This window comes from Fictibacillus marinisediminis (assembly GCF_023149135.1).
Lineage (GTDB): Bacteria > Bacillota > Bacilli > Bacillales > Fictibacillaceae > Fictibacillus_C > Fictibacillus_C marinisediminis.
In genome coordinates, this window is record NZ_JAIWJX010000002.1 from 1,086,746 (window position 1) to 1,548,118 (window position 461,373).

Genomic DNA, 461,373 nt, shown 5'->3' on the forward strand with positions numbered 1-461,373 from the left:
GTTCCAGGAGTATATACATCTTCACCCATCAGCCAGTCGTTTGGATCAAGGAAATATCCGAACACGTCTGACATGGATTCGTTTAATGCTCCTGATTGATAGGAATAATTGAGTCCTGCTGTTCGTTCTGTTACCGCATGTGTTAATTCATGGGCAACAACATCAAGTGCACCGGACAATGGACGGAACTGAACGCCATCGCCATCACCGTATACCATCTGTGATCCATTCCAGAATGCGTTGTTGTATTTATAGCTGTAATGAACGGTAGAACTAATGGATGCACCTGCATTATCAAAGCTGTTGCGTCCATGAGTATTTAAATAATAATCATAAACTTTGCCGGCATAGTAGTTCGCATCAACATCTGCACCCTGTGAAGATGAAGTCCAAGCGTTGTTGGAATCTACAGAATACGCTCCTGGAAGGCTTGACCCATTTTGAGCCGTGTAGGTTTCGATGACACCATTCATCGGTTTCGTTGTGTCAAATAAGTAATAATAGCCAGCAGATAGATAGGTGTTTAACGTTTTGCTGTCACCGAGGACACCGTATCCAGAACCGGTGGTCGGTCCATCGTTATTTACAGCGTTAAAGCTCTTAAGGACATCTCCATTGGCTGCATCAACGTAGACTTGCCAGTTTGCTGGATAAGGATCGATGAATTGAAGGGCAACACGGTAGGCAAGTTTGAACTTATCCCCGTCTTTAAACATGACAAGTTTGGACTTTTCGACCGTATCACTTATCTTTGCACCTTTAAAGGCAAGCGGCTTGAGTTTTTCTTTTTTGGCTGTTCACCGATATGCTTCCAAGCAGCTTTTATGGCGTTCGCCTTTGTCAGCTTTTTAGTAGCTTTAAAATTTTTAGGAAGGTTGGAATGGACGTCTCCATTGATTGCAGTAATTTTTCCTTGCTTGTCCGTATGAACGATGAAAGTTGCTCCATCAATTGGAACACCGTTGATCGACTGGTTAAACACATAGTGTGTCATACCTAAATCATCTTTTTCTTGTTTTACTAGAGTGAGATGCTTTGATGCTTCAAACGGAAAGAGTTGTTTATTGCTGTCTAGAAAGGCAAGGATTTCTTTCTTGGAAAGGTATGTACCTTTGGAAAGTTTGCCTGAAATAAAGGATGGAACAGCATTTTCTTTTGATCGAGTAACTTGAACCTGAGAGGTAACGGTTTTGTTATTCTCATGAAGAACCAGCTTTTGAGCTTTTGTTCCAGGCTCATTAGCTGCTGCTGCCTGATAGGCTGAACTGAATAGTAAACCTGCCGATAGTACTGCAATCAAACCTTTTTTCATAAAATACCCTCCTAAAATTCTGTGTAGGGGGCGCCCTTGAATTGATCATAGCACAGGGGCAGTACTTCGGTATTGGGAAAAACAGGGTGGTTTACTGTGAAATTCAGATTAAAGTTTACACCTGTTTTCCCAAGTGTAAAGATAGTGAAAAAGGAGTATAATTTTGTGTCTTTTTTGTGTCTATTAGTAAAAAGTGATAGTGATGGGTATTGCAAAACAATTACAATTCCCGTTCATGGTATGAATTAAACCTGAAATATGTTATTCTATATAGAAATAATAAAAAATTATTTGGGCAATATAGCTATTTTGAGCTCCCCCTCATAATGGAAAGGGGATTGATGACCATGAATCAATCAAAAATTCAGGACATGCTGCTCGATCTAAAAGCGAAACAATACATCGAATCAGATGTAACCCATACGCTAAGTCAAAATAGTATCCCATTAATCTCAATAAGCTACAGTAAATCCGACCATGTTTTTAAAATACACTATTCCGATAACCACGAGATTCAGTCATACGCTAATATCGACGCAGCGGTGGACGCTATCACCTCAGAATTAAACAAACATAAATAAACACCGTGATTACGGTGTTTTTCTTTTGCCTTGACACTCGTATTGTTAAGGGTATATCTACTTTTGTACTAGCAGATATGATATAATCACAGGAAAATTAGCAGAAAAGAAAGAGGCTGACAATGCTTACATTTTCAGAAAAAATAAATATTATTGAAGAAAACTTCCCTCAATTAACAAGGAAAGATATTTCCCTTGGGCGCATAAATTACCATCTCGAGGAGAGCAATCGCGACAAAAAAATTGTTATACAGCATCTGCATCCGAACGGGAACGGATTTGTATATGCTGGCCATCTGCCGAGAGGCAAGAAGAATGAAAAAGGCATGGTCAACATCCGGGATTATTCGGCTGATGAGCTGATTAACCTCGTACAGAAATCAATGGACTATTTATTAGAAGAAAAGGGTAATTCAGATGAGGAGTCTTATCCTTTAGAACCGGAAAAAGAAAATTGGATTGGAGGAGTAGACCACGAAAAGCTCCTGCTCGTTCATGAAGAGGAACTATGGAATATATATGCGGGCTTAAATTTAGAAGCTGCTTTTGAATCCTATAAAGAAGCACATGACTATTTAGTTGAAGAAGGCTTTGAAAAAATATAGCCAGCCATTTTCATGATACTTAATCTTAATTGAGGGGTTTATAGAGATGGACATAAATCAAGAATTGCATCAATTTCTTCTGAATAGAGCCAGAAATTTGACTGAGGAATGGTATGATTCGCTTGATAAGTCAGGCACGGCTGGAGTATACAGTTCCCATGATCCCGCAGTTATAAAGACGCTGAAAGAACAAAATTATGAATTTCATATTCATTTATGTGAAGTGCTTGAAAAAGACGAAGAAACCTTTTTTAAAGATTTTGATGAGTGGATTATTAAAATTGCAAAAGACAATGAACATTTAAAAACACCCATTCATTACATCATAAAAGAATTCATGAGGGTACGGCAGCAGTATCTTGATTATATCAGCGAGTTCGTATCGATTCATCCAGAAGACATCGAACCGTTGCAGATCGAAGAATGGAATCGGGTGATGATCAAGGTTTTTGACAATGTCATGCTTCAATTCATTGAGGAGACCCATAAATATTCCACCAATCGGCTGAAAGCACAGCAAGAATTACTGAATGAATTGAGTTCACCTGTCATCTCATTAAATAACGATACCGCTTTACTGCCGCTTGTTGGCGATATTGACACGGCCCGAGCGAAATTTATTCTGGAAAATACACTGAATCGATGTGTCCAAAAAGGAATTGGCCATCTCTTTATTGATTTATCGGGTGTTGTGATGATTGATACTATGGTAGCTCATGAGATCTTCCAGCTTATTGATGCACTTGATCTCGTCGGGGTGAAGACTACCCTTTCAGGTATTCGTCCAGAAATCGCTGCAACTGCAGTTCAACTCGGTCTATCCTTTGACAGGGTTTCCATCACTTCTACATTGGCTCAGGCGATGGACTTCAATAACGAGCAAAAAGGAAACAGCAACTGATATTTGCCAGGCAGCATTACTCATTGTAATGCTGCCTTTTTTATTTGAGTTTGAGGGAAAAAAGGGTATGATACTAAATAAAAGGAAGAGTAACGAAAAATGTATTAATAGGAGGCATTATGGAACTAAAAGGAATACACCACGTCTCAGCCATCACGGCATTAGCGGGGAAAAACTATGAGTTTTATACGAAAGTCCTTGGAATGCGGCTGATCAAGAAAACCGTCAATCAGGATGACACCTCTGTGTATCATCTGTTCTATGGCGATGAAAAAGGGAATGCAGGAACTGAATTAACGTTTTTCGAAATTCCTAGAGCAGGAAGAAATCATGATGGTGCTAATAGCATTTCAGAAATATCCCTTCGCGTAAAGAACAATGAAGCGATGCAATACTGGAAAACACGGTTCGAAGAGAAGAAGGTCGAACATGAGGAATTGTCGGAACGGTTCGGCCGGCGGTCATTAGCCTTTAAAGATGAAGAAGGACAGCGCCTGCGTCTTGTTTCAGACGAAACGAATAGAGGCGTAGCAGGCGGTGTGCCATGGGAAAAAAGCGCTGTCCCAAAGGACTTCGGAATTATCGGTCTTGGGCCGGTCATGCTGACGGTTCGTACAAGAGAATTAACCGAGGAAGTCATCACTGAAATTTTAGGATTCAGAAAAAAAGGAGCTTATGCTTCTCAAGTACCTGGTCAGCCGGACATTCTCGTGTACGAAACGGGAGAGGGCGGTACGGGTGCAGAACTTCATATTGAAGAGCGAAAGGACTTGCCTCCTGAACGGCTGGGAAGAGGAGGAGTTCATCATGTGGCTTTCCGTGTGAATGATGAAGAGGAACTCAGAGAATGGATCAATAAAATACAGGGCGCCCGAATTCCAAATTCAGATTTTGTAGACCGGTACTATTTTAAGTCGTTATATTTCAGAGAGCTTAATGGGATTTTATTTGAATTAGCGACGGATGGTCCAGGCTTTGCTACGGATGAGGACCTTGAACATCTTGGTGAATCATTGGCATTGCCTCCTTTCCTCGAACCGAAGCGCCAAGAGATTGAAGCCAAACTGAAACCGCTGGATACCAAATTGTCCTAAACTTCATGTAGTGGGTATGGGTTTCCCTCCTTTGCCTCATATTAACTAAGAAAATAAAACTGCAAAGGAAGGGATAACCTATGGCAACTGTACTTTATATCACTGCCCACCCTCATGATGAAACACAATCCTACAGCATGACTGCAGGAAAGGCATTTATTGAATCCTATAGAGATGCCAATCCAAGTGATGAAGTCATCCACTTGGATCTATACAGAGAAAATATTCCTCAGATTGATGCTGATGTATTCAGCGGGTGGGGAAAGCTAAGAACCGGTTCAACGTTTGATCAGCTGACTGAGAATGAGCAATCCAAGGTTCGGCGGCTATCCGAACTGACCGAGCAATTTGTTGACGCGGACAAATATGTTTTTGTGACGCCGCTTTGGAATTTTTTGTTTCCACCGGCTATGAAGGCTTATATTGACTCCATCTGTACAGCAGGTAAGACATTTAAGTATACAGAGCAGGGTCCGGTTGGTTTGCTCACTGACAAGAAAGCACTGCATATCCAGGCACGCGGAGGGATTTATTCGGAAGGCCCAGCCATGGAATTGGAGATGGGGCACCGTTATATTGGCGTAATCATGAATTTCTTTGGTGTTCCTTCTTTTGAAGGTCTATTTGTCGAAGGGCACAATCAATTTCCTGACCGGGCAGAAGAAATTAAACAAAATGCCATTGCGAGAGCAAAGGAAAAAGCCCTGAATTTCTAAATGAATAAAAAACGAAAAGGAAAGCCTTTTACGCAAGTAAAAAGCTTTCCTTTTTCTTTTAGCTTTGTTAAAGCATATTGTAGATTTTCTTTCATAATGGGCCTCGCATATTGATGCTTAAAAGAGACCCTCAAGTCTTTTTCTTCATTAATAAGGCGTGAGCTGGCGATTCAATCACCCCCACCAAAAATCAACAACATGGACTAACAGAGCTTTCTTTTAAGTAGTAAAGAGCTCTCCTTGTATAGCTTTAATATATCGTTCTGCGGATCTTTGAACAGCTTGTGATGCATTTTCTTGTACGACTCTGTGAAAAGCATTGTACAAGCGATTAAATTTTAAATCCTTAACATTATCGGCTATACGGCTAACAACGGAAGCAGGCAGTGGGATAAGGTTAGGGTAGCTGTACATAAAACTGACCCAGCTGCGGTCAGCCACCACCTGTATGACGTCCCCTGTTAAAAGGACACCCTTACTTTGGCTGCCATCGGCCCAGTGAAGGACTGCTCCTCCCTTAAAGTGGCCGCCCAGATGGTGCAGCGTCAATCCCTTGCTAAGTTCAAGCTTCTCACCTGACCAAAAATGAATATGGCTGCTTGTGCGGGTGACCCATTCTTTATCGTCTTCATGTATGTAGATCGGTACGTTGAACGTTTCTGCCCACTCCACCTGGCTTGAATAATAATGGGGATGGGAAAGGGCAATCGCATCGATACCTCCAAGCTGTTTAACCGCTTCAATCGAAGCGATGTCCAGGTAGGTAATGCAATCCCATAAAAGATTGAAACCTTCGCCTTGAACAAGGTAAGCCGTCTGTGAGATGGCAAAGTCTGGCTGGGTATGTATACTGTACAGGTTTGGCTCATCTTCCTTGATGGTGTTGTAAAAATCGTCAGCTCTCATTTCTTTGAGTGTTGTCCATTTTTGGCCAGACGGATTAACATACTGCCTCTCTTCATTGCAAATGATGCACTCTGAAGGGGGCTGCTCAGATTGCTGGTACTGAACACCGCATGTGCTGCAAATAAATAATTCCACATCATCAACTCCTAATCTTAATAAATCTTAATAATTTCTGCACACGATTCTTAAGGTTTGAATCTTATGATAGAACTATAAATTCAAACCAACGGAGTGTGTTACAGTGTCCTTATCCTTTGTTTCTCAATACATCGTTAAGCCAAGAACGGTCGGAGCCATTCTCCCGAGTTCCAAATATCTTGCTGCAAAAATGGCAGGAGAAATCGATTTTAACTCTGCCTCCTACATTATAGAACTGGGACCGGGGACAGGAGTCTTCACTGACAAATTGCTTGAAAAACGAAATGAGAAAACTACAATCTTGATTATAGAGTATAATAGAGAATTTTATAAACAATTAGCATATAAATACAAAGATGCAAAAAAATTCTATGTTGTTAATGGTTCTGCGGAAAACCTGCATCTTTATATGAAGATGTGCAACATTCCTTATGCAGACGCCATTGTTTCAGGTCTGCCGTTTGCCAGTCTGCCAAAGGAAATGTCAGATTCCATTTTAAATAGTGCAAAAGCCGCGCTCCATCAGGACGGCAAATTTATTACGTTTCAATATACAAAATGGAAAAAGAAAATGATTGAAGAGTTCTTCTCTGCCATTAACGTAAAGAAAGAGCTAAGGAACATGCCGCCGGCCTATGTTTTCAGCTGCAGCAAACAGCTGAAGAACGATAAACATGTTCAGCATGAAGCAAGAGAGGGTTAATCCCTCTCTTTTTTTGTACATATTCATCCTGAATCTACAAACAATAAAAAGAAATCAGGGGTGATGTGATGAGCAAAACGAGCTGCAGTTCTTCAACTGGCCAAGACAGCAAGAGTGGAGACTTAAAATGGTGGCAGCTTTCTTTAATGGGAGTGGGCTGTACGATCGGAACAGGTTATTTTTTAGGTTCTTCTATAGGAATTATGATGACGGGGCCTTCTATCGTCATCTCTTTTATTCTTGCTGCAATCGGTACATATATCGTATTTAATGTTCTCGCCCAAATGACGGCTGAGGATCCTCAGAAAGGTTCTTTTTGTGCGTATGCGAAAAAAGCTTTTGGGCGCTGGGCCGGTTTCAGCTGCGGGTGGAACTATTGGATATCCAATATTCTTGTGATGGGAAGCCAGCTGACGGCATTATCAATTCTATCCCGCTTTTGGTTTCACAGTGTTCCTTTATGGGTGTTTGCCGCAGGTTACGCAATATTGGCTATCGCCGTTGTTTTGACGGGGACAAAAGGATTTGACAAAGTAGAGGATATTCTGGCCATTGTAAAGGTTGCCGCCATTTTGATGTTCATCGTCATTGCGGCAGCAACGATGATCGGCTGGATTGACGGCGATGTGAAAAAGCCGGGTCTTCCGGACAGTACACAAGTATTCTTTCACGATGGATTCAGGGGATTCTGGTCCTCACTCATCTATGCGTTCTATGCGTTTGGAGGGATTGAGGTCATTGGTTTGATGGCCATGCAGCTGAAAAAAAAGGAGGATGGGCCTAAGGCGGGAAAGGCGATGATGTTTCTGCTTACCAGCATCTATGTATTTTCCATGGGGCTTGCGGTAACCATGGTGTTTCAGCATGCATTTGACGATAAGGAAAGTCCATTCGTGACAGCTCTGAGTGATTATCATCTGCCGTTTTTTCCCCATGTGTTTAATGGAGCCATCATCATAGCGGGATTTTCTACCATGACTGCCTCACTTTTTGGGGTAACCAACCTTTTATGTACGATGTCTGAAGATGGTGATGCCCCAAGTCTGTTCAGTAAAAAAGTAAAAAAGCTCAAAGATCTGCCATTGGCTTCACTGGGGATTGGAGCTGCCGGACTGCTCGCCTCCATTATTACAGCTTTACTGCTGCCGGGAAAGATTTATGAATACATTACGACCGCTGCTGGCATATTGCTCCTTTATAATTGGCTTTTTATCATTTTCTCATCGTTAAAGGTGCTGAAGCAAAAGTTTTGGGGAAAGATGTTCTCATTTTTAGGCATCGTTTTGCTTCTAGCCAGTATCAGTGGAACGCTGGCTGAGAAAACCATTAGGCCAGGTTTTTATGTCAGCCTGCTGCTTGCAGTGGTCATTGGAATTGCGGCTCTATTCATGCGTAAGGTCTGGAAGAAGGCAGAAACGTAATGCAATTAAAGGCTGTTTCTAAGATCACTTAGAGAGAGCTTTTTTATTTAGGAAAATAGGTAAAATAAACGCAGAAAAAATTTTAAGAGTAAAATGAACTTATTCTTATTTTTGACGTCATTTTATTAGAAGACAATTCGTTGAGGCAGTTTGTCTAGAAGCGGGTGAATAAAGTGTGGACCACGAACTCCAGCAATTAATCGTTAACGCCAAAAAAGGAGATCAGGATTCCTTTTCAAAAATCGTTCAAAAATATAAAGGGAAAGTGTACCGGCATGCCTTTGCGATGGTCCATGATCAAATGGAAGCGGAAGATATTACTCAGGAAGCTTTCGTAAAAGCTTATTTTTCACTTCATCATTTGAAGCAGGATTATGCTTTCGCCTCTTGGTTAACACGAATCGTTACAAACTTATGTTATGACCGGATAAAGAAAGCTGAAAAGTCGCCTGTGCTGCATGTGGATCCGGAAAAAACAGAACGGCTGCCAAACACCCATTCTGAAGTTGAAAACGCACAGTTGAAAATGAATCTTCAGTTTGCGATGCAAAAGCTTTCCGCAGAGCATCGTACCGTGATCGTATTACGGGATGTACAAGGATTCTCTTACCAGGAGGTTGCAGATATTTTAGAAATACCGGCAGGAACCGTTAAATCCAGAATCAATATGGCTCGAAAAGAATTAAGGAGAGAACTCATGAGGGGTGATCGGGATGCATGATGAAGTAAAAGAGCTTCTTTCTGCATATGTGGATGAAGAATTAAACAGGGATGAACGTACAAAGGTTGAGGAACATAGCAAGACCTGCAATGAATGCAGGAAAGAGCTGCAAGAACTGAATGAATTAAAAGAACTGCTGTTTTCTGTTTATCATGACGCAGAGCCGGATGAATGGCGGATTGAACAGGCGGTGTTTAATCAAATTCAAGCTGAAAGTTCACCTGACCGGCTTCTTTCATGGAAATGGATCTTTGCTACAGGTTTCAGTGCTTTGGTAATCATCAGTATCGTATGGATCATGCTACCTGTAATCTATAAAAGCATACACGTTGGAATGACCTTAACTTCTATTTCGTTTAGTCTGGTGCATTCAGCATTTGCCGTTGCAGGCGGACTTCCTAACCTGCTCGAAGTAATCTTTGTTCTTACGCTGATTATTTTAGCAGCTTCCGGATGGTCCGTACGGCGATTATTAGGCACAAAAACAACAGGGTAGGAGGGCAGCCATGAAAGGATTCCATATTTTTATCTCGTTGATCATCATGTTATTTGCCAGTATGGCGCTGCTTAACCCAACGGCTTATGCTGCAGAGAAGAACATTATGAAATCAAAAGAAGTCGTTATTCCGTTCAACCAGAGTGTAGAAAATGTAATTGTGTTTGGCCACGATGCGGTCATAAAAGGAAAGGTCAAAACGGCCGTAATCGTTTTTAATGGAGATGTGAACATTAAGCGGCAAGCCAAAATCAAAGAGTTGGTTCTTGTTGTAGGAGGGCATGTCAAACAGGAGCCCGGTTCCAATGTTACAGAGAATGTAGTATCGATCAATTTGGACAGTCCATCTCAGAACAGCCTGTTTCTTGGGGGAATGGTATTGGTCGGCGGCTGGCTGCTGCGGCTCATTGGAAGCATTGTTCTTGTTCTGTTAACCATTTTGGCAGGTCTGTCGTTAAATAAAAGATTCAACAGCTTTGCAGAAATCACCAAAGGAAAAGCGGCTCGTTTCATTTTGTCAGGAGCTATCACAAGTCTGGCGATCCTGATTTTAAGCCTGTTACTGGGCATTACCGTTATCGGCATTCCGATCTCCATCATTCTTCTGCTGTTCCCTTTGATTTCTTTCATAGCTGGAATGGCGGTTTTAAGTAAAGAAGCGGCAAAGAGGATCGCCGGCTTAGAGAACAAACCAGCTTGGATCGTCTATATGACAGGATCTTTTTTAATCGTATCCATTTTTAATTTCCCGGTCATCGGAGGCATCGTCTTTTTTATCCTCTATTGTCTATCACTAGGAATGTCCATTCAATGGCTGTACAGCAGATTGCGGCTGGGAAAATAAATATAAGTATTGAAGTCCTTAACTCCTTGTTAAGGACTTTTTTTATTTCTAAATGAACTTTTTGCGATCTTTCTCGTCTTTTTACTAGTGTAAGGACTTTTAAGCAAAATCCATTTATAAAAATAGGTGATGAAAAATGAAGAAAATATTGTTTTTACCGTTTTTGCAAATGCCGTCAGGGCATCATCAGGCTGCCGAGGCGTTAATTGATATGTTGAAGATCAGAAAAAAGGATATCGTCTTAAAGAAAGTGGACTTGTTAAGCTATATGAATGTTTCGCTAGAAAAGATGGTGACGGGAACGTATCTCAAGTGGATCAAACTCCTGCCGGGAACCTACGATCTCGTTTATAAAAATTTCACCTATTCAACGATGAGAAAGGTCCATTCGTTCAAGGGTTATGAAATTTTATTTCTGAAAAAAATGGAAAAGCTTCTGGAGGATGAACAGCCAGACGTTATTGTATGTACACACAGCATCCCTTCTTACCTTTTGAGTGCATTGAAGCGGAAAGGAAAGTGCCAGGTTCCCGTCATGAATGTATATACCGACTTTTTTATCAACGACGTATGGGGCAGAGAAGAAATTGACTATCACTTTGTCCCAAACCAGGATATGAAATCAAAATTAGTGACAGATCATCACATTTCTCATGAAAACATCATCGTATCAGGAATTCCAGTACATGAGCAATTTACGAAAACAGAAAAACGGAGCAGTGAGAGCAGCCGGAGAAAAATCTTGATCTCAGGCGGGAGCAGCGGTTTAGGGGATATTTATGAGTTAATAACAGCTGCTGAAACGTCTGGCGCTTTCGACTATTTTGTGCTTTGCGGAAATAACCGTAAGCTGTATGAAAAAATCAGGCAGCTGGATGCGGATCATATTCATCCTCTTCCATACATTGCTTCAAGGCAAGAGATGAACGAATGGTACGACCGGGTCGATGCTGTAGTGACGAAGCCGGGGGGAATCACAGTGAGTGAAGCGCTGCAGAAAAATCTGCCCATCTTCGTTCATTCCGTGCTACCGGGACAGGAAGAGATCAATCTTGAATATTTGGAAGAAAAGAATCTGGTTTTCAGGCTTGAAAGATCTCAATCCATTGAAGAGCAGTTGTATAGGATCTTAGGCAATAAACCCGCATTGAAAAAATGGCATGCTGCCAAAAAAGCGTATGAAAAAGGCATAGAGATGCTGTCGCCAGATCAGATGGCAAAGTTTATCCACTCCATTTTAGAACCGGCGATGTCTTTTACTCAGCACGCTTAACCATTAAAAATGTTTTGCCAATACATCAAGACAGGAGCTTAACGAAATGGTAAGGAGGCCTATATCAAGAGAATCAAAATACTTGTATGGTGCATGGATCATCCTTCTGATCTATCTCTCTCCGCTTTTTATTTTAGGAGAGAATGCTCACATCCGAGTCCATGATAATATGGATTCCAATATTGCGTGGTACCGTGTTCTCGTTCACAGCGGACAGCTGTTTGGAAATATTCAAGCTGTCATACCGCAAGTAATCAACGGCCTGCCGAGGGATACCTTTGAAACGGAATTCAGCGGCATCGTCTGGCTGCATGCGTTGTTTCCAGCAATGCAAGCCTATGCCATATCACAGGCGATAACCCGGGTGTTTGCTTTTATTGGGATGTATCTGCTGCTGAAAGATCATTTTGTGAAAGAGCAGGAATTATCGTTTATCCGTGTTGGTGTAGCTTTAGCCTTTGCTTTAACGCCTTTTTGGCCTTCAGGCATGCTGAGCACCCTCGGAATGCCGCTCGCATTATGGGCGTTTTTAAATATTCGCAATCAGGCATCAGGTCGTAAGGAATGGCTGGTCCTTCTCCTGCTGCCTTTTTACTCCAGCTTTGTATTAGGTTTTTTCTTTTTTCTCTTTGCAATGGCTTTATTATGGATAACGGATGTGTGGAGAAAGAGAAAGTGGAACTTTAAATTTCTCATCAGTATCACCTTTATGGTTTTGATCTACTTGATGACTGAATACCGCCTGGTGTATTCACTTCTGCTTCCACAGGCACCGACGAGCAGGAATGAATTCAAGGAATCTGTCCTTGATTTTCCATCTTCCATAAGTCTGATGCTGAAAAATTTCCTATTGGGCCATACTCATGTGATGACGATTCACACGTACTTCATCCTGCCGCTTTTATTCGTGGCTCTGTGGAAGGTCATTAGACAAAAGACATGGAGAAATGAAACTCTTTTTCTTTTTCTCATGGTATTGAATGCTGTCTTATCTGTATGGTATGGCCTTTGGTTTTTTAAAGGATGGCAGCCGCTGAAAGATCAAGTCTCTCTTTTAAATACGTTTAACTTTTCGAGGTTTCACTTTCTGCATCCGTTAATTTTGTATCTTTTGTTCGCAATAGGCTTGAAGATCGTTGGACAGGGGAAGGGTAAATGGAAAAAAACAGCCGTGGTTTTGCTTATCCTTCAATTGCTATTGCTGTTCACACTGAATGAGGAAATCCGTTATCGAATCGCTGGATACCCTTCGTTCAAGGAATTTTACTCCACTCAGCTCTTTGAGAAAATTGACCGCTTTATTGGAAAACCGAAATATACGTATCGGGTAGCAAGCATAGGACTGCATCCCTCGATCTCTCAATACAACGGATTTTACACGCTCGATACCTATAACAATTTTTATCCGCTCTCCTATAAACACCAATTCCGTTCCATTATTTCTAAGGAACTGGACAAGAACCGAAAACTGAAGCACTATTTTGACCACTGGGGCGGCCGATGTTATCTATTCTCAGCAGAACTTGGCAAGCATTATAGTTTTGAGAAAGATTCGGATAAAGAAATCGACCACCTGCAAATAAACACAAAGGCGTTTAAAAAGCTTGGAGGACGGTACATCTTTTCATCTGTTCCTATCGTCAATGCCAGGGAAGACCATTTAACGTATGAAAAAACATTTACGGACCCGCATTCGGTATGGAAAATCTATCTTTACCAGGTGAGATGAGCTAAAAGGGAGTGAATTTGATGAATGAACCTATCTTAACGATTGTTGTTCCCTGCTACAACGAAGAAGAAGTGCTGCAGGAAACAACAAAACAATTAACCTATCTTCTGGAAGACCTGGAGACAGAAAAGTTGATTCATACACAAAGTAAAATCATGTTTGTGGATGACGGCAGCAAAGACAGGACATGGAACATGATTGAAGAAGAAAGCTTTGTAAATGGTTATGTAACTGGATTGAAATTATCCAGGAACGCCGGCCATCAGAACGCTTTGCTAGCCGGTTTGATGAAAGCAAAGGAATTCTCGGATTGTGTCATTTCCATTGATGCCGATCTGCAGGATGACATCACCGTCATCAGGGAATTTATCCTGAAATACAATGAGGGCTGCGAGATCGTGTATGGTGTCCGAAGAAAAAGAGATACGGATACTTTTTTTAAGCGAACGACAGCGAATGGTTTCTATCGTTTTATGCAAAAGATTGGAATAGACCTCATTCCTAATCATGCTGATTTTCGTTTAATGAGCAAGAGGGCCTTGGATGAGCTGTGCCGATATGAAGAAAACAACTTATTTTTGAGGGGGATCATTCCTCTCATCGGATTCAAGTCAGACAATGCATATTATGACCGCAAAGAACGGCTGGCAGGCACAACAAAATATCCATTAAAGAAGATGCTCGCATTTGCGGCAGACGGAATCACTTCATTTAGCATTGCCCCCATTCGCTTCGTAACACTAATAGGGATGATGTCTATTATTCTCAGTGTGCTGTTAGGGGGCTATGCCATTGTTCAGGAAATCCTGGGACATACAGAATCAGGATGGTCCTCCTTAATGATCTCCATCTGGTTTATTGGTGGGCTGCAGCTTTTAGGCATAGGCGTGATCGGTGAATATATCGGAAAAATCTTTAAAGAAGTAAAGCGGCGTCCAAAATACTCGATAGAAGCAAATCTTAATCTGGAAGATACACCAAGAAAACGGGAGATTTTCCATGAAAGCACGGTCCGCTAATACAACTTTAGATGGCTATTCTTTTATCATAAAAAACTTGACAGCATGATGCTTACCGTTGCGGCATAACAGGATATTTCCAGATTTGGGCAGGACATCATTATCCGCTGGATGTAAACGGTTTTTAAAACAGCGTTTGCGGCGAAAAAAAATCATCATGTCTAATAGAATCCCTCTTTCCATACCATTTGTTAATCTATAAAATGGTAGGCAAGAGGGATATTTATGTCATAGGAACAAAAATGCAGATCAGGTGGAAGAAAACGAGTTGAAGAATCTTGTCCATAAAGGCTATGACGGGCTCACAACTGAAAGTTACGCCTGATTTCCACCGGACAAACAAGATGTGAGCAGCGTCCTTAACGGGAAGAATGAAGTTGAACTCTATACATAAAATTAAAAATTAGAGAGTGAGAAACTAATGGGGAAGCTATTTAAACACTTAAAAAACGGAAATAAGTCCGCATTTTTAGCGGCAATCGTCAACACCATCATTGCCATCATTAAAGGCGGCGCCTATCTCAGTACAGGGAATGTGGCCATGTTTGCAGAAACGATGCACAGTCTAGGTGATGCTGCCAATCAATTCTTTGTATTCATCGGTTCTGCATTAAGCAAAAGAGGGGCAACAGACCGTTTTCCTAATGGGTTTGGAAGACTTGTGAACCTCGTGCTGCTGGGCGCCGTTCTGATTGTTGGAATCATGTCGTTTGAAACAGTTAAAGAAGGATTTACACACATCTTTCACCCGACGGAATCGACTGGCTTTGCCATCAATCTGGCTGTGCTGGGAGCAGCGGTCCTGCTCGAGGCATTCGTCCTTTTTAAAGCAATGAAAGAGATCATGCATGATGCAGGGGACACCACGAGCGGTTTTGCCGTATTCGCTAAAAGTTTCGGTTATCTTCCAAAAGCCAAACCAGCTACAAAACTTGTTTTTATGGAAGATATGGTAGCCACTGCAGGCGGACTGCTCGCTATCATCGCCATTGTCATCGCCCACTACACACCGTTTCACCAAGCAGAAGGCATCGCGTCAATACTGATTGGCCTTATGATGTTCTTTGTTGTCGGAAAAGTATTTCTTGATAATGCTGCAGGGGCTCTTGGAGAAGCGGATGAGGAAATGGAAGACAAAATTGGTGATTTGGTCTTGCGTGATCCTGATGTGAAAGATGTGGTCGGAGTAACCGTCATTAAAGAAGGCGAAGATCTTCATGTCGAACTTGAAGTTGAAGTAGATCCATCGCTGACCGTCGCCCAGGCAGACGACATAAAAGACCGTCTTGAAGAGCAGATCTTATTGGAAAAAGGCGTAGCTGATGTCACTATTGAGTTTGATGAAGACGATGGTGTTCAGCAATGGCAGGAGCACCGCAAAAACATGAATGAAACTGAAAAATGAGTAAAAAACAAAGGATTTCTCCATGCTTTATGGAGGAATCCTTTGTTTTTGTGTTTTAGAGCTTAGTTATGGGGTTTTTTAGGCATGTGAGAACCAGTTTTACCAGTAAAAAATGGAATGAAAATGGAAATACAAGCGGAAACACTAGCTTTACTGTCCAAAATGTTCATTTTACTGTCCAAAATTTGAAAATACTGTCCAAAATCCAACAAATACAAGCCAAAACCCCATTATGGTCAACTAGCTAGATCAAAACATTCCGGGATAGCCGTAATATGGGTAAAATACCTGCTGGCTTGGCTGTCCCTGCCCGCCTTGCTGGGTTTGGCCACCCTGCTGCTGTCCGCCGAGCATCCCGGGGAACAGTCCCGGAAATTGCGGCATCTGTTGCTGTCCTCCTTGACCTTGCTGAGGCTGCTGCCCCTGTTGGCCACCCTGCTGCTGACCGCCGGGCATCCCGGGGAACATGCCAGGAAATTGCGGCATCTGTTGCTGTCCGCCTTGTCCTTGCTGAGGCTGCTGCCCCTGTTGTCCACCTTGCTGCTGCCCGCCCGGCATCCCGGGGAACATGCCAGGAAATTGCGGCATCTGTTGCTGTCCTCCTTGACCTTGCTGAGGCTGCTGCCCCTGTCCGCCTTGCTGCTGCCCGCCCGGCATCCCGGGGAACATGCCAGGAAATTGCGGCATCTGTTGCTGTCCCTGGCCTGCACCTTGCCCAGGGAATTGCGGAAACATTCTTTGTCCGAAATGATGATTGTGGTTCATGTAAATACCTCCTTGTTTACGTACAAACTATCCTATTCTGCCTTACAGTGGTTGGACACTGATTCTAAAGACCAAGTGAAAAACAGGGCATTGGTCTCAAGAAAGATAGGGTTAATTTTACGAAGAGGGGGAATCTTCAGGATGAGGGGGAATTTGTAAGGAATATCAAATCCATACAAAAAAGGGAGATGGAAAATGAAAAAAATACTTGCTAGTTTGGCAGTTGTCATCATGGCCTGGGGGATTTCATTTTCAACAGCATCAGCTTCAGCGCCAGGATTTCATCACCCTGTGGACTGGGATAAAAATTCAATTTTACGCAAGGATGCGCGTGGTGTGGAAGTTAAAAACATGCAGTATATTATCAATGTTCTCAGATTTTATACCGATTCGTCAGTCATCGACTCCGATGGAATCTTTGGTCCGAAAACGGAAGCCGCTGTTAAACAATATCAAAAAAAGCACAACCTGCTCGTGGATGGTGTAGTGGGGCCGAGGACGTGGGAGAGCTTCTCTCAATTCATTGAAAAGAGAGGAAAGAACACTTGTGGAGCCGGTGGATACATGGCCCTAAGAATCCATTGGAAATACGATAGCTCTAATTTCTAGGCGCCATCCAAAGCGTATATCTATGGAAATGGAGAAACATTAACCGATACGTATCGGTTATATGCCAATTAAATGTACTGAGGAATAACAATATCCTTATAAGCTTTCCTTCAAAGAAAACGTGCCCTATTCACGCACGTTTTTCTTTGTTTTGCAATACTGAAGCTCTAAGCGTGCAAGGAATAAATTCTTTCTGACGGACGTACCTATAAAGTAGGAGGTGTATGATGTTTGGTCATCGAATGAAATTGCGGAAAGGACCTCTGCCGTTTAAACGTGTGCTGTTATACTCGTTGATCATGCTCCTCGGTATGACTATTTTTGCATTTTGGTTAGTGGACCATAAAATTGAACCCATCTTAAAAAACATTGCCCGTTCGGAAGTCCATAACATCGCGGATGAAGCCATCAATGATGCCATTCTTAAAACTACAAATCAATATGATATGAATAAATTGATTGTTATCCATGAACAAAAAGGCCAGCATCCGGCCTACAGTCTAAATTATCAAATGTTTAATAAGGTTTTGGGGAAAATGACGGAAAGTATTCATGATGAAATAAAGAGTCAGCAGCATACCAAAAAAGATAGATTCGGAAATAGACTTAACTCAATTGTCTATCAAATCCCGTTAGGTGCAGCATTTAACAACTCCTTGCTATCCGATGTAGGGCCTCCCGTACCAGTAGAAATGAGTGTGGTTGGAAACGTGGATTCAGATCTGAAAACCAAGCCAATGAACGTAGGAATTAATAATCCATATCTTGAGGTTTATGTACATTTAAAAGTAAATGTACAGGTTGTTGTACCATTTTCTTCAGAAAAAGTAACCGTAGCGAACAATGTAAAACTTGGTGATCTTTTCTTGCCGCAAGACGTTCCAGAGTATTACGGAGACGGCGGAGGCTTATTCAAACCAGCAGTTATTGGCAATAAAGCGAAAAAGAACGATTAAACTCTATCCCTGGATCAGGATAGAGTTTTTTTACTTCTAATATATAGAATTTTACTGGTGGAGATATAATGAACGTACAGATAAAAAGGAGAATTATGAATCATAAACTCATTTCTAATTATAAAGATCATGATAGACTTAGATGCAGCTTTAATAACCTTGCTCAAAAAGCCAGAAAGGGAGAATTGACAGGTTTTACGTTGCCGAACTGATGGGTTATCTTTGATGATCAGGGATATCCAGTTCAGTCCATTCCTTACAAGGATGACCATGTTTTATTTGTACATACGAAACAAGGAGTGGAATGGCCCCGCAAAGCAAAACATCCGTTGACTTCTTAAACTTAAGAAAAGCTGCTGCTAGTTCTAAAAAAGAAGCAGCCTCCCCAGTTCTGCAGGAAACCTGTATGGTCCAGGCAGATGAATCGTTGTCCTAGGAACCTTTCAGAACGTACATGCAATGTAGGCAATGCTCATTTCCTACAACCAACCATTTATTACGTTAAATGAAACTCATACTGCTACTATACGAAGGTCAGCCTGGTCCGTGAGCTCCCAAAAAAGCTGCCTCCTGCGATAAGCGGGAGGCAGCTTTTTTATTTTTCTTCTTCATTTTCTGTCACAATCCCAAGTTCTTCTGCATCCTCAATTCTGTAACTGATCAATACATATTGATACGTACCGACTTTGTTGGCTTCTTCTTCGGACAGTATCTTTTTTTCCGGGCGTTCCGGCCAGTCGAACTCTTTTTTATCTTTTTTTCCAAGAGCTTTCATGATGGTAGGAAAGGACTCCTGCCATTCTTTAGCCGTCATGCGGTCGCTCGAGGAATTGATCGTTACATGATAGGGGAGTTCATTCAGTTCAACACCCTGCTTTTTTTCTTCTCTTACCTTCGCAAGAGATCTTTCATACAGCTTTAACGCAGGTTCGATTAATTGATAGGTTAGTGAAAGTGCTACTTCGGGCTGTTCGGCCTGTGCCTGGAGATCACCTCTGTAAAGCACACCTTCCATATTAACGGTTTTATAGTATTTCTCCACAAGATTACCGAGCTGCTTTGTTTCTGCCACTTCCAGAAGTTCCGCTTCTTCAAGCTTTTTCACGTGATAATACAGCCTGGAAGGGTGTTCGTTCAGTTCCGACGCGAGCTGTTTTACCGTGATCGGCTGTTCGGATGCAAGGTGAAGAATTCTCAGTCTCCTTGGATCAGAGAAGATTTTCATTAAATCGATCGATTGTGTTTTCCATTGAGCCATGTGACATCCCACCTAAACATTATCTTTATTAAAAAGAATACCACAAATTCAAGGGATAACGAGATGCCCAATTGTATGATTAGTCCATCGTTCGGATCACTTTGCTTCTCCAAAGCACGAGAACCACAAACATGGTAAGGACCACGCTTGAAACCAAAATAATTTTGTCAATCGGAATTCCTCCTGACAGTAAAGAGGATACAAGCGCAAATGAGAGTGGGACGAATCCCATAGAAGCTGTAGCCATTAAGCTTTGCACTCGGCCCATCATGTGTTTATCCGTCATCTCCTGAACTAAGGACGGAGAGATAATATTGGAGATGGATAAGCATACACCTGCCATCGATAGAAGTAAAATACCATGCCAGAGAGCGGACATTTGGCTTAAGAAAATATTAAAGACCGAGAGAAGAGCGATTAGAGAAAGGCTGATGACCGGCCGTTTTCTTTTTATGTTCAATGCCCCAGTAAGCAGTGCTCCCACTACCATGCCGCCAGCAAGAGAGCTTTCCAGATAGCTTAACGCCAAGACATCTCCTTTTAAATACTGATCCACCATTAGAGGCAATCCGATATTGAGAGGGCCTACCAAGAACAGATTGACAAAAATTGAAGTGGCCATCGTTATGAGCAGGTAGGGGACGCTTTTGACGTAGACAATGCCTTCCTTTAACTGCTGAAATGTGGATTCTCTTTTTTTTGTTTCTTTTGATTGCTGATCTGGATAGCGGATTTGCGAGATAAGAATGCTGCTGCAGATGAGCAGGATAGAAGTGCAACAGAAAACGCCGCTGAAGGAGCCAAATTTAATGATAAAGCCGGCGATGACCGGGCCAGTTAATAAAGATAGCTGATTGGTGGTCTGCATGAGAGAGTTGGAGCGTACGATATGCTCCTTTTCAACGATGGTGGGAAGCATGGATTGGTTCGCCGGCCAGTAAAAGGCATCAAGTACACCAAAACAAAGAGCAAATATACCGAGGAAAATCAGGTTCATACTGTCGTTCATGATCAAAAGCACTAAGCCAAGTACAAGTAATCCTCTCGTCAGATTGGAAATGAAGATCACATGCGACCGCTTCATCCGGTCAGCGAGAACGCCGCCGATTGACATGAGCAGTACCCGTGGAATGGTGGTGAGCATCATAATAATTCCAAGCCTTGATGGGGCTTCTAGAGCACGTATAACAAACCAGGTCTCTGAAATTAAATAGATAGAGAACGACAGCCCTGTAAAAATACTGGCAATCCATAAAAATAAAAACTGCCGGTTGGCAAAAACCTCTCCAAATGATGCCTTTTTTATAACCTTTGCTTCCTGTGCCAAACTGCTTTCCATATAAAAACTCCTCTCGCAATTGAAATTAATTTATCGTTAAAATTTATTTTAATGGTAAAAATCATTTTAGTGAATTAGAATCGTTCGACAAAAAGTTTACGAGGGGAAAATCCGGTTGCATTGGAAAAGGATATAAAACTCAAATGGAGTATATAGGTAGAGTGTAAGGTCAGGAAATTATAGGATCTGGATGGTGGTCAGCAGATGATACGCTGGGAAACGAAGATGATTTCAACGGAACGCGGAAACTTTGAAGTGTTTAGTAAAGGGCAGGGACCTGCGTTATGTGTGGCCCATCTCTATTCAGAGTTTAATGAGACAGGTGACAGATTTGCTGATACATTTACGGAAACAAACCAAGTATTTCTAGTAAATCTGAGAGAAGCGGGAATGTCAGTACAAGCGCACGAACCGTATCAGCTCAGCATGATTGAGACGGTGCTAGATCTTGAAGCAGTTAGATTGGAGCTGGGCATTCAGTCTTGGAACGTTGCCGGACATTCTACCGGGGGAATGCTTGGTCTTGTCTATGGCATGCGGCATCCTCAATCCATTGATTCTTTAATCATTGCCGGTTCTGCAGCCAGGGAATATGCCTCCTCATCGCCCTATTGTATCTATCATCAGGAACACCCACAGTTTGAAAAGGATGCAAATGCTGATCGAACGCCTGAAAACGAACCTATCAGAAGAAGAACGCAGCCGCTGCTCCCGGGAGCGGACGAAGCTCTCCCTGCATGAACCGGCTCGGTATGATGAATAATTTACAGGGGATGTCCACAAATCGATGTCTGCTGCCCGCATGAACTTTTTTGCACGGGAAATTCTGCTATTTGATATTACGAAACAAATGCACAAGGTTACTGCCAGAACTTTGGTGATTTGCGGAGCACATGACGTCCAGTGCCCTCTTCCTTTCTCTAAGGAAATTGCAGAACTAATCCCTAACGCCGAGCTGGAAGTTTTTAATGACAGCAATCATTATCCTTTTTTAGAAGAAGCTGAAAAATTCAGCGGGGTGATCAAAGAATTTCTATTCCATCCTGTCATGAGGCATAAAACATGAGAGCAATAGAGTTTGAAAAGCAGTTTGTGACAGCTGGAATCTTTGTCTTCTATAAAGGGCTTTTCCCGTTTCAAATCGGTCCGACAAGGAAAGGGGATCAGCTCGGAGTCGTCAGGCTGGGTGGGCATCGGGAAGAAAATGAAACACCGATCGAGACAGCGGTGCGGGAATTGCGTGAAGAATCGGGCATGAATGTAAAACCCATCCATTCCCCAGTGACCTATCATACGCCCAGCTGGAATTATCCTGAAACAAAAGTGAGGGCACAGGATTCACAAGGAATGGCTCCCGTTCTGATTAAAGGAGTAAACGGTGAATATTCTGTCATGTACTTTGGGGAGTCCATGGATAAGCCTGTACCATCTTCTGAAGCGAGAGCAATTGTATTATTGAAACCGGCAGATATTGTGCTAATTTGCAGCAGGACGCTGACTTTTGGTGAGTATATAACCCGCAATGGAATTGTTGTAGAAAGAGAGAAGATGGACCGTAATCTTAATCTGGTGCCCTTTCCGCAGCTTCGTTTTTTATCCAGGCTTTTAAAAGAAAATCCAGCGTGGCTCAAAGGTATTTAAGGAAAATAAAAAAGCTCAGCATTACGCTGAGCTGTAAAGGTTAATGATTGATTATTGAAACAGTCCGGAATGAAGCACTTCATTCGCTGCAGAAACAACATTGAACAAGAAAGCTCCCCACCATACAAGACGGCCTCGGGAAGAAACTTTGCTCCATCTTGCTCCCTTGCCATGTTCTTTGAAATAAATAAGAGCAGCAAGGGCCGTTATATTAAAGAAGATCATGCTCCAGCGGGCTACAACAAGGTAAGTCGGACTTACTAATCCACCGGCAAGCAGCAATCCATTGATTAAGAACAGCATATAGAAAAACGGAAGACTTTTCATGTCATCACTTCTCTCCAAGATGATCAAATCCTCGTTTATTCTATCACCGTAATTATGAAATTGGAATGGGTTTGCTCAATGGTTAACAATGTTGACACAATTACTGACCGAACCTGATATCAGGGCTTTTTCGAAGGAACATGTATGACATCAGAAGATGAAATCATCACCATCATGCTCCCTCCATAGGTTTTGGCCCGGATCAGGATCGGCTGGTTATAACGGTTTTGAAAACGGAAATCAGGCCCGTACCAGCTGACGGTCGCATCCCTGCCTTTTGGAACATAAGGTACACTTCGGCTGTGTGAAAAACGCTGCACAATATGAAGTCCAGCCCGGTCCACGGCATTAAAAAGAGTAGAGGAGACCTGGCAGATTCCTCCGCCGACTCCTTCTGAAAGCTCTCCACGAACAATAACAGGTGCACGCATGTACCCTTTGTCAGTAGTCCGTCTGCCTACGACCCCGTTAAAGGAAAAGGTCTCTCCAGGAAACACGACTTGATTATCAATCGCTTTTGCGGCAAGTGAAATATTATGGGTCCTGGATGAATGAGAACGGTTGAAATAGGTAACATACTGAGCAAGGTGATTGGTCCTGATATTTCCGAGCAGCTCACTGTCAACCCTGGGATGTACGGTTAATTGAGGGATTTCAAGTTTAGCAGGTCCCTTGCTGAAGAAATTGGCATAAAACTGTTCTTTAAACGCTTTCTTATAAAGCATGGATCCGTTTTCTCCAGGCATGATGCCTCCAGATTCGTTGATCTTTGCATTAATAGGCGGACGGTAGACCTGTCTTTCCAATTTTAACGTGAACAACTCGAGTTTTTCACTATCGATCATTGGTGTACCCGGAAGCGGAATCATAAAATCTTTTCGATCGATAATTGCGATGGTTTGGCCTTGCTGCATCAATGATATACTCGCCGGCGTACTGACGGGCTGTACGGCCAGCAGCATACCGGTTAACCATGAAAGTAACATAAAGAACAACCTCCCAACAATTAGTATGTTGAAGGATGTATCGTTTTATGTGCAGGGGATCGCTCAATATATTGGCAGAGCCAAGCACTTTTTAGATTTTTCGAAAAAGTTATTGACTTTCCATTCCATACCTGTTTTAATAACAATTAATCCGATGAGATTTATATGATTTAAAAAAACTACATAATCGTTTCTTATTATGAGAGGTGGAGGGAATTGGCCCCATGAAACCTCGGCAGCGGACTCTTTCAGAGAACTGTGCCAAATCCAACAAGCAGCAGCTTGGACGATAAGGAAGGCGGAACATGAATTATACTTCCCCTTACACGTCCATGACAGGTAAGGGGAAGTTTTTTATGTGTGAGTAAAAAAATATCGTACAGCTGATTGGTAAACCAAAGGCCGTGTCTTGACATTAGCAGACATGGCCTTTGGTTTTCTTTCGTTCCTGGACCTGTTTTCATTTGAAAGGGGGAATTTTATTCGCTGCAATTGTTCAAAACGATACGTCGACCGGACAACCGGAGGCTTCCTAAAAAGGAGGTTTCCGGTTGTTTTCTTTTTGCCAAAACGAAATGAAGAAGGGAGATCGTAATGACTTTACTGCAAATTAGTAAACTCGATCGGAGTTTTGAGACGGGAAAAGGCGTGACAAAAGCACTTGAACAAATTGATCTCAATGTGAATCAAGGAGAATTTATCACGGTGATCGGCCCGAGCGGCTGCGGGAAAAGTACCTTATTAAAAATAATTGCTGGATTGGATACAAGCCATGAGGGCTCTGTATTACTGGATAACCAAAAAGTTTCAGGACCAAGTATTGATAAAGGATTTATTTTTCAAGAACCCAGGTTGTTTCCCTGGCTGACAGTGGAAAAAAATATTGCGGCCAACTTGCCTGTGAAAGAAAATGCTACACAAGGAAGAGTACGAGAGCTGATTAACTTGGTCCGGCTGGAGGGTTTTGAAAATGCCTATCCAAAAGAGCTGTCGGGAGGAATGGCTCAGCGGGTATCCATCGCAAGAGCCCTGCTCAGAAATCCTAAGGTTCTCCTCCTGGATGAACCATTTGGAGCGTTGGATGCCTTTACCCGGTCACATATGCAAGAGGTGCTGCTCGATATCTGGCAGAAAAACCGGACGACTATGATCTTTGTGACTCACGACATCGATGAGGCCATCTATCTTGCCAGCCGAGTCGTGATCATGAATCCCCGGCCCGGCACGATTCGGGAAGTGATACCGATTGAGCTGAATCATCCCCGAAGAAAAACAGATCCTGCCTTCCAGGAAATACGTCAGCGTGTGTTGAGTGAATTTGAAAAAGTAGAGGAATTCGAGAAAACTGCAGCCGTCCGATAACGATGCAAAGGAGATGAAGTGATGAGCAATCAGACTGGAGTATTAACAAGAACGACTGTAGAGCGTAAACAAAGCATCAAGGAATCAGCAACAAAAAAACAGAGCAAAAACCCATTCCAATCCCATTTGGCAAGAGGATTGGCACTCCCGGTTTTTATCATCATTGTTTGGGAACTGGCAGGTGCTTACGGGCTGATTTCTGCCACCTTGCTGCCGAGGCCGAGTGAAATCCTTATCGCATTTAAAGAATTGATTCGTACCGGGGAATTATTCACACATTTTAAAATCAGCTTGTTCCGGGCGCTTACAGGATTTTTAATTGGCGGGGGACTTGGGCTTTTGGCCGGGCTGGCCGTCGGTTTCTCGAGCAAAACAGAGCAATCACTTGATCCTACGTTTCAGATGCTGCGGACAATTCCATCGTTAGCTGTAATACCGTTATTCATTCTCTGGTTTGGCTTTGGTGAGCTGTCAAAAATATTGCTGATCTCAAAATCTGCGTTCTTTCCGCTATATGTGAATGCGTTCTTAGGGATACGCGGTGTGGACTCTAAACTGTTTGATGTAGCGAAGGTGCTTGAATTCAGCAAATGGAAACAGATCACAAAACTCATTCTTCCTGCTGCACTACCAAATATCCTGCTCGGTTTACGGCTGTCATTAGGAGCGGCTTGGCTGGCTTTGGTAGCAGCTGAACTGATGGGATCGAGTGAAGGGATTGGATATCTGATTATGGATGCGCGGCAATTTTCTCAAACATCCGTGGTTTTCGTAGGAATCATCATTTTTGCGGTGTTCGGAAAAGCATCAGATTCACTGGTCCGATATTTTGAAAAGCGGCTTCTGAAATGGCGTGACAGCTATATCGGATGATCAAAATCTTACATAACAGGAGAGGAGAAAACGGATGAAATTAACGAAGAAAAAAATAATGCCGGGTGTATTCACATTGATTTTATTGATGGCTTTGCTTTCCGGCTGCAATGAGCAAAGCACGAACGCTGAGCAGAATGGTGACGTCACCGTCAACATCGGTGTTCAGGGGAGTACCGGTGTTCTGCCGTATGCCCGTGAAAAGAAATACTTTGAAAAAGCATTTGAGAAAGAAGGCGTAAAAGTAAAATGGAGTGAATTCGCAAGCGGCCCCCCTCACTTTGAGGCATTGGCATCTGGAAGGCTGGACTTCGGTGCAACCGGAGGAACTCCACTTATTGCCGGACAGTCGGGCAATGTTGATTTTAAGGCCATTGCGGTGACAACCAACGGAAAAAAAGGGAATTCCATCATCATACCAAAAGGAAGCAAGATAAAAGAGTTAAAAGATTTAAAAGGAAAGAAAATTGCGGTGGCTAAAGGAAGCAGTGCCTATAACTTTCTTTATATGGCGCTTGATCAAGCAGGGCTGACTGACAAGGATATTAAAATTGTACAGCTGCAGCCTGATGAAGCAAGGCCAGCTCTCGATAACGGTTCCATAGATGCCTGGTCGACCTGGGAACCTTACGCCACTACTGCAATTTTTCAAACAGGCGCAAAGTCCCTGGCTGATGGAGAGGACTTAAATATCAATGCTCCAAGCTTTCTCGTGGCAAGAACACAGTTTACGAAGGATCATCCTGACTTAACGGTCCTCTTCTTAAAAACGTATGAAAAGGCCAGACAAGAATTCATCAATCATCCGGATAAAGTAGCCAATGAAATTGCCAAACATGAGAAGCTGGAACCGGAAATTGTCCGGACGGTCTTAGAAAGAGCCGACTTAATCCTGTCTCCGACAACAAAAGAGTTTGCAAAAGCCCATCAGCATCAGGCTGATTTTCTATATAAAGTCGGAGGCATCAACAAAAAGCTTGATACATCGAAAGTGATAGAGAACCGGTTTGTTGAGAAGGCTCTAGAGAAGGAGTGAGCAGCAAACATTTGATGGAGGGATGAACGTGGGAGAAGCGTCTTTAAGAGAATGGCACCGCCCAAAAAACTTTGTTGCATCGATTACGAAGGAGCAGCTGCACCTTGTCAATTTAACAGATCTTGAGTTCACAGGCCTTTGCAAAGAAAGATACGGAGTGAATAAAGGGTTGTACAACACGATTGAAAGCTATTTTGCTAAGCGGGGAGTACGCAATATTCTCTATCGCAGAGTGTACATTCTTGAATTCCTGGCCGACGTTCAGAGCAAGAAAGGAAAGGAAAGCCGTGAAGCACACGTTTCCTTCGGTGCAGGAGGTTTGGCCAGAGCGCTGCACACCTTTTTTATTAAAAACCTTTAAGGGGGATTTTACTTTGGCAGACATCGTAACCATATCGGGAAGTCCATCGGTAACCTCGAGAACAGGAATCGTCCTTGATTATTTGAATGAGCTGGCTCAAAAAGGGGGACTTGAAACAGAATCTTTTTCAGTGCTTGATGTCCCGCCAGAAGATCTTGTTCTTGGCCATTTTCAGAGTCCACAACTGAAAGCTATTGAGAAGAGCATAAAGCAAGCCAAAGCTGTCATTATCGGAACTCCTGTGTACAAGGCAGCCTATTCCGGGGTCCTTAAGACGCTGCTGGATCTGCTGCCACGCGATATTCTATCCGGTAAAAGTATCTTGCCTATCGCAACGGGAGGTACCATCGCTCATCTTCTGAGCATCGATTATGCGTTAAAGCCTGTCCTTTATGCGGTTGGAGCAAGGAATATTTTAAATGGTATTTATTTAATCGATCTGCAGCTGCAGCATAACAATGGCCATGACGTTGCGTTTGATCCGGAAATCGAGCAGCGGCTGATCGTATCATTGAATGAACTGATCGATGAGATAAAGAAAGATTTGTACATCAGGGACTTTGAAAAAGCAGAGCTGCAAACTGCCGGAGACACTGAAGGAAAGGGGAATAAAGCATGAACGTATATTGGTTTTTGCCAACACATGGAGACAGCCGTTATTTAGGGACATCTGAAGGAGGAAGGCCCATTACGCTTTCCTATCTTCGTCAAATTGCGCAGGCGGCAGATAGCCTTGGCTTTAAAGGTGCACTCCTGCCGACAGGACACTCCTGCGAGGATGCGTGGGTGACCGCTTCTTCCTTGATACTGGCTACCGAAAAGATGAAGTTTCTTATCGCTGTAAGACCGGGTTTGGTCTCTCCCTCACTGGCGGCGCGGATGGCTTCCACCTTTGACCGGCTGTCCAACGGAAGGTTATTGATCAATGTCGTGACCGGGGGAGACCCAGTGGAGCTCGGCGGAGACGGATTGCACTTATCTCATAGTGACCGATATCAACTGACGGATGAATTTTTGACCATCTGGAGAGAGCTGCTGGCAGGCGAAACGGTTGATTTTGAAGGTGACCATTTCAAGGTGAAAGAAGGAAAAGTACTTTTTCCGTCACACCAGCAGCCATATCCGCCGCTGTATTTTGGCGGGTCATCCGAAGCGGCGCTAGAAGTGGCTGCCAAGCATATTGACGTTTATCTGACGTGGGGAGAGCCGCCTGCACAGGTGAAAGAAAAGATTGATAGAGTCAGAAAGCTGGCAGCTCAGCAGGGACGGACAGTCAGCTTTGGAATCCGGCTCCATGTGATTGTCAGGGAAACAGAAGAAGAGGCCTGGGATGCAGCTGATTCGTTGATTCAATATGTAGATGAGGAAACCATTGCCGCTTCACAAAAAGTCTTTTCACGATACGATTCTGTCGGGCAGAAGAGGATGGCTGCACTTCATAACGGAAAAAAAGATTCATTGGAGATCAGTCCAAACCTTTGGGCGGGAATCGGCTTGGTGCGAGGCGGGGCAGGAACGGCACTCGTGGGGGATCCAGATACGGTTGCACAGAGAATGATAGAATACAAGGAAATTGGAATTGATCACTTTATCTTCTCAGGTTATCCGCATCTTGAAGAAGCCTATCGAGTGGCAGAGCTCCTCTTTCCACGACTTCCTCTTGCGCATTTTGAATCGGCAGCAGAGCGCCCGTTTCATTCCTTCGGCGAAATTGTCGCCAATGCGTACCAGCCAATGAAAAGAAAAGCAAAATAAAAGTAAGCCAGTAAACATGCTGTTTTTTTCTGACAGAAAAAAGTAGTTATTGACAAATTTAACTAGTTTAAGTAATCTATAAAAGTAATTCATACAAAACCAGTCAGAATTATAGGGTTTATTATAAATGACAGCAAAAACTCATAACATGTTTATTGTATTGAGTTTTTGCAGTACATAATGATTGGTCCAGTTAAAAATTAAATAATGGGGGTTAGGGAATGAAAAGACTCAGTCTTATTTTTCTGGTTGTTTTCTCCATGCTTCTTTCCGCATGCGCACTCAACAGCTCAGGAGATAACGAATCAAAGGACAGCGGGGAGAAAGCAAGCACATCTGCTGTTAAAGATGCAAAAGGCAAAAGCTATAAAGCAACCGATGTATCAGCGCTGCCTGATAAAGCAAAAGCAAGAAAAGATACATTCATTGCGGGCATTTCTGCTCCAGGCGGAGTGTTCCTGCCATACTTTTATGAGAACGGGTGGGATGGCAATGCCACTACACCGATTTTTGCACCGCTTGTTGACTTAGATAAAGACGGGAAGCCGGTTCCGATCTTGGCTGAAAGCTGGGAAACTTCCAAAGACCAGTTAACCTATACGTTCCATATTAGAAAGAATGCGAAATTCAGTGACGGTTCTCCGGTAACGGCTAATGACGTTGCTTTTACGCTTAAGCTCCTTCATGATCCTGCTTATAACGGCTATCAGGATATTTCTCTTGCCGCGATCAAAGGCGGAAAAGAGTATAAAGAAGGAAAAGCGAAGACCATTGAAGGCATTAAAGCCAAAGATCCACAGACGATTGAAATTACAACAGATAAAGTCAATGCAAAGGCATTGTTGATCTTAGGCGGACAGGTGCTGTCTGAGAAATACTACGGAAAAGATTACAAATACGGCAAGCTGGACTACTTGAAGGATCTGTATTCCAAACCGCTTGGGGCAGGGCCTTATGTATTCTCCAAATATGTGCCTGGCCAAGAGATTCGCTATACAGCAAACGATAAGTACTATGCGGGCAAGCCAAAAACAAAAAACCTGATTTACAAGATTATCGACAAAGCCACTTCTCTTCAGCAATTTGAAACAGGTGAACTGGATTACGCAGGATTCCCAGCTGATGATGATACCGTAGAGCAGCTGAAAAGCTTGAAGTTCGCCAACATCAAAGTAGAGCCGGTCAATGATTACGGTTTGATCTATGTGAACAATACGCGTCCGCAGTTCAAAGATAAAGAAGTCCGCCAAGCGCTCCTTTACGGGCTGGACCGACAAAAAATAGTAGACGTACGTTTTAAAGGTTTTGGCCAAGTGGCAGATATTCCAGTTTCACCGGTTTCATGGGCATACAATAACCAAGGTGTAACAGAGTATAAATTTGATCCGAAAAAAGCGAAAAAGCTGTTGGATAAAGCAGGATGGAAAACCGGCAAGAGTGGAATCCGCGAAAAGAATGGCGTTCAGCTGAAAATCAATTACTTAACATCTGACGCAGAGGATGCTGTCATCCCGATCGCTAAAGAAAATTATCAGGACATCGGCGTTAAATTTGAGCCGGACATTACTGATTTTAACGCACTCGTTTCCAAGCTTACGAAAAAGAACTATGACTTTGCGGCTGTATCCACATCACAGATTCTGGATCCAAGCGATACAGTAGAGGAGTTGGCTACCAAAAATCCGAACAACTACATGGGCTACTCTAATGCTAAAATCGACAAATTGATCCAGGAAGGGTTAGGAACTCTTGATATCACTAAGCGAAAAGAAGTGTACCATGAGCTGTATAAAGAATTTACACAGGATCCTCCTTACATCCTGATTCATTACCGCCAGAGCGCGAGAGCGATCAGCGGCCAGATCGAGGGATTGGTTCCTGATAACTATACTGGCATCGGTTCAAGCCTGCCAAACATCTCAATCAAAAAGTAAAACGTAAAATGCCTGGCGCACAGCTGGGCATTTTATCTGCAGAGGGGGGATTACCATATGAAACAGTATGTACTGCAGCGGTTTATTCAAATGATCATTATCTTGTTCGGTACATCATTTATCATCTTTTTCTTATTTGCACTGCTACCGGGGGATTATATTGATTCCAACTTAAGCCTCACCCCGCAGAGAGCACATGAGCTTAAAGCGCTCTATGGGCTTGATCAGCCGATTCTTCAGCGTTATTTTACGTGGCTCGGGAATGTTTTTCATGGAAATCTCGGCTTTTCGTTAAAACATCAGGAAAGTGTTGTTTCCCTGCTTAATAAGTATGTGTGGAATTCATTTATCGTAGCGCTCCTTGCCCTGTTCTTTACATGGACCATCGCTCTTCTTACAGGCGTATTTTCCGCGATCAAGCAATATTCTCTATTCGATGGACTGGTGACATTCTTCGTCTTTGCAGCCATGTCCTTCCCGTCGTTCTTTATCTCTTTGCTGTTTATAAAATGGTTTGGGGTTGACCTTAAGATTCTCCCAATCGGAGGAATGATCGATACAGGCAGTGAAACGACCGGATTCGCTTATATTCTTGAAGTGGGCAAGCATATGATCTTGCCTGTGGCCATTTTAACCCTGCTCAGCGTCGGTTCTTTAACCCGTTATTTCAGGACGGGGATGCTGGAGGTCATCCGGCAGGATTACATCCGGACTGCTAGGGCGAAAGGATTAAAGGAAAGAACGGTTATTTTTAAGCATACTCTTAAGAACGCCATCCTTCCGGCCATCACGCTGCTGGCTTTTGAACTGCCGGGGCTTTTTTCCGGAGCAATCATCATGGAACAGATCTTTAACTGGCCGGGTGTCGGCAGAATTCAAATTGAATCGGTCAGCTTCAGAGATTATCCAGTATTGATGGCTTTTACACTGTTCCTTTCTTCCCTCACCATCATCGGAAACTTCCTGGCTGATGTTACATACGCCGCGGTAGATCCGAGAATCAGGCTGAAATAGGGGGATGAACATGGAAACTGCTAAACCGTTAATCTATAAAAAGAAGAAAGTAGCGAAGGCGAAATCTCCATCGTTATGGAAACAAACCTACCGGCGCCTGAAAAAGAACAAATTGGCGATGGCAAGTTTAATTTTCCTTGTTTTTATGCTTTTGCTCAGTTTTATAGGGCCTCATTTTTCACCATATATTTTAGACCGTACAGATATTGCCTATGCCAACCAGCCGCCGAGCTCATCGCACTGGCTTGGGACCGATAATTATGGACGTGATGTGCTGACACGATTAATGATGGCGGGGCAGATCTCGCTGACGATCGGACTTGCCTCGATGGTTCTTTCTATTGTGATCGGTTCGTTCCTTGGAGCCGTTTCAGGCTTCTACCGCGGGATTGTGGATATGATCATCATGAGGCTGGCCGATATCCTGATGTCGATTCCAGGCTTGCCGCTTCTCTTGATCATGGGAGCGATTCTGTCTGAGTGGAAGGTACCTTCTGAATACAGACTGTACATTATCATGATCATGCTGAGCTTTGTCGGCTGGCCTGCCCTTGCCAGGCTTGTCCGCGGACAAATTTTGTCACTGCGGGAGCAGCCCTTCATGCAGGCAACGGAAGTGCTCGGACTCAGCGATCGGCGAAAGATTTTCTATCACTTGATCCCGAATACGCTGCCGCTATTGCTCGTTGTGGCAACCCTGAATGTGGCAGGGGCGATACTTAGTGAATCCGCACTGAGTTTCCTTGGGCTAGGAGTCGTTCCGCCGACACCTTCATGGGGTAACATGATGGATGCGGCAAATAATTTTATTGACTTCAGAAAACGCCCATGGCTATGGATTCCACCGGGCTCGGCCATCTTCCTCACTGTCGTGTCCATTAACTTGCTCGGCGATGGATTAAGGGATGCGCTGGACCCGAAAATGAAACGGTAGGTGTTAATATTGAGTGAAGCACTGTTAGAAGTAAAAAACTTAGTCACTAATTTTTATACGGAAGAGGGCGTTGTAAGGGCAGTGAATGACGTCAGCTTTTCCATTGGTGAGCAGGAAACGGTCTGTATCGTCGGAGAGTCAGGATGCGGAAAAAGCATCACCTCACTTTCCATCATGCAGCTCATAAATGAGAACGGAAAGATTGAAAACGGAGAAGTGAACTTTGCCGGCCGGAATCTTCTTAAACTGAATAAAAAAGAAATCAGCCGCCTTCGCGGAAATGATATCGGAATGATCTTTCAGGAACCGATGACCTCACTGAATCCAGTGTATACGATCGGCCAGCAGATGATTGAGCCGCTCCAGGAGCATCTGCTGCTTAGCCGGAAGGAAGCCTATAAGAAAGCACAGGAGCTCATCACAAGGCTGGGAATTCCAAATGCTGAGAAAATCATTAACATGTATCCGCACGAACTGAGCGGGGGTATGCTGCAGCGGATCATGATCGGCATCGCGATCAGCTGCAATCCGAAGCTCATCATCGCCGATGAGCCTACGACTGCCCTGGATGTAACGATTCAAGCTCAGATACTGGATATTTTACGGGATATTAAAGAGCAGTTTAAAACATCCATTCTACTGATTACCCATGACCTTGGAGTTGTTGCCGAGATGGCTGATTATGTTGTCGTTATGTACGCAGGCAAGATTGTGGAGCAGGGCCCTGTCCTGGAAATGTTTACGAATCCACAGCATCCTTACACGAAGGGTCTCCTGAAAGCCAAACCGGTGATTGGAGAGCGAAAAGAGGAGCTTTACACGATAGCCGGCCAGGTTCCAAACCTTGCTGAACTGTATGACTCGTGTTATTTTGCTGACCGGTGCGAGCATTGCATGGACATTTGCCGGACGAAGCATCCAGAGCTTGAAAAAACCTCTGAGTACCATAGTGTCAGCTGCTACCTTTATGAAAGAGAGGCCGTACGATGAGTGAAGCATTGTTAGAAGTAAAAGATTTAAAAAAATACTACTCAAGCTCTAACGGCCTATTTGGAAAAAAGAGTGAATCGGTCAAGGCGGTCGATGGTGTTTCATTTACGATTGAAAAAGGAGACGTATTTGGTCTCGTCGGAGAGTCCGGCAGCGGGAAATCCACGATTGGAAAGACCATTCTAAGGCTGCATGAGAAAACCGAAGGGGAAGTTCGTTTCAAAGGGAAAGATGTTTACTCACTAAAGAAAAAGGAACTAAGGAGTTTGCGTGTGCAGACCCAACTCGTCTTTCAGGACCCTTTCAGCTCATTAAACCCCAGGATCCGGGTGGGAGATGCCATTGGGGAAGCCATGGTTCAGCACGGTCTTGCTTCCAGTAAGGATGTTAGAGCAAAGGTGCTTCAAGTAATGGAAACATGCGGTCTTTCACCCTTTCATGTGGATCGTTATCCTCATGAATTCTCTGGCGGCCAGCGGCAAAGAATCGTCATTGCCAGGGCGATGGCACTCAATCCCGAGTTTCTTGTCATGGATGAACCGGTCGCTGCTCTGGACGTTTCCATTCAGGCACAGATAATTAATCTTTTCAGTGATCTGAGGAAGAAAAAAGGTCTTTCCTATTTGTTTATTTCACATGATTTGAGTGTCGTGGAGCATCTTTGTACAAAGATTGCGATCATGTACCTTGGCAATATTGTGGAGATGGCAACGAAAGAAGAGCTGTTTGATAATCCGCTGCATCCCTATACGAAAGCGCTCTTGTCTGCTGTCCCAATTCCCGATCCACGGATCAAGAGGGAAAGAATTATTTTAAAAGGAGATATTCCGAGTCCTGTTAATCCGCCGTCAGGCTGCAAGTTTCGTACACGGTGTCCGCTGGCAACAGAGCTTTGTGCGGAAAAAAAACCCGAATTCAGGGATATGGGGAACGGACATTTTACGGCCTGTCATTATGCTTAAAAACTGTTGACTTACCAGGCTTATTCCATTATATTATTTTTAATAATTTAAAATTTTCTATCTTATTAAGAGAGGTGGAGGGATTGGCCCTTTGAAGCCTCGGCAGCGGTCCCGCAGAGGGAACTGTGCCAATTCCAACAAGCTTTGGCTTGGACAATAAGAAGGGTAATTTGGTTATGTCTAACCTCTTCTTATTACGTGATCGTAGTAGGAAGAGGTTTTTATTACGGTATAAAACAGAGTAAATCCATAGGAATATTTGTATATTTTTTGCTGCTGATTGGAAAACCAAAGGCAACTCTCTTTTTGGGATGTTTGCCTTTGGTTTTTTTATTCAGTTCGAGCAAGAAGAAATAGTTGAAATAAGAGAGAGGGAAGGAGATGCTGGTATGTCGTCGTTATTAATTGTTGGTGGAGATCATCTTGGGAAAATTACGAAGAAACTGGAGCATCAAGGGATAAGGGAGATCATTCATGTAAGCGGAAGAAAAGCTAGAATGTCTCAAAAGGAGATTCCTAGTCATGTGAACTTGGTTCTGGTCCTGACCGATTTTATAAACCATGAGTTTTCAGCAGCGATTAAGAAAAAGGCGAACAAACAGAGCATTCCCATCTATTTTTCCAAGCGGTCCTGGTGCTCGATCTATGCTGTACTTGAAAAATCAGAGCTTTTAAGCAATCGCACAAAACGGAAGAAAATAGCCGTTAATGGGTAATAAGAAAACCTGCCTCACAGGGCAGGTTTTCATTCCGTTGAATCAATTTTTACAACTTCAAGCTGAAAGGGAACGCACTCTTCCAGTCTTTCTTTAATCTGTTCGGCTTCCTCTCTGGACAATGGAGTATTTGAGTCTCTTAACGTTTCCAGGCTGAAAGTAAACCGCCCGCTGGATTCAATAACCTTGTATTCTTTCATGAAAATTCCCCTTTCTCCTTTTCATTTGAGATTGCATGAATGGCACGATGGTATATCTATATACTTCTACATACCCGTTTCGTTCCCTTTTTAGTATTTTGATTGGAGGAATTGAAAAAATATAGTTATAGGAAAATCATCACTCTAATATACATAATCGATGGAATCTCGATGGGAAACCGTGCTGATGGAGGGATGAAGGTATGGCTGTTAAACCACCGATACTGCAGAGAGGGGACACCATCGGGATCGTGACACTCGGAAGCCCTCTGGAGGCCCAAATAATTAATGAAGGATTAACCACGCTGCGAAATTTCGGATTCAATATTGTCCTCGGGAAAAATGTTTACACGAATACTGGTTTTTTGGCCGGAACGGATGAACAGCGGGCAGCTGATTTAATGGCGATGTTTAGGAATAATAAGGTGAAAATGATTTTGCCGACAAGAGGGGGAGTAGGAGTAGAGGGAATTCTGCCGTATCTGGATTTTGATGTCATCCGGCAGAATCCAAAAATCGTATCAGGATACAGCGATATTACAATCCTGCTGAATGTACTGTACCAATATACCGATTTAATCACCTTTCAGAGCCTTCTCCTGCTGGACTTTAATGCAAATACACCGGCTTATAACTACCAACAGTTTTTCCAGGCAACTTCCACTGTTCAGTCACCCCGGCAAATTGTTAATCCGCCGGGTATTCCTCAAATTAGCAGAATACAAGGAAATATAACGGGAGAAGTTGTTGGCGGCAATTTGACCTCGCTTGTGGATTCACTTGGAACTCCGTTTGAGATTGATACAGCAGGAAAAATTTTAGTGATAGAGGAGACCCATGAACCGATTAACGCGGTTTACCGGTATCTAAATCATTTAAAAATTGCGGGTAAATTCGATGATTGTGCAGGTATTGTGATGGGTGAATGCACAGCGTGTGAACCGGCGTACGGTGTAACGTATGATCAGCTCATTACTACATTTGTCGTTCCACTTGGGAAGCCTCTCATGACAAATGTTACAACAGCACATGGGTATTATAAATCAGCCATCCCAATCGGTGCACAGGCGAACCTCGATACCGTTAACAACCGTTTTTCGATTTTAGAGCCGAGTGTGAGCAATATGTAAAATAAAAGAGATTATCCAGCTGCCTGCTCCATCCATAAATAAAAGGTGGCATAGGCTCTCCAGCCTGTCCAATTTTGAGACCACTCGATGATTTCTGGAAGGCTTGGCTTGGAGTGGGAACCAAGCACCTTTTTTAACGCGTTATGCAAACCAACGTCTGCAGCAGGAAATGCATCAGGATGGCGCAGGCACCTCATGATGACATAGTTTGCTGACCAGCTCCCGATTCCGCGGATCGAAGTCAATTTCTTTTCCATCTCGTGAAGGGGCAGTTCTTGGAGTGCTGTTTTGGTTAATCTACCGTTAGAGATTAATTCAGCAGCCTCAAACAAGTACTCTGCCTTTCGGTTTGTGAACTTCAGGGAGAGCAGATTTTCTTTTGTAAGATTGGCGATTTTATCAGGCTCAGGAAACATCCAATAATCTTTTCCGTTAAATGCCATGTTTTCTCCGAAGTGTTCAACTAACCGCCTCTTCAATAAATAAGCCACGTGAAGGCTGACTTGCTGCCCCATTATAGACCAGGCCAAGGCTTCAAACAGGTCAGACAATCCAATGATTCTCAGCCCTTCCCGCCCTTGGACAACCTTACGCAAAATATGGTTTTCTTCTGCCATTTGATAGAAAGGGGTTAAATCCCGTTCCAAATCCATCCAATCGATGACGTGATGAACTATCTCTGCTTTTGTATTGTGTTCGGGAACTTCGATTGGAAATGATAGAACGAGGTGCTGATCTGTGGCCTCCAACTGAATCAAAACACACTCTTTTTCACATCTAACCGCCTTCCTTACGGATTTGTTGTCCATATCCACGGAATGCAGCAGCTCATTTTGATTTCGGTTTAAATAACGAACACACTCTTCAAAAAGCACATCATGCCGTTTGATCTCAATATATTTTCCCTTGTCACTCCACATGAACAATCTCCTAAGGTTTTTAATATAGGAAGTCGATTAGCTTCCGGCTTCCTCCCGCAGACAGTTGAAGTCTCCTTCATGCTCTGTAGCCAGCCACAGCATTATCAACAAGGACATGGTTGAACTTCTCGTGATCCAGACTGAACAAAAAGCTATTTTCAAAGCCTTAGCGGTGTATATGGAAAAATCCCATACGGCTCCCAGAAGTAAAAACGTCCCAGCGATTATTAAATGGTTCGGCTTAGCCATCTTACATATGTCTTTTGTAATAGTATCTTAATGATTGCAACAAACCCTTTAGTCCACTATATCGTAAAGCAGGGTTACGCAATGGGATCACCTAGCATTATTCAAGCAAATTTGGAGGTCATGGATGGGGTAATACAAAGAACAAGCATTACAGGTAAAGCGATTATAGTAGAATAGACCCGCTTAAACCCCTAGAAACCAACCAACTTTCTCGATAACTTATGTAAGGGGGTGCCTGGCACCAAAATTACACAAGTATCAAAAGGTGGTGCCAGACACCAGTAAAATGCTATTTCTTGCTCACACCCACATATTGGGGTAAATTGTAAAAAAGACACAAGTTGAAGAAAGGAACACACTATGAATAAAAAGTTATTATCTTTTTTTGGAGGAAACAGTGGAGCTTCAGGCAAAAGTGAACAGATTCAGAATCGTGAAAGCTGGCTTAAGGTGATTGTAATTGGTGCATTTGCTCTTTTACTTTTTTATAAGATTGCCACCTCGCCATTTGTTTTCCGTTTCTCTGATTTTATTTCTCTCTTTGCTTCTCTTTTTGCGTTGACGATTTCAGTGATGTACTATAAAAAATTTAATGACCTCGTTCGCAGATTAGAGGAAGGGTCCATTAAGAGGCAAAGGGATGCTGCCCCGGTAACACAAGCATTTTCTGAAACGGTAGCTTCAAGGAATGATCAACAAAATTTAGAAGCAGAAGAAACATTTCTTGAAGGAGAAATGGAGACTCCAAAGGAGAAAATGCTGAAAGAGGAAGAACTGCCGGTTGATGATAAGCTGGCAGAGGACGTTCAAGAAGAGCAGGCTGAAGAAGCCTCAGAAAAGGATGAGCCAAAAGAGGTAACAGACGAATTGCTTGAGGATGCCCAGTCTTCGTCCATTGATCTTCCTGCATCAGAAGAAGGTCTTGTGGCAAAGCCTTCAAGCCATTTATTGGATGATGAGGAACAGGATGACGATATATTAGAGCTTAAGAAGTCTGATGAAGATTACAGCTATGAGCCAAATGAAGAAGATATGAAGACTCAGCGCATTAAAGAAGAGGAACTTAAACAGATTGAGATGGACAAAACCCAGATTTACCAGCAGCTGTATACGAGAGCCGATCTTAATGAAGAAGAGAGGAAATATTTCCAACAGCAGCTTCAGGAAAAAGAAACTCAAGCCTCTAATCTAAAACAGGAACTTATTCAGTTTACGAACAAGATCTCACAGGCGATCAATAAAACACCGCAGCTATTTCAAAAGCGTGATTCCAGGATTGAAGGAATCGTTCGGCTGCTCAAGCCTGACTTTGTAAATACTGCATCATTAAGTGAAATCAATGAACGTCTTGACGAACTGACCATTAATATACCGGAGGAGACACTGGAATCTCTTCAGCGTGAAGGGTTACTCGATGAATCGTTCCATTTTACCCGTTCTGGTTACAGGGAAGCGATCAACACAAGCAAACTGATCTAATCTATTTATATTTTAAAGAAAAGAAGCATCTGCATAAAGGGTGCTTCTTTTTTGATTCCAAATAAAAAAGGGTGCCAGGCACCGAAATTCCGGTGCCTGGCACTCCAAAAGAAATGCACTTACATTTCCCGCTTAAATCCCAAATATTGAAGGGCCAGATGCAGGCTGGAAAATGTGGTGACCCCATTAAATTCTACACCAAGTGCGGTCATTGTCAGAGCAAGCTCTGGGCGAAGGCCGCTGATTTTTGTCTTTACACCAATCAGTTCGAGTGCTTGAATGACCTGATGGATTTTTTGCGCGACCATCGTATCAATGATTGGTACTCCAGATAAATCCAGAATAAGGTGATCGAGCTTTAGGTCTACCGAACTCCGCAAGGCGTTTTCCATGAGCACCTGAGCGCGATTTGTATCGATATCGCCAATCATAGGCAGAATACCCACTCCGTCCCCGAGAGGCACAACGGGAACAGATAGTTCATCGATCTCATGCCCGGCGGTCTCCAGGTTGGAAGCGTGTTTTTCCATATAAGAAGTACTCACCATAAGAACAGCAGTATCAACTACGGAATCAAATTCAGAAATCAATTCGTAAAACGTATCGAGATCAAACTTCTGCGTTTTGGCTTCTTCTTTTATGATGATGCCGATTTTAGTACGGTAAAAATGTACTTCTTCGATGGCACGATCCAATGGGATATTAAGCGAAACAAAGATATCAGCATATTCAGATCCCCATTCCTTCAGCCTTTCAATAGAGACAGCTGGTGGAAGCGATACGGTCTCTCCATACAAATGAATCAGTTTCATACGAAGATGTTCTAACCGGCTCCGATTGTTTCCTAAGTGGCTGTAATGGAATCGATCTTCATCTAATATGGTCTTCGCTAAGGTTTCTTTTTGATTTAAAATAAGCCTGCTCATTGTTTTGAAATAGGGGCTAGTTTCTTTGCTCAATACTTTCGACACTTTCAGACCCCTCCTTTAATAAAGAATAAAAAAACAGTTTTTATAGTTTTCGTCCTATTTCCGTTTTTTGTAACGTATTAAGAGGGGAAATGAATGCTCTATGAGCTTAAAATGGTGCCAGGCACCGCTTTTACATACTTGTGTAATCGCGGTGCCTGGCACCTTTCATTTTTCAGCGGAAGGTTTACTCCAGTGCGATAAGGATAATATTAAACGAGATGTTATATCTTTTGTTACATAAAAAAGTTCATTATAGTAGGATACATATGTTGGTACATAATTGCTTGAAAAGAAGGGTTGCACATGCTGGGAAATAGAGTGGTCAGAATTGCTTTTGAAGTGCTTTGCATTATTTTTGGGAGTTTGCTCATTGGGGTAGGATCGAATACGCTGCTTTTGCCGGCACATTTACTTTCTGGCGGCCTGATGGGTATTTGCATGATCATCTACAATACGTCAGGCTGGTCGGTCGGAACGCAATATTTTCTCTATAATATTCCGCTCCTAGTCCTGGCCTATATTCATCTGGGCAAGAAATTTATTATTTATACACTGCTGGCGGTTGGTTTCGATTCACTGTTTCTGCATCTTATACCGATTAAGATGATGTGGACACACAATATTATTCTTGCCTCGATCTTCGGGGGTGTGGTTTCTTTTGCTGGCGGAGCCATTATGCTTCGTGCCGGAGGTTCAAATGGGGGACTCGATGTTCTCGGGCGAGTGATCGCCAAGTATAAAAATCTTTCGATCGCCCGCTTCGGCCTGATCATGAATTTTATCATTATTTCCGTTTCCGCTGTTATCTTCAATGTACAGTCGGCCATGTTCACGATTCTTTCGATGTATGTCGGCGCGAAAACATACGATACCATCCTGACTGTGGCAGAAAGAAGTTCCGTCATGATTGTGACCGATAAAGGAAACGAGGTGTCAGGTGCCTTAAACGAAGCCTTTAACCGGGGGGTAACATTTTGGGAAGGTGAAGGAGCGTATTCTCATGAAAGCAAACAGGTAGTTTTTTGTGTCATTGTGAATATTCAATGGGCTGATTTGGTTGATATTGTGAAAGGTATTGATGAGACAGCCTTTATTTCGGCGATTCCTGCTCATAAGATTGTCGGAAACTTTAAAAATGTGTGGTAAAACAAAACCTGCCCAAGAAGGCAGGTTTTTGTTATGTCTAAGAGTCTTTTTCCACTAAAGTTTTTAGCATCGACATCTTGTTCTGCCAGAACTGTTCGAAGTAGGAGAGCCATTGCTCCAATTCAGACAAAGGCTCAGCTTGAAGCGTGTACAGCTTTTCCCTGCCGGACTTTCGATTTTTTACTAAACCTGCTTCAGACAGTATGAGCAGGTGCTTGGAGACTGCCGTCCGGGTCATAGGGAATTTTTCCGTGATTTCTGTAATGGCGAGTTCTTTCCCAGCCAGTATTTTTAAAATGTCACGGCGTGTAGGATCGGCGATGGCCTGGAAGACGTCGTGCTTTTTAGCTGTGTTCATTATTTTTCAACAGTTTGCTTTAAGCTCTGCATAATTTTTGCCCAGCCGCCGTTCATATTGTCCCGTACAGCGGATACTTTTTGCTGTGCTTTTGGAAGGATGGCATCTGGATGGCCCCAACCGCCATGTGTGAGTGTAAAATGGGTTTTGCCATCCTCTTCTTTTAGTTCAAATGTGACAATCCAGCCAAATTGATCCCATGCAAAAGAAAGCTTATTCGGCTCATCCACGACCAGCACTTTACATGGTGAAGGACCGAATGGAGATTGGATATGAAATTCATGGCCGACTTCCGATTCAAAATCATTGGGCATAAACCAGGAGGAAATCCCTTCTGCTGTCGCTACCGTTTTCCAGACTTTTTCGATGGGTGCATTAAAAACTTCCGTGTATTGAATATCTTTTACTCGTTCTTCCATTGGATTGGACATCATTTTAACCTCGCTTTTGATAAAAATATAAAACCAAATGGTTTCTCTTTCTGAATTATATACAACCATTTGGTTTCGTGTCAACAATGTTTCGGTTTTTTACAAATATTACATAGTATGGTTCTCCGCCATTGGAGAGAGAATTTAAGTATACCAATCGAGGAGGTGAACACACATGGCTCAACAAAATAACGAACTAGTTGTTAAAGGTGCTCAACAAGCTATCGACCAAATGAAGTACGAAATCGCTTCTGAATTTGGTGTACAACTTGGTGCTGACCAAACAGCTCGTGCTAACGGATCTGTTGGTGGAGAAATCACTAAACGTCTAGTAGCTCAAGCTCAATCTCAACTTTCTGGATTTGGTGGAACACGCTAATTCTAGCGAAGACATAACAGAATACTCAATGGACAAGGCTGCCTATTCTAAATAGGCAGTCCTTATTTTTTTCCAATCATTAAAAAGTATGAGTGTCAACATTATGTCAAATAATACAGTTGTGTACGAGATTCTACTTTCGGAGGTCATGAAATGGTATGGTCACAGCAGAGCATCAATCAGTTTAAAGACCGTCTCCAGCAGATGCAAAATGAATTGAACGAGCGGTTGGCGTATAACCGTCATTATGGAAATGAGTTAGAGCTTATTAAAGAATCGGTCAGCGAGCTTTCGAGTTATGATAACCATCCGGGGGATCTGGGCACAGAATTGTTCGAAAGGCAAAAAGATATTGCATTGAATGAATTAAATGAATCGGAATTGAAATCCATTCATCAGGCACTTGAAAGAATTAATGCAGGGGAATATGGATATTGCAAAACGTGCGGACAGCCAATCAGTATGGAAAGACTAGAGGCCTTGCCTACAACGGCGTACTGCAAAGAACATAGCCTTGAACAAAGCAGTTCCAATAACCGGCCAATTGAAGAAGAAGTATTGAAGCCTCCATATAGCCAATATAATAATGATCAAAAAGATGCAACCTTTTACGATTCAGAAGATTCCTGGCAGGACGTAGCTGTTTACGGGACGAGTGAGTCCCCATCAGATTTCTCGGAAAATGGAATGATGAATTATAATGAAATGTTTATTGAATCCGAAGAAAATGTGGGGTACGTTGAGGATATTGAAGGTTTTATCGCAACAGACATGGATGGAAGCAATACTCGCATCATTCCGAATAAAATGCACAAAGATTATGAACGGTTTTTGGTGGATCAGGAACAAACGGACGACGATTCTGACTATGTGTAATCATAAACTCCTTATCAAGCTGGATAAGGAGTTTATTTGTGTTAATGAAAAGAGGAATTATTTTCATTCAATTTTGTATAAAAAAACTTCTTAGAGAGATGTTAAAAAAAAGGAGGTGAACATACATATGGCAAAGCAATCTAATCAAGTATTAGTACAAGGTGCTCAACAAGCACTTGATCAAATGAAGTGGGAAATCGCTTCTGAATTTGGAGTTCAGCTTGGAGCTGACACTACTTCCCGTCAAAACGGATCTGTAGGCGGAGAAATTACAAAACGTTTAGTGGCTACTGCTCAACAGCAGCTTTCTGGTTACGCTCGTTAATTTCAATGAAAAAGCTGGCCGCAGTGCTGCGGACCAGCTTTTTCTTATTTCTGATCTAAATCTTCTTCACCCATGAATTGGTGTCATATCCTATCACTTGCCAGTAGCCCAAATACGAGTGATCAATGAATTCCATTCGTACGAGTACGAGTCCACTGGCTCCCGTAACTATTGTGTAATGGAACCAAACCATTGAAGAGGGAGCGATGTTTCTTTTTAATCAATAATCGGGCATATTATGGAACAACATCTATAAAAGGGACCCTTTTTAATGTTATGCCTAGATTTTTGGCAAATAAAAAGCTACAAGGAAATTCTTGTAGCCGACTTTACTTATTTGTGTGCCTCTTCTCGATCTCTGCGTCTTAGTCCTAACAGGCCTACTAATCCAAGTAGCCCAATCCATTCCCAGTTTGTATCATTATCGTTGTTATCGTTAACAGTAGAGACATTTCGAGTAGCTGGAGTGCGATCGTTGTAATTATTATTTGTGATTCTGTCTCCGCGATCCATCATGTCCGTCCCGCGTTCAGCAAATGCTGGCATGGAAAATGTAAAAATGGAAATAGCAATGGCACATATTAAAGCAGTTATTTTATTCATCAGTTATCCCTCCTTTCCAAACATCTATAATGTTTCCTAAAAGTAAAGCTTTATCCCTTAAAGCAAGGACAAATTTTTACCTTTTGTAGTAAAACATTTCACGGATATCTTTTAGTCGTCTAGACAATTCTATATATTGTGGCCTGAAATCAAGAGAGAGGTGGTCCACATTGAATAAATCGAATTTATTACAAATGGGGAGGACGATTATGGGAATCTTAAGCGGAAATCCACAGAATGAACCAATGCATTATGGGGAAATCTTCGGTATGTGGAGTTACCTTGCCGGAAATAAGGGATATGTCGCAGGATATGAAACGCTAATCAATCATACTGGAGACGGAGACTTGAAAAAATTCCTGGAAGACTCTGTTCAAGCCATGAAACAAGAAATCGAACAGGTCGAAAAGGTTCTAAAAGCCAATGGAATTGGTTTACCGCCAGCACCTCCTGAACGTCCAACAGCTTCTTTAGAAAGCATTCCTGCAGGAGCCCGCTTTAGCGATCCAGAAATTGCAGCTTCAGTTGCAAAAGATGGAGCAGCAGGTTTAGTCGCTTGCAGTCAGATTATGGGGCAGTCTATCAGGGAAGATATCGGAGCCATGTTTGGGCAGTTCCACATGAATAAGGCACAGTTTGGTGTACGACTCTTGAGGATGATGAAAGAAAAAGGATGGTTGGTTCCTCCTCCCCTTCACATGGAGATACCTGAGGCTGTTCACGCCTAACGATTAAAAAAGGGATGCCAGTCTGATTTTATAATCGACTCGCATCTCTTTATTATTATAATTATTTAAGAAATAAAAATAATTGAACCAACACCGAAGTATTCTCATAACAAGAATGAACGGCCATTTTTTGTTGCAAACTAGTAGCAGAAAAAGGAGGTTTTAACTTTGGAACAAGCAAAAGTCATATTAATAAAATTTATTGTAAGCTTGATTGCTTTTTCAATCGGACTGGACTTGTTTTTCGATGCAACGCTGACAGATATCATTTCTTTTGGTGTTACCGTAACGGCTGTATCTTATATCCTGGCTGACCGAATTCTCCTGCCTCGGATTGGAAGCACCAATACACTGATGGCAGAATTCATTTTAACGTACATGATCGTTTGGATTTTTGGAGCGATACTTCTTCACGGCTACCTGCAGATCGCTTGGGGGAGCGCTATCTCTGCTATAATCATCACAGCTGCGGAGGTTTATGTTCATCGTTATCTGCTCAAACATCTGCCGGAAAGAAAAAGAGAGATCAGGCATCATGGGGCCACACCTAAATTGCGATTTGTCACAGAATTTGCTGAAGATGACGATCCAACCCGCAAGAAGTAATACTTGTATAAAATTGACAAATAAGTGAGTATTTGCGTAAACTATTAGCGTAACGAAAAATTCCAGATTGAGGTGGAAAGGATGTTTTTTTTATCAACTGTTCTTATTAGAGATTTAGCTTATACGGGAGAAGTCTGCCCTTTTTTAGAAATTAAGCTAATCGAAGAACAGTAAGTAAAATCGCCAATCCCTTCTTATGTTATTAATTATTCAATGGGTAAGGTGTATTCACCTTACCCATTTTTTATTGCCCAAAAAATAAATAGGTTTTTTTATCATGCTGTTCTCTCAGTTAGCTTTGAAGCGAATCAAAGCAAAAGGAGAGAATGAAATGAGTATTTTATCTGTAACCATGTGACCCATATGTATGGAGATCAAATAAATTTTAAAGGTATCAGCTTCCGGCTGCTGCCTGGTGAACACGCCGGATTGGCCGGGAGAAACGGAGCCGGCAAATCAACCTTGCTGCGGATATTGTCGCAGGAATTGCTGCCTGACTCAGGAGCGGTTCATTGGCTTCCCAATGTTCAGCTAAAAACCATATTGGGAATGATTAACCCATTAAATGGTTCAGTTAAGATGGGGGCTCATGTTAAGCCAGCATACTTTGCACAGGAGGAAGCTGCCTTTTCGTTCCATAGTCCGCTTACGCGTATGAAGGAGCTTTAATGGACACAAAAAGAAATACGCCAAATACTGGCTATGTCTGGATGGAGTAATGAACTGATCCGACAGCCTCTTCTTTCTTTAAGCGGAGGACAACAAGCCAAAGCGAGGCAATGTGAGCTAATGGCTGCGAAGAGCAACTTCCTTGTCTTGGATGAACCGACCAACCATTTGGATACCCTGTCAAAACAAGCATTTAAAGAAGCTCTTGAAAAATATGAGGGAACCGTGCTGCTCGTCTCACATGAACCTGACTTTTATAAAGACTCACAGGTTTGGAATATTGATGATTGGCATCAAAAACGTTAATCAATCAGAAAAGAACAGCTGAATATATCGCTGTTCTTTTTTTTGGCAGGGATAGCCGCTATGCTATAGTATAAAGGTTCCATAAAAGACATATTTAGGATTATCCGCAATAATAGTAAAGGGGAGGGAGACGTATGAAAGTACTGATTGGCTCAATTCTGATTGTGCTAGTGCTTTGTTTTGGTGTATGGCTAATCCTGTCTCCTTCATTTAAAAAAGTGGGAGATAAGGCTACAAAATTCAAAGAAAAGCTGCAGGAGGAACAAGATGGAGAAGAAAAGCAAAAAGGGGAATAACCGCAGAATTTTAGGGGGAGTCATAGTTGGAGTGGCATTGCTGCTGGCAGTCGGGCTCACATCATTATTCATTGAAAAGATTCCGAATGGCTATGTCGGTGTCGTATACAGCCCGAATGGGGGAGTTCAGGAGGATACGCTCGGCCAAGGCTGGCACCTGGTTGGTCTTTTTGACAAAGTGACGATTTATCCGGTCAGGATGCAGACCGTAAATTATAGCAACATACAAGTTGCTACTTCGGACGGTAAGAGTGTGACGATTGATTTTGCCTATAACTACAGCATACAGCCGGATAAAGTCGTGAATGTTTTTAACAAATTCGGACCGGTTGAGATCGAAGAGATTGAAGGCTCTTATCTAAGAACAAGATTATGGGATGCAGGGCGTAAAGCGATCGCTAAATATTCCGTTATCGATACATATGGTGAAAAATCATCAGAAGCAGCAGGAAACGTTCAAAAAATCTTTGCAGATGATGTCCGAAAGCTCGGCTTTAATGTCAACAACCTGACGCTTGGCGTGCCTAAGCCTGATAAATCAACGCAAGCTGCTATCGACAAGAGGGTCGAAGCGGCACAGGAGCTTGAACGCAAGCAGATTGAGCTGAAGATCGCAAAAGCAGAAGCAGCGAAGAAACAGATCGAAGCCAAGGGGATTGCTGATTACAATGACATCATAAAAAAATCAATCTCTAAAGAAGTGATTCAGAACAAGTGGATTGAGAAATGGGACGGCAAGATGCCGAAAGCCACTGGTTCCAATCAATTGATTCAAATGCCGATCAACGAAAAATAAAAGCAGGCAATGACCCGACTTTTCACACATGCCGATAAACACTTTTTTCTAAACAGCCATTCGCTATCGAATGGCTGTTTTCGCTCCTTCATATCGATTTAACAGCCGAAAAAATGGCGGGAGGATCATAAAGATAGAAAAAAGCAAAATGAATATCTGCTTGAACTTACGTGTTTTTTTTCATAGTATCCATAAAATTTCATATAACGATTACATAAGAACGAAAAAAGACACCGTCAACTAGTGGCGGTGTCTGAGGATCATCCTGTGTTTCGGAGCCCGGCTGCAATTCCATTAATGGTGAGCAGCGCTTCTCTTAACAGGTCTTCATCCAGTTGCTCGTCTTCACGCAGCTTAGAAATCAATTCTACCTGCAGGAAGCTGAGTGGATCTACATATGGGTTTCTTAGTCTGATGGATTCTTTGATGTTTGGCAGCTGATCCATCAAATGATCCTGCTGTGTGATAAGCAGGATGGATTCAGTTGTGCGGTGGTACTCATTTTCAATTTCGGAAAATATACGTTTAGCCATCTCCTGGTCATTCACCATCGCCGTATATTCTCGTGCAGCGGTTAAGTCAGCTTTCATCAAGGCCATTTGCAAATTATCTATGGTCGAACGGAAGAACGGCCAATCATTGTACATTTGCTGGAGAAGGTTGAGTTGTTCATTGTTTTCCATATAACGCTGCAGTCCTGTTCCTGCCGCATACCAGGCTGGAAGGAGCTGACGGCTTTGGGTCCATGCGAACACCCAAGGTATGGCACGCAGGTCTTCAAAACGTTCGCTTCCTTTACGGCTCATAGGACGGGATCCGATATTGAGAGATCCCAATTCAGGAAGAGGAGTCGCTTGTTTAAAGTACGTCAGGAAATCAGGATCATTGAAGACAAGCTCTTGGTATTTCCTAAGTGATGCGGAAGAGATGCCTTCCATAACATCTTCCCATGCTTTTGTCCGGCTGTCGTTTTGCTGTGCATCTGTTGAAGCATTAGCGGCTGAAGAAAGCATTGTGGAAGTTGCTTGTTCAAGGCTCCTGTAGGCAATGTCATATAAGGAATATCTTGAGGACAGCACTTCACCTTGTTCAGTAATCTTAAATCCGTCTCCCAATGTTTCGGCTGGCTGAGAGAGGATGCTTCGATACAGCGGGCCGCCCCCGCGTCCTAATGAACCCCCGCGGCCATGGAAGAATTTTAAACGGACATTGTATTGATCAGCCACCTCATGGATTTCCTGCTGAGCCTTGTATAGCTTCCAGTTGGCCGTCAGGGTACCGCCATCCTTGCTTCCATCGGAGTAACCAAGCATGATTTCCTGCACGTTTCCATGCTGTTTCAGCTGTTGCTGGTAAAAGTCCATTGAAAACAGCTTTTTCATAATGGCAGGTCCGGAAACAAGATCATCAATCGTTTCCAGCAGAGGAGCGACATTCAGTTTGCATTCAACTCGCCCGTCAGCATGAAGACGATAAACTCCCGCTTCTTTTGCGAGTACAAGAACTTCCAGCAGATCACTTACCGATTCCGTCATACTGACCAAATACACTTCGATGGAGCGATCTCCAAATTCCTCATGGGCTTTATTAATCATCCGGAAGACATCAATCATCTGACTTGTTTCTTTAGAATAATCTTCAGCGAAAGGAAGAAGCAAAGGCCTGGGATCCTGTAATACTTTCCCTAACAGCTCTACTTTTTCTTCTTCATCCAGACGAGAATAGTCAGCAGCCAGATTTACAGAATGGAAGATCTCAGTGATTGCCGCTTCATGATCTCCGCTGTGATTGCGGATATCGAGTGTGGCCAGATGAAAACCGAATAATTCTACCTGCCGAATGAGCTGGTCAAGGCTTTTAAGCCTGAATCCATCCGGAGAATGTCCAAGAAGACTGCGTTTAATAAGCTGCAAGTCTTCCAAGAACTCCTCAGAACTTTGATACCCTTCTTTCGGTTTTCCGACCCGTTCTAACTTTTTCAGCATGATGGCCATTTTGCACCGATAGGCCTCATGCTCGATCTTCCACTGTTCTCCATCTTTTAGTATGGATAACTCCTCATGAATGGAGTCAGTTAATTCTTTGGATATGGCGACCTGTTTAGAAGATTGGCTCATCTGTTTCATTAAATTCGTCAGCGATGTATGATATTTTCGCAGCACCAGTTTACGATGTTTCTTTAAGGTTTCCCACGTTAACGCTGGAGTGACGTTCGGATTACCGTCACGGTCACCGCCAATCCACGAACCGAATCGCAGAATGTTCGGCACATGCCAGTCTTCAGCTGAATAATGCTCCTGCAGCGTCTCTTCAAGCTCATGATGAATCTGAGGAAGGACCTCAAACAATGTTTCATCGAAATAGTAAAGCCCGTTCGCAACTTCGTCCATCACGGTCGGTTTTCTGTCACGCAATTCATCGGTCTGCCACAGGATGGTGATCTCGTTAAACAGTTTTTCATTGAGCTCTTCCCGCTCACGGGGTGTGAGAACGGTCTGGTCGAGCTGGTGAAGCAAAAGAGCGATCCGTTTATGGATCTCCAGCACACTCCGTCGTGTCGCTTCTGTCGGATGGGCAGTAATAATCAGCTCCATCGACAGTTTTTCAATGACGTTTTTTATGATGTCAGCGTCGATGCCGTTTTCTTTAAACTGGGTGACTGTGTACTCCAGTGACCCAGGCTGGTGCCCATCCTTGAACTGGTATTCCCGTCTGCGCCGTATGCGGTGGTTTTGTTCAGCGATATTTACAAGATGGAAATAGACGGCAAACGCCCGTATGACTTGCTGCCGCTCGGGGTGTTTTAAGCTGGCAATCTCATTTTTCAGCTCCTGATAGGTTAATTCGTCATTATTTCTAAGAGATTTTGTCATTTCTCTAATTTTTTCAACTTTATCAAGCAGTGCCTGTCCGCCTTGCTGAACAAGGACATTCCCCAGCAGCTGGCCGAGAGATTTAACATCCCGGCGGAGGGGTGAACTGCTGTGATCTGATTTTGCTGATTCTAAGATTTTTGTCATCATCTCACCTTCCGTTTCTTAGCTGTCATTCTTTTATTTTTGTGCTGTTTTATTATTAGAATATTTTGATTTATAGGCATTGTATCATAAAACATCTTGATTTTCACAAATGAAAACGAGCAGGAAGGAAATCTGTACAATTATCTTATCGTGAGAAACTATAACAGTTCTGCGTGTAAGCGGATACATGAAACGAGAACAAAAAAAGACCCGGCCAGGGCTTTTGACAAAAAAATTGTCAAAAAACTCCGTTAGCCGGATTATTACGTCTAAATATGAAAAGGGGTTGTTGGGATGCCTTAACTATATCAGCTTGTCCTGTGATGGGAGTAAATATGGGACATTTTAGACAATCAACAAAAATATTAAACAGCTCCGTCTGTCGTTCATACTTTGTTCATTTCTTTCAGGTATAGTAAAGGCATGGAAGGGAAACAAATTTTACCAATGAAGGTGATGAACTTTGAAAAAAGAGAATAACGTAAGCTCGAAGCAGTTTATTGATTTAATAAAAAAGACCAACCCGCCAAAACTGAAACTGAGTATGGCCATCCTCATGAGTGTCATTACGACACTTGTCGGTCTATGTGTTCCGCTTTTCACGAAAAACTTTGTAGATAAATTTTCATTATCCACATTAAACGCTGCGCAGATTGCACTGCTGGCTGCTGTATTGCTCGCACGGGCGGCGGCAGGGGGGATATCCGTCTACCTCTTGAATATGGTTGGAAATGGAATTGTAGCGGGTATCCGCGACCGGTTATGGAAGAAACTGATTTCCCTGCCGATTCCTTTTTATGATAATCACCAGACAGGGGAAACGATCAGCCGAATGACGAACGACACGGCTGTGATTAAAAATCTGGCGTCCGAGCATTTTACGAATTTTATTAACGGCATCATCTCGGTAGTCGGTTCCGTGATTTTTCTTTTAATCTTAGATTGGAAGCTGACACTTATCACACTGGTTATCGTACCGGTAGCCATGCTGGTCATTATTCCAATCGGAAAGCAAATGCATAGAATCTCAAAGGCCACACAAGATGAGAATGCCAGATTTACTGCCATTCTTAGTAAAGTCCTTATGGAAGTCCGTCTTGTAAAATCTTCAAATGCAGAGGAAACGGAGTATTACAACGGCAAGGAAGGTATTCAGAACCTCCTTCGATTTGGGATTAAAGAAGGTAAGTACCAGGCGATGCTCGGACCGGTCATTTCGCTTATTCTTATGCTTCTGCTTGTCGTCATCATAGGATATGGGGGTATGAGGGTTTCAAGTGGAGCGTTAAGTGCCGGATCACTGGTTGCTTATCTTCTGTACTTGTTTCAGATCATTCTGCCGATGACTCAATTCGCGATGTTTTTTACAGAGCTTCAAAAAGCAAAAGGAGCGACAGAACGAATCATCACGCTGCTCGACCATGAAGAAGAGGACTATGCATCTGGCCGAGTATTGCTGCAAGTCGATCAAACCCTGCATGTGGAGGACCTCCGTTTTGCATATAAAGATGAGGAGATTCTGAAAGGAGTCAGTTTTTCTGTAGAACCGGGAAAAGTGACGGCGATCGTTGGGCCGAGCGGCAGCGGTAAAACCACTTTATTTTCATTGTTTGAGCGATATTATAAACCTAATGGCGGTGAAATTAAATTAGGAGAAGCACCGATTGATCAATTCACGCTAGCATCATGGAGAAGCAAAATCGGCTATGTTTCCCAGGAGAGCCCGCTCATTGCGGGAACAATAAGAGATAACATCTGCTACGGGCTGGATCGGAAGGTGAGTGAAGACGAACTTCAAAAAGTGGCAATGATGGCATATGCTGATCAATTTATTAACGATCTGCCCGACGGCTTTGATACCGAGGTAGGAGAGCGTGGAATTAAGCTTTCAGGAGGACAGCGCCAGCGAATCGGTATTGCACGTGCTTTGCTGCGTGATCCGCAGATTCTGATGCTTGATGAAGCCACCTCCAGCCTTGACAGCAAGTCAGAGATTGTCGTTCAGCAAGCATTAAACAATCTGATGGCTGGAAGAACTACGATCGTCATCGCCCACCGGTTATCAACGGTAGTGGATTCGGAACAGATTATCTTTTTGGAAAAAGGAGAAATTACAGGAACAGGAACACATCAGGAGCTGTTTCAATCTCATGATCTCTATAGGGAGTTCGCTCTTCAGCAGCTTCATAAACAAGATAAAGAAGCAAAGGATGAGGTGTATGGCCAGGATCTTAGTTGTGGATGATGACAGCCATATTCGGCAATTGGTCGGAGCCATTTTAAAGAATGAAGGATTTGAAATGCGCTACGCTGAGGATGGGGAGGAAGCACTGAGCATACTGGAGACCGCCTCCGTTGATCTGATGATCTTAGACATCATGATGCCAAAATTGGATGGATGGGAATTAGCAGAGGAAGTGAGGGCTTATTATGATTTTCCTTTGCTCATGCTTACAGCAAAAGGAGAAACGAAGGAAAAAGTAAAAGGGTTTCAGCTTGGAACGGATGATTATGTTGTGAAGCCGTTTGATCCGGCAGAGCTTGTTGTCCGGGTAAAGGCTTTGTTAAAACGCTATAACATTTCAGCATCTAACACAGTAAAGGCAGGGAAGCTGTCCATCGATAAAAACACGCACAACGTGACAGCCGGAAAGCAAGTGTATTCTCTTCCTTTAAAAGAATTCGAGCTATTGTTCCTGCTTGCGAGCTATCCCGGGAAAACCTTTTCGAGGGAACAGCTGATTCAGCAAGTATGGGGACCGGATTATGAAGGGGATGACAGGACGGTGGACGTTCATATTAAACGGCTGCGCGCACGTTTTACAGAGGAGAAAGCGGGGATTAAAATCAGTACGGTATGGGGACTTGGATACCGATTGGAGAGCGGAACATGAATAGGCATGAGAATAAGGCATTAAACATGCTGCTCCATACTCTGGGCTTTTTCGGGATTCTCTGTCTTTTGTTTCTGTGCTGGTCAGGTTTCTTTTATCTAACGCCCTTCCTCTATAAAGGGATTGGTTATCACCCCTCATCTCTGCTTGTCTATTTAACAGGTTCTGTTCTCGGACTTCTTTTCTTTGGCGTAATCGCCCATCTGATTGGCAGAAAGCAGCGGCGCAGCGGGATGAACATTTTTAATTTGATGAACGATGCGGTTAAACAAATTGCTCAAGGAGATTTCAGTGTCAGTATTCGAACTGAAATGAGGAAAGGCCATGTTATCACTGATCTTGCCGATAATATTAACGCAATGGCAAAGGAACTGCAGAGCCTGGAGACGATGCGCCAGGAATTTATTTCGAACGTTTCTCATGAGATCCAGTCGCCATTAACATCAATCCGGGGCTTTGCCAAGGTTCTGCAAAACGACGAATTGGAGCCGGAAGATCGGAAGCATTACTTGTACATTATTGAAAAGGAAAGCAAACGGCTCTCTAAGCTAAGTGATAATCTATTAAAGTTAACTTCGCTCGAATCTGACCGCCACCCTGTAGAGAAGATGGACTATGAACTGGATGTTCAGCTAAAGCATGCCATTCTATCGTGTGAACCTTCTTTGATTGATAAAGGTATAGAATTTCAGCATTCTTTAGAGAAGGTGAACGTGGAAGGGGATCAGGATCTCCTGAATCAAGTGTGGCTTAACCTCCTATACAACAGTATTAAATTTACACCAAGAGGCGGGATGATTCGGCTCCTACTGGAAAGAAGAGAGGGTGAAATTTCGGTTTCTGTTCAGGATAACGGGATCGGAATTTCAGAAAATGATCAAATTCATATCTTTGAACGATTCTTCAAATCGGATAAATCCAGAAACAGGGCATCTGAAGGAAGTGGATTAGGATTGTCCATCGTAAAAAAGATTGTAGAGATGCATGAAGGACGGATAGAGATCGAGAGCGAACTGCAAAAAGGAACGATTTTCACTGTCTATCTTCCTGCTCCTGTAGAATAGTAAATATAAGATGCAAAGATGGCTCTCAAAACCGAACAGGTGTGGTGTTTTTAGAGAAGGAAGACCTTTTATAAGAAAAGCGAAAGCGCCCTGCTAAAGTCCGACAAGCGCTGGAGCTCTTATCCAACAACACGCTTTTTGTGGTGAGGGGTAAGAGCGAAGCGACCAAAGACGAATTGTGATTTACAATTCGTCCTCCGAGGACTTAAGCTGAAAACTGAAATTCGTTTTCAGCCCTGGGCGCTAGAGCTAGACATTACTTCTATGCAAGCAGAATGATATGCTTTCTTATCTAAAAGAAAAGCGAAAGACCGCTCATTCATAGAGCGGTCTTTTTAAGTGCTTTATTCAGCGTTGTTAATGATGGCAAGCATCTGATGATCTTCCCAGCTGCCGTTTATTTTTACAGATTTTACAGCAATACCTTCTTTATGAAATCCTGCTTTTTCTAATACCCGGATGGAACCTTTGTTGTGCGGCATGACACCCGCTTCGATGCGGTGAAGCTTCTGGACTTCGAATGCATACGATATCATCAGTTTGACGGTCTGCGTCATATACCCTTTTCCATTGTAATGCTGATCAAGACAGTATCCAAGCATTCCGGTTTGAGCAGGTTCACGTTCAATTTTGAACAATGAAATATCACCAATTAGTTTTCCGGATTCTTTTAAATGGATGCCGAAACTGTACTGATGATCCAGTTCTTGCATGCTCTTGATCACATTCAGCCGTTCTCGCTGTCCTTCCAAAGTATAGAACTCATGATCTCGAAACGGTGTAAATTTTTGAAAAAATTCACGGTTATCAAGCTCCAACTGAAGCATTGCTTCTGAATGTGAAGTGTCAAGAGGCTTCAAAAAGAAGTGTTCATCTTCCATCCTCATAATCTCACCTTTTTAATTCATATGGTATCACATTGAAGACAAAAACGGGCAGAGAGTGAACGTTTCCATTCCAATTCTAAGAAAATCTTACAATTGCGACAAAATACGCTATAATAGGTTTTATAGTTTACAGGGTTAAATATTTACTTTGCTTATCTATCAAACTCAATTTCAATTTTAGCATGCTGAATGATATAAAAAAAATAGGAGTGTACGTTCATGAACTCAATCATCCCTATGGCTAACTATCTATTGGAGAACTCTGGAACACTCTCTTCAGACATTGTTGATGAGATCATCGGCAGTTTTCATTTTGATGTTCCAGAAGAGGAGATCAAGCAAGCTAAATTAATGTACGATGAGTTTTTTGTTTTTTTAGCACAATCTCTAGATTGTCAGGAAGGCTCTGTCCCTGATGCTCTATTGTCATGGAGTAAGGCTAACGGAGAAGCAACTGCAAGAAGCCAGCTCAATATCTCTCAAATTATTATACGTTATCCTGATACTCGTATGGTTTTTTCGGATTTTGTAATGCGAATTGGCATGGAATTCGGATTAAACACTCGAGAAGTAGTCATGGTCATTAAACGAGTGAATCAGATGCTGGATCTAAGCATAAATGAAACGGTGTTTGCTTTTGAACGCTATAAAGACAGTGTTATACAAGAAGCACAAAAAGAAATCAGGGAATTATCCACACCTATTGTACCCATCCAAGACGGAATTGCGATTCTTCCTTTAATCGGAACGATAGACTCGAATCGATCCGACCACTTGCTAAATCGTGTGGTTCCAAAGATTGCTCCCTTGGGCGTCAAATATCTGATACTTGATTTTTCAGGAATTGTTACCATTGATACTGAAGTGGCAAGGCACATCTTTACTGTACACAGTGTTTTGGCTCTCCTCGGAATTGATATTGCAGTAACAGGGATACGTCCTGAATTGGCCAGCAGAATTGTAAATGCCGGCATTGATTTTACTTCCATCAAAGTCTATGGAAATGTGAAACAGGCCATTGAAAACATGACGTTTAATTAAAAGTGTCAGGCAACCGTGCCTGGCACCATTTTTTCCTTTACTGATCGGCTTTCGATATTTTCTTGATCTTACTTAACGAAAGATTATGCAGTTCACCATCATCATCTATTATGATTCTCAGCTTACGGGCTGTTTCGTCCATGTAATGAACTATTCCTTTTATTTCTGAGAGGTTCCCGTTTTGAAACACAGAGAAATTTAAGGGAACCGCAATCTCCATAGCCTCTAAAATCAATTCGTTCATCTCTTCAAGCTGCTGTTCATCAGGAAACGGCTCTTCCACTTCATAATATTCCTTCAGAAAATAGTCCTTTAGTTGGCTTACAGTTTCCGGCAGCATCAAGCTTGTCTTCCATTTTAGGTTACCACGGTCACGTATAAAATCGGCCACACTCCTTTATACCTATAATGCACGAACAAGCGTTCTTATCAAACGAGAAATATTTGTTAAACTAGAAGAAGCAGGCTGTTTGAGTGATCCACAGCCTGCAAAAAGATTTAAAATGTATTGTAAACATTGTCGCACTCATCAGGAGTGGGCTGATAGAAGCAATGGAGTTTATATCTGGCAACAAACGGCTGGCCATACCAGGTAGACGGACAATTTCCCTGCGGTCTGAAGTACCATAAGCTATATTTTGCCGGCCAGTATCTTTCTCCATTAATGGCGCGTTTTGCCAGCCGTTTTTCACTCGATCTTGCTGCTTGATAAAAATATCCGTGTGTTACGGCCTCAAACGCATGGGGCTGGTAAATCATCTGGGGAATCGTCCTCAGCCCTCTAAAATCGGAACAATTGGCACGGATCCTGTTAATACCAACATTTCCAATCAGCTGCATTCCCCGGACGCCTTCTCCTTCTCCTTCCGCTCGAAGCAATCGGGCTAACAACGTAATATCTGAACTGCTGGCTTGCACGACGGCCACGGTATCACCTCCAAGAATCCTTCCTTAAACTATATAAAAAATAAGTTTGGGCCATAACCGAAAACCATAATTTAATCCTATGTATTGGTAAATGGAAATAAAATCCATTAATGAGAAAGATATACGTCCTGTTTGAAGAATCAATAAAAATAGATGCAGGAGGTTTAAAACATGATTGAACAAGCGAACCGTGAGGAAACAGCGTACATACTATCCAATGCTGCTCTTTCTGCAAATGAAGGATTGCAAGGGACTGGGGTTCTAACGCAGGAAAAGGCAGAGCATATGCTTACCGCTATCATGGAAAAGGGGGCGTATCACCTCGTATACAAAGATCGGGATAAAGTAGGCGGCTGGATCATGATCGGCCATAATACGGATTATTTTACTGAAAAAGAGATCGGTTTTATTTACGACGTCTACATACTGCCGGATTATAGGGGAAGAGGACTCTCTAAAAAACTAGTCGAGGCAGGAATCAGTGAGTTAAAGGAAAAAGGGTATGAAGAAGTTAGGCTAAATGTATTTGACGCCAATTTTGCGAAAGGCATTTACGAAAAAATGGGTTTTGAGCCGCTGCAAACGATCATGGTGTATAAGTGATGAATGATGAATCTAAAGAGATTGAACCAGAAGAAATAACGGTTCATGGGTTACCAGCAGAAACACTCGATTGATGACTTTCCTTAAAAGTCACAGCCGTGGGTCAAATGGTTCGTCATCCTGTTATTAATTGTTTTCGGAGGAAGCTTGCTGATCGCTCTTCTGGGCTTTTTATAGAACCAAATAAAAAAACCGGCAAGGACATCACGTCCTTGCCGGTTTTTTTGGATGGGCCATAGAAGCAATGTCTAGCTCCAGCGACCTAGACTGAAAAAGAACTGGAAGGACGAAAACAAATGCTCTATTCGTCTCTGGTCGCTTGCGCTTTTCTTTTTTACCAGCCCCGCTCGTATTGTACAGGGATATCAAGTGCTTCTTTTTGATGAACCGTTTCGGCGGCACGCAATGGCCAATATGGATCACGAAGGAGCTCGCGTGCAAGCAGTACAAGATCCGCTTTTTCGTTGCGGATAATTTCATCGGCCTGCATGCCTTGTGTGATCAAACCTACAGCTGCAGTCGGAATTCCGGCTTGTTCGCGGATTTTTTCAGCAAAAAGATTCTGATAGCCGGCGCCGACAGGAATCGGCGCTTTCGGCAGATTACCGCCGGAACTGCAATCAATCAGGTCTACTCCTTCATCTTTCAGCAGCTTGGCCAGCTCGATGGAGTCCTCAAGCGTCCAGCCGTCATCTACCCAATCTGAAGAGGAAATGCGGACAGTGAAAGGAAGGTTTTCCGGCCATTCTTTTCTCATCACACGAACAGTCTCGATGAAAAAGCGAATACGGTTTTCGAAGCTGCCGCCGTATTCATCAGTCCGTTTGTTTGAGACGGGAGAATAGAAGCTGTGAGCCAAATAGCCATGAGCTCCATGGAATTCCATCCATTCGAAACCAGCTTCCCGTGCTCTGATGGTTGCAAGCCTGAAGTTTTCCTGAATCTCTTTAATTTCTTCTATACTTAATTCTTTAGGTTCTTTGTATCCTTCACTAAAAGGGATCGCGCTTGGACCGACCACATTCCAGCCGCCTTGCTCATTCGGCACTCCAGCAGCAGATGCTTCTTTTTGTTTCCAAGGACTGTAGGTAGAGGCTTTTCTTCCGGCATGTGCCAGCTGGATGCCAGGTACAGCTCCATGTTCTTTTATGAAACGGGTGATACGTTTAAATGGTTCAATGTGCTGATCTGTATAGATGCCAAGATCTTCTGGCGAAATTCTGCCTCGGGCTTCTACCGCTGTAGCTTCTACTATAACCAGACCCGCTCCGCCAACAGCGCGTGAACCTAAGTGAACAAAATGCCAGTCATTCGGCATTCCATCCTCAGCACTGTATTGGCACATGGGAGAAACCCCAATTCTGTTTCGAAGTGTTATATCCTTGATGGTAAGTGGAGAAAAAAGATGTGGCATGGACAAGTTCCCTCCTGTAATTTTAAAAGTTAAAAACAAAACCATAGTAACACAATCAAAATAATATGATAAAACAATGTGCTTGTAATAATTCACAGCTTGTATTTTACCCCTTAGAAGAGGAATGTATAACATGGACAAAAAATGACGCGCCAACTGAAAAAGAGACAAAAATGGAGAAGGAAAAACTTCCTTTTTTATCGAATGTAATGCCTTAGAAAGATAAAGGCAGGTGGATTATGTCATACTCTGAAAAACTTATCCAAAAGGTTAAGGAAATGTACATTTTGGATCATAAAGCAAGAGTTCATATTGATAAAACTCAGCATTCCATCAATGTTTTCTTTAGTGATATGAAGTTCAAATTAAGAATTGTGGAAGAGAAAACAGATGAGATCAATATTCGAATAAATGAAGCAGTGCCAGGTGTATTTGCACAAATTATGATTAAACAGACAGTGCTCAGTTTTGAACGGACTCCGAACGGCACAATCCTGGTACAGCTAAAGGATGAGGGAGAAGTGGGGGAACTTGATACACTCGGATGGGACGGCGGCCGGGTGGCTTCCGAACGGTATGACAAGGAGTTTACGATTCCTTTGCTGAACAGTTACCTAAAAGAAGCGTTTGACCAGATTTTATTTTAATAAAAAGCTCTGCTAGTCAATGTTGTTGATTAATTAGTGAGGTGTGATTGCATCGCCTTTTGAAAAGCAGAAGGGTGTAAGCAAGCTTTACCCTTCTGCTTTTCGGGCGCTTCATTTGTTTCACAAATTAGCCGGCTCTTATCATCGCAAGTTAACACCCCTTATTATTGGGGAAAAAGGCTTGAGGGCCTCTTTTAATCATCAGTATTTTAACAAAACATAAAAAAAAACAAGGCGATTTCTAAAAGAACCGCCTTGTTTTTCTATCAACTTAAAATGTGTGTGCGGCATCCTTCGCACGTGCAATACCGTTTTCTTTAATTTCTTGAGCCTTATCAGGCATAGCAGCATGCCCTTCAATAAATACTCCTTCCAATGAAGGAACCCCGAAGAAGTTCATCATTACACTCAAATAACGATGCCCCATTTCAAGATCAGCAGCTGGGCCTTCTGAGTAAACACCGCCGCGAGCTTGAATATGAAGAGCTTTCTTGTCCGTTAAAAGACCAACTGGTCCTTGTTCAGTATATTTGAATGATTTACCTGCAACAGCTACTGAATCAAGATAAGCTTTCATAACTGGCGGGAAAGAGAAGTTCCACAATGGTGTAACGAAAACGTATTTATCGGCTTCAACGAACTGTTCGCTCAGTTCACCAAGACGCTGTACTTTTGTTTTTTCTTCAGCAGATAGTTCTTCAAACCCTTTTCCGCTTTGAAGTTTTCCCCAGCCGCTGAATACGTCAGCGTCAATTTGCGGAATGTTTTCTTTATAAAGGTCGATATGCACCACTTCGTCGTCTGCATTCACTTCTTTATAAGTGTCGATAAAAGCCTTACCAGCAGCCATACTGAAAGATTGAGTTTCATTGTGCGGGTGGGCTGAAATATATAATACTTTTGCCATAGTGTATTCCACCTTTTCTGGTTGTGATATAGAGCAGTTATTGTAATTTCCCTGCTTTAGCAATTATTAATCATAGGAGCAGATTTGTGAAGTAGGCACATTCATGTGGTATAGTATAAAAAAAGGTACTGTAAAACGGAGGCCGACTTTATGAAGAAAAATCCAGAACAATGTCAGGTGGTTGTGGCTCTAGATATGATCGTAGGAAAGTGGAAACCAATCATCATTCAGCATCTGCTTTCCGGTGATATTTTAAGGTTTAACGAATTACGAAGGTTAATGCCGGATATTACCCAGCGCATGCTGACGCTTCACCTTCGTGAGTTAGAAGAGCAGGATATCGTACAAAGGGTGGTCTATCCCCAAATCCCGCCGAAAGTAGAATACTCCATTACCGAATACGGCAAAAGCTTAGGGCCGATTATGGATGCTATGCACTATTGGGGCGCAGCCCATGTGGAGCATATGAAGTATAAAAAGGAACAGGAGGACGCTTCTTTTAATGGAGAGGCGAATTAAAAAGGAAAACTGGCTGGATTTCCTTTTTTGATTCCTGCATCTGTTGGATATCGCTCATCTCAAATCATCCTGCGGGGTTTTCCAATCCACGAACCACTTGAGGAAATCGTTCCAGACGTTAAATAACAAAAAAGCCGCCGGTCACAAGCGAAGGAGGTCCAAGCTTTGACCAGCGGCTTTTATTAATTCTGCATCCTGATGGCCATGTCCGTAAAGCATAAGAAGAACGCTCGTATAGAGAGCCTTAAACCTTGCGAGTTCTTGGGTCTGAAGGTCGATTTCGCCATATACATGAAAGAACATCTCCCGGCCTTCTGGAGGAAGAAAACTGTAGACGATGGACAGGTCCACTGCAGGATGACCAATATGTACGTCTCCCCAGTCGATGATTCCCGAAACTTTCCCATTAGCATCCACTGTGATGTTGCGGATATGCAGATCTCCATGTACGAGAACTTCATGTCCAGCCGTTTCGTACGGTTCTGTAGCTTGAACGATTTGCTCAAGATCACCTACCCGTTCATAAAGCTGAAGATCCATAATTTCGTTTAAAAAGCCAAGCAGCTTTGGACGGCGATTCTCGACACCTAATCGGTCCAGCTCATCATAAGGCACTTGCAGGGACTTTGCCTGTTCTGCCGGAAACGCATGAAGTGCCCGAAGAAAACGGCCTAACGGCACCGCTGCAACTTGTTTTCAGTCTTTAAAAGGGGAACCGCGATCGCTCGGCGCGGAAACCGGAAAATATATTTTCCATTTACAGAATAAACAGTATTATCAAACCCTTTGCCTATTTCATTGACTTCTCCGGATGCAAGTTCCGGGAACTGACCTTCAATGAGCTGTTTTGCCATAAAAGGTGATACAATTATTTCAGCATCCCACACATTTCCCATTCAGAATCCCCCTCTTAAACCAATGATATTATTAATTTATACAATTGGACAGTGAAGTGGCAAGCAAAACCAAGCAGACAAAAGCCTGCCAGGAACATAGAGCTCCGCATGACACTGGGGCTCATCAGCCGTTTGGAGAAATGAACGGTAAATACAAGATTGAGGTTCCATAAGAACAAACCCAGAATAATGGCAAAACTGCAGGCAAGAGAGAATACAACAGAGTGGGAAGAGGTTAAGATATTCAGGGAAGTTCCGAAAACACCAAACCAAAAAATGAGGGAAATGGGGTTGGCAAGGGCGATCATTAACCCTGTTAGGTAGGCACTTCGCCGGTTCATATCGTTCTCTGTAGTTAGCTTTAAGTAAAAGGTTAAGGCTGAACCTATACTCTGCAATCCTAGATAGATTAATAGAATAATGCCAACTATGTACATGATTATTTGTATCCAGTTTACCTGCATGATTTCACCCAGGCCAAAATAAATGCCGAGAAGGAGAAGAACATCCCCGGTAAGTCCTCCAAGCCCTACACACCAGGAAGCAAGGAATCCTTGTGTCAGCCCGCGTTTCATTACCTCTATATTCATCGGCCCAATTGGTGCCGCCAGCCAGACTCAGTCCCAAAAAAATAAAATGTGTGAATGAAATGAAGAACTCCATGTCTGACCCCTTTCCTTGTCCTCTTTTCTACTGTATGCCTTTAGGGGGAGGAGACATGCGTTTTTATAGAAACAGGGTAATTGGATACTAGTTTGTATGAATGTTTTCGATATATGGAAATGTTTTAACCAGGAAGAAACGTGGAAGAGTACGGTGTGCACTTAAAATAAGTAAGGGAGGATTTTTTAGTGAAACCACATCAGCTCTATATTAATGGAGAATATGGATCTTCCACTTCCAATGAAACGATTGATGTAGTAAATCCCTCGACTGAAGAGGTGATTTCAACCATATATAATGGAACAGAAGAAGACATCAACCGAGCGATCGAAGCAGCTTTTGAAGGACAGAAAAAATGGGAAAAAGTCCCGAGTATCCAGCGCGGCAAGGCTGTCCGAAAACTGGGAGACAAAATTCAGGAGAACCGCGAGACTTTCGTTAAACTGCTGTCAGAAGAACAGGGAAAAAGCATAGAGGCAGCTGGAGGAGAGGTCGATACCGCGATTGAATACTTTTACTATATGTCCGAATGGGCCCGCCGTATCGAAGGCGAGATTGTACCGAGCGATCGGCCAAATGAAAACATCTTTATATACCGTAAACCGATCGGAGTCGTTGCAGGAATCGTTCCTTGGAATTTTCCGGTGTTTATTTTGGCAAGAAAGGTTGCAACAGCTCTTATCACAGGCTGTTCCATCGTCCTGAAGCCGAGTCAGCAGACGCCTAACACAGCAGCAGAATTCACGAAGCTGATTGACAGCATGAAGAATGAAATTCCTCCGGGTGTCTATAATTTTGTAACGGGCAAAGGTTCAGTGATCGGCAATGCGATGGCTACTCATCCTAAAGTAGGGATTGTCACCATGACTGGAAGCGTTGGTGCCGGATCTAAAGTGATGGAAGCGGCAGCGAAGAACATTACCAAAGTGAATCTTGAGCTGGGTGGAAAAGCACCAGCTATTGTCACCGAACACGCCGATCTGGATCTGGCGGTTGAGAAAATCAAAACGTCGAGAATTACGAATGCTGGCCAGGCTTGTACGAACGCTGAGCGTGTCTATGTGCATGAAAAAGTGGCCGATGCGTTTATTGATAAAATGGTGAATGCGATGAGAGAGACAAAGGTAGGAAAGGCATCAGATAAAGATACTGAAATGGGGCCTCTGGTCAGCCAAAACCGTCTGGAAACTGTTCATGAGATGGTAGAGGGTGCTGTGAAAAGAGGTGCTAGAGTGCTGACAGGCGGCAAACGGGCAAATATCGAAAAAGGATACTTTTACGAACCGACGGTCATTACGAATGTCACCCAGGATATGAAGATCATCCAAGAAGAAATCTTTGGACCTGTTCTTCCAGTAGTTACCTACAAAACGCTTGACGAGGCGATCGAATGGGCCAATGATTCCGATTACGGTCTTTCTTCTTCCATCTATACGGAAAACGTGCACGAAGCGATGAGGGCTGCCAATGAATTGAAATTTGGTGAAACCTTTGTAAACCGGGAAAACTTTGAAGCCATCCAGGGTTATCACGCTGGCCGCAGAAAATCTGGCCTTGGCGGCGCGGACGGAAAACATGGCGTGGAAGATTTCCTTGTGACACATGCTGTCTATATGGAATACAAAAACTGAAAACAGCGCTAAAATCAGTCTGGCATATCATGTGCCAGGCTTTTTTATGTGGAAATACTCATTGTTTAATGAAAGTTTTTATAATATTATAATAAATATAAATTACAAAAAAAGGAATGAACGGTGATGAAAAGGACTCCGTTTATCAGTTTCTGGATTGCAGAAACGAGCATATCCTTAGCCGACGTGGTCTATATCATGGCGGTTACGACATTTATCTATCAAAAAACGGGATCGGCATTAATTTCTTCATTATTCCCGCTTTTTCAGGCAGTTTCCCGTCTTTCTGCAGGATTTACGTCACCATTGCTGCTGAATAAATTTAAATTCAGCAAACTTCTCATTAGTCTGCAAGGGATTAAAGCACTGCTGCTCACTTTGTTTCTTATCGGATTCGGTTCGATTGCCTCTCATATTATATGGCTGCTTGCATTTATCCTCATCATTTCTTTCATTGAAGGATGGGGGAGCCCTTTCCTCAGTTCGGTCGTACCAAAAATAGTTCTGAGGGAAGAACTTGTAAAAGTAAACAGTTCTTTAGCGCTTACGAACCAATCTGTACAGATTGCAGGATACACATTTACAGGTTACGCAGTCATTAAATGGGGGCACAGTCCTGTATTGATCGTGACGGCTGCTCTCATGTGGCTGGCGGTAATCTGCTTAATCATTTGCAGCCGGTATTTTTATGAAAAAGAGGAGGTAAAACCTTTACCTTCAACGAAATGGGCCCTAATGAAAGAGGGCTGGATCTACTTGTGGAAGATTCCAACCCTGCGTATGGTGACGGTGATGGATGCTATTGAAGGAGTGGCAGGTTCGATCTGGATCGGTGCGCTGACACTGATTTATGTAAAAGAGGTTTTACATAGGGGAGAGCAATGGTGGGGGTTCATAAACGCCAGCTATTATGCCGGAACGATTCTAGGCGGAATTTGCACGCTATGGCTGGCCAAAAGAATTCAGAAACATCTGATCTTAAGCATGGCAGCAGGATCATTCCTGTTCAGCCTGTTTACCCTTCTATATGGTTTAACCAGTGTTCCGTTCTTTGCACTTCTTTTGTGTGTTGCCATGGGGCCTGCCTATCAGCTCAGGGATGTTGCACAGCAAACAGCTTTCCAAACCAACATTGAGAGCGAGCATCTGCCCAAGGTATATGCCAGCAAAGGGATTCTAATGTCCATCATTACGAGCCTATCTATATTTTTAATGGGCTTTGTAGCAGATGCAATCAACATCCGTGCCGTTTATATTCTTGGAGCTGCTCTAATTATGGTTTCTGCTGTCTTGTCTTTTTCCTTGCTGCAGGCAAAGAAAAAAGAGGTGGCAGATCTAAGCAGTCCTTTATAATGGGAAGAAATCGGAAATAAGGAGAAGGATATGAAAAAAACCAAAACGAACGCGATGAGAATACTGGACAAGGAAAAAATAGACTATGAAAATATGAGTTACAGTACAGAGGACGGCAAGAATGATGGGGTATCTGTGGCTCACAAAATAGGGCGTGAGCTGGGGGTTGTTTACAAGACACTGGTTGCCCAAGGCTCTGGCAAGGAATATTATGTTTTTGTCATACCGGTAGAAGCGGAGCTTGACCTAAAGAAAGCGGCCAAAGCGGTCGATGAAAAGAAAGTGGAAATGCTTCCTGTAAAAGAATTGCTGGCCGTTACAGGATATGTTCGAGGGGGCTGCTCGCCAGTAGGCATGAAAAAACTGCTTCCTACAATCATAGAAGAAGCGGCGAAAGCACAGGAGACCATCATCGTAAGCGGAGGGAAGATTGGACTGCAGATCGAACTGTCACCGAGAGATTTAGAAAACGTGACAAGAGCTAAATATGCAGCAATCACAAAATAAACAACGAAGGGGTGGAACCTTTATTCAGGGTTCTGCTTTTTTAATGGCAACCTTACATCATTGTAAGAAAGTGTAAGGTTTGCACATGGTAAGGGAGCCTCATTCCCTCATAAAATAGAAATAGAGGAAAAAGGATGATTCATTAAAAAAGGGGGACAAAAAATGACACTTACACAATTTAATAATGAAACCTTCAGGAGTATCAATGATCTTGCTGGCAGCTTTTCTGCTGCAAACCCAGTCATGGTGTTTTTAGCGGAGTATATGCTCTATGCACTTGGGATCCTTGTTATCGCCTGCTGTTTCACTCGCTCCAACCGCAACCGGCTGATGATTGTTTTTGCGATCGTGAGTTGTGGGATTGCAGAGATTCTTGGCAAACTTGCAGGTCTGCTCTATTCTCATCATCAGCCTTTTGCAGAACTGCCGAACGTGCATCAGCTGGTCGAGCATGGTATTGATAATTCATTTCCAAGTGACCATGCCATCATCTTCTTTTCAATCTGTACCACCATTTGGCTCTTCAGAAGGAAGGAAGGCTTCATTTGTCTTCTGCTCGCTTTTTGCGTCGCTTTTTCACGCGTTTGGGTCGGTGTACATTATCCCATCGATGTGGCAACGGGGACATTGCTGGGTATTGTTTCATCAATGGTTGTCTATAAAACCATGTTTGCTAGTCGATTGGTTAAGCGTTATGCAGAAAGCGGTGTAAAGGAGAGAGTGGAGAACTTTTGATAAGTTCTAATTAAAAATAAACAGGTAGAAATCCGTCGAATAGTGTCGCGTATAAACGGCTTGAAAATAAAAGAGTAGTTTTTGAACATAAAAAAAATTTTTTGAACATAAATCGGTATTTTTGAACATAAAACCTGAACATTTGAACATGAAAAATACGATTTTGAAGGTGAAAGGGGCATATGAGCCCCTTACAGGAATCGTGGATGGGTCAAATGGTTGTCAAGTATCATAGATCCATAGAACGAAATTTCAGATCCCTGACAAGAGCGGGATTTGCAATACTCGCTCTGCGTGAAGGTACACCGCAAAGAGATAATTTCAGCAATGAGGAAGAGTTCCAACGCAGGCGGCGGATCCCTGTAGTTCTCGCTTTCTCTTGCATTAAAAAGAATACATAGCCCGTGAAAAGAAAGGAAGGGTTTCATTGTCTGTACGAAGTGTTTTCATGAATGAAGAACACCTGGATGCATGTATTGAGCTGTATCAAAATGTTTTTAACAGCAGTCCGTGGAATGAGAGCTGGACCGTTGAAACGGCAAAGGAGAGGTTATCCGATTTGGTGAATACACCGAAGTTTCTCGGTTTTGTATTTTATGAGAGCGGCCAGTTCATTGGCTTTATTGCGGGCAACAGTAAACGAACCTATAACGGAGTAACGTTCTATATAGCTGAACTTTGCGTGAACAACAAGATTCAAGGGAAAGGCTATGGAACTAAAATGCTGAATTGGTTTGAAGAAGAATTGAAAAGAAGAGAGATTCAAAGTCTTTATTTATTAACTTCCAAGGAAGGACTGGCAGAAGCGTTTTACCTTAAAAATGGTTACAATGTGAACAATAACCGGATCGTCATGAGAAAAGAACTTTAAGGAGGGAACCACAATGATCAAGATGGGTATACAGCAAAAGATGTAAATAATATATTCTTGTTCACTTGGTCTGATAGTTGCTTAATGTAAATGCAGCTTCCAATTATTAGGTTGATGGGAAAATGGATTGTGTACATCAAGATCGGTGTTATACGTTTTTAATTTGTTACATAAATATATTCAGATGTATTTCAAGAAAGAGGAGGGGGTTCTGTGCACGATCATGATATTGAACAAATAGAATGGTCCGACAGACAAGTTTATTCCACTTCTTAAGGAAGGCGTCTTTATGGTTCTTTTTTAGGTGGATTCTTTATGGATTGAGATTTGTTGTGAACGAAGAGGAAAAACTCTCTTTAAATGAAAATCGTCTTTGAAATAAGTTAAACAAAGATCTAAATTCTCTGCCATGGCCTACAACCTTCAAACTGATGAACTGCATTGGCAGGAAGTTGATGCTTTGAAGAATACAGAAAGCCATTATTATATTGGTCGAGCTATCTCAGCATTAGCAAATGATCCAAAGATCATGGAGAAAAGTGGACAAGGGGTAAGGATTGGCGATCTGGCAAAAGAATATGGATTTACCGATATAGATGGGCGATATATCTATCCATTCAGCATTTAATGGTAGTAAAAGGTTCATATATGAAACAGATTGATGCCTATTCCCTCGTCGTTACGTTCTTGGCAACTTCTTTTGCTGTAACAGCTATTCCTGAAGCGATAGTATTACAAACGAACTCAGCACGATTTTTAAAGAAAAAACAGGGAAATACGGTTATCTCAATGTTTGACGATAACTATTAAACAGAAGGGAAACAACCAATTAAGATAAAATAAACGCAAAGCTAATTGCTTCGCGTTTATTTTGTGAGAATTATTTTACTGTAGTTGTGGGTGATCACCACTATTGGGCGGGTCAGCAACCTCTATTGAATAGTGTATGGGGACTTGAGCTTGAGCTTGAGCTTGAACTTGAACTTGAACTTGAGCTTGAACTGGAGCTGCGTTTTTTCACTTTTTTACATTTACATACTAATTTTACTTTTTTAGAAGAACGCTTACAACCACAGTGTTTTTTCTTTTTGGACGACATAAAAATCCCTCCAAGCCGTTATAAAGTGAGAAAAAAGGTTTAACCTTGTCTCTCACTTTATCTTATGCAGAAATCTAGTAATGCGTTTGGACAAGCTGGAAAAATCTCTTAAATAAAATGCTAGTTTACAGAGCTAACCTCGTTTTGACGAGTACTTATTCCGATTTATCGTACGCCTCCGCCCGGATTTTTTACAATCATTTTCTAAATTTCCGATACTTTTGTTTATTTTGTTGAAACTTAGGGCCCAAACCTTTTGAAAAGTGGGTTTTTTGTTATCATAAAGGTATTCAAGCAGATATAATGAAACATTGATTTTGGGCATGAGTTTTGGGATAGAAATTCTACTAAAAAGAGGCTTATCACAATCTCTTTTTTGACTCATCCCAAAAACGACTGTTTATGGTACCGGTTTAAGGATAGTGCTAAATTTTCTTTGTTCCGCAATCGGGCCAGATTGTTGAATAACATTTGTAAAGCTGGAGGTTTTGAATTGATTTATAAGCGTTCACAAATAAACATAATTGTTTCTTGGTTCGAAAAGTATTCATGGTAAATTCTATTCGAACAACTGTGTAGAGCACAAAAGCGCATCATTGTGTCGTCGATCCGAAATTCAGTATAAATCTTAGCAAAAAGTTTCACAATGAGGTCATCATGATCTTTATAAGCTTTTCTGTCAAATAACAGCTAATCTATTATGTTTCAAATAATACTCTCATGCCCGTATTTCTATATAGATAATTTGGAAAAGATTTTTTATTCAATGTGTCGATTTTGGTGTTTCCCGTTCGTTGTATTTATAAAGAGGTCAATTAGGGGATTTGCCTCTAAAAAAGAAGGAGGAAATTTTTATGCTGTTTATGCTGATTGTCAAAGCCTCGAAGAATTCGGAAGCCGGAAAGCTCCCGAGCTCTGAGCTCATTGAAGCCATGACGAAGTACAATGAGGAATTAGTTAAGGCAGGCGTGCGGGTTGCGGCTAAAGGACTTCATCCAAGTTCAAATGGGATTCGCCTTTCGTATCCGAAACCAGGGGAAAAGCCGGTGGTTACGGATGGTCCATTTACGGAATCAAAAGAATTGATTGCCGGGTTCATTCTGATTGATGTGAAGTCGAGGGAAGAAGCCATCGAGTGGGCCATGCGGATGCCGGACCCGCAAGGACATGGGGAAGGTCAGATTGAATTGCGTCAAGTATTTGAGTGAGGCGCCGGAGCTGACCGAGGATCCAGAAATGTTGGCCAAGTAAGCGGAATTACGCGAGAAATCTGAGAAGGGAAGGCGATCGTGATCACCTCTAGAACCAAGCGTACCATTTAGGCAATTTGTATTCGCTCCATATTCAAATGGATAATTGATGAAAGGATTTCTTAATAGAAATCCTGCAGCTAAATTGAAAGAGCCAAAGCTTGGAAAGAGAATCCAAAATTTCTTTCTGAGCTTGAAATCGAACATCTGAGAGAGGGCTACTACAACTCTATGAAAATGCCTTATTTGAGTTCTTTTATTCCACTGGCTGTCTTATTGGAGAAGTGGTAAAGCTTAATCGTGCTGATATCAACATTAATACTAATTCTGTCATTGTTCATGGAAAAGGTGATAAGGAAAGAGAAGTGTACTTCAATACTCGTTGTTCCTTATGGTTGAAAAGGTACTTAGACAAACGTAATGATCAAGAACCTTTTTATTTATAACAGAGAGAAGACCAAAAAGAAGAATGAGTATTGACCTTATAAGATACATTATAAAACGTATCTCCAGTCGGCAGGGATTAAGAAGAACATACATCCACACCAATTAAGACATAGTTATGCAACCCATATGATAGACAACGGAGTACCTATTGAAGTCATTCAAAGTCTAATTGGCCATGAGAAGAGTGAAACCACGAAAATTTATGATCAGCTGAGTGGTAAACTAAGACATGATTTCTATACCAAATACTTTTAGAAAGCGCATTCAATCAGAGCGTGCTTTTCTTATTTAATGGAATAAATGATTGAAATATTTTCTTTGTATTGAAATAATTGGTACTAAGTTAAAGGGCAGTTTAGTTGAAGAGAGAGGGGGAAATCCTCTCCCTTTTAATTCATATTTGGAAAAAAAGCGAGGTAATTATTTATTGTTCAAGTTACGGTCTATTTCTTATAACTTGATATCGGTTTTTAAGGCAATCTATTGGGCAGAGACTATTTCAGTCTCTGTCTTTTTTGTGGTCTGAAACCAGCTAAGTCTGAAGTCTGATATAAAAATCAGGCTTTAGCACAATTTTGAAAGCTTTAGAAAAAAGGTAATATGGAGTCATAACAACAAATACCCTATGGGGGTACCGCGAAATTTTGCGGTAATACACAAAAAGAGTGCGGTTTTTATCTGTTCAAACTAAGTACAATGGGAGCGTAGTTCACAAGGGTAGTCAATAACCAAATATCCACATTTTGAAAGTGGAAAATATGATTTTTGTTCAGGATGTATCAAACGTTTATTCATTGGAGTCGGGAAATTTTTGCCGCGTTAAAGAATAACAACATTCAAATCCGAAAAGGCGAATTAAGGAGGAATATAAAATGAAAAGGTTAGTAGTACGTTTAGCTGTTTATGTATTGATTTTCGTTGTGTTTGTGGGGGGGATCGGGTTCTATGGCTTTAATCGTCATCAAAAAGATTTTTACTTTAACGTCCGCCATGAGCCAGTTCCTTCGCTACAAGGAGTGAATATACCTCAATACGATCCCAATAAACCTACAGTAGCAGTCGTATTAGCGGATTCAAGTATACCAACCGAAGACTTTGATTTTCTTATTCCCTACGAACTGCTGTCGATGACAGATGCTTATAATGTATACGCCGTTGCACCGGACAAAAACGTGAAGTCCTTATCAGGCGGACTGGATGTAATACCACATTACTCTTATAAAGAACTGGATAACCTATTAAATAAAAGTCCAGATATTATTGTGGTCCCTTATATGCCCGGAGTAGATGAACAGAAATATCAACCAACTCGCGAATGGATTCAACAACATTCCAGCAGTAAAACCTCCACTTTTTTCAGCATTTGTGGTGGGTCACAGAATCTTGCCGATGCAGGTTTATTAAAAGGGAAATCAGCCACCTCACACTGGCAATTCCTACCCATATTAATGAAGCAATATCCTGATACACATTGGAAAGAGGATGTGAGGTATGTTCACGAAGGAAATACCTTAACTTCAGCAGGTCAAAGCGCAGGTATCGATGCAGTACTTCACCTTATATCTCAGAAACTAGGAGAACCTGTGGCTGCAAAAATATCCAAGGAAATTAGTTATCCTTCTTACCAATTCGTTCAAAATCCAAAGGTGGACCACCCTTTTTACGTGGATATAAAATTTGCAACATATTGGCTAAATCTTGGATTCCATTGGAATAAGAAACAAATGGGGGTACTTCTGTATAAAGATATGGATGAAATAGCTTTATCTTCTATATTTGATTCTTATGGAGACACCGGAACGACACAAGTCTTGACCGTTTCTAGTTCAGATGCACCAATAACTACGAAACATCATCTTAATATACTGGCTAGGCATCAAATATCTAATGCTCCAAAATTAGACAAAATGATCATACCAGGTGGCAACGCAAAATCACTAGCGGCAGCAGATGTAAGACTTTGGCGTGAAAAGGGTAATGCTAAAGAGACCCTCCTTATTCACAGTGATTCACCAAACAGCTATGTATTCGAAGCACCATTGGAAGACTTAGCTAAACAAGAAGACCTTTTAAGTGCCAAGCATGCTGTAAAACGATTTGAATATCGTGCGAATGGTATCCATCTAGAGGGCAAACCATTTCCTCTTGAAACATACGGCAATGTACTTCTAATCGGCTTACTAGCATTGTTGGTAACTTTCTGTATTGACAGACGATTCATTATGAAGAAACCAATTTTTAAATCGTATAAACAAGCGAGCTAATCACTACCGCCTTCGGGCAGATACAGTTTGTGATGAATTGTAGTCAAACTGGGCAAGAGTTTTTAGATTGAGCTGCCGTTATGGCAGCTTTTATTATTGGATGTCAAAATTAGGTATTGCTTTAGGACGTACCATAAAAGATGTTTTCATATTGGCATTTTAACCCGTCCGTTAAAAATCCTTAAATAAAGTTTACATTCTATATAAATCATTCGTTTATGCATATTGATATCAACGATGTATGGGGATTTTGACGTGTTCTATATAAAAATTGTCTATTGGAGGAATGTTATAATGTTCACCGTATGCTCCGTGGCCTATAAGCAATTTCCCTTGTGTTTATTTAAAATAATTTCCTGAACCGTAAATTACGACCTAAAATTTAGAGGAGGAAGCATTTATGAAACGATTGGGGTTTTATTTTCTACTATCATCATTTGTTCTCAGCCTTTTCACAGGGGTTTCCGCACCCAAATCAGCGGACGCAGCAGAAACGGCTAAACCAGGAAAAATCCTTGGAGATTATGCCGGAGTAGTACGTGAAACCACTCCCCGCTCCGATGGAATCTACCATATTGATACACCCCGTTCCATCGAAAAGATGAAGGAATTACATATTAACACTTATTATTATCTGATTTGGGACGAGAATACAGATTGGGATGATTTGAGAAACGAATTTTTGCCTGCTGCCAAAAAAGCCGGGATTGATGTGGTCGTCTATGTTGTCCCCCCAACTGAATCAACCGGTGAACGGAAATCCTATCCTTATACGACAGATTACCTTGCCTGGTCCAGAGAAATAGCAAAACTGTCTATTCAATATCCGAATGTAATCGGCTGGGCAATCGATGATTTTAATCATAACCTAAATAAATTCACCCCAGAATATATGGACCAAATGAAGAAAACGTCCGAAGCAATTAATCCTGATCTGTTTTTTTCTCCTCTCATGTATACCGATTCATTAAATGAATCTTTTCTTCAGACACGGGGAGCATATATCGATGGCGTCATCCTTGCTTTCAGGGATGGAATATACCGGAATACCCAGGTATATGCGTCCGAACAGGAACAAATTGACAGCGCTTATAGTTTACTTAGCAAATATAACTTACCGTTGTATTGGATGATTTATGCCTCTCAATTATCCAAAACTCCTGCCAATCCTTCGGCAGACTATGTAAGAAAAGTGACCCAAATCGCCTTGGAGAACATGAAGAAGGGAAAAATCGAAGGGACTATCTCCTACGTCCTCAAAAAGAACTTTGAACCAGAACCAACCGACGATAAGGCATATGACGACACAGGCTATTTAAACTTTTTTATCGGCAGTGGCGTCCCAAGCTCAGCTGGCAATTACGCACAAGCTACTCAAAGAGTACGTGTGAATAAAGCCGACAACTATTCGTTAACGTTCCAGACGATGAACCTTGGAGCAGACGTATCTGGTTACCATAAAAAACAGTTGCTGATTGATGGAAAAGTGGTCTGGGAACAGGATACGGCTGAAATTGTTCCCGACCTCCTTTGGAAACCCGTTACTGTAGACCTTAAACCCTATCTTGCCGGCAAATCCTGGGCTGATGTATCGTTCCGTTTTTATGAGAATAAGGGAGTAAATAACTTCTGGACGTACGCAGGTTTTGATGCACTGCAGCCTGTTGGTTTTACGGTGAATAACGCAAACTTTGCCGATAACAGCAGCTGGAATGTCTCATCTAATTATTCCGGAATCATCGGAGAAATTTTGCAATATGATGAACAGAGACGTGAGCGTGCTTATAATCATATAAAGGTTTCCTACGCGACATATGAATTGTATTCTTCCATTTACACCTCAAATGTTGAAGCTGCGACAAAAAGCAGCCTCCTTAAAAAGGCAGCTGATATTATGACCTACCACTTTGAAGAGCAAAATGACAGGGCCATTCAGGGTCTTAACAGTTTACAAAACCAGATTGCTTCGTTAAAAGGAAAGGAAATATCTGATGATCAGGCTGAAACCTGGGACGCCTTGATTAAGGAGCTAAAGGAATATTATTCTGCTGTATAAAGTCTCATCTGAAAAGTTATGACGAGATCGAAGCGGTGTTTTGGATGGCAATAGAGGATATTATAATTCATGCAACACATTGAGCTGATGGCCGGTACTTCACTGGGGATCGGCTTTTTACTGTATTTCCTTACCAAGAAGTATTTTTAGTCATATAGAGCATTGCATTTTGGAAGTTGAAAAATTCTTGGCATACAACCGTATTAGCTGATATGTATCTGCGAATTTATTTTGAGAAAAGTGGTTTGTCAAAAGATGAAGTTTTCCAATGGGCTCCAATCATAGCAGGGGCAAGATTGTCTGAAAACGTATCATCAGAATAATCTGAACGTCTGATGGAAATAGTCAATCATTACTATTCTTTATAACTATCGATTAATCCACAAAAGGGTGCGTTTGCGCAAAAACCCCTCAGCAATGAAGATGAAGATCCTTCTTCAACGATCGGGTGCTTTACGAAAAAAAGCCCGATTTCTTAAGATTAATGCCAAGAAATTGGGCTTTTTAATAGTGGAATTTCCTTAACGGTGTAAATATGTGATTCCTGATGCTACCACTAAATGATCGTATATTTAGATATCATTTTTTGTTAGTCATTTGTTTTATAAAAAAGGGTTTTTCTTCCTTTAAATTTTGCAACAATTATGATCCATCATAGTGATGGTCGTGTAAATATATATTGATAAAAATGAGAAACTATGGTAAATTTATATAGATATACCGTGAATGGATTTTTGTATAAATTATTCCCTATTTTAATTATACATCATAAAATCCTTTTCAGTCAACCCCTATTTTTATTTTTTTAAAGGAGTGTTTGATATGAGCATGGAACTTCGCCAGGAGCAAGAACGAGTAAACAGCGTAATGGAGACAATTACAGAGCAAATCAATAGATTGGAGGGCGAAACTTCCAGGCGTCGGATGGAAGTTGTGAATATCCGCAAACACTTTTGGGATGAAGTAAAGGTTAATATTGATACCTTCGACGATTATCTTGAGACGATCATCGGCTTGAGACAAGAGGCTCAAGCTCTGTCCGTAAGCCAAAGCACCCATAGACATGCATCTAAGAGATTATCTGCGCTGCGGCGTATGCAAGAGGTGCCTTATTTTGGCCGAATCGATTTCATTGAAGAAGGAACTTCAACTGCGGAACGAATCTATATCGGCATCTCTACGCTCACGGATACAAGCGGAGAAAATTTCCTTATTTACGACTGGAGGGCTCCGGTCTCGAGTGTCTACTACGACTACCAGCCTGGTCCCGCCAAGTATGCTACACCTGGAGGTGCCATCCATGGCATACTGAAGAAAAAGTGGCAATATCTCATCCGCGGCGGCATTATCCAATCTATGTTCGATACCAGTCTCACTATTGGTGACGAGATTTTACAGCAGGTGCTTGGTAAAGGTACTGACAAACATATGCACAATATAGTAGCCACCATTCAACAGGAGCAAAACCGGATCATCCGGCACGATCGCGGGCGGATGCTCATTGTACACGGCGCTGCCGGCAGCGGTAAGACATCGGCTGCCCTGCAGCGGATTGCTTATTTACTCTATAAATATCGAGATATGCTGAATGCCGATCAAATCATTCTTTTTTCGCCTAATTCGATGTTTAATAGTTACGTTTCCAATGTGTTGCCAGAACTCGGCGAAGAGAATATGCAGCAGGTCACATTCCAGGAATACTTGCATCATAGGCTGAAAAGTGAGTTTCAAGTTGAGAAGCCTTACGATCAATTGGAATATGTTTTGACTGCAGTGGATAATCCATTATACGGAACAAGGATTGCGAGCATCCGATTCAAGGCTGCCACCCGTTTTTTTGAGGCGATCAAATCATACAGAGAGTCACTGGAATTATCCGGAATGGTATTCAAAGGGATTATCTTCAGAGGAAAGACAATTGTTACTGCTAAACAAATCGCGGAAAAGTTTTATAGCAGCGGCACCTCGCTTCGCTTTCATAGCAGGCTTGAAAAATTGAAGGATTGGCTAATTAAGCAAATAGATGAAGCCGAGAAGCTTGAACGGACTAAGCCATGGGTACAGGAGGAAGTCGAACTGCTTAGCAATGAGGATTATCATAAGGCATATACCTACTTAGCTGAAAAACGCGGCTTTAAAGGAGAGTCAATTCATGATTATGAAATCGAGCCTGAAGCGTTAGCCCGCTTGATAGTTCGCCAGAAGTTAAAGCCGTTGCGAAAACGGATCAAGGCATTTCGTTTCGTCAACATTAAGGAAATATACAAGCAGTTTTTTACCGATCCCATCCAGATCAAACAGTGGATGGACCGGGAAGCACCCGAGGAGTGGCCGGATATTTGCCTATCGACTGTGAAAATGCTGGACGAAGGTAAACTATTTTACGAAGATGCTACTCCGTTTTTACTAATGAAAGAGCTGATTCAAGGCTTTCAGACGAACAGCTCAATCAAACATATAATTGTAGACGAGGCGCAAGATTATTCTCCGTTTCAATTCGAGTTTTTGAAACGTTTGTTTCCTTCGGCAAGAATGACCGTGCTCGGTGACTTTAACCAAGCAATATTCGCCCATGCCAGCGAAATGGTCGATTTCCACACGCTTACTGGCTTATACGGTCCGGATGAAACAGCTGCGATCAACTTGACCCGCAGCTACAGATCCACAAGACCGATCGTCGAATTTACACGCGGACTCGTACCAGACGGCGAACGGATTACCGCTTTTGAACGCGATGGCGAGCGGCCTATATTGACGCAACTGTCCAATCGTGCTGAATTGCATCGCTCCATAGCTTCCAAAGTTGCAGACTTACGGAAACGGCAGTATAGCACAATAGCGGTTATATGCAAATCTGCAGTGGAAAGCACCACTGCATACGATTCCTTGAGAGGCATCGAAGAAATTAAGCTCGTGAAGAGTGGATCGATTGAATACGAGCAAGGCGTTGTCGTCATACCGGCGTATTTGGCCAAAGGTATTGAATTCGACGCGGTTATTATTTACGACGCATCAGCGGAAATATACGGAGATGAGAGCCTGCGTAGATTGTTTTATACTGCCTGCACACGGGCTATGCATCACTTGCAACTATACAGTGTAGGCGAACCGAGCCCCTTTTTGCGCGAGGTTGCGCCGGAAATGTGGTTTTGTCATTAATAAAATTGAAAAATCCAAATGATAAGCAGAATTTCGTCTCCTGTCATAATGATTTGAAACCAGAAAATATTCTTTTTGAATCCTTTCATTAACATAACCTGAAGACTGAAATTTTAGAAAAGGAGATGAATTCCGTATGTCAGCAAAAACAGAAAATAACAATGAGGCATTTTCCATTAAAACCATCATAGGACCACTACTAGCTGTCATTGTTGGTATGATAATGGTAATTCTTGATAGTACGGCGATGAATGTTGCGCTTCCTGGAATAGTGGAAGATTTTAAATCTGATGTTTCGACCATGCAATGGTCCATTACAGGTTATACGCTTGCATTAGCAGCTGTCATTCCTTTAGCTGGTTGGATGACGGACCGATTTGGGGCAAAAAAGATATTTTTAATTACGATCGCCTTGTTTACGCTTGGTTCTGTTCTATGTTCTGTTGCACAAAACCCTGAACAGCTAATCATCTATCGGGTTATTCAAGGGCTGGGCGGAGGAATGGTTGCTCCAATAGGAATGGCCATGGTTTTTCGACTTGCTCCTCCGGATAAAATGGGGGCCGTAATGGGAACACTTGGGGTTCCAATGCTATTGGCACCTGCACTAGGGCCTGTTTTAGCAGGATATCTTGTAGAATACGTTACTTGGCACTGGATTTTCCTTATTAATTTGCCAATCGGTATAATTGCACTATTGGTTGGAATGAAATTTTTGCCGAAAGTTGAACGTAAGACCGTTCCATCGCTTGATTTTTTAGGAATCATATTAGCACCTATCGCATTCGCGATGCTAGCCTATGGAGTGAGTGGAGGGGGTAAAAGCTGGTCTTCAACAGAAACTCTTACCGGATTAATTGTAGGTGGAGTTGCTCTCATTATTTTCATTTTCGTTGAACTTCGTCAAAAGCAGCCTTTATTGGAGCTGAGAGTTTTTGGATCATCTGACTTTAGAAAAGGGATTGTGATTGCATGGTTGTCTCAAATCGCTTTATTTGGGGTTATGATTATTGTCCCGTTATTTTTACAAACAGTTAGAGGTTACGGTGCTTTAGATACTGGTTTAATTCTACTTCCACAAGCTCTAGCGTCAGGTGTTATAATGCCGATCGGCGGGCGTTTATATGATAAAATAGGCGCTCGTCCTTTAGCCATAACAGGCTTGTCTATTATTACTGGAGCTCTATTTATGCTTTCACGAATTTCTATGGATACTACTACTGGATTTATCATTACATGTTTAGTGATGATGGGAGCAGGAATGGGTCTATCCATGATGGCGATTAATACACATGTTCTTCAATCTGCTCCAAGGCATCTTGTTAGTCGTGTCACACCATTAACAACAGCAGCTCAACAAGTAATGGTTTCATTTGCGGTAGCAGGTATGACTGGGTTCCTAACGTCAAGAATCACTGATCATATGACAGAAACAGCTAATCCAATTGAAGCAGCCGTTGCTGCCTATGGTGACACATTCCTTCTAGCTGCAGGGATTGTATTAGCTGGGGCACTTCTAGGAACAATCCTTCGTAGACCAAAACAACAGCCGGCACATGCACCAGATGATGAAACAAAAGACGCGAATGCTGCAATGATGGCAGGACATTAAAAAAGAAAACGGATGATCTTTTCTATATAATAAGTTGATCTTCAACAATCGGGCGCTTTTAAGGAATAAAGATTAGCGCTCATTTTCTTTTAAGGGCCAGATTGTTGATGATATGTTAATAAATTCGAAGTTTATCAGAGGGTGCTTTTTTTTCATTATTCAAAAAAGTAATTGTCAGGGAAGTAGTGCTGCCTTGGAACAGTAGGGGAAATTCACATATATTTTTGATTCACGATGATAGGGGGAATATACCTATGAAAAAGCGAGCAATTGGTCATAACGTTCCACTGGTTTCAGAGATTGGTCTCGGTTGTATGGGGATGTCATGGCTATATGGTAATGCTGACCGAAGGGAAAGCATTGCAACAATTCACGCGGCACTTGAGGAAGGCATTACACTCTTTGATACAGGTGATTTCTATGGCGATGGACACAATGAATTACTTCTACGTGAAGCCTTCCAAGGAATTCAACGAGAAAGAGCGTTCATTTCAGTAAAATTCGATGGTAAGCTACACTCACAAGGCAAGAGCCATCGGGAGGGTGATAACCACCCTCATACAATAAAGAATTTCCTTGAGGATACCCTAATGCGCCTAGGTGTTGAATACATTGATCTTTATCAACCAGGGACAGCCTGCCTCGATCCAAACGTACCAATTGAAGAAACGGTTGGTGCAATTGCAGATATGGTAAAGGAGGGATATGTGCGTTGCATTGGTCTTTCAGAAGTAGGAGTGGAAACAATTCGCCGTGCACACGCTGTATATCCAATTAGTTGGCTACAAATGGAATACTCACTATTTAATCGGAGTGTTGAATCAAATATTTTGCCGACTCTAAGGGAATTAGGTATTTCTCTTTCGGCTTATGGTGTTCTCTCAAGAGGTTTGTTGAGTGGTACATGGTCAAAAGACCGGATGTTAGATTTGGATGATAAACGGAATAATGGTCCTCGGTTTGCCAACGAAAATATTGAAAAGAATTTAGCCCTTGTAGAAGCATTGCGTGAAATAGCTGAAGAAAAGCAAGTAACCGCTGCGCAGCTTGCTATCGCATGGGTTCTATCTCGGGGTGAAGATGTTATCCCATTGATTGGGGCGAGAAAGCGATCACAACTTCAGGATTCACTGGGTGCTGTTGACCTGAACTTAAGTTCAAACGATCTTTTACGAATTGAAGGAGCAGTACCTCCAGAGCTTGTCGCCGGCGAATACTACCCTGTACCACGGAAAAAATGGTTCTTTTAACAAATATTTATTGAAAATAATCTTGCATTATAAGGTAAGTGTCTTTTTTTGAAAATTAAATGTGTTAATCACAATGATTTGAAATAATTGGTATTAACCAAATGGGTAGGATTGTGGAGGGATGTTGGGGAGTTTTTTGAAAAAAAGTTTCCACAGTCGGGTCATATTGAGACAGTGGTTTTACTGACAGATGTAAATTGTTATAAGCTAATAGGGATGGATTAGATGGGCTAAAATTCTAAGGGAGAAAAACCTTCCAAAAAGAAGGAAGTGTTAAACGATGGATGTACAAATGGTTATGCAGGAGCTTGAATCTCTCGGCAAAGAACGAACCAAGAAAATTTACGAATCCAATGGTGCTCGCGAGCCGCTTTTTGGTGTGGCTACAGGAGCTATGAAGCCAATGGCCAAGATAATAAAAAAAAATCAATCTTTGGCTGAGCAGCTTTACGTGACAGGGAACTACGACGCAATGTACTTTGCAGGCATAATTGCAGACCCAAAAGCAATGGCTGAGGCGGATTTTGAGCGTTGGATGGATGCGGCATATTTCTATATGCTGTCCGATTATGTGGTTGCAGTAACTTTAGCTGAAACAGATATTGCACAAGACGTTGCTGATAAATGGATTGCAAGCGGTGAAGAACTGAGAATGTCAGCTGGCTGGAGTTGCTACTGCTGGCTTTTGGGTAATCGACCGGACGAAGAATTTTCCGAAAATAAGATTGCCAATATGCTTGAAATTATCGAAAATACGATTCACCACTCTCCAGAACGAACTAAATACGCAATGAATAATTTTATATACACAGTGGGGACTTCATATCTGCCGCTCCATGATAAGGCGGTCGAGACCGCAAAGGCAGTGGGCCCAGTAGAAGTCAAAAAGGACAAGAAGAAAAGCAGTTTCCTACTCGCTTCCGAAAGGATTCAAAAGCAAGCAGATAAAGGGCAACTTGGGTTCAAACGCAAATATGTAAGATGTTAAACAATAGCCTCGCATCGCGAACGATTTTCCATTATCGGACGTATTGATGGAGAAACGAAAAAAAAGCACAATTTTCTCTATTTTAATATAGAGGAATTGGGCTTTTTAATTTTGGGATTTCCTTAATGTTGTCAAAAGTAGCTTAAAGCAAAAGGAATTAAGCTACTGTTTGAAGCAGATGAAACAAGTGGTAATACCATTCTTATAGATCAACACAGATGAAGTAGAGAATGGAATAGTAAGCAAGATTCGGGCGCCAATCTTTATTTAGCTAATACTCTTTCAGTCAATTTGTAGCATTTATTCTATTTAAACAGTAAGCCTAACTGATCTTTGAATGATTTGGTGTACCAGAATAGGGCGCTTATCTAGAATTGGATAGCGCCTTTCTTAATGTAAAGGGACATTTTGTAAAATAAAAGAAGGGTTTTTGACCAATCGAGAGGAAACTGTTCGTGGGTAGCCTCTGGCATGAAGGACTACATAAAGGGATTATCGATAACATTAAACGATCTTTAAAATAGGATTATTCAATTAAAGGGCGTATTTCTTCAAGAAGGAGAAAAATTATAAATTGAATTCTTATTTTACAGGAGGCTCAGACACAATGAACTTTATAATTTGCGAAACGTGTGGGGTTCAATACCAAGAAACAATTATTCCTTCACAATGTATCGTTTGTTCAGAAGAAAGACAATACGTTAATCCAAACGGTCAGACGTGGACAACATTAGAGGAGATGAAGAAACCTAACAACTATCAAAACGATATAATTAATGAAGAGCCAGGATTGCATAGTATCACCACTATTCCTGAGTTTGGAATTGGACAGACAGCTTATTTAATCCAGGAAAGTGGATTTAACGTTTTATGGGATTGTATTACGTACATAGATGAAAAAACAATTAAACAGATAAACAAACTTGGGGGTATCCAAGTGATAGCTCTCTCTCACCCTCATTTTTATTCTACTCAAGTTGAGTGGGCTGAAGCTTTTGATGCTCCAATCTATATTCATGAAGATGATAAAGAATGGATAACAAGAAAAAGTGATCAAATTAAATTTTGGTCTGGAGAGTCACTAAATTTACAGGATGGCTTGACAATCCATAGATTAGGTGGACACTTTAAAGGTGGTTCCGTCTTAGAATGGAGAAAGGGCAATAACCAAAAGGGTATTCTATTAACAGGAGACGTTATTACAGTGGTTGCTGACCGAAAATGGGTAAGCTTTATGTATAGTTATCCTAATTTGATTCCGTTACCTGCTTTTACAGTTAATGACATTGCCCAGAAAGTAAAACCTCTTCAATTTGATAAACTTTATAATGCCTTTCATCGGGTCGTTAAGCAGAATGCAAATCAATCAGTACAAAAGTCTGCTGAGAGATACATTAAAGCTTTAGAAGGAACTTTATTTAATACATAAATGACCACTAGAGTTTAGGCAAGGCTGACAATCTATAAAATGTCTTAATTTTGACCATAATCTATTGAACTAAATTACTTAAAGATCCACCTGCCATTTCAGGCGGCTTTTTTTATTGAGCTAACGGGCAGTTTAATTGAGTAAGTATTTTTACAGAAACTAATATTGTAAAGAGGTTAGAGAAAATGAAAAAAACAGCAGTGTTACTATATCCTCAATTTAGTGAATATGAACTCAGTGTTGCATTATCAATTCTCATGCAAGGAGAGAAACCTGTAATTACTGTCGGAATAAATAACCAACCGATTATAGGGGAATCTGGATTAACTTGTTTGCCCGATACGACTATTGATGATGTTAATTACGATGAAATAGATAGTCTCTTATTAACAGGATGTATGGATATATTCTCTTTAGAGGGTGAAAGAAAGTTAATTGAGTTTATAAAACAAATAGGAAGTAAAGTATCTGTAATTGCGAGTATTTCTAGTTCCCCTTATCTTTTAGCAAAAGCAGGGATACTAAAAGGAAAAAAATATACTATTGGAATGACAGAGGAGAATCGGGAGACCTCGGGCGTTTTTGAAAAAGAAAATTATTGTGAAGAACTTGTAGTTCAAGATGGAAATCTAATTACTGCAAGAGGAAGAGGGTTCATTCGATTTGGAACTTTATTTGGAAAGGCACTAAATCTCACATTTGATGATAATTGGTACAAAGAATGATTTTTCAACACGAAGTTAAACGAATCTGATACAGGTTTAATAGAGAAGAATATCAAAATAAATTATTGGAAAAGGTTTAATAAAGTTAAATTTGCAGAATGAAAAAGTGCATTAATCCAGGATCGGATTAATGCACTTTTTTATACATATGTCGCCTTCAGGCGGTTTATATCTTCTTTTGGTGGTAAACCAACCATGCGGGAATATTCACGGCTGAATTGGGAGGGGCTTTCGTAGCCTACCCTGAAGGCTGCTTCAGTGGCATCTGTAGGGTTGAAGGCTCACTCAAACGCCTTAAAGTTGATACGATTGACCTTTACTATCAACATCGGATTGATCCAAATGTGCCAATTGAGGAAGTTGCCGGAGTTGTACAAGACCTAATCAAAGAAGGTAAAATTAAATATTGGGGACTTTCTGAAGCAGGGGGGAAAACCATTCGTCGTGCACACGCGGTTCATCCACTCACTGCCATTCAAAGTGAATACTCAATGATGTGGAGAAGTCCTGAAGAAGAACTTTTGCCTGCACTTGAAGAGCTGGGAATTGGCTTTGTTCCGTTCAGCCCATTGGGCAAGGGCTTCCTTACCGGAAAAATTAATAAGGATGCAACATTCGTTAGCTCCGATTTCCGCAGCATTGTTCCTCGGTTCAAACCTGAGAATATCGAAGCAAATCAGGTTTTGGTCGAACTGATAAAGAAGATTGCTGTAGGGAAAGAAGCAACGCCGGCTCAAATTGCTCTAGCATGGGTACTTGCCCAGAAGCCATGGATTGTTCCAATTCCTGGTACACGCAAATTGGAGCGCCTCGAAGAAAATCTTGGCGCAGCTGAGGTTGAACTGACCTCTGAGGAATTGAATGATTTGAACGATGCGCTCACTAAGATCGAGATTTCGGGAGATCGCTATCCGGCAGAATACGCAAATAGAGTGGGTAAATAAACGATAACTCAATATTTAATAAACAGGAGGATTTTATATGCAAAAAGTAATTTTAAACAATGGTGTTGAAATGCCTTTACTTGGCTTTGGTGTTTATCAGATTCAAGATGCAAATGAATGTGAACAGAGCGTTTATGACGCTATTATGGCAGGCTATCGTCTGATTGATACCGCTGCTTCTTATTTAAATGAAGAAGCAGTCGGCAGAGCCATTAAACGGAGTGGTGTTCCAAGAGAGGAATTGTTTATTACCACAAAACTATGGGTACAAGATACTGGTTATGAAAGCACAAAGAAAGCATTCGTAAGATCACTGGAAAGACTGCAATTAGATTATTTGGATTTGTATTTAATTCATCAGCCATATGGTGATGTATTTGGTTCCTGGCGTGCTATGGAGGAATTGTATCGTGAGGGGAAAATCAGGGCAATTGGAGTTAGTAACTTCCAGATGGATCGTCTAGTGGATTTGATGATTCATAATGAAATCATTCCTGCCGTAAACCAGATTGAAACGCATCCTTTCTGCCAACAAATAGAAAGTCATAAACATATGAAAGAGAACAATGTTCAGATAGAGTCCTGGGGACCTTTTGCTGAAGGAAGAAATAATATGTTCCAGAACGAAATTTTAGTATCAATAGCCGAAAAGCATAATAAATCCGTTGCTCAGGTGATTTTACGTTGGTTGACACAAAGAGGAGTCGTTGCGATTCCAAAGTCTGTTCGCAAAGAAAGAATCATAGAAAACTTCAATATCTTTGATTTTCAATTAAGCCCAGATGATATGGAAAGAGTGGCTACGTTAGATACGGAAAAAAGCTTGTTCTTTTCACATAACGACCCGGAGATCGTGAAATGGATTGGTACCCGTAAACTTGATATTTAATACCCGCATTCCATTGAATTAGTATTTAATCCATTTCAACTTCGTGCCAATTTCGTCCCGATTGAGTTTGAAAAACAATAAATAGATATGAAAAGTTAGATTCACAAAACGTTGATTTAACAAGGTTTTGAATGCTGCTTAAAACAGTATGAAAACGTCAATTAATCAATATCAGCAGGGAAGGATGATAGAAATGTCGATTGAAAGCGTTAAAGCTCATTTGAAGCAATGGAACCGTGAAAAAGATGTGATGGAATTCGATGCATCCAGTGCAACCGTCCAACAGGCAGCCGATACGATTGGTGTCATTCCTGCAAGGATTGCCAAAACGTTATCATTCAAAGGAGAAGATGGGACCGCTATGCTGATCGTAGCGGCAGGAGATGCGAAGATTGATAACAAGAAATTCCGCCAGCAGTTCGGTTTTAAAGCGAAGATGCTTTCCCCGGAAGAAGTGCTGGAGCAAACCGGTCATGCGGTAGGCGGTGTTTGTCCGTTTGGTTTAAAGAATGAGATTGATGTCTATCTGGATCAATCGATGAAAAGATTTCAAACACTCTTTCCGGCATGTGGCAGTTCAAATTCTGCTATTGAACTTACAGTCGATGAGATATACGAATATTCCAATGCTAAGGGATGGATAGATGTTTGCAAAGGCTGGGAAGAAGAAGAATGCAATGAGAAAGAAGCAGTGAAAAGCAGATTATCATAGTTCTGAGATTAAGGACCTTATTCATGGTTTTTTTTTTTTTTTTTTTTTTTTTTTTTACTTTTTTTTTCTAAAATATAAACTTACTTCCATGCAGCTTCGTCTATAGTAGTAGAGAGAGGTTGGAGGTGATGGTATCATGCACAATCAGCAGTTTAACAGCATGCCTGTATTTGAGACACCCGTGACAAAAGAAGAACTGATGGAGCAGATCATGAAGGATTACGGTAAGGATGTACTGTACCTTTGTTATACGTATGTGAAGGAATGGAATCTGGCAGAGGATCTGGCGCAGGATGTTTTTGTGAAAATTTATAGCAAAGCTGACACCTTCAGAGGTGAAGCCAAACGAAAGACATGGATCTACAAGATTGCCGTCAACCACTGCAAAGACTATATCAAAAGCGCTCATTACCGTTACTCTGTGGTCACAGAAAAGATTCAAAAGTACATAAAGGAACCTTTTCTTCCGTTGAAGATCTGGCTCTTTATAAAGATGAAAAACAAACCCTATATCAGCACATTTTTCGGTTGCCGGTGAAATACCGTGAAGTGATCTTTCTCTTTTATTATGATGAGTTGTCACTTCAGGAAATCAGTGAATCATTGAACATCAACATTAACACGATTAAATCAAGATTAACGAAAGCAAAAAGTTTGCTGAAATACTCTTTAAAAGGAGGGAAGTGACATGGAGGAACTAAGAGGATTTAGAAACCACATGGAAAATACCACCTTTAAGAACCGGAACTTTGGTGATAACCAACGGCAAACCGTCCATCAAAGGTACAGGGATATGAAATCAGAGAGTACTGCTTTCCACCGTAAAACGGTTATTATGCCGATTGTCAGTGTGATCGTCTGCGCCTTGTTTTTCTTCATGACAGCTTCTCTTTTGACTGACCATACTGCCAAGCTTGATCCGAATTCAGGGAATGCCGTTACAAAAAGCCAGATGGTTAAAGCAAGCGTCCTAAAGGAAGCGAATAAAAAAGGCGAGGTTGTCTCTTATTTAAAAGAAGGAATAGAAATATTCGACAGCAAAACAGATAATTTGGAGTACATGCTTCGGCTTATTAGGAAGGGAGAGAAGGGAGAGCCGTTTCAAACAAACATCCATTATATAAAGAAAAATAGGGTGTATAAGAATAAGCTAACTTTTGACGGGAAGCGTTTTATCTATAAAAATACCGTCCCTGGCCTTGGCGAGCTAAAAACCTATCAATGTAAATCACTGGAGTGGCGAAATGTTGTGCTGACAGGCTGTAAAGGTGAAAAAGAGGGCAACGATGTGCTGGTAGTGCCCACAACCATCTCAGATTCTAAATATGCAGAGACAAGAGAGCAGATTTTAGGTAACGATTAGAGGGAGGATATAATGAAAAATGTAATGGTATTCATCGTTACATCAGCAGTAATCGTTTTGGTTAATGTAGTCTTTTCATTCGTCATAAACGTCCATTTTATTGATTTAGCGTTCATTGTAGGTTTGCTTTCAGCTGTTGTTTTTAAGTTTTTTACTTCATCCGGCGGTTTAACGTTCAATATGCTTCGGCTTCAGGCACAGGCACAAACAGGAATGAAGGTTGAGGAGGTAAAGAAAGCCTACACACCCAGCATTCCGTTTTATACCGCGATTGCCTATACGGTCATTTCTCTAATTGCTACAATTGTCAATTACAAAGAGTATTTTTGAAAATAAGGGAACGAAGCGAGGAAAAAGGCACCGGAAACTCCGGTGCCTTTAGTATTAGTTTCTGAACTCCTGAAGCCGTTCCCGCACAGAGCGTTTCACGATGTTAAACGACTGCCAGGAGTGATCTTCTGCAAAGGTATACTTTTTTCGGTCGGATAAAGCTTTCTCCAAACCTGGCAGATCTGGATGGCTTTCATACAGATCCAGCAATTCGTCCACTCCCGTATAAGAAAGAGAATCGAGATAATAAATATCTATTTTTCCTGTGTCTTTGTATCGCTGCAAGTTCTGATCCACGACAAATTGATCAATGTTCACCATGTTTAATAGCGTGTAATAAACAAGGGAAGAGATCAGGTAGAAGCGGATCAGCGAAAGCCTTTCAATCCATACATTGACCAAAGTATAAAGGAAGATAACACCCAGGAAAATCATGAACGAGTGAGGCAATACCCTCGCGAGTGTGTATCCGTAGGCACTCTCGTACAACGACAATCTCATAAAAGCAGAAATTAGCATGACTCCGCTAACGGCTACCAATAAAGTGAGCATGATTTTGATGAAGAGCCTAATGCCTTTGCCGCTCTCTTTACTGAACGAGAGCGTACCGATCAAAAAGGTTAAGTTGATCATGGTAACGGCCATCAGCTCGAAAAAGCCCCGGCGTGCATATTCTGCAAACGTATAGCTGTCCTGTAAATTGCCGCTGAAAAAATATTGAAACTGAATGGTTACAAAAAGAACGTAAACCGCATTGATCAGAACGAGAAGCGTCGAAACGATAACAGGATCCCAAAACTTTGGCTTACCGTTCATCTGAAGAAGGGCTCGCGGCTCCCACTTTGATTTTAACAGTTGTAAAAAACCAAAGAATCCAAACGTATAGAGCAGGACTACGATCGTTCGAAAGCTTCCTTCCAGCAAGTTGACATGAACAAAGAGAGAAGGGAGCCTGCCGATCACTCGGCTGAACTCTGAATCCGCCGAAGAAAGAAGATTGACAACGATCAGAAGCAGGGGAACCGAGATGAGCAGGCCGATACCAATTTTGGTGATCACTTGATAAGCTTTGTTGTCGACCTTTGTTTTCACATTTCCTTTTTCTTTTGCAAAAAAAGCGATGTTGTATGGAAAGAGTGCAAACAGCTTAGAAAACGCATAAGGTATGAAGGAAAGGCGATACCAGTCCATAGTGGGCGATCCTGTAATCAAAATGACGTGCAAAATGACCAAGACGGGAATGACCAAAATATTCAGTGCATAAAACAGCGTGTTGCAATAAAGAAAATAGCCGGCGGAAAGCAGCCAGATACAGAATAGCAGCAAAAAGCCAATCCGCCGGTTGGTGAACGAAAATCCTCTAAACCGCCAAAAGAATGCCCAATAAAATGCCGTAACAAAAAGGAAATAGGAAATCCCGATCTCTCCGTGAAAAAAGGAAAGCTCAGCCAATAATCCGAGCAAGGCGCATATCACTAAAAAAACCAAATCACTCTTTGAAGTTTGAATGTCCATCATGATCATATTCCTCCTATATCGTTTTTCTATATACTAAGTAATTCTATGTAGATAATCAAAAAAAATTAAAGTGACTGTTTTTTCCCCCATCGGAAGGCGATCCAGCAAATCGGGTACAGCAAAATGGTGGCTGCGATACATAACATAATAAATGTAGTGGAGAGGAGCGGCTGAAACCATTCATGGGGTATGATGCGAAACAGGACGAGGAGCATCAAGCCCAGGTTGGGAAGAACGGAAATAAGGAACGTCTTTTTCAGCAGCGACCGTCCTCTTGCTCCAAAGCTTTTTCCGATTTCGTAACCGAGAAATCCCCAAAACCCCATGTAAAGCATCATGATGATGAAAGGAATGGAGGTTAAGGAGCGCCAGACAGTTTGAATCCATGTGTATTCATTCAGAAGATGAGCGAAAGTCAGTAAACTTCCTGCCACAAAAAAAGCAGCGTTCATCAAAAGAAAAAGGTAGAAGGTCTTATTAGGTGTAACAGAGAGCTCTTCCTTCCACATGGAGGCAACTTCCTTCGGATGGCCAATCACCTCTGAAAAAAGTAAATGCCACTCTTCCGCCGTCTTTTTTTCGTCTTCTTTTTCTGCCAATAGCTCATAGAGATGGGCATCGTAGTCCTGTACAATGCTTTCTCGCTGGGGGTGTTTCTTTAATTCCTTTTTTAATTGCTGTAAATAATGTTCTTTAGCTTCAAGATGGATCATGCTCCGTACCTCTCATCACCTTGTTTATTACTTGAACGAATTGCTCCCATTCAGATGTCTTTTCTTTTAGCATCTGTATGCCTTCTTCGATAATCCGGTAGTATTTTCGTGCCGGACCCTTTGCTTGTTCTTGCCAGTAGCACTCAATGTATTCCTGTTTTTCAAGCTTGTGAAGGGCAGGATAGAGAGTGCCTTCTTTCACCTGTAAGTGCTGGTCACTGCGTTTTTCCAGCTCTTTTACAAGCTCGTACCCATACATATCCCGCTCAGCCAGCAACTGAAGAACAATCAAGGAAGTACTGCCTTTTAAAAGTTCACGATTAAACATTTATTTTCACCTACCTAGAATTAAAAGGTATAGTAGCATCTTAGCATAAATAGGGAAAAATGTTCAAGTAAAGTTTGGAAAAACCATGCTATACTTAATTGGAGGGAATTCCCTTTTTTAAATGCAGTGCAAAGGAGGCCTCGTCATGATTATCAAGTGGATCAAACAAAGATAATTAAGGGTGCAGGCCAAATACTCCGTAGAGAGTTTATTGATCTGCGCCAAAAATACGGCGGTTGGATAATAAAAACACGGAGGTATTAAACATGAGAGAACAAATACTGAACATTAATAAAGTAGAGATATGTACAGAATGCTTTGGAAATCCAAAAGATCCTGCGATGCTGCTGATCATGGGAGCGATGTCTTCTTTAGACTGGTGGGATGAGGACTTCTGTCTCCGCCTCGCAGATTCAGGGCGGTTCGTTATCCGCTACGATCATCGGGATTTAGGAAGATCGACGGTTTATGAGCCGGGCACGTCAAACTATTCGATAACGGACTTAGCTGATGATGCAGCTGGTGTATTGGATGCTTATTCGATTGAGAAAGCCCATATTATCGGGATGTCGTTGGGCGGTATGATCGGCCAAATCCTTGCTTTGAGGTATCCGGAACGTGTTCTTACTTTAACAGCCATTGCTTCAAGCGTGTTTGGAACAGAGCAGGAGAAGCTGCCCCAATGGATCAGCGCGTTCTGGATTATCATACGAAAAGCGCTTCTGTGGACTGGTCAGATCGTGAATCGGTCATCGCTTATCTTGCGGATGGCTGGAAAACACTAGCCGGTTCGAAGCCATATGAGCAGGAGAGAATGTATAAACTGGGAGAACGGGAAGTGAACCGGGCGAAACAAATACCGAGCCGATTCAATCACGCCATGCTTCAGGGCGGAAAGGAATATTATGACAGGATGGATGAAATCAGTGTGCCAACGGTCATCATTCATGGCACAGAAGACCCTGCTCTGCCGTATGAGCACGGATTGGCCCTCGCAAAATCCATACCTCATGCAGAATTAGTAACTCTTGAAGGAACAGGTCATGAGATTCATAGTGAAGACTGGAATCAAATTATAGAATCAGTTATAGACTTGAGTTCGCGATAAAAGATTAAGAGAACAGAAGCAGCCGTTTCACGCAACGGCTGCTTTTTTGCGTTGAGCCTCATTTATTTTAAATTTACTGTTTAACCTCGAGAGGAAAACGGGAAATATCACACTAAATCATTGAATCGGGGGTAGAGAATGGCCATCACACTCAAACCAACGGAAAAAGCATTGTGCAGAAGCGAATATGATTCACTCGTCAGTGTAATCGTATGTGAACCCAAGTTTATGCATATCTCTGAAGTGATCAATGAAACACAGCGGCATTATGCAGATGAAAATATAAACAGGACATTAGCATCCAATCAGCATCAGAAATTTGTCCGGACCCTTCGATCTCATGGAGTTGAGGTGATTGAACTTCCCCCGCATCAGGAATTTCCTGAGCAGGTATTTACACGTGATATTGGCTTTACACTGGGGTCCACTATTTTTGTTTCTTCTATGGGAAGTAAAATCAGGCAAGGTGAGGAAGATATCTTAAAAGAATGGCTGGGAAACAAAAATGTCCGCCTTCAAGAGATTTCAAATGGAAAGATGGAGGGCGGAGACGTGCTGATTGATGGGGATACGATCTATATTGGTGTAAGCGGCCGGACAGCACAGTCGTCGATTAAGTCTTTGCGGGAAATGCTGCCAGACTACAATGTAGTCTCCATGCCGTTTAATCCAAAGTATCTGCATCTTGATTGTGTATTCAACATTCTCTCTTCGACGGAAGCACTCGTATTTCCGCAGGCATTCCGTAAAAAGGAACTGGACTTTTTAAGCAAAAGATATGATTTGATTGAAGTGAGCAAGGAAGAACAGTTCTCGTTAGGCACGAACGTACTCTCCATTGGGGATAAAAAAGTGTTCAGCCTGCCCGTGAATCCTAAGGTGAACAACAATCTTCGAAAAAGAGGATATGAAGTCATTGAAGTCGACTTATCTGAGATCATCAAATCAGGTGGTTCGTTCCGCTGCTGCACAATGCCCATCTTAAGAAAATAAGCAAGTCATATAGAAATGGAATGCCGCCTTTAAGGTGGCATTTTTTACAGGTGATCTTGCAGTTTCAACAAAAGGCTCTCAGGGTACTGTTTCATATAACTGCAATAGCTGAGTCAGTAATTTGAATCTAGTGGATGCAATGGAGGGATATGCTTGAAAACAGCGAATAAATATCTTCTTGAAAAAGAAGATATGACAAACCCGGAAATCGTTCCGGAATGGGTGATTCGAGAATATATAAACTTTCATGAGACAGTGACAGATCAAACGTTTCCTTGCTATTTCGGCATGAATGCGGAAAAGAAGGGCGAGCTGCGGTATGCCTATGTTTCAAAGGGAGATTGGTCAAACTTGCCTGGAGCCGTCGAAGAATTTATCCAGCTGTTTGATGCACCGAAACTCATTCGCCACGGATTATTTGTTTTTGTAGAGCCGGAAACAGAAGAGAAATCCATTCCTTACTACAGGGAATATTTCTGGAACCTGCTTCAATACATGCATGATCAGGATGAGAAAGATTGGCCTGAGGATAAGCCTACAGATCCGGATCATTATTTATGGAATTTTACCTTTGCAGGAGAGCCGTTCTTTGTGTTCGGAAATGCACCAGCCTACAAACAGAGAAAAACAAGAGACCTTGGCAACAGTCTTGTACTTGGGTTCCAGCCGCGAAGAATATTCGAGGGTCTTGAAGGAACATCGAAAGGCGGCATCATGTCACGGGATAAGGTTCGGGAACGGGTGGAAAAGTGGGATAATCTGCCGAAGCATCCGAACATCAGCCATTATGGCGACCCTGAGCACCGTGAGTGGAAGCAATACTTTATCGGTGATGATGTAAGACCAATTGAGGGCAAATGCCCCTTCCATTATAGAAAAAATTAAGTCCTCATTGCTGGTGCCAGGCACCCCATTTACACACTTGTGTAATTGAGGTGCCTGGCACCAATTTGCGTTATAATAGTAAAAGTTTAAAGGGGGAAATGCATGATGACGATTCAATGGGAACAGATGAGAGGTCAAAATTCAGCTAGGATGGATGAAGTGCTGGCACTGTACGACCGGTCATTTCCCCTGGAGGTAAGAGAACCTCATGATGTATTTTACAGCGGCTTCCAGTATGCACAGACCGCTGCGCCCAATCAATTCTGTTTGCTGATCGGCGTGGAAGGGGACCAGCTTTTATCATTTGCATCCGGGCACTATTTAGCAGAAGTGAATACAGGCTTTGTTGTTTATATCGCTGCAGACTCCAACCACCGAAACAGGGGTATGGGATCAAAAACACTTGCTAAAATGGAAGACGTCTTCAATGAAGCAGCCTTTTTAGCGGGGAAGAGCAAGGTGAGCGGCATTATTTTGGAAACAGAAAAGGAAGAAGAAGCTGCTACAACAATGGAAGAAATGGAATGCAGAAAACGAATGCAGTTTTTTGCAAAAAACCAATATCAACCCTGTCTTGGTATAGACTATGTGCAGCCTCCGCTTCATTCGGAAGGCCCCACAGTTCCTCTTAATCTGCTATTTAAGAATTTGGACGGTGAAAATGTCCATGATGAACATGTATGGGAGATTGTCCAGCAGATCTACTCTGAAAAGTATAGCGCGGTGAATAATATTGAAAACACGATTCTTGGGAATTGCCTGAAACAGATGGGCATCTAATAATTGTGTGTAAATATTTATATATTCATGGTCCATTTGACAAATAACGATAAGATGATAGTATTGTGTGATCTGTTTATATTCAGCTATGTTAATATATGGTAGGAGAAATAAATTATAAATTGACTTGCAGGCGGCAGCAGATCAAAAGCATTTTGCTGCCTTTTACTATGATTGAAACAATAACATGAAAGGTGAATTTTCATTCATGAGATTTTTAAGTTTTAAATTTCTGCTTTTATTATTTTGTACGGCTGTTTTAGCCGTAATGCTGCTGTATTACTTCACAAATATTAATATTCCTGGAAAACAACCCATTCTTAATGTCATTCATAATGTTAAAGATATGGCTTCCATCGAAAAAGAAAATAAAATCTTAAAATCAAAGCTCCAGGAACAGGAATCTCTTTCTGTACAAAAAGTGGAGCTCGAAAAAGAAAATAAAAACCTTCAAGCCGTTGTAGATAAAACTAAAGAAGTAAAACAATACGATCCCTTGCAAGCCAGCGTGATGTACAGAAATTCTGATCCATCCAGCTGGTATGAAACCGTTGTTATTGATAAAGGAAGCCAAGACCAGGTTCAAAACAATATGGCTGTTATTACAAAGGACGGATTGATCGGAAAAATAACCAATGTAAAACCAACATACTCAGAAGTCAAGCTGCTCAGCAGCAAAGATAAAAGGTACCGTATCTCTGCCTCCATCAAGGGGAAAAAGAACATCAACGGTATCCTGAACGGCTACGACCCGAGCAATAAATATTTAATGGTACGTGACATTTTGAATAAAAACATTAAAAAGGGTGAAAAGGTAGTAACTTCAGGATTGGGCGAGATTCTGCCGCCTAACCTGGATATCGGAACCATCGTGAAGGTGAAACCGGATCCCTACGGACTGACAAGCATTGCTTACATTAAACCGTCCGCCGATTTTTATGACATTAATCAGGTTGTCATCCTCAGATCGTCCGCCAATCAATAAGATCTTTCCTAAACGTTATAAGGTACTTTCTAAATCTGCTTATTTACTTTAAATGATAGGTTTAAAGTGTGGACAATAGGATATTAAAGAGATATGTACTTTTATAACGAAGGAGATGGATTGCATGTCAAACGTAAAACTGGCGGTCATCTATTACAGTTCTACAGGAACAAACTACAAGCTGGCGAATTGGGCTGCGGAAGGCGGAAAAGAAGCAGGAGCAGAAGTAAAAGTGGTAAAAGTGCCTGAACTTGCACCACCTGAGGCCATTGAATCAAATGCTGCATGGAAAGCGCACGTAGATGAGACGAAGGACGTTCCTGAAGTCTCTCTAAATGATTTAGAGTGGGCAGATGCAATTATATTCAGCATCCCTACCCGTTTTGGAAATGTGCCTGCTCAGGTTAAGCAATTTCTCGATACGACGGGCGGCCTTTGGTTTAACGGAAAACTGGTAAATAAAGTGGCTAGTGCCATGACATCTGCCCAGAATCCGCATGGCGGCCAAGAAGCTACGATTCTTTCCTTATATACAACGATGTATCATTGGGGAGCTATTGTTGCGGCGCCGGGCTATACCGATCCCGTCCTGTATGGTGCAGGCGGCAATCCTTATGGAACAAGTGTTACCGTTGACCAGAATGGAAACATGAAAGAGGATGTAAAGGATGCGGTCATTCATCAGGCGAAACGGACAGTGACCGTTGCCGAGTTGGTTAAAAAAGGAAATCAATAAAAATAAACATTTAAAAGTAATAGCCGATTCTCTAAAATAGGGAATCGGCTTTACCTCTTCCATTAAGATGCGGGCCCTCATCTGCCTGAAGGAGCTGCTGGAGCGCCCGGTGCGGCAGGTGTTAACGGCACGGATACCCCAGCCTGCGCAGGTGTAGCAGGAGCAGGTGGCTTCGTTTGAAGTGTACCCTGAACCGGAATCAGTAAAGGACCAACAACGAGTGAGGTAGGCGGTGTATCAAAGGCCGAACCGGTTGAGATGGATTCAGCATCACCGATCAATAAGATAGAGGAGATGCTGACACCCAAAATATTGACCTCATGTACAGCGAGTTTGCGGTTGATCACTTTAACGTTCAATGCTTCATCTCCTGTTCTAAGGTAGGAATGCGTAATGCATACTATATGTATGGAGAAGACTATTTCTTTATGAATGTTTTTTACGCATATGCAGGCCTAAAATATATTATTAAGGAAAGGCAAAAGGCAGACCCACCGGTGAGAGGATCTGCCTTTTCTTAATTGATCTTTTTAAATCCGTATTTTTCAAGAGTCTTTACGGACGAATCGCTCTTTAGAAATGTATAGAATTTTTGGGCCTCTCCTTTATGTTTCGAATCTTTGATGACTCCTAAGGGGTAAACGATTGGAGAATGAGATTCAGGATCAGCGGAGGCAGCTATCTTTACTTTTTTTGAAACCAGTGCATCTGTCCTATAAACGACCCCTGCATCGACATTCCCCGTTTCAACATAGGAAAGAACTTGACGCACATCCTTTGCATAGACCAGCTTTGGTTTTACTTCTCTCCATACCTTCATGTTTTTAAAAGATTCCAGGGCATATTGGCCGGCGGGCACGGCTTCAGGCGTCCCGATGGAGATCTTTTTAACAGAGTTGTTCGTTAAATCACTGAACGACCTTATTCCGGATTCAGGCCCTTTTGGAACAATCAGGACTAAATCGTTTCCTACTATATCTGTACCCTCTTTCTTTTCAATACTTCCATCCTTTACAAGGGCTTCAAACTTGTCCTGAGCTGCAGAGAAAAATAGATCAACAGGTGCTCCTTGCGAGATTTGCTGCTGCAATGTACCTGAAGCGCCAAAATTGAAATGCAGGTTCACGTCGGGATGCTTTTTCTCGTATGTATGCTGAAGGTCTGTAAGAGCATCCTTTAGGCTTGCGGCAGCGGAAATCGTTAAGTTCGTTTGTTTTTCTTTTGAAGCCTGATCCTTATCCGTTTGGCCCGTACAAGCCGTAATTGTCGTGAACAAAAAAAGAAGCAGAAGCAGGCTTACCGTTTTTTTCATGAGAGGATTCCCCCAATTACCAATATTTAATACATACTTATTATAACTGATTATAACTAGATATAACTAGTTATAATAAATGCGGTTAATCAGAATAAAAGAATACTTTTTCGATAAAAAAAGTTACACTTGGAGTGGAGGGATTGTATGGATAAACCAGTATCATACACGATCGAGGAAGTATCCGCATTGTTAAAAGTTTCTAAGCTTACTATTTATGATCTTATTAAAAAAGGTAAGATTACAGCTTTCAGGGTCGGAAGGCAAATGAGGATTGACCATGAAGATCTTGTGGCGTATAAAGCAGGGAGCAGAACGGTAAAATCTTATTCCGAGAAAGCAGTACCTGCGCTTAATTCGCATCAAACAGTAATCAGCGGCCAGGATATCGTGCTGGACTTGCTCAGCAAGCACTTGGAGCCTAAATTAAGAACACCTCCTTTAAGGCTGTATATGGGAAGCTTGAATAGTTTAATGTCGATGTATCATGGAGAGTGTAATCTTGTCAGTGTCCATCTGTATGATGGAGAGACCGGGCAATACAATGTGCCTTATGTAAAACGGATGCTGGTCAGCCAGCCTTTTGCGCTGATTAACCTAGTTTGCCGGAATGCAGGAATCTATGTGAGGAAGGGAAATCCTCTTCAAATCAAAACTTGGAGGGATTTGGCCAAGCCCGTTGTTACGATCGTCAACCGGGAAAAAGGTTCGGGGGCGCGGGTGCTGCTTGATGAGCAATTGCGGCTTCATCAAATTTCACATGAAAACCTTAAAGGCTATGAAACAGAAGTAACCAATCATCTATCTGTCGCCTCAGCGGTGGCCAGCGGACAAGCTGATGCAGGCATAGGCATTGAGAACGTGGCAAAGATGGCAGAAGTTGATTTTATACCGATGATTCAAGAACAATATGATCTTGTTATTTTAAAAACAAATGAAAATAATAACTTGCTTCATCATGTAATGAACACTTTATCCTCTTCGGATTTTAAATCACAGTTAAGCCAGCTGAAAGGCTATGATCTGCATCTTACCGGGCAAATCATCTATGAAACATAAGCGAAACCAGATTCAGTTCTTTAGAATCTGGTTTTTTCTTTTATCAATTTTAAGGAAGAGTAAGTTTCTCCTTCTAAACTGGCTGTAAGGTTGCTTCGGACACTGCAGGGGCCGAGGGGCCGCGGAAGCCAGAAGGTGACCGACTGGATCAAGAATAACTGTGAAAAGGTGCCATCGAGTGAATGGAGTTCGAATAAAGAAGAGAAAGGAAATCTGCTGTCAAAGCCAAGCCCTCTATGTATACAAAGGATAACTGCAGCGGCTCTTAATTGGAGCCGCTTTTTTTCCTTTTTGTAGGATGTTGAGAAACTTTCAGCCAGATGGCCTTGAGAGCTGTTTGTTTTTCATAATATTTCTCAACCTGTTAAATGCTGTTTTTGCTACTATTGGATTATTTTTTGATTTAAGATGATGGTTAAGAAGATTTTAATAAATCAGGAGTGAATGGCATGAGTCCAGCGTTAAACAGGGAATTACTAGAGTTGATTGAGAATAAGCGAACAGAAATGGTGCTTTCAGCAATGGAGAAAGGGTTTCATAGTGAGGAGACCATCTTCCGAGGAAATGAACTGAATGAACTATTAAACTGTTATCATAAGCTGCTTTCTATTCATTCCACGGACAGAATCTAGCGATTTGGCCCTGTTTAAAATACTTCCTTATCCAATTAATTGTCTCTCTTATCCTATTCCACTCTCTTACACTGCACATCCTTCTTTACCAAACACTCTCCTGCATATATGTAGATAGGGAAACTTAGGGTAAAATCTTTAGCAGAGAAATATTTTCTGTCTTTAATGATATGAGGGGGAGGCAGCACGTGATTGACGGTAAAAAAATTTACTTTTACAGAATTAAAAAAGGCTTAACCCAAAAAGCTGCCTGTGAAGGAATCTGTTCGGTTTCATACTTAAGCAAAATTGAAAACAACAGCATTACAGCAAGCCCTGAAATTCTACAGTTATTATGCGAACGGTTAGACATCGAAACTTCTCATATTAGCGAGGAGTTCATCAATAATTTAAAGAAAGAAATTTATGAATGGTATCAGGATATTAAGTACAGGAACGAAGAAGATGTTCACCGGAAATTTGAGGAACTGCAAACCCAGATGGCCCATGTGGATGACTTAGGTCTTGTTAACCTGTTTCAAATTTTTTCAGTACGATATTTCATTTATAAAAATGACCTGGAGAAGGCAAAGGAACTGCTTGATAAGCTGACTGAAGTGAAAAAGACGTATACCACTGAAATGGAGTTTTATATTTTTCAGTTTACAGCTCATTATGAATATTTGCTGGATAATCATAAATCTGCTTTATATTTCTATAAAAAGGCTTATTTTTTATCAAGTAAGCTTAGCATTCAAGATCCTGATTTAATCTATCAATTAGCGAATATTACCGGCCGGTTAGGATATTTTTCTCAATCTCATTTTTATGCGAAAACAGCGCTGGAGGCATTCAACGCAGAAGCCAATTATGCCAAAAGCATTGATTGTCATATTATACTTGGCGTTACATATAGCCGATTAAAGGACTTTGAGTCGGCGAAATCTCATTATCTTGTCGCATTGAATGCAGCTACTTTTAACCCGGCATTAAAAATCATGCTGCCAAACATTCTTCACAACATGGGCCATTCCTATTTTCAAGCAGAACAGTATGACGAAGCCCTATCCGTTTTAAAGGAAAGCCTGCGAAAGAAAAAGGGGATCAACACGGCAATAACCATTGGCTTAATTGCCCATAATTATTATATGAAAGATGATGTGAAGGAAGCGAAGCAATGGATCAGAAAAGGAATAAAAATTACAGGTGAAGAAAATATTACTGCTGGCTATATCCGGTTAAAGATACTGGAATTCAAACTTCTTAAACTGGAGCAAACCGAGGAATATCGTAAGTTTATTGAAGAGAAGGCCATTCCATTTTTAGAAAAAAAGCAAGACCGTTTGCTTCTGATTGAAATGTATGAGGAACTGGCTATCTACTATTCCAACAAGTTTTCTTATAAAAACGCCAATCATTATTATGAAAAACTTAATCAGTTATACAAAGAGTCTTTATAGATGAGAGAGGAGAAAAAATGTAGTCTTATTTTTTCTCCTTTTTATATTACACAGACAATCTGGGGCTCACTTTTGAAGATCTTTTTTTGTGCAAATACCACTCCGCCAGTCCTAGATTCAAAATCATCGACAAAAAGACAGCAAGCGGAAACCCAAGAGCAAAACTTGTACCTGCAACGAATGTAAGTAGGGGCAGAAAAATCCGGAACGTGATAAAAACGAGGGTAACTGCATAGCTGCGAATCATCCATTCCTGGTGGCTGTTGATTTTCCGTTCCCTAATCCTTTTCAACCCTACAAAGGCAGTAATGAACCAGGCGGCATCAAGGCATAAGAAACCAATCGTCGATCCCATTCCGCCGGTGGCATAAAACGCAAGGTAAATACCGGCAGGGACACTGAGAAAAATGGAAGACACATAAATTCTTCCAATGATTCTGTGGATAGAAATCTTCTTTCGGCTCGCTTTTAAAAATTGAAATGGTCCAGCTGCTAAAGCGATAGCGCCGGTTGCTATATGAATAAAGAAAAAAACCTGCCACTGGCTGTAGGGAAATCCAGGATCCTCAAGTTTTCCTGATACAATGCCCGACTGTTTGGGCCCGTACACAATGTACTGAATAACGATATAACCAATAAATAGAGCTACAACCAGATAAGAGAGCAACGCTTTGTAATTCATGCCCTTACGAACGCCCACATCCATTCCCCCTTCAACTCAAGACACTCACCCTTAAATTATAGTGCAGGAAAAGGATTTTAAAAACATATTTTGAAAAATAAGTAAAATAAAATAGAGTGGCAAGAATAAGAATCTTTTTAATGATTTTCACTTCTTCACAAACTATTTCCTAAATATTACCATAAATTATATGAAGTAAGATCAAAAAAATGGTAAATTCAGTTAATTTTTTGAAGCTCGCCCCTGTTCATGATTAATCCATAAGAAAAGCATTCTGATTGTGACTTCAGAATGCTTTTTGCATGAAGATTAATCAACAACAAGATAGGCGATCATGGGACCGTTGTGTGAGATATCAGCATGAGTCTTGCAGATCAGACGGTAAATGCCTTCTTTTTTAAAACGCAGGTGCAGAACCGTTTCTTTCCCTTTAATGACATTTCCTTTAACATTCGTTCCTTCAATGTAAAACGGATGTTCTTTGCCATTCACTCCATAGATGCTTAAGGTCACTGGCTGATTGTGAGGGATATGGATGGTTCCGGGGTCCCAGCGGTAAGCTTCGATTTCCTTGCCATTATCAAGCTTGGACTTAAATTCTCCAGTGACCATGTTGATCACAATTCTTTTTGATGCCGCTGGGGAACCAGCTGTCTGGACCGCTTCCGGCTTTACAACGTACCATGTACCGAGCCCGATACCAATACATAAAATAATGGCAAGTATCCATTTCCTTGGAACATACAGCACTTTCAAACATTCCACCTCCATTAGCTTGTCTTTTAAACTATATGTAGAGTAGGCGGATAAGTTGTTTTTAAATGCAAAAAAATTTTGTTGGAGAGTCTTTTTGGAGAAAGTAGATGCTGTGGAAAGGTGTAAATACAGCTGAATTGCAGTTCGTATGAGATATTAATGCTGTTTTGTTCACTATAAGGATTTGAAAGGTTTCAACCGAATCATTCCTCAAAAAAAGGAGTGACTCAATTCAAGTCACCCCTTCTCAAACCGTATTAGATTTTAATATCAATTTTTGCGTTTTTCTTAAGAGATTTTACGTGGCTCATCAGTTTTTCCTGTTTCTTTTGCTGTTCGAGCTGCTGCTTAATCTGCGGTTTTACTTCTTCCAGTTTTGGAGGCTTTTGGCCTTTGCCTGTTCCCTGCTTGGCATACTGGTTGTAGTAATCCTGAATTTCTTTATCAGTTACTGTATCGGCAGGTACTTCTTTATCAATATACTTTTGAGAAGTAATTCCCTCCGCGATCTGAGCTTTTAACTGAGATTCAGAAAGGTTAGCCTGTTTGAGAGCGGCGGTAAAATTTTTCTCGCCTTTATATTGTTTTTTTGTTTTTTCAAGCTGAGCATTTACTTCAGCTGAGGATGCTTTATAGCCTTTTTTCTTGGCATCCTGCATGATCAGCGACTGTCCGATCAAGCTTTCAATCGTTTGTTTCTTTATCTGTTTTGCCGCTTCTTTAGAAGAAGGGTCTTGTCCCATCTGCTGCATCTGCATTTGGGAGGAGGAAAGAGCCTGGTTGTAGTCTTTGCCTTTGATTTTTTCATTGTTTACTGTCGCAACAACTTTTTTATTTCCTACTTTTTGAGCTTCAAGTTTTTTCTGCATTTCTTTCATTTGTTTTTCTTGCTTTTTCTGAGCTTGGGACGTTTTCGCTTTATCGTTGTTGTCCGAAGCCTTTTTCTCTTTATCATTTGATCCACAAGCCGTTAATGCTACGGCAAGTAAACACACCATTAGTACCGAAATGATTTTTTTCATCATTCCACTCCTTTCAAAACATCCTTGGTGCGCATTATAACGGATATAAGCCAAAAAGGGAAATCAAAGGGTGTTAGTCAGAAAAAAAGAAAAACTCACACATTTTCATGTGTGAGTTTCTCCATACGGATCAGATGATAAACATAGCGACGATGGTCGTTACTACGAGACCGATGACAACCGGCAAAAGATTTCTCCTGGCCAGTTCAAAAGGATCAACTCCGCAAATAGCCGCAGCGGGTATCAGCGCCCACGGAATCAAGGTGCCGCCCCCTACCCAGATGGCTGCAATCTGCCCTAAAGCAGTAAGCACAGCTGCTCCTGCTCCAATGGAATGAGCAAACAAAGCGGCTATTGAACCAGCAAGCGATATACCAGAAAAACCAGAGCCGTCAAGACCGGTGATAGCACCCACTACGGTAAGCGTAACGGCACCAACCTCTTTGCTTAATGGCACAACAGAAGCAAGAGAGACGCCTAAGTCGTTGACGATGCCGTGAGAGTGTTTTGGCAGAAAATCACCGATGATTTTTATAAAACCAGCATCTCCCAAGTAAAAGAAGGCAGCGATCGGAATGACCGGGCCAAATACTTTAAAACCGAACTGAAAGCCTTCAATCAAGTAGCTTGTTGTTTTTTCAAGCCCTTCATTTTTGTGGCTCGCCATGGTGATGAGCAGAAGAATGAATACGGAAGTTCCACCGATCAGTGCGGTCGCATCGCCGCCTTGAAGTTTAAGAATGTACATGGCGGCAACATCAAGAGCAAACAACAGAGGAATCAGCAAAGCAAACAAGCGTTTTTGGCCATCAGAAAGAAGGTTTATATGGCTCTGAGGCAGTTCTTTTGGCTCGGCTGCGGTTGAAAGTCCAGTAGCTGCCGTTAATTTTCCGGATTTTAAGTCGCGTTTTAAAAAGTAGAAAGCAGCTAGTGTCGTCACAACTCCCATCACCGCCACAAGAGGAATGCTGGCATGAATGACCTGGCTGACCGGGAGTCCGGCAGCATCGGCTGTCAGTTTGGGAGCGGCCTGGATGACATAATCACCAGACAATGCAATTCCATGGCCGAAGAGGTTCATCGCCATCGCCACACCGAGAGCGGGGAGCCCGGCACGTATTGCGACAGGAAGCAGGACGGCTCCCATCAAGGCTACTGCAGGAGAAGGCCAGAAAAACCAGGAGATGATCATCATGAGAACCCCAATCGTCCAGTAGGCGAGAGCGGGAGTCCGTATCAGCTTTGAAAACGGGGAGATCATGACATCATTAATCCCTGTAGCCGTCAGCGTTTTGCTCATCGCCACGATAATCGAGATGACCAGGATAGTAGAGAGCAGCTCAGTGATTGCATAAGCAAAGCTGTTGAAGATGCTGCTGACGGAAGCACTTAACGAGCCTGTAGCTGTTATGGCAATTAGGAAGATCCCGATGATACAGACAAGGGTCGTATCCCGTCTTAATACCATAAAGCCGATAATCAAAAAGATGAACACGACATAAATCCAATGAAGCGCTGTAAGTTCAACGCCCATTTTTTTCTCTCCCTTCATCGTTTCATATTCCTTAAACGGGCTTATGCCCATGGTGGTGGTAATACAGAATATGTTTAGGTAAAGATATGGTGAGAAGGATTTATAAGACAAAAGCCCCAGCCCTGATATTTAAAGGGCTGAGGCTTCGAACTTAAATCGTTTTTCTTTTTTTAATCACAAAAACAGCAAGCTGAATGCCATCAGCATCACAAGGATTACACTGAATTTTGACATATACATCTCTATGGATTTCCATTGGTTTCCGAGAAGGTATCCAAAGGTCAGGAACGTAATGGTCCAGATCAGGGCGCCTGTAAAAGCGAAAAAGGAGAATTTTCGGAACGAGTAACCATTTATGCCCGCAAGATATGCGGTCATATGTCTTACACCCGGTATAAAGTAACCGATAAACAAAAGGAAGGGACCGTATTTATCATAAAGTTTTTTTGCTGTATCGATTTTATCCTCAGTAAGATGAAGCTTTGGGCCGAATTTCTTTAAAAACGGTAAACCTAATTTAACGCCTAAAAGATAGCTGATGGATATTCCTGCAGCCGATCCAGCCCATGCACTGAGTAAAGCTGGAATGTAGGCCATCTCACCTTTAAAGATATGATATCCAATAAAAGTGAGGAACAGCTCGTCAGGTACAGGAAGTCCTACAATTCCTCCAATCAAAGCCATAATAATCCCGAAATAACCAAAATGTGCAAGAAGATAACTGATGTGCTGTTCCATGTGTGATCACTTCCACAATAGGTTATAGTTTTTCTTTTCTTTCAAGTTCATTTGTTTCAAAGAAATTTACTCTGCGGTATACGTTCAAGATAAACTGTACGAAAAATTCCAGCTTAGCTGAAAACCGCACGACCAAATATCCACATGCATAAGCAATTACTGCACTACCTGCAATATCAGCCGGATAATGAACACCCACAAAGATACGTGAGATTCCAATCAATACCGCCCAACAGAGGACAGGCACACGCCAACGGCTGCCCCTCATCCATAAAATCCATGCGATAGAGAATACTACTATGGCATGATCACTCACAAAAGAAGAATCCATGGAGTGTGGTATCAGTTTGTGTACATGGTGTACGGCAAACGGGCGTGGATGATAGTAAACAAGGTGTAAGATGAGATTCAGCAATAGCGTGAAGGCAGTTGTACATCCAGCATATATCGCGGTACGTTTATTTTCTATATGGTGTGACGTTCCTGGAATAAACCATAGCAGCAAGATCATGGCTACGGCTAAATAGGGCACACTGTTGGTCAGCAAAATCATACTTTTATCCAAAAAGACCGATTGATTTGCCAAGCTGTTGATCCATTTAAAGATAATATCATTCATACATTTCTCTCCTTACATACATAGAATCTCAGGTGTGGATGATTCTGTATCAAAAATTAAGTATAGTTCTGTAAACTGAAAAAACACTGAAGACCACATTAAAATTCAATTAAAATAAGAAGTTTGAAACGTGTCTCATGATAAAGTTGAAAAATAATAGTACAGCATTAAAGAGGTGAGATGGAGTGAAACAACGGATTCTAGTCGTGGAAGATGAAGTGCAGATTGCTAAAGTCCTTAAAATAGAACTGGAATATGAGGATTATGAAGTCCACATCGAGCATGATGGCTTGTCAGGACTGGAGAACGCGCTAGGAGAAAATTATAATTTGATCCTTTTGGATGTCATGCTTCCGAAACTGAGCGGAATAGAAGTGTTAAGAAGGCTGCGAAAAGCAGGCAGCCATACACCGGTAATTTTATTAACTGCCCGAAATACAACCCTGGATAAAGTGATGGGCCTGGATCTGGGAGCGAACGATTATGTCACGAAGCCGTTCGAGATTGAAGAGCTGCTGGCGCGGGTGCGATCCTCCATCCGCTATCACTCTTCCATCATCAGCTGGCAAGCGGACCGAAACGAGCAGCCGAAGATTTCGATTAAGGATTTAAGTGTGAACACAGAAACAAGGGAAGTGACAAGAAGTGGAGAAAGCATATCACTTACTCCAAAAGAATATGATTTGCTTGTTTATCTTCTTCATCATAAAAATAAGATCGTTACACGCGAAGGAATATTAACAAATGTTTGGGGCTATGAATTTGAAGGAGAAACCAATGTGATCGATGTTTATATCCGGCACCTGAGGAAAAAACTCGAAGATGATTCATCCGATCCATTAATTCAGACCGTTCGTGGTGTCGGTTACACCATGAAGGAGAAGTAAAGTGAAAATCACCACAAAGATCAACATCTTAACAACAGCCTGGCTGGTCTTTATCCTTCTCATCATGAATGTTCTTGTTTTTTTTACATTTATGAAAACCATCGGCAATATTGAAGAACGATTCCTCATTCAGAAGGCTCACGAGATTATTAAAAAAACAGAAAATCAGGGTTCAAGAGTTTTAACTAAGGACTTGTTGGAAGTCTATCTGTCGGATCATTCTTTTATTCGTTTAGTAGATAAGAATTCAGTGGTCATCAAGCAAATTACGGATGATCAAGACTTGGCAAAGGTAAAAGCGGAATTTTCACCCAAAGAGGAATCCGAGCTGCGGCAGATCGGTGAAGAACAGTTCCAGTTTGTCCGCGTTCCCATCTTAACGAATCAAACTGTTTCCTATACGATGGAGATTGCACAGAGGGTATCAGGGCTTGAGGTGAAGAAAGACAAGCTATTATCCATCTTAGCTGCATGTTCAGCCATTACGATTCTCCTCTCTTTGGCAGGGGGGAGGTTGCTCTCCAACGTGATCATGAAGCCAATCTCCAGAATGATTAGAACGATGGAAGACATTGAACAGAGCGGGGTTCCTAAAACGATATTTATCCAAAATCAATCGAAGGATGAACTCTATACACTTGCCAACACATTTAATCGCATGATCAGCAGATTGCAAGAAAATATTGAACGGCAGAAGCAATTTGTTTCTGATGCCTCCCATGAGTTAAAAACGCCAATCACGGTTATTGGCAGCTATGCGAACCTATTAAGAAGAAGAGGATTAAAAAACGAAAAACTCTCAAAAGAAGCGATTGAAGCCATTCATCAGGAAGCGATGAGGATGCAAAAAATGACAGAGACACTGCTTGATCTGGCCTCTTCTGAAAATGAAACCTCATTACATGTCAAAAAAGTAAATCTTACTCAAGTTTGCGAAAGCCTTGCCAGACAGCTAAAAAGTATTTATAAACGGGAAATCCTCTTTCATCAGGATAATCCGCCAGTTGTTGTTGAAGCTGATGAATTAAAGATAAAACAGGTAATCATCATCGTTCTTGATAATGCGATAAAATACAGCAAAGCCAAAATAGAAGTCACGGTCCGCCAAAGAGAAGGGCAAGCCTTTATTCATGTGAAAGACTATGGAATCGGCATACCAGAAGAAGATGTCGCCCACATTTTCGAACGATTTTACCGTGTGGATAAGGCAAGATCCAGAGAGACGGGAGGAACTGGCCTCGGGCTATCCATTGCTAAAATCATTATGAAGCTTCATCGAGGCGATATTGATATAAAAAGCAGGGAAGGAAAAGGGACGGAGGTTGAATTACGAATTCCGATTTTTTACCAAACGACTCAAGAGGTATAACATTAAAATTTGCTGAGGAGAACATTAATAATAAATGAAAAACCGAAAATAAAGAATTGTACGTGCTAAAGTGGACACAAGGTTCAACTGTTAAATACTGAACCATCAAATCTTAAAATAGAGGCGATGTATTGTGGCTATTTTAGAAAAACTTCTTTCGCTCTTTCAATTTAGATCATCTTCATTAGAGGAGGATGAGTATATCTCATGTCCTGAATGTGAGGGAACGGGAGAATTTGATACAGATACAGCATGTGAATACTGTGACAGAAAAGGAAAGATTGAAGAAACAGAGTACTATGAAATGCTTGCGAAAGGTGATTTTGAAGAATTATAAATAAAAAAATGTAAGCATACAAAAAAGCGCTCCTGAAAATGGAGCGCTTTTTATGCTAGCATAAAGGTTAACTTTCCAGCGGGGACTCATCTCTTCGTGTCTTCGTCAGATAAGTAACGAGAGCCAAAATAATAACCAAGAAGATCACACTTGTTCCAGTCGTTCCGAGACCAAGTCCTCCTGCATGGTGGGACTGTGAAAGAAAATCGCCGATTGAAGCGCCAAGTGGGCGTGTTAAAATATAGGCGATCCAGAAGGAAAGAACGGCATTCATGTTAAACTTGTAAAAAGCAAGAGTTACTAAAGCAATCACGGCAGCGAAAATAATTCCGGATTTCCAGTAGCCTAATCCCATATCTTCAGAGACAAGGTCTCCGGCTGCTGTACCAAGTGCAAAGGTAAACAAAATAGCGAGCCAATAAAAGGTTTCCCGTTTCGTTGTAAAGATGGAGTGGATTGAAAGGGTCTTTTCACTGGAATACCATGCTGCGAAGGTAATGGCTAATACGATGGAAAAAACAATCGTCGATGTCACCAGAGGCACTCCGAAATGATCGGTGAGATTGTCGGTGATCAAAGTCCCAACTACGCTGATGAGCACGACGGCAAGCCAATAAATACCGGGAATATACTTTTTTGCTTTAAACTGAAAGACCAAGGTGATGATCAAGAGAACGCTCATGACATAGGTTGTATTGGTCAGTCCCCAGTGCAGCTTGAAGGTAAGAAAATCGGCTGCTGTTTCACCAACCGTTGTGGCCATAATTTTAATGATCCAAAAGAAAATCGTAACCTCAGGAACTTTATTCAGCATTTGGCGTCCGATTGAGGTTTGAGTGTTTTCAATGTTTTCCAAATCTATTTCCTCCTTTTTTATTGAAATGGATGATTACATCATCAACCATACTTAAGAGCAATTAAATTCACCTGAAAATTAAATTAAAAATGAATTAAAACCTATCTTTTCTAAAAGAATGTGCTTTGGGAACATTTTTGTGAAAAGTCTTCAATGATTGTTGATTGGAGTGCAAGGTGCGAGACTCCAGCGGGACGAGCGTGACAGGTGAAACCCGCAGGCGCTAGCGTCGAGGGGTTCAGCGCACGCCCCGCGGAAAGCGAGCATCCTGAAACGGAAATCAACCACTCTCAAGAGCAACAATGGTTGCGAAAACAGGCAGAGGTTTTTATGAACAACAAAAATGACAAACGATATGAAACAGACTTGTACGAACCAGTAAGAGATTTTTTTATGGAAAAAGGCTTTGAAGTGCATGGAGAGGTCAACCACTGTGACATTGCGATAGTCAAGGAAGATGAACTGATTATTGTAGAATTGAAGCTGAATCTCAATGTTGACCTCCTCGTCCAGGCAACGAACAGACAGAGGCTGACGGATCTTGTATACATCGCTATCCCGAAGCCTAAATACAAATTAAGGTCAAAAAAGTGGCAGAACATCCTTCATTTGATCAGAAGGCTGGAGCTTGGCTTGCTGCTCGTTTCATTTCTAAAGAGCGGACCTGTAGTGGAAACCGTTCTTTCTCCCGGAGCATTTGACCGGTTAAAAAGCCAGCAGAGGTATAAGAAGAAACGAACCAAGCTTCTGGAAGAAATTAAAGGAAGAAACGGAGATTATAACGTTGGAGGCAGCAACAAAACGAAGCTCATGACCGCCTACAAAGAAAACTGCATCCAGATCGCCTATCTGCTTGATCAGCTTGGGCCGTTGTCCCCAAAAGCGCTTCGGGAGCTAGGGACAGGTGCGAAAACCCTCTCGATCCTGAACAAAAATTATTATGGCTGGTTTGAGAAAATTGCCAGGGGAATGTATGGAGTCAGTGAAAAAGGAAAGAAAGAGATGGCTTTGTTTCCTGATCAAGTCAGGTATTACAGCGAGTTACTGGAAAAAGTAAACCCGGAAACGGATTAGAACCCTCTAATTCGTTTTTTTTTGCCAATAAGACTATTTACCTATCTATTGTGCAACCGCTTTCATTTGTTTCTTTATCATGATAAAGTTATGTTTGAAATCCACATTTTGTAATGTAAAGGGAGGATAAGGAATGAAGTTGGCATCGATCAAGCGATTTATTGCATTACTCTCGATTTTTACTTTAGTCATTGGAGGTCTTTTTTCTTTTCATTCTGTGCAATCGTTTGCGGAAACGACGTCTGGAAAAACAAAAGTCACGATTCACTACAAGCCTGCAGGAGGCAGCACGAAGGACTGGAATTTATGGGTCTTTCCTGAAGGCGGAGAAGGAAAAGCCTATCCGTTTACAGGTGAGGACAAGTTCGGAAAGGTAGCCGAGATCGAGCTTGACGGTACATACAAGAAAGTCGGCTTCATCGTAAGAACGGACAGCTGGGAAAAGGATGGTGGAGACCGTTTTATTGATATCTCTGCCGGCGAAGGCGAAGTTTGGGTGAAGTCCGGTGATGACAATACTTACACAGAGCCGCCAGATGGAGAGTATCGAGACCTTCCTGCTTATGAAAATATTAATGTGAAGGTTCATTATTTCAGATACGACAATCAATATGAGGGTTGGAACCTATGGACCTGGCCGGAGAACGGCGAGGGAAAAGCGGTTCAATTTACCGATGAAGATGAATTTGGCAAAGTGGCCAACATCAAGATGGATAACTTGAAGGACGTTCATAAAATCGGGCTTATTGTAAGAAAAAGCGTGCCCGGAAATGAGTGGGCGGATAAGGAATTTAATGATAGATACGTAACAAAGTTTCACGAAGACGGTTCTGCAGAAGTGTGGATCGCACAGGGGCAGGAGCGCATTTATTATGACAAAGACTTGGTCGACCGTACGCCGAAAATCGTAAAAGCCAGCCTTGATGGGTTCAATGAAATTACGTTTGAAACCAACTTCCCGTTTGATATAAAAAATCACGGTCTTTCACTTTCAGGCGGAGCAGCTATAAAAGAAGTTGTTCCTTATGACAGCAAAGCAGGCGATTTTACAAACAAAGTTAAGGTCATCACTTCGAAAAATCTGGATCTTACAAAAGTTTATAAGATCTCTAAAGAGAATTTTGGAGAAGCCGCAGTACAGACAGGCAAGGTGGTCCGTACACCGGAATTTGATAAGCAGTTCTTCTATAACGGTAAAGATTTAGGAAACACCTATTCTAAAAAAGAAACGAGTTTCAGGCTTTGGGCACCAACTGCTAGTGAAGCCAAGATCGTGGTCTACAAATCATGGCAAGAAGAGAAGGGCACCGAGCTGCCATTGAAGAAGTCCGAGCGAGGCACTTGGAAAACAACTCTTAACGGCAATCAAGAGGGTCTGATTTATACGTACAAAGTAAAGATTGGCGACCAGTGGAATGAAGCCGTGGACCCCTACGCACGTGCAGTAACGGTAAATGGCGATAAGGGTGCTGTTATCAATTTGGATAATACCGATCCGAAGCATTTTCACAAAAGAATGAAGGCCTTCACTCCTGAAGATGCCATCATTTACGAGCTTCATGTCAGAGATTTATCCATGCATCCAAAAAGCGGCATCAAGCATAAAGGCAAGTTCTTGGGAGTAGCTGAAGAAAAAACAACCGGGCCAGCGGGAGTAAAAACAGGACTGAACCATATTAAAGATCTCGGTGTTACACACGTTCAGCTGCTGCCTATCTATGATTATAATACGGTTGATGAGACAAAATTGAATGAACCGCAATTCAACTGGGGCTATGATCCTAAGAACTATAATGCACCAGAAGGCTCGTATTCTACTGATCCTTATAAGCCAGCAGTCCGGATCAAAGAGATGAAACAGATGGTCAACACCCTGCATCACAACAAACTTCGGGTCATCATGGACGTGGTATATAACCATATGTTCGCAGCAGGGGAGTCTAACTTCCAGAAGCTTGTACCGGGCTATTATTTCCGCTATAACGAAGATGGGACGTTGGCGAACGGTACAGGTGTGGGGAATGATACGGCATCAGAGCGTAAGATGATGCGCAAATTTATCGTAGATTCTGTGAGCTATTGGGCCAAAGAATACAATCTGGATGGTTTCCGATTCGACTTGATGGGGATCCATGACGTTGAAACGATGAACCAAGTCAGAAAAGCATTGAACACAATTGATCCTTCTATTATAGTGCTTGGCGAAGGTTGGGATCTCAACACACCGATTGATCCTGAAACCAAAGCGAATCAAAAGAATGCCGGAAAAATGCCGGGAATTGCTCATTTCAACGATGGCATACGTGATGGTCTAAAAGGCAGCGTGTTCAATGATATAGATAAAGGATTTGTGAACGGTAAACCGGGTACAGAGGATGCCATTAAAGAAGGTGTAAAAGCAGGCATCGATTATCCAAGCACGACGGCGACCTATAAAGATCCGCAGCAAGTGATCACATACGTGGAAGCTCACGATAACCACACCTTATGGGATAAATTACAGCTGACCAATCCGGAGAGTTCAGTTGATACCCGTAAGAAAATGCACAAGCTTGCGTCCTCTATTATCCTGACGTCACAAGGCATTTCGTTCCTGCATGCCGGCCAGGAGTTCATGAGAACGAAAGGGGGCGACCCTAATAGCTACAGATCTCCTGATTCTGTGAACCAGCTTGATTGGCAGCGCCGAGCAGACTTCAGCAAAGAAGTAGATTATATGAAAGGCCTGATCAAGCTGCGCAAGAGCCATCCGGCATTCCGAATGAGAACAGCACAGGATATCCGAAGTCACTTAACGTTCCTTCCAGCTCCGAAAAATACAGTCATCTATGATCTGAAAGGCCACGCAAACAAAGACAGGGCAAAAGATCTAGTTGTCGTGTACAACGCCAACGAAACTGTACAAACGATCTCTCTTCCAACGGTCGGACCATGGAAGGTGCTTGCCAATGGTGAGAAAGCGGGAAACAAATCACTCGGTACCCTGCTGGGCAAAAAGATAAAGGTTCCTGCACTTAGTGCTGTTGTTCTTGAAGGTAAATAACAAAAAGCTAAAGGCTGCCGGCGTAACCCGACGGCCTTTTTGATGTCAATTTGTACGAAAACTCAATTCAATCACTATTCACTATTAACAGTAGATTGCAGAATATTCATACTATATAATCCAAAGTAGGAATGATACTCAGGGAGGGGACCAGCATGAATGAAATAATAAGTACCAGTATAAAAGCTGAAGTGACGATTCGGGAGGTATGGGGAGCCAAAAAGAGGATCGGTTCCCTGATAAAAAAAACACCTGCTGTTGAATCTTTTATTCTATCTGAAAGAGCAGGACGGCCAGTTTATCTTAAACTTGAGACGGTTCATGATACAGGAGCATTTAAAGTCCGGGGGGCAGCGAACAAAATTTTAAGTTTAAGTGAAGAGGAAAAAAAGAGGGGAGTTACAACGTATTCTACGGGAAATCATGGAATGGCAGTAGCCTATGTGGCGAAAAAACTAGGCATTGAGGCCACTGTTTGTATATCCAACCGGGTGCCAAAAGCAAAAGTTGATTCTCTTAAGAGACTGGGTGCTGTCATTGAATTTTGTGGAGAAAGCCAGGATGAGGCTGGCGAAAGATGTTTCACATTAGAAAAAGAGCAGGGATTGACCGTGATCGAGCCATTCGATGATCCGCACATAATCGCAGGACAAGGTACCATTGGTTTGGAACTGCTTGAAGATATTCCATGTTTAACTGATGTGATCGTGCCGCTTTCGGGTGGGGGGCTGCTATCCGGCATCGGTATGGCGGTTAAGTCAAACGACCCGGGGATCAGGGTTACTGGGGTTTCCATGGCAGAATCCGCAGTGATGTATGAGAGCCTTAGAGCAGGGAAACCCGTAAAATTACCTGAGAAGGACACACTTGCTGACAGCCTTCTCGGAGGAATTGGCCTGAACAATCGCCATACCTTTGAAATGGTAAAAAGGTATATGGACCAGGTTCTATTAATCTCTGAAGATGAGATTGCCTACAGCATGGCCTATATGATGGATCATCACCGAATGGTCATGGAAGGAGCAGCAGGTACTGCAATTGCAGCATTATTAGGAAAGAAAATAGAGCACCAGGAAGGAGCAATTGCTGTCATTATCACAGGCAATAATGTAGATCTTTCGGTGGTACAACGAATTCTTCAAGCCTACTCACCTTCTTGAAATTACCCATTTTACCGTAAGATTGTACAGGGGAATTTGGTTTTGTGTTGAAAATATAGTAGAGATCTTCCCGATTATTGTGATGTGCTATATTTAACAATATGTATAATTCAGGAAGGAACATCTTGCGGTCAGGAGGGTTCATATGAGGTTTGCAGTAGGGGATATATTAAACTTCAAGATTATGAAAAATGCCAGAGTACGAACTGGGGGCAATATCCTGAACGAACGGTATGTTCAATGGATTTCTGCTATAGAGATGCCCGTAGAGAATTTTGTCCGCAAAAATGAAGTGGTCCTGAGCACGGCCATTGGGTGCGGCCATGATATTTTGTTATTCAAAAAATTTGTTGAAGACATCATACAATCTGAAGCCTCAGCGCTTATTATTGCTTTAGGCCGTTACATATATGATGTTCCAAAAGAAGTGATGGAGCTTGCAGAAAAACATAACTTTATCATTATTGAAATTCCATGGGAAATCCGTTTTGCTACCATCATTGAAGATGTTCTTAGAGAACTCAATGACAGGCAGTTTAAAGACCGGGAAAAATCTGAAAAAGTTCAGCAGGAACTCCTTAAACTCATTCTGAAGGAGACAAGCCTGAACGAAATATCCGGTTATATTCAAAAACATATAGGCTGTCCTCTCGTTATTACGGACAGAGCGGGAATTATTCAGGACAGGGCTGAAGCATGCAAGCCTGGCGCCAGATGGAAATACTATGACATGAAAGATTGCATCTCCACAGAAAAAACACCTGCCGTTCTGCCGCAGGATCCGATGTTTCAAAAATTTCATCTTATTGAACGTAAGGGTGAGTCAATTCTTCAACTGCCAATACTAAAGGCTTCAGGAGATATACAGGGATATTTATTTGTTCTGCCTCCAAACGATTTGGTGATCGAAGAGTTTTTAAATCAATACCGTGTGAACGTGCTCGAACATTCAGCTACCACGATCGCTCTTTGGCTGTCGCGCCAAAATGCCATTGAAGAAGCGGAGATGCGTCTTCGCAGTGATTTTGTTCTGGAATTGGCAAAAGGAGAGTTTTCTTCCCGGGAACAAGCTGAATCCAGAGCAAAATTGCTCGGGTTTAATATTAAACTCCCTTATGTTTGTATTGCTGGCTATCCTGAAAACCTGGCACTATTGTTCAAAAAAAGAAAGCAGCACTATGCTTCGTATGAGCACTGGCTTGACAGCATGATCCGCTATATTGAGGAAGAAATTTATTATGCGGCACAATCTCTAAAAAAAGAAGTGATGATGACCTATCAAGGGGAAAAACTTATCCTTTTTGTAGAAATTACAAGCAATGAGAACCCTGCACATCATTTTTTGGATCTAGTTGAGAGGCGTCTCCGGAATCTGCTGCCGGATGTCATCATTTCATGGGGAATCGGCGGGCACCAGGAGGAGGTTACTGCGTTTAAAAAAGGATTTGACCAGGCAAAGACCGCACTGCAGATCGGAAGAAATAAGAAGGGAGCAGGACACCGGGTACTGTATGAAAATACAAAGGTTGACCGGGTGTTGTTGACTCTTGCACAGAACAAAGAAATGAAAGAAATCATCGTATCAGCGATCGAACCGCTTATTCAATATGACCAGCAGCGCACTATGGATCTTATCGGAACGTTCACTGCCTACAATGAATGCCACGGAAATGTGAGTCAGACCGCGCGCCTGCTAAATCTTCACCGGCAATCCCTATTGTACAGGCTGCGTAAAATAGAGACCCTGACCGGTCTTTCCCTGATCGACACGGACGATTTATTTTTATTGGACCTCAGCATCAAAACCTGGAAATTAGGGTTAACTGAAGCACGATATCCTATTAACAGCTAAATACTTTCAAAGATAAATTAACAATCTTTTATTAATAAAATATTTGAGGGCTTGTCTGAACATGGACAAGCTCTTTTTTTGTGTGTGCTAGCTATTCTAAAAAATTGACTAAAACTTTTTACAAAAGTTCATACATTTTTGCAGATGATGAATAGATGGAGGTTGTTCTATACTGAGTTTATAAATTCACTATTCATAAAATTCTAATAATAACACAGAAACAGGAGGGAAGGTCCTATGTCATTTGGGACAGCTGAATATCAGGAAAGAATTTATAAAACGAAAAAGAGTATGGCAGAGAAAGGGATAGAAGTCCTCCTGATTACAGACCCGGCCAATATGAACTATTTGTCAGGATACGATGGATGGTCGTTTTACGTCCATCAAATGCTGATCGTTATTAATGACGAAGATCAGCCGATCTGGATCGGCCGCGGCCAGGATGCCAATGGGGCAAAAGCAACGTCATGGCTTTATCATGAGAACCTGATTCCTTATTCCGACGAATATGTCCAATCAGACTCGAAGCATCCTATGGATTTTGTGGCCGATATCCTAAAGCAGATCGGGCAGGACAAGCGTTCGATCGGTGTGGAGATGGACAATTATTACTTTACGGCTAAATGTTATGAGCAGTTAAAGAAGGGGCTGCCCAATGCTTCGTTTAAAGATGCCACATTATTAGTAAACTGGGTTCGCCTCGTAAAATCAGATGCCGAAATTACGTATATGAAACGCGCTGCTGAAATTGTGGAAAATGCCATGATGAAAGGAATCGGGCTCATTAATGAAGGCGTCAGGGAATGTGATGTGGCCGCCGAGATCTTTCATACCCAAATCAAAGGGACGAAAGACTTTGGCGGTGACTATCCGGCGATCGTGCCCCTGCTGCCTTCAGGAGAAAAAACGTCTACTCCTCACTTAACTTGGACGGATGACCGGTATAAAAAAGGGGACTCCGTCATTTTGGAACTGGCAGGCTGCTATAGACGGTATCATTCCCCGCTTGCAAGAACAGTAAATATCGGACCGCCATCCGACAAGCTCAAAAATCTTTCCGATGTTGTAGTAGAAGGGCTGAATGCATGCCTGGACATGATCAAGCCGGGAATTGCCTGTGAGGAAATTGAAGAAACGTGGAGAAAGACGATCCACAAAAGCGGCATTGTTAAAGAATCGCGGCTTGGCTATGCGATGGGACTTAATTATCCACCGGACTGGGGTGAGCACACGGCAAGCATCCGGAAAGGAGACCGAACCATTCTGCAGCCGAATATGACCTTCCACCTCATCCCCGGAATCTGGCTTGATCAATACGGCTTTGAGGCCAGCGAATCTTTCCGGGTAACTGCGAACGGCTGTGAAGCCTTTGCTTCAATGCCAAGACAACTGTTTATCAAAGATGGAGTGCTGGAAACGAACATGAACTAAAAGGGGTGAAGAGAAAAATGTATATTTTCACAGAGCAGGAATTGAAGCAGCATATCTCATTAAACCTGGACGCTCTTTCCGTTGTTGAAGAAGGCTTTTCTTACCTAGCCGAAGATAAAGTAACCATGCCGCCCATCATGCGGGTTGATGTTCATGATCATAACGGAGAAGTGGACGTGAAAACCGCCTATGTCGAAGGGAAAGACATGTTTGCGATTAAAGTGTCTTCTGGATTTTTTAACAATTACCAGATCGGCCTGCCGAGCGGAAGCGGACTGATGATGCTCATCAGTGCAAAAACAGGTGTGCCGCAGGCGATCTTGCTTGATAACGGTTATCTTACCGATATTCGTACGGCTGCCGCCGGTGCTATTGCTGCTAAATATCTATCAAGAGAAAAGATACAAACCGTTGGCGTGATCGGCTCAGGAAGCCAGGCGAGATACCAGGTAAAAGCCTTGCGGCTAGTAAGGGACTTTCAAGAGGTGCTCGTCTATGGTCGGTCAGTTGAACGGGCGACGGCCTATGCAGAGGAAATGTCAGCTGAGCTTGGGATTGAGGTCAAAGCGGTCGAAAGCGCAGAGGCGGTTGTACGTAACAGTGATCTCGTCATTACAACTACGCCGGCAAAGGAACCGGTGATTAAAGCAGAATGGCTCCATCCAGGAATTCATATTACAGCGATGGGATCGGACGCCGAGCACAAGCAGGAACTCGAGGCTGAAGTATTGGCACAGGCCGGCCGGCTTGTTTGCGACACCATCGCTCAATGTGAGCGGTTAGGCGAACTTCATCATGCATATGATCGAGGACTTTTATCCCGTGAACAACCTATCGTTGAGCTCGGGGAGCTGACTTCGCAAAAAACAGTAGGCCGGCAGGATGAAGAACAGATTACGATCTGTGACTTAACCGGAACAGGAGTACAGGATACCGCCATCGCTTTGTTTGCTTTTCAAGAAATGTTGAAACGAGGACTTGGTTTGGAAATAGAAAACAAAGAAGCAGCCTTAAAAAATTAACGAGGAGTGATCACATGACAAATCAAAACGTAAAAGCAGGCACGAAGTCCGTGTGGGCAGGGGAAAAAGAGTATTTGGTGCACGGTGCCACCCAGGTGCCGGTCGTTCTAAGTGTAGCGTATGGCTACGACGATATGGATGATTGGTATGACGTCGCCATCGGGAAGAAAAAAGGGCATATATACGGACGAAACACAAATCCGACGGTCCAGGCTTTTGAAGACAAAGTAAAAATTCTCGAAGGAGCCGAATCAGCTACGAGTTTTTCAACAGGAATGGCAGCGATCAGCAATACACTTTCTACTTTTTTAGTGCCTGGTGACCGGATCGTCTCCATCAAGGATACCTATGGCGGAACCAATAAAATATTCACAGAATTCCTCCCCCGGCAGCAGATCGAGGTTGCGTTATGTGAAACGGGCAACCATGAACAGATTGAAAAAGAAGTAGCAAAAGGCTGCAGTATTCTGTATTTGGAAACACCAACCAATCCAACGGTTAAAATTACAGACATTGAGAGGATGGCCAAAGCAGGACGTGAAGCGGGTGCGTTAGTGGTAGTTGACAATACGTTCGGAACACCGATCAACCAGAATCCGCTCGCTTTGGGAGCAGATCTTGTCATCCATAGTGCGACCAAATTTTTGGGAGGACATGCCGATGCGCTTGGAGGCGTAGTATGCGGTTCGGGGGAATTGGTGGAAAAAATCTATCATTTCCGTGAAATCAACGGAGCAACGATGGATCCGATGGCTGCTTACCTCATCTTAAGGGGGATGAAAACCCTTCAGCTGCGTGTTCGCCAGCAAGGTGAAAATGCAATGGAGCTTGCTAAATTCCTCCAAACGCAAGACTTGGTAGAAGGAGTTTATTATCCTGGACTTGAAACACATCCAAACCATGAAATTGCGAAAAAGCAGATGAAGGGATTTGGCGGAATGCTCAGCTTTGCAGTAAAGGGAGGGGTCGAAACGGTCAGAGATCTGCTTCCCAAATTGCAATTTGCTAACCGTGCGGCCAATCTTGGCGCAGTAGAAACAACCGTCGGCCCTGCACGTACGACAAGCCACGTGGAATGTACACCGGAAGAACGGGCGGCGATGGGAATTCCTGAAGGATTGATCCGCATCTCCTGCGGCATAGAGGACATCGAAGATATTATTGCAGACTTTGAGCAGGCTTTTCAACATGTGGAAAATGCTTTAAAAGTCTAAAAGATAGCAAGTGTGTTTGAGGAGATGAATGACAAATGGCAAATCATCAGTTTGTTGCTGCTTCGGTAAAAGGGTTGAATGAAAAATTGATTGCATGGAGGCGGCAGATCCATCAAAATCCTGAACTCAGTTTTCAGGAATTTGAAACGTCAAGCCTGGTGGCAGAAACATTAAGGCGGATTCCCGGAATGAAAACGGAGATCGGAGTGGGTGTTCCCACTGGTGTTGTAGGAACCCTTACCTCAGGGGAAGGACCGGTCATCGCCATCCGCGCAGACATGGATGCCTTACCCATTCAAGAGAAAAATGCAATTGGTTACAAATCCGGGAACGAGGGTGTGATGCATGCTTGCGGTCATGATGCCCATACGTCCATCCTGCTGGGGGTTGCCAGCCTTCTGGCAGATGCATTTGAACGGGGAGATATACAGGGTACGGTAAAATTTGTTTTTCAGCCGGCCGAAGAAAGCATTGATGAACACGGACTGTCAGGTTCTCCATATATGGTTCAGGCAGGAGCCTATGATGAAGCAGATGCAGCCATAGCCCTCCATATGTGCCCTTGGCTTCCAGCTGGTGCTATTCAAGTGAACGATGGCTACAGCATGGCCAATGTTGATGTGTTCCAGGGCAAAATTTATGGAACAGGAGGACACGGTGCTTATCCTGAACAGGGAGCCGACCCCATTTGGATGCTGGGGCCTGTCATGCAGGCACTGCATGGCATTGTGGCACGGAAAGTATCGGCAATGGAGTCAGCCGTGATCAGCATAGGTGAGATCCATGCGGGTTCGGCAAGCAATATTATTCCTACCGAGGTATCCATATCGGGAACGATTCGCAGCTATTCACCTGAAATACGCGGCATGCTCGCCTCAGAATTGGAAAAGGCGTTTTCGATTGTACAGCCTCTAGGTGGGGAGTACTCTTTCAAAGTAGACCGGGGCGAGCCTGCGCTGAAGAATCATAAAACCATCAACAAGTGGTTTATGGAGGCGGCAAGAGAGCTTTATCCCGAAATCACGATTAAAAGAGGCCCGTTTGGAATGGGCGGAGAAGATTTTGGATATGTAACACAGAAAACGCCGGGTGCCATGTTCTTTCTGGGATGTGCCGAGCAAGGACAAGACCAGAGAGATTTGCACACTCCATTTTTTGATATAAATGAAGACTGCCTGCCAATCGGGACAGCGATTCTAGCACAGACAGCTATAAAGTATTTAAAAGGCGAGGTATTCCTGCCGAGCCGTGAAAAGGTGGAGGTAGACACATATGGCACATAAACTTGCTTTTATTGGGTTTGGAACAGTCGGCCAGGGATTGGCTGAAATTCTAAGGGACAAGCACGAACATTTAAAGGCTAAAGAGCATTTTGAAGCTGAAATTGTGGCTATCTCTGATTTTAACAAAGGTTCAATCTATCACCCAAACGGTCTGAACATTAATACGGTTTTACAAGTGCTGCGGGAGACTGGAAATCTGGAAAACTACCCGCCGGCCCCTGGCCTCGTGACCGGCTGGGACAGCCTAAGGACCATTCGTGAAACTAATGCGGATAGCATTATTGAGGTTTCGTATACCGATGTACGTACAGGACAGCCGGCCATCGATCATTGCCGGACGGCATTCTTGGCGAAAAAAAATGTGGTCATGACCAATAAGGGCCCGGTTGCATTGGCGTATAAAGAGCTTTCTGAATTGGCAAAAGAGGAAGGGGTGTACTGGGGATTTGAAGGAACCGTCATGAGCGGAACCCCTTCATTAAGGATGCCTGCTGCCGCTTTGGCGGGGAATGAGATTACAGAAATTCGGGGCATCTTAAACGGTACTACCAATTTTATCTTAACCAAAATGGAAGAAGAGGGAGTAACGTATGAGGAAGCGTTGAAGGAAGCCCAAAAACTGGGTTATGCAGAAGCCGATCCAACCAGTGATGTTGAGGGCTATGATGCGCGATATAAGATTACCATTCTGTCAAACTATGTGATGAATGAACCTTTGCTGGTAGAAGAAGTATCATGCCGGGGGATTACAGATCTCACCCTGACGGATATTGAAGAGGCAAAAGCCGAAGGGAAACGGTGGAAACTGCTGGCCAAAGCTCGTAAAGAAAACGGGAAAGTTAATGCTTCTATCGCTCCTGAAAAGATCGATATGACTGATCCACTTGCTTCCATCAGCGGAGCTGTAAACGCCATTGCTTATGATTGTGATCTCTTAGGAACTGTTACGCTAAGCGGAGCAGGTGCAGGTAAGGTTGAAACAGGCTTTTCCTTGTTAATCGATTTAATTAACATTGATCGCGAAAAAAAACTCGTAAACATTTAAACAGTGGAAGGCGGGGATGTTGATGACGACTCAGGTTGCTGGCCAAAAGATGTTTTTAGCAGGAAAATGGGTACACCGTGATAGAACCATTGAGGTTCGGGACCCGCAGGATAACAGAATGATAGACACTGTTCCTGCAGCTTCAAGAGAAGATATGCTGGCTTGTATTGAGCACGCAAAAGAAGGAGCAAAGATTGCCGCCGCCATGCCGGTGTATGAACGGATGGCTGTCATTCATAAAGCGGCAGACTACATTGAAGCCAATAAAGAAAAGTACGCTTTGACCATTGCGAAGGAAGGCAGCAAGACGATTCGTGAAGCTGCTAAAGAAACCGAAAGATGCATTCAGACCCTCCGTATCAGTGCAGAAGAGGCAAGAAGGATTCAGGGGGAGACCATTCCCTTTGACCAAATGGAAGGGAACAACAACCGGGTCGGCTACTATCAGCGTTTTCCAATTGGAATCATTGGCGCGATCACTCCATTTAATGACCCCCTGAACCTGGTCGCCCATAAAGTAGGGCCGGCAATTGCTTCAGGAAACGCTATCATCGTAAAGCCGGCAACGGTCACTCCGCTAAGTGCGCTGCTGCTTGCTGAGGCATTTGCCCATGGGGGGCTGCCTACAAAAGTATTGTCCGTCATTACGGGACATGGAAGCGAGATCGGAGATGTTCTTGTCACTCACCCAGCCATTCGGATGATTTCCTTTACAGGAGGAGTAGAGGCTGGAGAAGAGATTGTAAGAAAAGCCGGCTTAAAAAAGGTGAGTATGGAACTCGGCTCTAATTCTCCGGTTATTGTTCTGGAAGATGCGGACTTGCATGATGCCGTTGAATCCACAGTCTCCGGGGCCTATTGGGCAGCCGGCCAAAACTGCCTGAGTGTGCAGAGAATCTATGTGCAGCAGAGCATTATGTCCGATTTTGAAAGGTCGTTTGTTAAGCGAACAAAACAGTATATCGTAGGCGATAAGCTGTCAGAGCTTACCGATATAGGTCCGCTAATCACTGAAAAGGAGGCGATTCGTGTAGAGAGTCTTGTGAACGAAGCCGTTGATAAAGGCGCTGAACTGCTGACAGGAGGCAAGCGTAATCAAGCGTTTTATTCTCCGACCGTTCTAAAGAATATTCCCGATGACAGCACGATTGCAAAAGAAGAAATTTTTGGCCCGGTTGTACTCCTATACGCTGTTGCGGATGTGGATGAGGCCATTGATAAATCCAATGAAGTAAGCTACGGGCTGCAGGCAGGTATTTTTACAAAAAACATTGATAAAGCTCAAAAAGCGATTGCCAGGATGGATGTAGGAGGCATCATGATCAACGACAGCAGTGACTACCGAATCGATGCCATGCCGTTTGGCGGGGTGAAGAAGTCAGGCTTGGGACGGGAAGGCATTAAATTTGCGATACAAGAAATGACAGAACCAAAAGTCGTTTGTTATAAACTATCTAACTGAAAAGAGATGAGTGAGAAAACAAGCAAGATTTACGGTATTAAGAGGAGGTACGATGTGGAAAGAGGACAAATAGAAAAGCTGACCAAAGAGGATATCACAGTTGTTGACAATAAAATTGCGAAAAAATCAATATTTGGAACATCCCTTGGCAATGCCATGGAGTGGTTTGATTTTGGCATCTATTCCTACTTAGCGGTTACGATTGGTAAAGTATTTTTCCCTGAAATCGATCCTTCTGCCCAGTTAATCTATGCTTTTGCCACGTTTGCGGTGGCATTTATCGCGAGGCCGATCGGCGGTATAGTGTTTGGAATGATGGGTGACCGTTTAGGCCGAAAGAAAGTTTTGGCCATAACGTTAATCATGATGGCCATTGCCACATTAAGCATCGGACTCATTCCGGGCTATGCAACGATCGGAGCCGCAGCACCAGTTTTATTGCTTGTTGCAAGAATGATACAAGGCTTTTCAACCGGCGGAGAGTATGCAGGTGCGATGACGTTTATCGCTGAATCTACACCTGATAAGAAACGAGGGTTTATGTCAAGCGGCCTTGAAGTCGGAACACTTGTCGGGTTCATCGCCGGATCGGGATTCGTTACTCTGCTTACCTTTCTGCTTGGATCTGAAACTATGCTTGAATGGGGCTGGAGAATTCCTTTCTTAATTGCCGCACCTTTAGGGCTGATCGGGTTTTATTTCAGATCGCATCTGGAAGAAACCCCGGCATTCCAGGCGATGAAGGAATCGGCAAAAGAGAGGAAACAGCAAACCTCCCTGAAACATATTTTTACGGAGCACTGGCGTTCCCTTTTGATTTGCATTGGCGTCGTTTTTTTCTATAACACCATAAACTATATGATTCTTACGTATATGCCCTCTTATTTATCAGAACAGCTTGGTTTTGGTGAAACAAAGGGGCTGGTCCTCATCCTATTTGTCATGATGGCAATGATTCCCTTTGTTTTGGCAATGGGATACTGGGGTGATCGGATCGGAAGAAACCGCCTGATTAAAGGAGCGTTAATCGGTACGATCGTTCTCAGCATTCCGGCGTTCCTCATGATGGGCACGGGTTCAAGCATTTTGGCTTTTCTGGGATTGCTGACCCTGAGCTGTTTGTTTACAGCCTTTCAAGGCACATTACCTGCAGCATTGCCGTCGTTTTTTTTCACAGAGGTACGATATGGTTCCTTGGCGATAACGTACAATGTTTCAACCTCCATCTTTGGCGGAACTACACCTTTAATCGTAGCATGGCTCGTTAAAGCAACGAATAACAGTATGCTGCCGGCTTATTATTTGATCACGGTCTGTGTTATCGGGATCGTTGTAGTAGCATTATTCGTTAAAGAAACAGCAGGAAGATCATTAAGGGGATCGTACCCCGCTGTAGAAGATCCTAGTGAGATAAAGGAAATACTAATAAATTCAGAGGAAGCTTTGTGGTGGAAGGAAGAAGTTCGGGAGAGAAATGAAAGAGCAGCATTGAAAGAAAAAATAAGCATTTTGGGATCTCAGCAGAAAAATGTAGGAAACATCCGATAAAATTGTTGCAGGCTGCCGAGGCTGATTCGGCAGCCTTTTTATATGAAAATGGTTAGTTTGGGATTGATTTAGGGAAATGGTTTAGTACAACAACTTTTAATTTTATGTAGTATGAGGAGGCACGCTGTGGATAGAAAAAATAGTAATAGATTACAAAAAGAAGATATTACGGTTGTTGATACAAAAATCGCAAAACAATCGATACTGGGGACCTCGCTCGGTAATGCCATGGAATGGTTTGATTTTGGTATTTATTCTTATTTAGCGGTAACCATTGGCAAAGTGTTTTTTCCTGAAGTCGATTCTTCTGCCCAGGTGATTTATGCTTTTGCGACATTTGCAGTAGCATTTATCGCGAGGCCGATCGGCGGTGTAGTGTTTGGAATAATGGGTGACCGTTTAGGGCGAAAAAAGGTACTGGCCATTACATTGATCATGATGGCGATTGCAACACTCAGTCTCGGGCTAATACCCGGCTATAAGTCGATCGGGATTGTGGCGCCCATCCTTCTGCTGGTTGCCAGATTGGTGCAAGGCTTCTCAACCGGCGGTGAATACGCTGGGGCCATGACGTTTATTGCAGAATCAACACCGGATAAAAAGCGCAGTTTTATGTCAAGCGTTTTAGAGGTAGGAACTTTGGCCGGCTATATTGCTGGTTCAGGGCTTGTGACCCTGCTGACCTTTATTCTAGGTTCGGAAGCCATGCTGGAATGGGGCTGGAGAATTCCGTTCTTTATTGCAGCTCCACTAGGTTTAATCGGTTTATATTTCCGTTCTCACCTCGAGGAAACACCTGCTTTTCAGGCAATGGAGGAAGAACAAGAGGAAAAGAAGAAGGATTCGTCTCTTAAAGAAATTTTCCTCAATCATTGGAGATCCCTATTGATCTGTGTAGGCATTGTGCTCTTTTACAATACAATTGTCTACATGGTGCTAACCTATATGCCGACTTACCTTTCTGAACAGATTGGTTATGGAGAAACAAAAGGGCTGCTGCTCATTCTCATTGTAATGGTTATTATGATTCCTTTCGTTTTGGGGATGGGGTATTTGGGTGACCGGATTGGAAGAAATAAAGTTTTGATAGGAGCTTTGGTTCTAACCATTCTTTTGAGCATACCGGCCTTTATGCTAGCAGGGAATGAAAATGGCAATAATGCCTTCTTCGGAGTGCTGATTCTGGGATGTCTGCTCACCGCTTTTCAGGGAACGCTCCCGGCAACACTTCCTTCTTTATTTTTTACAAACGTTCGATATGGATCACTAGCCATCACTTACAATGTCTCTACTTCCATCTTTGGCGGAACGACTCCGCTCATTGTCGCCTGGCTGGTGAAAGAAACCAATAATAAACTGCTGCCGGCCTATTATTTAATGGCTGTCTGTACGATCGGCATTGTTGTTGTAGCTTTCTTTGTCAAAGAAACAGCAGGCCGTTCATTGCGTGGATCTCTTCCAGCTGTAGAAGACCCAGGCGAGATCAAAGAGATCTTGCAGGATCCTGATGAAGCTTTATGGTGGGAAGAAGAAGTGCCAGCTAGTGAGGGGAAACCGGTTGGTGAGAGTAAACAAGCGTAAAACTATATTTAATGAGGCTGTCGAGGAGACTTGGCAGCCTGTTTGATGGTGTCTCGTCGGCGAATTGAACCAAACTCAGAAATGGCAGGTTAAAAGAGGATTAGCAGACTGAGGGAAGAATAGTTTTTTAGAAGACATGGAATAGAGAAAGGAAGTTACAGATGAAATTGGAAACAGAGCGGTTATTCATCATACCCTGCAGCAAACCATACATAGAATCGCTATCGACTGATGCATATCCAATCAGAAACCAAATTAAGTCCCACGTTGAACGGTTAGAACAAGACCCTGAGCTATACGGATGGGGTGTGTGGCTGGTCACAGAAAAGGAAACGGGAATGATTGTCGGAGATATTGGATTCAAAGGGAAACCCAGTGCCGAACGAACAGTAGAGGTCGGTTATGGTATCATTCCGTCTGCTCAGCAAAAAGGATACGCCACCGAATCAGTAAAGGCGATAATCGATTGGGCCTTTACTTCTGACCAAGTTAACCGCGTCATTGCAGAATGCCTGATAAACAATGATCCTTCCATTCGGGTATTGGAAAAAATAAACATGAAGCGTTTAGGGCAAGAGGGTGAAATGCTGAATTGGGAGCTAAAAAAGGAAGAAGCGGGATTGACTAAGAATACTGCAGCGTTCTCATGATATGAGGGCTGCTTTTTTATTTTAGTAAAACTTTCAATTCATTTTATGATAAACTGTAAGTAATTGGTATTTATTTGGGAATTGATCTTAAACATGGTCTATTTTGGTACCCGTCCTTCTGATTTCATTGGTTGTATCCATCTTTGCAAAAAAGGAGAAGAAAAAGAGAAATAGACTTCAAACAATAAGAGAATAAGCAATTGAAATAGCCTTCAATGGAAATGGGGTTTGTTGATGAAAAACGGCTGGGGAGCTGCGTTTGTGTTATCTTTTATCGCAGCAGGAATCTATTTATATGTGGTTAATTACGGGTACCACACCAAAAAAGAGGCACTGCAGAAGGGCTGGACGAAAGAAGCCATTGAATTAAACACGGAGAAGGTTCAATCGGTTCCTGTCCCCAATAGCCCTTATGTTCTGGAGATTACGAAAGCACCACATAAAATTTATGTTTTTAAAATAACAAATCATTTTGGTAAATATAAAGCATCCCTGGTTGGTGTAAATCTTTTATATCAGAGCATCAATAAAGATGGAATGTATTTTAACAAAAATTTACTGGAATTTGGTTTCGATACTGATAAACCGAGGAATAAAGATATTTATATTGATCATCAAAAAATGAAATACCTCTCTTTGGGCAAGTACTTTTCTAAAAGCAAGTTTGCCTGGAGCTACCAAAACTTATCCTTTTATTACCCTGAGCAACCAATGGAAACAAAGGCTATTGGTCCTGCATATCACTAAAAGCAGCATTTGAACGAGACATCATGTTCTTGTTCTTTTTTTAATTCATATAGATTAAAAAGCTGGAAAAACGGGTACTAGTACTTCTGACCTGTTTGTAATAAAAATGTAACATTTATGAGATGTATTCGTATTATTTTCTATAAAAATAGTATAAAATTGGTGTTCAGGAAAAATAAACTATTTCAGCATAGGGAACAGCATGGAACAATTTAAGGAGAGTTAATGATGGAAAAGAAAAATTCAGCTTCACGATTGGAAAGAAGAAAACAGAACAAAAGGCCAAAACGTTTTCGAAAATTCCTTACATACAGTACACTAACTTTTCTTGTTCTCTTTCTTTTAGTGGTTATTGGCGGGGGCGCAACCGTATTTTCAGTTGCAAAAGGCGCTCCTGAATTGAACCCCGAAAACCTGAAGTATTCACGTACTTCCACCGTCTATGACATGAACAATGAGAAAGTCGTTTCAATCAGCGGGAAGGAAAAGAGAGATTATGCTCACATTAAAGATATTCCGCCGCTTGTTCGGAACGCTTTTATTGCGACAGAAGACGTTCGATTCTACAAACATAACGGAATTGATACGAAAAGGGTCGCAGGAGCCATTCTTTCCAATATAACTCACGGATTTGGTTCAGAAGGTGCCAGTACAATCACACAGCAGGTTGTAAAAAACTCGTTCTTATCACCAGAAAAGACAGTAACTAGGAAGGTACAAGAAGCCTATTTGGCGATCCAGCTTGAACGGAAATATTCCAAGGATCAGATTCTTGAATTCTATTTAAATAAAATTTATTTCGGCAATAGTGCCTATGGAGTAAAAACAGCAGCAAAAACGTATTTTAACAAGCCTCTGGACCAGCTGACCATCGGCGAGGCTGCATTGCTTGCTGGACTGCCACAGCGTCCGAGCGGGTATGATCCATTCGTACATCCAGAATTAGCGGAACAGCGAAGAAATGTGGTCTTGTCGCTTCTGCACAAAAACGGATATATTTCTGAGCAGGAAAAAGTAAAAGCGCAGCAGCAGCCAATTAAGAAAATGCTTGTGAAACCTAAGAAGTCTCAGCCGAGATACGAAGCGTTTTTACAGCAGGTCATTAAAGACGCACGAAAAGAAGGCATTTCTGAAAAAGAACTGTTTGAAGGCGGATTGAAAATCTACACGACGCTTGACCAGGATGCCCAATCTCAAGCAGAAAAAATCTTATCAACGGAGGATTATGTCCGTTACCCAGACAATAAATTTCAGGCGGGGGTCGTTCTCCTTGATACTGAAACCGGCCAGATTCGTGCTATAGGCGGCAACAGGCTGGACGACAACAAACAGGCCATCAGAGGATTTAACTATGCGACCGATACAGAAAGACAGCCGGGATCGACGATTAAACCGATTCTTGACTACGGCCCGGCGATTGAATACTTGAAATGGTCTACGAGTACCCCGATCAAGGATGAGCCGCTCGAAATCAACGGCAAGCAGTTCCAGAACTGGGATAAAACCTATCATGGTACGCTTTCTATGAGAGAAGCACTCGTCCAATCGTATAACATTCCTGCCATTAAAACGTTCCAGGCAGTAGGAGAAGCGAACGCGAAACAGTTTGCAGGAAACCTTGGAATTAAGCTGGATACGATCTATCCGTCCTATGCGATCGGCGGATTCAATAAAGGGGTTTCTCCATTAACGATGGCCGGTGCGTATTCTGCTTTTGGAAACAAGGGCGTCTATCATCAGCCTACAACATTAAGAAAGATTGAATATCCGAATGGAGAAGTGAAGCAGTTTAGCCACCAGCCAAAAACTGCCATGAGCGATTACACAGCTTACATGGTAACGGATATGCTGAAGAGTGTTGTCAATAACGGAACCGGCCGCATGGCTCAGATTCCAGGATTGGATGTAGCCGGTAAGACAGGAACGACGAACCTTCCAGCCAATGTCTATGGCAACGGCTCGACCGATTCATGGTTTGTCGGTTATACCACACGCTATACAGCAGCTGTCTGGACAGGATATGATCACCCGGGCCAGGATGCTTATGTAAAGAAAGAAGACCAAGTGATCGCTAAGCTGATCTTTAAAGAACTGGTATCCCATGTTTCAGCAAATAAGCTCACTGCCGATTTCCAAAAACCGGGATCTGTCGTTTCACGAGGCTCTGAGCTTTACGTGCAAGGAACTTCGATGCCGGCTATAGCACAGCCAAGCCATAAGGAAGACAAAAAAGAAGATCCATCAGCTGATGCTGAAAAAGAAAAGCAAGATAAAGAAAAAGAGAAAAAAGAAGAAGACCAAAAGAAAAAAGATGATAAAGAAAAACCTAATGATGACGGTAAAACAAAACCGGATACACCGGTCACACCGCCTAAAGACGATCAAGGCGGCAACGATCAGGGTGGCAATGGCCAAGGCGGAAATGGCGGAACAGATCAGGGTGGGAATGATCAAGGCGGAGGCAAACAGGATAAGCCGACAGATCCAACAACCCCGCCTAAAGATAAGCCAGGAGATGGCACTACGAATCCGGGTACAGGTGATAAACCAACGGATCCTGGAACCGAGCCGCCGAAAGAACAGAATGATACGAAAAAACCAGAGGAAGCAAAGCCGAGTTCCGTGGAAAAGAATACCACGCAAACCGAACAGTAACGTGAAAACCAGCACCTAGGTTCTGAAATCAGAACTAGGTGCTGGTTTTTAAATGCTCGGATTGATCATTTCTTTATAGGATCCGATTTTATGATCCAGCATCTTTTCAGTTTCCTGAAGGGTGCTGATTTGCTCCCTCACCGAGTTTCGATGCTCTTCGAGGAGACGGAGACGTGCTTCCTGCGTATGTTCTCCTTCTTGATACAGCCTTGAATATTCCCTTATTTTAACCAACGGCATTTGCGTCTGTTTTAATTTAATGACGAACCGCAGCCAGGCAATGTGGGAGTCGCCATATTCCCGTTCACCATGATCGTTGCGATCAGGTAAAATAATTTGTTCTTTTTCATAATAACGCAATGTGTGAGAACTGATTTCCAGTAACTTTGCTGCCTCACTAATACTGTACATTTTATCCTCCTATTGATTCATTCTTCAAGAAAGTATAATTAAAGTTTGACTTAGAGTAAACTCTAACCCTTATAATCACCACAAGGCAAGAAATTATTGGAGGTGCTTTTTATGAAATATACCGTAATTACAGGTGCAAGTTCAGGAATTGGGTTTGAAACGGCGCTTGAATTTGCCGCACGAGGAAAAAACCTGGTAATCGCTGCACGCCGCGAAGAAAAATTGGAGGAGTTAAAGACAGAAATCGCGAAGGTTAATTCAGAATTAGAAGTTGTAGTTCGTGTCACTGACTTATCTGTTTCGAAAAATGCGTACGAGCTGTACGACAGCTTAAAAGATCTTGAAATTGAAACCTGGATCAACAATGCCGGGTTCGGAAACTTTGCATCTGTAGGAGATCAAGATTTAAATAAAATAGGAGATATGCTTCATTTAAACATCGAAGCATTGACGATCTTATCTTCTCTCTTTGTTCGTGATTATGCAAACACAGAGGGTACACAGCTGATTAATATCTCTTCAGCTGGCGGTTATACGATTGTAGGGAGTGCGATTACGTATTGTGCAACTAAATTTTACGTCAGTGCTTTTACAGAAGGACTTGCACAGGAACTAAAAGCAAACGGAGCAAAAATGCAAGCGAAGGTACTGGCCCCTGCTGCCACAGAAACCGAATTTGCGCAGCGCTCTATGGATTTGGATAAGTTTGAGTATGAAGGTGCGGTTCCTGAGTACCACACGGCTAAACAGATGGCTGGATTTTTGCTGGATCTCTATGACAGCAGCAAGGTTGTAGGAATTGTGAATGGCGAAACCTATGAATTTGCGCTTAAAGACCCAATTTATCCGTATGTATCAAGAACAAGATAAATATCATTACTGAAAGGGTGGAGCTGATATCAGCTCCACCCTTTTTAATGGTTACATCCAATCTCTCTTTTGCTTCGTAAAACAGTTATAAAACCATCCAATATATCATGACTCACAGTAAATCCTTTACGTTTATAGAATTCCAGTGCATTAGTATTGCCATTTGAGACATAAATAAAATAATCTTCCACATCGTCAAATTGCTTGATCCAATCCATGGACATATGAAAAAGTTTGGATCCAATCCCATATTGCCTGTACTCTTCTTTAATATAAAATTGAGATAAACAGCCTACATGATCTCTGTTAACAGAAGAAAGATCAAAAAAAGTGGCAAATTCATTGGAATAGGCTTCTTTAGGAGAGATATTGGAATATACATATCCTACAATTTGATCATCATCTTTAACTACCACTGTATAATTGTGAACGGCATTATTTATTGATGGAATCAGCCTTGTTTCAAAATTCATGTTGTCAAACAATTCAGGTGTTATGTAGGATTTTGATTTTTGAAAGGCCATGAGTTCATTGCAAATTTCTCTGCAGCATTCAATTTTTTCATCAGGTAAAACTTCATATTTTAACTTCAAAACTATCACTCCTTTATTTATCCTACTATTAATCAACTACGATATAATTTTATTACATAATCAAAGTAAAACAAGTATGCAGTATTTTATGTCTAAGTCAGAAAAAACTGATTAATGGAGAACCAAGGACTTATCATTCGAAAGCAATTTATGGAAATTCCACCAAGAGTAGAATACTCACTGACAAAGGCAGGAGAGGACTTGATCCCATCTTTAAAATCACTGGCTGAATGGGGAAAGTCCATGCAAAATTAAATACGTCTCGATTAATTATGGTATATAATGGAATTACGTGGATCTTTTCAGGCATGTTTTTGATTTTGGGTGGTGTGTGACGAAACGCCATTACAGAAGACAAAAAACGAAATTAACCTCAAGATCCAAGGGGGGAAAGGGTGTCTAAAACCATTATCTGCGATAGATGTACAAAAGAAATTACACTTAAAGATGATTTAGTTACGGTAACGATGTTTTTTGAGGTGATCCCTTATCACGAGGAGTGCTATGCGCACGATCTAAAAGGAACGATATCTTTCTTTCTTAACAACCGATCGCTCAATGGTCTCTCAGGCAACATTTCTATGGTGATCTCCATTTTATTTGGGTTATGGTTGGTCTTTTTTACGGAAGGGTCCTTAAGGTTTGTTTCCCTTCTCGTTCTTATCCCGATAATATACCGATTGTACTCTTATCTGGCGTATGAAAGGCACTTGGAAGCTTAGGGGAAAGATGGATACATAATAAGGAAAGAGCAAAGGGGAATGAGTGAATGCTTGATTATAAAATTAAAACGTACGAAAAAGCCATTGATATTGTGAATGAAGTAGGGTTGCTGCCGCTTGCTCCTTTGTTTCCCGATTTTCCCTCACTTAGCAGTATTACGGTTAAGGAAAATTGGTATACGGAGACCGAATTTGATCCTTGGGGCTGGAGAACGCGGTTTGCTGCAGATGGAATAGCCGCGTACGGAAAATTTGTTAAGAAAAAATCTGTTCTCATCTCCCGCGAACTCCTTCCTTATATAAGAACGGTTCTGGGGAATCCAATGTCTGTGAAGGACCGTTATTATAATGGCATGCTGTCAAAAGATGCCTTCGATCTTCACTCACACATCCTGCAGGAAGAAGGAATTGATACGAGGCTTTTAAGGGCAAAGGCTGATATGAAAGCAAAAGAGAAAAAGAAAGCCTTCGACAACGGATTGCTCGAACTTCAGGCCTCTCTTGATATTGTCGTCTCCGGTACAAAGGAGAAACAAAAGGCAATCGGCGAAAAAAATGGCTGGAACAGCACTTCCTATGAGACGATTGAGCATTGGACAGAAAAAAATAAGATAGAAAATATAGAGATTGATCGAGAGGAAGCACTCCAGAAGCTGTTCCAGCATTTTTCAGTAATCAGCAGTCCAGAGTCTATGAAAAAATTCCAGAAACTATTTCTGTAAAAATAGGAGTGGGGCAATGAAACGAGAATTATCCCAGCTGGTTTTTACTTTTGTATTTGCAGTCATTCTGTTTTATTGTGTCCTTTACTTTCTTGAAACAAATGATGTTGCCATCACCTTTCTTTTGTGTTTATTTGTTACCCACCAGTTGCTTGAGAAAAATCAGTGGTTTATTGATTGGTATCTATCTTTTAATACTGAAGGAGAGAACAATGATAGACGATAGACAGAAAAACTCCTGAAGTAATTCAGGAGTTTTCTTCATGTCTCACATATTGGATCAGCGATTAGCATAGAAGGGTTTGGGTATATAAATAGGAGTAGGAGATGAACCATTGAAGGAGTGAGTAGTTTGGCAGAAAGCAGAACGGTGGGACAATATTTATTGGATTGTTTAAAAAGAGAAGGAATATCAGAAGTCTTCGGGGTGCCGGGTGATTATAACTTTTCATTGCTGGATACGCTTGAAAGCGATAGCGGCCTTTCTTTTATTACGAATAGAAATGAGCTGAATGCAGGATATGCAGCAGATGCATACGCACGGATTAACGGTATATCGGCACTCATTACAACATTTGGGGTCGGCGAAATGAGTGCGACGAACGCAATTGCCGGCGCATTCAGTGAAGACGTGCCTGTGATACAGATCGTTGGCTCGCCAAAATCAAAAATGCAGAAGGATAAAGAGCTGGCTCATCACACATTAATGGATGGTGATTATGATGTTTTTCGAAAAGTGTACGAAAACATCACTGCATATACGGCTGTTCTGACACCGGAAAACGCAGCTCGGGAAATCCCGGCTGCCATTCAAGCGGCAAAGCAAAAGAAAAAGCCAGTTTATTTAAGTGTTGCGATCGACTTGGTGACTCAGCCGATCATCTTTCATGAAACGGAAGTAACACAGACGAAGAGCAGTCAAACCGCACTTCAGGCTGCGCTAAAACAGATTACTGGGATGGTGGAAGAGGCAAAGAAAGCAGTCATTCTTGTTGATATGAAAGCCATTCGCTACCGGCTGCAGGATCAAGTGCATCAGCTAGCAGAACAACTCAAAGTTCCTGTCGCTTCACTCATGCAAGGGAAGAGCGGGTTTGATGAAAGCCATCCACAGTACATCGGTGTATACGGTGGAGCTTTTGGACAGGAAGAGGTAACTAAAACGGTTGAAGAAGCCGACTGCATTTTTGCGATTGGCGTACAATGGACCGATGTGAATACGTCAAAACATACGATTAAACTGAATCCCTTAAAAATTGTTGAGATCCAGCCTGAATCTGTAAAGGTCGGAGCAGCGAGTTATTTGAACGTAAAAGCGGAGGACCTTTTACATGAGTTAACAAATATTGGATTTAAACAGGAGAGTTCAATCGGTGACATCGCATTTCCTTACGGTACGGTGAGCGGCGGGGGAGAGGAACCAATCAAGGCTGCATCTTACTATCCAAGATTTCAGCACATGCTCAGGGAAAATGATGTGGTTGTTGTTGAGACAGGTTCGTTATCTTATGGAATGTCACAAATCAGGCTGCCGAAAGGAGCGACTTATATTGCACAGGGTGGCTGGCAAAGCATCGGGTTTGCTACTCCTGCGGCGTTCGGGGCATGTATGGCGGCGAAGGACCGGCGTGTTCTTCTTTTTACTGGTGATGGCTCATTGCAGCTGACCGTACAGGAAATTAGCTCGATGCTAGAGAACGGCTGCAAACCCATCATCTTTATTTTGAATAACAATGGATATACCATTGAAAAGTACTTGAACGTTAAAGTGGAGATTGAGAAACAGAAGTATAACGAGATCCCTTCCTGGAAGTATACCAAGCTGGCAGAAGCGTTCGGAAGAGAGGCGTTTACGAAACAGGTGTGGACGAACCAGGAACTGGACGATGCCATCACTGAGGCTGAACGATTACAGGGAGAAAAACTTTGTATGATCGAACTGGTCGTTGAAGATCCGATGGACGCGCCGGAATATTTGCAGAAGATGCGTGCATTTTTGGAGAAACAAGAAAAAAAGAAGTAATGAAGGAGGGGCTGTCCTGAAAGTCGAAAATTGACCTTCAGCAGCTCCTTTTTGGCTTGAAAATCTTCAATGAAAAGTTGATTGAAGTGGAAGGTGCGAGACTCCTGCGGGACTAGCGTGACAGGTGAGACTCCCGCAGGCGCTAGCGCCAAGAGGCTCACCGCACGCCCCGCGGAAAGCGAGCACCCTGGAACGGAAATCAACAGCTTACAGACTTCTTGGACAGCCCCTTTTTTGATAGACCGACTTATCGAACGGCCAGGCTTTCGCATGCTTCCTGAATCGAGCGGTAGGTGATGTCCACCATCGTGTGCAGTTCTTCGTCAGTCATGGACAGGATCGGCATCATCGTAATGACCGAGCCAAGTTCCCGAATGATCAGTCGATGCTCCCGGGCATTTTGGATAATACGGGAGATAACGCCTTCCTGGACACTGAACGTTTCTTTGGTCGTGCGGTCCTTCACAATTTCAATACCGATCATCAAGCCTCGCTGCCGCACTTCACCGACATTCGGAAGCTCATAAAGGGTATCCAATTTTGCGGAAATCTTTTCTGCTTTTCGCTGAATGTCCGCCACAAGATTCCGTTGTTCAATCAGCTCTATATTTTTTAATGCGAGGGAACAGGCGAGCTGGTTGCCGGTATACGTGTGGCCGTGATAGAAGGTTTTGTGCTCGTCCTGTTCTCCTAAAAAGGCATTAAAGATCCTGTCATGTGTGATGGTAGCGGCGAGCGGCATGTAACCGCCGGTGATCCCTTTACCCATGCACATTAAATCAGGAACAACGTCTTCCTGCTCGCATGCAAACAGTGTCCCAGTTCGGCCGAAGCCGACTGCTACTTCATCACAGATCAATAGCACATCGTATTTTCGGCACAGCTGTTCGACCCCTTTTAAGAAGCCTTCAGGGTGTGTCAGTATGCCGGCAGCTCCTTGGACGAGCGGCTCCATAATTACTCCGGCGATCTCTTCGGAATGTGATTTTAAAAGTGATTCCAGTTCAGTAAGGCAGTAATCTTTTACTGCTTTTTCATTACCCAGATCTGTCATCCGGTAAGAATAAGGAGACGGAGAAGGGATGCGTTCAAAGAGAAGCGGCCGAAAGATTCTGTGAAACAAATCCATCCCTCCGACACTTACAGCACCGACTGTATCGCCGTGGTACGCTTCGTTCATGGATACGAATTTGTTTTTACTGGCATATTTTTCAGAATCGAGATTTTTCCAGTATTGGTAGGCGATCTTAAGCGCAATCTCTACTGCTGCTGCTCCTGTATCGGAATAAAATACGTTGGAGAGATTGCCCGGTGTGATCTCAGCCAGTTTTTTAGCCAACAGGATGGAAGGAACATTCGCTGAACCGAGCAGGGTGGAATGGGCAACTTTCTCGACCTGTTCGATGAGTGCTCTGTTCAGCTCTGGTTCGCTGTGGCCGTGGACATTCACCCATAGTGAAGCGTAGCCGTCGAGATACCGGTTGCCTTCTGTATCGTAAAGGTAGCTGCCTTTTCCGCTCTCTATAATCAACGGTTTGGATTCTCGGTAGGTTTTCATTTGGGTAAAAGGATGCCAGACATACTCTTTGTCCCATTGTTCTAGTTCAGTGGATGGAGTACTCATTGAAAAACACCTCTTTCAGTAGCTGTAAATAGTGTTGGTCTTTTAAAAGTGATGCAATGTAAGCAGGCAGATCTTCTTTTACATTCTTAAAGGCTGGGATGCGCACAAGCGGCTCCAGACCGGTCAGTTTTGTTATCGTTTCAACATTATCTCTGTGGATTATATTGTCATGTTGAAAGAAATTAAAAAGGATGGTTTTGATATCAATGTTCTGCAAGGCTGTATAGAACTGTGTGGTAAGAACATGATGGATGGATCCAAGTCCGCTGTTTGAAACGAAAATGACAGGCAGTCCACAATCTTTAATAAGATCAGCTGTCATATAAAAATGCGTATCCTGTTCAATGAGAGGGACGGCAATCCCGCCGGCACCCTCAACAAGGACAATCTCGTATTCTTCTTTAAGTGCGTGAATTCGATCGATGACGCGCTGTTCATCAACCTTTCTGCCTGTCAATTTAATCGCGAGGTGGGGAGAGGTTTCCGGCTCCAGCATATACATGCCGCAATCTTTCACACCGAGCTGTTCCTCATACCAGGAGATATCAGGATATGTATGATTTTCACGATCAAGGCCGGTCTGAAACGGTTTGAATATCGTTACGCTTTTTCCCAAGGAAGTGAGGGATAGGTACAGCAGGCTGGTGGCCACCGTTTTACCGATTTCGGTTCCGGTGCCGGTTATAAAGTAGGCTTGGCCCATGTTCTTTCATTCTCCTTTCTGTTGATGAATCGTGCCATACGGGGACGGGTCTGCACGATAAATACCGCACATAAAAAACAGAGAAGCAAGTCTCCGGGAACAGGCAGCAAAAAGCCGTAAAGAAACGTTTGGCTTAGCGTAAATGGCGTATTCACAAACCAGTTCATGGCGGCATAAAGCCAAGCACAGCCGAAAAAATAGACAGTTAGCAGTGAGGCTAAATTAGCAGCAAACACAGATTTAACTTTTTCAAGCTGAAAGCGGTGGATAATCCAGCCGTTGACAAAGGCAGCGATGACATAGCCGATTAGATAGCCAAAAGTCGGTTTAAATACATAGCTGAACCCCCCGCCATCAGCAAAAACAGGAATTCCGATGAGGCCGATCAAGACATAGCAAAGCTGGCTGATCAGGCCCAATCGCGGACCGAGCAGGGCACCGGCAAGATAGACCGATAGAATCTGCAGGGTAAAGGGGATATACGGGATGGGAACCTTAATAAATGCACCAATCGCGGTCATGGCAGCAAATAAAGCTACATACGATATGCTTCTGGTGTTCAGGATGATCACCTCCTTCAATATTAAAAGCCTAGTACAAGTTTGCCTGATTAATAAATTAAATGTCAACCAAAAATAAAATTAAGTTGACATTAGGAATGAAAAAGATGACCCTTAAACTAAAGGGTCATCTTTTAATTTCTTATAATTGTGCAAATTCCTCTACCAGTTCCTCAAAGCGTTTCAGCGCATTGACGATCGGCTCTGGGGTTGTTAAGTCGACCCCTGTCTTTTTCAAAAGATCGAGCGGATAATCAGAGCTTCCACTTTTTAAGAAATCCAAGTAGGAGTCAAGGGTCTGTTGGTCGCCGTCTAAGATTTTTGTAGCGAGGTGGATAGCTGACGCAAACCCTGTAGCATATTTGTAAACATAAAATGGACGGTAGAAATGAGGGATTCTGGACCAGCCGTATTTCACTTCTTCATCAAATACCACAGTATCGCCGTTGTACTCTCTAAACAGATTTTCATAGATTTGGTTGAAGACCTCAGCATTCAGCGGCTGGCCTTCTTCTGCGAGTGCATGGGTTTTCATCTCAAACTCGGCAAACATCACTTGCGTAAACAATGTTCCTTTGAACTGATCGATAAAATGATTCAGTAAATGTTTTTTAATATCTTTGTGGGTTTCCTTGTTCAGCAGGTAATTGATCAGAAGTACTTCGTTAACGGTAGAAGCAACCTCCGCGACAAAAATGCTGTAGCCGGCTGTGATTTTTGGCTGATGCTTATTGGAATAATGGCTGTGCATCGCATGTCCCATTTCGTGGGCCAGCGTAAAGAGGCTGTCTAAATCATCCTGATGGTTCAGAAGCACGAAAGGATGAACGCCGTACAACCCAAGATTATAAGCTCCAGAACGTTTTCCGCGTGTTTCCCTAACGTCGATATAACGTGCATTTTTAAACTCTTTCAATCGTTCAACATAATCATTGCCAAGCGGCGCCAGTGCTTTAACCATCGTTTCATAGGCTTCTTGATAGGGAATGTCCAGCTTAACTCCTTTTACAAGGGGAGCGCTAAGATCGTATTGGCGCAGCTCATCAAGTCCCAGTTTCTCTTTTCTGATCTCTGTGTACCGGTGCATGGACTTAATGTTTTCTTTTGTGGTGGCTATGAGATTTTCATAGACTTCTTTCGGTACGTTATCACCAAATAAACCTTTTTCAAGAGCAGAAGGATAGTTGCGGATTTCCGCAAGCGAGACATTGTTTTTAACCGCAGATGAAAGGGTGGATGCAATCGTATTTTTTAATGCCACATAGGGTTCATAATAAGCTTTGTATGCTTCTTTTCTTACTTCACGGTCTTCGTCCTCAATCAATTTGGAATACATGCCTCGGGTCATTTCAGCCTTTTTACCATCTTTATCAGTGACTTCGCCGAACTTAATATCCGCGTTATTAATCATGCTGAATGTGCCGCTTGGAGAGGAGAGCGCTTCACCCAGGCGGGAAACAATTTTCTCCTGCTCTTTACTCAGGACATGGGACTTGTAGCGAAAGGAATCAAACAGATCTTCTTCAAAGTAGTTCAGCCCTTCATCCTCTGCGATATATTCCTTCAGCTGTGCTTCGTCCAAACTTAACAGGAAAGGCATAAAGAATGAAGTGGCAGAGCTGATTTTCACTCCGGCATGCTTCGCGCGATCCAATAAGGACTGAGAATCTGAGTTTCGCGTATCCACGTCCACATTCAGCATGGCATAAACATAAACGAGATTGAACGTGTGGGAGAGCTCTTCTTGTTTAGTGAGATATTCAAGCAGTGACTTACCTGAATCAATGTTTCCATCAAACGCCTTTAATTCCTCAGTCATTACCTTTACTTGTTCATAATCCTTTTCCCATTCATCCAGTGAAGGATAAATATCGGTCAGGTTCCATTTCTCTTGTTCAGGAACATCATTTCTTGATTGGTATGTGGTCATATACGTAACTCCTTCTGCATGAAATATCTTATTCTCTTATGTGTATTATAGGTCCCATAATATGATTATTGAATTTATTAGACTTATAGGGTGGATTCTCCTTCTTTCAAAGGAAATAAGAGGAAGATGGAGGTGGGACGTATCGATAATAAATTCGTTTTTTCGATAATATCAGGATTATCAATAATAAAAAGCCATTTTTGATAATAAATGAACTTTGCCTTCTCATACACCGACAAAATTGGATCAAAAAAACTAAAAAGCCGGCAAGGGCTGTAAAAACTCACAGAACTTGATGTACCGGCTTTCTTTTTTGAAGAATTTCTTTAATTTGGTCAATGGCTTCCGCAATATTATTAACTTTTAAGGTAAGTCGCTGGTCTTCTGGATATTCGACATCATGATGCTCGTAACGTGGATCATAATAGTGCTCAAGTAGCAGGCGGACAGCTGAATGATAGTTTCCTTCACTCAGATCATGTTCAATCTGAGCAGCTAGGGGTGTATGAATGCGTCGTTTGATCTTTTGAAACGCGGCAAGACATTCCTCGTGATGCTCCCACGGAAGATAGTCTTCAAGAATATGATTGACCCGTTCCTCAATCGGCATGTCCAGGAAAATATGAAGACCTTGCTGCTTCTTATCCGTTACAAAACCTGGAAGTACGACTTTTCCGATTCGTTTGCTCTCAGCTTCCATCAGAACAAAAGATGTATCTTTCAGTGCAAACAAATGATGAAAAAGGAGAGATTCAAACATTTTCTGGTTGTTTGGCTGAAGACCGATTTCTCCAAAAATGGAACCGCGGTGACCGGCCAATTGCTCAAGATCAAGAACGGGAAATCCTTGCTTGGCAAGCTCTTGAAGGATTAATGTTTTACCGGTGCCGGTATTTCCATGGAGAACGCAGGCTTTAGGAGCAAACTCCATCTCCTCTAGGTTTTTTACAATCCACTGCCGGTACACACGGAAACCGCCTTGCAGCCGGTAAGCGCGAATTCCCATGAGATCAAGCACAGTCGCAGTCGTTTTGCTGCGCATTCCTCCCCTCCAGCAAAAAACAGCTTTGGGTCCAGCGATCTTCGAGAATTCTTTAATAAAGGCAGGAAGCTTGGCAGAAACAATCTCGAGTCCTCGTTCCTTAGCGGCTTCCACACTTTGCTGTTTATATAGAGTCCCAACTTCAGCACGTTCTTCATCATTAAAAAGAGGGATGTTCAAGCTTCCAGGAATCGTAGAATCCTTAAATTCGGAGGGTGACCGTACATCAATGAGTGTGATCTCTTTTTTATTGTAGGATGACATAAGCTTTTCAATTGCAATATCCTGAAACACTGGTTTTTTCCGCCCTTCTGTACTGCACATCTATATCCTATTATAAATTACTTCTTCTCTAATTTCATTTTAGCCGAATTTTGGAAAGCTTAAAAATATGTTTTTGCAGGAACTGTGATATAATTTACTATCCAATCTTAAGGTCGGAAAAAAAACTTGGGTGGGGGAATCTATGTCTCAAATCAATCATAGTGTTCAAAATGGAAAATCCACCAGCAAAAAGGCAATCTGGTTCATTGTTATATTCATGGCGGTTGCCGCGGCTGGTTTGCTGTATGTAAAATGGTGGCCGTATTTTCAAAAGGTGATCTCAGCTTCAGCTACTCATTCTATCGGTCCATCGATCCTTGGTGATCAAGCAGCTTCGGCGTCACCATGGGTAAATGCTTGGGACTATGGAAAAGTGTATTTTCAGTCTGTATGGAAAGCTGCATTACTGGGGATCTTACTCGGTTCGTTGATTCAAGTGCTGCTTCCGTCACGATGGCTGCTTAAAGTGCTCGGAAAAACATCGTTTGGCAGTACAGCAGCAGGAGGATTGGCGTCTATTCCAGGCATGATGTGTACTTGCTGTGCGGCGCCAATGGCCGTGGGTATGCGAAAGAAGAAAGTGCCGATTGGAGCAAGCCTTGCTTTTTGGCTGGGTAATCCGACCATTAACCCGGCAACCCTGATTTTTATGACATTTGTATTATCATGGGAATTTACGGTACTGCGATTATTCTTTGGACTAATTCTCGTGTTTGGTGTCAGTTACTTTGCCAATCGTTTTGCCAAAAACGCTGAGCCAGTAGATATGGAGAAAGTGCCGGAAAGCGAGAACTTTGAGGAAGAGGAAGGACCGTTTTTCAGCAGATGGATGAAGAGCCTTGGCACCATGCTGCTCCATATTGGACCAGCTTACATTTTTTCTGTGCTCCTACTTGGTGCAGCACGTGTCTGGCTGTTTCCGCAGCTAAGTGAAACGGCGTCCAACAGCTTGTTTGCTGTTATCGGATTTGCTCTTGCCGGTATGCTGTTCGTTGTACCGACTGCTGCCGAAATTCCAATTATCCAGACGTTTATGCTCGTAGGTCTTGGTGCAGGACCTGCTGCTGCCTTGCTCATTACACTGCCAGCGCTAAGCTTGCCGTCCTTGCTCATCGTTTCAAGGTCCTATCCCAAACGTGTTCTGTCGTTTGTCACCTTATCGGTCGTCGTTTTAGGTGTGTTTAGTGGAATGGTGGGAATGCTGTTTCTTTAAGGCTTACTTCTCTCTGACAGAATGGTTTGCACAATTTTACCATAATCGTGTTATACTAATACCAACAATGTGAAGGAGGTATCCAATTAGACATTATGTGGAACTAATCCCCTTGTCGATCATGAAATCTGATTGCACGGCAAGTGATGCTCTGCGGGTTTTGGAGCGGGATGGGATACGTATGTCTATAGGAGACCCTCAACGGTTAAATTCAATGTATCAGTGTGCTGAAGCTGATCTAACGGTCAATGCACTATGAGGTGTTTTTTCGTATCTTTTTTCGCTTATCCAAAAACCGCAGGAATGCGGTTTTTTTTCGTCTTCAGATATCATGAATCCCTATTGCCTTTGAACGAAACGCAAAGCGGTGATTTTTGATGACTCTATTAAGCTGTCACGAATTAAGTAAAGAATTTGGTGAGCGCCTGATTTTAAAAGAGGTTTCTTTGGATCTGGACAGTAATGAAAGGATAGGTTTGGTTGGTGTTAATGGAGCGGGAAAGACTACTTTGGCTAACCTGATTTTCGGAACACTTCAGCCCGATAAAGGTTCTATCGTTAAACATAAAAATCCACTGAAGATCGGTTATCTTCAGCAGTCCACCTCCTATACGACCAATACTTTTTCACATATGCAGAGTGAAGAAGAGGATTTTCTGCAGATGACGAGCCGTCTCGGTTTAAAGAAAGTACAGAATTGGGATGAGAGCCGTTTCTCAGGATTAAGCGGAGGGGAGAGGACGAAGCTGGCTATCGCTCATATCTGGTCAACAAGACCCGACCTTCTCATACTGGATGAGCCGACCAACCACCTTGATTTTCAAGGAGTGGAATGGCTGATTCAGGAGTTGAGATCATTTACAGGTACCACACTGATCATCTCGCATGACCGGTATTTCCTTGATCAAACCGTGAATCGAATCATTGAACTGGAGGATGGCAAGGCTGTTGATTTTCCGGGGAATTATTCATTTTATCGGGAAGAGAAGGAGAGAAGGTACCAGGCACAGCTGCATCAGTATGAAGCACAGAAAAAGTACGAACAAAAAATACAATCTGAGATTGAAAGGCTCGACAACTGGTCGTCGAAAGCACACAGAGAAGCCGGGAAAGTCGGCAAGATGGCAGATATGCGCGGCACAAAAGAATTTTACAGAAGCAAAGCAAAGAGCATGGATAAACAGATCAGTTCCCGGATCAAACGCCTGAAAAAGATTGAATTGGAGGGTGTGGAAAAGCCAAAGGAGGAAACAAAAATACAGTTTGGCTGGGATAATCCGGAGAAACGGGGAAAGCGTCTGGTGGATGCGAAGGAAATCTCCAAATCCTTTAGTTCTCGATCCCTCTTTCGGAAAAGCTCGTTTTATATTAAACGAGGTGAAAGACTGGGATTGACAGGTCCAAACGGGTGCGGCAAGACGACACTCCTTAAAATGCTGACAGGAAGGGAGACCGTCGATTCGGGTGAGCTTTGGATCAGTTCAAGCGCAAAAATGGCCTATCTGACACAGGATGTTACAGACCTCCAATCGGAACAAACGGTAGTAAGCTTGATACACGCTATTTTTGAAGTTCGGTCAGAAGCCTCTAAGGCCCGGACCCTGCTCGCCAATATGGGGTTTGACGAACGATTGCTGAAGAAGCAGATTCAGCAATTGAGTCTTGGTGAACGGATGAGGGTGAAGCTCGCCTTGCTCATCATGCAGGAACATGATCTTCTGATTCTGGATGAGCCGACGAATCACCTTGATCTGGCAAGCAGGGAGCAGCTTGAGGAAGCATTGCTGTCGTTTAGCGGCACACTGCTTATCGTTTCCCATGACCGCTATTTCCTGGAAAAAACGTGTGAAAAGCTCCTGGTTTTTGAAGATGGAAACATAAGAAAAACGCAAGAAGGCTTTAAAGAGTTTGCTGAAGCCAAACAAAAACCGGTACAGTCACAAAATCATAAAACGGATCTTCTTGAAAAAAGGATGGTTATTGAGAACCGAATCAGTGCTGTTTTGGGAGAGCTTAGCCTCCTGTCTCCTGGTGATAAGGAATATACGAGGCTGGACCAGGAGTTTAAGCAGCTGATGGAGGATAAGAGAAAGCTTTCATAAAATAAAAACAAACAGCTTAGTTTTACTATAGTGTTACAGTCTGGAAAAAAACAGCCCACCTGAACCGTGCAGATGGGCTGTTTCCTTATTTTTTTACTCCCGTATAAATGTGAATCGCATCTCTTAAGAACTCAGCAGTTCCTGGCTGGTCTTTATCATAATGCTGTTTGAAGCGTTCATCGTCTACATACATTTGCGCCAGACCCGCATGGGCTTCTTTGCTGTATTCACTCCAGTAAAAACACAGCCATTGCTTATGAAGATCTGCTGCTTTTTGGGCTAGGTCTCCCGCAGGATCCCCAGTTTTAAAGGCTTCAGCCAACGAGGTCTTTAGTTCGTCCGCCAAATGATTTACTTCCTCATGATCTTCCTTCGTCATGTTTTTCAGCTTTTCATTGGATTGATTAATCGTATCATCACCGTATTTTTCACGAATCTCTTTTCCATATTGTTTCTCGTTATCATCAATGAGCTTCTTTTTAAAGCCTTCGAATTTTTCTTGATCTGTCATCGTCATTCTCCCTTCAGATGAAGCAATCGTTTTTTCCACATTATTAATAAGCAATTCCAATTGCTTTTTCTTGTCCAGGAGCTTCTCACGGTGTTCTTTAAGAGCCTCGGTCCCGTTAAAGGAAGGGTCAGTCGTGATCTCCTTAATCTTTTCCAGACTGAGTCCGAGCTCCCGGTAGAACAAAATCTGCTGTAACTGGTCTATTTCGGGCTGGCCATAGATCCGGTAACCTGACGAATTGATCCTTGCCGGCCTAAGGATGCCAATCTCATCATAATACCTTAGTGTTCTCGTACTGATTCCGGCCAGTCTTCCTAGCTTTTGCACCGTATATTCCATGTGAGCACCTCCTGACATCCTAAATGTACACCTTGACGCAGCGTCAATGTCAAACCCATTTTTAATATTCTTTTACAGCTTATTTTAGGACACTGGAAAAAGAATAACCCCTGCTAAAAGAGCAGGGGTTAGGATGACACTACATGAGTTCTCCGGTCATCACAGACATAAAGTCATTGTAAAACCAGTTAGAGTTAAAATCAAAAGCGATTCTGTGTGTTTTTTCGCCATTCAAGTCGGCATAAGGACGGATGTCAGCGATACTCTGTCCCTTTGTCACCCCGCTATCCGTGTTTATGTATACGGGAAGATGACGAAACGAGAACATGTTCTGATGCAATGTAGCCATCAGTGTGAGTGCATCATGAACAGGGCTTCCTTTAATACTCGGATTGCGCTTCTTATAAAACTCATAATAAAAATCGAGCAGAGGCTTAATAATTTTAGCTTTTCCTTTAGACTGAATGTAATCGACCATCTGGGGAGTGACGATGGCCCGGTCTGTTACATTCAGGGGAATAATCGTTACATTATTGGCATAGCGAAGTACGATTTTTGCAGCAATAGGATCTCCGTGAAAGTTCGCTTCCGATACAGCGGTAACATTGCCTGGCACCCAGAATGCACCGCCCATGATGTACACTTCTTTTACTTTATTAATCAAGTCATTATATAAGATGTACATGCTTGCAAGGGAAGTTAGTCTGCCTGTGTTTACAATCGTCAATTCACCCGGGTGCTGGTTGATGAGTGAGACAACTTCACAAAAGTTCTCAGTGAACCCTTGAGGGGGGAGCTGTTGGGGAGGTTTGATGTATCCCAAGCCGGACTCTCCGTGCACTTCCGGATAAAAGATGGGGTCTTCTCCTGTCATCGGTTTTTCGGCACCGAGTATGACCTTTGTATGCTGGGAGAGATTAAATAAATTAACCAAATACGTAATATTGCGCAATCCCATTACCCTGGGAACATTTCCGTAGTCCGCAACCACTCCAATGATATCCACTTGTTTACTTAAATACCCGTAAATTAAGGCAATCGTATCATCGATGCCAACATCCGCAAAAAGCAAAACCTTTTTGGCCATGGTATCACCTAATTAAATGTTTTTTACAACATATGACTAGAGGGTATGTAAAAGAATGGGAATTGCTGGAGGACTTTAGGCTTATATTTAAAGGAAAAAAGTCTGATAGGAGAGAATGTATCCTAGGTGCCTGTTCTAAAGTTTAAATGCCTGATTCATTGAATGACAACGGGTCCTGCGGGCTTACTTCCATTTAATCGCTTCATAAAGAATGGGTAACCCTTAAAGAGGAGAGGATTTGATGAAAAAATCTGTTGCCGCTTTGCTGGCGGCGAGTACGCTGTTCTCTTTTGCCCCATTGACCGCCTATGCCGACCATCAGGAAGAACAAAAGAAAGTTGAGTATATCGCTTTAGGAGATTCAATAGCCGCAGGTATGACGCCTTATGGTGACATTAACAAGAGCTATCCGGATTTTATTCAAAGCTATTTTAAAAGATCCCATGTGAAGCTATTAGATTATGATAATTTGGGTGTGCCAGGCTATACTTCTGAACAGCTGAAAGAGGATGTTTTAAACAATCCAGACGTGATGAAGGAGATTAAAGAAGCAACCCATATTACGATAAATATCGGGGCAAACGATCTTTTTCGCAAACTGATGACCGATCCAGCGCATGCTTCTGATGGGATTGCGGCTGCCAGTGCTAACCTTGAGAACATCCTGCAGGCAATCGATAAGCTAAACCCAAATGTGCATGTCTATGTGATGGGGTATTACAACCCCTTTTCTTATTATGATCAGGATAGCCAAGCGTTCTTAGATCCTTTGAATAACGCATTGAATTCTGCTATTAAGGAGGCAGCTGTATCAAATGGCGATTCGTATGTCCCGACAGGTGGCGCCATCGATCCGCATTTCCAGAAATACATGCCCAATCCGGAAGATAACCACCTCAACATCAAAGGATATAAAGTGATCGCTAAAGAGTTTTGGAGGGTGATAAAAAAGGATGTGAAGTAAGGGGGAAAAGAGGACCGGGGTCCTCTTTTTTATGCAGGTGAGACGAGGACTTTCCATTTCTCCCATGCCTTCAAATATGCCGGCAAGTCTGAAGGGTGATGCTGAGAGCTTCTGGCCAGCCGTGTGAAAAGACCGAGCAGTACTTCCTCATTGAGGACTTGTTCATCATAATTCCACATCTTTAATTGCCTTGCAGCAGGAATAATCGTTTCTTGTGTAAGTTCGTTTGGGGTAGAACAAAAAGCAAAGACAAGATCATGGAGCGGGTGGCCGATAAAGGTTTGAGGATCAATTAAACCAGAGAGCTCCTGCTCTGAGAACAGGAAATTATGATACCCGCAGTCTCCATGCAGCAAATAAGAGAGTTCAGATTCCTTGCTTTTGGACCTTTGTTTCGCAAGTTCAGCGATAAGCTCGTAATCTTCTTTTTCAAGCAGCCCAGAATGAATAATTTCTTTGACTGAACGTATTTCGTCCTCCAAAAATGGTTCTCTTGAATGCTTAAGGTCGTCCCTGTATCCCCATCCACTTGCTTCAGAAAAAAGTTGATAGTAATTGAGCACATGATGGACGAGGGAGGACAGGATGTTTGTTTTGTGCGTCCCGGAACTGTCTGTTGTTCCTGCAAGAAAGGGATAGACGATGAATCGGTTCGCGGGGTCTTTGTATACGAGAAGGGGCAGGAAAGGAATATTCTCGTATTCATTCAAGAATTCCGCCTCTGCCTTAATAACATTCGGTTCGTTGAACTTAAGCACCCATTGTTTTCTGCTTCCATCACGCAGTAATCCGATCGTACTGGTCGTTCCTCCGCTCAAAGGTTCGTACACGGCATCTTTTGATTCTATGATCCCTTGGGTGTATAAATCTTTCACAATCCTATCCGTATCCATGATCCGAACTCCTTTTTTGTTTGTATCTATTTAAAGAGTAGCAGATGCTAGGCCAAATGTTTCATAATTTTTAAGTTTAAAGATCAATCGGGCGGCATCCATTTTTAGCCTTCTGCCCTCTTCGTTTTTATATCGACATTAAGGGACGAATCCTGAACTTCTCAAAAAAGTGCTTCAGTTTCTCTATGTTTTGGGTATCATCCGCAAGAGCGACGTATCCATCCGGCCGGACAGCATATAAGGAATCCTTTTTAAGGCCAACATCCTCCATTCCAGGCTGCCACACAAAGGTATGAATCGCAAAGCCAGCGCTTTTACCATATTCCCGAATATCCGCATGAATTTCACCGTATACATGAATCTGCCAGTCCATTGTTTTCAGCGGATCGAAATTGTTGCCGCTCTCTGTCTGAATCCAGGGCAAGCGGTCGCCTCCGTGGATTTTTCCTGCTTTTCCCATGCTCAGTGCGCTGTCCCGGTATTCGATCCGTGTTTGTGATACGGTATTAAAGGCAGCCCTGCGTGCGGCAGTGAAACCAAGCAGCAATGGAGCGACATAGGGAATCAACACCGTACGGAACAGCCGGTTACGAGTATTGCGTCCTACTATCATTTGAAAGGCACGGTCGGTTGTTGAAACGAGTGTGCGGGCAAAGGCGATCCGTTCTGTTTCATACGTCTCAAGGATCTCAGGTTCTGCCTTGCCTTTCAGAACCCATGCAACCTTCCACGATAGATTAACCGCATCCCCAATACCGGTGTTCATCCCCTGTCCGCCTGCAGGACTATGAATATGGCCGGCATCTCCAGCTATAAAGCAGCGGCCCTTTCTAAAATGCTCACTGACCCGATGATGAACATGATAGGTTGAGAACCAATTGACTTTATCAACTTTTAAACCAATCTGATTTTCAGCGTAAGGCTGGATCTCATCGAATGTAATTGACGTGGACTGCTCAAGCTCACGGGGGATGATGCCGATCAGTCTGATCATTGCCGTACTTCTGACCGGCATATACAAACAGAACCCCCTTTCACTGAGATGTACTTTTAGTGAGCGGTCCTGTGTTTCTTTATTTGATGACTCCACATCAGCCACATAAAAAAGCTGTTCGTACGTTCCTCCGGCAAAGTCGAAGCCCAACCCTTTTCGTACGGTACTGTGGGCGCCGTCACATCCGCATAAATAGTGGAATTCAGCGGCTTCCTCCATACCGTCTTTCTTCAAAACGGTGCGGACTCCTTCGCTGTCATCCGTAAAAGAACCCAGCTCGGTGTTCCACTCAATGGTGACACCAGCCTTTTTAAGCTGTTCCACTAGAAATTGTTCGTTGACATCCTGAGGAAAACTTAAGGCAAAAGGAAAAGGGCTGATGTCCTTCCCAAGATCGCTGAACTTGAATTCTGCTTTTTCTTTCGTTCCTTCACGAAGATAAACAGATTTCATCGGGATGCCGAGGCTTACCACTTCGTCCGCAATGCCCAATTGACGGTAAAACTCTAAAATCCTTGCATGGACGACCAATGCTCGAGATGCTTCACCAGGTCCGGAATGTTTTTCAATAATGCGGAATGGAATCCCCATTTTTGAGAGCTGAAGGGCCAGGACAAGCCCTGTTGGACCTGCCCCGACAATCAAGACTTGAGGATTCATATCATCGTCTCCTTTCAGAATTACTGTTTGATTTTTAAACCAGGTGATCCCAAATGCTGCCAAGATTGCGAACAACACTCCTGTAATCAACTGTTTCGTGACGGCCAGCAGCTTTTCCTTTCGGGTATTAAAAACGGTATTGCTCATGACAGTGTAAAGAAGCATCGCTCCAATCAAGCTTGCCATCCGTAATGGCTGAAACATGGAAACAGGGGCGTTGCCATTTGCGCTGTGGGTTCCGAATGCATTGACATTGACCACGTCTTTTTTGATCGGTTCCTTTTCTACGACTCCATTTAGCATCTGGCCTGCAATAGCGGAAGCAGAACTGTTCGTCCCCTGATTGACTAAGATTTGAATCGTGGATGAAGAAGGGGAATGCATAGAGATCTGTTTTTGACTAAAATCCCTTGTGATGACAAGGGCTGCATAATACTTTCTGTCGTTTAGGCCCTTATGTCGTAAGAGTTGACGGATTCCCCCATATACGATGAGAAGCACCAATCATTAACCGGCTGCTTAGGAGAAGAAGGTATGAGGGAGCAATTTGTAGAATTGTTATTACGAAAATATTGGTATGGGAGAGGTAACTTGAAAATAGATAAAGTATTTGAATATGATATTAGTAATGAGCTTTCGGTGCGTATACAAGAATTATTAAATGGCAGTTTTCCAGATGTCTATCCAACGAATAGAATTTACTTTAAGCAGTTACCGCATTTTAGATTTCTAGCTTTTAATGAGGAAAGTCAACTCATAGGACATGTCGGACTGGATTACAGAGTGATGAATTTAAACGGAAAGCCCCTAAAAATACTCGGTGTAATTGATTTGTGTGTTTCGCAAAACGCCCGCTCACAGGGTATTGGTTCGAGGCTGCTTTTAGAAATTGATAGGTTTTCTCAGGGACGCGATATTGATTTTATACTCTTATTTGCAGATAACATGAACTTATATTTAAGAAATGGATATCAACCAGTTAGAAACAAATGCAAATGGATGCAAATTAATCATGAAACCCAAGTTACAAATGGTATAGGTACTGAACACATTGATGAATTAATGATTAAGCAAGTCGGTATGACAAATTGGAGGGAAGGGAATCTTGATTTATTAGGTTATCTTTATTGAGCTATGGGGGAATAGCAGTGTTGCAGGAGAGGAGCTAGATTGATTAGCTCTTTTTTTATTGTACCAATGGACAGGATGATGATACAAACAAAAAACCATTTTATCATCTCATAGGTAGGTGGAGTCATTGATTTTATAAAACCTCGCATATTTTCGGGATTTTTACTATCATATAACTAGCAGAGTCGAAACATCCTGAGTAAGGAGCCAAAACATTTGAATATCAAACTCAACCACAGCATCATCAAAGAAAAGTGCGGTACGGTCTCCTTCAAAAAAGGAGACTCTTTTTATCGAGCGGATAAAGTGTACTTTGAAAGTTACAATATGGATGCTTGTAAAGCAGCAGTTACAGGAACACAGGAATTTCATGTCACCATTGAACGGGATATGAACGGAGGCTTTCGGTCGGAGTGCAGCTGTCCGACACTGGCTTCATTTCAAAAGGATTGTCAGCACGTTGCAGCCGTTTTACTGGCGATTTACCATCACCAGCAACAAGGGACAGCTCCTCTGATTTCCGGTCGACATCTTTCTGAATCTCTGGAAAATCAAGAACTGACAGAAGATTTTCTGACACTTTTTAATGATCAGCACAAGCGATCAAGCAGGCATCAGCTTCATTTTGAAAAAAGGCAAGTGCTTGATGTGGAGTTTACCTGCAAACCCGTGGAGGTAAGCAAAGGACAAACCGTTTTAGGCCTAGAGGTGAAAATCGGTCCGGTTAAAGTGCAGCACATCCGGGACTTTCTTCAACGTGTGGAAGAAGGGAATACCAGCCCGCTTTCCCTTTCATTCACATTTGATCCGTGCCTCCATTGCTTTCAAATGGAAAACGATGCTGTACTTCAACAGCTTATAAAAGCCATGCATGATGAACAGGTATATATCGATGAACTGTTAGACCGGCCGAATGAGGTTACTCATAACAACACCTTATTTATCTCCCCTTCTTCTTGGGACATGCTGCTGCCTTTGCTTGAGAAAGCACCATGGGTAAAGCTGGAGTATGGCAACACGTATAGAAGGTTTCGGACATCGAAAGAACCGCTGTCTCTACAGTTTGACTTTGGAGAGGCGCAAGGAAATAGCTATCATTTGAAGATTGAAGGACTAAAGCAGATGGTCGTGTTGCATTCCTATCGCTCTGTCCTTTCAGCAGGAAAACTGTTTCAGTTAAAAAGTGATGACTGCTCACGCCTTTCAGAACTGAAACGAATGCTGGATGCATCAAGAACGAATGTCATCCCGATTTCTCAGAAGCAGATGGGGATTTTTTTAGAAAAAGTCATTCCAGGCTTGAAACGCCTCGGGGAAGTTCACGTATCTCGTGCGATCACCGAGCAATTTGCCAAGATACCGTTAACGGCAAAACTATATTTGGATCGTGTAAAGAATCGACTCCTTGCCGGGCTGGAGTTTCATTATGATAATATCGTCATTGATCCATTGGTCAGGCGTGATCTTCAGGAAAACTCCAAACTTATCAGAGATGTGGAGAAAGAGGAAATGATACTCAGGCTAATGGAGGAAAGCTCGTTTGCCAAGACAGATGGCGGATATTTTTTGCATAATGAAGAGCTGGAATATGAGTTTTTATATGATGTTGTTCCTAAACTTCAAAAGATCGCCCAAATCTATGCAACCACCTCTGTGAGAAATCGTATTTTCAGAGAGAATGCACGGCCGCAGATTAGAGTAAAGCTCAAAAAAGAACGGACCAATTGGCTGGAATTCAAATTTGATATCGATGGTATTCCTGAAGGACAAATACGAGATGTTCTTTTAGCACTCGAGGAGAAAAGAAAATATTTCCGTTTGAGAAACGGCTCGCTGCTTTCTTTAGAAACTAGGGAATTTGAAGAAATTCAACGTTTTCTGTATGCCTTGCCTGTTCCAAATCATGATCTGGAAAATGGCCTCAATCTACCTTTCATTCAGGGAATGCAAATGCTTGATACTGCTGAGGATCGTACGTTTGATTTGGAGAAATCCTTCCTTCAATTCTTGGAAAACCTGCAAAATCCGGGCAGCTTGGCATTCGAGGTCCCTGTAAACTTGGAACCGATCTTGCGAGATTATCAAGTACAAGGATACCAATGGATGAAAACACTTGCCAGCTATGGATTTGGCGGGATCCTTGCTGATGATATGGGATTGGGAAAAACGCTGCAAAGCATCACATTCATCGTATCGGTGCTTCAGAATATTCGTGAAAAGAAGTCTCCGGTCTTAATTGTCTGCCCGTCTTCTTTAACGTACAACTGGCTGAGTGAAATGAAAAAATTCGCTCCGGACATACAATCTGTGGTGGTTGATGGCGGTAAAGCAGAGAGATTAGCATTCATTAAGGAAGCATTGGATCATGATGTTATCATCACCTCTTATCCCTTGTTGCGCAAGGACATCGGGTGGTATGAGAAACAAGCTTTTCACACGGTATTTTTTGATGAGGCACAGGCTTTTAAAAATCCTGTGACGCAAACAGCACGAGCTGTGAAGAAGATCCAGGCAAATCATCGATTCGCGCTTACAGGTACACCAGTGGAGAATTCGCTGGAAGAACTGTGGTCGATCTTTCATGTTGTCTTTCCTGAGCTATTGCGAGGATTAAAGGAATTTAGTAATCTTCCAAAGAAAACCATTACACGAAGAATCTCTCCATTCTTGCTGCGGAGGTTAAAAGAGGATGTACTGATGGAGCTTCCTGAAAAAACAGAGTCCATGGAATCGGTGGCATTGCTTCCTGAACAGAAGAAACTGTATGCAGCCTATTTGGCGAAGCTGAGGCACGACACACTAAAGCATCTGGACAAAGATACACTTCGGAAAAATCGCATCAAAATCCTTGCTGGTTTGACGCGTTTACGGCAGATTTGCTGCCATCCGGCTTTATTTGTAGACAGTTACAAAGGGACATCAGGGAAATTCAAGCAGCTCATGCAGATTGTAGAGGAATCCAAGCTATCTGGAAGAAGGGTGCTGATCTTCTCTCAATTTACGAAAATGCTGGAGTTTATAGGAAGGGAATTAGCGAACCAAGGCCTTCCTTTTTTCTATCTGGATGGACAAACTCCCTCCATGGAACGGGTAGAGCTATGCAATCAATTCAATTCAGGTGAACGTGATCTATTTCTCATTTCCTTGAAAGCGGGAGGGACGGGCCTTAACTTGACAGGTGCTGATACAGTCATTCTTTATGATATATGGTGGAACCCTGCTGTCGAGGACCAGGCAGCTGACCGTGCCCATCGGATGGGGCAGACCAATGCTGTACAGGTCATCAAACTCGTTACCCGAGGTACAATCGAAGAAAAAATGAATGAATTGCAAGAGAAAAAGAAGGATCTCATTGAAGAGATTATTGGCGTTGGGGAGAAGCCGGCTTCGTCCCTTACTGAAGAAGATATTCGGGAAATTTTGATGCTATAGAAATATGATTGTTGCTAATAACGAGGCACTGCTGGATTGATTCCAGCGGTGCTTTATTGTATGTTCTTTTATGAAAATGACGTGATATGCAAGTAATCCTTGTCGAACCGCAAGTAACGGCTGTGAAATCGCAAGTAAACTCTGTCGAACCGCAAGTAAACGGGCCAAAGCCGCAAGTAAACCCGCTTAAACCCGCAAGTAACGACCCAAACCATCCATTGGGTTTTCTGTCTCTGCTAAAATAACGTTCTGTTCAGAAAGATAAGTGGATTATAATGGAAAGTATCGTTCTGTAAAAAGAGGAGGAATCGAGATGCCAGAAGCAAAGATAAACGGAATTCAACTGTATTACGAAGAGTATGGAAGCGGCCATCCCTTTATTCTATTGCATGGGCTTGGCGGTGATCATCAGATGTTCGGCCATGAAATTGAACAATTAAAAGCACACTATCGTGTCATTGCCCTTGATTCAAGAGGGCATGGCAAGTCGGAAAAAGTTCCTCAGTATACGATGGAAGATCATATTCAGGATGTGATCGGCTTAATGGATCACCTGCTAATTAAAAAAACAAACATTTTGGGAGCTTCCATGGGCAGTTACGTTGCTCAAGGGGTGGCGATTGCTGTGCCAGAACGTGTGGAGAAGCTGATTCTGGTTGTTGCCAAGGCGTTTGGGAAAACCTCGTCAACAGCAAGGCTCCTGGCTGAACATGCAGATGAAGTGAAGGGTCTTACGCAAGAGGAACAAATGTATGCTCTCTCAAAATATATTTTTCATGACCTGCAGGCGGTGGGTGAATGGTCTCAAAAGCTTGCGGTTAATGTCCCTGTGCTGACTTTCGAACAGCAGGAGGCTGCCAACAGAGCCCTGGAAAACTTTGATTTCCGTCCGGAATTACATAAGATCACTGCGAATACCCTTTTGATCAGTGGGAAATATGACGGTTTGAATCCTCCAAAGGATGGAAAAGAAGTGGCCAGTCTGATTCAGAAATCATGCTTCGAGGAGTTTGAGAAATCCGGGCATGCGCCGAGCGTGGAAGAGCCGAAACGTTATACAGAAGTAATCAATAACTTTTTAAGATCTTAATCCCCAACTTTTATAGTAAAATTTTCCAAATGATTGTATAGTTAAAATGAAAGGATGCATAAAGTTTTTAAAGTTGGAGGGTAGGGGCGGGCATGAAAAATTATTCAGTTGCATTGTCTATTATTTGTTTAGCCATAGGAATCACAGCGGGAAGCTGGTTTATATCTGACGCACTTAGCAGCCCCAAAGCAATCCATACAACAACCGGGGAAACTGCTCAAAAGCAACTATTAACACAGTCGGAGTTAGCGGGATATCTAGGGTTAACTGCAGAAGAAGTTAAGAAACTGGGTCCTCAACTAGATAGCGGAGATGACCTTGAGAGTGAGCTTCCATTTATTAAAGTGGGGAGCACGGTGTATTTCCCCAAAAAAGGAGTTGATAAATGGCTGCGAGAAACGCAATCCATGATCATTCAATAGTTTCAATTAAGCAATAGGAGGTGGATGCATGGCAGTGAGCAGAAATGCTAAGACCATAATTCTTGTTATTTTAGGTTTTGTCATTGTGATTTTTGCTCTTCAGAGAATGGGGATAGATGCTCATTTTGCTTTTTATCATGTTGTTCCCTTTTTAACGGCCTATATTCTTCCCTGGATTGCCCTCTATTGGCTGATCCGGCTGGTCAAAGTGATAGAATCCAAGAATTACAATTAAGAAGGCTGCATGAAGCAGTCTTCTTTTTAATGGAAAAGTGATTCCGCAGCAATGGCTGGGATAAATGCCAGCCAATGGCTGGTAACATATCGCTCATGCAGAAGGAAAAGCAAGGATGACAGCGAAAGTAAAGATTTGTAGATATAGAATGGGATAAAAGGAGAGAGCGCAATGGAGGAAACGTGGAGTATTGTCGATGCTTATTTCAGCTCAAAGCTTCATGGAGCTGATCCGGATTTGGACTATGTTCTGAAAGCCAACAGTGAGGCAGGTTTACCGTCAATTGATGTCTCACCCAGTCAAGGGAAGTTTCTTTATCTGCTGACCAAGCTAAAAGGAGCAAAACACATCCTTGAAATTGGTACGCTTGGCGGCTACAGCAGTATTTGGATGGCACGTGCGCTGCCGGAAGACGGACGTCTCATTACCTTGGAATACAGCCAAAAGCATGCAGATGTAGCAAGAGAGAACATCAGGAAAGCAGGAATGGACCACAAAATTGAAGTTCTTGTAGGTCCTGCCCTTGAATCTTTGCCAACGCTTAAGGAAAAAGGATTCTCTTTTTTTGACTTTATTTTTATTGATGCAGATAAGCCAAACAACCCAAACTACTTAAAATGGGCACTTATGCTTTCCAAGCCAGGTACAGTAATCATTGGGGACAACGTAGTGCGTGACGGAGAAGTAGTGGATGGCAACAGTCAGGATTCCAGTGTGCTGGGTTCACGAGCATTGATGGACCTGTTGGCCAATGAGCCAAGGATCGAAGCGACAGCGATGCAGACGGTAGGAAGCAAAGGCTACGATGGGTTTGTTTTTGGCATAGTAAAAGAGTGAGGGAAGCACATATGATCGAACTTCGGAAAATAACACTGACAAACCATAGAAAAAAGACTCGGGAATATTGGATTGATTTATAGAAGAAAAAGCCAACGCATGAACCATTGGCCATTTATTTACCAGCCTGACCGCTGGCGGAGCGACGTGATATGAGCGATATGATGACGGCTATGCCAGGAATACAACCCGATGTTCTGCGCTAGTGTTACAACTCCGGAATCGGGATGAGTGAATGTCTTTTCAAGATCAGCAGTGGTTAACGATTTAAGCAGTACGATCCAGCGTTCGTGGAGAGCTTCCAGCAATTGAATGGAAACCGCAATCGGGAGTATAGAATCAGGCAGCTCGGCCCATTGATCTTCCTTGTAAGGCCTGATGACTGGATTCTCTTCTGTGAGCGCCAGTTTAAAGCGTGTATAGCTGTTAAGGTGGCTATCAGGCAAGTGATGGACAACCTGCCTTACTGTCCAGCCTCCAGGACGATAAGGAGTATCCAATTGTTCTTCTGTAAGATCGTTAACTGCTTCTTTCAGTTGATTAGGCGCTGACTCAATGTCATGGATCCATTCTTCAATCTTTTTCGCTGTAATGTCTTGATCTAGTGCAAATAAGCCAACCGGATAGCGTAAATCTATCATTATTCGTTACTCCTCACTTAACTTAGTAGAAAGTCATCTATTACTATTATACATAAGCATGCAGGTTGTGGATTAAAGTGATCGTTAATTTAAATATGCAGGGAGTTGAGTGGAAATGTCCAAAGTAACACCTTTTTTAATGTTCGAAGGCCAAGCAGAGGAAGCGATGAACTTTTATGTTTCACTCTTTGATGATTCAGAGATTACAAAGATTACTCGATACGGTGCAAATGAGGGAGGAGCAGAAGGTTCAGTAATGAAGGCGGAGTTCAGCTTAAACGGGCAGCGGTTTCTCTGTATCGACAGCAGTGTGAAGCATGAATTTACCTTTACACCTTCAATCTCTATGTATGTAACCTGTGATACAGAAGAAGAGATTGATAGAGTATTTCAGAAATTGTCAGAGGACGGACAAGTCTTAATGCCGCTAGGCTCCTATCCATTTAGCAGGAAGTTTGGCTGGACATCGGACAAGTTCGGCGTATCTTGGCAGCTGACCCTAGCGTGACATGGTGCCAGGCACCCCAATTACACAAGTGTGTAATTCAGGTGCCTGGCACCTAGAGTTGAATCGAAGACGATTAAGGAGAGTTTATGGAGCCATTTGTACAAGAAACGAAATGAAGACAATTTCTGAGGAAGAATCAGTATCTACAGTTAGCTGTACATTTAATCCTCCAGCAGATCACAAGAAGAATGAAGCATTTGAGAAAAAGCATGGACTTACTCTGCCCGTTGATTATAAAGCCTTTCTTGTTTTGCATGAAGGAGCAGCTTTTTGGAATTGGCCGATTTTTACAGCTGAAAATTTTTATAACAAAGATAATAGTGAAAGAGTGTAAAAAGCATGCAGATAAATATATCTTCTATCATCAAAAAAATCCCAAAGCTAAAAACAGGCCAGCGCTTCATCCTTGGAATCGATGGGCTAAGCCGCTCAGGAAAAAGCACCTTGGCAAAAGATTTACAACACCATCTCATTCAAAATGAAGTTTCACACTTTTTGATTCATATTGACAATCACATCGTGGAAAGGGAATTACGCTATCACACCGGCCGGGAGGAGTGGGCTGAGTATTATCATCTTCAGTGGGATGTAAAGGAGCTTACTCGAAGCATATTTAGCCGATTAAAAACCGGCAGACGGCTTGAGGTCCCATTTTATAATAACGATTCCAATACCCTCAGCCTTAAGGAAGTTCAGCTTCCAGAAACCTGCCTCATCATCATCGAAGGCGTATTTCTTCAAAGGGAAGAATGGAGACCGTTCTTTGATTATCTCGTCTATTTGGATTGCCCGAAAGAGACAAGATTTCTGCGGGAAAGTGAAAGAACGCAGCAAAACATTATGAAATTCCAAAATCGATATTGGCCGGCGGAAGATTATTATCTTAAAACCGTAAGGCCGAATCAACAGGCGGATCTTGTTCTGTACAATAACCACATGAAAAAACCAGCACTGTGACTAGTGCCGGTTTTCTTTATTGAGCCAGGATAGGATTTCTTTGATCACCTGATCCTGCTGTTTCTTGTTGGAGATACCTGCTTTTTTGTCACCGGCTTGAGGACCATACATGCCAAACTGGGCATTATTCCCGCCTTTGATTTCATAGTAGGTGGTGTCAGCCGGATTAAACGATTTGTAGCCGCTGATCTTTGCTTTTGTGCTCAAGCCGTCTCGTTCTCCATAGATAGAAAGAAGAGGGAAGTGGGCATTCGATAAATTTGAACCTTCCGTTGTATAAGAACCAAGGAAGATCATACCTTTAATCTTATGTGGGTGTTTCAAGGCATAAGCGGAAGCTGCTGATCCGCCCAGTGAATGGCCAGCGATATACCATTTCTTAATATCAGGATCAGCTTTCATCGCCTCTTCGGCTTTGTTTTTGCCGAGTAGAGCCAGGTTCAGCGGCATTTCCGGTATGACAACGAGATAACCGGCATCAGCTACCTTTTTCGCCCAGTAGGAATAGGCGGTTGGTTCAACTTTAGCTCCAGGGTAAAAAATCACACCATCCCTTGGTTCCTTGTTTTTCGGTTTGAAAATATAAAGGCCGTCTTTATGCTGGACCTCATTTTTCACATCCACTAATTGGTTCAATTGAGCCGTAGGTTTAAAGGTCTTTTGTGTCCAGATGAAAAAGCCGCCGGCATAGACAACTAGCAAGACTAACAAAATGATAAGGACAAGCTTCAGTTTCTTATTCAAGTAAATCCTCCACGTGTTCTCCCGGTTCGGAAGTTGTTTTAGTATACCTTGTTAGTATGAACATAAACTGTAATCCTGACAACAATAGAGGACCTCATTATAGGTCCTCATCAAAAATCAATATGCTCCTGCAGAATGGGTCAGTTCATAGCTGTGGCTGTAGATATCTATCAATAAACCGAACGGATCTTCACCATACATCATCCGGTACGGTTTCTCACCCGGGTAATATTCGCGGATCGGCATTCGCTGGTGCCTTGCTCCAAAAATTTTTTATCGCAAGGCCTTCAACATCAGGCTCCTGGACAGCAAAGTGGAACATACCCGTCTACCAGAATTCAAAATTATTCTCCGGGTGTTCGCTGTTCGGGAACTCGAACAAGAAGGGACGAAGCGATTCAATGAGCTGCTCAGGATAAAAAGACTGCTCTCTTGTGAGAAAGCAGTCTTTTTTTTAGGCAGAGATATGAGTAAGTTTATCGGGATTCATGATCGAGTAGATGTTTTGAATTCTATTATTCTCAATATGAAGGGACATGACAGCATAGACACGCCCGCCAACCGTTAAAATCATTCCAGGCTCGCTGTTTACCGTAGTAAAGGTATAGCTGACATCTTTCGGAAGCTTTGGCAAAATGCCTTGGTAAAAGCGTGAAATGCGGTCTGCTCCAAGGATCGGGAAGATAGCGGCTTTTATTTTTCCGCCTCCGTCTGTGATCAGGGTAGCGTCAACTGACAACAGGCTGAGCAAAGTATCGGTATCTCCGGAAGTGAGTGCACGAAAGAACTGTTCGGTGAGTGACGCTCCTTTTTTCGTTATTTTCTTTTCTTCAGAAGGACTTCCGATGCTTTTCTTCGCCCGATGAAAGATCTGCCGGCAATTCGTGCTGCTTTTGCCAACCATTTCGGCAATATCCTCATAACTGTATTGTAAGACTTCCTTAAGGAGAAACACCGCTCGCTCTGTTTCCGACAACTGCTGAAGCAGAAGCAAGTAAGCCATGGATACTGATTCTTTCATGAACATTTGATGGGCCGGATCTTCACTTTGGGTGTTTTCTGTAAGCAGCGGCTCAGGCAGCCACTCTCCAACATACTGTTCTCTTTTCTTTCGAGCAGACTTCAGCCGGTCGATACAGCGGTTGGTTACCATTTTGCATAGATAGGCTTTAATATTCTGAATGTGCTCGGCCTCTGTTCCATTTAATGCGATAAATGTATCCTGGATGATGTCCTCGGCGTCCTGTACACTGCCCAGCATTCGGTACGCCAAGGAAAAAAGAAGTGGGCGATGTGTGGTATAAAGCATTTCCGTATCGATCGGACTCACGTTATGCCTCCTTTTGAATTCCGCGGTTCACAGCTTCCTGAACAATAGCTGATGCGGCTCTTTTTGCACTTGCGAAGGCCGCATCTACGAGCATTTCGCCATGGCCAGCGCCATCTCCTGCAATATATAATCCAGGAATTTCCGGGACGGATGGGCCATAGGAAAAGTGATGGTTCATTGCACAGGAATCTTGCATCACGGCAATGTGCGGAAGGAATTGATAGGCTTTCAGTTCCTTTCTCCAGCCGGGCTGCAGCATCTCTAATACATGTTCCAGCTCCTGTTTACATTCTATTGCATTATTCTCCTGTTCTGTCCCCAAATATTTAATGAGCTGACAGACCACTGAACCGTCTTCACTTAAACGGGCAGCTCTAGAATGATTGGAAAATAAAATGTGTTGATCCACTCCAATCGCAAACTGCTGGTTCGGATTCGGAAGAGTGTGCAGCGAGACATCAAGACAAGCAGCAAACACCGGTTTTGCCCTTTCCTTCCAGGCGGAAAGAGACGTATTTTCAGCTCCCTCTATCAGTCTGAACGTTTGCTCCGGGCTTGCAGTAGATAGTACAGAATGCGCATTAATCGTTTCCCCATTAGACAATGAGAGGGTAAAAGAATCGTTCTTTAGGACAGAAGAGACGGATTGATGAGTGAGGATTGTTACGCCCGCTTTCACCGCTATCTCTTTTAATTCTTCAATAATGGTTTGCCAGCCGCCATCTACATAAATGACGCCGTTCATGCCTCTCAAAACCTGTTGTATTACAGCACCAGCTCTTTGTTCATCCGGGCCAATGCAATAGGTTGATGTACGGCATAACGCGTAAAAAACGTGTCTGACCATGGGATCTTTAATTTCAGCTTCTGCCCATTGTCTCAAACTCATATCTCCCATTGTTTTAGCATCGATTTTTTTCAGTTTGACCAAAAGCTTTCCTAATTCCATTTTCCCTGGCCAAGAAAGAAGCCTGGTGGAAAGCAGAGAGCTTAAACTGCCCGGAAGCGTATATAAAGATTGATTCCAAATGGCACTGCCTTTCGTTTCCGGCACACTTCCTGGTGGTTTAATCCCAAGCTCGTTTAGTATCGCTTCCGCCTCACCACCTTTATAGAGAGCATGCCCGCCAAGGTTAAGATAGGCTCCATTTTTTTGGGCTGTTTGCGCCCGGCCGCCCAGTTGTTTTCCTTTTTCAATGACCACAGTTGAAATTCCGTCTTTGGCTAAATAAACAGCAGCTGTTAACCCTGCAATTCCTCCGCCAATGATCGCTGTTTCAAATGTTCTCATAAGATCACCACTTTCTCTTTTACAAACAAGACGAGAAAAGGCCATCATCTGTGACAAAAAGAAGAGAAAATTTTTTGACAAAGGGCAAACTAACAAAAATGAAGCAAGGGAGTGGAATACATGCAAATGAACGGGAACATTATCTCTGGTGAATTTGATGAGGGAATGAACGAGTTTTCGCTTCAGCAAGTGAAGCATCTTACAACACAATCTACACTGTCAGTCAGCCAGTTAAATAAACTTTACGGTTATCTGCAGAAACATCAAAGTGATTTGGATGGCCAGGTGATCACTCTTTATGATGCAATGCCGATCAGACTGAGCCAGGAGGAAATTGGTCTGCTTCTGCAGGACTTAGGGAACATTCAATCTCAATATCAGCAGTAAGCAACTTTTTTGGAAGAGATAAAATAACTCGGTTTAGGAGTGGAAAAACTGAACTGGCACTTGCTGTTATGACGGCAATCTACTATGTGTTTTTATTGATCATAGGGGCAAGGCCAAACCATTTCTTTAAAAGCTTTTTTCCTGACGGGGCAACCAGAACCACGAATTCAATCGAAGTGCCTTCAGTAGACGAATACATAAAAAAGGTTACAGAAAATGGCGGACGAGTGGTAGTACCTAAAAAAGCTATTCCAAATATGGGTTACTTTGCTTATTGTTTAGATAACCAGGGAATCCTGTTTGGAATATCCGAAATGAATGCTAATGCATATGTGAGTTCTTAATAAAAATGGACTTCCAAATTAATCGACGCCTTTTTACGGTTTTTTTCTAATTGAACTAAAAGGAAAGCTATTTAGAGAAGAAGGAAGGAAATTCTCCAGGTATTTATTGTGGATACTCTTATCCACGGAGCATATCGGTGATCTTTGGTGTCATATACATTTAGAGAAATGGAGGAATGTGTATGCCCAAAAAGGTTCTTCTTTTTACAGATTTGGGAATAGACGATGCTTTTGCTCTCATATATGCTTTCTTCCGCAAAGAAGAAGTGCAAATATTGGGTATCGTAGCTGATTATGGTAATGTATCCAGAGTTGATGTTATTAGGAATATTAATTATATAAAGTTCATTATGGGACAAGAAAAAGTCCCCGTATTTCTTGGTGCTTCTGTCCCTTTAACGGGTATTTCGGTACAGTATTTTCCTGAAGTACACGGAAAAGTTGGATTAGGACCAATCATTCCCCCCGAGATTCCTTATCCTGTATTCCCTTTTAATGATATCTATCAGATCATTGATGCAAATATTGAGGATCTATCAATCATCAACCTTGGAAGACTTTCTTCATTAGCAACCGCATTTGTTCTTAATTTAGAAAAGATGAGAAACGTTAAGGAATATATCTGCATGGGAGGAGCCTTCTTTGTTCCTGGAAATGTAACGGCCGTAGCTGAAGCCAATTTTCACTCTGATCCTTATGCAGCGAACCTCGTCTTGCAGCATGCGAAAAATTTGACACTTATCCCATTAAACGTCACTCAGTATGCACTTGTTACTCCCGAAATGGTTCAAACCATCCACAGATTTCACCAAAACACAAAGGACCCCGCAGGACTCATCATTAAACCGATGTTGGACTACTACTACAATTTTTACTCTCAATCTAATCCAGGCATAAAAGGAAGTCCGATGCATGATTTTATGACCATTTGGTATCTGTTAAATCCTAATTTTGTTAGCCTTACAAAAATTCCTATAAAAGTAATACCAGATCGGGGGGAGGGATTTGGTCAAAGCATTGCCGACTTGCGTTTTACAACAAACCCAGAGTATAAAATACATAGTGTGGCTGTTCACTTTAATTATGAGGCATTTAAAAAAAGCATTATGGATACTCTTTTAATATGGAGGTAGAAGGTTTTCTCTAACTAACTTTTGAACTCCAATCCATTCACCTATGTTAAGGGGAATAAGTTAATAAAAGAGCGTAGCTATCATCTGAGTCTCACAATTTGTGCGTGATGGGACTATTAAGAGAAGATTTTCAACTGGCAGCTTTTCTAAAGCATAGGTTCGTTGAACAAGAAAACGCGGTATTTATGTCTGATACAGTCTGATGGCATAGGGCATGAAAAAGGAAAGTATGGTTCCATTGAAGAAGGCGGTTAAAATCGTTCCGATGCCGATGGGTCCGTGGAGAAGAAAGGCGAGCAAGAGAATTACAACACTGATGACCAGCCGGGAGACAGCGATCGTCCAGCCGGCCTGTTTTTGAAGGATGAGCATGAGCCGGTCAAGAGGAATGGGTGCAAATTCAGCTTGTAAATATAGGGATGTTCCGATACCAATGAACACCATCCCTAAAGCGAGCAGTGAAAATTGAGAGAAGTACGTTACTGGTTTCAGCCACCCTTCGAGAGTGAATAGCCAGAAATCGATGCCAGCGCCAGTAATCAAGGCAGTCAGTAAAGCCAGGTATTCAGGCCTGGTTCGGCTAGCAGCTGCATTTAAGAAGATCATCAACAGGGCAATAATAATCTCCCAAGAGCCTACCGTGAGGCCGATGGTTCTAAATGATCCAACGAGAAGCGCGTCATATGGAGAAGTGCCGGAGTTTGAAAGAATGGTTAAGGAAATGCCAAGCGTTAGAACAATGATTCCTAAAGAAAAGAATGATGATTTTCTGAAAGTCATGAAGTAGCCCCTTTAACAAGTTAAAACCTTGGAAAAGATTATCCAAGGTTTTTCTTCATTATGATATGCGGGATGCCATCTTCAATAAATACACCGGATGCGGATTTATAACCCAATTTTTCATAAAAGGGCTCTGCTTGGGTCTGGCCATGCAGTTTGGCAGACGTTAGCCCTTTTTCTCTCGCACTTTCCTCAAGCGTGCTGATGATGATTTTACCAACACCGAACTTGCGATGGCTGGGAAGTACGCAGATCCGTTCGAATTTTGCCACGCCATCAACAATCCGCCATCTGCCAGTACCGACGGGTTGATCTCCGTCCATTACAAGAATATGCTCTGCGGTATCCTCGTGCTGATCAAATTCATCCTCAAGAGAAACGCCTTGTTCTTCGACAAACACCTTTTTCCGAATCTTAAAGGCATCTTTTCGTTCTTCCGCTGTATTCACGTGTTTAGCTTCCATTCTTTCATCATCCTTTCTATGTACATCATAAATAATGTTCGTTGCTCTGGCAAAAGGGATGATTTGGAGAGTGGATGTTACGTATTCTGGCGGCTGAAGTGGAAAATATTTCTCTTGTTATCAACCGTTTTAGAAATCAGATTTGTTACTAATCTAGTAAAGGACTTGGGTGGACCGCCTACGGTTGAAAGCTCGGAGATCTACAGATTTAACTGGCTCAATCAAGGAACCAACACAATGTTTGTCAATGCATATACCTTTTTGGCGTTCAACACAATAATTACATGTATTTATATGGGTTTCTTTTTATTACGGAAAAAATGGTTGTAAGACTGCCTCCGCAGTCTTTTTTTTATATCGTGAAAGCCATCCTGTACAATGCATGTCATGTTAAAATATGGTGGGTACGTTAAATATTGTGCGGGGGCATCGGGAGAGGGGTTAAACAATAGAATGTGGAAGAACCGAAACTTTTTATTACTCATGTTTGGTGTTGCGGTTTCGAGTACCGGCCTATGGGTCGGGATCATCGGCAACCTGGAATTTTTGCAAAAGAACGTGGAGTCATCCTTTTTACAAGCATTGCTTCTATTATCGGGGTTTTTGGTCGGAGTATTCCTGGCTCCAATGGCTGGGAGGATTATTGATCGGGGAGATAAGAAAAAAATACTCATCTATGCGGGTCTTGCGCGGTCTTTTGCGATCGTTTTCATGTACCTAGCCATTGCCAACGATAATGTCTGGTGGATGCTGATCTACACGTTTATCATCGGAATTGCAGGGACGTTTTCCAATCCGGCCATGCAGACACTCATTCCGTTAATCGTGAAAAAAGAAGATCTGCTGCAGGCAAACGGTGTATACATGAACATTTTTACCGGTGCAAGAATTGCTGGGACAGCACTTGGAGGGGCGATGCTCGTCGGCATGTCGTTAACGGCGATGTACACGGTGACACTCGTATCCTATATTATTTTACTTTTCTCTACGTTTTATATTGCAGTAGAGCAAAAGCCTAGAGACAAGTCAGCAGACAGTAAAAAAGAAAGCTTCTTCAGTACGTTAAAAGAACTTTATCCTATCGTGAAAAATCAATCTAAGGTCGTCTACGGTATCTTTCTTCTTATACCGCCGTATTTGTTTCTTTCCGGCTTTAACTTGATGGTCATCGAGATCAGCCAGATTCAGCACAATCCCGGAATCAAAGGAATTCTCTATACAACAGAGGGACTGTGTGTGTTTCTTGGCACCTTTTTAGCAAGAAGGTTCTTTCGTGAACGTCCGCGATTGCCGTATTTGTTTGCAATCACATTTCTCATCGCGGCCGCTCATACATCACTATTTTTAGCCAATCATCCCGTGATGTCTGTCATTTCGTTCGGCTTGTTTGGTCTGTCAGCGGGCATGCTTTTTCCGGTGACAACGACCATCTTCCAAACCGATATTCCTTCTGACTATCATGGACGGTTCTTCTCCATCAAAGGCATGACAGACAACATTATCTTTCAAATTCTCATGCTGTTAACCGGGTTATTCCTGGATACCATTGGTTTTGAAAAAATGGTCATCGGCTTTGGTATCAGCTCATTTGTCATAGCTTCCATTATTCTGCTGCAGTATCGGTCAAAGATGAATCGAAATAAAAGAAGGCCTGTAGCTGTGGTGAAATAACTACTTGAGCTACGCGCTGGCCATTGAGGTGAAATAGCTTGAAGACCAGAGAAGAATTTCTCATGGATCAGGAGGAATGTGCATTTTAACAGAGAAGTTTAATAGGGCAGTGATGGTTTTATACCATTCCAGCCTTTTTCTTCATCATTTGCGAATTCGTTTCATAGGGTAGAGCAGAGAGATGGTATAAAAAAGGGGAGGTTATGTCTGGTGGCTTGGTTATTGCTGCTGTTGATTGCAGCTGCCGTTATGATTGGATTTTTTGTAAACTCCAGCAAAGCAACGAGGACCATACTCCAAGAGGATGACCCGGTTAAACTTCTAGAATCAGAGAATGCGAAAAATAATAGTTCATACAATGGAGGACCGATGTAATATCGGTTCTTTTTTCAGGAAAGGCAGGTGCATATGCAGATCTTATTGATTCGGCATGGTGAATCAGAAGATGACTTTCTAGATGAAGACTACACTGGCTCAATTGATTTGCCGCTGACAAGCAGAGGGGTTGAACAGGTGGAAAGGATGGCACAGCGTGTTTGCGCTGAATTTCCCCCCGATCTGATTTTGAGCAGTACACTGATCAGAGCCAGACAGGCTGCAGATCTTTTATCCAAGACGACTGGCTGCTCAGTAACTTACATTGATAATCTTAAAGAAAAACAGGAAGATGAAAGTAAAACAGACTTCAGGCTGAGAGGGGAAAAGGTCTTATCTTCAATTAGGGAACTTGGCAAGGATATTAACAGAGTGGCGGTTGTTACTCATGGAGGTATGATCACCCAGATCATTGAAGGTTTCCTAGAGCTACCCCAGTTCAACTCTGTTTGGTTTCACTCTGACAATACAGGCATCCATCTGCTTGAATACACTCGAAACGGCCAGCTCATCCGATTCACAAATTGTACCGCTCACTTAAAAAATAATGAGCAGTTGATTGAATAATATATTGCGTCATAATGTCACATATAGTAAAATAAACAAGAACGTTTGTTCGAAAAAATTCAAAATAAAAAAACGAGGTGTCTAGTATGATCGTAGGGCTGTATCCTTATTTAGTAACGAATGGAAATGGACAAGAAGCGGTTAAGTTTTATGAAAAGGCATTGAATGCAAAGGTTTTATCTGTACAAACTTTTGGCGACCAGCCGGAGAATCCGGAATATCCTGTTCCTGCAGAAGCTAAAGACCGTGTAATGAATGCCCATTTAAAAGTGGGAGATCATGACTTGATGCTTTCTGATACATTCCCAGGGATGCCCTATGAAACTGGAGACCAAGTAACAGTAGCAATCACGATTGACAGTGTTGAAACATCAAAAGAAGTTTTTGATAAATTAAAAGAAGGCGGCCAAGTAATCATGGAGCTGCAAGAAACCTTCTGGAGCCCATCTTATGGCCAGCTGAAAGATAAATTCGGTGTAACGTGGCAAATTTCAACATTAGGAAAATAAGTTAACTCATCCAAAAAAGCTGCTGCGGCAGCTTTTTTTGTTTTTGAAACTGTCCTTCCACCAGGTAGCAAAGTATGATGAGGACTACTGCGTTTGTAAAGCCTTTGCCTGCGCGCTTTCTCATCCCGTGAAAAAAGATGTTCTCCATTTGTTTTTTTATTGCTATACAACAACAGAGGAATCCACCCAAGCGTTAAGACAAAGGTTATAAGAAAGGTAAGCCAGTCATCCCGGCCTGCAGTTTTAATCACCCCTGCTTTAGTAAACTGCTACCCGTATTTTGCCTCAAATTGTGTATGATATGATTGTCGGTATTTTTAAATGATGAAAGAAGGAGAAGTTCCTTTCCATGATACATATTCTAATAGTGGATGATGATCCTCATATTCGCGAACTGCTGCAGCACCACCTGCAGCTTGAAGGGTACGCCGTCCATCTGGCACAGGATGGCGAAGAAGCTTCTTTATTGCTTCAATCCAAACAGATGCACCTGGCTGTTGTGGACGTGATGATGCCCCATAAAGATGGGTACCAGTTGTGTGAGGAGATAAGAAGATATTACGACTTCCCGGTCATACTGCTGACGGCCAAAGACCAGCTGCTCGATAAAGAAAAAGGATTTACGGTGGGTACGGACGACTATATGACAAAGCCCTTTGAACCCAAAGAATTGATCTTCCGTATGAAAGCCCTTCTGCGCCGTTATCAAATGGTCAATGCCGAAAAGATAACCTTAAACCAAACGATCATAGACCGGAAAAGTTATGAAGTGTATTGCAGTGGAACGCTGCTCATGCTGCCCATGAAAGAATTTGAACTCCTGTCACAGCTGGCAAATTATCCGGGACGTATTTTTACGAGAGAGGAACTGATCCACCTGATCTGGGGTTCTGATTTTGCAGGGGATGACCGAACGGTCGATGTCCATATTAAACGGCTGCGCGAACGTTTTGCTTCAAGAACTGACGACTTTACGATCAAAACGGTTCGGGGTGTAGGCTATAAATTGGAGGCTGCTAAGAAATGAAGACTCTTTACGTACGAATCGTAGTGACCACCATCGCGGTTATGATGATCAGCAGTCTCCTTGCTTTTGTGATCTCCAATGCTTATTATCAGAAAAGCTTAAAGCCCTTTAATGATAAAAAAGTGACCAGGATTGCAGAAGAAACTGTAGACTATTACGAAAAAAATCCACAGTCGAAACTCAATGATTATCTGGATCACATCGGTCATACCGGGTACCAGATTTACTTGGTAGATCAGCAGCATCATGAATCGTTTTTTGGAGGAACCTTTAGGAAAAAGGAAATGGATCCAGCCATCGTAAAACGTGTGCTGAATGGAACAGTCTATCACGGGATTGCACAATTTCCTTCCACGCCATTTGTGACAGGCTTTTTCGATAATGTCCTGAAAAATACGATCGGCATGCCGCTGGAAGCTTCCGGAAAACAATACGCTCTGTTCATCCGGCCAAACATTGAGCTCCAATTCGGCGAGATGAGGATCTTTTTTTCCGTGATCTTATTGCTGACGATCCTGCTCAGCATTATCCTCGTCGGAATCAGCACACGCTATCTGGTAAAACCGATCATCAAGCTAACCGAGGCAACCAAAAAGATTGCAACCGGCAACTACAACATCAAATTAAATGAAAAGCGGAAGGATGAAATCGGCAGTTTAGCGACCAATTTCTCCGAGATGGCGAAGAGTCTTGAACAGTTGGAAGAGATGAGGCAGGAGTTTGTTTCAAACGTTTCCCATGAGATCCAGTCACCGCTTGCGTCGATCAAAGGATTTGCCCAGACTCTCCAAAACGATGAACTGGCATTGGATCAACGAAATCGATATTTATCCATCATTGAAAAAGAGAGTACCCGGCTGTCACAGTTGAGCAAACAGCTCCTCGTGCTCGCTTCCCTTGAAAAAGAAGAAGCCATCATTGAGAAAAGCACGTTTGATGTGGCTGCTCAGATCAAGGAGATCTTGGTCATGACGGAATGGAGCTGGCGCGAGAAGGAGTTAGCGATTGAGATGGAACTGCCTTCGACCTTTATCTATGGAGATAAAAAGCTTCTGCATCAAGTATGGACGAACTTGATTACCAACAGCATTAAGTTTACCGAGCCAGGCGGAACGATCTCCATTCGTCTCAAAAAGCAAGATCGAAATTGCCGCATCTCGATTTCTGATACAGGGATCGGTATTTCAGAGAAAGACAAGCTCAGCATTTTCAACCGTTTTTATAAAGCGGACAAGTCGAGAGAGAGGAAAGAAGGAAGCAGCGGATTAGGGTTATCGATCGTTAAAAAGATTACCGATCTGCATAACGGTGAGATTAAAGCAGAAAGCGAACCTGGCAAGGGTACGACCTTTCATGTCCGGATTCCAAGAATGTAACCCGCTGTTCATCTCCTGTTCATAAACCACTTCTATGATTGATTTTGTACTGAGAAAGAATGATTTCTTCAGTCCAAAACAAGATAGAAATGGAGCTGAATCACCATGTTTCTCGCACTAAGAGAGATAAAGCATGCGAAAATACGTTATTTGTTAATCGGTCTGATTATGGTGCTGATCTCCTTTCTTGTCCTTTTTGTCTCAGGACTCGCAAAGGGGCTGTCATCAGATAACGCCTCATCCATTCAAAGGATGAACGCAAATTATATCGTTCTGGATAAGGAGTCAGATCTGCGTCTGAACCGTTCGCAGCTTTCGGAAAAGAAACTGAGGGATATTGCAAGCTATGCTGATCGAAATCAGGTGACCCCACTCACTATACAAATGACCACCGTAAAGAAAGAGGGATCCTCCCCAAAATTAGATAGTACGGTTTTTGCAGTTGATCCAACGAGCTTTCTCGCACCTTCAGCAGTTGAAGGAAAACCGCTGCAGCAGGCCCAAATAAACGAAGCTGTAGGCGATTTGTCATTAAAAGAGGATGGATTTCAAATTGGTGATCGAATAACAGAGGAAACTTCCGGAAGAGTAGTAACTCTTATCGGGTTTACGAAGGATCAGTCATATAGCCACTCTCCGGTACTTCACCTCTCGTTAAAAACCTGGAAAGCTATGCATACAGGCAAGCAAGATTCACAGCACATATATAATGCAGCGGCACTGAACGTAAATAAGAACGAGGCAGAACAAATCGAGAACCATGTTCAAGGAACAGAAGTGATCTCAAAAGGGGAAGTCTTAAAAAGTATCCCTGGGTACAAGGAAGAACAAGGCTCTCTGCTCATGATGATCATCTTCCTATTTGTAATCGCTGCTTTTGTGCTGAGCGTGTTCTTTTATGTCATCACGCTTCAAAAAGTAAATCAGTTTGGGGTTCTAAAAGCGATTGGCGCAAAATCCGGATATCTTTCACGTACCGTGGTTTATCAAGTGCTGTCTCTTACGATGGTAAGTCTCATCATAAGCATCATTCTTACGTTTACGGTGGCTAACCTATTACCCGCCGGTATGCCGTTTCTACTGAGTATTCCGCTGATCACGGGCTGCTCGATTCTCTTTTTAACCGTCTCCGTTATCGGCTCCCTTATCTCACTTTATCAGGTCATTAAAATTGATGCCGTAGAAGCCATAGGGAGGGCAGCATGATGGAAAACAAACTGGTATTGGAAAACATCAGTAAAACATTTGGAGATGGAGATAAACAAGTCAATGTCTTAAAAGAGATATCATTAGAAGTGAAGGCGGGAGAATTTGTCGCAGTGGTCGGGCCTTCCGGTTCGGGTAAAAGCACGTTCCTGTCCATCGCCGGAGCACTATTAGCGCCTACGAGCGGACGCATCGTGATCGGGGATGAGGATATCAGCACTTTGCCGGTCAAACAATTGAATGATATCCGGCTGCATAAGATTGGCTTCGTGTTTCAGTCCGCCAACCTTATCCCGTATTTAAAAGTTAGAGACCAGCTCTTGTTGATTCCGGAACTGGAAAATAAATCGTCAAAAGAGGCAGGGAAAAAAGCGGATGAGCTTCTTGAACGGCTCGGTCTGCTTCATCGAAGAAATCATTTTCCAGAGCAGCTGTCCGGCGGAGAACGCCAGCGTGTGGCCATTGCCCGGGCATGGATGAACGATCCAGAGATCATCTTGGCAGATGAACCGACGGCGAGCCTGGATTCCGAGCGTGGCCGCACCGTTGTTCAAATGCTGGCGGATGAGGTGAAGCTAAGAGATAAAGCGGCGATAATGGTGACGCATGATCAGCGGATGCTGGATTTATGCGACAGGGTCGTCTATATGGAGGACGGGAACCTTTTACCACGTCCTTCAATTTAAGAAATAACCTTCACGAAAGAACTGCTGCGTCAGTTCTTTTTTTATTTTTGGTTGTTGTGATATGAGAGTTTTGTAGTACGATATAAATAGAAATTTTTGTAATTTATGGAGGTTTTTAAATGAAAAGTGTTGCGAATACCGCTTTCATGAACGAGGAAGAGCTAAAGAACAAGCTGGCCGAATTAAAAAATGGTGAGAAATCATGGGAAGAAGAAGATAAGAGTTATATCGTACAATCCATGATGGAGCATCTCGGCTCAGTTGACTCAGATTTAAGGGATGAGCTCATCTATGACATGTTTTGCAAATTGATCATCGATAACCAGCTGGAACATGAAGTGCTGAGCGGTCTCCTAACACAATGTTTAAGTGAGTCCTTTTTATTTAAAGGATTGGGTGAAGAGGGAGCAGATACCGTCTTTAAAAGGTCCTTTTCTGCATTAGTGACCGCCCTTATCCTGTATAAGGATAACCAGGAAAGCTTTTTGTCTTCTGAAACGATCCATGAAGGTGCTAAAGGCTTATTGAAATGCCTTAAAGAGGAGAAGGACTATCGCGGATTGGTCGATGGAAAAGGGTGGGCACATAGCATTGCACACATCGCGGACGCAGTGGATGAGGTTGTGAAGAACTCAAAATGTAGCAAAGAAGTTTTTCCTGAAATCCTGGATGCATTATGGGGTAAAGTACTAATCTCTAACTATGTCTACATCCACAATGAAGACGAGCGGATCATCACACCGATCCTAGCATTATTGGAGAACGGCCTAGCCGTTGAAGAGGTTAAAACACGAGTGGAACAAATGCCACAGCACCTAATCGAGCAAAAAGAACAACTGGCTGAAAAGGATTATTATGTTTTAAAAGCGAATAGCAAGAATTTCTTGAAAAGCTTTTACGTTCAACTGGCGGATCATGAAAGTTTATCTGCTCTTCAGGAGTCCGTTCTACAACATTTAAAACAAATATAGAGATAAGAATGAAAACGGCCGTTAATATTACATCGAGCGTCTTAATGGGAATTTACATCTTGGTGAAGTCATTTTAACTTTAAGTACGATAGGTATTACTGGCAACCTTCACTTGAGTTCTATCTCCTCAATACGTTTGGTGGAATGATAGGATATTTACTCATTATGATTGGTCTTTTATTGTTCAAAAGGAATAGTATAAAAAATCACATATTAAACTTGAAAAAGTAAAATGAAGTATATAATTTTGGTACCAAAATTAGCTAAACTTCAACAACGCCGTGTTGGTTAAGGAATATACGAAATAAAAGGTAAAAACAGTTGTTAATCATTCATTGATTACAACTGTTTTTTTTGTAGATGATTATACCCGCCATAAGGACGATCTCCAATATGCTAAAAAGATAAGAACATTTGCCAGTGCAGCAATCCAAAAGACGGTACCGGGATGCGAAAACTTCGCGATCCAGCCGGCGGCAACAATGGCAATCGGCATCCCGAGCTTAAAGATGGATCCGGTAAGGCCGCCGATCCGGCCGATGAGGTGCTGAGGTGTCGTCTCCTGCCTGAACGTCCAGATGCATACCGAGGATATCGTTCCAAACAACCCTTCAAAAAACAAACCTGTCGCAAGCAGAAGAGGGGTATGAGCAAGAAATAAGATAAAGTACCCCAAACCTGAGCCAAATGTCGTCAAACCAAGCAGTTTGCCGAGCTTCACTTTTCTCCTCAAAATACTGACCATACTGCTGCCCGCCAAGCCGCCCACCCCTGCAAAGGAAAGGGTTAATCCAAGCTCTGATGTGGTCAGTCTCAATTCATCCTTGGCAAAAAAGACAATCATCGTGTCGACCATACCAGAGGTAGAATTGATAAAAACAACAAGAATAGTAATGAGCCAAAGCCGCCGATTTTCGCGGAGAGCTATCCACCCTTCTTTTAAATCCTCGAGAAAGTGCTGCTTTTTTCGAACAACCACTTCCTTATGATCAAGCTTCAACAATAATAAAAAAGTGACGAAAAAGGCAACAGATGTAAGCAGCAGTCCATCATGAAGACTCGACAGCATCAAGATAAACCCTGTAATCGCTGGCCCCATAATACCGATCAGTGTTGTCACGAACGAAAACGAGGCATTGGCCGGTGTGAGCAGTTCGTTCGGAAGCACCTGTTTGACCATACTGTAGCGGGCATTAAAGAACGCGTAGCTGCATGTCATAAGCAGGAAACCACATACATAAAAGAGCGGTAAAGAATGATATCCCATCTGCAGGGCCAAGAACAATCCGAATAAAACGACACTCTGGATGCCGATCGTCCAAAGAGACCAATGTTTCTTGTTCACCCGGTCGACGAGCACTCCGATGAACATGGCCAGCAGCAGATTTGGCAAAAATTCGATGGCCCTCATGTTCGACATCGCCACCGATGAATGGGTGAAATCATATAAAATGAGGGGAAGAGCAAGCTCATAGATCTTCCCTCCGACCGAAAAGATGAGTCCTGTAATAAACAACAGCATAAAATTCTTATTTTTCCATAACACCGGCTTTTCTGCAGCCGGCATCTGAACGACCTTTTCCATCTCCATCAGAAACGCTCCCTTCTATTACCAGTGTATCTTCCTTAAATATGAAAAAAAGTGTAAATTAAAATCAAAACCTTTCATCTTTTATCAAAAAGGAGAGTGACCGGATGCAGCTGCAGGAGCATTACCTCACTTTAAAACAACATTACAGAGATACGGGGATCCATCTGCCGCTTTCGGTCACACTGGAGGAGATCAGTTCGGTACTTTTTTGCTCCAAGCGAAATGCAAACTTTCTCCTGAACAAGATGGTGGATCAGGAGTGGGTGAGCTGGTTGCCAGGCAGGGGGCGGGGGAATCGTTCGTCTCTCGCTTTTTTAATAGAGCAGAATTCCTTTCTGATGGAGCTGGCAAAAGAGAAGGTAGTGAAGGGTGACTTAAGTCAGGCTCAGCAACTTTTACATAACTATGAACTGGATGCAGCGTATCAGCAGGAATTCAATGTGTGGGTACAGCAGCAGTTAGGCTATCATCTGGAACAGAAGGAGAACATCGCGATTGACGTGCTGCGGTTCCCGTTCTATAGGGAGATCAAAGACATTGATCCGGCGTATGTGAATCGGCGGACAGAAGCACATATGATTCAGCAGATTTTTGATACCCTTCTTGTCTATAACGGTACTTCAGGTAAACTCGAACCACACCTTTGCCATCATTGGCGCAGTGATGAGTCGCTGATGGTCTGGACGTTCTTCCTGCGGAAAGGAATTCTGTTTCATCACGGGAAGCTACTAACAGCTGAAGACGTTAAATACACCATCGAGCGAATTCACGATCCTATTAACGGTTCCCCACATCGATGGATGATGGAGAAGATTCAATCTATCACGGTTGTTCATGATTATGAACTAAGAATTGAACTGTCCGAGCCGAATGGCCTTTTTGATTATTATTTTAGTACGGAACGGCTTTCCATCGTGCCGCGTGATTTTGAATTGTTGTCTAACTATAAACGAGAGCCGGTTGGGAGTGGTCCATTTATGGTGGAGAGCAATGACGAGTCACAGCTTCAGCTTACTGCACATGCGCACTACTTTAAGGAACGGCCTTTTTTAGACCGGATTGAAATTTGGGTATGGCCAGATTATGACGGGGAGAAGATGTTGTTCGTTCCTCCAGGTGAGATGAAATATGTGCCGCATCCTATAGTCGCTAGTGAAGTTGAGGCGCACTACAAGGCACTCGATCATATTGAAAAAGGAGCGACCTACCTGATGTTCAACCTGAAAAAAGGAGGGCCGCATTCTTCGTTTCTTTTCCGTAAAGCGATCGAGCAAGCTGTTGATTCCCAAGACTTGATTGAAAAACTGGGTGGGAAGAGGATGCTGCCGGCAGCAGGTTTTCTCCCAGCACGTTCAATAGAATCGCAGAGAACACCATCAAAGTCTGAAGCGAAACGCCTCCTTATTGATACCGAATACAAAGGTGAACCTTTAAAGCTATATACCTATGAAATGAGATCCAACGAATTAAACGCAGAGTGGGTAAAAGAGCAGCTTGCCAGTGTGGGAGTGGAGATAGAGATTGTGGTTGTACCCATCGAGGAATTGAAAAAAGCAGAAGTGATGCGGGAGGCCGATCTTATCCTGTCAGGTGAGGTCCTTGCCGATCCTGTGGAATTAGCTCTGCTCGATATGTATGAAGTGGGCAATTCCTTTATCAGCTCTTTGATGGATGACGACCTTCGTGCAGAAAAGGACCAGATGATCCAGCAAGTATTTAAAGCCACTACAATGGATGAAAGAATGCAGCGATTTTACGAATTGGAAGATTTGCTGAAACAGCGCCATGCTCTCCTATTCCTCTACCATTCAAAACAGAGCATTCTCCACCATCAATCATTGCAGGGTGTAACGCTCAACACATTGGGTTGGGCGGATTATAAAGATCTATGGATTGAGAGAGTAAAAGTATAGTATCTGCAAGGTTCGAATAAAAGCCTGTTTATCGAAACTGGGATAAACGGGCTTTTTCATGCTTCAAAAAATGAAACCTGTATATTTTCCTTATTTTTGTTTGCAAAGTGTAGATCCGGGTACTTAACCACAGTAGAAAGACCATTTATAAAGGAGGAATTCATTATGGGCAAGCATGTCATAGGTGTATATGAATCTGAAGAAGCGGTCGTAAGTGCTGTACAGCAATTGCAATTGAGAGGATATGACACAGATGAGATCTCCGTAGTAACGAATCATGATCATTATACGGATACCGTCGAAACAATAACCGGTGCAACGGTTGACAATGTGAATGAAGAACCTCATAAAGAGTCTTTCTTGGACAAACTGAAAGCTGCGTTTATGGATGATGAGTACACGAACAGCAAGAATAGCCTGGGCGAAAGACTATCGGATTATGGAATACCTGACCGGGAAGCTGCATCCTATGCTTCTGACGTAGAATCAGGAAAAATTTTGTTGCTGGTTGATTCAGACCGTGATCTTGCAACGGATGAATCAGATGCCTTAAATCCTACGAATGCTGGGATTGATTATGGAACATTTAGGATAGCTACGGATGTGGAAGATACCAGAGATGGATACTCTGCAAGGAACACTACTGACAATAACCATCGTGACAGAGACTTTCGAAGAGATGCTGATGTAATGGATAACACTGAGCGGCCTCTCCGGGCAAACTCGGATCTTACGGATGATACAGACCGAGAGTTATACCCAGATGAAGATGTAAGGAATGAGGCAGACCGCGACTTTAGAGACCGGACAAGACGGACACCAAGAAACTCGGACGAAGATAAATTGTTTTAAGTAAGAGTAAAGGCACCCCTAGTTGGGTGTCTTTTTTGAACCTCATAATCAGATCGTATGGATGTTTACATGACTTTAATCCAATTGTAATGGTCCCTTCTGATTCCTCGTTTACAATTAAGCATTGTAAATAAAGGAGGGCACAATATGTTTAAAAAATTTACCGGTTTATTAGCAGGATTCCTAGTTAGTCAGCTTGCGGTTAACCACTGTGCATTTGCTGCATCCTATACCGTGCAAACGGGAGATACCATCAAGAAGATCTCAGACAGGTATAAAACGTCTACGGATAGAGTGGTAAACCTGAATAAATTATTTACGGCTGATCTGGATCAAGGACAACGTGTAGAGATTCCTAATCCAATTCAGCACATTGTAAAAGAAGGAGATACACTCTATAAACTCTCCGTTCAATATGGTGTTTCTACAACGCAAATGAAACGAGCAAATCCACAAATTATAAATGATCAAAGGATCTATCCGGGACAAATCATTAAGGTGCCTATGAAAAATCAACCCGGTTACTATATGGGTAATACAAGTAAGAAGGAAATTGCCCTTACTTTTGATGACGGACCGGATAATCGGTATACTCCACAAATTCTAAAAATCTTAAAAGAAAAAGGGGTTAAAGCAACTTTCTTTGTGGTTGGAGAGAGGGCAAAGAAATATCCCGAGAGACTTAAACAAATTGACAGAGAAGGACATGCTATTGGCAATCATACTTGGAATCACCCGAACATCACACAGCTTACAGACCAGGAATTAGAGAAAACGGTACAGTCTACAAGTACAGAAATTGAAAAAATTACAGGTGTCAAAACAAATTTATTCCGTCCGCCGTTCGGTGAAATGAACGATCACCAGCTAGCCATGCTTAATCATCGTCACTATCATTCGATTTTGTGGACTGCAGATACCAAGGATTGGGATGGGACATCGGCTAAAGAAATTGTATCGTCAGTAAACAAGAATGCGAGCCCTGGAGTCATTGTTCTTCAACATTCCTATCATGAATCCGGGAAATTCGAAACGGTGAAAGCTTTGCCCCAGATCATTGATCAATTACGTGCAAAAGGATATAAATTTGTTACCGTTCCAATACTTATAGGCGAAAATTGAGCGAACTGGTGTGTAAGTGGAAGATCAACAGAGCTGTTTTCTCGATATAAATAGACAGCACAAAAAAGGGAGCCCTTCTTTAATGAAGAACTCCCTTTTTTGCGTCTTAGTGACGCTCGATTTTAAACCTTGAGATATATTCTTTTGTGTCCTTCGGTTTAATATCGTCTAACCCCGTTAAAGTTCTTGGGAGCTGCTTCAAATTCGGCGCATTGGTCACCCAGGAATATGGTTCAACAGCAAGCAGGTTTTCATTACCGCTGGCTGTGAATAAAACCCATTGGGTAAAATCATCAGAAAGGGAGTAGGAGACTTTAATGCCTTGTCCAGGACGTTCGATGCCTGCCGTCTTGTTTTCGGTCATTAAGAAAACATCATCCATCGCCACGCCAGACAGGGAATTTCCCTCTGAAAACTCATAATTATTGGCGACACGTTCCAGTTCCCCTGTAGGAAGATGCCTATCGTTAAGCTGCCATTGTTCTTCCACATCAATCAATAATTTAGCTTCCCCGGGAAATTGAAAAGTGGTATGGTAGCCGATTCCGCAGGGCATAAGGGAGTCGCCGTTATTTGTGATTTCAGTGGTTTGTATCACTTCTTTTCCTGCGATCTCAATCGTCATCGTGATCGAAAAATCGTGAGGGAATTGATTGAGGATGTCTGGATGTTCAACTGATCGAAGCTGTGTTTTCATTCTAGGGATGCTGTTATCTATCTCAAGAACGCTCCATTCCTTGTCGTGAACAAACCCATGGATATGAACATTCTCTTTCGGTCGATTCATCTCCAATTCGTATTTCCGGCCATTATACTCAAACACAGCATCTTCTATGCGGTTAGGTGGGAACAATACAGGTGTCCCGAACACCATCCTTCGCGTTTCGTATTCAGCTCTGGTTTTGGGCGTTTTCAGTATTTCAGTGTTTGTCTTTTTATCAAGAATAGAAATCATATTGCTCCCTTGTGAAGGAAGGACAATGGCCTTTATCTCTTCGTTTTCAATGGCATATGCCGTTTCATCCAAGAATGGAATACGTTTCACACTCATTTAAAAACCTCCATCAAGTTCAGTGTCGAATAATAGTATTCCCTTTCGATGTTCAATACAAGCCTTTTGATTTATTGAAGAAAATAAAGTGTTTAAAAAAGACGTACCAGTTATAAGCGGTACGTCTTTCCTTCTATTATATCCTGCACACCTGCAAGGGACATTCCTCACAATTGCACTCATTCTTTAAATAGTCCAAATCAGTAATTACAAGGTTACCATTTTCATCATGATCAATGACTTTATCTTTCTTTAAGACACCTAGCATTCGATTGACAGTCTCGCGTGATGTTCCAATTAATTCAGCCAATTCCGCATTGGTAAGCTGGAGAGTGAGGACAATGCCATCTTTCCCCATTTTTCCATAAGAGTTGGAAAGACGAATGAGAGTGGAGCACAGGGCACCATTCTTCCCATATAACATTAAATCTCTAAGCTTGGAGCGGGTGATCTGATGCATCAAACCCGTCCAGCGCACAAACTCTATGGCAACCTCGCCATGCTTTCGCATCATTTCTTCCAGGTCAGCCTGCTGGATAACGCCGACCACACTGTCGGTGGAAGCAACGGCACTGAAGTTATGCTTTTCATCCCCTAAAGCATTAAGCTCTCCAATTAAGTCACCGTTCTGAAACATAGAAAGGACGAGCTCCTTACCATCCTCAGTCATTTTCGTTCCTTTAATGATTCCTTCACGTACAAAGTAAAGTTTCCCGGCAGCTTCATTATCCATGAAAAGCATTGTTCCTTTTTTGATCTTGCACTCCATCATTAATTCATCCAGCAAACGAAGGGTCTGCTCAGAGAAAATTTCTGTATTTTGAACCGAATTATAATCACTCGGGATATCACGCGTTTTCATATCTTTAACCTCCATCACGTCACCTAACACATCTCTTCATAAGTATAGGAAAAAGATAAGAAATTCAGAATCAGGGAACTTCCCGATTGTGCAGGGGGAAACTCCCCTATATTTCGTTTATACCTATAAGTGTGATAAGTGTCACGGTGAAAAACGGGGCAAAGAGTTACAGTTGAGAAAAGGAAACAGTCAGAAGGAGGAGTCGACTTGGAAATGGTGTTTGATCCTACGGTAAAAACGCGTGAGATTGTTATGAGGTGTCCAAGAGCAGGGACATTGCTCAAACGGTACAAAATTGATTATTGTTGCAGTGGCAGTCGGCCGATCGGGGAGGCTTTACAGGAGAGAAACCTAAATCCAACCCAAATTCTTCATGAACTGAACACATTGTATGTAAAGAACTTTGAAGAGCAGCGCCAGATGACAAAATGGGAGAGACAGAAATTTAAGGTTTTGATTCAGTATATAATCGATGCCCATCATTCGTATTTGTACATGGCGTTGCCGAACCTGCAAACCATCATCACCAAGATTTACAATAAATATGGCAAGTCACATCCTGAATTGTCCAATATTCACTATCTTTTTTCCATTCTCAAGATTGAACTCGAGCAGCATATCATCATGGAAGAAGAACTCATCTTTCCTAAAATCATATCCTACGAAAAGCATCCAACACTCAACACTTTGATTGACATCACTGAATTTGTAGAAGACCTTGAGAGGGAGCATCAGCATATTAGTCAGATTTTAAAAGACTTGAGAGACATCACAAATGATTACCATGCGCCTGAAGACGTATGCGCGACCTACAGATTAGCCTACGTCAAACTGGACGAGCTCGAATCCGACCTGTTTCAGCATCTCCATCTTGAAAACAACATCCTGTTTCCTCGACTTATGAAAGAAATGGAGAAGATGAGATAGAGGTTAAAGCCCACAATCCTAAAAGAATTGGATTATGGGCTTTTGTTTTTGGATTTAAGAAAAGGATTTTCTAGATCATGCTTTATGATAAGATGAGGTTGTGAATTGAGAAGATTATCCAAAAAGAATTTGTACCTATTCAATTACAATGAAAAGAGGTTATACAATGCCAACCTACAACAAGCTAGTACGAGATGGAATACCTGATGTCATAACCAAAACAGGTAAATCATTCAACACATCAATATTGGAAAATGATGATTACATAAAAGAACTGAAGAAAAAATGCTATGAAGAACTTGATGAATATGCTTCTGCAACTAACGATGAAAATGCCATTGAAGAGCTCGCTGACTTGCTTGAACTAATGCATGCTCTTGCAAAAATTCATGGATCCGATATTTCGGAGGTTGAACGTGTCCGCCAGGAAAAAGCAGAAAAGCGCGGAGGGTTTGAAAAACGTATCTTCCTCATGGATGTGGAAGATTAAATGCAAAATATTAAATTTGTAACTGGTAACTTAAGAAAAGAACTTACAGGTTTGATGAATGATGCAAGTTCTATTTATATTCTTACCTCATTTATTATGAAATCAGGAGTCAGCTTGCTGGCTCCGTTTTTAAAAGAAGCAGTGGACAGAGGTGCGGAAGTCAGGATATGTACAGGAGATTATTTATTCGTCACTCAACCGGATGCTCTTGAAATGCTGCTGGAAATTAACCCGAAAATTGAAATACAGCTTTATCGAAGCAATGGGCGTTCTTTTCATCCAAAGGCTTATTTGTTCCAAAATGAGGATGGCGATGGTTCTTTTATTGTAGGTTCGTCCAACTTATCCAATTCTGCTTTAACGAGTGGTGTGGAATGGAACCTGATGATTAATAATGAAGTAGATCAAGAGGTTTACCAGGAAGCTCTTGATGCGTTTATTAAAACTTTTCATCATGAACAAACAATCACTATTAATAAGGAAACTTTAAAAGATTATCGTAATGAATATGAGAACTACCATGAAAGGCATCCAGATTTACTGCGCCAATGGACAAAATCTGAAGAAGAGGTTTTGACATTGCCAATCCTTATTGAGCAACCGGAAATTATTAAGGAATCTCCAGTTGTTTATGGACAGTTAACCCCCCGGCAGGCTCAGAAGGAAGCTCTTGAAATGCTGAGCACTACGCTGGAAGAAGGCTACAGTAAAGCAATGGTGGTTATGGCAACTGGACTGGGAAAAACATATCTTGCTGGATTTTTTGCTCAGGATTTTAAGCGAATTCTTTTTGTTGCTCATCGGGAAGAAATTCTTGGACAGGCAAGAAACTCCTTTCGGAATATAATGCCCGAACGTTCCATGGGTCTTTATTATGGAAAGGAAAAAGAGGGTGAAGCAGATTGTGTTTTTGCTTCCATTTATACGCTTGGTATTCATCGTCATCTTGCCAGTTTTGATCCCAATGATTTTGATTTGATTATTGTGGATGAATTCCATCACGCAGCAGCAGGATCCTATCAAAAAGTCATTAATTATTTCCGGCCAAAGTTTTTGCTTGGTATTACCGCAACACCTGACCGGATGGATGGCAAGGATGTGTACGCCATTTGTGAAGGAAACGTCGCGTATCAGCTTCATTTTATAGAAGCTATTCAAAAGCAGTGGTTGGCACCTTTTCACTATTATGGAGTCTATGATGATACAGACTACTCCCAAATCACATGGCTCGGTACACGCTATGATGAGGAAGAGCTTACATTGATACAATTGCGTGATGAGATGGCAGATAAAGTACTTGAGGCTTGGAGAGCTCATAAGCAAACAAGAACTATTGCCTTTTGTTCCTCTATCCGGCAGGCCAACTTTCTATCGAATTATTTTAATCGTAAGGGATATCGCACAGTTAGCCTTAACTCTAAGACGGTTGGAATTACACGCGGGGAAGCCATTCAGCGGTTAGACATGGGAACCATCGATATTATTTTTACGGTAGACTTATTCAACGAGGGTGTCGACATTCCTTCTGTTGATACACTGCTTTTTGTCCGTCCGACGGAATCACTGACCGTGTTCACTCAACAGGTAGGTCGGGGATTGAGGCTGTTTGCCGGCAAAGATCACTGCGTCATTATTGATTTGATTGGTAACTATCGTAATGCAGATATTAAGCTTCAATTGTTTAATACGGAACCTGCAGAAGTAAAGAACGGAAAGAAAGCCGCTATACCTTCTGTACCTTCTGGCTGTGAATTGAATATTGAATTGGCAGCAGTTAATTTGCTCGATGAACTAAATCGAAAACGTCAGCCTAGGAAGGATAAAATTTTCGGGGATTACATTGAACTAAAGAAAGAACTTGGAAGACGGCCAACTTATTTGGAGCTTCATTTACAAGGTAGATCAAACAGCAGAGAATACAAGCAGGAATTTAAATCTTATGCAGGTTTTCTATATTGGGCGGATGATCTGACAAATGAAGAAAAGAAAGCGTTTGTGGATAACGAAGACTGGCTGGTTGAAGTTGAAAGTACCGGTATGGCGAAAAGCTATAAGATGGTGGTTTTGGACTACATGCTCAGCAGGGGAGCGAACAATTGGCTAAACCCGGTTACACCTAAAGACGTTGCTCCATACTTCCATTATTATTTGACGGAAAAGGAGTATCGAAAACGTATCGACTTCTCGGATAAAGCATCTATACAGCTTTGGGAATTTGATGAACAAAAGGTAGGCAAGCTAATTGCAAATATGCCGATGACCAAGTGGAGTGGGAGTTCTAAGGGGTTGACGGAATTTAAAGAAGGTATCTTTGCAATAAGGATCGATCTTCCAGTGAGCCATAATGAAATAGTTTATGAATGGACACGGCAGATATGTGAATATCGGCTGCACGAGCATTTTGAAAGAAAAGAAGAAAACTTAAAGCTGCTTGTTTAGTAAAGTCATGGCCATGGTACCATGCCTTTATTTAAATAAAAAAACGCAGCATACCGCTGCGTTTTTCCTTTAATGATTTTGTTCTTTGACACCAGCACCCTCAATTTTCTCCACAAACATCAAGAATACATTCCGCTTTTCCTCAAGCTTCTTTAATTGCAGCTTGAGCTCGTTGTATTTTTCTTCGAATGGTTCCTGGTAGGTGGATTTGATGTTTCGGATCATTTCTTCGTTGATGGTGGATTGCAGGACTTGTTTGGTGATTCCGAATTTATAGGAATAGAGCTGAAGTTCTGTTTTTACCTTTTCGTACTCTTCATCAATTTCTCTCTTTTGGCTTTCCATCTCTTCTTTCCATTCAAGCAGAGCATCTTTTACATAGGGCTCCATTGTACTGCCTCCTTATGGCCGTTCCTTTTTCAGCGTTTCTTTTTATGTACTCTATAACATATTTATAATGAGGCGTGTGGTTTGTGGGGGTGAAACGAGGAGATGACCATTTTTTTCCTTCGAAAAGGGTAAGAGAGGTTTCCGTAGAATACATACTGGGTTAGGAATCTTTTAAGCAAAGGGAGGCTTTCGTTATGAAAAACCAAGCAAAGGAAATGTATGACTATCATGCCTGGGCAAACGCAAAGATCTTTGAACGGCTAAAAGAACTTCCAGAGGAATTATACAAAAAAGAAATAAAGCCAAGCATTTTTCCATCTCTTCAAATGGTAATGGTCCATATTTATCTCACGGATTCTCTTTGGCTGGAGATGATGAAAGGCAGAGATATGAAGGAAGTATGGGGTGCTAATGACCAGGTGAGGGTGCAGGCAGAGGCCTGTACACTGGAGGAAATGGAAACGATGTACAGTGAGCTCAGCGAGAAATACAGAGCTTTTATCCAGCAAAACGACATGGAAAAAGTTTTCACGGTTGATAACCCATACGCTGGTCTGCTTGACACCACGCCAACCGAAACCATCTTCCATATCTCCACTCACGGCAACTATCACCGCGGGAATGTAGCCGCAATGCTGCGGCAGGAGGGGCATCCGTCTGTCATGCAGGATTACGGATTATACTTATATGTGAACAGAAGCGGGTTTAAGAGTCCTGTTTAATCAAATCGTTTAGCCCTCTATTTTAGGGGGCTATTTTTATGTATACATCTTTTTCCCTTTAATTGTAAAATGGAGATAGAGAAAAATGGAGGTGCAAGATGGCAGAACAAACAAGTTCACTTCAAATCCAGCCATGGGCTGACGGAGATCTCAACTTGCTGTATAAGTTGAATACGCCAGAGATGACGAAGCATCTTGGCGGACCGGAAAGTGAGGAGTTGTTCCTTGGCCGCCATAAGCGTTATCTCGATCTAGGTGACAGGGGCTGTATGTACACGGTCATCCTGGATAATGGTGAAGCAGCAGGCTCGGTCGGTTATTGGGAAAGTGTCTGGGTGGATGAAACCGTCTATGAAATCGGCTGGAGTGTAGTACTGTCTCATCAGGGGAAGGGGATAGCGAGCCAAGCGGTTGCAGCGGCGATTACACAAGCGAAAGCTGAGAAAAAGCACAAGTTCCTTCACGCCTTTCCTTCGATCGGCAATAGGGCTTCCAATGCCATCTGCCGCAAGCTCGGCTTTATCTTCCTCAATGAATGTCAGTTTGAATATCCTCCCGGCAGCATGATGCAGTGCAACAACTGGCGTCTTAATCTTGAATAGACTGTATAAAAGAGCATCAGCAACGATGCTCTTTTTGTTGTTCTATTAATCATAAGCATAGACCTTTGAATTCCCTCCAGTCCATTTCTTGATATACAACTCCGCTTGTCCATCCGTTCCGTCTACATATTTACTAATATTGTGGTACACGACACAGCCTTTGCTATCAAATCCGATATTAGGGAAGCTAGGCTCATAGCCAGTCGGGTCTTTTTCTTCATAAGAGACCCAGTCATCCGGATTAAAAGGATCTTCCTCCATCAGCCGGTAGCTTCCTTCTTTACTGTTCTTGCTAAGGCAGAATTTAAAGCTTCCTCCGCCGGACTTGAAATTCTTGCTTTGCTTCGTAAAGACATCACTGCCCTGGTAATCCCAGCCTGCATACGCGGTTGTCGGAATAAGCATGGAAAGTACAAAAAACACCAGAATGAAGCCTGATTTCTTTATCACTTTTCACCTCCTCCTATTGAAACATAGGGGTATGAGGTTACGATGATTATTGGTTCGGCTTTTTGTGGTGTTTCATTGGACGAGATAGTTTGGATACGTTCATTGTATAAAAGAGGAAGAAATAAGAAAAGCAACTTAGTGATCAAAAAGAGGATTTGGTAAAAGAATGTCAAAGTTTTGAATAATGAATAGATGGTGGAGGAAGAGTTATGAACAAGCAGATTATTGAATACATACAATCGATGGCCGCTGAAATTCATTTTTCAGGCTCGGTATTTGTAAAGCAGGGGGACCAAATCCTGGCAGATTGTAGTTTTGGACTGGCGAACCGTTCGGAGAAGATGAACAATGTAAGTGATACAAAGTTTGGAATGGCGTCGGGCAGTAAGCTGTTTACGGCTATTGCGATTTGTCAGCTGGCTGAAGAGGGGCGACTGTCCTATTATTCCTTATTGGGAGATTGTTTAAACCAGTCTTTCCCTCACTTTTCTCAGGAAATCACCATCCATCAATTGCTGACTCATACTTCAGGTATTCCTGACTACTTTGATGAAGAAGTTATGGAAGATTACGAGGAACTATGGATCAACAAGCCGATGTATCACGTTCGTGGCCCGAAAGACTTTTTACCGTTGTTTCAAAATGAAAAAATGAAGTACGATCCAGGAAGCAAGTTTCACTACAACAACGCGGGCTATATCTTGCTTGGCTTGATTGTTGAACAGGTTAGCGGAATGGCATTCACCGACTATGTAGAGAAAAATATATTTGAGAGAGTCGTAATGGATGCTGGTTACTTTGAAACGGACAGTCTGCCGTCCAAAGCAGCTTTAGGCTATATCGATCAAAGCGATGGAAGCTGGAAGACGAATATCTTCTCCTTGCCGGCAAAAGGAGGTCCAGATGGCGGGGCCTATATCACGGCATGCGGGATAATTCAGTTATGGGAGGCATTAACGGCAGGGAGGTTATTGGATAAACAGAACGTTCAACAGCTGCTTGCACCCCATATCCGTGTAGATGACTCAACTGCATATGGCTATGGAATCTGGATGAAGACTGAAAAACATTCAGTGACTAAACACCTTTTGATGGGCTACGACCCAGGAGTGAATTTCCGAGCCGCCTTCTATCCGCATCCCTCACTCTGTATTTCTGTTTGCAGTAATCAGTCGGGAGGAGCGTTTGACATGATCAAAGGTATTGAGAGTGAACTAATGAAAGAGCTGACTTCTTAAACAAAGGCTGTTTTCGTATAGATTGATGTTTTTTTAAAAGTGTACAAAAAAGTGAATTCATTGATTAAGAGAGGGGTCTGGTCCGAATTTGTTTCTATGGTAAAAGAACGGGAGAAGATGGAATGAAAGCAAAAACGTTTTATATTATTTTAGGAATACTACTCCTAACGGGGTGTTCTTTATTTGCGACCGGGAAAGAGAATCTCACTTGGTATGATACTTCCTATGGTGCAATCCATAAAGGAGCGAAAGAAGAAGGAATTACGGAAGAAGATATAATGGGAAGAACCGAAATAGCGAGAGATGTATTTATCTTCTACGAGAAGAAGGTTAGCGAGGGAGATGCTATAGGTGTCGTCAACATTGGTAAAAAGAATGGAAAATATACTTGGTATCGGTCTTCTCCTGAGATCCAAATAAAGAACCAGAAAAATAATTCCTCACCCTCTGTTCATTTCAAGGTAGATTCCCTGTCCAAACACAAGTATACGGTTTATCTGGGAAGAGCAAAATCAAACCTTCATGGGATTGATACGGTCAATGGAAATCGAGTTGCGCCTACCATTGATAAAAAGCGTCAGATCTATTACTTCATGGAGCCCATTCGATAGCGAGAACGCAATAAAAAAGGGAAGGTAGAATCCTTGGCAACCATTCCGAAAAGAGCCTAAACAAAAGAGCAGTGCTGTTCCTTGGGGCGGCACTGCTCTTTAATCTAGAGTTTTTCTTTAGCCTTAATAATCTTTAGTATAATGGTATTATTTGGGTTTTGGAGTTGGAAGGAAAGGGAATTAGAAAGTGGGAGTTTTTGGTAATATAGTCCAATACATACAGCCCTATTTCTTTTTTACAATAAAAAGAGAGAAGAAAGGCAGGAGAAGAAAGTAATGAGTCGTGTAAATGTGAAACCGGATGAACTTAAGGCTCTCGCTTCCGATGTGGGCAAATTGGCAGCACAGAGCAATAAAATCAAAGCGAACTTACAATTAAATTATTATTCCATGCAAAGTAATGGCCAAGGGATAAATCTTTCAGCCATCAGTCCGCTGTATAACAGTCTCATTCAACAGATGGAGCATTATGGTACACTTTTACATAGTGCCCAAGATGTTGTAAAGAAAACGGAAACTAAATTTCGTGAGGCGGATCAGCAGTTGTTTAGTGCCGACGGCTTTACTAGTTTTTTGAGCGGTACTTTATTTGCGACAGTGAAACAGGGGGCTAGTTCTCTAAGCAAGGGTATTAAATATGGAAAAGTTACCGCGGCTCTATCAATAAGCCAGTATCTTAAATGGAAATATAATTTTAATGCTGTATTTGACCCAGCTGGGCGAAAAGGAAAAGGAGCTTACACCCTTTCTGCACGAAATAGAAAAGATTTAGTGAAAATAGGCAAAATGTTAAAGCTAAATAAAGACGATGATGCTTTTGTGAAGTTTATTCGAAATGGTTTTAAATTTGAGGATTTAAAAACGTCAAGATCACAAATTAAAAAAGCGAAAGCATCTATTTATAAATTACCGGATTTTGTGGCACATCAAGAATTTAAAATGGATCAATCTAAAATAGGGAATTTTGGGGCGATGAAGACACAAGCTTGGAAAAGCTTTAAATCGTCTTATGCTGATAGTGCAAAAAATCTAAACCCTATGAAGTGGAAAGAAGCATTTAAAGAGGTTGGAAAAGCAGGGAAGACACTCAAAGGTTTAGCGGTCGTAGGATCAGTATTATCCGTTGGGGGTAATATTATTGAATCTCAAAAAGACGGATTTCAGGCTATGGATACCGTAGACGTAGTAACTGATTCAGCCGTGGATATGGGTTCAATTTCGGCTGCAGCTGCAACTGGGGCTGCGTTTGGCTCCTTCATTGCACCACCTGCTGGGACTGTTGCTGGAGCGGTAATCGGGATGGGAGCATCCTATTTAATGAATGAGAAGATATTTGGGGGAGAAAGTGTTGTTAGTGGTACAAAAAAAGCCATAAAAGGAGTAACACATAAACTTGCTTCTGTATTCTGGTAATTAATTGTTGAGTTAGGTGGAGAAATCAATGTGGAATATTAAAGAAGAAAATTTATCTGATTTTAAAATAACTAGTGAAAATCGTCTGAGTCCTGGTAACACTCCAGGATTTATGATTGGAACAGCAGTTTGGTGTTCCCTCATTATATTCTTTTTCATTTTTGGTTTATTTAAGTTTGGATGGGACGCTTATCCTACTAGATTCGAAAAAACAATAGTGCTGTCAGAGTTGGTTTTATACGGTCTGCAAATAATCTTGATTCTGTTTTTTTCTATACCTAAAATGGCATTCAGGTTTCAGAGATTGCAATTAATTGCTATTATTTACTTTGCATTCCAGAGTGCGACAATGGGATTCATGCCAGTAGTTATACATAAAGTTTTTGGTTATCCCACAAATTTACTAACTTTAATTTATGTGGGTTTACTAATTATAGGTGGGGTTATTGTTCATATCCTGTCTACACTTGTAACTTTTCATCAAGCCGAAAAAGGTGCATTTAATGTTGGTGAAAATTCTTCTGGCTTCTTTAATAAGAAAATTATCAAGATAATAATTGGTTCGTTAATTTATGTTGTTTTATTATTACTTTTAATCTTTTCAACAAACTTTTCCAGTCTTTCATTAGGAAATATGTTCTTTTATACGATATTATCTGTTATTTTGTACACGGTTGCTATCTCTTCAGCTGAGTTTCAACTATTGGCCTACTGTAAATTTAAGTTCCCCTCATTTATCATTTCTTGGGATGAACATCGAAAAGAAAATAAAGAGTTACCAAAAAGACCCGTTCGAAAAGCGAATAAAAAGAAAAAGAAACTAAGTTAATGGAACCAGGAGAGGAGCAGTCTTGTTGAAAGTACAATATAAATCTTTATCGCTATTAAACTTAATCAGTATTACTCAAGTGGTAAAAAAAGAGGAATGGCTGCTGCCGGCAATCGCCCTTAGGAGCCAGGTTGTTAACAATGGGGTCTATCCAGTAGGACCGGTTCTTTTCAAAAACAAACCGTTAGAAGATGATCCTGATTCAGGAGAGTTTACCTATTGTGTACCTGTAAATGACCGGGTAGAACTAGAAAAAGGTTCTGCTTATGAATACATTGACGCCTTAGTCATTGAGGAAGCTCTATGCGTTCGTTTTACAGATGAAGACGGCAGCATAGAAGAAGTGTATCAATTGATTCAAGAGACTGCGGAAAAGAATCATATTACACTCGATCCAAGCTTTTATCATGTTTGTTTGAATGTATTTGGAGAAACATGGCTGGATGTCTATGCACCTATTGTAGAAGTAGGTGAGCCCGCCCTATGATAGCTGAAGATCAAAGCATCGCCTACTCCAATGTGGTATCAAAGGAATATTTCTTCCATTACAGTGAGATGGATGACGTAATTAAGGATCTATTATCAGAAATTGCAAAAGCCCATTTAACGATAAAGGGACCCATGTTTTACGCGTTAAAAAATATACCGAAAGATGAAAACATGTATATTGAATTGTTCATGCCCGTTCATGAAGATAAAATTCCTTCCTCTGAATCTCTCACCTTTAGAAGCTATTATTATGTAGATGAGATGCTCATGAAGCGATTTACAGGAAATTATGAAACCCTAACCGAAATTGTTTATGCTGAACTGTTTCAATACATGGTAGATAATAACTTAAATTTATCATCACCGATCTATCATATTTTTGGCGGTGACGAATCACTTCAGTATGTAGACGTAAAGATTTCGGTGTTTAGTGAGGAATAAATAAAAATATAAAAAATTTTATTGAAGTATAAATTCACCCTGATGTTTCCCACCACAAGAGAAATCAGGGTTTTTTATGTACTCTAACCTAAAGGAGGTTTTTTAGATGAAACCACAAATTACGGTTATTACGTTAGGTGTCGATGATTTGGAACGGTCGGTAAAATTCTATCGGGACGGGTTGGGATTTCAGACAGAAGGAATTATCGGAACAGAGTTTGAGCATGGCGCGGTGGCTTTCTTTGACTTGGAATCAGGGGTAAAGCTCGCCATATGGGATCGTAAAGATCTTGCCCATGTGGCTAAGGTTGCTCAAGGCAAACCAAATCCTGCTGAGTTTTCGCTCGGCCACAATGTTGGAAGCAAGGCAGAAGTGGATCAGGTGATGAAAGAGGCAAAAAGAGCAGGTGCTGTGATCACCGACCCGGCGCATGACGCGTTCTGGGGCGGATATTCCGGGCATTTCCAAGACCCTGATGGCCATTTGTGGGAAGTCGCCTGGAATCCGGAGTGGGAGATTGAAGAGTAAGCCATGATCACTTTGATTCGTGATCAGAAACAGATCGTTGTTGATTTTAGCTTCTGGCAGCAATCAAGAAGAGAACGATACAAGCAGCTTATTGAAGATGCAGGCGGGGTATGGAAACTCATTTATTTATCAGTTCATGCTGATGAATTACACAGGCGTTTGAACATAAGAAGCAAGCGTTTTTATGAACGCGGCTTTTTCTATTACGGAAGAAATATTGACTTCTTTTCTGAATGGTTTTGAGGAGCCTGAGGGAAATTCTCACTCGTTTTTTAGGATGAAGCCGTTTGTTCTTCTGAAATAATTATCATTCTTTTCACAATATTTGTGGTATTCTAAAAGTCGAGATTTAATTTACATAAAAGGGAGGATAATCATGAAAAAACTAAGTATTTTCGGTCTGGTAATGATTCTATCATTGTTATTGGCTGCATGTGGCGGAGACAAAGAAGACGCCAAAAACAAAGTGTATAAAGTCGGGGTTGATACAACCTACCCTCCGTTTGAGTATGAAGAAAACGGTAAACAAAAAGGGATCGATATTGATTTGATCACAGAGATTGCTAAGAAAGAAGGCTTTAAAATTAAACTGGAGCCGATGAATTTCAAAGGGATCATTCCTGCCCTGCAGGCGGATGAGCTTGACATTGCCATTGCGGGCATGAGTATTACAGACGAAAGAAAGAAAGTAGTAGATTTCTCTGATCCATACTTCAAGGCAGGACTTACTCTGGTCGTCGCTAAGAACAACAATAACATCACATCCCAAGATGATGTGAAAGGAAAAACAATCGCGGTTAAAAAAGGGACAACCGGTGCCCAGTTTGCTGAAGAACTGGCTAAAAAGAAAAATGCGAAAGTGGTTCAATTCAATGATAGCCCTTCTATGTTCCAGGAAGTTTCCAATGGCAATGCCGACGTATTGATTGAGGATTATCCTGTCGTTGCCTACGCGATTGCACAGAAGGATCTTGGTCTTAAGATTGTCGGCGACCGCCTCAATGGTGACAACTATGGTATTGCCGTATTAAAAGGCGAGAATGAAGATGTATTGAAGAAAATCAACAAAGGCCTTGCGGATTTAAAGAAAAGCGGGAAATACGACGAGATCGTCAAAAAATACTTAAAAGAATAATAGGTTAGTTAAAATACGACGCGCTCACAGCGCGCCGTATTTTTGAAAGGAGAGTTTGTTATGGATGCAATTACAAAAGCGATGCCCTATTTGATAGAAGGGCTTCAAGTTACAGTCTATATTTTTATCGCAGCACTCATTTTAGGGTTAATCATTGGATTAGTCATGGCGCTGCTTCGTCTTTCACCGCTTAAAGCATTGAATTGGATCGCAAAAATTTACATTGATGCCATCCGTGGTACTCCCATTCTGGTGCAATTGTTCTTTATCTATTTTGGGCTTAACTCTTTGGAATGGATTTCCATGGACAAAACAACCGCAGGAATTGTAACTGTCGGCCTTAACGCCGGCGCGTACTTTGCTGAGATTATCCGGGCTGGTATTCAATCCATCGATAAAGGACAAACCGAAGCTGCGCGATCCCTGGGGTTAACAGGGTTACAGAATATGCGGTTTATCGTTTTGCCTCAGGCGGTCAGGAGAATGCTGCCGACGTTTACAAACCAAGCCATCATAAGCTTAAAGGATACCTCCCTATTATCGATTATTGGTATTGCGGATCTGACGCAGCAAGGTGAGGTTGCCACCTCAGCCACCTTTGAGGCTTTTAAAATTTGGTTTGTTGTCGGAATCATTTACTTTATATTAATCTATCTTCTTTCCCTGCTGGCTAACTTCCTCGAGAGGAGATTTGAATTAAGATGAGTATCATTCAAGTGAGCAATTTAAAGAAGTCATTTGGAACGTTAGAGGTTTTAAAAAATATCAATGCAGAAATTCAAGAAAAAGAAGTGGTATGTGTGATTGGTCCTTCAGGGTCAGGGAAAAGTACGTTTCTGCGCTGCCTTAATAAATTGGAGGACATTACAGACGGACAAGTCATCATCAGAGGCCAAGATATTACGGATTCAAAAATTGATATTAATAAAGTCAGACAAGACATCGGAATGGTGTTTCAAAGCTTTAATCTTTTCCCGCACATGACGGTCCTGGAAAATGTAGCACTTGCACCTATTAAAGTGCGTTCCGTTTCGAAGGCGGTTTCAACTGAGAAGGGCCTGGAGCTATTGGCTAAGGTTGGATTGAAAGAAAAAGCAAACAGCTATCCAGGCCAATTATCAGGAGGCCAGAAACAGCGTGTGGCCATTGCGAGGGCGCTTGCCATGAACCCGAAAATCATGCTGTTTGATGAGCCAACGTCAGCTCTTGATCCAGAAATGGTAGGAGAAGTATTAGAAGTTATGAAACAATTAGCTCAAGAAGGGATGACCATGGTCGTTGTGACACACGAAATGGGCTTTGCCCGCGAGGTGGGCGACCGGGTGTTATTTATGGATGGCGGCTATATTGTTGAAGAGAATGTTCCAAGTGAATTATTTGGAAACCCTCAGCACGATAGAACCAAATCCTTTTTAAGCAAAGTATTATAACGATAAAAACAATCAAAAGACCATACCAAGTTAAATTCTTGATATGGTTTTTTTATTTATGCACAATAGTTAAGAGGATTGTTCCTGCCCAAAACATTACTAGATTTCTACATAGACTAATAGAGAGAGTAAGAGATTATCTCTATTCTCGAGTTTAGCTCTAACAGAGGAGTTATTTAACAAAAAGGAGTGTTTGGGTTATGGTTAAAATTTTTCTTGATCCTGGGCATGGTGGGGATGATTCGGGAGCGGTTGGAAATGGGCTGCTGGAGAAAAATCTTACGCTGCAGATTGCGACACGCATCAAGAATATACTAACTGTCGAATACAACAACGTGAATATTAAAATGAGCAGAACGGGTGATGATACCATCTCACTGACAGAGAGAACAGACACAGCCAACAATTGGGATGCTGATTTTTATTTGTCTGTTCACATCAACTCTGGCGGAGGTACGGGTTATGAGGACTATGTTTATCCTGGAACTGGAGCACCAACGACCACTTATCGAACCAATATTCATGATGCCATTACAGACTTAGTCGACTTCACAGATCGCGGTAAGAAGACTGCTGACTTTCATGTGCTTCGGAAATCGAATATGCCGGCAGTCCTCACGGAAAACGGTTTTATCGATACGGCTGCGGACGCTGCAAAACTAAATTCTAGTTCATTTATTAACAGTATTGCACTGGCCCATGTGAAGGGTATCGTAAAAAGCTTTAAACTCACCAAGAAAGCAACAGCCATCTATCATACGGTCATGCCAGGCGATACCGTTTATTCGATCAGTAAGATGTATGGAACCTCGGCAGGAAAAATAAAACAGTGGAACAACCTGGACAGTGACTATACGATTTATGCAGGACAAGGTCTGCGGGTTAAATAGCATAAAAAAGGAACCGCTTTTCAAAGCAGGTTCCTTTTGCATTTCTTATGAATAAATTACTTCCTTCTGAAGCGACTCTTTAAACAGCTCTGTCATTATTGTAATGCCGCTTTCGATCTTCTCAATTGTCGGGTGGCTAAAGTTCAGGCGCAATGCGTTCGTTTTCGGCAGGGTGGCAAAGAACGGTTCGCCTGGTACATATGCAACGCCACGGGAGACAGCTTCCGGCAGAAGGAGAGTTGTGTTAACGTGTTCGTCGAGCTCAAGCCAGAAGAACATGCCGCCTTTTGGTTTGGTTAATTTTAATCCTGGCAGGTTGGCTTCTTTCAGACAGCGGTACATGACGTTCATCCGTTTTTCATATTCTGCAATCAGGCGGTTGATATGGCCGTCCATATCAAACCCTGTACAGAAATGATAGAGTGCCTGCTGTGACAGGGAGTTGGAATGAAGATCATTCGCCTGTTTTGCCTGTGACATCATGCGGACAATTTGAAATGGCCCGGCGACCCAGCCTGTACGAAGTGCCGGTACGGCTGTTTTTGAAAAGGTGCTCGTGTACAGGACACAGGTTCCATCGTCCAGTGCAGCCAGCGGAGCGTAGGTTTCCTCGCGGTTGAACTGAAGATCACCGTACGGATCGTCTTCAAGGACTACAATGTTATGCTTGTGTGCTGCTTGAAGCAGTTGTTTCCTGCGCTCAAGTGACCATACTTTTCCGGCAGGATTGGAGAAGGTAGGAACGACATAGACGCATTTCGGCTTGTATTCTTTGATTTTGTGCGCCAAGTCTTCAGGAATCATGCCATCTTCATCAGATGCGACACCAATCACACGTGCCTCATAGGATTTAAATACCTGTAGCGCTGCGAGATACGTAGGGTCTTCGGTCAGAATGACATCTCCAGGGTTCAGCATAACACGGGAAAACAAGTCGATGACCTGCTGGGACCCGGTTGTCAGCATCACATCTTTTGTAGTGTAGTTTGTAATGCCTTTGCGTGACATCCGTTCAAGGATGACTTCACGAAGCGGCAAATATCCTTCTGTCTCCATGTATTGGAGAGCATGCTTTCCGGATGCAAACACTTTAGCAAATGCCTCTTCAATTCCTTCCAAAGGAAAAAGCTGATCATCTGGCAGGCCTCCGGCAAAAGAAATGACGCCTTCCTGGTTCACGACTTTTAAAATATCTCTCACGGCAGATGATTGTAATGAATAAATGCGATTGGCAAATGAGTACTTCAACACGGACACCTCTGTTTAAAGTTTTAAAGAACATTTTACTCTTTCTGTATTTAATGTCAATGACCTTTCTCGAATTAATTCAAAATTATGTGTGAATTTTCAAATAATTACTATATTTTGACTAATACTTTAAAAAGAGAATGATCTAATCATTCTCTTTTTTTCATTTTTAGGACAGGTTGCTTATGATACATTGGGAGCAGGACAAAGTGAACGGAGGATCAGTCATGAAATTAGTTTCAGCAAAGCCTTTTACCTTTGAAGGCGGCAAGCGGGCCGTCCTGCTACTGCACGGATTTACAGGAAACACGATAGATGTCCGGGAGCTTGGGCGTTACTTAAACGAGAGAGGCTATACATGTCATGGTCCTTTGTATGAAGGACACGGAGATACGCCTGAAATGCTTGTCACTACACGGGCGGAACAGTGGTGGGAATACGTCGTAGAAGGATATCGCTTTTTACAGAAGCAAGGTCATGAAGAAATTGCAGTTGTCGGCCTCTCCCTCGGCGGAGTGTTTGCGCTGAAAACGGCATACACTTTTCCGGTAAAAGCACTTGTCTCCATGTGTGCGCCGGTGAAGCCGAAAAGCGCAGAAGACTTGGGCCGGCACGTCAGTCTTTTTACTCAAAGATATAAAAAGATCTTGGGAATTTCTGCAGAACAGATTGAGGAAGAGTGGACGAGCCTGAGAGGACAATCAATACAGATGGTTGAATCCGTACAGGCAGTGATTGAAGAAGTCGGGGACCAAATCCAGGAGATTACGTGTCCTGCTCTCGTTGTACAATCGGGTAAGGATCATCCCGTCAATCTGGAGAGTGCGGATCTACTTTATAACCGGATTTCGTCTGAACAAAAATCTCTGATCTGGTATGAAAACTCTCCGCACCTTGTGACGAGGGGACCTGAGAAAGAAAAGCTGCACGAAGACGTATATCGCTTTTTAGAAGAATTGGATTGGGAAGATGCATAAACATTTTTAGACGCAAAAAAGAGTAGGATGCTGGCATGTGAAATGCTGGCTTTTTTTAATTGCCAAGTTTTCCTTACATTTATTAGAATTATCTGAAAATAGTAAATAAAAACAAAAACTTAAACGAATTTCTTTTATATTCGAAACTTCTAAAAAAGGAAGGAGAAAAAGATGAAGAAGAATGCAGAGTACATAGGTAGAATTTTAGCTTCATTGTCACTGGCCGTGATGTTTGCTTTTGGATTTTCACATCCAGTGGAGAAGGCCAGTGCAGCCACGCCACCACCGTCAGCCACGAGTTTTTATATGGATACCGTTGACACGGTTACCCTATATGATATGGGGTACCAAAAAGGGCAGGAAGATTACAGAAAGTCTGGAGCCCAGAACAGCATGGTTATTCTTGATTTTGGCGGACAGCCTTCCCCTGCAAGTTTGTCCCTGTTTGGAATGCCAGACGCCACTCTTAATCAAGTAGCGGCAGCTGTAGAAGCATATTCACGTGGTTACTGGAAAGGAACAGCAAGCGATTCGCAATCAATGGTTCATGTCATTGTCGGTACGAATAACTCCTATACTGTCACTTATGAGGGCGCACAGAACTTTGCCAATATGATCGATAATATTAACAGTCATAATTTATCTCATTCTTATTCTGATCAGGTCGAAGTTGATGGCGGAAATGATATGGAACCGGGATATGATCCTGCGACAACCACAAAAGAATGGGTTAAAGGATATGATTCTGTAAACAGCTATTCGCTTTACAATTATGGCAGCGCGGACGGCTGCTATCATACCAATCTTAACACCGGAACGACCAATTATTCTTGCAATAACGGCTGGACATATAAAGATATTCAGTATATTTCCTGGGGAGCTTCCCCTTCATGGCCTCTGCCTGAAATTTATGATAACAGCGGTGATATGGCAGTACAGTGGCAAAATATTGCGAAGTACTCATCCGTAACCTCTTCCAGCCAAATGAAATTTAGTGCTTCTTTGACTCAGGCTGGAGCTTGTGCGGATACAGGCTGTCACTGGGAACTCGACAACACACCAACAGAAGGCTGGAATCAGCTGTACAACGAACTAAGCAGTGATACGAAGACTGCAGCAGCTACGAAATATCCCATTCAATCGACGGATATCCGGTGGCATTGATTTTTATGATAAAGGAGTGTAGAAAAAATGAGAAAACTAGTAACTGCACTAATTACATTATCCGTTCTGTTTGGTGCGGGATTAACCTATTATAACGTGTCTGCTTCCGGCACATATGATGATCTTCCAAAAGAAAAGAAAGAAATTATGGAACGAAAAGCCATAGACAAGGAAAAAGCTAGGAAAGACAATATTTCTAAGAAAGATGGAGTGAACGGACCGCTAGTTGTTCAGCACGACCGTGCTGTGACTGCTCAAATCCTGAGTCATGTGGAAGACCCGGTAAACGATCAGACAACTAATTTCACAAATGGCTGGGTCAGCCCGATCAAGGACAATGAAATGAAAGGCAAAAATGTGACCGTGGAAGCAGGGTCAGGGAAAAAAGATTCCTTGCAGGGAATGATGATTGTGAAAACAGAAGACAACAATCGAAAATTTATACAAGAGAAGAAGTACAAGACCCCAAGCAAGCATGGACCTGTTAAAATTACTGCTGTTGACGGTTTTGACTTAACTCTCCAAGCGGAAGACGGAAAGAAATGGGTGTTTAACGTACCAACTGGAGCATTTAAAGATTTATAACAGAAACGTGAGAGGGCTCCTGATGAAAAATCTGGAGCTGTTTTTAAAACCGATTAGTTTATATTGGAGGGTGAAAAATGGATGATGTACTAAAAGAACTCATTTATGAGTTGGAAACTAGATTACTGCAATCTGAAGTGCGCCAATCCAAAAAAGAACTGGATGTATTGCTGGCAGATGATTTTCTGGAGTTCACGAGCTCAGGACGAAGGATCAGCAAACAGGATTGTTTTGATGGCTTGGGCGTGCCGATCATGACGGTCTCTCACTTTGAAATTCAGCTGCTTTCGGATAAAGTGGTTCAGGCGATCTACGAATTGAATGATGAAACCAATAACCTAAAAAGCCTGAGAAGTTCCTTATGGAGAGAAAACAACGGGGTTTGGCAGATGTTTTTCCACCAGGGAACGTTGAAGTAGGGATAGTTTCTGACGTGTGGAGTTGTCTGATTTTTCAGTAAGGATCAATTATCTGGAGTTTCGCTCAATTAATTAGAGTTAGGCTCAATTATCGAAAGTTGAGCACAATTAATCTCCCTTTACGCTCAATTCCATTTACCCAGGCAGGAATCCTTACTCTGAGAAGGGAATTCAATGGTAGACAGCACGGGATTGGAGGGGAAGAAACTTTGATCTGGTTTTTTCGGGTAGTCGTCTGGCTGATTTTTATCGGAATTGGAGCTTATCTTATTTTTTATTGGAGAGATGAAGATAAAGCTGAAAAGAAATTGGATGCGATCCGCAAATTGTGGTACGTCATTTACATATTCGGTGCCTTGATCTATTGGACAGGAAAGCCGCACAGCATCTTTGCAAATTGGACCAACTATCTGGTCGTTCTCGTGGTGTTTATCCTCATTGATGCCTTTATCTTCCTGAGTTTGTACTTGAAAAAAATCGGGAATAATGAACTAGCAAGAATCACACGATCTGTAGAGAACAACCAGATGCTTTTGGATGATCTGCGTGCGAAAGTAAATAATGCCCTATATATCTTGAAAACGGAAGGGATCACGGCGTATTATGGAAGTAAGGAAAACTATCTATATGGACTGAAGCTCGTTCTTCAGGCTTATGTAGAGAAGGAAGGCCATAGCTTTACGATCCTGCCTTTCGATACACCGCAAGAGAAGAACGAAGCACTGGCTGCGTATACGAATGCAAGTCTTATTCAATCTACGCTATCAAGAGCTGAAGCTTACTATAACCAGGAAGACAACTTTGCGTTTTATCCTTTTAATATTGAAGATGAAATTTATGTAATCAAGATTTCATCCTCTGTAAAAGTAAGTGATGTCGATGGTTCTTTGATCGGAATCTTATTGGCCACTTACGATATCCTTGTACAAGCTTTGGAAAGGAGTGATGATGTATGACGAGTGGACTCGATCTTATGGGGAGCCAGCCGGTAACCATGAAGAACAGTGAACGAAAAGGGATCACGTTCAAGCCGAGAATTCAGTTTCCAAAAGTCGGCATCAGCCATCACACCATGCAGGTCATGGAAGAGAATGAGCGGATCATTCAAAAAGGAAACAGACGGGGAACATTCAAACGAAAATAAGACCTTAAAGGCAGTGGATCATTCTGCTGCCTTTTTTTGTATGATTGACACCTTGCTGCATATACTAAAGCAAACATTTCCGTGAAGCTGGAGGGAAGTTTGTGAAGAGCAGACGGTTTGTCTCCCGGATCCAAGGCCCGAAGCCGACCTTGTCCCATTTTGAAAAAGCGCTGAAGGAAGAAAATCATTCTATCCTGACTTTATTAAACAGTTTGAAGAAAAAACGCTGGACGTTCTTTGCCGGCAAATAATACATTAAATGGAGAGGGAGCAGAACCCTTTCTTTTTTTATGGACAATTGTTGTCGGGAGGTCTTAAATGTTCAAAATACATCTTCATTCGGATACCCTTATCATCGTAGTTCACGAAATTTACGGATTGAATCAGCACATGAAAAAGGTTTGTAAGTTCTTATCTCAGCAGGAATTTGATGTCATTTGCCCGAATGTATTGGGACGGGAAACGCCTTTTGATTATTATGAGGAAAGTCTTGCTTATGAGCATTTCATGAAGAACGTAGGATTTGAGAAAACCTCCGAAAAGGTCAAAAAATTAGTAAAGGAAAATAAACCGAACTATAAAAAAATCTTTATCACAGGATTTAGTGTGGGGGCTACTGTCGCCTGGATATGCAGTAAGGAAGCAGGAGTGGACGGTATTATTGGGTACTACGGTTCGCGCATTCGAAACTATACAGAGGTCTCCCCTCAGTGCCCTGTCCTGCTGTTTTTTCCGGAAGAGGAGAAATCCTTTGCTGTGGACGAGCTGATCACGGTGCTTCAGAAAAAGGATGTTGAAGTTTACAAATTTGCCGGAAAGCACGGATTTAGCGATCCTCACACGGCAAATTATAACGAAGAATCAGCAAACCAAGCCTTTCATCATCTGAAGAATTTTTTAGAAAGGAGCGATTATGTTGGCTCAAAATCTTGAAAGTGATTTTCCGCCCAAATTAGCAAAACCGGCACAGCGTGCACTGGCCGGTGCAGGATTTACCAGACTTGAGCAGCTTGTCCATCTTAATGAAGCTGAACTATCAAAACTTCATGGGATGGGTCCGAAGGCCATGGAACAGCTTCGTACGGCACTTGAGGAAAAAGGACTCTCGTTTGCTAAAAAATAATGGAGATACAATTAGCAACAGTTAAAGATGTTCCATCCATGGTCAAGGTTCTAAATGCCGTTACCCTCGACTTGCTGAAGAAAGGAATCAACCAGTGGCCGTATCCATGGGATCTTTTTGTTGTTAAACAGGCAGTCGAGCGGGATGAGGGTTATGTTGTAAGGCTGGATGCTCAGATCATCGGAGCTTTCTACATCTATTCAGTAAGCAAACTTAGTGATCTACCCATCGAACCGCAGAGCCTTTACATCTCAAGAATCGCTATCCTGCCCGAGTAACAAGGTAGAAACATAGGCTTCCAAATCATCCGTTTTGCTTGCTCTTTAACACAGAAACAAAACAAAACGCTGTATTTGGACTGCTGGGCAGGAAATGAAAAGCTGAAAGGTTTCTACCGTGTTCAGGGTTTAGACTATGTCGGCGATTTCCCGGAGGAGGATTATTTCATCAGTATTTTTAAATTCTCAGGACACGTAAGAAAGTAATGTTCCTCCCGCCACCCCAATGGCCATAACCGACCATGGCGGCAGCTTCCAATTCATAAGCAAACTGAAAAGCAATGCGGCAAAAGCGAAGTCGACGGGGGCCAGGATAGAGCTCGTCCAAATTGGCTGATAAAAAGCTGAGATCAAAATACCCACCACTGCAGCGTTCACACCCATGAGAGCTCCTTTTACTTTGGGGTTGCGGCGCAATGCATTCCAAAAAGGAAGCGTGCCAAAAACGAGCAGGAAGGCGGGCAGGAAGATCGCGAAGGCTGCAAGCAGTCCTCCTGTCCAGCCCTTAATTACAGCACCAAGGTAGGACGCTTTACAATTGCGTAATATAAATTCATCATATCGTTACAAGAGATTTATCGTTCCTTCATACTCATTTACTACAATGAAGGTACAACAGAGAAAAGGGGAGTGGAAGGATTGAAAAAGAAAACAATAGCAGCTGCAACACTTTCATTAGCACTCATCACATCATTTGGGGTAAATCAAATTGCGGATGCGAAAGAAGAGAAAAGTGCATCTCCTAAAAAGGCGAAAAATGTCATTATGTTTGTTGGAGACGGTATGGGAGCTTCTCACAGGGAAGCGATTCGTTTAGCTGCTCAAGGCCTTAACGGCGAGCTTGCTATGAATAAAATGCCGTATACAGGAAATGTTCACACACATTCTACTTCGGTCGTAACCGACTCTGCTGCAGCAGGAACGGCTATGGCAACAGGAGTTAAATCATATAATGGAGCAATTGGAGTAGATGAAAATAAGAAACCAGTAAAATCAGTGCTGGAAATGGCCAGTGAGGCTGGGAAGTCAACAGGCCTTGTCACAACAAGCCAGATTACGGACGCCACACCTGCTTCGTTGGGTGCACATGTGGCCGATCGTAAAAAGCAAAGCGATATCGCGAAACAGTACCTTGAAAACAGTAAAGTCGACGTTCTGCTTGGCGGCGGTGAAGACTATTGGTACCCTAAAGGCGAAGAAGGAAAATATCAGGATCACCCAGCAAAAGATAAAAAAGAAGCAAGCCAAGGCACTCAAGGGAACCTGGTGAAAAAAGCTCAAAAGCTTGGGTATAACTATGTAACCAATAAAGATGAGCTTCAAAAAGCAAAGAACGGCAAATTGCTTGGCCTTTTCGCGAACGAAGAAATGTTCGAACAAAATCCTGAAGGTGAAGGCGACCTTTATGATCCGGTCGTACCATTGCCTGACATGACTCAAAAAGCAATTGATACGTTGTCTCAAAATAAAAAAGGATTTTTCCTCATGGTTGAAGAGGAAGGAACCGATGAAATGTCTCACGAAAACAATGGTAAACTCATGATGAAAGCCGGCAAGCAGCTGGACAAATCTGTACAAGTTGCGAAGGACTATGCGAAAAAACATCCTGACACTCTTGTTCTTGTAGCAGCTGACCATGAATGTGGCGGGCTTTCCATCGAAGAAGTAAACCCTAAAGACGAGAGCGGTGACGATGTTTCGAAAGAGGACGGGCCATATACACCTGCTCACTCTAAAGAAAAGTTTGCACTTGACTGGACGACTAATGAACATGGCGGTCAATCTGTTCCATTAACAGCACAAGGACCTGGAGCAGAGAAACTGGAAGGAACGTATGAGAACACGAATATCTTTAAGGCGATGAGAGACGCAATGGGCCTTAAAAAATAATAGTAGCAACATCCGAAACGCTCAGTGATTTCTTCTGAGCGTTTTTTATTTGTCATGTTTTGCCGAATAGGGACAGTTTGATGGCCCCTTGAAAGAAAATCGATCAAATTTAAAGAAGGCCAGACGCCCGATAGGAAAACACCAGAAGGAGGAGTAAATCGGGATTCTCTGGTGTTTTTTTGTTTCTAGGTCTTTATGTACAATTTTTTTAAAGGGCTTGCAAGGGACAAGAAATCGGGTATAGAGTGGTATTGTTGTATTTTTTCAAATTTTTGTAAGGAGGCTAAAGTGTATGAGCATGAAAAAATCGTTGATCTGTTTCTCGGCAGCAGGATTTCTTGCACTACAAGCTTTACTCCCAACTGCAGCGAGCGCATCGTCCGGTGTAAAATCAGAAAATGCGAATGTGGCTGATCCTTATCCCGGCCACGTCATTAAATACGGGGATCGTGGTTCTGATGTCAGGAAAGTACAAACACAACTAATCAAAAATAGAATCCCGATTACGGTTGATGGAATCTTTGGAGAGGTGACGCTTCAGAAAGTGAAGCAGTTTCAATACTATCGCTATCTTAAGACAGATGGGATAGTGGGTCCTTCCACATGGAATGCTCTCTATCACACGCCAGTCCCCTATCCGGGGCACGCCATTAAGAAAGGTGACCGAGGAATGGATGTGACGTGGATTCAGGCACGTTTAAACGATGCGGGCGGTTCTATTAAAATTGATGGCATCTTTGGATCGAAAACAGAAGCGAAAGTTAAGGAATTTCAACAAAAACATCACCTTGCAGTCGACGGTATCGTTGGCCGGGAATCATGGGAAGTGTTGTTTAATTACGAGGAGTAGAAGATAAAAAAAAGAGGCATCAGGAGAACGTATCCTGATGTCTTTTTTTGGTGGGGAAATCATAGCCTCAATGTAGGGAGGAAGGGATTGCGGATGTTCTGGCGAAGAAATAAACCAGGATATGAATACCCTTTGAGGAGAATGAATGATGACAGTGACCGTTAAAGAATTACCGGAATATGAAGTTGCGTATGTCAGACGAGTCGGGTCTTACTTTGAGCCGCCAGAGCATTGGGGTCAATTGTTTCAGTGGGCGTTCGGCAATGAGCTTTTTCCTCCGCAGCAGCAGTTTATCGGAATCTCGCTTGATAATCCCGAGCTGGTAGAAGATCAAGAATGCCGTCATGATGCCTGTGTGACGATTCCAAAAGATTTTCAAAAAGAAGAGCATCCTGATGTTTCATTTAAGAAATTGGATGCCGGAGCATATGCCGTGTACTCCTTTTATGACACACCGGATAAACTGAATCAGGCTTATCAGTTTATGTTTGCAGTGTGGCTGCCTGCCAGTGAGTATGAGCCGGATTTTTCACGTCATAATTTAGAGTTTAACCTGAATAATCCTGCAGAGGATCCGGAAGGGAGATGCAAGGTCGATTTGTTTGTTCCCATCAAAAAATGCGGGTGAGGAAGGTGGAGCATGAAGCTTAACCATTTGAATCTATGTGTGAATGATTTAGCAGAAGCACAGCATTTTTTTGAACACTTCTTAGGATTTCAAACAAAAGTGCAAAAGAGCGATGTGAGTACGGTTATGGATGATGGTGAGGGATTTCTGCTGGTATTGACCAGTATGGGAGAAGAGCCTCCAAAGTATCCGAATGGTTTTCACGTTGGCTTTTATGTAGAAACGAGCGAAAAAGTGGATGAAATGTATGAACAGCTAAAAGCTGCAAAGGTTTCTGTTGGCAATCGGCAATCATCCGAGAGTGATCCGTGGTGGGTATACGTTTTATTTTCATGCGCTGAACGACATTATGTTTGAGGTGACGTGCTCTCAGTAGCTGCAGCAGAAAAGGAGTGGTAGCTTGTATATTCCCAAGCCCTTTGAAATAAACGATGGAGAAATGATGTTTGATGTTATCGAACAGTATAGTTTTGCCACGGTCATTTCTCAGCATGAAGGTGTTCCTTTTGCCACACATCTTCCCTTGGTGCTAGACCGTGAGAAACGTATGCTTTATGGCCATTTTGCCCGGCCGAATCATCAGTGGAAAGATATTGAACAGCAGAAGGTCCTTGTTATCTTTCAAGGACCTCATTGCTATGTTTCTCCTTCCTGGTATGAGACCCGGGAAGCGGTGCCGACCTGGAATTATGTAACCGTCCATGTGTATGGGGAAATCCAGGTTATACAGGATGAGCAAGAGATGGCTGAAACCCTCTTTAGCATGGTGAAGCAATATGAGGATCCTGAGAGTTCTTATGATGTTAACGATTTGGACCCACATTACATATCAGGGATGCAGAAAGGGATTGTCGGATTTAAGCTTGCCGTTACGAGTATGGAGGGAAAAGCAAAATTGAGTCAAAACCATCCATTAAAACGGCAGCAAATGGTGATGGAGAAACTGAGTAAGCAGCCTGGTGAAAACGAGAGACGGATTGCTGAGCTGATGAAAGAAAATCTCAAACAAGCTTCAATAAATCGGCAAGAATAAAAGGCGGGGAAGCTCTGTGTTCTTTCAAAATGGAAAGCTAAGCGTACGGCAGCTCGCTTATGAAGATCGGTTCGTATTGGCTAAGTGGCTTTCAGATCCATCTGTCCTGGAATTTTATGAAGGCAGGGACCGCCCTCACGATGTCTATAAAGTGATACAGAAGTTTTTTAAAAAAGAAGACGAGACGGTTGGCTGTATTGTTGAGTACGATGGAATAGACATTGGATACATTCAATTTTATAAACTGGATGTTGAAGCAAAACATGCATACGGATACCGTGATGAAACGGTATATGGGATGGATCAGTTCCTCGGGGAAGCTCGTTATCGTGATAGAGGGATTGGGACAGACTTGGTGGCAGGGATGCTGGAGTACCTAGTAAACGATAAGCAGGCTCAGGTCATTATTATGGATCCGCAAACCTGGAATAAACGGGCCATTCGGTGCTATGAGAAATGCGGATTTAAAAAAGTAAAAGTACTGGCTGAACATGAGTGGCATGAAGGAAAGTACAGGGATTGCTGGCTCATTGAGTTCCGGCCGGATAAGGAGGAAGTATCATGAAGACGCTGTTTCGTTACAACTGGCAAGTCAGGGAGGATTGGTACAAATGGTGTGAGGGTGTTCCTGAAGCTGAACTACTAAAAGTTCGTACAGGCAGTGTGGGAGGCATCTTACATACGCTCTTTCATATCATCGATGTCGAGTGGAGCTGGATTCGTGGATTACAGGAAAAACCTGATTTTCAGGAGACTTTTGATGGATATCAATCCCTTGAAAAAGTCAGAAAACTGGACGCCGAGTTTAAGCCTGAAGTGGAAAATTTTGTTCTTGCCTGGAAAGACAGTATGGAAGAACGAATTTTGCATGATACCCGACCTGATGGAAGGAAAGTGACATTCACCCATGGAGAAATCATGCGCCATGTGATCGCCCACGAAATCCATCACATCGGACAATTGTCGGTTTGGGCGAGGGAGATCGGAACGAAACCAGTAACTGCTAACCTGATTGATCGGGGACTGAACATAACAATTCAATAGGTAACATGGAAGAGCTGTTTTCACAACAGCTCTTTTTTATGTTGACACTTTCAAAAGTACATTTATCTTTCCAAAGTATGATTACGAACCGCTTTAAAAGTTTTTGACACATATATTAGTTATTGCTAATATCATATTAATATATATTAGTTTACTCTAATGTATGAATGGGGGCTATTGGTATGCAATTGATCGAAATTGATACAAAGGTAAAATTTCTACGTGGTTTTGCTGATAAAACACGAATTCAAATATTAGAGGCGTTAATGGATGAAGAAAAAACTGTATCTCAAATCGTAGAAGCGATCAACGGAAATCAATCCAACATATCACAACATCTCGCCTGTCTTAAAGGTTGTGGCATTATTGTAGGAAGACAGGAAGGAAGATATTGTTATTATCGTATCCGCAATCAGCAGGTCCGTGAACTGCTTAACATGTTTAACGTTGTTCTTGCCGACGTTCAAAATGATGTCGCTTGTTGTGACAGTCATATAGATTAGGAGTGATTCTTATGTCAAACCAATGCTCCGGCTCTGATAAAAAGCCACAAACGAAAAAGGATAGCTGCTGTTCAGGTGGGGAAGCCACAGAAGCAATAGCCAAGGAGAAAACAACCAGCTGTTGTTCTTCTGAGCCACAAATAAAAGAAACGAGTATTGTACCTTCCCTTGATAGTGAAAAAATGGAGTTTAGAGTCCAGGGAATGGATTGTCCTGCTTGTGCAAAAACCATTGAAAAAGGGATTCGCACACTAACGGATATAAAAGAAGTCCATGTTAATTACAGTACTGCGAAAATGCAAGTCGTTGCACACAATCTCTCAGCCTTTGATCCCATCGAAGGCCAAATTAAGAAGCTCGGCTATACTGTGGAGCCGATTAATGAGAAAAGAAAACTTAAGACCTACACGGTAGAAGGAATGGATTGCGGTAGTTGTGCTAAAAGTATCGAAAATCATTTAAACCTCCACTCTTCTGTTCAAAGCGTAAATGTTAATTTTTCGACGGGGAAAATGAAAATTGAACATACAAATAGTCCAGAAGAAATCGTTTCAGAAGTTTCTAAGATTGGGTTTAAAGCTACGTTAGATACTAGCCGTACAGCAAGTCAGCCTGTCCAAAAGAAGAATGAAAATGGTTTGCTCATTGGTTCAGGCCTGTTGATTGCACTTGGTTTTGCTGGTTCCTTTACAGGTGTATCCACATTGATGTCCTCGATCCTCTATGCTGTTGCCATGATTCTGAGTGGATATAAACCTGTGAAAAGTGCTTACTATTCGTTAAGAAGCCGTTCTTTAGACATGAATGTATTAATGTCAGCGGCAGCAATTGGGGCAGCTTTTATTGGTGAGTGGCTGGAAGGTGCCACTGTGGTTTGGTTATTTGCATTGGGCAACGTATTGCAGAATAAGTCCATTGAACAAACAAGAAATTCGATTCGCAATCTTATGGATCTAGCTCCTCCAGAAGCCTGGGTTCAAGCCGGCTTAGATGTTGTTAAAAAAACCGTAGAGGATATCTCGATTGGTGATGTCATTATTGTTAAACCAGGTGACAAGATTCCTTTGGATGGAGAGGTATTTAAAGGGGAATCCAGTGTTAATCAAGCACCGATTACAGGTGAATCCATCCCTGTTGATAAGCAATCAGGAGACAACGTGTATGCAGGAACCATTAATGAACACGGAACGCTTGAAATCAAGGTAACAAAGCTAGTCGAAGATACGACTATTTCCAAAATCATTCACTTGGTGGAAGAAGCTCAGGAGCAAAAAGCACCCACTGAAGCCTTTATTGATAAATTCGCAGCCATCTATACGCCGATTGTATTTGGATTGGCATTACTTATCATGGTCCTTCCGCCATTATTAACATTAGGAACGTGGGGTGATTGGTTTTATAAAGGGCTTGAATTATTGGTGATTGCTTGTCCATGTGCACTGGTGATCTCTACTCCAGTGGCCATTGTGTCAGCCATCGGGAATGCTGCAAAGAATGGAATCTTAATCAAAGGTGGGACCTTCTTAGAAAAAGCGGGTGCCATCACAGCTATCGCGTTTGATAAAACAGGAACCTTAACTGAGGGTAAACCAAAAGTATCAAAAGTTGAAGTGCTGGAAGGTACAGAAGAAGAACTGTTATCCATCGCCTTCACATTAGAGAATTATTCCACTCATCCAATTGCTAAAGCCATTGTGGATTACGCGAAGTCCCAAGGAATTTCTTCTAAAGAAGGAGAGTTATATAAAAGCATTGTTGGGAAAGGCGTCCAAGCCGCGATTGATGGAGTGAATTATTACGCAGGAAACCTAACTCTATTTAAAGAAATGACGGTCTCACTGGATCAGCTTAACCAAAATGTACTGGAGCTGCAGAACCAAGGGAAAACGATTGTGATCATTGGTACGGAACAAAAGATCATTGGTTTGATTGCCGTGTCGGATACCATCCGAGAATCTACCATCTCTTCGTTAAAAGCATTAAAAGAAAGAGGAATACGCGAGACCGTCATGTTAACGGGGGATAACGAAGGTACCGCTAAAATGATTGCCTCTGAAGCAAATGTGAGTCGTTACTTTGCTGAATTATTGCCAGAAGATAAAGTAACCGCAATCAAGAAGCTGCAAAGCGAAGGGTACAAGGTAGCCATGGTCGGTGATGGAATTAATGATGCCCCTGCACTGGCCGCCGCTGATCTAGGAATTGCGATGGGTGGAGCGGGAACGGATACTGCCATGGAGACCGCGGACATTGTTTTAATGGCTGATAATCTTGATAAGCTGCCTCATACCATGAAATTGAGTAAAAATGCGTTATCCATCATCAAGCAAAACATTTGGTTTTCCATCATCATAAAGGCTATTGCATTAGGATTGATATTCCCTGGCTGGCTTACGCTCTGGATGGCGGTATTAAGTGATACAGGGGCAGCATTAATCGTTATTTTAAATGCTTTAAGGCTATTAAAGGATAAAGAATGAAATATATCAAGATGACATAATTAAAACCATTGAGACGATCTCTCAATGGTTTTTCTTTATATGGTAGGGGTAGGTGTTGGTTTTGCATAACCCTTCTCATATGTTTTATCGATGTTCTCTCTAATTTCCTTTACTGATTTTCCTTTGCTGTAATCCATTACTGATTGTGCAGCGATTTCCAGACATACCCCACATTTTGTTCCGTGATCATCCCAAACTATTGCACCATTCTTTTTATTTTCATGGACGAAGCAATCGTAATTATTTTTATGGTTTGCTTCTTCTCCACAGCCGCAGTAACAAGGAATCTTCTCGAGGAGTTCTTTATGTTTAGCAGCAGCCTGATAAATTACCTGTATCTCTTTTGGCTGTTTCATCAAAAAAGAAGGCAAAGATTCAACTTTTCCTGTTTCCTCTCTAATATCGGAGGTTTCATGAGATTGAGATTGTTCATGCTCTTGATGATTTTCTTCCCTTTTTTGAGGTTCTTTATTGGAACAGGCAATTAGAAAAGATAAGGAGAGTAGGACGGCAAGTGATTTAATTTTCATTACAATTCCCCTCTATAATAGATTAGATTACTCTGTCATTTTAAATGAAAAAAGGCGGCTGCACATAGCTGTTCACAATAAATACATAAATGAAAACAACTCCATCCTGTGAAATTATGGTGCATTCTATTTATCTCAACAATAAAAGCTGCCTTCATTTTTTTTATAAAGTGAGGACATATGTCCTTTCCCTCATGCGTGGCTTTCCCTGATAATGAAAAATGTAAATTAAACAGGGGAGAGATTCGATGAAAGGAATACTTTTTGCGTTGTTCGGAGGTATCTTCATTTCCCTTCAAGGTGTGGCCAATTCCCGGATCGGCCAGGATATTGGCACATGGCAAGCGGCCACAGTTACCCAGATGACAGGATTTATTTTAGCGATGATCCTCATGATTTTCTTCAGAGATCGTACTTGGCAAAAATTCAAACTTGTGAAACCGCTGTATTTGTTTGGGGGAACGTTTGCTGCTGTCGTGATCTTCAGTAATGTAACAGCCATCCATAAGGTAGGTGTGACCCTGACCATCTCTGCTCTCTTGATCGCTCAGTTAAGCGTTGCTTTTTTAACAGACAGCTACGGCTGGTTTGGAACGGCGAAACAGAGAATGAGGATGCCGCAGTTCATCGGAATTGGTATGATGATTACAGGTGTGCTGATTTTAAGCATGTGATAATCGCCTGATGGAGGTTTCGCTATGAAAAAAATCAATGATCGAGAGCTGCTTGAATTATATTTAAGTGATCATCATATAGAATCTATATTTCATTCGCAATTGATGCCGTATTTGAAGTTATATCATTTCAAGCCGGGTGAGCTCATCTGTTCACAGGGAGAACCCGCACAGTATATTTATGTACTGGTGAAGGGGAAGGTAAAAGTGTACACCACCTCACCAGAAGGCAAAACACTCATTCTTTCGTTTAAAACACCGCTTGAAGTGATCGGGGACATTGAATATGTACGGGGTACAGATACGGTGAATACAGTGGAGGCTGTATCTCCTGTCACGATGATCGGTATTCATCATCGCTGGCTGAAAAAATACGCTTGTGATGATTCAGCGTTCCTGAATTTTTTATTGAAAATCATTACGGAAAAATTCTATGTGAAATCCAATTCTTTACGCTTTAATCTGCTCTATCCGGTGGAAGTTCGTCTGGCGAGTTATCTCTTGTCGGTCTCGTTTGATGAATCGGATTCCTTATTAACGGGGCAGCACAGTACCCGAAGCTTGAAAGATGCTGCGAATTTAATCGGAACGAGCTACAGGCATCTGAACCGGGTCATCCAGCAATTTTGTGCAGAAGGATTGGTTGAAAGGAACAGCGGAGGAATTCTTGTAAAAGATCGGGAAGGCTTGCGGGCATTGGCCAATGACAATATCTATGAATAAGGAGTAGAAGAGTTATGCTTTTAGGGATCATTTTTGCGCTGATTGCAGGAGCGCTCGTCGGCCTGCAAAACATTTTCAATAGTAAGGTCAATGAACATGCGGGATCCTGGGCAACGAATGTCCTGGTTTTGGGTCTGGGATTCATTGCATCACTGACGCTTGGTTTAATCTTTGAAGGGAAACAATTATTCCATCTGCACCATATGCAAACGTGGTATTGGTTCAGCGGTGTGATTGGAGTAGGAGTGGTGACCTGTGTGGTGCAAGGGGTCAAACGGCTCCGGCCAACGATTGCTATCTCCATTGTCCTGGCATCACAGCTTGGATTTGCCCTGTTTTTGGACTCGGTGGGCGCCTTAGGCTTGAAACCGGTGCCTTTTACCTTTAAAGAGCTGATTGGAGTGCTGATCATCATCGGAGGCATCATTGTTTTTAAATTCAGCGGTGAGCAAGAGACTCAGCAATCGCAGAAAGCCTCATGAAAACTTACAAAACACTGTTATTTGATGTTGATGATACGCTGTTGGACTTCGGTGCGGCAGAGAGCACAGCCCTTCGCATGTTGTGTGAAGAGCAGCTGATTACATTTACCTCAGAACTGGAGACCCTTTATAAGAAAATAAACCAGGGGCTTTGGCAAGCTTTTGAAGAAGGGGAAATCGAAAGGGCAGAGGTTCTCAACACCCGTTTTTCTCTTTTATTAAAAGAGTACGGCCATGAGGCGGATGGGCTTTTGCTTGAAGAAACCTACCGTCGATTTTTAAGTGAAGGGAACCAGCTGATCGAAGGAGCATTGGAATTGATCACAGTGCTGCAAGATCGTTTTGATCTATATATTGTGACAAACGGTGTTTCCAAAACACAAGACAAACGGTTGAGAAGTTCGGGACTGCATCCACTGTTCAAAGGTATTTTTGTTTCCGAGGACACGGGGTATCAAAAGCCAATGAAAGAGTACTTTGATTATGTTTTTGCACGAATCCCCGATTTTTCTCTAGACCAAGGATTGATCATCGGTGATTCCTTAAATGCGGATATGAAAGGCGGACTGCTGGCCGGGCTCGATACCTGCTGGTTTAATCCCAAAAAGAAAACCAACCATACGGATATGGTTCCGACTTATGAAATACAGAAGCTTGGTGAGCTGTATCAGATATTGGGGCAATAAAAAAAGTGGACTGCGGGCAGTCCACTTTTTCTTGTTATACAGTATTGACGCCCTTTTTAATTTTTGATTTGAAAAAGATTTTCATCATAGGTGGTGTAACAATAGTTGTCACAAGAACGACGACAACAATGACAGCAAACATGTCTTGGCTCAATAGCTTTGATTCTAGACCAATAGCGGAAATGATCAACGCTACTTCGCCACGAGAGACCATGGCGGAACCAATTCCGAGTGAGCTGTTCCAGCTGAATCCGGCCGCTTTTGCTCCTATTGAAGCTCCGATTAATTTGGTTAGGACCGCGATTAAACTAAGGGTTATGATAAGACCTATATTTTCCGTAATCCCTGAAAACTCTGCTGTAATTCCGATGGAGGTAAAGAAAATAGGAACAAAGAGAGAATATCCGATCGTTTCAACTTTTTCAAAAACCTCTTGTTTGAAGTTGGTCACGCTAACCGCTACTCCGGCGATGTACGCACCAATGATCGCTGCAACTCCTGTATATTCTGCGAAATAGGCAAAAACGAAACAAATAATCAGAGCGGATGAAATCACCGTTTCTGTGACTTTTAATGAAGAAAACTTGTTTAAAAAGTAAGGGACGACCTTCCATCCTGTAAGAATAGCTCCTGCGAAGAATAAAAGTTTCTTAAGAATAACCGTTGTTAAATTGACATCTCCGCCAGCAAAACTCATTAAGAATGCCAAAGCGATGATAACGACTACATCATCAATCACAGCGGCACCTAAGATTGTTGTTCCTTCAGGTGTTTTTAATTGGTTCATCTCCTTGAGTGCCTGAACAGAAATACTTACGCTTGTTGCAGAAAGAACGAGCCCTAAAAATACAGCTTCCAATACGGATAGGTGTAATGCCATACCTGCTAAATATCCTAAAACAAGGGGAACAATGATACCTCCGAAGCCCACAAACGTGGATGCTTTACCTGTCCTTTTAAACTCATCCAGATCCGTTTCCAACCCGGCAATAAACATTAAGAAAATCACACCGATTTGGCTAAATTCATTTAACGTCTCTGTCTCGTTCACTAATCCCAATACCGAAGGTCCAAGAACAATCCCAATGATAAGTTTTCCAAGAACTGAAGGCTGTCCTAATCTTACACTCAGGCTTCCCGCTATTTTGGAAGCAATTAAAATAATGGCGATTTGCAGTATTAACATGTGAACAACCACCTTTCATTTTTTTTTGAAAACAAAAAAAGAGCCTGTCACCAAGGGCATAAATATCCCTTGGTGACAGGCTCCTCCAAGTCGTACGATTATTTTCTTAAATCCATTATACCATATTTACGGAAAAAATTTAAGTATTTGAATGCAATTTCCAGTTTGTTCCGTCATACTAGAGGGACAACGGATTTGGGATCGGACAAGGAACCTCTTAACGATCAGCGGGTCGGAGATGAATTAATCATCAGAGAATACGAAGCCTTTTAACATGAAATACTCCAAAATGAATCTGAGGTGTGAACGATGAAGAAAAAAATTGGACATATCACCATCCTTGTTAAAGATTTTGATGAGGCGGTTGCTTTTTATACGAATCAGTTGGGATTTGAACTATTAACTAATGTAGCATTTGGCAATGGACACAGATGGGTTACAGTAGCTCCTTCAAAGGAATCAGAGACCGCCATCGTTTTTGTGAAGGGTGATACGCCGGATAAAGCTGAAAGAATCGGCAGCCAGGCCTCCAATCATGCCTTCTTAGTCATTCAAACGGATGATTGTTTACGTGATTATGAAGAAAAGAAGAAAAAAGGGGTGAGCTTTCTAGGCGAACCGAAGGAAGTTCCTTGGGGCATTGAAGTCGTTTTTGAAGATCTATATGGCAACCGATTTGATCTTCTGCAGCATAATGGCATGTAAGAAAGAACTTCCCGTGTTGGAAGTTCTTTTAATTTTTTACTTGGTCGTGGCATCCTTTTAATCATCCATCCCACAAATACAATGATTACTCCGATTGCAGCTACACCGAGAGATTTCAAAAGCATTCGCTTATTTCCTCCACCTGTTAATTTTCCATATTATAACATTATTTCGGGGGATGCCTTTTAGAAAAGAAGGGTTTTGCATCCCTTAAAGAAAGGATAAAGAAAACATTCAAAAGAAGGGGATTTTACGATGAACAACGCAGCACTACGCTGTATGGAAGATCTTGTTTTCATGAGGCAGCTTCACTTATTCGACCAGACCGATGTCATTTTATATCATCCCGGACATTTTCCAGAATTAAATGAACAGCTGCTCTCCTTTTATGAAGAGAAAGGAGCAGAGCTGATCCTGATTCCTGGGGTTTATAACTCGTTCTTGAAACAAAATGAATATAATTACTATGCTCCTCTTTTATCAAAAGCGGGAATTAGTGAGCATCGACTGATAGCCATACCAAACCGGAATGAAGACAAAGGAGTAGAGAGTGTCATTCACTCTGCTTTTGAATTCTTAAATTCTACTCCTCATCAAAACGTTCTGTTGGCCGGAAAGTCTTTCTTCTGTCGCCGTTTTTACCTTCTATCTTCTTTGTACGCAAGTGATGATAAAGTTTTAGATGTTTTGCCTCTGGAGGATAATCGAGAAATTGTCCCTGAAAAATGGACTTTGAGTGAAAAAGGAAGGACAAGGATTCTCAACGAGGTTGAACAGTTGGCCTGCATAAGTAATGAGAAGCTATCAAAACAGTTAGAGGAGATGAGCAAATGAAACGTGTAGATGTGGTTTATGTTTTATTGTGGGACGAACGATCGGATAACATCTTTATGGTGAAGAACAGAGGGGATAAAGGTTCCTATTATACGCTTCCCGGGGGTGCAGTGGAGGAAGGGGAAACCCTTGAACAGGCTGCTGTCCGTGAAGTGAGAGAAGAGACGGGCCTGGAAGTAGAAGTAGAGAACGTATTTGGAATATCCGAGGCCTTTTTTGAAGAAAATGGGCATCATGTGATCTTCTTTACGTTCCTTGGCAAAATAACCGGTGGAAAGATTGGGACCCTATGTCCGGATGAAATCGAGGAAGTCGCATGGATGGATTATAAGGAAGCAGAGCCATATCTATATCTTCCGGATGGTGTAAAAGAAAGGATCATATCCAATCGTTCCATCTCCTACAGTCTGAGAGGAACCGTCAAAAGCTAAAAAGAAGTGCAGGATCCAAGAAAATAAGTGGCAATTATTTGATGAAAAAGAAGCTTTCTCGTAGATGAGGGGAAGCTTCATTATTTTTGAGGAGCTTGCTGTGTTTTTAGTGTGCAGGTAATGTGTTTGAATAGTGATTTTTGAGTTTACATGCGGGTTTATATGGTTTACTGTCCACTTTGCTGAGTTTACGTGCCGCTTTTAAGAGTTTACTGTCCGCTTTTTTCGCTTTACGTGCCAGATCAAGCATTTTACATGCCAAACACATCATTCCGCCCCATACCAAAAAAGAGCCTGGAGATAATTCTCCAGGCACTTATTTCATCTTAATTTGATACAGGGAGGACGGCGCCTTTGTATTCTTTTTCAATAAACGATTGGATCTTTTTAGAATGAAGCACTTCAACCAGGGTTTTAATGGCTTTCTTGTCTTTATCGCCTTGGCGGACAGTGATGATGTTGGCAAATGGAGAATCAGGCCCTTCTAGTGCGATGGAATCTTTCTTTGGATTAAGTCCAGCATCGATGGCATAGTTCGTGTTGATGACGATAGCATCTCCTTCATTGTACTGATAGGCCTTTGTAAGAAGAGCTGGCTCGATGTCAGCCCTAAATTTAAGTTTCTTTGGATTTTCAACAATGTCTTTCAGCTGTGCTTTGTACCCGACGCCTGATTTAAGCTTGATCAATCCTGCTTTTTCAAAGATAGAAAGAATTCGGCCATGCTCAGCTACTGAATTGCTTAGAATCACTTTTGCACCGTTCGGCAAATCTTTTAGTGATTTGTATTTTTTAGAGTAAACGCCCATTGGTTCAATATGAATGGCTCCAGCGTTTTCGAATTTATAGTTTGGATTTTCTTTCAGTTGCTGCTCCAGGTAAGGAATGTGCTGGAAGTAGTTAGCATCGATCTCTTTATTGGCCAGCGCTTTGTTTGGCAGAACATAATCTTGGAATTTAACGATCTTCAGGTCAATTCCTTTTTTCTTCAGCAAAGGAACCGCTTCTTTTAGAATGACAGCGTGCGGTACATTAGAGGCACCGACAGTTAATTTTTCTATCCTTTTCCCATCGCCGCTCGTGCTTGATGATCCGCATGCCGATAATGCTGCCGCGATCAATACTCCCAGTAATAATAATCCCCATTTTTTTAATTTCATTGATTCCCCAACCCCCATTTTCATTTTTTGATAGTGCTACACTGTCTTGAGAGCATGGATTTAAACCAAAAGCCCTCTATCTCAAAAGAGACAGAGGGCTTCCGAATAAATCCGTTGACCTCTCATCTCTCAGCTTTCGCTGTTAGATTTAGCACCGTTTCCATACTGATGATTCAGCATGAATGGTTGCCGGGCTTCATAGGGCTAATTCCCTCCACCTGCTCTTAATAAGAGTGTACTCATATCAAATTACTTCGTATTATGGCAGGTATTCAAAATAATGTCAATTCCTTTTTTTCCAACAGGGCCATTGTATAAATATATTTATGGGTGTTTGTGTCGGAGATCTTCAAGAAAAAGCGAACCTCTTGCAATCCACTGTATCCAATTCAAAATCCACCATGTGCAGCGTTCCTTTCCTTGTTCCTGCCATCTATCATAGCGAAATTGGGCCATGTTCTCCAATTAAGTTGCCCTATTTGTAAAAAAATGCAGACAAAACATGTGGAAGAAGATATCATTACAGTATGATCTATACGGCATAAGGAGGTACGAAATATGTCATCTGAAAATAACGGGCAGCCTAAAAAGCTGAGCTATCAGGAAGCGATCAAGCAAAAGCTGGCTGAAAAAAAGCAGCAGCAGGCTAACGGAAAGCTTTCTACAAACCCGGTTAAATCAACCAAACAAATGAAAAGCCAGCAGACGAAAAAGGCCAACAACCAGCACCGTCGCACTGGCGTTTAATTTTCACTATGAAACCCTTATATGAGGGTTTTTTTGTTTACTTAGAAAGGAGTCCTCATGAATATAATAAAACCAATTTTTCACCAGCTGGAGATAGCCAACCATTACATTCTGAAAATTTTAGAAATCATGGAAGAAAGCGACCTGGAACTTTCGCTGGGAGCGGAGAAAAGAACATTACGGGAACTGTTCGCCCATCTAGCCGTGATCTATAAAGCGGACTTTATGATCTTGAATGGGGCCACTCAGCAGGAGATGGAGGAGTTCTATGAAAAGCACCACCCCCAGACCCTTTTGGAAATAAAGGAGATGCTTCTTGATCATTTTGCTTTTTTAAAAGAGAAGACGGCGTGTTTTACGAATGAAGATTGGTCTGTTGTGACAACCTCGTGGTGGGGAGTGTCCTATTCAAGATACGAATGGATGCTGGAAATTCTCGGACATGTCTATCACCATAGAGGTCAGCTGCAGACGGTACTCGCCATAAATAGCAGAGACCCGAAAATTCAACTGTTTGAATAGCATCAATCTTTAATTCCCCTGGAAAGATAAGGTCACCAATCCATTTTTAATGACATATCATAAGGTAGCGGTGTATGAGGACGAGCATGCCTTCATCCATTGACTACCCTTTTTAAGTTGGCGGTTTTATGAAATTGAAAATGAGTACGAAAAAAGATTACCGCTGGCCGTCTGATGTTGCGATCGTCATCATCGGAATCTTATTTAAACTTTTGTCCAATATGGTGACAATCGGCCCGAACTGGCCGGTCTTTGTCATTGCTTTTATCCTTTATATTCCTTTACTTTACGCAGTTAGTTCTGAACATGATCTATGGTCGAGGAAATTTGCGATTCTTCGGGTTTTAGTTCTTACTTTTGCCTTGATGAGCAGCATGGTGGACTTGGTGTATTCTTTATTTTTTGGCATGCCGAGTGCCAGTGAATTATTTCAAAGTGCTGGTCTATTGTGGGCAGCGAACGTGCTGATTTTTGCGATCTGGTATTGGGAGATCGACAGAGGGGGGCCAATCCGGAGAAATTCAAAAAATCCAGGGAAGCCTGAATTTGGTTTTCCTCAGATGATGTCCTCACTGCCAGAGTGGGAAGGGTGGAAGCCTAATTTCCTGGATTACTTATTTGTAGCCTTTAACACAAGTGTTGCTTTCAGTCCGGCGGATACGGCTGTATTTTCCAGGCGGGCGAAACTCCTGATGATGACACAATCGGTGATCTCACTTGTTGCGCTCGTTGTATTGGCGGCACGGGCAATTAATATCGTGTAAGGGATGGTGAATGCCATCCTTTTTTAAGTTTATAAAATGTTAAATTTTTCTTCATATTTCCTCAACAATACTTATTTATCGTAGGAGGTGAGCGATAACGACATCCTTAAGGAGGCATTCCAATGTTACAAAATATCGGTATACCCGGCTTGGTTATCATGTTAGTGATCGCGTTAATTATCTTTGGACCTTCTAAACTTCCTGAGATTGGACGGGCATTTGGCAGCACACTCAGGGAATTTAAAAACTCTGCCAAAGATTTGATGAGTTCGGATGAAAAGGAAGAGAGAGCAGACCAGAAATAATAGAAGAAGGGGATGGCCATTCGTCATCTCCTTCCTCTTATTTAGCAGAGGTGAAAAATTATGAAGGATGTAGAAATGCTCCTAGTGGATCATCTAAGCGAGCTTCGAAAACGGCTGATCATTACCTTGGTTACATTTGCTCTATTTTTCATCGTTTCCTTTATTTATGTTCAGGACATCTATCACTGGCTGATCAGGGATTTGGACGAGAAGCTTGCGGTTCTTGGGCCAAGTGATATTCTGTGGGTGTATTTTATGATATCGGGCATCATCTCCATCGCACTGACGATTCCGGTGGCGGCTCACCAGATCTGGATGTTTGTGAAACCGGCACTCTCTAAACATGAAGCCAAAACGGCATTGTCCTACATACCGGCGTTATTTCTGCTGTTTATTACCGGCCTTGCCTTTGGCTATTTTGTGGTTTACCCGATGGTGCTGGATTTCCTGCTCTCGCTGTCGGATGGACAGTTTCAGACCTTCTTTACATCAGAAAAATATTTCAGATTTATGATGAATCTCACGCTGCCGTTTGGCTTTTTGTTCGAGATTCCTCTCGTCATCATGTTTCTGACATCAATCGGACTCGTAAATCCAAAACTACTATCAAAAGCACGGAGAATCGCTTATTTTGTTTTAGTACTGATTGCGATTGTAATTACGCCGCCGGATTTCATGTCAGATTTTCTTGTCACGATCCCACTTTTGGTTCTGTATGAGTTCAGCATCACGCTATCCAAGATTGTCTACCGTAAAAAGCTGGCTAAACAGGAGGATAATGTTGTGGAGCTGAGGAAGCCTTCGTGAGTTTGAAGGAATACGCGCCGATTGGGTTGAAATACGCGCGAATCTTCTCGTTTTACGATCCAATCTCACACAAATACGCGCCAATCAAAAAAGAGTGCTCCCCGCACTCTTTTTTTAACTTCCAATTGTTAGGGTTTTTTAAAGCGAATGTTAAAATTCACCTGGGCGAAAGTCCTTATTGTTTGTTGAGGGTTGACTGAATTTGTCCTTTCACGCATTGAAATATGTTGAAAAAAGATACAGGGGATGATAAAAGTCCTGAGAAGAATGGCCTTCTCCTTTTATTCTCTTAAACTCCGGCCTTTACATATCTTTACGGTAGATTCACAAACAGGTTTTATACTGAGCCTCGTACGCTACTATTTCAATGAGAGGGGAATCAGCATGGCAGATGAGAGGCATATGGAGGATTGGATTAAGAATTTAACCGATAAGAGTAATGAGGACAAGAGGTTCGATCGTCGAAGCTTTCTAAAAGGAACCGGTAAGATCGCGGGATTATCTCTAGGTATGGTGCTGGCTCAGTCCATAGGGGGCTTTGAGGTTAACGCGGCTCCAAAGTTTCAAAGCTATCCTTTTACCCTGGGTGTTGCGTCTGGTGATCCACTTTCCGATGGCGTCGTGCTGTGGACACGTCTTGCCCCAAATCCGCTGAATGGGGGCGGGATGCCTGCACAAGCTGTTCCGGTAAAATGGGAGATTGCCAGAGATGAACGTTTTCGCAACATCGTTCAATACGGAACAGAGCTGGCAAGACCTGATCTTGCGCATTCCGTGCATGTTGAAGTGAGCGGGTTAAAACCTAACGAAGTCTATTATTATCGTTTTAAAAGCGGTTATGAACTGAGTCCGATCGGCAGAACGAAGACCTTGCCTGCTGTTGGATCTGCCGTGAAAGAATTGAAATTTGCATTTGCTTCTTGCCAGCAGTATGAACACGGATTCTATACGGCCTATAAGCATATGGCTGAAGAGGATCTGGATCTTGTGTTCCATCTTGGTGATTATATTTACGAATATGGCCCGAACGAGTATGTCGCAGCAACCGGAAATGTCCGCACGCACAGCAGTGCAGAGGTCATGTCGCTGGATGATTACCGCAACCGTCATGCCCAGTATCGTTCTGATGCGAACCTGAAGGCTGCTCATGCTGCTTTCCCATGGGTTGTTACCTGGGATGACCATGAAGTTGAAAACAACTATGCGGATAAGATTCCTGAAAAAGGACAGTCTGTGGAAGCTTTCATCATTCGCCGGGCTGCCGCTTACCAAGCGTATTATGAGCATATGCCGCTTCGTAAAACATCGCTACCAAACGGGCCGGACATGCGTTTATACCGAAATTTCGCATACGGAAACCTCGCTTCGTTCAATGTACTCGATACCCGCCAGTACCGGTCGGATCAAGCTAATGGAGACGGAAACAAACCACAGTCTCCTGAATCACTGGATCCTCGCCGTACTCTTATGGGGAAGGAACAGGAAAGCTGGCTCTTTAACAATCTGAGTACTTCCAAGGCTCACTGGAATGTACTGGCTCAGCAGATTTTCTTTGCTCAATGGAATTTTGGGACAAGCGCTGCCCCTGTTTACAGCATGGATTCCTGGGATGGCTATCCGGCACAGCGCCAGCGGGTTTTAGACTTTGTAAAAAGTAAAAACATGAACAATCTGATTGTATTAACAGGGGATGTTCACGCGAGCTGGGCTTCCAACCTGCTGATGGATTTTGATAATCCCAATTCACCAATCTTCGGTGCTGAATTTGTTGGAACTTCCATCACTTCCGGTGGAAATGGCGCTGATAAGCGAAAAGATACCGATCATATTTTGGAACAAAATTCGCATATCAAATTTTTTAACGACTACCGCGGCTATGTCCGCTGTAAGGTGACACCTGAACAATGGCAGGCTGACTATCGTGTTGTCCCTTTCGTAACAGAGCCAGGTGCCGCAGTATCTACACGAGCGTCCTATGTTTACCAAAAAGATCAACTCGGGCTGAAGCGGGTATCGGCTTCCATTGTCCCACAGGGGCTTAAAATTTCTGAACAGGTAGAGGATGACCGCTTTACTGCTCATACGCATGCACATAACAAGCAGATGAATCAAATAAAGGAGAAAGTAAAACAGTAAATGGGCTCAGAGACACAAAAGCGTAAAGCTGCTTTTGTGTTTTTTTTGAATGTTCATTCGAAATATATTGAATAAATAGTTCGTTAAATTTAGAATATAAAGTATGAAACTATAAAAGGGGGATGGAAAGTCTTGAAACACCTTTTATCCGCACAGCCCGCAGAAAAAGTGCAAGTAGCACTAGAATCTTCATGTGTATGGGAAGTCATACTTGGTATTGCCGGTTATACCTACGCACAATTAAGGCATTCCTTTGATTTGGACGAGCAATGGAAAGATTGGAAAGGGGAAATGAACAGTTCGCTTATTGACCATCTGAAACAAATCCAAGAAACGAACTTGTGGTACGGAATGCTCCTGCTTCAAAACCGGTGGAACGCGGACACCCTTCAAGAATTTTCGAATAAACTGCAGAACATGACAGAGGAAGAATTTTATGAAACGCTCCTGCCCTATAAGAACCGGGAAGCCGAAGCAACTCGAAAGGAAAATGCCCTAAACTTTAGCCATGAGAATCGTTTTAGAGAATATGCTGCGTACTTTGAAGGGCACGAATACTTGGAAGGCTATGTTCGATTGCTGGGAGAGCGGCCACGCGTTGAATTAAGTTCGCTGATGTTATCCGCGATGGAAGAGTGGCATGGCTTTATAAGTGCAAAGCCAGTTTGGGAAAAATGGATGCAGTCACTTGCCCATGAAACGAGACAAACGATGAAATTTGAAGAGCCATTGGAAGAGATTGAACGAATTACAGGCGGCCTTAAGTATATTCCTGAACCATCAGTGTGGTATATAAAGCTTGTTCCCCATGTTTCTTACCGGCCATGGGTTCTGCAATTACGGACACCTGACACCATGCTTTTCTTTTATCCGGTAAACGAAGAATATTTTACCGAGCCAGGAGTTCCGTCCATGGATCTGATCCGGGGGCATAAAGCGCTCGGAGACGAGTTTCGATTGAAACTCCTTTTTCAGCTTCAAAAAGGGCCATTATCACTGCAGGAATTGAGCGGACAGTTTCACATGTCAAAAACGACACTTCACCATCAGCTTTCCCTTTTAAAAGCCGCGAAGTTCGTTAGTGTTGAAAAAGGGATCTATTCGGCAAATGTGAAACAGATCCAGTCTTTTTCGGAAAGATTAATCCAGTACTTGGGAAAAGAAGGATGAAAAGCTACTCGAGGTCGTTTAAAGCGCTTTGGACCGGAGAGATGGTATCTGAATTTGGAGGAGCAGCAGGGGGCATCGTCAACGGATTGCTTCTGTATGAACTGACCGGCTCAAAAGAATGGATGGGAGCATTGTGGCTGGTTTACTTTCTCCCTTCTCTAGTGCTGCAGGGAATCAGTGCTCCTTTTTTAAATCACGTGATAAAAGAAAAAGTGCTCCGAAACATTCAGCTCATCCGTATGGGGGCATACTTGCTGCCGCTGATCGGATCACTGCTCCATTCGCATGCGGGGACCATTTTTGGACTTGCCATTCTGCAATGCTGTTTAGGCTTGCTGCAGCCGATCTATGCCAGTCTGTCGTTTTCTCTTTTGCCTGAAATTTGCAAAAAAGAGGAGCTGGCAGAAGCGAATGGATTGCTTGATGGAACGATACGGCTGATGAGTTTTCTTGCGCCTGGTGTAACTTCATTATTGCTGCTGATCAGTCCTGTGCCTCTTATTTACGCACTGTCTTCTTTCTTGTTTCTCATTAGCTATTATGCCCTTTCACGAATACCGCCGCTTGAAACGAAAAGAGCAGCGGTGTGGACTAAACGATTTTGGTGGTCAGAGATGAAGCAGGGGTATCAGAACTTTTTTCAGTATCCATATCTCTTGAGGCTGACCCTTCTTTCATCAAGTGTCCAATTTGCTGTAGGAGCTGCCATGGTCTTAAGTGTTCCTCTGATTCGGAGTGAACTCAATGGAGAACGGTGGGAGTATGCTGTTTTTTCAGGAGCTTTTCCGGTCGGCTATGCGCTGGGGACCGTCCTAATAAAGCGAATTCCAAAATCGCCATGGACGATGTATTTTGGACTCGTAGGCGGAGGAATTTCCTTCCTTCTTCTTTTCGTGGTGACGTCGATTCCAGGGGCATGGATGTGCGAGTTGTTTGGTGGAATGGTATTCCCGCTGTTCAACGCTCAAAGCGCTGCTAAATTCCAGAAGGAAGCTCCCCGAGAGCAATTGGCCCAGTTGAGTGCCGTCCGCTTGCTGTTCATGAGAGCCACGATGCCTTTGGGGATCTTATTTGCTTCTTCAGCATTCCTTCATCTCTCCATACGCCAGACCTTTGGTGTGATCGGAACGGTCATTATCTTGCCCGGTTTATTTTTTCTGATCAAGGAAAGTGGAAGGATACATCCTTTCAATAAACAAAAAACAGGCTGAATTAGCCTGTTTTTTTTATTGCTCTGGCAGCTGATCCCCCACATATTTACCATAATCGGGAATGGCAATCTTATCAAAATCCCGTGCTAATCTTGTGAGATTTTGTGAGAGCCATTCTCCTTTAACTGGGCGCCCATGTCCTGTAACCGCCATTGCGGGGTGCAACGACTCCAGTTTTTTTACTGATTGCCAGGCTGTCATCCAGTTGGGGGTAAAATAGCGGGGTGGTCCGCTGATCTCCAGTTCCTGTATGATGACGCTGTATAGATCCTCTTGTCTTACGGTGATAAAAGCATCCCCGGCGATCAATGCCTTGTCAGAATCCCGAAACAAGGAAATATGGCCGTCAGTATGGCCAGGTGTATGAACCCAGCGCCAACCCGGCATTTCGGGAACAGATCCATCTCCAGGGAGAGCGGTTACCCGTTGATCCAGATCAATCGATTCGTGCGGAAAAAGAAAGGACATTTTTGCCACCATACCTCCTTCCACAGAAGGATCTGGCTCTTGATAATCTTTCTTCCCGGTGACATAAGGCAGCTCAAGCCGGTGGGCATAGACAGGGACATCCCATTTTTTCAAAAGGCCAATGATGCCGCCGATATGATCAAAATGGGCATGCGTGAGAATGATGGCTTTCGGGCGTGCACCTTTTCCAAAGCGCTCTTCAGCCTCAAAGATGATTTTTTCGGCCGAATCAGGCATACCGGCATCGACCAGTACCCAATCTTGGCCATTTTCAGGATTCCCGATAAAACAAAGATTAACGATCTGGTTGGTATAGCTGTAAATATCGGGTGCGAGTTCTATTCCTTCACCAGAAGTGACCGAGCTGACTGGAATGTATTTATTCGTAGAAGCACTGCCCTCCACATGATCCATACTGAAGACCCTCCGTTCCATTTTTTCTCTACTCGTTTAGGGTTTTCAATACGGTATAATTTATACGGGAATCCCTTATTGCACAGAGCATGAAAGTGGAAAAAACAGCAGAATAAATGATAACTTTGAAGAGGGAACAGGAGGACTGAACATGTATAAGTTAAACGGACGGATACTGATTATGACATCCGTACAGGCGGAAAAAGAAGCCGTTCTTCGCGGATGGCATGATCCCCGAGTGGATGTCGTACTGGCAGGTGTCGGACCTGTTGCAGCAGCCATCAATACGATGAAGGCATTAAACGCCAATACATATGATCTTGTCATTAATGCAGGAATTGCCGGGGGTTTTGCCAATAGAGCTGAAATTGGTTCACTGGTGATCGCAAATGAAATTGTCTGTGCTGATTTAGGTGCTGAATCTCCCGATGGCTTCCTCAGTCTGGACGAGCTGGGATTTGGTTCTTCAACAAGAGTTGGAGTGGATGAAAGCATCGTTTTGGCAATATCTTCTGCACTGTCAGAAGCTGGACTAATCGCACAAACAGCACCGATTCTTACTCTTTCAAAGGTGACAGGCACCGCAGAAAGTACTGAAGAATTAATGGAACGGGAACCGAAAGCCGCAGCTGAAGCGATGGAAGGATACGGTGTGGCATTGGCAGCACAGGAGTACAATCTGCCGGTGCTTGAAATCCGGGCGATCTCCAATACGGTAGGTCCTCGTGATCGTGAGGGATGGCGGATAAAAGATGCGCTGATATCCCTTGAATCAGCAAGTAAAGTTTTAATGGAGGTATTATAAATGAGTAAAATGAGCATCGCCTTTTCACCATGCCCGAATGATACGTTTGTGTTTCATGCATTGGTCCATGGAATGGTGCCAGGCACCCCGGAATTTGATGTGACTTATGCCGATATTGACATTACGAATGGATTGGCTGCCCGGCAGGAGGGGCCAGATATACTAAAGATTTCGTATGCTGCACTTCCTTGGGTGCTTGATCATTATGATTTGATTCCTTGCGGAGGAGCACTTGGACGAGGCTGCGGCCCGCTTGTTCTTGTGAATCAAGATGGCGAAGTAAGTCCGGACATGCTGTCAGGAAAAAGGGTTGCCGTGCCGAGCGAACGTTCTACGGCTTATATGCTGTTCCGCCTATGGGCAGCTCAAAATGTACCAGGCGGAATTGGAGAAACAGTCGTAATGCCGTTTGACCAGATCATGCCGGCTGTTAAAGAAGGTAAGATTGATGCTGGCCTCGTCATTCATGAAGCCCGTTTTACCTATCAAAATTATGGCTTGAACCTGTTGGCCGATATGGGTAACTGGTGGGAAGAGGACACTGGGCTGCCGATACCGCTCGGTGCGATTATTGCCCGCAAGTCGATGGATATTGAATCAATCACGAAATGGATTCGTTCCTCAGTTGCCTATGCGTGGGAATCTCCAGAAGCGTCAAGAGAATATGTCATGCAGCATGCAAGCGAACTATCACTCGATGTAGCTCAGCAGCACATCAACCTCTATGTGAATGAATTTACCGCTGATTTAGGGGAAAAGGGCTATGAAGCGATCACTTCTTTGCTTAATCGCGCGGCGAAAGAAGGTCTTGTACCGGAAAGAGACTATTCCACACTTTTAAAAATGGAGGACTAAGCTATGAATTCACTAAACATCGATTTTCATAAAACAGCCCTCGTCATTATCGATCTTCAAAAAGGGATCGTCAAATTCCCTGGCGGACAAGAGGTAGTGGAAAAAGCTGCTGAATTGGTGAAGCTGTTCCGTCAAAAAGAGGGATTTATATCGTTCGTGAACGTAGAGTTTCATGATGGAAAAGATGCATTGAAACCAGCCACTGACCAGCCTGCGGCTTCTGCTGAACGGCCTGCCGATTGGGCTGAGTTTGCACCTGAACTTGGTGTTACGGACAATGATTACGTCGTCACGAAGCGCCAATGGGGAGCTTTTTTCGGTACGGATCTTGATCTTCAGCTCAGACGCCGCGGAATTGACACCATCGTGCTTTGCGGAATTGCTACGAACATCGGTGTGGAGAGTACGGCGAGAGAAGCCTTTCAGCTTGGTTACAACCAAGTTTTTATAACGGACGCGATGGTTTCGCTAAGCCAGGAAGAGCATGACGCATCCTGCCGCTTTATTTTTCCGAAAATCGGTAAGGTAAGGACGCTGAATGAATTTTTGAAACACATTCACGTGAACTAAACAGAAGGAAGGATTTCGGTCCTTTCTTCTTTTTTAATGGCTGTTTTCATAACCTTTGTTGCTCTTAGGAGTGGTTGATTTCCGTTTCAGGATGCTCGCTTTCGCGTGAGGTGAGCCATAGCGGCGCAAGCGCCTACCTCCTCGGCGCAGGCGCCTGTGGGGACCTGTCCCGCATATCCCGCAGGACAAGGAAGGCTTCGGCAGCGTTATATCGCACGAAGAAAATGTGAAATTCATTTTCGAGGAGTCGCGCACCTTGCACTCCAATCACCTTGGCAATGAAGGCTGTTTACAAAAATGACCCAAAAGCAACAATCTTTTAGAAAAGAGCTTTTTTAATTGATGATCCCTTTATAATTAAGACTTACCTTTACCTTTGGCTTGAAGGTGATCTTTCGATAGTCTTTATCCCAATTCTGCTTTTTCCATATCTCCGGATGATAGGCCATTAATTCCCTTCCGATTCCAAGAAAATCACAGTTTGCTTTTTGTGTTTTTTTCATTACGCTGTATGCCTGGTGCTGCAGCATCTTGCCCAAGTGATCCTCTAACAAAGTAATTTCTTTCTTGGAATCTAAATGATCATGTGGAAATTCATTGATCGTAATGTCGATCGTCATGGGTATGTTTACAACCAAATGACCTGCAGAACCCTTCGAAATTTCAAGCTCGGCATCCGATTTATTGACTTCATATGAGATGTTTTCCTTCTTTCCATCTACCTTCACTTTATCAGAGTTGATCATATGCTTGTTTTTACGATTGGCAAGTAAGAGCAGCAATTTGGATTCCTTTCTGTTCAATGTGACCCCTGAAAATTTGTCCCTGTGAAAGAGGGCGATTCCGAGTACAGAGGCCGTTTTATTCGTTTCATTCAATTTGACATAGGGGAGACCAAGCCCTTTCCCCTTGTCAAAAAGTATGGTGCACATTGACTGGATGGTTTCTTTTGGAACTTGCGAATTGGTTTCAGCTGTATCAATCAATCCTGCCAAATAGCTCCCGATGAGTTCCTGGCCCACTTGTTCTAAAGAAAGGATGGTTCCAGGACTCCCCTTGACAATAATGTATTTTGCGTTTAATGGACTTTCCGGTGTCCGATAGAGAATGTCAAGCAAAGGCAGAATCCCTTTAGAAGCCAGTTTGTTCTGCACGAGGAAAGTTTGGTTCTTTGCGTACATTAAAACGCTGGATAGCTGGTCGTTCAATTTAACTCTCGCATTCCGTGGTGAAGCAGCCTGAGTCTTATAGGTTTTATTGATCGATTGAATTTCCTTTGCCGTATAGGATTGGATCGCGATATTCGTGATAATCTCCCCTTTTTTTCCCTCTTCAAAGGAACTGGATGCAGCAAATATCGTATCCTTTAATTGTTTTTGATCCCAGCAGCCAGTCAGGATGAGCACTAGACCCAAAAATACAATCATCTTTTTCTGAAGCCCGTTCAATTTGCTGTTCTCCTTTTTTTAATATACGAAAGCCCTAGTAAGAGCACTGGAAGAATGATGATGAAAAAATAAATGTAAGGTCTCATAAACGCAGACCACTCCGCTGACAATTGATCTGACTGTATTGGAAAATAAGCAGTAATGCAAACAGCCAGACAAATAAAGGGAATGAAAGGGCGGTGAGACGTTTTTTTAAACAAAACTTTTGCAGCTAATCCGGCAATATGGATAAAAGTGACCATCGAGGTAATGACAGAAACGACCCATATCGTAAGGAATACCAAGTCAACACGTTCTACGAGGTTATACTGAATGGCTTTTAATAAATAAAGAACAGGCTCTGGAACGATCAAAAATTCATCGGGACTGAAAAATACTAAGCATGTCAGCGTTATATAGACATAAAAAGAAACGATGGTTAAGTTGCTCAGCATGACCATCTTCAGTTTCTTTTTTGAACTTGTTTTTACAAAAGGAGCATATATCAAAAGACTCTCAAACCCCAGGAGCGCAAGAATGGCCTCTTTTGATCCTAAGAGCATCGACTTGATTCCGGCTTGGCCGATGGGAAAAAGATAACGAACATCTGCATTCTGAAAAGCAGTTAAGGTCAGCAAGAACAAAATGATAAGTAAGAACGATACCAATACATAAAAACGTGCGATTTTCGGAAGATCTTCCTTTGCAAAATATAAAGCAATGACTGCAAAAAGAATAATTAAAATCCAGGCTGGCGTTAAGGGATATACCCACCGTTTCAGAATATTGATAGATAGCACGGCAACGAGGGTGGCAACCAGCGTAAAATAGAGAATATAGGCTGAATTGAGAATTCTTCCCACAATATTTCCAAGCAGGATCGTATTGATTTCAAAAAGATTATTGTCAGGGAACCGTCTGACTAGAAACCAATGAAAAAGGGTGACGATCTGTACCAGGATGCCTCCGATCAGCATGGAGATCCAGCCGTCTGTTTTTGCAGCCTTAAAAAGGCTATAAGGCAAAGAGAGAACCCCAATGCCAACTTGGGTTTGCAGAACAAAAAAGTAAAATTGAAATGCGGTTATTTTATTCGTTTGTTTCATTTTGCTGCTCCCAGTTTCGTAAGGCATTTTGGCGTTGTTTCCTTGTTGGCTGAATAATGGAGGGTCTCTTATTCAAATACTGCTCATGCGAGCGGATAATAAAGTCTTTCACTCCGGCCATACTTAAAGGCGCGATCGGCGTGAAATAAGGATAGCCAAGGGATTCAAGGATACAAAGGTGCATGATAATGACCATGAAAATGAGCACGATCCCCAAATAGCCAAAAAAAGTCGCACCGATCATCAGTGGAAAACTCAGAAGGCGAAGGGCGATGCTCATCTCGTTGGATGGAACGACAAAGGATGAAATAGCTGTTAGCGCAATGATGATAATCATCATATTGGATACCAGATTTGCCTCTACGATGGCTGTACCGATAACCAATCCGCCGACGACACCAATTGTTTGAGCAATTGAAGCCGGGAGACGAACGGAAGCTTCTTTCAGCAATTCAAGAATGACAACCATGAGCAATGCCTCTGCTATAGGTGGAAATGGCACATTCTCCAATGATCCTTTTACTGTTAAGATCAGGTCTTGCGGAATCAGTTCATAATGAAAAGAGATGGTAGCGATATAAAGAGACGGCAGGGTCATCGCCATGAAAAATCCAAGAATACGTATGATTCGCAAGAAAGAAGCATAGATGGAGCGTGAGTTATAGTCTTCTGATGATTGATAGAATGAAATAAAACTGGCGGGTGCAACCAGGGAAAGGGAACTGCCTTCTACCATTAGTGCTATTCTGCCTTCTAATAAATTGCCGACGACACGATCGGGCCTTTCTGTACCTAATATTTGCGGAAAAGGTGAGAAAGGCGAGTCTTCAATAGCTTCTTCGAGAATCCCTGTTGTATCGAGTGCATCGACTTCAATAGCGTTCAGGCGATCGGTCACCTCTTTCAACAAACGGGGGTTCGCAATTCCTTTTATATAGACGAGCGCTACTTTTGTCAGCGAGACCGAACCAATCTCAATATATTTGACGATTAAACCTCCGTTCATAATTCTTCGCCGCAGAAGGTTGATATTGGTATCGACGTTTTCCACAAAACCTTCTTGCGCTCCTCGCATGACCCTCTCGTTTAAGGCTTCACTGACTTGTCTTCCCGATGGTCTTGTCGCGTCAGCGGACCAAATGGTAGTTTCCCCTTCGATAATCAGGACAAGAGCTCCTTTGCACATGAAAGAGACGGCTTCCATGATGTCCGTCATTTCGTGGATTGAACCCACATTTAACACTTGGTATAAATCTCCGGATTGGGATTTCAGGAGAGGTTTTATGATGTGTTCATCCAGCTTAACTGAATCCATGAGCGGAACAAAGAAAAGCAACAGAGCATTTTTACCCTGAAAAGTTAGCTCTCTTTTGCCAATGTCATGAGAATGATCCAGGTAGTCTATTATTTTTTCTTTATTTTCATTGAGGCTGCTCGATGTTGGAATAACAGGCTGCTTCATCTTGCGCAACCCTTCAGTAGGCGTTTGTGAGGACAGCTTTTTTGATTTTTTCCAAAATGACGCCATTTGCTTTTCACCCCAGGTAAGATACTGCTCTTAGTATGAGATGAGGGAAGAAAAATATGTATGGATAAAGCTTATGATGAAAGGTAACGATTGTTCGAGAATAAGACCTGTACGTGATGAATATCCATGCTATAAAACGAGAGCGGGAGCGAAAAGGTATGGACCGAGAAGGAACGACCAATCCGGGGGATATTGCCCTGAAAGAAGGCTATCGAATCGAAGCTGCAGTAAAAGGATTACAGCATCCCATCAAAGTGGAGGTCTTTGCGATCAACCGCAGTGGAGTTGCTGCATCTGCAACAGGAGGACGAGGCTTAGAACAGCCGAAGGATGTGGCTTTTGGTCCGGATGGTTCCCTGTATGTTTCCGACTTTGGAACCTTTCCGCCTATGGGGCCGGACGCTCCCAAGCGGTCCGGGATGATCTGGAGAATATTTAAGGTTTAGATCGTAGCCGCCTGCTCACATATTTTTTTAGAATAAAACATGTGATTTCCACCCAGACCAAGCTATACCCCCACGAGAAAAAAAATAGGGAAAGCCAAAGATAAAAATTGCCGATACTGTGGAATCCGGGCCCGAATAGAGGAAATTGAAATCCGATCAGCATGATGCAAATTCCAGAAATAAGACAAATGGAACCAGTGGTTACAATCAAAATACGTCTTTTAAAAAAAGTAAATCCCTGGCCTAATCCCAATCCAAGCAAACCGGTTGTGAAAATAAAAATCAATAATTCACTAGGCTGCACAATAACAAGGAGCAGACATGTTAAAACGAAGGAGTAGAACCCCAGAAGCGGAGAAACGATGGTGATCAAAACAACAGGAAGAGTGGAAAGGGGGCTGATGAGTAGTCCAATCATCGGCAGGGTACCTCCGGCAGATTGTAGGAGTGCTGTCACTGCAGAAGCAATGGAAGTCAATACGAGTAAAGCAGTTTTAGAAAAGCGGTTCTGAACAGAGTATGCTGCCATTTCAACAAGGCGATCCATTCTTTTAAAAAGGTACATAGAAACCTCCTGCCATTCATTTTTTACGTGACTATATCAATATAGTCCTGAACGTAAGGGGCATTCCTATTTTTATATGGGTGTTTATGAATAACCTTAAAATGATGGAGGATGGATTGAAAGAGCCTGGGATTTCAACGCTCCCGGCTCTTCATCATTCATGGTGATTTATATCATTTCTTCTGTTTCTATATCAGGTTCTTCGTCGCTTTTGTTAAATTCCGGTCCGCCGTATTGCTCGTTGATCTCTTTAGCTAGTTGCTCCAGGAACTCATCTGAGAATAAGTGCCCTTCTTTTTTAGACATTTTAAATCCTCCTTTTTTTCGGGAAGTTCAAAATTTCTTTGTATATTAAATATTACCCACATCTTTAAAATTACCTTTAAATAAAGTTTTTAATCTTTGTATTTACATTTTTTGAAGACAGGAGTATTATTATCTAAGTTTCAAATTCTTAAATCGCTTAAACCAATTGGTGCGGGGGAACCATAATGGGCTTTTTTAAAAAGTCCTGGGGGTGAATCCTTAAGCAGGTAGGGCTACTCAATGGCCCGAATCCGACAGCTAACCTCGTAAGCGTTAATGAGAAGGAAATGAAGCTTGTGAGACTGGTAAACAAACGTCCGCAGGTCTATTAAAATTGGCTTGGGGGCTTTTTTCATGTTCATCTATACACAAATTTTTTATCGGCGGAGGAAAAACAGTGTTTTCTTATTTAAAGAGACTATTAATCGGAAGACCGCTCAAATCAAATGAGCTGGGGGAGCAGAAGCTTAACAAAACAAAAGCTTTAGCCATTCTTTCCTCAGATGCGTTATCATCTGTTGCGTATGGACCGGAGCAGATCTTGATCGTCTTAGTTACGGTTGGTGCTGCGGCTTTCTGGTATTCCATTCCCATTGCGGTTGGTGTACTTATTCTTTTAACTGCACTTATTTTGTCTTATCGGCAGATTATTTTTGCCTATCCACATGGCGGTGGGGCTTATGTTGTTTCAAGAGATAATTTGGGCGTGAATCCTGGATTAATCGCAGGCGGCTCGCTGCTGGTTGATTATATTTTAACCGTGGCAGTTAGTGTGTCAGCGGGTACAGATGCTATTACGTCTGCTTTCCCGGCGCTGCATTCTTATACTGTACCGATTGCGATTGTGTTTGTTTTGTTCCTTACAACTTTAAATTTGCGTGGGGTAACAGAATCTGCTTCAATTTTAGCTTATCCCGTTTATCTGTTTGTCCTAGCTTTATTTATCTTGATAGGTGTTGGATTGTATCAAATTTCAACGGGCCAGGTGCCTGCTGACTTACATACGTCTGTTGGAACACCAGTTGCCGGAATCAGTCTGTTTTTATTGCTGAAGGCCTTTGCTTCAGGCAGCTCAGCGTTAACAGGTGTAGAAGCCATTTCCAATGCTATACCGAATTTCAAGGATCCTGCCCCCAACAATGCGTCAAAGACGTTGATGGCCATGGGCGGATTATTGGCTTTACTATTTTCAGGAATTGTTTATTTGGCTTATTATTATGGAATTACTCCAAGTGTAAAGGAGACAGTGGTTTCTCAAATTGCCGACCATACATTTGGAAGAAACTATATGTATTATTTTATTCAGGGAACAACAGCATTAATTCTAATTTTGGCGGCAAACACAGGATATTCCGCTTTCCCGTTGCTCGCAGTTAACCTTGCAAAAGACAAATTTATCATGCGGATGTTTACCATTAGGGGTGACAGGCTTGGTTACTCAAATGGAATCATTACATTGGGAGTCAGCGCGATTATCCTGATCATCCTGTTTAAAGGACAGACAGAGCATCTTATTCCGCTTTATGCCGTCGGGGTGTTTATCCCTTTCACTTTGTCTCAGTCAGGCATGATCGTGAAATGGATCAGGGAAAAACCAAAGGGATGGGTATCAAAGCTTATTATCAATGCAACCGGAGCTCTCATCAGTTTAACGGTAACCCTGATGTTCTTCTTTACTAAATTTCCACAGGTGTGGCCGGTATTAATCTTCTTGCCGATCATCGTCATCATCTTTCATAAGATCAAAACACATTATGAATTAGTAGGAGAACAATTAAGAATTAAACCGGATCAGCAGCCGAAGACGATTGAAGGCAACGTCATTATCGTACCTGTAGCAGGAATTACACAAGTTGTTGAAAACTCCATTAATTTTGCTACCTCTCTTACAGATCAGGTCATAGCGGTATATGTTGCATTTGAGCGTGAGGACGAAAGAATTTTCGAAGAAAAATGGAAGAAATGGCAGCCGAATGTGCGCCTCGTTACGCTGCATTCCCATTATCGAAGCATTATCCAGCCATTGACGAAATTTATTGACACGGTGCAGCATAAAGCCAATGAAAATAACTATCAAGTAACCGTATTGATACCTCAGTTCATTACGAAAAAAAGCTGGCATAATATTCTTCATAACCAGTCAAGCTTACTGATTCGAGCGTATTTGCTCTTTAAACGAGATGTGGTCATTGCGACCGTGCCTTACCGTTTTAAAAAATAGTTGATGAAAAAAACACTTCCGAAGATTTTACCTTACGGAAGTGTTTTTTCTGTTTTAGGATTGATTTCGTAAGGCTGATAAGCTCCGCTTGCGTTCCGACATTGAAATCAAAGCGGTAGCCAGGGCGATAATAATGAAACATCCGCCGACGGTTGCATTGGATTCTACGGTAGATTGCTCAATCACAAAACCGCCGATGGCAGAACCGAACGCAATACCAAAGTGAAGCGCCGTGTTATTCAGGCTTTGCTGGATATCTGACGTTTCAGCAGTGGAGGATTCGATAAGATAGCTCTGCATCGCGGGTGTAATGGCCCAGCTCAGCATGCTCCAGATAATCATCACGCTCAAGAAAAGCGGAAGGGAAAACGTTGTATAAGGAATAACGAACATCGTAAACCCGAAAAGAATGATAAACCCAATAATAGAGCGTTTCGTACCAAAACGGTCAGCAAGAAAACCTCCAACACCTCCGCCAGCTACCGCCGCACAGCCAAAGACGAGATAGACAATGCTTACCCACGTTCCGTTCAGGCCAAGGGCCGTTTTTAAGAAGGGTGTTAAATATCCATAAAGCGTCAAGTGGCCGGCCAAAAAGAGGAAGGACGTTAACTGGCCGAACAGAAGCTTTCGGTTTTTCAGCGTCTTTATCTGTGTCATAAGGGAAACAGCAGGTTTTGAAGCCATTTGCTCCATAAAAAAGTAAACCCCAGCCATGGAAAGCAGCGTCAATCCGGCGATCAAAATAAAAGGAGCACGCCAGCCGAATGCATTTCCAAGCATTAATCCGATCGGAACTCCAAGCACGAGCGAGGCACTGATTCCCATGAAAACGACACCGATGGCACGAGCACGATATTGTTCAGATACGATATTAGATGCGATCGTGATGCACAGAACAACCAGCAGAGAGCCGCTTGCCGCTGATAGGATTCGGGCAATCAAGAGCACACTGTATGTCGGGCTGAAGATCGCAATGCCGTTTCCGGCGAAAAACACGAGCAGTGTCAGCAGAGTAAGGCGTTTTCTTTCTACTTTAGATGTCATCATAAGAAGAACAGGTGAGGCGACCGCAAAAACAAGCGAAAATGCTGTGATCAGAAAACCGGCATGGCCGATGCTGACATGTAAGTCTTCCGCCACGAGATCAAGTATTCCGCCTATGATCAATTCAACCATACCTACAACAAAAGATACGATGGTCAATAAGTAAACACGTTTATTCATAGCTATTCATCCTTTTGTCAAAAAGTTACCACTGTAATAGTAACATTTATAAAAAGAAAAACAAGATAAAAGTTTGTTTGTACATAAATTGGAAAGGACTGTGTTATGATTTACATAGTGATTAAAGTCAAGGAGTCAAAAACATGCTGCAGCAATTCGGATTTACTCAATATGAAAGCCAGGTGTATCAATCCTTAATCACCGAGGATCAGCCACTGGATGCTACCGGTATTGTCAAACGTTCTGGAGTTCCCCGTTCCAAAGTGTATGAGGTGCTTCACCGTCTGGCGGAAAAAGGAATGATCATGGAATCAACGGTGGAAAAAAAGCGGCTGTATACTGCACTGCCGATCGAGGCAACGATTAAAAAGCTCAAAGCCGACTTTGAGACCAATGTACAGCAGCTCAGAGAAGCACAAATAAAAAAAACAGTAACCGACGACCGGGTGTGGACGCTGAAAGACAATCAGTCCATTCAATCTGTCCTGCAAGGTCTGCTGCAGGGAGCGGAACAATCCATCATCATTTCTGGGTGGGCGGATGACTTAGCAGGCTATCTCCCATTACTGGAAGAGAAATATAAAAACGGGCATTCAGTAAAAATCCATGTGATCGGTGAACTCTCCACGGAAATTCCGGACGTCTCGACCTTAATACCAGATACGCAGCACGGAACGTTGGAGAGAAGCCGAATCCTGATCGTGGACGAAGAAGAGATGCTCTTTGCAGGGATGGAAGATACGGCCTGGCAGGCTATTCGGACGAAATCACGTCCTCTCGTCAAATTCTTCGCGGAATTCTTTTATCATGATGTGGCACTAACAGAAATCACAAGAAAATACAAAGACACTGTCATGAAGGATGAAGCGGTAAGGAATGTTTTGTTGAACTTAAGATATTAGCTCTGTTAGGCAATGGTGGTGTGGTATTGGAGAAAAAGACTTGAGGGTCTCTTTTAAGCATCAGTATGCGATGCCCATTATGATGGAAAATCACCAATATGCTTTAGCAAAGCCAAGATAGTAATAAGAATGAAGGGGCTGTCCAGAAAGTCGAAAATTGACCTTCAGGCAGCCCCTTTTTGGCTTGAAAAATCTTCAATGAAAAGTTAATTGAAGTGGAAGATGCGAGACTCCTGCGGGACTAGCGTGACAGGTGAGACTCCCGCCGGTGCTTGCACCAAGAGGCTCACCGCACGCCCCGAAAAAGCGAGCAGCCTGGAACGGAAATCAACAGCTTATAGACTTCTTGGACAGTCCCTATTTATTTTGAGAATTTTAACGAATTGAAAATGTCCCAAATAGGGTAAAGACTCCTATAACGAAAATCAGACAGGAGATGTTATTTTGGAGAATCAGAAGCCAGTGATCGGGATTACATGCTCAACAAAGGACATTGGAGGTCAGGAAACGGCCTATTTGCACTATAGCTATGCTACTTCCGTTATGAAGGCGGGGGGCGTTCCAGTCATACTTCCTATGGGTGACAAAGAAACGGTGAAAGAATGGGCAGCCCTGTGTGACGGCATATTGCTCAGCGGGGAGAGGACATGGATCCACAGCAAATTGGAGCAGAACCGCATCCTAATCTTGGAAAAGTCATTCCGGAACGAGACGAAACAGAAATTAACCTCATCAACTATGCGCAGAATAATAATATTCCTATCTTTGCGATCTGCCGGGGAATTCAGGTATTGAACGGAGCTTTGGGTGGCACGCTGGTGCAGGACCTAAATGAAGAGAGAGAGGATGTCATTAAACATTATCAGGACGGTGCGCGTTCGGCTGCTACTCATTCCATCAGCGTAGATAAAGGTACGCTTTTATCCGAAATTCTTGGAACTGAGGATATATCGGTTAATAGTTTTCATCATGGGGCAGTGGATGAAGTGGCACCGGGCTTAAAAGCTACGGCCTATGCTTCAGACGGAGTGATTGAAGCTTTAGAAAGCACGGATCTAGAGAAAAGCTGGATGCTAGCAGTTCAATGGCATCCGGAAGATATGACAGAAGTAAGTGATGAAATGCATCAATTGTTTGTTCGTTTTGTGCAAAAATGCCATGAGTTGTTGGAGAAGGAACAGCCCGCACTCTAATCGGCAATGCTGTGAATAGGAAATGAGGCCATGAAAAAAGAGCTGTTCATCAGCTCTTTTTTTAGTTTCCTTCAGGGGGGACAAACAGTGAGAGATGTTGTTTCAGCACATTTGCTTGAAATGGAAGCGGCTCACCTTCATCTCCATCAATGTTAACCACAAGCTTTTCTGAAGCAGAAACCTTCAGGGAAGCCGACTTGATATACTCCACATCATCGTGTTCTTTTAATTCACCCTTCATCAGTTTTGGGATGATGTTTAACGTACCAGGAAAAGAAATGTTTTTGACCACGTAAAGATGAAAGATCCCGTCATTCACCTTCGCATGTGGCGCAAGCTTTTCAAAACCTCCTACTGAATTGGTAAGTGCGGTAATTAATAAATACGCTTTTCCCTCCCATTGGCCTTGATCATGCGAGAGGGTTAATGAAAATGGGGTTTTATTAATGAGTGCTTTCATTCCTTCCACAAAATAAGCAAACGGCCCGAGCAGTGTTTTTTGCTCTGTACTCACGTTGTAGGAGGCTTCGGCAATGGCTCCCACCGCCAGAACATTCATAAAGTGTCTGTCATTGATTTTACCGATATCAGCTTTTTTATAGTGCTGGTAAGGAAGAATTTTTATAGCTTCAAAAGGATCAAGCGGAATGTTCAGCGCTCTTGAGAAATCGTTGACCGTACCGAGCGGAATAATTCCAAAATCAGGACGGTGCCCTTGTTCAGCGAGTCCGTTGACTGCCTCACTAACTGTACCATCCCCGCCCATGGATACTACGGTATCATAGTGAAGTTCACATGCTTTTCTTGCAAACTCCTCAGCGTCGCCTTCTTTTCTTGTTTCACAAACGGTCACTTCCTCATGAAATTTTTGAAGTGTTCGTTCCGCCTCCGGAAGAAGATCCTTCGCTTGTTCCTTTCCAGAAGAAGGATTCAAGATAATCATCGCCTTTTTCATAGGCCCCCCCTTTTTCTACTGTATTCCTAAATAAGAGAGTACCCGTTACGGGCTGATTTCTAACTTGCAGGGGCAGTAAAGCTTTCGGGCTTCACAGTTCCTTTCATGAAAGGAAAAAGATGTTCTCTGTCGAATGATAGAAGGTAGTGGATGTCGAAAGGGAGTATCACATGGAATTTACCATAAATAAAGAGTATTTGAGCCAAGCGGTTTCGGATGTCAGTAAAGCTGTATCCGCACGGACGACATTACCAATCCTGTCCGGTATTAAGATGGCTGCTGACCATGGCCGCCTTACGCTTACAGGAAGCAATGCTGAGATCGTGATTGAGCGTGTGCTGTATTCCAATGTGCAAGGTGAGAGCATGGTGGCTGTACATAAAACCGGAAGTATCGTGGTTTCTGCAAAGTATTTAAATGATCTTATCAAAAAACTGCCGGGTGATCTGCTCGTGAAGGTTGGGGAAAATCATTCGGTATCCATTCAATCAGAAGATATAGTTGTATCACTAAAAGGATTTCATGCAGGGGAGTTTCCTCGCCTCACGATGTCACAGCCTGAAGCCAGCCATAAGTTACCAGGCACCGTTCTAGCTGATATGATCAAACGAACGATGTTTGCTGTCAGTAAAAATGGAGCACGGCCTGTCCTGACGGGTGTGCATTTTGTCTTTGATCAAAATTTTTTCTGCAGCACCGCTACCGACTCTCTGAGACTGGCAACCTATAAACACAATATCGGCACCAGTTTGATCGGCTCATTTATCGTGCCTCAGCCTGCTCTGAATGAGTTTTTAAAGCTAATGGGGAGCTACACGGGTGAAGTCACCTTAAAGCTTACTGAAAGCTATATCGAGTTTTCAACCGATGTTTTTTCTTTTTATTCGAGGCTCATTGCCGGAAAGTATCCGAACACGGCTTCCTTGATACCAAACGAATTTAAAACGGTTATTACATTGCAGGCCAGTGATTTCTTAAAAGGAATTGACCGGGCAGCATTGTTTGCCGGGGAGTGGAATAATAATAATGTGAATCTAACCCTTCTGGAGGGGAAAAAGCTCGGGATCTCTTCCCGATCTATGGAATCAGGCACCATCCATGAGATCCAGAACATTAACAGTTTAGAAGGCGAGGAAGAACTCAGTATTTCTCTTGATGGGAAATTTCTGACGGAAGCTCTGCGCGGAATAAAAGATGAAGAAATTAAAATCAGTTTCAGCGGGTCCATGAAGCCTGTTTTGATCGAATCTGTTTCTGATTCGCCTTATCAGCATCTTATTTCACCCGTGAGAGCGTATTGATGGGGAGAAGAAGGTTTGCTCTTGGGGTTTGGGAAGGCGGATTGTCGTTTACCCGCTAAAACAGATGATTTACCTGCCGAAACGAAGCAAATACCCGCCAAAATAAAAAAATACCCGCGAAAATAGGACATTTACCCGCCAAAACCTCATTATGGTAAACAGCGGATATATCAATACAAAAAGCACCGGCGCTCCCGGTGCTTTTTCCGCTTATTTCACTTTCACATTAGCAGTATTCTCGTAAACTTCCAGCGCTTCTTTTACACTCGCATTCTTACGGACAATCTCATGGATCGCCTGAATCATGGCCGCTGGATGCTCTGACTGCCAGATGTTTCTGCCCATATCAACGCCGGCTGCGCCTTCCTGCATGGCATTATACGTCAGATTTAGTGCATCCATCATGGTATCCAGCTTAGGTCCGCCAGCGATGACGACTGGAACGGGGCAAGTGCCCGTTACTTTTTCAAAGTTTTCGCAATAATAGGTTTTAATAATATCAGCGCCCATTTCTGCACCGATTCGAGAGGCTAGGGCCAGGAAGCGTGCTTCGCGATTTTGCAGTTCTTTTGCAACAGCAGTAATCGCAAGGACAGGTATGCCGTAGTCGTGAGCTTCGGTCACAACAGAGGCCAAGTTTGAAACGGTTTGAGTTTCATAGTCTGAGCCCACAAAGATCGAAACGCCAACACCTAGGACATTATGGCGGATAGCTTCTTTCATCGGAGTGACAATATGTTCATTAGCCAAATCCTTTCCTACTACACTAGGGCCACCTGATACCCTCATTAACACTGGTTTTTCACAGTTTTCAGGTATGCAGGCAGAGAGGGCTCCTCTTGTCGCAAATAAGGAATCTGTATAGGGGAGCAGCTCTTTTACGGTTTCTCCCGGTTTCTCTAGCCCGTGAATTGGACCCAGGAAATAACCGTGATCAATGGCAAGCATGACTGCTTTTCCCTCTGGCAGTATTTGATTCATTCGGTTTTTTAATCCCCAACTCATATGATCACTCCTTCTCAAGATCTGGATTGTCTACAACAACAGAATCTTTTTCTTGTAAATGCGGTGATTTAATAAATACAGCTTTAAAATTTTGTTGAGATTGATTGATGAGATAGTGAGCTTCGTTTGGCCGGACTTGAAGCATGTCACCAGTTTTGGCAGGCACTCGCACACCATCAATATAGAAATCTATGGAACCTTCTAGTACATAAAAAATTTCTTCGCATGTCGTATGATAGTGATTTGGGAAGTCCTGGCCAGGCTTCAGCACGACGACACCAAGGTCTACATTTGGACCTTTCGTTAAATATTTAGGGCCATGATCTCCGAAGCGGAATTCATTTTCTGACTCATTCACTTTCAGCAAAACAGCCACCCCTCTTCCTCTGTATTTATGACGGTCAAACAGAACCAGGTGCTTTCCACATATGATGGGTCAGCCCTTGGTCAGAGAGTGCCAGATGCTCCTTGTATACTGCATGCCAATTCTCAAAAATCTTCGCATAAAGGCTATGATTTTCTTTATTTGGTTCATACGTGTTCTCCCATTGAACGATTTCAAGGACAGCTTTTTCAATGGATGAGTAAATGCCCGCTCCATAACCAGCGACGATCGCTGTTCCGAGGGCGGCAGCTTCCTTCACAAGCGGAACCTTCACCTTGACTCCGAGCACGTCAGAAAGGATCTGGCACCAAAGCTTGCCGTTAGAAGCTCCTCCGGCAAAAATGACTTCATCAGGATAGTAGCCTGTGTGCTCCTGTATCATTTTTAAGTTTCCAAGCGTCACCAGGGCTGCATTTTCTTCAATCGCCCGGAACAACTCCTTTTTGCCGCAGCGCTCGGGATCGAGAGAAAGATTCGTAAAAGAAGGGGAGGCATGGCGCCAGGAAATAAAGTTCATCACATCTGAAAAAATAGGCATGATGCCATATGAGCCCACAGGAACTTCGGCTGCCTGTTCTTCCAGCAATTCATAGGGGTCTCTTCCAAGCTCTCTTGCACGATTCTTTTCTTCTGTACAAAAGGCATCCCGAAACCAGCGCATGACGAGGCCAGGGAAGAAGACTATGGTTTCATACTGCCAAAGATGGGACACTGCATGACAATTGATTCGTATGCGCTGTTTAGGATCGGGGACAGGGGCAGTCACGTTAACTTCTTGCTGCCAAAAGCTGCCTCCGGAAACAAGAGTCTGACCTTCCTTCACTACTCCAACACCTACAGAGGCGAGCTGAGCATCACCTCCACCTGAAAATACGGCTGTACCTTCAGCCAATCCGGTGAACTTTGCAGTTTCAGCTGTAACATGCCCAAGTAATGTTCCTGCTTCATGAACAGGTGGGAAAAGGCTGCTCTTCATTCCGCATTCCTTGGTAATTTGCTCATCCCAAGTGCGTTCTTTTATATTAAAGATGCCGGTTGTGCAGCCATTGGAAGGGTCGGCTTGCAGTTTTCCGCAAAGCTTATAGAGCAGCCAATCATTAAGCATCGTGATGGCCGCTGTCTCATTATAGATTTCAGGCTGATTTTTCTTGATCCATAAAAGACGAGGCAATGCTCCCAGCGCAAAGGTTTGGCCGGAAAGGCTGTACAGGTCTTCTTCAATAAGTGGGCGAAGCTGTTTTAAGTCTGTCACTTCTTCTGAAGCACGTGAGTCCACGTTGGCGCATGCCCAAATTTCCTGGCCTTCTTTGTTGTAAAGAACAAAACCTTCCCGCATGCTTGTTGCACTGATTCCTTTTATACATTGAGGCGTTATTTCGGCTTGCTGCACGGCATCTTTTATACATTCCACAGCTATTCTCCAGTTCTCTTTTACATCAAAATTCATAGAGCCGGGAAAGCGCGAATCTGCCGGATGATCCCATTCCTGCTGTGACAATGACAGTTGATTGCCTTTCGTATCGAATAAAACCGCACGAATACTACCCGTTCCTGCATCAAGTGCTAGGATGGCATCCATTCTTTTTTTGTCGCCTCCTTCTTCATTAATTGAATAGCACTTTCTTCATCCGTGATTAAAGTTTGAACATATCCGCCTTTCAATGCTCCGTAAATGGCATCGATTTTCGTTTGTCCTCCTGCAACTCCGACCACATTTTTCATTCCTTTTAGTTTAGAGATGGATATTCCAATTCTGCGTTCATGGTGAGGGAGAGTTAGGAGTTCTCCGGCAGCATTGTAAAATTGGCCGAGGATATCACCGACGCCATTCAGTTTCTTGATTGTCGTCATTTCTTTTAAGGTTATTTTTTCTTCTTTAATAATGGTGGCATCTGATGATAATCCGCCAATTCCGACGAGCATGACAGAAGAAACACCTGCAAGCTCGAGGATATCGCTTACAGCAGGCTCGGAAAGAATGCTTGTGGCCATTTGTTGAGAGGAGGCAAGAAATGGTGCCGGGATAATATGAAACCGGCCCTGAAACTTGCTTAGCCCTCCATCAAGAGAATAATTTTTCTTTTGAAAATAATAGTTGACTCCGCCAGTCAGCGTAACAATGGATACATTGGCTGCCGGGTCAAGTGACAGGTGCTGCAGTGTACGTGTAACAGCTTCACCCCAGCCAATCCCGAGAAGCTGTTCGGAAGTCAGGGTGCTTTCAAGGTATTGTGCTGCCGCTTTTGCTAAGGAGTCTGATAGGTTGGAAGCAGGAGTTGGAATAATGAAGGCATCGGAGAGACCAAATGTTTCTATAACATCTCTTTCGGTGCTCAAACAGTTGATTCCGTTCCCTCGAATGTTAAATTGAACAATTCCGTCAGAACGAGCTTTTTCCAGCATACGGACGATCTTGTTTCGGGAAAGATCCAGCAGTTCGGCAATTTCATTTTGTGTCAGGTTGTTTTTATAGTAGTGCCAGGCTACTTTTACGATTAAATTCTCCTCATAAGTGGACCTGTTCATGAGTTCCATCCTTTCCACATATGACCGTTGCTTCAACATATGTTCCTCCAAAATTGATTATGCCCGCTATTCAAAGTGTGAAAATTGGTTCTAAGGAATCATTTGGTAAGATAAAATGCTACAAATACCACTAATCTTTTCTCAACAAAAATTAGTGGCAATAAAAATTGTTTGATTGAAAGGCAGGTGAATCCAATGGGTGAAGAATCCCTGTTACAAATGTCTGAGATCAAAAAGCAATTTTCTGAGAATCTGGTTTTGAAAGACGTGGACATGAGTGTATTATCCGGCCAAATTCATGCTTTGATTGGAGGAAATGGAGCAGGAAAGTCTACCCTGATGAAAATCATAACCGGGCTGTATCAAGCAGATTCCGGGCAATTGCTGATGAAAGGGGAGCAGGTACATTTCAACTCTCCGGCAGAAGCACATAAGAAAGGCATTTATCTGGTTCCGCAAGAACCTTTAATCTTTCCAAATATGTCAGTGGAGGAAAATATTTCGATTGGCCTCAAACAGCCGAAAAAGACCGTTAAACAAAAGATAAGGGAACTTAATTCTAAACTTTGCTGGAATTTGGATCTTTCTCGATCGGCATCGACGCTCTCCATTGCCGAGCAGCAGCTGGTTGAATTGCTGAGAGGCCTTATGCGTGATGCTGAGCTGCTGATTCTGGATGAGCCGACTTCCACACTAACCCACCATGAAATATCAAGCCTGTTCAGGATTGTTAAACAGCTGGCAAGCAGCGGAAAGGGAATTGTATATATTACTCACCGCTTTTCGGAAATCTTCGAGCTTGCCCATCATATATCCGTTTTGCGTGACGGAGTGATCAGCGCTTCTGGCCCCGTTTCTCAGTTTTCCTATGAAAAGCTGGTTCAGAACCTTATGCCTGAAGGAAAAACATTTGATTCAAAAGCATCAGTCAGTCCTTGTAGACAGGAAGGAAAGGCAGAGGACAAAACTCCAATTTTGTCTGTAAAAAATCTTTTTGGTAAGCGTTTTCATTCTGTGTCGTTCACTGTTTGCAAGGGTGAAGTGGTCGGAATAGCAGGAATCGTTGGGGCAGGGAGAACTGAACTAGCTGAAGCGATTTTTGGCATATCACAGTGCGCTTCAGGAGAAGTTTGTCTTGATGGCGAAGATATAACAACTTTTTCTGTCAGAGAGCGAATCGACAGAGGCCTCGTTTATATCCCGGAGGATCGATATGCACACGGTGTATTTTCAATTGCATCGTTAAAAGGAAATTTAACCTCAGCCATACTTCATAAGGGGAAAGGATGGATCCTTCCCTTTAAGCAAGAACAAAAGATAGCGGAACAGTACATCAGCCAGCTCAATGTGAAAGCGTTAAATTGCCGCCAGTCTGCCGAGTCTTTATCAGGAGGAAATCAGCAGAAAATTGTATTAGGAAAGTATCTGGCTGCCAAGCCAAAGGTAATCTTGTTTGATGAGCCCACAAGAGGAATAGATGCGAGTGCACGGCTGGATATCTATGAATTGATATCAGAGCTGAAGAAAAAGGGAATCAGTATCGTTCTTATTTCATCGGATCCAGAGGAAATTATGGCGTTGAGTGACCATGTTTGGGTGATGCACGAAGGAAAGCTGGTCAAAAAACTGGAGGACGATGCCATTACACTGGATCAGATTACGAGTGCTTCCTTTGGTGTGGAAGAGGAGGTAACTGCTCCATGAAACTCCTATTGAGATTGATGCAAATCCGAGAGGCATCTATCTTTTTGTTCATTCTTTTATTTGTAGGCTGTATTGGCCTTGTGAATCCTGCATTTACAAGTGGGGGTTCGCTCGGTTTGATTTTGAAGTCCAGTATGATTCTTCTCGTTTTGGCAGTCGGCCAATCCTTTGTCTTAATAACCGCAAATATTGACGTTTCAGTTGGTTCTACTATGGGACTTTCTGCAGCGGTCTGCGGGATGATGCTTACTCATGGGGTGTCAGGATCTCTTTCCGTCGCTGCTGCTTTGCTTATAGGTTCATGTATTGGGGCTGCCAATGGTTTAGGCGTTTCGTTCTTTCGTATCCCGTCAATCATCATGACATTAGGGACTCTGGGAATTGTAAGAGGATATATGCTGTTTTATACAGAGGGTAAATGGATTGAGGATATTCCATTCTATTTTAAAAAACTTTCATCAGCAGCATTTCTCGGGATTCAACTTCCGGTTTGGATTGGAATCATAGCCGCTGTAATGGCCTACCTCTTTCTTACCAGATCCTCAGTGGGCCGTTACTTTTACGCGGTAGGGGATAATGAGGCAGGAGCAAGGCTAATCGGTCTTCCTGTTAAATCCATTACCGTGCTGGCGTTTACTTTCTCCGGTTTATCGGCATCGATTGCCGCCTGTCTGTTTGTCATGAACATCGGTTTTGTGCCGAATCAAACTGGTACAGGAATTGAATTACAGGTCATTGCGGCAGCCGTCCTTGGAGGTGTAAGTCTTTCAGGAGGCCAGGGTTCTTTATTTGGTGCAGCTCTGGGAGCCATCTTTCTTGAGGTGATCAATAATTCTTTGGTCTTTCTGAAGGTTCCTGCCTACTGGAACAATGCCATATCCGGATTTCTTCTGCTTTTGATCGTAACAGGAGACAGCAGGTTTCAGCTCTGGCTGCAAAGCAACGGGAAAAAGAAACAGCAAGAACAGGAAAATATGAGCCGTTCTAAACTACCGAAGTCAGGAGAGGGCGGATATGAAGATAAAGTCGTTCTATAGATGGGAGTTCTTCCTCCTGCTTATATTCATCGTGGAAATAGGCATTTTCGGATGGCTTAGCCCAGGTTTTCTCAATGTGAACAACCTGCTGTTCAGTATGAATGATTTCATGTTTATCAGCATTGCAGCCATTCCAATGACCCTCGTCATTATATCAGGGGGAATTGATGTTTCGATCGGTTCTATCATGGGTCTTTGTTCTATTATTCTGGGAGTCTCCTGGTCTCACGGAGTGAATGTGTGGCTCGCGGTATTGATTGCAATCTCCTCCGGATTGGCTGCAGGTCTTCTCAATGGCCTTATCATTCTATATAGCAGAGTACAGCCGCTTGTGGTGACATTAGGCAGTATGTTTCTTTTTTCTGGATTAGCGCTTGTTATTTCCGGCGGATCAAAGGCATCAGGCTATGAGGGCATCAGTGGTTTTCCAGATACCTTCGTGCAGCTTGGCAATGGGAGTTTCATAGGTATTCCCAATCCGCTTTGGTTCCTGATCGGTATGACAGCTGTCTTTTGTACATTGCTCCATTTTACGAAATACGGAAGAAGTGTATATCTTGTCGGCATTAACAGCAAGGCTGCATTCTATAGCGGTTTGCGAATCAAGTGGATATCGCTAAGCACGTATATCTTATCTGGATTGGGAGGTGGTTTAGGCGGAATACTGCTAACATCTTACTTCAGTTCAGCTAGAGCAGATTTAGGTTCTGAAGCTGTATTGCCTGTCATTACTGCAGTGGTTCTGGGTGGAACGAGCATCATCGGCGGCAAAGGGTCGATTGCAGGTACCGTGATTGCCAGTATTGTAATCGGCTTTATGCAATATGGCCTTCAAATGATCGGTCTGACGAGTGAACAGGCGAGTATTGTAATTGGGGCTATGCTGATTATTTCAGTCATGGCAAGGCAAAGTTCCTATCAGAAAGTCATTCAATGGTTCAGGCAAAGTAAAACAGATTCTTCTGATCCTACGTACAAGGGGGAAATGAGATGAAAAGAAGAAGTGTCTTATCCTTGTTCCTTATTTTTGCATTAATGATTTCATTGATGGCTGCCTGCAGCAACGGTGACAGCAAACCGAAGGCCAAAGAGGCCAAAGATGTTAAGCTGGCGTTCATCCCGAAGCTGACAGGTGTAGGGTTCTTCACGTCTGGTGGTGAAGGGGCCAAGGAAATGGCTGACAAACTTGGCGTCAAACTGAAATACGACGGACCTTCAGAAGCTACTGTTTCCGGGCAAGTAAAATACATTAACAGTTTTGTGAACCAGGGTTATGATGCGATCATGGTGTCTTCAACCTCAGTTGACGGCCTCTCTCAAACATTAAAGCGTGCAAAGCAAAAAGGAGTGAAGGTACTGACTTGGGATTCAGATGTAAATCCAAAGGACCGTTCGTTCTATATCAATCAGGGAACACCGCAGCAGCTTGGCCAGCTTCTCATCGATATGACGGCTTCTCAGATTGGCGATAAAGGGAAAGTAGCTTTCTTCTATTCCAGTCCTACGGTTACTGATCAAAATCAATGGGTGAAGGAAGCGAAAGCCATTATCGCAAAAAAATATCCAGGATGGAAGGTAGTCACAACTCAATACGGTGAAAACAACGCGCAAAAATCATTATCCGTGGGTGAGGGAATCTTGAAAACCTATCCTGATGTGGATGCGGTCATCTGTCCGGATGCTACTGCTCTGCCGGCCATGGCTCAAGCCGCTGAAAACCTCAAAAAAGCCGGAAAGGTAACTGTCACTGGATTTTCAACACCAAATGTCATGCGTGATTTTGTGAAACGCGGTACTGTAAAACAATTCGGCTTATGGGATGTAAAACAGCAGGGAGCACTCGCTACCTACGTTTCCTACTTGATGACGGTCAAAGGCAAGACTCTCAAAGTAGGCGACTCGTTTGAAGTGCCGGGTATAGGAAAAGTAAAAATTGAGCCAAATACCATTCAGGGCTATGATTATCAATCCAAAGACAGCGGCATTATCCTGCTCCCTGAACGCGTCATATTCACGAAAGATAATATTGATAAGTACAAATTTTAATTCTGTAGTTCCGATTTAGGGGAGTGTGGTAAAATTACCGTTTACCCTCCAAACAAGTGATTTACCCGCCGAAACCGGGTTATGGTAAACCAGCGACCCTCGAATTCAGCCAAATAAAAGAAGAGACTCGAATCTGAGTCTCTTCTTTTTATTAAAGGTAATTCTGTACTACGTAATAGCTGACTGCAACGATCAGGTTTGGCAAAGCGAACAATAGTAAGAGGGTGGAATAGCGTATTCTGTCTTGGCGATTCTCTTTGGTCTCACTGAAGTAATTTGCCCGGAACCGGTCACCGTCAATAAAAGCCCCAGTGAAAAGACCCGCAGCTAATAGCGAAACCAGGCCAATGCTGCCAGACACATTGAGCAGCAAGCTCCAGTCATTCAAAATAAATGCACTTAATAAAACAGCAGCACCGACGATCAGCCCCGCAATAAAAAAACTTTTCATAAAATCAGCCTCCTGTGTCTTGGATATACTGATCACATCTTTTAATTTCCATTACTACAATAATACCATTTATATCCAGTCTGTAAATGTAGTATATTCACTAAAAATTCATTGTAAACAGCAGGCTGGCATTTTATAATAAGAACAAATGTTCGTTGTATTGGGGTGGTAAAATTGGATGAGCAAATTCGGTATCATTTTATGCATAAGGAAAGAATGGCCGTTACCAATGAGATCATCATTCAGTTTATGGATTTTCAGGGTAAGCGTTTAGTAAGGGCGACAGCTCAGGATCTGAACAGCAGTGACAACCAAAAGTTAAAAGAAGATGCCAGAAAGCAATGGGACCGGATAAAAAGGGCGGAGACCATGGAGCAGAAATAGCTGGCTGGCTATAAAAGAAGAGGAGGCAAGACATGCAAGACATGGTGGATACCACAATGGTAAACGGCGTGCAGCTGCGGGATGTGGAGGAAGAGAATCTGAAGCTGAAATAGATCCTCGTCGAACTGAGTCTTTTTTCACAGATAAAAGGATGATTTTGTAAAATATTGTAGAAAAGTTCAGAATTTTTGATATAATTAAGATGTGTAACTGATCGGTTCACAGAAGGAGGAATGTTATTGAGGTAAAATGCAGTGTCTATATCACCCAGGGGGCTGGGGATCTTTCAAATTGAGAGGGGTAAGTGGTTAATGACAAATAAGGTGATGGTTCCAAATAAACAATATGAAATCAATGTAGACACCATGGCATTACTGCCTTTCTGCGATGAGTATGGCAATTTACATACGAAGGTTCTTGAAAGAAACAGAACGTTGTGTGTTTGTGGAAAACCCAAGTCTGTTATCACTTTTAGCTGCGGTTACTATGGGTCAAGCTATAAGGGCCGGAAGGATGGGGCTTCTCATATAATGGGAATCAGGTCTCGGGCTCCAATTGTTATCAGTGAACAGCTGGGCATCTTTTTCATTCCTCTTGAATCTCCGAACAATGACACATGCATCTGGATTGCTCAGGCTCATGTAAAACAGGTCAAAGCAATCTCCTCCGACACATCAGACATCATTTTTTCGAACGATACCTTCATTTCAGTCAACCAGGCTAAAAGTACGCTTGAAGCTAAAATCCATCGTGCGTCACATTATCGTTTTATTTTGGAACTGCGGATCAATGAGAAAAAAACGATTTATACACATCGTTTTTTCCGGCCTTAAATTTAACCAAAAGAAGACCCTGGTTGCTCAGCGCAGCCAGGGTTTTATGGTATCTAAAGAGATTGAATGGGATTTATTGATTAAAAGTCCCAGACACCATGTGCCCTTTTTTATTTTGTCCAGTACAGGACTTGTGAACTTTGAATACGATGAATATAACAATCGAAGAAAGAAAGGTTGTGTATTCATGTTTGAAATAAGGCCATCGCGGTTTGGCAGAGGCATCTTTGCTACCCGCAGCATAAAAAAAGGAGAGCTGATACATAGAGCTCCCGTTATAGCGAGTCCAAAAGAAGAATGCAAATATATGATTAAAACGGTCTTGGCAGACTATGTTTTTAACTGGGGTGATGGGTATGCCATCGCACTGGGTTACGGATCGCTGTTTAATCATTCCTATTCCCCAAATGCCAGGTATAAACTTAAAAAAAGTGAATTAATGATTGATTTTTACGCGTATAAAGACATTAATGCGGATGAAGAAATTCTGGTGAATTATAATGGGGATCCTGAGGATGACAGAGAACTATGGTTTAAACCGATATGAAGGCGGTATACGTCTAACTAGGACATAAAAAAGGAGTTTCAATCATACCCGATTGGACTCCTTTTTGTATCTGAAGGTCATTCACTCAAAAAAGCTGTTCTTTAATTCATCTGTCATTTCCCTGACGAGCTCAGGCCGGCCATGAAATTGAGCAGGTGTATTTTGAAAGAGTTCGATTCTCCACATTCCATTCGTTTTAACGGCAACGAGGGTCTGATGAGCGTTAAGGTCAGGGTTCAAATCATCTTTCCCGTCCGGCACCATTCCGACGATTGACCGTAAAAGGGCACTTTCATTGCTTAATAGCTTAATGCCTTTAACTTTAAAGACATAGGCGGGTGTCGGATGATTGGTAAAGATCGGCTCAAGGTGAGAAAAAATCTCTTCATTTCCGATGACGTGGCTGCCGTCAAATCCGATTAATTCCCCCCCTGTCAGAAACAGTTCCGCCATGCCGGCACTGTTTCGTTCGTTCCAGGCTTCAATCAACTGGCGGTATAGCTGCATTACATCTTCAAGAGCAGTAGAACCCATAGAATATCCCTCCAAGAACAGTATACTTATAGCTTGGCCTTATCCAAGTCTATCGTCAAGTCCTGCTTTCTATCAAATTGGACAGCTTTTTTTTATTTCTAGGGATAGCTGCACCAATCGGGATTGATAGACTGGCATATACTAGTTTCATAAGGGTTTCCCTTTGTATCCTCTTTATAAAGGAGGTGAGGGAATGATTACTCTAGTCACAATTGTGCTTGCATTACTCCTTTTGGTTGCATTGCTCGTAGCGGTACTTCTTGGCACGCCTGAGCAGCAAACAATTATCCGGGATGCGATTACAGCGATTCTCGGTGCATAACCTGCATCGAATAAACTAGAACCCTTATGAGAAAAATCTCCGGAAGCTCATGTTTCCGGAGATTTTTTATTGCAATTCTGCACGTTCTGAATATTATCGCCGTATTCCCCTAAGATTTTCTTTCAATTTCCATAAATCAATCGGAAACTTTCGAAAAAATACGAAAAGAAAAAGAAGGGCTGGCTTTCCTAATGTCAAAGATAAAGCGTGTAGGAGAATTCCTACTTTTAAAATTCAGATGCAGGAGGGATCACCATGAAACGCATCCTAACATTTGAACCCAATAAGCCGGATCCTACAGACGTTGCTCACATCATTAAAGATGCTGCAGAATATGCCAATAAAGAGTGTTACAGGACCAATCTGCTGTCAGTCAATCATATTAATGTCCTATTGCATGTCATTGAATTGCTGCAAGAAGAAAAACAGGAGCAAATTCAGTCCGCTCAAGAAAATTTGAGAGAATGGAGTGTGCGGTGGGAACAAGGGGATGTTCATTTTGTTCCTGAACTCATGAATATGGTAAACAGCATGGTGCAAAACCCATCGCCTCTCTTAAAACAGGTGGGTACTATCGCTTCAAACGAGTATTAAAAGTTTATTTAACAAAATTCCTCTGCGGTGCATATGATGTTTATGGGTATTTGCCTACGATGCATACAGGGGGAGCGGATAGTATGACAGAAAAAAATGACATTCAAGAACAAGAGAGTGAAGAGGTTAGCGGCAGAGAGGCTTTGGATGTTAACGGCATAATGAATTTAGCAGGAAGTATTCTCAACAAAGACGATGATTCCATTGATCTTAGCAGCATGATGATGATGGCTGCAAACTTGTTAAAAGACGATGGCCTTCTTGGAAACTTAGGTTTTGCTCAAGCCTCCGATGCTCTTGTCGAAGATGAACAGCAGAATAGTGAGCTGGAGTGGCTGTCACGGCAGCTGCATGATCTCACCCATCAAAATATTGAGCTGAAGGAAGAATTGGTTGCTATTAAAGAGCAAATCTCTGAGACGAAAGAAGCGATAGCACAGCTTGTAGAGGCTTCAAAAAAACGCTGGTGGCAGCTCAAATGAAGACAAAAACGGAAGGCCTCTTAGAGGTGTTCCGTTTTTAGTTTGTTTGCTTTATAATTTCTTCATTTCTTCATATTTATGAACCTTTCCAGGAAATGCTTTGTTAAAGGGAACGGGTTTGAAATTCTTCCTATGTACAACGATATGGGGGTTGTTCCCATGGCACACAATTCGCAATTTCCGCTTCCTTTTACAATTTCAAAGCCATATACGGTTCCTGACCGTTTATTTTCTTCAACCCAGGTGTCCAAGCTATTTTAACAATAAAATGCTCAGCACTTTTAAGAGTTGAGCTTTTTATTATGTTTAAGGCCGTCCAATAGAACATGCAGGCCAAACAGAAAATGTGGTTCACCATGAACAACTGCTGAATAGCCGGCGAGTTCATTCAGTGCAGGATATTGCTCTACAGACAGTGATTGGAACATTTCTTTTGTCTCTTTCAATAATTGATCCATTGGAATTCTTTGCGCTTTCGATGTATGCACAAGGATCATCTCATCTTTAACAAAGGAAAGAACATAATTATTAAATAAACTGGCGGCTGCTGGAACCTGTTCTTTCAAGTTATTCAGACCTCCTTATTGCTTTTTGTCATTGTCATTATTCTGTGATTAAGCCATGGGGCAAGCGAAAGAAAAAGCAGTTCAGCCAAAAGTTTAAATGAAAGTGAAACCTTTTGCAGATGTCAAAAGCCCTGTTTTAATGGATGGATACTAAATATTCAGAAAATAAGTTTACGTTAAAACTATAGAATGATAAAATATTGGTGAAACGTTTCGATAAAATAAAATAAATCAGTGAGAGGAGAAAAAATGAAGAAGCTAATGCATGTGGTGATCGCTTCAGTATGTATTCTTTTTACCGTCTGTTCAGCTACTGCGGCTCAGGCCTCTGAACATAACCAGGCTGCATTTCAAAATGATTTGAAAGCGATTGCAAAGGATACCTATTCTTATTTTAGTGATTATACCGATCCAAAAACGGGGTTAACGAGTGATACGGTCAGGCTCTCAAACGGGAAAGTTGAAGAAGCCAAACATACATCACCCACCAATATTTCAATGTATCTCCTGAGTACCATATCTGCGCAGGAAATGGGCTTTATTTCGCGAAAGGAAGCCGTTCAGCGCATCCAAACAACACTCCATACACTGAACAGCTTAAAGAAGTGGAACGGCTTATTTTATAATTGGTACAATACGGACGGCTCTCTTAAAACGGACTGGGGACAATTTATTTCGCAGGTAGACAATAGCTGGCTGACGGCGGGATTAATGACCGCAGGACAGGCGTATAAGGAGCTCTATCCGCAAACAAGCAAACTTGTAAAGGCGATGGATTACAAGACACTTTATGATCCGGAAGTTGGACAGTTCCGTGGCGGCTATGATGTTGTGACGGGTAAATTGACTGAACATCATTATGGGATGTTTTATACCGAGCCAAGACTGGGGAGCTATATCGCCATCGGCAAAGGAGATGTACCAAGGGATCATTGGTGGAAAATGTACAGAACCCTTCCGCCTGAATGGGATTGGCAGTCACAGACTCCAGAAGGACCAACTGCAGAGTATGACGGTGTCTCAGTTTTCGAGGGGCATTATGAGTACAAGGGTGTAAAGTATGTACCGAGCTGGGGAGGAAGCATGTTTGAAGGGCTGATGCCGGGCCTTGTGTTAAATGAGAAAAAATATGGCAAGAACGCACTTGGGTTAAATAACGAGCGGCATGTGCAGCTGCAAATGGCGTTTGCGAAGGAGAAAGGATATAGGGCTTGGGGATTCTCTCCTGCTGCCACTCCTGAAGGCTACAGTGAGTTCGCAGCAACACCGCTTGGAACATCAGGTTATAAAGATGATGGTACGGTAACGGCTCATGCATCGTTTCTTGCACTGGACTATGCACCAACAGCCGTCCGTAAAAACCTTGATGAGCTTAGTAAATTGCACGTTTATGGGAAATATGGGTTTTATGACTCCGTAAATGTAAAGAGCGGGGAAGTGGCCAAAGCCTACCTGGCGCTGGATCAGGGAATGATTATGGTATCGATCGCCAACCATGTGAAGCATGATGTGATCCGTAATTACTTCCATCAAGATCCTATCGCTGAAAAACCGCTAGATTTGCTGAAAAGGGAAGAGTTTTCGATTAAATAATGAAAGAGCGGCTGTCCGAGTGGGTATGCCGCTCTTTTTTTGTGTGATTTGAATGCTTGATTGCTGTTTACCCGCGAAAACGTGAGGGATATCCGCGGAAATGAGAGATTTACCCGCCAAAATAAAAAAACACCCGCCAAAACAGCACATTTACCTGCCAAAAGCTGATTATAGTAAACTACGAACTCTCATACTGTCAGGTGCACCTAAAAAAAACACGCAGACTGCTAAAAGTCTGCGTGCTTGGCTTTATTTCATCCCCGAAATGGTGTAGCCCTCAATAATATGCTTTTGAAACAGCATGAAGATGATCACGATCGGTACGACCATAAAGGTAGAACCGGCCATCTGCAAGGCGAAGTTGCCGCCATATTGTCCTTTTAAAAGAGAAAGCCCGACAGACAGGGTATACAGTTTTTCATCGTTGGCGATGATCAAAGGCCATAGGAAACTGTTCCAGCCGGCGATAAATGTCAGGATCCCCTGAACAGCCAGGATGGGTTTAGAGATCGGCAGTATAATCTGAATGAACACCCGGAATTCACTGGCTCCATCGAGGCGTGCGGCTTCAAGAAGCTCATCTGGAATGGTAGACATGAACTGACGGAACAAAAAGATGCTGAACGCCCCGACTAATCCTGGTAAAACAATTCCGGCCATCGTATTCGTCAGGTGAAGCTGGTTCAAGATCAGGTATACGGGAATCATCGTTACTTGCCCGGGAATCATCATCGTAGCGAGTACGAGGTAGAACAATTTTTCCCGCCCTTTGAATTGGTACTTGGCAAAAGCATATCCCGCCATCGCGTTTAAGAACAAACCAGCGAATGAACAGAGCACCACGATGATTGTGTTCCGCAAATAAACCGTGAAGTTCATGTTTTCAAACAGGTTGGTAAAATTCTCAAGCGTAAATTCATGTGGCAAAAAGGTTGGCGGGATCTGCATGACTTCCATTTCAGGCTTGAACGCAGATAAGATCATCCAAATAAATGGAATAGAGACGAGAAATCCACCGAGAGCCAAAATGATGCCGGTTACCCATTGCTGGCCACTGGCCGTTCTTCGGGCTTTAACTGAAGCATTAGTTTTCGTCTTTGCTTTTATCGCAGTCATCTCTAAATTCTCCATCTTAATAGTCCACCTCTTTTTTCTGCAATCGGAATTGAAGCAGTGTGATGATAATGATCGCAATAAACAAAATGAAAGATCCGGCAGCGGCATATCCGAAATTACTGAGCTGGAAACCATTTCTGTAAATAAACAGCGCAACAGAGGTGGTACTGTCGAGAGGACCGCCTTTTGTCATGACTAGCGGTTCTTCAAAAAATTGAAGCCAGCCGATCATGGTAGTGATTGAAACGAAAAAGATCGCGTAACGCAGGAGCGGAAGGGTGATTTTCGTCAATTGCTTCCAGTTGGTTGCTCCGTCAAGCTGTGCCGCTTCATAGTAAGTTTTCGGTATCCCTTGGAGAGCTGCCAAAAAGATAATCATGTTCACACCGATTCCCCGCCAGACAGCGAGTGCGATCAGTGATACTTTCGACATGTTCGGATCGGTGAGCCATGGAACAGGAGGCAGGTGAAGCCAATTCAGTACATAATTGAATAGTCCGAGCTGTGGATTGTACAGGTAACTCCATACAACGGCGACTGCTACCACGTTTGTGATCGAAGGCATGTAAAAGATCACACGGAATGCCCGGAAAATGCGTGATTTGCCGAAGTTGATCAACAAAGCGATGGCCAAAGAACAAACAATGACCAAAGGCACACCGATTACTACATAAAAAAGCGTATTAAACAAGGACTTCATAAAAATAGGATCTTTAAAAACCTGAATGTAATTTTCCAATCCGACAAAATGAATCATCGACCAGTCGCCCAAACCTTCGAGACTGATGTCCGTAAAACTGATGACAAGAGCAACGACGATTGGAAACAGAGAAAACAGGCCTAAAAGGAGAAGGGCAGGTGCGATAAATAAGTAAGGCGTTTTGGTGTTTATGGCTTTCATGTTTCGCTCCTTTCTGCACATCGATCTAATCTGGGGATGTAAAGGGATAACTAGCAGAAAGTCTGCTAGTTATCCGGGTTTGTCTTTATTTATTTAAAAGATTTTCCGCTTTTTTGTTGAACGCGTTCATTTCTTTTTTCGGTGTGGTTTGGCCGCGGTAAATCTTTTCAAAGCTGCTTAAGTATTCTTGAGCGACCGGCTCCCATTGTTTGATGACAGGCATTGGTTTGGAATCTTTCATCTGTTCGCCGAACGTTGTGTAGAACTTGTTGTCTTTCAGTGACTGATCTTCCCATGCTTTTTTAGTAGAAGGAAGAGAATTTGTCATATTCATCCATTTCAGCTGAGTTTCAGGCTTGTTCATAAATGCCAGGAATTTCAGTGAAGCATCTTTGTGTTTTGTATATTGGAAGACAGAAAGATTGGAACCGCCAAGTGCTGATAGATTGTTTTCCTTTTTAGGAAGGACAGCGGTTGCCCATTTTCCTTTAAGTCTGGTGCCTGGTCGTTAATGAGTTTAACCATCCACGGACCGCTTATAAACATTGGCAGAATACCGTCGCCGCGGAATCCTTGTACGATATCAATACCAGCGTCTTTTGGCGCAGATCCGTTTTTAAAGAAGCTGTTTAAATAATCGACCGCTTCCACAAACTTTGGATCATTGAAATGAGGTTTGCCTTGGCTATCGAGCAATTCCGCTCCGTTTTGTCGGGCGAACATAAAGCCTAAGCTTTGTTCTTTGACATCAAGGCTGATGCCGTACTTATTCTTCCCGCGCTCAGACAGTTTCTTGGCAGCTGCACTTAGTTCTTCCCACGTTTTTGGAGCTTCACTGAAACCGGCTTTCTTTAAAAGATCGGTACGGTAGAAGAGAACGCGTGTGTCGATATACCATGGAACACCGACCGTTTGGTTTTTATATTTGGTTGTTTCTATAGAACCGGCATAATAGTTGGACGGGTCGAGCTCTGGGTATTTTTTTACATAAGGTTTTAAATCCAGCAAAGCTTTGGCGGATCCGAATTCTGGAATCCATGTCGTTCCCATCTGCAAAACATCAGGCCCTTTTTTAGCAGCAACAGCTGTTAGCAGCTTATCGTGGGCAGTCTCCCAAGGGATCGCCTGAACCTTAACATCAATTTTTGGATTTTCTTTTTCAAAGGCTTCGGCAATCTTGGGTAATGATTTGGCTTCTTCTCCCATTCCCCAGACATTAATCACTGTCTTTCCGCTTCCTGATGAACTGGCTGAACAGCCTGTGAGCGCACCTGACATGAGTAATGCTCCTGCCAAAGAACTGACAATTAGCTTTTTGTTGAGTTTAGGTAACCAGTTTTTCATATTTGCTCCCCCTATACGTTGATCAATTTTTGGGTCTTATCCATTTTACTTCTTCACTGCAGGTTAATTCTAGTAAAGTATTCCTTTTCAGTGAAACGTTTCTATTACTAGCAAAAAAATATAGAAGAAGATTTTCAATGCTTTTTATTGAAACGTTTCGACAGGGCTATTATAATTCATAATGAAATCGTTTACAACTGAATTTTCAAATGTATTTTTAAAAAAATAAATATTCTAACTATTTATGTTTATGAATCCCTTTACCTGCAAGGGATTCAGCAAGAGACATAAGTGAAACGTTTCAATTCTTTCATTGACGATGATGTTTTGAACCCTTTATAATCCTCTTTGAATAGTAATCGAAACGTTTCTACGTATTTCGGAATGATAAGTTACATCTACCTTGAACGTATATTAAAACCGATTGGAGGAAATGAAATGTCAGACCAAACATTACATTCTCTTGTAGAAGAAATGACTCTAAATGAAAAAATTGCTCAGCTTATGCAGCTGGCCGCTCCTTTTTTTGAAGGATCAAAAGAACAAGGAGAGATAACGGGGCCGATGGCAGAAATGGGCGTTACGAAGGAAACAGTCAGAAATAGCGGTTCGGTCCTTGGGGCATCCGGCGCGAAAGAGGTGCGTGAGATACAGGAAGCACATCTTAAAACCAACCGGCTGGGTATTCCGCTCTTGATCATGGCGGACATTGTTCATGGATTTCAGACGATTTTTCCGGTACCGCTTGCGATCGGGTGCTCATGGGATATCAAGCTTGCGGAAAAAAGTGCGGAGATTGCCGCCGCTGAAGCCTCTGTAGCAGGTGTTCATGTAACGTTTGCTCCGATGGTCGACCTCGTCCGCGATCCGCGATGGGGAAGAGTCATGGAATCCACAGGAGAAGATCCTTATTTAAACAGTGAATTTGCTCGCGCTTTTGTTCGTGGTTTTCAAGGAGATGACCTAACATCCGATACTTCCCGTGTTGCAGCATGCGTCAAGCATTTCGCGGCGTACGGAGCCGGGGAAGGGGGACGTGACTATAATACTGTAGACATGTCTGAACGGCAGCTGAGGGAAATGTACTTGCCGGCCTATAAAGCAGCATTGGATGAAGGCAGTGAGATGGTCATGACCGCTTTTAACACGGTGGACGGCATACCAGCCTCAGGAAACAAGAGGCTGATGCGCGGTCTCTTGAGAGAGGAATGGGGATTTGACGGCGTCCTCATCTCAGACTGGAGTGCAGTAAAAGAACTGATTCCCCATAGTGTGGCAGTGAATGAAAAAGAAGCAGCCGCCAAAGCGCTTACGGCGGGTGTCGATATTGAAATGATGACATTGTGCTATGTGAATCACTTAAAGGAGTTAATTGAAAACCGTGAAGTATCAGAAGATCTTCTGGATGAAGCTGTACTCCGCATTCTTGGATTAAAGAAGAAACTCGGGCTGTTTGAAAACCCTCATCGCGGAACGGATGAACAAAGGGAGCAGGAAGTGATCATGAGTGAGCCGCACAGAGCGGTGGCGAGAGAACTTGCAGCCAAGTCTTGCGTTCTATTAAAAAATGAAAATGTCCTTCCACTTCAATCCGGCCAAAAGGTTGCACTGATTGGCCCATTTGCACAAAACGGAGATATTCTTGGGCCCTGGTCATGGAAAGGTTCTAGAGAAGCAGCGATTCAACTGTATGATGGGCTGAAGGAAAGACTGGCTCCTGATAGATTATCCGTTTCAAAAGGCTGCAGTATTGAAACTGGTACGGAGGAAGAGCTTCAGCAGGCTCTGGAAACAGCGGCTCATGCAGATATCGTTGTTCTTGCGCTTGGCGAAAACTCGGATATGAGCGGAGAAGCTGGGAGCCGAAGCGACATCAGACTGCCTGAAATTCAGCACGAACTGCTTTCAGCTTTAAAAAAAATCGGTAAACCAATTGTCACCGTTTTGTTTAACGGCCGTCCTCTCGATCTTAGGGATGTTACTGAGCAGTCAGACGCTATCCTTGAAGCTTGGTTTCCTGGAACAGAAGGAGGCCACGCGGTGGCAGAGCTTCTTTTAGGAAAAGTAAATCCGTCCGGAAGGCTGTCAATGTCGTTTCCACATTCGGTGGGGCAGGTGCCGGTTTATTATAACTGCTTTAATACTGGGAGGCCTCAAGGCGCACCAGATGCACAAGAACGCTATGTTTCTCAGTATCTTGATGTGCCGAACGAAGCGCTTTACCCGTTTGGGTTTGGATTAAGCTACACGTCATTCAGCTACGGAGAACCGGTATTATCAAGTAATGTTTTAAAACCGGGTGAAGCGATTCAGCTATCCATTACGGTCGCGAACACAGGAGATCGGGATGGAGATGAGACGGTACAGCTTTATGTGAGAGACATGGCGGGTGAAGTTGTCCGTCCGCTGAAAGAGTTAAAGGCGTTCGAGAAAGTGGCGCTTGTGGCCGGAGAGAAGAAGGAAATCATCTTTACATTAAAAGAAGAACAACTGAGATACCATCATTCAGATTTAACGTTAGCGAGCGATCCCGGAGCCTATACCGCTTATGTGGGCCCTTGCAGCTCCAATGTGAAGGAAGTAACGTTTTCGTTAGTTAAATAAATTGAAAGATTTGAGGGGGATCCATGATTACCAAAACAATGCCCACATTTGATATACAGGCAGGGAACTACAGGTTTACTTTTTTAAACAGCGGAGATCTTTTCGAAGCGGTTCATCAAGGAATCATGATTAACCAATGGCAGTCCAATCCAATTGATGGCGCGCTGAACAATCTGTATCTGCGCATTCACAGCGGGGATAGCATTCAATATTTTCCAATGCTCGGCAGCCATTCCAACAGCAAGGTCAGCCATTCAGCATCACAAGTGATTTGGGAAGGTAAGTCAGCAGATGTGCACTATAAGGTTACATTTTCCCTTACCAGCCAGGGCGTTTGGTTCTGGGAGGTTGAAACGGAAGGCAAAGGCGTTGATATTGATGTTATTTATGTACAGGATATTGGGCTTGCAGATAAAGGAGCAGTACGGACGAATGAAGCTTTCGTTTCTCAATATATTGATCATTCTGTTTACGAAGATGAGGAAAAGGGCTATGTTGTTTGCTCGCGTCAAAACCAGCCGAACTCCGGAGGGTTTCCTTATTTGCAGCAAGGTTCTTTAACAAAGGCCACAGCCTTTTCGACGGACGGATATCAGTTCTTCGGGCTTTCCTATAAAGAAACGAATGAGCCTGAGATCCTAAAAAAAGAAAAGCTTGAAAATAAAGTCTATCAATATGAATTTGGATTCACAGCTCTTCAGTCACCTCGAGTATTACTTTCCGGAAAAGCACGGTTTGTTTTTTACGGACTGTTTAAAGAAAATCATCCGGAAGCGGTAGCTGAACTGGCATTTCAACAAGAGTTACAGAGTGCTTGGGATACGGTCAAAGGTCAGAAGCCAGAAGAATGCAATGCTTTAGAGCCAGTACAGTTATCCTCCGGATTCGGAGATCCGCTTACGTCTATTTCGTTCACAGAAGAAGAACTCAACCAACTCTACCCTGACCGCCAATTGGAAGAGTACGACGGTGAAAGCCTGCTCTCTTTTTTTACTGCAACGTATGAGCACGTGGTTCTGAAGGAAAAAGAGCTGATTGTCGAACGGCCCCACGGACATATTATTGTATCCGGAAACAATGCAGGCATCACGGAAGAAGTCATTACGTCCACTTCCTTCATGTATGGTGTTTTTAACTCACATATCGTTAAGGGCAATACCTCGTTCAATAAAATGATGACGAATATGAGAAATGCGCTGAATGTGATGAAAACTTCCGGACAGCGGATCTATGTGGAAATGGATGGGCAGTATCGTTTACTCACCATGCCTTCCATCTACGAGATCGGATTTAATTATGCCCGCTGGTTCTATAAAACTGCCAAGGAGACATTGAGAATCACCAGCTATACAACTGTTGATTCTCCTGTTATTCACTTGGAAGTCCAATCGTTAAGCGGGAAGCCATATCGTTTCCTTGTAACGAACCAGATTTCTATGAACAACAATGAATATGAAGTCCCGTACCGTATGGAGAAAAGCGGGAATGTTCTCTCGTTCTTTGCAGATGAATCATCAGACAGTGCAAAGACGTATCCGAACCTTCGATATGACATGAATGTAACGGGAACAAACATGAGAGTTAGGGATGAGGAGCTGTTTGGAGAGAGCATTGAAACAGGATCAAGTTCGCTCGCTGTGCTTGAACTTGAAGCAGCAAGTGAATGGACGCTTTCTGTTCAGGGACAGCTTTACGGAGAAGAATCTCATTTCACCAAGAAAGATACTGAAAAAGAAATTGAACGATTTCGGGAATTCTACCATTCTGTTAACAAAGGCTTTCGTGTAAGCCAGCATGGCGGTGATAATGAAGAACTGCAGAAGGTGAACGCGATCTCATGGTGGTATACGCACAACATGCTCGTTCATTATTCTGTGCCCCATGGTTTGGAACAGTATGGAGGCGCCGCTTGGGGAACGAGAGACGTATGCCAGGGGCCAGCAGAATATTTTACAGCGACACAAAATTATGAAGCTATTCGTGAAATTATTAAGACAGTCTACTCCCACCAATACGAAAGCACCGGCAATTGGCCGCAGTGGTTCATGTTTGACCGTTATTACAAAATACAGCAGCAGGAGAGCCACGGGGATATTATCGTTTGGCCATTAAAAGCGCTCAGTGATTATTTAGCGGCAACAAGTGATTACAGCTTGCTTGAGGAGATCATTCCGTACACTGAAGACAACGGTGAGTTTACGGTGAAAGAGGAATCTCTTTTTGACCACGTAAAGAAACAAATCGACTATATAAAGAAAAACTTTTTGCATGATACCTATCTTTCGTCATATGGAGACGGGGATTGGGATGATACGCTTCAGCCTGCAAATGCTCAATTGAAACAATATATGATCAGCAGCTGGACCGTGTCGTTAACCTATCAAGTGATAACTCAATTTTCCAGGCAGCTTGCAGCGATTGATCAAGCCCAGGCGGATGAGCTTAAGGACTTGGCTGCAGGGATTGAGTCTGATTTTAACAGATACATTCTTTCAGACGGTGTGATTCCAGGCTTTATTTACATGGAGGAACCAGGGAAAGAAGAACTGATGCTGCACCCGAAGGATACAAAGACGGGCATTCAGTATCGCCTGCTTCCGATGACGCGAAGCATGATCAGTGAACTCTTAAGTCCAGAACAGGCAGCAGAACATTATGAGCTGATCAAAAATCATATGCTCTGCCCGGATGGTGTAAGGCTCATGAACCAACCGGCCCATTATGCAGGAGGTGTCAGCACCCATTTTAAACGTGCGGAGCAGGCAGCGAATTTCGGAAGAGAAGTGGGCCTTCAATATGTCCACGCTCATATCCGTTTTGTAGAGGCGATGGCCAAGCTTGGAAAAACTGAAGAAGCTTGGGACGGACTGGCTGTGATCAATCCGATCGGTATCCAGAAGGTGGTACCAAACGCTGAGCGAAGACAAAGCAATGCGTACTTCAGCAGTTCGGACGGTAAATTCAATACACGTTATGAAGCACAAGAACGCTTTAAAGATCTTAGAGAGGGGACCGTTCAGGTTAAGGGCGGATGGCGCATTTATTCCAGCGGTCCGGGAATCTTTATGAATCAGCTCATCTCCAGCTGTCTTGGCGTTCGGCAAGAAGGAGATACCCTTGTCATTGACCCTGTTCTGCCTAAAAAATTGGACGGCTTAGTGTTTGATTTTCATGTGAATGGAGTGCCCGTTTCGTTCCACTATGATCTAAGCGGGAAACATGAGAGCGGAGTGTCCGTTAATGGAAATCCCGTTTCTGCTGATCGTTTCTCTAACCGTTACCGAAAAGGCGGTTTTAAGATCAGTAAGAGTGAGCTTGAGGCTGTATATCAACAGGATAAGTCAGTAACAAATATGATTGAGGTCAGGTTGTAACTGCAGGAACCGTGTCCAGTTCGAGTGCTTGTCGGACTTGAACAGGGCGCTTGTGCTTTTCTAATCTAACAGCAATTACCATCAAAATGCGAGAACGATGTATAATAGAGATAACGTTTTCATAGACAGATTGGAGTGTGTCCAGGTGGTCAGTATTAAGGATATTGCAAAACAAGCTGGTGTTTCCATTTCAACAGTATCGTATGCCTTAAATGGAAGCCGGAAAGTCACGCAGGAAACCACCGCTAAAATTTTAGCAATCGCCAAGGAATTGAACTATATTCCTAACGCAGCGGCTCGAACGCTAAAGAAGCGGGAAACAAAAATTGCCGGTGTTTTCTTAACCAATTACAGTGGTGCTTTTTATGGTGAACTGCAGCAAGGGATGCTTGATCAGCTGGCACACCATGGATATGAGCTGATCGTATGCAGCGGCAAGGAATCCCACCGGTTTCTCCCTGAAGGAATGATCGACGGTGCCATTATATTGGACGCCAACTTTTCAAGTGAAGAATTGATCAGTTACGCAGACCGAGGCCATAAACTTGTTGTTCTGGATCGTGAACTGGAGCATGAAAATATCACTCAAGTATTACTCGACAACATAACCGGAGCAAAGCTTGCGATTGAACATGCCGCAGATCAAGGTCATAAGAAGCTGATCATCGTGACAGGCCCTCAAGCGTCCTTTGATTCCGATCAGCGCCTGCAGCAGGCACTGGCCTCGGCTGAAAAGAACGGCCTTGAATGCCATGTCATCCAAGGCGATTTTAACAAACCGACAGGAGAGAAAGCGGCGAGAAAAATCGTTGAATCGTACTCCGGCCCAGTCGCTGTCTTTTGTCTGAACGACGAGATGGCGATCGGCATGTACAATTTCTTGACTAAAACAGAGTACCGCATAGGAAAGCACATTCACATTATCGGTTTTGACAATATTGAAGTCGCACAATATACGCATCCACGTCTAACAACTATTGATTACTCCAAGCGGGAGTGGGGAGCGGCAGGGGCGGAGCAGCTAATCAAACTCATCCGAAAGGAAACAGCAACTTCTAAAAAAATCGGTGTAACTCTTGTAGAGGGAGAGTCTCTCCAAAAGGTTTAATCAGTAAAAAGGGAAGGCAGCCCTGGGGGCTCCTTCCCTTTTGGTATTATTGAAACTTATTAGGAAATTGCTTAATGATTCCGCCGGTTAGTGTATCGGCCATCTTAATGATATGGTCCTCACCAAGATCAAACGCTGAAATGTCGCCGTTCCAATTTTGCTTTAGGCGATTAGTAACTTGATCGGTAACGAATTGGAGATGGATATATAACATCTCCTTTAACGTTTTTTCCGGCCAGTTCGGATTGGCAGAGCTTAAGAATCGTGCGATATCGTCCGCGTTCCTGAACCAGGCGGTGTTGTATTTTTTGAAGTCTGCCTGATTTCCTGTTTTAGCGGCAGCTGTTAATTTTCCTGCAAGAACGATGTGCTCGGTCAGCAACTCGCCCAATTTATTGCCTGCTGCCTCTCCGTAATAAGGTTTGATGGCATTTCCTATGTCCTTTTGGTTCTTTAAGAGCCTCGCCAGAACTTGATCCTGATCCTTTAATCCTGCGATTGCACTGACAATATAGCTTCTTGTCCAGATGGTATGGTCGATCCAGAGCTTTCGCAAGTCTCCCTGAAGTTTAACGGCCGAAACGCTCAGGCACTGCTGCTGGACACGCGGTGCTGTTTTAGCTTGCGCACTTAAAGGTGAAAAGATTAAGCAGGCAGCAAACAGCGGCAGCGAGAATTTTAAAAGGTGTTTTTTCATGCTGTTTTCCTCCTTTAATGGTAGTACTATATTAGTTTTGGAAATAATGGTCATTTTTATGAATGTATCTTGAGTTTCTGACTATAATGGAGTAGTATAAAAGTAATGCTAATCGGAAGGGTGAACAAAGGGCGATGAACAACTAATCTTATTTCATAGAAAAACATTCGTATAAACAATTACGATCATTTTTTTTCTGGATAGGATTAGTACAGCCTTTTGATTCAGCCCAATTGGAAGCATGCCCGAATTGCGCGCATGTTCTCTGTTTTTGCGGCGTAACAAGAGCCTCCTGTCCAGAATGATGGATCAGGAGGTTATTTTTTATGAACGAAACAACATCTCAACCAAAAGTGAGCATGGGTGCATTATTCCAGAACCGGTTTATCCGGACGATATTGCTTTCTGTTTTTTTCCTGCAGATTGGCATTTGGGTAAGGAACTATTCCATCCTGCTGTACGTTATTGAAAAAACAAACGAAAATCCAGTGGCCGTTTCCCTCATCTCGGTAGCGGAATTCGCGCCAATCTTTCTGTTTTCCTTTATTGGGGGGACGTTTGCAGACCGCTGGAGACCGAAGCGGACGATGGTTTGGTGTGATCTTTTAAGTGCAATTTCAGTATTTGTGGTTCTTTTAACCTTGATACTAGGAAGCTGGAAGGTCATTTTCTTTGCAACCCTCGTATCTTCCATTCTTTCTCAGTTTTCACAGCCGTCAGGAATGAAGCTCTTTAAGCTCCATGTCCCGGCAGAACTTGTCCAGATGGGGATGTCGATGTATCAAACGGTATTTGCTCTGTTTATGATTCTTGGACCGATTATCGGTACATTCGTGTATCAGCATTTCGGCATCATGGCAGCGATTGGTGTCATGGGCGTGGCGTTCTTATTATCAGCAGGTACCCTTCTTATGCTGCCTGCAGACCGTGTAGATGATGAAGAAAAAGCAACCACGACATTAATGCAGGAAATGAAGGATGGTTTTCGTTATGTGTTAGGCAGCAAGCCTTTAACCTTGCTTGGGGGCTGTTTTGCAGCTGCCGGGCTCGCGATCGGCCTGACTCAGCCGCTCGGTGTCTTTTTGATAACTGAACGGCTCGGACTTCCTAAAGAACAGCTGCAATGGCTGATGGCGGCCTTTGGAATTGGTATGATTCTTGGTGGAGGATTGACCATTTCCATGTCTAAAAAAATCATGCCGCAGGTGCTATTAGCGATGGGATTGGCGGCAAGCGCGATTGGTTTTATCGGAATGGGATTATCAACTGTATTATGGCTCACACTTGCAGCTCAATTCTTTTCCGGTCTCTTTATGCCATGCATCCATATCGGGATCAATACAATGATTCTGCAAAATACAGAAGAGGCATTCATTGGGCGTGTCAACGGCATCTTAAATCCGCTCTTTATGGGAGCGATGGTGATTACCATGTCGGTCGCAGGCTGGATGAAATCGCACTTATCGATCGTTCTGATCTATGAAGTAGCGGCACTCCTCCTTTTTGTCGGAGTGGCCACCTTGCTGCCGCTTATGAAAAAGAGTGGGGTAAAGCAGGAAATCAGCAGAGAAATATAGAATGGATGAACGCCTGGTTATAGAACCGGGCGTTTTTTTCATACATTAATGTAAGCATTGGTTGAAGGAGAGAGTATATGAAGCAGAAGGGCGATTCTTTATATAAAGTATGGATCTGTTTGTTCGTGTTGACCATTTTCATTGGACTGCTGACCGTCTGGATTGATGTGGCCTGGGTAAAAAAAACCTTATGGTCCGTACTGCTGCTGTTCAGTATGATCGCAGCCACAGCAATGTATCCGGGATCCGGAAATTCTGCCAAAAAACATAAGGACAATGTAACCAGCATTTATGAATTAAAAAAGAAAAAAAGCCGAAGAAAAGGTATGTAGCAGTAAAGGAGTGGAAGCAAAACATGCTTGGAAAAGTAATAGAGTTTGCGAAGAATGAAAAACGGATTCGCGCTGTTATTTTGAATGGTTCCCGTGTAAATCCGAACGCGCCGCCGGATATTTTTCAAGACTACGATGTTCTTTTTGTTACAATAGATGTACCGTACTATATTAAAAACCGAAGCTGGATTTCATCATTCGGTGAAATCATGATCATGCAGACCCCTGATGCCATGGGACGCGGGAGTTAGGGGAAACGAACGAAAAGTTTACGTATCTGATGCAATTTATGGATGGTGAACGCATCGATCTTACTTTTTATCCTGAAGAAAAGGTCCAAGGCATGGTGCATGACTGCTTGAGTAAAGTGCTTCTGGACAAGGACGGGATTTTTCCTGATTTGCCTGAATCAAGTAATCGAGACTACATAACAAAACGTCCTTCAGAAAAAGATTTTTCGGATTGCTGCAATGAGTTCTGGTGGGTGAGTACCTATATTGCCAAAGGATTATGGAGACGTGAACTTCCATATGCCAAAGCGATGTTTGACGGGCCAGTCCGCGATATGATCGTTCTGATGCTGAAATGGCATATTGGAATGAGGCACGACTTTTCGGTAGACTCGGGAAAGCACGGCAAGTATTTCAAGTTCTTGCTTAAGCGTGAGATGTATGATCAGTTCGTGAAAACCTATCCTGACGGTGAGTATGAGAATATGTGGGAAGCCCTTTTCGTGATAGGCAGCCTTTTCCGGAAGGCAGCATTTGAACTTGCAGACTGCTTGGGATTCAGTTATCCCTATGAGGACGACCAAAAAGTAACCGCACATTTAAAATATATCCGTCACCTGTCTGCAGATAGGGACAGGATGTATAGAAACTGAAACGATAAAAATATAAACAAAGAGGGTGTACGTATTGTCCAACACTGCCAATGGTACAAGCCAGCTACGAGCAAACCGGAATGATTTACGTGCTGACTGTGAGAATTGCTTCGGATTGTGCTGTACGGCACTGCCTTTTGCTGCATCGGCAGATTTCCCAGTCGATAAAGACGGTGGGGTTCCTTGCTCCAATTTAACACTGGATTTTAAATGCTCGATTCATCAAAATTTAAGACAGGATGGATTCAGAGGCTGTTCGGTATATGACTGTTTTGGAGCGGGGCAAAAGGTTTCAAAAGTAACATTCGAGGGCAAAGACTGGCGAACAGATTCAGTCAGAGCAGATCTGATGTGTGCCGTCTTTCCTAAAATGCAGCAGCTTCAAGAAATGCTTTGGTATTTGGATGAAGCACTGACATTGGAGACCTCGCTTCCAATTCGTGATGATCTGAGATCAGTGTTCAGTAAGACAGAACGTCTTACGCTGCTTGATCCTAAGGATATTGTTGAACTGGATATACCGGCACACCGGGCAGTTGTTAATGCTCTTCTTTTAAAAGTCAGTGAATTGTATCGAAAGCATATTCACTCCCGACATCATAAGAAAAGCTTTGGCCGGGGAGCGGACTTTATGGGAGCTGCTTTACGAAAAGCAGATTTTAGAGGAGTCAGCTTAAGAGGGGCTTATTTTATTGCTTCCGATCTGAGAGAAGCCGATCTTAGGGGGGCAGACCTTATCGGAGCAGATTTTCGGGATGCTGATCTTAGAGGCGCTGATCTGACGGGAAGCATTTTCCTCACCCAAGCCCAAGTGAATGCAGCAAAAGGTGATGCCCGGACAAAGCTGCCGCGGCTTCTCACAAAGCCAGCACATTGGGTGCATGCAAGCCGAAAAATTTAAACATTCTGAAAAGGTGTGGTAGAACTGTAGTTAAGAGGTGATAGCATGCACTATAAAAAATTGGGCAGGACAGGATTGGATGTATCGTCGATTTGTTTAGGAACGATGGCATTTGGCAGGTGGATTGACGAGGAGGCATCGCATTCCATCATAGCCAGCGCACTGGAACAGGGCATCAACTTTATTGATACGGCCAATTATTATGGAAAAGGCCAGGATACGGAGATCCCCTATGGAACAGGAGAGTCTGAAGAAATTATCGGACGGGCACTGAAGGGAAAAAGAGAGAACGTCGTCTTAGCAACAAAAGTGGGCATCCGAATGGGCCATGGCAAGAATGAATCCGGTCTATCGCGAGGTCATATAATGAAGGAAGTAGATCGATCTCTGAGCCGCCTGCAAACCGATTACATCGATTTGTACCAGGTTCACTTTTTTGACAACAGCACACCATTGGAAGAGACGCTTCGAACACTTGATGATCTCGTACGAAGCGGTAAAGTGCGATATATCGGCTGTTCAAATTATGCCGCCTGGCAGATCATGAAATCACATGGAATTAGTGAAAAAATGAATCTGGAGAAATACGTTTCTGTGCAGCCGCAATATAATCTGCTGTCCAGAGAGATCGAACAGGAGCTGCTGCCGTTTTGTGAGTCTGAAGAGGTCGGCGTGATGGTATACAGCCCATTGGGCAGAGGGATGTTATCCGGTAAATATAAGAATGCTGATGATGTTCCTGAAGAAAGCCGGGCGGCAAAGGGAGAGCGGCTCATTCAAAATTATTTCACTCCCAAAAATTTTGAACTTGTCAGCCAGTATCGCCAACTGGCTGAGAAAAACGAGGTGAGCCTCTCTCAGTTCGCTCTTTCCTGGGTTTTAAATCAGCCTGAAGTCACTTCAGCCATCGTTGGGGCAAGCAAAGTGCATCATGTCACAGATGCTGTAAAGATCAGCGATTGGCGATGGAGTGAAGAGTTGCTGCAGAATGTGAATGAAATAGTAGTTTAAGAGGTTCACACCGTTCAAAAGCAGAAGGGATCAGCAGATGATGAAATTTGGGATCAGCGTGTGTACTCATTATTAAAGCCGGATTGGATAAAGGGAAGTAATTAAGTCTTGGGGACGGGCCGCTGGTCTGTCTTTTTTTAGTTTAATATGTGAAGTTCATCACATACTCCTGCAAGTAAATCCATTACAATCAAGGGGTACTAAGAGAGCAGGAACAAAGCGTGTGTTGAGCAGGCAGACTAATATTCGGGAGGAATGCGTTATGGCTAAACGCTACAAACATGTACTGGTTGGATTGGATGGTTCTGAAGCTTCAGAAAAGGCTTTTAAACGGGCAGTAGAAATGGTGCTCGAACATGAAGCAGAAACATTAACACTAGCACATGTCGTGGATACAAGAAGTTTCTCAGCTTACGACTGGTATACAGCTATGGCTGAAAAAGCACAAGAATACGGCGATGAACTGTTAACCGATTTTGCACATAAAGCAGAAAACGCCGGGGTACCGCACGTAAACAAAGTAATGGAGCTGGGTTCACCGAAAGTGACGCTTGCTAAATCCATTGCTCCCGACGTTAAAGCCGACCTTATAGTTTGTGGAGCGACGGGTATGAATGCGGTAGACAGGGTGTTCATGGGAAGTGTATCTGAGCATACGACTCGCTATGCGAGATGCGATGTGCTGATCGTAAGAAATGATCAATAATGGAGGAATTCTAATGAAAGCTGCTGTAGTAAATGAATTTAAACAATCCTTAGAAGTAAAAGATATGCCACCCGTAATCGAACACGGGGAAGTTCTTGTTAAGATTAAAGCATGCGGCGTCTGTCATACCGATCTGCATGCCGCTCATGGCGACTGGCCTGTTAAGCCGAAGCTGCCTCTTATTCCGGGCCATGAGGGTGTTGGTGTGATTGAACAAGTAGGCCCTGGCGTTCACCATCTGAAAGTTGGAGATCGTGTAGGTATTCCATGGCTGTATTCAGCATGCGGACATTGTGAGTATTGTTTGAGCGGTCAGGAAACACTCTGTAAAGATCAGAAGAATGCCGGTTATTCAGTAGATGGCGGTTATGCTCAATATTGCAAAGCAGATGCTGATTATGTGATTAAAGTACCAGAATCTTTATCTTTTGAAGAAGTTGCACCCATTTTTTGTGCAGGTGTTACCACCTATAAAGCTTTAAAAGTAAGTGAAGCTAAACCTGGTGATTGGGTAGCGATATTCGGAGTCGGGGGTCTTGGCCATGTAGCCGTCCAATATGCTAAAGCCATGGGATTTCATATTGTGGCAGTGGATACGAGCGATGATAAATTAGAACTTGCAAAGGATTTAGGAGCTGAACTTACTGTAAATGCAGTTAAAGAGGATACTGCAGCCATCATTCAAAAACAACTGGAAGGTGTCAAGGCCTCTATTTGTACCGCTGTATCGAAAACGGCCTTTAGCCAAGCCTATCAGTCTGTTAAACGAGGAGGAACTCTCGTTGCGGTTGGCCTTCCGCCGGAAGAATTGCCGATTCCTATTTTTGATACAGTCTTAAATGGAGTTAAAGTGGTCGGTTCCATCGTTGGAACACGCAAAGATCTTCAAGAAGCGCTGCAATTTGCAGCAGAGGGAAAAGTTAAAACCATGATTGAAGTACAGCCGCTTGAAAAAATCAATGAAGTTTTTGAGCGAATGGAAAACGGAACGATTAATGGCAGAATCGTTCTAAAAATAGATTGATTGTAAAGAGGGCAGATTTAAAGTCTGTCCTCTTTTTCTTTTTACGTACTGAAAAGCTCAAAGTAGGAATTCTGCTAAGAGACCGAATACAAAAGAAAAGCGGGGAGGGATGAGGCCGGATGGTGTTACAAGAGGAAGACTTGCAAAGAATAGAGCAGGGATCTTGATCTCAACCGTCGACCTGAACCAGGAGTACTATGATTCTACTAAAGCATGGCGGGATAACGCCATGAATCACAAGTTTCACAGCGGAACACTTGTCAATGATCCCCGAAGTGCAAACAGAAAGGAACTTTGAAAGCTTTTTTTATATTCGTACTGCATTGTTTTTCAGTTTATTTTTCCAAATGCAAAAAAGGCAGTGCGCATAGCACTCCCTTCCTCACCTCATTTCGTTTTAATTTGGTACAAATTGCAGTTCATAGCGCACTTTATACAGGCCGTTCGCTTTCGGCTGCCCCAGTGGAACGGTATCAGCATAGAGTGTATATTCACCAGGTTCAACGGTGAATTCCAAGCTGTTGGCACCAACGCTTGATACCATAATTCCTTCAGCTTCAACCTTGAAAGGAAGAGAAAACGTGCGCGTGGAATTCACGTTTTTGTCATAATGAAGAGGTGAAGAGACAGCAATCTCACATTTGTAGTCCGACACTGCCTCGAAAGAAATGACTCCGTCCCTCAGGATGTAGCCACGTTTGATATCGGCATCTGTCCAGTCTAAAAAGGGTTTTTTGATCCCTTTGTTGTATACAATTAATTGGGAATAGGAAACGGTTAGCTCACTTATCAAATCGGTGTGCCTCCTTTTGAAAAGTTAAACGCTCTTCATGTTTATCTTATTGAACGATGAACAAAACCTTAGTTCCATCAGGATAGTCTTCTAGCTGGTTGCCAACCCAAGAACCTGCCCCACGATTATCGGATGGAGTTACATAACGGATGTCTGCCCCGTATCCGTCTTCTTCGCACATCGCCATAGGCCACTCATCTCGATCGTAGCCCAGCTTGGTAGGAATGCCTTTAAGCGACTCTTCTCTGCGCTGATCGGCACCCCCGTTACTTATTGTACTCTTAAATAATAGTGCTATATCATTAAATTGGTTTTACTGGAATGTTAAGGGATTTTATCGGTTAATAGAACCATTGTAGAATTGATGCTTTTTTTAATGAGAAACTAGGAAAGCAACCCTAAGCTGATTCTTCATTTAAATAAAGCAAAAGGAGGAAGAGCTATGAAAACCTATATTGCATGGCTGAGGGGAATTAATGTAGGCGGCCATAAAAAGATAAAGATGGAAACTTTGCGTGGACTTTTGGAATCGATGGGGCTTCAAAAGGTTAAAACATACATTCAGAGCGGGAATGTCATTTTGCAAGCTGATGAAGAAGAAAGGATGCTTCAGAAAAAAATAGAAGACAAAATTCTTGAGGAATTCGGTTTTGACGTAACCGTCATGCTGAGAACTCAGCATGAGTTAGAGGAAGCAATCTCATCGGTTCCCTTTGATCTCAATAAATTAAAAGAGGGTGAAACGATACACGTCATTTTCTTTCCGGAAGAGCCAGCGGAATCAGCGATTGAAATACTGAAGCCTTATAAAAATGAGGACCTGGATTTTGTGGTCAGGAACCGGGAACTTTATCTTTTATACCGTAAAAGCCTTAGAGACATAAAATTTCCTGTTCAGAAATTGAAGAGTCCCGGCACAATGAGAAATTGGAACACCGTCAATAAGATGGCAGCCTTGGGGAAAGCCATCGACGAATAGAAAGAAGAGATGAATCAATAGAGAGGAAGAAGAAATATGTTATTGAGAGAAGCCGAGAAGAAGGATATCCCTGAACTTGCAGATTTGATGGGAGAACTGGGGTATCCGACAGAAACAAAAGCGATGGAGGAGCGGTTTGCTAAAATCGCAGTTCATCCTGATTACCACACAATTGTAGCAGAAAAAGACGCAGAACTTGTTGGGATGATCGGAATGTTTAGAGGCCTTTCCTATGAAAAAGACGAACCGTCCATACGAATTATTGCGTTGGTTGTTAAAGAAGAGGTTCGTAATCAAAAGATCGGCCAGCAGCTGCTCGAACAGGCAGAAGAATGGGCAAGCCGACAGGGCGTTCGAAAGCTGGCTGTGAATACCGGAAAACGGAGAGTGGAGTCCCATCTCTTTTATAAAAACAGAGGTTTTGAAGAGACAGGGGCAGGGTTTTACAAATCGCTGGAAAAATAGGAGGAGTTCAAATGGAAGTCAGAGAACTGGCAGCAGCGGACGCTGAGGAATATTGGACACTAAGGCTGGAGGCATTGATGCTTTCTCCAGAGGCATTTGCAACGAGTTATGAGGAAGCGGTTAAGCGGAAGAATCCGATTGAACGAGTAAAAGAAAATTTCAATGCTGATGGGAGCCATACATTCGGCGCCTTTTTAGACGGAGACATGGTCGGCATCGTCACCCTCATACAAGAAAGCTATAGGAAAATGAGCCATAAAGCCAATATCTTTGCCATGTATGTGACCTCCCGCAGCAGAGGAAAAGGTACAGGAAAAGCCTTAATGGAAGCTGCGATCCAAAAAGCAAAGGATATGGGAGAAATCGAGAAGATCAACCTGACCGTCGTTTCTAGCAACGAACGCGCAAAAAAGCTGTATACCAGCTTAGGCTTTGCATCGTATGGAACGGAAAAAAGGGCAATGCAGGTCGACGGGGTTTTTTATGATGAGGACCATATGGAACTTTTTGTGAAATAACGGTAATCTAAGCTGCTGACCATCTCAACTCTTTTCTGCAAAAGACTAGTCCTCCTGCTTCCATGGTAAAATAACGGAAGATGAGAAGATGGCGACGGAGGTTTTTATGGATTTAAACTATTTTTATACGTTTAAGGAAGTGGCGAAGTGGGGCAGCTTTACCCGGGCTGGTCAGGAACTGGGCTACGCGCAATCAAGTGTAACCACCCAGGTTAAAAAACTGGAAGACCAATACAAAGTAAGGCTCTTTGAGCGTTCCGGACAAAAGATGGTGCTCACCCAATCAGGGGAGGATCTGCTTTTTTATGTGGACAAAATCCTCAGCCTGCTTGAAGAAGCGAGCGAGCGCCTGACCGATGAAAGAAACCTGCGAGGCAGTATACGGATTGGAACGGTGGAATCATTGGCGGCTTATTTTATTACCCCTTACATCAAAGCGCTAAAGGATCAGCATCCATCACTAAAAATTATGCTTGAAGCTGGACTCTGTCCAAACCTCGTTCAAGGTATTCTTGAAGGAAAGTTTGATATTGCCGTATTGCTTGACCGAATTCAGTCGTCAAACGACCTGGAGGTTATTCCGATCAGAAAAGAGCAGATGGTTATGGTAGCCTCACCAAAGCATGAATGGAGCACTCAAAACAGTGTAGCGGCCGATGATTTAAAACACGAGACCATCATTCTGACAGAAGAGGGATGCCCGTACAGAACGCTTCTTGAACAGCTCCTTGCCGAACATAGCATACAGCCTCAATCCGTGATTTCTTTCAGCAGCCTGGAAGCCATTAAGCAGTGTGTAGCTGATGACCTGGGTGTAGCCCTTGTACCTGAAATCGCAGTCCAAAAGGAATTGGCTTCTGGAAAACTGCAAAGGATTCCATTTGAAGATGAAAGCATCCATCTCTATTCTCAGATCATCTACAGCAAGAAAAAATATCTTTCCACACCAATAAGGCAGTTTATTGAACTCGTTAACGACACAGATCATCAAAATAATTGATAATGACTATTAAAAATTCTCCATACCTCTCGCTGGTTTCTTTCTGATAAAGTGAGAAGGAAACCAATAAATAGAGGTGCAGATAAAAATATGAAAACATTCGTTCAGTATAATCCAACGAAACTTTTTTTGGGAAAGGACAAATCAGCCAGCTTTTCCAAGAGCTTGATAAATTAGGCAGCTCAGTAAAAGTACTCGTCGTTTATGGCGGAGTATGAGGTGATGAATGAATTAAAACGTGCAAAAGCTCAAGTCTTTGAACTGTCAGGCGTAGAACCGAACCCGCGTTTATCAACCGTCCATAAAGGCGTAGACATCTGTAAAGAAGAAAAAATTGACTTGCTGCTTGCAGTAGGCGGAGGCAGTGTCATTGATTGCACAAAAGCCATCGCGATTGGTGCAAAGTATGATGGTGATACTTGGGATCTGATCACCCGCAAAGCAGAGATTAAGGATGCATTGCCGATCGGTACAGTCTTAACACTTGCGGCAACAGGTTCAGAAATGAACTCGACATCAGTGATTACGAACTGGGATACGAAGGATAAGCTTGGCTGGTCGTCGCCTCAGGTTCATCCTGTGTTTTCGATTCTAGATCCAGTTTATACCTTTTCTGTTCCGCGCGACCAGACGGTTTACGGCATCGTGGACAGCATGTCTCACGCGCTTGAAAGCTATTTCCACCGTACAAAAAATTCACCGATGATTGACGGCTTTATCGAATCCTTACTTCGTACCGCCATTCAAACTGGTCCAAAGCTTTTGGAGGACATGCAGTCGTTTGACCACCGGGAAACGATGATGTATTTAAGCACAACCGCTTTCAATGATACGCTCTTGAACGGGACAGATGGAGGGGACTGGGCCACACACAGGATCGAGCATGCGGTTTCTGCTCTATATGACATTCCGCATGGCGGCGGTTTGGCCATCCTTTTCCCGAACTGGCTGGAGCATGTGCTGGAGGAAGATCCATCGCGTGTGAAGCAGCTTGCGGTTAATGTTTTTGGAATGGATCCTTCCGGCAAGACCGACAGTGAACTGGCTAAAGAAGGCGCAAAAGCGCTCCGAGATTTCTGGAACTCGCTTGGTGCACCAAGTACGCTTCGTGACTATGGCATAGACGACAGCCAATTTGACAGCATCGTCGAAAAAACGTTTATCAAACCTGGATTGGGCACTTATAAAGAGCTCGATCCTGAATCTGTGATGGATATTTTGAGAAAATCACTTTAATAAAGGCTGTTTTCGTAACCTTTGTTGCTCTTAGGAGGGGTTGATTTCCGTTTCAGGATGCTCGCTTTCCGCGGGGCGTGCGGTGAGCCTCCTCGGCGTACGCGCCTGTGGGTCTCACCTGTCCCGCTTCTCCCGCAGGAGTCTCGCACCTTATACTCCAATCAACTTGTCAATGAAGGCTGTTTACAAAAATGACCCAAAAGCAACAATCTTTTAGAAAAGAGCTTTAATAAAAAACAGGCTCTCATTACCCCCATTAAAGGGGATGAGAGCTTGTTTTCTTATTGCCTCGGAAAATCTTCGCTGCTAAAATAACGTTCCTTTAAAATCCCAAGATGATGTTTCTCATGGCCTGCGATAATGTAAGCAATAGCCCTGACAGTAACGTCTGAACCATTTGCATTCCCTCTTCGGGTCCATGTTTCCTCATCTATGCTTTTTATTAGCAGTATCGTAGACTGGCGGGCATTTTGTGCTTGCTGTAATAACTCAGAAAGCGGCTGTCTGTCAAAGTGGGTCTGTTCCACATAGGCATTTTCATCAAAACCAGGAAGCATCCCTTTATCGCCTCGTGCGATCGAAAGCAGCCGAAACCCCATAATTCGTTCCGTATCCGTCATATGACCGATGACTTCTTTTATGCTCCACTTGTGAGGTCCATATCTAAACAGTCCTTGCTGCTCGGTAAGGTTTTGTACCAACTGCCGCGTTTCTTCAGCCTGTTCTTCTAATAGATTGACGATGTCCTGTTCAGGCAGAGCCTTTATGTATTTCTCGTAATAGGAATTATACTCATTGGTATCTGGTTTGCTTCGCATTGCAATATCCCCCTCTAATCGTTTTATTGTAACTATAATATGAACCTTAAAAAGAATAAACAAAATTGTCTGGCATCAGAATGGAAATTAAAGTTGGAATGGATGTATATGGAATTTAGGGATTATTAAGTTTGGGATGAAAGAGATGGTGATCACAGTGAATTAACCCTCCTGCAAAAGAACAGTCAATACTTTTCAGGAGGGAAAAACAATGGAAAGGAACGTGTTTGAAAGCTGGAGAAAAAGCCATATGATGAAGGCGCATGTAACCAATCCGAATCTTGTAATCGGGGAATATACCTATTATTCTGGTTTTTATCACAAGGAACATTTTCAAGAATATTGTGTTCGATATCTTTCTGAGAAAAAGGGTGAAGACCAGCTGATCATCGGCAAATTCTGTTCGATCGGTTCAGGTGCTCTCTTTATCATGTCAGGAAACCAAGGTCATCGGTACGACTGGACGACAACCTATCCTTTCTTTTATACAGATGATGACTGGGGAGGGAGCTGTGACGGGTACAGACCTTCAGGTGATACAGTAATAGGCAATGACGTGTGGATCGGAACGGAGTCAATGATTATGCCCGGTGTACGAATCGGTGATGGAGCGGTTATTGCGGCGAGGGCAGTGGTTACAAAAGACGTCGGACCTTACACAATCGTTGGCGGAAACCCTGCCAAAGTGATTAAGAAGAGGTTTACTGATACTCAGATTAGTATGTTGATGGAGATGAGATGGTGGGACTGGCCAGAAGAGAAAATAAAGAGATATATGAAGCTCCTCTGTTCTGGGAGAATAGAAGAACTATATAAAGAGCATATACGAGGATAATTGAAAGAGGCACCCGATTAAAAATGGAGTGCCTCTTTTTTGAATTGGTGCGTGTTTGTTAAAGATTGGCGCGTATTTTTCGGGAAGCGGCGCGTATTCCACTTAACTCAAGAAGATTTCTTCAGTTTCACTCCTGCTTTGTTTGTTCTGGGTTTTTTCGATGAGAGATAAACCCCGGCAAAGATGATGAGGAGGCCGATAATCAAGTTGGGGGTAACAGGTTCTCCCAAAAGGACATAACCCCAAATCATAGCGCTGGCGGGGATCAGGTAGGTGACTGTAGCTGCGAACTCAGGGCTTCCGTTTTTATTCAAGTAAAAATAGATAAGCTGGCCCAGACCGGAACCAAAACAACCGAGGCCGATCACGGCAAACAACGGTTTAGGATGAAGAAGTTGCTGGAAATGAACAGGCTCGGTAAAAAGTACGCCGATTAGGCCGACCGCTGCACCAGTCAGTAAGGTGAAAAATGTAATGACGGCAACGCCGACTCCTGACAAATACCTTTTGGTGAGCTGTCCAGAGAGGCCGTAACAGATGGCGGCGAGAAGCATCGTGCCGATGCCTACGAACTGAGTTCCAAACAAATGGCCGAATTGAAAGTCCATAAGAACCAGTATGCCGAAAAATCCAATGAGAATTCCGATCCACTGCTGCTTGTTTAACCTGTAGGAAAACAAAAAGAAACCAATTAAACCGGTCCAGATCGGTGTCGTCGCATTTAGGATGGATGCCGTATTGGACTGGATGACTGTCTCACTTAATGAGATCAGTCCCCAAGCTAGACCGCAGTTGAAAATTCCGGTAATGATCAGCCATTTAATGGGAAGCTTGTTTTTTATCTCTTTTCTCTTGCTCCAAATAACCGGTAAAAGAATAAGTGCTCCCGCCAGTGTCCGTAAAAATACGACTCCCCATACGCCAGCAGGCTCAAGCAGCCATTTCATAAACACGAAAGATAGTCCCCAAATAAGGCTTAAGCCCGCAAGTGCACCATATAAACGAATCATGTTTTTTTTCCTTCTTTCTCATAAACGGTTTCAATTCATTTATCGTAATGCAAAAGACGGAAAAAGGAAAGGTCTCTTTCCTCTTTCCGATTCCAAGAACGTTTGTTACTATAATTTGGAAGAGTTTACAATGAAAAGGTTGGAGCTGAAGAGCATGGTTCGTGTAATAAAACTGGAAGAAATAACAGAAAGGCTTGTGATCAGACCTTATACAACCAATGATTATAGAAATTGGTACAATCAATATTCTCATTGTTATCCAGCGCGCAATAGGTTTGATGAAGGCAAAATCGATTTGTCTGATTATACCGAAGCCTGGTTTGATGAAATGGTAAACAAACACCAGCAATTAATAGATAAGGATGTAGCCTACATCCTCGGTGTGTTCAGAAAAGACGATGGAGCACATGTCGGCGTTATCGATCTATCAACCTTGATGCGGAATGAATTTCAATGGGGAAGGATTGGCTATACGATATTAAATACATACTGGGAGCATGGCTATGGAAAAGAAGCAGTCAAAGCTGTACTGGATATGGCCTTTACCCAGCTAGGATACCACAGGATTGAAGCCCACATTAATATGGACAATACTGCCTCTATAAAATTGGCTGAATCTGTTGGTATGGAATTCGAATGTGTAAGGAGAGATTTTATTTTTGAGTTTGGGGAATGGACCGATCATCTTGTTTATTTTAGGAACGCTAAGCAGCGGCGAACTTTGGCATGATAATGGTAAAAAAGACCATAAGCAAATAGTTGTGCAAACTGTGCAATTTTTTGATAAGATTAAGCGTGTTAAAGTTTAAGTGTTGCTTCTTTCTTGTGAAACAAGCAGCATAATGTTTAATGTAAATGAAAGGGTTTTCTAGAAAGGTGGAACGATTTTGGACGCTTATTTGCTTCTCGTCACGTTACTAGCCATTGTAATCGTTATTCTTGGCGTATCATGGTTAAAGTGGCATGCTTTTATTAGTTTACTTGTGGCCAGTTTATTTCTGGCCATCGCTACAGGATTGTCTCTTGACAAAATTGTAAGCGCCTACGAAACAGGGGTCGGGGGAGTCTTAGGCCATTTAGTCGGTATTCTGGCTCTAGGTACAATTTTAGGAAAAATGATGGCTGAATCAGGTGCTGGAATGCAGGTTGCTGATTTCTTCGTTCGAAAGTTCGGTGTGAAGAAATTGCCATGGGCGATGCTTTTCTCAGGTTTCATCATCGGTATACCTGTATTCTTTGAAGTCGGAATCCTGATCGTATTGCCGCTTGTTATTTCTATTCATAAGACAACAAAACAAAATATCTTATTGATCGCGTTGCCTGTTATTGCAGGATTATCTATCGTGCACGGACTTGTGCCTCCGCACCCTGGAGCATTGACAGCGATTAGCATTTACAAGGCGAACCTGGGTACAGTATTGATCTACTCGCTGATCATCGCTATTCCAGCTGCCATAATTGCAGGACCGCTTTTTGCAAAATGGGTTCATAAACGTGTTGTGCCTCAGGGGGAGCCTGAACTGATCCGCTTCAATACCAATTATAAAAAACTTCCTCATACAGGACTTTCATTCTTTATTATTTTATTGCCTGTCCTATTGATGGTATTGGCAGCAGTTGCACCTTATATGCCTATTTCCAAAGGGGCAGAAAAGATTATGGCGTTTATCGGAAGCCCGATTATTGCCTTGTTGATCGCGGTGTTTGCTGCATTTTATTTCCTTGGTATCCGTCAAGGAATGGACAGGAATATGCTGAAAAAATTCTCTGAAGAAAGTCTGCTTCCTGTTGGCTCCATCATACTCATCATCGGTGCCGGCGGAGGATTCAAGCAAATTCTAATTGACAGCGGTGTAGGGAATACGATTGGGCAGATGTCTCAGCACTTATCACTTTCTCCACTCGTCCTGGCCTTTTTAATTGCGGGTCTGATCCGGATCGCAACAGGGTCCGCAACCGTCGCTTTAACAACAGCGGCGGGAATCGTTTCTCCAATTATTGAACATATGTCTGGCGTTAACCTTGAACTTCTTGTTATTGCAACGGGTGCAGGCTCACTTATGTTCTCTCATGTCAATGATGCCGGATTCTGGATGGTAAAAGAATATCTTGGCTTAACAGTGAATGAAACCTTTAAAACATGGACTGTGCTTGAAACTATTCTGTCCTTCACTGCTTTTGGGGGAGCACTGATACTGAATATGTTTGTATAAGATGGCAAAAAAGCATCGGAATGATTTTCCGATGCTTTTTTTACTGGATTTTTTTAGATCAGTGTTTTTCTTAAGTTGCGCAAATATCGCTGCCTGATGAAAAGAAAGTAGAGCACTTGAGCAACAAGAAAGCCTGCAAGTACAATGGATACCTGTCCAGCAATTGAGAGTGTGAAAAAACTTTGCAGGGCAGAGAAGGCAAACGCACTATGGACGAACGCCACTGCGATCGGAACGAAGAAAAGCAAAGCTAGCTGCCTTGTAACTATGCGGCTGAGTTCTTTGTCCGTCAAACCTACTTTTTTAATGGTTAAATAAAGGCGGGTGTCATAATCGAGATCTGCGTAAAGCCGGAAATACAGGAAACTTCCTGCTGCCACGAAAAAGACGGCACCGATCAGCAAGGCTACAAATAGCAGCGCACTGTACAGCTTCATCATTTGATCAGCCAGTGTTCCGCTTACCGCCATCGTGTATGGTGTCTTTTCGTAATATCTTACAATTCCATCCTTAGCGAGTTCATCTAGCATACCGTTCGTTGCTTCCATACGGGAAGTAAAAAAGCCTGTAAATTCTTGTGTGGATGCTGGTTTAATATTTTTAAAAAGTTCGTCACTGACAACGATTCCCACACTATCAATTAATTCCCTTGGCATGGCGACGTGCTCTGTAGAGACATCTGCATTCACACTAAGTTTTCCTTGCTTAAACATGTACATATGGGGGGAGAACGTTTCAGTGGAAGACGTTTTCATCTTGAGCACCTGTTTGCCGGTGAGCGGCTGCTCGGTGATTTTGCCGCCAGCTTTTTGAATAATAGTTCTATAAGCACTGAAAGACATTACCGGCATGGTCTTGGGTGAAAATCGATCATTGGATGTTTTTACATCCAAGATTTTAAGGGTTGTTCTGTAGGTAGAATACTTGAGCTGCTTTTTCTTCAATTCATCTTTTATTTCATTTAGATTATCATGGTGCAGGGGCTGCTGATCTCTGGCAATATAACTGATTTCAGCGGCATAGTCCTCATTAAATTGCTTTGACAGTATTTTCATCGATGAGAGAGATCCAACAGCACAAAAGGCCACAGTGGAGACGATACAAACCATAAAAAACATTCTGGCATTGTCTTTCAGCCGGTAGGCTAAGCTGGAAATGGTAATGATGTTGGTTTTTTTCCAGAACAGAAAGCGATTTTTCTGAAGTGCTCTCATGATAAAGACGGAAAGCTGCGAGAAGAAAAAGTATGTTCCCACAATGGTCATTGCGATAACAGGCAGCATTCGGATCAACAAGGAATTCAAAGTAGCCGTTCCTGCTAGATAATAGCTTGCAAGCAGCAGAACCGCAGACAACAAAGAGAGGAGAACGGATACTTTAGGTTCCTTCTTCGGCTTTTGACCCGACTGAAACAAGCTGAGAAGCGAGTTTGTCCGGACTAGAAAAGCGGTAAATATTGAGATCACTAGGAAGAGTCCGAGAAATGCCGCGACCGTCAACGCGATCGCTTTCCATGACATGTAGAATGGAAGTGAATGAATATCAAGCAAATGAGCAGCGATCATAAAAAATAATTTAGCAGTCAGGATACCAGCTCCAATTCCAATCAGGATTGCGCCTGAACCGATGATCATGTTTTCCAAAAAGACCATCGTGTTGAGCTGAGTTTTCGTCATACCGTGCATCATCAGAATACCGAATTCCCTTTTTCGTGTTTTAAGGAACGTACTGACGGAGTACAGTACAAAGAAAAAGGCGAAAAAGTACATGACAAATTCGGCGGTGATCATTAATTGAATCGCCAGGCTCTGAGTGATGCCTTTCTTAATGCCTGGGTGAAAGATAAAAAGGGCATAAACAAAGAAAATCATGACAGAAAAGGCACTGCTCAGAAAATAGGCAGCATAGGTTCTTTTGTTGCGAAGCACATTTTTAAAGGCGAACTGTGGAAAGGTCATGGCTGTCACCCCCAAGCAAAGCAAGCATATCAATGATCTTCTGGAAGAACGCCTGACGGTTATCACCACGGTAAATCTCATTATACAGCTGGCCATCCTTAATAAAGATGACTCTATGGCAATAACTTGCGGCAACGGCATCATGTGTGACCATTAACGCGGTGGCTCCTTCATTCTTGTTGATAGCAGAGAGAGTTTCCATCACATCCCGAGACGATTTGGAATCCAGATTTCCTGTCGGCTCATCCGCCAAGATGAGTGAAGGCTCGTGAATGATTGCCCGGGCGATGGCCGTACGCTGCATCTGTCCTCCTGAAATTTCATACGTTCTCTTTTTTAGGATGGAGTCGATTCCTAATTTTTTTGTTACCGCCATCAGTTTTTGTTCCATCTCTTTTACTGGTTCACCATCAAGGGTAAGCGGGAGAACAATGTTTTCTTCCACTGTCAGCGTATCGAGCAAATTAAAGTTTTGAAATACAAAACCTAGCTCGTGGCGCCTGAAGAGTGAGGTTTCTTTACGGTTTAATTGATGAGGATTGCGATTGTTGATGATAACTTCTCCGGACGTCGGAGAGTCAATGGTAGCAATGAGGTTCAGCAGCGTAGTTTTACCGCTGCCTGAAGGTCCCATGATTCCTGCGAATTCTCCTTTTTCAATGGAAAAGTTTATGTTTTCCAATGCTTTATGGGAGGCTTTGCCTTCGTATACTTTGGTTAGGTGTTTTACGTTCAAGATGGGCATCTATATCACTCCTGTCTATTTCTAACTTTATTGTAGCTTGGAGATGTGAGATGCTGCCATGTGGTTATCTTACAAAAAGCTTACAGTTTTGTAAGGTTAGAAGAGAATTCTGACGGTCGTGCCTGAACCGGAAACCGAGTCGATGGAAATCCGATGGCCAAGTCTATCGCAGATCTGCTTGGCAATAAACAGGCCCATTCCTGTAGATTCCTGAAAATGGCGGCCGTTTTCACCCGTAAAATAAGGATCAAACACCCTTGGAAGATCGCTTTTAGGGATTCCTACTCCATGATCGATCACTTCCAATCCCGTTTTTCCATCCTGTATAAAGGAGCGGAAAACTACCTTTTCTCCAGGGATTTCTGTGTAGCGAACCGCATTGGTAATAAGTTGGGTGATGAGGAAAGAAACCCATTTTTCATCAGAGGTAATGCTGCTGCCTTTTTCAATTGCCAGCTCCGGATAAATCCGATTACGAATGAACAGCCGCTTCTGACTGGACGTCACTTTTTTTACAAGTTCTGAAAGATCGAGGGTCTCTGCATAAAAGTCACGGTCAAACGTATCAAGCCGTGCGGTATATAACACCATTTCCAATCCTTTTTTCAGCCGGTCCAATTCGTCTTTCACCGACTGCGAAAATTCATCGTCTCGGTCCTGAACCATAAGGTGAATGACCGACAGCGGCGTTTTCATCTGATGCACCCATTGGTTGATGAACTGAATATGGTGATCAAGCTTATGCTTGTAATTGTAGATGTCCATTTTATAATGCCGGATGAGCTCCTTTTGAAACTGTTCCAGGCTTTCAGGCAAAGGAGCATCCTGCGGGCTGAACTTTAAATCATTCAACGATGATAGGGGTGTAGTTAATTTTTGATAAAAAGAACGGTTGGTTATATATCTGTAAACCAGATATCCACCGAATAGACAGGAACTCAGAAGACACGCATACAGGCTGATTTTCCAGTCGGTATGCCCGTCCAAACGATAGATTAACAGAATGACCAGAAGCTGAAGAATGTAAATCAAAGCAAGCGGCAGTTGTTCACGAATAAAAAGCTTCATCTGCTGCTCCAGTTCGGCATCAGCCGGTATCCCTGTCCGCGGACGGTTTGAATGGCATTCGTGATCTTAAGCTGAGCCAGTTTTTTTCGAACTCTCGTAACATACACATTCAGCGTGTTATCGTCTACAAAGGTTTGGTCGTCCCATATCTTTTCAAGCAGACGGTCACGGCTTACGACATGTTCAGATTTTCTCATCAGCTCATCGAGAATTTTGGCTTCTGTATAGCTAAGTTCTGCCTGCTGTTCTCCGTAACTGATGCATAAGCGTTCAACATCCAGGATGAGATTGTGAACATTAATATTTCGGCCATTTTGATTTGAGGCATAAGTTCCATAGGCTCGTCTGAGCAGACTGTTAATTTTGGCCAGTACGATTTCATAGTCAAAGGGTTTAGTAATATAATCATCGGCTCCGTTTTCGAGCGCCATCACCTGATCCATCTTTCCTTCTCTTGCTGATACGAACAGGACAGGGCATGTGGATACCACGCGAATCTGTCTGCACCAATAGAAGCCATCAAACTTCGGAAGGTTAATATCCAGCAGAACGATATGGGGATCGAACGCTTGAAAATCTGCTGTCACAGCATCAAAATTTTTGACGGCGTACGTTATAAATCCATACTTCTGCAAAAAGTTTTCCAGTAATTCAACAAGGCGGGTGTCATCTTCTACGATAAAGATTTTAAGCATTTGTACTCTCCTTAAGTAATCTATGGTTTAAAGTGTACTAGAAGAAACAAATAATTCCAATACATCTCTGTACCACTGATTTGGGGCGCGAGGAAATTACATCTGCATTAAAAAATAAATTTCCAGGTGGCCAAGGTCTTTGGATTTGTTATAATGTTCATCATATTCTACGTAAAGCGAGTGATTGGAATGGATGCGAAAGAACGTGAATTGCTGCAGCTTATTGAAAAAAGCGGCCGCCTGGAAACATCAACAATTGCCAAACTGATGGGCATATCAGAAGAGGAAACGAAACAGATTATTGAAAAGCTTGAAAACGAAAAAGTCATTCTGGGATATTCAGCCATCATCAATTGGACAAAGGGGACAGATGAGGGAGCAGTCACCGCGATGATCGACGTCAAGGTCACACCTAAGCGCGGAGTAGGGTTTGATAAAGTGGCTGAACGGATCTACCGTTTTCCAGAAGTGAAAGCGGTCTATCTCATGTCAGGTGTCTACGATTTGTCAGTTTCCATTGAAGGGAAAACAATGGCTGAAGTCGGAAGATTTGTCTCTGAAAAACTATCAACCATCGATTCTGTTATTTCAACGACCACCCATTTTATCTTGAAAAAATACAAGCATGACGGACTTGTATTTAGTGAGAATGAGGAAGATAAACGAATTGTGGTGTCGCCATGATTACAGAACAGACGTCAAAATATTTATCGAATAACGTGCAGGCAATCCAGCCATCCGGTATCCGCCGTTTTTTTGATCTGGCTTCATCCATGGAAAATGTTATTTCATTGGGGGTTGGTGAACCGGACTTTGTGACGCCCTGGAACGTCATTGAAGCGAGCTATCATTCTCTTGAACAAGGATACACAGCGTATACGGCGAATGCAGGGCTGCTCGAGTTGAGAAAGGAAATCTCCCGCTACATGAGGAGGCGTTTTGGCGTTACCTATAGTGCAGAGGATGAAATGGTTGTTACGGTGGGTGCCTCACAGGCGATCGACATTGCGCTGCGTGCCGTCGTAAATCCCGGTGAAGAAGTCATTGTCGTTGAGCCGAGCTTCGTTTCGTATGCTCCAACCGTAACGCTGGCTGGGGGTGTACCCGTTCCGGTTCATACATACAGTAAAGATGAGTTCAAGCTGCAGCCTGAGCAAATTGAGGCAGCGGTCACTGAAAGAACGAAAGCCATCCTGTTATGCAGCCCGAATAATCCTACAGGAACCGTTTTGTCCATAAGTGATCTAGTAAAAATTGCAGAAGTAGTAGAGAGGCATGATCTGCTCGTCATCTCAGATGAAATCTATGCTGAGCTAACCTATGATGAACCATATACAAGTTTTCCTGCGGTTAGGAACATGCGTGAACGTACCATCTTGATCTCGGGTTTTTCAAAAGCGTTTGCGATGACTGGATGGAGACTGGGCTTTGCTTGCGGACCAAAAGATATCCTGCAGGCAATGCTTAAGATTCATCAGTATACGATGATGTGCGCACCGACGATGGCGCAGCATGCTGCCCTTGAGGCACTTGTGAACGGACAGAAGGACGTGGTGAGAATGAAGGAAAGCTATCGCCAGCGCCGCAGTCTGGTCACCCATGCCCTGGAGGAATTGGGGCTCTCCTGCCATATTCCAGGGGGAGCATTTTATGTCTTTCCTTCCATCGAGAAGACAGGACTGAGTTCCGAAGAGTTTGCCGAACAGCTTTTGATGAAAGAGCAGGTAGCAGTCGTACCGGGAAGTGTATTCGGTGTGAGCGGGGAAGGGCATGTAAGATGTTCATATGCCACTTCGATTCAAAAGCTCGAAGAAGCCATGCGCCGAATCGATCGGTTTGTGAAGACATTATAGTTGTAGGTGAGCTGTGCACGGGAAGGGGTTTCCTGTGCACAGCTTTTTTATTCATTTAAACACCTAAACTTGTATTCTATTTCTGTGGCGTGCGAAAAAAATTGGTAAGCAGTTTGTCCTATTTGACAGCTAAAAACGTTCCTGTTGTTGGTACGCCGATCAGCGTCTCCAGGACGTTTTTTTCTCCAGACAAGCGATAGCGATTGAACGGTATTGTGCCAAAAAAAATCACCAATTCGTGTTGAATTGGTGAGCGGGTTATATCGCGTAAATAATTTTGAGGTGATGAAGGTTCCAAAAGACAGTTTCGCCCTCAGCATTGGTTAGTGCAAGCTTATGTTCAAAGACTTTTTTCAATAAACCTGTTTTTTGCAGATGGTCTCCCAGATCAAGAACGATCATTTGATTCTCAAGTTTTTTGCATTGTTCATCAAATGTGCGTGCGAGGGGGAGGGAGCTGTGGCTGATCGGCAAACTTGTTACGCTGAGCGTATAAGGAGTGACGTTATCTTTATAGGGAATCAGCCATTTTAAGTGGCTGAGTGTAATATACATTGTTTTATATACCGGCGAATAGAAGACAAAATAGTCATTCATGACGCTTGTAATGTAGCCGTGTAGAGTCTTGTTCCCGGTCACATAGATTTTAACAAAAAGCCCTTTGGCGTTCATTAACGTTTTTCTGAACGATATTTTATCAGTATGATGGTCAATCGGAACTTCCGCAGGAGCTACTATCGGTTCTTCTGCCAGCTCAGTTATTTTTCGAATGTTATGGACATGGATAGAGGGGATGTATAGGTACTCCATGCCATTAAATAATACAAAAATGTCCGGTCCCAAATCAACTAGAACTCCTGCGTGATGGTGCCCGCCAGATACTTCAATTGAGACGGTATTGTCCAATAATTCTTGAAACTCTTTACTTAAATCATTCTTCATTCAATTTCCTCCATAACCATTAAAATAACCAATGGACCCAGTAATATAAACAGACCAAGGTGAAGATCACAGTCGGTGGAATGACCACGATTGTGACTTTAAAATAATGTTTCCAGCTGATTTTCACATTGCCTTTTTTTAGCAGATGCATCCACATTAAAGTGGCGAGCGTACCGATAGGCAAGAGCAGGGATCCGACATCACTTCCAATTACGTTGGCAAGGTAAGCTACCTTTAAGGTGAGGGGATCGAGGCCCATATTCGTCAGTGTCAAAGTCCCTACCATCAGAGCGGGGTGATTGTTAAACAAATTGGAAAGAACTGAGAGCGTGCCGCCCATCAGCAGACTTGCGTACAGGTGATGCTTGGCCACATAAGGTTTCAGGACATGAACAAGTGCATCCGTTAACCCGATATTGTGGAGTCCGTAGATAATGACATACATACTGAAGGCAAATATAAGGATGTGCCAAGGCGTTTTTTTCAACATATCCATAGGATTTATTTTCAGATAGATCCATCGCCATCCTAAGAGAACAAGTGAACCAAAAACAGCCATGGCTTCGACCGGTATGCCAATGTAAGAAGCAACGAACAAGCTGATTCTTACACAAAACACGAAGAGGAGAATCTTGTACATGAAGGAATCCTGATTTTTTAGAACGGGGGTATTTTCAGGCATCAGAGGATGTGATTTTGGATTTGAAAAATTAATGGGACCCTGTGGCAGTTTGCGTGGCAGCTTCTTATAAAAGTACATATAAAGCAGAAGGACGAGGAAAACAAGGCCTAGAGTTGCCGGTACAAACATCATGGCTGTGTGCATATAGAGGTCCATGCCCACAATTTTTAAGGCAATCAAGTTTACGATATTGCTTACTCCGATCGGGGCGCTGGATGCTGTAGCAATGAGTGCACCGGAAAGCAAGTAAGGTATTTTCTGGTGATTCTTTAAACGAAAATGTTTCAGGAGCAGTATCAAGATGGGCGTTGTGATTAGAATGCTTCCATCGTTGTTAAAGAATAGAGTCATGAAAAAACAAAGTAAATTCACATTCCAAAACAGTCGGATACCAGAGCCTTTTGACTTCTCGGCCAGTATTTGTGCCATCCAATTAAAGAATCCAAAACTCTCTAAAACGATTGCCATTACAATGGTAGCCATGATGGTAATGGCAGCACCACTGATAGTTTCAGCTATTTTGCCAAGATCATGGAGGGAGACGGTTCCGCACAACAATACGATGATCGCTCCTATCGTTGCAGGCACGGCCTCGTTGACATCAAAAGGACGCCAAAAAATGAAAATCAAGGTGAGAAGAAAGGAGAGAACAGTGATAGACACCATTATTTCAGTCAAAAACTTCACTTCCTTTTTAAGCTTTCTAAGATGGTGAAACTAGTGAAGTAATTATCTTTCTGCAGCATTCATCACTAAGGTACATCTATACAGTAATTATATGTGTCTAGTAAAAAACTTGTCCTAAGTCATTCACACAATTTACTAGAAATGTGCGGCGGACTCTATTTATCAATAAAAAGGAGCCTTCCTGCGAACAGGAGGGCACCTTCCTCTGCTATTATTTCTATTGGACATGTACCTTACTTGCTAGATATGATATTCTCTGTTTTTTTGACTAAAAATTGCAGTGTTTGATCATATTCATTTTTTAGATCGCCAATAATTTGATGAACCGGCGTTACTTCTTTAATTCTGTTTACACCTTGACCAGCTGACCAGATATCTTTCCATGCCCTGGCATCAGAGGAATCTAAAAGGGACATATCAACAGCTTCTTTTTTCTTCAACTGGTCAGGGTCAAGTCCGGCATTGCGAATACTAGAAACGAGATAGTTGGCGTTTACTCCGCTGAACGCATCCGTATAAATGAGGTCCTCAAAGGATGATTCGATCAGCATCTCCTTATATTCATTGCTTGCGAAGCTTTCGGATGCTGCTATAAAACGGGTCCCCATGTAGGCGAGGTCAGCTCCGAGTGCTTCGGCAGCCAGGATATCCTGCCCATTATTAATGCATCCGGCAAGGATGGTGATTCCGTCCCAAAATTCCTTTACTGCACCGATAAAGGCGATCGGATTAATGGTTCCGGCATGTCCGCCGGCGCCGTTGCATACCAGAATCAGTCCGTCAACACCGGTTTGGGCGGCTTTTTTGGCATGAACAAGATGAATGACATCCGAGAACACGAGACCGCCGTATTGATGGACGATTTCGACCACTTCCCCCGGATGTCCGAGGGAGGTGATAACGACAGGAGGCTGATGCTTTCGGATGAGCTCAAGATCCTGCTTATATCTCTTGTTTGTTTTATGTACAATGATGTTTACAGCCCATGGAGCAATTTTACATTCAGGATCCTGAGCCTTTGCCTGTTTTAATTCTTCTGTAATGCGAAGCATCCATTCATCGAGCACCTCATTCGTTCGTGCATTGAGCAGCGGAAAAGAACCGATGATGCCTGATTTGCAGCCTTCGATGACGAGTTCAGGGCTTGAAACAAGGAACATGGGAGCAGAGATAACGGGCAATTCAAGCTGATTGACGAAATGTTCTGGCAATTTTTTGGACATTGAATTTCTCCTCTCTTTTGTTAGCAGAAATAAATGAATGAGCTCTCATTCATTTTCAGAAACCAAAACTGGCTATATCTTATATTTAAGGTACTTTACCCCCGGAATGAGGTCAAGAGCAAACGGTTATAAAAATTCCAGTTTTTCTATGATAGAATGGAAAGCGAAAAATCGAATCGAAGCGAGCGCTGAAGAAAAAGGCTGGATATAAAAAAGCACCCCAAATTGAAACATTGGGGTGCTTTTGCTATTGAATGGAGATTTTGGGTTTTGCAAAGGGGCGGGAGATGAGCGGGAAATCAGTTACCCGCCGAAACGGAGGAAATACCCGCCAAAATGGATTTATGTTAACTAGCGAGCAACTTGGAACTTCACAAACTAAACTTTAGCCATTAAGCTTTCAATCTTTGCTTTTGCATCCTCAGGTGATTCTAATTCCAACACAATCTTCTTATAATCCAAACCTTCCAGATCCAGAATCAGGACGTTCTTATGGTTGGAATAGGAGAGAAATACCCATTCGTTTTCATAGAGGAAACGGCCGTGCTTTACGTTTTTTCCGATGCCTGATGTGCCTACACGAAAGGCTAGCGGGTTGATCTTAAAGTCATCTATTTTTACACTGCGGATGGCTGAGAGAGGAACCTCAATTTCTTTTTTGAGCGATGCCGCTACCGTCAAACCTGTAAAATGGATGATAAGTTTATCATTTAAATATTCAATATGTCTGCTCATTTTATGAAAACCTCCTTTTATTAATGTGACGGTTAAGGGAGGAAGAACGTTCATCTTGATAAAAAATATTTTTTAACGATTTCAAAGACCATATGTAAAAGCCCTGCATGATATAAAAAACAGATGCCCGAGAGAGCACCTGTTTTTCTTATCATTTAGTTGGCTTTTTTAAACTTATGCAAGCCGCAGTCTTCCTTTAGTTTCACTTGAACAACAACTGGATCATGATCACTCGCACGGCCATGCTGTTCCATGAACTGAGAATTAATGTGGACGATATCTACATTTGTGTCTTTTTTCAGGTTGTTGGACACGAGGATGTGGTCCAGCACCTGAGCATTGCCTTGGTAAGAATAAGAGTAGCGTTCTGGGTATGGAACTTCCTGAATCATATCGGAAAGTTCATTTCCTTTTACCTCTTCAAGGGCAGGGGTAAATTCAAAATCGTTAAAATCACCTAGCAGTACAACATTTGCTTTTGGATCATCGGCTTTAATGCTTTTTACGAAGTTGTTGACGATGCCGGCAATTTGCAGACGCTGAACCTCACTGCTTAATACAGGCGGCTGATTTTTGCCGAACATTGGCTGATCTCCGCCTTTTGAATTAAAATGATTGGCGATTACGGTTACTTTTTCTCCGTTAAACATAAATTGTGCAGCAAGTGGCTTACGGCTGTTTTCAAAGGCAGGGTTCGTCGGATCGATACGCCCTGGGTTTAATGAAAGCTTGCCATTCTTGTATTCAACAGCTTGTGTTGCTGTTCCTTTTGTTCCAGGAGCAAGAGACACGCGATCAGGGTTGTAAATAAAGGCTACACGGATGTTCCCGCCAGGAATCCCTCCGTCCTTGACATCAATGGGAGCGATGTCAGTATATTCGTAAGAAGGTCCGCCTTTTGCTTTAATTTCATTGATGAGACGATCAGCGCTGTCCTTTGCATCGGTCTTTCCATCGTTTACCGGTCCGTCACCATCTTGCATTTCTATTAATCCTACAATGTCAGGTGCATTCAGGTTATGAACGATCGAGTCAGCGATTCGTCCCGCTTTTTCATCGCTCGTACCGTCTTTGCCATCTTTGTTGGCAGAGAAGTTCTCTACGTTAAAGCTGGCGATCGTTAATTTTTTATTTTTTCCTAGAAGCTTTGTTGTTTCGCGTTTCGTTTTGCATTCCACAAAGGTTGGGAGCTGGTCTTTGTTCGTCAGTACTTTATAGTTGCTGAAGCTGTAGCTCATGACCCCGGTTATATTGCCTTTGAAGTAATCTCCGGATTTAGCAATAAAGCTGCTGTCGTTAATATCCACGAAGATTCGTTCAGGGTTGTAGTCTGCTTTTGAAATATTAATGGCTCCGGAAGTATTAAACGGTGTGTTACCTTTGTTGTTCGTCACAACTACCAGTTCCCCGTAGTTTTGAGGAGCAACGATTTTCGGGTTATCCACTTCGACACGCATGCCTTCTAAACTTTCATAAAAATCGATTCCGTCTTCTTTAGGGTCAAAAAGCCCGAAATTGTCATTATCAATGATTTGTGTTGGAATATGTCTGCCTTTATCTCCAAGTACCACAGGAGCCGGGAGGGCATGTCCACTTTCCGTTACGGTAACAGAGCCCCCGTTTTCTGCGTTGATTTCAGTAACAGGAAGATCAGTTTTTAATTTATCCGCATATCCTTCAAGCACCCATTCTTTTACTTGGCCAGTCACTTTGACAGCATCCCCGCTTTTTAAGCCGTGGTTCTTTTGATAAATCAGGATGCCATCTGAAGTATTTTCATCAAGGTCAGGGGTGGTGTCCTGCATATAGAAGTTGTTGGCATCGACCACGTGAGTTACAACACCCTCTACATCCGCAACTGATTTATTTGCGAATGGAGACTGGTGCGAAGCTCCTTGAATGTCGTGAATTCGAAGCCCTGTGAATGCGACCGTATATTTAAAAGAAGAGATTTCACTGTTTTTAAGGCCGTCTTTGATGGCGATCGCTTTTACGGTTGCATCTTCATTAATGGTAAGTGGTTCACTGTATCGGTTACTGCTGGATGTTGGATTGGTTCCGTCCAGAGTGTAATAGATCGCAGCATTTTCGGTAGCCGTCGTCAAAGCTATTTTTGTTCCGGTTTTCAACAATCCAGAGTCAGGGGAAGCAGTAACTGGCTCAGCTTGAGGTTCTGAAGGAGTATCTCCAACGAACGAAAAGCTTTTTGCGTTCTTATGTCCCGGAACGGAGAAATAAGCCATTAAGTCACCGGTAATTTGAACTTTTTTACCGAGGTTTTCAGGATGGGCCTTCAGATTTAAACCGTCTCTAACTGCTCCAGCCGGCAGCTGGACAGGAAGGATTTTTGTTTTATCGGTTTCATTTGGAGAATCAGCAATCGCGAGGTTTGTGTCTTGTATGAACGGAGCCGACAGCTGAAATGAAATAGATGTTCCGCTTCCGCCTTTCACTGCACCGACAATGTATCCTTCGACAGTTTTATCGGATCCGGTATTACTGGAAATGGCATCGGATACCGAGATCACATCGGCAGCAATGGCTTTACTGGAAACCATTGGAGAAAGCATGCTGGCGATAAACACCATAATCAATGCAAGGCTGAATACCTTTTTGTAGCTCTTTGTCTTCATGAACTTTCACCCTTTACTTCATATTTTTAAATATAAAAGCGGATTTTGCTTAGAAAGCTTTATTAATCTAACACCCATTTGTTAAAAAATAGGTCGTTTATTGTAAATATATCATGTAAAAACGGTTACAAATGGCTTATGAGGAAAAATGAGGAAAATTACCTTGGTTAATAATCTTCATTAGTAATATTTACCTAGGTAATGGTGGAGAGTCATGAACCCTTAGGAAGATAGGATGAGTGAAGTTATATTACGAAAATTCAATATTTGTAACAAAGAACGTCTTGTTTATGAACGCAACCTCCTATATGCTTAGAAAAACTTGTTATAAAGAAGGGGGACATTCCCATTAAAGAACTTCATTCGTTTGGATGGTACGCATCCCGTATTACCCCGAATCTATCAAAAGACGTTTTTAAACCTGTTCCAGCTCGGCTGTGGGGAGGATTTGCATATCTGTTAATTGTTGTGACTGGTTTTTTAGCGATTGGGCTTTTTGACCTCCACATGGTTTTAAATATAGTGATTGCAGGCGTATTGGGTGCATCGTTTGCCGGTATGGGCTTCTTGGGCCATGAAATTCTTCACGGCACGGTAGTCAAGAAGAGCTGGCTTAGAAATTTTTTGGGTGCCGTGGCGTTTTGGCCGCTTAGCACAGGTCCGAGACTTTGGAGAAAATGGCATAATATGAATCATCATGTACACACACAACACGACGAAAAGGATCCTGATGCATGGCCAAACCTTGAAAAGTTTGTTCAGAATTCTTTCCTTCGAGCCATATATCGCTTGCCTTTTGGGGTACGCGCATTCTTTAGTTTTTTATCGTTAAGTATTCAATTTACGATTCACGGTACCATGATGTTTATTGAATATATCAAGGACTTTAATCCAAAAAACCGTCCGGCTGTATTGCTGCAAACCGTTTTGCCCTGGGCAACATGGATTGGTCTGTTGTTCTGGATCGGGCCTATTAAGTGGTTGTTTGCCTTTCTCATCCCTCTATTAATCGCTAATTTTATTGTGATGAGCTACATTTCCACCAATCATAGGCTTAATCCGTTAACGTCAGTAAATGATCCGCTTGCAAACAGTCTTACCGTAACTGTCCCTAAATGGGTGAATGTGCTTCATTTTAATTTTTCCTATCATACGGAGCATCATTTGTTTCCAAGTATGAGCCCGAAATATTACCCGATCGTTAAGCAGCATATTAAAAAGATGTGGCCAGAGCGGTATCACGAAATGAAAATGAGCAAGGCCATGAAAGCTCTGTGGAATACACCAAGAATCTATTTTAAAGATAATGAATTGATTGACCCGCACAAGCAGTATACGTTCGGAACGCTGGGCAACGGCTTAGCTTCCGGAAAACCATCTCATTCTGACGGGTTGAAAAAAACAGTATAAATTGCAAATTAAACCTTGGCTGCTGCAACAGCCAAGGTTTTTTTGTATAAAGGAACATTATTTCCTGGAGAATAATTGCATGTTTTGTAATATTTTGAGAGAGTTTTTAACTTTCGTTTTTTCTTTGTTCGTCTTTTGGTATGGTAAATAGGACATTGTAAGCAGGAAGGATGGGTAGAGAATGGCACGGACTGAAAAAGAAAAAATGATCGCCGGGGAAATGTATCTTGCGGGTGATCCTGAGCTGATTAATGAAAGACAAGCAGCAAGAAAACTGACGCGAATCTATAACCAGACAGTTGAAACGGATGATGAACAGAGAGTTTTTCTTTTAAAGCAGCTTTTCGGAAGTACAAAAAAGAATCTTTATATCGAGCCGGCGTTTCGATGTGACTATGGGTATAATATCCACGTTGGAGAGAATTTCTACGCGAATTTTGATTGTGTGATATTGGATATATGTGAAGTCAGGATTGGGGATAATTGTTTATTGGCGCCAGGTGTCCATATTTATACGGCAACCCATCCGCTGCATCCTGTTGAGCGTAATTCAGGGAGTGAGTTTGGAAAACCTGTTACGATTGGCGACAACGTATGGATCGGCGGAAGAGCCGTCATCAATCCTGGCGTTACGATTGGGGATAATGCCATCATTGCATCCGGAGCTGTAGTAACGAAAGATGTGCCCGCAAATGTGGCAGTTGGCGGAAATCCGGCTCGTATTATAAAAACGATTGAAATATGAGAAAAAGCCGCCCCAGACAGGGCGGCTTTACTAATTCATTTTTTTCCTCAATATAAGCGTCCAAAGATCCTTCGTTTCATGATGAAACATGGCAATATACTGTCCTTCATCATAGTATAGAGTTCCGCCTTTTTTGCTTTGTTCAGAAGGCTTTCCCATCTGGTGGAAGAGGCTTTCTTTCCCGATTTTCACTTCGACGATCGTATCATAGATGGTTTTTAACTCATCTTCTGTAAAAATAATCTTTCGCCCTTTTTTGGTATACACATAGTCGTGTATGTCTTCATTGTCAATGACCCTTTCTGGCTCTCCCCACATCTTTTTGACGCTGGTAAAAGTAAATCCCCTAGTTACAGGGAAGGGGATGCCGATGATCTGTCCGTCCTTAAATGCAGAAATCGTTTCTTTATTTAATATCACCACGTTTTCTTCAGGGTCTTGGGGGAGTATTTTTTGAAGATAGTCAATGAGTAAACAGAGAAAATGCATAGAACCAGAAGAAAAAAGATGGCCAGCAGTCTTTTCTTTTTCATGAACTTATCACCCCGCATTATAATGGCCACAAAAGTTTGTGTGAATTATAAAGTAGGTTCGACGGGGAACTCTTCTTTTTGCAAGGCTTTTCCTTTTCTTAAAATATATCCGTTAAATCCAATGTAATAGGCTCCCAGAATAAAGAAAACAAAAGCAGTCAGCGGATCTCTTGTAAAATGCTGGCCATATTGCGTGTTTTGCAATGATTGGGTACCAGATGAAGAGGCGAGAAGCAGGAAACGGTAAAAGAAACGCCCCAAAAAGAGAATCAGGACCGCAGCCTCGATCCACTTGTGTGTCCGGTAAAACAGCTGGGACTCCCGCCATTGATATGTACTGTGTTTGGCTGCAAATATGACAAGGACAACTCCGATCAGGGTGCCAGGCACCGCGTAAAGGAGAGTCGTCGGATGGAGGGCCGCGTTCACGAGAAAGGCGATCATGATTACAGCGAATATGATCATCCTGAAAACCAGCCTTCCTGGCTTATAAGGCTGAAAACCAATGGTTCTTTTTGTTCTCCGGTATATGATGAAAGCCATAACCATTAATGGAACAGCCATTTGTTGTATATGCATCCCAACACCTCCTCAATTGACATTCGTTACATCTGATTAACTGAAGTATATCACTCTGTTTTTACAGAAAGCACCAATTTTATTATAAAAAAACAAAATATGTTTTCGCGATAATAAATAAGGGTATATTTATTAGTTGAAAATGAATTGTTATCTCATTGTAATCCTCATGTCATAATGTATTGTTAGAATTGGCTAGGAATTCATTAAACAGGAGGATGTTATTTTGAAAAAATTAGTTTCGGGAATTATTGTAGCAGGTGTTCTTGCCGTCAATCCAGTAGCAGGCCATGCAGCACTTGGAGACAACACGCTTAAGCCAGAAACCCATGATTCAGACGTTCAGGACCTCCAGGCATTGTTGAAAAAGAAAGGTTATTTTACATACCATGAAACAACTAACTACTTTGGACCATACACAGAGTCAGCAGTAAAGAAATTGCAGAAAGAAAAAGGAATGAATGTTGATGGAGTCGCAGGAGATTCTGTCTATAAAGCTCTCGGTGTATTCAGCAAGCAGGCGATTGTGGATCAAGCAGAAGAATACCGCGGAACTCCTTATGAGTGGGGCGGAGAAACACCGGATGGATTTGATTGCAGCGGTTATTTAAACTACATCTTCGATAAAGCGGCGAACATCGATCTTCCGCGCGTCGTAAAAGATATTCATGAAGAAGGAACCTCTGTAGATTCTCCGCATGTTGGAGATATTGTTTTCTTTGATATCGAAGGGAACGGAAATCTCTCTCACGCCGGAGTGTATGTAGGAGATGGAAAATTCATGCACGCTTCTTCTTCTAAAGGAGTAACCACTTCTGAGTTGGACAGCTCTTACTGGGCCCCTAAATATGAAGGTGCAAAGCGCTATAGATAGTTTTACCGGTGCCAGGCACCACGATTACACACTTGTGTAATTGCGGTGCCTGGCACCATTTTTTTTTTTTTATACGCTTAAGGAAATGTTAAGGAATGCCTGATATGCTTGGCAATATTGTATTCAGATATAAAAAAACAACTTGGAAAATATGTGCAAACAGATAAAGCATCCTTTAAAATAATAGAATATTGCACTAAGATATCGAATAAAAACGAATTTTGTAATATTGCCATTGAAATGAGGGAGAAGCGTGCTCCGTATTTTAGTCGTTGAAGATAACCTGGCATTGCTGGATTCTATTGTTGAATTACTGTCTGATGAATTTAAAGTAGACCAGGCGGCGGATGGCGAAGATGGACTGTATGAAGCCATGCAGAACATTTATGACGCCATCGTGCTTGATGTCATGCTGCCTGAGATGGATGGGTTTCAGATTATACAGCGCATGAGGAAAGAGAATATTAACACCCCGGTTTTATTTTTAACAGCCAGGGATTCGTTGGAGGACCGGGTAAAGGGTTTAGATTTTGGCGGAGATGATTATTTGGTAAAGCCCTTTGAGTCGTCGGAGCTGAAAGCAAGGCTTCGCGCCCTTTTGCGGAGGAGTGGGAGCTTGACGTTAAATCAGACCCTTCGTTACCGGGGAATTGAATTACTAGGGCCGGAGCATGACATTATTGTTGATGGCCATCCCATTAAGCTGACCATTAAGCAGTATGAACTACTGGAATACATGATACAGAACAGAGGGACGATCTTAACAAAAGAACAGATTTATGACCGGGTGTGGGGATTTGATTCGGAAACGACCATTGCTATCGTTGAAGTATTCATGCACCACCTGCGCAAAAAACTGGAACCATATCCGTATCAGAAAGACATTAAGACCATTCGCGGTGTAGGTTACATGCTCAAGGAGCAGTAAGGGGATATTCATATGTTTCAACGTACACATAACAGTCTGACTCTTTTGAATTCGATTGTTTTTATCATTTTATTAACCTTGCTAGGGACCCTTGTATACTCCTATACGAGAATCAGCCTGTATCATGCTGCTGATCATTCGATTAATGAGGAACTGAGGCATTTCCCAGAGAAAGGGCATCGTGAGCATCGGCCTGATCCGGATGACAGGGATTTTATGGCAAGGGATTCCAGGGTAACTATCCTGATCTGGAATAAGAACCATGAGCTCCTTGACACGCCGCGTCCGCCATTCTTTGTTTTCGATAATGAAGATCGTTACCGTCAGAAGAAGATGAACAAGCTGGAATTCATTCATACGGATGAAGCGACATACAGGACCAAGTCGATAAAAGAAAAACTTCCTCTTGTCGGAACAGTGACGGTGCAGGCGATCAGAAACGTGAAGACGGAGGAAGAGCTGCTTCATAAGCTGCTGCTAGTCATTATTGCTGGCTGCCTGTTTGGAGCTGTTTGTGCCATTGGGGGCGGATACTTTCTTGCAGGCCGTGCGTTAATTCCGATAAAAAAGGCCTGGGACAAACAGCAGAAATTTGTATCGGATGCTTCTCATGAATTGAGAACCCCGCTGTCCGTCATCCAGGCGAAGACCGATCTCTTATTTCGGTCTCCATCTGCTACGATTGAGGACAAAAGCATGGATATCTCGGCCATTTCAAAAGAGAGCAGGCGTCTGTCAAAACTGGTCAGCCAGCTTTTATTGCTGGCCAGGTCAGACTCCAATCAGGTCGAATTAAAAAAGCAGTCGTTTCAGCTTGATCAATTATTGCAGGAGATTGCAGATCATTACGAAGAAATTGCCTCTTACCAAGGGAAAAATATATCACTTAACGCATCTCTGCCGATCACCTTTTCTGCAGATAGGGAACGTATCCATCAGCTGCTCGTTATATTATTGGATAACGCCATGAAGCATACGGGACAGGGTGATCAAATCCTTTTATCTGCAAAAGAAGCTGCTTCTTCCATCGAACTGATGGTGAAGGACAACGGACCCGGAATAGCAGAAAGTGAAAGAGAACGCATATTTGATCGGTTTTATCAAAGTGATAAGGCACGAACGGATGCAGAAGGGCTTGGCTTGGGTTTATCTATCGCACAATGGATTATCGAAAAGCATAACGGAAAGGTGAAGGTGGAGAGCGAGTTAGGAAATGGAACAGCGTTTACCATCACGTTTCCAAAATAAAAACGAAGGGCAGCTGCCCTTCGTTTTTTGTTTTGTCCAGCACCAGCGCTTGTTGGACTTAACCCAAGGCGCTTACGCTTTACTTCTTTAGATAGCCCAGTTACCTTTGGTGAACAATGGGATACGTTTTCCATCTTGATATTCAGCTTCAATTTCAAGGTCTGCAGAACCAATCATAAAGTCGGTGTGGCCATGGCTTTGATTGACTCCTTTTGCTTCGAGCTCTTCTTTGCTTAGCTGCTCGGCCCCGGGTATGTTCATACTGATAGCATTGCCTAATGCAAGGTGACAGGAAGCATTTTCATCAAATAAAGTGTTGTTGAATACGATCCCTGAGTTAGAGATCGGGGAGTCATGCGGAACAAGAGCGACTTCACCAAGATACTTCATTCCTTCATCGATGTTAAGGAGCTGCTTTAGCGTATCCTCGCCTTTTTCCGCCTTAACATCTACCACTTTTCCATTTTCAAAGGTTAAGCTGAAGTTCTCGATAATGTTCCCCATTGCCGATAATGGCTTCTTGCTTGAGACCGTTCCATTTACTCCCTCTTTAAGCGGGGCAGTAAATACTTCTTCGGTCGGCATATTCGGTATGTAAAACGTGTTGAATGTGGAATGATGGCCGCCGCCGATCCATTCATGTTCAGGATGAAGGTCAATGCTAAGATCAGTACCTTCTGACTTATAGTGCAGCGTTTTAAATTTCTGTTCATTCAAATAATTCACTTTATTCAGCAGCGTGTCTCCATGCTCCCTCCATGCTGCTACTGGATCTGGCTGATCGACGCGAACCGTTTGGAAAATCGCTTCCCAAAGGGCCATAATGGCATCGTTTTCATTTTTGTCAGGGAAAACACTCTTTGCCCAACCGGCAGTTGGAGCTCCAGCGATTAGCCATGGAACATCACCTGCAAGTCTTGCTTTTGTGAATTTTTCAAGTCGTTCACCTGCGTTCTTTTGTACAAGCAATAAGCGCTCGGATGGAACTCCTTGAAAGGCATTGGGATCATTCCCGGTCACCATGAGCATACAGTCATTGTTTTCCATTAAACTTTCTTGCATGTCAACTTGCCACTGCGGAATATTATCTTTCAATACCTCTTCAGAAGCGTTGTTTAAGTGAATACGGCTCGTTTCTGTATCTGACCATTCTACAAAGACGCGCTTGCAGCCGTTCTTATAAGCATGTTCTGTCACCTTGCGCGTAAATTCTGCAGCTTCAATGGGTGAATTAATCAGTAAACGCTGGCCGTCCTGAACATTAAGGCCCACTTTTACAACAAGTTCTGCGTACTGGTCCAACTTTTCTTCAAACGTTTTCATTGTATCCCTCCTATACTTTGATTCTACTACAGGTAAGGAACAAGGTGCTATTATGAACAATTTAGGGGGAGAGATTTTGTAAAGGATAATCTTTCTTGGGTATACTAGATCACTAGAAGGGAGTGTTAATCATGAAAATGGATCATACCGGTATAGCGGTACGAAGAATAAATGAAGCGATTGATTTTTACACAACCAACCTGGGAGGGAAACTGGTTCATGAGTATACAAGCGAGAAACCAGGGGTTGAAACACATATCGCCGTTATCGAAATGGACAATCAAGTCATAGAACTTTTAGAACCTACGAGTAAAACATCACCGATCGAACGGTTCATCCGCCAAAAAGGAAAAGGTGTCCACCATCTTGCTTATGAAGTGGACAACCTTGAAGAAACGATACGAGAGTATGAGGATCGAGGAATCACATTTTTAAAAGATACCTATCGGATTAATCCATATGGAAGAAGGTTAATTTATATTAATCCGGTTCACACGCAGGGAACGATTATTGAGTTGTGTGATTATGTTAGAAGCAATGATTAATTTCTTTTGAAAGGGTATTGCTTGTCATAGTTTATGTGAACAGAAGGAAAACGTGTTGTACACAAAAAAAACAGTAAGCCGGGACACCGGCTTACTGTTTTAAGTTAATCAACGATCTGAATACCATTTCGTTCTTTTTCTTTATTCAATTGATACAAGCGGTACGTATGGCTGACGATAACCTTAAGAAGGGCATAAAATGGAACGGCCAGTATCATGCCTAGGAAACCGCCCATGTTGCCGGCAACTAGCAGGATAAGGATGACGGTTAGCGGATGGACATCCAGTTTTCTTCCCATGATCAGTGGAGAAGTTACGTTTCCATCGATCTGCTGCACCACAATGACCACGATAGCTACCTTTAAGGCCATGAGCGGTGACATGATCAAACCAATGATAATAGCCGGTATAAAGGCGATAAACGCACCAAGAAACGGAATGATATTGGTAATCATAGCGACTATGGCAAGAATTAAAGAATAATCAAGGCCGATAATGCTGTAGCCGATGTACATCATTACACCTACTAAAAAGGCTGCGGTTGCTTGTCCCTGAATATAAGAGCTCAGTGCCTCATCCATATCTTTCAAGATTCGTTTCGCTTCTGCAGCTTTTAAATAGGGTAGGAAGTTCTCTACTCTGTTGCCAAGTCCTTCACTATCCTTCAGCAAATAAAACACGATAAACGGAACCGTAACGATAACTGTAGCAACACTTGTAATGATGCCGATCAGGCTGGAGATCTTGGTGCCGATGTTGCCGGCAAACCCTTTGGCGTAATCGCTTGCCTTGGAGGTAAGGCTGTCGATCGTAATGTAATCATTTTGCTGAAAACGTGAAAACCATTCATTCTGCTTCAGGCTGTTTACTTTATCGTTAAGCGAGTCTACGATCTGCGGAGCATTGTTAATCAGGCTTTTAAACTGGCTCTGCAGCTGCGGGCCTAATAGAAAAACAAGCAAAGTCCCGAGCCCGATGAACAGCAGATAAATGATCAGGATGGAAAGCACTTTCGGTACCTTGTGGCGATCTAAGTAATAGACGATCGGTCTTAATAAATAAAAAATAACCCCGCCGATCAAGAATGGGAAGAATAAGGTCGTAAAAATAATTTCCACCGGGCGGAAGATAAATTCCACCTTGGATGAGAGTAAAACAATGACCAATAAAATGATAATTGCGTAGCCTATTCGAAAAGCTTTTGTGTTTGGCATAACATCACCTCAGTTTCGATTGTTTGCAGTATGAAAGCTATGTGTATTATTTTATCATTTAACCATACTTTGACTGATGTTTCTTTTTTAATTTTAAAAAATCCTGATCTTCTCTTGCCGGTTACCATCTTTTCATAAAAATAGCAGCAGACTCGGCTTTTGTGTCATCGATTTGCCGTTCGTTGACTTTGCCGTCTTCACCGTATTTATTTCCTCCTTTGTAGTTGGTATATCTTCTGCCACGTGTACAGCCCATCTGCAGAAACTTTCTTGCTATATCCATTCCGACAAAATCGTCTTTCTCTTTGTAGTTCAATAAGAGTCCGTAAATTTTTTGAGAGGATTTCAATGCAATTTCTGGAGTTTTAAAACGCCAATGAGACAGAATCTCACTTTTATGGGGTTCTACTAAAAGGACTCCCTGTTCACCACGGACGACACGGTATTTTTTCTGGATGCTTGCGAAAATCTATTGTTTTGAAGTCTAAGTCATAATCAATTGCCATCTCGCACCGCCTCCTTATTACCACCATTGTTCCCTTTTATGTGGAGTCTTAAAACGAGAATCTATGGCTATCATAGCATGAACCATCATCCCCAAGTCCAGTAACCAGATACTTGAAGCCACAGAAATCTGGTGCCGATCAGCGTGGTCCGTACCCGGTAATTTTACCTTTCTATTAACAGTAAAAAGCAGGAGGGCAAGCGAGCCATCCTGCTTTTTTTTATGAATTAAGGCTGACGAAGAGGAATGAAAATCTGAACCACCAATAGAGCATAAAAGAGCAGCCTAGCAGAATGATGATGGCCCATGGGGAACCTCTCAGCATACCAGTAATCAAATGATCCCATTCCGTGTTGCCTTCAGGACGTCCTAAAGCAAAAGTAAAACTGATTACAGGTGTCACGATGACAAATGTAAGATTAATAATGGAAGCTTTTAAATGTACTTTTTTGAACAGATTTGTGATGGTTGCCAATAAAATCAGCGCTATAAAAGAGTAAAATAGCAGCCAGATCCAGTCAGGAAGTGTTTAATGCCCCATATAAACGGCCCCCAATAGTCACTATAATTTTCACATCCATCTGTATCCTAAAGGGGAACAGGAAAAATTGCATAAGAATTTTTTACTATTTTTTACATTTTAGATTTAACCACTTTGTTTTTATTCAACTAATTTGTGAATAATGTCTCCGGTTACTTGGCAATTTCTGTTCCTTGAATTACCATTAGTTACGTATAGTTGAAGAGAAAGAGGGATGAGTATGGGATATATCGTGACTGCTATAATTGCTGGTTTGATCGTAACAGGGCTTACCGTTGCCATTGGGCTCCAAAAGGATGAAAAATATGGGTCCTCAACGAAAAATAATCTGAGCAGGCTTACTGCAATTTATGTTTTTTTGATTCTATTCTGTATCATCGGTTTAGGCATTTATATCGGAAACCGTTAAATGTAAGAGAAGCTGAAAATGAAGAGAGGGAACAGCCATGAAATCTGTCATACTTGATGTGGATACGGGGATTGATGATGCTTTGGCGATCGCCTATGCGATCCATTCTCCGGAATTAAGGATACTCGGCATTACAACAGGTTTTGGAAATGTATCAGCAGAAGAAGCGACAAGGAATACGCTTCAGGTTCTTCAATTATTAGAGAGATCAGATATTCCAGTTTTTCAAGGCGCAGAACGGCCGTTTCGCAGAGAAAGCACTCGCCATAGAGCTTATGAAGTCCATGGGGAAGATGGTTTGGGAAACATTAAGCTGCCGCTGCCCGAACCCTTCTCACCAGGACAGCATGCCAGTGATTTTATCATCTCTATGGTGAAAAAACATCCAAATGAAATCACTCTTATCACGGTTGGTACACAGACCAATCTGGCTCTCGCTGTTGAAAAAGATCCTTCCATTACAGGATTGGTGAATGAAGTCGTGATTATGGGCGGCGCAGTCACTGTCCCGGGAAATGTTACACCTGCTGCAGAAGCCAATTTTTATGCGGATGCTGAGGGGGCGGATTTTGTACTTAACTCAGGGCTGCCTATTACTTTAGTCGGTCTGGATGTGACGATGAAGACCCTGTTGCAGAGAGAAACATTGACGGAGTGGAGAGGCTGCGGATTAAAGGCTGCTGAAATATTTGCGGATATGTGCAGTTTCTATATGGATTTTTATGAAAGAAAGAATCCAGGTCTCGGCGGCTGTGCTCTTCATGATCCATTAGCCGTCGGAGTTGCAGTTGATCCCACGTTTATCAGTACAAAACCGATGAATGTCCGTGTAGCGACAGAACAGGAAAAGCTTGGACAAAGCAGGGGTGTGGAAACAGATCAGGGAATCTCTGTCGGCATTGAAGTTGAAGCAGAACGTTTCAGGACACATTTCCTCAATCGAATCCTTCCTGCCAGTAGAAAGGGGAGCCTTCATGCTGGACATTAAAGTGATTCAAGCTGAACAAACCTACGAGATTAGACACAAAGTGCTTCGGCCCAATCAAACGCTGGAAGATTGCCAGTTTCCTGGCGATCATGATCATGGGACGTTTCATCTTGGAGCCTATAAAGGTGATAAACTCATTTCTATCGCTTCCTTTTATCAAGAGAATCATCCTGATATTGAAGGAAACGCGCAGTACCGTCTGCGCGGAATGGCGACCCTTGAAGAATACAGGAAAGAAAAGGCGGGAAGCAGACTTCTAATTAGTGCCGAAGACATACTGAAGAAGCAGCATACTGATTCCTGGTGGTGTAATGCAAGAGTTGGAGTGGCGGGTTATTATAAAAAGCTTGGTCTTCGTGAACACGGTGAGGTGTTTGATCTGCCGCCGATCGGACCACATATCGTGATGTATAAAACGTTAACGTAATAGAATTTTAAGAATACGATAAAATAAGCCAGAATATAGTGTATCAAGTGAATACATCACTATACCTCTGCTGATCAGACATGCTGAAGGCTCACTCTTTTATTCAAAAGAAGTGAGCCTTTTTATGTTCATGAGAGAGCAGCCGGAAACTAAAAGGAGGGAAGAACAGTGAATGTCTTTTTAACCATCGTGAACATTGTTGTGTTATTGCTGCTTGCTGGCGGTTTGTATTACCTTCAGCGTAAGAAAGTATCCTTTTCAAAACGTGTCTTTGCGGCTTTAGCTGCAGGAATTGTGTTTGGATTCATTCTTCAGTTTGTTTATGAGCCTGCATCCAAGGTGCTGGCCAACTCGGCCGACTGGTACTCCATCATGGGAGGAGGATATGTAAAATTCCTTCAGATGGCGGTAATGCCGCTTGTTTTCGTTTCTATTTTGTCTGCTTTTACAAAATTAAAACTCAGTAACAACGTCGGCAAAATCAGTGGTTCGGTTATCGGAATATTGCTCGGAACAACAGCCATCGCGGCTGCGATCGGAATTGCAGCTGCACTATCCTTCCATCTCGAAGCGGTCCAGATTACGAAAGGCGCTCCAGAGCTCGCACGTGCAACAGAACTTCAGACCACGTTTGACCAGATCAAAGACAAGACACTGCCTCAGCAGGTTCTTGACCTCCTTCCTGGAAATCCGTTTCTTGATTTTACGGGAGCACGTCCGACTTCAACGATTGCAATTGTCATTTTTGCCGCTTTTGTAGGAATAGCCTACCTGGGAGTCAAACGGAAACAAGCAGAGCAAGCTGCACTGTTCGCCAGTATTGTGGAAGCGGTTCATGCTATTGTCATGCGGGTTGTCACATTGATTCTCCGGTTAACACCATATGGAGTCCTCGCACTGATGACCAAAACGGTAGCTCTTAGTGATCTGGACGCCATCGCAAAACTTGGGAAATTTGTAATCGCCTCATATGTCGCATTGGCGCTCATGTTTATCATTCACCTGCTGTTTATTACATTTTCTGGGTTAAGTCCTGTCACGTATATTCGCAAAGCGATTCCAGTTCTGTCCTTTGCCTTTACTTCCAGAACGAGCGCAGGTGCGCTTCCTCTTAACATCAGTACACAAAAGAGCCTTGGAGTACCTGAAGGAATCGCCAACTTTGCAGGCTCCTTCGGGCTCACCATCGGGCAGAACGGGTGCGCTGGAATTTATCCGGCTATGCTTGCTGTTATGATCGCGCCGTCTGCAGGAATTGATCCGCTTACACCGTCTTTCATACTTAGCCTGATTGTTATCGTCGTAATCAGTTCCTTCGGGATTGCAGGCGTTGGGGGCGGCGCAACATTTGCTGCACTCCTCGTTCTTTCCTCTATGAACCTTCCTGTCGCATTGGCTGGTTTGCTCATTTCTGTTGAACCTCTGATTGATATGGGAAGAACCGCTTTGAATGTCAGCGGAGCCATGACTGCCGGTATTCTGACGAGTAAGGCGAGAAAAGAATTGGATACTGAAGTCTACAACGCACCGGTCAATGAACTAAAAGCAGAAGCATAAAGCTTTATTATTTTTGTCAATGAATTGCCTATCTCAAATTGATAATAACAACAGCCGGGGATAAGCTCAATCATCCCCGGCTGTACTTCAATGATTATTCACAATCTAATTAAAAATAATCTGCGGAGTAAACACCAGGTCAGAAACTTCTTCTACAATTGATTCTTCTTCAGCTTCTTCCATCCCAAATCCATTCCATCTTTCAAATAGCTGAATTCTCCCGTCCGGAAGAGTTTTTGGAGTGGAAGAACATTTGCCGCTTTTGATTTCATGCTTTCGATTGATATGGCTATAGGTAAATTCAATGCTGCCGTCTTCTTTTACGATGCCGATCATGTTTCCCTTGAGAACATCTCCTCCTGAATACGTTGCGCTTAAAATGTCATCCTCCTGTTTATACGTAAAATAGGTTTTCGAAGATGTTTCTCCATTCTCTGAACTTTTCACGGATACAAAACGCCGACCATTATAGTTAACCATTTAACGCGTCCTCCCTTTAAAGTTTTAAAGACAATGATATCAAAAGAATATGTATTTGAAAACAGAAAATTCTGTTTTTCTTAATCAAAAGTAAAAACAGGCCCGATTTTGAGAAAAAGGGCCTGTCTTTTTGTCATTCATCAAGCTTTTTTCTTTTTGCGCTTTTCGTACCGCTCCTTTGCTTGCTGATAGCGATGAATTTCTTCTTGGTTCACTGGCACGAGGGGAGGGACCGGTGACGGTCTCCCCTCCGCATCTACGGCGAGCATGGTAAGCAGGGCCCTTGACGTAAGCCGTTTTTCGCCTGTTAGAAGGTTTTCAGATTCTACTTTAACGAAAATTTCCATGGATGTCCGGTGGGCGCATGTGACATAAGCTTCAAGATTAATAGCTTCACCGGTTTTAATCGGACCAAGAAATTCAAAGGAATCACTCGAAACAGTCACGACCGGTTTACGGCAATGCCGCATGGCAGTTATGCAGGCGATCTTGTCTACATAAGCCATGACTTTCCCGCCGAAGACAGTATGGTGGTGATTCGTATCCGGCGGGAAAACTAAATCTGTTAAGCAGGTTTTCGATTGCTGGACGGTCTTTGCTTCAGAAGGAAAGGAGGCAGGTATTTGAGAAGCCATGTTACGAGACTGCCTCTTTCTTTCTGACCAGAGCCGCAGCAGCTGTCATATTTTTGAGAGATTGAATGGTTTCTGATATGTTTCTTGTTTTCAGTCCGCAATCAGGATTTACCCACATCTGGTCTTCGTGCAATACTTCGAGTGTTTTTTCAATCATCACCCTCATCTCTTCAATTTCAGGTATTCGAGGGCTGTGAATATCATAAACCCCAAGACCGATTCCTTTTTCGTATGACTGCCAAGTAAAGGCAGAAACCAGCTCACCATGGCTTCTGGATGTTTCAAGAGAAATCACATCGGCATCCAGCTTGCTGATAACGCCAAGAAACTCGTTAAAATCGCAATAGCACATATGGGTGTGGATCTGCGTGGTTTCCTTTACAGCGCAGGTGGTCAGCAAAAAGCAGTTAACAGACCAGTCAATATAATGCTGCCACTTGCTTTTCTTCAGCGGCAGACCCTCTCTTAATGCGGGTTCATCTACTTGGATCATGGTAATGCCGGCAGATTCCAGTGCAAGCACTTCTTTTTGCAGGGCATTTGCTATTTGATAGCAGACATTCTCTCTTGAAATATCATCCCGGACAAAGGACCAGTTTAAGATGGTCACCGGCCCGGTCAGCATTCCTTTTACCGGTTTATCTGTCAGAGACTGTGCATACACACTTTCGTTTACGGTCATTGGTTCACTGAAATCGACATCACCGTAGATGACAGGCGGTTTAACGCAGCGAGATCCATAGGACTGAACCCATCCATTCTCTAAGAAAGCAAACCCGTTAAGTTTTTGTCCGAAAAATTCCACCATGTCTGTTCGTTCAAACTCACCATGAACAAGAACATCTAAGCCAATATCTTCCTGGATTTTAATCCACTTTTCAATTTGGTTTTTAACGAATTGATCATACTGTGCTTTCGTCCATTCCCCTCGCTTATGTTTCCCCCTGGCCTGCTTTACTTCCGCTGTCTGCGGAAAGCTTCCAATGGTTGTCGTAGGGAGGAGAGGGAGATTCCAAACTTCCTGCTGTTTTTGTTTTCTGTTCATGTATGGCTGATTTCGCTTGAGGTCTTTGCCTTGAGCTTTTTCAACCTCCCATAAAACCTCTGTCCGGTTTCTTGCCGGAGAGCTGTTCAGCAAGTAAAGAGCATCATCATACTTCTTTATTGCTTCTTGTTGCGAAGGTGAAGAAAGCAATCGCAGTTCTTCCAGTTTTTCGTCAGCAAAGGCAAGACTGTTGTATAGTTCTTGCGGAAGGGAATGCTCGTGTTTGGCTGAAACAGGAACATGAAGCAAGCTGCAGGAAGGCTGTATCCATATCCGTTCGGATGCAGCCAGTTCTTCAAGCTGGAGTATAAGCTCTTGCTTTTGGCTCAAATTGGCACGCCATATATTTCTGCCGTCAAGTATGCCTGCACCCAGCACTTTATCCTCTGGGAACCCATGCATACGCATCTCATCCAGTGTTTTTTCGCCATGGACAAAATCCAGTCCGATCCCCTGGACAGGAAACTGAATGATTTCTTTGTAATGCTCTGCGCTCTCAAAGTACGTCTGCAGCATAATATTAAGACCGGAACTGGCTTTATGAAACTGTTCATAGATTTTCTTGGATGCTGTTAGTTCTTCTTCGGATAGGGAAGTAACGAAAATGGGCTCGTCGATTTGAATCCATTGGGCGCCCGCCTGTTCCAGTTCCTGAAGAATTCGGCAGTATAACGGGACAAGCTGAGAAAGCAGTGTGTCTTCCTGTTCGGGAAGGTATCCTTTTGCGCATTTAATAAAAGTAACAGGCCCGACAATGACCGGTTTTCCTTCAATCCCAAGCTTCTCCTTTGCTTCCTTGTAAGCGGTAAGGGGCTTGTTTTCCACTAACCTCGGCGTACGGTCTTCCCATTCCGGCACGATGTAATGGTAGTTTGTGTTAAACCATTTGGTCATTTCACATGCGACCGCTTCTTGTTTCCCTCTCGCCATGCCAAAGTAAAGGGAGATGGGATTTTTCGCTGCTTCAAATCTTTTTGGCACTAGCCCGAACATCACTGCCATATCGAGCATGTGATCATAAAGTGTAAAATCATTGACTGGAATAATATCTATGCCCATGTCTTTTTGTTTTTGCAGATTTGCAAGCCTGATCTGTTCCATCTGCTGCAGAAAACTGGCTTCCGTCAGTTCTCTTTTCCAAAATGCTTCCAGTGCTCTTTTCCACTCCCGATTGCTGCCGATACGGGGGTATCCCAAGTTGCTCGTTTTCATGTGTCATCTCTCCATTCTTTTAGATACTAAATATGCTAATGACAAAAAAAGCATTCCCAACGCCAGTGACAGAACGTTAGAAATGCCTAAAAAAGGGTAGAGAAAACCCCATTGTATGCAAGAATCTAACACCTCCCTATCTCCCGTAGGTTAAAACAGTGTTGTTGAAACAAGGCAGGTCTCCTGACTCAAGGGTTCTATACCGAGCTGCATTCCTTCCCAGCCTGCCGGCCAGTGGTCATTATGAGCTCGTTTCCTTTTACAGTGGCGGGACCGTGCCGGATTTTCACCGGGCTTCCCTTTTCATCCTTTGCGTTTGGGCAATGGAACCTTGTCTCCACTATTATGTAATTTGATTTTGAAAATTTAGACAAGCCTATCATATCTAAAATAGGAAGTCAACGCATCAAAAGCAGAGAGAAGACGTGGAAATACTTTACTTCCAGCTATCTATATCGGTAATTGTTGTTTATAATAAAAGGTGGATAACTATGAAAATAACAAAGGCAGGATGATAAAATGATAGGGAGAAACAGATTTGGAATCCGCGCTAAAATTTTTGCCGGATATCTAGTGATTATTCTTTGTCTGATCGTTTCAATATTAGCAGTAAATAATCAGATTGCCTCTATGCAAAAAGAGCGGAATTTTATTATTAACCATGACATAGAAGTTCATTCGCTGACCAACGAGATTGAAAAGCAGGTTCTCGATATGGAAAACGGGCAGCGCGGCTTTATTATTACCGGGGATGAGAGCCATCTTAAATCCTTTAATCTGGCAGTGACCAGTTGGGAAAACGATTATAAAAAGCTCTATGGGCTGATTGCCGATAATCCAACACAGCAAAATAGGCTCGAGGAAATTAATAAATCCATTCACAATTGGCTTCAGACAACAGGAAATCCGTCCATTCAGCTGAAGAAGGAAAACAAGGAGGGAGAAGTTCTCTCTCTTATTAAAAAAGATGTAGGCAGTCAAAGTGTGGAACAGATCCGCAGCCAGTTTGACACGTTCAGAACCACTGAAAAAGGCTTGACGAAAGAACGGGCGGACAGGCTTGACGAGCAGAACAAATTCCTGAAAACAGGGCTCTTTTCTTTATTGGTTATTGTTGTGGCTGTTTCATCACTTATTGCGTCTTTTGTTTCAGGCTCGATCATTAATACCATTAAGGCTGTTGTAAGTTCCATTACGGCTATGTCATCTAACGGTGACGTTACCCAGCGCATACATGTAAAAACGAAAGATGAAATCAAAGACCTGGCTGAAGCGACCAATGAACTGCTTGATAAAGTCGAGCAGAGGGAATGGCTGCAGTCCAGCACGAATCAGGTAGTCGAAAGATATCAGGGAACATCTACGATTAAAGTGCTGGGAGAGAAATTTGTTACAGGTGTTGCCCACTTAACGCAGGCTTCCATGGGTGCTCTCTATATCCGGGAAGGAAGCGGAGAACAATCCCGATACGTAAAAAAAGGTTCGTTTTCAGAGCCGATCGGAGAAGCAGGGCGAGAGGCGTTTAAACAGGGGGAAGGCCTTATCGGGCAATGTGTGTCTGAGAAACGCATCCTTGTGGTGGACAGGCTGCCGGCAGATTATCAAGTCATTGGCACAGGGCTTGGAGAAGTTCGTCCTAAGAGCTTGCTGATCGCCCCTGTTCTGAATGAGCAGGAAGTGATCGCAGTTTTGGAACTTGCTTCACTTGACACATTTACAGAACAGCACATTGAGCTGATCGAAAACGCAACAAAAACTTTTGGCCTGACCATCGACAGTGTGATTGGCAGAATGGAAATTGTCCGCCTGCTGAAAGAATCTCAGGCGATGACAGAAGAACTTCAAGCACAATCCGAAGAGCTTCAGACACAATCCGAAGAACTGCAGATGCAATCTGAAGAACTGCGCATGATTAATGAGCAGCTTGAACAGCGTTCCATTGAAGCAGAAGGAAAATCGGCAGAACTTCAGAACGCAAAAGTACAGCTTGAAGAAAAAGCCAAGGAGCTGACATTAAGCTCCAGGTACAAGTCTGAATTTCTTGCCAATATGTCACATGAGCTGAGAACACCGCTTAACAGTATCCTGATCCTTTCTGAGATGCTTGCTGAGAATTCTTCGAATAGCCTTTCTTCTGAAGATGAGGAGTTTGCGAGGGTGATTCACTCCTCTGGACAAGACCTGCTTAACCTGATTAACGATATTCTGGATCTTTCAAAAGTCGAAGCTGGTAAACTTGAAATGCATTTCAGCGAGATGAACATGAGTGAGCTTCCTGGGCAGTTTGAGCGGAATTTCGGACACATCGCCGATCAAAAGAACCTTGAGTTTGAAATCATAAAAGAGAAAGATGTACCAGATATCTTCTATACGGATGAGAAGAGGTTCCAGCAAATTATTAAAAATCTTCTATCCAATGCCTTTAAGTTTACCGAAGAAGGCAAGGTTTCTCTGCATATCGAAAAAGAACCTGTTTTTGACCTTCAGAACGGTGCAGACCACTTGCTTAAAATTACGGTTAAAGATACGGGAATCGGAATATCCAAGAACAAACATGATTTAATTTTTGAAGCATTCCAGCAGGGAGATGGAGCAACTGTCCGTAAATATGGCGGTACAGGCCTGGGCCTATCCATATCTCTTGAATTTGTAAAACTGCTGGGGGGGCGGCTTGAGCTCGAAAGTGAAGAAGGGAAAGGAAGTACATTTACCTTGTATATTCCGAGCCTCCCTAACGGACTTGCTCCGGTTCAAGAGCTGAATGAAGCAGTGAGCGAGGTTGCTGCTGCCATTTCTCCTGAAGTTCAGGAAGAAAACAAAGTACTTGAGGAACTTAATAAGAACGATCGGCCGGCTGCAGAACAGGCTCCAGCTGATATCAGCTCCTTTAAAGGAAAAACAGTATTGATAGTTGATGATGATCACCGTAATATTTTTGCTTTAAAAACAGCACTGGAAAACGAAAAAATGAAGGTTATTACGGCTTCTAACGGAACAGAATGTCTGGAAATGCTGGAAAGGGAGCAGAACATTGATATGATCCTGATGGATATCATGATGCCGGTTATGGATGGATATGAAACCATGAGAAGGATCCGGGAGAACGAAGAAAACTCCGGTGTCCCTATTATCGCTCTGACTGCAAAAGCGATGAAGAATGACCGTGAGAAATGTTTGGAAGCCGGAGCATCGGATTATATCAGCAAGCCTTTGAGGATTGAACAGCTCTTTTCGGTCATGAGGGTATGGATTACAAACAAGTAAGGACGAACATAGATGATGAATGATCAAATTATTGCAAGTGAAGATGAAATTGAACTTGGATTCGTTGAAAACCTGGAGGCCGATCTCCTTTTAGAAGCGATCTATCGGCATTCCGGTTTTGATTTCAGAAAATATATGAGATCGTCTATTATCCGCCGGATCAAGAACCGAATGCGTATGGAACGAATACCAACGATAACGAGACTGCTCGAGAAAGTTATCCATGAAAAGGGTTTTCTCGAAAAATTGCTCAACGATTTTTCAATCAATGTGACTGAAATGTTCCGTGATCCCGAATTTTTCAAGGCCTTCCGGCAACGTGTGGTCCCTGAGTTAAGGAAACTTCCCGAGATTCGCATATGGCATGCGGGCTGTGCTACGGGTGAAGAAGTCTATTCGATGGCGATATTGCTTGAGGAAGAGGGCTTGGCTGATAAAACCACAATCTATGCTACAGATATGAATGAAAAAGTATTGGAGAAGGCAAAGCAGGGAACATTTTCTCTGCTAAAGATGCAAACCTATACAAAGAACTACATGCAGGCAGGTGGAAAAGAGGCATTTTCAGAGTATTATGCGGCCGATGAGCATTTTGCCTATTTCCATCCTTCCCTTTTACGCAATATTATTTTTGCTCAGCATAATCTCGTCACCGATTCTTCCTTTAATGAGTTTCATGTCATTATTTGCCGTAATGTATTGATTTATTTTACAAGTGAACTTCAAAATCAGGTGCAAGGATTGTTCTATGAGAGTCTATGTCCAAGTGGATTCCTTGGACTCGGCAACAAAGAATCACTTCGCTTTTCCGAAAAGACTCCATACTATACTGAGTTTGATGCAGCTGAAAAAATATATAGAAAACAAGATTAAAAAAGACGGGCGAATTGATCGCCCGTCTTTAGCTTTTTATTGAAATGTTAAATGACAGAAGGAACTTTACTGGCTGTTGCCTGAATCATTAGAATGCACATGTCGTCCTGCTGGTTCACCAGCTCTTCTTCAGGTATGACCATATGAATGGGGGACGTGATCGTTTGGTTCCATTTCTGGGTAGCGATAAACTGCAGTTTATCGAGTAAGAGATTCTCATCCTTGTTCGCTTCAATGACACCGTCGGTAAAAAGAAGAAGCTGGATATCCTTTTCAAAATGGATCGTTGATTTTTCCACTTCCATTTGATCAAAGAAACCTACGGCACAGCTGCCGCGTTCAAGCAGGCATTGCTCAGCGCCATCAATGAGTACAAATCCAGGAGGATGTCCTGCATTCACATATTCTACGGTTTTGCTCTTTGTATCAATGACCAAATAAATGCACGTAAAATAGTAATTATAGAAGTTCTTTTGATTATAAAGCAGCGCCATATAGCGATTCAGCTCTTTAATTACCAGTTCCGGATCTTCAAGCATCTTGATGGCATCTCTCATTACAGAGGAAATGTACATGCATACAAGTGAGGAGGAAATCCCATGCCCCATCATATCCAGCAGGATGACACCATACCGGTGCTCATTAAAGCGATGCCAGTAGTACATGTCACCCGCAAGCTTAAATGAGGGAAGATGGGAGACATTAATCTGGATATTTTCTTGCTGAAGCGGAGGATTTAACAGACTTCGCTGAACCTGCATGGCAAGGTCGAGCTCATCCCTGATCTTCTTTTCCTGCTCGATATGCCAGTCTTTTTCATACTTCAACCTTAGCGCCACCCGTATACGGGCTAGCAGTTCTACTTTATTGATCGGTTTTGTGATATAGTCCATTCCGCCCACATCAAGCGCTTCGGCAAGTTTGTTTGTATCTTCGAGGGCGGTGATGAAAATGATGGGAATATCTTTTAGCCTTTCAATCTCTTGAATACGTCTACAGGCCTCAATTCCGTCGATCTCGGGCATCATGATGTCCAATAGAATCAAGTCTACATCACTTTTTTTCGGCTGGGGGTTCCCCATTTCAAGGTAATCAAACAATTGGCTGGCGGATGAAAGCGAGACCGTATTCTCATAACCGGCCCCTTTTAATATTTTTTCTATAACATATAGATTTACGGAATTATCATCTACCATAAGAATAGACATGTCTTCTTTTCTCCTTCAACATTTTCTATTATTAACAGAATAAACTGTGAATATGTAAAAATATACTATTCTATCATTATACTGAAAATCAGGGAAGAAGGTATAATTAATTCTTTTTATATGTCTTTCAGGGCAGATTAAGTGAGTGAATGGTCTAGGATGGTTACAATAAGAGTGGAGAACAAGATAAGGAGCTGATCATATGGCTGAACATAGCTTTCATTTAAATGCCAACTGGCCTGGTTTGCGAAATGATGTAGGTGAAATTGAAACCGGCAACCTGAAAATGAAAATCTCGATTCCTCCTGAAATGGATGGGCCAGGGGTGGGTACCAATCCTGATGAAATGCTGCTTGGTGCAGCAGCAACCTGTTATATTATTACTCTTGCTGCCATGATGGAGAGAAGCAGCCTGGATAAAGAAAACCTTACGATGGATTCAGTTGGGGTCGTGGATGTAACAAAAGGTGTGATCACGTATAAGAAGATCATACATCGCCCTGTTATTGTTTTAAAAGCTGAGGCGACACAGGCAGATCAGCAGCTCGCCAAAAGGCTGGCTGAAAAAGCAGAAACCTCATGCATGATCACAAGAGCCATACAAGGAAATGTCGAAGTGGAGCTCGATGCAACCATAACAACAGCATAAAACAAAAAACCAGCATGTGAAAATCTTCATGCTGGTTTTTTATTCTGCTCTATCCAGTATCCACCCGCCACTTTATCTCCAAAGATAAAGACGTTCACTCTTAGGCTGAAAACAGTAGGATCAGTACAAGTGAGAGTATGAGATAAAGGATTTTATTCAAGAACACACCCATAACCTTATGGCATACCCGTCCATTCATGCTCCAAAATACTGAAGAGCAGCGAGTTCCGCCATCCACTTCCTATCTTTAGATCTTCTCTCAGAACACCTTCTTTTATCATTCCTAATTTTTCGAGAACTCTTGCTGACCCCTCATTGTCAGGGTGGCACGTTGCATAGATTCGATGAAGACGCAGCACGGTATAACCCAAGTGGAGTAGAAGTCCGCCCGCCTCAGTTGCATAGCCTCGGCCCCAATAATCTGGATGGATGACATAGCCGATCTCTCCGATTTTGTTAGTGAAATCCCTGATGTTCAGTTCTGCCACTCCGATCAGTTTTTCATCTTTTTCTTCAATGATCGCAAAAGCATAGCGAGACCTGGGATTATGCTTTGTATCTTTTATAACCTGGCCCATGAATTCCAGCGTATCTTCCTCGGCATTTGGGCCCCACGGCTGAAAGCGGCATGTGATCTCCTGAGAAGCGTACGCATGTACATCCTTCCAGTCGGTTATTCGTAATTCTCGTAATCGGATTCTCTTTTGTGTCTGTTTCTCTGCCATGAGTTGTTCCTCCAAGCTGAAGTGTCCTTTTTTAGATGTATTCTTCTTTCCGAAGAAATTTTCCTTGTTTTAAGAAGAAAGTGCAGGGTTGCAGGAAGATCTCATTGTCATATCGAAGGACTACTATGAAAATAAACCATGATAAAAGGAGATTTAATATATGGAAAATCAAGCATCAAAATGGATGGACTATCATCTCTGGGCCAACAAGAAATGGTTTGAACATTTAAAGAAGCTGCCAGAAGAACGGATGAAGCAAGAAATAAAAAGTGTGTTTCCAAGCTTGATGGATACATTGGTTCACATGCTGAAAACGGATCTGATCTGGCTATGGACGATTTCTGGAAGAACATACGAAGAAACGATCCACTCGCTGAATGAATGGAATGAGAGGCTGGAAGGCGTATCATTGATTGAAATTGAGAAATTATTTATGGAAGTATCCAGCAGCTATAAGCTGTATTTAAACGGGATAGAAGATCCACTTCAGGTGATCACGATTTCGCATCCGAAATTCGGGGAAGCTAAGGCGCCGCTGCAGGATTTTATTCTGCATGTTGTCAATCATGGAACCTACCATAGAGGAAATCTTACCGCCATGCTCAGACAGATGGACGGGGCAGGTGTGTCTACCGATTACATTTTTTATTTGTATGAAGAGCAGAACCTTTTTGCACAGAGCGGGGAGACGAGTCTGTAAGAACATTTTATTCATGAAAATAAAATGGTATAATTAAAAAGAGTACAAATGTTCGAATCTATGGATTAAATGAAGCATAATGACGAATATATGTATGCTTCAAGGAGTGAACCATGAAACTTATTATCGCTGAAAAACCATCACAGGCCCAAGCTCTTGCAGGGCCTTTTTCTAAGGTTAAGAAACTAAAAGGATATTATGAGATTCCTCCTCAGGAATTTTTTCCTGAAGGAGCCTATTTAACATGGTGTGTCGGCCACCTTCTGGAACTTGTTCCGCCAAAGGACTATAAACCGGAATGGGAAAAATGGAAACTTGAAACGCTGCCGATGATGCCGGACCGTTTCAGGTATAAAGTTTCTCCCTCTAAATGGGATCAATTTCAAACGATTAAAAAGCTGGCTTTTGAACCCGGAGTCACTGAAATCATCGGTGCGACCGATGCGGGTCGTGAAGGAGAACTTATCTATAAATCTCTTCTCCTCAATATGAACTGCAGAAAACCGGTAAAGCGCTTATGGATCTCATCATTAACAAAAAAAGCAGTCTTGGATGGATTCAAAAACCTGAAAGAAGGCCAGGAAACGCTCCCCGTCTTTTTTGAAGCCTATTCCAGAGCCTGTGCCGACTGGCTTGTCGGGTTGAATACGACGAGAGCATACACACTTTTAATGCAGAAAAAAGGAATTAGAGAGACATTTCCGACAGGAAGAGTCATGACTCCGACAGTCGCGCTAGTTGTTAAACGCGAACATGAGATCGAGAAGTTTAAGCCGGAACCTTTTTTTGAAGTGATCGGTTCATTTGATGTGAATGGAAAGAAGTACAGCGGAAAATGGCATGATAAAAGCAGCAGCCGCCTCAAAACGAAAGATCTGGCAGAGGAGATCAAAAGGCGGACTGAAAATCAGTTTAGTTCCGTGAACAGCATAAAAAAGGAGAGAAAAGAATACCATCCGCCGATGCTGTTTAATCTTTCTGCTCTCCAAGCTAAAGCGAATCAAGTGTATAAGTACTCCCCGGAAAGAACACTGAACATTACAAGCGATCTCTATTTAAAAAAAGTGGTCAGTTATCCAAGATCGGATAGCCCGTATATCACTGAAGAAGAGGCGAAAATGATGCCAGGCATATTGAAGCAGCTGGGTGACCTTGAGGAATATAAACATCTCCTTCCTTCACCGAAGCGATCTCTCATAGGGAATCCGCGTTTTGTAAATGCTGCGAAAGTATCTGACCACTATGCCATCATTCCAACAGAAAACGTCGCTAATCCTGCAAAGTTAAGCCGAGATGAGCGGAACATATACGATCTGATTGTGAGGAGCGTGATTGCTGCCCACTATGATAAGGCGATTATGGATACCACTACAATCGTTACAAAAGTAAATGAGCGGGATGAATTCATTTCAAAAGGAAAAGTCATCATACAGGAAGGATGGCGCAAGGTCCTTTTTGAAAACAAAAAGAAAGAAGCTAAAAAAGAGGACGATGAAAACACCCTTCTTCCGGATCTAACTGAAGCCGACAAAGGAAGAGTGGAGAACGTTGCGATCCGGGAAGGAAAAACACAGCCGCCTAAACGATACACGCTCGGAAGTCTCGTCACCCTCATGAAAACAGCCGGCAAAACGATTGAGGATGAAGAGCTGAGCAAGGTGCTCGAACAAGTTCAAGGTCTTGGCACTGAGGCGACACGAAGCAGCATCATAAAAAAAATTGAAGAGCTGGATTATATCAGAGTAGAAAAAAACCAAGTATTTGCGACCGAAAAAGCGAAGGGATTAATTGCCGCGATCGGTGAAGAATCCATTTTGACATCTGCAGAAACAACTGCGGTTTGGGAGCAGCGGCTCCGTGAGATTGGAAGAGGAAAAGCAGATGCGAAACAGTTTATGGAGCTGACCCGCAAAATGACAGAAAAAGTGATCAGCGATGCCATTGCCGGTGCTGCAAGCTGGAAGGTAGAGAATATTCCGTTGTCTAAAACAGCAGAACCCATCGGCAAATGTCCGTACTGCGGAAAAGAAATCATCTATATTAAGCGCAATGACTTCTATGGATGCAGCGGCTATAAAGAAGGGTGCAAGTTTTCCATTTCCGGCAAGATCGCACGGAAAAAGCTATCGGCAGCTCAGGTGAAACGCCTGTTGGAAAAGGGTGAAACCACCAAGTTAAAAGGGTTTAAAAGCAAGCAGGGCAAACCGTTTGCGGCCGCCCTTACCCTCAATAAAGAGACCGGGAAAATTGAATTCAAAATGTAAAACATTGATAACATAAAAAAAGGATGCCCAGACAGAAAGCCGGCCATCCTTTTTCTTATTTTTTAAATCGATATGGAACAGTAGTAACAACCACATTTCTTTTATACAGAAGATAAGCCCTGATGAGCAAGCTTGACTGGTTATGAAGAATGTTGTGCCAATTCTTTTTCGTAATAAATTGCGGAATCAGCACCGTCACCCAATAGTTCGATTCTTTTGCCTTGTGTTGGGCAGTATCGATAAATTTGGTGAGCGGCTGTATAATGCTCCGGTATTGTGAGTGCAGTGTGACGAGACGGATGTCCGGCTGCCACTGTTCCCATTTCTCTTCAAAACGTCTTTCCTCCTGTCGGTCAAAGGCTACATAAACGGCAATGACCTGGTCAGAGAGGGTTCTAGCGTAATTAAGTGAGTTTTCAACCACCCGAGTCATCCCGGCAACCGGAACAATGATAACATTTCCTTCGATGGCGAGAGGCGGATGTTCTGATTCCAGGCGAAGCTGGTCACCGACGTCCTTATAATGGCGATGGATCCGGTGGAACAGTAGGATAATTAACGGCAAGAAGATCAGAACGGACCAGACTTGAGTAAATTTAGTGACAAAAAAGATGATGAGAACGGTCAGTGTAATGAGGGCACCGATCAAATTAGCCGTCAGCTTTAGAATCCATCCTTTTGGTTTTTCTCGGAGCCACTTTAAAATCATACCGGTCTGTGACAGGGTAAAAGGAATGAATACCCCTACGGCATATAAAGGAATCAAGTTCTCAGTCTGCCCTCTGAACGCAACGATCAGAATGATAGAACCGATGCCGAGCGTAATGATTCCATTTGAATAACCGAGGCGGTCTCCGCGCATCGTGTACATTCTCGGCATGAATTTATCTGCCGCCAGGTTATAAGCGAGCAGCGGGAACGCTGAATAACCAGTATTGGCTGCAAGGACTAGAATTAATGCCGTTGTTCCCTGGATAAAATAATACATATAGTTACGGCCGAACGTTTCAGCAGCAATTTGTGAAACAACGGTTTCCTCTACTTTAGGTGCGATGCCATACCAATAAGCAAGGAAGGTAACTCCAGTAAATAAAACAGCTAATAATGATCCCATCATGATCAGCGTTTTGGCAGCATTATTCGGCTGGGGCTCCTTGAAGTTCGGAATAGCATTAGAGATTGCTTCAACTCCAGTCAGTGCAGAACATCCAGAAGCGAAAGCTCTGAGAAGCAGGAACAGCGTCAGACCAGCAACCGGTGTACCGACAGGCGTGTGTGCAGATGCAGGAACACCTCCGGTTGCAATATGGTAAAGACCGACCCCGATCATAATGATAAGGGCCACAACAAAGAGGTAAACCGGGTAGGCCAAAATACTCGCCGACTCCGTTAAGCCTCTAAGATTTAAAATCGTAATGAGAATAACGAGCACCACGGCAATTGCGACGTTATGCGTATGAAGGGCAGGAAAGGCTGAAGTGATGGCGTCTGTTCCTGCAGATACGCTAACAGCTACGGTTAATATGTAATCAACGAGTAAAGATCCCCCGGCAACCAGACCATAATTGACTCCCAGATTTTCTTTAGAAACGACATAGGCTCCACCACCGTGAGGATAGGAAAAGATAATCTGCCGGTATGATAATATAAGTGCCAGTAATAGTACAAGGACTCCAATTGCGATAGGCAGGGAATACCAGAAGGCGACCGTCCCGAATGTTACGAGTACCAGGAGAATCTGCTCTGTTCCGTAAGCAACAGAAGAGAGTGCATCAGATGAAAGAATTGCCAGCGCTTTCAACTTATTCAATTTATGTTCTCCGGCCTCGTTAGATTTTAACGGACGTCCGATTAAAAATCGTTTCAATGAAGTTAACATGATTCACCGCCAAGAATTAATTTTAATGATAAAGTATGAAACCCTGAAAAAAAGAAAGTTGTAATCTTATAATTTTACCCATTTTACATTTATTCTTATACTTGTTCGCGTAATAGAAGAACAAAAAGGGTAGTATGAAATAAGATACCCAAAGTTCTAAAGGAGAAAACAATGATGAACGAAAAACAGATGGCAGGCGGAAAAGCTGCTGATTACATAGAAGATGGCATGACAATTGGTCTTGGGACAGGATCTACTGTCTATTTTATGCTTCAAAAGCTTGGGAAGAGGGTAAAGGAAGGACTCCAGATTAAGGGAGTATCCACTTCAGATTCCACAACACAATTAGCAAAGTCGCTTGATATACCGCTTATATCCATAAATGAAATCGACCAAATCGACCTTACCATTGATGGAGCAGATGAAGTAGACGCTGAATTGAATGGGATAAAAGGAGGAGGAGGCGCCCTGCTGTATGAAAAAGTAGTAGCGAGCATCTCTTCCAAAATCATTTGGATCGTTGATTCCGCTAAACTGGTTGAGTCATTAGGTACATTTCCCCTGCCAGTAGAGGTGCTGCCATTCGGATCTCATCAGGTTTTCCGTCTGTTTGAAAAAGAAGGGCTCCAGCCGTCTTTTCGAAAAAAGGAAGATGCTTATTTTATTACAGACAGCGGCCATTATGTGATTGATTTAAAAATGGAAAGTATCAAACATCCTGAAAAAACCGCTTCTTGGCTCGATGGAATCACAGGCGTAGTAGAACATGGTCTGTTCTTAAATATGGCTGACCTTTTGATCGTAGGAGAGGCTGGCGGGCCAGCCATCATTTATCGAAAGAAATAATAATTTTTCAAAAAATGATTGTATCAATGTGGATAATACTGTATATTCTATCTTAATAAAACTGAACGTTATGAAAAGCTTTGAAAGGAACATGAGTGATTCTGGCCGGTTGTACAGAGAGGAAGGGTGCTGAGAACTTCCCAACGCAGGAGATTCGCTTACCATCCATGAGCTGTATCGGTGAAATGAGACTAGCCTATACCGCAGCCGCTGCGTTAAAGCACTGGAGCCATCAATTCGTTGTAAAACCTCTTGATGGGAATCTGGGTGGAACCACGGGTAAAACGCACTCGTCCCTATTGCCGGGGATGGGTGCGTTTTTTCTTTTTCCTTTCCCGAAATAGAAAATAGCTGTGAACAGGGCAAGAATGACTCAAACCGGTTATACAGAGAGGGAAGGAAAGCTGAGAACTTCCTAACACAGGAGAGTGATTTACCGCCTGGGAGCTGAATGGGTGAAACTGGATTCCATTAGCCCATTCCGCATGAGCTGCGTTACAGCGAATGGAGCCGTCAATGGCAATTATGGCGGGAACCAGGGTGGAACCACGGGTATAAGCACGCTCGTCCCTAGATTAGGGATGGGTGTGCTTTTTGTTATTCAAAAACTAAATTGGAGGGTTATAAGATGAAAGAAAATCAGATCAGCATTCAATTTCCCGATGGTTCCGAAAAAAAGTACCCGTATGGTGTATCAATGGATGAAATTGCGGCTTCAATCAGTCCTGGTCTTAAAAAGAAAGCTGCAGCAGGAAGGATAGACAATGTCCTTTACGACCTGAGCTTCTCTTTAGAGAGGGCCGCGGCCGTAGAGATTTTAACACTTGATTCCGATGAGGGAATCAACATCATGAGGCATAGCGCTGCACATGTCCTAGCTCAGGCTGTTCAGCGGCTATATGACAATGTAAAACTTGGAGTGGGGCCGGTCATTGAGAATGGGTTTTACTATGACATGGATGTGCCGGTTTCGATCACACTTGAAGATCTACCTGCCATTGAAGCAGAGATGAACAAGATAATCAAAGAGAATAAAAAGATTGAGCGGATTGAGGTTTCAAGGGGAGAGGCAGAGGAATACTGGCGTGGAAAAGGGGATCATTTGAAGCTGGAATTGCTCAACGGTATCCCTGATGATGAAGAGATTACATTTTATAAACAGGGAGAGTTTATGGACCTTTGCCGAGGACCGCATCTTCCTTCAACTGGCCTTATTAAAGCCTTTAAGTTAACTTCTGTATCTGGAGCCTACTGGCGGGGCGATTCAGAGAATCAAATGCTGCAGCGGATCTATGGAGTTGCTTTTTCCTCAAAAAAGGAACTCGAAGAGCATCTTCTCTTTCTTGAAGAAGCAGCAAAGCGAGATCACCGCAAACTCGGAAAAGAGCTTGATCTGTTTATGTTTTCTGAAGAGGCTCCTGGAATGCCCTTTTTCCTGCCAAAGGGCCAGTTGTTAAGAAATGAACTGGAACGATTTTTGAGGGAATTTCAGATGAGTCACTCCTTTGAAGAAGTAAGGACACCGCTTATGCTGAATCAGCGGCTTTGGGAGCAATCAGGCCATTGGGATCATTACAAGGAAAATATGTATTTCTCACAAGTGGATCAGGCTGGTTTTGCCTTAAAGCCGATGAACTGTCCAGGGCATATGCTCATCTATAAAAACAAACGCCGGTCGTACCGGGATCTTCCCTTAAGACTCGCAGAATTCGGCCAGGTGCACCGGCATGAATTCAGCGGAGCGCTGAACGGGCTGCTGCGTGTAAGAACATTTTGCCAGGATGATGCCCATATCTTCGTTGCACCGGATCAAATTGAAAGCGAATTAGAGTCAGTGCTTGATGTCGTGGGTGAGGTGTACCGAACTTTTGGATTTCAATTCGAGGTTGAACTCTCTACTCGTCCAGAGGATTCGATGGGGGATGAGAGGCTTTGGGAAAAGGCAGAGAATGCCCTTGAAAATGTTCTGAAGAAAGCCGGATTGAATTACAGGATCAATGAAGGTGATGGTGCATTCTACGGTCCGAAGATTGATTTTCATATCCGGGATGCCATAAACAGAAGTCATCAGTGCGCGACAGTGCAGCTGGATTTCCAGATGCCTGAAAAGTTTGATCTGCATTATATTGATGAAAAGAATGAAAAACAGCGTCCGGTCGTTATTCATCGCGCGATTCTCGGTTCAATTGACCGTTTTTTAGGAATTCTGATTGAACATTATGCAGGTGCGTTTCCATTATGGCTGGCACCGGTCCAGGTGAAGGTTCTACCTGTGTCATTATTGCATCACCAGCCCTATGCAGAGGATGTGGTTCAGAGATTGAAATCTGCAGGAATAAGAGTAGAAGCTGATGTGAGAGAAGAAAAGCTGGGCTATAAAATCAGAGGAGCACAATTACAGAAAATACCCTTTATTTTAGTTGTCGGAGATGAAGAGATAAAACGCCAGGGTGTAAATGCCAGGAAATATGGAGAGGAATCTTCCGGTTTTATAGAAGTGGAACAGCTGATCAAACAGCTGCAGGAGAAAGTTGAAAATAGACAATAACCATAAAGAAGAGGAGTTTCTTATCATGCTAAAGGGGTGTGATGAGAAAGCGCCTCTTTTTTTTGTAATGGATGTGCGAAATCAGGTTATTTTAGGACAACCATTCAATTGGGAAGCAACATGGTCGTTTTTTATGAAAAAAAGAAGGATTTTGAGTAAATTTTCATGCTGTGGTCCTTAGCCAGATGGTTCAGTGGGGTATTTTGGCTTATTCAAGCTCTTTTGCGGAGGTATGAGCGCCAGACTAGTCCCTTATACCTGAAAAAATCGTAACGACATTTTTTTATTTTTAAATTTACAGGATTATTGTTCAAAAATACGGATTTATGATCAAAAAAATTAATTTATGTTCAAAATCCACTCATTTATGTTCAAACCGTTTATACGCGACATCATACGACAAAATTCGATGCATTTATTTTAGAAGAAACAATTTCAATAGGTCAAAAGTACCATTTCCGTTTCAGGTTAAAGTCTTTTTTTTTATAAAAGTAAGAATGACTTTGAAAGTACTGATATGCCGGGATTTTACAAGTATTGAAAGCCTGGACCGACTGAGAAGAATAAATTTTAGAATTAAGTGAGAATGGTTCTCAAGTATGATTGACGATGAGAATGGTTTTCATTTAGAGTTAGTCTTGTAAATAGTAATGAAAATCATTATCAATTAGAAAAAGGAGTTTTTATAGATGGTGACTAAGCAACTGTCCAGGAATGATATTTTTCTTCAACAGCAGGAACACCGGGAGTCAAATGCCAGGTCCTATCCCCGCAGAATTCCAATTGCAATCGAGGAAGCGGAGGGCATTTTTGTAAAAGACGCAGATGGAAAGAAATACTATGATTGCCTTGCCGGAGCAGGGACTCTGGCACTCGGACATAATCATCCTGTCGTGATCGAGGCGATTGAACAGGTTATCCGGGACAAGCGGCCTTTGCACACGCTCGATCTGACAACACCAATAAAAGAAGATTTCGTAACAGAACTTTTTGATAGCCTGCCGGGTGACTTTGCGAAAAGAGCCAAAATCCAATTTTGCGGACCAACCGGAGGAGATGCGATTGAAGCAGCGGTAAAACTATGCAAAACAGCAACCGGCAGACAGAGCATTCTTTCCTTCCAGGGGGGGTACCATGGCTCAACACACGGTACGATGGCATTGAGCGGTAATCTGGGGCCTAAGGAGAAAGTGAGAGGGTTAATGCCGGATGTTCACTTTTTGCCGTATCCATACACCTATCGCTGCCCATTTGGCGTTGGCGGAGAAGAAAGCCAGCGCATCAGTTCCCAATACATCGAAAATTTGTTGGACGATCCGGAAAGCGGTGTTCTTCCTCCAGCAGCGATGATCTTGGAGATCGTTCAGGGTGAAGGAGGAAGCATTCCGGCTCCTATCGAGTGGTTAAAGGAAATGAGAAGAATCACAGAAGAAAGAGGCATCCCGCTGATTATCGATGAGGTTCAGACTGGAATCGGAAGAACAGGGAAATTATTTGCATTTGAACACGCAGGCATCACTCCAGATGTATTGGTTCTCTCAAAAGCGATAGGTGGAAGCTTGCCGCTTTCGGTTGTTGTATATGATAAAAAGCTTGATCAATGGTCTCCGGGTGCGCATATCGGAACATTCAGGGGCAATCAGATGGCAATGGCTGCTGGAATGGCTTCCTTGCGGTATATCAAGGAGAATAACTTAGCTGCACATGCTGAAAAAATGGGAGATCTGTTCGTTTCAAAGCTTGCCAGCATTCAGCAGAAGTATCCTGAAATCGGAGAAATCAGGGGCAGAGGCTTGATGATCGGAGCTGAAATTGTAAATCCAAAAGGCAAGAAAGCAAACAGCGGCAGCCATCCTGCTCATCCATCCTTAGCCAGTGCCATTCAAAGGGAGTGCTTTAACCGTGGATTAATTCTTGAAGTAGGCGGGCGCCATGGCAGCGTTGTCCGATTCCTGCCTCCGTTGATTATTACAGAAGATCAAGTGCGGGAGATAACGGATATCTTTACCCAGGCGATCGAAGCTGCTGCGGTAAGGAAGTAGTTAGAAGCATGCTATCGGCTATAAATAAAAAAACGTTACCTGAATCAACACATGAAGATGCCTTTGACCGTCTATTTATCCATGAAAAAATCAGTGGCCAGCAAGCGTATCTCCAAGCTGTTGATGACACGAAAAAAATGATAGCAGACACAATACGCGTGATGAAGGTTCCATATTGCGGAGAAAGCGCTGCTTCAATTGAAGAGATGATCAGGGGGATGAGAATGGCCACAGAGGGAGGGGAAGACCTGCAGGAAGTCTTGAAAGATGTGGAGAAAATGCTTTTGCACAGCATTCAAGTTAATCACAAAGCATGCATTGCCCACCTCCATTGCCCGCCCCTCATACCTGCACTCGCTGCAGAAATGGTCATCAGTGCATACAATCAATCGATGGATTCATGGGACCAGAGTTCTGCGGCGACCTATCTTGAGGAGGAGCTGATTCAATGGCTCTGCCGCAGACTTGGGTTGGAAAGCAGAGCTGACGGCACGTTTACAAGTGGAGGGACACAATCCAACTATATGGGTCTGCTTCTGGCAAGGGACGCCTTCTGCGATAAACACTGGAATTGGAATGTCCAAAAGAAAGGGCTTCCCCCCAGTGCTGGCAAGCTTAGGATTCTCTGTTCAAAAGAAGCCCATTTTACTGTGAAGAAATCGGCGTCACAGCTCGGGCTAGGGGAGGAAGCTGTCATTCAAGTAGAGACGGACAGCTCCTGCCGCTTGTCTCTTACAGACTTGGAACAAAAACTGAGAAACTTGAAAACTGAGAATCTGCTGCCGTTCGCTTTAGTAGGAACATGCGGGACGACCGATTTTGGAAGCATTGATCCTCTCAATGAAATGGCTGATGCCGCCAGAACAAACGGTCTATGGTTTCATGTCGATGCTGCCTATGGGGGAGCACTGCTGCTAAGCAAGAATGAGTTTTATAAACTTCAAGGAATTGAGAGGGCGGATTCGGTCACGGCAGACTTCCATAAGCTGTTCTATCAGCCGATCAGCTGCGGAGCGTTCTTTCTGAAGGATAAACGGAATTTCAACTATCTTAACTATCATGCAGATTATCTGAATCCTGAAGAGGACGAACAGGAAGGCTTGCGGCATCTTGTAAATAAATCTGTGCAAACCACAAGAAGATTTGACGCGTTGAAGCTGTTTATGTCCTTACGTTCAGTCGGTATAAAGCAGTTTGGTGAGATGGTTGACCATACAATAGAGCTGGCTCTTCAAACGTCAAAGCAAATGCAGAAGTCAAGTGGCTTTACGGTGATCAATCCCCTTCCAGAATTGAATGCGATCGTTTTTCGGTATGAACACCCGGTCGTAAAAGATAATTGCGAGCTAAACAGAGAGATTCATAGAGCGATGCTGCATAGCGGAAAAGCAGTGCTCGCAAAAACGGTTCATAAAGGCCGGGTCTGCCTGAAATTTACACTGCTCAATCCAAGAACATCGATAGAAGATATCAAGGAAATGCTTCATGAGATCGAAGAATTAGGAGAGTCATTACATAGAAACGGAGGGCATCTGTAGTGAACAGCAAGCTGCTTGCAGAGCAAGCCACCATACAAAGCTTTCTTAACTGTTATTTGCGTGAAACAAAAGTTAAAGGAAAACCGGAAGATCAACCATTGATCAGTACATTGCATCATCAAAACATCGACCTTCTTATTCCAGTAAAGTACTGGTCACCAACAGGAAGGCACCTGTTTTCATTTCCGATCATGTTTCAGACAAAGGGAGGAGGCAAGCCTATTCCTGCGGATTACCTGAGCCTGGTTTCTCTCATTTCAAAAGAACTCCTTCTTCAGCAAGGAAGAGAAGATGCAGAAGATGAGCTCGTTCTAAGGGTCATTATGAGCTGCCAGAGCATGAAGGAGTACATCCAAAAACGGATGAAAGATGCGGGGAAACTGACAGAGAAGGACTTTACATTTATTGAAGCAGAACAATCTCTTATACTCGGACACCTCATGCATCCAACACCCAAAAGCAAACAGGGCATGTCACCTTGGGAAGAGCGAATTTACACGCCTGAATTAGAAGGGGAATTTCTGCTTCACTATTTTAAAGTTCATCGTTCCCTTGTCCTTCAAGAATCATCAGCCGCCATGTCTGCTGAAGAGATCGTTAGAACTATGATTCTTGACGATCCTGCCGTTTCTCATAATTTTGTGATGGAGCATTGCATGGATAAAGATTTCTGCCTTGTTCCTGCTCATCCGCTCCAGGCAAGAGAGCTTGTAAAACGGCCAGCTGTTCAACAACTGATGAAACAAAAGAAAATAATAGATATTGGGGAGGCGGGTATTCCTTTTACTCCCACTTCATCGTTGCGTACGGTATACAACAAAGCATCCCGGTACATGTTTAAGTTCTCTGTACCTGTAAAAATTACGAATTCGCTGAGAGCTAATAAGCCCAAAGAGCTTGAAAGAGGAGTAGAGGTCTCTCGTCTATTACAAACAGAAATCGGAGAAAAGCTGAAAGAGAGGTTTCCGGCGTTTCAGATCGTTAGAGATCCTGCCTGCTTGAATATAAATACGGGAGAAAAAGAATCCGGATTTGAAGTTGTCATCCGGGAGAATCCGTTTTATTGCAATGAGAAAAATATCAGCCTGATTGCAGGACTCTGCCAGGACCATCCTTATGGAGGAGAAAACAGACTGTATACGATTATAAAATCCTTAGCGGACGAAGAAAACAGAAGCGTGCAGGAGGTCAGCGAGGATTGGTTTCAACGTTATCTGTCACTGTCTCTTGAACCAATGCTCTGGCTGTATGAAAATTATGGACTGGCATTGGAAGCGCACCAGCAGAACTCTATTATCCAGCTCCAGGATGGATACCCTGCAGCCTTCTACTATAGGGACAACCAAGGGTATTACTATGCTGAATCGAAGGCACATGAGTTGAGGGACCTCCTTCCAGGCCTCAGCGGAAAAAGTGAAACGATATGTTCAGATGAAGTAGCGAATGAAAGGCTCAGGTATTATCTCTTTTTTAATCATCTGTTTGGGCTGATCAACGGATTTGGAACCGCGGGATTGGCGGATGAAAAGAAGCTTTTGGGACAGTTGAGGATTTCTCTCATGAAGCATACCAAATCAGCAGAACTCTCAAGCTCACTGCTCAAAAGTCTGCTGAACGAGCAAGAGCTTCCCTGCAAGGCCAATCTTCTAACGAGGCTATACGATAAAGATGAGCTGATCGGTTCGCTTGAAGATCAATCTGTTTACGTAAACGTGGAGAATCCAATTTTTCAAAAGGTAGGGATTCTTTATGAAGTATAGTTATGAAACCTTTGATGATGAGCTGAAGAACAAGATCTCTTTCCGGCGCGTTGATTTCAACGGAGATGCTGAGCTGCTTCATCAGTGGATGAATGAAGAGCATGTCATTCCGTATTGGAAGCTGAACGGCCCAAAAGAACAGTACTATCAGCATCTGCTAAGCGCTCTTCAAGATGAGCATCAAAAGCTGTATATCGGCTCCTTAAACGGCAGGGCAGTTAGCTATTGGGAAAGCTATTGGGTCAAGGGGGATGTGGTTGAAGAAGTGTACGAGGCAGATCCCTACGACCAGGGTGTTCATCTTTTGATCGGTGAAAAAGACTGCTTAGGAATGGGATACTCACTTTCGATGATCAAAGCGATGGTGAGATACCAGTTCCATGAACCGTACACTGCAAAGGTGATTGCTGAACCGGATATCCGCAACAAAAAGATGATTCATGTGTTTGAAAAGTGCGGGTTCAATCCTGTCCATCCGGTCACGCTCCCGGATAAGACAGCACTGTTGATGTTCTGTGACCGGAATGAGTTTCATAGGAGGTGGAAATATGAAGACAAACATTGGCTCCAGACCCATTTATGATGCTGTCGGAATCGGCATAGGTCCCTTTAACTTAGGATTGGCAGCTCTTGCCGAAGGTTCAGGGCTGGATTGTGTATTCTTTGAGCAAAAAAGTGAATTTCATTGGCATGAAGGGATGCTGATCAACGGAACAACCTTGCAGGTGCCTTTCCTGGCGGACCTCGTCAGTATGGCAGACGCAACGAACAAGTACAGCTTCCTTTCCTATCTTCAGCAGCATGAGCGGCTGTATCATTTTTACTTTCTTGAGAAGTTCCATATCCCAAGGAACGAATATAACCATTACTGCCAGTGGGCAGCCGAGCAATTGGATTCCTGCCGGTTCGGCATGAAGGTGGAAGATGTACTTCCATTTGGTTTTGAGGATGGTTTCCTCTATGAGGTTCATGTTCGAAATGAGACGAGTGGTGAGCTTGAAACGTATCTAGCACGGCATTTGGTGCTCGGCATCGGCACGAGGCCACATCTTCCTGCTTATGCAGAGGAGCCGGCAGGGAAACGAGTCTTTCATTCCGCCGAGTATTTAAAGAAAAAAGAGGAATGTCTTAACGCACGTTCTGTGACGGTGGTTGGATCGGGACAGAGTGCGGCAGAAATCTTTTTAGATCTTGCACGGGATATGGACTGCAATAATTCCCGGCTGAACTGGCTGACACGGTCCAGGGGGTTCTTTCCTATGGAATATTCCAAGCTTGGCCTCGAATATTTTTCTCCTGATTATATCGACTTTTTCTATCAACTCTCTCAGGAGAAAAAGGACAGGCTGCTGCTTGAGCAGGACCTTCTGTATAAGGGCATCAGTGCAGAGACCATTGGAGAGATCTATGATCTAATGTATGAAAAATCGGTGGGGAGCCAGTCTCCGAATTTCCTGCTGCAATCGATGACTGAGGTGACAGGAATAGAGCAGCAGGGTTCATCTCACGTGCTCCATTGCAGACATTGGATGACAGAAGATACCTTCGAGCTGGAATCAGATGTTGTCATTTTTGCGACAGGTTATAAGCCGGCTATCCCTTCTTTTTTTAAGAGCTTAGAGGAGTTCATTGAGTGGGATGAGCAAGGAAGGTTTCGGATCGAGAGAAATTACCGTCTAAAGACACATCTGCTAACGAAAAATGAGATCTTTATTCAAAACGGCGAGATGCATACGCATGGAGTCGGTGCACCTGATCTCGGACTTGGAGCTTACCGGAATACGGTCATCCTGAATGAGATGGCACAGGAGACTTTGTATCCAGTATCAAAAAAGAACGTTTTTCAAAACTTTCAAGGTGGAGAGCGATGCGTTGCTTTACTCCGTTAGCACGGATTGCTTTATACTCCTGTGTGTTTCTGTTCGTCTTTACTGAAGTGCTGTTTTCGCCGTTCTATCCACAATTTTTTCAAAAGGTGTTTGGAGTTACTGACCTTCATTTTACAGGAACATACCTTTTTATGTGCCGTCTGGCAGTTGTTGCAGCATCACCTCTATGGGGTTGGCTCTCCAAAATAGTGGAGAGCAGGAGACTGCTGCTCATAGGACAGGCCGGAACCGCTATATCGTGCGGCATGATGGCGATATCATCGAATGAAATTCAATTTATGATGTGGTCTTTGGTGCTGCTTCTCTTTAAGAGCAGCTATCTGCTTTTGTATAAGTTCTTGATTCAATCGGCACAAGATCAAAAAGCAGTTTCTGCATACTACCACGGTCTAACGCAATGTGCCGCGGCGGGAGCTGCTTTGGCCAGTTCATGGCTGATCCAACTTCAAAATCCGCTTGCTGTATTCTGGTGGATCGGCGGATTGGATCTGCTGCAGGCCATCATTTGCCTGGCTGTTTTTTCCAAGGCAGCTCCCTTCTCATCCTCAGCACGTTCTGCCAGGAAAAGAGGAGATCTTCGTTTCTTGATCAAGCTTGCTATTACGGTTTTTACATTGCATTTTGCGGTTGCTTTAATCAGGCCTTTGTTTACCGTATATACTGAAGCAGCATATGGAAGCTCCTACTGGGAGAGCTCGTTCTTGTTCCTTTTGCCAAGCGTTATGACATTGGGTGCCCTGCCTGTAATGAAAAAGCTGAAATCAGAAAACTTGCAGAGAATGTATATGATTTCGGGGGCAATGGTACTCATCTCAATCATCATGCAGGGAGCAAGTTCAACGGTCGTACTGTTCACGGCCAGCCGCTGTCTATTTGGATTTTTTCTGGCGATCTGTCTGGCTAGTCTGGATATGAGCCTGTTTCAGAAAGGAAGAGAGGCAGGACATCATTACGGATTAATTTTCTCGTGTCAAAACCTTGGCTTGCTGCTGGCTCCAGTCAGTGTGCCAGCACTGGCTGAGAATGGAGCATCATCTGTACCTTTTTGGGCAGCGGGATTGATTCTAGCTGTTCATTTGCCTGCAGCATTTGTTGCTTTCGGCTGGCAGCCATCCAAATCGCGAACCAAAGCTGCTTAAGGATGTCAATAATAGGAGGAGACGTAATGTTATTTAAAGAAGAACTCGGCAACCATTTGAACAAAAAAAATTGGTTTCAAGCCAATCAAAGGCTGTTGGCAAAAATGATTTCAGAATATATGTATGAAGATATGCTCGTACCGGAAAGGGTGGAGGGCGCTCATTATATTTTAACGGTAAGCGGCTATGTTCACTACCGGTTTGAAGCGGAGGCAAGATTGTTTGACAGTTACTCAGTCCATGAGGGTTCAATTGAACGGTACAGCGACGGAAGCTGGGAACAGGCGGAAAGTGCGGTGCAGTTCATTCTTGACATTCAGCACTTGATTAGAATGTCCTCCGAAACAGCGGGACATTTGATTAAGGAACTGAATGCAACACTGCTGGCAGATGTGAATCTGATCAGTAAGAAAACAAAGACAGCGGATGAGCTTGCAGAACTGGACTATGCGGAGTTGGAGGGGGAGATGACGGGACATCCGTGGATCACGTACAACAAAGGCCGAATCGGTTTTGGGTACGATGATTACTTGAAGTTTGCTCCAGAGAATCAGCGGGTAACCACCCTCTCCTGGCTGGCCGTAAGAAAGCATCGGGCTTCGTTTCAGTCGGTGAACGGACTCCGTTATGAATTTCTGATTGAATCTGAACTCGATGAGCGTACCCGAGATGTTTTTGAGAACGTGCTTCGTGAAAAAGGGGTTTCTAAAGAAGAATATTTCTTTATGCCGGTCCATGAATGGCAATGGAAGAACATAATCATTCAGCATTTTCCGGAGGATCTCGCCAATGACCATTTCATTCCGCTTGGCGAAGGGCCGGATGTTTATCTTCCTCAGCAGTCCATCAGGACGTTTGTGAATACGGATCATAAGCATAAACATCATGTGAAGCTTCCAATGAGCATTCTTAACACGCTCGTATATCGGGGGTTGCCTGCTGAACGGACGCTGATCACACCAAGAATCACTGAATTTATCAAAGGCATTGCAGAGAAAGACTCTTTCTTAAAAGATACATGTGAAGTGATCCTGCCGGGTGAAATCGCCAGCTTGAATGTTGATCAGCTTTCCTTCCAGCAACTGAAAGGAGCGCCATATCAGTACTTGGAAATGCTCGGTGTCATTTGGAGAGAGAGTATTCACACGTATCTGAAAGATGGTGAAAAAGCGATCACACTCGCAGCTCTCACACACAGCGACCTGGAGGGAAAGCCGTATGTCCAAAGCTTGATGGAAAAATCCGGGCTGTCGCCTGAAATATGGATCAAGCAGCTGTTCCGTACGATTCTGCCGCCGCTGCTGCATTATCTTTATCAATATGGTACTGTCTTTTCACCGCACGGCCAGAACACGATTTTGGTGCTGAAGGATCATCAGCCCCACCGGCTGGCGATTAAGGATTTTGTTGATGACGTTAATATAAGTGACCAGCCATTTACAGAGCTTGCGGGACTTGAAAATGAGCTGAAAGCTGTTTTGCGCAGTGAGCCTCCTGAAGGTTTGACGCAGTTTATTTTCACCGGCTTGTTCATTTGCCACTTGCGTTATTTATCCGATCAGCTGGTAAAAAACCACCTATTGGATGAACGGGAATTTTGGAAGCTGCTCGCTGAAGAAATTTATGCTTATCAAGATCGGTTCCCAGCCCTCAAGGACCGTTTCGAGCTGTTTGATTTCTTTAAACCGCAGATGACCAAACTTTGTCTTAATCGAAATCGGATGGTCGATTACGGTTATGGTGATGGTGAAGATCGTCCGCATGCCTCAGAATTTGGAAAAGTAAACAATGCATTAAGCCTTTTCTCAAGGCAGGAAGCGAAATAAATAGGTAATGTGGAGAGAACCGGCGATCTTTTACGAAGATCAGCCGGTTTTTTTGTTTGGCAGGTAGCTTTACATAAGAAATACTGTCCAGAAATCCCAAAATACTGTCCAAGAGCGGAATTTTACTGTCCAAAACCCCAATAATACTAGCCAAACCGATATTACGGTAAACTACCTCGAAAAATGGGTTTGACATTTTCTTGAATACCGGTGTATTATATCACTAGTACACTAGTTCGTTCGAACAATGTGAAAGGGAGGACTGTTTAATGAACCCTTGGTTGGGACAATTAAAAAAAGAATACAGGTTGGGAAAAGGCGGGGCGCTCGGTGCTTTAATTGCTTTGCTTTTATATTTGGGGCTTGGAGTGTATACAGCATGGAGGATGGGCAAACCTGAAACCTTTTTTGCATTTTGTGCGTTTGCGGTGATGATGCATGTAGTCTATATGGCAGGATATTTATGTGTGAGTTACTTTCTCGAGCAAAAAACACTGCATATATGGCTGCAGACCCCGCTTTCTGTAAGTAAGCTGCTGTTGGCAAAGCTGGTTAATGGGTTGGGGGCTCTTGCACTTTCATTATTCATTACTAGCGTTGTAACACTTATTGCCGGAACGATGGTAATGGACATTTTTCAATTCAATTCGGATATGACATGGTCTGATGTCATTTACATTGGCACCTTTCTAGTCATTCATATCCTGCTTATTTCTTTCTACATTGGACTAGGTTTAACGTTTTTGTGGGCGATTTATCTCGTAACCACAAAAAACCTCGGTAAAGTAAGCGGATGGGTAATCGGGCTCGGAGTCTTTTTCTTTGGGCCGTGGCTTCTCGCAAAATGGGAAGACACCAAATTATTTGATGCTCTTTTTATCTGGGGTAAAGTCAACCTTAAGTATAGCGACTTCGTATATGGAGTCTTTAAGCACGTTTATATTGGCTATTATTTTTATCATCTGCTTTTGGCAATTGTACTATTTCTTGCAGCCAGCTGGTTAATCGAACGAAAAGTTGAGGTGTAGCACATGGCAGACGATTTTAATGCATCCAAACCGATATACATGCAGCTCGCCGACCGGATTAACCGCCAAATTCTTCGTAAAGAACTGGTAACCGGGCAGAAGCTGCCGTCTGTCAGAGAGATGGCGATCCAGTCGGGAGTCAACCCGAATACTGTTCAGCGAACCTACAGTGAATTAGAAAGGATGGGTAGTGTGGAATCAAAAAGGGGTCAAGGGACGTTTGTAACGGAAAACCAATCAGTATTAAACGAACTTCGGCAAAATTTGAAAAAAGAGCAGATTTCATCCTTTTTTGCCGACATGAAAGAAATGGGATTTTCAGCAGAAGAAATGATGGCAGGCTTACAAGAGTTCATCTCATCCGAAGAAAGCGGTGAACAGCGTGATTGAATTTAAGAATGTGACCAAGAAATATAGAAACCATCGTGCAGTGGATAACCTTTCGCTGTCATTGCCGCAGGGGAAAATCATCGGAGTTGTAGGGGAGAACGGCAGCGGGAAGTCAACAACGCTGAAATTAATCTCTGGACTAATCCGGCCTTCTAAGGGCAGTGTATCAGTTGATGGGGAGGAAGTGTCCCGTAATATTAGCAGAAAAGTTTCCTATCTTTCAGAACTGGATACGTATTATTCCTTTTATACCGTTGGAGAAACGATTGATTATTACGCATCCATATACAGTGATTTTAACCGCAGCAAGGCGGAAGAAATTCTGGACTATATGAAGCTCGACCGCAGCAAAAAAGTGAAGAACCTCTCCAAAGGAAACCGGGGCCGGTTAAAGATCGCTGTCACACTGGCGAGAGAAGTCCCCGTGATTCTCATGGATGAACCGCTGTCTGGGCTGGATCCTATGGTAAGGGATTCCATTGTGAAAGGTCTGCTGTCTTTTGTAGACTTTGAAACTCAAACCATCATTATTACAACACACGAGATTAAAGAGATTGAACCTATTCTTGATCTGGTCGTCTTAATTAAAGATGGAAGGGTACTCCGCATGGAAGACGTAGAGGAAATCCGGATCCATCAGAATGTGTCCATCGTGGAATGGATGAAGAAAGAATATGAGTAATGGAGGGGAAGACAATGAGCAGAAAACCTTTGGTAGAACTGCAAGATGTGAAGAAAAAGATTGGGAAGAAAGAGATCATTCACGGATTATCGTTTGATATTTATGGGGGAGAAGTGTTTGGTTTCCTCGGACCGAATGGGGCTGGGAAGACGACAACCATTCGTATGATGGTTGGATTAATGAAGCTCAGCGGCGGGAAAATTTTAATTAACGGTAAAAATATTGAGACGGAATACAAGAAGGCGATTTCTCATATTGGTGCTATTGTTGAGAACCCTGAAATGTATAAGTTTCTTACGGGTTACCAAAACCTCATCCATTATAGCCGCATGGTGAAATCGGTAAGCAAGACAAGGATTGCACAAGTGGTAGAACTGGTCGGATTAACAGATCGGATTCATGAAAAAGTAAAAACCTACTCGCTTGGGATGCGCCAGAGACTGGGTCTTGCACAGGCTTTGCTTCACTCTCCATCTGTTCTGATTTTAGATGAACCGACGAACGGTTTGGATCCAGCAGGTATCAGGGAAATCCGCCACTATCTTCGGGAACTGGCTGAGAAAGAAGGCATTGCTGTTATCGTATCGAGTCATCTTTTATCCGAGATGGAGCTCATGTGCGACCGGATTGCTATTATTCAGCACGGAAAACTGATCGGCGTTCAGAGCACGAAGGAATTCGTGGAAAGCGGCAGAACGAGAAAAGTGCGATTCCTTGTGGATGAAGTGGCTGCGGCACGCCATGCCGTGAGCCATCATGTGAAGGCTGAAAGGATATCTCTTGGCAATGGCTATATTGAGGCAGAGATGGAAAGAGACCTGATACCAGAGGTGACAGCCACTCTTGTGGTTGAAGGACTAAAAGTCTATGGAATCTCATCAGAAACGAAAACGCTGGAAGATAAATTCTTGGAAGTGACGGGAGGAAAAGAGATTGTCTAACTTCATGGGATTGATCCGCAATGAAAATTTGAAAATATACCGGCGTATCGGAAATCTGATCATGCTTGCTTTGCTTATCGGTTTTATCGGCCTGAGCGGAATCATCACAAAAACAGAAAAGTCGGCACCGGTAAAAGACAACTGGAAACAGGAACTTAAAGCAGAAAATGCATCCATGGAAAAGACGCTGAAAAAAGAGCCGATGTTGAAGAAGCATAATGAGCGTTTGATCGCGATCAACGAGTATCGTATCTCCCATAATATCAAGCCGCTGGAAACTAAAAATCAATGGTCGTTTGTTAGTGAAAGCCCGGATGCGATTCAGTTTATCTTAATCTTTACCATTATAATAGCGGGCGGTATGGTTGCCAGTGAATTTTCATGGGGGACGATTAAGCTGCTTCTGATTCGTCCTGTAAGCCGAACGACCATACTCGCTTCCAAATACATTTCTACTCTTCTTTATGCACTGTTGATGATTCTCATCACGTTTGTTGTATCATGGCTTCTTGGCGGAGTGCTCTTTGGGTTCGAAGGAAGCCCTCAGTCCTATCTCAGTTATATGGATGGTAAAGTCGTAGAGGAAAACATGATTTGGCACATGTGGAAAGAATACGGCTTTGCGAGCATCATGCTGCTCATGATGGCTACCTTTGCCTTCATGATGTCCACCGTATTCCGCAACAGTTCGCTTTCGATCGGTTTTTCTATCTTCTTATCGCTTTCAGGCACACTGATCGTTAACTTCTTTTCTAAGTATGACTGGGTAAAATATATATTGTTCGCTAATGTGGATTTAAAGCAGTATTTTGATGGAACACCTTTCATCAAAGGGATGACCCTGAATTTTTCATTGACGGTACTTGCAGTTTACTTCGTCATCTTCATTGCGCTTACCTGGATTGTATTCAAGAAACGTGACGTGGCTGCTTAATTAAAAAGCTAATCAGCCGGTTCTTATCATCGCCAGCGATCACCACTTATTATTGGAGAAAAGACTTGAGGGTTTCTTTTAAGCATCAGTATGCGATGCCCAATATGCAAGAAAATCAACAATATGCTTTAATAATGCCAATTAAAAATAAGAAAGCTGGCGCAATGGATATGCGCCAGCTTTCTTATTTTTCATCCTTCACGGCATCGTTTAATTTTCTAGTGTTTCCTTTGGCATTTATGAATTCAAGAACCTGATTAAGTCCATCGGTGTTATTTGCTGTATCCTGGTTGATTTCAAGGCCTGTCTTTTCTGAGTTATTCTTCTTATTCATTATCATCAAACCTCCCTTCTTATCCTTTCCCTTCGGTGGTGGATGCTACACGTATTGAGCGAGTCAGGAAAGCTTTCTGCTCGACCTCAGCCGGGTACGAAGCGGTGTGGCAGAGGGTTTTTTGGGTTGTGTTGTATTTCTGATAAGGCCGCTGTCTATACCATAACGCGGCCGGTGCTTTACCTCTTTAAATACTTTTCCAACATATTCCCCAACAAGTCCGATTCCCATCAGCTGAAGACCCCCAATGAACCAGATGGACAGGATGATGGATGTCCAGCCCGGTACAGTGTATCCGTTAAACTTCTGAACTAAAGCGAAAATCCCTGCGATTGCACTGAACACTAAGAATAAGAAGCCGGAAATGGTCAAGAAGCGGATTGGCTTGATGCTGAATGATGTAATTCCGTCGAACGCAAAGGCGAGCATTTTCCGAAGTGGATATTTCGATTCTCCTGCAGCTCTTTCTTTCCGGTCATAATAAACTTCTGCTGAAGAAAAGCCGAGAAGGGGGACGACCCCGCGCATAAAGAAATTTCTCTCCCGGTACCGTCCAAGTTCTTCTAACGCTCTTTTGCTCAGCAGCCGGTAATCGGCATGGTTATAGATGAGTTCGACGCCCATCTTTTCCATAACTCTGTAAAACCATTGAGCAGTATGCCGTTTGAAAGCGGTGTCGTTTTTCCGTTCTCTTCGTATGCCGTAAACTACATCATGACCTGCGCGATACTTGTGGATGAATTGCCGTATCGCCTGCACATCGTCCTGCAAATCAGCATCGATTGTGATAATGCAGTCAGAATAGGCTTTTGCCGTATCCATTCCAGCAAGGAGGGCATTCTGGTGACCGGCATTCTTCGCCAGTTTAATTCCGTTCGCATGGTGGTTTGTTTTATGTAAAGCGGTAATAAGCTCCCATGTTTTGTCCATGCTTCCATCATCTACAAAGAGAATGCTGCTTTCTGGAGAAATAAGAGTTTCTGAAATCATTTCTTTGAGTATGGATGTCAGTTCCCTTGCGGTGATCATGAGCACTTCCTCTTCGTTATAGCAAGGAACCACAATCGTCAAGACGGGCAATCGATTACTGTTCATTCTATGGTAAAGACCTCCTTATTTCTCATCTCTTCGCTTACTCGTAACGGGTGGCTTCAATGGCATTTGTCGTTTCTTGTAAATGACGGAGATGTTCACGGGCATGAAAAAGCCTCTTTGTCTGTTCCTCTGTCAATCCATCCGTTTGTCGGGATTGCTGAACCATTTCGTGGGCATATTCCAGCAATTGTTTCGCCTGCTGGAATTCTTCGGGATTGTTGTTTCCTTGTGATTCTTCAATGGCTTTTCTTGCATTTTCTACGCACTCTAAAGCATTGCTGTATAGGTTTTGATGATCCATCGGCCGACTCCTCCTGTTATTTTTCTTATTCTTAACATGTGTTTTGGAGAATTTTGTTATACGTTTATGCCTTAAATCCCATCACAAAAAAGGCGTACAAGTTCTGATAGCTGAATAAACTTGTACAAACAGAAATTACAGGCGGAGGTTTTCAGTGGGGATCTTACTTAAATACATGCTTTTAGGATTGTCGTTGGCCGCTCCAATTGGACCAATTAATGCTGCACAGATGGATAAAGGTATACGAAGCGGTTTCTGGCATGCCTGGATGGTGGGACTTGGAGCAACGACAGCAGATGCAATCTACATGGCTCTTGTTTATATGGGATTGGTTCATTTTTTGGATGCTCCAGTCATCAAAGCCTTTCTCTGGCTGTTTGGGTGTTTTGTTTTAATCTATACAGGCATTGAAAGCTTTCAAAGTTCTGGAGTGATGGTTCTTTCAAAAAAGCAGGGAAGCGAAAAAAAATGGAGATGTTTCTTATCCGGCTTTTTCATGTCACTGACCAATCCTCTGACTATTCTTTTTTGGCTTGGCATTTATGGTTCTATTCTGGCTGAGACAGCGGCGACTTATCATAAACAGCAGCTTTTTCTGATCAGCGGGGCGATTTTCAGCGGAATTTTGCTTTGGGATTTTACGATGGCTCTTGTAGCCAGCAGTTTCAGGCGGTATTTGGCAGATTCCTTGCTTAAATTGATCTCGCGTATATCTGGCCTTTCACTTATCGGCTTCGGCTGTTATTTCGGATATCAGGCCTTTAAATTTTTATGGAATTAGGCAGTGGCTTATTGAGAAGATAATATAGAGGATCATTTGGGTATACAATGGTAGAGAAGGGAGATGAGTCAATGGGTGTGGCAGGAAGTTGAGACTCTATAAATGGATTTGCTATTTACTTGCATTATTCAATCTGGCTGATGCTTTCCTGACCTACAGGCTTCTGAAGCACGGCGGGGAAGAATTAAACCCGGTCATGCGGCTTCTCTTCGATTTTCATCCATTTGCCTTTATAGCGGTGAAAATTTTGTTTTCGTTCCTTGTTCTGCTTTTGTCTTTTTTACCGCTTCGCAGCAAGATAAAGTTTTTTGTTTACATTGCATTTTTTGTCTACCTTTTAATCATGGGCTGGCATATCTACATACTGCTGGTTTTGTCCATGCAATAAAGAAGCGCACAGATTCAGTCTGTGCGCTCGTTTTATGATTCCTTGATAAAGAAGGATCGATGCTTCTCCATTATTTCTTTGTAATCTGAAATTACTTTTTCCTGAGAAATCCCAAGACTGGAACTGATGTAGTCTATATACTTTTCATCTGGCATAAGCCATGAATTGTACTGGCGTTTCAAGTAATTTTCTGCAGACTGGAATTCCTCAAATGATTTCGGTACGGGAAGGCTGTTATGAATAAGCTTCCATTGTTTGTTGTTTGTTTGAAAGAGGTTTGTAATTTCTCTATTGTAATTAATAAATAGTGTACCATAGACATTTTCTCGCACGTTCCATTCATTGTCGTGTGCATCACGACGTCTTGGCGGAATCTCAAAGGCAGGAAGAACGAAGCGCTGGAATCCTTCGGGTGTCAGTGTGCATCCAGAGGCTTTCGGATGTCCGCCGCCACCGAACTGTGCTGCATATTTAGACACGTCGACGTGGTCATAAATCGTACGGAAACCGGCTCTTTTTCCGCCGATGTTTAAGATCACGATCAGATCAAGATGCGGATTTTCGCGGTTCAGTTCATTGCCAAGCTCTGAATGATGGCTTTCCGCATGGACGATTCCGATCCGATACGGTTCCCCGCCAGTCTTGTAAACCGTATCCCATGTTTCAGCCATTTGTCGTTGCTTTTTCTTAATATACGCTTTTCGGCTGTCTTCTTCGAGCTGAAGGATCGTTTCTTCCGTTTCGGAAAAATGGAAGTGTTCTTCTGTTTTTAACCGTTCCAGCATATTTTTTTCAAATTCACCCGGTGGCAGCAAAAAGAAAAGGTCGTTTAGACGCTTGGCATTTTCGTTTTCATTCTCAAACCATTCCCATGTATCATACTGTCTGACGAGCTCTACAAATTCTTTTAATGCTCCTTGGTCCTTCAACAGCCCTTTCTTTATAAAGTGTTCATAAAGGAGAGAGGTAGCAGAGGTGAGCTTGCCATCCTCTTGTTTTGTCTGAACAAGACCCCATTCAAATTTATTGAATTGATCGGCAGTTACATGATGATCGATGAGCTGCACTTCTCGCCCGCTTTCGTACCGTGTCTGAAGTTTTCCAGCGAGTTCATCATTTACTGCAATATCCGTTATGTATACCGGTTTATTTTCCTGCTCTGGATCAAGCAAAAAATCAGAAACACGGCGATTAATATTATCATGCGAGCAGTAAAACGTTTCTACATTTTCTTCTCCCAATGCAAGCATGGCAACGATGCCGCATGACTTCCCATCAAGGTCATTATGTGAAAAAAGTTTCATTTCACTAACGCCTCCTTTCTCAATTCCATATTCAATAGTATAGGCACGAGCCCTTTCTTTCAACCGAAAAAAGGATTTTTCTCACAGCCGCAGAAATAATAGTGGGTTGTCCGTCATTTTTACAGGTGAAAGGAAGAAAAAATGTTAAAGTTAAATAATACATTGATGAATTTCTAAAAGGATAGGAAAGGGCGATATATAAAACACGCTTAGGATGATTTCCTAAGCGTGTTTCTATTATTTCACATCAATCATTGGCTGGTATTGTTCGGAGACGATGAAATCATCCTCCATTAAAACGTAAGGATGTGTTTCCATTAAAATCGTTTTGAGGTAGTCTGGCATTCTCTCTCCTTCGTATGCACAAATTAATGGGAATGACAGCTGCTTTACAGCTTTGTCTACTATTTTTTCAAAATCTTCTATTAGATGAAGAGGATCTTCCATCGTGGCCCACTCCACATGTGCCCATGAACGGAAAGAGATTTTCTTTTCCACATATGGCTGTACCGTTTTATTGAAGTAATCAAAGATTGCAGGAGGATGATAACTGCCACTTGAATAATAGAAATCGAAATTGTTTACTCGGTGAACGAATTCCATTTGATCTTTCGTTAACCTTGTGCTCAGTTCTTTGTGAATCATACGGTAAAAACGCTCATTTTCAATAAGAATAACGTAATCTCCCGCCACAACGCCATCTTGGATAAAACTTACAACTTGTTCAATATAATTCTTCATTCCATTATAGGAATACAGCACATGAACACTCTTTTGGTCCTCAAACAACTGGTTCATTTTGCTCTTCAAGTAATCACCCCTTCTTTCCTGTATATTCTCCAGTATATTTGATTTCTATGAATAATGCTAAGAAAGAAAAAGGTGCTTTCTTTACCTGATACAGCGAATCTAAAGAAGGTCAAGATGGTTAAACAGAAATAGTTAATTTAAATTTTTTAATAGGCTCTTTACTAAAAGATTGTTGCTTACGGAACATTTTTGTAAAGACTCCATTGATAAGTTGATTGGAGTGGAAGGTGCGAGACTCCTGCGGGAGAAGCGGGACAGGTGAGACCCACAGGCGCCTGCGCCGAGGAGGCTCACCGCGCGCCCCGCGGAAAGCGAGCAGCCTGGAACAGAAATCAACACCCCCAATAGCAACAAAGAATACGAAAACAGCCTTTTAATAAGATAAACTGTTAAGGTGGATTAAATATGAGGTGATATTATGCATCAAGCTGTATATGTTAAAGAGGCTTTTACATTGCTTGATAAGATTAACAAGCATTTAGTGAAAAAGCTGCATACCATCGTAACAGAGGATAAGAATGATCAAGAATACACGATAAAAGACAGCGATTTGGAGAAATAGCCGGATATGTCTTTAAAGGACTTAATTATAGACTTGTTTACTGCCTATGAAAATATCGCCTTTTTATTGAGTATTGGAATTAATATGATCATCAGTTTATTGGGAGTCGTACCAAGTGTGTTTTTAACAGCTGCGAATTTAACAGTGTTTGGGTTTGGGGAAGGAATGGCCGTTTCATTTATTGGTGAAGCATTTGGTGCAGTGATCTCTTTTATATTGTATAGAAAAGGATTCCGCAAAGCAGCGAATATGAGAGGGCTCTCACACCCAAAAGTAAAGCAATTACTTGCAGCTGAAGGAAAGGAATCATTTTATTTAATACTGGCTCTTAGACTCCTGCCGTTTGTTCCTTCGGGTATTGTTACTTTTATCGCCGCCATTGGAAAAACCTCTTTATTTATTTTTGTTTTAGCCAGTTCCATCGGTAAAGTCCCTGCCATTTTAATTGAAGGCTATTCCATCTATCAGATTATACATTGGACCTGGGAGGGCAAGTTAGTTACTGCAATTATTGCGTGCGTTTTAATTGCAATGACTTGGAAAAAGGTGAAAACGAAATAATTGAGGGGAATTCATAGTCCAAGATTTGAATCTATTTACCTAAAAGTTTAGTCGGAAGCATAAAAACAAGCTTTAATTCCGGCATCAACCGAATTTAGAATAGAACTAAATTCTCATTTTTCTGAAAATGGTTGTTTTTGGACAAATATTGTGCTAAAATGATGCAAACACCTATTCCCATACTCCTCAGAAGTTTATGTCAAAAGAAGGGAGGCAGCCTGCAAGGGTTATTCCAGATTCTTTTAAAGGCATAGCTTATTACGACTTACCGCTCCCTGTCACTTTTCAATGTTTATTGCATCTTTACCTGTTGCATCATCACCTATATAAAGGAGGAAGGACTTATGAGTGAAGTTCGTTTAATTCCTTTTAAGTTAGAAGAAGTGCTGCAGACTGCCGGTGAAGAAATTCCGTATGGTATACAAATGATCAACGCTCCTGCGGCGTGGGATCAGGGATATAAGGGAAAAGATGTTGTCGTTGCTGTTCTTGATACAGGCTGTGATATAAATCATCCTGATTTAAAAGACCGTGTCATCGGGGGGAGGAATTTTACCAGCGATGATCCAGAAGACTATTTGGATGGACACTATCATGGGACGCATGTTGCTGGTACGATAGCAGCATCCATTAATAAGCTTGGAGTTGCAGGAGTATCACCAGAGGCGAAACTTTTAATTCTTCGAGTGCTCGGCGCTGATGGAAGCGGAAGCTACCAGGGAATCATTGAGGCCATTAACTACGCTGTAGAATGGCGAGGGGAAAATGGAGAAAGAGTAAGGGTGATGTCCATGTCCCTGGGTGGGCCTGACGATGTACCTGAAATGCATGAGGCAATCAAGAATGCTACCGCCAACAATGTGATGGTTGTCTGCGCGGCTGGAAATGAAGGAGATTCAAGTGAGAGCTCAGATGAGCATGCTTATCCAGGCTATTATAAAGAAGTCGTGCAAGTAGGCGCAGTGGATGAACAAAAACATTTGGCGGAGTTTTCGAATACGAACGATGAGATTGATTTAGTAGCACCCGGCGTAAACGTGCTTTCCACGTATCCAGGTGAAAAGTATGCCAAGCTGTCAGGAACCTCCATGGCAACTCCGCACGTTTCAGGTGCATTAGCTGTACTGATTTTAAAAGAAGAAGCCGAATTTGGTAGGGAACTCACTGATCCAGAGATTTATGCCCAGCTTTGTAAAAATACACAATCCATTGGACTAACCAAAAAAGGGGAAGGGAATGGTTTACTTTATTTGGGTATGGAATCCAGAAAAGAAGCTAGTCAAAAAGAAGAAAAAAATGTAACCGTTCCAAAGTAAAATGACAATCCCATTTTAAAAGGGAGGATGTTGTTGATGGCGGTGTATAAGGTATTGTCCTTAATGATCAGCTTTGCCATGCTTACACTGAGAATGGTGGAGGAACGTAACCGCAGAAGCAAAAAAACATCCGCTCACCGAAACAAGGAACGGCCCGAACGTAAACGGGCGTAATTATAGAAAAAGCTGATCCTCACGAAGAGATCAGCTTTTTTATCTGCTTATTTTTTAACTTTATAAGTACTAGCATTGCTTGTGTTCTTTGCTTTGTCGGTTGCTGTAACGGAAAGAATTGTACCTGTTTTTTGAGCTTTCATCTTCACATTAAATTTTCCGTATTTGTCAGCAGTGTTCTTGCCAAGCGTTATCTTACCTTTCTTTACTAGAACGGTAGAGTATGCTTCTGCTGAGCCGCCTACCATTGTTGTTTTTGAGGTGATGGCAGAAACCTTTGGAGCAGAAGGTGCTGTCTTATCAGCGACTTTAACGGAGAAAGCAGGACTAACCGCATTCAAGCTGTCTTGATAGGTTACAGATAGTATGGTTCCGGCTTTTTGTTTAGGAATAACAAGATTAAAAACACCTTTTGAGTCAGCATTTTTGGCGATGATTGTTTTGCTCCCCTTTTTGACTGTTACCTTCATGCCCTTTGGTGCTTTACCTGAAAGACTTGTATCATTATCATCGACTGGATTGACAGAAGGCTTGGACATTGCTTTGGTAATGTAAGCTGATGAGATATACCATGTGCCCTTTTCACCCGGAACAATTACAGGAAACCAGACAAACTGATTGATGCTCTTTGGTGTTTCATCATACTTAAAGCTGCCAGTGATCGTTAAAGGGGTATTTTTTTTTATGTATTTAGAAGAGCTTTCTGTCGTTGGAGCTTTTCTTATCTTCACGTGTGTGAATGAAGGATCATCCCAGCTAGTAATGGCTTTATCATTCTTCTTCATTAAATATCTTGAAGCATGAAGCCTTTTGGTTATGCTGTAAGATTTTTTTATAAACTTAATATTGTCAGATTTGGTTGGATCATATTGAAAATTATTTGTTGAGAACACTGGTTTTTGGAGGTTTGTATCCCCTAAGAAACTGTCCGCATTCAACAGAGACATTACTTTCTCCTGGTAAGCACCTGTATTCGGCTTTCCTGTTTTTTGAACAAGCGGGCTATTCATTGGTTTAATGCCATTGTAGGCCATGATTGCAAAGTACCATGATTCAAGCACACTCTTTTCTTTTGGCAGTACAGCAGGCAACTCGGAATTCTTATACTTAGAGGCAAGAAGGTTAACGCCGAAATCTATGTTGTACAGAATGCTATATTTTAGCTTTTCTAGTTTTACAGGATCATAGTTTTTCGGAACGGTAATCTGCATAATACCAATGCCATTATCATGTGAGATGACGGGCTGCCCCTTTTTATCGAACTGCTTCCATCCATTGTTTTCTTTTGAGGCAACAGCCTTCACGATCTCCGGTGGTATGCCGGCTTGGAGTGCTGCGTTTGTCAGCAAACAGTTCATATGCTGAAAACTGGGATTGGTTCCTTTTTTTAAAATGCCGAATGAGGTACATTTTTCCTGGATATCCGTCGTTTCCGCAGCATGTGCAACATTCGCAGGCCACAGACCGATGGCGAGGCAGCCTGCCAAACCCGCTGCTAAAAGCAAAGATTTCATTTCCTGTCCTCCGTCTCTATTAATCTCTTTATACTCTACCATAATTTTCAAGGTTAATTGTGTAAAAAAAATTGAAGGTATTGGAATCGTGAGAAGGATACTGAGGGCTATTAAAGAATATAGTAGACAGATGTCGATAAAGGAGGCGTTTTTTATGGCAAACCAAAATCAGCGTATACAAAGGAAAGATTTAGTTTAGTTAAAAATTGAGGAGATGATTGCTTGAAACAAGCCTTGCTAGTAATTGATGCGCAGCAGGAGTTGCTGGACGGAAACAAAGAAAATGAAGAAGTTTATCAAAAAGAACAGCTGATCCAAACGATAAATAACGTCATTGGTAAAGCGATGAACTTAGATGTGCCGATCTTGTTTGTTAGAGATAAGGATGTCGCATCTGGTGAGGGAAAAGGATTTCTTGTTCATAAGGACATCAATGTGCCTGACGATTCCCCTGTTTTTGATAAGAAAGCAACCAATGCCTTTTATGGCACAGATCTGCTGGAATTTTTGAGAACGAACGAAATGAAGCATCTTGTGATTATGGGATGCAAGACAGAGCATTGCATCGATTCGGCAGTAAGGATGGCCACTGTGCAAGGATTTGATGTAACCCTTGTAAAAGAAGGGCATTCGACAACGAATTCAAAAACGCTGAACGCCGACCAGATCATTGCCCACCACAATGAGATCCTTCACGGTCATTACAATGTCGATCACTTTTCCATCGTAAGAAGTGCTGACGAAGATGTGTTTAAACCTATACATGACAACTACCGATAAGCTTTAGCTGAAACGAGGAGACCTTATTTACAGGGTCTCCTTTTGTTTGAACTTTCTTAATACAACTTTTGATGTACCTCGCAGAGTATCATCACTGACTGATGCTTGAAAGAGACCCTCAAGTCTTTTTCTACGAAAGAGGGTGGGATAGCTTTTCAAATGGCTATTCAATCCCATCCTAACCAAATAGTGTGTGTGGACCCCATTGATTAACTGAAATTTCCATATTAAGAAAGTCTTAAGATTTATGCTCGCAGATTGTTAAGATTTACAGGTTAAGATACAGGTAATCCCAAAAAAGGAACATGATATAATTTTGAAAGGAGTGTGAGAAACCATGGGCGAATTCACAGTGCTGATTGTAGATGATGAAAAAGAAATACGCGATGCGATAGAAATTTATTTGAAGAATGAAAAGATGACGGTTATCCAGGCGGCAGATGGCCTGGAAGCAATAGAAAAGCTTAATGAAAAAGCCATTCATTTAATCATACTGGACATTATGATGCCGCGGCTTGATGGCATAGCAGCAACCTTTAAAATAAGGGAACAGAAAAATATCCCCATTATCATGCTGAGTGCCAAAAGTGAAGATACCGATAAAATCCTCGGTCTTCAGATCGGAGCTGATGATTATATGACAAAGCCTTTTAATCCGATTGAGCTGATCGCCAGAGTGAAATCACAGCTTCGAAGGTACATGACATTGGGAAATTATGAAGGCAAAAGTAATGTTATCAACCTAAATGGGCTTACGCTTGATAAAGAAGCAAGGGAAGTCGCGGTTCTTGGGGAAGCAGTAAAGCTGACCCCTATTGAGTACAAGATTGTAGAGCTATTAATGTCCCATTCTGGAAGAGTGTTTTCCATTCATGATATTTATGAGCGGGTGTGGCAGGAGCCTTGCTACAATGCAGAAAATACGGTCGCCGTACATATTCGGAAGATCAGGGAAAAGATCGAAATCGATCCGAAAAATCCAAGATATTTAAAGGTGGTATGGGGTATTGGATACAAGATGGAAAAGTAAACTTGGCCAGGTGGCCTGGGTGATACTATTTACGATAGGATTGAGCGGTACGCTGGCATTTCTGAATCATTGGGATTCTTATATGGGAAAAAGTTATTTTGAAACAGATGAATTTAAGGGTGAGTTCGAAACCTTTCTAGGCTACCTTCATATTTATGAGGTGAGTAACCTGACCAGTGAGGAGCTCAAGGGTAAAATTACAGTTTCCAAAGAGGAAATAAAGGAATACCGATACAGAAATGGTGACTTATCGGAGCAAATTTCAACCATTCAAAACCAGTTCAGACCCCAGCTTGAAGAAGCCAACACGAACCATGATAAAAAGCTGGAATCATATTTTAAAAAACAAAGAGATAAAAAGATTGAAGACATTCAAAAGAACTTTGAAAGCGATAAGTATGTTAAGCAAAAAGTAACGAAAGAAAAAGAAGAGCAAATCGATCAATTTATTGAAAATAAGAAAGCTGTTCAACAAGAATTCCAGCAGTGGCAATCTTCTTTTGAATATTATTTGCAAAACAATGAAACAGCAGAAGTTTTTACAAATTTAACAGCGGCTAATAAAGAAGATGCATACAAACAGCTGGAAAGCAGGAATATGCTGTACCTTCAAAATTATACTGGCGAAAAAAATAGCTACTTGTCCATTTCTGATTTTTCGCCTTCTTTAGATGATGAGGGGGATTCACAACAAGCAGCCATGGGAATTCTTGCAGATGATCATTCTGTTCTAGAAGGGAAAATTGGTGTCCCGAAGGCTTTGCCAGCCGACAGCATGATAAATAATCAGTACAAAATGTTCAAAAAAAACCAGCTTTTCTTTTTCCTTTTTAGTGCGGCAGGGCTGATCGCTTTATGTGTCAGTATTTGGCTGGCAAAAAAACATCAGCTGCTGCTGTTAATCGCTCACTCATCTTATATAACTCTTTATAAAAAAATACCTGTTGATCTAAAAATAGGCTGTATGATTATTTCTGCTATTGCGTTCTTTATCTCACTTGGGGTTGCGACTGATTACAATATTTATGGAACCTATGCCAGCATGATTGATGATACGGTCATCACTATTGGATTCGCAAGCTTTATTACTGGATTGACCCTCATCCAGCTGATCTGGCTCATTTCCGAGTGGAAAGAAAACGATTGGACTAAAGGATATTGGAAAACATCTTTAACCTATCGTTTCTGGCATGATTTAGAGAAGTTCTTCCATTTTCGAAGTCTTGCTTTTCAATACTTGATCTTACTAATCGTCATTTTCGCATCCGGATTTGGGGTAGGCTTTGTTTTATATCATGTTCAGCTGGTCGGTTTATATCTTGTTCTATTTATGGTCGTAACGGTTCCGATTTTGATGTTCTCGCTGAAAAAGATCTCTTATTTCAACAGAATCATCCTCCATTCAAGCGAGCTTGCGGCAGGGAACATGGAGCCGGATTTAAAAGCGAAAGGGAGTTCTGCTCTGGCAGGTTTGGCCCGAAATATCAATACGCTGAAACATGGAGTTAAGTCTCTCCAAAAATCGGAGGCAAAGAGTGAACGGCTTAAAACAGAACTGATTACAAATGTAAGCCACGATCTCAGGACCCCTCTGACTTCCATTATTACGTATACAGAGCTTTTAAAGACCCCTGATCTAGATGGAGAGAGCAGGGAAGCCTACGTGCAGATCATTGATAAAAAGTCAAAACGGTTAAAGGTTTTGATAGAAGATCTGTTTGAAGCTTCCAAGATGGCAAGCGGAAGTATTGAACTTGTGAAGGCTAGAGTGGATATCGTTCAGCTACTGCAGCAGGCCTTGGCTGAGTACGATGAAGCGATTGAACAATCAACGCTCCAAATCAGGATGTCTGCTTCCGAACAGCCGATTGATGCGTATGTTGATGGACAGAAAATTTGGCGGGTTTTTGATAATTTGATTGGAAATATCCTTAAATATTCTCTTGAGAACACGCGGGTGTATATAGCGGTTGAAAAAAGGCAGGATTTAGCCGTTCTTTCCTTTAAGAATGTCTCGAAATATGAATTGGGAGGCAACACAGAAGAATTGTTTGAACGATTCAAGCGCGGAGATACCTCCCGTCATACAGAAGGCTCTGGACTGGGGCTGGCGATTGCAAAATCCATTATTGATCTTCACGAGGGCAGCATGGACGTTGAAGCAGACGGCGATCTTTTCAAAGTAAACATTGAACTTGATTTAGCATAAAGAAAGAGGGCCTTTTTAATTAAAGTCTTTATGTAACCCCTCATGTTAAAGATTCAAACAAAACCTGCAGGAAGAAGAGAAGTTTGTTATGGTAAGGAGAGAAAAATAAATAAATCTTTTGTTTACTTTTTTGAAGGGTTTTGTTTTATTATAGGAATAGACTGAATGTAAGAGGTATATCATATGCTAAATGTTTATTACACTGACAGTGCCAATCAAATGACAGAGATGGAAGATATCAAAAAAGGGTGCTGGATTAACTTGATTGCACCTACCAATGAAGAAATCAATTTGGTTGTAGAAAAAATTGGAATTGATCCGGATTTTTTACGAGATGCCTTGGATGAAGAAGAACGGTCCAGGGTTGAAAAAGAAGGAAACACCGTGAGCGTTATCGTAGACCTTCCAATTCTTGTTTCTGATGAAAATGGAATACAGTACGATACGTTTCCGCTTGCCATGATTTCAACTGATTCTCACTTTATTACCGTTTGTCTTAGGGAGAACCCTATTCTGGAGTTGTTTGCGAAACATAAAGTCAAGAATTTTTATACCTATAAGAAAACCCGCTTTGTCTTTCAGCTGCTTCAAATGATCGCAACTTACTATTTGCGGTACCTGCGCCAGATTAACCGGAAAACGGAGCAGATCGAAAATGAACTGAGAGAATCATTGAAGAATGAAGATTTATTTGAGCTGCTCAGACTTGAAAAGTCCCTAGTTTATTTTGCCACCTCACTTAAGTCGAATGATGCTGTGCTTGAGAAGTTATTGAAAGTCAGCTATCTGAAGATGTATGAAGAGGATAAGGATCTTCTTGAGGACGTTATTATTGAAAATAAACAGGCGATTGAGATGAGCCTGATTTATCGAAATATCTTGAAAAGCTTAATGGATGCTTTTTCTTCGGTTATTTCGAATAACCTGAACGTGGAGATGCGGTTCTTAACTTCCATTACAATCATTCTCGCTCTTCCCACCATGGTCGCGAGCTTTTATGGCATGAATATTCCTTTGCCGTTTCAAAAGTATCCCCATGCATTTTTCGTAAGTCTATGCTTGGCGTTTACACTTTCAGGCCTCGTCTCCTTTATTTTTTGGAAAAAACGTTTCTTTCGCAAATAAAAGATTATGGATAAAAAAGGTATCTCCTATTATAGGAGGTCCTTTTTACATTTTTGAAAGAAAACGCTTTCTTATTTAAGTCGTTTGGGTTTACAATCAGGTTATCTTATCTTTAAAATTGTGTTAACATTGTAAAGCGATAGAAAGAACTTTTAAATGTATGAGTATCCTATGACCGTTTATATAGAATATTAAACATAGTGATCCAAAAAGGAGATGCCAGCAATGAGCCAGATGATGTTAGAGAATGAGTCGCTCTCGCCTTATCTTTCTTTTTCAAGAAACGAGTGGGCGAGCCTGTATTCGGCCGATATACAGCCGTTAACGGAGTGGGAGATATCGGAGCTTCAGGGAATCAACGAAAACGTTTCTCTAGATGAGGTGTCCTCCATCTATTTGCCGCTTTGCCGGCTGCTGAACCTGTATGTCACATCCTCACAGCAGCTGCATCAGCAGTCCAATGCTTTTTTGAGAAAACAAATAAAAAAGCCGCCATTCATTATAGGGATTGCGGGGAGCGTAGCCGTCGGAAAAAGCACGACATCAAGAATCATTCAGGCGCTTCTTTCAAGGTGGCCGAATACACCGAAAGTCGAGCTCGTAACGACGGATGGCTTTTTATTTCCCAATGCTGTCCTGGAGCAAAAGGGGCTTATGGGGCGGAAGGGATTTCCGGAGAGCTATGATCTTAAAGGTCTTATTCATTTTTTATCCGAACTAAAATCAGGCAAGCGAGCCGTTGAGGCTCCAATTTATTCCCACTTGGAATATGATATTTTGCCTGACCGGGTACAGACGATATCAGAGCCTGATATTGTTATTGTGGAGGGAATAAACGTCCTGCAGGTTCCGAAACAAAAACGGAATAAGCAAACACCGCAGATTTTTGTCTCTGACTTTTTTGATTTTTCCCTTTATGTTGATGCGGACGAAGAAGAGATCAAGAAATGGTATGTTGAGCGATTTAAAATTCTAAGAAACACAGCATTCCAAAGCCCGGTCTCGTATTTCCATCGGTATGCTGATTTAAAAGATGATGATGCCATCCAGTTCGCGTTGAATATTTGGAACACCATCAATGGATTAAACTTGCGTGAAAACATTCTTCCTACGAAGTACAGGGCTCATTTGATTTTAGAAAAAGAAAAAAATCATTCAGTTTCCGGCATTAAAATGCGGAAGATGTAATGGATGAACGATGTATTGAAACAGCAGGTAAAAGAAAGCGGCAGTGAACAAAAAGCTTAAAAAACCTGATGAAATTTAAGGCGCATGGTGAAAAACCATGCGTTTTTTTTATTAGGCAAAAGATCAAGATCATGGATCCTCTAGTTTGAAAGCTTGAATAATAGGTAAAAGATAAGAGTACATACAGAAGGAGTGGAGTAGCCTTGAAATTAAAAACAGCAAACCTTAGATCTGTAAAAATGTCCTATATCGATGAGGGTAAAGGAGATCCAATGGTGTTGCTTCATGGATTTTGCGGCAGCCATCAGTATTGGGAGGAAGTCATTCCTGAGCTGGTAAAGGATTATAGAGTGATCGCTCCCGATTTGCGAGGTCATGGGAAATCATCGATAAGTGAATCAGCGTGCGCGGTAGAAGATCTTTCCGAAGATATTAAAGATTTACTCCAGCATCTAGGGCTAGAAAAGGTAACGATGTTTGGCCATTCTTTAGGAGGATATATCACATTAGCTTTTGCAGACCATCAAAGTAACAGGCTGAATGGTTTTTCACTTATTCATTCAACTGCTTTTCCTGATGATGAAGCAGGCAGGAAGGGGAGAGACGAGAAGATTGCCCAGATTAAAGAAGTTGGAATGGATGGGGTCATCGATCAGCTCGTTCCGAAACTTTTCGCTGCTGGAACTCAACAGAAAAGCAGAATAAACAGAGCGAAGGATATTGGCTATGATACTCCTGCAGAAGGAGCCATATGTGCACTGGTTGCGATGAAGAACCGCCCAAACCGGAATGATGTCATTCAATCAGCAAAAATGCCGGTTCTCCTGGTGGCAGGCGACAGTGATCAAGTTATTCCTTCTGAAAAAACCTTTTCAGTTTCCGGTGAGATGATTACACAGATCCTTTTAAAGGAAACCGGCCATATGGGAATGTACGAATCTCCACATGAGCTTATTAAAGAAATAAAATCTTTTATGAAAAAAGTAAAATAAAAAAAAGACTCCTGAAATCAGGAGTCTTTTATAGTCACACTTACTTTTGAACGTTAGCAGCTTGAGGTCCGCGAGCACCTTCAGTGATTTCAAAAGTTACATCTTGACCTTCTTCAAGAGATTTGAAACCGTCGCCTTGAATTGCAGAGAAGTGTACGAATACATCGTCTTGGCCTTCAACTTCGATGAAGCCGAAACCTTTTTCTGCGTTAAACCATTTAACTTTACCTTGTAACATATGATGTTCCTCCTGTGTGGATAATCCCACGATTTATTACTATTCCTGCTCAAATATCATTCAAGACGCAAACCGCTGCGAAGAAGTCATGTACCGAACAAAAATAACTGTTATCACTGTAACATGGTTTAAACTTTTTATCAAGCAAGTTAAGGATTTATTCACTTTTTTATTTAAAATATAAGGAAATGGGGAATAGGAGTGCTAAGGAGGCTGAGATCATGAAGGCACAAGGATATTTGATATTCGGTTTACTTTTTGCCCTGTTGATCGCCGTTTTTGCCGTAGTAAATGGCAATGATGTAGAATTTAATTATATTTTTGGAACGGTAAAATGGCCGCTTGTCCTTATTATTTTAGGATCGGCTGCCTTTGGCGGATTGACCGTCGGCTTTTTTGGCATCTTAAAGGTGGTTCAGTTGAGAAAAAAGGTGAGACGTCTTGAACATGATCTGAAAAAGCATGAAACCATGCAAAGAGAAGTAGTTTTGGATAAAGAGAGAGGCGTAGAAGAACAAAGCCAGACTCCAGGTTAATCCTGAGTCTGGCCGTTCTCTTTTTATGGAAGTTTATTTCCTCTGGAAGAAACATAAAGCTCATACCATTCTTCGCGTGTCATCATTTCGGTCTGTCGGACAGCATCTACAGCGTCTTTAATGCGCTGAACGTTGGTCGTACCAATAACTGGCTGAATTTTCGCCGGGTGCCTCATGAGCCAGCCAAGGACAATTGCTTCAAGAGTGGTTCCTTTTTCAGCGGCCATTTTTGCTACTAATTCTTTGGTCTTCGCTTCTGCTACAGACAATTCCAACGAGCTGTTCCCTGAAAAAATTCCTTGAGCTAGAGGAGACCAAGCTTGAATCTGAATATCTTCCCGCATGCAATGTTCAATCAAACCATCAGCAAAATGGACAGACGTTCCAGCCTGTTGGTTAACATGTACGCCTTGATCGACAAAATCAAGCTTATTTAAACTCATCTCCAATTGGTTAACGATCAAGCGCTCGTCTGAATAGGCTTCAAGAAGCTGGATTTGCGCTTTGTTCATATTTGAAACACCGAAATGGCGGACTTTCCCGGAGGATTTTAGCTGCTGAAAGGCTTCTGCTACCTCTTCAGGCTCCATTAGAGGATCAGGGCGGTGAAGAAGGAGAATGTCCAAATGGTCAATCGTAAGCCTTTGCAAAATTTCATCCACTGAACCCAAAATGTGTTCTTTAGAAAAATCATACCGGCCAGGACCGATATCATCAGCAAAGCGGATTCCGCATTTACTTTGAATGACCATTTTGTCGCGTAGGTCTGGATTTCCCTTTAACACATGCCCAAATGCTTCTTCAGCTTTACCCATCGTATAGATGTTGGCATGATCAAACATCGTTATGCCTGAAGAAAGTGCGGCATCAATTGCTTTTTCGGTTTTTAAGATTTCTTCGTCGGAGATGGGGCTGCGGTCCCAATTGCCGCCAAAGCCCATACACCCTAATGCTAGACGGCTAGATGTGATTTCTCGTTTTGCTAAAGGCATCGTACGCATCGAATAACCTCTTTCTTTTTTAGAATAATAACCTAATCACCGTAATTGTAGGCAAGCCGGGGAAAAACTGCAACTTTTATGAACCGTCTGGAGAAGGGAGTTCCTTGTCTCTGCGGCATAAAAAAACTGCCGAAGATTCCGGCAGTTTTTTTTAGTCAGGCCTCAATTATAAGAATGCCTCATTTGATCAGCCACGATTTGTCTGTGAATGAGCAGTTCGACCAATGTAAAAGTGAGGGCGATTAAAAAAGTTCCCCATAATGTTACATAAGCACCGGACATTAATGAACTAATCGCGTAAACCAAAATGTAAGAAACGATGAAGTCAGCTGCAAAAACAGACCAAAAGGACAGGCGGGGCAGAAATACATATTCCATTAAAACAGCAATCGGCGCAAGGATGATTGTAATGATGAAGAAGGGAAGCGGTTTGTTAAAGGTAACACTCTCAAACCAAAACGTGCACAGAAGAAGAATCAGCGGTATGCTGATGATCTTCAGCAATAAACTTTGCATAAAAAAACCTCCTTTTCATTCCATTATTTTCTGCGATAGGTAAGAAATTATGCCATAATTTTAGAGAGAGAAATTGTTGGAATGGGGGAAAAGGATGCAGCCGATCATACATGGATTTCTGCTGGCGTTAGGATTGATACTTCCTTTAGGAGTTCAAAATGTGTTTGTTTTTAATCAAGGTGCCAACCATAAGCAGTTTAAAAAAGCTTTGCCTGTTATCATAACGGCTTCTATCTGTGATACAGTCCTCATCCTGCTGGCTGTTTTTGGTGTTTCATTGCTGATCTTAAGTTTTTCTTGGCTTAAAATGATTCTATTTGTGGGAGGATTTTTTTTCTTGCTGTTCATGGGCTGGTCCGTTTGGAGAAGTAAGCCATCAAAAAGCAGTGAAGCAGCGCCCCTTCCCATGAAGAAACAAGTGACCTTTGCGGCGTCGGTATCTCTATTAAATCCGCATGCTCTGTTGGATACAGCAGGCGTAATCGGGACAAGCTCAATTGTGTATAGCGGAGCAGAGAAATTGGGTTTTACAATAGCGTGTATATCCGTTTCCTGGGTGTGGTTTATCGGTTTGGCTTTTGCAGGAAAGTGGATTGGAGAACGGGATGGAAACGGGAAGCGGCTTTTGTTCATAAACCGCTTGTCCGCTATCTTAATTTGGGGAGTTGCGTTATATATTGCTAAGGAGATTATCAAGCTGTTATAGATTATTGTTCTGTTGACTAATTTCTCCTTCATCTAAATAAAGGTTGGCGCTTTCTAAATTTTTATGTTCGTCCACAGAATCTCCCGGGGCATAAGCGTCAGACCCCAGTGGATGTTTTGAATTCAATCCTGTAGCGATGCTAAACTCTTTTTCATCTGGTGCATTGGTTATTGCTTCATCTGTTTTTTGCTGTTTCTTTTTCATAAGGCCTCCTTAAAGTAAGACATTTATAGGGTACGCGGATAGATTATTCATTATTCGAAACAACCCAATGGAATAACATAAAAGTGAGACAAACAGGGTATAACTTAATTATCCTATTGAAGGAGGAGGTATTTGCCATGGAGTACTCTTTGTACAAAAAAGATGGAGCCTTTCCTTGTGATGTAACAATCGATGTAGATAACAACATATATACCGTTCGAGACAGTGATACAACAGGACAGGTTTTTCAAAGTGCACCGGAAGTGGCCTCCTGGATCCAACAGAACTGGGCGCCCGATCAATTTGAAAAGCCTGATGATTATTATGATTTAATGAATACTTTGCAATCGTCGCTGCAAGAGGATGAAATGGAATATTAGAAAAAGCTAAAAGCTGGTTTTTAGGCGTAAGAATTCGGCCGGAAACCAGCTTTTTCATTTATCGGAATTTAGACAGAATGTGATAAGAAGGTGCTAATTTGAATCTTTTCGTTCAATTGGTATGTGCTGAAATGTTATCACATCGAACAATCCCATATCAGTAAGCTTTAGTTCAGGTATAACGGGAAGAGCCAGAAAGGATAACGTCAAAAAAGGGTTATAATCATGTGCAAATCCAATCTGCTTTAATGCTGTATTGATTTCGAGCAGCTTCTGATAGACATCCGTATGGCTCTTGTCTGACATGAGGCCGGCGATCGGAAGCGGGAGGGAAGCAAGTACTTCACCATTCTCGATGACAGCCAGGCCGCCCTTCATTTCAACCATAATCTCAATCGCTTTTAATAGGTCGCTGTCACTTGTCCCAGCAGCAACAATGTTGTGTGAATCATGGGCAACAGTGGATACGATGGCTCCTGATGTTATTCCAAGGCCTTTAAGAATTCCGCATCCAATGTTTCCAGTCAAGTGGTGGCGTTCAGCAACAACCAGTTTTAGCTGGTCTCTGTTCACATCAATTACGAAGCTGCCGTCAGAAGTACTGACTTTTTCTTTCAGATGTTTCGTTACAATACTGTTTGGAATAATTTTAATGATGTTTGCAGTCCCATTGTTTTTCATAGGAATGGCCAGTGAGTTGCTGGAGACCGGGTGAAGCTGAACGCTGTTAGTAATGGCAGGTGAGGCGGTAGCGGCCATTTTTTTATAGGGAAGCATTCTGCCTTCTGCAGCCACTTTCTTTCCGCTTTTATAAACTTCTTGAATTTTAAAGCTTGTAAGATCAGATAAAAGGATAAGGTCCGCATCATATCCGGGAGCGACGGCCCCCTTTTGTTTTAGGCCAAAGCATTCGGCTGCATTAAGACTGGCCATCTGAATGGCAAGTAAAGGGTCAAATCCCTTTTCAATTGTCAGTCTGATATTATGGTCAATGCTTCCGTTTTCGATTAGATCATCCAGATGCTTGTCATCCGTTACAAACAAACATCTGCGGGCGTTCCTCTCATTCACTGCGTCAAGAAGTACGGCAAGATCCCTGGCAGCCGAGCCTTCCCTTAGCATGACATACATCCCTCTCATCAGCCTGTCTTTTGCTTCCTGGGGTGTCACACATTCATGGTCGGTTCGAATTCCAGCTGCCATATATACATTGATTCCATCTGCAGGGACACCGGAAGCATGTCCGTCGATGTGCTTATCATGGAACGACGCATCTGACAATTTTGTTATCATGTCATTTTCACCTTGAAAAACAGCCGGATAGTTCATGACCTCACCTAAACCGATCACCTGTGGATGAGCGTAGAAGGGTGCAAGATCGGACGCGGTAAGTTCTGCTCCAGCATGTTCAAATGGTGTAGCCGGTACACAGGAAGGAAGTGAAATATAGACATCAAGCGGCAGCTGCTGAGATGTTTTCATCATATATTCAATGCCTTCTCTGCCGCTGACATTGGCGATTTCGTGAGGATCAGCAATGACAGTGGTGACGCCATGAGGAACGACGACGCTGGCAAATTCCTGAGGAGTAACCATGGATGATTCAATATGTACATGGCCATCAATGAGTCCAGGGCATATGTATGCACCATTTGCATCCATTTCATTTTTTCCCTGATATTCACCAATCCCAACGATCACTCCATCTGATATTGCGACATCGGCTTCAATCAAGGTAAGGCTGAACACATCAATAATTTTGCCGTTTTTGATGACCAGGTCGGCAGGGACTCGTTTAGAAGCGGCGTCCAGTCGTGCAGAAAGCGATTTTTGATTCAAATTCATTATTTGAGCCCCTTTCGATCTGCTTTTTTTGAGAATTGGCCGGGAAATCTGCTTAATCCCGGCCCGTTTCTAAGCATTCTTCTTTAATGGCTTCCCCAAATAAAGTTGATAATAAACGCAATACTGATCAAGTACATCATCCAATGTAATTCCTTATGCTTGCCGGTCGTTAGTTTTAGTATGGTGTAAGAGATGAAGCCGAAAGCCAGCCCCTGGGCGATACTGAAGGTTAAAGGCATGAGAATTATGGTAAGAAAAGCAGGTATTACATCGGTATAATCATTAAAGCTGATTGCTTTGATTTCACTGAGCATCAGGGCACCGACCAAAATTAAGATGGGCGCTGTGGCTACTGATGGGACAAAAGCAATCAAAGGGGCAAAGAGGAGCGTCAAAAAGAACAGAATTCCGGCAGTTAAAGCTGTAAGCCCGGTACGCCCGCCTTCTGAAATACCCGTGGCGTTTTCAACATAGGCATTCATGACTGTTCCGCCCATGGCTGCACTGGCCATCGTACCAATGGCATCTGCCTGAAGGGCACGGTCCAGGTTTTCTATTTTTCCGTTTTCATCTGCCAGACCGGCTTTGCTGGAAAGGCCGATTAATGTTGCGAGGTTATCGAACAGTTCAACAATGGTAAAAGAGAATAAAATCGATAGGATGCCATAAGCGAATGCACCTTTCAGATCCATCGCCAGGAAGGTATCAGAAAGGCTCGGAAGGGAAAAGGAGGCTACATCTTTTGCAGCATGCGGATAGTCAATAAAGCCTGTAATCATAGCGACAACGGTCGTAAGCAAAATACTGATCAGCAAAGCACCCTTCTTTTTCTTCGCCATTAAAAAAGATGCCGCAAGAAGTCCGAACAGTGCGAGCAGCGGGCCTGTTTCAGTAATCTGGCCTAAGCTCACAAAGGTTTCTTTATTGGAAACTACGATACCAGAGTTTTTCAGTCCGATAAAGGCAATAAACAATCCGATTCCGACACTTATCGATGATTTTAATAGTGCAGGAACTCCGTCAACAATTTTCTGCCGGACACCGGTGATCGTTAACAAGAAAAACACCATTCCGGAAATGAACACGGCACCAAGCGCTGTCTGCCATGTTAAACCGGCACCCAGCACGACCGTATATGTGAAAAATGCATTCAATCCCATGCCTGGTGCTACAGCTACCGGAAAGTTTGCCCAAAGAGCCATTAACAGCGTACAGAAAACACTGCCGTAAATGGTGGCTGCGAGAGCGGCTTCTTTCGGAATTCCGGCGTCGGCCAAAATGGAGGGATTGACAAAAATAATGTAGCTCATGGTAAGGAAGGTCGTAATTCCTGCGAGGATTTCAGTCTTTGTGTTCGTCTTTCTTTCAGTTAACTTAAAAAATCTGTCCAGAGATGAGCTTTTGCCTGATGTGCTTTTTCCTGCCGCTGACATGGAAAACACCCCTTTTCTTCATTTGAGGATCCATAGACCAATCAATTAACCGGAAAAAAGGGAAGGTTCATTTTAAAGATGAAAGTAGAAACGCTGCACATGGGGTGAGACAGGTTAATTTGTACATCCTATGAACAAAAAAACAGGAATATTCTCCTGTTCTTTTATAGCAGCGGTTCAATGAATACATCCATGATTCCTCCGCAGATGCCTCCATCCTCGTAAAGAAGTCCGCTTGTTAAATCTACCACATGGATGACAGGAAGGCCTGTGTTGATCACTTCCAGTGCTTTTTCGATCACTTCACCTTCTCCGCAGCCTCCGCCGACTGTACCCGTAATGGCCCCTGTTTGATAGACAATCATTTTGGATCCGGCCTTTCTGGGGGTCGAGCCTCTTGTACGGACGATCGTTGCTAATGCAGCAGTATTGCCGGTGTTAAAGATGTTTTGTATGGTGTGAATAAATTCATTTTCTTTCATCTTTTTTGCCCTTTCTAAAACCTATTTTCGCCAGTTCACGGATTGTAGAGCTGAGTGGAGCACCGGTTTTGCCTTTTTTTACGGCAAGGATCTCTGCAAAAATACTGACGGCGATTTCTTCCGGTGTCTCCGCTCCAATATCCAGCCCGACAGGTGTATATAGATTGGCAAAGGTTTCATTTGGAAAATCAGCACGAAGCTGTTCAAAGACTCCTGCGATTCTCCGTCTGCTTCCAATCATGCCAATATACGCTGGTTTTTCGTTTCTGGCTAGCAGCTGCTGCAGACTGAGTACGTCGAATTGATGCCCTCTCGTTAGCAGGAGAATATAGGTGGAGTCATTGAGAGGAACAGACTTGAAATACGAATGGAAGGATTGGCAGCAAACGTTATCAGAAAATGGAAAACGTTCTTTGCGGGCAAATTCTTGCCGATCATCAATGACTGACGTATAGAAACCTAGCATCTTGCCCATTTGTGCAACGGGCTCTGCGACATGTCCAGCACCGGCGATGATTAAATGCGGTGGCGGGGCAAATGCTTCATGAAACACCCTGACGGTTTCATCATGACTCTCAAATGTTACGGATCGCGTATGTTGTTGGAGGAAAAAGGGGAAGCAGATCTCAGCGAGCTGAAAGGCGAGTTTCATGTCAAGACCTGCTTCGGGATAGAATTCATCCTGTGAAAAGAAAAGCATGCGCTTACCGACCATTTCGGCTCGGCCGGCAGCAGTAATTGTTAGAAGAGAGACACGTCTTTTCTGTGTGATGGCTGTTGAGAGTTTTTCGTACAGTTCCATTTTATTCATTTCTTATTTCCCGCGGAGTTGTGGTTTGTTTCTCTTTAAGTGCTGTGAAAATTCGTTCGGGAGTAGCAGGGAGATGCTGAATCCGGATTCCGGCAGCATCATAGATTGCGTTTGTAATGGCCGCAATAATCGGAATCATCACCACTTCACCGATTCCTTTCGCTCCAAAAGGGCCGGTTTCTTCTGCACTTTCGACTGGAATTGTTTCAATGAACGGTGTTTCCCGGATCGTAGGAAGGATGTAATTCGTGAAATTCGTGGTCTTGTGATACCCCGCTTCCATGAGAACGTCTTCATACAAGGTATAACCGATTCCCATAACGGCTCCGCCTTCTGCCTGTCCCTCAAGCCCCTGAGGATTCAGAACTTTGCCGGCATCGGGAATAGAAACAACCCGGAGCACGTCTGTTTCTCCCGTCAAGGTATCCACTTCCACAAGAACGACGTGCGTTAAATAGCCATACAGATGGTGAGGTGCTCCGCCCGAGCCTTTGATCTCTTCCTTTTCTTTTGGAAGCATATAATGGCCTTCCACTTTTACAGGCCGGTGCTTTTCATAGAGATAATGGTATATGTCCCTGTAGGAAACAATGTGCTCATTGTCCTCTTCCAAAACATACATTTCGTTTTCGCCGATCAGCACATTTTCAGGCAAGACATTTTTAAACTCTGCTGCGGCTTCTGTTAAAAGGCGGATCATATTGGGAGCGGCTGCGGCAATTGCTTTACCGCCAGTGTAGGTAGAACGGGATGCGGTCACCGTTCCGCTGTCGATGGTTTCTGCGGTGTCTCCCTGGACGACTGAGATGTTTTTAATGTCACAATTTAACAGCTCTGCTGCAACCTGCGCATAGACGGTACTGTTCCCTCCTCCAATATCCTCGCATCCGACCCCGACTTTAAAGGTTCCATCAGGCATCAGCTCGAGGGTAGCCGCTCCATAATCCGGGAGGCCGATTCCCATGCCGACTGCATGAAAGGAGGTGGCTATTCCGATTCCGCGTTTTTTCCAAGGTTCGGTGATGTTCTGTTTATGGAGATTACGATTCTTCCAGAGCTCGCAATTTTCCGCAGTCTCCAGTGTTTGGAGTGTACCGACGCTTGTTTTCAGTACATGCCCTATACTCGATGTATCGCCTTTTTGATAGACGTTCTTTTTACGAAGTTCAATGGGATCAAGATCGAGCTTCTCAGCAAGCATGTCCATGTGTGTTTCGATGGCAGCACATACTTGATTGACCCCAAAGCCTCTGAACGCCCCTGAAATGCCATTATTGGTATAAACACAAAATCCTTCGAGATCAACATTGGGAACCTTATAAGGGCCGCAGCAATGTTCAATGGCCAGTGCGATGACGGCACCGCCCAATGAAGCATATGCCCCCGTGTCGGCTACCGCACGAACCTGGTTGGCAATAACCGTTCCGTCACTTTTGGCGGCGGTCTTCATCTGAACTTTAAAGGGATGGCGTTTAATGCCTGCAATAACGGATTCTTCCCGGTTTAAATGTATTTTTACCGGGCGTCCTCCCGTATGAAGCGCAAGGAGGGCCAAATAGATCTGAACCGTAATCTCGTCTTTTCCACCAAACGCCCCGCCAATCGGATTAGAGACCACACGAATTCTTGCCGGGTTCAATGCCAGGGCGCGGGCAATCTGAAGACGGTCTCTATAGGCGTATTGCCCCGGACAGCGGATCGTGAGCATCCCGTCCGGCTCCACAACACCCCAGCCGCCTTCTGTTTCAATAAAGGCATGCATCTGGCGCGGGGAATAGAAGGTGTTTTCAAGAATAATATCTGCTTCTGCAAAGGCCTTTTCTGTGTCTCCGTTTTTTATCGTTACGTGGCTATGGATATTCCCGCCCTCGTGGAGCAAGGGCGCGCTGTCTGTCATCGCAAAATCAGCATCGGTAACAGGGGAGAGGGGTTCGTAATCAACATGGATCAGCGAAAGGGCGTGTTCAGCAATCTCCAGAGTTTCCGCCGCGACGAGCGCGACGGCATCCCCTGTACACCGGACCACATCGCTTGCGAGGACGGGCTGGTCAGGAACGACGATGCCAAAACCGTTAAATCCGGGAATATCTTTATGCGTTAAGACCGCAATAACGCCTGGAAATTCTTTGGCTTTTGAAATATCGATATGTTTGATGCGTGCGTAAGGAAAAGATGAGCGGAGTACTTTTCCCCAGACCATATTCTCAAAATGATAATCCGTCATATACTTCAGTTCGCCTGTCACCTTTTCAGGGCCGTCTATCCTGGGAATCCGCTTTCCCACGTACTTATAATGACTGTTTTCCATCTTCTGCCCACCTTTTCATTAAACGATATAGTCCGCGTTCGAGAAGTGCGCTAGCCATATCTCTGCGATAAGAAGCAGAAGCGCGGATGTCAGAGATCGGCATGACTTCCTTCCAGGCCACTTTACCAATGTTGGCGATCATTTCATTCGTCAGTGCACCGAGTGTCAGCAGTGCCTCGCACTTTCTCGCCCGTATGGCTGTTGGACCAGCCGAACCGAAAGCTATACGGCCGCCAGTACACTGGTTTGTTCCTTCCTTCATGGAAAGCGTAACCGCAACATTGACAATCGAGATCGATTGAGCCTTCCGCGGACCGAGCTTTTGAAAGATACCGATGTCATTTTTATCTCGGACATTGAACGCAATTTTAGTGATGATTTCATTAGGATTAGCTGCGGTTTTTCCTGGACCGATAAAGAAGTCCTCCACATCCATCTCTCGTTTTCCGGATAATGAAGTAAGCTCAATAACCGCTCCAAGTGCATATAAAGCAGGAATCGTATCACCCGCAGGGGAGGCTGTCGCAATATTTCCTCCGAGGGTCCCCATGTTCTGCATCTGTGCTGCTCCGATTTCCTGACAGGCCTGTACAAGAACATCGGCATGTGCCTGCAGGAGAGGGGAAGCGATGATTTCAGAATGAGTCGTCATAGGTCCGATCTGAATCTCATCCTTCTGTATCGTAATAAAACGGAGTTCTTCAACATGTTTAAGGCTTACCCAGCAATCCGGACGCCACTTTCCTTCCTTCATGCGGACGACGGCGTCTGTTCCCCCGGCTAAAAGGCGAAGGCTTGCTTTTTCGTTCTCCAGGATATAAAGACATTCCTTTAAAGAGCGTGGTGACAGCATATCAATCTCTGATACAAACATTACGAATCCTCCCAACAGGCTGATTGGTAGTCGGCTTGCTCATTTAAGTTTAAAAGAATACTTGGTTCATTGATTTCCACAGTCGCAATTTCGTTCTGACGGTTGCTGAGGAAATGGCGGAGTCCCTGTGTTTGTTCGCTGATGCTGCAAAGCTCTGGATAAAATTGCTCTGGTATAAGCAGGGGATGTCCGCGTTTTCCATTAAAGGCAGGGATAATGATTGAGACAGGCTGTTCACCGTGAAACTTGTACAGCTGCCTGATGACGTTCAGCGAGAGCGGCTGATCCACCGCAGCAATGACTACGCCTGTAGAAGAGGGGCTTAAACCTGCCATTCCTGCTTTGATGGACGAGCATTTCCCAGATTCATAGGCTTTGTTTATGACTGTTTTTACGTTGTAAGAGCTGAGTTCCTTTGACAGCTCTGAAGCCTTATACCCCAGTATGACTGCAATGTCGTCTATTCCGGCGTTTAACAATGTTTCGGTTTGGTAGCGAACGAGTGAGGTCTCTCTCCATGGAAGCAGAGCTTTTAATGTACCCATTCTGGATGAGCGGCCGGCGGCGAGCAGGATGGCCGAGACGGAAGGCATCCTAGAGTTCACGTGCTGAAAACTGCCGGGAGGCCGCTGTCTGTACTGCTTTAAGTATTTTTGTATAGCCTGTACACCTGCAAAGATTTCCGCCAAGTGCCCGTTTAATTTCATCGAGCCCCGGAACATGGCCGATAGAAGTTAAATAAGCTCGTGAAGCCACAATCAGTCCCGGTGTACAATATCCGCACTGGGTCGCCCCTTCATCAACAAACGCTTGCTGTACGGAATCCATATTTCCTTTCGTTCCGATTCCTTCTACCGTGACCACCCGTTCTCCTTGAACTTGTCCTGCAAGCACTAAACATGAACAGACGGGTACATCGTTCAGCAGAACCGTACAGGAACCGCATTCTCCTTTTCCACAGCATTCTTTGCTGCCTGTTAGTCCCGCATCTTCCCGCAGCACATCGAGTAAAATCTTTGTCGGACTGCATGTTACCGAAACGTCCTTTCCATTTACGCAAAAATCAATGGTCTTCAATGTTCATCCTCCCCATATAATTTATGGACAAATTGGCTTGTATAAATCTAGCGGTTGTATGTCTTAAAGAGTCAGTTTGTACAAATATAGTAGAGTTTCAAAAAAAACATTCCTATTTTCATAGCTGCGGATGATTATGGGAATTTGCAGGCTGCAGATGCATGGCGCTTTGATGAGTTTACTGTCCGCTTTTTGAGGTTTACGATCCGCTTCGATGAGTTTACTGTCCACTTTTTGAGGTTTACGATCCACTTCAAGGAATTTACTGTCCACTTCGAGAGATTTACGTGCCGCTTCAACCATATTCCTGCTCTTAAAGGAGGTGATGAAAGCAACCACACAAGCTGCACAAAAAACATCAAGGAGGCAGGCAAAATGGCAGCACTCAAAAATTGGAAGGTTGGAGTACTCGGGTTACAGCATGTTCTGGCCATGTACGCAGGAGCGGTTATCGTACCGCTGATTGTAGGGCCGGCGATCGGTATGAACGCCCAGCAGCTGGCATATCTCATTTCCATTGATCTGTTTACTTGCGGAATTGCCACACTTCTGCAGGTCATTGGAGGAAAGCATTTCGGCATCAAGCTCCCAGTCATTCTCGGCTGTACGTTCACGGCGGTAGCCCCAATGATCGCGATTGGAAAGCTGGAGGGGATCACCGCCATTTACGGTGCAATTATCGCTTCGGGGCTTGTCGTCATGGTGCTCTCACAGTTTGTGGGAAAGATCCTGAAATTTTTTCCGCCGATTGTTACCGGCTCGGTCGTACTCATCATCGGGGTATCGCTCATACCGGTGGCGATGAATAATGCAGCGGGCGGGCTCGGTTCGAAAGGATTCGGCAGCCTTGAAAATTTATCGCTCGCCAGTTTTACGTTTGTGCTCATCATTCTGATCAACCGGTTCTCCAAAGGATATGTACGGGCCATTTCTGTTCTTTTATCGCTGATCGCCGGAACAGTACTTGCTTCTTTTATGGGGCTCGTAGATGTTACACCGGTTAAGGATGCTTCTTGGTTCCATCTTGTACAGCCGTTTTATTTTGGCGTTCCGGAATTTCATTTTTCTGCCATCCTCACGATGAGCATCGTTGCGATTGTAAGCATGATTGAATCTACTGGTGTCTTCCTTGCTTTGAGTGACATTTGCGAAAGAAACCTTAAGCCGGAAGATATTAAAAAAGGCCTTCGTGCTGAAGGACTTGCAGTTATGATCGGAGGCGTTTTTAATTCCTTTCCGTATACGTCCTTCTCTCAAAATGTAGGTCTCGTGGCTTTAACCAAAGTAAAAACGAGAAATGTAGTCATGGCTGCAGGAGGGCTGCTGCTCATTCTCGGTCTTCTTCCAAAGATAGCGGCGCTGACGACAATCATTCCAACGGCTGTTCTGGGAGGTGCGATGGTTCCGATGTTTGGGATGGTCATTGCGTCTGGCGTAAAGATGCTCTCTCAGGCTGATTTTTCAAACAATGAAAATTTGCTGATCGTCGCCTGTTCCGTTGGGATCGGGCTTGGTACAGCGGTCGTTCCCATGGTGTTCAGCCAGCTGCCGGACAGTGTCAGGCTGCTCGTTGAAAACGGAATTGTAATCGGAAGTTTGACAGCAATTTTGCTCAATCTAGTATTTAATTTTAAGTCTATGAATATAGATGAGCAGGAAAGGATGGAGCAGCTGAAATCGGATGCTTCTGCAGAGGCTTTATAGCGGTATGCTCACGATCAGGGGCATGTCAAAAATGCCCCTTTTTCACTGGTTCTGTCCTGAAAACGTAAAAAGGGAGAGACGGAAATGGACTTGATTTTAAAAAATGCAATGATTCCACAAGGAGACCGTACAGTCATCACCAACATCCTCGTGCATGAAGGAAAGATAACAGGTTTTTGCAGTGATATTCATTTTTTAAATGCGGACAAGGTGATCGACATGGAAGGAAGGCTTGTCGTCCCTGGGTGTATTGATCCGCATACACATTTTATGGATCCAGGCTTTACACACCGCGAAACATTCGCTACTGGATCAAGATCGGCAGCAGCAGGCGGGCTGACAACGATCATTGACATGCCTTGCTGTTCCAAGCCTTCTGTTCGGGACGGTGAAAGTTTTCAGAAGAAAATTGCCCCGATACGGGGACAGGCTTATATCGATTATTGCTTCTGGGGCGGCATGACCGGAGAAGACGCGAGGAACGGATGGATTGATAATATTTATCCGCAGATGGACGAAGGGGTGGTGGCTTTCAAGGTTTACATGACGCCATCAGTACCAACGTTCCCGAAAGTATCGGATGGCGAGATGCTGGAGATCTTCCAAAAGGTCGCAAAAACCGGCATGCCGATAGGTGTTCATGCTGAAAACTACGATATTTGCACGTTTTATACCGAGAAGTTGAAGAAGGAGGGGCGCGAAGATGGTCCGGCTTGGGCTGAGGCACGGATGGCGCTCGCTGAAAAAGTGGCGATCGAGCTGATCATCAGCTATGCAGAAGCAACAGATGCACGGGTGCACGTCGTTCATATGAGTACGAAAGAAGGCGTAAAACTTGTCCGGGAAGCCAAAAAACGGGGAGTTAAAGTAACCGCTGAAACGTGTCCGCATTACTTGATGCTTAACGCCCAGGATTCCATGAGTGAGAGAGGGACGTTCGCTAAGATCGCTCCGCCGCTTCGGGGCAAAGAAGATAACCGGTCACACTGGCAGGCACTTGCAGATGGAACGATTGATTTTGTAGGGACCGATCACGCGCCATATGAGATTGCGACGGAAAAAGCAGCCGCAGACTCATCGATCTGGAACAGTTTCCCGGGCATTCCGGGAGTGGAAACAATGGTGCCTATTCTCGTCAGTGAAGGTTTGAACAAAGGACGCTTATCATTGTCCCGCTTTGTGGAAGTAACGAGTAAGAATGCAGCGATCCATTATGGCATCTATCCGAAAAAAGGTGCAATGGAAATCGGCAGTGATGCGGATTTTACGGTTATTGATCTTGATTGCGAGTGGGAGATCGATGAGAAGCAGACAGAATCCATGGCAAAATATAACCCGCTGCATGGCATCAAGCTTAAAGGCCGGCCGGTGCAGACGATTGTCAGAGGTAACATGGTCTATAACTATGAAGCCGGCGGGATTGTAGGTGAAGCCGGATATGGCGAGTACGTCAAACGGCAAAGCATCCAGCGCCTTGACCGGACTTTGAAGTATGAAAACTATGAAGGAGCGATTAAAACAACAGCACCTAAATCCGGCCGCCAGCAGCTTGAAAAAAGCAAGTAAGAGAGGAGACCGTACATGGAACTGAGAGGAAAGAAGCACGTAGTCGTTGTGATTGATATGCTGAATGACTTTATCGGAGAAAAAGCGGCGCTCCGCTGCGAAAACGGCGAAAAGATCGTTCCCTCCATCAAAGAGCTCGTTGATTTTTGCCATGAGGAAAGTATTCAGGTCGTTTTTGTACAGGAAGCTCACCGGAAAAACGACCGGGACTTCCGGGTCCGTCCGGTCCATGCCATCAAAGGGACATGGGGTTCTCAGTTTATTCCAGAACTGCAGCCCGATGAGAGCAAAGGAGATTATATCGTCCAAAAAAGGAGGCACAGTGCATTCAGCTATACCGATTTTGACCTGTTCTGCCGGGAAGAAGAGATCGATACGGTCGTCCTGACGGGTGTTTGGACCAATGTATGTGTAAGAAGCACTGGTTCTGATGCGCTGTACCATGGCTACAATGTGATCTGCCTGTCTGACTCCACGGCTTCAAAAGATGATTCCATGCACGAATCCGGGCTTCGGGACATCGATCTTTTTGGCGACATCATGTCAACAAAGGAATATATGGAAGCGGCCAGGAAAAAGTTTTCAAAAAATAGCCAGGTTGTTTAACCTGCCATGGCCCGAAACAAACGAATCGTTGTAGGAATTACCGGAGCGAGCGGATCATTATATGGCTACTCGCTCGTCCGGGCCCTGCATCAGCTTGGGGTAGAAACCCATTTGATCGTGACGGAAATGGGAGAGAAAGTCTTGCAGTTTGAGTGCGGTGTAGGAATGGAGACGGTGAAACAATATGCAGAAGTGCACAGCAACAAGAACCTGTTTGCCTCTGTGGCGAGCGGCTCCTTTTTAACAGACGGGATGGTTGTTGTGCCATGTTCCATGAACACGTTGGGCGCGATGGCCAATGGTGTAGGAGATACCTTATTGAGCCGGTCGGCCAGTGTCATGCTGAAAGAGAAAAGGCAGCTGATTGTCGTTCCAAGGGAAGCGCCGTTTCACCTGATCCATCTTCAGAACATGACGAGGCTTGCTGAAGCGGGTGCCTGCATTATGCCGGCCTCACCCGGGTTTTACCATAAACCGAAAGAGATATGGGAACTGATTAATTTTATGTCCGGCCGGATTCTGGACATGTTGGGCATTGATCATGAGCTTCTACAACGATGGGGGGAGAAAGCATGAACCCTTCTTCACTGCGTGCCCTGCTTGACCACTGGGAAGCGGATAATAAACTTCTCAGGGTGAAAAAAGAAGTAAACCCCCTGTATGAGCTCGGAGCTGTTCTCAATGCCAGGCAGGGGAGGCAGCCGTTCTACTTTGAAAAAGTAAAAGGCTACTCTTCACCCATGGTTGGCGGCTTAGGCGGGGATCGTGCCCTCCTGGCGGACAGCATCGGCATTGCACCGGATCAGTTTGTTCCAAAGATTATTGATTCAATTGTTTCCCCGATCCCAACACGATTGATCGGAACAGGACCGGTTCATGAAAACGTGGTTCTGGAGCCATTTGATCTGGATGCGCTCTTTCCTATTCCAACCTATCACGGAGATGATTCCGGCGCTTATTATGTTTCAGGAATTCTTGTCGTGAAAGATACAAGCGGAAAAAAGAGATATACATCGATCAGAAGGATGCAATTCTTAGGTGAAAACAAGACGAACGTGCTGATTACCTCTCCTGAACTTCTCCAGCAATTTTATGAGTATGAAGAGCGCGGTGAACCGATGGAAGTCGCTGTGATGTTTGGAGTAGTGCCTGCTGTGGTGCTCAGTTCCCAGATCAGCACACATCTGTATCATGCAGATAAACTTGATGTTGCGGGTTCTTTGATCGGCAAACCGCTTGATGTGGTGCAGTGCAAAACCGTGGATCTGGAGGTTTTGGCAGAAGCGGAAATCGTTCTGGAAGGCAAAATGATCCCGCATGAACGTGAGATGGAAGGCCCGTTCGGAGAACTCGCTGGTTTTTATGGTACAAGAGCTCCTCAGCCAGTTATTGAATTTTCAGCGGTAACCTACAGAGACAATGCCATCTGCCAGACGATCTTTCCTTCGAGCTATGAGGAGAGGCTTCCGATGGCGCTTGTACGGGAAGCCACACTTCTGAGTACGGTCAGACAGACGGTGCCGAACGTGAAACAAGTCCATATTACAATGGGCGGAGTGGCAAGATTTCATGCGGTAATTCAGATTGAAAAGAGGTCGGAAGGTGACGGGAAGCAAGCGGCGATTGCTGCCTTTGCGAGTGATAAGGACTTAAAGCACGTTATTGTGGTAGATGAAGATGTGGATATCTTTGACCCGGAGGATGTGGAATGGGCGATGGCTGTAAGAGTACAGGCCGATCAGGATATTTTTATCGTACCCGGTGCAAAAGGCTCTCCGCTGGAAGCGTCTCACAATGTCAGGGGAGTCACAGCGAAAATGGGGATTGACGCTACCGTGCCGCTGGCCCATAAGGAATCGTTCAAACGTACGTCCATACCGTTCGGGCCCATTGATCTGGAAGATTATTTGTAAAGCAAGGGGGGACATTGATTGAATGCAATTGGCATGATTGAAACGAGAGGCCTGACTGCAGCGATTGAGGCACTGGACGCCATGGCCAAAGCGGCAAATATAAAGATGACAGGATTTAAAAAAGTCGGCTCAGGCCTTGTCACCGTCATTATTGAAGGAGATGTAGCCGCTGTGTCGTCTGCCATCGAAGTAGGCAGGCAGGCCCACACCCAGACGGGGGGAGAACTGATTTCTTCTAATGTCATTCCCCGGCCTCACCCCGAATTGTCCAAAATTCTATAAAAGGAGGTGAGTCCATGTGTCGGAATTCATGCGAGCCATCGTACAGGAAGTGTTAAAAAGCAATGATCACCCCGCAAGAGCGAAACAGGAACTGTCAGAGAAGAGGAGAGAAACAGCTCAAACAAAGAAAGCGCAAGAGCTCTACCGGCCGAACTACCAGAAGCTGAATAAGGAGAAGCGTCTTGGAAGTGCAGCTGGTTCTCCACCTGTAAAGGCCGAAAAAAAAGAAAAACACTCATCGTTCAGCAAGGATCCGGGGAGTGAGCTCGTATCCAAACTTCAAGTTCTTTCTCTTACTCAAGGCATTCCATCCCGCCAAGATACAGAAACACACCATAGGCCAGAGAGGCATAACGGCGATGAACCTTCAGTAAAGTCATTTGGCAAAACAAAATGCGGATTTTCTGTATGGCTATACTCAAATCTCCAGCCTGAAACGATGGAATGGTTTCATCGGCCGATCCCCGCAAAAGCGGTCGCTGTTTTTGCTTCTCAGGTTTCATCTCCCGGCCATCTGGTGATCGTTCAAGAGTGGCTGGCACAGAACGGAGATATTAAATACTTCATCCAATGGGATAAAAACGGCCAGAAGCCTTTTCTTCTTGAACTCTATCACAATGATAGCAGCGATTTGGAAGCAGCCATACGAACTCTGTTTCAGACGCTGAACCACCAATCGGAAAAAAAGATCAAACGTTTTTATATCGAACAGCCGGGAGCTTGGCTCCTTAAGCAGCTTGAGGTCTCATGCACTAGAGAATCACTCGCGATCATAGAAGGAATGTCGCGTTACGAGACGATTGCTCTACTTCTTCCGGTCTCTGCAAATCTATCAAAATGGAATATACGCTTCAAAATTGAAGAAGGTTACTTTTTACTTTACGGACCCCATCAGCACCTTTCCAGCTGCTTGCCGAGCGTCTATAAGATGCTGGATGGCAATTTATATTAGATAAGGATGGTGGAAGCATTGTATGCATTAGGCATGATTGAGACGGTAGGATATTGTGCCGCTGTTTCAGCAGCTGACGCGGCTGTTAAAGCGGCTGACGTAAAGATAGCCGCCATCGAGAAGGTGATCGGGGTTCGCGGCGCTCTTGGTGTTACCTTGCATTTGAGCGGAGATGTCGCCGCTGTTGCTTCAGCAGTAGAAGCAGGAAAAAAAGAGGCAGAGAGGGTGGGTACTGTCATTTCAGCACACGTCATTCCAAGAACCCATACGAATGTGGCGGAAATGCTTCTGTCAAAGTTTACCTTGAATTCAGGCGATGCGGCGAAGGAATAGAACAAGCAAAAACATAGAATCTCAGCAAACCAAAGAGACCGGGAGGAATGAAAAAATGGGAGAAGCTCTAGGCTTGATCGAAACAAAGGGCCTTGTCGGGGCGATTGAGGCAGCAGATGCAATGGTAAAAGCTGCAAACGTCGAGATCTGCGGCTATGAAAAAGTAGGCTTCGGACTTGTTACAGTTATGGTCAGAGGAGATGTTGGAGCAGTGAAGGCTGCAACAGATGCAGGCGCCAGTGCGGCAAGCCGAGTGGGAGAACTCGTATCCGTTCATGTGATCCCGCGGCCTCATAGTGAAATCGAAAGAGCAATGCTTTCTAAAGGAGAGTAATCGTGCATGACGCCAGGCAGAGCGCTCTGGTCAGGAATACATTGCTGCATATGCTTTGTCCGCCAGGAGAAAAAGTTCCCTATGTGCTCTCCCTGCTAACCTATCATTTTACAGGGATGGAAGAAGGGCTTGCCCTTCTCCGTGAAGCAGGAAAAAGCAAGATCAGGCTGGAAGTGTTCACAGAAAAAATCCTGTTCCGCCATTTCACGAAAGAACATCTTGCTGGGGAAAGCAATCATGATGCCTGGTATCCCAGTTCAAGTCTTACTGAGGATAAGATGCGAATGGCCGATTGTATCCTTATTCCTGTACTTTCTTTTTCTCTTGCAGCCGATCTTTTGCGATTTAACGACCAGCGGGATTTTGTCCGTATCATCCTGCAAGCATTATTAAGCGGTAAAAAAGTTGCTGCCCTGCCGTATGGCAACGATCCTTTTCATAAAGTATTCCGCAGTAAGGAACTGGATCGAGGATCAGAATACTTGAAAGCAGAGCTGCACAAAACACTTTTTCAGTTGAAGAAGCTTGGTGTTACATTGCTGAGAGATAGGGGTGGCCTTGCCTCCTGGCTGAACGATAGCGGCCAAACGCAGTCTGTCATCACAGAGGCAGATATCCTGTCTGCAGCAAAAGCACAGAAGAAGTTGCTGATTGCGGAAGAACATACCATTATCACACCGCTGGCGCGGGATGCAGCAAAACAATATGGTATAAAAATCAGCAGGCAGTAAGGAGCGGACGACATGCAAATGGGTTTAGTTATTGGACGGGTAACAGCAACCAGAAAAGATGAAAAGCTGATAGGTACGAAACTGCTGATCACCCAGCCGATCGGTATCAGTGAATCTCCTCAGCAAATGCCGATCATCGCTGTTGATACGGTGGGGGCGGGAGTAGGAGAAAAAGTTTTATATGTCACAGGCAGTATGGCTTCGCGGGCAGCAGCTGACAAAGATGCCCCTATAGATGCAGCAATCGTAGGAATTATTGATAGCCTGGATTGGGAAAGGTCAGGAGGTTGAATTCATGGATACAAAAGGTATTAAAGAAGCCATCCAGTGGCGGAAACTCATTGATGTGCTGCTTGATGCCAAACAATTTGCAGATACCGTATTAAAAGGCGGACAATTTATCAATGTCATAACCCGTGAGATCTATCAGGCCGATGTGGCTATAAAAGGGGAATATATCCTGATGGCAGGGGACTGCGAAAGACTGATTGGTCCTTCCACAAAGGTTGAAAATGTCGCCGGCCACTATATTTGTCCCGGTTTTATTGATTCGCATATGCATTTTGAAAGCGCAATGCTTACGGTTACTGAATTTTCCAAGCTGTCCATTCCTACAGGAACAACGACACTTGTTGCGGATCCCCATGAGATTGGTAATGTCCTCGGTGTTCATGGCATGCAGGAGATGGTCAGGGAGGCAAAGACGCTTCCTAACAACGTATTTTTTACAGTGCCATGCCTGACTCCAGATGCGCCGGGATTGGAGACGGCCGGCCAGGATATCACATCAGCGGATATGAAGGAACTGCTAAACGATCCTCATGTCCAGGGAATTGGTGAAATACAGGGGTTCAGCAATGTCAGGCCTGTGTTTGAGAACGCCCCTGAATTGATAGACGATTTGATTGCTTCGGTCTCTTATGCCAAAAGCATCGGCAAAACGATCGAGGGAAATGCTCCGGCCTTGTTTGGAGAAGAGCTCGCCGCTCATATTATCAGCGGAGGTACCCATGTATCCTGCCATGAGACAACAACGAAAGAAGAAATGGTGGAGAAACTTCGCTACGGAGTAAGTGTGTTTATGCGGGAGGGTTCATCTCAGCGGAATATGGCCGAGTGCATCCGGGCGATCACGGAAGAAGGCATGGATTCGAGGCGAGCCATCCTTGTTTCGGATGATATGGTGCCAGAAGACTTAATGAATTCCGGTCATATGAATGATATCGTCAGAAGGACGATTGCCCAGGGGATTGATCCGGTGGAAGCGATTCAGATGGTGACGATCAATCCGGCGGCTCACTTCGGCTTCAGGGATATCGGGGTACTGACACCAGGAAAGCGCGCAGACATCGCTGTAATCAGCGATCTTATTAACATGACGGTTGACCAAGTGTATCTTAGCGGCAGAAAGGCGGCACAACAGAATAAACTGACGACAGATATTCCCTCCTATACGTATCCTGAAAGTGTGAAGTGTTCTGTGAAAAGGAAACCGGTAAAAGCGCAAGATCTAGTGCTGGCGTCGCAAGCCTCAAGCGCAAAGGTAAGAGCGATCGAAGTGATACCCGATCAAAATCTTACAGGTGCCCGTGAATTTGAACTGAAAGTAAAAGACGGCATCATTCAGCCTTGCCTTCAGCAGGATGTTCTTCCGCTCCTGGTGATCGAACGGCACGGCAGAAGCGGAAGAATCGGGAAAACATTTATTCATGGATTTAAGCTGAAAAGAGGCGCGATTGCAGAAAGCGTCGCCCATGACACACATAATATCATCGTGACCGGTACTAACTATGACGACATGGTTACAGCAGTCAACCGGGTTATTGCTATGAATGGCGGCCTGGCGCTAATCCTTGACGGAAAAGTAGTTGGGGATATGGCACTCAATATAGGCGGGCTGATGACCGATGAGATGACAGGCGTGGAGGTCAGTGAAAAGATTACAGAACTTCACAGGCTCGCCCAAGAAGAATTGGGATGCGGGATCCACGTGCCCTTTATGCATTTATCTTTTCTCTCACTCGTTACAAGCCCTGAGTGGAAGATTACCGACATGGGCCTTATTGATGTCGACCGCTTCCAAGTCATTCCAACAGTATTGTAAGGAGGGTGTCTATGGGTGTGAAACTTGTAGATTTGTCACAGGAAATCTATCAGGGTATGCCTGTTTTTCCGCTGCATCAAAAAACAATGATCTTTCCAAACATTTCTCATGAAGAAAGCATGAAGAAGATCGGATTTCCGTTCGCGACCAACAATCTTTTGATCAATGAACACGGCCCTACCCACAGCGATGCCACGTATGAGTATGATCCCAATGGAAAATACATCGATGAGATGCCGCTGGAATTCTTTTACGGGCCCGCCGTATGCCTGGACTTGTCTCATGTTCATCCAGAAGAGTATATTACTCCGCAGGAGCTGGAAAACGCGCTGGACGCTTCCGGCCAGATTTTGCAAAAAGGAGACATCTGCCTGTTATATACTGGCCACTACAACAGAGCTTACGGGACGGAGGAATGGCTGACACGTTATTCCGGTTTAGATTACAGCGGAGCACGGTGGCTTGCTGAAAAAGGAGTAGTCAATATCGGGATCGATTCCCCGGCTATCGATAACCCGCTTGATCCGGATTACTCCGGCCATCTTATCTGCAAGGAATTTGGCATAACCAATACAGAAAATCTATGTAATCTTGATCAGGTTGCCGGTATGCGTTTTCTGTATTTCGGACTGCCGTTGAGAATACGAAAAGGGACGGGATCCCCGGTTCGAGCGGTTGCCGTATTCATTGAATAAGGGGGAGAAGTATGCCGATCGATCACAAATACCGTATTAAAGAAGAAATTATTATTCCGCCGTATGAAGCAAGAAGCATGCTTGTAAAAGCAGGGGAAGAACTCGTGATTATTGACATGGAAGGAAAACAGGTCGGTGACTTTGTCTGTTTTTCTCTCAATGATCATAACGAACATGTCTCACCCGTCCACATGAGGGCGAGCTTAAGCAGCATCCGCCTGAAAGAAGGAGATTTTCTTTATAGCAACCGGCGCCGGCCGCTCATGCAGCTTTTGCAGGACACGGTAGGAAAGCACGATTTCTTTTTTCCGGCATGCGATTATTACCGATATAAAGTAGATTTCCAGCTTGAAGATCATCCGAACTGCCATGATAATCTTAATAGAGCATTAGATACCTATTCTTTAGGTCATCTGTCTGTACCGGATCCAATCAACTGGTTCATGAACAATGTGCTTGATGAAGAAGGCGACTATATGATTGCAGAGCCGCTGTCGAAGCCGGGGGATTTCGTTCGTTTAAAGGCGCTGGAGGATGTGGTGATCGCCTGTTCCACGTGTTCGCAGGACATGGCACCCGTAAACGGCTTTTCGGTTACTTCTTTAAAGCTGCAAGTTTTAAATAAAATGCGCTGATAGAAAACTAGAAAGATTTCATATAGTTTCGATAATATGGATCGAAAGTATCTACCGGAGAACCTTAAATTCTCCATGCTATGAAATCGTTCTTTTCTTTTCTGTTATAAAGAAAAGGAGGATATCCATGCCATCGATACTTATAAAAAATGCAGAAATTGTAACGATGAATGCACAGGAAGAGATCGTTCAAGGAGATCTTTACATTGAAAACAACCGCATAACTGATATTGGCTTAAGCCTTGATTATCAGGCGGATAAAACCATAGATGCTACAAACAGAACCATCATCCCCGGGTTTATTCAAACGCATATCCATCTGTGCCAATCCTTGTTCAGAGGACAAGCAGATGATCTGGAACTAATGGATTGGCTGAAACAGAAAATCTGGCCGCTCGAAGCATCCCATGATGAAGAATCCCTTTATTATTCGGCCATGCTTGGAATTGGAGAACTGATTCAGAGCGGTACCACTACGATCGTTGATATGGAGACCGTCAATCATACGGATTTTGCGTTTCAGGCTATTGCGAAGGGCGGTATTCGTGCACTTTCCGGTAAAGTGATGATGGATAAAGGGGAAGAAGTTCCAATCGGATTGCAGGAGAGCACATCAAAATCTCTTCAGCAAAGCGTCGACCTGCTTGAAAAGTGGCATGGAAAAGAGAATGGAAGGATACAATATGCCTTCTGTCCACGCTTTGTGGTTTCCTGTACGGAGGAGCTGCTTACAGAAGTTCAGAAACTTTCAGGCCGCCATGGTGTTTGTGTTCACACCCATGCAGCGGAAAATCGCGGAGAGATCGCACTGGTAGAACAGGAAACCGGAATGCGCAATGTGGTTTATCTTGACCATATCGGGCTTGCCAATGAGAGGCTGATTCTGGCGCATTGTGTCTGGCTTGATGATGAGGAAAAGAACATTATAAAAAAGCGGAAGGTAAAAGTAAGCCATTGTCCAGGGTCAAACCTGAAGCTTTCCTCAGGAATCGCCGACGTGCCAGACATGCTGCAGCAAGGAATTCATCTCAGCTTAGGTGCAGACGGTGCACCCTGTAATAACAATTTGGACATGTTGAATGAAATGAGGCTTGCAGCGCTGATTCAAAAGCCAGTCCATGGGCCTACAGCCATGAATGCGAAAACCGTATTTCGGATGGCGACCATCGGAGGAGCCCGGGCAGTAGGAATGGATCATGAGATCGGCAGCCTTGAGGTTGGAAAAAAGGCGGATCTTGCTATTTTAAACCTGAATGATTTTCATTTGTATCCCTCTTATGGTGTAGACACGATCTCTCGTATCGTCTATTCGGCCACACGGGCCGACGTCGAAACGACGATTATTGATGGAGAAGTGGTGATGGAGAACCGCATGTTGAAGAACATGGATAAGAATGTGGTCCTTCACGAAACGAATAGATGCATCGGCCGTCTGATGAAACGGATTGAAGCCGCTTTTATGTAAACAAGAAAAAGCACGCGGAACATTGTTCCGCGTGCTTTCATCCATGTTTTTATGGAAGGTACCTTCTTGCCCCGGCAAATTCCTGTGCGTAAATTCCTTCAATTTTATCAATTCTTACCGTTGTGCTTGAGTTTGGAGAATGGATCATCATGCCGTCACCTGCATACATTCCTACATGGTGAACGCTTCCTTTTCCTGAATTATAGGCGAAGAAGAGAAGATCCCCCTTTTTCAAGTCTTCTTTTGCAACGGGTGTACCAGCTCGGGATTGGGGTCCAGAATCTCGAGGGATTGTAATTCCTGCTGCTTTATAGAGCGTATGGGTAAATCCTGAGCAGTCGAATCCAAATCCGGAAGCACCGGCCCATAAGTAAGGCAGCCCCAGGAATTTCTTGCCTTCATTTACAAGGTCCTCACCGGTTGGTACCGGAATGGAGTCTTCTGAGAGATAGACTTGAACATCCTTGCGGTCAAGATATCTTGTCTTTCCATCTGGTGTAAGCACGCTAACAGAGGAACCTTTTATTTTGTGAACGGGCAGCCTGGTATTGTAGCTTAATTCAAGATCAGTATGCTTCAATGATTTTTCCTTGTACAGCCATGCTGTTGGACTTTTGATCAAGGCAAAAGGCTTGTTCTCTTCTTTGGCAAATTTTTTGTTGTACACCAGCTGTGATTTTGGCATCCAGCCTGGGTATCCTGCTTCGAGTCGAGGGGTTGGCTGACCATCAACAGCTACTTTTACCCAGTCTCCCTGCTCGTCCGTTATCGTTACCTTGTTTCCGTATAATGCTTGGGTTTCCAGAGGCCCAACAAGCCAAATCTTCTCTTCATAGGTCATACTCGTCGTCCATTTTCTTAGATCTACGGGGTTGCTTAAGGATGGCGCATCTAAAGGCCTTGTTTCTGCCGGTTTCGTCCACAATGTCGCAGCAGCAACATCTACATAGGCCGTGTCAGGTGATAAATCATGTGACTGGGAAGGTTTGGCGGCCTGTGCCGTACCGGCAAACATTGAGAAAACCAGACCGGCAGCTAAAACCGTACCTGTCCATTTTTTTATGTACTTCATATTCTTGCTCCTCCTTTAGTTTGATAATAAAAAGTTCCGTTTAAGCCGTTTTGTTTCCTTTTTATGAAGAGAATTTCGTTCAAAAGTCATTTGACTGATTAAAGTTTGCTGGGATAATGGTCACGATAAAGGCTGCCGAAATATAGATCTTCAGTAAAAAAGGCGGGTATTAAATAATCCCTGCATGCAGGGATTATTTATGGTAAGAGATATTTATTTTCAGGCTGTCAGCAAGGATTTTAAAAGGATATGGAGCGAAAAAAAGAGTTTCGTTGGTCTTTTTATTCATACTGAGGATGGTTTCTCCGACACCTGTAGCTGTGGTTCGAAAAGCCAAAATGTCTTGAAAGTGTTCAATCTGTTTTGCTAAACCTTCTTCGACGGCTGACTGTAATAACTGGACAACTGTATGAAAATCATCTGGATGGATGAGAGTTTGGTCACCTTTTCCTATCAGGTTTACTGTAACTTGTTTTTTTTCTGTTTTCATACATTTTCCTTTCGTGGAATCTGTTCTATACTAAGTATAATGGGACATAGGTAATTTAAATAGTATGTACTTTTAAGATAGATAGTTACTTTTTTGATACTATGAAAAACTAACAGTAGCAGGGGGATTGGGTTTCATGAAGGAAAGAAAGAAAAAATATTTTCATCCTATTGAGGTAACATTGGATGTGGTTTGCGGGAAATGGAAAGGCGTAATTCTTTGTCTGCTTCAGGAGAAAGACTTTCGCTTTGGGGAATTAAAGGAGAAGCTTTTTGCTGTCACACCGAAAGTGCTGACGCAACAGCTACGAGAACTGGAAGAAGACGGGCTGATCACAAGAACCGTATATCCCCAAGTGCCTCCAAAGGTGGTTTATTCCCTTACACCATACGGTAAAGATCTTGAGGAGACTTTGCGTATGATGGAAAAGTGGGGGAAAACTCATCAGGAAAAAGTAGGATATGAGTTTGAAGAAGAGATCAGTGAGGCAGGTTTATCTTAAATTAAGCGTTTCTAAACTCTGCCGATCATGGGAGGAAGGAAGTAAGATGAAGTTTAAAGAGATTAAACTGTTTACACATTGTCTTGTTGAACAGCGTAATTTTTATCATCAGCTTCTTGGCTTGCCATTGTTGAAGGAAGACGGCAGCTCGTTTGGGGTTGCTGTCGGATCGACCTTGCTTACTTTTCGTTCAACGAACGAGGAAAGCTACTATCATATTGCGTTTACGATACCGAAAAATGCTTTTTCGGAAGCAAAAAAATGGATCAGTTCCTTCGTTTCGCTGAATTTCGTGGAAGGAAAGGACGAAATCTATTTCGGGAACTGGGATGCCAATGCCTGTTATTTTTATGATTCAGCGGGAAATGTGGTCGAATTGATCGCTCGGCATAGTATGAATTATTCAATCAATCATCCCTTTACGAGCAAGGATATTTTAGCCATCAGCGAGATTGGTATGCCAGTAAAAGATGTCCGGAAAGCTGCAAACCAACTAAAAGCAGCTTTGGGGGTAAGTACGTATCATGGAGAAAATGAAACATTTGCACCACTCGGAAACGAAGAGGGGCTGCTGATTGTTTCTGATAACAGCAGAACATGGCTTGGTTCTAATAAGCAGGCAAAAATCTTTCCGATTGAGCTTGTAATGGATAGTCCAATATCTGTAACACGGCTGGATGGTTATCCTTACACGTTCAGCAGCAAAAAAGCGTCAGCAGACGGCTAAAGCCGGACTGACGCTTTTTCTTATTCCACAATTCCCCCCTGGGTTACACGGATGTTTACTTTAACATGTACGGGCACATCCGGGTATTTTTTTTCCCAGTCTTTAAAATTGAAATGCCTGGACTGGCTTCTGGCTCTGTCGCCTATTCCGAGAGGATCAATCTCATCTTTCTGAAACCTCCTTACCATTGCTTTGGCTTGATGTTCGGTTTGCTTTTTGATTGTTTTTTCGATCATATCAATGGTTTTTTTCTGATAAAGCGGAGTGCCGGCTGCATCGTTGATTTTGCCGGTGATATGAATTTTCATGTTGATCTCCGGATTTGTATTGCCATGATCGATATCATAATTTACCGTGGAATTCAGGTTTTCAAGGGTAAGATAATTGTTTTTTCTAAATTTGAATTCATGGGATCCCTGTCGGAAATTTTGGTACATGAGCTTGAAAATAAAGGCATCGTTAAAGCTGATATGGTCAACGTATTTGGAATGATCAAACAATGCAACACCGGCGATCCGAATATGGCCATGTTTCATATCGATCAACGGCATAAAAGGATCACTGCCTTTTCCGTAATAGCTGTAGTTAAAGTGGTGAAAGTTTGCCCTTGGGAGTGTCAGCTCCATATTTTGTTCGATCATTCGTTTTAAATAAACGGGGACGATTTCTCCAACCGGGTACTGCTTGTTTAATATGTCCTTTGTTTTTCCTTTCGCAACAGCAATATAAATATTTCTTCCGACTGAAGGATCCCGCTGCAGGGAATCAATAATTTTTGTAATTCCGTGGCTCGCCAGCTCTTCATTAAACAAGATGACCGCAATTCGGCCCGACGCAAAGGGTCGAGGCGATTCTGCTTGAAGGATCTGCCGAATGTTTTTACTCGAATGCGATTTTGCAGAAAAGGTTATGCTCGTTAAGGTCGCTTGCTGAGTTCCTCCTGTTGTAATAGGAACAGCTACAGTAGCTTCAATTTTCTTTCCATCAACATAATCATACCCGACCACTCCGATGAGCTGAATATCTTCCAGCACTTGTTTTTGTGGAGTACAGCCAGCAGCAAGCAGAAGCACAATTAAAAATACAAGTTTGATCTTATTCATTTTTCCGTTGCCTCACTTTGTAAATCAGCAACTGAAGCAGGAAAAGAAGCGGAATGTAAAAATAGATGAAATAGTAACCTACTTTAGAAACCCAAGTGTTTAGCTGGTCAATCTGCTGCCGGTCTTTAAATAATAATGAACCGATAAATAGAAGAATGACGATGATGATCAGAGAGTGTTTTTGTTTTACAGAAAATAGCCGCTTGCCTCCCCGTGTCACACACCAGATAGCGATACAGATGTTCGGCAGGACAACAAACAGCCATACCGAGATTCCGATATATTCAAAACGCTCAACAAAAGGAAATTCAACGATTTTCCAGATCGTAAGTGTTGCCCAGATCGTATGCTTTAATTGCCCTTGGCTGTAGTAGGCAAACGATACTACCGCTGTAATGGTATAGAGGATGATCGTGAAAAATACACCCCATTGAGACCATTTGTGGGAGGTCTCAGCATTTTTGATAAAAGGATAATAAAAGAAGAGCATTTCAAAGCCCAGGTAATTAAGGGTCATTGCTTTCGTACCTACAAAATAGTCGATCAGCGAGTGATCAAACAAAGGAAGAATATTATAGATATGAGAATTCTTTATCGCAAAGCATTCTAAAAAGAAAAGCGGGGTTCCGATCAGCACACTAAAGAATGCGACAGCTGTTACAATCCGAAATCCGCCGCTGACAAAATAATAGACCAGCAGCGATAAAATAAGGGAGATTCCCCATGTGTTGATGTGGGGAAACATCCAAACTTGAATGACCTCTATATACGTTCTCAGAACAGTGAGCGCCAGGAATGCAGTATAAATCATGAATATAGAACTTAATAGACCGCCTATCCATTTGCCAAGCACATCATTATGAACGGCGATAATGTCCCCATCACTGCGTTTTAAAATCTTATAGATCATCCAGACGAGAAGATGAATCAGTATGCCGCCGAAAATGACAGCCATCCACGCATCATGGCCCGCGGATTTGGCGATGTATCGCTGAAATCCCAAAACCCCGACACCAATCTGCATGGTTGATATAAGGTAAAAGGTAAAATAGGGAGATACCTGTTTATTTTCTGGCGGATGAATGTTCATGTTCTTCACCTTCGTTCTGTTGAATTATTCTTCAATATCGTTCTTTTGATTTGCTCTTTTAAAATTTAATCGTGCCGGATCTGCAGGCCTCATTTGCATGGGCCGCAATCCCTGACGGTTGAATGGGAGTCGGATGAACGCATCTTTAAGGTCAACCATCCTTAAAGGATAGAGAGGAGCCAAATAAGGCCTGCCCAGCGAGGTTAGACGAAGCATATGGCCCATTACAAAGGCAAAACAGATGGAAACACCAAGCAGTCCCCAAAATTGAGCAAAAATCAGAAAGGGAAAGCGGATCAGGCGGATCGTGTTGCTCATCTGATAAACAGGCGTCGTAAAGGAGGCCAGTGCAGCAAGGGCAACGATGATTAATAGAACGTTGCTCGTTAATCCGGCCTGTACCGCAGCAGTTCCAATAACGATACCGCCAACGATACCGATCGTCTGCCCGACTTTGGAAGGGAGGCGTGCCCCGGCTTCCCGAAGCAATTCGATGGATAACTCCAAGATGATCGCTTCTACGATCGGCGGAAACGGTATGCCGGAGCGGGAAGCTATCAAAGTACCAAGAAGATCGGTCGGGATCATTTCATAGTGAAACGTGAGAACAGCAACGTAAAGTGGTGTGGACAGCACGGAAAACAGAACTCCCAGCAAACGGATCATCCGGAAAACGGAAGCGACATGCCATGACAGGAAGTAATCTTCAAAGGCCGAGAAAAATTCTACAAGCGTAGTAGGGCCCGTCAGAGCACTCGGTGAACCATCAACGAGTAAAGCAACTTTTCCTTCGGCTAAAACAGCCGCAACACGATCAGGACGCTCTGTGTTGATCAACTGGGGAAATGGAGAATTCTGGTTGTCTGATATCATCTGAAGAACATAGCTACTGTCTAAAATGTGATCGTATTCAATGTCCGAAACCCGCTGCAGCAGGGTGTTAATATTCTCCTGGCTGGCGATGCCATCAATATAAAGAATCGTGACCCTTGTTTTCGAGAGCTTTCCTATTTTGACTTCTTTTACATGTAGTTCAGGGATTGGCAGCCTTTTTCGAATCATATTGATGTTGACTTCAATCGCTTCAACAAACGCTTCCTTCGGCCCAACAACGCTGAATTCAGTTTCAGGAACAGAGATCTGGCGCTTCTCGGCAGTCGCCGCAGGAACTAACAGACAGTCGGCCTTTTTAGGGTCTGGCTGTACAAGCACTGATCCGGTCAACAAACTGTCCTGTATCTTTTGAACATCCTTTGTATGCTCGATGGTCTCCACCGGGATTTCTGAAGCCAGCTGTTTGAGAGGCATTAATGAACAGCGCGTCAAATAGGGTATTAAATCACGATGAACAAGATCCGGGTTTACCATACTTTTGTAATAGGAAATGGTAAATGGATGCTGATCGCTTTTTGTAAAGGATACAAAGTCTTGTGAAGCCTTGCATTTATCCAGTAATTGTTTAATGGTAAGCTGGCTTCCACTTTGTCCGGAAGGCTTACTCGCTGCTTTTTCTTTTTTCTTCTGCCGTTTACCGAACATAGCTGCCTCCATCCAAGAGTAGAATCGGGTGTTTATTTGTATATCATTCCAATAGATGAGGACTCTATTCAATTTCGGCATAAGAAAAAGCACCCCGGAAAAGGGTGCTGATCATTTAAAATAATCCTTATCAAAGACATAGTATTTGGCGAGTGCAAGAATCTCACGTACATGTACCTGAGGGGTGACGGACAATGGGACAGAAGATCCTTGCCCAAATGCTTTTAAACCCAATCCTTCTGCCAGGCATTTCGCACGGTGGAGATGAAAATCACTGGAGATGATCAGCACTCGCTGGTGTTTTCCGGCAGGTAGATATTTTTTCATCAGATTTCGTGAGAACTTTATATTTTCATAAGTGCTTGTTGCTTTGTTTTCATAAACAATCGAGGTTGAAGGAACTCCTTTGTTTTTTAAATACCTCCCCATGACTTCTGCTTCTGTCTTACTCTCGCCGACGGTCAGTCCTCCGCTTACGGCAACTATAACACCGGGATGTTTGTGAAGGTACAATGCGGCTTTGTTCAGCCGCTCTTTCAGCACTCTTGAAGGCGTACCATCCTTGATCCCGGCGCCTAAAATGAGTACATAATCAATATTTGCGGGATGCTCATCCTTGATGGAAGTAAGAATCAGCCCTTCAAGCAGCAGGGCAATGATCAGGGCAATGGATACCGTTGAAACTGTGAAAATCCGGAATTTCTTGTTTTTTCTCCACTGCTTTTTGAGAGGATGGAAGACAATAGCTATTGCCAGTAACAGGAGAGAAACGAACAGTATAGCGAGAGCGCCAGTGTCTAATCTGGTGATCGCTATCACGAAAAAAGAATAGATGATTCCGATCAAGCCGATAAGAAAAAATAGTAATCGCATAATAACTCCTGATTTTTTGTGGTAGGCGATAGCCGTTGTTTCTCTAAGACACGGAAGAAAGCTTCAGTTCCTCAACTAATAGAGGAACTAATGCTGGATCCCATTGTGTACCCTTGCCGTCAAGCAGAATGGCGACTGCCTTTTCTCTGCTCATGCCTTTCCTATAAGGCCGGTCTGATGTCATGGCGTCATAAGCGTCTGCTACAGCAATTATCCTTCCGAAGAAGGGAATGTCATCACCAGAAAGCCCTTCTGGATAGCCTTTTCCATCATAGCGTTCATGATGGTATTTCACACCGGGAAGAAGTGGCTCCATAGCTTCCCTCGGCTGAACCTGAGATAGGATTGAAAATCCAACCACCGGATGTTTTTTTATGTAGCTGAACTCGATATCGTCCAATTTTCCTTCTTTTAATAGAATATGATCGGGGATACCAATTTTTCCAATGTCATGGAGGAGAGCTGCTTTTTTTAGTGTAGATAGTTCATCCATACTAAGGCCTGCTTTCTCACCAATCTGAACCGAATACTCGGCAACCCGCTGTGAATGTCCGGCAGTATACGGGTCACGTGCATCCATTGTGGCTGCCATGACGGCAAAAAAGCTGTCCAGAAGCTGGTGGTTCATTTCTTCCCGGTCGCGGATGGAAGAACTCATATGATTAAACCCTGAAACAAGCCTTGAAAATTCATCAGAATACGTGTTGTCCAGCAAAAATTGGCTGTTTCCAAGCTGTACTTCTTCCATGGCCGTTTGAAGGTTCTTCATCGGAGCCAGCAAATCTTTGTAGATCAGGTACGTCCCGAAAAAAGCAAAAAGCATGCCAAGCATCAGAATGAAGATCGCCCAGCTCCAGTATGACCTCGTGATGGAGGCAGCCTGTTCATATAATTTGACCTGGTTGGCAAGAGCGAACAAGAGTACAGGAAATGTTCCTATAAAAATGGTGCTTAGCTGAATTTTTCGCTGAATCGAAACAAACACTCTGTTGTTTTGGGACAGAGGATCCCCGTGCAGTTCGACCGCCCGATTCCTAAGTTCTTCAATGATCGGTTTCACGGCACTCGTCGTTAAATAAAATTCAACAATGGCATGCATTCCGGCTACGATAACGGCCCCAAGACCACCCATGAACAGATACATATAGGGCATGTTGAGAAAACCAAAGTAAATGGCTGCGCTCACTAAAATGATTGCTGGAACTGATAGTCCAAGAAAGTGCGGCCCCATGATCCGTTTTACCGTCAGCAAAGGAAAACGGTGAGCTTGAACAAATCCGTTCGTCAACGTTCGGATCGATGGGGTCGATTTGTAAAACGCCCGGTAGATCGGCTTGATGTGCCGGGAGAAAGCACGGTATTCAATAAAACACATGATGAAAAAAGACAAAGCTATGATCCCTAAGATCATCCATTTTTCAAAGGTAGAAAAGTGGAGAGTTGAAAAGACAAAAAAACCCCCAACTCCAATGACTGCGATAAGTGATCCTATGAGATAATTTCTTAGAAGCATTCTTTGAAAATGACGATAAAAGTCCATTTCACACCTCTTTCCAAAGGACTTAAGTCACTATATCTAGAATAACATTGATAACAATGGTAAAAAAGTCTAATTTTGTTATATATTGAGGAAAAATGCTGGTGCCAGGCACCAAAAAAATCAGGAGGGGGATTCATGGAGGAATGGACGAAAGACTCATACGTTATTTCAATGGATAAGAAGAATCTCAATATTAATCGGATTCACGAGTTTTTGACAAAGGAATCCTATTGGGCACAAGGCATTACCCGAGAAAGGGTTCAAAAAGCGGTTGATCATTCTCTTTGTTTTGGAGTCTATGAGAAGAATGGCGATGATCAGACACAGGTTGGTTTTGCGAGGATCATAACAGATTATGTGGCGACAGCTTATGTTTGCGATGTATTTATCTTGGAGCCGCATCGCGGAAAAGGACTCTCCAAATGGCTGATTGAGACGGTTACTTCCCATAAAGAACTGCAGGAGGTACGAGGAATGCTGCTTGTGACAAAGGATGCTCATGGACTCTACAGCCAATACGGGTTTCAGCCGGTTGAAGCGGAGAAATATATGAAAAAAGAAATGAAGAGAGAGGAGCAGCCACCTCGTTCTGTAATGCGCGAAAAATAAATAGAAGACGCTGACATATGATTCAGCGTCTTCAGCTTATGAAAGCTTGAGAATATAGAACATAAGCATAAAATGAGAGGCACTTCCAGCTAGTACGAAGAGATGCCAGATTGCATGGTTGAAGGGGAACCTTCGCCATACGTAGAAAACGGCCCCGACCGTGTACATAATCCCTCCGCTGATCAGCCAGGCAAGACCTTGCTCAGGAAGAGTGACGACCACACGGTTAAAAGCGAATATGATCAGCCACCCCATAAGAATATAGCCGATTGTTGAGAGAATGACGAAGCGCTTCGTAAAAAAGATTTTAAACGCCACACCCGCCAAGGCGATCCCCCAAACGGTTCCAAACAATGCCCAGCCGAGAGCTCCCTTTACCACAATCAATAGAATCGGTGTATAAGAACCCGCAATAAAGATATAGATGGCTGAGTGGTCCATGATCTCAAAAATATCTTTGACCTTTCCCTCAGGAAAGCTGTGAACGAGGGTTGAAGAAGTATAGAGAAGCAGCATGGATCCGCCGAAAACAGCAAAGCATGTGATGTGCAGCGGTGTCCCTTGTGCGCTGGCAAAAACAACAAGTAGGGTTAAAGCAATAATACTGAAAACCGCTCCGATGCCATGGGTGATGGCATTTATAATTTCCTCACGTTTTGTATACGTAAATGCATTCATTTTTTCACCCCTTTTATAGTATCCTGCACTAAGACCGACATTAAGTTTCACTTATTTTAACATAGAAAAAAGAGCTCATGGCAACTGAGCTCTCTTTTCTTCGTTATTTACATCGGTTCACTGCCGGCCTGCTGCTGAATCGGCAGTGTTTTTCCTGTTGATTTCCGGTTGCTCCGTTCTTTCGTTTCAAGTCTTCTTGCGAGCAATGATAATGAATAGTTAACGAGAAAGTAGATGAATGCAATGAGTAAAAAAGTGGGAATCACGTAATTTACGTTTTTACCATTCACGATTTGCGCATTATGCAGCAGCTCAGGAAGCGAGATGACAACAGCAAGAGAGGTGTCTTTTAAAAGAGATATAAACTGACTGACAATCGGCGGAACCATTCTTCTTAGGGCCTGAGGCAATATAATGTGCTGCATCGTCTGAATGTAGGTAAGGCCGGAGGAGCGGGCAGCTTCAATCTGTCCTTTTTCGATTGAGTTTAATCCGCTACGGACAATCTCAGATAGCATGGCAGATTCAAAGATAATAAGAGCTGTTACGGCAGCCATCATAACGCTCATTTTAATGCCGACTTCAGGCAAGGCGAAAAATGTGAAAAAGATAATCAGCAGCAAAGGCAGATTCCGTATTGTTTCAACACATACGGCAACGACCTTTGATAGAACCGGTATCTTTGCATAGCGCAAGATTCCTAAGATACTTCCGAAAATAAAACTGAAAACAATAGCGATGAAGGCAACGAAAAGTGTAGTCATCAGACCTTTTAGCAAAAAGAGCAGATTTCCTGCGGAATAAGCACCGATAAAATCCATTGTGCGTCTCCTCCTTATCCGCTCACAGCAAGACGCCGTTCAAGATAACCGACGAATAAGCTGAGTGGAATAGTTAGAACAAGATAGAACATCGCCACAAAAATATAGACGTCAAATACAACATACGTAGCTGAAGAGATGGAATCTCCAAAGTACATTAAATCCAATCCTGCAACAACGCCAAGGATGGAAGAGTTTTTCACCAGATTAATGAACTGATTGCCAAGCGGAGGAATAACGATTTTAATGGCCTGAGGAAGTATGATGTATCTCATCGTTTGGATGTACGTCAAGCCTGATGAACGGCCAGCTTCCATTTGACCCTTATCCACAGATAAAATACCCGCGCGGATTGCTTCTGCAATAAATGCCGCTGTATAGATGGAAAGAGCAATGGTTCCCGCTTGAAAACCGCTAAGCTTCATGCCTAAACTCGGCAATCCATAATAAAAGATGAACAGGATCAAGATGAGAGGAATATTTCGGACAAATTCCACAAAAGCTGTTCCGATGATCTGAAAAATCTTTAACGGAGAGATCCGCATAACAGCGAAGATCACACCAAGAATAAAGCTGCAGACCAAAGCAAGAAGGCTTGCTTTCAGTGTGTTGACAAAGCCATCAAGATAGGTGTCAAAGTTGTCGATCAGTATGGTGAAGTCTAGCATGAATTCCCTCCTTTACGAAAGAAGGATAGATGGGCAAAGCTGCCCATCCATCACAAAAATCATTATTGTTCTTTTATCCATTTGCTCTTGATTTTGTCATATTCACCGCTGTCCTTAAGCTCTTTAAGGAATTTATTCACGTACTTTGTGAACTTGTCATCGCCTTTATTCAAAGCGATTCCATATGGCTCATCGGTAAATGGCTGTCCTACCAATTGATAGTTCGAATCCTGGTCAGCCATCCCGTATAGAATCGAGTTATCTGTTGTTAATGCATCACCTTTCCCAGCTTTTAACGCGGTAAAGGCTTCAGCATAGTTTTCAAACTCGAGTACCTGGGCATCAGGAGATTTGTCTTTGATGTTTTGAACAGAAGTGGAGCCTTTTACAGCCAACACCTTTGTGCCTTTCTTCACATCATCAATACCCTGGATTTTACTTCCTTTTTTCACGAGCAGCGACTGGCCTGCTTTAAAGTAGACATCAGAGAAGTTAACTTCCTTTTTACGGTCCTCTGTAATAGTCATTGTGGCAATAATCGCGTCAATGTCACCGTTTTTCAGCATTTGTACACGTGTCTTTGATGTAACTTCTTTTAGTTCAAGCTTTTTTTCGTCACCAAAGATTTTTTTGGCAAGTGCTTTTGCAATATCAATATCGAAGCCTTCTACTTTTCCGCTGGAAGGATCCTTGTAACCGAAAAGATTGGTATCATATTTTACACCGACCACCAGTTTACCGCGTTTTTTGATGGCAGATAGTGTATCTTTTGATTCTCCGCCTGTCTTGTCGCTTCCGCATGCTGAGAGCATGCTGATTACGAGTACCAGAATTATAGCCAACAACCAGCTTTTCTTGTTTTTCAAATGTCTCATCTCCTTTAATGGTTTAGAACTCTGCTTAAAAATAATTTTGCACGGTCTTCTTTTGGATTGGAGAAAAACGCTAAAGGTTCATTGTCTTCAAGTATTCTGCCGTGATCCATAAACACGACCCGGTTAGCCACTTCACGGGCGAATCCCATCTCATGGGTGACGACCACCATGGTCATTCCGTCCTTCGCGAGTGTTTTCATAACATCCAGAACCTCACCAATCATTTCGGGATCAAGGGCAGAGGTAGGCTCATCGAACAACATGATATTCGGTTTTAATGCGAGGCCCCTGGCGATGGCCACTCGCTGCTGCTGTCCTCCAGAGAGCTGGGATGGATAGGAATCAGCTTTGTCTGGAATCCCGACTTTTTCAAGGTAGAACATCGCCGTTTTTTTGGCTTCTGAAGGTGAGATCCCTAATGCTTTTTTTGGTGCGAGTGTGATGTTCTCAAGCACAGTCATATGTGGATAAAGATTAAAGTGCTGAAATACCATGCCAATGTTTTTGCGTAGATCATTAATATTTGTTTCCTTGCTGTTTACTGCCTTCTTGTTGACGGTGAGATCTCCGTCAGTAATTGTTTCAAGCCGGTTGATACACCGGAGCAATGTACTCTTTCCCGACCCCGATGGACCGACGACAACAACAACTTCCCCTTCTTTAATCTCCAGGTTAATATCATTCAGAACCTGAAAATCGCCGAAGTGCTTGTTAACATGACGAAAAGATATCAAACCAATCCCCCTTTGTTATGTATTAAAACTCAGGTTTCTAAAGACCTGAAGTTTTACCCGATACGAAGTGTTTATATATTACAAATTTTCTGACTAAAATCCTATTATTCGACTATCTGTAACAAAATTCCTTTTTAAATTTACTTTTTAATTATTTTTTTATGAAATATTTGAGAGGTGGGATCCTTAAAATCATTGGAGGGAAGGGGATGGAGTGTTTGAACCGCCTTCTTATCATCGCCAACTATCACCCCTTTATTATTGGAGTTAAAGACTTGAGGGTCTCTCTTAAGCATCAGTATGCAAGGTCCATTAGGAGTGAAAATCAACTCTATGCTTTAACAGAAACTACAAAAAACTGGCTCCTCAAAAGACTGAGGAACCAGCAGGATGTTTCTTTATTGGACAGCTTTAATCTCTACATCAATGTTGCCTCGTGTCGCTTTGGAATACGGACATACTTGGTGAGCTTCATCTGCGAGCTTCTGAACATTTTCCTGATCCTGACCCGGAATAGAAACCTCCAGGACGACTGCAAGCTTTAATCCGCCGTTTGGAGAATCTTTGCCGATCGTCACTTTAGCTGTAACTTTGCTGTCTGAAACATCAACTTTCTGTTTGCCGGCAACAATCTGCAGTGCGCTTTGATAACAGGCCGCATAACCGCAAGCAAACAGCTGTTCAGGGTTTGTTCCTTCACCGCCGGAGCCCTGGAGCTCTTTTGGCATGCTGAGCTTTAAATCAAGTTTCCCGTCTTCGCTTGAAACTCTGCCATCTCTTCCGCCTTGTGCGGTAGCTTCTGCTGTGTATAAACCTTGATCCATTGTAAATCACTCCTTGTATAAGGTGACAATATCTGTACCAAAATAGCTACACACCTAAACATTATCTTTTATCACTATTTTTAAACCTTTAAATTTTAGGAGGTGGTGACAAGGAGGTGGTGCCAGGCACCGCATTTACACACTTGTGTAATTACGGTGCCTGGCACCAAACAAGGTACCAAAAAGTTTATTAAAGATCTATTTAGGAAATTATTAATCTAAATACATTGCTGGAGGGAATGGCATGGAAGTGAAAGAGCAGATTATGGCTCTGATGGGAAATCCGGAGAGAGAGTTTGAATTTAAGCAAAAAACAGATTTACCGGGTGTAAAGGATGATTTGGTACGAATCCGTTATGTTCCTCAAGGCGACAGCGGATTTTTTCAATCCACATTCTATGATGAAGAAACAGAGATTGTTGGCTCGCGGGTGTTTGACGAACTGGAGGATGTTATACTTTTTGTAGAGAAAAATAAAATCTGAGGCTTTTGGCAGTAATGAAAGAGGAATATAAAAAAAGCAATCCGGTTAATATATACTGGATTGCTTTTTCGTGTTTTACGTGTGGCGATTCACTTTGAGCGTACTGCCTTCCTCTATCAATCCTAAAAGGAAGGGGAGTCGCTCAGCTTCGTCTGCCGTTTGTTCAGTTGTTCGAGCAGCATGCAGGTCAGCATACCAAGGATCAGCCCGTTATTCAGCAAAGTAGTTAATATATTGGGCAGCCCCTTCAAAGCAGCTGGAGGAATGAAGGTGCACCCCAAGCCGATCATTAACGATGTGGCGATAACAAACAGCGTATTTTCATTAAATTTCAGTGAGCGATATTCCTTTAAAGCCAGTCCAATCATGCTTGAAAAAGGAACAAAAATCGTCGCATAGCCAACAGGTGCAGGTATGCTTGCGAAAAAGAACGTAAGCTTTGGAAACAGGCTGATGGCGAGGATCATTAAACTCCCAATGATGTAGGGAAGGCGCTGAAACATTTTGGTCGTCAGGATAAATCCTGCCGTACCGGAAATCGGAACACAGGCGACGGCCGAAAACAATCCGGCAATCAGCGTGTTCATTCCCATCAATCCAGTCGTTTGATTATAATTAATGTCTGAATGAGGCTGTTTTTCATTTTTATACACATTCTCGACGACGTTGACACTAGCGACCATATTGGCGAGAAGCAGGAAACCAATAATGATGGAAGTCAGAGCGATGCCGCCGCTGAACTGTGGAGCTCCCCATGCGAAAATCTCAGGGAGGGCTACGGTTTTACCGTGAAAGCCTGAGTCTTTGACCAGCCCCAATAACGAAAAAAGGCCCCATCCGGCAATCAGGCTGATCAAAACGGAATAGCTTCGCAAAAACCGGCTCTTCGCTTTTCCCAGAACCATGGACAAAATTAAAATGGCGATGGCTGTAACAGCAACTTTGCCGTCCACACTGTTTGATAAGTAACCGATCCCCAGGATACCTTTAATAAAGGAGCCGCTTAGCTGAGCAACAAGCAGGATCAAATAAGTTCCTGTAACGAGGGGAGTAAACAGCTTTTTGAGAGGGCCAATCCATTTCATCAACCCTAGAAAAATGAAAAGAAGCCCGCAGATCAGCATTCCCATTTCCAGCTGGTGAAGCACATCTTGTCCGTTAAACGAACCGGCTGAAACGAGTCCTGCATAGACCATGAAAACACCCCACCATAGACCGGCTGGCCCTTCTGTAATAGGAAGACGGTGTCCGAACAAGGCTTGCAGAAAACCGGAAATGCCAATAATAAAAAATGTCCTTTGAAGGAGTTCAGCTATTTCAGCCGATTGAAGATGGAAGGCGGTGCCGATGGAAATAGGTGCTACTATGCTGCCGGCAAGGATAAAGACCATCCACTGAAACGAAGAGAAGAATAATTTCATATTATTAACACCTACTGTCTGAAAACTTTAAACACGGAATCTATTATAGACCTGTTGCCTAAATTCGGAAAGACTTTTTGTTTCTGGTTTTTAGGTTTAAACAGCTGGCAAATAAGGGAAAGGAATGAGAAAGAGAATCTTAGGAGGTATGACGTGCGATGGATGAAAATAGAATTACGTTTTATGTTAATCCAAAAGGTGAGATCAATACCCTTCCGGCCGACGAAAGCATGCATCTATTTGAAATCCGAGCTAACGAGGCAGAGATAGAGCAACTGCGAGGTTTATTTCGTCAGCTGCACGAACATAATAAAAAAGAAGGTAAAGATATTTTTTCAACGAAGTCTTTCTTTTACGAAAACCAGGGTGAACTGGACCGGAAAGAAGATAACGAGATCATGTTCGAGATTTACCGGCAAATTTTCATGCTGGGAACGGAAAAGACCAAAGAGGATGTAGAAGAGATGGGCGTCATTCCAAAGCTGAATGAATTAAGATAAACGTTCATCTATTGGAGATGAACGTCTTTTTATGAAATGTCTAGCTTCAGCGACCAAGTCCTCGAGGTCGCTTCACTCATTCCCTCAACACAAAAAGCGTGTTGCTGGGTATGAGCTCCAGCGCTTGTCGGACTTAAGCAGGTCGCTTACGCATTTCTTAGAAAAAATTTCTATTTTTTTATTGGGTACCCCTTTAAATAAAAATAGGCAGCGAAAAATATTAGAAGATATCTTTTTAGGTGTTTATGAAAGTTTTTCATTGAGTATTCATACATACATTCATCAACCATCACACCATAAATGGGGCAAGGGAAGAGTAATATGAAAACGATTAAACAGGAAGATATTCAACTTTGGGTAGAAAATCATTTAGAGGACTTTAAAAATTTTACTCCCTATCTGTTTACCCAAGAATTTATCCACTTTTTTTGTGAATCTCGGCAAAACGAAAAAGAGTTTGAAGTTAAGTATGATAAAAGTGGCCAAAAACTGTATATGCGTTATCTAGAACCTTCTGAAATTGAAGATGATTGGGTATGCGTCGGTAATGTGAGCTTCTAGACAAAGGAGATGTTATTGTGGAGATCAATCGCGTACAAAGAGTGGAGAAGCTGTATAATACAGCACCCGTTAATAAACAGCAGCAAGAGGAAAAAAAGGAACTTCGAGATAAGGTCGAAATTTCTAAGGAAGCTCAAGAGTTATATTTGGCCGATAAGTTTACGGATGAGCGAAGTGCTAAAATAGAAGAACTCAAACAAAAAATACAAGCTGGGGAGTACAAAATCGATCCTGATAAGATCGCTCGGAAGATCGCTTCTCACTATCAACTATAAAAACAGATCAGCTGCAGCTGATCTGTTTTTTGTTTATTTTTTATCCTTATCCGACTTAGGCTTCAAGATATGGAATGCTTTTCGGATTAGCCCGGGGATCGGGATATTCGTCCTTCCCGCATTCTCGATGATGGATAGAAGCTCATTGGATAAATAAAAAAAGATGGTCGCATCCCGGATATATTGTCCGCCGAATAAGGAATCCAGTGAATGCGCAACCGCAACAATGCAAAATATGATGACTTTTTTTATGATTCCTTTGAAGCCGACAGAACTTGACAATTTTCCCTCATAGGCGGATGCGCAAATGCCGGAAATATAATCAATGATGGCAAGAATGACAAGCGCTTTAATCAGTGGTGACATCGAGCCAAACAAATAACCAGCATAAACACCAGCCAGCGCAGATCCGCTTTTAAATAATAATTGCGCTCTACTCATATGAAAACACCTCAAACTTTCGAGAGTAGTAAATCTATTATTGATTAATAGAATATGATGACGGACAAGATTTGGTTCATAAGTGAGGGGAAATAGCATCAGTAAAGAACCTTTTTTTTGCAGAAATAGCAAGATTATATACAATAATCCGACAAATTAATTAAATATTTAAAAAAATTTAAAAATAAGGAACAGACAGGCACATAATCTGTTACAATGGAGAAAATCTTTATTAGGAGGTATTTAATGTGAACAAAATTACTCTTGGTCTCCCTCCACATTGTCACAAAGTTTCATTCGATGGAAAGGTTTTTAAAATTAAAGGATTAAACAATGAAAAGATGATCGTACCGGTGTCTGGAACAGATAGCGCGGAAGTTAGCCATGTGAACGAGGAAACCGGGATGTTAAATATAATCGGAAAAAACCAGATATTAATTTCAATGGAGATGCCAATCCGGTTTTGTGAAATCGGAAAAGGATGGCTCCTTGATAAACTGCCAAAACGAAAAAAGAAATAAGATACCAAAAAGGACACAGGAGGCTGTGTTCTTTTTTTGTTTTAGCTTTGTTAAAGCATATTGTTGCTTGAAAGAGACACTCGAGTCTTTTTCTACTATAAAAGGCGGTTCAATCACACCCTGCAAAATTCAATAAAACATTAACTGACAGAGCTTAATGTTTAATCGTAGAGTGTACCGGCTCTCACAGGGCTCTTCTAATTTCCTCGTACAGGCATACATTTAAACGGAGAGGTCGAGTTGAGTGGAGGGCAGGATGGGTATTCGGCGAAAACAGATCATTCAAATAGCCGCCACCTATATCGGGACGGTTGTAGGAGCGGGTTTTGCAACAGGAAGAGAGATCGTGGAGTTTTTTACCGTCCATGGTTCAGCTGGTTTCCTGGGAATTTTAATCAGCGGTTTCTTATTTATTTTTCTGGGGACGAAAGTTATGCTGCTGGCCCGAACGATTGGGGCGGATACCTATGAATCGTTAAACCGGTATTTATTTGGGGACAGATTTGCTTCGGGAATTAATTTCATCATGTTCATCATGCTGTTTGGAGTCACTTCGGTCATGCTGTCAGGTACGGGCGCCTTATTTTCAGAACAGCTTCATCTGCCGTTTCATGCAGGTATCATTCTAACGATCATCCTGTGCTATTTGGTGATGCAAAAAGGAATGAACGGAATTTTGTGGACCAATTCAGTAATCGTTCCGGTCATGATTTTATTCTCCTTGATCATTTCCGTATCGATGCTTTTTTCTCCCATAGAAGCTCCCCTTATTAGAACAGAAGACTTTACTCAGCATTGGAAATGGCTGTTCAGCCCCTTTACATATGCTGCCTTTAATTTGACCTTGTCACAGGCCGTTCTCGTGCCATTAAGCCGTGAAGCAGAAGATGATACAGTCATTAAATGGGGAGGGGTCCTCGGTGGATTAGGCCTTACATTTATCCTTTTGAACAGCCATTTTGCTCTATACTTAGTGCCGCAGTCTGTACAATATGAAATTCCGGTAGCAGAGATCATCAGCAAACTGGGTGTTTTTGTCCACTTTCTATTTTTGATTGTGGTTTATGGGGAGATTTTCACCACATTGATCGGCAATTTATTCGGGCTGATCGAACCGATGAAACAATCTTTCAAGTTATCTTCCAATGTCATTTTAGGCCTTTTAATGGGAGGAGGATATGTCATCAGTTTGTTTGGGTATTCCTCTCTTCTCCATTATCTCTATCCGCTTTTTGGTGTCATCGGTCTGTCGTACCTGGCGATCATTGCTTGTAAAAAGAGTTATTAGGTGCAGGGAAAATCAGAATATACAGGATGTCCCTTTCTTAAAATAGTAGAAAGAATCGTCACAAGCAGACAAAGGGGCGATGGTATGGGGAATACTAAGCACACAGGGCCAGCATCACTTCCGTTCAAGCCGGATCCCTCACTTTGGGCGAGTCCTGTTCCATTTGGTTTTGGGAAAAACAAACCTCATCATGTAAGAGACACACTGAAAGCAGCATGGGAGAACCGTGATAACTTAAAATATGCAGCGAAAATATTGAACGAGGGGGTATGTGACGGATGTGCCCTTGGTGTTTCTGGATTGCGTGACCAGACCCTTTCAGGGATGCATCTATGCACCACCCGGCTCAACATGCTTCGTTTAAACACAATGCCGGCAATTCCTAAAAACATGCTGCATGATGATATACAAAACTTAAGAAAATACAGCAGTTCAGAGCTTCGGCAGCTCGGCAGGATACCTTATCCAATGATTAGAAAAAAAGGAGATCAGCATTTTCGGCGGATCACCTGGGATAAAGCGCTAAATACGATTGCCTCAAAAATAAAAGCCATTTCTCCGAAACAGCTGGCGTTCTATTTGACTTCTAGGGGAATAACAAATGAATCCTATTATTTAGCAGCAAAAGCAGCTCGTTTTATTGGAACGAATAATATTGATAATGCCTCGCGAATCTGTCATTCTCCTTCTAAGACAGCTTTAAACAAGATGCTTGGTATAGGGGCATCAAGCTGCAGCTATAAGGATTGGATCGGGACCGACGTTCTTGTGTTCTGGGGTTCTGTTTCAGCGAACAACCAGCCGGTTTCTACAAAGTATATTTATGCGGCTAAAAGAAAGGGAACAAAAGTAATTATCATCAATCCCTATGCAGAGCCTTCTATGGAACGCTATTGGATTCCTTCCATTCCTGATTCAGCCGTATTCGGTACCAAAATTGCTGATGATTTTTATCAAGTGAAGATTGGCGGGGATATTGCACTGATCAATGGAATCATGAAGCACTGGTTTGAGATGGAGCGTAAAGAGAGAGGTTCAGCTCTGGAGCATTTATTTATTAACGAGCATGTAAAAGGGCTTGAAGAGATGAAACGTCATGTGCGCGGTCTGACGTGGGAAAACCTTGAAAAGTCTTCGGGCTTGGGGAAAGAGCGAATCCGCGAACTGGCGGAGATCCTGGCCTGCTCAAAGTCGGGTGTATTTGTCTGGTCAATGGGTCTGACCCAGCATAGGTTTGGTACCGATAATGTGTCACAGATTGTTAATCTCGCACTGCTCAGAGGATTTCTGGGCCGGAAAAATTGCGGTTTGATGCCTATTCGCGGGCATTCGGGTGTCCAGGGTGCAGGTGAGATGGGAGCCGATCCCTTTAGTTTGCCGGGCGGCGGATTTGATGAGAGAACACGGCAGCGCATACAATCGGTTTGGGGTTTTGCTGTACCAGACTGGCAGGGAGACATACTAGGCATCAGCCTGGAGAATGCTCTCCTTTCTGAAGATGCAGACAGAAAGCTGAAGCTGTATTACATGTCAGGCGGGAACTTTTTGGAGACCATGCCAGATCCAGACTTTGTAAAGTCCTGTCTTGAAAACATAGAAGTCAGAGTCCATCAGGACATCATCCTTAATACATCTACTCTGCTTGATGCCAGGGATTGTGTCATCGTCCTTCCTGCAATGACAAGGTACGAACAGCCGGGTGGCGGGACTTCCACTTCAACCGAAAGAATGGTCTATTTTTCACCTGAAATCAATGGGCCACGGATGGAAGAAGCACGTCCGGAATGGCAGATCTATAGTGAACTTGCTTCAAGAGTCAGGCCGGATCAAAAGCATATCATGCAATTCTCCGATGCAGGAGCAGTCAGAAAGGAGATTGCAATGGCTGCCCCAAACTATAAAGGGATACAGGATCTTTGCAAAAAAGGAGATGTGTTTCAATGGGGAGGTGCCTGGCTTTGTGAAGGAGGCATTTGCCCGACAGAAGACGGCAGGGGGCGGCTTCTTGCCATTGATCTGCCGGAACGGCGGCAGGGAAGAGGAGAATTTACCATTACGACAAGGAGAGGAAAACAGTTCAATTCCATGGTTTATCATAAAATGGATCCTTTTAACCAAGCATCCAGAGAAGACGTACTCCTTCACTTGAAGGACGTTTTAGAGCTTGGTTTACGGGAAGGAGAATCCGTTGTGGTTTACAATCGGCACGGTTTGTTTCGGGGCCGGGTGAAGATTGCAGACATAAAAAGGCGTAACGCCGCTTTATACTGGCCAGAAGCCAATTGTTTAATCCCTAAAGGTGTTTATGAAAGATCAGCCGGGATTCCGGAATACAATTCAGGAGCCTTGATTGAAAAGGCTGAAGTATTTTATGCCCAAAAAGACAAGGCATATAAAGAGAAAAGGCTGGCTGAATCAGAATTAGATGAGGATTAAGGCCTTGGTAGTATATTTGGATTTTTTTGAATACTATTACTATTTTTGAGCGTAGTGACAGATGATCCCGGCTATGATAAGGTTTTTAAAAGAAAGTCCTTCTAGAATAGACAAAAATAGTTTGGGAGTGGACAGAAAAGTGAACACAGAAGCAGGTCTCAAAAAAGACATCGGGCTTTCAGTGGCGATGTCTATTGTAATTGGAACAGTGATCGGATCAGGTATCTTTATGAAGCCTGGAAAGGTAATTGAGTATGCGGGAGGCTCCAATATGGCGCTGCTGGCCTGGATACTGGGGGGACTCATCACCCTGGCAGGCGGCCTGACCATTGCAGAAGTTGCCACTCAAATTCCAAAAACAGGCGGGCTATACGTCTATATGGAAGAAGTATACGGAAAAGTATGGGGTTATTTAAGCGGATGGGTTCAGACGGTCATCTACGGACCTGCTATCATTGGAGGGCTTGGACTCTATTTTGGCTCTTTGATCGCGAACCTTTTTGGATGGAATGAAAAGGCCGGTCCATGGATTGGCGTTATAACCGTTATTTTCTTGGCGGTCATTAATAGTTTCGGCACCAAGTACGGGGGAATTGTTCAAAACGCCGCAACGATAGGAAAGCTGCTGCCTATTATTTTAATTATTGTGTTTGGGATCTGGAAAGGAAATGAAGAGGTCCTGAATGCAGGCAGCGGACTAACAGGCGAGATTAGTATGGGAGCAGCCATATTGGCGACATTGTGGGCATATGATGGATGGCTGATGGTTGGTTTTGTTGCAGGTGAAATGAAGAACCCTGCAAAAATTCTTCCTAAAGCCATCGTCGGCGGTATTCTTGTTGTCACAGCGGCTTACCTCCTTGTAAATGTAGCGATGTTTCATGTACTGCCTGCAAGCACGATCGTCGACCTCGGCGAGAACTCTGCAGGTAAAGCAGCTTCCTTATTATTCGGAGATATTGGCGGAAAGCTGATTGCTATTGGAATTGCCGTTTCTATTTTCGGTTGTCTTAATGGAAAAATTCTGACGTTTCCAAGGGTAACGTACGCCATGGCTCAACGCAAGCAGCTTCCGGCATCCCGCTTTCTGGCATCTGTTTCAGAAAAGTTTGGAACACCGATCCCTGCGACAGGGCTGCAAGTCGTGTTTGCCGTTATTCTGATGCTTGTTTCCAACCCGGATTACCTATCAGCCATGGCGATATTTGCAATTTATATTTTTTACATTTTTGCCTTCTATGCCGTCTTTTTATTGAGAAAAAGAAACAAGGAGAAAGAAAGGACGTACAGCGTTCCTCTGTTCCCGTTTGTTCCAGCGTTTGCGATCATAGGGGCTGGTTATATCGTGATTGCGACGATCTATGATAATCCGAGGGACAGCTTAACTGCAATCGCTGTGACTTTGTTGGGCTTGCCGCTGTATTGGTATTTAAATAGAAATAAAGGCAAAACTTCAAGTGATGAATTCTTGAAACAACAAGCCAAATAAGCGTCATTATCTGTTTGCTCTGCTGAATTTTCAGCAGGGCTTTTTTGTTTTATCGAATAAAAAGGCAGCATACTACAGAAAATGAGAAGTAAACAGAGTGGAGGTGAATGAATGGATGAAGATCAGGAAACGTTTAAAACGGCGGCCGATTGCAGGTTCAGAAGCTAAAGCTTATGAAAATATAGAAGTTTCTTTACAGATTGATGAAAACCTCGATCACTTGAAAAATATCTTAGGTGAGAGCATGGATGTGAAGATTCTGCCATTCTATGAGAGACCTGTTCCTTTTGTCGTTTGTTTCATTGAAGGGCTCGTAAACAAGCAGCAGATTGATCTATCCATTCTTCAGCCTATACACGATTGGCAGGATACTGAAGAGGATGTAACCCCTCAGACATTGATTCAGCAGATTGAGGTTTCCGCTGTTGTTAACAAACATCAGCTGTTCGGACATATTATTACACCAATCTTAAAAGGGCAAGTGGCTGTCTTTGTGGATGGACTGGACGTGGCTTATACGATCCCGCTGGAATTCTTTCCAACGAGAGGAATCGATGAGCCCGAGTCACAGACGACCGTCAGGGGTCCGCGGGAAGGGTTCATTGAAACCCTTCAAATTAACACGACGCTGCTGAGAAGAAGAATCTCTAACCCCCTGTTGCGCTTCAAGCCCTTGCAGATAGGAAATGTAACAAAAACGACGGTGCTTGTAGCCTATATGGAAAACAAAGCCGATCTACAAGTATTAAATGAAGTGATGAACAGACTGATCAATCTTGACACGGACAAAGTCTTTGAAGGAGGGATGATTGAAGAACTGATCGATGAAAATGGTTATACTCCGTTTCCGACGTTTCAATCATCAGAGCGTCCTGATGTAGCAGCAGCGGCACTTGCTGAAGGGAAAATAGTGATTCTGATAGAGGGAACTCCATTCGTTCTTATAACGCCTGTCACCTTTATTTCTTTCTTTCAGGCAGCTGAAGACTACTACAGCCATTATGATCTTTCCATTCTTGTCCGGTTTGTACGGGTGATGTCTTTTATCATCTCCTTTTCGCTTCCCGCTGTCTATATTGCCGTTACAAGCTTTCATCAGGAACTGATCCCAACGAACCTGCTCGTGAGCCTTGCCGCACAGCGTGAAGGAGTTCCTTTTCCCGCTTTTTTAGAGGCGTTGATCATGGAAATAATCTTTGAAATTTTAAGGGAGGCGGGCATTCGAATGCCAAGGCCGATCGGTTCTGCCGTCTCTATCGTTGGGGCTATCGTTATCGGGGAGTCAGCCGTTGCTGCGGGTTTAGTATCACCTGCCATTGTTATTGTTGTCTCGCTTACTGCAATCTCAAGCTTCGTCTCCCCATACTATGCATTCAGCGGTGCGGCAAGGATACTCCGCTTTGCGTTAATGATTTTAGCGGCAACAATAGGAATTTACGGCATCATCATGTTCTACCTGGCCCTGTTTGTTCATCTATGTTCATTGACCTCCATGGGAAAACCTTATTTCACATCCCTTGCCCCATTTACCGACGAACAGGATGATACTCTTTTACGACTTCCTTTCTGGTGGAAACAGACAAAACTCTATAAAAAATGGAAAGCAAGCTCATGAAACGATTAAAAATACTGTTGATGATTACAATTGTAGTTTCGTTCTCTTTAGCTGGATGCAATGGCAGGCGCGAATTGAATGAACTTCTTATCGTTTCGGCTCTTGGAATTGACATAAGCAAATCCGGAAAAACAGAGGTTCATATTCAAGTTTTAAATCCTAACGGGGCAACTGGAAACCAGGGAGGGGCGGTATCAGGAGGGTCAGGTGGTTCTGTCTATACTTATTCTGTGAAGGGTTCTACCATATATGAAGGGATTGATAAGGCAGGAAGGATACTCCCCCGGTATATGATGTTCTCTCATATTAACAGTGTGGTCATCGGTGAGAAATATGCGAGAAAAAAAGGGTTAAAGCCCCTTTTTGATTTTATGGAACGAAATCATGAGTTCAGAGAAACTGTTCCTATGTTTATAGCAAAGCATTCAACAGCAAAAGAAATCCTGACGATCTACACGCCAATCTTTAAAAATCCTGGTGAGTCGTTGAACAACCGCTTACAATTATCTTCTTTAACTACGGGACTGTCAGAAGGTGTATTGGAAAAAGATGTGGTACGGTGGAGATTTGGTGAACACAGGGATCCCGCCATTCCCGGTGTTGAGGTATTGGAAAGCTCAAAAAAGGCTTCAGACATCTCCAATCTTAATAATATTCGAGCCAACGATAAAACCTTTCTGATTACAGGACTCGCCTTATTTGATAAAGACAGGCTGAAGAGCTGGTTAACTGCGGAAGAATCTAAGGGATGGGCGATGATTTCAGGCAGAACGAAGGAGATCTCTGTTTTTACTCAAAAATGCGGGAACAAAAAAGGCCATCTTGCATTGGTAGCCAAGGAAATTAAAACCAGTGTGAAACCTATAGTAAAAGGGGATAACGTTTTTTTTTCCATAGAAGTTAATGGTAAGGGTTACCTGCAGGAAGTGACATGCAATGTTAATCTTGGTGACCCTGCAGAATTGCGGGTTATTGAGAAGTTCTTGGCGAAAGTGTTGAAAAAGGAAGTGGTGAGCGCAGTGAAAAAGGCACAAAAAGAAAAAACGGATGTATTCGGGTTTGGTCAGCTTCTATATGAAGATGATCCTGATTATTGGAAAAGGAAGAAAAACGACTGGCCTGAAAATTTTGCAGCAGCCAAAATAAAGGCAGAGGTAAAAATAAAACTGGAAACGACAGGTGCTAGAATTGAAACCATCAACCAAGAAAAGTAAACACAAATACCGTTATGTACTGGCTGGTTTCTGGATGTTTACCCTGCTTTACACTTTCTGCTATTTAACAAATCATGACTTCCTTCACCTAAACAATTGGATCAATAACACGTACGTACCGATTTATGAAATGTGGTTTGGAGGTTAACGATGAATCACACCTTGAATCAATGGCAGCTATTTCTATTAACAGTCAGCTTCCTGGTAGGAAGTTCATTATTGATGGCTCCAAATTTAACATCCTATTATTCAAAACAGGATGCATGGCTGTCCATGATTATAGCCATAGCAATTGGCATATTCATTAATCTGCTTTGGATTTACCTTTTGTCACTCTATCAGTATCAATCCATTTTTGAAATAGTAGAAACGGTTAGCGGCAAATGGATTGGGAGCATTCTATCACTCATTATTGTATTTTACTCTCTTCATTTGTGTTCGTATGTCGTGAGAAATGTCAGTAACTTTATGATTTCAAGCGTACTCCCGGATACGAACGCATGGACGTTTCAGATCATGCTGATTCTTGTTTCTTTGTATTCCTGCTATTATGGGTTGAACAATATTGCACGGGTGAACGAATTCTTAAACCCCATCATGGCGGTTCTGTTTATCGCATCGCTTATATTAACGCTGAACCGATTCGATATCAGGTACTTTAAGCCGGTTTTGGAACAGCCTCTTTCTACGGTCATGCAGGGGGCTTATACGACGACGGGTTTTCCATTTATTGAAGTCATATTGTTAGGCACGGTTTTTACGTATGTCAGGAAAAAGAAAAAGCTGATGAGATCCTACTTGAATGCTATTGTCGCGTCTGGAATTATACTCCTCATTACAATTATCGTGGCAATCGGCTGTGACGGCTACTACATGGTAAGCCGGACTACGTTTCCTACATTTGAATTGATGCGTGCCATTAATATTGTTAAACTTTTGGAGCGGGTTGAGGTACTGATAGCCGTTGTTTGGATCGTCGGGATTTTTGTTAAGATTGTTATTTGTTTTCTTGCTGCTATGATGGGACTGCAGCAGGTTGCCAAGCACCATTCTTATGGACCGTTTCTTCTTCCTGCGGGTTTGCTTGTATGGGCAATGAGCAACCATGAACACAGCAATACGATGGAATTTACCGATTTCGTCGCAAAAAACTGGACGCTCTGGTGGTTTACCCTATATTTTCTTTTAATTGTGGTGCTGATCATTGGAGTAATCCTTAAAAAGAACAAGAGAACTGATACATAAAAAGAACCTGCCCATTTGAGCAGGTTCTTTTTTAGTTTAAAGCCGTTTTTAGCTGGCGGTATTTTGCAGACAGGCTGGATGCGGATGTGCCATACCGTTTGGCTACTTCAGGTTGTGTGGCAGACTCATTCAGGACGTCCTTGGTCGCCAAATAATGAAGAGCGGCTGCATAGGGCTGCTCCTTACGGATAACCAAGTTTCGTGCTTTTGTCCATTCATTCCAAATTCTTTCCGCCTCATTGTAGATCTCCTCTGATGCGTTCTCTTTAAGCAAAGATAGAACTCTATCAGCCGGCTGCGGGACAGCGTCTTCATCAGCTGCTTTCTCTTGTTTCGACAAAAGAACCTGTAGAGCTTTAGGAAAATCATCTTTTAAGTTTATTTTCATGTCAGTCAGCGCATCTAAGCGTTCTTGCAATTCTCCCTGAGGAATCTCAGCAAAATCAATGTAAAATTCGTAATGTTCTCCAGTATAGATAATAGAACCTGCTAGACCGGTTCCGTCGTGTGGAAGAATCTCAGAATTAAATTCAACCGTGTATTCCTGATCTGTCATCACATCTTGTAATAAAAAGGTATTTCGGTTTACTTTTGAGACCATTTTATAAACGGAAGGGAAGCACTTCTCCCAGTCTGCTATGATATCCAGGATTTCCGGCTGTTCTTTCCCTTTTTGCTCTTTAAGGTAATACACGATTGGTGATCTGCCGTCCTTCACATCAGAATGGAACATCAGCCAGCAAACCATCAGATTCGCATACGTTTGTTCATCATCTCTTCCAATCTTGTATTTTTCTATGTAATTGCGTGTTTGGCTCCCCATTTCTTCATGAAAATGGTCAAAGGCAAACTTAGCTAAGCCTTCCTGATGGCGGCTCACTTCGACAATCTTGTTTAATTGAACGGTTGTGACCGATCGATGACAGCAACTCTTATATTTTTTCCCGCTGCCGCATGGACAAGGTTCGTTTCTTCCTACTTTGTTCATGTTACCCTCCGAACTTCACTGCTCTTGTTGTAAATAAATCACTTTGTAAATACTAGCATATTCGGGTGATATTGCAACTCACAGCTATAAAATTACCATATATTGTAACAAAAAGGTACTTTGGGCCGTCTATAAATAAAAGGGGGACATGATGATGATAAAAAAGAGAAATCAACAGTTCATGGCCGTATGGGTGATGATCGTTTTAGTTCTGGCGTCGTGCAGCAGCAAGGATGAAAACATGGCATCAAAGTCGTCTGAAGGGGGAGGCTCTTCCACCAGCATGAAAAGGGAATCCGCTAAAGAAGACAAGCAGCCTGCTGCCGACCAAGGGAGAAAAATGATTTACACGAGTGAAATAATGATAAGCGTTCAAAACGTTAAGAAGGTCCGGAGTGAAGTGGAACAACTCACAAAACAAATGGGCGGCTATATCGTTGAAAGTGAATCCTTGTCTGAAGAAGAAGGGCAAAATGGGGGTTACCTGAAAATAAGAATTCCAAAGAAAGATTTTCTTGTTTTCACAAAAAAGGCAGGAGAATTAAGTTCTGGGAGTCCTCATGAAATCATAAATGGACGAGATGTTACAGAGGAATATACTGACTTGGAAGCAAGACTGAAGGCAAAGCGCATTGTTCGTAACCGTTTGGAAAGCTTCATGAAGAATGCAAATAAAACAGAGGACCTCCTTGCCATATCCAAAGAACTATCAGGAGTGCAGGAACAGATTGAAAAAATCCAGGGCAGAATAAACTATTTAGAGAATCAAAGCGATTTTTCAACGGTTACGGTCCATTTTGAAGTGAAAAATATTGGGATGAAGAACAATGAAGAGCTGAACACCTGGGGAAAGTCAAAGACTTTATTTAAAGAGACGTGGAATGGACTGGTTCATACTATTTCCTATCTCATTATTGCACTCATTGGATTGTCGCCTGTCATTATCCTTTTCATGGCTATTGGAGGAGCATGGCTTTACTTAAGAAGGATAAAGCGTTCAAAAAAAGAAACCAAACCGTAAAAGGTTTGGTTTCTTATCCAAGGAATTTAATATATTCATCCGTCAGTTTCATGAACAGTTTTTCATCACGTTTTTCCAGGGCTTCATCTATTTGTTCTTTATAACGTTTCATCTGATGGGCGTGCAGCGACTCATCAAGGATCATCTGAGCAACCATATTAAAAGCGAACGGGTCATTTTTCTTCTGAAGTTTATATTTCACAAGATCGTTCATGTCTTTATTATACGATGTATTGTCTTTCATGCTCTATTCCTCCTTGAATTTTTTTGCAGAAGCTTGTAGGATTGAAAGCTCATGCGTTAATGGGTTTTTACTAGTATACTTATCACTGGTAATAATAGCAACAGTTTAATCTGAAAATTTAGTTTTTTTCATTTTACTTCTCAATATTCAAATCAGCCAGGACCTCATCTGCAGAATGGAATTTTTTACTGTCCAGCTGTTCACCGCCTTCCATATCAAATACTTTTAATTCGTAAACATCTTCTGCAGGGATATATTTGACTTCTACGGGATTGGTGTAATTTCTTGAGAAGGATTCTTCTGTTTGTGAGTGACTGTAAACATCTTCTGGATTTTGTTTTAAATTTTGCAGTTTCTCTCTGATATTCATAATTTCTCTCCCTCCAGATTTTCTATCGGGTGTTGTATAAATAATGCCCGTATCCGTTCTGTTTTAAACACAGCAGCCTAACTTTTCGACAAATTTTATCCCTTGTTTGACGCTTCGGCCGCTGTCATTTAGGATAGAAGTAACATCATACATCGTATACCACTAGGGGAGCTTTGATTTAAAGCTGAGAAAAGAAATGTCTTTGACCCTTTGAACCTGATCCGGTTAATACTGGCGGAGGGAAGTGGCTTAAACTTTTATCAGCATTCATGTTTAAGCCGCCTTCTCTTCAGAAGGCGGCTTTTTAGCGGTCGAAGGAGGTCGTGTCCAGTTTCAGTGAACAGGGATCTTAACAGATCAGGCCACTTGCGCTTTTCTAGTGGTGAAAGGAGTTCTTCCATATGTTAAAAACACCAAAAGCATTGACAGTTGCAGGATCAGATTCAGGAGGGGGAGCAGGAATCCAGGCCGATCTAAAAACGTTTCAGGAATTGGGAGCCTATGGAATGTCTGTCATCACAGCTGTGACTGCACAGAATACATTAGGCGTTCAGGGGATCCACCCGGTGCCTGTTGAGATGATCCTAAAGCAGTTAAACAGCATAGAAGAGGATCTTCGTCCTGAAGCTTTAAAGACGGGCATGCTTTTCAGTGCAGAAATTATAGAAGCGGTATCTCGTCATATTCGAAAGTATGAATGGAAAAACGTTGTTGTGGATCCTGTAATGATCGCGAAAGGGGGGGCGGACCTTCTGAGAAGGGATGCAGTAGAAGCCCTGAAAAAACAGCTGATTCCTCTAGCCTCGATCCTGACACCGAATATTCCCGAAGCTGAGCAGCTAACAGGAAGAAGCATTTCCACAAAGCAAGACAGGGAGGATGCTGCAAAATTTTTGCATGATTTAGGAGCAGGAATGATTGTGATCAAAGGAGGCCATCTCTCTCATGATAAAGCACCAGTCGACTTGTTTTATGATGGTGAGCAGATGCATGAGCTGGAAGGAAGAAGGATTGATACACCGCAAACTCATGGAACCGGCTGTACGTTTGCAGCTGCCATTGCTGCTGAACTGGCTCTTGGAAAAACCCCGATTCATGCTGTAAAAACAGCGAAAACTTTTATACAGGAAGCAATCAGCCACCCGCTTCATATTGGCAGCGGGCATGGGCCGACAAACCATTGGGCATACAGGAGGAATCAGGCATGAAAGAACTGAGTGTACTTTTAAAAGACATTAGAAAGAAAAAACCTCTGATTCATCACATCACTAACCAAGTAACGATGAATTTTTTAGCGAACGGCATCTTGGCAGCTGGAGGAAGCCCGATGATGGCTCTTCATTATGAAGAGGCTGAAGAAGCCGTCATGGCAGCTGACGCACTGGTTTTAAATATTGGAACCGTTGAACCTGACTCAATTAAAGCAATGGTTTTGGCTGGAAAAAAAGCGAAGGAACTGGGCATTCCTGTCATTTTGGATCCGGTGGGTGCAGGACTTTCCTTATTAAGGAAGAAAGCCGTTGAGGAGCTGGTTGAACAGGTTTCTCCCGATGTCATTTGCGGCAATGCCGCAGAGATCTCCTTTTTGTACGGAGGTGACTGGGGTGGCAAAGGGGTTGATGGTGATCAATCAGAAAACGATGATGAGCTTGCTTTGCATGCGGCCAGTAAGCTCGGTTCGGTCATTGTCATTACAGGGAAAAAGGATGCAGTGAGTGATGGAAAGGAATGCATAGCGATTAGTGGCGGACATGAAATATTGTCTTATGTGACAGGGACCGGCTGTTTCTCAACCTCTCTTATCGGTTTGTTTATGGCCAGATCTCTGGAAACCGGCCTTTCCTGTTGCCAGAGGGCCGCAGGCGCTTTGACGATGCTGGGAATCTGTGCTGAACGCGCTAAAGCCGTTTCAGCAGGACCAGGCTCCTTTCAGACAGCATTATTGGATGAGCTCTATCTATTAAACCCTGAAGACTTGAATACGGCCGGCAGATGGAGCTAAGGAGGCTTACAGATGGAATATAATACGCTTAAACTGCAGTTAAAAGTTTATTTTATTATGGGAAGCTTAAACTGCAGAGCTGAACCTGAACTAGTGCTGGAGCAGGCGCTAAAGGGGGGAGCGACGCTTTTTCAATATCGTGAGAAGGGCGAAGGGTGTCTATCACCTGATCAGAAAAATGCCTTAGCTCTTAGCTTGCAGAAAATCTGCGGAAAAAACCATGTTCCTTTTATTATTAATGATGATATCGATCTCATGATCAGCCTGAATGCCGATGGTCTGCATATCGGGCAGGAGGATGGAGATCTCAATCAAATCCGCAGCAGCATCCCCGATAAAATTCTTGGCGTTTCGGTTCACAATGTTGAAGAAGCAGAAGATGCACTACGTGCTGGAGCAGATTATTTAGGAGTGGGCCCGATTTTTGATACAAGTACAAAGATGGATACGCGTGATGTTATGGGGTTTTCTGTTTTAAAAGAGCTTAGAGCAGCAGGGATTACAGCACCGATCGTGGGAATAGGCGGCATTTCTGAAGAAAACGCATTTGAAGTAATCGAAGCCGGAGCGGATGGAGTATCTGTCATTTCAGCCATCAGCCAGCATGTGAATCCAGAGAAGGCGGCAAGCGGCCTGCTTGAACGGGTAGAGAAGGGTTTGGAAAGCAAGACTCATTAATTAAAGAGAATTAATGAGGAATGGCACAGAACAACCGTGTTCTTCGTACTATAAAAGAGTACGCAAGAAAGAGGTGCCACGATGAAAAAGAGAAGTAAGATATGGGCGTATTCGGAAATGGTACTGCTGTTCCTCGGCTTTTTGCTGGCTCTTTGGAATGGAATGTACATTAACAGTCCAGCCCTGTTATTCGGAATCTTAGCTGCAGTATTTTTGTTTCGTGCCATTGAACGATATTATTTTAAACTTAAAACAGAGTTTTTCTTCAATACAGCTATGGTATTAATCTTTATCCTATTGGCCGTTATCCCGCTATTAAAGTGACAGAAGCACAAGCTTCTGTCACTTTTTTTGATTAAAAATAGAAATGTTTGACAAAGATAAGCCTATCGTAATAAAATGATTTTACGTAAAACAAAATTTTTAAGTGAGGTGAACCAGTGAAAAAGAATGCATCGATTGAAGAGACATATCTTGTAACGCTGCCTGAGCAGGCTGCTGCTTTGCTCCATCCCATTCGTTCCGAGATGCTCAGTGCTCTAAAAGAACCGGCTTCTGCAACAGAAATAGCAAAGCTGCTCAATGAGTCACCGCAGAAGATCAATTACCATCTCAAGGCTTTAGAAAAAGTAGGGCTTGTTTTCAGAGCAGGAACGAGGAATGTGAGGAATTTGGTAGAAGTACTTTATCAAGCAGTGGCCAAAACGTTAATTTTTTCTGACTCTCTTGGCTTGTCACCGGAAACTTCACAGAAATTAAAAGATCAGCATGCGCTGGCCCACGTTCTCACCTTAACTGAAACCATGAAGAAAGATGCGCTGCAGCTCATGGAAAAAGCAGAGGATGAACAAATTCCAAGTGCCATTCTGCAAGCTTCAGTTTCCTTATCCAATGAGGAGGAACGCAACCAGTTCATTAATGAGTACTTCTCACTGCTTCACCAGCTTGTTGGCAAATATCAGTCTGGAAATAATGAGCAAGGTGAAGAATATCAGGTGTCTATTGCTGTCTATCCAAAACCGGAGGGAGGAATCGAGGGATGAATGAAGTGAAAAAGCATCCTTCTCTTGCCTGGGAAAAGAGCAGGAAGCAGGCAGAGAAAGCCGATAAAGTCATAGCTTTAGAAGAGAAGCGGACTGAAAGGGAAGAGGCTCGGCAAGAGGAAATCAGAACGGAAATTTCGATTGAAAGTGAAGATAAAACCCCGGTAAAAGTCATTTATATTACGTCCGGATTCGGAAAAATCGCATCAGAAGGCGCAGCTTCCACACCGATTTGCCAGGCTGCATAACGATTCTATAGGAGGAAGATGAAAATGAATTTAGTCCCAATGGTAGTGGAAACAACCAACCGTGGTGAGCGTTCCTACGATATTTATTCCCGGCTTTTGAAAGACCGTATCATCATCATTGGAAGTGCCATCGATGATAATGTAGCCAATTCTGTTGTGGCTCAGCTTTTGTTTCTCGCGGCGGAAGATCCGGAAAAAGATATTTCCATCTACATCAATTCTCCAGGAGGGTCGGTTACTGCGGGATTGGCGATCTATGACACAATGCAGTTCATCAAGCCTGCTGTTTCAACCATCTGCATTGGAATGGCTGCTTCCATGGGTGCCATTCTGCTGGTCGCGGGGGCAGAAGGCAAACGGTTTGCCCTCCCAAACGCAGAAGTCATGATTCATCAGCCGCTAGGAGGAACACAAGGGCAGGCTGCAGATATGATCATCCATGCCAAGCGAATTATAAAAACGAGAGAAATCTTAAATAAGATCATTTCAGACCGTTCAGGACAGCCGCTTGAGCGTGTCGAAAAAGATACCGACCGAGATTTCTTCATGACGGCAGCACAAGCTCTTGAATACGGGATCATCAATAAAATCATTGAAAAATTATAAGCTGTTTTTTTGGAGAGGAAGAGCGCTGCCGCTCTTCCTTTTTGATTTTCCGGCAGGATTTAAATTCTAAAAGTCGAAAAGTATATACCTATCTATTTCATTAACATTTCAAGGAGACAAATATATGGTTAATCAAAAGAGCAACAATAATTTTGTTGTTGCAGGCCTGCTGCTCGGAATTCTCATGTCCGCTATGGACAACACAATAGTGGCAACAGCCCTCGGAACAATCGTTGCTGAATTGGGTGAGCTTGACAAGTTCATTTGGGTAACATCCTCGTACATGATTGCGTCAGTGGCAAGTATGCTTATTTTCGGAAAACTTTCTGACATGTATGGAAGGAAAAAATTTTATATTACAGGTCTGGGTCTCTTTATTATCGGATCGGTTCTGTGCGGAATGGCAGACAGCATGACACAGCTTTCCGTTTACCGTGCGATACAGGGAATCGGCGGTGGTGCCCTGATGCCGATTGCCTTTACGATCATTTTTGATATCTTTCCGGTAGAGCAGCGAGGGAAAATGACAGGCCTTTTTGGTGCCGTCTTTGGAATGTCCAGTGTCTTCGGTCCTTTGCTAGGTGCATATTTGACCGACTACTTGGATTGGAGGTGGATTTTCTATGTTAATTTGCCGCTGGGACTGCTTTCGCTTGTCTTTATCCTGAAGTATTATTTTGAATCTCTTGAACACAGAGAACAAAAAATTGATTATTTAGGAGCGGGCCTGCTCGTAGCTTCGATCGTCAGCTTGATGTTTGCTCTCGAATTCGGAGGAAAAGATTATGAATGGGATTCTGCTCTTATCCTATCTTTATTTGCTGCATTTGCCGTTCTCTTTGTTCTTTTTATTCGAGTAGAACGAAGTGCGGCAGACCCTATCGTTTCTTTGAATCTCTTTAAAAGCAGACTGTTTCTGTCCAGCCAGGGCATCGCCTTTTTCTACGGTTCTGTCTTTATACTGGCTACCATGTACATTCCCATTTACATACAAGGTGTGTTTGGCGGTTCGGCAACGAACGCTGGATTAATTTTAATGCCAATGATGATCGGGGTTGTTGTGGGGAGCCAGACAGGAGGGCGTACCGTCATTACCTCTTCCTATCGAAATGTGATGCTCGTTTCCGGCAGCATTTTCCTGGTGGGTGTTTACTTGCTGAGCACCATGTCAACCGACACTTCTCGGCTCCTGGTCACTCTATATATGGTTCTGACAGGAATTGGAGTAGGGTTCTCCTTCCCTGTTCTAAGTATGGCATCTGTCCATATGCTTGATCCTCGTCAGAGGGGATCTGCTAACTCACAAAATGCATTCTTCCGCCTGATTGGAATGACTCTCGGTATCACCATCTTCGGTACGATTCAGAATAATCTGCTGACCGATAAATTAAAAGATGCATTGCCTCAGTTTGCTAAGTTTCAAAAGAATGTCGATTCGCGGGCTCTCCTTCAGCCAGAGGTCCGTAAACAAATACCGCCTGAAGTCCTCGATAAAATGACAGGAATTCTGGCAGATTCCATTGCAAAAATCTTTCAGTACTCCCTGATCTCTGTGGTCATCGCTCTGCTGTTCATTATCTTTATGGGCAATGCCCGTGTGAAAGAATCCGACAATGCAGAAAGCGGAAGAAGAAAAGCATCAGAAGTGTAAACTTCTGATTTTTTTTGTCTAGCTTCAGCGCTCTTCTTTTTATTTGTAAAAATCCGTAAAAGAATGATAATCTTTAACAATAAAAACCAATAAGAGAAAGAAGGATATGTCATGGGTGTTGCTTCGTTAAAAAAGGAGCCCTCGTCATCAGCAACCATTTACAAGGTGCTTTTTGCAATCAGTTTTGTGCATCTGTTAAACGATGCGATGCAGGCGGTTATTCCAGCTATTTTTCCGATCCTCGAGAAGTCTATGAATCTGTCTTTTGCCCAGCTTGGATGGATTGCATTCTCACTGAACATTACCTCTTCCATCATGCAGCCGATTGTAGGCTGGTATACGGATCGGACCACATCACCATATTTGCTTCCTCTTGGGATGGCATCCAGCTTGATTGGAATGGTTGGCATCGCTTATTCCAATAACTTTACGTACATATTGCTCTCGGTTATTCTGATTGGCCTTGGTTCTGCTGTTTTTCATCCGGAAGGATCACGTGTTGCGTATATGGCAGCCGGGAAGAGGAGAGGATTGGCCCAATCGATTTATCAGGTTGGAGGGAATACAGGAAATTCATTGGCGCCTGTCATGACAGCTCTTGTGTTCGTTCCGTTCGGCCAGTTTGGGGCGATATGGTTTACATCATCAGCAGCCATGGCCATCATCGTCCTGGTTTTTGTGTCTGGATGGTATCGGTCAAGGCTTGTAAACTTTCCGAGAGTGACAAAAAAGCCGTCTAAGAAAGCTGCAAACCCAAAAAGAAAGAAGCAGATTATCTTTGCCGTATGTCTTTTAGTCTTTCTTGTATTTGCGCGATCTTGGTATTTTTCAGGAATCTCAAACTTCTACCAGTTTTATTTGATTAAGGATTATGGCCTTTCCATTCGCCATGCGCAGTATTATATTTTTGTCTTTCTTGCAGCTGGCGTTCTCGGAACTTTTTTTGGAGGACCGCTGGCTGACCGATTAGGAAAGAGAAATATGATTTTCTGGTCGATGCTGGGTTCTGCTCCGCTCGCACTCCTGCTTCCATATGTCAGTTTAAATTGGATCTACCCGATATTCTTGCTGCTCGGTTTTATTCTAATGACCAGTTTTTCAGTGACGGTTGTTTATGCTCAGGAACTGCTTCCCGGAAGGATTGGAATGGTATCCGGACTGATTGTCGGACTTGCTTTTGGTATGGGAGCTCTCGGTTCGGTTATCCTCGGAAACCTGGCGGACGCCTTCAGTGTACATTTCATTATGGTATTGATCAGTTTTTTTCCAATAGCCGGTATACTGACGTTTTTACTACCGCAAGATCAAACAGTGAAAGCGTGGGAACAGGAAGCAATTTAATAAAAAATGCCGGTACAGTCGAAGGCTGTTTCGGCATTTTTAATTAGGATTAGGTTATTCTCCGAGTATTAATGATCACCCTCAGGAGGGTTCAGTTTTCTTTCTGATGACGAAGTGTTCTTTGTAGCTTCTTTATTTCTTTCCTCATTTTGTTCATCTTCAAAATCTTCCAACGGAAGTTCATCAGCAGGCATGACGAGCTGATCTCGCTCCAGTTGTTTTTCCTGGCTTCGTTTAAAGGCATTCTCTTTGTCGTTTCGATCAAGCAATTCCTTTTGTTTTTTATGGTTATCCATATATGTTTCTCTCCTTTAAATGAGACTGTACGGTAACTATAGCCCTTATTCAGATTTTAAAACCTGCTGCCGAGGAAAATAAATTCAAGTTATTGTATTTTAACATTTGACAAACGAGTAATGTGCCGTAAAATATAGGTAAACGTTTACATTCTGAAAAGTTCAAAGGTTCTACCTCGTCTGAACGTAAACGTTTACTCTTAAAACAGAAGAGGTTATTTCTTACATAAATAGAAGGAGTGGAACGCAATGAAGGTTACCATCTGGAATGAAAATCGCCATGAGAACAAAAACCCGGCTGTACGCTCGGTGTATCCTGAAGGAATTCACGGTGCCATCCAGCAATTTTTATCAAAATCAGGGGTAGACGCTGATACCGCAACTCTTGATGAGCCAGAACACGGATTAAGCCAGCAGACTCTTGATCAGACGGACGTTCTTGTCTGGTGGGGACATATAGCACACGATGAAGTAAAAGAGGAAGTAGTAGAGCGCGTTTATCAGCGTGTTCTGGATGGTATGGGATTAATTGTCCTTCACTCTGGACACTTCTCAAAAATCTTTAAAAAACTAATGGGCACTTCCTGCGATTTGAAATGGCGGGAAGCAGATGAAAAAGAACGTCTATGGGTAGTCGATCCATCCCATCCGATTGCTTCTGGAATCGGTGAATATATTGAGTTGCCTCAAGAAGAGATGTACGGAGAGCATTTTGATATCCCGGCTCCTGATGAACTGGTTTTCGTCAGCTGGTTTGAAGGCGGAGAGGTGTTCAGGAGCGGGTGCACATACAAGCGCGGGAAAGGAAAAGTTTTTTATTTCCGGCCGGGACACGAAACCTATCCTACCTATCATAATGCCGATGTACAAAAGGTCATCTTAAATGCCGTTCAATGGGCAAAACCTGCAGGAAGCAATAAACCGGTTTACGGGAATGCAAAACCTCTTGAAGCAATTGGTGCCAATCAAAACTAAAAGGAGTGGAAGACAGGATGATTAAAGTTGGAGTCATTGGATGCGGAAGCATCGCACAGCACAGACATTTACCAGAGTATAAAAACAATTCACAAACCATCATTGCAGCAGTATGCGACATTAATCATGAACGAGCGGATCACATTGCCAAAGAATACGGTGCAAAAGCGTACTATTCTTATGAAGATCTGCTTAATGATCCTGAAATTGAAGCTGTCAGTGTGTGCACACCCAATTACCTTCATGCGCCAATTTCCATTGCTGCATTAAACAGCGGAAAGCATGTTTTATGCGAGAAACCGATGGCGACATCACTTGAGGAAGCAGAGCAAATGATCCTTGCCAGTGAGAAGAACGGGAAAAAACTAATGATCGCTCATAATCAGCGTTTTGTCCGATCTCATGAAAAAGCAAAGGAATTGATCGCTGGTGGAGAACTGGGCAGGGTTTACAGCTTTAGAACAACATTCGGACATCCTGGGCCAGAAACATGGAGCGCAGAAGGCACGGACAGCTGGTTTTTCAAAAAAGAAAAAGCATTTATCGGAGCGATGGGAGACCTTGGTGTTCACAAAACAGATCTGATCCGCTTCATATTAGGTGAAGAAGTGGATGAAGTGGCATCATTTGTTGAAACGTCTTCAAAGAAAAACGCTACAGTAGATGATACAGCGGTATGTATATTAAAAACAGCAAGCGGAGTGATCGGAACACTTGCAGCGAGCTGGTCCTATGTCTCAAAAGAGGACAACTCTACTATTATCTATGGAGAGAAAGGCATTTTGCGCCTCGAAGAAAGCCCTGAGTATTCTTTGATCGCTCAATACAAAGATGGTTCAACTGTAAACTACTCTCTGGGCCAGATTCAGACAAATGATTCAGGGGGCCAGAATGATTCACGCGTGATCGGCAAGTTTGCAGATTGCATCCTGAACGACACAGAGCCAGCGGTATCCGGAGAAGAAGGAAAACGGTCTCTGGCTGTCATTATTGCTGCACTAAAAGCAAGCGAAACGAAAAAGACAGTGAGTCTCGAAAACGGGGTGCTCGCATGAACCTGCTAAAAGTAGGCTTGATTGGGGTCGGAGGAATCGCTGAAGGAAGGCATATTCCAGCCATTCAAAATTTAGCTGAAAAGGCAGTGATTACGGGTGTAAGTGATATAAACGTTCATCGTGCTGAACAGATTGCAGAGAAGTATGATATTCCATCTGTGTATGAGAATTATCATGAGATGCTTCCTCACATTGATGCCGTAATCATATCAACTCCAAACAAGTTTCATTCAGAAATTGCAGTAGCGGCACTCCAAGCCGGTGTGCATGTGTTATGTGAAAAACCGATGGCGCTGTCTACCGAAGAATGTGACCGGATGATTCAGGCTTCAAAAGAATCAGGCAAAATTCTTTCCATCGCTTATCACTATCGTTTTATGAAAAATGCCCAGGCTGCCAAAAAGGTGATGCTAGAAGGTGAAATCGGCGAGCCGCTTGTCATCAGAACCCAAGGGCTCAGGCGAAGAAAGGTTCCCGGCTGGGGAGTCTTTACAAATAAAGAATTGCAGGGTGGGGGAAGCCTGATCGATTATGGCTGTCATCTTCTGGACTTGTCCATATGGCTGATGGGCAATCCTGTTCCTGTGGAAGTCATGGGCTCTCAATATAATCTTTTGAGCCGTACTCCCGATCAAGTTAATCTTTGGGGTGAGTTTGACTATAAAACATTTGAAGTGGATGACCATGTAACAGGGTACATCCGTTTTGAAAACGGTGCGTCTCTTTTATTAGAAACCTCTTGGTCAGCCAACATTAAAGACGATGTGGAGAATGTTAGCATTTCTGGTGAAAAAGGCGGACTGGATGTTTTTCCTTTTCACTTGAATCAGGCCAAACACGGCATGCTCCTTAATTCTGAGGCATCCTTTATTCCAGGTGATGAAAACCCTGGAAATCCGCAGGCGGAGAATTTTGTAGACTGCTGTCTAGGCCTTGCTGAGCAGGTCGTCAAGCCGGAGGAAGCAAGAATGGTCTCTATGCTGATTGAAGCCATCTATAAAAGCAGCCTTACTGGGAGCAGCGTTAAACTTGATTATCGAAAGGAAGTGGAGAGTCAATGAAGTTAGGCGTATTTACCGTATTATTTTCAGATATGCCGTTTGAACAAATGCTCGATCATGTGAAGAAAGCCGGCGTTAAGGCGGTGGAGATCGGGACAGGGAATTACCCGGGAAACGCACATTGCAACTTGGATGAACTTTTGGACAGTGAAGAGAAACGACAGGATTTTCTCCATCAGGTGAAATCCAGAGATCTAACGATCAGTGCTCTCAGCTGCCATGGAAATCCGCTCTCTCCTGACCAGGAGTTTGCCCGCCAATCTCATGACACGTTTGTTAAAACCGTCGATCTTGCTAATCTGCTAGGAGTGCCTGTTGTCAACTGTTTTTCAGGCGTACCTGGGGACCATGAAGGAGCGAAATACCCAAACTGGCCGGTTACACCTTGGCCAAATGAATATGGCGACATCTTAAAATGGCAATGGGAAGAAAAACTGATCCCTTACTGGCGTGAGTGGGGACAGTTTGCCAAGGACAAGAACGTGAAAATTGGCCTTGAACTGCATGGTGGATTCCTAGTTCATACTCCTTACACATTGTTGAAACTTCGTCAAGAAACATGTGATGCTATCGGTGCCAACCTTGATCCAAGCCATCTGTGGTGGCAGGGGATTGATCCGATAGCGGCTATCAAAATACTAGGCAAAGAGAATGCGATCCATCATTTCCATGCCAAAGACACTTATATTGATCAGGATAATGTGAACTTATATGGACTGACTGACATGCAGCCTTATGGTGAAGTTCAATCCCGTGCGTGGAGTTTCCGTTCAGTAGGATGCGGACACAGCGTACAGGAATGGTCCGATATGATCAGCGCGCTGCGTACCTATGGTTATGACTATGTGGTCAGCATTGAGCATGAGGATCCCCTTATGTCCATAAACGAAGGATTTGCCCGAGCGGTGAAAAATTTAAATGATGTGATGATTGAAGAAACTCCTGCAGATATGTGGTGGGTTTAGTATAAGAAGCAGCAGGCCATTTACACGCCTAGCTGCTTTTTTGTAAGAATATTGCGCTTTTCTATTTTTTGGTTTGACCTCATTTTGAAGAACATACCAGTTCTGAGGAAATGCTGGCCCCAAAAGCCAATAGCTGATGCCTCTTAATTGATACTGTTTGGCTGCGGTGAATTTTGCTTTAATGCTCCTTGCATCTTCAAACCATACGATATGCTGGGCGCCGCTACCATCATAATATTTGTAAAAGGGCGATTGAGCCTTCTCATCAAATTGAATCGATGCTCCGTAGCGTCGAGCCCGATCTACCGCTTCTTGGGGGGAGACAGTCTGGGCATACGTACCTTGAACAAAAGGCAGCTTCCAATCATAGCCATACAGAGGGACACCCATGACAAGCTTGTTTGCTGGTATTTCTGTCAATGCATATTCCAGGACTTTCTTTACTTCGTTTAAAGGAGCAACCGCCATCGGTTTGCCGCCGATCCATCCCCATTCATACGTCATAACAATGACAAAATCTACGATTTCACCATGTGCCCCATAATCATGAGCTTCATAGAGAATTCCTTTTTGTCCTGCGCTAAGCTTTGGAGCGAGCGCGGTGGATGTGATATATCCAAGAGGTTTAAATAAGGATACGGTCCGCCTTAGAAACTGGTTGTAAGCTTCCCTCTGGTTAGGGTTAATGTATTCAAAATCGAAGTTAACCCCTTTATATCCCTTGTTCTTCATGACTGAAAGGATAGTGTTAAGCAGTTTACTCTGAATGCTGGTGTCCGAAAGAACAGCGCTGATGAGTTCAGTATTGAATGTCCCGTTTTGAAAGTTAGTCACTACCATTAGAGGAGAAATACTTTCTGATTTGGCTGCGGGAAGGACGACTTCATCATTTGGAGGGTTAAGTGTCCCGTCCTTGTTGATAGTATAGCTGAAAGGCGTAATATACGTTAAATATTTTCCTTTTGAATGTATTTCTTTTTGAATAGCGGGGGTATAGCTGCTGATGTAGGCATTGATTTCTTTTACCGGCCTCTCGAAAGGAATGGTCAGTTTTTGTCCGGGATAAATAACATGTGCAGCCGATAAATTATTTTCTTCGGCGATTCCTTGAATGCTTGCGCCATACTTCATGGAAATCACATACAGACTGTCGCCTGGGTGCACAACATGGACGGGGATGATGAGTTCTTGGTCTATATAAATATAAGCCGTCTTTTCTATATTGTTCCGGTCCACAATGGCTTGAACGGAGGTATCCCATCGGCCGGCTATTAAATACAGGGTATCGCCTTGCTGTACACGATAGCGCGGAAAGGGAGGAGAGATCACCAGTGCCTGGCCGATAATCAGTGAATTGGGATCTCTTACATCGTTTTCGTTCATGATGACTTGAAGATCAACACCATAGTGATGGGCAATGCCCCATAGGCTGTCACCCTGCTGAACCACATGGATGTGCATATCAACACCCCCCATAATATCTCTCTACCTAATGTATTAAAAGAGAACAGACATTATGAAGAATACACTCTTAAAAAGAAAGAGATGATAGAGGAACGCGTGAAAAAACATAAAAAAACCCAGCTGCTGAAGAGCTGGGCTATAGTTTGTATTATTCTCCGAGTGTTTCTTTAGATGCTTCAGGAGAAGGTGGTATTTCGGGATCGTTTTGAATGGTTGGTGAAGCAGCCGAATTCTCATTTTTGTTTTTTATCGAATTAATCTTTTCCTTAGCTTGAGAAGTCATTTGACTGGTTATATCTTTCACGCTTCCCACCATGTTAGAAGCCTTTTCTTTCCCAGCCATTGTTCCCAGACGAGTTTTCAATTTTGCTTCGTCCTTCATTTGGATCGTTTTTTCTTTTAGGTTAGATGTTTGATTGGATAAATCCCGGCGCATTTCCTTTCCGGATTTTGGAGTCAGTAATAGAGCGGTTGCGGCTCCAACCAGCCCCCCAACAAGAACACCTTTGGTAAAGTTGGTTTTGTTTTTGGTGTCAGTTGTTTTCGTTGTTTGATTGTTCATTGTCGAATTCCTCCTTTTCATCTTCTATACCCGGCTGGACTTATCGATAAACATAGGGAATAGCGAGAAAAAAGGATCATATTATAAGTCCAGGGGACTTAAATATGATCCTGTTTCATCTTTATTTTAGCTCGGGGAGCATGCGGATTTCTTGAGCCATCTTTGATTTGCAAATCGGGCATTTTGGTGTTTCCTGCAGCGAGTAATCTGCTCTCATCCAGCATGTGCACTCCTCATTTTCACATGCCCATACTTTCGTTTCTACGTCAGGAACTGGTTCGATCGGGTTTTTGGAAAAAAAGGCCATGGGTATCCCCCTTAAGTGTAATACTTACATTATACTCCTTTTTGGCAACTTTTATGAGTAAAAAGACTTTCAAACTTTTTAAAAGGTTGGAATCCTTTCATAGTTTCTGCTCATGAGCACTGTCTTTTTCCGTATAATATCTGCGATTTCAGCAGGTTGTACGACCTGGGCATCGCTGCCGAGGGACCATATTAATTCTGCAAATCTGTGAATATCATTTGTAAGTATATACATAGAAATGAGCCCGCTGGCATCGGTCTCTTGTATGACATGAGGAGAGAGAGAGGGATGTCTCAAAGCCTTCTGAATGCCTTCGCCTTCTAATTTAATATGTAACAGAAGCTTTTTGGAAGGCGGAAGAAGATCTGGCCAATTCGTGATCGTCACTTCTGAGAAATCCATTAAAGCTTGATGTTCAATTTGAATTGCTGCTTGTTTTACATCTTTTAAATCAATCACATGAAATTCGTTCTCTGTATGGCTGTAACAGGGGCTGTACCAGCTGCCGCAGTCACAATAGATCCCGATTGGCTGAAGTCTGCCGAGCTTGGTGTTCCCTCCCAGCTCATAGTGCGCGGTGACCAGGCACTGCTCCAATGATGCGTCCAGAAAAAGAGGCAAGAAAGGTGCGGGATCAGGGTAGCAAGGCAGGTGGATGAGTAATCTCTTTTGAATTTCTTCGAACCTTTTGACCGCATCATCGGGAAGGTAGTTGATAAATTTATCTCGCCCAGAGGCAGCTTCTCTCCTGAAAGGGAACGATAGGCTCTTTTTGTAGGGCTGCAGAGCAAATAAGAAAGCAAGTGCCTCAGACTCTGTAAAACCGATGGGCGGAAGAATTCTTTCGTTTTCAAGTTTATATCCTCCGTGGGGACCGAATTCAGACACGATCGGCAGTCCCATATCCATCAGGGAAAGCAGGTCCCTTTGAATGGTTCGGGTTGAAACTTTAAATTCTTCTGCGAGTTCTTTTAATGTAAAGCGTTTTTTCTTGTTGATGGACAATAATAGTAGTTCATGCCGTTTAACCTTAGCCATGGATGTATCCTCAATCATATTAAAATAGTTGTTCTAGTTTATATATCGTTCAACTATCAAGACATTTTACATAAAATTAAGGATTACTTTTTGAAAGCGCTGGCGATTGTTAACAAAATCCCAATACCAGCAGCGCTATAAGACAAATAGGCGGGCATAGAAAGCTTGCCGGAATAACCCAGAATGCCTGCAATAAAGAGCAGGGATCCTGTTGTTTGCAGGAAGGTTTTTGCCGAACTTCTGTTTTCTATGATTCTGTTCTTCATCAAAACCCCTCATTTCTTTTTATAAAGAAAGTATAAGGGCACACATGACAAAATGCACGAGCGTTAAGAATCACACTGTGCATTTTGTCAGGATCAATGTTCTATCTTTTCGTATTGCTTTTCTTTGCTGCATTTTCAAGCTTAGTTTGCGGATCTGCTGCGAATTCAGTATCACCTTTTCCTTGAGGTGTTACACTGCTGGCAGCCTGGCCCTTACCACTGCTTTTCTTCGTCACATGATCACCTCCCATTTTTTAGCGTTGCCAACCTAAGGAGATTCATTCGCTGATTTCAGGTTAAAGGAGTATTAATTGTGGAATAACTAATGAGGCAGGCATTGTCAAAGAATGAAGAGGATGTGATTCATATGGAAATCGGATTAGTGGGTCTGGGGAAAATGGGTTTTAATATTGCACAGAATATGATTGATCATGATTTTAAGGTGATTGCTTTTGATACCAATAAAGAAACGGTAGATCAAATCTCTTCAAAAGGTGCACTCGGGGTGGAGACACTTGAAGATTTAGCAAAGGGTTTTACCGGACGCCGGGCGATTATTTTATTGGTTCCTGCAGGCCCTGCAGTAGACAGTGTGATCAGTGAACTGGTACCTTATCTGGATCAAGGCGACATCATCATTGACGCAGGGAATTCAAAGTACAAGGATACACTTAGACGTTACGAAGAATTAAAAGAAAAAGGAATTCATTTAGTGGACTGCGGAACGAGCGGAGGTACTGAAGGAGCACGCCATGGTGTTTGTGTCATGGTCGGCGGGGATGAAGAAGCCGTGGATTATGTTGCTCCGCTCTATGAAAAAATTTCAATAGAAAACGGTTTTATGAAAACAGGAAAAGCAGGAAGCGGTCATTTCTTAAAAATGGTGCATAATGGAATTGAATACGGAATGATGCAGGCGATCGCGGAGGGGTTTGAAATTCTGGATAAAAGTGATTTTGACTATGATTATGAAGCAGTCGCAAAGGTCTGGAATAATGGATCAGTCATCCGTTCTTGGCTGATGGAACTAATGGAGAACGCATTTTCCAAACAGCCGAAACTTGAAGAAATACGGGGTGTGATGAATTCTTCAGGAGAAGGCATTTGGACGATTGAGGCAGCGCTTGACTATCAGGCTACAGCCCCAGTTATTGCTCTGTCTCAGTTTATGAGGTTCAGGTCGCTCGAGGATGACACTTTCCACGGAAAAGTGGTGGCGGCTCTTCGAAACGAGTTCGGCGGACATGCTGTTGTGAAGAAATAGCACCTTTTACAAAACCTTTGCCCTACTGCAGAGGTTTTTTTCATATAATGGTACATAGGAGTGTGATATAAAGCATGAAATTAAATGAGAAATTTGTTCGAGAATCCAGAACAGTAAAATCAAGTGTGGTTCTTCCGCCGGATACGAATAATCATGGAACTTTGTTTGGCGGCAAACTGATGGCATATATTGACGATGTGGCTGCGATATCAGCGATCCGCCATGCACGCTGCAATGTAGTAACCGCCTCAACCGATTCGGTCGATTTTTTGCATCCAATCAGAGTAGGAAATTCAGTCTGCCTGGAATCTTTTGTGACGTGGACGCACAAAACGTCGATGGAGGTTTTTGTAAAAATCACGTCTGAGAATTTATTTACAGGCGAGAGAAAGGTTTGTGCAGTTTCCTTTTTGACGTTTGTCGCACTGGGTGAAGACGGTAAACCAACGCCAGTGCCAAAAGCTATTCCAGAGTCTGAAGAGGAAAAGTGGCTTCATCAAGGTGCAGAGGAACGGGCTGTCAATCGGAGAAAAAGAAGGGAAAGCAGTAAAAAACTTGCTGAAGAATTCGGCACGCAAAAGCCATGGGAATATTAAAATCTGTTTTGTGAAAGTCTTTTCTTTATAAATTTGGTTTCGTCATGTTATAATAAAGTTACCTTTTTCCAGCCAGGGATACGAGAACCCTGGCTTATTATTTTTAAACTTTCATAGCTGATGATAATAGACATAGACCAGTCTGCAGATTGCAGGCTGGTTTTTGGATGCAAATATTGGCACCAGCGCTGGTCGGACCTTAGCTTGCCCTTTTCTTGCCATGCAAAAAAGAGTGGACGATTGTCCCACCCTTTTCGCTTTTGGGAGAGTTAAGATTAACGACGGAATCCGCCACCAAGTTGTTGTTCAGCCATTTGTACAAGACGCTTAGTGATTTCACCACCAACAGATCCGTTAGCGCGTGAAGAAGTGTCGGGTCCAAGTTGCACACCAAATTCAGAAGCGATTTCATACTTCATTTGGTCAAGAGCTTGTTGAGCACCAGCTACTACTAGTTCGTTTGAAGAGTTGTTACGTGCCATATGTATCACCTCCTTGTACTACTAGTTTGTATTACCACTTTGAAAATATGCATGAAAAAGAAAATTTTTTTGGAGTCACGTTTCATTCGTATTTTCGTATAGTATCTTATCCCCCTATATTTGATTAGACGCCGTGATGACCTCCCACACGGCGTTTATTTGTGTCTAGACTTTCTACCGTCACTTGATGTTCACTATCATTTTAGGCCATAAGAGGGTATACTGTTAACAAAAGGGGGTGAGTCCGATCGAGCCGATATTTGAACTGCTATGTGAAATGGACGTTTTGCTGATTTCATTGGGATTAACACTGGCTCTGCTTGGTATCAGCAGACATATCATAATGCAGTGCCCAGAAACGATAAAGAAAAGCAGCCAGCTGAAGATTTCCGATCAGAACAGAACACTTAAGTTACGATTGAATCCAAGTCTGGTCCAAAACTTCTGTTTTATGAGGAATCATATAACACACAGGAAATACCGGAAAGAAGCACCAGATGATAATGACAGCCACTCCTTCTTGTTGAATCATTCAGACGCAAAACCAACAAGGAGGAAATGGAATGAACAGAAAGAAACAACGATCAGGACTTACACGCGGATTACAATTTTTTACGATGATATTTGGAATATGGGTACTTGCAGGCTGCAGCAGAGCACCTGTTAACGCACAGAGCCACGGGGTATGGAGCCATTATTTTGTTTATCCCTTCTCAGAAGTGATTCAGTTTGTGGCCACCTTCTTTAACGGAAATTATGGACTGGCTATCATCTTTTTGACGATCATTATTCGCTGTATTTTATTGCCTTTTACACTTTCCCAGACAAAAAATCAGCAAAAAATGAAAGAGCTTCAGCCGGAAATGAAGCGGATTCGAGAAAAATATAAAAGCAAAGACAGAGAAACTCAAACAAAAATGCAGCAGGAAGTTATGGCCCTTTACCAAAAGCATGGTGTTAACCCGGTGTCTATGGGATGTATGCCCTTGCTGATTCAGATGCCGATTTTGCTGGCATTCTATTATGCGATTATACGGACGAAAGAAATCGCGGCACATAATTTCTTATGGTTTAACCTGGGTACACCGGATCCAACACACATTCTGCCGATTATTGCGGCTATTACCACGTTTATTCAATATAAGATAATCAATAGACAGCTTGAGCAAGTGAATCCCCAGATCCAGATGATGGGCTATATTATGCCGATGATCATCGTTTTTTCTGCCTGGAGGCTTTCTGCAGTACTGCCGATGTACTGGATTGTCGGGAACATCTTCATGACGGTTCAAAGCATTGTGATCAATCGAAAACGCAAAAATATTCAAACGACGGCCAATTCAAATTCTTAAAACAAAAGAACTCTCCATTTTGGAGAGTTCTTTTGTTTTACGGTGAAGCGTCTTTGTTGTACTTAGTTGACAGATTAACGGCGAAAATTCATCATAGAAAGAGGATAAGGAGTGATAGATATGAGAGAAAAGATGGTATTTTTTGATATTGATGGAACACTGATCGATGAAAGTACAGGGGAAATTCCGGATTCAACAAAGGAAGCCCTACATCAGCTTCGAAGGAACGGTGTCCATACCGGAATAGCAACAGGCAGGGCGCCTTTTATGTTTGAACACTTATTGAAGGAACTCGAAATGGACTCGTTTATCAGCTTTAATGGGTCGTATGTTGTTTTCAGAGGAGAAGTCATCTACAAAGCAACACTGGATGTAGAAAGGCTGAAAGAACTTGAAAAGGTTGCTGTCCAATCGGAACATCCTCTTGTTTTCCTGGATCACGCAAAAGCAACGACCAATTATGAATACGCTGATGTGGTTTATGAAAGTACGAAACATTTGCTCACTGAATATCCTATGTTCGATGAGACTTACTATCATAGCAATGATGTTTATCAGGCGCTTCTTTTTGTGATGAAGAGTTTGAGCGGCCTTACAGAAATGATTATAAAGGAACCTTCGATTTTATCCGCTGGCATCACCACGCGATCGATGTAATGCCGTTTGGAGGTTCTAAAGCAAAAGGGATTGAAGAGCTTCTGAAACGCACAACGATAAAAAGAGAAGATACGTTTTCTTTCGGTGATGCCTTAAATGATATCGAAATGCTTCAATCATCAGGTATGGGGATTGCGATGGGGAACGGAAGGCCTGAAGCGAAAAAAGCAGCCCATTATGTTACGAAACCAGTTGGTGAAGATGGGATTTGGCACGGTTTAAAACATGCAGGTCTAATATAGAATGTGAGGCGGACATAGCTTTTTTAGAGCTTGTCCGCTTTCTTGTCATAAAAAAAGGAAATTGGGCAGCCTGTAGGAACCTTTGTGTCATTCTGGCAGAGAGAAGGTTTCATTTAATAAGCCGTAGAATTGTTCTCCATATCATTTTAAAAAATGAATGGGGCTGAAGAAACTGTGAATAAAGTACTGATCGGTATTGTCATGCTGATGAGCATCAGCCAAACACTGAGTCCACCGGCACTTCAAGCGAGCACAGATGCAGAAGCCGTTGTCGCTGCAGATCATTTGAACGTCAGGAAAATTGATTCCATCTCTGCTCCCGTGATCGGGTCCGTAAGAGGAGGGGAAATACTGTCAGTCCTTTCCGAAAGAAATGGGTGGGCGCATATTGAAATTCACGGTAAAACAGGGTGGGTGTCTGCTGTTTATTTAAAAAAGAGAGGAAATGGAAAGAGAGAGAAGCATGACGAAGCAGGAATTTGGAATGTCGTAGCGAATCGTTCATTTAGCACACAAGAAGTTCGCCGGAGTGGGGGCCTTAATGGTAAGCGGATTGTAATTGACCCGGGTCACGGCGGTGTTGACAGAGGAGCAAAAGGAGCGTTTCATTCTACTCTGGAATCAGAACTGACGCTTCGCACAGGTTTGCTTGCCGCAGAAAAACTGCGAGCGGCTGGAGCCATTGTTATGATGACCAGAATGAATAATGATTATTTTTCATTGGCGAACAGAGTGTTCCAAAGCGAGTCTGTGTTTGCGGATGCTTTTATCAGTATTCATTATAATTCATCTCTTCGCCCGGATGTGAGCGGGTTATCTACCTTTTATAATAAATCAGTAGATCAAGAACTTGCTCAATCCATTCAGGAGGGAATATTAAACGGTGGAACAAACCTGCAGGACAGTGGGGTGAAATTCGGAGATTATTATGTAATAAGGGAGAACCAGCGTCCCTCAGCCCTTATTGAATTAGGATTTCTATCGAACCGGCATGACGAGCTGAAGGCAGAAACACAAGACTTTCAGGAGAATGCGGTAAGCGGAATCGTAATTGGACTGGAAAATTATTTTAATCAAAGATAGCCAAAGTGCAGAGCATTTTATTGGCCTTTTGATAAAATATTACATATAGTGAACTATTATAGAGAAAAGAGGTATCACAGCATGAAAGGAACGGGTCTTGTCCTAGAAGGCGGGGGAATGAGGGGTGTTTATACAGCAGGAGTGCTTGATTATTTTATGGACAAGGAATTGTATTTTCCCTATGTCATTGGCGTTTCTGCCGGGGCCTGCAATGCAACCTCCTATCTTTCAAGGCAAAGAGGGAGAAACCGGGTTGTTAATATCGATTTTGTACGACATCCAGAGTACATTTCTTATAAAAATCTATTGTTGAAACGCAAAGGGCTTTTCGGGATGGACTTGATTTTTGATGAAATTCCTAAGAAACATGTCCCTTTTGATTTTGAAGCGTTTGAACGTGCGACAGAACGTTTCGTGATCGGAACGACTGACAGTGAGACAGGACTGCCGGTTTATTTTGAAAAGGCGGATCATCAAGAGCATATTCTCACCGTTCTTCGAGCTTCCGCATCTTTACCGTTTATGGCACCCGTCATCGAATACCATGGAAAAAAACTGCTGGATGGGGGAGTGGCTGACCCTATTCCAGTCAAAAAGGCAAAAGCAGACGGAAATAAAAGGAACGTCATTGTTTTAACACAGAATGAAGGCTACAGAAAACGTAAAACAAAAATGGAATGGCTGGCGAGAAGGGTATACCAATCACAGCCGGGGATGTCTGATGTTTTGCTGAACCGTTATAAACATTACAATGAAACATTGGATTATATTGAAGAACTTGAGAAGAAAAATGAAGTATTTGTCATCAGGCCAAAGCAGAAGCTGGATGTAGGAAGAGCGGAACGCAATCCTGTAAAGCTCCACGCCCTCTATGAACGGGGAATTGAAGATGCGATGAACGTCTATGAACAGCTGGAAGAATGGCTTTTTTTGGAAAAGACAAATTAAAACACAAAAACGGATAGACGGTTGAGAGACAAGCAGTCTCACATCCGTCTTTTGTGTTTGCATTAGTAAATGTTCTGAATCACTTCTTCTATATCCGGTTCTTTCATCTGAATGTCGAGTGGAGTGCCCCACTTGGAGATCTCCTGCAATAGAGCAGGTGAAGAAATTTTAGAGCGATCATACAAGACGGTACATTCACGGCCGTTACTTTCTGTCCTTTCAATACCATAAACCACTTGCAGTTCAGGTGGTTGTTCATACGTGACGGTAAGAATACTGGGAAGACCAATATGATTACGCAGTTCCTCCAAAGATCCATCCAATACCATCCTTCCCTGGTTAATGACAATGACCCTGCTGCATAATTGTTCAATGTCGTCCATGTCGTGTGTGGTAAGGACGACGGTTTTATTTTCCGATTTATTCATTTCCTGCAGGAACTCCCGGATTTTATGCTTAGCAACAACATCAAGGCCGATGGTTGGCTCATCTAAGAACAAGACAGGCGGGTTGTGGATCATTGCCGCCGCCAGGTCTGCACGCATCCTCTGACCGAGGGATAATTTTCTGACTGGAGTCTGAAGAAACTGGCTGATATCAAGGATATCATCATAGTGTTTCAAGAATCTTCGATAATGGCGGTCTTCTATTTTGTACATGTGTTTCAAAATATCAAACGAGTCTATAACAGGAAGATCCCACCAAAGCTGTGTCCGCTGGCCAAAAACAATGCCAATATTTTGAGCAAGCATTTTTCGGTTTTTTTGCGGATTGATTCCAAGAACTTTTGCCACTCCTGACGATGGATGGAGAATTCCGGAAAGCATCTTGATCGTTGTTGATTTACCTGCACCGTTTGGGCCAATATATCCTACAAATTCACCTTCTTCTATTTTAAAAGAGATAGAATCTACGGCGTTCCTTTCCTCGTATTCCCCGGAAAACAGCGAAAGCATGGAACCGAGCATGCCTTTTTTTGATTTGTATATTTTAAAGCTCTTTCTTAATTGATGTGCCTCAATCATCGTTCCATTCCTCCTCAGGTTCCAGTGCTATGATAAAATTTGATGCCGTAATTCCAAAATTTCAAAGAGGCACAAAAGAATAGGCCAGCCACGGCAGCTGGAAGCAGCAGAAAGTACAGGCTGCCTCCTTTATGTAAAAGATATAGCATAGGCACATAGTTCATAAAAGCCACCGGTATCACCGTGAAAAAGATGATCTTTAACCAGCCGGGATAAATGTTCATCGGGTAGTTTGCGGCATTAAAAGGTGCATAGAGCGTAAACGTCTGAAAATCTTTAATCCGCTGTGTCCAGAACGCAATTGTCGCCGTAAACAGAGCGAGAGAAAATGAAATGAGCCATCCGCAGACAAGGATGACGGGAAGATAAGCGATAAGAAATACGAGTTGCTGCTCCTTGGAAAGTCCGTACAGGGAAAGGCAAAGAATAAGCAAACCCTGCAGAACACCTCCAATCCGGCTGAGATCGAGATTTTTTGAAAGGAGCAGAACGAGAGGAGAGACTGGCCGAATCAAGAGACTGTCAAATTCTCCTTCTATCATATATTTCTCAAATTCGTGGATTTCAGGAGCCATCGTTCTGTACAAAGAAAGTGAAATCGATGAAATCGCGTAAAGAACACCCACCTCATAAATATTCCAGCCTTTAATCTGATCAAAACGGTTCAAAATAGCGGCAAGTAGGACAAAGTCAATCATCATGATCACGCCATAGGAGACCATAGAGAAGATGAAATTCATTTTGTACTGCATTCTTGACCGGATGCTGGCGCTGATGAGTTTTATGTATAATTTCATACTCAGCCTCCTTGAATTTCAATCTTTTGCCGGGCAAGGAATGTGATCCACTGATTCAGCAGCAGCAGGAAGAGGAGCCAGCCACCCTGAATAAGGAGAACCGAGCTGTTGGCTTTTTCAAGATAGATCATCACGGGATAATAAACCACACCTGCAAATGGCAGCCATCCAGCAACTTGTGACAATGGTCCAGGCAAAAAAGTCAATGGCACCATCTGGCCTCCAAGGGAGAACATCAGGGTCAGGTTAATAAAGTGAGCCCATGAAATTTCAGTTGTCCAGCAGGATGATATTCCAATCAAATAAAATATATTTAATGAAATGCCGACAGCTAAGATGACAGAAAGGAAGGTATATACGTAGGCCGGAAAGTGTTCTGGGGTGTAAAATCCGACGGTAAAGGTGAAAATCAAGCCGATCGGAAGACTTCTAAAGAGGGCGTTATACCCTATCCTTCCAGCCTCCTGGCTCGTTATGTAGAAAAAATAGTTCGTGGGTCTTGCAAGTTCAAACGAGATTGCACCGTTTCTTACGCCTGCCTGAATCCCGAGACCCGCTGTTAAAAATACGGTCATCCACAGAATGCATTGGCTCGCCCCCATATAATAGGTCATGTCCATGATACTGTATGGACTTTTTTGTTCTTTTCCAGCCAGTACTCCTGTCCATATGGCGATGTAAACAAATCCAAAGATTGCTGAAGCGGCATTATTAATAAGGTGGGACAGGCGGTATTGCATATTGCGTGAAAAACTTTTCTTAAAAAGAAGCCAGTATACCATCTCAATCCTCCTTTTTATGGTTTTTTGGCACAGGATTTTAAATATAGCAAATTATGTGAATGGAAGCAATAAGGTGAAATATCTAGTAAATTAATGGGTGGAAATTATAGAGCAAATCCTTCTTTGATTCACAATACGTTTTTTTGAAAGGCTGGGATTAGATCAGCGGTTGTGATCAATCGTTGAGGGAGACAGCGCGTGACTGCGGATTCAAGGTGATCGCAGAAGGGATTGAACGGAAGGAAGCAGCAGAATACTGCGAGGAGATCGGTGTTGATCTTGTTCAAGGATATCTCTTCGGGAAACCAGATTCTCTTCCTATGAAAGGCCCCCTGTTCATCTGCAATAAATAATAGTTGAATAGACTTACAGAAATAGGCTGGATCATTTCCGGCCTTTTTTTGAAGGCTTTGTTTAAAGCATATTGTTGATTTTCAATCATAGCTGGCGGTTCAATCACACCCCGCTAAAACAACAAAATGGACTAATAGAGTTTTTTTGAAAAAAATTCTAATGAAAAACTTGGAATCTCTTTCAAACTTTAGTAATCTAGTAGGGAAGGTTTTGTAATATAATTGTAATAATCTACTGGAGGGAAAGGGTTATGGAAACTCAAAAGAAAACCAAAAAGAAAAAGAACCACCTTCCTTTTCGCTTAAATATACTATTTGTTGCTGTCTTTCTGCTTTTCTCCGTCCTCATACTGCGTCTCGGTGTTCTTCAGATCGTTAATGGTGAAGAAAAAAGACAGGAATCTGAAGCCATAAAAAAAGAAGAAGCTAAGAAAGAAGCTCCGCGCGGAAAGATCCTAGACCGTAACCAGCGGGTTGTGGTGGACAATCAACCTTATTTTACGCTGACCTATACGAAAACAAGCAGTACAAAAGCAGAAGATACATATAAGGTTGCCAAATGGCTGTCTCAGCATATTCAAGTGGAGAAGAAGAAAATTCCTGAGCGTGATAAAAAAGACTTTTTTATCGTAAAAACAGGAGTGGCTGATCTTATGAAAGAACGCCTTACTGCGGCTGAAACAAAAAAACTCAACAATGAAAAAGAGTACAAGCTGCTGGTCAGCCGGATTACAAAAAAAGACCTCGATACACTGACAAAAAAAGATCTGCAGATTCTCGCCATCAAACGAGAAATGGATGCCGGCTATGCTTATTCCGCTTCACCAGTAAAGAAAAATTTAACAGATCGTGAAATTTCCATCATCTCTGAAAACCTGGATCAGCTTCCAGGCATTGATATCATGCCGGATGCAGACCGGACGTATCCGTTCGGCGATTCGCTTAAGACCATTTTCGGCCGTGTGAAACAGATGCCGAAAGAACAGCAGGACTATCTTGCAGCTATGAACTACGACCGTACCGATCAGGTTGGAATCAGCGGGCTTGAAGCACAGTATCAGGAAACACTTCGCGGTACGAAAGAAAAAAGCATCTATCTGACGAATCCGAAAACAGGGAAAACGCTCGGAGAACCGAAAGTAATTCCCGGCAAACGCGGAAAAGACCTCGTTTTGACGATCGATATGGAACTTCAGCATAAGATGGAAAAAGTGCTTGAAGAAGAAATCAAAAAAGGCCGTGCTGACCGGGGAAATGAAATGATGAGGTCTGCATATATCGTCATGATGAACCCGAAGACAGGGGAAATCTATACGATCGCCGGCAAAAAGATGGACAGCAGCGGAAAGTTTGTGAATGACTCGTACGGAGCTCTATTCGACGCTTACGAGATGGGATCTGCTGTCAAGGGAGCGACCGTTCTTACCGGCCTGCATAAGGGTGCCATCCACATGGGGGAATATATATACGATGCGCCGATAAAAATCGGCAAGACAACAAAGAAATCTCATGCGAACATGGGGAGCATTAATGATTTAACCGCATTAAAGAAATCATCAAACGTTTATATGTTTAATATTGCTATGAGACTTGGAAAATACAGCTATAGCAATAAAAGCTTTTATGGAGATAACCGTTACCTTGGCTATGATGTTATGCGTTATTATTTCAGCCAGTTCGGATTAGGGGTAAAAACTGGCATCGATTTTCCGAATGAATCCACAGGCTATTTCGGAGGTTATCAAGAGCTAGGTAATATGCTTGACATGGCCATTGGACAGTTTGACACCTATACTCCAATTCAGATGGTGCAATATGTTTCAACGATCGCAAACGGGGGATATCGCGTTCAGCCGAGGCTTGTAAAGGAAATCCGTGAACCGCAGACGGAAGTACAGCATGAAGGCAAGCTTGTGGAGCGGTTTGAACCGAATATTCTTAATGAAATTGATATGGATAAGAGCTATATCAATCGGGTGCAGCAAGGCTTCTGGGAGGTGTACCACTCTCCGGGCGGAACAGCCGCACAGTATTTTAACAATCCGAAATATCATAATCCGGCAGGGAAAACAGGTACTGCCCAGGTTAAGAAATATGATCACAACGGAAACTTTATTGCGAACAAAGATAACCTGACATTGGTCGGCTATGCCCCTTATGATAATCCGGAAATAGCTTTTGCGATTATTGTACCAGATGCGTCACCGTACAGCGGAACCCAGGCGGTGAACAAGCACATTGGACAAAGAGCATTGGAGACGTACTGGGATTTGAAAAAGAAAACAGAGACAGAAGAAAAAGCGAAACAATAAAAAGAAGCACTGAGCGAAGCTCAGTGCTTTAATTATGGGTTTTGGGTTATTGGAAAAAGATTTGCGTTAATCGTGGTTCATCATGACAAGGAAAAGATCTGCATCTTTTCCTTGTTCAGTTTGTTAGAATGCACATGCACAGCCAACGATAATCAGAAGCACGAACAATACCACGATCAAAGCGAAACCTCTGCCACCTACAGCGTGACCCATTTGACTTACCTCCTTTATTATAAACTCCAACATCTCCCTAACAATATATGGTGCTTTGCTTATTTTGTATGGGACAAATGCGGATATGCCTGGAAAATGGGCTCCGATTGCATTCACCATTTCGATTCAAAGCCGGTAATAAAAAAATGTAAGTTCTTAAAAAAATAGACTCTTGTACCGTTTCACAAAGCCTGTCTCCTTCATATGTTATGGGTGTAGATCGTTAAATATCTCGAAAGAGGAGGTAACAAAATGTCATTTGGATGCGGTGGAAGTGGTTTCGCTCTTATTGTGGTGCTGTTCATTTTGTTAATTATCATAGGCTGTGCTTGTGCATTTTGCTAAGCCTTGATCCGGCATGAATAACAGTAAACAGAAAAGACCCCCAGATGTTTGTGTCTGGGTGGTCTTTTTTTACGTTTTCCAGTAAAGTATATATAGCAATGAGGAAAGTAAAGGAGATGTAACATGAAGAAGTACATATTGATTCTTACCGCTGTTTTTTTTCTTTGTTCTGCGTCAATTGCATCCGCCCATACCGGCCTTGAATCTTCACAGCCGGCGGAAGGTGCTGTGATCAAAGAAAACTTAAGCAAGATCACGTTAACTTTTGAATCAAAGATTGAAAATTTAAGCACGATGAAAGTCACTAAGGATGGAAAACCCTTAGATGTAAAAGTGGCCGTAAAGAATAACATCATGACAGGCACGGCGCCCTCACCGCTTGAAAACGGGAAATATAAAGTAAATTACAAAATTATCGGTGCTGATGGCCATATTATCCAAAAAGATTATTCCTTTGCTGTTCAGAAGCCGAAAGAAGAGAAAGCTGTAAAGGAAGCACCTAAAAAAGAAAAAGAAAAAGGTGAAAAGACCCAAAAAGAAGAACAGCAGAAAAAAGCTGAAAAGGCGGAATCGAAGTCAAACAATGCAGCAGCCCCGCTGTTTATCGTAGTGCTGCTGATCGTGATTATCGGAGCCGTGCTGTTTATTAAACGAAGAAAATCATAATTAACACATGAAAGCAGGACCATGATTCATCCATTCATGGTCCTGCTTTCTTATTTTAAGGACTGTTTCAAGACTTGAACGTTTTTTTGCATAAGTGATAAATAATCTTCGTTCGCCTCAGCATCCTTAGGAATAAGGGTTTCTAAGTTTCTTAATTTCAGTGTTTTTGTTCCTGTTTCATGTTCTACAACTCTAGCCAGTTTATCGCTGGCACTGTTTTCAAGAAGAACATAGTGAATATGTTTTGCTTTAACGTGTTTGATCAGGTCTTGCAGCTGTCTTTGTGACGGTTCCTGAGAAGTTGACAGTCCGGAAACCGGAATCTGTTTCAGGCCGTACCGATGTTCCCAGTATCCATAGGCAGCATGAGAAACAATAATCTCCTTATGCGGGCTATTCTTGATCGTTTGATTGAACGAGGTATCAAGCTTTTCAAGATCCTTTTTAAGTGATAGGTAATTCTTTGTGAAGTCAGCTTTGGCTTTTGGGTTCAGCTTAATTAACGCCTGTTCGATGTTCTTGGCCATTTGGATTGAAAAAACCGGATCAAGCCAAATGTGGGGGTCTTTATCTCCATGTTCGTCAGGGTCCTCATCACGATGCTCCACTTTTTCCAGCGTGAGGCCCTTGGCTGCTTTTATGGATTCAACCCCTTCGTTTTTTACCGTTTCATTTACTTTATCAGCAAATCCTTCGATTCCTGTACCGTTATAGATGAATGCATCACTGTCTGAAATTTTGATCATGTCTTTCGTAGACGGTTCAAAAGAATGAGCATCGGTGCCTGGAGGGATTACATTTGATACAGAAACATGCTTACCGCCAATCCTTTTCGTAAAGTATTCCAGGGGATAAAGTGTTGTAGTTATGGTAAGCTTATGAGGGCTGTTTAATTTATGTTTAGTGCCATTCGCGCAGCCGGATAGTATCAGTGATCCTATGATCATAAACGTCAAGGCGGCATAGTGTCTTTTCATATGAGTGCTCCTTCCAAACGCATCAAAAATAATTCATCTTATTATAACGGAAACATTACGTTTTGCAAAGCGTATTTGTTCCGATTTATTTTTGAGCATGCAAAAGAATAGACTTCTGTCCATGAATAAAGGATAATACATCCATTACAACCTTTTGGAAAGGGGAAGCAAATGAGTGTAGAAGATCATAAAAGACAGGCTCCTTCTTCTGTCTGCTGCAAGATTATTACTGTGAGTGATACGAGATCAGAAGAAACCGATCGCACCGGCACTCTTATAAAAGAGCAGTTAACGCTGAACGGCCATACAGTGGGAGACTATGTAATTGTAAAAGATGAGCGAAGGGAAATCGAATCTTCTGTCTTGGCAGGGTGTGAAGCAAGTGATATCCAGGCTATTTTAATTAATGGCGGAACTGGCATTGCTGTCAGGGATGTTACCATTGAAACGCTAAAACCATTGTTTACAAAGGAAATTACAGGTTTTGGCGAGCTTTTCAGGATGTTAAGTTATATCGAGGATATTGGATCTGCAGCCATTCTGAGCAGAGCAGCGGCAGGAGTTGTTGGCTCCACAGCGGTTTTTGCAATGCCCGGATCAACAGGAGCGGCAGCTTTAGCCATGAAAAAGCTGATTCTCCCCGAGCTCTCTCATGTCATTCGGGAAATCAATAAAGATTTATAAAGAAGAAAAAAAGTCAGTTCTTCCGTTTAGTGGTCATAAATGTATACTCTATCCAATAAATTTCAGTAAAGAGCCATGATTGCTGAAACTATTTAATTGGATCAACGTATACTATACTATGAAAACGCTTTAACGGGAGGAAATGATGGGCGGATTACTGCGGAAAGCCGTTGAAGAGAGGAAGAATTTCCTTATTCAGATGCTAAAGAAAAACGGAATAAACAAAGAAGTAGAAGCAGAGCTTTCCACATGGCCATTGACTGAATTGGAAGAAGAATATAAAAGCTGGCTTTTTCAGCAAAAGGATGGGATGGATCCTGGCAAAAAAGTTTAAATAAAACACAGTGAGGGAATAAACAATAGAACGTATGTGTCCTTCTTAGGGCTTTTTTTGTGTGATGGCTTAATACTGCTCATCTATTTTATTTTTTGTTATAGTAGAAAAGAACGGCTGCAATTTATGATTAAAGGAGATCACAGCATGAACATAGCTTTTTATCTATTGCCTAAAGAAGAGGTTAAATATTTGAATCCTGAATCGACCATCAGGCAGGCATTGGAGAAGCTTTCTTATCACAAATATACATCTGTTCCCCTTGTTTCAGAGGAAGGGCAGTATGTCGGTACGCTCACAGAAGGGGATCTGCTTTGGAAATTGAAAGAAGCGTTCGACCTTGGCTTCTATGATGTAGTGAAAACAAAACTGAAGGATGTTCCACAGCGTGTGAACAACATCTCAGTATCAATCAATTCAAATATGGAAGATTTAATTACGTTGGCAACTGACCAGAACTTTATTCCGGTGACTGACGACGACGGGCATTTTATTGGGATTATCCGCCGCCGGGACATCATTAAGTACTGCGCAAATACAATATGGAATAACAAAATAAATGAAAACTAGGTGTTGACAAATACTATATTTAGTGTGAAAGTAAATGTATCAAACTAAATATAGTATTTTTGAAACAAAAGGTGTCTTATAAGACTTAATAGGGAATCCGGTAAATCAATCCGGAGCTGTCCCCGCAACTGTCATGTGGACGAAATGAGAATCCACTGTGTAAGGAACGCGCACGATCGTGTGGCTTTTACATGGGAAGGCTCAGAGTAGGAGGAAGCATTAGCCAGTAGACCTGCCTTTTTGTTTCACGATTTTGATTCTTCGGGGATTGAGAAGCAAAAACGGCACACTTTACTGCTATTTTTGATTCTTACAACTCGTGTCGTTTTTTTAGGCTCATCCACTGGATGGGCCTTTTTATTTTGCAGATTTTTAGAGGAGGAGATTTGACTTTGGTTATAGCAGGCGGAACAGATCATCTTGTTATGAATTGGCTGGATGAAATTCTATTGGGCTTTCCCCAGCTTGATAAAAAGGAAGAGTATACAGAACAGATAGGCTATTATGCTGATAATGGCAGTTCTCAAACAGAAGCGATGAATATGGCTATTTTGCATGCACTTGAAAGAATTTCAATGCATGAGCCGGATTGGACCTTCGTCGCAGGAAGAATGCATCTTAAAAAAATCTACTCAGATGCAGTAAAAAACAGGGGGGGCCAGGGAGTTCATGGCTATGGCCAATTCTATGGATTAATTCGTACACTGACAGACAAAGGAATCTATGATAATAACTTGTTAAGCAGCTATTCACCAGAAGAAATAGATGAGCTTGAAGCGGTGATTGTCCCTCAAAGGGATGAGCTTTTTACATATATAGGACTTCGTACATTGGCTGACCGTTATCTTGCCAAATCGCATGATGGCAAAGTGTTTGAATTGCCTCAGGAACGATTTATGATCATCGCGATGTCCTTGATGTCCGACGAACCTTCAGGCCGCCGCATGGATCTGATTAAAGAAGCGTACTGGGCAATGTCGAACCTGTATATGACCGTGGCAACTCCTACACTTGCCAATGCGGGTAAAAGCTATGGCCAGCTGTCAAGCTGCTTCATCGATACGATGGATGACAGCCTTCGAGGAATCTATGATTCTACAACAGATGCAGCAACACTTTCGAAAGGCGGAGGAGGGATCTCCGTTTACCTTGGCAAAATCAGAAGCCTTGGTTCAGAGATAAGAGGCTTCAAGGGCAATTCATCGGGCATTATTCCATGGGCGAAGCTGTTGAACCAGACAGCGGTCAGTGTCGATCAGCTCGGACAGAGAAAGGGAGCCATCGCCATCTACTACAATGTGTTCGGCAAGGATCTTTTTTCTTTTCTTGATGCCAAGCTGAATAATGGTGACGAACGGCAGCGGGTTCATGACCTGTTTTTGGGTCTCTGCATTCCGGATTTATTTATGGAAAAGGCAGAGTCGAGAGAAGACTGGTATCTGTTTGATCCTTATACGGTAAAAAAAGTAATGGGCTATGAATTGGATGATTTTTTTGATGAAGAACCCGGCAAAGGGAGTTTCCGCGATAAATATGATGAGTGCGCGGCCGCAGCCGATCAAGGGCTTTTTGGTGAAAAAGGTTCAGGAGGCTATGACGTTGTACCAGCCATTGAAATTTTTAAAAGAATCATGAAAAGCCAGCTGGAAACGGGAGTGCCGTATATGTTTTACCGGGACACGGTTAATCGGGCTAATCCTAATAAGCATGCCGGAATGGTTTACTGCAGCAATCTTTGCACGGAAATTGCCCAGAACGGATCAGCGACTACGGTCGAAGAGGAAGTAACACAGGACGGTAAAATCTTGATCACAAAGATACCTGGAGATTATGTGACTTGCAACTTAAGCTCTATTTCGCTTGCAAAAGCAGTAAAGGATGATGTGCTTGAGAGATTGATCCCAATCCAAATCCGTATGCTGGATAATGTCATTGATATGAATCAGGAGCGAATAGAAGTGAAACAAGCGGTGCTTACCAATAAGAAGTACAGGGCGATCGGATTGGGTACATTCGGGCTGCATCACTTGCTGGCAGTGGAAGGAATACGCTGGGAATCTGAAGAAGCCGTAGCTTATAATGACCGTCTTTATGAAAAAATCAGCTATTTAAGCATCCGGGCCAGCTATGAACTGGCGAAGGAAAAAGGCGCCTATCCCGCCTTTAAAGGATCTGACTGGGAAACCGGTGTTTATTTTGAAGACAGGAAGTATGAGTCTGAAGAGTGGACTATATTAAAAGAGCAGGTTCATCAGACAGGCCTGCGGAATGCATGGCTTATGGCGGTTGCTCCGAATGCGACGACCAGTTTAATTGCGAACTCCACAGCATCCGTCGATCCTATTTTTAAAAAAGAGTACTCTGAGGAGAAGAAGGATTTTAGGATCCCGGTGACGGCTCCAGATCTTACACCTCAGACAAGCTGGTATTATAAATCGGCATACGAGCTGGATCAGCATTGGAGCATTAGACAGAACGCCGTCAGACAGAAGCATGTAGACCAGTCCATCTCGTTTAACTTTTATGTCAAAAATACGATTAAAGCGAAGGAACTTCTCGATCTTCACATGACGGCATGGAAATCAGGTCTCAAAACAACGTATTATACGAGGTCTACATCTATTGCAGAATTGGAAGACTGTGAAAGCTGTTCCAGCTAATAAGGGAGTTATTTTATTAATGAAAACGAAAACACTGACAGAACGGAAACTATATGATGTAGAAGCACCGAATGCTTCTACCGGTCTAATTAACGGACAGAGCTCCAATGTCTTAAATTGGGATGACGTTCGGTACAGCTGGGCATACCCGCTCTATAAAAACATGCTCGCGAATTTTTGGACTCCCTTTGAGATCAATATGTCTGGCGACGTGAAACAATATCCGAATCTATCAAGCGAGGAAAAGGATACTTTTAATAAGATCATTGGACTGTTGGCGTTTCTGGACAGCATTCAGACGGATTACTCTTCAAGAGTGGCGGCGTACTTGACCGATTCCAGCCTGTCGGCACTAATGACGGTTTTATCCTTTCAGGAGGTTGTGCATAACCAGTCCTATTCGTATGTGTTATCGAGCTTGGTGAACAAGCAAAAACAAGATGAGATTTTTGAATACTGGAAGCATGATCCTGTCTTAAGGGAACGGAACGATTTTATTGCAAACGGCTATCTGAAGTTTACAGAAGAGCCATCACCAAAAACGTTTATGGAATCGATCGTCTATGACATTGTCCTTGAGGGATTAAACTTCTATTCTGGTTTTGCTTTCTTTTATAATCTTGCCCGAAACCAGAAAATGGTCGCCTCCAGTACGATGATCAATTATATCAACCGGGATGAGCAGCTGCACGTCAGGCTCTTCTGCCAAATTTTCAAAGAACTGCTGAATGAAGTTCCGGAATTGAATTCTGAAGAGACGGTCCAGTTTGTTCAGGAAACCTTTAAAAAGGCGGCTGAACTGGAAATACAGTGGGGACGGTACATTATCGGGGACCGTTTTCCTGGGTTGCGAATGGATGAACTTGAAGCCTATATTAAATTCATGGCCAATAAGCGGGTCAATGAGCTGGGAATACAGCGTCCTTTTGATGGGTTTAGAGAGAATCCAATGAAATGGATCAAAGCGTATGAAGATATCAATCATGGTAAGAGTGATTTTTTTGAACAGAAGTCAAGACAATATACAAAAGTCTCAGATGCCAATGGTTTTGACGATTTGTAAATTTTAACGCAAATTGTGCTAATGGAATTAAACATGATAATATGATGTTGGAGATGAAAACAGCAGCTCCTGCCGCGATTGCGGCAGGAGTCTGTTTTGTTGCATAGAAGTAATGTCTAGCTCCAGCGCCCAAGTCCTCGAGGTCGCTTGCGCTTTTCTTATAGAAAGGATGACGGATATGCTGCTTTACGTACTTGTGGGACTGGCAGGAATAGCCGGTGCCCTTCTACGGTACGGCCTTGGGCTCGGTATCGCACTTGTTTGGGAAGGGAGCTATCCGCTGGCGACCTTCTTAACCAACATGGCAGGCTCATTTGCTCTCGGATATCTTACGTTTCGAATCGGCAGAAATCCCAGGATTCACCCCTATTTAATGACGGTGCTTGGAACAGGATTGATCGGGTCGTTTACGACATTTTCTACATTTACTGTGGAAAATATTCAGCTTCTTCAGACGGGCCGCACGGCAACAGCAGTCCTATATATCATCCTAAGTTTACTAGGCGGGCTAACCATGTCATGGCTAGGTTTCCTTCTTGGATCACTGACACGAGGCGGCGAGGAACAGCGAGTATGATGCAAGTGATGCTTGTAGCAGCGGGCGGGTTCTTTGGAGCCATTTTCAGATTTGGCCTTGGACAATTCATAAAAAGGATAACAGACTCCCCTTTTCCAATCGCTACCTTGTTTGTTAATATTACTGGTTCATTTCTACTCGGTATGCTTACAGGAATGCACGCGGGAGATTCTATCAGACTGTTTTTTGGCATAGGATTTATGGGGGCGTTCACTACGTTTTCTACTTTAAAACTGGAGAACATTCAATTCTATAGAAAAAGGCAGTGGAAGTATTTAATTACTTATCTGGCAATCAGTTATGCGGGAGGACTTCTGGCGGCATTTATCGGTTTTATGATAAACTTCAAATGACTTATCGGTTAGCCGGAGGCATCTGGCTGGCCCTAAAAGATGGACAAGGTTCAGGGATATAACTTTAATAGAGAGTAGGTATATAAATTGAAAGAAATGATATTATCACTTTTGGAATGGATTGTAGGGCTTGGACATTTAGGCATTGCTCTTGGTCTTATGATAGAAGTCATTCCCAGTGAACTTGTTTTATCTTACGCAGGCTATATGATCTCACAAGGACATTTGACCTTTGCAGGCTCTGTAATTGCCGGAACGATTGGCGGAACCATTGCCCAGCTATTTCTATATTGGATGGGGTATTATGGAGGACGGCCGTTTTTGGAGAAGTACGGTAAATATATCCTGATCAGCCACAAACAAATTGATCTTTCAGAAAGTTGGTTTCAAAAATACGGGACTGGCGTGATCTTTTTTGCCCGTTTTATCCCTGTTGTTCGCCATGCCATCTCCATTCCAGCGGGTATCGCGAAGATGCGTTTCTCTACATTTACACTGTATACTTTGATAGCCATCATTCCCTGGTCGATCTTGTTTATCTACCTTGGAACCACGCTGGGCAGTAACTGGGAAGATATTAAAACCATTGCGGCGCCTTATACAAGAGGAATAATGATAGCTGCCATATTGCTGTTGTTTATCGTTGTTTTGCTCAAAGTGAAAAAAGGAAAAAAATAGCTTTTAACTTTTGGTATGACAGGAGAAGGCCTCTGAATAGGGGTCTTTTTCTTTTGTCCTGTTCATACACTAAAGAAAAAGAGCAGGCAGGTGAAATCATGGATGAACGTCAGAGAAATAAAAAAATCAATGAACTGCTGCTGAAAATAAATGGGGATCCAGAAAAAGAAGAAGTCGCTGGATATGTTGCCCGTGCAATGAGAGAATGCGGTTATAGCAATGAAAACATACATCAGGTCATCAAACACGTTTATCGCCAGTTTGAACATATCAAATCGTAAACACGCGAACAGCCGGCGTGTTTTTTTGTTACACTCTAATTGGAAGTGCGTTACTCGCAAACCAAAACGAAGGAGAGAGGTGCTAAAAATGAAGCAATCCATTCTATCACTTTTCGATATTCAATATCCCATCGTACAAGCAGGAATGGCCGGCGGGCCAGCTACTCCTGAGCTGGCTGCGGCTGTTTCCAATGCCGGAGGATTAGGAACCCTGGGTGCAGGATACATGAAACCTGCAGATCTACAAGCTGCAATCAAAACAATCAGGGAAACATCGGATAAGCCTTATGCTGTAAATCTTTTCCTCCCTGAAGAATTCATGGAGGACAGAGCGCAGACAGAAAAGATGCAGGCGCTGCTCGCACCTTTCCGCTCTTCACTTGGTCTGGAAAAGATGACGGGTAAAAAAGAACATCAGTCCATCTTTCAAGAACAGCTTCAATGTGTCCTTGATGCGCAAGTTCCGATCGTGAGTTTTACATTTAACGCCCCCTCAGATGAACTTGTGGATCTTTTGAAAGGGCACGGGGTAAGGATTATGGCTACTGCAACATCAGTGGAGGAAGGTCAGAAGCTGGAGGCACTGGGGATTGACGCCATTTCTGCACAAGGCAGCGAGGCTGGCGGCCACCGGGGAACGTTTATAGGTGAAGCAGAAGATGCATTGATCGGGACGATGGCACTCATTCCGCTGCTCACAGATGCGGTTTCTGTGCCAGTTATAGCAGCCGGAGGAATTATGGACGGACGGGGAATCGCTGCCGCTATGGCACTCGGAGCGAGTGGAGTACAGCTCGGTACGGCATTTTTAGCTTCAGCTGAAAGCGGTGCCCATCCTTTGCATAAAGACGCCGTTCTTCATGCAAAGGAAACGGATCTGCGGCTGACGAAGGCTTTTTCTGGAAAGATGGCCAGGGGCATCAACAATGATTTTATGAAGCAGATGGCAGCAGTAGAAGATCTCCCGCCATACCCGATTCAGAATGCAATGACGTCAGAAATCCGCAAGAAAGCGGCAAGTGAAGGTAAAAGAGAGTGGATGTCATTATGGGCAGGGCAAGGTGCTCCTCTTGCAGAAAGCCGTCCTGCCCGTGAAATAATGAACCATCTGCTGAAGGAATACAACGAAGTCATAAGCCAGATGAAACCGTTCTGACAGCAAGACAGCCGCAGCCCATGACCCGGGCTTGCGGCTGTTATTTTTTAAACTTTCTGAGGAGTTCTGCTGTTGTATTCTTCAATTCTTTAGCAGAATCTCCAACACTTTTAATGCTTTGTTTTTTATTATAAATATCATATTTTAAGTACTCTGTTTTCTCGTTCAGAAGAGCAGTCTGATTGGTTACATCGTTCATTTCCGCCTGCATGAGCTGCGTCGTCCGGTTTAAGCTCTCCATCGTCTGGCGGCTCGATTTCATCAGTTTAACAGCATGGACCCCAAGGAAAACCAATGCAGCAACGACGACAGCAATACTGATATAAATAATGGCCATGTTCTTCCTCCTTATGTTCTCTATAATCAAGTGATACCCAATATTATTATCATACAAACAAAAGCCGCCTGATATTCAATGAATCAGTCGGCTTCATTCATCGGGCACGTTTTGCAGCATGTGCCTCCATCTGTTCTGTAATATAGGCAGCATGTCTGCCTTTTTTTCATTTCCTGTTTTTCATACTTTCTTGACGATTTCAGAAAAGGATTGGAGGAGGCTCCGAAATGAAAACCATCCGCTTGCTGTACGATAAAACGATAATCTTCGTCCAGCTGCTTTTTTAGAGGTGCACGGTGGTTTTCTGATTGCCATGCGTTATAGAGCCAGGCAATATAGATGAGCGCGTTCTCCCAGAGCATGGCTCTTGAAGCTTTCGTATAACGGGCCAGATGATCGAGCATGATGGAGATGTTCTGAGCAAAGAGCATTTCTATAACGGAGGAACGCCACTTTTCCCGGTCGCCGGCCATGGAGAGCCCCTCTATGTTTTGAAGGGAGAAGGAGGGAAGCCAGCTGTGCTTTTCCTGTTCATCGATAATGATCACGTTTTGAATCCTCATATCAAACTGCTTGTTTCTTATCGAGAGCGCATAAAGAGATGAAGTCAGGCAGCAAAAGACGTACCGTTTAAAAAATAAAGAAGCAGTGACTCTTTCTTCCTGTGAACCTATTTTTTTGCCTGCTTCTTTTATGAAAGCAAGCATATTCTCTCCTTCAAGTAAGTATTCTGCAGCAAATGCCGCTTTTTCTTTTGAAAAAGAGAACTGAAAGCGGCAGTGGTTCTCGATATAGATTCTTTCTGATTCGGACCATCCGATAACATTACGCATATTGAGCTGAACGGGTGCCATGACCAGCTGTTCGCCCCTTTCCGTAGGGAATGCACATTGGGGTTCCGAACAATGGATCATTGACAATTTTGCACGGCAGTCGGAAAACGTCAGAAACCAGCTTCTCGTCCATAATGTCTTCCGGACGGCCTTGTGCAAACACAGTGTTATTCTGAATTGCTACAAGATGGTGGGCATAGCGGCAGGCTAAATTTAAGTCATGCAAAACCATAACGATTGTACGCTGCTCTCTATGGTTTAGTTCAAAGAGCAGATCGAGAATTTCAATCTGATGTGTCATATCCAAATACGTCGTCGGTTCATCCAGAAGGATGGTTTCAGTCCCTTGAGCAAGCGTCATGGCGATCCAGGCACGCTGTCTTTGCCCACCAGAAAGAGAATCAACACTTCTTTCGGCAAATTCGAGCATGTTGGTCGCGTCAAGGGCATGATAAACTGCCTCTTCGTCTTGTGTTGACCACTGTTTTAGCCAGGACTGGTAAGGGAATCTGCCTTGCTTGACAAGCTGCAGCACAGTCAATCCTTCGGGTGCTACAGGACCTTGAGGCAATATGGCGAGCTCTTTGGCTACTTCTTTAGTTGACCGTTTGGCAATGTCTTTACCGTTTAATAGAATGGACCCTTTTTCAGGTGATAGGAGACGGGCCATTGACCGGAGAAGAGTAGACTTTCCACAGCCGTTACTGCCGATCAATACGGTGATTTCCCCTTTGGGTATGGCTATTTTTAAATCTTTTATCACAGGATTTTTTCCATAAGACAATGTCAGTGATTCTGTTTTGATAGACATGAAATCGCTCCTTAACCATGGTTTTTAAAAAGCAGATAGATAAAATAGGGAGCTCCTATGGCGGCAGTGAAAACGCCTGCGGGCACTTCTAATGGTGAAAACAGTGTCCGGCCGGCCAAATCAGCGAGCAGGACCAGAATAGCACCAATAATACCCGATACTGGAAGCATAGCACCGAAGGAAGAACCGACGAGCCTTCTGGCAATATGCGGTCCGATCAAACCAACAAAACCGATAGCCCCTGTAAAAGCAACGGCAGAACCGGCCAGTCCTGTACTGAGGACGAGCAAGACAAAACGTCCTTTATGAACGGAGTGGCCGAGACTTGTCGCAACTTCATCTCCTAGTTCCTGAATATTAAGCATTCGGCTTAGTAAGAACAGGATGGGCACAAGGATGATAAACCACGGCAAAAGGCTGTTTACATCTTGCCAATTTGTTGCATAAACCGTTCCGGTCAGCCAAATGGTCGCCTGTGAAGCGGCGTAGATCGGGCCAAGTATGATCATAAGGGTAGTGAGTGCCTGTGTAGCTGACATCAGACCCACACCGATTAAAATGAGCCTGACTGGGGATATTCCTCGCTTCCAGGCAAGGATATAAATGACGGCGGCCATAACAAACGCTCCCAGTACGGCGGCCAATGGCAAATAACCGATACTTACTTTCAGATTGTTGCTTTGATTGCTGAACATCGTGATGAAGGTAACGGCTGCAAAACCTGCTCCAGTTGTTATACCGAGCATATCCGGCGATGCCAGCGGGTTGCGTATTACCCCCTGCAGAATCGCTCCTGCAAGGGAAAGGGAGGCTCCGGCAATAACGGCGATCAATATCCTTGGAAGCCTGAACTGCTGGATGACGACATCATTCATACCTGAGCCAGTTCCCGTTAATGACTTGAGGACTTCAAGAGGGGAAATGTACAGTTCCCCGATACCGATGCTGACAGACATGATCGCTGCCATAATAAGAAAAAGAACGATGGATATGATCAAAGCTTTTTTATCAAATAACATGGAATATCTCTTGGACCTAACGGTTAAATACTTGCTCATTTGAAGTT

477 protein-coding genes, 17 pseudogenes, 8 riboswitches and 1 other annotated feature (2 of these 503 only partly in view) are annotated in these 461,373 nt (G+C 42.9%); of the genes and pseudogenes, 334 read left to right on the plus strand and 160 right to left on the minus strand.

Annotation, left to right across the window (positions count from 1 at the left end; translation table 11 throughout):
* Window positions 1-1,312 (minus strand): annotated as a pseudogene (locus LCY76_RS24125) (M4 family metallopeptidase) (it extends 331 nt beyond the left edge of the window).
* Between the two features lie 347 nt (window positions 1,313-1,659).
* Between LCY76_RS24125 and LCY76_RS06025 the strand changes: the two are divergent.
* The 5 genes from LCY76_RS06025 (at window position 1,660) to LCY76_RS06045 (ending at window position 5,209) form a co-directional block, all read left to right on the plus strand.
* A complete protein-coding gene (locus LCY76_RS06025) occupies window positions 1,660-1,893 on the plus strand; it encodes a hypothetical protein (protein ID WP_248251868.1) in 234 nt (77 codons plus the stop codon).
* A 122-nt stretch (window positions 1,894-2,015) separates the two neighbouring features.
* A complete protein-coding gene (locus tag LCY76_RS06030) occupies window positions 2,016-2,498 on the plus strand; it encodes a hypothetical protein (RefSeq protein WP_248251869.1) in 483 nt (160 codons plus the stop codon).
* Window positions 2,499-2,544: 46 nt separating this feature from the next.
* Window positions 2,545-3,399 (plus strand): STAS domain-containing protein, encoded by an 855-nt coding sequence (locus LCY76_RS06035; protein ID WP_248251870.1) that lies wholly within the window; start codon window positions 2,545-2,547, stop codon window positions 3,397-3,399.
* Between the two features lie 119 nt (window positions 3,400-3,518).
* Window positions 3,519-4,493, plus strand: coding sequence for a ring-cleaving dioxygenase (locus LCY76_RS06040; RefSeq protein ID WP_248251871.1), 975 nt, complete (start codon window positions 3,519-3,521; stop codon window positions 4,491-4,493).
* An 80-nt stretch (window positions 4,494-4,573) separates the two neighbouring features.
* Window positions 4,574-5,209 (plus strand): FMN-dependent NADH-azoreductase, encoded by a 636-nt coding sequence (locus LCY76_RS06045; protein ID WP_248251872.1) that lies wholly within the window; start codon window positions 4,574-4,576, stop codon window positions 5,207-5,209.
* Between the two features lie 219 nt (window positions 5,210-5,428).
* On the opposite strand, the gene LCY76_RS06050 is transcribed toward LCY76_RS06045, so the two are convergent.
* Complete coding sequence (locus LCY76_RS06050; protein WP_248251873.1) at window positions 5,429-6,250, minus strand: MBL fold metallo-hydrolase; 822 nt, start codon at window positions 6,248-6,250, stop codon at window positions 5,429-5,431.
* Window positions 6,251-6,356: 106 nt separating this feature from the next.
* Here LCY76_RS06050 and LCY76_RS06055 point away from each other — a divergent pair, with 106 nt between their 5' ends.
* From LCY76_RS06055 to yunB, 12 genes are all read left to right on the plus strand, one after another.
* Window positions 6,357-6,956 carry a class I SAM-dependent methyltransferase gene (locus tag LCY76_RS06055; RefSeq protein ID WP_248251874.1) on the plus strand — a complete coding sequence of 200 codons (600 nt, stop codon included), beginning with the start codon at window positions 6,357-6,359 and terminating at the stop codon, window positions 6,954-6,956.
* 68 nt (window positions 6,957-7,024) lie between these two features.
* Window positions 7,025-8,377 carry an amino acid permease gene (locus LCY76_RS06060; protein ID WP_248251875.1) on the plus strand — a complete coding sequence of 451 codons (1,353 nt, stop codon included), beginning with the start codon at window positions 7,025-7,027 and terminating at the stop codon, window positions 8,375-8,377.
* 175 nt (window positions 8,378-8,552) lie between these two features.
* The gene (locus tag LCY76_RS06065; protein WP_248251876.1) at window positions 8,553-9,098 is read left to right on the plus strand and encodes an RNA polymerase sigma factor; all 546 of its coding nucleotides are present in this window, start codon (window positions 8,553-8,555) and stop codon (window positions 9,096-9,098) included.
* Window positions 9,091-9,594, plus strand: a complete 504-nt coding sequence (locus tag LCY76_RS06070) for an anti-sigma factor family protein (protein WP_248251877.1) — start codon at window positions 9,091-9,093, stop codon at window positions 9,592-9,594. Before LCY76_RS06065 ends, LCY76_RS06070 begins: the two co-directional genes overlap by 8 nt.
* 10 nt (window positions 9,595-9,604) lie before the next feature.
* The gene (locus LCY76_RS06075; RefSeq protein WP_248251878.1) at window positions 9,605-10,438 is read left to right on the plus strand and encodes a hypothetical protein; all 834 of its coding nucleotides are present in this window, start codon (window positions 9,605-9,607) and stop codon (window positions 10,436-10,438) included.
* A gap of 136 nt (window positions 10,439-10,574) precedes the next feature.
* On the plus strand, window positions 10,575-11,711 hold the full coding sequence (locus LCY76_RS06080; RefSeq protein ID WP_248251879.1) for an MGDG synthase family glycosyltransferase: 1,137 nt from the start codon (window positions 10,575-10,577) through the stop codon (window positions 11,709-11,711).
* A 46-nt stretch (window positions 11,712-11,757) separates the two neighbouring features.
* The gene (locus tag LCY76_RS06085; protein ID WP_248251880.1) at window positions 11,758-13,440 is read left to right on the plus strand and encodes a DUF6044 family protein; all 1,683 of its coding nucleotides are present in this window, start codon (window positions 11,758-11,760) and stop codon (window positions 13,438-13,440) included.
* Between the two features lie 20 nt (window positions 13,441-13,460).
* Window positions 13,461-14,459 carry a glycosyltransferase family 2 protein gene (locus LCY76_RS06090; RefSeq protein ID WP_248251881.1) on the plus strand — a complete coding sequence of 333 codons (999 nt, stop codon included), beginning with the start codon at window positions 13,461-13,463 and terminating at the stop codon, window positions 14,457-14,459.
* 421 nt (window positions 14,460-14,880) lie between these two features.
* The gene (locus tag LCY76_RS06095) at window positions 14,881-15,864 is read left to right on the plus strand and encodes a cation diffusion facilitator family transporter (RefSeq protein ID WP_248251882.1); all 984 of its coding nucleotides are present in this window, start codon (window positions 14,881-14,883) and stop codon (window positions 15,862-15,864) included.
* A gap of 275 nt (window positions 15,865-16,139) precedes the next feature.
* On the plus strand, window positions 16,140-16,691 hold the full coding sequence (locus LCY76_RS06100) for a hypothetical protein (RefSeq protein WP_248251883.1): 552 nt from the start codon (window positions 16,140-16,142) through the stop codon (window positions 16,689-16,691).
* 133 nt (window positions 16,692-16,824) lie between these two features.
* The gene (locus tag LCY76_RS06105) at window positions 16,825-17,238 is read left to right on the plus strand and encodes a peptidoglycan-binding domain-containing protein (protein WP_248251884.1); all 414 of its coding nucleotides are present in this window, start codon (window positions 16,825-16,827) and stop codon (window positions 17,236-17,238) included.
* A 227-nt stretch (window positions 17,239-17,465) separates the two neighbouring features.
* Window positions 17,466-18,194 carry a sporulation protein YunB gene (gene yunB, locus LCY76_RS06110; RefSeq protein WP_248251885.1) on the plus strand — a complete coding sequence of 243 codons (729 nt, stop codon included), beginning with the start codon at window positions 17,466-17,468 and terminating at the stop codon, window positions 18,192-18,194.
* A gap of 595 nt (window positions 18,195-18,789) precedes the next feature.
* Here yunB and LCY76_RS06115 read toward each other — a convergent pair.
* Together LCY76_RS06115 and LCY76_RS06120 are read right to left on the minus strand one after the other, a co-directional pair.
* Window positions 18,790-19,452 carry a winged helix-turn-helix domain-containing protein gene (locus LCY76_RS06115; RefSeq protein ID WP_248251886.1) on the minus strand — a complete coding sequence of 221 codons (663 nt, stop codon included), beginning with the start codon at window positions 19,450-19,452 and terminating at the stop codon, window positions 18,790-18,792.
* A gap of 79 nt (window positions 19,453-19,531) precedes the next feature.
* Window positions 19,532-20,791 carry an MFS transporter gene (locus tag LCY76_RS06120; RefSeq protein WP_248251887.1) on the minus strand — a complete coding sequence of 420 codons (1,260 nt, stop codon included), beginning with the start codon at window positions 20,789-20,791 and terminating at the stop codon, window positions 19,532-19,534.
* Window positions 20,792-20,995: 204 nt separating this feature from the next.
* Between LCY76_RS06120 and LCY76_RS06125 the strand changes: the two are divergent.
* A pseudogene (locus LCY76_RS06125) lies at window positions 20,996-21,857 on the plus strand (alpha/beta fold hydrolase).
* Entirely contained in the window at window positions 21,854-22,432 is a 579-nt protein-coding gene (locus tag LCY76_RS06130; protein ID WP_248251888.1) for an NUDIX domain-containing protein, read from the plus strand. The pseudogene LCY76_RS06125 and the gene LCY76_RS06130 overlap by 4 nt, the downstream one beginning before the upstream one ends.
* A 51-nt stretch (window positions 22,433-22,483) precedes the next feature.
* On the opposite strand, the gene LCY76_RS06135 is transcribed toward LCY76_RS06130, so the two are convergent.
* Together LCY76_RS06135 and LCY76_RS06140 are read right to left on the minus strand one after the other, a co-directional pair.
* On the minus strand, window positions 22,484-22,777 hold the full coding sequence (locus LCY76_RS06135; RefSeq protein WP_139223444.1) for a hypothetical protein: 294 nt from the start codon (window positions 22,775-22,777) through the stop codon (window positions 22,484-22,486).
* Between the two features lie 101 nt (window positions 22,778-22,878).
* Window positions 22,879-23,745, minus strand: coding sequence for a VanW family protein (locus LCY76_RS06140; protein WP_248251889.1), 867 nt, complete (start codon window positions 23,743-23,745; stop codon window positions 22,879-22,881).
* 191 nt (window positions 23,746-23,936) lie between these two features.
* A riboswitch (SAM riboswitch) is annotated at window positions 23,937-24,041 on the plus strand.
* Between the two features lie 298 nt (window positions 24,042-24,339).
* Here LCY76_RS06140 and LCY76_RS06145 point away from each other — a divergent pair.
* The 12 genes from LCY76_RS06145 (at window position 24,340) to LCY76_RS06200 (ending at window position 35,682) form a co-directional block, all read left to right on the plus strand.
* Window positions 24,340-25,107 carry an ABC transporter ATP-binding protein gene (locus LCY76_RS06145; RefSeq protein ID WP_248251890.1) on the plus strand — a complete coding sequence of 256 codons (768 nt, stop codon included), beginning with the start codon at window positions 24,340-24,342 and terminating at the stop codon, window positions 25,105-25,107.
* A gap of 21 nt (window positions 25,108-25,128) precedes the next feature.
* Complete coding sequence (locus LCY76_RS06150; RefSeq protein WP_248251891.1) at window positions 25,129-25,980, plus strand: ABC transporter permease; 852 nt, start codon at window positions 25,129-25,131, stop codon at window positions 25,978-25,980.
* Between the two features lie 34 nt (window positions 25,981-26,014).
* The gene (locus LCY76_RS06155) at window positions 26,015-27,016 is read left to right on the plus strand and encodes an aliphatic sulfonate ABC transporter substrate-binding protein (protein ID WP_248251892.1); all 1,002 of its coding nucleotides are present in this window, start codon (window positions 26,015-26,017) and stop codon (window positions 27,014-27,016) included.
* Between the two features lie 28 nt (window positions 27,017-27,044).
* On the plus strand, window positions 27,045-27,377 hold the full coding sequence (locus LCY76_RS06160; RefSeq protein WP_248251893.1) for a hypothetical protein: 333 nt from the start codon (window positions 27,045-27,047) through the stop codon (window positions 27,375-27,377).
* Window positions 27,378-27,390: 13 nt separating this feature from the next.
* The gene (gene ssuE, locus LCY76_RS06165; RefSeq protein ID WP_248251894.1) at window positions 27,391-27,996 is read left to right on the plus strand and encodes an NADPH-dependent FMN reductase; all 606 of its coding nucleotides are present in this window, start codon (window positions 27,391-27,393) and stop codon (window positions 27,994-27,996) included.
* On the plus strand, window positions 27,993-29,132 hold the full coding sequence (gene ssuD / locus LCY76_RS06170; protein WP_248251895.1) for an FMNH2-dependent alkanesulfonate monooxygenase: 1,140 nt from the start codon (window positions 27,993-27,995) through the stop codon (window positions 29,130-29,132). The genes ssuE and ssuD overlap by 4 nt, the downstream gene beginning before the upstream one ends.
* Before the next feature lie 221 nt (window positions 29,133-29,353).
* Window positions 29,354-31,066, plus strand: a complete 1,713-nt coding sequence (locus LCY76_RS06175; RefSeq protein WP_248251896.1) for an ABC transporter substrate-binding protein — start codon at window positions 29,354-29,356, stop codon at window positions 31,064-31,066.
* Window positions 31,067-31,123: 57 nt separating this feature from the next.
* Window positions 31,124-32,080: an ABC transporter permease gene (locus LCY76_RS06180; RefSeq protein WP_248251897.1), complete on the plus strand. Its 957-nt coding sequence runs from the start codon at window positions 31,124-31,126 to the stop codon at window positions 32,078-32,080.
* A 10-nt stretch (window positions 32,081-32,090) separates the two neighbouring features.
* The gene (opp4C, locus tag LCY76_RS06185) at window positions 32,091-33,014 is read left to right on the plus strand and encodes an oligopeptide ABC transporter permease (RefSeq protein ID WP_248251898.1); all 924 of its coding nucleotides are present in this window, start codon (window positions 32,091-32,093) and stop codon (window positions 33,012-33,014) included.
* 9 nt (window positions 33,015-33,023) lie between these two features.
* The gene (locus LCY76_RS06190; protein ID WP_248251899.1) at window positions 33,024-34,004 is read left to right on the plus strand and encodes an ABC transporter ATP-binding protein; all 981 of its coding nucleotides are present in this window, start codon (window positions 33,024-33,026) and stop codon (window positions 34,002-34,004) included.
* Window positions 34,001-34,966, plus strand: coding sequence for an ABC transporter ATP-binding protein (locus LCY76_RS06195; RefSeq protein WP_248251900.1), 966 nt, complete (start codon window positions 34,001-34,003; stop codon window positions 34,964-34,966). Before LCY76_RS06190 ends, LCY76_RS06195 begins: the two co-directional genes overlap by 4 nt.
* 59 nt (window positions 34,967-35,025) lie before the next feature.
* Window positions 35,026-35,129: riboswitch (SAM riboswitch) on the plus strand.
* A gap of 226 nt (window positions 35,130-35,355) precedes the next feature.
* Complete coding sequence (locus LCY76_RS06200; protein WP_248251901.1) at window positions 35,356-35,682, plus strand: DUF2325 domain-containing protein; 327 nt, start codon at window positions 35,356-35,358, stop codon at window positions 35,680-35,682.
* A gap of 29 nt (window positions 35,683-35,711) precedes the next feature.
* On the opposite strand, the gene LCY76_RS06205 is transcribed toward LCY76_RS06200, so the two are convergent.
* Complete coding sequence (locus LCY76_RS06205; protein WP_248251902.1) at window positions 35,712-35,882, minus strand: hypothetical protein; 171 nt, start codon at window positions 35,880-35,882, stop codon at window positions 35,712-35,714.
* A gap of 203 nt (window positions 35,883-36,085) precedes the next feature.
* Between LCY76_RS06205 and LCY76_RS06210 the strand changes: the two genes are divergently transcribed.
* Entirely contained in the window at window positions 36,086-37,012 is a 927-nt protein-coding gene (locus tag LCY76_RS06210; RefSeq protein WP_248251903.1) for a S66 peptidase family protein, read from the plus strand.
* A gap of 11 nt (window positions 37,013-37,023) precedes the next feature.
* Here LCY76_RS06210 and LCY76_RS06215 read toward each other — a convergent pair whose 3' ends face one another.
* Window positions 37,024-37,932: a DNA-3-methyladenine glycosylase family protein gene (locus LCY76_RS06215; protein ID WP_248251904.1), complete on the minus strand. Its 909-nt coding sequence runs from the start codon at window positions 37,930-37,932 to the stop codon at window positions 37,024-37,026.
* 609 nt (window positions 37,933-38,541) lie between these two features.
* On the opposite strand from LCY76_RS06215, the gene LCY76_RS06220 reads away from it, so the two are divergent.
* Window positions 38,542-39,660 carry a hypothetical protein gene (locus LCY76_RS06220; protein WP_248251905.1) on the plus strand — a complete coding sequence of 373 codons (1,119 nt, stop codon included), beginning with the start codon at window positions 38,542-38,544 and terminating at the stop codon, window positions 39,658-39,660.
* 119 nt (window positions 39,661-39,779) lie between these two features.
* Here the strand turns inward: LCY76_RS06220 and LCY76_RS24010 are convergent, their stop codons facing one another.
* On the minus strand, window positions 39,780-40,631 hold the full coding sequence (locus LCY76_RS24010; RefSeq protein ID WP_248251906.1) for an STAS domain-containing protein: 852 nt from the start codon (window positions 40,629-40,631) through the stop codon (window positions 39,780-39,782).
* A 303-nt stretch (window positions 40,632-40,934) separates the two neighbouring features.
* Between LCY76_RS24010 and LCY76_RS06230 the strand changes: the two genes are divergently transcribed.
* Window positions 40,935-41,777 (plus strand): YitT family protein, encoded by an 843-nt coding sequence (locus tag LCY76_RS06230; protein ID WP_248251907.1) that lies wholly within the window; start codon window positions 40,935-40,937, stop codon window positions 41,775-41,777.
* Between the two features lie 37 nt (window positions 41,778-41,814).
* On the opposite strand, the gene LCY76_RS06235 is transcribed toward LCY76_RS06230, so the two are convergent.
* Window positions 41,815-42,135 (minus strand): ArsR/SmtB family transcription factor, encoded by a 321-nt coding sequence (locus LCY76_RS06235; RefSeq protein ID WP_272885576.1) that lies wholly within the window; start codon window positions 42,133-42,135, stop codon window positions 41,815-41,817.
* The gene (locus tag LCY76_RS06240; protein WP_419714925.1) at window positions 42,135-42,566 is read right to left on the minus strand and encodes an SRPBCC family protein; all 432 of its coding nucleotides are present in this window, start codon (window positions 42,564-42,566) and stop codon (window positions 42,135-42,137) included. Before LCY76_RS06240 ends, LCY76_RS06235 begins: the two co-directional genes overlap by 1 nt.
* A 175-nt stretch (window positions 42,567-42,741) precedes the next feature.
* Between LCY76_RS06240 and LCY76_RS06245 the strand changes: the two genes are divergently transcribed.
* The 3 genes from LCY76_RS06245 (at window position 42,742) to LCY76_RS06255 (ending at window position 44,146) form a co-directional block, all read left to right on the plus strand.
* Window positions 42,742-42,945, plus strand: coding sequence for an alpha/beta-type small acid-soluble spore protein (locus LCY76_RS06245; protein ID WP_248251908.1), 204 nt, complete (start codon window positions 42,742-42,744; stop codon window positions 42,943-42,945).
* A 153-nt stretch (window positions 42,946-43,098) separates the two neighbouring features.
* Window positions 43,099-43,821 carry a TraR/DksA C4-type zinc finger protein gene (locus LCY76_RS06250; RefSeq protein WP_248251909.1) on the plus strand — a complete coding sequence of 241 codons (723 nt, stop codon included), beginning with the start codon at window positions 43,099-43,101 and terminating at the stop codon, window positions 43,819-43,821.
* 127 nt (window positions 43,822-43,948) lie between these two features.
* The gene (locus LCY76_RS06255; RefSeq protein ID WP_248251910.1) at window positions 43,949-44,146 is read left to right on the plus strand and encodes an alpha/beta-type small acid-soluble spore protein; all 198 of its coding nucleotides are present in this window, start codon (window positions 43,949-43,951) and stop codon (window positions 44,144-44,146) included.
* A gap of 333 nt (window positions 44,147-44,479) precedes the next feature.
* On the opposite strand, the gene LCY76_RS24015 is transcribed toward LCY76_RS06255, so the two are convergent.
* Window positions 44,480-44,749, minus strand: a complete 270-nt coding sequence (locus LCY76_RS24015; protein ID WP_419714926.1) for a WGxxGxxG family protein — start codon at window positions 44,747-44,749, stop codon at window positions 44,480-44,482.
* Window positions 44,750-44,958: 209 nt separating this feature from the next.
* Here LCY76_RS24015 and LCY76_RS06265 point away from each other — a divergent pair, with 209 nt between their 5' ends.
* The 5 genes and pseudogenes from LCY76_RS06265 to LCY76_RS06285 all read left to right on the plus strand — a co-directional run bounded on the left by LCY76_RS06265 (window position 44,959) and on the right by LCY76_RS06285 (window position 48,150).
* Window positions 44,959-45,477, plus strand: coding sequence for a DUF3231 family protein (locus LCY76_RS06265; RefSeq protein WP_248254608.1), 519 nt, complete (start codon window positions 44,959-44,961; stop codon window positions 45,475-45,477).
* 168 nt (window positions 45,478-45,645) lie between these two features.
* Window positions 45,646-46,083 carry a YndM family protein gene (locus LCY76_RS06270; RefSeq protein WP_248251911.1) on the plus strand — a complete coding sequence of 146 codons (438 nt, stop codon included), beginning with the start codon at window positions 45,646-45,648 and terminating at the stop codon, window positions 46,081-46,083.
* A 363-nt stretch (window positions 46,084-46,446) separates the two neighbouring features.
* Window positions 46,447-47,058 (plus strand): annotated as a pseudogene (locus tag LCY76_RS06275) (ATP-binding cassette domain-containing protein).
* A gap of 134 nt (window positions 47,059-47,192) precedes the next feature.
* Window positions 47,193-47,354, plus strand: coding sequence for a hypothetical protein (locus tag LCY76_RS06280; protein ID WP_248251912.1), 162 nt, complete (start codon window positions 47,193-47,195; stop codon window positions 47,352-47,354).
* Window positions 47,326-48,150, plus strand: coding sequence for a prohibitin family protein (locus LCY76_RS06285; RefSeq protein ID WP_248251913.1), 825 nt, complete (start codon window positions 47,326-47,328; stop codon window positions 48,148-48,150). The genes LCY76_RS06280 and LCY76_RS06285 overlap by 29 nt, the downstream gene beginning before the upstream one ends.
* Window positions 48,151-48,410: 260 nt before the next feature.
* Here LCY76_RS06285 and ppc read toward each other — a convergent pair whose 3' ends face one another.
* Window positions 48,411-51,173: a phosphoenolpyruvate carboxylase gene (gene ppc / locus LCY76_RS06290; RefSeq protein WP_248251914.1), complete on the minus strand. Its 2,763-nt coding sequence runs from the start codon at window positions 51,171-51,173 to the stop codon at window positions 48,411-48,413.
* A gap of 460 nt (window positions 51,174-51,633) precedes the next feature.
* Here ppc and LCY76_RS06295 point away from each other — a divergent pair, with 460 nt between their 5' ends.
* From LCY76_RS06295 to LCY76_RS06305, 3 genes are read left to right on the plus strand one after another with little or no spacing between them, the layout of a single operon-like run.
* Window positions 51,634-53,415 (plus strand): ABC transporter ATP-binding protein, encoded by a 1,782-nt coding sequence (locus LCY76_RS06295; RefSeq protein WP_248251915.1) that lies wholly within the window; start codon window positions 51,634-51,636, stop codon window positions 53,413-53,415.
* Complete coding sequence (locus LCY76_RS06300; protein ID WP_248251916.1) at window positions 53,390-54,064, plus strand: response regulator transcription factor; 675 nt, start codon at window positions 53,390-53,392, stop codon at window positions 54,062-54,064. Before LCY76_RS06295 ends, LCY76_RS06300 begins: the two co-directional genes overlap by 26 nt.
* On the plus strand, window positions 54,061-55,128 hold the full coding sequence (locus LCY76_RS06305) for a sensor histidine kinase (RefSeq protein ID WP_248251917.1): 1,068 nt from the start codon (window positions 54,061-54,063) through the stop codon (window positions 55,126-55,128). Before LCY76_RS06300 ends, LCY76_RS06305 begins: the two co-directional genes overlap by 4 nt.
* A gap of 344 nt (window positions 55,129-55,472) precedes the next feature.
* Here LCY76_RS06305 and LCY76_RS06310 read toward each other — a convergent pair whose 3' ends face one another.
* Window positions 55,473-56,015 (minus strand): GNAT family N-acetyltransferase, encoded by a 543-nt coding sequence (locus LCY76_RS06310; protein ID WP_419714927.1) that lies wholly within the window; start codon window positions 56,013-56,015, stop codon window positions 55,473-55,475.
* Between the two features lie 219 nt (window positions 56,016-56,234).
* Here LCY76_RS06310 and LCY76_RS06315 point away from each other — a divergent pair, with 219 nt between their 5' ends.
* On the plus strand, window positions 56,235-57,056 hold the full coding sequence (locus tag LCY76_RS06315) for an STAS domain-containing protein (protein ID WP_248251919.1): 822 nt from the start codon (window positions 56,235-56,237) through the stop codon (window positions 57,054-57,056).
* A gap of 37 nt (window positions 57,057-57,093) precedes the next feature.
* Here the strand turns inward: LCY76_RS06315 and LCY76_RS06320 are convergent, their stop codons facing one another.
* On the minus strand, window positions 57,094-57,396 hold the full coding sequence (locus LCY76_RS06320; RefSeq protein ID WP_248251920.1) for a YolD-like family protein: 303 nt from the start codon (window positions 57,394-57,396) through the stop codon (window positions 57,094-57,096).
* Window positions 57,397-57,554: 158 nt separating this feature from the next.
* Window positions 57,555-57,983 (minus strand): cell wall hydrolase, encoded by a 429-nt coding sequence (locus tag LCY76_RS06325; protein ID WP_248251921.1) that lies wholly within the window; start codon window positions 57,981-57,983, stop codon window positions 57,555-57,557.
* Window positions 57,984-58,154: 171 nt separating this feature from the next.
* On the opposite strand from LCY76_RS06325, the gene LCY76_RS06330 reads away from it, so the two are divergent.
* Window positions 58,155-58,586 (plus strand): GNAT family N-acetyltransferase, encoded by a 432-nt coding sequence (locus LCY76_RS06330; protein WP_248251922.1) that lies wholly within the window; start codon window positions 58,155-58,157, stop codon window positions 58,584-58,586.
* Window positions 58,587-58,920: 334 nt separating this feature from the next.
* Here LCY76_RS06330 and LCY76_RS06335 read toward each other — a convergent pair whose 3' ends face one another.
* Window positions 58,921-60,000, minus strand: a complete 1,080-nt coding sequence (locus LCY76_RS06335) for an NADH:flavin oxidoreductase/NADH oxidase (RefSeq protein WP_248251923.1) — start codon at window positions 59,998-60,000, stop codon at window positions 58,921-58,923.
* 239 nt (window positions 60,001-60,239) lie between these two features.
* Between LCY76_RS06335 and LCY76_RS06340 the strand changes: the two genes are divergently transcribed.
* Window positions 60,240-60,647 carry a hypothetical protein gene (locus LCY76_RS06340; protein ID WP_053355235.1) on the plus strand — a complete coding sequence of 136 codons (408 nt, stop codon included), beginning with the start codon at window positions 60,240-60,242 and terminating at the stop codon, window positions 60,645-60,647.
* A 271-nt stretch (window positions 60,648-60,918) separates the two neighbouring features.
* On the opposite strand, the gene LCY76_RS06345 is transcribed toward LCY76_RS06340, so the two are convergent.
* The gene (locus LCY76_RS06345; RefSeq protein ID WP_248251924.1) at window positions 60,919-61,554 is read right to left on the minus strand and encodes an FMN-dependent NADH-azoreductase; all 636 of its coding nucleotides are present in this window, start codon (window positions 61,552-61,554) and stop codon (window positions 60,919-60,921) included.
* Window positions 61,555-61,704: 150 nt separating this feature from the next.
* Between LCY76_RS06345 and LCY76_RS06350 the strand changes: the two genes are divergently transcribed.
* The gene (locus LCY76_RS06350; RefSeq protein ID WP_248251925.1) at window positions 61,705-62,073 is read left to right on the plus strand and encodes a winged helix-turn-helix transcriptional regulator; all 369 of its coding nucleotides are present in this window, start codon (window positions 61,705-61,707) and stop codon (window positions 62,071-62,073) included.
* Window positions 62,074-62,214: 141 nt separating this feature from the next.
* Here the strand turns inward: LCY76_RS06350 and LCY76_RS06355 are convergent, their stop codons facing one another.
* From LCY76_RS06355 to LCY76_RS06365, 3 genes are read right to left on the minus strand one after another with little or no spacing between them, the layout of a single operon-like run.
* Window positions 62,215-62,754, minus strand: coding sequence for a phosphotransferase (locus LCY76_RS06355; RefSeq protein WP_248251926.1), 540 nt, complete (start codon window positions 62,752-62,754; stop codon window positions 62,215-62,217).
* Window positions 62,745-62,969: a hypothetical protein gene (locus LCY76_RS06360; protein WP_248251927.1), complete on the minus strand. Its 225-nt coding sequence runs from the start codon at window positions 62,967-62,969 to the stop codon at window positions 62,745-62,747. Before LCY76_RS06360 ends, LCY76_RS06355 begins: the two co-directional genes overlap by 10 nt.
* Window positions 62,970-62,983: 14 nt before the next feature.
* Window positions 62,984-63,580 carry a LysE family translocator gene (locus LCY76_RS06365; protein ID WP_272885692.1) on the minus strand — a complete coding sequence of 199 codons (597 nt, stop codon included), beginning with the start codon at window positions 63,578-63,580 and terminating at the stop codon, window positions 62,984-62,986.
* A gap of 240 nt (window positions 63,581-63,820) precedes the next feature.
* On the opposite strand from LCY76_RS06365, the gene aldA reads away from it, so the two are divergent.
* The 19 genes and pseudogenes from aldA to LCY76_RS06460 all read left to right on the plus strand — a co-directional run bounded on the left by aldA (window position 63,821) and on the right by LCY76_RS06460 (window position 85,008).
* Window positions 63,821-65,263: an aldehyde dehydrogenase gene (gene aldA, locus LCY76_RS06370; protein WP_248251929.1), complete on the plus strand. Its 1,443-nt coding sequence runs from the start codon at window positions 63,821-63,823 to the stop codon at window positions 65,261-65,263.
* A 126-nt stretch (window positions 65,264-65,389) separates the two neighbouring features.
* Complete coding sequence (locus LCY76_RS06375) at window positions 65,390-66,616, plus strand: MFS transporter (protein WP_248254609.1); 1,227 nt, start codon at window positions 65,390-65,392, stop codon at window positions 66,614-66,616.
* Window positions 66,617-66,646: 30 nt separating this feature from the next.
* Window positions 66,647-67,123, plus strand: coding sequence for a Cys-tRNA(Pro) deacylase (ybaK, locus tag LCY76_RS06380; RefSeq protein WP_248251930.1), 477 nt, complete (start codon window positions 66,647-66,649; stop codon window positions 67,121-67,123).
* 162 nt (window positions 67,124-67,285) lie between these two features.
* Window positions 67,286-67,858 carry an undecaprenyl-diphosphatase gene (locus tag LCY76_RS06385; RefSeq protein WP_248251931.1) on the plus strand — a complete coding sequence of 191 codons (573 nt, stop codon included), beginning with the start codon at window positions 67,286-67,288 and terminating at the stop codon, window positions 67,856-67,858.
* A 427-nt stretch (window positions 67,859-68,285) separates the two neighbouring features.
* Window positions 68,286-68,729, plus strand: a complete 444-nt coding sequence (locus tag LCY76_RS06390) for a GNAT family N-acetyltransferase (RefSeq protein ID WP_248251932.1) — start codon at window positions 68,286-68,288, stop codon at window positions 68,727-68,729.
* Window positions 68,730-69,189: 460 nt separating this feature from the next.
* A complete protein-coding gene (locus LCY76_RS06395) occupies window positions 69,190-69,357 on the plus strand; it encodes a hypothetical protein (protein ID WP_248251933.1) in 168 nt (55 codons plus the stop codon).
* A gap of 20 nt (window positions 69,358-69,377) precedes the next feature.
* A complete protein-coding gene (locus tag LCY76_RS06400) occupies window positions 69,378-69,539 on the plus strand; it encodes a hypothetical protein (RefSeq protein ID WP_248251934.1) in 162 nt (53 codons plus the stop codon).
* Window positions 69,540-69,664: 125 nt separating this feature from the next.
* Window positions 69,665-69,871, plus strand: coding sequence for a hypothetical protein (locus LCY76_RS06405; RefSeq protein ID WP_248251935.1), 207 nt, complete (start codon window positions 69,665-69,667; stop codon window positions 69,869-69,871).
* A gap of 811 nt (window positions 69,872-70,682) precedes the next feature.
* Window positions 70,683-71,079 (plus strand): annotated as a pseudogene (locus tag LCY76_RS06410) (YciI family protein).
* Window positions 71,080-71,156: 77 nt separating this feature from the next.
* Window positions 71,157-71,780 (plus strand): annotated as a pseudogene (locus tag LCY76_RS06415) (tyrosine-type recombinase/integrase); the annotation flags it as partial.
* A gap of 617 nt (window positions 71,781-72,397) precedes the next feature.
* Window positions 72,398-73,789: a DJ-1/PfpI family protein gene (locus LCY76_RS06420; RefSeq protein WP_248251936.1), complete on the plus strand. Its 1,392-nt coding sequence runs from the start codon at window positions 72,398-72,400 to the stop codon at window positions 73,787-73,789.
* A 400-nt stretch (window positions 73,790-74,189) separates the two neighbouring features.
* The gene (locus tag LCY76_RS06425; protein WP_248251937.1) at window positions 74,190-75,845 is read left to right on the plus strand and encodes a hypothetical protein; all 1,656 of its coding nucleotides are present in this window, start codon (window positions 74,190-74,192) and stop codon (window positions 75,843-75,845) included.
* A gap of 203 nt (window positions 75,846-76,048) precedes the next feature.
* Window positions 76,049-76,168 (plus strand): annotated as a pseudogene (locus LCY76_RS06430) (aminoglycoside phosphotransferase family protein); the annotation flags it as partial.
* Window positions 76,169-76,667: 499 nt separating this feature from the next.
* Complete coding sequence (gene helD / locus LCY76_RS06435; protein WP_248251938.1) at window positions 76,668-79,004, plus strand: RNA polymerase recycling motor HelD; 2,337 nt, start codon at window positions 76,668-76,670, stop codon at window positions 79,002-79,004.
* 136 nt (window positions 79,005-79,140) lie between these two features.
* Window positions 79,141-80,616, plus strand: coding sequence for an MDR family MFS transporter (locus LCY76_RS06440; protein WP_248251939.1), 1,476 nt, complete (start codon window positions 79,141-79,143; stop codon window positions 80,614-80,616).
* Between the two features lie 254 nt (window positions 80,617-80,870).
* Window positions 80,871-81,866, plus strand: coding sequence for an aldo/keto reductase (locus LCY76_RS06445; RefSeq protein WP_248251940.1), 996 nt, complete (start codon window positions 80,871-80,873; stop codon window positions 81,864-81,866).
* 280 nt (window positions 81,867-82,146) lie between these two features.
* Complete coding sequence (locus LCY76_RS06450; RefSeq protein WP_248251941.1) at window positions 82,147-82,854, plus strand: DNA alkylation repair protein; 708 nt, start codon at window positions 82,147-82,149, stop codon at window positions 82,852-82,854.
* Window positions 82,855-83,461: 607 nt separating this feature from the next.
* The gene (locus LCY76_RS06455; RefSeq protein WP_248251942.1) at window positions 83,462-84,283 is read left to right on the plus strand and encodes an MBL fold metallo-hydrolase; all 822 of its coding nucleotides are present in this window, start codon (window positions 83,462-83,464) and stop codon (window positions 84,281-84,283) included.
* Window positions 84,284-84,468: 185 nt separating this feature from the next.
* Window positions 84,469-85,008: a DJ-1/PfpI family protein gene (locus LCY76_RS06460; RefSeq protein ID WP_248251943.1), complete on the plus strand. Its 540-nt coding sequence runs from the start codon at window positions 84,469-84,471 to the stop codon at window positions 85,006-85,008.
* Window positions 85,009-85,148: 140 nt separating this feature from the next.
* Here the strand turns inward: LCY76_RS06460 and LCY76_RS06465 are convergent.
* Window positions 85,149-85,277: pseudogene (locus tag LCY76_RS06465) on the minus strand (AraC family transcriptional regulator); the annotation flags it as partial.
* Between LCY76_RS06465 and LCY76_RS06470 the strand changes: the two are divergent.
* From LCY76_RS06470 to LCY76_RS06495, 7 genes are all read left to right on the plus strand, one after another.
* Window positions 85,227-85,952 carry an aldo/keto reductase gene (locus LCY76_RS06470; RefSeq protein WP_425589492.1) on the plus strand — a complete coding sequence of 242 codons (726 nt, stop codon included), beginning with the start codon at window positions 85,227-85,229 and terminating at the stop codon, window positions 85,950-85,952. The pseudogene LCY76_RS06465 and the gene LCY76_RS06470 sit on opposite strands and share 51 nt — an antisense overlap.
* A gap of 37 nt (window positions 85,953-85,989) precedes the next feature.
* On the plus strand, window positions 85,990-86,841 hold the full coding sequence (locus LCY76_RS06475; RefSeq protein WP_248251944.1) for an aldo/keto reductase: 852 nt from the start codon (window positions 85,990-85,992) through the stop codon (window positions 86,839-86,841).
* A gap of 193 nt (window positions 86,842-87,034) precedes the next feature.
* Window positions 87,035-87,553, plus strand: coding sequence for a YbaK/EbsC family protein (locus LCY76_RS06480; RefSeq protein WP_248251945.1), 519 nt, complete (start codon window positions 87,035-87,037; stop codon window positions 87,551-87,553).
* Window positions 87,554-87,689: 136 nt separating this feature from the next.
* Window positions 87,690-88,091, plus strand: a complete 402-nt coding sequence (locus LCY76_RS06485) for a sigma-70 family RNA polymerase sigma factor (protein WP_248251946.1) — start codon at window positions 87,690-87,692, stop codon at window positions 88,089-88,091.
* The gene (locus LCY76_RS24130) at window positions 88,073-88,240 is read left to right on the plus strand and encodes a sigma factor-like helix-turn-helix DNA-binding protein (protein WP_419714979.1); all 168 of its coding nucleotides are present in this window, start codon (window positions 88,073-88,075) and stop codon (window positions 88,238-88,240) included. Before LCY76_RS06485 ends, LCY76_RS24130 begins: the two co-directional genes overlap by 19 nt.
* Before the next feature lies 1 nt (window position 88,241).
* Window positions 88,242-88,916: a hypothetical protein gene (locus LCY76_RS06490; protein WP_248251947.1), complete on the plus strand. Its 675-nt coding sequence runs from the start codon at window positions 88,242-88,244 to the stop codon at window positions 88,914-88,916.
* 12 nt (window positions 88,917-88,928) lie between these two features.
* Window positions 88,929-89,246: a hypothetical protein gene (locus LCY76_RS06495; RefSeq protein ID WP_248251948.1), complete on the plus strand. Its 318-nt coding sequence runs from the start codon at window positions 88,929-88,931 to the stop codon at window positions 89,244-89,246.
* Between the two features lie 54 nt (window positions 89,247-89,300).
* Here the strand turns inward: LCY76_RS06495 and LCY76_RS06500 are convergent, their stop codons facing one another.
* From LCY76_RS06500 to LCY76_RS06510, 3 genes are all read right to left on the minus strand, one after another.
* Window positions 89,301-90,764, minus strand: coding sequence for a DUF4153 domain-containing protein (locus LCY76_RS06500; protein WP_248251949.1), 1,464 nt, complete (start codon window positions 90,762-90,764; stop codon window positions 89,301-89,303).
* Between the two features lie 65 nt (window positions 90,765-90,829).
* Window positions 90,830-91,477: a Yip1 family protein gene (locus LCY76_RS06505; protein ID WP_248251950.1), complete on the minus strand. Its 648-nt coding sequence runs from the start codon at window positions 91,475-91,477 to the stop codon at window positions 90,830-90,832.
* A complete protein-coding gene (locus LCY76_RS06510) occupies window positions 91,464-91,805 on the minus strand; it encodes a PadR family transcriptional regulator (RefSeq protein ID WP_248251951.1) in 342 nt (113 codons plus the stop codon). Before LCY76_RS06510 ends, LCY76_RS06505 begins: the two co-directional genes overlap by 14 nt.
* A 266-nt stretch (window positions 91,806-92,071) precedes the next feature.
* On the opposite strand from LCY76_RS06510, the pseudogene mleCBF reads away from it, so the two are divergent.
* The 6 genes and pseudogenes from mleCBF to wrbA all read left to right on the plus strand — a co-directional run bounded on the left by mleCBF (window position 92,072) and on the right by wrbA (window position 97,292).
* Window positions 92,072-92,913, plus strand: a pseudogene (gene mleCBF, locus LCY76_RS06515) (CBF family alpha/beta fold macrolide esterase).
* A gap of 138 nt (window positions 92,914-93,051) precedes the next feature.
* Window positions 93,052-93,906: a dimethylarginine dimethylaminohydrolase family protein gene (locus LCY76_RS06520; protein WP_248251952.1), complete on the plus strand. Its 855-nt coding sequence runs from the start codon at window positions 93,052-93,054 to the stop codon at window positions 93,904-93,906.
* Window positions 93,907-94,059: 153 nt separating this feature from the next.
* Window positions 94,060-94,791, plus strand: a complete 732-nt coding sequence (locus tag LCY76_RS06525; protein ID WP_248251953.1) for a YqcI/YcgG family protein — start codon at window positions 94,060-94,062, stop codon at window positions 94,789-94,791.
* A 102-nt stretch (window positions 94,792-94,893) separates the two neighbouring features.
* Window positions 94,894-95,571 carry a GNAT family N-acetyltransferase gene (locus tag LCY76_RS06530; protein ID WP_248251954.1) on the plus strand — a complete coding sequence of 226 codons (678 nt, stop codon included), beginning with the start codon at window positions 94,894-94,896 and terminating at the stop codon, window positions 95,569-95,571.
* 208 nt (window positions 95,572-95,779) lie between these two features.
* The gene (gene mreC, locus LCY76_RS06535) at window positions 95,780-96,556 is read left to right on the plus strand and encodes a rod shape-determining protein MreC (protein WP_248251955.1); all 777 of its coding nucleotides are present in this window, start codon (window positions 95,780-95,782) and stop codon (window positions 96,554-96,556) included.
* A 124-nt stretch (window positions 96,557-96,680) separates the two neighbouring features.
* Window positions 96,681-97,292: an NAD(P)H:quinone oxidoreductase gene (wrbA, locus tag LCY76_RS06540; protein WP_248251956.1), complete on the plus strand. Its 612-nt coding sequence runs from the start codon at window positions 96,681-96,683 to the stop codon at window positions 97,290-97,292.
* A gap of 77 nt (window positions 97,293-97,369) precedes the next feature.
* On the opposite strand, the gene LCY76_RS24020 is transcribed toward wrbA, so the two are convergent.
* A complete protein-coding gene (locus LCY76_RS24020; protein ID WP_336606248.1) occupies window positions 97,370-97,651 on the minus strand; it encodes a spore gernimation protein GerPD in 282 nt (93 codons plus the stop codon).
* Between the two features lie 158 nt (window positions 97,652-97,809).
* Window positions 97,810-98,604 carry a molybdate ABC transporter substrate-binding protein gene (gene modA / locus LCY76_RS06550; RefSeq protein ID WP_248251957.1) on the minus strand — a complete coding sequence of 265 codons (795 nt, stop codon included), beginning with the start codon at window positions 98,602-98,604 and terminating at the stop codon, window positions 97,810-97,812.
* A 147-nt stretch (window positions 98,605-98,751) separates the two neighbouring features.
* Here modA and LCY76_RS06555 point away from each other — a divergent pair, with 147 nt between their 5' ends.
* The 3 genes from LCY76_RS06555 to LCY76_RS06565 all read left to right on the plus strand — a co-directional run bounded on the left by LCY76_RS06555 (window position 98,752) and on the right by LCY76_RS06565 (window position 101,734).
* Complete coding sequence (locus tag LCY76_RS06555; RefSeq protein WP_248251958.1) at window positions 98,752-99,663, plus strand: helix-turn-helix transcriptional regulator; 912 nt, start codon at window positions 98,752-98,754, stop codon at window positions 99,661-99,663.
* A gap of 449 nt (window positions 99,664-100,112) precedes the next feature.
* The gene (locus tag LCY76_RS06560; protein ID WP_248251959.1) at window positions 100,113-100,295 is read left to right on the plus strand and encodes an aspartyl-phosphate phosphatase Spo0E family protein; all 183 of its coding nucleotides are present in this window, start codon (window positions 100,113-100,115) and stop codon (window positions 100,293-100,295) included.
* A 188-nt stretch (window positions 100,296-100,483) separates the two neighbouring features.
* Window positions 100,484-101,734 (plus strand): helix-turn-helix domain-containing protein, encoded by a 1,251-nt coding sequence (locus tag LCY76_RS06565; RefSeq protein WP_248251960.1) that lies wholly within the window; start codon window positions 100,484-100,486, stop codon window positions 101,732-101,734.
* Between the two features lie 46 nt (window positions 101,735-101,780).
* On the opposite strand, the gene LCY76_RS06570 is transcribed toward LCY76_RS06565, so the two are convergent.
* From LCY76_RS06570 to LCY76_RS06595, 6 genes are all read right to left on the minus strand, one after another.
* Window positions 101,781-102,434 (minus strand): DUF2306 domain-containing protein, encoded by a 654-nt coding sequence (locus LCY76_RS06570; RefSeq protein ID WP_248251961.1) that lies wholly within the window; start codon window positions 102,432-102,434, stop codon window positions 101,781-101,783.
* Window positions 102,435-102,725: 291 nt separating this feature from the next.
* A complete protein-coding gene (locus LCY76_RS06575; RefSeq protein ID WP_419714980.1) occupies window positions 102,726-103,166 on the minus strand; it encodes a cupredoxin domain-containing protein in 441 nt (146 codons plus the stop codon).
* Window positions 103,167-103,429: 263 nt separating this feature from the next.
* The gene (locus LCY76_RS06580) at window positions 103,430-104,194 is read right to left on the minus strand and encodes a SurA N-terminal domain-containing protein (protein WP_062235746.1); all 765 of its coding nucleotides are present in this window, start codon (window positions 104,192-104,194) and stop codon (window positions 103,430-103,432) included.
* Window positions 104,195-104,324: 130 nt separating this feature from the next.
* Window positions 104,325-105,728, minus strand: a complete 1,404-nt coding sequence (locus tag LCY76_RS06585) for a hypothetical protein (RefSeq protein WP_248251963.1) — start codon at window positions 105,726-105,728, stop codon at window positions 104,325-104,327.
* A 174-nt stretch (window positions 105,729-105,902) separates the two neighbouring features.
* A complete protein-coding gene (locus tag LCY76_RS06590) occupies window positions 105,903-106,466 on the minus strand; it encodes a DedA family protein (RefSeq protein WP_248251964.1) in 564 nt (187 codons plus the stop codon).
* 22 nt (window positions 106,467-106,488) lie between these two features.
* A complete protein-coding gene (locus LCY76_RS06595) occupies window positions 106,489-107,085 on the minus strand; it encodes an undecaprenyl-diphosphatase (protein ID WP_248251965.1) in 597 nt (198 codons plus the stop codon).
* Window positions 107,086-107,270: 185 nt separating this feature from the next.
* On the opposite strand from LCY76_RS06595, the gene LCY76_RS06600 reads away from it, so the two are divergent.
* From LCY76_RS06600 to LCY76_RS06610, 3 genes are all read left to right on the plus strand, one after another.
* Window positions 107,271-107,972 carry a response regulator transcription factor gene (locus tag LCY76_RS06600; protein ID WP_248251966.1) on the plus strand — a complete coding sequence of 234 codons (702 nt, stop codon included), beginning with the start codon at window positions 107,271-107,273 and terminating at the stop codon, window positions 107,970-107,972.
* A gap of 1 nt (window position 107,973) precedes the next feature.
* Window positions 107,974-109,341 carry a sensor histidine kinase gene (locus LCY76_RS06605; protein WP_248251967.1) on the plus strand — a complete coding sequence of 456 codons (1,368 nt, stop codon included), beginning with the start codon at window positions 107,974-107,976 and terminating at the stop codon, window positions 109,339-109,341.
* Between the two features lie 133 nt (window positions 109,342-109,474).
* A complete protein-coding gene (locus tag LCY76_RS06610) occupies window positions 109,475-109,678 on the plus strand; it encodes a hypothetical protein (RefSeq protein ID WP_248251968.1) in 204 nt (67 codons plus the stop codon).
* 67 nt (window positions 109,679-109,745) lie between these two features.
* Here LCY76_RS06610 and LCY76_RS06615 read toward each other — a convergent pair whose 3' ends face one another.
* A complete protein-coding gene (locus LCY76_RS06615; RefSeq protein WP_248254610.1) occupies window positions 109,746-110,492 on the minus strand; it encodes a COG4705 family protein in 747 nt (248 codons plus the stop codon).
* Window positions 110,493-110,864: 372 nt separating this feature from the next.
* Here LCY76_RS06615 and LCY76_RS06620 point away from each other — a divergent pair, with 372 nt between their 5' ends.
* From LCY76_RS06620 to LCY76_RS06690, 15 genes are all read left to right on the plus strand, one after another.
* On the plus strand, window positions 110,865-111,608 hold the full coding sequence (locus LCY76_RS06620; RefSeq protein ID WP_248251969.1) for a DUF2161 domain-containing phosphodiesterase: 744 nt from the start codon (window positions 110,865-110,867) through the stop codon (window positions 111,606-111,608).
* 133 nt (window positions 111,609-111,741) lie between these two features.
* A complete protein-coding gene (gene pulA / locus LCY76_RS06625) occupies window positions 111,742-114,651 on the plus strand; it encodes a type I pullulanase (protein WP_248251970.1) in 2,910 nt (969 codons plus the stop codon).
* Window positions 114,652-114,806: 155 nt separating this feature from the next.
* Window positions 114,807-115,811: a hydroxyectoine utilization dehydratase EutB gene (gene eutB, locus LCY76_RS06630; RefSeq protein ID WP_248251971.1), complete on the plus strand. Its 1,005-nt coding sequence runs from the start codon at window positions 114,807-114,809 to the stop codon at window positions 115,809-115,811.
* Window positions 115,812-115,956: 145 nt separating this feature from the next.
* Window positions 115,957-117,663 carry a PucR family transcriptional regulator gene (locus LCY76_RS06635; protein ID WP_248251972.1) on the plus strand — a complete coding sequence of 569 codons (1,707 nt, stop codon included), beginning with the start codon at window positions 115,957-115,959 and terminating at the stop codon, window positions 117,661-117,663.
* 237 nt (window positions 117,664-117,900) lie between these two features.
* Window positions 117,901-119,094, plus strand: coding sequence for a M24 family metallopeptidase (locus LCY76_RS06640; RefSeq protein WP_248251973.1), 1,194 nt, complete (start codon window positions 117,901-117,903; stop codon window positions 119,092-119,094).
* A gap of 17 nt (window positions 119,095-119,111) precedes the next feature.
* Window positions 119,112-120,116, plus strand: a complete 1,005-nt coding sequence (locus tag LCY76_RS06645; RefSeq protein ID WP_248251974.1) for a cyclodeaminase — start codon at window positions 119,112-119,114, stop codon at window positions 120,114-120,116.
* 14 nt (window positions 120,117-120,130) lie between these two features.
* Window positions 120,131-121,330: a cystathionine gamma-synthase family protein gene (locus LCY76_RS06650; protein WP_248251975.1), complete on the plus strand. Its 1,200-nt coding sequence runs from the start codon at window positions 120,131-120,133 to the stop codon at window positions 121,328-121,330.
* Window positions 121,331-121,365: 35 nt separating this feature from the next.
* Window positions 121,366-122,613 carry a M20 metallopeptidase family protein gene (locus tag LCY76_RS06655; RefSeq protein ID WP_248251976.1) on the plus strand — a complete coding sequence of 416 codons (1,248 nt, stop codon included), beginning with the start codon at window positions 121,366-121,368 and terminating at the stop codon, window positions 122,611-122,613.
* Window positions 122,603-123,658, plus strand: coding sequence for a homoserine dehydrogenase (locus LCY76_RS06660; RefSeq protein WP_248251977.1), 1,056 nt, complete (start codon window positions 122,603-122,605; stop codon window positions 123,656-123,658). Before LCY76_RS06655 ends, LCY76_RS06660 begins: the two co-directional genes overlap by 11 nt.
* A 22-nt stretch (window positions 123,659-123,680) precedes the next feature.
* Window positions 123,681-125,120 carry an aldehyde dehydrogenase family protein gene (locus LCY76_RS06665; RefSeq protein ID WP_248251978.1) on the plus strand — a complete coding sequence of 480 codons (1,440 nt, stop codon included), beginning with the start codon at window positions 123,681-123,683 and terminating at the stop codon, window positions 125,118-125,120.
* 6 nt (window positions 125,121-125,126) lie between these two features.
* Complete coding sequence (gene proP, locus LCY76_RS06670; RefSeq protein WP_272885579.1) at window positions 125,127-126,668, plus strand: glycine betaine/L-proline transporter ProP; 1,542 nt, start codon at window positions 125,127-125,129, stop codon at window positions 126,666-126,668.
* Window positions 126,669-126,779: 111 nt separating this feature from the next.
* Complete coding sequence (locus tag LCY76_RS06675) at window positions 126,780-128,249, plus strand: MFS transporter (RefSeq protein ID WP_248251980.1); 1,470 nt, start codon at window positions 126,780-126,782, stop codon at window positions 128,247-128,249.
* Window positions 128,250-128,410: 161 nt separating this feature from the next.
* Window positions 128,411-128,899 (plus strand): GNAT family N-acetyltransferase, encoded by a 489-nt coding sequence (locus LCY76_RS06680; protein WP_248251981.1) that lies wholly within the window; start codon window positions 128,411-128,413, stop codon window positions 128,897-128,899.
* Between the two features lie 234 nt (window positions 128,900-129,133).
* Window positions 129,134-129,646: a hypothetical protein gene (locus LCY76_RS06685; protein ID WP_248251982.1), complete on the plus strand. Its 513-nt coding sequence runs from the start codon at window positions 129,134-129,136 to the stop codon at window positions 129,644-129,646.
* A gap of 228 nt (window positions 129,647-129,874) precedes the next feature.
* The gene (locus LCY76_RS06690) at window positions 129,875-132,301 is read left to right on the plus strand and encodes a transglycosylase domain-containing protein (protein WP_248251983.1); all 2,427 of its coding nucleotides are present in this window, start codon (window positions 129,875-129,877) and stop codon (window positions 132,299-132,301) included.
* A 48-nt stretch (window positions 132,302-132,349) separates the two neighbouring features.
* On the opposite strand, the gene LCY76_RS06695 is transcribed toward LCY76_RS06690, so the two are convergent.
* The gene (locus LCY76_RS06695; protein ID WP_248251984.1) at window positions 132,350-132,712 is read right to left on the minus strand and encodes a MerR family transcriptional regulator; all 363 of its coding nucleotides are present in this window, start codon (window positions 132,710-132,712) and stop codon (window positions 132,350-132,352) included.
* A 111-nt stretch (window positions 132,713-132,823) separates the two neighbouring features.
* Between LCY76_RS06695 and LCY76_RS06700 the strand changes: the two genes are divergently transcribed.
* Complete coding sequence (locus LCY76_RS06700; protein WP_248251985.1) at window positions 132,824-133,582, plus strand: SDR family NAD(P)-dependent oxidoreductase; 759 nt, start codon at window positions 132,824-132,826, stop codon at window positions 133,580-133,582.
* A gap of 44 nt (window positions 133,583-133,626) precedes the next feature.
* Here LCY76_RS06700 and LCY76_RS06705 read toward each other — a convergent pair whose 3' ends face one another.
* Window positions 133,627-134,175, minus strand: a complete 549-nt coding sequence (locus LCY76_RS06705) for a GNAT family N-acetyltransferase (protein ID WP_091008836.1) — start codon at window positions 134,173-134,175, stop codon at window positions 133,627-133,629.
* A 114-nt stretch (window positions 134,176-134,289) separates the two neighbouring features.
* Here LCY76_RS06705 and LCY76_RS06710 point away from each other — a divergent pair, with 114 nt between their 5' ends.
* From LCY76_RS06710 to LCY76_RS06730, 5 genes are all read left to right on the plus strand, one after another.
* A complete protein-coding gene (locus tag LCY76_RS06710; protein ID WP_091008840.1) occupies window positions 134,290-134,430 on the plus strand; it encodes a winged helix-turn-helix transcriptional regulator in 141 nt (46 codons plus the stop codon).
* A 140-nt stretch (window positions 134,431-134,570) separates the two neighbouring features.
* On the plus strand, window positions 134,571-134,897 hold the full coding sequence (locus tag LCY76_RS06715; protein WP_248251986.1) for a hypothetical protein: 327 nt from the start codon (window positions 134,571-134,573) through the stop codon (window positions 134,895-134,897).
* 47 nt (window positions 134,898-134,944) lie between these two features.
* Window positions 134,945-135,619 (plus strand): AlkZ-related protein, encoded by a 675-nt coding sequence (locus LCY76_RS06720; RefSeq protein WP_248251987.1) that lies wholly within the window; start codon window positions 134,945-134,947, stop codon window positions 135,617-135,619.
* Window positions 135,620-135,635: 16 nt separating this feature from the next.
* Entirely contained in the window at window positions 135,636-135,845 is a 210-nt protein-coding gene (locus LCY76_RS06725; protein ID WP_248251988.1) for a short-chain dehydrogenase, read from the plus strand.
* A 117-nt stretch (window positions 135,846-135,962) separates the two neighbouring features.
* On the plus strand, window positions 135,963-137,642 hold the full coding sequence (locus LCY76_RS06730; protein ID WP_248251989.1) for an alpha-keto acid decarboxylase family protein: 1,680 nt from the start codon (window positions 135,963-135,965) through the stop codon (window positions 137,640-137,642).
* Between the two features lie 247 nt (window positions 137,643-137,889).
* Here the strand turns inward: LCY76_RS06730 and bioA are convergent, their stop codons facing one another.
* The 5 genes from bioA to mnmH all read right to left on the minus strand — a co-directional run bounded on the left by bioA (window position 137,890) and on the right by mnmH (window position 143,795).
* The gene (bioA, locus tag LCY76_RS06735; protein ID WP_248251990.1) at window positions 137,890-139,266 is read right to left on the minus strand and encodes an adenosylmethionine--8-amino-7-oxononanoate transaminase; all 1,377 of its coding nucleotides are present in this window, start codon (window positions 139,264-139,266) and stop codon (window positions 137,890-137,892) included.
* Window positions 139,247-139,969, minus strand: a complete 723-nt coding sequence (gene bioD, locus LCY76_RS06740; RefSeq protein ID WP_248251991.1) for a dethiobiotin synthase — start codon at window positions 139,967-139,969, stop codon at window positions 139,247-139,249. The genes bioA and bioD overlap by 20 nt, the downstream gene beginning before the upstream one ends.
* Window positions 139,948-140,532, minus strand: a complete 585-nt coding sequence (locus LCY76_RS06745; RefSeq protein WP_248254612.1) for a biotin transporter BioY — start codon at window positions 140,530-140,532, stop codon at window positions 139,948-139,950. Before LCY76_RS06745 ends, bioD begins: the two co-directional genes overlap by 22 nt.
* A gap of 139 nt (window positions 140,533-140,671) precedes the next feature.
* Window positions 140,672-142,459 (minus strand): oligoendopeptidase F, encoded by a 1,788-nt coding sequence (gene pepF, locus LCY76_RS06750; RefSeq protein WP_248251992.1) that lies wholly within the window; start codon window positions 142,457-142,459, stop codon window positions 140,672-140,674.
* A gap of 283 nt (window positions 142,460-142,742) precedes the next feature.
* Entirely contained in the window at window positions 142,743-143,795 is a 1,053-nt protein-coding gene (gene mnmH / locus LCY76_RS06755; protein ID WP_248251993.1) for a tRNA 2-selenouridine(34) synthase MnmH, read from the minus strand.
* 172 nt (window positions 143,796-143,967) lie between these two features.
* Between mnmH and LCY76_RS06760 the strand changes: the two genes are divergently transcribed.
* Together LCY76_RS06760 and abc-f are read left to right on the plus strand one after the other, a co-directional pair.
* The gene (locus LCY76_RS06760; RefSeq protein ID WP_248251994.1) at window positions 143,968-145,038 is read left to right on the plus strand and encodes a permease; all 1,071 of its coding nucleotides are present in this window, start codon (window positions 143,968-143,970) and stop codon (window positions 145,036-145,038) included.
* Window positions 145,039-145,415: 377 nt separating this feature from the next.
* The gene (gene abc-f, locus LCY76_RS06765) at window positions 145,416-147,140 is read left to right on the plus strand and encodes a ribosomal protection-like ABC-F family protein (protein WP_248251995.1); all 1,725 of its coding nucleotides are present in this window, start codon (window positions 145,416-145,418) and stop codon (window positions 147,138-147,140) included.
* An 85-nt stretch (window positions 147,141-147,225) separates the two neighbouring features.
* On the opposite strand, the gene LCY76_RS06770 is transcribed toward abc-f, so the two are convergent.
* Together LCY76_RS06770 and LCY76_RS06775 are read right to left on the minus strand one after the other, a co-directional pair.
* Window positions 147,226-147,990, minus strand: coding sequence for a MerR family transcriptional regulator (locus LCY76_RS06770; RefSeq protein WP_248251996.1), 765 nt, complete (start codon window positions 147,988-147,990; stop codon window positions 147,226-147,228).
* Between the two features lie 139 nt (window positions 147,991-148,129).
* Window positions 148,130-149,077, minus strand: a complete 948-nt coding sequence (locus tag LCY76_RS06775) for a nucleoside hydrolase (RefSeq protein ID WP_248251997.1) — start codon at window positions 149,075-149,077, stop codon at window positions 148,130-148,132.
* Between the two features lie 241 nt (window positions 149,078-149,318).
* Here LCY76_RS06775 and LCY76_RS06780 point away from each other — a divergent pair, with 241 nt between their 5' ends.
* Window positions 149,319-150,041 carry an SGNH/GDSL hydrolase family protein gene (locus tag LCY76_RS06780; RefSeq protein ID WP_248251998.1) on the plus strand — a complete coding sequence of 241 codons (723 nt, stop codon included), beginning with the start codon at window positions 149,319-149,321 and terminating at the stop codon, window positions 150,039-150,041.
* A gap of 29 nt (window positions 150,042-150,070) precedes the next feature.
* Here LCY76_RS06780 and LCY76_RS06785 read toward each other — a convergent pair whose 3' ends face one another.
* Together LCY76_RS06785 and LCY76_RS06790 are read right to left on the minus strand one after the other, a co-directional pair.
* Window positions 150,071-150,934 carry a phosphotransferase family protein gene (locus tag LCY76_RS06785; RefSeq protein ID WP_248251999.1) on the minus strand — a complete coding sequence of 288 codons (864 nt, stop codon included), beginning with the start codon at window positions 150,932-150,934 and terminating at the stop codon, window positions 150,071-150,073.
* Between the two features lie 127 nt (window positions 150,935-151,061).
* Window positions 151,062-153,089, minus strand: a complete 2,028-nt coding sequence (locus LCY76_RS06790; protein ID WP_336606277.1) for an FAD-dependent monooxygenase — start codon at window positions 153,087-153,089, stop codon at window positions 151,062-151,064.
* 33 nt (window positions 153,090-153,122) lie between these two features.
* Between LCY76_RS06790 and LCY76_RS06795 the strand changes: the two genes are divergently transcribed.
* The 6 genes from LCY76_RS06795 to LCY76_RS06820 all read left to right on the plus strand — a co-directional run bounded on the left by LCY76_RS06795 (window position 153,123) and on the right by LCY76_RS06820 (window position 159,735).
* Window positions 153,123-153,719 carry a GNAT family N-acetyltransferase gene (locus tag LCY76_RS06795; protein ID WP_248252000.1) on the plus strand — a complete coding sequence of 199 codons (597 nt, stop codon included), beginning with the start codon at window positions 153,123-153,125 and terminating at the stop codon, window positions 153,717-153,719.
* A 216-nt stretch (window positions 153,720-153,935) separates the two neighbouring features.
* Window positions 153,936-157,151: a DEAD/DEAH box helicase gene (locus tag LCY76_RS06800; protein ID WP_248252001.1), complete on the plus strand. Its 3,216-nt coding sequence runs from the start codon at window positions 153,936-153,938 to the stop codon at window positions 157,149-157,151.
* A 313-nt stretch (window positions 157,152-157,464) separates the two neighbouring features.
* Window positions 157,465-158,241 (plus strand): alpha/beta fold hydrolase, encoded by a 777-nt coding sequence (locus tag LCY76_RS06805; protein ID WP_248252002.1) that lies wholly within the window; start codon window positions 157,465-157,467, stop codon window positions 158,239-158,241.
* Between the two features lie 92 nt (window positions 158,242-158,333).
* The gene (locus LCY76_RS06810) at window positions 158,334-158,663 is read left to right on the plus strand and encodes a helix-turn-helix domain-containing protein (protein ID WP_248252003.1); all 330 of its coding nucleotides are present in this window, start codon (window positions 158,334-158,336) and stop codon (window positions 158,661-158,663) included.
* Between the two features lie 28 nt (window positions 158,664-158,691).
* Window positions 158,692-158,898, plus strand: coding sequence for a hypothetical protein (locus LCY76_RS06815; protein ID WP_248252004.1), 207 nt, complete (start codon window positions 158,692-158,694; stop codon window positions 158,896-158,898).
* A 171-nt stretch (window positions 158,899-159,069) separates the two neighbouring features.
* On the plus strand, window positions 159,070-159,735 hold the full coding sequence (locus tag LCY76_RS06820) for an O-methyltransferase (RefSeq protein ID WP_248252005.1): 666 nt from the start codon (window positions 159,070-159,072) through the stop codon (window positions 159,733-159,735).
* A gap of 119 nt (window positions 159,736-159,854) precedes the next feature.
* Here LCY76_RS06820 and LCY76_RS06825 read toward each other — a convergent pair whose 3' ends face one another.
* Entirely contained in the window at window positions 159,855-160,376 is a 522-nt protein-coding gene (locus LCY76_RS06825; protein ID WP_248252006.1) for a YfiT family bacillithiol transferase, read from the minus strand.
* Between the two features lie 115 nt (window positions 160,377-160,491).
* Between LCY76_RS06825 and LCY76_RS06830 the strand changes: the two genes are divergently transcribed.
* From LCY76_RS06830 to LCY76_RS06840, 3 genes are all read left to right on the plus strand, one after another.
* A complete protein-coding gene (locus LCY76_RS06830) occupies window positions 160,492-160,884 on the plus strand; it encodes a VOC family protein (protein WP_062239352.1) in 393 nt (130 codons plus the stop codon).
* 112 nt (window positions 160,885-160,996) lie between these two features.
* Window positions 160,997-161,218 (plus strand): SMI1/KNR4 family protein, encoded by a 222-nt coding sequence (locus LCY76_RS06835; protein WP_248252007.1) that lies wholly within the window; start codon window positions 160,997-160,999, stop codon window positions 161,216-161,218.
* Window positions 161,219-161,223: 5 nt separating this feature from the next.
* Entirely contained in the window at window positions 161,224-161,841 is a 618-nt protein-coding gene (locus LCY76_RS06840; RefSeq protein WP_248252008.1) for a kinase, read from the plus strand.
* Here the strand turns inward: LCY76_RS06840 and LCY76_RS06845 are convergent, their stop codons facing one another.
* From LCY76_RS06845 to LCY76_RS06860, 4 genes and pseudogenes are all read right to left on the minus strand, one after another.
* Complete coding sequence (locus LCY76_RS06845; protein WP_248252009.1) at window positions 161,842-162,585, minus strand: alpha/beta fold hydrolase; 744 nt, start codon at window positions 162,583-162,585, stop codon at window positions 161,842-161,844.
* Window positions 162,586-162,702: 117 nt separating this feature from the next.
* Window positions 162,703-162,967 (minus strand): annotated as a pseudogene (locus tag LCY76_RS06850) (VOC family protein); the annotation flags it as partial.
* 72 nt (window positions 162,968-163,039) lie between these two features.
* Complete coding sequence (locus tag LCY76_RS06855) at window positions 163,040-163,906, minus strand: RNA polymerase sigma-70 factor (RefSeq protein WP_248254614.1); 867 nt, start codon at window positions 163,904-163,906, stop codon at window positions 163,040-163,042.
* A 10-nt stretch (window positions 163,907-163,916) separates the two neighbouring features.
* Complete coding sequence (locus tag LCY76_RS06860) at window positions 163,917-165,206, minus strand: phytoene desaturase family protein (RefSeq protein WP_248252010.1); 1,290 nt, start codon at window positions 165,204-165,206, stop codon at window positions 163,917-163,919.
* Window positions 165,207-165,326: 120 nt separating this feature from the next.
* On the opposite strand from LCY76_RS06860, the gene LCY76_RS06865 reads away from it, so the two are divergent.
* From LCY76_RS06865 to LCY76_RS06875, 3 genes and pseudogenes are all read left to right on the plus strand, one after another.
* Window positions 165,327-165,593 carry a hypothetical protein gene (locus LCY76_RS06865; protein ID WP_248252011.1) on the plus strand — a complete coding sequence of 89 codons (267 nt, stop codon included), beginning with the start codon at window positions 165,327-165,329 and terminating at the stop codon, window positions 165,591-165,593.
* A 140-nt stretch (window positions 165,594-165,733) separates the two neighbouring features.
* Window positions 165,734-165,937 (plus strand): annotated as a pseudogene (locus LCY76_RS06870) (VOC family protein); the annotation flags it as partial.
* A gap of 182 nt (window positions 165,938-166,119) precedes the next feature.
* A complete protein-coding gene (locus tag LCY76_RS06875) occupies window positions 166,120-167,070 on the plus strand; it encodes a nucleoside hydrolase (RefSeq protein ID WP_248252012.1) in 951 nt (316 codons plus the stop codon).
* 183 nt (window positions 167,071-167,253) lie between these two features.
* Here LCY76_RS06875 and LCY76_RS06880 read toward each other — a convergent pair whose 3' ends face one another.
* Together LCY76_RS06880 and LCY76_RS06885 are read right to left on the minus strand one after the other, a co-directional pair.
* Entirely contained in the window at window positions 167,254-167,850 is a 597-nt protein-coding gene (locus tag LCY76_RS06880; RefSeq protein ID WP_248252013.1) for a YczE/YyaS/YitT family protein, read from the minus strand.
* Window positions 167,851-167,888: 38 nt separating this feature from the next.
* On the minus strand, window positions 167,889-168,314 hold the full coding sequence (locus tag LCY76_RS06885; RefSeq protein ID WP_248252014.1) for a GNAT family N-acetyltransferase: 426 nt from the start codon (window positions 168,312-168,314) through the stop codon (window positions 167,889-167,891).
* 453 nt (window positions 168,315-168,767) lie between these two features.
* On the opposite strand from LCY76_RS06885, the gene LCY76_RS06890 reads away from it, so the two are divergent.
* The 9 genes from LCY76_RS06890 to LCY76_RS06930 all read left to right on the plus strand — a co-directional run bounded on the left by LCY76_RS06890 (window position 168,768) and on the right by LCY76_RS06930 (window position 176,702).
* Window positions 168,768-169,985: an MFS transporter gene (locus LCY76_RS06890; RefSeq protein ID WP_248252015.1), complete on the plus strand. Its 1,218-nt coding sequence runs from the start codon at window positions 168,768-168,770 to the stop codon at window positions 169,983-169,985.
* A 210-nt stretch (window positions 169,986-170,195) separates the two neighbouring features.
* A complete protein-coding gene (locus LCY76_RS06895; RefSeq protein ID WP_156316240.1) occupies window positions 170,196-170,360 on the plus strand; it encodes a hypothetical protein in 165 nt (54 codons plus the stop codon).
* A 33-nt stretch (window positions 170,361-170,393) separates the two neighbouring features.
* Window positions 170,394-170,927, plus strand: a complete 534-nt coding sequence (locus LCY76_RS06900) for a histidine phosphatase family protein (RefSeq protein ID WP_248252016.1) — start codon at window positions 170,394-170,396, stop codon at window positions 170,925-170,927.
* An 86-nt stretch (window positions 170,928-171,013) separates the two neighbouring features.
* Window positions 171,014-171,436 carry a VOC family protein gene (locus LCY76_RS06905; RefSeq protein ID WP_248252017.1) on the plus strand — a complete coding sequence of 141 codons (423 nt, stop codon included), beginning with the start codon at window positions 171,014-171,016 and terminating at the stop codon, window positions 171,434-171,436.
* Between the two features lie 349 nt (window positions 171,437-171,785).
* Window positions 171,786-172,463 (plus strand): response regulator transcription factor, encoded by a 678-nt coding sequence (locus LCY76_RS06910; protein ID WP_248252018.1) that lies wholly within the window; start codon window positions 171,786-171,788, stop codon window positions 172,461-172,463.
* Window positions 172,460-173,839, plus strand: coding sequence for a sensor histidine kinase (locus tag LCY76_RS06915; protein WP_248252019.1), 1,380 nt, complete (start codon window positions 172,460-172,462; stop codon window positions 173,837-173,839). The genes LCY76_RS06910 and LCY76_RS06915 overlap by 4 nt, the downstream gene beginning before the upstream one ends.
* Window positions 173,840-173,944: 105 nt before the next feature.
* Complete coding sequence (locus LCY76_RS06920; RefSeq protein ID WP_248252020.1) at window positions 173,945-175,045, plus strand: ABC transporter permease; 1,101 nt, start codon at window positions 173,945-173,947, stop codon at window positions 175,043-175,045.
* Complete coding sequence (locus LCY76_RS06925; protein WP_248252021.1) at window positions 175,042-175,731, plus strand: ABC transporter ATP-binding protein; 690 nt, start codon at window positions 175,042-175,044, stop codon at window positions 175,729-175,731. The genes LCY76_RS06920 and LCY76_RS06925 overlap by 4 nt, the downstream gene beginning before the upstream one ends.
* A 119-nt stretch (window positions 175,732-175,850) precedes the next feature.
* Window positions 175,851-176,702 (plus strand): DUF2785 domain-containing protein, encoded by an 852-nt coding sequence (locus tag LCY76_RS06930; RefSeq protein WP_248252022.1) that lies wholly within the window; start codon window positions 175,851-175,853, stop codon window positions 176,700-176,702.
* Between the two features lie 364 nt (window positions 176,703-177,066).
* On the opposite strand, the gene LCY76_RS06935 is transcribed toward LCY76_RS06930, so the two are convergent.
* Window positions 177,067-178,293 carry an MFS transporter gene (locus LCY76_RS06935; protein WP_248252023.1) on the minus strand — a complete coding sequence of 409 codons (1,227 nt, stop codon included), beginning with the start codon at window positions 178,291-178,293 and terminating at the stop codon, window positions 177,067-177,069.
* Between the two features lie 104 nt (window positions 178,294-178,397).
* Here LCY76_RS06935 and LCY76_RS06940 point away from each other — a divergent pair, with 104 nt between their 5' ends.
* The 3 genes from LCY76_RS06940 (at window position 178,398) to LCY76_RS06950 (ending at window position 182,180) form a co-directional block, all read left to right on the plus strand.
* Complete coding sequence (locus tag LCY76_RS06940; protein WP_248252024.1) at window positions 178,398-180,206, plus strand: SgrR family transcriptional regulator; 1,809 nt, start codon at window positions 178,398-178,400, stop codon at window positions 180,204-180,206.
* A 165-nt stretch (window positions 180,207-180,371) separates the two neighbouring features.
* Window positions 180,372-181,058, plus strand: coding sequence for a YflT domain-containing protein (locus LCY76_RS06945; protein WP_248252025.1), 687 nt, complete (start codon window positions 180,372-180,374; stop codon window positions 181,056-181,058).
* Window positions 181,059-181,205: 147 nt separating this feature from the next.
* Window positions 181,206-182,180: a polysaccharide deacetylase family protein gene (locus LCY76_RS06950; RefSeq protein ID WP_248252026.1), complete on the plus strand. Its 975-nt coding sequence runs from the start codon at window positions 181,206-181,208 to the stop codon at window positions 182,178-182,180.
* Window positions 182,181-182,286: 106 nt separating this feature from the next.
* Here LCY76_RS06950 and LCY76_RS06955 read toward each other — a convergent pair whose 3' ends face one another.
* Together LCY76_RS06955 and LCY76_RS06960 are read right to left on the minus strand one after the other, a co-directional pair.
* Complete coding sequence (locus LCY76_RS06955; protein ID WP_248252027.1) at window positions 182,287-183,231, minus strand: aldose 1-epimerase; 945 nt, start codon at window positions 183,229-183,231, stop codon at window positions 182,287-182,289.
* Between the two features lie 136 nt (window positions 183,232-183,367).
* Window positions 183,368-184,093, minus strand: a complete 726-nt coding sequence (locus LCY76_RS06960) for a Crp/Fnr family transcriptional regulator (protein WP_248252028.1) — start codon at window positions 184,091-184,093, stop codon at window positions 183,368-183,370.
* Between the two features lie 213 nt (window positions 184,094-184,306).
* On the opposite strand from LCY76_RS06960, the gene ric reads away from it, so the two are divergent.
* The 3 genes from ric to LCY76_RS06975 all read left to right on the plus strand — a co-directional run bounded on the left by ric (window position 184,307) and on the right by LCY76_RS06975 (window position 187,949).
* Window positions 184,307-185,020 carry an iron-sulfur cluster repair di-iron protein gene (gene ric / locus LCY76_RS06965; RefSeq protein ID WP_248254615.1) on the plus strand — a complete coding sequence of 238 codons (714 nt, stop codon included), beginning with the start codon at window positions 184,307-184,309 and terminating at the stop codon, window positions 185,018-185,020.
* Between the two features lie 166 nt (window positions 185,021-185,186).
* Window positions 185,187-185,510, plus strand: a complete 324-nt coding sequence (locus tag LCY76_RS06970) for a nucleoside triphosphate pyrophosphohydrolase (RefSeq protein WP_248252029.1) — start codon at window positions 185,187-185,189, stop codon at window positions 185,508-185,510.
* Complete coding sequence (locus tag LCY76_RS06975; protein WP_248252030.1) at window positions 185,511-187,949, plus strand: DEAD/DEAH box helicase family protein; 2,439 nt, start codon at window positions 185,511-185,513, stop codon at window positions 187,947-187,949.
* Window positions 187,950-188,018: 69 nt separating this feature from the next.
* Here the strand turns inward: LCY76_RS06975 and LCY76_RS06980 are convergent, their stop codons facing one another.
* Window positions 188,019-188,339 (minus strand): hypothetical protein, encoded by a 321-nt coding sequence (locus LCY76_RS06980; protein ID WP_248252031.1) that lies wholly within the window; start codon window positions 188,337-188,339, stop codon window positions 188,019-188,021.
* 194 nt (window positions 188,340-188,533) lie between these two features.
* Between LCY76_RS06980 and LCY76_RS06985 the strand changes: the two genes are divergently transcribed.
* Window positions 188,534-189,061, plus strand: a complete 528-nt coding sequence (locus LCY76_RS06985; protein WP_248252032.1) for a DinB family protein — start codon at window positions 188,534-188,536, stop codon at window positions 189,059-189,061.
* Window positions 189,062-189,159: 98 nt separating this feature from the next.
* A complete protein-coding gene (locus LCY76_RS06990; RefSeq protein ID WP_248252033.1) occupies window positions 189,160-189,663 on the plus strand; it encodes a GNAT family N-acetyltransferase in 504 nt (167 codons plus the stop codon).
* Between the two features lie 45 nt (window positions 189,664-189,708).
* On the opposite strand, the gene LCY76_RS06995 is transcribed toward LCY76_RS06990, so the two are convergent.
* Window positions 189,709-190,113, minus strand: a complete 405-nt coding sequence (locus LCY76_RS06995; RefSeq protein WP_248252034.1) for a hypothetical protein — start codon at window positions 190,111-190,113, stop codon at window positions 189,709-189,711.
* A 209-nt stretch (window positions 190,114-190,322) separates the two neighbouring features.
* On the opposite strand from LCY76_RS06995, the gene LCY76_RS07000 reads away from it, so the two are divergent.
* The 12 genes from LCY76_RS07000 to LCY76_RS07055 all read left to right on the plus strand — a co-directional run bounded on the left by LCY76_RS07000 (window position 190,323) and on the right by LCY76_RS07055 (window position 199,118).
* The gene (locus tag LCY76_RS07000; RefSeq protein ID WP_248252035.1) at window positions 190,323-191,351 is read left to right on the plus strand and encodes a serine hydrolase domain-containing protein; all 1,029 of its coding nucleotides are present in this window, start codon (window positions 190,323-190,325) and stop codon (window positions 191,349-191,351) included.
* Window positions 191,352-191,473: 122 nt separating this feature from the next.
* Window positions 191,474-191,962, plus strand: coding sequence for a hypothetical protein (locus LCY76_RS07005; RefSeq protein ID WP_248252036.1), 489 nt, complete (start codon window positions 191,474-191,476; stop codon window positions 191,960-191,962).
* Window positions 191,963-192,238: 276 nt separating this feature from the next.
* Window positions 192,239-193,375, plus strand: a complete 1,137-nt coding sequence (locus LCY76_RS07010; RefSeq protein WP_248252037.1) for a WXG100 family type VII secretion target — start codon at window positions 192,239-192,241, stop codon at window positions 193,373-193,375.
* Between the two features lie 28 nt (window positions 193,376-193,403).
* A complete protein-coding gene (locus tag LCY76_RS07015; RefSeq protein ID WP_248252038.1) occupies window positions 193,404-194,204 on the plus strand; it encodes a hypothetical protein in 801 nt (266 codons plus the stop codon).
* A 25-nt stretch (window positions 194,205-194,229) separates the two neighbouring features.
* Window positions 194,230-194,691 carry a DUF5085 family protein gene (locus tag LCY76_RS07020; RefSeq protein WP_248252039.1) on the plus strand — a complete coding sequence of 154 codons (462 nt, stop codon included), beginning with the start codon at window positions 194,230-194,232 and terminating at the stop codon, window positions 194,689-194,691.
* Complete coding sequence (locus tag LCY76_RS07025) at window positions 194,688-195,134, plus strand: DUF5085 family protein (RefSeq protein ID WP_248252040.1); 447 nt, start codon at window positions 194,688-194,690, stop codon at window positions 195,132-195,134. Before LCY76_RS07020 ends, LCY76_RS07025 begins: the two co-directional genes overlap by 4 nt.
* A 106-nt stretch (window positions 195,135-195,240) precedes the next feature.
* On the plus strand, window positions 195,241-195,663 hold the full coding sequence (locus LCY76_RS07030; RefSeq protein ID WP_248252041.1) for a VOC family protein: 423 nt from the start codon (window positions 195,241-195,243) through the stop codon (window positions 195,661-195,663).
* A 3-nt stretch (window positions 195,664-195,666) separates the two neighbouring features.
* Complete coding sequence (locus tag LCY76_RS07035) at window positions 195,667-195,906, plus strand: P-loop nucleotide/nucleoside kinase family protein (protein WP_248252042.1); 240 nt, start codon at window positions 195,667-195,669, stop codon at window positions 195,904-195,906.
* 133 nt (window positions 195,907-196,039) lie between these two features.
* Window positions 196,040-196,798 carry a transporter substrate-binding domain-containing protein gene (locus LCY76_RS07040; protein ID WP_053355120.1) on the plus strand — a complete coding sequence of 253 codons (759 nt, stop codon included), beginning with the start codon at window positions 196,040-196,042 and terminating at the stop codon, window positions 196,796-196,798.
* A 60-nt stretch (window positions 196,799-196,858) separates the two neighbouring features.
* Window positions 196,859-197,503, plus strand: a complete 645-nt coding sequence (locus tag LCY76_RS07045) for an amino acid ABC transporter permease (protein ID WP_062239469.1) — start codon at window positions 196,859-196,861, stop codon at window positions 197,501-197,503.
* Window positions 197,500-198,228, plus strand: coding sequence for an amino acid ABC transporter ATP-binding protein (locus tag LCY76_RS07050; protein WP_272885581.1), 729 nt, complete (start codon window positions 197,500-197,502; stop codon window positions 198,226-198,228). Before LCY76_RS07045 ends, LCY76_RS07050 begins: the two co-directional genes overlap by 4 nt.
* A 200-nt stretch (window positions 198,229-198,428) precedes the next feature.
* Window positions 198,429-199,118 (plus strand): N-acetylmuramoyl-L-alanine amidase, encoded by a 690-nt coding sequence (locus LCY76_RS07055; RefSeq protein WP_248252043.1) that lies wholly within the window; start codon window positions 198,429-198,431, stop codon window positions 199,116-199,118.
* Between the two features lie 45 nt (window positions 199,119-199,163).
* On the opposite strand, the gene LCY76_RS07060 is transcribed toward LCY76_RS07055, so the two are convergent.
* Window positions 199,164-200,366, minus strand: a complete 1,203-nt coding sequence (locus LCY76_RS07060; RefSeq protein ID WP_248252044.1) for an aminotransferase-like domain-containing protein — start codon at window positions 200,364-200,366, stop codon at window positions 199,164-199,166.
* Between the two features lie 227 nt (window positions 200,367-200,593).
* On the opposite strand from LCY76_RS07060, the gene LCY76_RS07065 reads away from it, so the two are divergent.
* The 10 genes from LCY76_RS07065 to LCY76_RS07110 all read left to right on the plus strand — a co-directional run bounded on the left by LCY76_RS07065 (window position 200,594) and on the right by LCY76_RS07110 (window position 206,056).
* The gene (locus LCY76_RS07065; protein ID WP_248252045.1) at window positions 200,594-201,343 is read left to right on the plus strand and encodes an alpha/beta hydrolase; all 750 of its coding nucleotides are present in this window, start codon (window positions 200,594-200,596) and stop codon (window positions 201,341-201,343) included.
* A 171-nt stretch (window positions 201,344-201,514) separates the two neighbouring features.
* On the plus strand, window positions 201,515-202,507 hold the full coding sequence (locus tag LCY76_RS07070) for a hypothetical protein (RefSeq protein WP_248252046.1): 993 nt from the start codon (window positions 201,515-201,517) through the stop codon (window positions 202,505-202,507).
* Window positions 202,508-202,534: 27 nt separating this feature from the next.
* A complete protein-coding gene (locus LCY76_RS07075; protein WP_248252047.1) occupies window positions 202,535-203,092 on the plus strand; it encodes a hypothetical protein in 558 nt (185 codons plus the stop codon).
* Window positions 203,093-203,169: 77 nt separating this feature from the next.
* Complete coding sequence (locus LCY76_RS07080) at window positions 203,170-203,511, plus strand: nuclear transport factor 2 family protein (RefSeq protein ID WP_248252048.1); 342 nt, start codon at window positions 203,170-203,172, stop codon at window positions 203,509-203,511.
* 209 nt (window positions 203,512-203,720) lie between these two features.
* The gene (locus LCY76_RS07085; RefSeq protein WP_248252049.1) at window positions 203,721-204,467 is read left to right on the plus strand and encodes a type II toxin-antitoxin system SpoIISA family toxin; all 747 of its coding nucleotides are present in this window, start codon (window positions 203,721-203,723) and stop codon (window positions 204,465-204,467) included.
* Complete coding sequence (locus LCY76_RS07090; protein ID WP_248252050.1) at window positions 204,464-204,655, plus strand: hypothetical protein; 192 nt, start codon at window positions 204,464-204,466, stop codon at window positions 204,653-204,655. The genes LCY76_RS07085 and LCY76_RS07090 overlap by 4 nt, the downstream gene beginning before the upstream one ends.
* 101 nt (window positions 204,656-204,756) lie before the next feature.
* On the plus strand, window positions 204,757-204,906 hold the full coding sequence (locus LCY76_RS07095; protein WP_156419122.1) for a hypothetical protein: 150 nt from the start codon (window positions 204,757-204,759) through the stop codon (window positions 204,904-204,906).
* Between the two features lie 67 nt (window positions 204,907-204,973).
* The gene (locus LCY76_RS07100; protein WP_248252051.1) at window positions 204,974-205,588 is read left to right on the plus strand and encodes a dienelactone hydrolase family protein; all 615 of its coding nucleotides are present in this window, start codon (window positions 204,974-204,976) and stop codon (window positions 205,586-205,588) included.
* Entirely contained in the window at window positions 205,572-205,778 is a 207-nt protein-coding gene (locus LCY76_RS07105) for a helix-hairpin-helix domain-containing protein (protein ID WP_419714928.1), read from the plus strand. The genes LCY76_RS07100 and LCY76_RS07105 overlap by 17 nt, the downstream gene beginning before the upstream one ends.
* Entirely contained in the window at window positions 205,778-206,056 is a 279-nt protein-coding gene (locus LCY76_RS07110) for a hypothetical protein (protein ID WP_248252053.1), read from the plus strand. The genes LCY76_RS07105 and LCY76_RS07110 overlap by 1 nt, the downstream gene beginning before the upstream one ends.
* A gap of 186 nt (window positions 206,057-206,242) precedes the next feature.
* On the opposite strand, the pseudogene LCY76_RS07115 reads toward LCY76_RS07110, so the two are convergent.
* Window positions 206,243-206,587: pseudogene (locus LCY76_RS07115) on the minus strand (chromate transporter); the annotation flags it as partial.
* A gap of 123 nt (window positions 206,588-206,710) precedes the next feature.
* Between LCY76_RS07115 and LCY76_RS07120 the strand changes: the two are divergent.
* From LCY76_RS07120 to LCY76_RS07160, 9 genes are all read left to right on the plus strand, one after another.
* A complete protein-coding gene (locus LCY76_RS07120) occupies window positions 206,711-207,946 on the plus strand; it encodes an alkaline phosphatase (protein WP_419714981.1) in 1,236 nt (411 codons plus the stop codon).
* 292 nt (window positions 207,947-208,238) lie between these two features.
* Window positions 208,239-208,796 carry a peptidoglycan-binding domain-containing protein gene (locus LCY76_RS07125; RefSeq protein WP_248252055.1) on the plus strand — a complete coding sequence of 186 codons (558 nt, stop codon included), beginning with the start codon at window positions 208,239-208,241 and terminating at the stop codon, window positions 208,794-208,796.
* 148 nt (window positions 208,797-208,944) lie between these two features.
* Window positions 208,945-209,424, plus strand: a complete 480-nt coding sequence (locus LCY76_RS07130) for an AraC family transcriptional regulator (RefSeq protein WP_248252056.1) — start codon at window positions 208,945-208,947, stop codon at window positions 209,422-209,424.
* 12 nt (window positions 209,425-209,436) lie between these two features.
* Window positions 209,437-209,781 carry a VOC family protein gene (locus LCY76_RS07135; protein WP_248252057.1) on the plus strand — a complete coding sequence of 115 codons (345 nt, stop codon included), beginning with the start codon at window positions 209,437-209,439 and terminating at the stop codon, window positions 209,779-209,781.
* Window positions 209,782-209,824: 43 nt separating this feature from the next.
* Window positions 209,825-210,457, plus strand: a complete 633-nt coding sequence (locus tag LCY76_RS07140) for an FMN-binding negative transcriptional regulator (protein WP_248252058.1) — start codon at window positions 209,825-209,827, stop codon at window positions 210,455-210,457.
* Between the two features lie 16 nt (window positions 210,458-210,473).
* On the plus strand, window positions 210,474-211,022 hold the full coding sequence (locus tag LCY76_RS07145; protein ID WP_248252059.1) for a GNAT family N-acetyltransferase: 549 nt from the start codon (window positions 210,474-210,476) through the stop codon (window positions 211,020-211,022).
* The gene (locus LCY76_RS07150) at window positions 211,019-211,501 is read left to right on the plus strand and encodes a DinB family protein (protein WP_248252060.1); all 483 of its coding nucleotides are present in this window, start codon (window positions 211,019-211,021) and stop codon (window positions 211,499-211,501) included. Before LCY76_RS07145 ends, LCY76_RS07150 begins: the two co-directional genes overlap by 4 nt.
* Window positions 211,502-211,683: 182 nt before the next feature.
* Window positions 211,684-212,004: an ArsR/SmtB family transcription factor gene (locus LCY76_RS07155; protein WP_248252061.1), complete on the plus strand. Its 321-nt coding sequence runs from the start codon at window positions 211,684-211,686 to the stop codon at window positions 212,002-212,004.
* A gap of 11 nt (window positions 212,005-212,015) precedes the next feature.
* Complete coding sequence (locus tag LCY76_RS07160; RefSeq protein WP_248252062.1) at window positions 212,016-214,484, plus strand: heavy metal translocating P-type ATPase; 2,469 nt, start codon at window positions 212,016-212,018, stop codon at window positions 214,482-214,484.
* Window positions 214,485-214,540: 56 nt separating this feature from the next.
* Here the strand turns inward: LCY76_RS07160 and LCY76_RS07165 are convergent, their stop codons facing one another.
* Window positions 214,541-215,035, minus strand: coding sequence for a PCYCGC domain-containing protein (locus LCY76_RS07165; RefSeq protein WP_248252063.1), 495 nt, complete (start codon window positions 215,033-215,035; stop codon window positions 214,541-214,543).
* 248 nt (window positions 215,036-215,283) lie between these two features.
* Between LCY76_RS07165 and LCY76_RS07170 the strand changes: the two genes are divergently transcribed.
* Genes LCY76_RS07170 through LCY76_RS07185 form a run of 4 tightly spaced genes read left to right on the plus strand, consistent with a single transcriptional unit; the run spans window position 215,284 to window position 217,600 of the window.
* Window positions 215,284-215,709 carry a DMT family transporter gene (locus LCY76_RS07170; RefSeq protein ID WP_053355090.1) on the plus strand — a complete coding sequence of 142 codons (426 nt, stop codon included), beginning with the start codon at window positions 215,284-215,286 and terminating at the stop codon, window positions 215,707-215,709.
* Window positions 215,710-215,733: 24 nt separating this feature from the next.
* Window positions 215,734-216,432 carry a Crp/Fnr family transcriptional regulator gene (locus tag LCY76_RS07175; protein WP_248252064.1) on the plus strand — a complete coding sequence of 233 codons (699 nt, stop codon included), beginning with the start codon at window positions 215,734-215,736 and terminating at the stop codon, window positions 216,430-216,432.
* 14 nt (window positions 216,433-216,446) lie between these two features.
* The gene (locus LCY76_RS07180) at window positions 216,447-216,914 is read left to right on the plus strand and encodes a DMT family transporter (RefSeq protein WP_248252065.1); all 468 of its coding nucleotides are present in this window, start codon (window positions 216,447-216,449) and stop codon (window positions 216,912-216,914) included.
* Window positions 216,911-217,600 (plus strand): YjjG family noncanonical pyrimidine nucleotidase, encoded by a 690-nt coding sequence (locus LCY76_RS07185; protein WP_248252066.1) that lies wholly within the window; start codon window positions 216,911-216,913, stop codon window positions 217,598-217,600. The genes LCY76_RS07180 and LCY76_RS07185 overlap by 4 nt, the downstream gene beginning before the upstream one ends.
* A 34-nt stretch (window positions 217,601-217,634) precedes the next feature.
* On the opposite strand, the gene LCY76_RS07190 is transcribed toward LCY76_RS07185, so the two are convergent.
* The gene (locus tag LCY76_RS07190) at window positions 217,635-218,786 is read right to left on the minus strand and encodes a cation:proton antiporter (RefSeq protein ID WP_248252067.1); all 1,152 of its coding nucleotides are present in this window, start codon (window positions 218,784-218,786) and stop codon (window positions 217,635-217,637) included.
* 309 nt (window positions 218,787-219,095) lie between these two features.
* Here LCY76_RS07190 and LCY76_RS07195 point away from each other — a divergent pair, with 309 nt between their 5' ends.
* The 3 genes from LCY76_RS07195 to LCY76_RS07205 all read left to right on the plus strand — a co-directional run bounded on the left by LCY76_RS07195 (window position 219,096) and on the right by LCY76_RS07205 (window position 220,756).
* Window positions 219,096-219,491, plus strand: coding sequence for a VOC family protein (locus LCY76_RS07195; protein ID WP_248252068.1), 396 nt, complete (start codon window positions 219,096-219,098; stop codon window positions 219,489-219,491).
* A 255-nt stretch (window positions 219,492-219,746) separates the two neighbouring features.
* Window positions 219,747-220,325 carry a hypothetical protein gene (locus tag LCY76_RS07200; RefSeq protein ID WP_248252069.1) on the plus strand — a complete coding sequence of 193 codons (579 nt, stop codon included), beginning with the start codon at window positions 219,747-219,749 and terminating at the stop codon, window positions 220,323-220,325.
* Complete coding sequence (locus LCY76_RS07205) at window positions 220,322-220,756, plus strand: NUDIX hydrolase (protein WP_248252070.1); 435 nt, start codon at window positions 220,322-220,324, stop codon at window positions 220,754-220,756. The genes LCY76_RS07200 and LCY76_RS07205 overlap by 4 nt, the downstream gene beginning before the upstream one ends.
* 326 nt (window positions 220,757-221,082) lie before the next feature.
* On the opposite strand, the gene LCY76_RS07210 is transcribed toward LCY76_RS07205, so the two are convergent.
* Window positions 221,083-221,916 (minus strand): MetQ/NlpA family ABC transporter substrate-binding protein, encoded by an 834-nt coding sequence (locus LCY76_RS07210; protein WP_248252071.1) that lies wholly within the window; start codon window positions 221,914-221,916, stop codon window positions 221,083-221,085.
* 119 nt (window positions 221,917-222,035) lie between these two features.
* Window positions 222,036-222,150: riboswitch (SAM riboswitch) on the minus strand.
* Between the two features lie 324 nt (window positions 222,151-222,474).
* Here LCY76_RS07210 and LCY76_RS07215 point away from each other — a divergent pair.
* From LCY76_RS07215 to LCY76_RS07250, 8 genes are all read left to right on the plus strand, one after another.
* Window positions 222,475-222,663, plus strand: coding sequence for a hypothetical protein (locus LCY76_RS07215; protein WP_062239573.1), 189 nt, complete (start codon window positions 222,475-222,477; stop codon window positions 222,661-222,663).
* A gap of 57 nt (window positions 222,664-222,720) precedes the next feature.
* Window positions 222,721-223,185: a DinB family protein gene (locus tag LCY76_RS07220; RefSeq protein WP_248252072.1), complete on the plus strand. Its 465-nt coding sequence runs from the start codon at window positions 222,721-222,723 to the stop codon at window positions 223,183-223,185.
* A gap of 128 nt (window positions 223,186-223,313) precedes the next feature.
* A complete protein-coding gene (locus LCY76_RS07225) occupies window positions 223,314-223,949 on the plus strand; it encodes a DUF1345 domain-containing protein (RefSeq protein WP_248252073.1) in 636 nt (211 codons plus the stop codon).
* A gap of 122 nt (window positions 223,950-224,071) precedes the next feature.
* Window positions 224,072-224,254 carry a twin-arginine translocase TatA/TatE family subunit gene (locus LCY76_RS07230; RefSeq protein ID WP_248252074.1) on the plus strand — a complete coding sequence of 61 codons (183 nt, stop codon included), beginning with the start codon at window positions 224,072-224,074 and terminating at the stop codon, window positions 224,252-224,254.
* Between the two features lie 60 nt (window positions 224,255-224,314).
* Complete coding sequence (tatC, locus tag LCY76_RS07235; RefSeq protein ID WP_062239586.1) at window positions 224,315-225,061, plus strand: twin-arginine translocase subunit TatC; 747 nt, start codon at window positions 224,315-224,317, stop codon at window positions 225,059-225,061.
* 402 nt (window positions 225,062-225,463) lie between these two features.
* Window positions 225,464-227,197 carry an alkaline phosphatase D family protein gene (locus LCY76_RS07240; protein ID WP_419714982.1) on the plus strand — a complete coding sequence of 578 codons (1,734 nt, stop codon included), beginning with the start codon at window positions 225,464-225,466 and terminating at the stop codon, window positions 227,195-227,197.
* A 132-nt stretch (window positions 227,198-227,329) separates the two neighbouring features.
* A complete protein-coding gene (locus LCY76_RS07245) occupies window positions 227,330-228,367 on the plus strand; it encodes an ArsR/SmtB family transcription factor (RefSeq protein ID WP_248252076.1) in 1,038 nt (345 codons plus the stop codon).
* The gene (locus LCY76_RS07250; protein ID WP_248252077.1) at window positions 228,364-229,578 is read left to right on the plus strand and encodes an MFS transporter; all 1,215 of its coding nucleotides are present in this window, start codon (window positions 228,364-228,366) and stop codon (window positions 229,576-229,578) included. Before LCY76_RS07245 ends, LCY76_RS07250 begins: the two co-directional genes overlap by 4 nt.
* A gap of 15 nt (window positions 229,579-229,593) precedes the next feature.
* On the opposite strand, the gene LCY76_RS07255 is transcribed toward LCY76_RS07250, so the two are convergent.
* The gene (locus tag LCY76_RS07255; RefSeq protein WP_248252078.1) at window positions 229,594-230,460 is read right to left on the minus strand and encodes an MBL fold metallo-hydrolase; all 867 of its coding nucleotides are present in this window, start codon (window positions 230,458-230,460) and stop codon (window positions 229,594-229,596) included.
* 151 nt (window positions 230,461-230,611) lie between these two features.
* Between LCY76_RS07255 and LCY76_RS07260 the strand changes: the two genes are divergently transcribed.
* Genes LCY76_RS07260 through LCY76_RS07270 form a run of 3 tightly spaced genes read left to right on the plus strand, consistent with a single transcriptional unit; the run spans window position 230,612 to window position 232,690 of the window.
* Complete coding sequence (locus LCY76_RS07260) at window positions 230,612-231,265, plus strand: futalosine hydrolase (RefSeq protein WP_248252079.1); 654 nt, start codon at window positions 230,612-230,614, stop codon at window positions 231,263-231,265.
* Window positions 231,266-231,274: 9 nt separating this feature from the next.
* A complete protein-coding gene (locus LCY76_RS07265) occupies window positions 231,275-232,120 on the plus strand; it encodes a 1,4-dihydroxy-6-naphtoate synthase (protein WP_248254617.1) in 846 nt (281 codons plus the stop codon).
* Window positions 232,121-232,123: 3 nt separating this feature from the next.
* Window positions 232,124-232,690 carry a hydrolase gene (locus LCY76_RS07270; protein WP_248252080.1) on the plus strand — a complete coding sequence of 189 codons (567 nt, stop codon included), beginning with the start codon at window positions 232,124-232,126 and terminating at the stop codon, window positions 232,688-232,690.
* A gap of 335 nt (window positions 232,691-233,025) precedes the next feature.
* On the opposite strand, the gene LCY76_RS07275 is transcribed toward LCY76_RS07270, so the two are convergent.
* Genes LCY76_RS07275 through LCY76_RS07285 form a run of 3 tightly spaced genes read right to left on the minus strand, consistent with a single transcriptional unit; the run spans window position 233,026 to window position 236,751 of the window.
* Window positions 233,026-234,138: a Ger(x)C family spore germination protein gene (locus LCY76_RS07275; protein WP_248252081.1), complete on the minus strand. Its 1,113-nt coding sequence runs from the start codon at window positions 234,136-234,138 to the stop codon at window positions 233,026-233,028.
* Window positions 234,135-235,223 (minus strand): GerAB/ArcD/ProY family transporter, encoded by a 1,089-nt coding sequence (locus LCY76_RS07280; RefSeq protein ID WP_248252082.1) that lies wholly within the window; start codon window positions 235,221-235,223, stop codon window positions 234,135-234,137. The genes LCY76_RS07275 and LCY76_RS07280 overlap by 4 nt, the downstream gene beginning before the upstream one ends.
* Window positions 235,207-236,751, minus strand: coding sequence for a spore germination protein (locus LCY76_RS07285; RefSeq protein ID WP_248252083.1), 1,545 nt, complete (start codon window positions 236,749-236,751; stop codon window positions 235,207-235,209). Before LCY76_RS07285 ends, LCY76_RS07280 begins: the two co-directional genes overlap by 17 nt.
* A 158-nt stretch (window positions 236,752-236,909) precedes the next feature.
* On the opposite strand from LCY76_RS07285, the gene LCY76_RS07290 reads away from it, so the two are divergent.
* Window positions 236,910-237,197, plus strand: a complete 288-nt coding sequence (locus LCY76_RS07290) for a hypothetical protein (RefSeq protein ID WP_248252084.1) — start codon at window positions 236,910-236,912, stop codon at window positions 237,195-237,197.
* On the opposite strand, the gene LCY76_RS07295 is transcribed toward LCY76_RS07290, so the two are convergent.
* Together LCY76_RS07295 and LCY76_RS07300 are read right to left on the minus strand one after the other, a co-directional pair.
* Complete coding sequence (locus tag LCY76_RS07295; RefSeq protein ID WP_248252085.1) at window positions 237,187-237,762, minus strand: hypothetical protein; 576 nt, start codon at window positions 237,760-237,762, stop codon at window positions 237,187-237,189. The genes LCY76_RS07290 and LCY76_RS07295 overlap by 11 nt on opposite strands.
* A 168-nt stretch (window positions 237,763-237,930) precedes the next feature.
* Window positions 237,931-238,068, minus strand: coding sequence for a hypothetical protein (locus LCY76_RS07300; RefSeq protein ID WP_139223431.1), 138 nt, complete (start codon window positions 238,066-238,068; stop codon window positions 237,931-237,933).
* Window positions 238,069-238,212: 144 nt separating this feature from the next.
* Window positions 238,213-238,356, plus strand: a riboswitch (cyclic di-AMP (ydaO/yuaA leader).
* Window positions 238,357-238,465: 109 nt separating this feature from the next.
* Here LCY76_RS07300 and LCY76_RS07305 point away from each other — a divergent pair.
* The gene (locus LCY76_RS07305) at window positions 238,466-240,289 is read left to right on the plus strand and encodes an APC family permease (RefSeq protein WP_053355066.1); all 1,824 of its coding nucleotides are present in this window, start codon (window positions 238,466-238,468) and stop codon (window positions 240,287-240,289) included.
* Window positions 240,290-240,343: 54 nt separating this feature from the next.
* Here the strand turns inward: LCY76_RS07305 and LCY76_RS07310 are convergent, their stop codons facing one another.
* A complete protein-coding gene (locus tag LCY76_RS07310) occupies window positions 240,344-241,516 on the minus strand; it encodes an MFS transporter (protein WP_248252086.1) in 1,173 nt (390 codons plus the stop codon).
* Between the two features lie 143 nt (window positions 241,517-241,659).
* On the opposite strand from LCY76_RS07310, the gene LCY76_RS07315 reads away from it, so the two are divergent.
* Window positions 241,660-242,418, plus strand: coding sequence for a TrmB family transcriptional regulator (locus tag LCY76_RS07315; protein ID WP_248252087.1), 759 nt, complete (start codon window positions 241,660-241,662; stop codon window positions 242,416-242,418).
* A 462-nt stretch (window positions 242,419-242,880) separates the two neighbouring features.
* Window positions 242,881-243,611, plus strand: a pseudogene (locus LCY76_RS07320) (gamma-glutamyl-gamma-aminobutyrate hydrolase family protein).
* Between the two features lie 61 nt (window positions 243,612-243,672).
* On the opposite strand, the gene LCY76_RS07325 reads toward LCY76_RS07320, so the two are convergent.
* The gene (locus tag LCY76_RS07325; RefSeq protein ID WP_248252088.1) at window positions 243,673-244,566 is read right to left on the minus strand and encodes a diacylglycerol/lipid kinase family protein; all 894 of its coding nucleotides are present in this window, start codon (window positions 244,564-244,566) and stop codon (window positions 243,673-243,675) included.
* Window positions 244,567-244,736: 170 nt separating this feature from the next.
* On the opposite strand from LCY76_RS07325, the gene dnaN reads away from it, so the two are divergent.
* A complete protein-coding gene (gene dnaN, locus LCY76_RS07330) occupies window positions 244,737-245,867 on the plus strand; it encodes a DNA polymerase III subunit beta (protein ID WP_248252089.1) in 1,131 nt (376 codons plus the stop codon).
* 210 nt (window positions 245,868-246,077) lie between these two features.
* Here dnaN and lsrF read toward each other — a convergent pair whose 3' ends face one another.
* From lsrF to LCY76_RS07350, 4 genes are read right to left on the minus strand one after another with little or no spacing between them, the layout of a single operon-like run.
* Window positions 246,078-246,872: a 3-hydroxy-5-phosphonooxypentane-2,4-dione thiolase gene (lsrF, locus tag LCY76_RS07335; protein ID WP_248252090.1), complete on the minus strand. Its 795-nt coding sequence runs from the start codon at window positions 246,870-246,872 to the stop codon at window positions 246,078-246,080.
* Between the two features lie 4 nt (window positions 246,873-246,876).
* The gene (locus LCY76_RS07340) at window positions 246,877-247,239 is read right to left on the minus strand and encodes a cupin domain-containing protein (protein WP_248252091.1); all 363 of its coding nucleotides are present in this window, start codon (window positions 247,237-247,239) and stop codon (window positions 246,877-246,879) included.
* A gap of 34 nt (window positions 247,240-247,273) precedes the next feature.
* Window positions 247,274-248,836, minus strand: a complete 1,563-nt coding sequence (lsrK, locus tag LCY76_RS07345; protein WP_248252092.1) for an autoinducer-2 kinase — start codon at window positions 248,834-248,836, stop codon at window positions 247,274-247,276.
* Window positions 248,821-249,783 (minus strand): sugar-binding transcriptional regulator, encoded by a 963-nt coding sequence (locus LCY76_RS07350; RefSeq protein ID WP_248254618.1) that lies wholly within the window; start codon window positions 249,781-249,783, stop codon window positions 248,821-248,823. Before LCY76_RS07350 ends, lsrK begins: the two co-directional genes overlap by 16 nt.
* A 195-nt stretch (window positions 249,784-249,978) precedes the next feature.
* On the opposite strand from LCY76_RS07350, the gene LCY76_RS07355 reads away from it, so the two are divergent.
* From LCY76_RS07355 to lsrB, 4 genes are read left to right on the plus strand one after another with little or no spacing between them, the layout of a single operon-like run.
* Window positions 249,979-251,487, plus strand: coding sequence for a sugar ABC transporter ATP-binding protein (locus LCY76_RS07355; protein ID WP_248252093.1), 1,509 nt, complete (start codon window positions 249,979-249,981; stop codon window positions 251,485-251,487).
* Window positions 251,484-252,524: an ABC transporter permease subunit gene (locus tag LCY76_RS07360; RefSeq protein WP_419714929.1), complete on the plus strand. Its 1,041-nt coding sequence runs from the start codon at window positions 251,484-251,486 to the stop codon at window positions 252,522-252,524. Before LCY76_RS07355 ends, LCY76_RS07360 begins: the two co-directional genes overlap by 4 nt.
* Entirely contained in the window at window positions 252,508-253,518 is a 1,011-nt protein-coding gene (locus LCY76_RS07365) for an ABC transporter permease (protein ID WP_419714983.1), read from the plus strand. Before LCY76_RS07360 ends, LCY76_RS07365 begins: the two co-directional genes overlap by 17 nt.
* Window positions 253,515-254,570 carry an autoinducer 2 ABC transporter substrate-binding protein LsrB gene (gene lsrB, locus LCY76_RS07370; protein ID WP_248252095.1) on the plus strand — a complete coding sequence of 352 codons (1,056 nt, stop codon included), beginning with the start codon at window positions 253,515-253,517 and terminating at the stop codon, window positions 254,568-254,570. The genes LCY76_RS07365 and lsrB overlap by 4 nt, the downstream gene beginning before the upstream one ends.
* A 151-nt stretch (window positions 254,571-254,721) precedes the next feature.
* Here lsrB and LCY76_RS07375 read toward each other — a convergent pair whose 3' ends face one another.
* Window positions 254,722-255,021, minus strand: coding sequence for a DUF5316 domain-containing protein (locus LCY76_RS07375; protein ID WP_248252096.1), 300 nt, complete (start codon window positions 255,019-255,021; stop codon window positions 254,722-254,724).
* Between the two features lie 174 nt (window positions 255,022-255,195).
* Between LCY76_RS07375 and LCY76_RS07380 the strand changes: the two genes are divergently transcribed.
* From LCY76_RS07380 to LCY76_RS07390, 3 genes are all read left to right on the plus strand, one after another.
* On the plus strand, window positions 255,196-255,405 hold the full coding sequence (locus LCY76_RS07380) for a hypothetical protein (protein WP_248252097.1): 210 nt from the start codon (window positions 255,196-255,198) through the stop codon (window positions 255,403-255,405).
* Window positions 255,406-255,716: 311 nt separating this feature from the next.
* The gene (locus tag LCY76_RS07385; protein ID WP_248252098.1) at window positions 255,717-256,238 is read left to right on the plus strand and encodes a competence protein ComK; all 522 of its coding nucleotides are present in this window, start codon (window positions 255,717-255,719) and stop codon (window positions 256,236-256,238) included.
* A 187-nt stretch (window positions 256,239-256,425) separates the two neighbouring features.
* Window positions 256,426-256,785 (plus strand): SET domain-containing protein, encoded by a 360-nt coding sequence (locus LCY76_RS07390; protein ID WP_248254619.1) that lies wholly within the window; start codon window positions 256,426-256,428, stop codon window positions 256,783-256,785.
* A gap of 81 nt (window positions 256,786-256,866) precedes the next feature.
* Here LCY76_RS07390 and LCY76_RS07395 read toward each other — a convergent pair whose 3' ends face one another.
* Complete coding sequence (locus LCY76_RS07395; protein ID WP_248252099.1) at window positions 256,867-257,319, minus strand: SgcJ/EcaC family oxidoreductase; 453 nt, start codon at window positions 257,317-257,319, stop codon at window positions 256,867-256,869.
* Window positions 257,320-257,512: 193 nt separating this feature from the next.
* Here LCY76_RS07395 and LCY76_RS23810 point away from each other — a divergent pair, with 193 nt between their 5' ends.
* From LCY76_RS23810 to LCY76_RS07405, 3 genes are all read left to right on the plus strand, one after another.
* On the plus strand, window positions 257,513-257,641 hold the full coding sequence (locus LCY76_RS23810; protein ID WP_272885582.1) for a hypothetical protein: 129 nt from the start codon (window positions 257,513-257,515) through the stop codon (window positions 257,639-257,641).
* Between the two features lie 255 nt (window positions 257,642-257,896).
* Window positions 257,897-258,235 carry a hypothetical protein gene (locus LCY76_RS07400; protein WP_248252100.1) on the plus strand — a complete coding sequence of 113 codons (339 nt, stop codon included), beginning with the start codon at window positions 257,897-257,899 and terminating at the stop codon, window positions 258,233-258,235.
* An 83-nt stretch (window positions 258,236-258,318) separates the two neighbouring features.
* Window positions 258,319-258,717 (plus strand): hypothetical protein, encoded by a 399-nt coding sequence (locus LCY76_RS07405; RefSeq protein WP_248252101.1) that lies wholly within the window; start codon window positions 258,319-258,321, stop codon window positions 258,715-258,717.
* Window positions 258,718-258,998: 281 nt separating this feature from the next.
* On the opposite strand, the gene LCY76_RS07410 is transcribed toward LCY76_RS07405, so the two are convergent.
* Window positions 258,999-259,283 carry a TetR/AcrR family transcriptional regulator C-terminal domain-containing protein gene (locus tag LCY76_RS07410; protein WP_248252102.1) on the minus strand — a complete coding sequence of 95 codons (285 nt, stop codon included), beginning with the start codon at window positions 259,281-259,283 and terminating at the stop codon, window positions 258,999-259,001.
* A 249-nt stretch (window positions 259,284-259,532) separates the two neighbouring features.
* On the opposite strand from LCY76_RS07410, the gene LCY76_RS07415 reads away from it, so the two are divergent.
* A complete protein-coding gene (locus LCY76_RS07415) occupies window positions 259,533-260,876 on the plus strand; it encodes a glucoamylase family protein (protein ID WP_248252103.1) in 1,344 nt (447 codons plus the stop codon).
* A gap of 249 nt (window positions 260,877-261,125) precedes the next feature.
* Here the strand turns inward: LCY76_RS07415 and LCY76_RS07420 are convergent, their stop codons facing one another.
* From LCY76_RS07420 to LCY76_RS07430, 3 genes and pseudogenes are all read right to left on the minus strand, one after another.
* Window positions 261,126-261,992 (minus strand): carbohydrate ABC transporter permease, encoded by an 867-nt coding sequence (locus LCY76_RS07420; RefSeq protein ID WP_419714984.1) that lies wholly within the window; start codon window positions 261,990-261,992, stop codon window positions 261,126-261,128.
* Window positions 261,993-262,008: 16 nt separating this feature from the next.
* Complete coding sequence (locus tag LCY76_RS07425; protein ID WP_062239665.1) at window positions 262,009-262,893, minus strand: carbohydrate ABC transporter permease; 885 nt, start codon at window positions 262,891-262,893, stop codon at window positions 262,009-262,011.
* An 85-nt stretch (window positions 262,894-262,978) separates the two neighbouring features.
* Window positions 262,979-264,237 (minus strand): annotated as a pseudogene (locus LCY76_RS07430) (sugar ABC transporter substrate-binding protein).
* Window positions 264,238-264,675: 438 nt separating this feature from the next.
* On the opposite strand from LCY76_RS07430, the gene LCY76_RS07435 reads away from it, so the two are divergent.
* The 3 genes from LCY76_RS07435 (at window position 264,676) to LCY76_RS07445 (ending at window position 271,323) form a co-directional block, all read left to right on the plus strand.
* Window positions 264,676-266,841 (plus strand): glycoside hydrolase family 3 N-terminal domain-containing protein, encoded by a 2,166-nt coding sequence (locus LCY76_RS07435; protein WP_248252105.1) that lies wholly within the window; start codon window positions 264,676-264,678, stop codon window positions 266,839-266,841.
* Between the two features lie 23 nt (window positions 266,842-266,864).
* Window positions 266,865-270,215: a GH36-type glycosyl hydrolase domain-containing protein gene (locus tag LCY76_RS07440; RefSeq protein ID WP_248252106.1), complete on the plus strand. Its 3,351-nt coding sequence runs from the start codon at window positions 266,865-266,867 to the stop codon at window positions 270,213-270,215.
* A gap of 145 nt (window positions 270,216-270,360) precedes the next feature.
* Window positions 270,361-271,323 carry a LacI family DNA-binding transcriptional regulator gene (locus LCY76_RS07445; protein WP_248252107.1) on the plus strand — a complete coding sequence of 321 codons (963 nt, stop codon included), beginning with the start codon at window positions 270,361-270,363 and terminating at the stop codon, window positions 271,321-271,323.
* A 46-nt stretch (window positions 271,324-271,369) separates the two neighbouring features.
* On the opposite strand, the gene LCY76_RS07450 is transcribed toward LCY76_RS07445, so the two are convergent.
* Window positions 271,370-272,020 (minus strand): glycosyltransferase, encoded by a 651-nt coding sequence (locus LCY76_RS07450; RefSeq protein ID WP_248252108.1) that lies wholly within the window; start codon window positions 272,018-272,020, stop codon window positions 271,370-271,372.
* Between the two features lie 326 nt (window positions 272,021-272,346).
* Here LCY76_RS07450 and LCY76_RS07455 point away from each other — a divergent pair, with 326 nt between their 5' ends.
* The 8 genes and pseudogenes from LCY76_RS07455 to LCY76_RS07490 all read left to right on the plus strand — a co-directional run bounded on the left by LCY76_RS07455 (window position 272,347) and on the right by LCY76_RS07490 (window position 278,752).
* On the plus strand, window positions 272,347-273,597 hold the full coding sequence (locus LCY76_RS07455; RefSeq protein ID WP_248252109.1) for an MFS transporter: 1,251 nt from the start codon (window positions 272,347-272,349) through the stop codon (window positions 273,595-273,597).
* Between the two features lie 77 nt (window positions 273,598-273,674).
* Window positions 273,675-273,929: a hypothetical protein gene (locus LCY76_RS07460; RefSeq protein ID WP_248252110.1), complete on the plus strand. Its 255-nt coding sequence runs from the start codon at window positions 273,675-273,677 to the stop codon at window positions 273,927-273,929.
* Between the two features lie 23 nt (window positions 273,930-273,952).
* Window positions 273,953-274,812 (plus strand): annotated as a pseudogene (locus tag LCY76_RS07465) (aminoglycoside 6-adenylyltransferase).
* Between the two features lie 34 nt (window positions 274,813-274,846).
* A complete protein-coding gene (locus tag LCY76_RS07470; protein WP_248252111.1) occupies window positions 274,847-275,713 on the plus strand; it encodes a pentapeptide repeat-containing protein in 867 nt (288 codons plus the stop codon).
* A gap of 45 nt (window positions 275,714-275,758) precedes the next feature.
* Window positions 275,759-276,724, plus strand: coding sequence for an aldo/keto reductase (locus tag LCY76_RS07475; RefSeq protein ID WP_248252112.1), 966 nt, complete (start codon window positions 275,759-275,761; stop codon window positions 276,722-276,724).
* Window positions 276,725-276,986: 262 nt separating this feature from the next.
* A complete protein-coding gene (locus LCY76_RS07480) occupies window positions 276,987-277,430 on the plus strand; it encodes a universal stress protein (protein WP_248252113.1) in 444 nt (147 codons plus the stop codon).
* Window positions 277,431-277,443: 13 nt separating this feature from the next.
* The gene (adhP, locus tag LCY76_RS07485) at window positions 277,444-278,454 is read left to right on the plus strand and encodes an alcohol dehydrogenase AdhP (protein ID WP_248252114.1); all 1,011 of its coding nucleotides are present in this window, start codon (window positions 277,444-277,446) and stop codon (window positions 278,452-278,454) included.
* Window positions 278,455-278,563: 109 nt separating this feature from the next.
* A complete protein-coding gene (locus LCY76_RS07490) occupies window positions 278,564-278,752 on the plus strand; it encodes a hypothetical protein (RefSeq protein ID WP_248252115.1) in 189 nt (62 codons plus the stop codon).
* A 99-nt stretch (window positions 278,753-278,851) separates the two neighbouring features.
* On the opposite strand, the gene comJ is transcribed toward LCY76_RS07490, so the two are convergent.
* Together comJ and LCY76_RS07500 are read right to left on the minus strand one after the other, a co-directional pair.
* On the minus strand, window positions 278,852-279,247 hold the full coding sequence (comJ, locus tag LCY76_RS07495) for a competence protein ComJ (RefSeq protein ID WP_248252116.1): 396 nt from the start codon (window positions 279,245-279,247) through the stop codon (window positions 278,852-278,854).
* Between the two features lie 46 nt (window positions 279,248-279,293).
* Window positions 279,294-279,524 (minus strand): annotated as a pseudogene (locus tag LCY76_RS07500) (sporulation protein); the annotation flags it as partial.
* Window positions 279,525-279,689: 165 nt separating this feature from the next.
* Here LCY76_RS07500 and LCY76_RS07505 point away from each other — a divergent pair.
* The 5 genes and pseudogenes from LCY76_RS07505 (at window position 279,690) to LCY76_RS07525 (ending at window position 283,445) form a co-directional block, all read left to right on the plus strand.
* The gene (locus LCY76_RS07505) at window positions 279,690-280,226 is read left to right on the plus strand and encodes a DUF1697 domain-containing protein (RefSeq protein WP_248252117.1); all 537 of its coding nucleotides are present in this window, start codon (window positions 279,690-279,692) and stop codon (window positions 280,224-280,226) included.
* 36 nt (window positions 280,227-280,262) lie between these two features.
* Complete coding sequence (locus tag LCY76_RS07510; RefSeq protein ID WP_248252118.1) at window positions 280,263-280,691, plus strand: GNAT family N-acetyltransferase; 429 nt, start codon at window positions 280,263-280,265, stop codon at window positions 280,689-280,691.
* An 11-nt stretch (window positions 280,692-280,702) separates the two neighbouring features.
* Window positions 280,703-281,209, plus strand: coding sequence for a GNAT family N-acetyltransferase (locus LCY76_RS07515; protein WP_248252119.1), 507 nt, complete (start codon window positions 280,703-280,705; stop codon window positions 281,207-281,209).
* 106 nt (window positions 281,210-281,315) lie between these two features.
* Complete coding sequence (locus tag LCY76_RS07520; RefSeq protein ID WP_248252120.1) at window positions 281,316-282,209, plus strand: LysR family transcriptional regulator; 894 nt, start codon at window positions 281,316-281,318, stop codon at window positions 282,207-282,209.
* A 90-nt stretch (window positions 282,210-282,299) separates the two neighbouring features.
* Window positions 282,300-283,445, plus strand: a pseudogene (locus tag LCY76_RS07525) (iron-containing alcohol dehydrogenase).
* Window positions 283,446-283,726: 281 nt separating this feature from the next.
* Here the strand turns inward: LCY76_RS07525 and LCY76_RS07530 are convergent.
* On the minus strand, window positions 283,727-284,263 hold the full coding sequence (locus tag LCY76_RS07530; protein ID WP_248252121.1) for a DinB family protein: 537 nt from the start codon (window positions 284,261-284,263) through the stop codon (window positions 283,727-283,729).
* Between the two features lie 211 nt (window positions 284,264-284,474).
* Here LCY76_RS07530 and LCY76_RS07535 point away from each other — a divergent pair, with 211 nt between their 5' ends.
* Window positions 284,475-285,098, plus strand: coding sequence for a CatB-related O-acetyltransferase (locus tag LCY76_RS07535; protein ID WP_248252122.1), 624 nt, complete (start codon window positions 284,475-284,477; stop codon window positions 285,096-285,098).
* Between the two features lie 107 nt (window positions 285,099-285,205).
* Here LCY76_RS07535 and LCY76_RS07540 read toward each other — a convergent pair whose 3' ends face one another.
* Window positions 285,206-286,108, minus strand: coding sequence for a DMT family transporter (locus LCY76_RS07540; protein WP_248252123.1), 903 nt, complete (start codon window positions 286,106-286,108; stop codon window positions 285,206-285,208).
* 154 nt (window positions 286,109-286,262) lie between these two features.
* Here LCY76_RS07540 and LCY76_RS07545 point away from each other — a divergent pair, with 154 nt between their 5' ends.
* Both LCY76_RS07545 and LCY76_RS07550 read left to right on the plus strand, forming a co-directional pair.
* Complete coding sequence (locus tag LCY76_RS07545) at window positions 286,263-286,838, plus strand: GNAT family N-acetyltransferase (RefSeq protein ID WP_248252124.1); 576 nt, start codon at window positions 286,263-286,265, stop codon at window positions 286,836-286,838.
* A gap of 157 nt (window positions 286,839-286,995) precedes the next feature.
* Window positions 286,996-288,321, plus strand: a complete 1,326-nt coding sequence (locus LCY76_RS07550) for a GntP family permease (protein ID WP_091006004.1) — start codon at window positions 286,996-286,998, stop codon at window positions 288,319-288,321.
* A gap of 53 nt (window positions 288,322-288,374) precedes the next feature.
* Here LCY76_RS07550 and LCY76_RS07555 read toward each other — a convergent pair whose 3' ends face one another.
* The 4 genes from LCY76_RS07555 to LCY76_RS07570 all read right to left on the minus strand — a co-directional run bounded on the left by LCY76_RS07555 (window position 288,375) and on the right by LCY76_RS07570 (window position 292,787).
* Window positions 288,375-290,279: an FtsX-like permease family protein gene (locus LCY76_RS07555; protein ID WP_248252125.1), complete on the minus strand. Its 1,905-nt coding sequence runs from the start codon at window positions 290,277-290,279 to the stop codon at window positions 288,375-288,377.
* Window positions 290,254-291,024, minus strand: coding sequence for an ABC transporter ATP-binding protein (locus LCY76_RS07560; RefSeq protein WP_248252126.1), 771 nt, complete (start codon window positions 291,022-291,024; stop codon window positions 290,254-290,256). Before LCY76_RS07560 ends, LCY76_RS07555 begins: the two co-directional genes overlap by 26 nt.
* Window positions 291,025-291,120: 96 nt before the next feature.
* Window positions 291,121-292,092 (minus strand): sensor histidine kinase, encoded by a 972-nt coding sequence (locus LCY76_RS07565; protein ID WP_248252127.1) that lies wholly within the window; start codon window positions 292,090-292,092, stop codon window positions 291,121-291,123.
* Window positions 292,089-292,787, minus strand: coding sequence for a response regulator transcription factor (locus tag LCY76_RS07570; protein ID WP_248252128.1), 699 nt, complete (start codon window positions 292,785-292,787; stop codon window positions 292,089-292,091). The genes LCY76_RS07565 and LCY76_RS07570 overlap by 4 nt, the downstream gene beginning before the upstream one ends.
* A 189-nt stretch (window positions 292,788-292,976) precedes the next feature.
* Here LCY76_RS07570 and LCY76_RS07575 point away from each other — a divergent pair, with 189 nt between their 5' ends.
* Together LCY76_RS07575 and LCY76_RS07580 are read left to right on the plus strand one after the other, a co-directional pair.
* A complete protein-coding gene (locus LCY76_RS07575) occupies window positions 292,977-293,471 on the plus strand; it encodes an Lrp/AsnC family transcriptional regulator (protein ID WP_053355020.1) in 495 nt (164 codons plus the stop codon).
* Entirely contained in the window at window positions 293,468-294,640 is a 1,173-nt protein-coding gene (locus LCY76_RS07580) for an aminotransferase (RefSeq protein WP_248252129.1), read from the plus strand. Before LCY76_RS07575 ends, LCY76_RS07580 begins: the two co-directional genes overlap by 4 nt.
* A gap of 258 nt (window positions 294,641-294,898) precedes the next feature.
* Here the strand turns inward: LCY76_RS07580 and LCY76_RS07585 are convergent, their stop codons facing one another.
* The 5 genes from LCY76_RS07585 to LCY76_RS07605 form a co-directional block, all read right to left on the minus strand.
* On the minus strand, window positions 294,899-295,582 hold the full coding sequence (locus tag LCY76_RS07585) for a DUF2642 domain-containing protein (RefSeq protein ID WP_248252130.1): 684 nt from the start codon (window positions 295,580-295,582) through the stop codon (window positions 294,899-294,901).
* 19 nt (window positions 295,583-295,601) lie between these two features.
* Window positions 295,602-296,930 (minus strand): arsenic transporter, encoded by a 1,329-nt coding sequence (locus tag LCY76_RS07590; protein ID WP_419714985.1) that lies wholly within the window; start codon window positions 296,928-296,930, stop codon window positions 295,602-295,604.
* Between the two features lie 254 nt (window positions 296,931-297,184).
* Window positions 297,185-298,174 carry an NAD(P)H-dependent flavin oxidoreductase gene (locus tag LCY76_RS07595; RefSeq protein WP_248252132.1) on the minus strand — a complete coding sequence of 330 codons (990 nt, stop codon included), beginning with the start codon at window positions 298,172-298,174 and terminating at the stop codon, window positions 297,185-297,187.
* Window positions 298,175-298,552: 378 nt separating this feature from the next.
* Window positions 298,553-298,909 (minus strand): hypothetical protein, encoded by a 357-nt coding sequence (locus LCY76_RS07600; protein WP_248252133.1) that lies wholly within the window; start codon window positions 298,907-298,909, stop codon window positions 298,553-298,555.
* A 155-nt stretch (window positions 298,910-299,064) separates the two neighbouring features.
* Window positions 299,065-301,542 (minus strand): DUF6359 domain-containing protein, encoded by a 2,478-nt coding sequence (locus LCY76_RS07605; protein ID WP_248252134.1) that lies wholly within the window; start codon window positions 301,540-301,542, stop codon window positions 299,065-299,067.
* A gap of 348 nt (window positions 301,543-301,890) precedes the next feature.
* Between LCY76_RS07605 and desB the strand changes: the two genes are divergently transcribed.
* Both desB and LCY76_RS07615 read left to right on the plus strand, forming a co-directional pair.
* Window positions 301,891-302,952 (plus strand): Delta(10) desaturase DesB, encoded by a 1,062-nt coding sequence (desB, locus tag LCY76_RS07610; RefSeq protein ID WP_248254620.1) that lies wholly within the window; start codon window positions 301,891-301,893, stop codon window positions 302,950-302,952.
* Window positions 302,953-303,133: 181 nt separating this feature from the next.
* Window positions 303,134-303,697 carry a maltose acetyltransferase domain-containing protein gene (locus LCY76_RS07615; protein WP_248252135.1) on the plus strand — a complete coding sequence of 188 codons (564 nt, stop codon included), beginning with the start codon at window positions 303,134-303,136 and terminating at the stop codon, window positions 303,695-303,697.
* A 30-nt stretch (window positions 303,698-303,727) separates the two neighbouring features.
* Here the strand turns inward: LCY76_RS07615 and LCY76_RS07620 are convergent, their stop codons facing one another.
* Together LCY76_RS07620 and LCY76_RS07625 are read right to left on the minus strand one after the other, a co-directional pair.
* Window positions 303,728-304,117, minus strand: a complete 390-nt coding sequence (locus LCY76_RS07620) for a YjgB family protein (protein ID WP_248252136.1) — start codon at window positions 304,115-304,117, stop codon at window positions 303,728-303,730.
* 158 nt (window positions 304,118-304,275) lie between these two features.
* Window positions 304,276-304,809, minus strand: coding sequence for a CcdC protein domain-containing protein (locus LCY76_RS07625; protein ID WP_248252137.1), 534 nt, complete (start codon window positions 304,807-304,809; stop codon window positions 304,276-304,278).
* 226 nt (window positions 304,810-305,035) lie between these two features.
* On the opposite strand from LCY76_RS07625, the gene LCY76_RS07630 reads away from it, so the two are divergent.
* The 3 genes from LCY76_RS07630 (at window position 305,036) to LCY76_RS07640 (ending at window position 307,859) form a co-directional block, all read left to right on the plus strand.
* Window positions 305,036-305,683: a C40 family peptidase gene (locus LCY76_RS07630; protein WP_091006026.1), complete on the plus strand. Its 648-nt coding sequence runs from the start codon at window positions 305,036-305,038 to the stop codon at window positions 305,681-305,683.
* Window positions 305,684-305,936: 253 nt separating this feature from the next.
* Complete coding sequence (locus LCY76_RS07635) at window positions 305,937-306,611, plus strand: response regulator transcription factor (protein WP_248252138.1); 675 nt, start codon at window positions 305,937-305,939, stop codon at window positions 306,609-306,611.
* Between the two features lie 12 nt (window positions 306,612-306,623).
* A complete protein-coding gene (locus LCY76_RS07640) occupies window positions 306,624-307,859 on the plus strand; it encodes a sensor histidine kinase (RefSeq protein ID WP_248252139.1) in 1,236 nt (411 codons plus the stop codon).
* An 87-nt stretch (window positions 307,860-307,946) separates the two neighbouring features.
* Here LCY76_RS07640 and LCY76_RS07645 read toward each other — a convergent pair whose 3' ends face one another.
* Window positions 307,947-309,182: an aminopeptidase gene (locus LCY76_RS07645; protein ID WP_248252140.1), complete on the minus strand. Its 1,236-nt coding sequence runs from the start codon at window positions 309,180-309,182 to the stop codon at window positions 307,947-307,949.
* 131 nt (window positions 309,183-309,313) lie between these two features.
* On the opposite strand from LCY76_RS07645, the gene LCY76_RS07650 reads away from it, so the two are divergent.
* Window positions 309,314-309,727 carry a VOC family protein gene (locus tag LCY76_RS07650; protein WP_248252141.1) on the plus strand — a complete coding sequence of 138 codons (414 nt, stop codon included), beginning with the start codon at window positions 309,314-309,316 and terminating at the stop codon, window positions 309,725-309,727.
* 104 nt (window positions 309,728-309,831) lie between these two features.
* On the opposite strand, the gene LCY76_RS07655 is transcribed toward LCY76_RS07650, so the two are convergent.
* Both LCY76_RS07655 and LCY76_RS07660 read right to left on the minus strand, forming a co-directional pair.
* Window positions 309,832-310,941: an AI-2E family transporter gene (locus LCY76_RS07655; protein WP_248252142.1), complete on the minus strand. Its 1,110-nt coding sequence runs from the start codon at window positions 310,939-310,941 to the stop codon at window positions 309,832-309,834.
* Window positions 310,942-310,999: 58 nt separating this feature from the next.
* Window positions 311,000-311,447, minus strand: a pseudogene (locus LCY76_RS07660) (DUF4385 domain-containing protein).
* Window positions 311,448-312,201: 754 nt separating this feature from the next.
* Here LCY76_RS07660 and LCY76_RS07665 point away from each other — a divergent pair.
* The 4 genes from LCY76_RS07665 to LCY76_RS07680 all read left to right on the plus strand — a co-directional run bounded on the left by LCY76_RS07665 (window position 312,202) and on the right by LCY76_RS07680 (window position 315,368).
* Window positions 312,202-312,396: a hypothetical protein gene (locus tag LCY76_RS07665; RefSeq protein ID WP_248252143.1), complete on the plus strand. Its 195-nt coding sequence runs from the start codon at window positions 312,202-312,204 to the stop codon at window positions 312,394-312,396.
* Between the two features lie 37 nt (window positions 312,397-312,433).
* The gene (locus tag LCY76_RS07670; RefSeq protein WP_248252144.1) at window positions 312,434-313,384 is read left to right on the plus strand and encodes a nucleoside hydrolase; all 951 of its coding nucleotides are present in this window, start codon (window positions 312,434-312,436) and stop codon (window positions 313,382-313,384) included.
* On the plus strand, window positions 313,371-313,811 hold the full coding sequence (locus LCY76_RS07675; RefSeq protein ID WP_248252145.1) for a GNAT family N-acetyltransferase: 441 nt from the start codon (window positions 313,371-313,373) through the stop codon (window positions 313,809-313,811). Before LCY76_RS07670 ends, LCY76_RS07675 begins: the two co-directional genes overlap by 14 nt.
* A 168-nt stretch (window positions 313,812-313,979) precedes the next feature.
* Entirely contained in the window at window positions 313,980-315,368 is a 1,389-nt protein-coding gene (locus tag LCY76_RS07680; protein ID WP_248252146.1) for an L-cystine transporter, read from the plus strand.
* Window positions 315,369-315,473: 105 nt separating this feature from the next.
* On the opposite strand, the gene LCY76_RS07685 is transcribed toward LCY76_RS07680, so the two are convergent.
* The 3 genes from LCY76_RS07685 to metE form a co-directional block, all read right to left on the minus strand.
* On the minus strand, window positions 315,474-315,848 hold the full coding sequence (locus tag LCY76_RS07685) for an avidin-fold protein (RefSeq protein ID WP_091006048.1): 375 nt from the start codon (window positions 315,846-315,848) through the stop codon (window positions 315,474-315,476).
* 140 nt (window positions 315,849-315,988) lie between these two features.
* Complete coding sequence (locus LCY76_RS07690) at window positions 315,989-316,483, minus strand: acyl-CoA thioesterase (protein ID WP_248252147.1); 495 nt, start codon at window positions 316,481-316,483, stop codon at window positions 315,989-315,991.
* Window position 316,484: 1 nt separating this feature from the next.
* Window positions 316,485-318,740, minus strand: coding sequence for a 5-methyltetrahydropteroyltriglutamate--homocysteine S-methyltransferase (gene metE, locus LCY76_RS07695; RefSeq protein ID WP_248252148.1), 2,256 nt, complete (start codon window positions 318,738-318,740; stop codon window positions 316,485-316,487).
* Window positions 318,741-318,896: 156 nt separating this feature from the next.
* A riboswitch (cobalamin riboswitch) is annotated at window positions 318,897-319,089 on the minus strand.
* A 170-nt stretch (window positions 319,090-319,259) separates the two neighbouring features.
* Between metE and LCY76_RS07700 the strand changes: the two genes are divergently transcribed.
* Window positions 319,260-322,004, plus strand: coding sequence for a CHASE3 domain-containing protein (locus LCY76_RS07700; protein ID WP_248252149.1), 2,745 nt, complete (start codon window positions 319,260-319,262; stop codon window positions 322,002-322,004).
* A gap of 15 nt (window positions 322,005-322,019) precedes the next feature.
* Entirely contained in the window at window positions 322,020-322,877 is an 858-nt protein-coding gene (locus LCY76_RS07705; protein WP_248254621.1) for a CheR family methyltransferase, read from the plus strand.
* 47 nt (window positions 322,878-322,924) lie between these two features.
* On the opposite strand, the gene LCY76_RS07710 is transcribed toward LCY76_RS07705, so the two are convergent.
* Entirely contained in the window at window positions 322,925-324,085 is a 1,161-nt protein-coding gene (locus LCY76_RS07710) for a SpoIIE family protein phosphatase (RefSeq protein WP_248252150.1), read from the minus strand.
* A 202-nt stretch (window positions 324,086-324,287) separates the two neighbouring features.
* Between LCY76_RS07710 and LCY76_RS07715 the strand changes: the two genes are divergently transcribed.
* Window positions 324,288-324,734: an OsmC family protein gene (locus LCY76_RS07715; RefSeq protein ID WP_248252151.1), complete on the plus strand. Its 447-nt coding sequence runs from the start codon at window positions 324,288-324,290 to the stop codon at window positions 324,732-324,734.
* A 176-nt stretch (window positions 324,735-324,910) separates the two neighbouring features.
* Here the strand turns inward: LCY76_RS07715 and LCY76_RS07720 are convergent, their stop codons facing one another.
* Entirely contained in the window at window positions 324,911-325,459 is a 549-nt protein-coding gene (locus LCY76_RS07720) for a GNAT family N-acetyltransferase (RefSeq protein WP_248252152.1), read from the minus strand.
* A gap of 160 nt (window positions 325,460-325,619) precedes the next feature.
* Between LCY76_RS07720 and LCY76_RS07725 the strand changes: the two genes are divergently transcribed.
* Entirely contained in the window at window positions 325,620-326,159 is a 540-nt protein-coding gene (locus LCY76_RS07725) for a DinB family protein (RefSeq protein ID WP_248252153.1), read from the plus strand.
* A gap of 113 nt (window positions 326,160-326,272) precedes the next feature.
* The gene (locus LCY76_RS07730) at window positions 326,273-328,423 is read left to right on the plus strand and encodes a type IA DNA topoisomerase (protein WP_248252154.1); all 2,151 of its coding nucleotides are present in this window, start codon (window positions 326,273-326,275) and stop codon (window positions 328,421-328,423) included.
* 55 nt (window positions 328,424-328,478) lie between these two features.
* On the opposite strand, the gene LCY76_RS07735 is transcribed toward LCY76_RS07730, so the two are convergent.
* Window positions 328,479-330,302, minus strand: a complete 1,824-nt coding sequence (locus LCY76_RS07735; protein WP_248252155.1) for an APC family permease — start codon at window positions 330,300-330,302, stop codon at window positions 328,479-328,481.
* A gap of 174 nt (window positions 330,303-330,476) precedes the next feature.
* Here LCY76_RS07735 and rpiA point away from each other — a divergent pair, with 174 nt between their 5' ends.
* The 14 genes from rpiA to LCY76_RS07805 all read left to right on the plus strand — a co-directional run bounded on the left by rpiA (window position 330,477) and on the right by LCY76_RS07805 (window position 347,865).
* Window positions 330,477-331,148, plus strand: coding sequence for a ribose-5-phosphate isomerase RpiA (gene rpiA / locus LCY76_RS07740; RefSeq protein WP_248252156.1), 672 nt, complete (start codon window positions 330,477-330,479; stop codon window positions 331,146-331,148).
* 344 nt (window positions 331,149-331,492) lie between these two features.
* Window positions 331,493-331,723 (plus strand) — a binding site (T-box leader).
* Window positions 331,724-331,776: 53 nt separating this feature from the next.
* Complete coding sequence (thrS, locus tag LCY76_RS07745; RefSeq protein ID WP_248252157.1) at window positions 331,777-333,696, plus strand: threonine--tRNA ligase; 1,920 nt, start codon at window positions 331,777-331,779, stop codon at window positions 333,694-333,696.
* Between the two features lie 689 nt (window positions 333,697-334,385).
* Entirely contained in the window at window positions 334,386-335,738 is a 1,353-nt protein-coding gene (locus LCY76_RS07750; protein WP_248252158.1) for an aspartate aminotransferase family protein, read from the plus strand.
* Window positions 335,739-335,746: 8 nt separating this feature from the next.
* The gene (locus tag LCY76_RS07755) at window positions 335,747-337,276 is read left to right on the plus strand and encodes a pyridoxal phosphate-dependent decarboxylase family protein (protein WP_248252159.1); all 1,530 of its coding nucleotides are present in this window, start codon (window positions 335,747-335,749) and stop codon (window positions 337,274-337,276) included.
* Entirely contained in the window at window positions 337,276-339,036 is a 1,761-nt protein-coding gene (locus tag LCY76_RS07760; protein WP_248252160.1) for an IucA/IucC family protein, read from the plus strand. The genes LCY76_RS07755 and LCY76_RS07760 overlap by 1 nt, the downstream gene beginning before the upstream one ends.
* Before the next feature lie 22 nt (window positions 339,037-339,058).
* Window positions 339,059-339,619 carry a GNAT family N-acetyltransferase gene (locus LCY76_RS07765; RefSeq protein WP_248254622.1) on the plus strand — a complete coding sequence of 187 codons (561 nt, stop codon included), beginning with the start codon at window positions 339,059-339,061 and terminating at the stop codon, window positions 339,617-339,619.
* Window positions 339,585-340,925 carry a lysine N(6)-hydroxylase/L-ornithine N(5)-oxygenase family protein gene (locus LCY76_RS07770; protein WP_248252161.1) on the plus strand — a complete coding sequence of 447 codons (1,341 nt, stop codon included), beginning with the start codon at window positions 339,585-339,587 and terminating at the stop codon, window positions 340,923-340,925. The genes LCY76_RS07765 and LCY76_RS07770 overlap by 35 nt, the downstream gene beginning before the upstream one ends.
* Complete coding sequence (locus LCY76_RS07775; RefSeq protein WP_248252162.1) at window positions 340,904-342,064, plus strand: MFS transporter; 1,161 nt, start codon at window positions 340,904-340,906, stop codon at window positions 342,062-342,064. The genes LCY76_RS07770 and LCY76_RS07775 overlap by 22 nt, the downstream gene beginning before the upstream one ends.
* 26 nt (window positions 342,065-342,090) lie before the next feature.
* A complete protein-coding gene (locus LCY76_RS07780; protein ID WP_248252163.1) occupies window positions 342,091-343,890 on the plus strand; it encodes an IucA/IucC family protein in 1,800 nt (599 codons plus the stop codon).
* A gap of 269 nt (window positions 343,891-344,159) precedes the next feature.
* Window positions 344,160-344,918, plus strand: coding sequence for a hypothetical protein (locus tag LCY76_RS07785; protein WP_248252164.1), 759 nt, complete (start codon window positions 344,160-344,162; stop codon window positions 344,916-344,918).
* A gap of 3 nt (window positions 344,919-344,921) precedes the next feature.
* Entirely contained in the window at window positions 344,922-345,308 is a 387-nt protein-coding gene (locus LCY76_RS07790) for a GntR family transcriptional regulator (RefSeq protein ID WP_053354978.1), read from the plus strand.
* Window positions 345,301-345,990, plus strand: a complete 690-nt coding sequence (locus tag LCY76_RS07795) for an ABC transporter ATP-binding protein (RefSeq protein WP_248252165.1) — start codon at window positions 345,301-345,303, stop codon at window positions 345,988-345,990. Before LCY76_RS07790 ends, LCY76_RS07795 begins: the two co-directional genes overlap by 8 nt.
* A gap of 14 nt (window positions 345,991-346,004) precedes the next feature.
* Window positions 346,005-346,931 (plus strand): ABC transporter ATP-binding protein, encoded by a 927-nt coding sequence (locus tag LCY76_RS07800; RefSeq protein WP_053354976.1) that lies wholly within the window; start codon window positions 346,005-346,007, stop codon window positions 346,929-346,931.
* 4 nt (window positions 346,932-346,935) lie between these two features.
* Complete coding sequence (locus LCY76_RS07805; RefSeq protein ID WP_248254623.1) at window positions 346,936-347,865, plus strand: ABC transporter permease; 930 nt, start codon at window positions 346,936-346,938, stop codon at window positions 347,863-347,865.
* Between the two features lie 184 nt (window positions 347,866-348,049).
* On the opposite strand, the gene LCY76_RS07810 is transcribed toward LCY76_RS07805, so the two are convergent.
* The 3 genes from LCY76_RS07810 to LCY76_RS07820 form a co-directional block, all read right to left on the minus strand.
* The gene (locus LCY76_RS07810; protein WP_248252166.1) at window positions 348,050-348,199 is read right to left on the minus strand and encodes a hypothetical protein; all 150 of its coding nucleotides are present in this window, start codon (window positions 348,197-348,199) and stop codon (window positions 348,050-348,052) included.
* 63 nt (window positions 348,200-348,262) lie between these two features.
* On the minus strand, window positions 348,263-349,294 hold the full coding sequence (locus tag LCY76_RS07815; protein WP_248252167.1) for a glycosyltransferase family 2 protein: 1,032 nt from the start codon (window positions 349,292-349,294) through the stop codon (window positions 348,263-348,265).
* A 37-nt stretch (window positions 349,295-349,331) separates the two neighbouring features.
* The gene (locus tag LCY76_RS07820; RefSeq protein ID WP_053354974.1) at window positions 349,332-349,595 is read right to left on the minus strand and encodes a hypothetical protein; all 264 of its coding nucleotides are present in this window, start codon (window positions 349,593-349,595) and stop codon (window positions 349,332-349,334) included.
* Window positions 349,596-349,749: 154 nt separating this feature from the next.
* Between LCY76_RS07820 and LCY76_RS07825 the strand changes: the two genes are divergently transcribed.
* Window positions 349,750-350,376, plus strand: a complete 627-nt coding sequence (locus LCY76_RS07825; protein WP_248252168.1) for a LysE family transporter — start codon at window positions 349,750-349,752, stop codon at window positions 350,374-350,376.
* A gap of 88 nt (window positions 350,377-350,464) precedes the next feature.
* Complete coding sequence (locus LCY76_RS07830) at window positions 350,465-350,764, plus strand: DUF5658 family protein (RefSeq protein WP_248252169.1); 300 nt, start codon at window positions 350,465-350,467, stop codon at window positions 350,762-350,764.
* A gap of 32 nt (window positions 350,765-350,796) precedes the next feature.
* Here the strand turns inward: LCY76_RS07830 and LCY76_RS07835 are convergent, their stop codons facing one another.
* Both LCY76_RS07835 and LCY76_RS07840 read right to left on the minus strand, forming a co-directional pair.
* Window positions 350,797-352,068 (minus strand): DHH family phosphoesterase, encoded by a 1,272-nt coding sequence (locus LCY76_RS07835; RefSeq protein ID WP_248252170.1) that lies wholly within the window; start codon window positions 352,066-352,068, stop codon window positions 350,797-350,799.
* A 237-nt stretch (window positions 352,069-352,305) separates the two neighbouring features.
* Entirely contained in the window at window positions 352,306-352,878 is a 573-nt protein-coding gene (locus LCY76_RS07840; RefSeq protein WP_248252171.1) for an MEDS domain-containing protein, read from the minus strand.
* A gap of 418 nt (window positions 352,879-353,296) precedes the next feature.
* Between LCY76_RS07840 and LCY76_RS07845 the strand changes: the two genes are divergently transcribed.
* The 4 genes from LCY76_RS07845 (at window position 353,297) to LCY76_RS07860 (ending at window position 355,491) form a co-directional block, all read left to right on the plus strand.
* Window positions 353,297-353,440, plus strand: coding sequence for a hypothetical protein (locus LCY76_RS07845; protein WP_248252172.1), 144 nt, complete (start codon window positions 353,297-353,299; stop codon window positions 353,438-353,440).
* Between the two features lie 6 nt (window positions 353,441-353,446).
* A complete protein-coding gene (locus LCY76_RS07850) occupies window positions 353,447-354,001 on the plus strand; it encodes a TVP38/TMEM64 family protein (protein ID WP_248252173.1) in 555 nt (184 codons plus the stop codon).
* Window positions 354,002-354,345: 344 nt separating this feature from the next.
* The gene (locus tag LCY76_RS07855) at window positions 354,346-355,317 is read left to right on the plus strand and encodes a S8 family peptidase (protein WP_248252174.1); all 972 of its coding nucleotides are present in this window, start codon (window positions 354,346-354,348) and stop codon (window positions 355,315-355,317) included.
* 36 nt (window positions 355,318-355,353) lie between these two features.
* Window positions 355,354-355,491, plus strand: a complete 138-nt coding sequence (locus tag LCY76_RS07860; protein ID WP_156316231.1) for a hypothetical protein — start codon at window positions 355,354-355,356, stop codon at window positions 355,489-355,491.
* A 47-nt stretch (window positions 355,492-355,538) separates the two neighbouring features.
* Here LCY76_RS07860 and LCY76_RS07865 read toward each other — a convergent pair whose 3' ends face one another.
* Complete coding sequence (locus tag LCY76_RS07865) at window positions 355,539-357,005, minus strand: Ig-like domain-containing protein (RefSeq protein ID WP_248252175.1); 1,467 nt, start codon at window positions 357,003-357,005, stop codon at window positions 355,539-355,541.
* A gap of 222 nt (window positions 357,006-357,227) precedes the next feature.
* Here LCY76_RS07865 and LCY76_RS07870 point away from each other — a divergent pair, with 222 nt between their 5' ends.
* The 6 genes from LCY76_RS07870 (at window position 357,228) to LCY76_RS07895 (ending at window position 364,329) form a co-directional block, all read left to right on the plus strand.
* The gene (locus LCY76_RS07870) at window positions 357,228-357,785 is read left to right on the plus strand and encodes an isochorismatase family protein (RefSeq protein WP_248252176.1); all 558 of its coding nucleotides are present in this window, start codon (window positions 357,228-357,230) and stop codon (window positions 357,783-357,785) included.
* Between the two features lie 337 nt (window positions 357,786-358,122).
* A complete protein-coding gene (locus LCY76_RS07875) occupies window positions 358,123-358,815 on the plus strand; it encodes a response regulator transcription factor (protein ID WP_248252177.1) in 693 nt (230 codons plus the stop codon).
* Window positions 358,793-361,024: a histidine kinase dimerization/phospho-acceptor domain-containing protein gene (locus tag LCY76_RS07880; RefSeq protein ID WP_248252178.1), complete on the plus strand. Its 2,232-nt coding sequence runs from the start codon at window positions 358,793-358,795 to the stop codon at window positions 361,022-361,024. Before LCY76_RS07875 ends, LCY76_RS07880 begins: the two co-directional genes overlap by 23 nt.
* A 183-nt stretch (window positions 361,025-361,207) precedes the next feature.
* Window positions 361,208-362,149, plus strand: a complete 942-nt coding sequence (locus LCY76_RS07885) for a magnesium transporter CorA family protein (protein WP_053354965.1) — start codon at window positions 361,208-361,210, stop codon at window positions 362,147-362,149.
* Between the two features lie 225 nt (window positions 362,150-362,374).
* Window positions 362,375-363,337 (plus strand): type I pantothenate kinase, encoded by a 963-nt coding sequence (coaA, locus tag LCY76_RS07890; RefSeq protein ID WP_248252179.1) that lies wholly within the window; start codon window positions 362,375-362,377, stop codon window positions 363,335-363,337.
* Between the two features lie 203 nt (window positions 363,338-363,540).
* Entirely contained in the window at window positions 363,541-364,329 is a 789-nt protein-coding gene (locus tag LCY76_RS07895; protein WP_248252180.1) for an alpha/beta fold hydrolase, read from the plus strand.
* Between the two features lie 40 nt (window positions 364,330-364,369).
* Here the strand turns inward: LCY76_RS07895 and cspD are convergent, their stop codons facing one another.
* Entirely contained in the window at window positions 364,370-364,567 is a 198-nt protein-coding gene (gene cspD, locus LCY76_RS07900) for a cold-shock protein CspD (RefSeq protein WP_053354963.1), read from the minus strand.
* 221 nt (window positions 364,568-364,788) lie between these two features.
* Here cspD and LCY76_RS07905 point away from each other — a divergent pair, with 221 nt between their 5' ends.
* The gene (locus LCY76_RS07905; RefSeq protein WP_248252181.1) at window positions 364,789-365,103 is read left to right on the plus strand and encodes a LapA family protein; all 315 of its coding nucleotides are present in this window, start codon (window positions 364,789-364,791) and stop codon (window positions 365,101-365,103) included.
* 23 nt (window positions 365,104-365,126) lie between these two features.
* Here the strand turns inward: LCY76_RS07905 and LCY76_RS07910 are convergent, their stop codons facing one another.
* Both LCY76_RS07910 and LCY76_RS07915 read right to left on the minus strand, forming a co-directional pair.
* Complete coding sequence (locus LCY76_RS07910; protein WP_248252182.1) at window positions 365,127-366,104, minus strand: aldo/keto reductase; 978 nt, start codon at window positions 366,102-366,104, stop codon at window positions 365,127-365,129.
* 162 nt (window positions 366,105-366,266) lie between these two features.
* Window positions 366,267-366,620: a DUF2512 family protein gene (locus tag LCY76_RS07915; RefSeq protein WP_248252183.1), complete on the minus strand. Its 354-nt coding sequence runs from the start codon at window positions 366,618-366,620 to the stop codon at window positions 366,267-366,269.
* Window positions 366,621-366,714: 94 nt separating this feature from the next.
* On the opposite strand from LCY76_RS07915, the gene LCY76_RS07920 reads away from it, so the two are divergent.
* Window positions 366,715-367,326, plus strand: coding sequence for a LysE/ArgO family amino acid transporter (locus tag LCY76_RS07920; RefSeq protein ID WP_248252184.1), 612 nt, complete (start codon window positions 366,715-366,717; stop codon window positions 367,324-367,326).
* Here the strand turns inward: LCY76_RS07920 and LCY76_RS07925 are convergent.
* Window positions 367,321-367,530 carry a hypothetical protein gene (locus LCY76_RS07925; RefSeq protein ID WP_053354958.1) on the minus strand — a complete coding sequence of 70 codons (210 nt, stop codon included), beginning with the start codon at window positions 367,528-367,530 and terminating at the stop codon, window positions 367,321-367,323. The two genes, LCY76_RS07920 and LCY76_RS07925, sit on opposite strands and share 6 nt — an antisense overlap.
* 137 nt (window positions 367,531-367,667) lie before the next feature.
* Here LCY76_RS07925 and LCY76_RS07930 point away from each other — a divergent pair, with 137 nt between their 5' ends.
* Window positions 367,668-367,910 carry a hypothetical protein gene (locus tag LCY76_RS07930; protein WP_053354957.1) on the plus strand — a complete coding sequence of 81 codons (243 nt, stop codon included), beginning with the start codon at window positions 367,668-367,670 and terminating at the stop codon, window positions 367,908-367,910.
* A 93-nt stretch (window positions 367,911-368,003) separates the two neighbouring features.
* Here LCY76_RS07930 and ade (LCY76_RS07935) read toward each other — a convergent pair whose 3' ends face one another.
* From ade (LCY76_RS07935) to LCY76_RS07975, 9 genes are all read right to left on the minus strand, one after another.
* A complete protein-coding gene (gene ade, locus LCY76_RS07935) occupies window positions 368,004-369,755 on the minus strand; it encodes an adenine deaminase (protein WP_248252185.1) in 1,752 nt (583 codons plus the stop codon).
* Window positions 369,756-369,838: 83 nt separating this feature from the next.
* On the minus strand, window positions 369,839-371,188 hold the full coding sequence (locus LCY76_RS07940) for an NCS2 family permease (protein ID WP_248252186.1): 1,350 nt from the start codon (window positions 371,186-371,188) through the stop codon (window positions 369,839-369,841).
* Window positions 371,189-371,352: 164 nt separating this feature from the next.
* The gene (locus tag LCY76_RS07945) at window positions 371,353-371,670 is read right to left on the minus strand and encodes an XdhC family protein (RefSeq protein ID WP_248252187.1); all 318 of its coding nucleotides are present in this window, start codon (window positions 371,668-371,670) and stop codon (window positions 371,353-371,355) included.
* Complete coding sequence (locus LCY76_RS07950) at window positions 371,657-372,481, minus strand: XdhC family protein (protein ID WP_248252188.1); 825 nt, start codon at window positions 372,479-372,481, stop codon at window positions 371,657-371,659. Before LCY76_RS07950 ends, LCY76_RS07945 begins: the two co-directional genes overlap by 14 nt.
* Window positions 372,474-374,789: a xanthine dehydrogenase family protein molybdopterin-binding subunit gene (locus LCY76_RS07955; protein WP_248252189.1), complete on the minus strand. Its 2,316-nt coding sequence runs from the start codon at window positions 374,787-374,789 to the stop codon at window positions 372,474-372,476. Before LCY76_RS07955 ends, LCY76_RS07950 begins: the two co-directional genes overlap by 8 nt.
* Window positions 374,770-375,663, minus strand: a complete 894-nt coding sequence (locus tag LCY76_RS07960) for an FAD binding domain-containing protein (RefSeq protein ID WP_248252190.1) — start codon at window positions 375,661-375,663, stop codon at window positions 374,770-374,772. Before LCY76_RS07960 ends, LCY76_RS07955 begins: the two co-directional genes overlap by 20 nt.
* Complete coding sequence (locus LCY76_RS07965) at window positions 375,663-376,268, minus strand: nucleotidyltransferase family protein (RefSeq protein WP_248252191.1); 606 nt, start codon at window positions 376,266-376,268, stop codon at window positions 375,663-375,665. The genes LCY76_RS07960 and LCY76_RS07965 overlap by 1 nt, the downstream gene beginning before the upstream one ends.
* A complete protein-coding gene (locus LCY76_RS07970; protein ID WP_248252192.1) occupies window positions 376,258-376,740 on the minus strand; it encodes a (2Fe-2S)-binding protein in 483 nt (160 codons plus the stop codon). The genes LCY76_RS07965 and LCY76_RS07970 overlap by 11 nt, the downstream gene beginning before the upstream one ends.
* A 63-nt stretch (window positions 376,741-376,803) precedes the next feature.
* Window positions 376,804-377,043, minus strand: a complete 240-nt coding sequence (locus tag LCY76_RS07975) for a hypothetical protein (RefSeq protein WP_248252193.1) — start codon at window positions 377,041-377,043, stop codon at window positions 376,804-376,806.
* Between the two features lie 72 nt (window positions 377,044-377,115).
* Here LCY76_RS07975 and LCY76_RS07980 point away from each other — a divergent pair, with 72 nt between their 5' ends.
* The 15 genes from LCY76_RS07980 to LCY76_RS08050 all read left to right on the plus strand — a co-directional run bounded on the left by LCY76_RS07980 (window position 377,116) and on the right by LCY76_RS08050 (window position 390,060).
* Entirely contained in the window at window positions 377,116-378,444 is a 1,329-nt protein-coding gene (locus LCY76_RS07980; protein ID WP_248252194.1) for a nucleobase:cation symporter-2 family protein, read from the plus strand.
* Between the two features lie 84 nt (window positions 378,445-378,528).
* Window positions 378,529-380,010: a dihydroorotase gene (locus LCY76_RS07985; protein WP_248252195.1), complete on the plus strand. Its 1,482-nt coding sequence runs from the start codon at window positions 378,529-378,531 to the stop codon at window positions 380,008-380,010.
* A 15-nt stretch (window positions 380,011-380,025) separates the two neighbouring features.
* The gene (locus LCY76_RS07990) at window positions 380,026-380,616 is read left to right on the plus strand and encodes a cysteine hydrolase family protein (protein WP_248252196.1); all 591 of its coding nucleotides are present in this window, start codon (window positions 380,026-380,028) and stop codon (window positions 380,614-380,616) included.
* 6 nt (window positions 380,617-380,622) lie between these two features.
* Window positions 380,623-381,192 (plus strand): UbiX family flavin prenyltransferase, encoded by a 570-nt coding sequence (locus LCY76_RS07995; RefSeq protein ID WP_248252197.1) that lies wholly within the window; start codon window positions 380,623-380,625, stop codon window positions 381,190-381,192.
* Window positions 381,189-382,529, plus strand: coding sequence for a UbiD family decarboxylase (locus tag LCY76_RS08000; RefSeq protein ID WP_248252198.1), 1,341 nt, complete (start codon window positions 381,189-381,191; stop codon window positions 382,527-382,529). The genes LCY76_RS07995 and LCY76_RS08000 overlap by 4 nt, the downstream gene beginning before the upstream one ends.
* An 18-nt stretch (window positions 382,530-382,547) precedes the next feature.
* Complete coding sequence (locus tag LCY76_RS08005; protein ID WP_269431867.1) at window positions 382,548-382,811, plus strand: BMC domain-containing protein; 264 nt, start codon at window positions 382,548-382,550, stop codon at window positions 382,809-382,811.
* A gap of 16 nt (window positions 382,812-382,827) precedes the next feature.
* Window positions 382,828-383,763: a hypothetical protein gene (locus LCY76_RS08010; protein ID WP_248252199.1), complete on the plus strand. Its 936-nt coding sequence runs from the start codon at window positions 382,828-382,830 to the stop codon at window positions 383,761-383,763.
* An 18-nt stretch (window positions 383,764-383,781) separates the two neighbouring features.
* The gene (locus LCY76_RS08015; protein ID WP_272885585.1) at window positions 383,782-384,096 is read left to right on the plus strand and encodes a BMC domain-containing protein; all 315 of its coding nucleotides are present in this window, start codon (window positions 383,782-383,784) and stop codon (window positions 384,094-384,096) included.
* Between the two features lie 55 nt (window positions 384,097-384,151).
* Window positions 384,152-384,430: a BMC domain-containing protein gene (locus LCY76_RS08020; protein WP_053354942.1), complete on the plus strand. Its 279-nt coding sequence runs from the start codon at window positions 384,152-384,154 to the stop codon at window positions 384,428-384,430.
* 2 nt (window positions 384,431-384,432) lie between these two features.
* Window positions 384,433-385,161: a hypothetical protein gene (locus LCY76_RS08025; RefSeq protein ID WP_248252201.1), complete on the plus strand. Its 729-nt coding sequence runs from the start codon at window positions 384,433-384,435 to the stop codon at window positions 385,159-385,161.
* Between the two features lie 12 nt (window positions 385,162-385,173).
* Window positions 385,174-385,452: a EutN/CcmL family microcompartment protein gene (locus tag LCY76_RS08030; protein WP_062231093.1), complete on the plus strand. Its 279-nt coding sequence runs from the start codon at window positions 385,174-385,176 to the stop codon at window positions 385,450-385,452.
* 4 nt (window positions 385,453-385,456) lie between these two features.
* The gene (gene ade / locus LCY76_RS08035) at window positions 385,457-387,265 is read left to right on the plus strand and encodes an adenine deaminase (protein WP_248252202.1); all 1,809 of its coding nucleotides are present in this window, start codon (window positions 385,457-385,459) and stop codon (window positions 387,263-387,265) included.
* An 11-nt stretch (window positions 387,266-387,276) separates the two neighbouring features.
* On the plus strand, window positions 387,277-387,960 hold the full coding sequence (locus tag LCY76_RS08040; protein ID WP_248252203.1) for a cyclase family protein: 684 nt from the start codon (window positions 387,277-387,279) through the stop codon (window positions 387,958-387,960).
* An 11-nt stretch (window positions 387,961-387,971) separates the two neighbouring features.
* Complete coding sequence (locus LCY76_RS08045; protein WP_248252204.1) at window positions 387,972-388,595, plus strand: DUF1989 domain-containing protein; 624 nt, start codon at window positions 387,972-387,974, stop codon at window positions 388,593-388,595.
* A riboswitch (purine riboswitch) is annotated at window positions 388,594-388,696 on the plus strand. It overlaps the preceding gene by 2 nt.
* Before the next feature lie 26 nt (window positions 388,697-388,722).
* Window positions 388,723-390,060 (plus strand): 5'-deoxyadenosine deaminase, encoded by a 1,338-nt coding sequence (locus LCY76_RS08050; RefSeq protein WP_248252205.1) that lies wholly within the window; start codon window positions 388,723-388,725, stop codon window positions 390,058-390,060.
* A gap of 49 nt (window positions 390,061-390,109) precedes the next feature.
* Here LCY76_RS08050 and LCY76_RS08055 read toward each other — a convergent pair whose 3' ends face one another.
* On the minus strand, window positions 390,110-391,132 hold the full coding sequence (locus LCY76_RS08055) for a C40 family peptidase (RefSeq protein ID WP_419714931.1): 1,023 nt from the start codon (window positions 391,130-391,132) through the stop codon (window positions 390,110-390,112).
* Between the two features lie 193 nt (window positions 391,133-391,325).
* On the minus strand, window positions 391,326-391,622 hold the full coding sequence (locus LCY76_RS08060) for a hypothetical protein (RefSeq protein WP_062231105.1): 297 nt from the start codon (window positions 391,620-391,622) through the stop codon (window positions 391,326-391,328).
* A gap of 136 nt (window positions 391,623-391,758) precedes the next feature.
* On the opposite strand from LCY76_RS08060, the gene LCY76_RS08065 reads away from it, so the two are divergent.
* Window positions 391,759-392,124, plus strand: coding sequence for a winged helix-turn-helix transcriptional regulator (locus tag LCY76_RS08065; protein ID WP_248252206.1), 366 nt, complete (start codon window positions 391,759-391,761; stop codon window positions 392,122-392,124).
* Between the two features lie 46 nt (window positions 392,125-392,170).
* On the plus strand, window positions 392,171-392,851 hold the full coding sequence (locus tag LCY76_RS08070; protein ID WP_248252207.1) for a VOC family protein: 681 nt from the start codon (window positions 392,171-392,173) through the stop codon (window positions 392,849-392,851).
* A gap of 20 nt (window positions 392,852-392,871) precedes the next feature.
* Here the strand turns inward: LCY76_RS08070 and LCY76_RS08075 are convergent, their stop codons facing one another.
* From LCY76_RS08075 to LCY76_RS08095, 5 genes are all read right to left on the minus strand, one after another.
* The gene (locus LCY76_RS08075; protein WP_248252208.1) at window positions 392,872-393,954 is read right to left on the minus strand and encodes a Ger(x)C family spore germination protein; all 1,083 of its coding nucleotides are present in this window, start codon (window positions 393,952-393,954) and stop codon (window positions 392,872-392,874) included.
* Window positions 393,947-395,044, minus strand: coding sequence for a GerAB/ArcD/ProY family transporter (locus LCY76_RS08080; RefSeq protein ID WP_248252209.1), 1,098 nt, complete (start codon window positions 395,042-395,044; stop codon window positions 393,947-393,949). The genes LCY76_RS08075 and LCY76_RS08080 overlap by 8 nt, the downstream gene beginning before the upstream one ends.
* A gap of 24 nt (window positions 395,045-395,068) precedes the next feature.
* A complete protein-coding gene (locus LCY76_RS08085; protein WP_248254625.1) occupies window positions 395,069-396,583 on the minus strand; it encodes a spore germination protein in 1,515 nt (504 codons plus the stop codon).
* A gap of 111 nt (window positions 396,584-396,694) precedes the next feature.
* Window positions 396,695-397,456 (minus strand): YdcF family protein, encoded by a 762-nt coding sequence (locus LCY76_RS08090; protein ID WP_248252210.1) that lies wholly within the window; start codon window positions 397,454-397,456, stop codon window positions 396,695-396,697.
* 43 nt (window positions 397,457-397,499) lie between these two features.
* Entirely contained in the window at window positions 397,500-398,996 is a 1,497-nt protein-coding gene (locus LCY76_RS08095; protein WP_248252211.1) for an HD domain-containing phosphohydrolase, read from the minus strand.
* A gap of 135 nt (window positions 398,997-399,131) precedes the next feature.
* Between LCY76_RS08095 and LCY76_RS08100 the strand changes: the two genes are divergently transcribed.
* Complete coding sequence (locus LCY76_RS08100; protein WP_248252212.1) at window positions 399,132-399,605, plus strand: GNAT family N-acetyltransferase; 474 nt, start codon at window positions 399,132-399,134, stop codon at window positions 399,603-399,605.
* A gap of 36 nt (window positions 399,606-399,641) precedes the next feature.
* On the opposite strand, the gene trhA is transcribed toward LCY76_RS08100, so the two are convergent.
* From trhA to LCY76_RS08130, 6 genes are all read right to left on the minus strand, one after another.
* Window positions 399,642-400,283, minus strand: a complete 642-nt coding sequence (gene trhA / locus LCY76_RS08105; RefSeq protein WP_248252213.1) for a PAQR family membrane homeostasis protein TrhA — start codon at window positions 400,281-400,283, stop codon at window positions 399,642-399,644.
* Between the two features lie 107 nt (window positions 400,284-400,390).
* Window positions 400,391-401,104 (minus strand): amino acid ABC transporter permease, encoded by a 714-nt coding sequence (locus LCY76_RS08110; RefSeq protein ID WP_248252214.1) that lies wholly within the window; start codon window positions 401,102-401,104, stop codon window positions 400,391-400,393.
* Window positions 401,105-401,118: 14 nt separating this feature from the next.
* Window positions 401,119-401,772: an amino acid ABC transporter permease gene (locus tag LCY76_RS08115; protein ID WP_053354925.1), complete on the minus strand. Its 654-nt coding sequence runs from the start codon at window positions 401,770-401,772 to the stop codon at window positions 401,119-401,121.
* A gap of 62 nt (window positions 401,773-401,834) precedes the next feature.
* The gene (locus LCY76_RS08120) at window positions 401,835-402,584 is read right to left on the minus strand and encodes a glutamate ABC transporter substrate-binding protein (protein WP_369795785.1); all 750 of its coding nucleotides are present in this window, start codon (window positions 402,582-402,584) and stop codon (window positions 401,835-401,837) included.
* Between the two features lie 68 nt (window positions 402,585-402,652).
* Window positions 402,653-403,381 (minus strand): amino acid ABC transporter ATP-binding protein, encoded by a 729-nt coding sequence (locus LCY76_RS08125; RefSeq protein ID WP_248252215.1) that lies wholly within the window; start codon window positions 403,379-403,381, stop codon window positions 402,653-402,655.
* A gap of 398 nt (window positions 403,382-403,779) precedes the next feature.
* Entirely contained in the window at window positions 403,780-404,205 is a 426-nt protein-coding gene (locus LCY76_RS08130; RefSeq protein ID WP_248252216.1) for an organic hydroperoxide resistance protein, read from the minus strand.
* Window positions 404,206-404,449: 244 nt separating this feature from the next.
* Here LCY76_RS08130 and LCY76_RS08135 point away from each other — a divergent pair, with 244 nt between their 5' ends.
* Entirely contained in the window at window positions 404,450-404,689 is a 240-nt protein-coding gene (locus LCY76_RS08135) for a hypothetical protein (RefSeq protein ID WP_053354920.1), read from the plus strand.
* A gap of 122 nt (window positions 404,690-404,811) precedes the next feature.
* Here the strand turns inward: LCY76_RS08135 and LCY76_RS08140 are convergent, their stop codons facing one another.
* The gene (locus LCY76_RS08140) at window positions 404,812-406,110 is read right to left on the minus strand and encodes a purine/pyrimidine permease (protein ID WP_248252217.1); all 1,299 of its coding nucleotides are present in this window, start codon (window positions 406,108-406,110) and stop codon (window positions 404,812-404,814) included.
* A 158-nt stretch (window positions 406,111-406,268) separates the two neighbouring features.
* Between LCY76_RS08140 and LCY76_RS08145 the strand changes: the two genes are divergently transcribed.
* From LCY76_RS08145 to flgM, 3 genes are all read left to right on the plus strand, one after another.
* Window positions 406,269-406,610, plus strand: a complete 342-nt coding sequence (locus LCY76_RS08145; protein ID WP_053354918.1) for a hypothetical protein — start codon at window positions 406,269-406,271, stop codon at window positions 406,608-406,610.
* A 321-nt stretch (window positions 406,611-406,931) separates the two neighbouring features.
* On the plus strand, window positions 406,932-407,171 hold the full coding sequence (locus LCY76_RS08150) for a hypothetical protein (protein ID WP_053354917.1): 240 nt from the start codon (window positions 406,932-406,934) through the stop codon (window positions 407,169-407,171).
* Window positions 407,172-407,188: 17 nt separating this feature from the next.
* A complete protein-coding gene (flgM, locus tag LCY76_RS08155) occupies window positions 407,189-407,446 on the plus strand; it encodes a flagellar biosynthesis anti-sigma factor FlgM (RefSeq protein ID WP_248252218.1) in 258 nt (85 codons plus the stop codon).
* Between the two features lie 33 nt (window positions 407,447-407,479).
* Here flgM and LCY76_RS08160 read toward each other — a convergent pair whose 3' ends face one another.
* Entirely contained in the window at window positions 407,480-407,887 is a 408-nt protein-coding gene (locus LCY76_RS08160) for a phage holin family protein (RefSeq protein ID WP_248252219.1), read from the minus strand.
* A 248-nt stretch (window positions 407,888-408,135) separates the two neighbouring features.
* Here LCY76_RS08160 and LCY76_RS08165 point away from each other — a divergent pair, with 248 nt between their 5' ends.
* The 7 genes from LCY76_RS08165 (at window position 408,136) to LCY76_RS08195 (ending at window position 417,695) form a co-directional block, all read left to right on the plus strand.
* On the plus strand, window positions 408,136-408,408 hold the full coding sequence (locus LCY76_RS08165) for a hypothetical protein (RefSeq protein WP_248252220.1): 273 nt from the start codon (window positions 408,136-408,138) through the stop codon (window positions 408,406-408,408).
* Window positions 408,409-408,664: 256 nt separating this feature from the next.
* A complete protein-coding gene (locus tag LCY76_RS08170; RefSeq protein ID WP_248252221.1) occupies window positions 408,665-409,696 on the plus strand; it encodes a YkvI family membrane protein in 1,032 nt (343 codons plus the stop codon).
* Window positions 409,697-409,780: 84 nt separating this feature from the next.
* Window positions 409,781-412,132, plus strand: coding sequence for an FdhF/YdeP family oxidoreductase (locus LCY76_RS08175; protein ID WP_248252222.1), 2,352 nt, complete (start codon window positions 409,781-409,783; stop codon window positions 412,130-412,132).
* A gap of 139 nt (window positions 412,133-412,271) precedes the next feature.
* Complete coding sequence (locus LCY76_RS08180) at window positions 412,272-413,621, plus strand: APC family permease (protein ID WP_248252223.1); 1,350 nt, start codon at window positions 412,272-412,274, stop codon at window positions 413,619-413,621.
* Between the two features lie 115 nt (window positions 413,622-413,736).
* On the plus strand, window positions 413,737-415,236 hold the full coding sequence (locus LCY76_RS08185; RefSeq protein ID WP_248252224.1) for a spore germination protein: 1,500 nt from the start codon (window positions 413,737-413,739) through the stop codon (window positions 415,234-415,236).
* Window positions 415,233-416,450 carry a Ger(x)C family spore germination protein gene (locus LCY76_RS08190; RefSeq protein ID WP_248252225.1) on the plus strand — a complete coding sequence of 406 codons (1,218 nt, stop codon included), beginning with the start codon at window positions 415,233-415,235 and terminating at the stop codon, window positions 416,448-416,450. The genes LCY76_RS08185 and LCY76_RS08190 overlap by 4 nt, the downstream gene beginning before the upstream one ends.
* A 150-nt stretch (window positions 416,451-416,600) precedes the next feature.
* On the plus strand, window positions 416,601-417,695 hold the full coding sequence (locus LCY76_RS08195) for a GerAB/ArcD/ProY family transporter (RefSeq protein ID WP_248252226.1): 1,095 nt from the start codon (window positions 416,601-416,603) through the stop codon (window positions 417,693-417,695).
* 31 nt (window positions 417,696-417,726) lie between these two features.
* Here the strand turns inward: LCY76_RS08195 and LCY76_RS08200 are convergent, their stop codons facing one another.
* Complete coding sequence (locus LCY76_RS08200; RefSeq protein WP_248252227.1) at window positions 417,727-418,683, minus strand: YecA family protein; 957 nt, start codon at window positions 418,681-418,683, stop codon at window positions 417,727-417,729.
* A 154-nt stretch (window positions 418,684-418,837) separates the two neighbouring features.
* Between LCY76_RS08200 and LCY76_RS08205 the strand changes: the two genes are divergently transcribed.
* Window positions 418,838-419,704 (plus strand): DUF4349 domain-containing protein, encoded by an 867-nt coding sequence (locus tag LCY76_RS08205; RefSeq protein ID WP_248252228.1) that lies wholly within the window; start codon window positions 418,838-418,840, stop codon window positions 419,702-419,704.
* Window positions 419,705-419,717: 13 nt separating this feature from the next.
* Here LCY76_RS08205 and LCY76_RS08210 read toward each other — a convergent pair whose 3' ends face one another.
* Both LCY76_RS08210 and LCY76_RS08215 read right to left on the minus strand, forming a co-directional pair.
* Window positions 419,718-419,948: an IDEAL domain-containing protein gene (locus LCY76_RS08210; protein WP_091006298.1), complete on the minus strand. Its 231-nt coding sequence runs from the start codon at window positions 419,946-419,948 to the stop codon at window positions 419,718-419,720.
* Between the two features lie 133 nt (window positions 419,949-420,081).
* Window positions 420,082-420,318, minus strand: coding sequence for a hypothetical protein (locus LCY76_RS08215; RefSeq protein ID WP_248252229.1), 237 nt, complete (start codon window positions 420,316-420,318; stop codon window positions 420,082-420,084).
* A gap of 154 nt (window positions 420,319-420,472) precedes the next feature.
* Window positions 420,473-420,578: riboswitch (TPP riboswitch) on the plus strand.
* A gap of 141 nt (window positions 420,579-420,719) precedes the next feature.
* Between LCY76_RS08215 and thiD the strand changes: the two genes are divergently transcribed.
* From thiD to LCY76_RS08260, 9 genes are all read left to right on the plus strand, one after another.
* Complete coding sequence (gene thiD, locus LCY76_RS08220; protein WP_248252230.1) at window positions 420,720-421,526, plus strand: bifunctional hydroxymethylpyrimidine kinase/phosphomethylpyrimidine kinase; 807 nt, start codon at window positions 420,720-420,722, stop codon at window positions 421,524-421,526.
* Window positions 421,523-422,320, plus strand: a complete 798-nt coding sequence (gene thiM / locus LCY76_RS08225) for a hydroxyethylthiazole kinase (protein ID WP_248252231.1) — start codon at window positions 421,523-421,525, stop codon at window positions 422,318-422,320. The genes thiD and thiM overlap by 4 nt, the downstream gene beginning before the upstream one ends.
* A 12-nt stretch (window positions 422,321-422,332) precedes the next feature.
* The gene (gene thiE / locus LCY76_RS08230; protein ID WP_248252232.1) at window positions 422,333-422,998 is read left to right on the plus strand and encodes a thiamine phosphate synthase; all 666 of its coding nucleotides are present in this window, start codon (window positions 422,333-422,335) and stop codon (window positions 422,996-422,998) included.
* An 81-nt stretch (window positions 422,999-423,079) separates the two neighbouring features.
* The gene (locus LCY76_RS08235) at window positions 423,080-423,322 is read left to right on the plus strand and encodes a hypothetical protein (RefSeq protein WP_248252233.1); all 243 of its coding nucleotides are present in this window, start codon (window positions 423,080-423,082) and stop codon (window positions 423,320-423,322) included.
* Window positions 423,323-423,438: 116 nt separating this feature from the next.
* Window positions 423,439-424,041, plus strand: a complete 603-nt coding sequence (locus LCY76_RS08240; protein ID WP_248252234.1) for an ArsR/SmtB family transcription factor — start codon at window positions 423,439-423,441, stop codon at window positions 424,039-424,041.
* Window positions 424,038-424,289 (plus strand): hypothetical protein, encoded by a 252-nt coding sequence (locus LCY76_RS08245; RefSeq protein ID WP_248252235.1) that lies wholly within the window; start codon window positions 424,038-424,040, stop codon window positions 424,287-424,289. Before LCY76_RS08240 ends, LCY76_RS08245 begins: the two co-directional genes overlap by 4 nt.
* 24 nt (window positions 424,290-424,313) lie before the next feature.
* Window positions 424,314-424,895, plus strand: a complete 582-nt coding sequence (gene clpP / locus LCY76_RS08250) for an ATP-dependent Clp endopeptidase proteolytic subunit ClpP (protein WP_053354897.1) — start codon at window positions 424,314-424,316, stop codon at window positions 424,893-424,895.
* A 124-nt stretch (window positions 424,896-425,019) separates the two neighbouring features.
* Window positions 425,020-426,546 carry an MDR family MFS transporter gene (locus LCY76_RS08255; RefSeq protein ID WP_248252236.1) on the plus strand — a complete coding sequence of 509 codons (1,527 nt, stop codon included), beginning with the start codon at window positions 425,020-425,022 and terminating at the stop codon, window positions 426,544-426,546.
* Window positions 426,547-426,657: 111 nt separating this feature from the next.
* Complete coding sequence (locus tag LCY76_RS08260) at window positions 426,658-427,887, plus strand: MFS transporter (RefSeq protein ID WP_248252237.1); 1,230 nt, start codon at window positions 426,658-426,660, stop codon at window positions 427,885-427,887.
* Window positions 427,888-427,955: 68 nt separating this feature from the next.
* On the opposite strand, the gene LCY76_RS08265 is transcribed toward LCY76_RS08260, so the two are convergent.
* Window positions 427,956-428,183, minus strand: coding sequence for a hypothetical protein (locus LCY76_RS08265; protein ID WP_248252238.1), 228 nt, complete (start codon window positions 428,181-428,183; stop codon window positions 427,956-427,958).
* A 249-nt stretch (window positions 428,184-428,432) separates the two neighbouring features.
* Here LCY76_RS08265 and LCY76_RS08270 point away from each other — a divergent pair, with 249 nt between their 5' ends.
* The 4 genes from LCY76_RS08270 to LCY76_RS08285 are packed head-to-tail and all read left to right on the plus strand — an operon-like array spanning window position 428,433 to window position 432,239.
* Window positions 428,433-429,158, plus strand: a complete 726-nt coding sequence (locus LCY76_RS08270; RefSeq protein WP_248252239.1) for a ThuA domain-containing protein — start codon at window positions 428,433-428,435, stop codon at window positions 429,156-429,158.
* 17 nt (window positions 429,159-429,175) lie between these two features.
* On the plus strand, window positions 429,176-430,213 hold the full coding sequence (locus LCY76_RS08275; protein ID WP_248252240.1) for a Gfo/Idh/MocA family protein: 1,038 nt from the start codon (window positions 429,176-429,178) through the stop codon (window positions 430,211-430,213).
* Window positions 430,210-431,274: a Gfo/Idh/MocA family protein gene (locus LCY76_RS08280; protein WP_248252241.1), complete on the plus strand. Its 1,065-nt coding sequence runs from the start codon at window positions 430,210-430,212 to the stop codon at window positions 431,272-431,274. The genes LCY76_RS08275 and LCY76_RS08280 overlap by 4 nt, the downstream gene beginning before the upstream one ends.
* Entirely contained in the window at window positions 431,271-432,239 is a 969-nt protein-coding gene (locus LCY76_RS08285; RefSeq protein WP_248252242.1) for a sugar phosphate isomerase/epimerase family protein, read from the plus strand. Before LCY76_RS08280 ends, LCY76_RS08285 begins: the two co-directional genes overlap by 4 nt.
* On the opposite strand, the gene LCY76_RS08290 is transcribed toward LCY76_RS08285, so the two are convergent.
* From LCY76_RS08290 to sspL, 6 genes are all read right to left on the minus strand, one after another.
* Window positions 432,189-433,700, minus strand: a complete 1,512-nt coding sequence (locus LCY76_RS08290) for a glycoside hydrolase family 18 protein (RefSeq protein ID WP_248252243.1) — start codon at window positions 433,698-433,700, stop codon at window positions 432,189-432,191. The genes LCY76_RS08285 and LCY76_RS08290 overlap by 51 nt on opposite strands.
* 151 nt (window positions 433,701-433,851) lie before the next feature.
* Complete coding sequence (locus LCY76_RS08295; RefSeq protein ID WP_248252244.1) at window positions 433,852-434,265, minus strand: YtxH domain-containing protein; 414 nt, start codon at window positions 434,263-434,265, stop codon at window positions 433,852-433,854.
* Window positions 434,266-434,386: 121 nt separating this feature from the next.
* Entirely contained in the window at window positions 434,387-434,572 is a 186-nt protein-coding gene (locus tag LCY76_RS08300) for a cold-shock protein (protein ID WP_053354887.1), read from the minus strand.
* Window positions 434,573-434,650: 78 nt separating this feature from the next.
* Entirely contained in the window at window positions 434,651-435,610 is a 960-nt protein-coding gene (locus LCY76_RS08305) for a helix-turn-helix transcriptional regulator (RefSeq protein WP_248252245.1), read from the minus strand.
* A gap of 83 nt (window positions 435,611-435,693) precedes the next feature.
* Window positions 435,694-435,876, minus strand: a complete 183-nt coding sequence (locus LCY76_RS08310; protein ID WP_248252246.1) for a hypothetical protein — start codon at window positions 435,874-435,876, stop codon at window positions 435,694-435,696.
* Between the two features lie 101 nt (window positions 435,877-435,977).
* Window positions 435,978-436,112 (minus strand): small, acid-soluble spore protein L, encoded by a 135-nt coding sequence (sspL, locus tag LCY76_RS08315; protein WP_369795751.1) that lies wholly within the window; start codon window positions 436,110-436,112, stop codon window positions 435,978-435,980.
* Window positions 436,113-436,243: 131 nt separating this feature from the next.
* Here sspL and gnd point away from each other — a divergent pair, with 131 nt between their 5' ends.
* Window positions 436,244-437,140, plus strand: a complete 897-nt coding sequence (gene gnd / locus LCY76_RS08320; protein ID WP_248254626.1) for a phosphogluconate dehydrogenase (NAD(+)-dependent, decarboxylating) — start codon at window positions 436,244-436,246, stop codon at window positions 437,138-437,140.
* A 74-nt stretch (window positions 437,141-437,214) separates the two neighbouring features.
* Window positions 437,215-437,736 (plus strand): acyl-CoA thioesterase, encoded by a 522-nt coding sequence (locus tag LCY76_RS08325; RefSeq protein WP_053354883.1) that lies wholly within the window; start codon window positions 437,215-437,217, stop codon window positions 437,734-437,736.
* A 275-nt stretch (window positions 437,737-438,011) separates the two neighbouring features.
* Here LCY76_RS08325 and LCY76_RS08330 read toward each other — a convergent pair whose 3' ends face one another.
* A complete protein-coding gene (locus LCY76_RS08330) occupies window positions 438,012-438,218 on the minus strand; it encodes an alpha/beta-type small acid-soluble spore protein (protein WP_053354882.1) in 207 nt (68 codons plus the stop codon).
* A gap of 617 nt (window positions 438,219-438,835) precedes the next feature.
* Here LCY76_RS08330 and yidC point away from each other — a divergent pair.
* From yidC to LCY76_RS08350, 5 genes are all read left to right on the plus strand, one after another.
* Window positions 438,836-439,570 carry a membrane protein insertase YidC gene (gene yidC / locus LCY76_RS08335; RefSeq protein WP_336606278.1) on the plus strand — a complete coding sequence of 245 codons (735 nt, stop codon included), beginning with the start codon at window positions 438,836-438,838 and terminating at the stop codon, window positions 439,568-439,570.
* 120 nt (window positions 439,571-439,690) lie between these two features.
* Entirely contained in the window at window positions 439,691-440,227 is a 537-nt protein-coding gene (locus LCY76_RS08340; protein WP_336606249.1) for an HAD-IIB family hydrolase, read from the plus strand.
* A complete protein-coding gene (locus tag LCY76_RS23815; RefSeq protein WP_336606279.1) occupies window positions 440,197-440,469 on the plus strand; it encodes an HAD hydrolase family protein in 273 nt (90 codons plus the stop codon). Before LCY76_RS08340 ends, LCY76_RS23815 begins: the two co-directional genes overlap by 31 nt.
* 174 nt (window positions 440,470-440,643) lie before the next feature.
* The gene (locus LCY76_RS08345; protein WP_248252248.1) at window positions 440,644-441,552 is read left to right on the plus strand and encodes an N-acetylmuramoyl-L-alanine amidase family protein; all 909 of its coding nucleotides are present in this window, start codon (window positions 440,644-440,646) and stop codon (window positions 441,550-441,552) included.
* Window positions 441,553-441,633: 81 nt separating this feature from the next.
* Complete coding sequence (locus tag LCY76_RS08350) at window positions 441,634-442,500, plus strand: patatin-like phospholipase family protein (RefSeq protein ID WP_248252249.1); 867 nt, start codon at window positions 441,634-441,636, stop codon at window positions 442,498-442,500.
* Window positions 442,501-442,562: 62 nt separating this feature from the next.
* Here LCY76_RS08350 and LCY76_RS08355 read toward each other — a convergent pair whose 3' ends face one another.
* The 3 genes from LCY76_RS08355 to LCY76_RS08365 are packed head-to-tail and all read right to left on the minus strand — an operon-like array spanning window position 442,563 to window position 445,104.
* Window positions 442,563-443,525 (minus strand): ABC transporter ATP-binding protein, encoded by a 963-nt coding sequence (locus LCY76_RS08355; protein WP_248252250.1) that lies wholly within the window; start codon window positions 443,523-443,525, stop codon window positions 442,563-442,565.
* Between the two features lie 14 nt (window positions 443,526-443,539).
* Window positions 443,540-444,322: an ABC transporter permease gene (locus LCY76_RS08360; RefSeq protein ID WP_248252251.1), complete on the minus strand. Its 783-nt coding sequence runs from the start codon at window positions 444,320-444,322 to the stop codon at window positions 443,540-443,542.
* A gap of 2 nt (window positions 444,323-444,324) precedes the next feature.
* Complete coding sequence (locus tag LCY76_RS08365) at window positions 444,325-445,104, minus strand: ABC transporter permease (RefSeq protein WP_248252252.1); 780 nt, start codon at window positions 445,102-445,104, stop codon at window positions 444,325-444,327.
* A 182-nt stretch (window positions 445,105-445,286) separates the two neighbouring features.
* Here LCY76_RS08365 and LCY76_RS08370 point away from each other — a divergent pair, with 182 nt between their 5' ends.
* The gene (locus LCY76_RS08370; protein WP_248252253.1) at window positions 445,287-445,457 is read left to right on the plus strand and encodes an EAL domain-containing protein; all 171 of its coding nucleotides are present in this window, start codon (window positions 445,287-445,289) and stop codon (window positions 445,455-445,457) included.
* A 251-nt stretch (window positions 445,458-445,708) separates the two neighbouring features.
* A complete protein-coding gene (locus LCY76_RS08375) occupies window positions 445,709-447,769 on the plus strand; it encodes a peptidoglycan D,D-transpeptidase FtsI family protein (RefSeq protein WP_248252254.1) in 2,061 nt (686 codons plus the stop codon).
* A 123-nt stretch (window positions 447,770-447,892) separates the two neighbouring features.
* Here the strand turns inward: LCY76_RS08375 and LCY76_RS08380 are convergent, their stop codons facing one another.
* Window positions 447,893-447,982 (minus strand): YjcZ family sporulation protein, encoded by a 90-nt coding sequence (locus LCY76_RS08380; protein ID WP_248252255.1) that lies wholly within the window; start codon window positions 447,980-447,982, stop codon window positions 447,893-447,895.
* Between the two features lie 252 nt (window positions 447,983-448,234).
* Here LCY76_RS08380 and LCY76_RS08385 point away from each other — a divergent pair, with 252 nt between their 5' ends.
* Both LCY76_RS08385 and LCY76_RS08390 read left to right on the plus strand, forming a co-directional pair.
* Complete coding sequence (locus tag LCY76_RS08385; protein ID WP_091006374.1) at window positions 448,235-448,327, plus strand: YjcZ family sporulation protein; 93 nt, start codon at window positions 448,235-448,237, stop codon at window positions 448,325-448,327.
* Between the two features lie 123 nt (window positions 448,328-448,450).
* Window positions 448,451-448,993: a copper resistance CopC family protein gene (locus LCY76_RS08390; RefSeq protein ID WP_248252256.1), complete on the plus strand. Its 543-nt coding sequence runs from the start codon at window positions 448,451-448,453 to the stop codon at window positions 448,991-448,993.
* Between the two features lie 50 nt (window positions 448,994-449,043).
* Here the strand turns inward: LCY76_RS08390 and LCY76_RS08395 are convergent, their stop codons facing one another.
* Window positions 449,044-449,970: a metal ABC transporter solute-binding protein, Zn/Mn family gene (locus LCY76_RS08395; RefSeq protein WP_248252257.1), complete on the minus strand. Its 927-nt coding sequence runs from the start codon at window positions 449,968-449,970 to the stop codon at window positions 449,044-449,046.
* A 171-nt stretch (window positions 449,971-450,141) separates the two neighbouring features.
* On the opposite strand from LCY76_RS08395, the gene LCY76_RS08400 reads away from it, so the two are divergent.
* From LCY76_RS08400 to LCY76_RS08445, 10 genes are all read left to right on the plus strand, one after another.
* Window positions 450,142-450,654 carry a MogA/MoaB family molybdenum cofactor biosynthesis protein gene (locus LCY76_RS08400; RefSeq protein ID WP_248252258.1) on the plus strand — a complete coding sequence of 171 codons (513 nt, stop codon included), beginning with the start codon at window positions 450,142-450,144 and terminating at the stop codon, window positions 450,652-450,654.
* 145 nt (window positions 450,655-450,799) lie between these two features.
* The gene (locus LCY76_RS08405; protein ID WP_248252259.1) at window positions 450,800-450,988 is read left to right on the plus strand and encodes a Fur-regulated basic protein FbpA; all 189 of its coding nucleotides are present in this window, start codon (window positions 450,800-450,802) and stop codon (window positions 450,986-450,988) included.
* Between the two features lie 147 nt (window positions 450,989-451,135).
* Window positions 451,136-451,558 (plus strand): CBS domain-containing protein, encoded by a 423-nt coding sequence (locus tag LCY76_RS08410; RefSeq protein ID WP_053354868.1) that lies wholly within the window; start codon window positions 451,136-451,138, stop codon window positions 451,556-451,558.
* Window positions 451,559-451,610: 52 nt separating this feature from the next.
* A riboswitch (cobalamin riboswitch) is annotated at window positions 451,611-451,812 on the plus strand.
* A 171-nt stretch (window positions 451,813-451,983) separates the two neighbouring features.
* Window positions 451,984-454,218, plus strand: a complete 2,235-nt coding sequence (locus LCY76_RS08415; RefSeq protein WP_248254627.1) for a ribonucleoside-diphosphate reductase subunit alpha — start codon at window positions 451,984-451,986, stop codon at window positions 454,216-454,218.
* A 19-nt stretch (window positions 454,219-454,237) separates the two neighbouring features.
* The gene (locus LCY76_RS08420; protein ID WP_248252260.1) at window positions 454,238-455,281 is read left to right on the plus strand and encodes a ribonucleotide-diphosphate reductase subunit beta; all 1,044 of its coding nucleotides are present in this window, start codon (window positions 454,238-454,240) and stop codon (window positions 455,279-455,281) included.
* Window positions 455,282-455,459: 178 nt separating this feature from the next.
* The gene (crcB, locus tag LCY76_RS08425) at window positions 455,460-455,858 is read left to right on the plus strand and encodes a fluoride efflux transporter CrcB (protein WP_248252261.1); all 399 of its coding nucleotides are present in this window, start codon (window positions 455,460-455,462) and stop codon (window positions 455,856-455,858) included.
* On the plus strand, window positions 455,855-456,211 hold the full coding sequence (gene crcB / locus LCY76_RS08430) for a fluoride efflux transporter CrcB (protein WP_248252262.1): 357 nt from the start codon (window positions 455,855-455,857) through the stop codon (window positions 456,209-456,211). The genes crcB (LCY76_RS08425) and crcB (LCY76_RS08430) overlap by 4 nt, the downstream gene beginning before the upstream one ends.
* 87 nt (window positions 456,212-456,298) lie before the next feature.
* Window positions 456,299-456,889 (plus strand): undecaprenyl phosphate transporter UptA, encoded by a 591-nt coding sequence (uptA, locus tag LCY76_RS08435; protein WP_375162176.1) that lies wholly within the window; start codon window positions 456,299-456,301, stop codon window positions 456,887-456,889.
* A 53-nt stretch (window positions 456,890-456,942) separates the two neighbouring features.
* Entirely contained in the window at window positions 456,943-457,170 is a 228-nt protein-coding gene (locus LCY76_RS08440; RefSeq protein ID WP_248252263.1) for a hypothetical protein, read from the plus strand.
* 88 nt (window positions 457,171-457,258) lie between these two features.
* A complete protein-coding gene (locus LCY76_RS08445; RefSeq protein ID WP_248252264.1) occupies window positions 457,259-458,326 on the plus strand; it encodes an NAD(P)H-dependent flavin oxidoreductase in 1,068 nt (355 codons plus the stop codon).
* Between the two features lie 40 nt (window positions 458,327-458,366).
* On the opposite strand, the gene LCY76_RS08450 is transcribed toward LCY76_RS08445, so the two are convergent.
* The 5 genes from LCY76_RS08450 to LCY76_RS08470 form a co-directional block, all read right to left on the minus strand.
* Window positions 458,367-458,663: a DUF948 domain-containing protein gene (locus LCY76_RS08450; protein ID WP_248252265.1), complete on the minus strand. Its 297-nt coding sequence runs from the start codon at window positions 458,661-458,663 to the stop codon at window positions 458,367-458,369.
* 83 nt (window positions 458,664-458,746) lie between these two features.
* Entirely contained in the window at window positions 458,747-459,517 is a 771-nt protein-coding gene (locus tag LCY76_RS08455; protein WP_248252266.1) for an IucA/IucC family C-terminal-domain containing protein, read from the minus strand.
* Entirely contained in the window at window positions 459,489-460,307 is an 819-nt protein-coding gene (locus LCY76_RS08460) for an ABC transporter ATP-binding protein (protein WP_248252267.1), read from the minus strand. Before LCY76_RS08460 ends, LCY76_RS08455 begins: the two co-directional genes overlap by 29 nt.
* 11 nt (window positions 460,308-460,318) lie before the next feature.
* Window positions 460,319-461,365, minus strand: a complete 1,047-nt coding sequence (locus tag LCY76_RS08465; protein WP_248252268.1) for a FecCD family ABC transporter permease — start codon at window positions 461,363-461,365, stop codon at window positions 460,319-460,321.
* Window positions 461,362-461,373: the 3' portion of a FecCD family ABC transporter permease gene (locus LCY76_RS08470; protein ID WP_248252269.1), read on the minus strand. Its footprint extends 996 nt past the window's final position; 12 of the gene's 1,008 nt are visible here — the last part of the coding sequence; the start codon falls outside the window, past its right edge — the gene reads right to left on this strand; the stop codon is at window positions 461,362-461,364. Before LCY76_RS08470 ends, LCY76_RS08465 begins: the two co-directional genes overlap by 4 nt.

Coding starts and splice junctions, on each gene's coding strand:
- LCY76_RS06025 (WP_248251868.1), top strand. CDS start 1,660: ATGAATCAATCAAAAATTCAGGACATGCTGCTCGATCTAAAAGCGAAA.
- LCY76_RS06030 (WP_248251869.1), top strand. CDS start 2,016: ATGCTTACATTTTCAGAAAAAATAAATATTATTGAAGAAAACTTCCCT.
- LCY76_RS06035 (WP_248251870.1), top strand. CDS start 2,545: ATGGACATAAATCAAGAATTGCATCAATTTCTTCTGAATAGAGCCAGA.
- LCY76_RS06040 (WP_248251871.1), top strand. CDS start 3,519: ATGGAACTAAAAGGAATACACCACGTCTCAGCCATCACGGCATTAGCG.
- LCY76_RS06045 (WP_248251872.1), top strand. CDS start 4,574: ATGGCAACTGTACTTTATATCACTGCCCACCCTCATGATGAAACACAA.
- LCY76_RS06060 (WP_248251875.1), top strand. CDS start 7,025: ATGAGCAAAACGAGCTGCAGTTCTTCAACTGGCCAAGACAGCAAGAGT.
- LCY76_RS06070 (WP_248251877.1), top strand. CDS start 9,091: ATGCATGATGAAGTAAAAGAGCTTCTTTCTGCATATGTGGATGAAGAA.
- LCY76_RS06075 (WP_248251878.1), top strand. CDS start 9,605: ATGAAAGGATTCCATATTTTTATCTCGTTGATCATCATGTTATTTGCC.
- LCY76_RS06080 (WP_248251879.1), top strand. CDS start 10,575: ATGAAGAAAATATTGTTTTTACCGTTTTTGCAAATGCCGTCAGGGCAT.
- LCY76_RS06085 (WP_248251880.1), top strand. CDS start 11,758: ATGGTAAGGAGGCCTATATCAAGAGAATCAAAATACTTGTATGGTGCA.
- LCY76_RS06090 (WP_248251881.1), top strand. CDS start 13,461: ATGAATGAACCTATCTTAACGATTGTTGTTCCCTGCTACAACGAAGAA.
- LCY76_RS06095 (WP_248251882.1), top strand. CDS start 14,881: ATGGGGAAGCTATTTAAACACTTAAAAAACGGAAATAAGTCCGCATTT.
- LCY76_RS06100 (WP_248251883.1), top strand. CDS start 16,140: ATGGGTAAAATACCTGCTGGCTTGGCTGTCCCTGCCCGCCTTGCTGGG.
- LCY76_RS06105 (WP_248251884.1), top strand. CDS start 16,825: ATGAAAAAAATACTTGCTAGTTTGGCAGTTGTCATCATGGCCTGGGGG.
- yunB (WP_248251885.1), top strand. CDS start 17,466: ATGTTTGGTCATCGAATGAAATTGCGGAAAGGACCTCTGCCGTTTAAA.
- LCY76_RS06115 (WP_248251886.1), bottom strand. CDS start 19,452: ATGGCTCAATGGAAAACACAATCGATCGATTTAATGAAAATCTTCTCT.
- LCY76_RS06120 (WP_248251887.1), bottom strand. CDS start 20,791: ATGGAAAGCAGTTTGGCACAGGAAGCAAAGGTTATAAAAAAGGCATCA.
- LCY76_RS06130 (WP_248251888.1), top strand. CDS start 21,854: ATGAGAGCAATAGAGTTTGAAAAGCAGTTTGTGACAGCTGGAATCTTT.
- LCY76_RS06140 (WP_248251889.1), bottom strand. CDS start 23,745: ATGTTACTTTCATGGTTAACCGGTATGCTGCTGGCCGTACAGCCCGTC.
- LCY76_RS06145 (WP_248251890.1), top strand. CDS start 24,340: ATGACTTTACTGCAAATTAGTAAACTCGATCGGAGTTTTGAGACGGGA.
- LCY76_RS06150 (WP_248251891.1), top strand. CDS start 25,129: ATGAGCAATCAGACTGGAGTATTAACAAGAACGACTGTAGAGCGTAAA.
- LCY76_RS06155 (WP_248251892.1), top strand. CDS start 26,015: ATGAAATTAACGAAGAAAAAAATAATGCCGGGTGTATTCACATTGATT.
- ssuD (WP_248251895.1), top strand. CDS start 27,993: ATGAACGTATATTGGTTTTTGCCAACACATGGAGACAGCCGTTATTTA.
- LCY76_RS06175 (WP_248251896.1), top strand. CDS start 29,354: ATGAAAAGACTCAGTCTTATTTTTCTGGTTGTTTTCTCCATGCTTCTT.
- LCY76_RS06180 (WP_248251897.1), top strand. CDS start 31,124: ATGAAACAGTATGTACTGCAGCGGTTTATTCAAATGATCATTATCTTG.
- opp4C (WP_248251898.1), top strand. CDS start 32,091: ATGGAAACTGCTAAACCGTTAATCTATAAAAAGAAGAAAGTAGCGAAG.
- LCY76_RS06195 (WP_248251900.1), top strand. CDS start 34,001: ATGAGTGAAGCATTGTTAGAAGTAAAAGATTTAAAAAAATACTACTCA.
- LCY76_RS06200 (WP_248251901.1), top strand. CDS start 35,356: ATGTCGTCGTTATTAATTGTTGGTGGAGATCATCTTGGGAAAATTACG.
- LCY76_RS06205 (WP_248251902.1), bottom strand. CDS start 35,882: ATGAAAGAATACAAGGTTATTGAATCCAGCGGGCGGTTTACTTTCAGC.
- LCY76_RS06210 (WP_248251903.1), top strand. CDS start 36,086: ATGGCTGTTAAACCACCGATACTGCAGAGAGGGGACACCATCGGGATC.
- LCY76_RS06215 (WP_248251904.1), bottom strand. CDS start 37,932: ATGTGGAGTGACAAGGGAAAATATATTGAGATCAAACGGCATGATGTG.
- LCY76_RS06220 (WP_248251905.1), top strand. CDS start 38,542: ATGAATAAAAAGTTATTATCTTTTTTTGGAGGAAACAGTGGAGCTTCA.
- LCY76_RS06230 (WP_248251907.1), top strand. CDS start 40,935: ATGCTGGGAAATAGAGTGGTCAGAATTGCTTTTGAAGTGCTTTGCATT.
- LCY76_RS06235 (WP_272885576.1), bottom strand. CDS start 42,135: ATGAACACAGCTAAAAAGCACGACGTCTTCCAGGCCATCGCCGATCCT.
- LCY76_RS06240 (WP_419714925.1), bottom strand. CDS start 42,566: ATGTCCAATCCAATGGAAGAACGAGTAAAAGATATTCAATACACGGAA.
- LCY76_RS06245 (WP_248251908.1), top strand. CDS start 42,742: ATGGCTCAACAAAATAACGAACTAGTTGTTAAAGGTGCTCAACAAGCT.
- LCY76_RS06250 (WP_248251909.1), top strand. CDS start 43,099: ATGGTATGGTCACAGCAGAGCATCAATCAGTTTAAAGACCGTCTCCAG.
- LCY76_RS06255 (WP_248251910.1), top strand. CDS start 43,949: ATGGCAAAGCAATCTAATCAAGTATTAGTACAAGGTGCTCAACAAGCA.
- LCY76_RS24015 (WP_419714926.1), bottom strand. CDS start 44,749: ATGAATAAAATAACTGCTTTAATATGTGCCATTGCTATTTCCATTTTT.
- LCY76_RS06265 (WP_248254608.1), top strand. CDS start 44,959: ATGGGAATCTTAAGCGGAAATCCACAGAATGAACCAATGCATTATGGG.
- LCY76_RS06280 (WP_248251912.1), top strand. CDS start 47,193: ATGAAAGTACTGATTGGCTCAATTCTGATTGTGCTAGTGCTTTGTTTT.
- LCY76_RS06285 (WP_248251913.1), top strand. CDS start 47,326: ATGGAGAAGAAAAGCAAAAAGGGGAATAACCGCAGAATTTTAGGGGGA.
- ppc (WP_248251914.1), bottom strand. CDS start 51,173: ATGATGACAAAAATCTTAGAATCAGCAAAATCAGATCACAGCAGTTCA.
- LCY76_RS06300 (WP_248251916.1), top strand. CDS start 53,390: ATGGCCAGGATCTTAGTTGTGGATGATGACAGCCATATTCGGCAATTG.
- LCY76_RS06305 (WP_248251917.1), top strand. CDS start 54,061: ATGAATAGGCATGAGAATAAGGCATTAAACATGCTGCTCCATACTCTG.
- LCY76_RS06310 (WP_419714927.1), bottom strand. CDS start 56,015: ATGAGGATGGAAGATGAACACTTCTTTTTGAAGCCTCTTGACACTTCA.
- LCY76_RS06315 (WP_248251919.1), top strand. CDS start 56,235: ATGAACTCAATCATCCCTATGGCTAACTATCTATTGGAGAACTCTGGA.
- LCY76_RS06320 (WP_248251920.1), bottom strand. CDS start 57,396: ATGCTGCCGGAAACTGTAAGCCAACTAAAGGACTATTTTCTGAAGGAA.
- LCY76_RS06330 (WP_248251922.1), top strand. CDS start 58,155: ATGATTGAACAAGCGAACCGTGAGGAAACAGCGTACATACTATCCAAT.
- LCY76_RS06335 (WP_248251923.1), bottom strand. CDS start 60,000: ATGCCACATCTTTTTTCTCCACTTACCATCAAGGATATAACACTTCGA.
- LCY76_RS06340 (WP_053355235.1), top strand. CDS start 60,240: ATGTCATACTCTGAAAAACTTATCCAAAAGGTTAAGGAAATGTACATT.
- LCY76_RS06345 (WP_248251924.1), bottom strand. CDS start 61,554: ATGGCAAAAGTATTATATATTTCAGCCCACCCGCACAATGAAACTCAA.
- LCY76_RS06350 (WP_248251925.1), top strand. CDS start 61,705: ATGAAGAAAAATCCAGAACAATGTCAGGTGGTTGTGGCTCTAGATATG.
- LCY76_RS06360 (WP_248251927.1), bottom strand. CDS start 62,969: ATGGGAAATGTGTGGGATGCTGAAATAATTGTATCACCTTTTATGGCA.
- LCY76_RS06375 (WP_248254609.1), top strand. CDS start 65,390: ATGAAAAGGACTCCGTTTATCAGTTTCTGGATTGCAGAAACGAGCATA.
- ybaK (WP_248251930.1), top strand. CDS start 66,647: ATGAAAAAAACCAAAACGAACGCGATGAGAATACTGGACAAGGAAAAA.
- LCY76_RS06385 (WP_248251931.1), top strand. CDS start 67,286: ATGACACTTACACAATTTAATAATGAAACCTTCAGGAGTATCAATGAT.
- LCY76_RS06400 (WP_248251934.1), top strand. CDS start 69,378: ATGAAACAGATTGATGCCTATTCCCTCGTCGTTACGTTCTTGGCAACT.
- LCY76_RS06420 (WP_248251936.1), top strand. CDS start 72,398: ATGAAAAGGTTAGTAGTACGTTTAGCTGTTTATGTATTGATTTTCGTT.
- LCY76_RS06425 (WP_248251937.1), top strand. CDS start 74,190: ATGAAACGATTGGGGTTTTATTTTCTACTATCATCATTTGTTCTCAGC.
- helD (WP_248251938.1), top strand. CDS start 76,668: ATGAGCATGGAACTTCGCCAGGAGCAAGAACGAGTAAACAGCGTAATG.
- LCY76_RS06440 (WP_248251939.1), top strand. CDS start 79,141: ATGTCAGCAAAAACAGAAAATAACAATGAGGCATTTTCCATTAAAACC.
- LCY76_RS06445 (WP_248251940.1), top strand. CDS start 80,871: ATGAAAAAGCGAGCAATTGGTCATAACGTTCCACTGGTTTCAGAGATT.
- LCY76_RS06450 (WP_248251941.1), top strand. CDS start 82,147: ATGGATGTACAAATGGTTATGCAGGAGCTTGAATCTCTCGGCAAAGAA.
- LCY76_RS06455 (WP_248251942.1), top strand. CDS start 83,462: ATGAACTTTATAATTTGCGAAACGTGTGGGGTTCAATACCAAGAAACA.
- LCY76_RS06460 (WP_248251943.1), top strand. CDS start 84,469: ATGAAAAAAACAGCAGTGTTACTATATCCTCAATTTAGTGAATATGAA.
- LCY76_RS06475 (WP_248251944.1), top strand. CDS start 85,990: ATGCAAAAAGTAATTTTAAACAATGGTGTTGAAATGCCTTTACTTGGC.
- LCY76_RS06480 (WP_248251945.1), top strand. CDS start 87,035: ATGTCGATTGAAAGCGTTAAAGCTCATTTGAAGCAATGGAACCGTGAA.
- LCY76_RS06485 (WP_248251946.1), top strand. CDS start 87,690: ATGCACAATCAGCAGTTTAACAGCATGCCTGTATTTGAGACACCCGTG.
- LCY76_RS06490 (WP_248251947.1), top strand. CDS start 88,242: ATGGAGGAACTAAGAGGATTTAGAAACCACATGGAAAATACCACCTTT.
- LCY76_RS06495 (WP_248251948.1), top strand. CDS start 88,929: ATGAAAAATGTAATGGTATTCATCGTTACATCAGCAGTAATCGTTTTG.
- LCY76_RS06500 (WP_248251949.1), bottom strand. CDS start 90,764: ATGATGGACATTCAAACTTCAAAGAGTGATTTGGTTTTTTTAGTGATA.
- LCY76_RS06505 (WP_248251950.1), bottom strand. CDS start 91,477: ATGATCCATCTTGAAGCTAAAGAACATTATTTACAGCAATTAAAAAAG.
- LCY76_RS06510 (WP_248251951.1), bottom strand. CDS start 91,805: ATGTTTAATCGTGAACTTTTAAAAGGCAGTACTTCCTTGATTGTTCTT.
- LCY76_RS06520 (WP_248251952.1), top strand. CDS start 93,052: ATGGCCATCACACTCAAACCAACGGAAAAAGCATTGTGCAGAAGCGAA.
- LCY76_RS06530 (WP_248251954.1), top strand. CDS start 94,894: ATGATGACGATTCAATGGGAACAGATGAGAGGTCAAAATTCAGCTAGG.
- mreC (WP_248251955.1), top strand. CDS start 95,780: ATGAGATTTTTAAGTTTTAAATTTCTGCTTTTATTATTTTGTACGGCT.
- wrbA (WP_248251956.1), top strand. CDS start 96,681: ATGTCAAACGTAAAACTGGCGGTCATCTATTACAGTTCTACAGGAACA.
- modA (WP_248251957.1), bottom strand. CDS start 98,604: ATGAAAAAAACGGTAAGCCTGCTTCTGCTTCTTTTTTTGTTCACGACA.
- LCY76_RS06555 (WP_248251958.1), top strand. CDS start 98,752: ATGGATAAACCAGTATCATACACGATCGAGGAAGTATCCGCATTGTTA.
- LCY76_RS06560 (WP_248251959.1), top strand. CDS start 100,113: ATGAGTCCAGCGTTAAACAGGGAATTACTAGAGTTGATTGAGAATAAG.
- LCY76_RS06580 (WP_062235746.1), bottom strand. CDS start 104,194: ATGAAAAAAATCATTTCGGTACTAATGGTGTGTTTACTTGCCGTAGCA.
- LCY76_RS06585 (WP_248251963.1), bottom strand. CDS start 105,728: ATGGGCGTTGAACTTACAGCGCTTCATTGGATTTATGTCGTGTTCATC.
- LCY76_RS06590 (WP_248251964.1), bottom strand. CDS start 106,466: ATGGAACAGCACATCAGTTATCTTCTTGCACATTTTGGTTATTTCGGG.
- LCY76_RS06595 (WP_248251965.1), bottom strand. CDS start 107,085: ATGAATGATATTATCTTTAAATGGATCAACAGCTTGGCAAATCAATCG.
- LCY76_RS06615 (WP_248254610.1), bottom strand. CDS start 110,492: ATGCTGAATAAAGTTCCTGAGGTTACGATTTTCTTTTGGATCATTAAA.
- LCY76_RS06620 (WP_248251969.1), top strand. CDS start 110,865: ATGAACAACAAAAATGACAAACGATATGAAACAGACTTGTACGAACCA.
- pulA (WP_248251970.1), top strand. CDS start 111,742: ATGAAGTTGGCATCGATCAAGCGATTTATTGCATTACTCTCGATTTTT.
- eutB (WP_248251971.1), top strand. CDS start 114,807: ATGAATGAAATAATAAGTACCAGTATAAAAGCTGAAGTGACGATTCGG.
- LCY76_RS06635 (WP_248251972.1), top strand. CDS start 115,957: ATGAGGTTTGCAGTAGGGGATATATTAAACTTCAAGATTATGAAAAAT.
- LCY76_RS06640 (WP_248251973.1), top strand. CDS start 117,901: ATGTCATTTGGGACAGCTGAATATCAGGAAAGAATTTATAAAACGAAA.
- LCY76_RS06645 (WP_248251974.1), top strand. CDS start 119,112: ATGTATATTTTCACAGAGCAGGAATTGAAGCAGCATATCTCATTAAAC.
- LCY76_RS06650 (WP_248251975.1), top strand. CDS start 120,131: ATGACAAATCAAAACGTAAAAGCAGGCACGAAGTCCGTGTGGGCAGGG.
- LCY76_RS06655 (WP_248251976.1), top strand. CDS start 121,366: ATGGCAAATCATCAGTTTGTTGCTGCTTCGGTAAAAGGGTTGAATGAA.
- LCY76_RS06660 (WP_248251977.1), top strand. CDS start 122,603: ATGGCACATAAACTTGCTTTTATTGGGTTTGGAACAGTCGGCCAGGGA.
- LCY76_RS06665 (WP_248251978.1), top strand. CDS start 123,681: ATGACGACTCAGGTTGCTGGCCAAAAGATGTTTTTAGCAGGAAAATGG.
- proP (WP_272885579.1), top strand. CDS start 125,127: ATGAGTGAGAAAACAAGCAAGATTTACGGTATTAAGAGGAGGTACGAT.
- LCY76_RS06675 (WP_248251980.1), top strand. CDS start 126,780: ATGAGGAGGCACGCTGTGGATAGAAAAAATAGTAATAGATTACAAAAA.
- LCY76_RS06680 (WP_248251981.1), top strand. CDS start 128,411: ATGAAATTGGAAACAGAGCGGTTATTCATCATACCCTGCAGCAAACCA.
- LCY76_RS06685 (WP_248251982.1), top strand. CDS start 129,134: ATGAAAAACGGCTGGGGAGCTGCGTTTGTGTTATCTTTTATCGCAGCA.
- LCY76_RS06690 (WP_248251983.1), top strand. CDS start 129,875: ATGGAAAAGAAAAATTCAGCTTCACGATTGGAAAGAAGAAAACAGAAC.
- LCY76_RS06695 (WP_248251984.1), bottom strand. CDS start 132,712: ATGTACAGTATTAGTGAGGCAGCAAAGTTACTGGAAATCAGTTCTCAC.
- LCY76_RS06700 (WP_248251985.1), top strand. CDS start 132,824: ATGAAATATACCGTAATTACAGGTGCAAGTTCAGGAATTGGGTTTGAA.
- LCY76_RS06710 (WP_091008840.1), top strand. CDS start 134,290: ATGGAGAACCAAGGACTTATCATTCGAAAGCAATTTATGGAAATTCCA.
- LCY76_RS06720 (WP_248251987.1), top strand. CDS start 134,945: ATGCTTGATTATAAAATTAAAACGTACGAAAAAGCCATTGATATTGTG.
- LCY76_RS06725 (WP_248251988.1), top strand. CDS start 135,636: ATGAAACGAGAATTATCCCAGCTGGTTTTTACTTTTGTATTTGCAGTC.
- bioA (WP_248251990.1), bottom strand. CDS start 139,266: ATGAGTACTCCATCCACTGAACTAGAACAATGGGACAAAGAGTATGTC.
- bioD (WP_248251991.1), bottom strand. CDS start 139,969: ATGGGCCAAGCCTACTTTATAACCGGCACCGGAACCGAAATCGGTAAA.
- pepF (WP_248251992.1), bottom strand. CDS start 142,459: ATGACCACATACCAATCAAGAAATGATGTTCCTGAACAAGAGAAATGG.
- LCY76_RS06760 (WP_248251994.1), top strand. CDS start 143,968: ATGTCTCAAATCAATCATAGTGTTCAAAATGGAAAATCCACCAGCAAA.
- abc-f (WP_248251995.1), top strand. CDS start 145,416: ATGACTCTATTAAGCTGTCACGAATTAAGTAAAGAATTTGGTGAGCGC.
- LCY76_RS06770 (WP_248251996.1), bottom strand. CDS start 147,990: ATGGAATATACGGTGCAAAAGCTAGGAAGACTGGCCGGAATCAGTACG.
- LCY76_RS06775 (WP_248251997.1), bottom strand. CDS start 149,077: ATGGCCAAAAAGGTTTTGCTTTTTGCGGATGTTGGCATCGATGATACG.
- LCY76_RS06780 (WP_248251998.1), top strand. CDS start 149,319: ATGAAAAAATCTGTTGCCGCTTTGCTGGCGGCGAGTACGCTGTTCTCT.
- LCY76_RS06785 (WP_248251999.1), bottom strand. CDS start 150,934: ATGGATACGGATAGGATTGTGAAAGATTTATACACCCAAGGGATCATA.
- LCY76_RS06795 (WP_248252000.1), top strand. CDS start 153,123: ATGAGGGAGCAATTTGTAGAATTGTTATTACGAAAATATTGGTATGGG.
- LCY76_RS06805 (WP_248252002.1), top strand. CDS start 157,465: ATGCCAGAAGCAAAGATAAACGGAATTCAACTGTATTACGAAGAGTAT.
- LCY76_RS06810 (WP_248252003.1), top strand. CDS start 158,334: ATGAAAAATTATTCAGTTGCATTGTCTATTATTTGTTTAGCCATAGGA.
- LCY76_RS06815 (WP_248252004.1), top strand. CDS start 158,692: ATGGCAGTGAGCAGAAATGCTAAGACCATAATTCTTGTTATTTTAGGT.
- LCY76_RS06820 (WP_248252005.1), top strand. CDS start 159,070: ATGGAGGAAACGTGGAGTATTGTCGATGCTTATTTCAGCTCAAAGCTT.
- LCY76_RS06825 (WP_248252006.1), bottom strand. CDS start 160,376: ATGATAGATTTACGCTATCCGGTTGGCTTATTTGCACTAGATCAAGAC.
- LCY76_RS06830 (WP_062239352.1), top strand. CDS start 160,492: ATGTCCAAAGTAACACCTTTTTTAATGTTCGAAGGCCAAGCAGAGGAA.
- LCY76_RS06835 (WP_248252007.1), top strand. CDS start 160,997: ATGAAGACAATTTCTGAGGAAGAATCAGTATCTACAGTTAGCTGTACA.
- LCY76_RS06840 (WP_248252008.1), top strand. CDS start 161,224: ATGCAGATAAATATATCTTCTATCATCAAAAAAATCCCAAAGCTAAAA.
- LCY76_RS06860 (WP_248252010.1), bottom strand. CDS start 165,206: ATGAGAACATTTGAAACAGCGATCATTGGCGGAGGAATTGCAGGGTTA.
- LCY76_RS06865 (WP_248252011.1), top strand. CDS start 165,327: ATGCAAATGAACGGGAACATTATCTCTGGTGAATTTGATGAGGGAATG.
- LCY76_RS06875 (WP_248252012.1), top strand. CDS start 166,120: ATGCCCAAAAAGGTTCTTCTTTTTACAGATTTGGGAATAGACGATGCT.
- LCY76_RS06880 (WP_248252013.1), bottom strand. CDS start 167,850: ATGACTTTCAGAAAATCATCATTCTTTTCTTTAGGAATCATTGTTCTA.
- LCY76_RS06885 (WP_248252014.1), bottom strand. CDS start 168,314: ATGGAAGCTAAACACGTGAATACAGCGGAAGAACGAAAAGATGCCTTT.
- LCY76_RS06890 (WP_248252015.1), top strand. CDS start 168,768: ATGTGGAAGAACCGAAACTTTTTATTACTCATGTTTGGTGTTGCGGTT.
- LCY76_RS06900 (WP_248252016.1), top strand. CDS start 170,394: ATGCAGATCTTATTGATTCGGCATGGTGAATCAGAAGATGACTTTCTA.
- LCY76_RS06905 (WP_248252017.1), top strand. CDS start 171,014: ATGATCGTAGGGCTGTATCCTTATTTAGTAACGAATGGAAATGGACAA.
- LCY76_RS06910 (WP_248252018.1), top strand. CDS start 171,786: ATGATACATATTCTAATAGTGGATGATGATCCTCATATTCGCGAACTG.
- LCY76_RS06915 (WP_248252019.1), top strand. CDS start 172,460: ATGAAGACTCTTTACGTACGAATCGTAGTGACCACCATCGCGGTTATG.
- LCY76_RS06920 (WP_248252020.1), top strand. CDS start 173,945: ATGTTTCTCGCACTAAGAGAGATAAAGCATGCGAAAATACGTTATTTG.
- LCY76_RS06925 (WP_248252021.1), top strand. CDS start 175,042: ATGATGGAAAACAAACTGGTATTGGAAAACATCAGTAAAACATTTGGA.
- LCY76_RS06930 (WP_248252022.1), top strand. CDS start 175,851: ATGAAAAGTGTTGCGAATACCGCTTTCATGAACGAGGAAGAGCTAAAG.
- LCY76_RS06935 (WP_248252023.1), bottom strand. CDS start 178,293: ATGGAGATGGAAAAGGTCGTTCAGATGCCGGCTGCAGAAAAGCCGGTG.
- LCY76_RS06940 (WP_248252024.1), top strand. CDS start 178,398: ATGCAGCTGCAGGAGCATTACCTCACTTTAAAACAACATTACAGAGAT.
- LCY76_RS06945 (WP_248252025.1), top strand. CDS start 180,372: ATGGGCAAGCATGTCATAGGTGTATATGAATCTGAAGAAGCGGTCGTA.
- LCY76_RS06950 (WP_248252026.1), top strand. CDS start 181,206: ATGTTTAAAAAATTTACCGGTTTATTAGCAGGATTCCTAGTTAGTCAG.
- LCY76_RS06955 (WP_248252027.1), bottom strand. CDS start 183,231: ATGAGTGTGAAACGTATTCCATTCTTGGATGAAACGGCATATGCCATT.
- LCY76_RS06960 (WP_248252028.1), bottom strand. CDS start 184,093: ATGAAAACGCGTGATATCCCGAGTGATTATAATTCGGTTCAAAATACA.
- ric (WP_248254615.1), top strand. CDS start 184,307: ATGGTGTTTGATCCTACGGTAAAAACGCGTGAGATTGTTATGAGGTGT.
- LCY76_RS06970 (WP_248252029.1), top strand. CDS start 185,187: ATGCCAACCTACAACAAGCTAGTACGAGATGGAATACCTGATGTCATA.
- LCY76_RS06975 (WP_248252030.1), top strand. CDS start 185,511: ATGCAAAATATTAAATTTGTAACTGGTAACTTAAGAAAAGAACTTACA.
- LCY76_RS06980 (WP_248252031.1), bottom strand. CDS start 188,339: ATGGAGCCCTATGTAAAAGATGCTCTGCTTGAATGGAAAGAAGAGATG.
- LCY76_RS06985 (WP_248252032.1), top strand. CDS start 188,534: ATGAAAAACCAAGCAAAGGAAATGTATGACTATCATGCCTGGGCAAAC.
- LCY76_RS06990 (WP_248252033.1), top strand. CDS start 189,160: ATGGCAGAACAAACAAGTTCACTTCAAATCCAGCCATGGGCTGACGGA.
- LCY76_RS07000 (WP_248252035.1), top strand. CDS start 190,323: ATGAACAAGCAGATTATTGAATACATACAATCGATGGCCGCTGAAATT.
- LCY76_RS07005 (WP_248252036.1), top strand. CDS start 191,474: ATGAAAGCAAAAACGTTTTATATTATTTTAGGAATACTACTCCTAACG.
- LCY76_RS07010 (WP_248252037.1), top strand. CDS start 192,239: ATGAGTCGTGTAAATGTGAAACCGGATGAACTTAAGGCTCTCGCTTCC.
- LCY76_RS07015 (WP_248252038.1), top strand. CDS start 193,404: ATGTGGAATATTAAAGAAGAAAATTTATCTGATTTTAAAATAACTAGT.
- LCY76_RS07025 (WP_248252040.1), top strand. CDS start 194,688: ATGATAGCTGAAGATCAAAGCATCGCCTACTCCAATGTGGTATCAAAG.
- LCY76_RS07030 (WP_248252041.1), top strand. CDS start 195,241: ATGAAACCACAAATTACGGTTATTACGTTAGGTGTCGATGATTTGGAA.
- LCY76_RS07035 (WP_248252042.1), top strand. CDS start 195,667: ATGATCACTTTGATTCGTGATCAGAAACAGATCGTTGTTGATTTTAGC.
- LCY76_RS07040 (WP_053355120.1), top strand. CDS start 196,040: ATGAAAAAACTAAGTATTTTCGGTCTGGTAATGATTCTATCATTGTTA.
- LCY76_RS07045 (WP_062239469.1), top strand. CDS start 196,859: ATGGATGCAATTACAAAAGCGATGCCCTATTTGATAGAAGGGCTTCAA.
- LCY76_RS07050 (WP_272885581.1), top strand. CDS start 197,500: ATGAGTATCATTCAAGTGAGCAATTTAAAGAAGTCATTTGGAACGTTA.
- LCY76_RS07055 (WP_248252043.1), top strand. CDS start 198,429: ATGGTTAAAATTTTTCTTGATCCTGGGCATGGTGGGGATGATTCGGGA.
- LCY76_RS07065 (WP_248252045.1), top strand. CDS start 200,594: ATGAAATTAGTTTCAGCAAAGCCTTTTACCTTTGAAGGCGGCAAGCGG.
- LCY76_RS07070 (WP_248252046.1), top strand. CDS start 201,515: ATGAAGAAGAATGCAGAGTACATAGGTAGAATTTTAGCTTCATTGTCA.
- LCY76_RS07075 (WP_248252047.1), top strand. CDS start 202,535: ATGAGAAAACTAGTAACTGCACTAATTACATTATCCGTTCTGTTTGGT.
- LCY76_RS07080 (WP_248252048.1), top strand. CDS start 203,170: ATGGATGATGTACTAAAAGAACTCATTTATGAGTTGGAAACTAGATTA.
- LCY76_RS07090 (WP_248252050.1), top strand. CDS start 204,464: ATGACGAGTGGACTCGATCTTATGGGGAGCCAGCCGGTAACCATGAAG.
- LCY76_RS07100 (WP_248252051.1), top strand. CDS start 204,974: ATGTTCAAAATACATCTTCATTCGGATACCCTTATCATCGTAGTTCAC.
- LCY76_RS07110 (WP_248252053.1), top strand. CDS start 205,778: ATGGAGATACAATTAGCAACAGTTAAAGATGTTCCATCCATGGTCAAG.
- LCY76_RS07125 (WP_248252055.1), top strand. CDS start 208,239: ATGAGCATGAAAAAATCGTTGATCTGTTTCTCGGCAGCAGGATTTCTT.
- LCY76_RS07130 (WP_248252056.1), top strand. CDS start 208,945: ATGACAGTGACCGTTAAAGAATTACCGGAATATGAAGTTGCGTATGTC.
- LCY76_RS07135 (WP_248252057.1), top strand. CDS start 209,437: ATGAAGCTTAACCATTTGAATCTATGTGTGAATGATTTAGCAGAAGCA.
- LCY76_RS07150 (WP_248252060.1), top strand. CDS start 211,019: ATGAAGACGCTGTTTCGTTACAACTGGCAAGTCAGGGAGGATTGGTAC.
- LCY76_RS07155 (WP_248252061.1), top strand. CDS start 211,684: ATGCAATTGATCGAAATTGATACAAAGGTAAAATTTCTACGTGGTTTT.
- LCY76_RS07160 (WP_248252062.1), top strand. CDS start 212,016: ATGTCAAACCAATGCTCCGGCTCTGATAAAAAGCCACAAACGAAAAAG.
- LCY76_RS07165 (WP_248252063.1), bottom strand. CDS start 215,035: ATGAAAATTAAATCACTTGCCGTCCTACTCTCCTTATCTTTTCTAATT.
- LCY76_RS07170 (WP_053355090.1), top strand. CDS start 215,284: ATGAAAGGAATACTTTTTGCGTTGTTCGGAGGTATCTTCATTTCCCTT.
- LCY76_RS07175 (WP_248252064.1), top strand. CDS start 215,734: ATGAAAAAAATCAATGATCGAGAGCTGCTTGAATTATATTTAAGTGAT.
- LCY76_RS07180 (WP_248252065.1), top strand. CDS start 216,447: ATGCTTTTAGGGATCATTTTTGCGCTGATTGCAGGAGCGCTCGTCGGC.
- LCY76_RS07185 (WP_248252066.1), top strand. CDS start 216,911: ATGAAAACTTACAAAACACTGTTATTTGATGTTGATGATACGCTGTTG.
- LCY76_RS07190 (WP_248252067.1), bottom strand. CDS start 218,786: ATGTTAATACTGCAAATCGCCATTATTTTAATTGCTTCCAAAATAGCG.
- LCY76_RS07195 (WP_248252068.1), top strand. CDS start 219,096: ATGAAGAAAAAAATTGGACATATCACCATCCTTGTTAAAGATTTTGAT.
- LCY76_RS07200 (WP_248252069.1), top strand. CDS start 219,747: ATGAACAACGCAGCACTACGCTGTATGGAAGATCTTGTTTTCATGAGG.
- LCY76_RS07205 (WP_248252070.1), top strand. CDS start 220,322: ATGAAACGTGTAGATGTGGTTTATGTTTTATTGTGGGACGAACGATCG.
- LCY76_RS07210 (WP_248252071.1), bottom strand. CDS start 221,916: ATGAAATTAAAAAAATGGGGATTATTATTACTGGGAGTATTGATCGCG.
- LCY76_RS07215 (WP_062239573.1), top strand. CDS start 222,475: ATGTCATCTGAAAATAACGGGCAGCCTAAAAAGCTGAGCTATCAGGAA.
- LCY76_RS07220 (WP_248252072.1), top strand. CDS start 222,721: ATGAATATAATAAAACCAATTTTTCACCAGCTGGAGATAGCCAACCAT.
- LCY76_RS07225 (WP_248252073.1), top strand. CDS start 223,314: ATGAAATTGAAAATGAGTACGAAAAAAGATTACCGCTGGCCGTCTGAT.
- LCY76_RS07230 (WP_248252074.1), top strand. CDS start 224,072: ATGTTACAAAATATCGGTATACCCGGCTTGGTTATCATGTTAGTGATC.
- tatC (WP_062239586.1), top strand. CDS start 224,315: ATGAAGGATGTAGAAATGCTCCTAGTGGATCATCTAAGCGAGCTTCGA.
- LCY76_RS07240 (WP_419714982.1), top strand. CDS start 225,464: ATGGAGGATTGGATTAAGAATTTAACCGATAAGAGTAATGAGGACAAG.
- LCY76_RS07250 (WP_248252077.1), top strand. CDS start 228,364: ATGAAAAGCTACTCGAGGTCGTTTAAAGCGCTTTGGACCGGAGAGATG.
- LCY76_RS07255 (WP_248252078.1), bottom strand. CDS start 230,460: ATGGATCATGTGGAGGGCAGTGCTTCTACGAATAAATACATTCCAGTC.
- LCY76_RS07260 (WP_248252079.1), top strand. CDS start 230,612: ATGTATAAGTTAAACGGACGGATACTGATTATGACATCCGTACAGGCG.
- LCY76_RS07265 (WP_248254617.1), top strand. CDS start 231,275: ATGAGCATCGCCTTTTCACCATGCCCGAATGATACGTTTGTGTTTCAT.
- LCY76_RS07270 (WP_248252080.1), top strand. CDS start 232,124: ATGAATTCACTAAACATCGATTTTCATAAAACAGCCCTCGTCATTATC.
- LCY76_RS07280 (WP_248252082.1), bottom strand. CDS start 235,223: ATGAAACAAACGAATAAAATAACCGCATTTCAATTTTACTTTTTTGTT.
- LCY76_RS07285 (WP_248252083.1), bottom strand. CDS start 236,751: ATGGCGTCATTTTGGAAAAAATCAAAAAAGCTGTCCTCACAAACGCCT.
- LCY76_RS07290 (WP_248252084.1), top strand. CDS start 236,910: ATGGACCGAGAAGGAACGACCAATCCGGGGGATATTGCCCTGAAAGAA.
- LCY76_RS07295 (WP_248252085.1), bottom strand. CDS start 237,762: ATGTACCTTTTTAAAAGAATGGATCGCCTTGTTGAAATGGCAGCATAC.
- LCY76_RS07300 (WP_139223431.1), bottom strand. CDS start 238,068: ATGTCTAAAAAAGAAGGGCACTTATTCTCAGATGAGTTCCTGGAGCAA.
- LCY76_RS07310 (WP_248252086.1), bottom strand. CDS start 241,516: ATGAATAAACGTGTTTACTTATTGACCATCGTATCTTTTGTTGTAGGT.
- LCY76_RS07315 (WP_248252087.1), top strand. CDS start 241,660: ATGCTGCAGCAATTCGGATTTACTCAATATGAAAGCCAGGTGTATCAA.
- LCY76_RS07325 (WP_248252088.1), bottom strand. CDS start 244,566: ATGAAAAAGGCGATGATTATCTTGAATCCTTCTTCTGGAAAGGAACAA.
- dnaN (WP_248252089.1), top strand. CDS start 244,737: ATGGAATTTACCATAAATAAAGAGTATTTGAGCCAAGCGGTTTCGGAT.
- lsrF (WP_248252090.1), bottom strand. CDS start 246,872: ATGAGTTGGGGATTAAAAAACCGAATGAATCAAATACTGCCAGAGGGA.
- lsrK (WP_248252092.1), bottom strand. CDS start 248,836: ATGGATGCCATCCTAGCACTTGATGCAGGAACGGGTAGTATTCGTGCG.
- LCY76_RS07350 (WP_248254618.1), bottom strand. CDS start 249,783: ATGAACAGGTCCACTTATGAGGAGAATTTAATCGTAAAAGTAGCCTGG.
- LCY76_RS07355 (WP_248252093.1), top strand. CDS start 249,979: ATGGGTGAAGAATCCCTGTTACAAATGTCTGAGATCAAAAAGCAATTT.
- LCY76_RS07360 (WP_419714929.1), top strand. CDS start 251,484: ATGAAACTCCTATTGAGATTGATGCAAATCCGAGAGGCATCTATCTTT.
- lsrB (WP_248252095.1), top strand. CDS start 253,515: ATGAAAAGAAGAAGTGTCTTATCCTTGTTCCTTATTTTTGCATTAATG.
- LCY76_RS07375 (WP_248252096.1), bottom strand. CDS start 255,021: ATGAAAAGTTTTTTTATTGCGGGGCTGATCGTCGGTGCTGCTGTTTTA.
- LCY76_RS07385 (WP_248252098.1), top strand. CDS start 255,717: ATGACAAATAAGGTGATGGTTCCAAATAAACAATATGAAATCAATGTA.
- LCY76_RS07390 (WP_248254619.1), top strand. CDS start 256,426: ATGTTTGAAATAAGGCCATCGCGGTTTGGCAGAGGCATCTTTGCTACC.
- LCY76_RS07395 (WP_248252099.1), bottom strand. CDS start 257,319: ATGGGTTCTACTGCTCTTGAAGATGTAATGCAGCTATACCGCCAGTTG.
- LCY76_RS23810 (WP_272885582.1), top strand. CDS start 257,513: ATGATTACTCTAGTCACAATTGTGCTTGCATTACTCCTTTTGGTTGCA.
- LCY76_RS07400 (WP_248252100.1), top strand. CDS start 257,897: ATGAAACGCATCCTAACATTTGAACCCAATAAGCCGGATCCTACAGAC.
- LCY76_RS07405 (WP_248252101.1), top strand. CDS start 258,319: ATGACAGAAAAAAATGACATTCAAGAACAAGAGAGTGAAGAGGTTAGC.
- LCY76_RS07415 (WP_248252103.1), top strand. CDS start 259,533: ATGAAGAAGCTAATGCATGTGGTGATCGCTTCAGTATGTATTCTTTTT.
- LCY76_RS07420 (WP_419714984.1), bottom strand. CDS start 261,992: ATGACTGCGATAAAAGCAAAGACGAAAACTAATGCTTCAGTTAAAGCC.
- LCY76_RS07425 (WP_062239665.1), bottom strand. CDS start 262,893: ATGAAAGCCATAAACACCAAAACGCCTTACTTATTTATCGCACCTGCC.
- LCY76_RS07435 (WP_248252105.1), top strand. CDS start 264,676: ATGTCAGACCAAACATTACATTCTCTTGTAGAAGAAATGACTCTAAAT.
- LCY76_RS07440 (WP_248252106.1), top strand. CDS start 266,865: ATGATTACCAAAACAATGCCCACATTTGATATACAGGCAGGGAACTAC.
- LCY76_RS07450 (WP_248252108.1), bottom strand. CDS start 272,020: ATGAAAAAACACCTTTTAAAATTCTCGCTGCCGCTGTTTGCTGCCTGC.
- LCY76_RS07455 (WP_248252109.1), top strand. CDS start 272,347: ATGAACGAAACAACATCTCAACCAAAAGTGAGCATGGGTGCATTATTC.
- LCY76_RS07460 (WP_248252110.1), top strand. CDS start 273,675: ATGAAGCAGAAGGGCGATTCTTTATATAAAGTATGGATCTGTTTGTTC.
- LCY76_RS07475 (WP_248252112.1), top strand. CDS start 275,759: ATGCACTATAAAAAATTGGGCAGGACAGGATTGGATGTATCGTCGATT.
- LCY76_RS07480 (WP_248252113.1), top strand. CDS start 276,987: ATGGCTAAACGCTACAAACATGTACTGGTTGGATTGGATGGTTCTGAA.
- adhP (WP_248252114.1), top strand. CDS start 277,444: ATGAAAGCTGCTGTAGTAAATGAATTTAAACAATCCTTAGAAGTAAAA.
- LCY76_RS07490 (WP_248252115.1), top strand. CDS start 278,564: ATGAGGCCGGATGGTGTTACAAGAGGAAGACTTGCAAAGAATAGAGCA.
- LCY76_RS07505 (WP_248252117.1), top strand. CDS start 279,690: ATGAAAACCTATATTGCATGGCTGAGGGGAATTAATGTAGGCGGCCAT.
- LCY76_RS07510 (WP_248252118.1), top strand. CDS start 280,263: ATGTTATTGAGAGAAGCCGAGAAGAAGGATATCCCTGAACTTGCAGAT.
- LCY76_RS07515 (WP_248252119.1), top strand. CDS start 280,703: ATGGAAGTCAGAGAACTGGCAGCAGCGGACGCTGAGGAATATTGGACA.
- LCY76_RS07520 (WP_248252120.1), top strand. CDS start 281,316: ATGGATTTAAACTATTTTTATACGTTTAAGGAAGTGGCGAAGTGGGGC.
- LCY76_RS07530 (WP_248252121.1), bottom strand. CDS start 284,263: ATGCGAAGCAAACCAGATACCAATGAGTATAATTCCTATTACGAGAAA.
- LCY76_RS07535 (WP_248252122.1), top strand. CDS start 284,475: ATGGAAAGGAACGTGTTTGAAAGCTGGAGAAAAAGCCATATGATGAAG.
- LCY76_RS07540 (WP_248252123.1), bottom strand. CDS start 286,108: ATGATTCGTTTATATGGTGCACTTGCGGGCTTAAGCCTTATTTGGGGA.
- LCY76_RS07545 (WP_248252124.1), top strand. CDS start 286,263: ATGGTTCGTGTAATAAAACTGGAAGAAATAACAGAAAGGCTTGTGATC.
- LCY76_RS07555 (WP_248252125.1), bottom strand. CDS start 290,279: ATGACCTTTCCACAGTTCGCCTTTAAAAATGTGCTTCGCAACAAAAGA.
- LCY76_RS07560 (WP_248252126.1), bottom strand. CDS start 291,024: ATGCCCATCTTGAACGTAAAACACCTAACCAAAGTATACGAAGGCAAA.
- LCY76_RS07565 (WP_248252127.1), bottom strand. CDS start 292,092: ATGAAGCTTTTTATTCGTGAACAACTGCCGCTTGCTTTGATTTACATT.
- LCY76_RS07570 (WP_248252128.1), bottom strand. CDS start 292,787: ATGCTTAAAATCTTTATCGTAGAAGATGACACCCGCCTTGTTGAATTA.
- LCY76_RS07575 (WP_053355020.1), top strand. CDS start 292,977: ATGGATGCGAAAGAACGTGAATTGCTGCAGCTTATTGAAAAAAGCGGC.
- LCY76_RS07580 (WP_248252129.1), top strand. CDS start 293,468: ATGATTACAGAACAGACGTCAAAATATTTATCGAATAACGTGCAGGCA.
- LCY76_RS07585 (WP_248252130.1), bottom strand. CDS start 295,582: ATGAAGAATGATTTAAGTAAAGAGTTTCAAGAATTATTGGACAATACC.
- LCY76_RS07590 (WP_419714985.1), bottom strand. CDS start 296,930: ATGGTGTCTATCACTGTTCTCTCCTTTCTTCTCACCTTGATTTTCATT.
- LCY76_RS07595 (WP_248252132.1), bottom strand. CDS start 298,174: ATGTCCAAAAAATTGCCAGAACATTTCGTCAATCAGCTTGAATTGCCC.
- LCY76_RS07600 (WP_248252133.1), bottom strand. CDS start 298,909: ATGAGCAGACATATTGAATATTTAAATGATAAACTTATCATCCATTTT.
- LCY76_RS07605 (WP_248252134.1), bottom strand. CDS start 301,542: ATGAAGACAAAGAGCTACAAAAAGGTATTCAGCCTTGCATTGATTATG.
- LCY76_RS07615 (WP_248252135.1), top strand. CDS start 303,134: ATGGCACGGACTGAAAAAGAAAAAATGATCGCCGGGGAAATGTATCTT.
- LCY76_RS07625 (WP_248252137.1), bottom strand. CDS start 304,809: ATGCATATACAACAAATGGCTGTTCCATTAATGGTTATGGCTTTCATC.
- LCY76_RS07640 (WP_248252139.1), top strand. CDS start 306,624: ATGTTTCAACGTACACATAACAGTCTGACTCTTTTGAATTCGATTGTT.
- LCY76_RS07645 (WP_248252140.1), bottom strand. CDS start 309,182: ATGAAAACGTTTGAAGAAAAGTTGGACCAGTACGCAGAACTTGTTGTA.
- LCY76_RS07650 (WP_248252141.1), top strand. CDS start 309,314: ATGAAAATGGATCATACCGGTATAGCGGTACGAAGAATAAATGAAGCG.
- LCY76_RS07655 (WP_248252142.1), bottom strand. CDS start 310,941: ATGCCAAACACAAAAGCTTTTCGAATAGGCTACGCAATTATCATTTTA.
- LCY76_RS07665 (WP_248252143.1), top strand. CDS start 312,202: ATGAGTATGGGATATATCGTGACTGCTATAATTGCTGGTTTGATCGTA.
- LCY76_RS07670 (WP_248252144.1), top strand. CDS start 312,434: ATGAAATCTGTCATACTTGATGTGGATACGGGGATTGATGATGCTTTG.
- LCY76_RS07675 (WP_248252145.1), top strand. CDS start 313,371: ATGCTGGACATTAAAGTGATTCAAGCTGAACAAACCTACGAGATTAGA.
- LCY76_RS07685 (WP_091006048.1), bottom strand. CDS start 315,848: ATGGTTAACTATAATGGTCGGCGTTTTGTATCCGTGAAAAGTTCAGAG.
- LCY76_RS07690 (WP_248252147.1), bottom strand. CDS start 316,483: ATGGCTTCTCAAATACCTGCCTCCTTTCCTTCTGAAGCAAAGACCGTC.
- metE (WP_248252148.1), bottom strand. CDS start 318,740: ATGAAAACGAGCAACTTGGGATACCCCCGTATCGGCAGCAATCGGGAG.
- LCY76_RS07700 (WP_248252149.1), top strand. CDS start 319,260: ATGATAGGGAGAAACAGATTTGGAATCCGCGCTAAAATTTTTGCCGGA.
- LCY76_RS07705 (WP_248254621.1), top strand. CDS start 322,020: ATGAATGATCAAATTATTGCAAGTGAAGATGAAATTGAACTTGGATTC.
- LCY76_RS07710 (WP_248252150.1), bottom strand. CDS start 324,085: ATGTCTATTCTTATGGTAGATGATAATTCCGTAAATCTATATGTTATA.
- LCY76_RS07715 (WP_248252151.1), top strand. CDS start 324,288: ATGGCTGAACATAGCTTTCATTTAAATGCCAACTGGCCTGGTTTGCGA.
- LCY76_RS07720 (WP_248252152.1), bottom strand. CDS start 325,459: ATGGCAGAGAAACAGACACAAAAGAGAATCCGATTACGAGAATTACGA.
- LCY76_RS07725 (WP_248252153.1), top strand. CDS start 325,620: ATGGAAAATCAAGCATCAAAATGGATGGACTATCATCTCTGGGCCAAC.
- LCY76_RS07730 (WP_248252154.1), top strand. CDS start 326,273: ATGAAACTTATTATCGCTGAAAAACCATCACAGGCCCAAGCTCTTGCA.
- LCY76_RS07735 (WP_248252155.1), bottom strand. CDS start 330,302: ATGTTAACTTCATTGAAACGATTTTTAATCGGACGTCCGTTAAAATCT.
- rpiA (WP_248252156.1), top strand. CDS start 330,477: ATGAACGAAAAACAGATGGCAGGCGGAAAAGCTGCTGATTACATAGAA.
- thrS (WP_248252157.1), top strand. CDS start 331,777: ATGAAAGAAAATCAGATCAGCATTCAATTTCCCGATGGTTCCGAAAAA.
- LCY76_RS07750 (WP_248252158.1), top strand. CDS start 334,386: ATGGTGACTAAGCAACTGTCCAGGAATGATATTTTTCTTCAACAGCAG.
- LCY76_RS07755 (WP_248252159.1), top strand. CDS start 335,747: ATGCTATCGGCTATAAATAAAAAAACGTTACCTGAATCAACACATGAA.
- LCY76_RS07770 (WP_248252161.1), top strand. CDS start 339,585: ATGAAGACAAACATTGGCTCCAGACCCATTTATGATGCTGTCGGAATC.
- LCY76_RS07775 (WP_248252162.1), top strand. CDS start 340,904: ATGCGTTGCTTTACTCCGTTAGCACGGATTGCTTTATACTCCTGTGTG.
- LCY76_RS07780 (WP_248252163.1), top strand. CDS start 342,091: ATGTTATTTAAAGAAGAACTCGGCAACCATTTGAACAAAAAAAATTGG.
- LCY76_RS07785 (WP_248252164.1), top strand. CDS start 344,160: ATGAACCCTTGGTTGGGACAATTAAAAAAAGAATACAGGTTGGGAAAA.
- LCY76_RS07790 (WP_053354978.1), top strand. CDS start 344,922: ATGGCAGACGATTTTAATGCATCCAAACCGATATACATGCAGCTCGCC.
- LCY76_RS07800 (WP_053354976.1), top strand. CDS start 346,005: ATGAGCAGAAAACCTTTGGTAGAACTGCAAGATGTGAAGAAAAAGATT.
- LCY76_RS07805 (WP_248254623.1), top strand. CDS start 346,936: ATGGGATTGATCCGCAATGAAAATTTGAAAATATACCGGCGTATCGGA.
- LCY76_RS07810 (WP_248252166.1), bottom strand. CDS start 348,199: ATGAATAAGAAGAATAACTCAGAAAAGACAGGCCTTGAAATCAACCAG.
- LCY76_RS07815 (WP_248252167.1), bottom strand. CDS start 349,294: ATGAACAGTAATCGATTGCCCGTCTTGACGATTGTGGTTCCTTGCTAT.
- LCY76_RS07820 (WP_053354974.1), bottom strand. CDS start 349,595: ATGGATCATCAAAACCTATACAGCAATGCTTTAGAGTGCGTAGAAAAT.
- LCY76_RS07835 (WP_248252170.1), bottom strand. CDS start 352,068: ATGAAACTTTTTTCACATAATGACCTTGATGGGAAGTCATGCGGCATC.
- LCY76_RS07845 (WP_248252172.1), top strand. CDS start 353,297: ATGCATCAAGCTGTATATGTTAAAGAGGCTTTTACATTGCTTGATAAG.
- LCY76_RS07850 (WP_248252173.1), top strand. CDS start 353,447: ATGTCTTTAAAGGACTTAATTATAGACTTGTTTACTGCCTATGAAAAT.
- LCY76_RS07855 (WP_248252174.1), top strand. CDS start 354,346: ATGAGTGAAGTTCGTTTAATTCCTTTTAAGTTAGAAGAAGTGCTGCAG.
- LCY76_RS07860 (WP_156316231.1), top strand. CDS start 355,354: ATGGCGGTGTATAAGGTATTGTCCTTAATGATCAGCTTTGCCATGCTT.
- LCY76_RS07865 (WP_248252175.1), bottom strand. CDS start 357,005: ATGAAATCTTTGCTTTTAGCAGCGGGTTTGGCAGGCTGCCTCGCCATC.
- LCY76_RS07875 (WP_248252177.1), top strand. CDS start 358,123: ATGGGCGAATTCACAGTGCTGATTGTAGATGATGAAAAAGAAATACGC.
- LCY76_RS07885 (WP_053354965.1), top strand. CDS start 361,208: ATGCTAAATGTTTATTACACTGACAGTGCCAATCAAATGACAGAGATG.
- coaA (WP_248252179.1), top strand. CDS start 362,375: ATGAGCCAGATGATGTTAGAGAATGAGTCGCTCTCGCCTTATCTTTCT.
- cspD (WP_053354963.1), bottom strand. CDS start 364,567: ATGTTACAAGGTAAAGTTAAATGGTTTAACGCAGAAAAAGGTTTCGGC.
- LCY76_RS07905 (WP_248252181.1), top strand. CDS start 364,789: ATGAAGGCACAAGGATATTTGATATTCGGTTTACTTTTTGCCCTGTTG.
- LCY76_RS07910 (WP_248252182.1), bottom strand. CDS start 366,104: ATGCGTACGATGCCTTTAGCAAAACGAGAAATCACATCTAGCCGTCTA.
- LCY76_RS07915 (WP_248252183.1), bottom strand. CDS start 366,620: ATGCAAAGTTTATTGCTGAAGATCATCAGCATACCGCTGATTCTTCTT.
- LCY76_RS07920 (WP_248252184.1), top strand. CDS start 366,715: ATGCAGCCGATCATACATGGATTTCTGCTGGCGTTAGGATTGATACTT.
- LCY76_RS07925 (WP_053354958.1), bottom strand. CDS start 367,530: ATGAAAAAGAAACAGCAAAAAACAGATGAAGCAATAACCAATGCACCA.
- LCY76_RS07930 (WP_053354957.1), top strand. CDS start 367,668: ATGGAGTACTCTTTGTACAAAAAAGATGGAGCCTTTCCTTGTGATGTA.
- ade (WP_248252185.1), bottom strand. CDS start 369,755: ATGAATTTGAATCAAAAATCGCTTTCTGCACGACTGGACGCCGCTTCT.
- LCY76_RS07940 (WP_248252186.1), bottom strand. CDS start 371,188: ATGTCAGCGGCAGGAAAAAGCACATCAGGCAAAAGCTCATCTCTGGAC.
- LCY76_RS07945 (WP_248252187.1), bottom strand. CDS start 371,670: ATGAAAGAAAATGAATTTATTCACACCATACAAAACATCTTTAACACC.
- LCY76_RS07950 (WP_248252188.1), bottom strand. CDS start 372,481: ATGAATAAAATGGAACTGTACGAAAAACTCTCAACAGCCATCACACAG.
- LCY76_RS07955 (WP_248252189.1), bottom strand. CDS start 374,789: ATGGAAAACAGTCATTATAAGTACGTGGGAAAGCGGATTCCCAGGATA.
- LCY76_RS07960 (WP_248252190.1), bottom strand. CDS start 375,663: ATGTTTGTATCAGAGATTGATATGCTGTCACCACGCTCTTTAAAGGAA.
- LCY76_RS07975 (WP_248252193.1), bottom strand. CDS start 377,043: ATGGTTGAAGCGGCACGTAAATCTCTCGAAGTGGACAGTAAATTCCTT.
- LCY76_RS07980 (WP_248252194.1), top strand. CDS start 377,116: ATGGCAGCACTCAAAAATTGGAAGGTTGGAGTACTCGGGTTACAGCAT.
- LCY76_RS07985 (WP_248252195.1), top strand. CDS start 378,529: ATGGACTTGATTTTAAAAAATGCAATGATTCCACAAGGAGACCGTACA.
- LCY76_RS07990 (WP_248252196.1), top strand. CDS start 380,026: ATGGAACTGAGAGGAAAGAAGCACGTAGTCGTTGTGATTGATATGCTG.
- LCY76_RS07995 (WP_248252197.1), top strand. CDS start 380,623: ATGGCCCGAAACAAACGAATCGTTGTAGGAATTACCGGAGCGAGCGGA.
- LCY76_RS08000 (WP_248252198.1), top strand. CDS start 381,189: ATGAACCCTTCTTCACTGCGTGCCCTGCTTGACCACTGGGAAGCGGAT.
- LCY76_RS08020 (WP_053354942.1), top strand. CDS start 384,152: ATGGGAGAAGCTCTAGGCTTGATCGAAACAAAGGGCCTTGTCGGGGCG.
- LCY76_RS08030 (WP_062231093.1), top strand. CDS start 385,174: ATGCAAATGGGTTTAGTTATTGGACGGGTAACAGCAACCAGAAAAGAT.
- ade (WP_248252202.1), top strand. CDS start 385,457: ATGGATACAAAAGGTATTAAAGAAGCCATCCAGTGGCGGAAACTCATT.
- LCY76_RS08040 (WP_248252203.1), top strand. CDS start 387,277: ATGGGTGTGAAACTTGTAGATTTGTCACAGGAAATCTATCAGGGTATG.
- LCY76_RS08045 (WP_248252204.1), top strand. CDS start 387,972: ATGCCGATCGATCACAAATACCGTATTAAAGAAGAAATTATTATTCCG.
- LCY76_RS08050 (WP_248252205.1), top strand. CDS start 388,723: ATGCCATCGATACTTATAAAAAATGCAGAAATTGTAACGATGAATGCA.
- LCY76_RS08055 (WP_419714931.1), bottom strand. CDS start 391,132: ATGAAGTACATAAAAAAATGGACAGGTACGGTTTTAGCTGCCGGTCTG.
- LCY76_RS08060 (WP_062231105.1), bottom strand. CDS start 391,622: ATGAAAACAGAAAAAAAACAAGTTACAGTAAACCTGATAGGAAAAGGT.
- LCY76_RS08065 (WP_248252206.1), top strand. CDS start 391,759: ATGAAGGAAAGAAAGAAAAAATATTTTCATCCTATTGAGGTAACATTG.
- LCY76_RS08070 (WP_248252207.1), top strand. CDS start 392,171: ATGAAGTTTAAAGAGATTAAACTGTTTACACATTGTCTTGTTGAACAG.
- LCY76_RS08075 (WP_248252208.1), bottom strand. CDS start 393,954: ATGAATAAGATCAAACTTGTATTTTTAATTGTGCTTCTGCTTGCTGCT.
- LCY76_RS08080 (WP_248252209.1), bottom strand. CDS start 395,044: ATGAACATTCATCCGCCAGAAAATAAACAGGTATCTCCCTATTTTACC.
- LCY76_RS08085 (WP_248254625.1), bottom strand. CDS start 396,583: ATGTTCGGTAAACGGCAGAAGAAAAAAGAAAAAGCAGCGAGTAAGCCT.
- LCY76_RS08090 (WP_248252210.1), bottom strand. CDS start 397,456: ATGCGATTACTATTTTTTCTTATCGGCTTGATCGGAATCATCTATTCT.
- LCY76_RS08095 (WP_248252211.1), bottom strand. CDS start 398,996: ATGGACTTTTATCGTCATTTTCAAAGAATGCTTCTAAGAAATTATCTC.
- LCY76_RS08100 (WP_248252212.1), top strand. CDS start 399,132: ATGGAGGAATGGACGAAAGACTCATACGTTATTTCAATGGATAAGAAG.
- trhA (WP_248252213.1), bottom strand. CDS start 400,283: ATGAATGCATTTACGTATACAAAACGTGAGGAAATTATAAATGCCATC.
- LCY76_RS08110 (WP_248252214.1), bottom strand. CDS start 401,104: ATGGATTTTATCGGTGCTTATTCCGCAGGAAATCTGCTCTTTTTGCTA.
- LCY76_RS08115 (WP_053354925.1), bottom strand. CDS start 401,772: ATGCTAGACTTCACCATACTGATCGACAACTTTGACACCTATCTTGAT.
- LCY76_RS08120 (WP_369795785.1), bottom strand. CDS start 402,584: ATGCTCTCAGCATGCGGAAGCGACAAGACAGGCGGAGAATCAAAAGAT.
- LCY76_RS08130 (WP_248252216.1), bottom strand. CDS start 404,205: ATGGATCAAGGTTTATACACAGCAGAAGCTACCGCACAAGGCGGAAGA.
- LCY76_RS08135 (WP_053354920.1), top strand. CDS start 404,450: ATGGAAGTGAAAGAGCAGATTATGGCTCTGATGGGAAATCCGGAGAGA.
- LCY76_RS08140 (WP_248252217.1), bottom strand. CDS start 406,110: ATGAAATTATTCTTCTCTTCGTTTCAGTGGATGGTCTTTATCCTTGCC.
- LCY76_RS08145 (WP_053354918.1), top strand. CDS start 406,269: ATGGATGAAAATAGAATTACGTTTTATGTTAATCCAAAAGGTGAGATC.
- LCY76_RS08150 (WP_053354917.1), top strand. CDS start 406,932: ATGAAAACGATTAAACAGGAAGATATTCAACTTTGGGTAGAAAATCAT.
- LCY76_RS08160 (WP_248252219.1), bottom strand. CDS start 407,887: ATGAGTAGAGCGCAATTATTATTTAAAAGCGGATCTGCGCTGGCTGGT.
- LCY76_RS08170 (WP_248252221.1), top strand. CDS start 408,665: ATGGGTATTCGGCGAAAACAGATCATTCAAATAGCCGCCACCTATATC.
- LCY76_RS08175 (WP_248252222.1), top strand. CDS start 409,781: ATGGGGAATACTAAGCACACAGGGCCAGCATCACTTCCGTTCAAGCCG.
- LCY76_RS08185 (WP_248252224.1), top strand. CDS start 413,737: ATGAAGATCAGGAAACGTTTAAAACGGCGGCCGATTGCAGGTTCAGAA.
- LCY76_RS08190 (WP_248252225.1), top strand. CDS start 415,233: ATGAAACGATTAAAAATACTGTTGATGATTACAATTGTAGTTTCGTTC.
- LCY76_RS08195 (WP_248252226.1), top strand. CDS start 416,601: ATGAATCACACCTTGAATCAATGGCAGCTATTTCTATTAACAGTCAGC.
- LCY76_RS08200 (WP_248252227.1), bottom strand. CDS start 418,683: ATGAACAAAGTAGGAAGAAACGAACCTTGTCCATGCGGCAGCGGGAAA.
- LCY76_RS08205 (WP_248252228.1), top strand. CDS start 418,838: ATGATAAAAAAGAGAAATCAACAGTTCATGGCCGTATGGGTGATGATC.
- LCY76_RS08210 (WP_091006298.1), bottom strand. CDS start 419,948: ATGAAAGACAATACATCGTATAATAAAGACATGAACGATCTTGTGAAA.
- LCY76_RS08215 (WP_248252229.1), bottom strand. CDS start 420,318: ATGAATATCAGAGAGAAACTGCAAAATTTAAAACAAAATCCAGAAGAT.
- thiD (WP_248252230.1), top strand. CDS start 420,720: ATGTTAAAAACACCAAAAGCATTGACAGTTGCAGGATCAGATTCAGGA.
- thiM (WP_248252231.1), top strand. CDS start 421,523: ATGAAAGAACTGAGTGTACTTTTAAAAGACATTAGAAAGAAAAAACCT.
- thiE (WP_248252232.1), top strand. CDS start 422,333: ATGGAATATAATACGCTTAAACTGCAGTTAAAAGTTTATTTTATTATG.
- LCY76_RS08235 (WP_248252233.1), top strand. CDS start 423,080: ATGAAAAAGAGAAGTAAGATATGGGCGTATTCGGAAATGGTACTGCTG.
- LCY76_RS08245 (WP_248252235.1), top strand. CDS start 424,038: ATGAATGAAGTGAAAAAGCATCCTTCTCTTGCCTGGGAAAAGAGCAGG.
- clpP (WP_053354897.1), top strand. CDS start 424,314: ATGAATTTAGTCCCAATGGTAGTGGAAACAACCAACCGTGGTGAGCGT.
- LCY76_RS08255 (WP_248252236.1), top strand. CDS start 425,020: ATGGTTAATCAAAAGAGCAACAATAATTTTGTTGTTGCAGGCCTGCTG.
- LCY76_RS08260 (WP_248252237.1), top strand. CDS start 426,658: ATGGGTGTTGCTTCGTTAAAAAAGGAGCCCTCGTCATCAGCAACCATT.
- LCY76_RS08265 (WP_248252238.1), bottom strand. CDS start 428,183: ATGGATAACCATAAAAAACAAAAGGAATTGCTTGATCGAAACGACAAA.
- LCY76_RS08270 (WP_248252239.1), top strand. CDS start 428,433: ATGAAGGTTACCATCTGGAATGAAAATCGCCATGAGAACAAAAACCCG.
- LCY76_RS08275 (WP_248252240.1), top strand. CDS start 429,176: ATGATTAAAGTTGGAGTCATTGGATGCGGAAGCATCGCACAGCACAGA.
- LCY76_RS08280 (WP_248252241.1), top strand. CDS start 430,210: ATGAACCTGCTAAAAGTAGGCTTGATTGGGGTCGGAGGAATCGCTGAA.
- LCY76_RS08285 (WP_248252242.1), top strand. CDS start 431,271: ATGAAGTTAGGCGTATTTACCGTATTATTTTCAGATATGCCGTTTGAA.
- LCY76_RS08290 (WP_248252243.1), bottom strand. CDS start 433,700: ATGCACATCCATGTGGTTCAGCAGGGTGACAGCCTATGGGGCATTGCC.
- LCY76_RS08295 (WP_248252244.1), bottom strand. CDS start 434,265: ATGAACAATCAAACAACGAAAACAACTGACACCAAAAACAAAACCAAC.
- LCY76_RS08300 (WP_053354887.1), bottom strand. CDS start 434,572: ATGGCCTTTTTTTCCAAAAACCCGATCGAACCAGTTCCTGACGTAGAA.
- LCY76_RS08305 (WP_248252245.1), bottom strand. CDS start 435,610: ATGGCTAAGGTTAAACGGCATGAACTACTATTATTGTCCATCAACAAG.
- LCY76_RS08310 (WP_248252246.1), bottom strand. CDS start 435,876: ATGAAGAACAGAATCATAGAAAACAGAAGTTCGGCAAAAACCTTCCTG.
- gnd (WP_248254626.1), top strand. CDS start 436,244: ATGGAAATCGGATTAGTGGGTCTGGGGAAAATGGGTTTTAATATTGCA.
- LCY76_RS08325 (WP_053354883.1), top strand. CDS start 437,215: ATGAAATTAAATGAGAAATTTGTTCGAGAATCCAGAACAGTAAAATCA.
- LCY76_RS08330 (WP_053354882.1), bottom strand. CDS start 438,218: ATGGCACGTAACAACTCTTCAAACGAACTAGTAGTAGCTGGTGCTCAA.
- yidC (WP_336606278.1), top strand. CDS start 438,836: ATGATATTTGGAATATGGGTACTTGCAGGCTGCAGCAGAGCACCTGTT.
- LCY76_RS08340 (WP_336606249.1), top strand. CDS start 439,691: ATGAGAGAAAAGATGGTATTTTTTGATATTGATGGAACACTGATCGAT.
- LCY76_RS08350 (WP_248252249.1), top strand. CDS start 441,634: ATGAAAGGAACGGGTCTTGTCCTAGAAGGCGGGGGAATGAGGGGTGTT.
- LCY76_RS08355 (WP_248252250.1), bottom strand. CDS start 443,525: ATGATTGAGGCACATCAATTAAGAAAGAGCTTTAAAATATACAAATCA.
- LCY76_RS08360 (WP_248252251.1), bottom strand. CDS start 444,322: ATGAAATTATACATAAAACTCATCAGCGCCAGCATCCGGTCAAGAATG.
- LCY76_RS08365 (WP_248252252.1), bottom strand. CDS start 445,104: ATGGTATACTGGCTTCTTTTTAAGAAAAGTTTTTCACGCAATATGCAA.
- LCY76_RS08375 (WP_248252254.1), top strand. CDS start 445,709: ATGGAAACTCAAAAGAAAACCAAAAAGAAAAAGAACCACCTTCCTTTT.
- LCY76_RS08380 (WP_248252255.1), bottom strand. CDS start 447,982: ATGGGTCACGCTGTAGGTGGCAGAGGTTTCGCTTTGATCGTGGTATTG.
- LCY76_RS08385 (WP_091006374.1), top strand. CDS start 448,235: ATGTCATTTGGATGCGGTGGAAGTGGTTTCGCTCTTATTGTGGTGCTG.
- LCY76_RS08390 (WP_248252256.1), top strand. CDS start 448,451: ATGAAGAAGTACATATTGATTCTTACCGCTGTTTTTTTTCTTTGTTCT.
- LCY76_RS08395 (WP_248252257.1), bottom strand. CDS start 449,970: ATGAAAAGACACTATGCCGCCTTGACGTTTATGATCATAGGATCACTG.
- LCY76_RS08400 (WP_248252258.1), top strand. CDS start 450,142: ATGAGTGTAGAAGATCATAAAAGACAGGCTCCTTCTTCTGTCTGCTGC.
- LCY76_RS08405 (WP_248252259.1), top strand. CDS start 450,800: ATGGGCGGATTACTGCGGAAAGCCGTTGAAGAGAGGAAGAATTTCCTT.
- LCY76_RS08410 (WP_053354868.1), top strand. CDS start 451,136: ATGAACATAGCTTTTTATCTATTGCCTAAAGAAGAGGTTAAATATTTG.
- LCY76_RS08415 (WP_248254627.1), top strand. CDS start 451,984: ATGAATTGGCTGGATGAAATTCTATTGGGCTTTCCCCAGCTTGATAAA.
- LCY76_RS08420 (WP_248252260.1), top strand. CDS start 454,238: ATGAAAACGAAAACACTGACAGAACGGAAACTATATGATGTAGAAGCA.
- crcB (WP_248252261.1), top strand. CDS start 455,460: ATGCTGCTTTACGTACTTGTGGGACTGGCAGGAATAGCCGGTGCCCTT.
- crcB (WP_248252262.1), top strand. CDS start 455,855: ATGATGCAAGTGATGCTTGTAGCAGCGGGCGGGTTCTTTGGAGCCATT.
- LCY76_RS08445 (WP_248252264.1), top strand. CDS start 457,259: ATGAAGCAATCCATTCTATCACTTTTCGATATTCAATATCCCATCGTA.
- LCY76_RS08450 (WP_248252265.1), bottom strand. CDS start 458,663: ATGGCCATTATTTATATCAGTATTGCTGTCGTCGTTGCTGCATTGGTT.
- LCY76_RS08455 (WP_248252266.1), bottom strand. CDS start 459,517: ATGGCACCCGTTCAGCTCAATATGCGTAATGTTATCGGATGGTCCGAA.
- LCY76_RS08460 (WP_248252267.1), bottom strand. CDS start 460,307: ATGTCTATCAAAACAGAATCACTGACATTGTCTTATGGAAAAAATCCT.
- LCY76_RS08465 (WP_248252268.1), bottom strand. CDS start 461,365: ATGAGCAAGTATTTAACCGTTAGGTCCAAGAGATATTCCATGTTATTT.